The following is a 461373-nucleotide window of genomic DNA, read 5'->3' on the forward strand; positions in this document are numbered from 1 at the left end:
GCAAGCTTCTCTTCAAGTCCGCTCGACTTGCATGTATTAGGCATGCCGCCAGCGTTCGTCCTGAGCCAGGATCAAACTCTCCAATAAAGTATTGAAAAGAGCGATTAGCTCATTTTGAATCTGACGAGATTAAAAATCTCATTTGTGCTTCGAAATCATCCAGTCCGAAGACATGTACTGATTTCTTAGCGTCGATCTTGCAAGCAAGATCGTTACTCACTCGTTGTTCAGTTTTCAAAGATCAAACTTATTTCAGCGCCGACATTCGTTCTCGTCAGCAACTTTTATATCTTATCACATCCGAACCAACTTTGCAAGCTCTTTTTTTCAAGTTTCTTTCGAAGCTTATTTGATTCGCTTGCCGCACCGTGTTTCTCGTGTTTTCTTGGCCGGAATTAGAATATACCATGTACAGATCTGGAACGCAAGCTTTTTTTGAAGAAAAGTTTTTAGATGATAAATAACGTGATACTTTATAGATTACTTCAATAGTACCAAACAAATCTGTACGAGATGTTCTCAAGATCTATTCAGGCTTTATGAGTTCATTAATACCTATAGCTTAGACTCTTAGCCTTACGATCTTCAGTTGAAGATCATTTAAAAGGCCTACTGCTCTATTTAGGATAAACCTCTTCTCTAGAGTCTTTGAGATTGTTGGATTGTTGCAATCAGTAGAATAGGATGCTATACGCCATTAAACTCAGTACATCGGCAGGTTTTAAATTTGCTGACATACAAAAAAGCCCCTTAAGGGACTTTTACTTATTGTTTAGAGTTTTGCTCATTCTATCAATACTATGAACTGATAATTTCCTGAATATAAAGCTGTCTTTGCTGCATCAGATTTATAATTGTACCTTCAACAGATACCATTGGGCGGGTAGGATGGTCACGATCCGAGAAAATAATCTCCCCAATCAGGTTATTGCTGAGTCTAACCCGTATGCCATTGTGGATCTGCGTGGAACGCTGAATAAATACATTTACAATCGTTGGATCTAGTTTTCCAAACGCCTCGCTCTGAATCTGTTCTAATACCAAATATGGAGATTGTGCTTTGCGGTAGATCTTCTCTAAAGTCATCGCGTGAAAAATATCAGCAATGGCTACAATCTTCGCGTAGATATGAATCTGTGTGCCGCTTAACTGCAAAGGATAACCTGATCCATCCACCTTTTCATGATGCTGCAGTGCCGCTAGTCTGGCTCCTTCGTTAATGGCCTTCGCTTGCTTCAACACCTGATAGCCATATTTCGTATGCTGGCGGATCTCCTCCTGCTCCAGCGTGGTTAATGCAGATGGTTTATGGAGTATCTGTGGATCTACCTTGTTGTTACCAATATCGTGGAATAAACCTGCAAACGCAACTTGCATCCAGTCCTTGGACGGCAGCTCCATCCACTGTGCTAGTTGATAGGATGTAATTGCGCTCAGAACTGCATGGTGGTAGACGTAGTCGTGCTCCTGCATGACTCTCGGACTAAAAGTGAGAACATTATATTGCTTAAGGTGAACCAACATCGCTTCAAGCTGTGTACGAAGTTCGTATACGGGCAATTCTGCAGCGAGTGAAGAGAGAAAGGCGTTCTTGGTCATTGCCACCATCTTCTCATACTCTTCATGAAGTGATGTGATGATAGGTGCTGAGACCGCACCAGCTACCTTCCCAGACCGTTCTCCATTCTTCTCCCCTCCAGCATTACCTGATGCGGTAGAGGCGCCTCTAGAGCCTGTATTTCCTGCACCTGCACGTTCCTGATCAATCTCAACCTGGTGAACCATAAAAGCTTTAAGCACTTCTATATCTTTAGGCAAAATAACTTTACCTTTTTGCAACAACACGTTACCACGAAAAGTATGTACATCATTCCCCAGTTTAAGCCCTGGTTTTACTTCAGATAGGGTGATTAATCCCATATTCATTCCCCTCACTCAATGTTCTTCTATAAAATAAGACCATAGTCCCAATTTTCCATGATATTTATCATTATATTACTCGCTAATCAGGCTGTACATCCTAGATTTTGTACATGAACTATAAATAAAAAGAGGGCTCCCTAAGGAACCCCCTACTATATCTACAACTAAATCTTCTTAAACCCTAATGAACTATACTTCTGAATCACCGTTGTCTGAATCCGTAACCTCGTTATCCGTTGACGGTTCAGCCACACCTTCAGTACCTTCAGCAGCTTCTCCTGCTTCCAATCCTTCTAGCAATTCATCCGGTTCGTCTTCATTCTTGTCAATCCGGCTAACCGTCGCTACAGCATCTTCATCACGAATATGAATAAGCTTCACACCTTGCGTGTATCGACCCATGGTGGATATGCCTTCCATACTCATTCGAATCAGTGTACCACTGGATGTAATAATCATCAGGTCTTCTTCGGTTTTCACCATTTTCAGGCTAACGACAGCACCGTTCTTCTCTGTAACGTTAATGGTCTTGATCCCTTTACCGCCACGAGTCTGCATACGATAATCGCTGACAGGAGTACGTTTACCGTATCCTTTGGCGGTAACGATCAGTACATCGAGATCCTGATCAACAACGTCCATGCCAATAACAACATCATCTGTATCCAGCGTGATCCCTTTTACCCCTGTTGCGCTACGTCCCATAGAACGAACATTGGCTTCGGAGAAACGGATGGACATCCCGTGAGCTGTACCCATAATGATCTCTTGCTGTCCATCGGTCAGCTTAACTTCAATCAGGGCATCATCTTCACGTAAGGAAATCCCGATGAGACCGCCTTTGCGAATGTTAGTGTAATCCTCAAGCGGTGTCTTCTTCACAACACCCTGACGGGTAGCGAAGAACAGATACTTATCACTTTCGAATTCCTGCACAGGAATAACCGCATTCACCGATTCTCCCTGTTCAATCTGAATCAGGTTAATGATTGGTGTTCCCCGCGCTGTACGCCCAAGCTCCGGAATTTCATAAGCTTTGAGACGATACACTTTACCTTTGTCGGTAAAGAACATGAGATAGTTGTGTGAGTTGGTCACAAATAGATGCTCGACAAAGTCGGTATCTTTCGTGTCCATACCTACAACTCCACGTCCCCCACGCTTCTGACTACGATACGTGGATACCGGCAACCGTTTCACATAGCCTGTATGCGTAATTGTGATGATGACCTCTTCACGAGGAATCAGATCCTCATCCAAGATGCTTTCTTCACCAATTGTAATCTCAGTACGACGATCATCACCGAAGCGTTCACGAATCTCTTGCAGCTCTGTACTAATAATTTCAAGTACCAGATGCTCATTAGCTAGAATTTCGCGATATTCTGCAATTTTGATCATCAATTCGTTATATTCATTTTCGATACGTTCGCGTTCCAAACCTGTAAGGCGTTGTAAACGCATATCGAGGATAGCTTGAGCCTGGTCATGACTAAGTGAGAATCGCTCAATCAATCCTTCTCTAGCGGCATCCGTATTACTGGAGGAACGAATCAACGTAATAATCTCGTCAATATGATCCAAAGCGATACGTAAGCCTTCCAGGATGTGAGCACGAGCTTCCGCTTTTCTCAGTTCAAACTGCGTACGTCTGCGAATGACCTCAATCTGATGCTGCAAGTAGTGATATAACACTTCACGCAAATTCAGAATCTTAGGTTCTTTGTTCACAATCGCTAGCATGTTAATGCCGAATGTGGACTGCATCGACGTATGCTTGTACAAGTTGTTGAGCACTACACCCGGATTCACATCTCGGCGGAGCTCAATCACAATTCGCATACCATTACGGTCTGATTCATCACGAAGATCTGTGATGCCATCAATTTTTTTGTCACGTACCAGTTCAGCAATCTTCTCAACGAGTCTCGCCTTATTGACCTGGTAAGGAAGCTCCGTAACCACGATTCGTGCTTTATTATTGTTTTCTTCAATGTTCGTCTTGGCTCTCATGGTTACCGAGCCGCGTCCAGTCTGGTACGCTTGGCGAATTCCTGAACGACCCAGGATATAACCCGCTGTAGGGAAATCCGGTCCGTGAATGTAATCCATTAATTCCATAGACGTAATATCTGGATTTTTAATCATTGCCTGTACACCATCGATAACCTCGCCCAAGTTATGAGGAGGGATATTCGTGGCCATACCTACCGCAATTCCGCCTACACCGTTAACAAGCAAGTTAGGGAAACGAGCTGGTAATACAACAGGTTCTTGCTCTTCGCCGTCATAGTTCGGCTGGAAATCGATCGTATCTTTATTGATATCTCTGAGCATTTCCATAGCAATCTTGGACAACCGTGCCTCGGTATAACGCATCGCTGCTGCCATATCGCCATCTACCGATCCGAAGTTACCGTGACCATCGACATGCATATAACGCAAAGAGAAATCCTGAGCCATCCGTACCATCGTTTCGTATACCGCAGAGTCACCATGGGGGTGATACTTACCGATAACTTCCCCGACGATTCTGGCTGATTTTTTGTGAGGTTTATCGGGTGTCATACCTAGTTCCGACATTGCGTAAAGAATACGACGGTGAACCGGCTTCAAGCCATCACGTACATCAGGCAAAGCACGGCTAACAATGATGCTCATCGCGTAATCCATAAACGACTCACGCATCTCGACGCCAATATCCCGATCTTTAATCTGCGAATTCATTTCTTCCGCCATGCTGGACCTCCTTCTTGTCCTTCAACAAACGTTCCATTCAATCAATCAGTTTTCTTTGTATGTGAAAAGCCTAACAAGGCTAAAACCGCGCAAAAACGCTACTCTTTATTATATTACTTTCACAAAAGTTACACAATTAAACGTCTGCAGGGCAATAGCCTTTCTTTTAGGAACTTTTGGCGGTCTGGGGATTAGCCCTGCCCTCCTGCCCGTTTACACATACAATGCTAGAAAATGCGGCATATGTACTGTGTATACAAGGCTGATGCCGTTCCCAATCTACGGTCAAACTACAAATTGTGCAGCAAACCACACAAAACGCCATATTTCTCTATTATACCACTGAAATCATCTCTTGTCCTTTGAATTCTCTGTGCTGCTACTCTCTGAAGAACTATAAGTAAACACGAAAGGACTGATGTCTCTTGAGTATCCAGCGTGTCTCCAGTAAATGGACCAAAACGGTTGTGCTGCAACGCAGCCGTGGTGTGAGCAGGTATCTCCCTGTCACGCGTCGATACAATCGTCAAACTCTAGAACGGATGACTGAGCTGTACGAATTAAATTACATTAAGCCGGATCGAGGAACATATGGCAATGGCGTTATGAGGGTCAAAACGATACACATCATGCGAACTGCGCCTCCTTCTGTTCTAGATGACAGCATTGAAGAAGCCAATACCGATCCATCTGGCTCTATTACGGATAACGAATCTTCAGCAACTGACCATAATGTGCAGCCTGCTTCAATCCAAACCACTTCGTATGAACTGCAATATGGCACACAGCAGCACATATTCGACACCCTTGATGAACTTGAGCTTGCCCTTAACGAAAAAATTAAGGAGCACGAATATATCATCCAACAGGGTATTTCCCTGTTAAAACATGAAGGTCTACCTTTCGATTTACGGGTACTCACCCAAAAGAATCTCAAGGGATCTTGGGAAACCACCGGTATTCTAGGTAGAGTTGCCGCTCCTGGCAAAATCATTACCAACATCCATGGTGGTGGACGCTTGGCCACTTTTGAAGAATTGGTTCAGCCCCACCTTTCGAGAACAAGTTTTCACGAACTCCGAAATGAATTGTACCGACTTGGAATCCATATTGCTGTCCAATTACAACAGTCGTTCCCGAGACTCAAGGAGATTGGCATCGATATCGCGCTGGATGAATCAGGGCGGCCATGGATACTAGAAGTGAACACTTTACCCGGTATCTATGCCTTTGGGCTATTGCCCGATAAAGAGGCTTACCGCAAAATCAAGCGTTATGCTATAGCGTATGGAAGGTTGCCTTCCAAGAAAGGCAAGAGAACACGTAAAATAACTAAAACACCCACAGCCTCTTCCAAAAAACGCACACGTTAAAGAACGCGACCTCTAACCGTATAGAGATGACCAAAATAAAAAAAGGCGCCACGCAGGCGCCTATCTTCACACTCATCAAATATCGAGATTTTTTACATACTTCGCATTTTCCTGGATGAAATCACGACGTGGTTCGACGTTATCGCCCATCAACGTATCAAACATTGCATCAGCTAACATCGCATCGCTAATCGATACTTGTAGCATCGTGCGACTTTCAGGATCCATCGTTGTTTCCCACAACTGACCGGCATTCATCTCGCCAAGACCTTTATAACGTTGGACATTAAACTTCACATTTTCACCAAGACTTGCGATAATTTCATCGCGTTCTTTCTCGGAGCCTGCATAGCGGATGACCTTGTTACGCTCAATCTTGAACAATGGCGGCTGTGCAATATACACATATCCAGCCTCAATAATTTTACGCATATAACGATACAGGAATGTCAGAAGCAGTGTGCGGATATGCGCACCATCGACATCGGCATCGGTCATCAGAATAATTTTGTGGTAACGCGCTTTGGAAATATCAAAATCGTCACCGATTCCTGTTCCCATTGCGGTAATAATCGCTCTGATCTCTGCATTACCCAAGATGCGATCCAGACGTGCCTTTTCCACGTTCAAAATTTTACCACGGAGCGGCAAAATAGCTTGGAAATGACGATCACGACCTTGTTTGGCAGAACCACCAGCGGAATCTCCTTCGACGATGTAAAGTTCGCTAATGGAAGCATCCTTGGAAGAACAGTCTGCTAGTTTACCAGGCAGAGAGCTAACCTCAAGTGCACCTTTACGTCTTGTCAATTCACGCGCTTTACGAGCGGCTTCACGAGCACGGGCAGCTTGCAAACCTTTTTCCAAGATTCGACGGGATACTGAAGGATTCTCCTCCAGGAACTCCTGCAGCTTCTCAGCAAAAAGGGATTCCACAATACCACGTACTTCACTATTTCCGAGCTTGGTCTTCGTTTGTCCTTCGAATTGTGGCTCCGGAATTTTGACAGAAATAATCGCTGTCAGACCTTCACGCACGTCATCTCCTGACAGGTTGCCTGTACTATCCTTAATCACACCGGCTTTGCGTGCATAGTCATTAATGATCCGTGTCAATGCACTCTTGAAGCCAGATTCATGTGTACCACCTTCATGGGTGTTGATGTTGTTCGCAAAAGAATAAATATTCTCCGTGAAGTTGTCGTTATATTGCAGCGCAACCTCCACTTGAATATTGTCTCTTGATCCTTCTACGTAAATCGGATTCTCGTGAAGAACCTCACGCTTCTGATTCAGGAAGGAGACATACTCAATAATTCCGCCTTCGTACAAGAATGAATTTGTCGCCCCAGTACGTTCATCCGTAAGAGTCAGGCCAATTCCTTTGTTCAGGAATGCCAGCTCACGAATACGAGTAAGTAACGTCTCATAGTCATAAACTGTCGTTTCCGTGAATATTTCTGGATCTGGATGGAATGTGACTGTTGTTCCCGTTTCTTCGGCTGTACCGATTGTTTTCAAGTCATATTGAGGAGCACCACGACGGTATTCCTGCTGATACATATGTCCATCACGCTTAACGGTCACGACTACTTTTTCCGAGAGGGCGTTCACGACGGATACACCCACACCATGCAAACCACCGGATACTTTGTACCCGCCGCCGCCAAATTTACCACCCGCATGCAGGACGGTCATTACAACCTCAAGCGCAGGGCGTTTCATTTTGGCATGTTCACCGACAGGAATACCACGTCCGTTATCGACTACAGTGACACTGTTATCTTCGTGGATCGTAACCTCGATATGGTCACAGTAACCCGCAAGTGCTTCGTCGATACTGTTGTCCACTACTTCCCAGACCAGATGATGCAGACCTTTGGCACTGGTAGAACCGATATACATACCCGGACGCTTCCGTACGGCTTCCAGTCCTTCAAGGACCTGAATTTCATTCGCATCATAGGACGGTTGATTCATAGACATGCCTTTCACCTACTTCTATAGATTCAATATCGTAAATATGCGTTAACTAAGAATACTTGCTGAAATAGAGTTCGTCCCTTCGTCTCAAGCAAGATGTCCAAAAGACAAGCAGCAGAAGGCATAAGCATTAACATAGCAGCCGTACTATAGATCAGGAAAAATGTGAGCTCGCTTCTTAAGCGTGGCTGAGGAAATAGGTGAGTAATACACAATATTTTTGGTCACAACAATAGACTTGGCTTCCTCTTCGCCAATATGTTCTACTGTTTTTTCCTGTTCAGCATACGTGACATACTGCTTGGAGATTTTTGAGGATTTCTCAATCGATATATCAAAAATAGCGACCAGTTCGGAAGAACGGATAATCTTCTCTCCGCCCAGATGAATGTACATAGACCCTCACTCCTTAGCGTTCAACCTGTCCGGCATGAACGTGATAAATACTGGCCTCTTTGAGCTTATCAACGTTTAGGCTCTCGATTCCGGTAGCTGTAATAAAGGTTTGCACCTTGCTCTGGAACGTCTCGATCAGTTGTGTCTGGCGAAATGGATCTAGCTCAGACAACACATCGTCAAGCAGCAGAACTGGATATTCTCCGATTTCTTCGTGTATCAGTTCAATCTCTGCGAGTTTAAGAGACAACGCGGTTGTGCGTTGTTGCCCTTGCGAGCCATATGTTTGTACTTCCCGGTCGTTAATGAAAAAGGACAGGTCATCCCGATGTGGCCCACTTAGCGTTGTGCCTCGGCGAATCTCCTGCTCTTTCATTTGTGATAATTTTATCATAAATTGGTCCATTAAAACAGCTTCATCTTCCTCAGCCGCTTCGCTGAAGGAAGGAAGATAGGCTAACCGCAGCACTTCTCCGCCCCCAGTAATGCCCTGGTGAATGGTTTCAGCCCATTTTTGGAGTTTCTTTATGAATTGTTTCCTTTTTTTGACGATTTTAACACCATGCTCAGCCAGTTGCTCGTTCCAGACTTCAAGCATCGTCTGGGCTGAGGCATTCTGTCCCCAGAGTTGTTTGAGTAAATTGTTCCGCTGGACAAGTACTTTCTGGTACTGCTGAAGGTGGTACAGGTAGCCTGGAGCCACCTGCCCGATCTCCATATCAAGAAACCGGCGGCGAACCCCCGGTGTGCCTTTGACGATCTCCAGATCCTCGGGGGCAAACATAACGACGTTTAGCGCCCCGACAAAATCACTCAACTTACGCTGCTCTAGTCCGTTAATTTTTGCTTTTTTGCCTTGTTGCGACAAAGCTAGCTCCAGTTGAACGGATCCGTACTTTTTGTCGACCTCTGCAACCAGTCGCGCACGTTCCTCGCCGAAACGGATCAGCTCCTTATCGCGGGATGTACGATGACTCTTCGTAAGTGCGAGTACAAAAATTGCTTCTGCAAGATTGGTCTTACCCTGAGCATTCTGACCGATCAGCAAGTTCACAGGGCCAAAAGAGTCCAGCTTCATATGCTCATAATTTCGGAATTGCTGCAGCTCAATGCTGTTGACAAACACAAGGTACCCTCCCTTTTCTTCCGTCCGTCAGGAGGCAGCAGAATTGAACTGGATTATTCTGCGGCAACTTCGAATGCGCCTTCTCCGTCCACTTCAACGATATCCCCAGGGTATAACTTACGTCCCCGGCGTTCTTCAGGCTCTTTATTCACACGTACAAGTCCTTCTTGAAGCAAAGCTTTGGCCATGCCTCCAGTTGGAATGCAATCTGCCAGCTTCAAAAACTGGTCAAGCTTAATATATTCCGTACGAATGGTTACTCGGTTCAATTGGAATTCTCCTCTCATTTTCGTTAGTTGGTAGTCCGGTAAGGCAATATGACGTAAAGGCTGTGACTGTCATCCAGTGGTTTCAAGATGATTGGGCTCATGACACCTGTAAAAGCGATCATCAGTTGTTCACTTTCCACGACTTTCAGTACGTCCAGCATGTATTTGGAGTTAAACGAGATTTTCAATGGATCGCCACTGAAATCTGCCGGTTCGATCTCTTCTCTTACTTTTCCCAGCTCAGAGGAGCTTGAAGAAATTTCGATTGTTCCAGAATCCATTGTTTGCATACGCACAATATTTGTTTTTTCTTCACGTGACAGCAAATAAGCACGATCAATTGATTCGCTTAATTTTTTGGTATCCAAAACAAGTTCTGTTTTGTACGACGTTGGAATAATTCTAGAAGTATCCGGATATGTGCCATCCAAAATACGGGAGTAGAACAATACACGGTCAATTTTGAACAAAACTTGATTGTCAGCTACAACGATATCAACAAGCGTATTTTGGTCAGGTACGATTTTGCTAAGTTCGTTTAGCGTTTTACCTGAAATGACGACATTGTTAAAACGAATACCCTCTGCATTATCCAGCATAGCTGAACGAGTAGCAAGACGGTGACGGTCTGTTGCCACAAATTTCAACTCATTATCAACCAAACTCCACAGCACACCTGTCAAGATTGGAGTCGTCTCATGTGTGGAAATGGAAAATACGGTTTGCTTGATCATATTTTTGAGTAGATCCCCAGGGATGGAGACGGTTTGGTTCTCTTCGATGCTCGGCAGAACAGGGAATTCTTCTGGATCAAGACCTACGAGCTGAATCTCGGTAGCCCCTGCTGAGATAAAAGTGTTGAAGTTATCTTTGACCTCCATGTGTACTTCTTGAGAAGGCAATTTCTTGATAATTTCGACAAAGAATTTGGCTGGCAATACGACGCTGCCGGGTTGATCAACCTGAACAACACTTTTATCGCCATCTTCCAGAGGGATAAAAGATTGGATGGAGATGTCAGTGTCGCTTGCTGTCAACGTTACACCCTGATGATTCACATCGAATTTGATACCGCTCAAGATGGGGATTGTTGTTCGACTGGAGATTGCTTTGGATACATGCTGAATGGACTCGTTTAAATAGCTTTTCATTATGCTGATTTTCATGATTTCACTCCTAGCGAATTTTTTGAGATGTTGAGGTGTTGATTTGTGTTTTTCAAAAGCCGAAGGCGATGGTTCGAAAAAGCGTATTTGTAGATGATATCTTTAAGATCTTTTTAGTAATAATAGTAATAGGGGCACTGAATATGTGGATAAGTGGGGTTAAACCCATAAAATTAAGCCTATCCACATGTGTACACGTTGTGCATAGGCTTGGGACTTGTTCAGGTTGGATTCTTTATTTTTTCGGTTAAGTTGTTGATAACTTTATAGAGCTCCTGATCGTTTTTAATCGATTGGGAGATTTTTTCGTGCGCATGAATGACTGTGGTGTGATCTCGTCCTCCGAATGCTTCCCCGATCTTGGGCAGAGAAAAATCAGTCAATTCACGTGAAAGATACATGGCAATCTGTCTTGGAAAAGCAACGGCTTTTGTACGCTTCCGTGCTTTGAAATCTTCTAGCTTAAGGCTGTAATACTCGCCGACCTTTTGTTGGATGTCTTGAATAGTGATCATTTTTGGACGGCTGGAAGGAATAATATCTTTCAGTGCTTCAGCAGCCAGATGAGATGATACATCTTGATTCGTTAATGATGAATAGGCCACAACCCGAATCAGGGCACCTTCGAGCTCACGAATGTTGGTGTCAATCTGATTGGCAATGTACATCATCGCTTCATTTGGAATATCAAGATTCTCTGCACGCGCCTTTTTACGCAAAATGGCAATCCGCGTCTCCAGATCTGGAGGCTGAATATCTGTAATTAACCCCCACTCAAAGCGGGAGCGAAGCCGTTCTTCCAGCGTTGGAATTTCCTTAGGTGGTCTATCGCTTGAGATAATAATCTGTTTCCGTTCCTCATGCAGCGCATTAAACGTATGGAAAAATTCCTCTTGTGTAGATTCTTTTCCCGCTAGGAACTGAATATCATCAATAAGCAGAATATCGACGTTACGATATTTGTTACGGAAGCTCTCCCCGCGGTTATCACGGATGGAGTTGATGAACTCGTTCGTGAATTTCTCAGACGACAAATAAACAACCTTGCTACTTGGGTCATGCTCGAGAACATAATGTCCAATCGCATGCATCAAGTGGGTTTTGCCAAGTCCTACTCCTCCATATAGGAAAAGAGGGTTATATGCTTTTGCGGGCGCTTCAGCGACCGCAAGCGATGCGGCATGGGCAAAACGGTTGCCAGGGCCGATGACAAAAGTATCGAATGTATATTTTGGATTCAGCATGCTCAGTACCGCTTCTTCCTGCACAACCTTAGGGGTTGGTGCTGGCAGTTGCGGATCCGGTTCAGCAGGCTTGTTCTCCTCAATGACAAATTTCACATCGACTTGCTTGCCGAGTAGCTCATATACCGTCGAACCTACCAATTTGGTATAACGACTCTCCAGCCATTCGACGGCAAACGTTGTCGGTGCGGAAATGACGATGGAACGGTCATTAAGCTTCGTCGCTTTGGTTGCTTTGAACCAGGTATCGAAGCTTGGTTTGCTGAGTTTGTTTTGTATGATTGATAAAATTTGCTGCCATAAATCAGAAGTATGGCTGTCCACAGACTGTCACTCCTTTTACATGTTCCAAGTGTGGCTTAAGCCATGTTGCAGTGTCGAAATACGAGATATATTGCCTGAATTTATCCCCAAACCCCCGCAGGTCGAAAACAAAAAAAGAAGGAACAACGGAAAATTGTTCACAACTTTATCCACAGGCTGTTGATAATATTATGGGTCAGATCACATATTCACATCCAAAAGTAATACAATCATAGCAAAAGAAGCCCCGCATTTCAACGTATCACGTGATTTTATCCACAAATTCAATAACTTGTGTATAATTTTTAACCACAACACAATATATTGTTTATAAATTGTTTAAGTTTCGACATGGCAACCCTAAAGTCGAAATTATTTTATACACAGGTTATCCGTCAAATGATGCCAAAATGTGTGTAAAAGTATTCTTCGTTTGTGAATAACATGATTGTGGATAACTGAAAAGTGAATATGAGTTATTTTGGACGCGGAAATTACTTAGGGGTGTTCCTTGCAGATGTTCTTCATCTCTATGAGGCTTATTGGTGATTGAAAAGAAGGCATCTGAGAGGTGGAATTTCTTATAAAGATTGCTGAGATGATCAGACAGAGATCCGACATGATTTTGTAAATTAAGTTGAGGTCAAAAAGAGGCAGAAGAGGGTTACCTTTATAAAATGTACTTAAATAGAGGTTGATTGAAATTGCGATAATAAGACATAGAGATGGTAATAGAGGAAGATGAGATATTCAGTAACATAGATAAAGAAGAAGAGCCAACAACCGATCGGTTGTTGGCTCTTGCTTTTAGAATGCGAAATAAGTCAGATCATCAAACTATCTATAGATGAGCAGCAGACATCTTACGCTGGAATTCGGCAATATCGGCATATTCCTCTTGTAGCTTACGAGAGATGCGAATATAGATGGGCAGCAGCTCTTGATAGAGGGTGGCATGTTCTTTAATAGGTGTATGACGATGGGTTGTACCCACCATTGAAGAAACGGCATGAAGCGACTTGATTCGCCCTGTTGCGTAAAGTCCGAGGACAACTGCCCCAAGACAGGAGCTCTCGAAGCTCTCAGGCACGACCACTTCTTGATTGAAGATGTCAGACATCATCTGGCGCCATAACGGAGAGCGTGCAAAGCCACCCGTGGCCTGAATAGAGGTAGGCTGCCCAATCTGTTCTTCCATCGCGAGCAGAACGGTGTAGAGATTGAAAATAACCCCTTCAAGCACCGCGCGGATCATATGCTCTTTCTTATGGTGGAGGGTTAAACCAAAAAATGATCCACGGGCATCTGGATTCCATAATGGGGCGCGTTCGCCCGAAAGGTACGGATGAAAGAGGAGTCCTTCAGATCCAGGAGTAACACGTTCGGCGATTTTGGTGAGCACGTCATAGGAGTTAATGCCGAGCCGCTTCGCGGTTTCTACTTCGGACGCTGCGAATTCATCGCGCACCCAGCGGAACAGCATGCCACCGTTATTGACGGGACCACCGATAACCCACAGATTCTCTGTGAGTGCGTAACAGAACGTCCGACCTTTGGGGTCGGTAACTGGGCGGTCAACGACCGTTCGAATAGCGCCACTGGTGCCGATGGTTGCAGCGACAACCCCAGGTTCAATAGCATTTACGCCGAGGTTGGACAATACCCCATCACTTGCCCCAATAACAAAGGTTGTAGAGGGGGAGAGAGCCATTTTTTCAGCCCATTCGTGATGCATTCCCTCTATTGTATGTGTGGTAGGTACAAGTGTGGATAAATGACCGGGTGTAATGCCTGCTACCGCAAGAGCCTCAGCATCCCAGTCCAGCTGCTCTAAATTAAGCAGTCCGGTGCAGGAAGCGATGGAATGATCGACGATATATTGTCCAAATAAACGGAAAAACAAATACTCTTTAATGGAGATAAATTTGGCTGTGCGCTGAAAAAGATCGGATTCGTCATGGCGCAGCCACATTAATTTGGTGAGCGGAGACATCGGATGAATGGGTGTACCTGTCCGAAGGTATATGCGATGTCCTACTCCGTTCTCTTGCAGCTTGGCTGACCAAGCTGCACTTCGATTATCAGCCCAGGTGATGCAGCGGGTTAGCGGTTTGTCGTCTTGCCCCATTGCAATGACACTATGCATAGCTGAGCTGCACGACACAAATAAGATTTGCCCGGCGGGAACACCACTTTGATCCATGACCCCACGCACAGAGCGAATGGCAGCCTGTACGATCTCCTCAGGGTCTTGCTCAGCAACATCAGGTGCAGGCGTGTAGAGTGGGTATTCTTGCGTTGAGGTACTAACGACCTCACCCTGTTCCGTGAATAAAACGGACTTGGTACTGGTTGTACCGATATCTATACCAATCATATAGTTGGTCACGTTAATCTAACCTTCTTTCTCCAGTTACGGATCTTATCTAAGCTAATGAAATTTCATTTATACTACTGTACTTAGCAGCAAAATAAAGATCAGTCCCACGACGGATAATAGTGTTTCCATAACAGTCCACGTCTTGAGCGTCTGCGCGACACTCATATTGAAGAATTCCTTGATCATCCAGAAGCCTGCATCATTCACGTGGGACAATACAAGTGAACCAGCACCAGTAGCGAGTACAACCAGTTCGATGTTGGCACCTGGCGTAAGTGCAAGAACCGGAGCCACAATACCAGCAGCGGTTGTCATCGCAACGGTCGCTGAACCCGTAGCTACACGAATTAGTGCTGCAACAAGCCAAGCGAATAGGATCACGTTAATGTTGGCATGGGTGGCAAACTCGGCAATGGCATTACCTACGCCACTGTTGATTAGTACCTGTTTGAAGGCACCACCGCCACCAATAATGAGAATAATGGTCGCCGTAGGCGCCAGACATTCGCTGGTGAAGCGGGAAAGATCGTGCTTGGTGAACCCACGTGCAAATCCGAGCGAAAAGAGGGCGAAGACAACTGAAATGAGCAGGGCAATGATCTCATTGCCGATAAACTCACAGAACACTGTGAAGCCATTCGTAACATTTGGGTCAATGATACTTGCAATAGAACCAATGAGCATTAGAATAACCGGCAGCAAAATGGTAAAGAGTGTAATGCCAAATCCGGGCAGATTACTGCTCTTTTTGGTCGCAAACTGCTCAGCCAGCTCTGCGGGTGGTTCCGTGTGTACCCTTTTGCCGATAAACTTACCAAACAAGGGGCCTGCAATAATCGCTGTCGGAATACCTACTATGAGGGAGTACAAAATCGTTTTTCCCAGATCTGCGCTGAACGCTTCAATGGCAATCATAGGCGCCGGATGAGGGGGAACGAGACCATGTACTGTGGATAAACCAGCCAAAATAGGAATACCAATCTGCAGCAGGGACATATTTGTTTTACGGGCAACGGTGAAGATGATTGGAATCATCAAAATGACACCGACTTCAAAGAAAACGGGGATACCTACGATAAAACCAACGATCATCATCGCCCAGTGCACACGTTTCATACCAAACCGATCGACCAGCGTAGTAGCAATGCGTTCGGCTCCGCCAGATTCAGCCATCATTTTACCCAGCATAGTACCGAGACCGATAACGATTGCGATGGTACCAAGTGTGCCGCCAAGACCACCCGTAATAGAAGAGATTACGTCAGCCGGTTTCATGCCTGTAAGCAAACCGAGCATTAATGCAGATAATAAGAGTGTGATAAATGGATTCCATTTATATTTAGAGATCAATACGATTAGAAAAACGATGGCGATCAATGTCCATACCAGTAAAGTTGCATTATGGGATAGTCCAAATAGAGTGCTCATGCTGTAGGCTCCTTCTTCTCATGTTGTATATAACGCTTACAATTGAATGACGGGCACGTATGCAATAAAGAATTAACTTACGTAGCCCTTAAATAAGTAGCAGTGGTCAGTTCCCTTTAATATGCCTCAAAAATAAAAATAAATCGCATTTGGTATACTTGTCGACAACTTGAAGCGCAATCATTCATCTCGAAAATGATTGCAATCCAAGTAGCACACCCCATTATCAATCAGGTTGTACGGGATAGTTTGGATGAGCTTGACGATCACAATGGTCATCCATGCGATCACATTAAACATCAAAGCTATCGTGTAAAGTTTTGCCTGAATCCTTGAAGTATTGGCGCACACCCGCTTGAATTAAGCTTTTATCTCCTGACTCAAGGGCTTGAATGAGCAGACGATGCTTCTCAATTACAGCGCTTACTTTCTGCTCGCCTTGATTAAATACTTGCTTCGTTGTAAGTAACATGACCGTCATCACAACATATCGGATGCTTCGCCAGAGATGCGAAATGCGGGAATGCTCAGCGGCTTCAATAATCGTCTCGTGAAAAGTTAGATCCTGGTAAGCAAACTCAACCGCATCTTGATGGCGTCCAGCCAGCTCCATTTTGTCGATGATATTATGGAGTTGTGTAATTAATTGTTCTGGAACGGCACTTGCAAGCCGTTGCTGGACAAAGCTTTCAATTAGAAAACGGACATCATATAACTCTTCGACGTCTTTCATTTTCAGTCCGAGGACAACCACGCCCATTCGTTCCAGACGAATTAGTCCTTCATTAGACAATGTTCTCAAAGCCTCACGCACAGGTGAACGGCTACTGTCAAAATCAGCGGCAATGCGATTCTCCGATAAAACCTCTCCAGTACGAAGGGTTCCGCTAATAATACGCAGCCTTAGTTCGCAGGCAATGGCTTCCCCACGGGAAGCACCTTGCAACCAAGAAGATGGAAACAGCATAGTGGCTAACGCTCCTATTCAAATAATCAGTTCCTATTGATCATAGCATAACCGTTTATTGAATGAGCATATGTGACCATAATCGACAAGAATCGTAAAGCGATAATTTATCATTAAAGCCAGGGAAATACCAATAAGTATACTTGTATACAAGATGTAATTTGTATCCTACACCTTTCTTGAAAACTTGTAAACCTCACCGTTAAAGCGGATACATTCAATTTTAAATATACGTAGTAGAAGGGAGCATTTTTTGAGAAAATCTGGAATGAAATCTTTGTCGATGAATCGCAGTAAGATTACCCTGTTTGGAATGGACACAAACAAGTCAGATAATTTAATATCATTATCCACATGTGAATAACTCAAAAGATTATAATAATGAGGTAATGATTAATATTTTGAGGTGTGGATAACCTGATATCACGATAAACAGTGATTTTAGGAAGGTGGGTGGGGATAACTTTTTGGGGAGTTAACCTTATACCCCAATTGGAAATTCCAGCTGTTCAGGAAGAGTGCCAAATTGTAGATGACAACGGCGTTTAGAAAGAGGGAGGAGTCGTGTGGATTTCAGTTGACTTTTCCAGTTGTTCGTGGTTAAATATATAAAGGTGTTTTCTGTGAAGATGAAAATGATTCATCACATAAGTATTTCCTTGTAAGGAGGTGCAATACATTGAGACCTACATTCAAACCGAACGTTAGCAAACGTAAAAAAGTTCATGGTTTCCGGAAAAGAATGAGCACGAGCAACGGCCGTAAAGTTTTGGCTGCACGTCGCCTGAAAGGCCGTAAAGTCCTGAGTGCTTAATGCATGTGAAGACCACCGAGGTGGTCTTTTTTTTCTTAATATCAGATCAATTCGGGCTGGATGCTTCTACAGATCAGGTCTGAATTGACTTCGACGAGTTCAAATGCACAACCTTAATGTATGTTGAATGTTCTCGAAAGCGTACTTCCTTTTCGAAAACATACCTTAATATATATGGGATAATTATGCTTAGGTTGAAATGACCAATTCATAATGATTCAGGGTCTATGCTCGCGCTTAGAGCAAGTGATTCATATTTATCACAGTAGATTGAGTTCCTGATTGGAGTACCAGTCATCATTCATTCGTGATGAAGTTGTGATCAAGACAGTTTACTGTCATTCAAGAAAGCCTATACTAAATCAGTAATGAGGCCTCCGTCAATATATGATGGTGGAAAACAGCAAGGAGAAGCGCCGTGTACAAAAGACTGCGTTTACGAAACCGGGCGGACTTTAGCCGCGTATACCGGTATGGGAAATCGTTTGCCAATCATCAATTTGTGGTGTATGGCTGCCGCCGTAAAGATACTGAGCAATTCCGAGTTGGTGTATCATGCAGCAAGAAAATCGGAAACGCTGTCGTACGCAACCGGATGAGACGCATGATTAAGGAAATTATACGGCATCACGAGAAAGAGATTGTTACGCAAATGGATCTGATCTTTATTGTCAGAAAAGGTGCGCTCGACATGAACTATCAGGAGATGGAGAAAAGCCTGATGCATGTGATGCGTAAGGCGGTTCTTTTGAAGCCTAATAAAAGGTAAGCCTTGGTTTATTTGTCCTCCTAATTATGGTATGATTTACGGTGGAATGGAATGGTTAAGAGAGGGGTTATGAAGTGTCGCGATTGAAGACATCAAAGGGTAAGTGGATTCTCCTCATTGCAGTTATTGCAATGGTCGCTGTATTAGCTGGATGTACTCCGCAAGGATCCGGGGTTACTACGGAAGATTTAAGAACTAGTGATTCCTTCTGGCAAAGTAATGTAGTTTACTGGTTCTCTTATGCGCTCGATACGTTCGCAGAATGGTTCAGCGGCGAATATGGACTAGCTGTCCTAGTCATGGTGCTTATTGTGCGGACATTGATTTTACCATTGACGATGAAGCAAGTTCGCAGCTCCAAAGCAATGCAGGCTATTCAGCCGCAACTTAAGGAGATTCAAGCCAAGTATAAAGATACACCTGAGAAAGTTCAGCAAGAAACGATGAAGTTGTTTCAGGAGAACAAAGTTAATCCGATGGCCGGGTGTCTGCCTCTTATCATTCAGATGCCGATTTACATCGCACTTTATAACTCCATTTACGGAAACTCCAGTCTAAGAACTCACGATTTCTTGTGGCTTCAACTCGGAGAACCGGATCACCTGTTTATCTTGCCAGTTCTCGCTGCCATCACTACATTCATTCAAACATGGATGATGATGCGTATGAACCCAGCACAGCAGATTGGTCCAATGCAGTTCATGCTATGGGTGTACCCGATTCTGATCTTCGTTATGTCGTATCAGTTCCCGTCCGCCTTGCCGCTCTACTGGTTCTACAGTAATATCTACACGATCGTACAAAACTATTTCCTTTACCGGAATAATGATAAAGTCGTGGCTGAGGTCAACGTGAAGCAGAACAGCTCTTCCAAAAAAGGAGCTAAACGCAAAAACGGTGGCAAAGCGACCGTCTCTGGAAAAGGGTCGAAAGGGGCCAAAAAATCGAAATGACCAAAGTCATTGCGTCAGGAAAAACCATTGAAGATGCTGTAAACCAAGGATTGGCTGAGCTTGGCGTGAGCCGAGACAAGGTCGAGATACAAGTGTTAGAGCAGCCGTCAAAAGGATTCCTGGGTTTGATCGGAGTAAAGGCGGCGAAAGTAGAAGTTAAGCTTCTCCCTGTACCCGAAGTTGTATCAGAGCCGATCAAACCAGCCGCGCCTCTCTCTCAGATGCATGAAGCACCTGAAGATGTCGCAGCTAAAAATCCCTATGAGGAAGCGGCTGCTTTCTTAAAAGAAGTGGCAGCAGGTATGGGGCTGGATGTTGAGGTGCATATCAAGAAACAGCGTGATGGACATGTCTTCAATATTGCTGGGGAAGATCTTGGCATGATCATTGGCAGACGTGGACAAACGCTGGATGCTCTTCAATATCTAACAAACATTGTAGCCAATCGTTATTCGGAGAGTTTCGTACGCATTGTGCTTGATGCGGAGAACTTCCGTCAACGTAGACGGAAGACGCTGGAGGATCTGGCTGAACGATTAGCTGGACAAGCCATTCGTTCGGGTAAGGAAGTTGTACTGGAACCAATGCCACCACTTGAGCGCAAAGTGATTCATGCGAAACTGCAAAATAACCCGCAGATTAAGACATATAGTAAGGGCGAGGAGCCCAATCGGCGTGTGGTCATTATGACGAAATAACACGAAATTGAAGACGCAATGGCTGCCTGCCCGGTGCAGAAGCCATTGCTTTTTTCGTACAAAAGCCTTTTATAATAATGGCTATGCCTGAGGTAATTGTAAGTCTTTTATTAGAAATGATATGGCGTCCATCCTGGGCGGCAATTTGAAAATAGAGCAAGGAGAGATAACCATGATCAGTGATACGATCACAGCAATATCAACGGCTGTCGGAGAAGCGGGAATTGCCGTGATCCGGATCAGCGGCCCGGATGCAGTAGCAGAGACAGAGAAAATTTTTCGCAGTAAAACGCCATTAACACAGGCTGAATCTCATACGGTACACTATGGTCATATCATTGAACCAAGTACGGGAGAAAAGGTTGAAGAGGTACTCGTTACTGTAATGCGAGCGCCTAGATCATTTACGACAGAAGATGTGGTGGAGATCAGTGCCCATGGTGGTGTGGTATCTGTAAAACGTGTTATGGATCTGTTGTTGCAGCTTGATATTCGTCTGGCGGAGCCGGGTGAATTCACGAAGCGGGCGTTTCTTAATGGGCGAATCGATCTGTCACAGGCAGAAGGGGTTATGGATCTCATCCGTTCAAAATCAGACCGTGCTTTCTCCGTTGCTCTGAAGCAAGTGGAGGGCAAGCTATCCAGTAAGCTTCGTGATCTAAGACATACGCTGGTCGAAACGCTAGCACATATCGAAGTGAACATTGATTACCCGGAGCATGATGTGGAATCACTCACGGCTGACTTTATTAAGGAAAAATCCAGTCTAGTCATGACTGAAATTGATAAATTGCTAGTCACCGCTGAGCAGGGCAAAATACTGCGTGAAGGGATTACAACAGCCATTGTTGGACGACCTAATGTAGGGAAATCGTCATTGCTCAACGCACTTGCTCAAGACAATCGAGCAATTGTGACCGATATTCCAGGCACAACGCGAGATGTTATTGAAGAGTTCGTTACAATTAATAATATTCCGCTCAAGCTGCTCGATACAGCCGGCATTCGAGAGACGATGGACGTCGTTGAGAAGATTGGTGTCGAGCGTTCCCGCTCCGCAGTCAATGATGCTGACCTTCTATTGATGGTCATTAATGCGGCTGAGCCTCTACATGTGGATGAGATTGAATTGCTCGAACAAATCCGCGGTAGACAATCAATTATCATTATGAATAAAATGGACTTAACTCCGCAGGCAGATCGTGATGTATTGCTTCGCTATATTCCAGAAGACCGCATTGTACCGATGTCGGTAAAAGATGATCTCGGTGTAGATCGTTTGGAGGAAGCAATCTCAACATTGTTCTTCAGTGGTAAGCTGGAGTCAGCGGATCTCACGTATGTTAGTAATGTGCGTCATATTGCATTGCTCAAAAAGGCGAAGCAGTCTCTTGTAGACGCATATGAGGCAGCAGAACAGTTCATTCCTATTGATATGATTCAGATTGATGTGCGACTCGCTTGGGAGCATCTAGGTGAAATTGTAGGAGATACAGCGCATGATGCACTGATTGATCAAATCTTCTCCCAGTTCTGTCTAGGAAAGTAAAATTTGCAGGCTTGCACGTGTATCAAAAAGGTGTATGATAGATGAGTTCAATCCCTATTTTAGGTGACGTATTTTAGTTTTAGATGAACAATGACCTATTGTTTTGATATAGATGTTACGGATTTTTAAATTCAATTCACGATTAGGCAGGCAGACGCCTAGTTGTTAGAACCGATCGTACATCAGTATAAGTGTGCGAAGGTATAAGGGGGTAAACAAAAATGGCTTTTGATGGCGGTAGTTATGATGTTATCGTCGTTGGCGCAGGACATGCAGGTGTAGAATCTGCACTAGCGGCAGCACGTATGGGTTCCAAAACGCTGATGATTACGATCAATCTGGATATGGTGGCCTTCATGCCTTGTAATCCATCCATTGGTGGACCGGCAAAAGGGCATGTTGTGCGTGAGATTGATGCACTCGGTGGTGAGATGGGGCGGAACATCGACAAAACATTTATTCAGATGCGGATGCTAAACACAGGTAAAGGGCCGGCAGTACATGCGTTGCGCGCTCAAGCAGATAAGTTCTCTTACCAGCACAAAATGAAAGAAACGATGGAGAATGAACGTAATCTGACCATGCGCCAAGGTATGGTGGATCGTCTTATCGTTGAAGATGATAAATGTGTAGGCGTATTAACACAGACCGGCACAGAGTATCGCGCTAAGGCAGTCGTCCTGACTACCGGAACCTATCTGCGCGGTAAAGTGATTATGGGTGAATTGATGTATGAGAGTGGACCGAACAATCAACAGCCTTCACTCAAATTGTCCGAGCATTTGCGTGAGCTTGGTTTCGATCTGGTTCGTTTCAAAACAGGTACACCACCTCGTGTGCACAAGGACACAATTGATTTTAGCAAAACTGAAATCCAACCAGGCGATGACGAGCCAAAATTCTTTTCTTACGAAACAGAATCTTCTGACAATGAGCAATTGCCTTGTTGGCTGACCTATACATCTGTTGAAACGCACCAGATTATTAATGATAATCTACACCGTGCGCCAATGTTCTCGGGTGTAATTGAAGGTACGGGTCCTCGTTATTGCCCATCCATTGAGGATAAAATTGTGCGATTCAGCGATAAACCGAAACATCAGATTTTCCTTGAACCAGAAGGTAAAAACACATCGGAATACTATGTACAGGGTCTATCTACAAGTCTGCCAGAAGACGTTCAATTGGCTGTTCTACGTTCCATCCCAGGTATGGAAAAAGTAGAAATGATGCGTAATGGCTATGCAATTGAATACGATGCAATGGTACCTACACAGCTCTGGCCTTCGCTCGAAACGAAACGTCTACCAGGCCTGTTCACTGCTGGGCAGATTAACGGTACATCCGGATACGAGGAAGCAGCAGGTCAAGGTGTAATGGCGGGTATTAATGCGGCACGTAAAGTGCAGGGGAAAGAGCCGGTTGTACTTGATCGTTCCCAAGGGTACATTGGAGTTCTGATCGATGATCTTGTGACAAAAGGAACCAATGAACCGTATCGTTTGCTAACATCACGTGCGGAATACCGCTTGTTGCTTCGTCATGATAACGCAGATCTTCGTTTGACTGAAATTGGTCATGATATCGGATTGATCACCGAAGAACGTTACGCAAAATTCCTCGATAAAAAAGCTAAAGTAGATGCTGAAGTTGAGCGTCTGAAAGTAGCAAAAGTACGTCCTGTGGAAGTTAATGCGAAACTTGAAGAAGCGGGTTCAACACCAATTCAGGATGGAAGCACATTGCTAACCTTGATGCGTCGTCCTGAACTGGGGTATGACTGGATCGAGCAGATCTCTCCATCTGAAGTTGAACTGACTGCTGATATGAAGGAACAAGTCGAAATTCAAATCAAATATGCGGGTTATATTGAGAAACAATTGATCCACGTGGAACGTTTGCAAAAGATGGAGAAGAAGAAGATTCCGAATACGATTGAATATAATGAAGTTCACGGACTTGCGATGGAAGCGAAGCAAAAGCTCTCTACGATTCGTCCAATCTCGATTGGGCAAGCTTCCCGTATTGCTGGGGTTACACCAGCAGATATCTCCATTTTGCTGGTCTACTTGGAGCATTATAACCGTGTAACCGCAGCAAGGGGACAATAATGGACGCTATCCAACAGCAGCTACAGTTGCGCTTAAAAGAACATGGATTAGAGCTGAATGAACTTCAGCTGGAACAGTTTGAATTATACTTTCAGGATCTTGTAGCCTGGAATGAAAAGATGAACCTAACGGGCATCACAGAGCGGGAACAGGTATATACGAAGCATTTCTATGATTCGGTATCGCTTGCTTTTTACACGGATATTTCCAAAGTTGATAAGCTGGCCGATATCGGATCGGGAGCTGGCTTCCCGGGATTGCCACTTAAGATTTGTTTTCCACACTTAAAGTTAACGATCATTGATTCATTGAATAAGCGTATCGGTTTCTTGCAGCACGTGGTGGATCATCTGGGTCTGACAGATGTTGAGCTGATCCATGGAAGAGCGGAAGAGCTTGGACGCAAAGAAGGGTATCGGGATAGTTATGATCTCGTTACGGCACGAGCAGTTGCTAAGTTAGCTGTATTGAATGAATTTTGCCTGCCATTTGTTCGCAAAGGTGGATTCTTCGCTGCGATGAAGGGTGGCGACCCACGCGAAGAAATGAAGGAAGCGGAATTTAGCTTCAACCAGTTGAAGGGACGAGTAAAAGCAGTTCATCCATTTCAATTACCTGTGGAAGAATCTGAGCGTCATATTATTCTTGTTCAAAAGTTTGATAAGACGCCTCATAAATACCCACGTAAACCAGGAACGCCATTGAAAACACCTTTGGTGTAGTTACATGTGGCTATGATCAGATTGTAAAATAGTGCATCTTGTTAATGCAGCGCATTAGCAGGGTGCATTTTTTTTGGTGGATGTAAATACACTTCACGAATGGAGTGTGGCTCAACACAAGTTCTGATTGAAGATTACAGTGTGAATTGAATATGTTACTCGTCTGCAAGTAGGTTAGTTTTAAGCCCTAAGTTTGTTCGTGGAATGGTGGACTGGATTGATATAAAAATGGAGATGAAGAGGGAATTCTTCGTCAATATAAGAGGATATTTATAAGGTGTGAAATGTGGTCATGCAGATAGCAACTTTAATAGGGCGATGTTTCACGTGAAACATTCTTCTTTTCTAATATATATAAGAGAAACGACAAACCATTTTAACGAATGAAATTCTCCTTTGAAAGTGATGACCTCCTGCATATCGTTCAATTTCGAGCGAATAAAAAGCAGGAAAATTAAGAGCGTTTAAAGAATAGGTAAACATAGGATTATGATAGAAAAGATGATAGAATAGAAGTATCCGATCCTGTAATTTCAGAGATCATAGATTGATATAGATGAGTAGACATTTTATACAGTAAGTCATTGCGTTAGGAAGTGTTAGTACAGGCAAAACTTATTCGAAAAACGACGGTATATATGGGGTCGCATATTGAATAAGAAGCACCTGCATTACAGCAGGAGCTATTACGAAACTAGGTGGTAATATACGGAATGAAAGAACAATTTTCGAAGTTGTTTGGTTTGGCGGATCGCAATAACGGAGACGAAATAAAACAAATTCCGGTCAATGAAATTGTGAGCAGCCCGTATCAACCCCGCACGATCTTTGATGATGAAAAAATTGACGAGTTGTTGCAGACGATCAAGACACATGGGGTTATTCAACCTATTGTCGTCCGCGTACGAAACGGAACATATGAGATTATTGCCGGTGAACGTCGCTGGCGTGCAGTTCGTAAGCTTGGTCTGGATCATATTCCAGCCATTGTACGTGAATTCAACGACTCACAGGCTGCATCCATTGCATTGATTGAGAACTTGCAGCGTGAAGGACTAACATCGATCGAAGAAGCGGTGGCCTATCAGAAACTAATTGATTTGCATCAGTTGACACAAGAGAGTCTTGCACAGCGTTTGGGTAAGAGTCAGTCGACGATTGCCAACAAGATTCGTTTGTTACAGCTTCCTGAGGGTATCAAAGCAGCTCTAATGGAACGGAAAATTTCTGAACGACATGCAAGAGCGTTACTTTCACTAGATACAGAAGAATTACAGATGAAGCTGCTTGCTGAAATTATCGAAAAAGAACTCAATGTAAAGCAAACGGAAGCACGTGTTGCTTTCTATAAGGAAGCTTCTAAGATCAAAAAATCGAAACGCATTTCATTCACCAAGGACGTTAGACTTGCACTGAATACAATTCGTCAATCGATTGATATGGTTTCTGGTTCCGGTCTGGATATCAAAACGAAAGAAGAAGACCATGAGGATCATTATGAAATCGTTATCCATATCCCGAAACGCAAATAATTGAAGCTTCAGGCGGCAATAGGCCGCTTTTTCTGTCTATAGCACGGAGAATGACATTGATAGAGGAAATGGTAGTTGTTGTTGTGTGGACGATAGCCACCTGCTTGGTGTTAAATGTAGCTTATAACCTACAAGAAAAGACTCCTATTTTATTTGAGGTGAAGTAATTGTCTAAGATTATGGCCGTAGCAAATCAAAAGGGCGGTGTGGGGAAAACGACGACATCTGTTAACCTGGGTGCAGGACTGGCTTCACTCGGGAAGAGAGTACTACTTGTCGATATAGACCCTCAGGGGAACACAACCAGCGGAGTCGGAATCAATAAAGCAGATGTGGCTAATTGCATATATGATGTCATCATTAATGAAGTTCATCCTCAGCAGGCTATTGTAGAAACTCAAATCGAAGGACTTCATATCATTCCTGCAACCATTCAGCTCGCTGGAGCCGAGATTGAATTGGTATCTACGATATCACGCGAAGTTCGCCTAAAAAAATCACTCGCCATGGTGAAAAACAATTATGATTACATACTGATCGATTGCCCACCATCCCTTGGCATGTTGACGATTAACTCGTTGACCGCTTCCGATTCGGTGATCATTCCGATTCAGTGTGAGTATTATGCACTTGAAGGTTTGAGCCAACTGCTTAACACCGTTCGTTTGGTTCAGAAACATCTGAACACCTCTCTGCAGATTGAAGGCGTGTTGCTTACGATGTTTGATGCACGTACGAATCTGGGGATTCAAGTGATTGAAGAAGTGAAAAAGTATTTTCAGCAAAAAGTGTATTCAACGATTATCCCGCGTAATGTTCGGCTTAGTGAAGCACCATCTCATGGACAGTCGATTATTACGTACGATCCCCGTTCCCGGGGAGCTGAAGTATATCTAGAGCTCGCAAAGGAAGTGATATCATATGAGTAAGCGGCTCGGAAAAGGACTGGATGCCCTCATTCCATCGCTTTCAATTAATGATGATGACAAAGTCGTTGAAATCCCGATTAGTCAATTGCGGGCAAACCCTTATCAACCTCGTAAAGTATTCGATGAGGATGCAATTCATGAGTTGGCAGAGTCCATTCGCCAGCATGGGGTAATACAACCGATCATTGTACGTACCGTGTTGAGAGGGTATGAGATTATTGCCGGAGAACGGCGTTTCAGAGCTTCTCAATATTGTGGAAATGCAACTGTACCAGCAGTGGTTCGCAATTTCAGCGATCAGCAGGTTATGGAAATTGCGCTGATCGAGAATCTGCAGCGGGAGAACCTAAATGCCATGGAAGTTGCAGTTGCCTATCAGGGGTTGATGGATCAGTTCGCATTGACTCAGGAAGAGCTTTCCGTGAAGGTGGGCAAGTCTCGTTCCCATATCGCTAATTTCTTGAGATTGTTATCTTTACCGGATGAAGTGAAAGATCATGTTTCACGTGGAACATTATCAATGGGTCATGCTCGTGCCATCGTAGGTGTGAAGGATCTGGATATGATGAAACAACTCGCCAAACAAACCATTGATCAACAATGGAGTGTGCGAGAGTTGGAAGAAGCAGTTCAACAGTTGGATCGCGCTAAAGCAAGTGAGGGCAAGGCGAAATCTAAACTGAAGAAGAAAGATCCATTCATTGATACAGTAGAGGAGTCGCTTCGTGAGCGATTCAAAACAACTGTGAAGATTAAGCATAGCAACAAGGAAAAAGGTAAAATTGAGCTCAACTACTACAGTAAACAAGATCTGGAGCGGCTACTGGAACTGCTGCAATAGACGATGTTTCACGATTAATGACAACATGCGGGGCTTCTCATGGGATGACATATCGCCTCTGTACGATGGAGCAACGATATGTCATATTTATTTTGTTGGGGTGAAATGAAGGCATTACGTTTAATGAATGAACAGAGGTGGTTATGAGGTGGAGAAAGTTATCTATCTAGATCATGCTGCAACATCATGGCCTAAGCCGCCTATTGTTGGTGAAGCGATGATGCAGGCTTTGGATGTAGCAGGGGCTAATCCCGGTAGAGGGAGCCATCGGATGGCTGTTCAAGCAAGTCGTGTGCTCTTTAGCACCAGAAAAGCATTATCTACGCTGTTTGGTGTGAGCAATGCAAACGATATTTCACTTGGTTCGAATACGACAGAGGCTTTGAACCTTGCCATCCAGGGATGGTTAAGAGAAGGCGACCATGTTATTGCAACCATGGCTGAGCATAACTCTGTGCGACGTCCGTTGGAGTACATGCGTAGATCACGAAATGTAACCGTGGATTATGTACAGGTTGATGCTATGGGCGCCGTTGATCTATCGCAGCTTGAGAAGATGTTCCGACCGAATACCCGGTTGGTTGTCTGTACACATAGCTCTAATCTGTTAGGTAGTATTTTACCGGTCAGTGAAATCTCCCAGATGTGTCGTAAACGACAGATTCCTTTACTTGTAGATGCTGCTCAAAGCGCTGGAGTGATGCCTGTTGATGTGAAGCAACTCGGCATTGATATGCTTGCCTTTCCTGGCCATAAGGGCTTGTTAGGCCCACAAGGAACCGGCGGACTCTATATAGCTCCAGAATTAGATGTGCAACCTCTACTTCATGGCGGGACAGGAAGTCAATCGGAAGCTATAGAGCAACCTTCTGTCCGTCCCGATCGTTATGAAGCCGGTACACCCAATACAGTAGGCATGGCGGGTCTTGCTGCTGGTGTGAAGCATGTGATGGAACTAACGCCTGAACGAATCTACCAGCATGAATGGGAACTGACACAGGTTATGATGGAAGGTTTAGCCTCTGTACCAGGAATTCGAATGCTCGGCCCAGAAGTTGGACAACCCCGTACTGGATTGTTATCCTTTACGGTAGAAGGGCATGATTCAGCTCAACTTGCTTTTAAACTGGATCGACACTACAACATTGCAGTTCGTTCCGGTTTTCACTGTACACCTCTTGCACATGAGTCCGCAGGCACTACACGAAGTGGAGCGGTTAGGGCAAGTGTAGGGTACAGTACAGTCAAAAGTGATGTGAACACTTTAATTGAGGCTGTGCACGAAATAACAAGACTTAAATAAGTCGCATGGGAATCAATTTCAAATTGATTCAGGGATACATCATTGTTAGGCATGTTATGATCTCAATCCATTATAAAGAGAGTGGATATACTCGGGTACGTATCGCTTGGTTATACGAAGGGGCTTAGGGAATCCTAGGAGGAGTTTTGTATTTCAGGGCTGATCGATCAGGTGATTTCGTAATATAGGCATGATGCTACAGGATACAGACCTTAATCTGAACAAACAAACAGAGGGGTAGTTACACTACATGGCTGAACTAAATGAGCTGATTCTGGAACAATTGCTATGGATTATTGGCGGAATGGCATTACTATTGGTAATCTTGCTGGTGACTAGCATTGCACAGGGTGCAAAGTTGCGTAAGTTTAAACGGAAATATGAAGCGATGATGTCTGGCACAGGAGTAGAAGATCTGGAGACGTTGTTAATTAATCTGAAGATTCAGATGGATAGCATTGAAGATGAACACAAGCTGCAAACGAATCAGCTACAAGCAGTCATGCAGAAATTGACCCATATGCAGGGTAAAGTAGGGGTTAAGCGTTACAATGCTTATGGTGAAAGAGGTAGCGATCTCAGCTTTTCCATGGCAATGATTAACGATAATCAAGACGGTATGATCCTCACAGGTCTTTATAATCGTGATGGTTCGTATGTCTATGCTAAACCTCTTAAAGGGGGAGAGTCCACGTATACACTTTCCCCTGAAGAGAAAGAAGCGATTACTCTGGCACAGCAAGCAGAGTAGAGCGAGTATGCCATTCTCGAATGGCCGAGTAAAGACTGCTGGATATAATCTCAGACATGCGCATAACCAAGCTGAGCCTTGTATTCTGCAGAACAAAGTATTCCATGAAGCCGCCGACGTTAACGATACCTGTCAGATGGATATCGCCGACCGGCGGTAATTCTTTATTTACACCAGCTCCAGGCTTCAATGGGCCATTTACCACTTGAATGCAGCCAACACTGGAGGATTGTCCGAGACAGGCATCAATTCCGATGACATATGGATTATGGTGTGTGGCTTGGATTTTGTGAAGTGTTTCTTGCAGATTCATAGCATGTACGGGTTCATCTAGTGTGCCATAAAGGTGGAAGAGAGGGCTGTCCCATTTAGCAAGAGCTGAACCTACCAGTGGACCTAAGCAGTCCCCAGTAGATCGATCAGTACCGATGCATACGATTACAACATTTTGTAACGAGTGAGCTTTGTAGAGATGAAACATTAAGCGATGAATAATAGCAGAATGTACGCCAGGATCGGTATGAGGAATTTTCAAGCTGGTCAACTCTTGGGATGAAAATGAATGCGAGATGGGTTTCATAGGATCTATCCTTTCCCCTTGAAATGGTAGTAACAGTATATGGAAGGATAGAGCGTTTTATACTTGGTCAGGACAAGCTTTTTCATGAGAAGGTTATGATGTGACCCAATGAGGGTAAATTGGAGCTAAGTAAGATCGAAGGGAGCCGGGCATGGACGAATGGTTAGATGATTGGATGTTGATTGCTTTTGATTCTACTCAGCAGGCACTACGAGCGGAGATGTTGTTAGAATTTGCTGAGATTGAGATCGACTTATTTCCAACACCGAAAGAGATTACGGCAGGCTGTGCACTCTGTATTCAGTTTCCCAAGGAAGATGTGCTGAGGGTGCAACAGATCATTCGGAATGAGTTCGTGGAGATTCGAGGCCTCTATTTCAAAACGGAAGACAGCTATGATAACATACCGATGTAGAGGGGGATGGATGAATGTGGTCGTTTAAGTTTATGACTGTTCCTGAGCCTACGAGTCCAATAGAAGCGGCTCTCAGTTGGACAGATCAATTATGGAACAAAGTTGCTGATGCAGATATGTGGTTTAATATTTTATTCAGTTCCCTGAGGATCTTACTTATCTTTATTGTTACTCGAATTGTGATTAAAATTGTGTCGCGTATTATCGATCGTAGTATGAAGCAGAAGCAGGAAGGCCGCCTTCGCGTTAATCCTCGCAGATTTGTTACGGTAGGCGAATTGCTGAAGAACGCCACCTCAATAACGTGTAACTTCATCATGGTGTTGCTGGTATTATCAGAGATCAATGTAAAAGTAGGACCGTTACTTGCCAGTGCTGGTGTGCTCGGGCTTGCAATCGGTTTTGGTGCACAAGGATTAGTGAAAGATGTAATTACGGGTTTCTTCATTATATTAGAGGATCAATTTGCTGTAGGGGATGTCATTCAGACTGGCACGTATAAAGGAACGGTTGAGGTTATCGGACTCCGAACAACCAAGTTGGTCAGTTGGCAAGGTGAGGTGCACATCATACCTAATGGTACCATTGCCAGTGTAACGAATTTCTCGATGTCCAATTCACTTGCTGTTGTAGACATTCCAATGAAGGCTGATTTGAGTTTGGATGAGTCGGTTCATTTGGTAAAGCGAGCGTTAGTTGGTATTGAAACTCGTGATCTCAACATTGTGAAAGTTCCAGATGTACTTGGAATACAATCGATGTCTACCTCAGAGTACGTTGTTCGCATCGTTGCAGAGTGTATGCCAAACTCCAGATCTTCTGTAGAACGTCAGATTCAAAGTGATGTGAAGAAATCACTGGAGTATCAAGAGATGAGCAAACAAGCAGCATTAGAGCAGGCAGCAGGCAAAGAACAGGATGAGGGGGATGGCACAGGTGGAGCGTAAAATTTTTCAGCTCGGGGACATCGTGCAGATGAAGAAGCAGCATCCATGCGGAAGCAATGAGATGGAGATCATTCGTATGGGGATGGATATCCGTATCAAATGTGTAGGGTGTAAACATAGCGTGCTTATTCCAAGAGCGAAGTTTGAGAAAAACATGAAAAAAGTGCTACGGTCAGCAGAAGATCTAGCTGAATCATAAGTACATTTGAAGCTAAATCATGAGCAAATCACTAGCAGAATGAAGAATATGAATTTGAATAAAACACACCTAAAATAGCGTTTACATGCAGGCTGGGCTGGGTATTGCGTTCTGTAAATGATCATGCTATAATCAATATTGCTGCGGAAAGGTACCCAAGAGGCCCAAGGGGGCTGACTCGAAATCAGCTAGGCGTGTCACAGCGTGCGTGGGTTCGAATCCCACCCTTTCCGCCACTTCACTTGTACATGTTAAAACATTCGATTACTCAACGAAGCGTTGAGTTATATAAGAGGGAAGTCTTCCTAATAAGGAAGGCTTTTTTTGTTTGCTCATTCTTTTTATAGGGTAGCAAAAGCAAAGGCATGAAGTGAAGTAATCACGATTAGCTATGGACGCAAAAATAAAGAGCCCCTAAGGGCTCTCTATCCGGCGGTGCATTCGGTTAGTAGGAAACAATCTGGCGTAAAGATTAGAAACTTTGGCGTACTGCTGAAGCAATACTCGTGCTTAGGACACAGGGTCTTACACACAACCACTTGCTTCTTATATTACGTGATGCATTTCCGAAACGGCTTCGTTGTCCAACGGAACCACACCTCTCTCGTGCACCGCCTGATTGTATTATGTGCTTTATTTCGTTTTATATACGTTGAGCTGAAAAAAAGTTTTACTTAGTGGACACGAGCCTTAGTCAGCTTCTTCCACTTCCGATTATGATTGCTTGTCTCTGGGAAGGATTCACCCTTTTGCAGCGTTACTCGCTTTGGATTGTTGATCTCCGTGTGAAAGCTATTCTCACCGACTTCGGTGTACTCGCCATCATTTGGAGCTTTGTCTCCTGGTTCAAACTCAGTTCTTTCGCCCATGATATGAAAAACCTCCTTGGCTAATGTATTTCGTTGTAGCTTCTGTAGTGTGCTCCATAGTACGGGTGATCATGTGTCATATATAAAGGGAACGTTTGCTTGCATTATGGTTCTGTATTTGTTATATTAATATAGTTCGAGTTTGTGCTCGTTCCTTGCTCTCAACCTGGATTGAGGGCCAGAGTCCATAAGGAGGTGAAAATTATGCGCAAATATGAAGTGATGTACATTATTCGTCCTGACGTTGAGCAAGAAGTTGTTCAAGCTACAGTCGATAAATTCCAAGGCATCATCTCCAACGGCGGTGGTGAAGTTACAGCTCACGACGTTATGGGTAAACGCCGTCTTGCGTATGAGATCAAGAAATTCCGTGATGGTGTTTATGTTTTGGTACACTTCACTGCTGAACCAGCAGTTGTTACTGAACTTGAGCGTCTCATGAAGATTTCTGACGAAGTAATTCGTTATCTCATTACGAACGACGTTAAGTCTGCTTAAGACAAAACTCGTGATTAACGCACCAATACGCTCTGAAGGAGGGGATTACATTGTTGAACCGTGTCATTCTGATCGGCCGGTTAACCCGGGATCCTGAGTTGCGTTATACTCCAGCAGGAGTAGCAGTTACGCAATTTACTTTGGCAGTGGACAGACCGTTTACAAGCCAAGGGGGAGAGCGGGAAGCGGATTTCATTCCGGTCGTAACCTGGAGACAGCTTGCTGAGACTTGTGCAAACTATTTGCGCAAAGGACGCCTAGCTGCAGTCGAAGGACGCATTCAAGTACGGAACTACGAGAATAACGAAGGAAAACGTGTATACGTGACCGAAGTCATTGCCGATAACGTCCGTTTCTTGGAGTCAGCTAACCGTGATAACAACGGTGGCGGCGGTGGGCAACCAATGCGTGAAGAGCCTTCTTACGGAGGCGGCGGGCGCGCGAACAATAATAATTCGCGTAGCAACAATCAGGATCCTTTTTCCGATGACGGAAAACCGATTGATATATCGGATGATGATTTGCCATTTTAACGTGAACCGATTCTCTACGGAGATATTAGTTACACGATAGGAAAGGACTGAAAAGCATGGGCTTCAAGCAAAGAGAAGGCGGAGACGATAAAAGACCAGCACGTCGTGGCGGTCGTAACAAACGTCGTAAAGTATGCTTCTTCACAGCAAACAAAATTACTCACATCGATTATAAAGATACGGACTTGCTTCGTAAATTTATCAGCGAACGTGGAAAAATTTTGCCACGCCGTGTAACAGGTACTAGCGCTAAATACCAACGTGCTTTGACGATTGCAATCAAACGCTCCCGTCAAATCGCATTATTGCCATACACTACTGAGTAGTCTTACTCAGCATGGATACCAAGCAGTCGGCTTATAGCCGGCTGCTTTTTTGCATATTCAATAATTACTTATTTCAGAATGCACTTGCGTTTGGATATTCGGCTAAATTGTGCATTAGGAAAGTCCGATGTTATGATATAAGGTATAGGCTAAATGAAGGTGGTCATATTAAAGTTCACTACATCAGGAGATTATAATGAACAAATCGAAACGCAAAAAACAGCAAAAACGGAAAAGTAGTTTACGATTTTGGCTTATCGCTACTTTGCTCCTTGTCGTTGTATATATATGGCTTCAGCAAAAAGATGATGTATATGAAATATGGCCGGGGAGCCCGCAAGAAGTTATTCCAATTACAGGCCTACATCCTCTTGTCGCTGAGAGTGAGGAGCTGTTGGTACGAAAAGCAGCCAGGCGTGGCATAGAGGTTGTCATTACTCATGGTTATCGAAGTATAGAGGAACAGGATGCACTGTTTGATCAAGGACGTACAGGTACTGGGAACATTGTCACCAACGCCAGAGGCGGAGAATCTTATCACAATTATGGATTGGCCATTGATTTCGCTCTTCGTACACCTCAAGGAGAGATTGTATGGGATATGGAACGAGACGATAACGGTAATGGTGAGCCTGATTGGATGGAGGTTGTTGCGCTTGCAAAAGACCTGGGATTTACTTGGGGAGGGGATTGGGCTAACTTTCCCGACTACCCTCATTTGCAAATGGATTTTGGCTTAAGCATTAACGAATTAAAGCGGGGTAAACGACCACCGGTTACGCAATAATTAATATTATTAATATGCACTGATACGTATGTTTATTAGTAAAGTCCTGCATTTTGCAGGGCTTTTTTCATTGTTTTGTAAAAAAAATGATAAAAGATGACAATTAGTCCTTTACAGCAGTAAATAAAAAAATTTATACTATAATAACTAGCAATAAACCGTTGATTCAATAAAAGGGTAGCCAGTATCATATTTGTATATATTTGTTTGTAAGTATGCGTTTACTTTTAAACGACTAGAACTAACCACACATATCACAAAGTTAACATATATGTTTATTATAAGAGATTATATCGGCTATATGCTACACTTATATATACATTATATGTAACGTTAATGTCATGTTTATAGTTTTGACAACTCTACTTAATGTAAAACTTTCAGATGTCCCCCTCCTTTAATGCTCGAAACTCCTTAATATTTACCTTTTTAGCATAGCTAATACCCAAAACTGTGGTATAAAAAACATTTATTCCAAAAATCTCAAAATAAGCATTGACGTCACCTAAATTTACACGTATGATTACATTAATTATTTTGCTATATAATCCCGGTAGGAATGCTCAACATTAATTGACCAATGGTCTAAATTAAAATACAAAAGTTTAATTCATTTGCTGAATTCGCATTTTGTATAAAAATTTGTTCGTTGTCTTCAAAAACATGGAAATATACAGTGGATGCATTCATCTTGTGAAGAATACATTCTGCGGAAATTTTGGGGTTAGGGTGATTGATTTGAATACAGACCTATTGGAAGTCAGAAATCTAACTACATCTTTCAGAATTGAAGATGACTATTACGCAGCAGTTGACCACGTTAACCTTACCGTTAAGAAAAATGAAGTGTTAGCTATCGTAGGAGAATCCGGATCGGGAAAAAGTGCATTTGCCTTCTCACTGATGGGTTTGCACAACAAAGCAAAAATTGAAGGTCAAATTTTGTATAAAGGACAGGATATAGCTAATATATCTCCTAACAAATTAAACAAACTTCGTGGTAATGAGATGGGTATGATTTTCCAGGACCCGTTATCAGCACTAAATCCTCTAATGATTATCGGCGAACAGATCGAAGAGATTCTGACGCTGCATCAACCTAAGCTTTCTTCCAAAGATAAGAAAGTGAAAGTTATCGATCTGCTTAACCAAGTCGGAATTCCACGACCTGAACATATCTATAAGCAGTACCCTCACGAACTATCAGGCGGTATGAGACAGAGAGTTGTTATCGCCATTGCGATTGCCAATAAACCTGAACTGTTAATTGCCGATGAGCCAACTACCGCACTGGATGTCACCATTCAACTACAAATCCTAGAACTTATTCGCGATCTGAAGAATGAGATCAATGCAGGCATCATCCTAATCACGCATGACCTCGGTGTAGTAGCTGAAATGGCTGACCGGGTTGCAGTGATGTATGCAGGTGAGATTGTTGAAATTGCAGATATCTATACCTTGATGAGCAATGCTCAACATCCATATACACGTTCACTATTAAATTCTATTCCTACGATTACAGATACAGACGAGAAGTCGAAGCTGCATGTCATTCAAGGCATCGTTCCTTCACTTAAAAATCTTCCTCGCCAAGGGTGCCGATTCAAGGCCCGAATTCCATGGATTGATGATTCGGCTCATGAAGAGAACCCACAGATGCATGAAATTGCGCCAGGTCACTATGTAAGATGCACCTGTTACCAGCACTTTCATTTCCCTGATCAAAGCTGAGGAGGAACAACATAATGGCACTACTAGAAGTAGAAGGACTCAAAATACATTTTCCGATTCGTGGTGGCTTGCTCAAGCGCGAGATTGGAAGTATCAAAGCAGTTGATGATGTTAGCTTCTCCATCGAACAAGGACAAACCTATGGACTTGTCGGGGAATCTGGTTCTGGTAAAACGACGACAGGAAGAGCCATTATCGGTCTGAATCACGTAACAGCGGGCAAGGTCATGTTTAATGGCAAAAATCTAGCCACAGAACGTCGTAAAGATCGGCAGCTTCAGCGCGATGTGCAAATGATTTTCCAGGATCCGTACTCTTCCCTTAATCCGAAGAAGCGGGTTATTGATATCATTGCCGAGCCACTCCGTAACTACGAGCGACTGACGGCTACGGAAGAGAAAAAACAAGTAAGAGAATTACTAGAGAAGGTCGGGCTTAGTCCTGAATCCATCTACAAATATCCACATGAATTCTCGGGTGGTCAACGTCAGCGGATCGGAATTGCGCGAGCAATCGCCTTGAAGCCGAAACTGATCATTGCTGATGAGCCTGTATCCGCACTGGACGTATCGGTACAAGCCCAGGTGCTGAACTTCATGCAGGATATTCAAAAGGAATTGAATCTGACCTATCTGTTCATTAGCCATGATCTCGGGATCATAAGGCATATGTGTGATCAGATTGGGATTATGTATAAAGGTCGATATGTGGAGCAGGGAACAACAGATGATATTTTTGAGAACCCACAGCATATCTATACCAAACGTCTTATTGCAGCTATTCCGGATATGGATCCAAGCAAACGGGAGGAAATGGTTGCCTTTCGTAAAATGGTCAAGTCAGAGTACGAGAATTCATATCGAAACTTCTTTGATGAGGAAGGGCTTGCATACTCGCTCCAATCCATTTCTAATACTCACCGAGTAGCTCTACCTCAGAAAGGTTGAAGACCATGTGGAAAATAATAGTACGAAGAATCATGATTATGATCCCTCAGATCTTTTTGCTTAGTCTTTTGGTCTTCTTGATGGCCAAGGCGATGCCAGGGGATGCACTAACCGGTTTGCTTGATCCAAGCATTGATCCGAAAGCGCTGGATGAACAGCGGGAACGACTTGGCCTTAATAATCCATGGTATGTGCAGTATTGGGACTGGATCAGAAATGCCGCACAAGGTGATTTTGGACAATCCTTCCGATTTAAAATGCCAGTTATGGATCTCATTGGTCAACGTATAGCGAATACGTTCTGGCTCGCGTTTGCAACACTTGTATTCACGTATTTAATTGCGATTCCACTTGGTATTATCAGTGGTCGTTATAATGATACATGGTCTGACCGATTAATTACGGGTTATACCTATCTAGGTTTTGCAGCACCATTATTTATTTTTGCACTCGTTATGTTGTGGATTTTTGGTTTCCACTTTGGCTTATTTCCGACGGGAGGTAGCGTAGCACCTGGACTTACACCAGGAACATTCGAGTACATTGCAAGCAAGTTCTATCATTTGTTATTACCGGCATTATCAATGGCATTGATTACTACAGTATCAACTGTTCAGTACTTGCGTAGTGAAATTATTGATATCAAGCATAAAGAATTTGTTCTTACTGCTAGAGCCAAGGGTGCCTCGGAATCACGAGTGTACAACAGACATATTTTGAGAAACTCTCTACTGCCGATCGCCGCATTCTTCGGTTATGAGATTACGGGGCTTATCGGAGGAACGATTTTCATTGAGAGTATATTCAGTTATCCGGGCATGGGGCAGTTGTTCCTGACCTCAATCTCTCTTCGAGATTTCAGTGTTGTAACAGCGCTTGTCCTACTATTTGGTATAGCTACAATTCTAGGATCATTGTTGTCTGACATTATTCTGGGATTGGTAGATCCGCGTATTCGGATTAAGTAAGAACTTGAAGATTTCGGGGTGAATAAGATGAGCAAGGCCAATGATGTCGTTATAACTTCACAGAAGATTGATAAAAGCCCCTCCAGCCTAAACATATTGTGGAGGGAAATTGTCCGAGATAAGATTGCATTAATCTCGCTCATATTTTTGGGAGTCGTCTTATTACTGGTATATGGAACAGCACTGCTCTTGGATCAAGATGAAATCGTAAAAGTAGATTTGTTCGCCTTGTATGAGCCGCCTTCTGCGCAATATTGGCTCGGAACTGACTACGGAGGTCGTGATGTATTCGGACAACTAATCATCGGTACACGTAACTCACTAACGATTGCAATCCTGGTTACGCTAATGACAGGGTTATTGGGAATCGTGGTCGGTATCCTATCCGGTTACTTCGGAGGATTAGTTGATAATATATTCATGCGTATTGTTGATTTCTTCATGGTTCTTCCGTTTATGATGATCGTTATCGCGTTTGTTACAGCAGTACCCAAATATAATATTATTTCGTTCTCGCTAATTATGACTGCCTTCCTATGGATGGGGATTGCTAGGCTGATCCGGTCTAAGGCATTGCAGGAGCGTGAACTAGAATATGTAAAAGCGTCAAAAACATTGGGATCATCCCATGTGAAGATTATCTTCTCACAGGTTCTTCCCAATCTAAGTTCGATAATTATCGTAACGATGACGTTGAACCTCGCTGCCAACATTGGCCTCGAATCCGGGTTGTCTTTCCTGGGGTTTGGTTTCCCAGAAAGTACACCTAGTCTTGGAACACTCGTAAGCTATGCTCGTAATCCGCAAACGTTGGAATTTAGATGGTGGATATGGCTACCTGCGTCACTACTAATCTTAGTATTGATGTTGAGTATAAATAATGTCGGACAAGCCCTGAAGCGTGCGACTGATGCAAGACAAAGAAGAGGTTAAAAAAAGGGAGGAAAGGTTCATGAAAAAAGGATTTTTTTCACGGGGTATATTTTTCACAATGATGTTGGTCTTCGTACTGGTGCTTGCAGCATGTAGCTCAGAGAAAGAAGCAACTCCAGCGCCTACGGCTAATCAAGGGGAAGAGAAGACGGAAGAAAAGCCTGCTAATGAAGAGGGCGTTTACTCCATTGAAGATTTCAACAATGTTAAAACAAATGAAGGCACAGCGATTGAAGGCGGATCAATCACCTATGGTCTCGTTTCCGATACGGCTTTTGAAGGTACATTAAACTTTAACTTCTATTCTGGTAACCCGGACTCCAAAGTTCTTGGATGGTTTGATGAAGGTTTGCTAGATTGGGACAAAGACTATGTATACACTAATGATGGTGCAGCAACATACGAAACATCCGAAGATGGCAAAACGTTCACACTGACGATTCGTGATAACGTAAACTGGCATGATGGCAAGCCTGTAACAGCTGAAGATCTGCAGTTTGCTTATGAAACTATTGGTAGCAAAGACTATGATGGTCCTCGTTACGATTCCAACTTCACAAGTGTAGTAGGTATGGACGAGTTCCATGCGGGTACTGCAGATACAATCTCTGGTATTAAAGTGCTGAGTGAGAAACAAATCAGCATTACGTATAAAGAATCCACGCCTTCCCTGTTGACAGGTGGTGTGTGGACTTACCCACTCGCTAAACATATCTTCGGTGATATGGAAGTAGCGAAAATGTCTTCTTCCAAAGAAGTACGTGAAACGCCAATTGGTTTCGGTCCATTTAAAGTTGAAACCATTACTCCAGGTGAGTCAGTAACTTATGTGAAGAACGAAGATTACTGGCGTGGAGCTCCGAAGTTGGATAAAGTAACTTTGAAAGTTATTAACCCAACAACGGTTGTTCAAGAATTGAAATCTGGCGGCGTAGACCTCGTAGATGCGTTCCCGACAGATCAATATAAAGACAATGCGGACATGTCTAACGTAGAATTCCTTGGTACGATCGACCGTGCTTACACGTACATCGGTTTCAAACTGGGTACATGGGATGCTGACAATGGTAAAGTTGTAAGTAATGCAGATGCTAAAATGGGCGACAAAAACTTGCGTAAAGCAATGTGGATGGCTGTAGATAATGATCAGGTTGGTAAACGTTTCTATAACGGTTTGCGTTGGAATGCAACAACTCTGATTCCACCATCTCACCCTGAGTTCCACGATTCTAACAACCCAGGTGTTGCTTATGACCCTGAAGCTGCGAAAAAATTGCTCGACGAAGCTGGATACAAATTAGATGGTGAATTCCGTACCAATCCGGACGGTTCCCCACTCGAAATTAACTTCGTATCTATGACAGGTGGCGACACAGCTGAACCACTGGCACGTTACTATGTTCAATCTTGGGCAGCAATCGGTCTGAAAGTAAACCTTGAAATGGTTGAGTTCAACAGCTTCTATGACCGCGTAGGTAACACAGGTAAAGATGATCCTAACATTGATGTATATCAAGCAGCATGGGGCGTTGGTATCGACGTAGATCCTTCTGGATTGTATGGCCGCGACGCACTGTATAACTTCCCTAGATTCTCTAGCGAAGAAAACGACAGATTGCTGGCAGCAGGTGTATCCGCTGAAGCATTCGATGTAGACAAGCGTAAAGAGATTTACAACGAATGGCAGCAGTACATGGTTGATGAAGTTCCTGTATTCCCAACACTGTATCGTGCAGTTGTAGTACCTGTTAACAAACGTGTAATGAACTACGCAATTGGTGACGGTACTGGCGTATACTTGCATGAATTGGCTGTTAATGCAGACAAAGCTGTCGTAGCTGAGTAAATCTAAAGTCGTGCATGATCTAAAGTGCCACGATTAGAAGTAAAGGTTACTTTTACAATGATTTAACATCGATTAAGGATTGGGGTCCTTCGTAACTTTCGGTGCTTAAATCTATGAATCATTCTTCTAGGATGTTATAAAATGAACCATCTAAACATGGATTTCTACACTCTGGCATGGGTGTAGGAATCCATGTTTTTATTTGATGACAAAAAAATAAAAAAAATTTAACTTTTTTTCAAAAAAGTGCAGACAAAATGCCTCTTCACTTCGTCTATATAGGTAAGAGGTGAATTCATGATGAAAAAGTGGTGGAAACGTGCAGGAATGCTGTTAGCTCTGCTCATTATTATATATTTGGGTGTTAAACCAGACATGTTAGTAGGCAAACCAGGGATCAAAGCAGAGTCTGCTGTGCTGATGGATATGCGAACAGAGCAGATCTTGCTGGACTTTAATGGTTCAGAAGGAACAGCTCCGGCAGGGGTCAGTAAGTTAATGACCGAGTTGCTTGTTCTCGATGCGATCACAAACGGAGATATCCATTGGGAAGATTCTGTTACGATTAGCTTGTATGCAAGCTCGGTTGGTGGAAGTCATCTAGCATTGAAGCAAGGGGAACAGTTCACGGTGCGTGAGTTGTTTCAGATTGTAGCCGTGTACTCTGCAAATGATGCGGCCGTTGCACTCGCTGAATATATCAGCGGATCAGAACAAAACTTTGTGTCTGCGATGAATAAGAGAGCTGCGGCCATTGGATTATCAGACACGACCGTATTTACGAATTCAACTGGATTGAGCGAGAAGCTGCTGGGTCCCAACCGTCCTGAAGCGATTCAAGGGCAGACCGTGATGACAGCTATAGATGCATGTAAATTAGCTAAATATCTCATTACCAACTACCCACAGATTTTAGAGACCTCCAGTCAGATGCAGGTGTCCATCCATCAGCGAGGCATGTATATGAGCAATACGAATTGGATGTTGTCCTCCCTAGGTGGCCCATATGCTTATGATGGCAATGATGGATTGAAGACAGGATATGACGAGGATTCAGGGTACCACTTTGTTGGAACAACGGAGCGCAATGGTAAACGATTGATTTCGGTTGTATTTGGTTCCGAAAGCCGGGAAGGACGCTTTGTGGAAACGAAGAAGTTGTTCAACTACGGGTTTGCTGGATCACAGTAACATACCATATAACCATGCAACGGGAACTCGGATGTCTATCTACCAACCGGCGATGTCAGATGGGCGTTCTTTCCAATATAAGCTTGATCATGATAATATGGATTTACGGAATATTCCATAATATTATGAATTTCACTTATAAGGGGGAAATGAATTGAACTCGATTAGCAAGAAGGTATATGCATTAACGCTGAGCATGGCTATGTCTATTGCTCTGATTCAGCCTGCAGTACAAGCTGCGGAAGCTGTTAAACCTACAGCAACCGTTGCAGAAACAATCGCTTCAAAAGCAACACAAACGTTACAACAACTGGGATACATAGACGGTACAGTAGAATCAAACACGCCGATTACTCGAGCAGAGGCAGCAGTCATTTTACAGCGTGTACTTAAATTGGATGCTCCAGCTTCACTTACTGGTTTTGCGGACGTATCAGCGAGCGATGAGGCGGCACCGGCAATTTATGCGCTGAAGCAAAGCGGGCTGATTCAAGGAAAAGCGAAAGGTTATGCTCCAGATGCACCACTGACACGGGCACAGATGGCCTCGTTGTTTACTCGGGCATTTGAATTAAAAGACAACGGGATTCAAGTTGTATACAGCGATATGAAACAGATCCCGGCGGTTCATGTGGAAGATGCTGTGCGGATCAAGCAACATTTTATCATTGAAGGCTCAGCATTTAATGCCAAACAATCTGTAACTCATGGGGAATTCGCTGATGCGCTTTATCTTGCACTAGGTCTAGATGTGAAGTCTGAGGGTCTTACACCGCTAGAGGACTTCTTCAAACAGCCTGCTCAGGCAGGATTCCAAATGTCTCCAGATGGTAAACATCTTGCTTACTTGGAGCCGTGGAATAACCGTATGAACATCGTGGTTAAGGAGAATGGACAGGACAAGTCTGTTCGGGTGACGAGCGAGTCTGAACGGAGCATCATGGGATTTGGATGGGCAACTGATAATAAGCTGCTCTACATCAAAGATGCTGCAGGAGATGAGAACTACCACATCTATGTAACGGATATTGATGGTAAAAACAATAAGGATCTCACACCCTATCCTAACACCAGAGCGAGTCTAATCGATCCGCTCGAAGGTGTGCCGGATGAAATTCTGGTGGCAATGAATAAACGTGATCCTCAGATTTTCGATGTATATCGCATCAATATCAATACAGGTGAGGCCACTCTTGCTGCAGAGAACCCAGGTAATATTACGGGCTGGCTGACAGACCATGAGGGCAAAATCCGTGTGGCTGTATCCAGTGACGGCAATGTCTCTTCATTGATGTATCGTGATTCTGAAGATAAGCCATTTGAGCCGTTGTTAACAACAAAGCTGGGAGAGACTTTTGCGCCAGTTATGTTCACGTACGATAACAAAAATATCTACGCAATCTCTAACTTGGATCGGGACAAATCAGCAATTGTTGAGTATAGCCCTAGCACTAAGCAAGTAACCAAAACGATCTTTGAAAACAAAGACGTAGATGTTAATAGTTTTGTGCCATCCAAAGCCAAAGGTAAAATTCTTGCAGCTGTATACGAAACGGATAAAGTAAACTATGAATTTTTTGATGCTGAATTCAAAAAGCTGATGGAAGACATCAAGGCTAAGGTTCCAGGCAAAGAGATTAGCCTGTCCAGTATCAGTGAAGAAGGCCAGGTATTATTTATTTCCTATAGCGACAAGTCGATGGGCACGTACTACTTCTATGATTCGGTAACAGGCAAGCTGGATAAGCTGGCCGATGCTGCCCCATGGATTGATGAGGACAAAATGTCCGACATGAAACCAATCTCGTACAAATCACGTGATGGATTGACCATCCATGGATATCTGACATTGCCGAAGGGAGTCGAGGCTTCCCAGTTACCATTGGTCGTGGTGCCACATGGTGGACCTTGGGCTCGTGATTCATGGGGGTATAACCCTGAGATCCAATTCCTCGCTAGTCGAGGCTACGCTGTGCTGCAGGTGAACTTCCGTGGATCTACAGGTTACGGTAAGGAATTCCTGGATGCAGGCAATAAACAGTGGGGCAAAGACATGCAGAACGACATTACAGACGGAGTAAATTGGTTGATTGAAGAAGGAACCGTTGATGCGGACCGAGTAGCGATCTACGGAGCATCTTATGGTGGATATGCTGCCTTGGCTGGTCTGGCGTTCACTCCAGACGTATATGCTGCTGGAATCAGCTATGTTGGTCCTTCCAACATCTTCACTTTGCTGGACTCACTGCCACCTTATTGGGAATCAGAGCGCAACATGTTCTATGAGCGTGTAGGTGACCCAGAGAAGGATAAGGAGCTGCTTACGGCGATCTCGCCATTGTTCCATATTGATCAGATGAAGGCGCCTTTGTTCGTCGTTCAAGGAGCGAATGACCCACGTGTTAAACAGGCTGAATCAGACCAGATTGTTGAAGCGCTGCGTGAGCGCGGGGTAGATGTGCCTTATATGTTAAAAACAAATGAAGGTCATGGCTTCGCCAATGTAGAAAACCAGTTGGATCTGTATAGAGCGATTGAGAAATTCCTCAATCGTCATCTGATGAAGTAATTCAGGCGAGGTCATTGACGAGATCAACTTGATCTTCATCATCATCCACAGTCGTCTATACAGATAAAATGAGACGCACGTTATAAAACATGAGTACCGCCCTCTGATTCTAAGGAATCGTTGGGCGGTATTTTTTATTTAAGGGTGTTATATCACTTGCAACTATATATTTATAAATTGACATAACAAATGGGTTTGATTTAAAATGACCAGTGAGTCATAATTGTTCTTAAGTGTTTAATATAGATGTATCAGTTCAGTTTGTGTGCGTTTAATAATGTCCGTTTATCTATCGCAAAATTATGATGTGATCGGGAGGTAACACGAGATGCAGAAACAAATGAAATGGCCGTTAATTCTGTTTGCGGTCGGGGTATTTATGGCGGCTCTGGATAATGGGATTATCACATCGTCTCTAACGACGTTGAATGCCTCATTTGGGGTATCACCAACTTGGGGTGCATGGACGATTACGTTATATACTCTCGGTCTTGCTGTAAGTGTGCCTATCGCAGGTAAACTTTCAGACCGCTATGGTCGTAAGAAGTTATTTCTTATTGAAGTAGCTTTATTTGGCATTGGGTCTTTACTCGTGGCATTAAGTACGTCGTTTACGTTCTTTCTCGTTGCTCGTGTTATTCAGGCATTAGGCGGTGGAGGGATCTTCATCATTGCAAGCTCCTATGTGCTCAGTAAGTTTCCAGCAGAGCGCCAAGGCACAGCATTGGGCTTGTTAGGAGGTATGAATGGGGTTGCTGCCATCTTGGGGCCAAACATTGGTGCTTTTATTTTGGATATGACAGGGAATTGGCACTGGTTGTTTCTCATCAATGTACCGATTGCGATCCTGTTGTTCATCGCGGGTATCCGTTATATTCAGGATGAACAGGAATTGAACCGTGCGGCAGTGGACTGGAGCGGGATTGCTGTTCTAACCCTTGGTGTGCTCAGTCTCATGTACAGCTTCAGTAATTTGGATGGCGTAAATATGCTGCAAAGCTTAGGTTCACCGATGTTTTATGGATTTTTCCTGGTAGGTGTAGTTGTGCTGATCGTATTCTACTTTCTTGAGAGAAGGCTCGAAGGATCAGGACGTGAACCGGTTGTGTCCACACAGTTGCTGGGCATTGCGTCCTTCCGCTGGACACTGCTCATCGCCTTTTTCTCAGGCGCTATTCTAGCTTCGGTCATCTTCATTCCTGGCTTCGTAGAGCAGTATCTGGGTGTGTCTAACACCGCCTCAGGTTATTGGTTTACACCACTTGCGCTGGCTTCAGGGATTGGGGCAGGAGGCGGCGGTTATTTGGTGGATAAGAAAGGACCAATTTGGACGTTATCTGTGGCAGGGCTTCTATCGGCAATTGGATTCCTGCTATTCCCGTTATGGGTTGAGCATATCTGGCAGTTCGTTATCGCGAGTACGCTTGTAGGTATCGGGTTTGGTATGATGCTGGGTGCTCCAGTAAACGTGCTTGTGACGGAACAGGCAGGTGAGAACAATAAAGGGATTGCCGTGGCAACCAGCTCGTTATTCCGCCAGATGGCGATGGCCATTGCCCCTACGATCTTTGCAGGGTTTCTGGCGCGCTCGTTCTCTAACCTGGGAACCAACATTCAGGATGGTTTTGCTGATCAGGGAATACAAGTGCCTCCTGAGATGCTTGGGCAATATACCTCAGGTGGAGCGTCAGGTAGTGATGTCTCAAGTCTGACGGAGGGGTTATCACAGATTCCTGACCCTGGCATTCGGGAAACGATATTGCAGGCTCTCCACGTGACAACAGGTCAAGGATACAACGGCCTGTTCTGGTCAGCGGTTATTTTCAGTGTGTTAACACTGGTAGCAGCATTGATTACAGGAGTTCTGCGGAATAGAGAAAAGGGGAGCGCTGTAGATCTCTCTTAGGCAAGTTTATGATTGAGTTTTCTGAGTTTCAATATAACATCTAATGATCAGAACAGTTCCTTTATGCAATTTATATACGGGGCTGTTCTTTTCAATTTAACCGGATTGTAACTTTTACTTATGTAGCAATGTTTACAATAGAACGAGCGTTAGCGGTGTTCAGAATTGATATAGAGAAAACATTAGAGAACGCCGAGTCATAAGTCGTTGGGCGCGTTTAATGGTATGTAGGCAATTCATTTTTATAGTGAAGAAGGAATCGATGGATGACAAGAAGAACTAATGAAAAGAAGAAGAAAAGAAGAAAAGGTCTATATATAACTCTCGTTTCGCTCGTGGTTTTGTTGATTGGCGGGTATTTGTTTCGTCAGCAGCTTGCCGTAGCTGCATTTGATCTTTTCCTGGCCAATTCAGTTGAAGATCAGTTGTCTCGTTCCTATGTTCCGCAGGAAGGGAATAATACGCCAGATCCGACCGTGTACCGTAAAGAGCCATTTTCCGTACTTCTGCTCGGTTCGGATAAACGCGCGTATGAGAAAACAAGGGGCCGTTCCGATACGGTCATCTACGCGGTTGTTCGTCCAAAGGAATCCCGTGTGCTTCTCGTTTCGATTCCACGTGACACGTATGTGCAGATTGTGGGTCGTGATGCGAATAAGGATGGGGAAGACGATTATGACAAAATTGCGCATGCCTACGCGTTCGGAGGGGAGAATATGTCCATCAATACGGTGGAGAAATTCTTGAATGCAGATGTAGGATACTACGCCACCATTAATTTTGACGGAATCAAAAGGGTTGTAGACGCGCTTGGTGGGGTAGAGTTGCCGATTGAAGAGGATATTGTCAATAAACATCCCGATCATGTGCAATTCACTATTGAAGGCGGTAAACCGATCTATGACGGTCAAGAAGCACTGTATTATGTTCGATATCGTGAGGACAGTGACTTTAATCGTACCAAGCGGCAGCAGATATTCCTGAACGCGATGGCGAACAAAATGCTTAATCTTAATTCAATCGGCAAGATTCCAGAGTTATTGGAGATTATGGGAGACAACTTCCAGACAGATATGCGTCCATCCTTTATTGTTGATCTAGCAAAACAGGTGCTGACACAAGAGAAGCCACAAATTTCTAGCTTCACGATCCTTGGTGAAGGTATGCGCAAAGACGGAATCTACTATGGCAAAGCGGATGAGAAAGACGTCCAATATGCCAAAGAGCTGATTACCAACTGGATGGATGAATCGACCCCAGCCGGTGCCTTGATGATACCAGACCGGCAGCAGATCGAGTAACGAATTCCATACAGAGGCCTGATCATAATCAGCAGTACGTCGTTTATTTGCGGGCTGCTGTTTTTTTCTTTTTCAGAAGAGCGACGAGACCTTTTGGAACATCTTACGTTTTGAAACGTATAATATGGGTTGAGGATTAGTTGAAAGTCGAAATTCATGAGGGGGATACGTTAGGGTATGAACATCGCATTTTTTTTGCTGCCTAAGCAAGAGGTTACGTGTGTAACATCGGATTCTACTCTGCGGCAAACATTGGAACGAATGGAGTATCATCGCTTCACAGCGGTGCCCATTTTGAATAAGGAAGGCAAATATATAGGTACGGTCACTGAGGGTGATCTATTGTGGTACATGAAGAATGCCGAGGGAAAGATCACATTTGAAAACGCTTCAAAATTTCTCCTTAAGGAAGTACCACTTCGCCTAGATATTAAGCCTGTATCCATTAATGCCAATATGGAGGATCTTATTAACCTGGCTAAGGTTCAGAACTTTGTACCTGTCGTCGATGATATGGAACGCTTTATAGGCATTGTCCGTCGTAGCCAGATCATAGAATATTGTGAAGGCATTGTAGCTAAGGAATCCATGAAGGCAAAATAAGAAATTAAAAACGTTACTGGCACAGGGATAATCAGAGCCGCTCAGTACCATGTTAAACAGTGGGAGAGCAGAAAAAGGTGGGTAATGCCCTTCGCATGGGGAACATTTTGTAGCCCCCCTTTTTATGTTATAATGGAGAATAAAGCTTTTTCGGGGAGAGTGACTTTCGCCAATATGCCTAAAGAACTGGATGTAGCCAAACGCGCTAAAGTGATTGAGTGGCTGAAAACCGAAGTACTTGACCAAGTGTCTCGATTGTTCAAAGCCTTATGGGAAGGTAGTACTTCCCGGATCGGAGACAGTCTAGCCAGTCTGATGATGAGTAGTTACATATTGGGCCGCAGGCTCGGTATTCCTTTCAAGGATCTGGATGCACTGCTTGTGGAAAAGTTGAAAAAGCACAAATCGGAAGGTCACCAATTGGAAGATTGGTACCAAGACATATCCGCGCTTGAAGATCATATGCGTAAGAGGTGAATTTGTTGAATTTTAGCTTTAAATCAGTTATTTGGAGCGTTGTATTTCTGCTCTTGTTACTATCGCTTATAACGCCTTTATCGGTGCTCACAGTATTTTTCATGCTCGTACCAGGTGTGATTCTGTATGCGTACCTATCTGTTAAATCGTTTGTTGTGCATCTCATCCCAGTCGCCATAATATTATTCATGATTGAACCGTTGTATCTCCTATTCTTAGTTGTGTTTACGGTGCCAGCAATCATTATGGGGAATGCAATCAAGAAAGGGAAGTCAGCCCTGTATACTTTCTTGGTGGGTACTGGTGCAATATTAGCTGAATACTTGTTGATGTTGCTGATCGGGAGCGTTCTGTTCCAGTTCAACCTGTATGAGTACATTGAGAATATGGTGAAACTTGCTACGGAGCCACTGACTGCTTCGGATGGACTGGTCAATGGATTCGTATGGACGCCTGAAATGACGGAAGATGTGGCTAGACGAACGCAGCTCTTAATTCCGTTCGCTCTTGTAGTGACTGCACTTGTGATGTCGCTCATTACACATCTCATTGCACGTCCAATTCTGAATGTCATGGGTGTAAGTGTAGCTAATTTCCCACCAGCGCGTGAATGGCGTATGCCGCGTGCCTTGATATGGTATTACTTCCTTGCACTGATCTTCACGCTCATGTCTAGCGAGAATGATGGGTCGTATTGGTCGATGATTGCGGCCAACTTGTCGCCACTCATTAATCTTGGCTTCATGATTCAAGCGATCGGCTTCTTCTTCTTCCTGTCACATGCGAAAAAGTGGAATCCAGTTATACCGTATTTACTTGCGGCTGCGGTCTTCTTCATTGGTCCGCTACGAATTATCGGAGTTATTGATCTGGTGTTCCCGCTTCGCGAAGCAATAACGAAACCAAAACGTTAGGGTGATGAGTCTTGCCTAAATTTCTGAAGAAACGCTGGCACGGCTACTATACCGTATGGGCGTTCATAATGCTGCTACTGCTAGTTATGTTGGTGACCATTTATAACTGGACGCTTGGTTTGGTTAGTCTACTTCTGGCTTCGGCGCTGGGGATCGTCATGATTAAGGCGGAGCTAGCGTTCCGCCGAGAATTGAATGACTACATTAATGGACTGTCTATTCGGATCAAACGAATGGAAGGCGAAGCCGTAGGTATGCTTCCATTCGGCATTGTGTTGTACAGTGAGGATCGTACGGTAGAGTGGCATAATCGCTTCATTGCAGATATGTTCCATGAGAAAACGATGGTAGGTAATCCCCTCCAAAACTTGTTTCCCAATCTTCCTCAGCCAAAAGAAAAGAAGGATGGAAGCAAGGAACTAACGAGGGAACTCCATGACGAATTCCAGTTGGATGATCGGTATTACGGCGTAATTCATAATCCGCAGGAGCGGTATGTGTATGTCTACGAAATAACAGAGCTCGCTATTCTCCGCGATAAATATGAAAATGAACGTATGGCACTGGGTATCCTGGTGCTCGATAATCTTGATGAAGCAGCACAAGGCATGGATGATCAGCAGCGCACTGCGTTAATCGCTCGTGTAACAAGCGAGATCACATCCTGGGCTAAGCGTTATGAAGTGTATTTGCGGCGCTTGTCCTCGGATCGGTATCTTATGATGCTAAACTATAAGTCGTTGCAAGAATTGGAGCAAAGCCGGTTTGTTATTTTGGATGAAGTCCGTGAAATGACTGCTGACCTCAAAGTTCCCATGACGCTTAGTATCGGTCTTGCTTTTGGATCGGATAGCATTGGAGAAATGGGAGAGCTTGCTCAATCAAGTCTTGATATGGCACTTGGTCGCGGTGGTGATCAGGCCGCTGTGAAGTCCGGACAGCGCTTGTCCTTCTATGGTGGTAAATCGAATGCTGTTGAGAAACGCACACGAGTAAGGGCTAGGGTCATTGCTCATGCACTGCGTGATCTGATGCAAGAGAGTGACCGTGTGCTTGTTATGGGGCATAAAATGCCGGATATGGATGCAATCGGTGCATCCATTGGTGTATGGAAGGCAGCTAGTTTATATAATGTGGAAGCACGGATTGTCCTGGACGGACCGAATCCATCCATTGAACGCATGATGGAGCAAGTGAACAAGGATGAGAAGCTGTCCAAAGCATTTGTATCGCCTGAACAAGCAACACAGATGATGACCGAGCATACGTTGCTTGTCGTTGTGGATACGCACAAAGCTTCGATGACGATGGAGCCGAAACTAGTGCAAGCAGCTACGCGTGTGGTGGTTGTAGATCATCATCGCCGCGGAGAAGAATTTATTAATGATGCGGTACTCATCTACCTGGAACCATACGCTTCATCGGCTGCGGAACTAGTGACTGAGCTGTTACAATATATCCATGACAAGGTGCAATTTACACCACTTGAAGCAACAGCATTGTTAGCGGGAATTACCGTGGACACGAAGCATTTTGCATTGCATACAGGTTCACGTACATTCGAGGCAGCAGGCTTTTTACGTCGAAGTGGTGCAGACACCATCATGATCCAACGTTTGATGAAAGAGGATCTGTCAGAATATATTGCTAAGGCAGAAATCATAAAGCATGCTAAAATGGTATACGGGAACATTGCGCTGGCGGTCACCGACCCTGGCAGCAAGATCTCACAGATGATGATCGCCCAAGTGGCGGACACATTGCTTAATATGACCGACGTTGTTGCATCGTTTGTGATCAGTGAGCGGCCGGATGGGTTAATTGGCATCAGTGCTAGATCGCTGGGACGAATGAATGTACAGGTCGTAATGGAGAAACTTGGCGGTGGCGGACATTTAACGAATGCTGCTGTACAGCTAGAAGGTACGTTGGGAGAGGCAGAAAAACGGCTGATGAACGTACTTGCTGAAATCGAAAAGGAAGAGGGGCTGTTCGAATGAAGGTCATTTTTATAAAAGATATGAAGGGTCAAGGCAAGAAAGGGCAAGTGAAGGAAGTATCTGAAGGTTATGCTCAGAACTTCTTGTTACCACGGGGAATTGCTCGTCTAGCAACAGACGGAAACATGAAGACGCTGGACAACCAAAATGCGGCTGAAGAGAGACGCAAACAGGAAGAGAAGGCAGAAGCAGAAGCGTTAGGCAAAAAACTCGAATCAGAAGTGACGGAGCTTAAAGCGAAGTCCGGCGAAGGTGGCCGTCTGTTCGGTGCAATTACATCTAAACAGATCGCAGAAGCTCTTGCAGCTAAAGGTCTGAAAATCGATAAGCGTAAAATTGAGTTGGACGAGCCTATTCGTACTCTTGGTGTAACGCAAGTATCTGTCAAGATTCACCCTGAAGTGAAGGCAACCTTGAAGGTACAAGTAACGGAGGAATAAGATGGGCGGCGAAATGTTATTCGACCGGATTCCCCCACAGAACCTGGAAGCCGAACAGGCTGTGCTGGGTGCAATCCTGTTGCAGGGCGAAGCTCTGATTACAGCGATGGAACGGGTGCAAACCGAGGATTTCTATGACAAGCCCCATCAACTAATTTTTGAAGCGATGATTCAGCTGGGTGAGGGAAATCAACCGATTGACCTCGTGACACTGACTTCGCTTCTGAAGGACAAAGGCGAGCTGGAGGACATCGGCGGCGTCAGTTATCTAGCGAAGCTGGCTCATGGTGTACCTACAGCCGCGAACGTAGACTATTATGCGCAGATTATCGAAGAGAAATCGATGCTGCGACGCTTGATTCGTACAGCTACGCAAATTGTTAGCGAAGGCTATACTGGCGGTGAAGATGTTGCTGCGATGCTTGGTGAAGCAGAGCGACGCATTTTGGAGATCTCTAACCGCCGTTCCAGTAGCGGTTTTATCGCCATTCAGGATGTACTGATGGAGGTATTCGACAAAGTCGAGACGCTGCATCAAAACCGTGGAACCACGACGGGAATTCCGTCCGGATTTATCGATCTCGACAAAATGACTGCCGGATTCCAGCGTAGTGACTTGATTATTGTAGCCGCGCGTCCTTCGGTAGGTAAGACAGCCTTTGCCTTGAATATCGCTCAGAATGTAGGCATTCGGGCGCAAGAGACGGTAGCCATCTTCAGTCTGGAGATGTCAGCCGCACAGCTCGTACAACGGATGATCTGTGCGGAAGCCAACCTGGATGCGGGAGTTCTGCGTACGGGTGAATTCAAAGGTGATGAGGACTGGCAGAAGCTCACGATGGGCATCGCTGCGTTAAACGAAGCAGATATCTATATCGATGATACGCCAGGGATTACGGTGGCCGATATTCGTGCCAAATGCCGTCGTCTCAAAAAGGAAAAAGGCCTTGGCATGATTCTAATCGACTATTTGCAACTCATTAGTGGACGTGGTAAAGCAGGGGAGAACCGTCAACAAGAGGTATCCGAGATTTCACGTACATTGAAACAGATTGGCCGTGAACTTGAAGTTCCGGTTATTGCCTTGTCTCAGCTAAGCCGGGGCGTAGAGCAACGTCAGGATAAACGTCCGATGATGAGTGACTTGCGGGAATCAGGATCGATCGAGCAAGATGCTGACATCGTAGCGTTCCTGTACCGGGATGACTACTATAATCAGGAAACCGAGAAGAAAAATATTATCGAGATTATTATTGCTAAACAGCGTAATGGTCCGGTTGGTACGGTGGAATTAGTGTTCCTGAAGAACTTTAATAAATTCGTAAACTACGAGAGGGCACACAATGACGCCTTCGCCATGTAGTGCTTGAACACGCACGATAAGGAACCGGGGTTAGCCGTCAGACATGATTTGACTGGCTTCGCCGGTTTTTTGCGTCGAAATATAGCGTAAATTCCGAACATTATGGTTTTACTATATCTAATTGTTCGCTATTTGATTTGACTTTGAAAAAGGGTACTGGTACACTAATACTGCTGCGTTAAAGCAGCGAAAACCTTCCTTCGGATGTAAATTGAAGGGGATTTTCACTGTCCGTTAGCACGCTTCTCCGCCGGTGTTTGTCACTTAAATTCCTGCCGAGATAGAGGACGGACAGACCAATACAAAGGTGCGCAAGGCACCCACGGAGGTATGTACTATGTCAACGGTAGTTGTAGTGGGAACGCAATGGGGAGACGAAGGAAAAGGTAAGATTACGGACTATTTAGCAGAAACGGCAGACGTGGTTGCACGTTACCAAGGTGGTAACAATGCAGGGCACACGATTCTGATCGACAACAAAAAATATAAACTAACGATGATTCCATCGGGTATTTTCTACACGGATAAGGCATGTGTAATCGGTAACGGTATGGTAATCAATCCGAAGGCACTTATTGAAGAAATTAATTACATTCATGATAATGACTTCACAACGAAGAACCTGTCCATCAGTGAACGCGCACATATCATCCTGCCATACCACATGGTATTGGATGCACTGGAAGAAGAGAGCAAAGGTCCAAACAAAATCGGTACAACCGGTAAAGGTATTGGCCCAGCTTACATGGACAAATCAGCTCGGATCGGCATTCGGATGGTTGATCTGCTTGATGCGGAAGATTTCGAACTGAAGCTGCGTCATCTGGTTAAAGAGAAAAACCGCATCATCGAGCAGGTATACAACGGTCAACCTGTTGATGTGGAAGAGATTCTGAAAGATTACCTGGGATATGCAGAGATCCTGCGTCCTTACGTACGTGATACATCTGTTGTGCTCAATGAATATATCGATGAGGACAAAAAAGTATTGTTTGAAGGCGCACAAGGCGTGATGCTTGATCTGGATCAAGGAACATATCCGTTCGTAACTTCATCCAATCCATCCGCAGGCGGCGTATGTATCGGTTCTGGTGTAGGTCCAGCCCGCATTCAGCAAGTTATTGGGGTAGCTAAGGCATACACAACGCGTGTAGGCGATGGCCCATTCCCAACAGAGCTGCATGATGCGATTGGTGACCAAATTCGTGAAACTGGACACGAGTACGGTACGGTAACTGGACGTCCGCGCCGTGTAGGTTGGTTCGACAGCGTTGTTGTTCGCCACGCTCGTCGTGTCAGCGGTATTACAGGGTTGTCCTTGAACTCACTGGACGTTATGACAGGTCTGGACACGGTTAAAATCTGCACAGGTTACAAATATCGCGGTGAGGTTATCACCCACTACCCTGCAAGCCTCAAAATGCTGGCAGAATGTGAAGCAGTATATGAAGAAATGCCAGGCTGGAGCGAGGATATCACTGGAGCGAAGAAGCTTGAAGATCTGCCTGTAAACACACAGAACTATGTAAAACGTGTATCTGAGCTCACGGGTATTCCAATTGCGATCTTCTCTGTTGGTCGTAACCGTGAACAAACGAATCAAGTACTTCCAATTTACGAATAAGCATTGTTGAAGCCTCAGTGGTCGCTAATTTAGCGATCACCGAGGTTTTTTTTCGTATACTCAACTAGCTATAATGGTCACAACCGATTATATTCCCCAGATTTCCGTCAATACTGATTAACAGTAGAGTGACAGACCCGGAGTGAAGCCAGATGAACGGGTGGGAAATTGGAGGGAGAGATCGGAAATGAAGCTGCTTCAATGGTTTGTAAAAATGGTGCTTACCGTTGTGTTGGTCAGTTCACTGACCCTATTAACGACCGGACTAATCGTACAGTCTTACGCTAAATCGCTACTTGCAAGTTTTAATATTCAGTGGGAGGGTCAGCCGCTAGGGCTAGCAGCTATGTTTCAAGGTATGCTTGGTGGCAAGTCCGGAGAGGACAAGAAGACGGAGACAGAACCACCAGATCAGCCAGCAGGGGCAGAAGAAGAACAAGTGCCGGAAAATGCCACCTCGGTGATGGGGAATGGCACGGATGACGATTCAGCGAGCACAGAGCGTGATACTGAGGTGTCTCTAGGTGGCGACCAACCCAATGCATCAACTGGTTCCGGTTCGGGTGAGAGTAGTGGAAATGAGTCTAATTCAGATGAAAGTGCAGGCGTAGGTGGGACGACAGGCGGTTCTGTAGGTAGTACAGGAGATGGTGTCGCTTCCGGCAATGGAACAGGTGGAAGCTCTAATGGAACTGCCCCAACAGGTAATGATTCAATTGTTGTATCTCCAGATGACATTACAGGTGTGAAGGATAAGTTGCCGCTAGAGGAGAAGGAGAAAATTTTCAGCTTGCTGATGGCTAAGTTACCTCAGAAGGAAATGCAACAGATCTCCGGTGCTATGGAGGGTGGACTAACCGAGCAGGAATTACGTGATATAGAGCAGGTAATCTCGAAGTATCTGACCAGCGAAGAATATGATAATTTGATGGAAGTGCTGCAAGCAGAGTGATCAGTAAGATAGAACGGGGGATGTTCCTCGTTTAATCTGAGATTTTCGCGGCAATTCTGCGAATATGAGCTGGCATATATAAGAAATGTAACAAGGTAAGTGCTCTAGTCATATAATTGAATGTAGTGTTTCATATTAAGACGCTATTTTATGGAATAGTGGAAGAAATTACTTGGCATAAATAGCCGTGAAGTTAAGGCATCCTATAGCAGGTTACTATACAAAATCCCTTATCAGAGTTCATCTGGCGAGGGATTTTCAGGTTGTGTTTTTATGAAAGAGAAGTCATATTTCGGTGGGTCTTAGAACCTAGTCATAAAAGTTGGTTGGAAGTACATAGTTTTCTTAATGTAAAGGCAAAAGATGAAGGCAGAAAGACCTGCCACCATATGGATAATACAGGAAAACCAGACGGGACGCGGCTTTGCGCTGTGATGGCTACAGTTGAAATGTGTGTAAAACCTGTGTTAAAGTATACGGGTGCGACAAAAGGTTAAAATTTTGACACTTTTACGAGCGCTGCTAAAGTCCTGATTTGCGGACACCCAGATAGATAGTTCAACAAACATGAGGCATACACGATGGGTGATGTCTTGACAGAAATGCGAGCCTAGAAGTGCTGAAAAGGAGAGAATCATGAAAGGTTTCAGAGGCATACGCCAACCGGGCAAAAACCGGGAACACGAACAATCCGGGGAACACCGGACGGCCGAAGACAAAAACAACATGAGCATGTCCAACTTCAGTGTTAAACAGAAGCGCGTTCAAGCCTCGCGCAAATGGATCATTACCACAGCATGTGGATTGTTTATTGCTGCATCGATCGGATTTGCAGGGAAACAGTATGTTGCAGCCAACACGGTTCCGTATTACAACGTGATCGTCAAAGGACAGGCTATTGGCAGCATTACAGATGAAGCGCAGTTACAACAACTATTTGCAGACAAAACAGAAGAATACCAAAATAAATATCCACAAGCGGAAATGGTTCTTAATACGGACGGCATTACCACTGAAACGGTAAAAGCATACAAACCGGACATAAACAGTGATGAAACGCTGAATAAACTCGATGATATGCTTACTGCTTACGCTAAAGGCGTGGAGCTGAAGGTCAACGGTGAAGTCATCGGCATTGTGAAGGATCAAGCAACAGCAGATGCGATTCTTGAACAAGTGCAGAGCAAATACATATCGGCATCGGCTGTGCGTAGCTCGCTCAAAACGAAGTCGGTATCGGCAAACTCTTCGAAGAAAGCCGAAGGGCCGAGTACAACCCTGAAATCCGTTGATATCAAAGAAGATGTGCAGACGGATGCAGTTAAAGCAGATCCAAACAAAATATGGGATGTCTCTGAGGCGGTTAAAGCATTAACGGTCGGTAAAGACGCGCCTGTAACCTATGTGGTACGAGAGGGAGACACCATCTCTTCTATTGCTGCCAAATACGAGCTTACTCAAAGCGAAATCCGTAAAAATAACCCTGGCATTAAAGAAACGTCTATGCAAATCGGAGACGAGCTTACACTGACGGTTCCAAAACCGGCGGTTACTGTGAAATCGGTCGAGCAAGTTGTTGAGCAGATCGAGATTAAACCCCAGGTTGAGGTACGTAAAAGTGCTGAGCTAAAAGCAGGGACAACTAAAGTGGTGCGTCCAGGTCAAAGCGGACTGAAAAACATGCAATATCGGATCACGAAAGAAAATGGCGAAGTCGTTCAAGAAGAATGGTTAGGTCAGGAAGTTGTTAAGTCAGCAGTGACCGAAGTTGTTCTTAGTGGTACGAAAGTAGTCGGTGAAGGTACAGGCGAGTTCGCATGGCCTGTCTCCAGCGCAACGATGAGCAGCAGCTTCGGTGAACGTTGGGGCCGTCAGCACAAAGGTGTAGACCTCGTAGGGAACCGGGATGTAAAATCCTCGGATGAAGGTGTAGTAACGTTTGCAGGACAGAAGAGCGGTTATGGCAATGTTATTATCATTAACCATCGTAACGGGTACGAAACATTATACGGGCATCTGAACAGCATTGGTGTTAAGGTTGGACAAATCGTCGAAAAAGGCGAAAGCATTGGTGTAATGGGCAATACTGGACGCTCGACAGGGACACATCTGCACTTCGAGATTATTAAGAATGGTACGGCAGAGAATCCGATGACATACTTGAATTAGTCGTTATACAAGGAAAATTCGGCGATACGCTTGTATCAAAATGTGGATTTTCCTTGTCACAAAGGTCAGCTTAGGCTGGCCTTTTTTCTATGGAGCACTTCAGAACTGTAAAAAAATTTCATTTTCCCGCCAATCGATTGCCAATCGGGATGTGACGCTGGTTCAGGTATGATAAACTATATATGTTCAACCTAATAGATAGACAGCTAAGATGGACAACTAAGATCATAACTACCAATGATGACAGAACAACTTATATACAGAGATAGACCGCATATGCGGATCAAGCAGGATACAGGGGTGAATACAGTCGATGCAGGGGAAGATTTTGGTGGTGGACGATGAACAGCCTATTGCAGACATTCTGAAGTTTAATTTAGAAAAAGAGGGATATGAGGTCATCTGCGCTTTCGATGGAATTCGCGCTGTCGAACTGGCGTTAGCCGAGAAACCGGATCTCATGCTACTCGATCTGATGTTACCAGGCAAGGATGGAATGGATGTATGCCGTGAGGTGCGTGCACATCTGGAAATGCCGATCATTATGCTGACCGCGAAGGATGGCGAGATTGATAAGGTACTTGGCTTGGAGCTGGGTGCGGATGATTATGTAACGAAGCCTTTCAGCACGAGAGAGCTGCTTGCACGGGTGAAGGCACAGATGCGTAGAAGACAGAAGCCTGCTACTACGACGGAAGCGCAAGAGGATGAGAAGCAGATTATGCGGCTGTTCGACTTGGCGTTTGATATGGACATGTATACAGCGTACAAAGGCGGAGAGCCGCTGGATCTGACCCACCGTGAATATGAACTTCTCTATTACATGGCGAAGCATTCGGGCAAGGTGATGACACGGGAACATCTGTTACAGGCCGTATGGGGATATGAATATTTCGGGGATGTGCGTACTGTGGATGTAACGATCCGTCGTCTGCGTGAGAAGATTGAGGAGAATCCGAGCAAACCGGAGACGATTCTGACGCGCCGTGGATTAGGTTATCTGGTGCGTAGTCCCAAAAGCGTGGGGATATAATGGGGCGATTCTCGCGATTTTCGTTCTTCCGAACGATTCAGGCGAAGCTAATTATCATATATGTGCTGCTGATTCTAATTGCGATGCAATTGATTGGCGTTTACTTTGTCAGTGCGATGAAGAATTCTCTTACAAGTAACTTCACCGAGGATCTACAGGCGAGAGCGGAGATGCTGTCGGTGCTAGTGGGAGAGACGATGGCTGGTGGCGAAGTGGAGGCTGGCGAGGACAAAACGGAAAATCTGCGCGTGCTGGTGAACAATCTGTTCAACATTAACGGGGCAGAGATTCAAGTGCTGGATGCCAGTGGTAAGGTGCTCACCACCTCGCTAAGCTCCCATTCGGACTATGTTGGACGCAAAAATACACAGACCGTTGTCAGCCGTGCGTTGCAGGGCATTCGAGATAATGAGGAATATATCGTTGATGAGGACAATGTCCGCAAAAAGGTGGTTGCCAAGCCGGTATTGTCCGGCGGCAAGATCATTGGTGCGGTATATATTGCCGCATCGATGAATGAGTTATATGCCACTATGGAGGGCATTAACAAGATTTTTATTTCGGGCATTCTCATTGCCCTTGTGTTAACAGCGGTGCTTGGCGTCATTCTATCTCATACGATTACACAACCGATTAAGGAAGTGACGAGGCGGGCAACAGCGGTGGCTGAAGGTAACTTCGACCAACAGACGCCTGTATTCGGCACAGATGAGATCGGCCAGCTCAGCCGCGCATTCAACTATATGACCAGTCGTCTGCGTGACGCACTCTCTCAGAACGAAGAGGAGAAAGAGAAGCTGACCTCCATTCTGACTAACATGAGTGACGGTGTAGTTGCGACAGACGAGTATGGCAAAGTCATTCTGGTCAATCGCCGTGCAAGTAGCATTCTGGGAATGCGTCCGGCAGATATTGAGGGCAGGCACTTCGCAGTGTTGCTCGGTATCGATCCTGAGGACGCGGAAGCACTGGCGAGTGGCTTCACAGGTTCGACCCTGTTGCAGATCGCTCCTGCGGGTCAGGAGGAGCCTGTCGTGATTCGTATGACGTTTACTCCTGTTCACAGACGTGAGTTAGGGATTACGGGAACGATTGCAGTGCTTCAGGATGTCACCGAACAAGAAGAGCTGGAAGCGTCCCGGCGTGAATTCGTGGCGAATGTATCCCATGAACTGCGTACGCCGCTGACCACCATTAAAAGTTATGCCGAGGCGCTAGATGATGGTGCACTCGAAGATCCCCAGCTCGCTGGGCGATTCGTTGGCGTTATCCAGAATGAGACGGAGCGAATGATCCGCCTTGTAACGGATCTGCTGCACCTGTCCAGACTGGATTCCAAAGAGGCGCTCCTGCGGAAGCAACCTACCGACATTCTGGAGATGCTGGAGGAAGTGACGGATCGTTTCTCATTCCAGATGCATCAAAAGGACATTCAGCCTGTGTTATCGGTGGAACGTGACCTTCCTGCGGTACCGCTGGATCGGGATCAGATTGATCAGGTGCTCGATAATGTTGTGTCCAATGCGCTGAAGTACACGCTTGAGGGTGGTACGATCACGATTGCAGCACGCAAAACGAATGATCAGACGCTCGCAATTTCAGTAACAGATACGGGAATGGGCATCCCACAGCGGGATTTGGATCGTATATTTGAACGGTTTTACCGTGTAGATAAGGCCCGTTCGCGTAGTATGGGCGGAACAGGACTCGGGTTATCCATTGCCCGGGAAATTGTAAAAGCCCATGACGGCAGTATTACGCTTGAATCGGAGCTGGACGTTGGCACGACCGTAACATTCACATTGCCGATGCGTGATGAAGGAGGTGAGCACCGTGAAGGAACGGATTAAATCACTGGTGCTTACCACACTCGTTGTTGCCAGCCTAGTACAGAGCTACTTTCTAATCTACCGTCTACCAGGCGGTGGGGATTCGGTTGTAACATCTGAAACGAACTATGTGAAGACCGAGAATATGGGTCAAGAGCGTAACATTGAGGAATTAATTTTTCCGGATCAGATGATTATTCATCTAGGTGAGGATAAACATACTGTGTTTTACCCAGGCAATACGTTCTATCAATTGATCTTCTCACGGTTACAGGGACGAACGTTTGATGATTTTCAGCGGCGTAGTGTGCAGTCTGTGAACTGGGATCAGATTCGGAAGGACAACCCTGGCTTCGAGCTGTCCTTCAAGGAGGGCATTCCGGTGGCTTTGTTACAGCGCGTAATGCGACTAGGCACGGATTCCCTCTTCCAGGGAGAGACGATTAACCGAATTTCAATCTATACCGCCAAAAATGAAACCAAGGCGCATGCGCTATTCTTCAGCGCCAAGGGAGATGTCGTTTACGAGGCTACGCAGGCTGACCTAACGGTACAGGATGTGCAGCAGCATGTGGACTTCGGCAGCAACTGGACGCCTTATACGCTGATGGATGGCCGTTATTACATTCCTTCTGAAGCTATCGAGACAATTGAGGCGAGTATGCCGACAAGTCAGTTTACGGTAGAACAGATGCAACGTAGCTTGTTCTTCGACCCGAGCATGACCCGGAATATCCGGGAAAAGGATGGGTCAGAGATCTACACGGATAGTAAACGCAGTTTGCAAGTGAAGCAGGATCAGCGATGGATTAGTTACACCGATCCAGCTGCACCACCTGCGGGACAGATTGATGCGGCCAAGGATGCCTTGTCCGCGGTGGATTTTGTCAACCAGCACGGGGGCTGGAAGGGACGGTCACGTCTAATGCTGGAGACAGCGGATAACAAAACACAGCTTCAGTTCCAGCAGTATTACGGCAGCTTTCCGATTATGGACTCGATGCAATTCCGCTTCGGTACGATCAACATGGAAATGCGACAGGAGACCGTATCGAGCTATGAGCGTTCATTGGAGTATCTGAACGAAGGTACGGAGACGAAACAATCGGTCAAGCTGCCTGGTGGGGACAAGCTGAAGGCACTCATTCAGAAGGTAGCTGGTGCAAACCGCGAGGTTGTAGATGTATATCCAGCGTATCGACCGTCTGCGATTGAGGATGGCCTTAAACTGATCCCGGTATGGGTGATTCGCTTCGGAAACGGTGAGGAAACGACGGTTTCTTGATAGTTCGTAGGGTGGAGCAGAGGGCTAACGAATCTGACACACCTTAAATGGCGGAATCAGCATAGGTAGCAAAATCTAACGAACCGCAGTGATGCTATTGTCGTAGAGTACCCGTGAAAATCGATAGAAGGTCTATAGATGCTAGAAATAACGTCTCTCCAATTCGTTAGATTAGAAACTTGCGGAAAATGGAGCTAATAAGACGTGTGGAGTTCGTTAAGAAACAAGTATTTCATTTAGTGAGTTTTCAGACACGACCTAGTTAACTGATGGAGGTGAACGTTTTGGATTGGGGACGGGCGAAAAATGTATTAATCTATGCCTTTCTGCTGCTGAACCTAGTGTTGGGATATCAGATCTGGATGGATGCACGGGAGACGGCCGGAGCCAATCTGGACTTCACCTCGCTGGCAGATAATACACAACAGGCGATGGAAGAGAAGGGGATTCAGGTGCTCGCACCTATCCCGAATGAAACACCGAAACTACCGAAGCTATCCTATGAATTCATAGAAGAGGAAGAGGCAGGTATTCGTGTTGACCTGGAACAGCCTGTAGACAGCAAGCTAATCTTCTCACAAAGTGAGCTGGAGGATGCGCTGCAAGATGAGATTCCGCAGATCGGCACGTACCGGCTGGATCAACTGATGGCGGAGGATGGGGCATTTGTCCTTCATCCATTGGTGGATAGCAAATGGCCGCTCTTCAATGTCAGTCTGGAGCTATTCTACAGCGACCAGAAGATTACAGGTTATCGTCAGACTCCGGTGAAAATTACGACAGCGGAGGAGAGCGAGCAGCAGGTGCTTCCGGCGTCGAAGGCGCTGGGTACGCTGATCGAGAACTTTTTGCCCAACGATTCCATCGTCAAAGATATTCAGCTTGGCTATTACGGCCAGTTGTTCAATTCAGATCTACAAGTTGCGATGCCGGCATGGCGATTCGTGCTGGAAAGTGGCGAAGTGTTGTACGTGCAGGGCATCAGTGGGGATGTATTCAGTCCCAAGACAGATAAACCAGGGGAGTAATGAGTTATGGGGATTTATTTTACCGTATTGTCTAGTGGTTCTACAGGAAACGCCACAGTCATACAGCATGGAGGCACGTCACTTATGATTGATGCAGGCCTCAGTGCGAAGCGACTGGATGCACTGTTCCAGGAACGGGAGATCGCAGGAACAGAGCTGGACGGCATTCTGGTCACACATGAACATTCCGATCACATTAAAGGACTAGGCGCGATGTCTCGGAAATATAATTTACCAATCTATGCAAACACCAATACGTGGGCGGCGCTGGAGAAGTCTGTTGGAGCCATTCCGGAGGAGAACCGGCGGATATTTGAAACAGGTGAGAAGCATGATTTTGGCTCGCTGCGCGTGGAGTCTTTCGGCATCTCACATGATGCAGCAGAACCTGTGGGTTATACGTTCGATGATGGTAGTGAGAAGCTGTCTGTTGCGACAGACCTGGGCTATATGAGCGACAAGGTTCGCGATGCTATCTCGAATTCTGACGTGCTTGTGCTCGAATCGAATCATGACGTCGAATTGCTGCGGATGGGACGTTATCCGTGGAATACGAAGCGCCGAATCTTAAGCGATATCGGGCATTTGTCGAATGAAGCAGCAGGGGCAGCACTTAGTGAATTGATGAATGGACGCATCAAGCGCACGTATCTTGCACATCTCAGCCGGGATCATAATATGATGGATCTGGCGAAAATGACCGTGCGCGATGCGATGGAGAGTCGTGGATGCTTCTATCGGGATCATGAGTTCAAACTCTGTGATACGTATTATGACCGTCCTACACCATGGGATAGGGTGGGTGAGCCATAAAGCTGTCTAGCTCAGCGGCTTTGCGCTCTACTTCTTCGCGGGTTAGGATGCCTTTGTCCACGAGCAGCTCAATGATGGTGCTTAGGGCTAATGTATTGCGGTAATGCTCTTCTTTGAGATCGGCTAGCTTGGCCGCCATATGAACCTCTTCCATGGCTGTGAGTGTACGTGTGCGTTCCATAAGCGAATCCTCCTTCTATGAACCTTCGAATTCTTTTCTTAAAATGAGAGTGCAATTAGGCAAATTGGTGTCAAGACGCCTGTGGGCATCCGTCGGTACCAAATGCCGACTTTGAACAAACTTTATACTATTATTGTAGTCAGGCTGGTTGGAAAACATTCCTCTTTTTGCCGCTATAAATGAAAGAAGAGGCCGTGTATGCTGAAACAGTAGCCTATCGGATGAGAAAAAGTTTGCCTGAAAGGGTAAATTTGCGCTTAGCGAACGGGATTTTGTGGTGATAGATATAGTATGGATCTTTATCGATAGCTGCAAATTAGCGGAAATTTACGTTATTCTTCGTATTTATGCAACTTTTTCAGATATAACGTGTTTAGTATATAAGGAGCACTTGGAAATAGGCTGGAATGTGAGCGAACTGGTGAGTGTATTGGCATATCAAATAAAGCGAGAGCGTGATTGATAGAGTCACTGGCAGAATGGGAGATCCATTCTGTTGTACATAGACGCTTCATTTCGTGTACTTGGGAGTGCAGCGATATGCAGAAAGATTTTGAAAAATGCAAGAGAGCATGGGGAAAGAGCTGGCATTTACGCCACGCACGTAACGGAGGACACAGAACGAAGCTGGAGGAGCGGAGCTCAGAGCTTTCTGAAAGGAACTTGTTTCGGAAGCAATGACTCACCTTTATCCCCGGATTACACCTTTACTACAGGGTTCAAAGAAGTCTGGGGATGACAGCAATCGGAAGCTCATCTGTCGGCGGAGTGGGGTATGTGAGAACACTATCGTCGTCCCATGCGACAATGATCAGGCGACAGTCAGGATCTTGATGCGTGACAACGAAGGGGAGAGGATCACGATGGGATTGTTCGGAGACGATTTTTATTCAACTAAAGTTTCAAGACGCGCCGAACCTGTGCAGAAGGGCAAACTTCAGATTCTCCGCCCAGGAGGGCGTGATCGGTGGCAGAATCCGCGCAAATCGCGCTCGGGTATTAGCTCCACGGTCAAAGTAGCCGTGATCAGTTCCGTGATCAGCTCCATCGTTACCGTTACCCTGTTCAGCTTCATCATGCAGCCAGCGTCTGTACCGTTATCCAATGCGGCGATAGGCAATGGTGCAGGTGGCGGTGCGCCCTCAGCTCAAGCTGTTGATCCGTACGACCGAATCATTCAGGCAGCTGAGAAGGTGCGCCCTTCTGTGGTTAGCATTGTGAATCATAAAACGGGCAGTAGCCTTTCTATGGAGGACTCGGCGCTAGGGTCAGGTGTCATTTTCAAGAAGGAAGAGGGCACAGCCTACATTATGACCAACCACCATGTGGTGGAAGGTGCGAGTGATCTTGAGATCGTAACGGTGGACGGAGAGACACATAAGGCGAAGCTGGTTGGCAAAGACCGGGTGAGCGATATTGCGGTGCTGTCGACAGAGGATAAAGGGCTAGGAGCTGTAGCGGAGATTGGCGATTCCAGCAAGCTTAAACGAGGTCAGACCGTACTTGCCATTGGTAACCCGCTCGGTCTGGGCGGTACACTGACATCCGGGATTGTGAGTTATACTGATCGCATTCTACCCGTGTCGATTAATCAGGACGGCGTGTATGACTGGGAGCAGAATGTTATTCAGACAGATGCAGCGATCAACGAAGGCAATAGCGGCGGTGCACTGGTTGATCTGAACGGCAAAGTGGTCGGCATTAACACGATGAAGATATCGGATACGGGCGTTGAAGGTCTTGGATTTGCGATTCCGATGAACGAAGTGATGAAGACTGTCGATTCGCTATTGTTACACGGTAAAGTATCCCGTCCATACCTGGGCGTGTACACTGTCGATCTGAGCAATCCTTATGCTCCACTAGACGACGAGCAGCGTAAGGATCTGAAACTACCATCTCACGTTGATAGCGGTGTGGTCGTGCTCGAAGCATCGGGTCCTGCATCGGAAGCGGGTATGAAGCTGAACGATGTTATTACTGAATTTGACGGGCAAAAAATTACCTCTACGCTCGATCTTCGTAAATATCTGTACGATAAGAAGAAAATCGGCGATACGATTGAGGTAACCTTCTACCGGGACGGCAAAGCCGAGAAGGTATCGGTGAAGCTGTCGGATAAACCGGAGTAAAACAGATATCTAACACAGACTATGGTGAGATCGTGTTAGGGAATAATAGAAAGAGCTGGTCAGGTCGCTGATCAGCTCTTTTTTTAACTTGATAGGATAAGTTTAATTATGAGCGAGAAATGTACTGCTAGATTCATGGTTGTTACTATTGATTTGCTGTCGAAATGGCTCAGTATACCGGGACAGAGGTTATTCTTTTGACAAATGATCGGACAGGATCAGAGCCTAAGACTCAGTTACATTAGACCTTTGCTATGATAAACTATTGTCAATGTGTTTGTAATGCACGGGTGTGCAAGTAACAGGTCTTTGACGATCTGGATGTTCTAAATCATAGAAGAGGGGTTATTCAATCATGAAACGTACAATGAAAGGAATGCTGGGGGGAACGGCTCTACTTGTGTCGCTGACTCTCTTATCTGCATGCACTTCGAAGGAAGCTACACCGGGGGCTGTGGATACGAATGGGTTGGAGGATAAGATTGCAGGTCTAGAGCAGCGGCTTGCGGAGCAGGTTCAGAAGAGCGGGGAGCAGGATAATAAGATTGCGGAGCTGGAGAAAAAGCTGAATGAGCTCAGTACGACGGTGTCCACTGCGACTGAAACCGGAGGGACGGCTACAGGCGCACCTACTAATAATGGATCGGCAGGAAAGGGCGATGGGGTGCTGATCACCTTTGCTCAGTACGAAAAGCTTGAGGTGGGCATGACGGTTGAGGAAGTGATCGCGATCCTCGGCGGCGAAGGTGAAGCGTTGAGTGAAGCCGAGAATATGGTTGTCTACAACTATAAAGGTACCGGGGATACGGGAGCGAATGCGGTTATTGCTTTTCAAAGTGGCAAATTGCTGACAAAGGCTCAATCTGGGCTGCAATAATAGAAAATGGGTTTATGAAGAGAACCAATCAGAATATTCTGGTTGGTTTTTTTGTGATGAGTATTTTGTGGGATTTATGTCTTAAAAGTAGGCTGTCAAAATGAGAGTATACAAGAGTTTGGGTTATACAACTTCCGATGAGAGTAGTGCCTTCGGTTGATTTGGGTACACCTATTGGAGCGAAAGATGCTTGCTAGAGAAGAGCTTAAACTTTAGATTTTTGAAAAATTGTAGAGATAAGTCCTTGACATGAAACTTAAGTTGTAACTATAATAGTCACATATTAAAAGTTGTAACTGTAATAGTTACATAAAAGTGGGAAGGGGTCTTGTTTGATCAAAGTAAGAGAGCGTTGTGTGTATTGCATTGTGTGTTATGAATTCAATTATGTTCGTCATCGTTCAATGTTAAATGTGAAGTCAAGGTTTGAAATGTAGACATCGTAGGAGCAAAAGCTAGATTAAAATGTAATATCCAAAAAGGGTAAGCAAAACGCTAACCCAAAAAGCAAAATCTAAAGAGCAAAATCCAAAAAGCAAAATCCAAAAAGCAAAGATAAGACGTTTAACCAAAAATGCAAAACCAAAATTAAAAACATACTGCACTGTGCCTTATTAATCTAACTGGCGACAGTATTATGAGAGGAAGATGAATAAAGTGTTTCGTAAAAAATCATCCATTGGAGTCATGCTACTCCTCAGTATCATGTTAATTTTGAGCGCTTGTACAAGTACATCAAGTAAAACCGAAAATACGACAGACACCTCGTCCAACGCGGCCAGTGCTAACAATACAACGGGCGATGAAGCAGATACATCAACGACTGAGCTTAATGTGACTACATTTAACCCAGGGAGAAAAGTATTTTTGGTGTTTCCTCTAACCTGATTGAAGGGCCTACTGAGGTGGTGCTCGTCGATGCTCAGTTCCAGAAGAATGATGCGGAGCAACTGGTGAAAATGATTAAGGATACAGGTAAGAAACTTACGACCGTATTTATCAGCCATAAAGATCCAGATTATTACTTCGGTCTGTCGGTCATCCGTGAAGCATTCCCAGATGTGAAGATTGTCGCAACGCCAGGAACGGTGGAGGGCATCAAAGAAACGATCCAAGTGAAAAATGATTACTGGAATCCGATCCTGAAGGAAAATGCGCCAACAGCACAGATTGTTCCTGATGTCTTCGACGGCAAACAGTTCACGGTAGATGGACAAGCCGTTGATATCATTGGTCTGGATGGTTCTGATCCGTCGCACACCTTCTTGTGGATCCCATCCATTAAAACGATTCTGGGCGGCGTTCCTGTGTACGAGAACGTACATGTCTGGATGGCAGATAATCAAACACCAGAGAGCCGTAATGAGTGGCGTGAACTGTTGGATGAAATTACTGCTCTGAACCCTGAGCGAGTGATTCCAGGTCACTATGTGGGAACCAGTGCCGGAGATCTATCCAGTGTGACGTTTACCCGCGATTATATTGCAAAGTTTGAAGCAGAAGCAGAGAAAGCCAAAGATTCCAAAGAGCTAATTGCAACAATGGAAAAGGCGTATCCGGACTTCACCAATACAGGTGATTTGGAAACGAGTGCTCAGGTGATCAAAGGTGAAATTTCTTGGCCATAAGAGGACATAAATTAAGGCATGGTTTATTCCATGGTTAGATTGATGAATCTTGTTCTAATATGGCATAGGCAGTGAACTCAAGAGCAACATCTGCCCCTTTAGTTAGGGGAGGGGTGTTGTTTTTGTGTTTGGATGTGGTGGGTGAGCGTTCACCTTAGCTGGGGCTGGTTCATTTTGGCTATGTATTTTCAACCGATCTATGCGGGAATATTCTATAAGGGGTTTCTTTTACGTCCCAGGTGTGATAGAACAGAGAAGTGGCTATCCTATATGGATAAGCGGTTGTGAATCGGGAGCATAGCTGGTTACAGAAAGGATGCTTGAACGGATGTACGTTGTATGCAAAGAACACGTGGACATTGCGATCGACAAGTTTGTCGATGAGTATGAGGACGCTCCAGATATCGTGGATTTGAAGGAGACGGAATTTGCCGACTGGGATCCGCCTGCGAAGTGCGCTGAGTGCGAGCAGCATGCGGAATTTCTTGTCGTTTAGCGTACTGTAGGAATTGTTAGACTGCAGAAGGCGTGGCATAGGTGGCGCTTTAGGCTGGAACTCACTTTCCATCCGGTATGAACATCACAGCAAGGAGCGAAGAGAGCGTGTTGAGCGCTCTTTTTGCTTTTTTGGTAGGAGAAGATGGGGCGTTGGAGTGATGAGGTGGGGATAAAGAAACCTGATTACACTACATGCGTGTCCTGCCTGGCATGCGCCTTAACGAGTTGGTTATGGAAGGTGGCTAGCGCCTTGCGGATTAATGCGTTGAGGTAATAATGATAGGGTGCTTAGCCGCGTAGTGGAAGCCTACTTTGAGGTGGGAGTTGTGTCGGGTGAGTGATAGCGTTGTGTGCTGTAGTATGGTGGTAACTTTGCAGTAATATTGTTGTAGCTGTGCAGTAGAGTAACTGTGGAGCTCTAACGAATCTGAGACCTCTTATATGGTGCTAATACTCCCTGGTTGAAATCTAACGAATCGTAGACACGCTATTTTACTGAAATGATCTTGAAAGTGGTGGGAAAAGCTTGTTTCTACTGCATTAGCGTGTGTGAGATTCCTTAGATTTTAAAAGAAGCTAAAATGGGCTAAATAAGGTGTGTGAGGTTCGTTAAATTATGCGGGTGCGAAGATATAACGTGTAGCTGAAACAGGTAGATTAAACGATGCGGTGATGCATTTTACTTATAGATTCTTTTGCAGGACATTTAGGAGGAATGGATATTCATGTTTATTCAAATTATTGGCGTAGGCAAATTGAAGGAAAAATATTTAACGCTTGGCATTCAGGAATATGCCAAGCGGCTCGCCCCGTACATCAAGTTTCAGATGATCGAGGTCGCAGATGAGAAAGCACCCGATACCCTGAGCGAAGCTGAGGTACGGGCGGTGAAAGAGCGCGAGGGCGAACGCATCCTCGCGCATGTGAAGAGCGAGGCGCATGTTGTCGCGCTCGCACTGGATGGCCAGCTCTGGAGTTCAGAGGAGCTGGCTATGGAGATCGACAAGCTCGGCACGTATGGGACGAGCCATGTCGTGTTTGTTATCGGAGGAAGCCATGGGCTCTCCGATAAGGTGTTGCGCCGCGCGAAGCAGCGCTTGAGCTTCGGGCGCATGACCCTGCCGCATCAGCTTATGCGGCTGGTGCTGGTGGAGCAGATTTATCGCGCGGTGAAGATCAATCGGAATGAACCGTACCACAAGTAGGGCGAAATTTATGATGTATATTCATTAGATCGTTTTGCCGAAATTCTTTAACTAACTCATTTAAAATGTTTTTAATTGAAATAACTTTTTGTCAATAAATGAATTCCGACGTGCTACTTCTATTCTAGTACTGACCTGATCTAATAGATCTAAAGAGTCTAAGTGTTGAATGGCATTTTTAGTTCTAGCGCTTCTTTCAGGATGGTGAATCAAGTAAAGCTGCTCTGACGATATTTGTCAGGTTAGTTCAGTTCAGATACTAGCGTGAAGTTATTGATGAACCCTTCTTTTTGCAAGAAAACAGTCTCAATCTTGTCCGTTTTCATATCATAATAATAAATACCTCGCTCGGTATTTCCATTTCCTTTTTCCCCGAGAAAATAAAACCCGTTACCGTCTTTGTCCAGAAACAATTCACTGCTAGCTTTAATCGGAAGATGAAGTTCCTTTCTTTGTCCTGTCTTCAGGTCTACCAGACTATATTCGATAGGCATCTTATTGATGTATTTTGCAGTTGCTATAAGAAGCTGGTTTCCTCTGGCAGATAGAGTGAGAATCTGTTCATCTTTAAGTTTAATTATTGCACGAGTTTGTTTCGATACGGGATCAATTTCGATAATGGTATGACTCGGTGGAACCATCGGTTTTTGGGTCTGATTTGACTTTTCCATCTGCTCGTATTGTTCATCCTCAGAATATTGAATGGCGTATCCTTTTTCTGTTTCCGGATCATAGGCGATGTCCCATGTGGTCGTATCTGAATCTTGTTCATTTAATATCGAGATTTTTTGAGTTGCTTTATCCAGAAACATGACTTTTACAGGGCGTTCTCCTTTTTGCACAGCAGCCATCATTAGTGTATTCTCAGTGACATCCGGGATAATTGAATTAATCGCAAATAAATTGGAGCTTAATTGCTGCACCTGCTGTGTTTTCATATCATAAGCGAATAACTCGTCGCCTTTACTTTTGCCTTCGCCCGAATAATAGGTGGTGTCTTCGGCCAAAGAAACTACGGTCAGAGGATATTGAGAGTTATATGGTAAGTCAGTCATTTTGTTGAGAGCTTTGGACTGTAAGTCGTATGTATACACATTCATTTTCATTCCATCATTGGGATCTGTTCCATTGACGTATTCGGTGTTAGTGATGGAGAGATATTCACGGGATTGTGAAACAGTATTTTTTATATCGACAGAAGGTTTTTTTACATTTGTTGCATCATTACTGCATCCTGAAATTAAAATGAGTAAAACAAACAAAAATAGAAAGAAGTAATTTTTCGAATACTCTATTCGCATAAATGATCACCCTTTTAAAAATTTGATAAGGAGGCGAAGAATTCCGCCCCCTCCTTTAATACTTTAAATTTAGAATGAGTAGAAGTATCTACCTTTAAATGAAAGAGAAGAAGACCATTTTAAATCAAATAGTTCTACACCTGTTTTCCAAATATCTAATGTAGCGTCAGGAAGTGCTCCGTTATCTCTTTTGGTAACATTAGCAAATACATTATTATCCAAGTTTCGCGCATCCAGTACCTGTTCATATTTAGGATTATCTATATCGCCCCTCGTTGCAGCATCACCTTTTTTGAGTGTATTGCTGTTTTCACCAGTAGTATCAGTGAAATTTGTAAAACGGCCTTCTCCAAGAACAGTACTGGATGTTATTGTGATTTTATTATTATTACTACCGTAAGTATAAGTACCGGCTGCCTTTCTAGTTCCTCTAGGTAATGCTTTATATGCTGCTAATGCGAAGACGTTTTCCTGAGGATATATAAATTCTTTTATATAACCTTCGCCATCGTATAAAACTCTCAACCCCGGTTGTGGAAGAGGATTTTCTATTTTATATACCGGTAAATCTTTAGCTTCTTCTTTGATTTGCTCAACAAATTCTTCTTCTGATTGTAGTTGTTCTATATCTACCTTTGCTGAACTGAACTGGGTTATTTGGCTTTGATAAATAGAAGGCAGTGTTACTAGTTTACCTTGGTCAATAACAATCATTTGGTTGGTTTCGTCATACTCTACTATGGTTCCTGGATTCATTTTAGTAGGAATTGTATTTGAAGAATCTATAGAATATGCAAAAGATGAAACGCTACCTACAAATAAGGATGCCGTAACCAATAAAGCTGTAACTACCTTTTTCATTGTGATCGTCCCTTCAAAATTTGGTATATTTGAAAGTTGGCCAACTGTTCAAAAATTGGTTTATAAGGATAATAAAGTGTTTACATTTTATATGTTATATATTATATATAAATTACATAATAAGTCAATAATTAAATATAATTCAATCGACTTTCGCATCTGTAAATTAGCTTGAATGGCTTGCCGTTGCAGGAATTGAAATTGTTTTTTTATTGCTTACCCCATCTCTTTGATTGGTGTCATGGAAGTGACTAGCAACCATGCATATAAAGAAATTGTTGAAAAAATGTGGTATGCATTGGGAAAATACTCGAAGCTGTTGACCTTCTTTGTTCTTTCCACTAGCTTCGTAATCGACTCAATGTAATGAATCTCTCAATATAAGTACGGCAGTTTAAAGCCTCTTCAAGAGGTGGATTTTTTGTTGTTTGAGTCCCCCTTGCTATTGTTAAAAGCTATAACCAGCCATGCATTTTTCATATAACTAGCATCCCACTTGATCATGCTATACTCAGGAAACTAAAAAGTTAGAAGGAGATTTTTTTTATGATACCATTTCGCAATGATCATGTAGGTAGCTTTCTACGTCCTGCAAACTTAACTCAGGCACGTGAACAATATAAATTAGGTAATATCACATATGAAGAATTAAGAACTGTGGAAGATCAAGAGATTATTCGAATTATTGAAAAGCAAAAGGAAAATGGCGTATCCGCAGTTACGGATGGTGAATTCCGTAGAAGCTGGTGGCACTTTGACTTTCTGGGCGGCTTGGATGGCGTAGAACTATATGAGGAAATTGATGGACCTCAGTTCCATAACATGCAGACTCGCAAGGGCGGGATTCGTGTTATTGGTAAGGTTGATTTCTCTACACATCCCTTTGTTGAGGATTTTAAGTTTTTGAAAAAGCATGCAGGTGACGCAGTGGCAAAACAGACCATTCCAAGTCCCAACATGCTCCTATACCGATTGGAAAATGGAGCCAATATATATATAGAACGAGAGCAATTCCTTCAGGATACGATTGCGGCGTATCAAAAAGCTATTCAAGCCTTCTATGATGTGGGATGTCGATACCTGCAATTAGATGACACAGCTTGGGCAGACCTATTCTCAGAAGCTGGTCACGATAAGCTACGTGCTAAAGGTCTGGAACCGGCAGAAGAGTTGAAAACGATGCAGCGTATGATTAACGAAACGTTGGCTCATAAACCGGCAGATTTAGTGGTGACGATGCATATTTGTCGGGGTAACTATAAATCCAACTATTTCTCAACGGGTGGTTATGATTACGCTTCTGAAATTATCTTTGGCGGCTTAAATGTAGATGGATTATTTTTGGAATTTGATGATGAGCGTTCAGGTAGTTTCGAGCCATTAAAATATGTAAATCGTAAAGATTTGAAAATCGTGCTTGGTTTACTGACATCCAAGTCAGGTGAGCTAGAGGACAAAGAACAAATTAAAGCTCGGATCGCAGAGGCGGCAACCTATGTACCCCTTGAGCAACTCTGTTTGAGCCCACAATGTGGCTTCTCGTCTACAGAAGAAGGCAATATTTTAACGGAAGAACAACAATGGCGGAAACTTCGTTATGTGAAAGAAATTGCAGAAGAAGTTTGGAATTAATAGCTATATATAAATTTAACTAAACATTTACACAAAACGGAGAGGGCAGAAAAAACCTGAAGAAGCGAAGCGCTCGCCTTTATACCCGGATTTTGCCTTATAAAAAAGGAATAAAAATCTGGGGATAACAGCGATCGGTTGGTTATTCTGTCATTGGAGTGGCTAGTGTAAATAATTTTTCGTTCCATTTATATAACGGAGGGGATGTAAAATGACGATACAAGCAGACCAAGAGACAGTTATCGTTGAAGCGTTCATTAATGGTCAAAATGTAAAATCCCTTTCGCAGTTGGCAAAAGAGAATCCGACAAACCCAACGGAGATCGTAGGTTATTTCCCTGTCACTACGAAAGAACAAGCGGTTGAAGCGATTGAAGCGGCAGCAGGAGCTTTTAAAACATGGAAGCAGACCTCCTTGGATGAACGCATTATTATGATGCGCAAGGCGATCGAGAAGATTAGAGCAGCTGAGAATGAAATTGTTCATTTGCTGTCTAGAGAGCATGGTAAGCCCCTGTATGATGCACACGGTGAGATTTATGTATCGTTAATGTGGATGGAGTTTGCTTGTAATGAAGCTACATCAGCTCTACAGGAAGAGATCCAAGAGCATGACCATGGTAAAACGATTCTTTCTTATGATCCAATGGGTGTGGTGGCAGCGATTAGTCCATGGAACTACCCTATTGCTTTATCTACGATTAAGATCGCACCTGCCTTGCTTGCAGGCAACACGATTGTGCTTAAACCAAGCCCATTTGCACCACTGGCCGCAGCGAAAGTGGCTGAGATTATCGCGAGTGAATTCCCGGCTGGTGTAATCAATGTCGTTTATGGGGATGCGGATGTGGGCGTTGAACTGACGAGTCATCCTCTTGTGTCTAAAATCACCTTTACAGGTGGAACCGCCACAGCGAAGCATATTATCAAAGCTGCTTCGGAAACGATTAAGGATATGACACTTGAGCTTGGCGGCAATGATGCGGCGATCTTCTTGGAAAGCTTTGATGTTCATGATGAGCGAGCCATGCGCCGGATTGTCATCTCTAACTTCTTAACGGCAGGCCAGATCTGTATGATCGCCAAACGTGTATATGTACACCGGTCTATTTATGATGCGTTTGTGGAAAAATATATAGCGGCGGCAAATCACTGGATTCGAATTGGCGATCCATTCGATTCTAATACGACGGTAGGTCCAGTTAATAACCTGAAGCAGCGAGATTATGTGCAGGGTTTGGTTGAAGATGCACAAAAGCGCGGGGCTAAGGTTATCCCTCTCGGTCAAATTCTTGATCAGAAGCTGTTTGAACAAGGTTACTACCTGCAACCTACGCTGGTTTTGGGTTGTGATGCTCATGATCCGATTGTCGTGGAGGAACAGTTTGGTCCTACGGTTCCAATCCTACCATTTGACGATGAAGAGCAGGTTATTCATTTACACAATGAAAGCATATATGGATTGACCAGTTCTGTGTGGGGGAAAGAAGAAGATGCCATCTCCGTCGCACGTCAACTCGAAGCTGGAACGACCATGATCAATACAGCTGCTGTACAGGGGCTCGACGTTCGCTTCCCATTCGGTGGCTTTAAGCAATCTGGTATTGGCCGAGAATACGGCACGGAAGGCATCCGCACATACACAGAAAAGCATGTTATCAACGTACCGAAGACGCTGGATCTTCCTTATATACCTGAATAATAAAGAAGCCACTCCATTTTTTTGGAGTGGCTTTGTACTTAGCTATAATACGATGAACGGCGGCTACTTTCTACCTAGTGTCTCCCAAATTCCATGGAGCCAGGAATCGAACTCAGCATCTTTGTCGCCCTCGTAGGTATCATAGATATCCAGACGTGTCTTTTGCAGCTTTTCCTTAAATTGTTCAAATGTGTGACCTTCAGGAAGGCTTTTTTTAATTCGCAGCAAAACTTTGTTAAGACCTTTAAACAGATCGCCTTTGTTTTGGACAGGCATTTGTACATCTTCATCCAACTGTTTGAGCTTGCGATATGCGGCTTCGCGCACTTGAAACACTTGATCATTTTTTAGAACATTTTGCAGCAATTTAATGGTAGGGGCTGTATCCCAGTTTCCCAATTCGTTCACTGCATTCAGTCTGTCTCTCCAGCTTGAAGACCGATTAGCCGCTCGTTTGAGCTCTTCAAAGTTTTCCGGTAATTCGTTAACTGCTCCAATATCATGGTTGTTCGTCAAAGTTCAATCTCCTTAATCATCGCCATCTCGGCAGAATGATGAATGTTAATCAGGTGAACACCATTATAGCATGAACCTGGCTAAACTACTTCATTATAGCCGATTGGTAATTCTATAATTGCTTCGCTAATTCATATTGTTGCAAGGGTAACAGGATGAAGACTACGTGTTTTTGTATGTAATCACTCATAAAGATGTACCAATCTTATCTATTCTCCGTGACACTCTTCTTTTCTTAATGAAGTCCATCATGTACACCCATCCAATCAACCCGCATAAGACAAAACCAAACGCATGCAGAGATCCATAAATGGGAATGAAATCTAGTATGGTTAAGGCAAACATATTCTTAAGTAACGGATAGAACATGGAAATAACAACAACCGTGTAAAAGGCTAGGCAGGAAAGGACTAAAAAGAAGCTTGCCTTAGTATCCAAAGCGTTTTTCCTCAAGTATGCAAGGAGATAAGCAGTGTAAACTACAATATTGCAGGCGAACAACGTGACACCGATGTATTCAATGGGCTTGGAGAAAATCATACCAATCGCAATCAATATGGGCCCAATGATATCAATGGCAACGACCCAGGGATACCAGCTTTTTTTCGTCATGATCCGTCCCAGTGCACCAATAAAAATCGGAACGATCGCAGATGAGAAATGAAAGTGAACCGAGCTTAATGCATGTGTTGAAGGATTGGCTTGAAAGAGGCTAAATTGATATTGATATAAGGTAAACCAAATTCCTCCGATAAAAAAATAAACGAGCCCCGCGCCAACTGCTATTTCCGCTGCTTTTCCTTTAGCAATCACGATAGTGGCCAAGCCATAGAGGCCAAGTAGTAATGTGAACAGTAGCCACCCAAGAGAGAAAATCCCTGGTATAACTGTGTTTTCAAACCCCCACATCTTACTGCTCATCACAGAGGCCAGGGTAAGAAGCGCTGCAGGGAATTGAAGCCACTTCATAACAGTATAAACCATTCGTTGCTGCTTATTCTTTTCGTCATATTTCAAAAGCAAGATTACCAGAGGTACAATGACGAAAGCCGCAAACAGTAGAAATTTCTCAACAAGTTCGAATTGAAAGTAATCCAAAACAAATATAAGAATAGTAATGATTCCACCGGGAATGACGGGTACTAATAATGACTGCGTCAGTTGCTTCAGAGAACTATTCATGGCGATCCCTTTCTCCATATGTGGCGTATAATCTGCCTACATCCTGTTGTGTAGCGTTTCTTCGTATAGATAGGCACTTCTCGTTGTAGTTTAACACATTTATTTGCGGTATATTGTTGAAACAATGCTCTAATAAAGGAGTTGTGATGTCAAATGAGTAAGAATGAAGGTTCAGAAATGAAGCGTTCTTCAAAAGCAGCAGACATCCTATCACAGATTAATAGTAAAACGAAGCTAGGCGACTTACGAAAAATCGCAAAGGAAATTAAAAATGATCACGAACTAGCTATGGAACTTTGGTCAACCGAAGAGTTTTTGCCTAGACTATTAGCAATCTTAATTATGGATAAAAAACTTCTTTCACAAGAGGTGCTAGATAAGCTTGATCAGGATATGCAGACTCATACTTTTGATGAGCGAAATAACTTAATGGATTGGTTAATGGCTAATCAGCTCACCAAAGACAAGAAGACCATTGCATTGATTGAGTCATGGGAAAGTAGTCCTTCTGCTCTTCAAAGGCGAACGTTCTGGTATTATCAAGCGAGATTGAGATGGACTGGACAAGCACCACCTGATAACACCGAAGACTTACTAACAGCAATTGAAGCGAATATTGTGCAGGAAGAACCGGAAGTTCAGTGGGCTATGAATTTCATTACAGGCTGGATCGGCGTTTATGATCCAAAGTATCGAGCGCGTTGTATTAAACTGGGTGAGGAAACGGGTCTTTATAAAGGCGAAATGGTATCAAAGGGCTGTACGCCTAATTATTTGCCAGAGTTCATTGCGATTGAAGTTAACAAACGAACTAATAAATAGTTACCTGGAAGTATTTATTGGGGTGATGGTGTGAAAACAAAGGAATTTGACTTCCAGGGTGCTTTAATGAGGTACTTACTGCTGTGAATTGAAGTTTACAAAAAAGGGAATCATTTGATATTATGAAGGTAATAATCAAACGCGATGATGAGAAGAGTACGGGAAACTGTTCTTGCACAGAGAGCTCCGGTAGCTGAAAAGGAGTCAAGAGTTGTACCCAGAAACAAGCCTCTGAGCAGCAGGTAGGAACCGTATATGCGGGGATGGCATGACGGGAGCTCCCGTTATAGAGCTAGAGTATAAGCATGGCTACATGCCGTACTTGAAGAGGTTAATATGGCGACATATTAATGAAGCCGGGGTGGCACCACGAAAATTTCGTCCCCAAGACATAAGGTCTTGGAGGTGAGGTTTTTTTTATTTGTGTCCATATCCAATTCATTAGGAGGCGTCAGCATGGTTAACGAGAACGAACATCACACGGAAGGTTTTATGCACAAGTTGATTAAGGAAGAGCTTGAACAAAATCCATTTGACAGGCACATGTGCACGCGTTTTCCACCAGAGCCTAATGGTTACCTTCACATCGGAAGCGCTTATGCCATTCACATGAATTATTCTCTAGCTCAAACGTTTAACGGGACATTTCATTTGCGCTTTGATGATACGAATCCCCTTAAAGAAGACATCGAGTACGTTAACGTGATCATTGAGGACATCAAGTGGCTTGGATATGATCCGGGTGGGCACATCTACTATGGATCAGACTATTCAGATGAAATTTATGAGGCTGCGGTTCAATTGATCAAGCGGGGGAAGGCTTACGTCTGTGACCTATCACCCGATGAAGTAGCGGAATATCGAGGAACGTTGACAGAGCCTGGCAAGAATAGCCCTTATAGAGACCGATCAGTTGCGGAAAATCTGGAGCTGTTTGAGAAAATGAAAAATGGAGAATTTCCGGCTGCCGCCAGGGTTGTTCGTGCCAAAATAGATATGGCTTCGCCCAATATAAATATGAGAGATCCCGTTATTTACCGAATTATCCATGCTACGCATTACAGGACAGGAACGGACTGGTGTATCTTTCCGATGTACGATTTCGCTCACCCAATCCAAGATGCCATTGAAGGTATCACCTATTCCTTATGTTCAATTGAATTTAAAGACCATCGTCCTTTATACGAATGGGTGTTACAAGAGCTTAGTCTCGCTAACCCTCCGCGTCAAAGGGAATTTGGGCGGCTAAATTTAACGGGTGTGGTGACAAGTAAACGCTTTTTGAGACCAATGGTCGAAGGGGGTTACGTCGATGGCTGGGATGACCCAAGGCTTCCGACAATCCAAGGACTTCGAAGAAGAGGATTTACGCCAGAGAGCATTCGTAGCTTTATTGAGAGCATTGGTAGTATTCGGACGGAAAGTACAGCAGATATCTCGCTCTTGGATCATTGCCTCAGGCAGGATTTAAAAGAAAAAACAGTGAGTGTAATGGCAATCATGCATCCTCTAAAAGTCGTCATTACCAACTATCCAAGCGATGAGGTAGAGCTGTTAATGATTGAAAATAATGTCGGAAACGAGACACTCGGAAAGAGAGAAGTTCCTTTTGCCAAAACAATTTATATTGAGCGTGATGATTTTATGGAGCAACCATCAAAAGGTTTTCACAGGCTGAGTCCTCATGCTGAGGTAAGGCTAAAAGGAGCCTATTTCATCAAGTGTGAAGAAGTAATCAAGGATCGTGACACTGGTGAAATTATAGAACTTCACTGTACCTATGACCCACTGACCAAGAGTGGTACAGGATTTACCGGTCGCAAGGTGAAGGGCACAATTCATTGGGTTGCCGCGGATCAAGCTGTAAAGGCAAATGTGAATCTTTATGAGAAGCTGCTACTGGATCAGGATCTTCCTAAGGCGGATGAGAGGGATTGGAGTACATTAATTAACCCGGAATCGTTGGTCACCATACAGGATGTTTTAATAGAACCTTTCATACTACATGGTCGTCCAGAGCAGAAGTTTCAATTCTTCCGACACGGCTACTTCTGTATTGATAAAAAGTATAGTTCCGATCATAGGCTAATATTCAACCGAATTGTCCCGTTAAAGGATTCATGGAATAAGAAATGAGCTCTTGCCGTAGCTAGAGCTATAGTGAAGAAATGACTATCCAATGTTACGAACTGGATAGTCATTTTGCTGTAAACTTTTCATTAGAAAAAATAAGTGGTCAGTGATACAAGCTTGAGATAGTTAAGTGGAGAAGTTTTAAAGAGTATAGCGACGTTAGATGCTACTCATCACTATAATTTGTCATAAACCAATTTTTCAATTCCTCACTCATGATCTCATACTGCGTCTGAGTAGCATCTGGATGCAGTTCAATCCCTCCAGATGAGCCCCAAATCACGAGTTCTACGCTAGTTCCGTTTATAAATGTAATCTCCCCGGTATTATTCGCTCCAAAGGCATTGCCTGACTCAAAAGGTCTAAGTTCTGCGTTTTGAATCATTTGCACAACGGTATTTGTTTCTTCCTCACTTAATGTTGTGGGATTAAACATGCCGATCCTGATTTCCTTCACTTGCCCTGCATCAAGTTTCTCTTTAAATTGTTCCGCCCACGTGTAATCGGATTTGCTGCCTGTGGAGCAACTGGAGACGATCAGTACTAGACCAATGATTACCAAGACAACGCCTAGAATCCGGTCAACACTTAAAGACAAATCACTTGGCTCCGCATCTTTAAGTCTCCATCCCAATCTTAGATACCATCCCAAGTAAGGCCAGATCGCGCATAGCAATCCTAATATCAAGGCCAAAACACCGATAACCACAGTCATTCAATCACACCCTTAAATATAGTTCTATGAAAAATAGCGAGAACTCCACTCTATATGTTTTTCCCACCAACAGATTACATGTTACCGTACCTTCACTTACCCTGGAAGCCCCTTCAGAAACGATAATATGAATCTATATGATTTTGTTCAGTTTTTGTTCAGAGCGAATGAGTATACTAGATTTCGCAATTCATTCTCGAAATAGGAAGAAGGTCATAAGAGCTGTGAGAGTTATTTGATGAAATGCGCAGATGGTAGGTGAAAAAGGTGCTTACGCTAGCTGTTTTTGGGAACACAGAACTATATTCCTAAAGTCATCTACTTTGCTAGAAACGTACATGCATGGAACTAATCTGAATTACGGTATTCATAACTAGACATCTAGCTTACATGAACTGGAAGCGGATTCAGAAGAATCTATCGTGGAAGTTGTACGTTTAAATTCTAATCTATACGGAGGCATGAAGTATGAACAAAGGCTTCACCAAATTGATTTCAATTGTGCTTACGGTGTGTCTGCTATTGGGGATTAGCGGTCTATCTCCTTTGGTTGGCTCAGTAGCTCATGCGGCTAGTACTCCGACGATGTCGGAGACGAACTATGGCCCGTACCAGGTCAAATTGACTGCTGACCCAGTGACAGATACAGCACCTAGCGGCTTTGGTACGGCCGATTCGGATGGACGAATCTGGACAGACAAGAGTGTAACGGCGGAGAACGACGGCAGTTTCAATGTGAAGTTATCTGCATTGGCACAAGAATATAAGACGATTAATACGACCAATCCAGGAGTCGGTGGAACTAGTACTGCTAACGGACCGGCAGCGGACGTCACTTTTGTTTTGGACATGAGTTCCTCTATGGGAACTTTGAACGGCAGAGAAATAGCGGAAACAGCGGGTGGACCAGGGGTTTACTATCGTGTGGAAGCTATGGCCAAGGCTGCGAATGATGCAATTCGCACAGTGATGGACGCAAACCCCAAAAACCGTGTTGCGGTGTACTGGTTTGGTGGAGCTGCTAATTCGACCCATCTGGGAACGTTTATGGAACTAGGTCATTACGAATTTAGTTCAGGTCATGCAGCAGAAGATTTTTTGAAGTATGACAGTTCAAACCAGAACATCACGTTGAACAGGAATCTAAACAAGGATGGCAGTACTGTTGGATCACCATCGCCAGTTTCACTAGGGGGAGGAACACCAACGCAGGATGGTATCATGTATGGTCTTTCCAAAACGATGAGCAATGTGGGAACCAAGGGAACAGGACCTAAGCGTCAGCCTTATATATTCCTGCTATCGGATGGGGCTGCAATTCATGCGAAGAAAGCATGGTTTTCTTCACCAAGTGCTATATCGTTCGAGACCAACTATAACAATGCATTAACCGATGCCACAACGATTGCAAACTATACTCAGAGTGCAAATGATAACGCAAAGTTTGTGCCAGGTAGAGCCTCTGACGGTTTGAGTTTGGCAAGTACAGGAGACCCTGAGATCGCTGCATTAACCATTCTCACGGGAGCCTATATGAAGGATCTGATCGATCGTAGATACACGACCTACAATGAAGGAGAGTCGACTCAGGCAAAAGTATATACGGTGGGATTAGGATCCTCAACAGCGATTAACGGACCTTCTGGTACTAAGCCTGTCTACGCTTGGGCGGGTTTGGATCCGAAAAGTGTCAAAGATAATAAAGACAGTGATTTTAGAAACGGCTCAGCAAAGAGTGCCTATAACAGCTTGCAGACCTATGCAGCTCAAGGGCCGAGTGGCTTTAACTATGCAGATGCATTTGTTTACAGCAATTATTATACATTCGCTCCGACGTATGACATTGTCAGTTCAGCCTTCGCTGGATTGGCGAACGATGTAGAAGCTACTACAACGATACTTCCGCTTCTCAACATACCGGAGACTACCGATCTTGGCTCTGAGACCGCGGATATCGCGAGTGCCATCGTCGTTTCGGATGAAATCAGCAATGATTTTACTGTCGATCTGTCCACGTTGAAAATTGGGGATGCCGTTGCAACGGTGGACACAAGTACGGCGATCTCCGGCGGTACAGCATATAAGTTTGCTGGATACGGGAGTCGAGCCGTGATCAAGACGGTGTCAGGCGTTAGCAGCTTAACTTGGTATATCGATGCAAGCGATATGCAGCCACATATTTACCGCTTTAAGAACCGGACGAATCCACAGTCGGGGGAGTACAGTCCTCCAGCAGAAGGTACTTTTAAGCTAAGCTATAACGTTAAACCGACATTTCAGGTACCACCGAATAATGTAGGTGAGATAACTCGCTACCTTAATTCGGGTAACGACACCGATGGGGCTAAAACAGCAGCATATTTCTTCCCACCGACCGACAGTCCGTATTACGATGCCTTAAAAAGTAAGCAGACGGTATCCAAAACGAACGGAATCGGTGCAAGCTACGTTAGTGAGGAGTGGCTGAGCGATACAAAAGCCACGATGAGACTGGGGAACAACGGTAAGCTTGATTTGTTAATGGGAATTGACAAGTCAGGGCCGGCAACGGTTCAGACCAACGGATCTATAGACTATAAGGTTACAATTTATAACTACACAGATACGGATAAAACAGGTCTTAGCGTAACAAGTGACGGTCAGACACAAACGGGGATTGATGTTCTCTCGAATGACAGCAAGGAGCTCACCTTTACGATAACCGCACCAGGCACGCCACAGACTGTAACTAGTGGTACGGCTGTATTGTCTGGCATTGGACTTGTATCTAATACAGTTACTACCGATGTAACGAATGTGACAACAGCTGTAATCAACACACATGTCATCGGAGATAACGGCGGTACGACTACAGGAGACAACACCTATAACATTGGTGACCTAGCTACAATTACAGCAATCCCAATGCTCGGTTATGCATTCGTAGGATGGTATGACAACCCAGCAGGGTCAGGTAATCCTGTAAGTACGGATGCAGAATATGATGTAACTGTTCAGACAGATGAAGACTATTATGCAAAATTTGTGATGATGCCATATGCCGAAAACGACAGCTATAGTGTCGTAAGAGGAGAAACGCTCACAGTTCCGGCGAGCGAAGGCATCTTGGTTAACGATTCGGATGGCGAAGGGCGTTCGCTCACAGCGGAAAATGTTAGCACTCTTAGCGATCCAAGCAAGGGCACGCTGACTACTGTAGATCCTGACGGATCGTTCATATTCGTGGCCGATGATGAAGCGTCCGGTACGGTGACGTTTACGTACCGAGCCGATAACGGCATCGTCAAATCAGACGTAGCCACAGTAACGATCACGATTACTCTGCCCGTGGCTACGCATGAGCCTATCGCAGAGAATGACACTTATCGTGTAAAAAGGGGAGAAACGCTCACAGTTCCAGCTGAGACAGGCATACTCTCAAACGATAGCGATGATGAGAATCATCCACTTACAGCGGAAAGAATCAGCACCTTGAGTGATCCAAGCAAGGGCACGCTGACTACTGTAGACCCTGACGGCTCGTTCACATTCGTAGCCGACGGTGAGGCGTCCGGTACGGTGACATTTACGTACCAAGCCTTTGATGGAACTGCCTATTCAAGTGTAGCGACGGTAACAATCACGATTACCGTACCCGTTGCTACCCATGTCATTGGAAATGTTGGTGGTACGACTGCCGGAGATGGTGACTATGCACTTGACGAAGTAGCAACACTTACGGCTAGTTCAAACGACGGATACACATTTGTGGGATGGTATGACAACGAAGCAGGTACAGGCACTCCTATTAGCACGAACACGACATATACGTTTACGGTTACATCAGCCGGAGAGTATTACGCCAAATTCAGAGTATTACCTTTCGCTCAGAATGACAGCTATCGAGTTGTGAGAGGGGAGACCCTAGATGTTCCAGCCGAAACGGGCATTCTAGCGAATGATACGGCTCCAGGAAACGGTACACTCACAGCTGTGAGTATCAGTTCACTCAGTGATTCAAGCAAGGGTACCTTGTCGGTCAACAATGATGGATCTTTTTCATTCGTTGCAGATGATGGAGCATCGGGTAGTGTGACATTCACGTATCGAGCCTCTGACGAAACAGGTCAGTCGAACGTGGCTACAGTGACCATTACAATTACTATGCCAATCACAACACATGTCTTAGGCAATGTTGGTGGAACGACTGCGGGTGACAATACCTACGGACTTGGCGAATCAGCAACACTTACGGCGACTCCAGCCACTGGTTATGCATTCGTAGGATGGTATGATAACGAATCAGGAACAGGTACTTCTGTAAGTACGAATGCCACATATACATTTAACGTTACATCAGCTGGAGACTATTATGCTAAATTCAGTTCTTTACCTATTGCCGAGAATGACGGCTACCAGGTTGTTAGGGGAGGTAAACTGACTGTTCCTTCGGCAAACGGTATTCTAGCCAATGATACGGTTGTAGGCAATAATACACTCACAGCCGTGAATATGAGTCCAATTAGCGATCCAAGTAAAGGTACGCTGACTGTAAATACGGATGGTTCATTCACGTTTGAGGCGAAAGAAGACGCGTCGGGCAGTGTGACGTTCACGTATCAAGCTTCGGATGGCGTAGGTGAGTCAAACGTAGCCACGGTGACGATCACGTTTACCAATCCGAGTATTAACGGAACGGTGATTGATAAGAAAACGGGAGATCCGATATCCGATGCGACAGTGATTTTGCGTGATCTTGCAGGGAAAGAGAAGGGACGGGTTACAACAGGTTCAGATGGTAAGTACAACTTCGATAATGTTGTGATCAATAAATATATTTTAGAAGTCGTTAGTAATGAGTATAGCCCCGCTCATAAAGAGGTTTCAGTATCTACAGTCAACGGCAATGCGAACGGCGTTGTTACCGAGGACTTTGAGCTCGTCGAGTACAAAATTACACTGACAGCTAACCCATCATCCATACTCGGGAATGGTACAGCGACATCGGTCTTCAAGGCGGTAGTGACTGATATCGAGGGTCGTCCTCAGGCTGGAGTTCAAGTTGTATTTGATGTGCCAGATACGATGTACGGTCATTTTACAGGTAACTCGAATACGGTGAGTGTCTCAACGGATGCACAAGGGATCGCAACTACAACGTTCACCGCAGGAACCCTTGGAGGTACAGATCCAATATCTATACCGTTGACGGCAACGGTTGATGATAGTCAAAGAGGTCTCTATGCGAGTGATACCATCTATATTACGTTCACTCCAGGCGTTATTACGGGTGTGGTTACAGACTCACTGGGTCATCCTATAGCAGGTGCAAGTATTACAGTAAGTAAAGATTTTGACGGTGACGGTATTGTTGATTTTCATGCTGTTGCAGTTACTGAGTCTGACGGAGCTTACACCATAGCTATACCGAAGGGCAGCGAGACATATGATGTCTTCATTACCAAACCCATTGAGATTGGTGGCAAGAAAACGTCCGTTACGTTTCATCAGAGCGTACCGGTGAATGCCAATATTGATGGACAATCCTATAAAGCGAACAAAACGGTCTCGGGTGTTGTTTTGATTGGATCGACCCAAAATGGTACTTCTGCACTCAACGGAACGGTAGGCGGAGGTTATACCATATCGCTAACCGATGGCAATGGAGCCCATACGGGCTCGATCGACCCGAATGGCGTATTTAATATCGACAGTGTGCTGGATGGTAGCTATATTGCCGATGTCATCTACAACATTCCGCTGCCAGAAGGTGGAACCAAGCCTGTTGTTATTGGTCACACGAAGGTGGAGATCAGTTCAAATGGTCAAATCAGCATCAGCGAGGTACTTATTGACCCATATGGTACGATTACCGACTCCGTTACGGGTAATCCAATACCAGGTGCAGTCGTTAAGCTTCATTACAGCAACGGAACAGAAGTCATCTTGCCACCTGTGAACGGCTTCCCGCCAGCGGATAATGCTAACCCACAGACGAGTGATGCAACAGGACAGTATGCATACATGGTATTTCCGCATACAGATTATTATTTAACAGCAACCAAGGCAGGATATAAGGATTTTGACAGTAGACTTGTTGACCCAAGTCAGCCACTGATTCATGTGGGTACGGAGATTGTGTTGTACGACTTTAGCATGACGCCGCTGTCTTCATCCAGCGGAGGGGGTTCTCCAATTGGAACACCAGCTCCACCAGTGGTGACAAATCCCGTTACACCGCCAATCGGCACGACACAGCCTGCTGAGCCGGCAACAGGAACGGCAGATTCGATTGACCTTGCTACAGCGATTCTTGTCGATAAAATGAAAGTCAGAGAAGGCGATACGGTAATCTTCACGGTGATCTATGCCAACAAAACCCTGACTGAGGCAGACAATGTTTATGTTAAAGCGAATATCCCAGCAGGAATGAGCTTAGTTGACGCAAATGGCGGTGTGGTAACAGGTCAAGAACTGAAGTGGACGCTAGGTAAGCTGGCAGGAGGCACGCAGGGCAAACTGACGTTCAAGCTGAAGATTAATGAAATGAATGAAGGCGAGAACTATGCTGCCATAACGTCTTCCATTGGTACAGATAGTAAGCTTAAGCTTATGAATGTACAGGACGACACATCCTTGATTAAAGTGATGATGTATTCTAACCGTTACGAGCATCAGCATGATCGGTACATTATGGGCTACCCTGATGGTAATGTGAAGCCTGAGAAGCTCATTACTCGTGCAGAAATTGCTGCTATTTTTGCCCGTACCCTTAAGTTGCAAGATGAGGTTCGACATGTGAAGCTGTTCGATGATGTTGCTACAGATTACTGGGGTGCTGAGTATATCGAAGCAGTGGCCAATAAAGAAATATTTAAAGGCTATGCCGATCATACGTTCAAACCAGATCAGCCCATTACAAGAGCAGAGCTAGCAACAGCTATCGCCCGCTATCTTGGCGTTGCGAAAGAGCTACAGATCGATCCTATTTTGAAAATAAGCTCGTTTACCGATATTGAGAAGAACTGGGCAGAGCAGTCCATTGAGGAAGTGTTCCGCTTCGGGATCGTATCAGGTTATAAGGATGGATCCTTCCAGCCTGGAGGTCAGCTCACCCGTGAGGAAGCCGTTAAGATGATTAACGGTATGCTGTACAGAGGTCCTCTAACGGGAGTTGAACCTTCATATCCAGATAACCGTCAGGATAAATGGTCATTCGGACAGGTTGAGGAAGCAACAAGAACGCATACGTATCAAATTAATGAAGATGGATCTGAAACGATGATCAAGTATATCCCAGAAGATCTATGGTAATCTTGGTTCATTAATAAGAAGAGGCAATCCCTTTGTCAGACAGAGGGGTTGTCTTTTTTGTTTAGGTTTTGTATAGGTCTCTACATTAGAATGATCGAATATGCCATTGAATTGGCTCATTTTGTCACTTTCTGAGTGTAAGAGATCAGGGGAGAACGTACATAAAGTGGCAGACCGTAGCTGAAATTTTTTAGAAGTGGAGGAGATTTCGATATTGAAACACAAACGCAGTATAGGTAAAACGATGCTATCGATCTGCTTGGCAATTATGCTTGTCTTGCAAACTGTAGCGTTCCCTGCTGCTGCATTGGCGAATGACGATTCCGGCTCACTGAGCGTAGTCGAATCACAATCGACGTCAGAGGTGGTGGACGACGCAACAGGCGAGCTTCCATCAGACAATTCTTCCTCGGAAGCGGAGGAAGTGAGTGATCCGTCAGATGAAACGTCGGAGAACAATCTGCCGCCAGCAGAAGAAGAAGAAGAAGCAAACGATGCAGCAGAAGAACCTTCTTCAGACAGTCCAACGTTGACACCTGAGGCGGAGTCCAAGCCGCAAGCTAATAGCATGGTGGGGCTAATGGCCGTCGATCCATCGGACAAAACAGCAGTATTCATGGATGCAAATGCAATCTTTCCACTGAAAGTAACGCAAGGAACTGAAGTTGCTCCAGGCGGTACCATCCAGGGGAGACAGGCATTTACCCTTACATCAGAGGGGCTCAAAGTGCCGGTAATGGGTGACTATGTTGGTACACAGGATCAGAACGATACGACGAAGTACTTGCAGAAGGGTGACTTTATTGAGCTAAAAAGAGACACCTACTTCAAGGAGGTCGTTCTGCCAACAGCGACCAGAACCTTGAATGCCACTACTGAAAATGGTGTGAAACAGCTTGGTACCGTTTATTTCACTCCGAATAGCATCCGGATTGTATTTAATGGTGATGATCTGTTTTTCAATGGTATTGGTAAAGCGGTCACATTCAGCTTTGATACCACGGCCAATTCGGATGTAACAGGCTTGAATTACGGTGATAGCAAACCGATCTCGATTTTTGGTGGAGCATACCAGCTAAAAAATCCGGATGTTACCCCGGCTTATAGCATTACGCTAAGCTCACCTGGAATGGTGAGATGGGATCAGTATAGTTATCGTGGAATTCAACCAGCACAATTTGTTGAAGGTGCAGTTACTTGGCAGTCCAACGTATCTTCAAGTGATAAGTTTGATAACACCGTTAAGCTGCCGTTAGACGGAAAGGTATTTTATACGAATCCCTCCGTTTATAATACTGGCTTCGGTAATGTTCAAGGCATTTATATGGAGGACTCATTCAAGGTTAATGATCAGAATGTAACTCCAGTCATTGGCGCAGATGGATCACTGACATACACATTTCCAGAAGGAACAGGTCTGGATCCAAAGGTTGAATATAAGACTTGGATTCCTAAGGAAGCTTATTATTACGAATATCGTACTCCGCCAGGCAACCTTGGTCGAAGTCACCGGGATATGCAGGGCAAAGTGGAACTGAGACAGGACGCTACGATGTTAGTGAATACAGCACTAGAGATTTCTTTTGCTCCAGACTGGATTCAAGCATCTGCCTCATATGACCACTCGAATGAAATGATCACATGGAAAGTTGTCGTTAACCAGTATAACAAAAGAGGACTACAGGACTTTACCATCACCAATGTACTTCCTGCAGGGCTGGAGTTCACCTCTGCTACATGGCAGACAATGGTAGATGGCAATGCATCAGAGGTGCAGGCTATTGTACCAGATGCGAGCGGGACTTATTCCTTTGGAGAAATTAACGGTAGAGTAGAATTGCTGATTCAAAGCAAGGTCATTAGCGGTTCGAACTTCCAGATCACGCCTCGTACCAACTGGAATTTGGCTACACCAGGCGGCATACAGAACAATAACGTAACTGCGGGTACAAGACCTAGTGCGGTTACGGATGAGGCCTCCGTCACGGTTGGCGCACATGCGTTTACCAAAACAGGTGCTGTATCGACAGAGGATTACAATCTGGGCGGAATTACATGGACGGTTAATCTTAATCCACAGTATGCATTGCCCAATGCTGCCGTATACGATGTGCTGGTGCATGGCGGGAATTTGAACGTTTTGGACAATGCTATGGATGAGACTGGTGAGGTGAGTGCTGACACTATTGCCAAGATTAAAGGAAACATCAATAACGCGCAGCTTTGGAGTAAATATCAGGAAGGCACGCTAAAGACGAATGCAAGCGGTCTGACCATGAAAAGTATTCCTTTAACCGTAGATGGTAAAGTAGTAGCGGATTTAATCAAGGTGACTGGATACACCGAAGCAGCAGCATCCTTCAGCTTCCGTGCACTGGAGACCAACACGGATGTCCTTTTCAAACAGGATATTAATACAGGGAAATCAATCTGGAATCGGGCTTTACTGATTGATGGTGAGACTGTAATTCAAGCGCAAAATAACGCAAACCTTCACCTTCGGATGTTAAACAAGGATATGCTCTATGCGTCGAAGCCATTGAAAGCAGATGGCACGCCGGAGAATGTTAGTCCGAATAATGTGGGGAGCTACATTCGAAACGATAACAATGATGCATGGACCATTTCTGGCTATGACAGAATTACCAAGACGGTTACATTCCGTTTAGGGGTCAATATGCCTGGTTATAACACAGAAGAAATGGCTAAGGACGGCGGTAATCGAGTTATTAGCAATATTAAGCTAGTGGATACGTTGCCCGAAGGCTGGGAATTCGTACCGTACTCCGAAGGTAAGGATTTCGAGCTATGGAAAGGATTCTCGGACAATAGTTCGGGAACAGAATATGGTACTAGAAACGATGCAAGAACTGTGATTGAACCGGGCACAGCTGCCCACGTGGTAAACTTCTCCCATAGCGGAAACGTAGGAACGTTTACCTTTTCGAAATTAGAAAGTCCTTATATCATTTTGGTCAAAGCAAGACCTTCCAATGAAGCTCTTGCGCAATATATAGAGGATTACACTACGAATGGTACTGATAAACAAGTGATGTACAACAAAGCCGACCTACATATGACCTGGGGCGGAGAAGAGAAGGTTGTTACGGAACAACGTAAGATTATCGTACCTATTCAGACACTAGGCAAGTCGGTAACTAAACCTGTTCCAGGCGTACTGGAGTGGACGGTAAATTATACACCACCATTCAACATGCAGCAGGGTGCGTATTTACAGGATACGCTAGGTGCAGGTATGAATCTGCGTTATGAGGTAGATGGAAAGCTTGTGCTGTCAGCACCAAGCATGGCGGTCTATCCGGCTACACTGACTGCTAGTGGTGCTCTCGAGCGAACTGGCGCTGCACTCGATCTTAGTGATCCGAATGCTGAAGTCCAGGTAGAAGCTGCGCCGGGAGTGGATGGCACTACTGTTTTGTTATTCAAAATGGACGATCCGAACAAGTTCTATCAGTTTGTCTACCAAACCGAGGTTGACCCGACTACAGCAAAAGCTGGAGATAAAATGGGCAATGAGGTTAAGCTTATGGGCGATGATAAGCTGAAATCGGTTAGTGCCAGAAGTGAAAGCACGCTGGACAGTTCAGACGTAGCTGGTACTTCAACCTCCAATGCGCTCTTGCCTTTGAGGAAGGTAGATCCGAACAACAATCCGTTAAAAGACGTGGAATTCACACTTTACAAGAAAAGCAACGGGGATCGCGTCACTGATGGCACAACGAATAGTGAAGGGAAACTGAATCTACTCATCCCAGACCCCGGATATTATGAGCTGAAGGAAACGTATATCGATACAACAACATGGTTGCCTATGACCAAAATTTATCAAGTGTACGTTGGCAATACACCTGGTAAACCAATCTGGGTAGACGGCATAAAAGTGAACTCTGAACTTCCACTGATCGTGCCTACGCCAGCACAAGGTAAGTTAACGATCAACAATACAGTGCAAGGAAACGGAAGTGATCCTTCCAAGGTATTCGAATATACTGTGAATTTCGATGGTGAAGGCAAGGATGAGGAGTATGCCTACACGAAGTCAGATGGTACCTCTAGTAAGATCAAGAGCGGAGATAAAATTACGCTTAAGCATGGGGAATCTGTGACGCTTGCAGCATTGCCTGCAGATCTTGTGTATACCGTGACCGAGGCTGATTATACGACTAGTGATGGCTACACCACTACACCAGAGACGAGAGAATATTCTGGCACAGTCGTGAACAAAGGCGATCATAAGGCAGATTTCATCAATGAACGCATCGTTAACAAGCTGACCATCAGCAATACAGTGATGGGCAATGGCGGTGATCCAACCAAGGAGTTCGAGTACACCGTTATCTTGGAGGATGCGGGTAAGGATGGAAGCTACACTTACGAGAAATCAGATGGCAGTACAGGTATGATCAAATCCCGTGATACCTTCAGACTTAAGGATGGAGAGACACTGGATCTGGTGGGTTTACCTAAACATCTGAAATACACCATTACCCAACAGGATTACACAGACGATGATTACGTGACCAATCCTGAGGAACGGTATTATACCGGAGTGATGGACGGCAAAGATGAAGTAGCGCCATATACGAATATCCGTATGTTAAAAGGTGGCCTGCTCATCAGCAACACTGTTAAAGGTAAAGATGATGACAAACAGAAACCGTTCACGTACACCATTACCTTCACAGGTGCAGGGGCGGACGAATCCTATGTATATGTGAAGTCAGACGGTAGCACGGGTGTTATCCGTAACGGAGATACCTTTGAGCTTACTGATGGACAGACACTCGGTGTACAAGATCTTCCGACCAATCTGGATTATACAGTAACCCAAGAGGATTACACGACAGATGGTTATGTGACAGATCCGGGAAGCTTTGTCCGTACAGGCACGATTCCTGAGAAACAAGTGTCCAGAGCAGATTATGTAAATACTCGTCCGTATCTGGAAGGCATTCTGCGTAACAACAATACAGGAGAAGTCATTCCTAATGCGCCAATTACAGTAACTGATCTGAAGACAGGTGAGAAGATTCAGACAGTGACGAATGAGAACGGTGAGTATGCAGTTCCAGCTGTGGCAGATACGGACTATACCATCACGTATACGAAGCTGTATCGCGTAGGTGGTAAGGATGTACCTGTCGAGTTTACGCAAAAAGCAAATGTAGATGGCAGCGTGACGGACGAGACTGTTCCAGCCGACATTACGGCAGTAGGAATTGTACTGTTCAAGCAGTTGAATGGAACAACAGAGCTGTTCAACGATGAGTTTATCAGCCATATGCATATCTATTTGAAGAACAGTGATGGTACGTATATTGAAGAAAATGGTCGTCCTAAAGCATTCCCGATGGCTTCAAATGGAACGTTCTCCGTGGAAGGGCTAAGCGAGCAGAAGTACATCATGGAAGTTCGTTATGAGTCGGAGACAGGCGAAGAATTGCTCCTCAAAGTCGCACAACTGGATGTTAAGGCGAACGGAGAGCTTAATATTTCCGAGGAGCTAGTTGATCCTTACGGTACGGTTTATGATGAAACGACCGGAGATGCGACTACTGGCAAGAAAATTGAAGGAGCCATCGTTACACTGTATTATGCGGATACACAGCGGAATCGAGATAAAGGTCGTATTCCCGGTACAAAAGTAACCCTTCCTGCGGTTCCTAATTTCCCGCCGCACGACAATAAGAGTCCAGAGCAGGATAGCGATGCCAATGGCTTCTATGCGTACATGGTGTTCCCTGAAGCAGATTACTATCTGATCGTAACGAAGGATGGATACGAGACACACCGAAGTGATACGATCTCAGTCGATTTCGACATTGTCAGATATGATGTGCCTATGAGACCTATTCGTTCCAGCGGTGGTAATAATGGAGGCGGTGGAACAACTAACCCAGGCAACGGAACAAGCGATCCGGGGAATGGAACAACTGATCCGGGTAACGGAACGACTAACCCAGGTCAGGGAACAACCGAGCCAGTTCAAGGAACGACCGAACCGGTCAATGGAACGACGGAGCCAGTCAACGGAACTACAGATCCGATCAATGGAACGACAGATCCAGTTCATGGCACCACCGAGCCAGATCACGGAGCTACTGATCCGGATAACGGCACTATCGATCCGGTTGATGGAACGCCCGAGCCAAGTAACGGAGTGACTAATCCGGTGAGCGATAATACCGACCCAGATACAGGTACGACAAATCCGGGCAAGGTTAATAACGACACCGACAATGGTAACCATGAAGTTAACAACGTCAGCAACGAGCTGGACGATGCTCCGAAAACGGGAGACAACAGCGTAACGCCTATGATTTATATGGCACTAGCTCTGATGTCCTTGATGACGATTGTGCTCTGCCTGTTCGGTAACAAGAAGAAAAAACATTTTCAATGAATTGGAAAGGCGGTAAGAACATGAGCAAAACCAAAAAAATGCTTATCGCCGTTTCCCTCCTTGTGTTGATCTTCTCTCTCGTTAATATGACGAGAACGTATCTGAGAGATTATGCTGAGCAGCAGAAAATCGCAGAGTTAACCAAGGTTTGGAAGGATAATTCGGGCAAGGGTGGAGGGGACTATGTCCCCTCCCTTTTGTCTAATAAGACGGCTGAATCGGTCATGCTTCCCGAATTCCGAGAGCTGTACGAGAGAAATTCAGACATAGCTGGCTGGCTGAACATTGACGGTACTCGCATTGAGTACCCCGTTATGCAGAATCCACAGGATGCAGAGTACTACCTCGATCATGATTTTGATAAAAAAGAAACCGAAGCCGGGCTCCCTTTTTTGGATAAGCATAGTCAGATTAACGGTTCAGACATTTTACTCATTCATGGTCACCATATGAAAAGTGGCTGGATGTTTAAAGACTTAATGAAATACAAGAGTGAAAGATTCTATAGAGAGCATGCTACCTTCCAGTTCAGCACACTTTACGAGAAGGAAGAGTATGAGATTGTAGCCGTTATTGTGTCGGAAATCTACCGCAAATCGGATGACGTTTTTAAATACTATCAGCTTGAACATGTAAACACGCCAGCCGAGTTCGATTCCTATATTCAGAACATCCAACAACTCGCTCTATATGACACGGGGGTAACAGCACAGTATGGCGACAAGCTAGTTGTCCTGTCCACGTGCGAGTACTCGACTGAGAACGGACGGTTAGCGGTGGTTGCCCGCAAGATTTCATGATGATGTTATAACCTCAATTACGTTTATCTCTCTACCTTATATTGTGTTCTCTATTTGGTGAGTATAGAAGTCCCGAACTGCCTTTGTACTTACAAAGGTGGTTCTTTTTTGTTTTTTTAGACGAACCCTATCGTTCCTATGTATTCGATTACATTAAATGTGAGGTAACGATCCTCAATGAATTCAGTTTTCTATCAATCTCGCAAAAATTTTACATTAATTTAATAAATTTAGTACTTATAATGAATTGAACTATGGTAGAATATCTCAGGATCAGAATTTGGAGAGGGGTTATGTTAATTCATGTCTTGGAAAAAATACGTGGCTAAAAGCACCATTCGTGTGGCTGCTACTGCACTATTGCTCGGCCAACTATTCGGCGCTGTTGGTGTCTCTGCTGCAGACACAGATGTAGAAGTTCACTTGATTGGAATCAATGATTTCCACGGTCAGCTAGATACTACCTCTATTGTTAGTGATAAAAAGGCAGGAAGCGCTCCAATTCTAGCAACTTATCTGAAAGAAGCTCAAGCCAAATACGAGCACTCTCTACTCTTCCATAACGGAGACTCAGTCGGTGCATCTGCTCCAGTTTCATCTCTAGATCGGGATGAGCCTACCATGGAATGGATGAATATGATGGGCTTTGATGTAGGTTCTTTAGGTAACCATGAATTCGACCAAGGTATTGCTGCACTGAAAGCACAAATCTTTGGTGGACTTGATCCCAAAGAAGGCAAAGTAACACATGCTGGTGCTAAATTCGATTATGTGAACGCAAACGTAATTGAAACGGCTACAGGCAAACCATTGATTAAACCTTATGTTATTAAAGAAGTGGGCGGCGTCAAAATCGGATTTATCGGATTAGTAACGAAATCTACACCTGCTAAAGTATCTCCATCCGGTACAGCAGGCGTAACGTTCTTAAGCGCTGAAGAAGAAGTTGAAGCCGTTAATAAATATGCAAAAGAATTGCAAGACCAAGGCGTAGAAACAATTATCGTTCTGGCACATGACCCAGCATCAACGAAAGAAGGCGTAACGACTGGAGAAGCGGCTGATTTGGCTAAAGCTTTGCCAGCAAATACCCCTGTTGATGTCATCGTTGCAGGTGACAATCATGCTCTGGCTAACGGTGAAGTAAATGGCATTTTGATTGTTCAAGCGTATTCCTATGGTACGGCATTTGAAGATATCAAGCTGATGATCGACCCTAAGACGGGGGATGTAACGGAGAAATCAGCTACAGTTACAACGACATTCCAAGAGGGTGTAAAAGAAGACCCTGAGACTTTGGCGATCATTAAGAAGTCATTGGACAAGCATCCTGAGCTGACTAAGCCGGTAGGTACAACAGATGGTTCTGTTACACGTACGGATGCTTATAATAATGAAGCTCCTCTGGGTAACTTGATTGCTGATGCAATGCGTCAAGCTGACTTCGGTGATGATGCAGAAGCTGCTGACTTTGCATTTATGAACCCAGGTGGTATTCGTGCAGATCTACCACAAGGTGATGTGACTTTTGCTGATCTTGCGAAAATCCAACCTTTTGGTAATACGCTCGTGAAACTGGAGTTGACTGGTGCACAGATCAAAACCTTGTTAGAGCAACAATGGGGTACAAATGCGGACGGTACACCAAATACGAAAACTCTTCAAATCGCTGGTTTGAAGTATACTGCAGATTTCAATAAACCAGTTGCAGAACGTGTTACAGGTCTGAGTCTGGAAGATGGAACACCTATTGATCCTGCAAAAACGTATACGGCTGTAGTGAATAACTTCATGGCCGCAGGTGGAGATAACTATAAAGTGCTATTGGATGCAAAATCATCCTTGGCAGGCCCTATCGATCTGGATGTATTCTACCAATACATCGTAGATACATTTAAAGGCGAGAGCATTGTCGCTAAAAATGAGGGTCGTATTACGAACGTGGCAGCTGCAGAGCAACCAGAAGCGCCAGTTTCCAATGAATCTATTACGCGTGCTGAGTTTGTAACTGCGCTCGTAGAGATGTTGAAGCTGAACGAAGTAACTACAGCGCCAGCATTCAAGGATGTTGCTGCTAACGCTGCATATGCTGACGCAATCGCTGAAGCTACACATGCTGGTTTCATTCAAGGCTACGGCGGTAACTTCAACCCGGATCGCGATATTACCCGTGAAGAAGCCGCTACAATCCTCGCTAAACTGCTGAAGGATCAAGCTACGGATAAAAATGCAGCTACGATCATTGCAGGTTTCGAAGATGGTGCAACCGTGTCTAAATATGCCGTGGATTCGATGGCAAAACTGATCGACAAAGGTATCTTTGGTGCAGATAGCAAGCAGCTTCAACCGAAACAAGGTCTTACTACGAACGATGCTAAGGCTTTAATTGAAAAAGCAGTTGCAGCCAAAGCTTCATAATCTAGAACTTATTCTTATCTTATCGTAAGATAGCAAAACACATCCTTAGGGGTATATAGGCGCTCTTCTCTGGATAAACCTCCATTCGAACTCCAATTCATGAATGGGTTTATCCAGGAGTGCTCTATTTCCCGATGTAGGATGTGTTTTTTTATGCTTAGTACTCCCCTTTAATCACAAAGAATGAGCCACGAATCGTACCAGCAAGCTTAGACTTTTGCCTTGCGAACTTAAATTTCTCTACCAGTTCGGCGGGTACATCCATTCCCTAATTATTTCTTAACGACAGGAATCCATATTTCACCGAAAACGGAGCCATTGCGCTTGCCCATCTCGACTGTTGCATTTGGTCCACCAACATAAGCAAAGTCTTTCGCTTCTGGCAGGATCTGACCAAAAGCGATACCCGTAAGCATGTTACTCAGAGCATCTGCTGTCTCCGCTTCTCCTTGGATAACTAGGTATTCTCCCTTAGGGAACTGAATGACACGGGTAGCATCAGGTAGTGTTTTATCCGTTAATACACCAGCGTAATGCATCATTTTGTGGTTTACAGCTTCGTTCACAGCAAAAATGTAATCATTCTTAGCTACCGCCTTGAGTGCATCCAGCCTGCCATCTTCTTGAACAGCATGCCAGAAGTCCAGCTTTTCCTTGTTAATGCCAGCATAATCGGTGTAATGGCTCTTCAGATCCGTTCCCATGCCTAATACGGTAAAGCTTTCTTTTTCTTCAAGAGTGTAGTTATTCATTATTTATCCGCTCCTTTTTATTTTTTTGAAAGGGTGTTTCTTTTGCTTGATGAGTTTATAATAGCTTTTAATCATGTCAAAAAGTGATACTGTTTAGGAGGCCGTCGTGAAAAAAGTTGAACGGATTAACCTCATCATGCGGTATATCAATAATCGCGCTTCCTTTACCATTTCCGAAATCATGCGGGAATTCAGTATTTCCCGTTCAACCGCTATTCGGGATATCAGGGAAATCGAAGCCATGGGAATGCCACTCGTCGCTGAAGTGGGTAGAGATGGTGGCTATTTTGTCATGAGCAATGCTGTTCTGCCGCCTGTTCGTTTTACGGATACCGAGATTAAGGCTCTGTTTATTGCTTTTATGGCGACACGTAACCAGCAGCTTCCATATCTGAAGAGTCGACAGTCTTTGGCGGAGAAATTGTTAGGGCTTATCTCACAAAGCCATCAAGATGACCTCGTTCTGCTCAATCAACTCTTGCTGTTTGAAGGCACCAATCCCAATAATCCGGATTTGCTTGAACTGTCAGACCTGCCCCACCCTATATTAGAGAAGCTGATTCAGCTTCTTCTGTTGGACCGCTACTTATGGATCACGATTAGAGAAGGGCATGACATAAATTCTTATCCGATCTATCTCTTGCACCTTTATCGCGAGAAGAGCATCTGGTTGATTGAAGGTTACGAATTAAAGGAAGAGAAGAGACGCCTTTTTCCCGTCGACTACCTTACAGATGTAGAACCATACTCCGTAAATAAAAGGTTGAGCCATAAGAAAATCCAAGAAAAACTGATGAAGGAAGAAGAAGCGTTCAATATGATTCTTGAGCTTGGGCCAAAGGCGATTGAACAGTTTAAAAAATACCATCCTCTAAAGGTCTCTATCTCTTATATTGATCCTTTTCAATCGAGAGCGATTCTAAAAACACACGTCAATGGTGAACATGCAGAAGAGCTGTCCGACATGCTCAACTGGCTGTTGTTCTTGGGTGAAGATATCAAGATCAGATTGTTGCCAGAGGAAATGGCAGGTGCCTTACATATAAGAATCAAGTCATTTGACCATCTGGTATAATATTCTCGAAAAAATGCGAAATGATGCAGCCTATAAATAGGCATAACATATTGGAAATACATATTTTCGTGCCCACCCTTTTACCTAAGGGTGGCTTTTTGTTTTTTGTTCGAGATGCATCTGCGCCCGTGTAGAGCCACTATGCTACTTGCTACCGGACAGACGCACTTTATGCGCCTTGTCCACACTTATCCCTCACAAAAACAAATCTACTGCATTTAATAAAACTATCAATAATAAGGAGGTTTTGGTAATGGGAAATAGAAGACTTGGCAGCGGGTATGACCCCGTGCAAATCTTTAACTCTACTTCGTTTAATGCAGTTGGAAGAGTGGAGTATTCATCGCTCTTTTGTAGTGACGACCTTTATAGTGTTCAGCGTGACGAAACTTGGAGGGCTTCTGGTCGTGGCGTTTGTTTACTCACGAGAATTACCGCAACGGTTAGAACACCAAGCGGCAATATTGAAGCGGAACCGTACACTTCTACAGGTACTTCGTTCAGTCAGTTTGCCATTATTCAAGTAGGCCCAAATAGCTTCCGAGTGACACGTGTAGTAAGTACAGCTATACGCCGCCGCAAATAACTGCAGCACTTATAATTATAGATAGAAATGAATAGACAAGAAGAGTTTACGAACGTGAAGAGACGACACGCCAAGGGTTGAAGACGTGTCGTCCTTTGTTTGTTCTAGTGTTCTTTATACCACAATATTCTGCGGTGCATGGATGAATCTCGTAAGCGCCGGAAAGGACGCAAGTCTGGTTTATAATTACCCTCAATAATCCATATACGCCGATTCCGATCAATGCCGATATCGAACCCAACTTGCCTGAGATCAGGGTAATGCTTTCCTAGTTGCTGGGCAGCGATTCGGGCAATCTGTTCCATTCTTTTTATTAAGCCGGAATTATCGATTCGGGCTAGTTGTAATGCCTTGAGCACTGGGATGGTGCGACTTGCCACATTGGTAACGAGATATCCTTTTGATGCAACTTTGGCGTAGGAACCTGTTACGTGCCAAGAAGAAGATGTTCCTTTTTGGCGCTGAACCATGATGCGAATATCGAACGGTTTATGTTGTATCTGAGCCAGCCGCAGGCGCTTTTGGACGATATACCCATCCGCTTTGTCTGTGCTCTCGATCCACTGGAGCAATTGTTCCATGTCTTTTATATGAACGGTATTATTCTCATTTTGAATACGATAGCCGTTAGAACGATTCCGCTGGATAAACACAATATCTCTTCCATAGCTCCCATTGCGGGGTTTCAGTACAACGCTTGGATATTCCAGCAGCATGTTCTTTAATGTATTCTGCGTAAGCAATTGTGTTGCTGGCAGGCGTTTAGTGAGCAAGGCTTCGCTGCCGAGGATGCCATACTGTATCCATTTGTCTCGTTGGATCAACATTGGAATCACAGCCTTTGTATAATCTTTTACGTTTTATGATTATTTTAATTCAAATCAGTGGCTCGCATAAGTGACCATTCGTCTAGATTTGAAAGCCTCTCTGTAATTCGGAGAGGCTTTTGCCGATGAATAGAATAGGGGAAATTCACCCCAATAATAGTTAAGATGATGGGCAGTTTACACTCTTCTAATAGTCGTATAAACGAGTCATTTTTATATGTAATTTCAGCCAAAATTTTTACCAAAAAGGTTACAGTTTACTCGTTTACTGCCAACCTTTTCGGTGTTATACTCTCAATATTCCAAGAAAGAATTTTGTGAAAATATGTCGAATTGGAGCTTATGTAGGATGATGAAAGGTGCACAGCATGGCGAAACGATCATCCTTATTCCATCGCTTGAGCCAGATGAGAGACTTCCGCTCTATGTGAAGCAATTGCGAGAATATGGCTTGACTAATATTGTTATCGTGGATGATGGTTCTGGAGAAGCATACCAGTCCATTTTTGAGGAACTCCATCATAACGGTTGTGTCCTACTTCGCCATTCGAAGAATCAAGGTAAAGGTGACGCACTCAAGACTGGTTTTCAATACATTAGCCAAAACTATGATTCCTCTGCCTTTGTAGTCACGGCTGATTCAGATGGACAGCATGCTGCAGAAGATGTATACCGTCTGGCGGTGGAAGCTAGACGTCACCCTGATGCGTTGGTTCTTGGCGTACGGGACTTCAGCGAGGGAGGAATCCCACCGAAGTCGTTGCTGGGCAACCGGATGACCTCGTTCATTTTTGCAATGTTATATGGTAAAAAGCTGTCAGATACCCAGACCGGGCTCCGCGCCTTCGGCCCCGGGTTACTTGCATTTATGCAAGAGGTTCGCGGCTCTCGCTTCGAATATGAGCTGCAGATGCTCATTTCCTGCATCCAGTCGGGCATACCGATCCATACGATGCCGATCCAAGTCATCTACGAGAATGGGAATGCAGGTACACATTTCAAAGCTGTTCAGGATAGCGCCCGGGTAATGGGTGTGCTTTTTTCTAACTTTTTTCGGTTTATATCATCGTCAGTAGCCAGTTCCGTCGTCGATTTGGGCATTGCCTGGTTTCTGATTGACCTCTTACGGCCTATATTAGGGGAGCAGCACTATTTAAGAATTCTACTAGCTACAGTCATTGCGAGAATTATATCGATTGCGATTAATTATGTATTGAATAGACATTTTGTATTTCGCAAAGAGGACAGCCAAGGCAGTCTATGGCGGTATTTATCGCTGTGCGGATTAGTCATTTTGCTTTCTAGTACAGGTGTATATGTATTCCATACTATTTTCTACATAGATGAGAAGATAGCGAAATTCGTCTGTGATGCCTTGTTGTTCCTGCTTAGCTTTCAGTTGCAGCGTAGATGGGTATTTGCAGCAAGGAGGAAGCAGTTGTAGTGCAAAACGAGAAACGGCAAAACATCTTTTTTGTCATCACCATGATCTTAATGACGATCTACTTGCTATGGCGTATCTTTTTTACACTGCCATGGGGCGAGGGTATCCTCAATGTCATTTTCGGCATGCTGCTCATTGTAGCGGAAACGGTAACGGTTCTTACGACCTTTGAATTGTTCTTTCAAAAAATGCAGAAGAAACGTACACAGCTCGATTTTCCCGATGTCCCGCCGGATTACTATCCACATGTAGACGTATTTATTGCAACCCATAATGAGCCGGTCGATCTGTTGTATAAAACTGTAAATGCCTGTACATTCATGGATTACCCGGATAAGCAGAAGGTTCATATCTACTTATGTGATGATGGGGCGAGACCTGAGGTCGAGGAGCTTGCCAATCAATTTGGTGTTGGATACTTAGGCTTTCCTGGCAATAAGGATGCTAAGTCCGGTAACTTGAACAATGCATTAAGCAAAACCACGTCTCCGCTCATTGCTACCTTTGATGCGGATATGATTCCACAGCATACCTTTCTGATGAAAACCGTTCCCTATTTCCTACTCTCTACATTCATCAAAGAGGGCGGAGTGTGGCGACTTCGCCGAGAGGATGAAATGGATAAGAAGTTCAAGCTTGGACTGGTGCAGACACCGCAAAGCTTCTATAATCCAGATCTATTTCAATTTAACCTGTACGCGGAGCAAGGGATTCCGAATGAACAGGACTTTTTCTCACGAGAAGTCAACATTCTGCGTAATGCTTCCAATGCCGTAGCGTATACCGGAAGTAACACCATTATTTCAAGGCAAGGCATGGTAGACATCGGTGGTTTCCCGCTGAATACGATCACGGAGGATTTTGAGACAAGCATCCGTTTGCAGCAAGAAGGCTACATCACTTATGCGACTCAAGAAGTTCAAGCTGCCGGGCAGACAACTACCACGGTTCCGAGCATGATTAAGCAACGGATTCGTTGGGCGAGGGGCATTATTCAGAGCTTACAGAACACCCGTGCTCCCTTTTCCGAGAAGCTTCCGTTCTGGACGAGAGTGACCTATGTGAGCAGTTTCTTATACTGGTGGTCGTTCTTTAACCGATTAATTTTCATCTTGTCACCGATTTTGTTTGCGTTATTTGATTTCCAGATCGTTAATACAACCTTCTGGCAGATTCTAATATTCTGGCTTCCGTCGTATTTCTTCTATAGTCTGTCTATGCGTTACCTGTCCAGTAACATACGGAATCAACGCTGGAGTCAGGTCATCGATACGATATTTATGCCATATCTCATATGGCCAGTACTCCTTGAGACGTTAGGGATTCGGGAGAAGAAGTTCAAGGTTACGAACAAAAGCAGGTCTAGTGGGCGAAAGTGGATGTCAGCTCTGTTATATGCGCTTCCACATATTTTCCTGCTCCTGCTATCCATTGCTGCTATCATTCGTTATGCCAGCGGAAAGTATGGTATTGCCCTATTTTTCAGTAGCATCATTATCTTCTGGTTGGTTCACAACATGATTGCACTATGCTATGCCCTGTTCTTCATGATTGGTCGACGTGCGTATCGGGAGACAGAGCGCATTCGGGCACAGGAGAATGTGACCATCCGTTACAAAGCGAGAAATTTGCAGTATGAGGCGAAGACCGTCGATGTATCCGAGCAAGGTATTGCCTTCTATGTACCCTATCCGATCTATTTGCCTGAAAAAGAGACCATCTCTCTCGTTGTAAAAAGCGAGCGGTACGAGGCGAATCTTGATGCGGTCATCGTATATGTGAAACAGGATGGAGCCGGCTGGCGCTATTCGGCAACGGTACAACCAATTGAAGAGACAGATAACCGCCAGTACATGCAGATTATTTATGATCGCAAACACTCGCTGCCAGAACAGATGAACCTCTGGGATACGGCGTATGACGATATGCTACGTAATGTGAAGAAGCGGGTTGTTCAGCAGCGATCCGATCAGCGGAAAATGCCGCGACTTTCAATGGAGCTACCGGTCACGTTTACGAATAACTCAGGCTGCATCCTGCGTAGCTTCAACTATCGTTTCTTCTCGGCGACGGGGTTACACGGCAACATCTCCGCTGGGTCCATCGTTACGTTTATGACCAAAAGCAATATTGAAGTGATGCTGAAACATACGGGCAATACAACAGCTAATCATCGTGAAGTGCTTCTCTCCGTGGAGAATATCGATGATATCGTGGAGCGCGGCCTTATTAATCAATTGTTGAATGATTTGACTCCCCCACAATCCGAGAGTTTCATCCGAGAGGGTTAGGAGAGATAGAGATGCTCAGTTTGCTTCAATTTGTAATGGGAGTTTTGTTGATAATCTCCTTTGTAGGTTACATGCAGTTTGTTCGGAAGGTACTCTCATTACGCTGGGAGTTCATCCCTATATTTGTGTTCTCCGCAATAGCCTGTATCGTATTTTTTATTGGCCTAATAGGTCAACTCTTTATAGGAAGCATCGTGGTGCTAATTATAGGTTTACTGCTGTTTCGAGATACGTTGGCTCAAGCTGTACGACTAGGGGCAAAGCCACAATTCATGTTCTCGCTATTCCAGCTTAGCTTTCTAGGCGGAACGTTTATCTTTTTGCTGATTCTGTTCCAAAATGAACTGACACACTACGATAACTTCTCGCACTGGGCAATTGTGTTGAAGCAGATGCTCAGTACCAATGCGTTCCCGACGCCGGATTCTGATCTGATTGACTTCAAAAACTATCCGCTCGGAACATCGTCGTTTATCTATTACGTCTGCCGGTTCATGGGACATGCCCAGTCCACGATGTTGCTGGCACAGGCGCTGCTGATCTTTTCCTGTTTCTATGCGATGTTTGGTGTCGTGTCAGAGAAGAAAAGATTCCTGCTGTATGCCTTTCTGGGGTTCGGCTTATCGACATTGTCCTTCTTCAACCTGACGATCCGCATCACCAATCTACTGGTGGATTTCTTGCTTCCGATTTATGCACTTGCCATTCTGGCAGCGATCTATCAGTATCGTCATGATCTTAAGCGGGCTTGCATTATTGTTCTTCCGCTGGCGGGTGTGCTGACGGTGATCAAGAGTACAGGTGTCATTTTTGCAGCGATTGGTCTGATCTTCCTGTTGTACACTTGGCTGAGAAATAAGCAACGCTCGAACTGGAAAATTGGTCTGGCAGTGTTCGGTACGATTGGTGGTGCATTGTTGCCGTATTTCGGCTGGAGCTGGCGTATGGCAACAGTGTTCCAAGGGGTAGATAACAAGTTCGAGGGCGCAGGTTCGGCGCTCAAAGCTGGCAAAACGGCAGAGCAGAAGTGGGAGATTCTGACGCTCTTCCTGAAATCAAGTATAGATATTACGACTAGACCCGTGATCGGTATTGTACTCTTCCAGCTAGTGGCCATTGCAGCATCCATTGTGGCGTACACGGTACTCAAGAAGAAGTGGAACCTGTGGAAAGTGCTGATCGCACTGAATGTTGTGTTGCTGCTGTACTATGCAGGGATACTGGCGCTCTATCTCTTCTCCATGCCAGTGGATGAAGCGGTGAGACTGGCTGGATTTGAACGTTATGCATCCAGTATTGTAGTTCTCTTTGCTGGCGGGTTAGTGCTGTGTGCTGCCGTTGATATCGAGCGTTCGTTTCATTATCGAATCGGTGAAGTACCGGACTTCAAGTCTTTCAAATCAGTTCAGTCGAAGGGACATTATCAAAAGGGAATCATCGCATGTATGGCACTTGCAGGCACCATTCTGTTGTCGGAATACAATGGTATGGCCTCCATTGCGAATAGCTATGATACGACACTTCCCTATAAAATTCATGCAGTGACGGGTGATCGGTGGTACGCAGGTGGTCAAGAAGATACACAACGGTATCTCTTCTACGGCTCTGACCGGGACCAACAGGTTACGAATTATTACATGCAGTATGTCGGCAAATACTTCCTATATGCACCGCATGTGGACGGCATCGTGTTGTTCTATGAGGATAACATGGACAACTTGCTGAGTAACTATGATTATCTCGTGGTTGTCGAGACCGATCTCAACGCCAAATACCTGCTGAAAAAGCATTACGGAATCGACATGCAGGAGGGTATCTATAAAATTACCCGTTCCGGAGAACAAATCGTTCTTACGTTAACGTAGATCATGTTCTAATATAAGACCTGGGTTCCATTTATGGTTAAATAGTGTAAAATGGATAGAGAAGAGGGAAATACAGCGTTAAGCTGGTATGGCCCTCTTTTTTTATAAGAAGTCGTACTCTACGTAAACATTGAGAGAGTATAGCCGAGTCGTATAGGTGAATATTACGTACCTTAAAGGAATGGGAGGATATGGGGAATGAAACCTTTTAAACTACTTTTAGCTATCATGTATATCCTAACAAGTGTGATTATAATATGGGTTGCGAATATTGAAGGATCAGTGAAATATATGGCGGTATTAATCCCGATATTTCTGTATGCATCTGTCATGAAGATCTATCAGCATAAACAACAAAGTTAATAGACGAGATGTAGCTAGATTATCTCTATATCTGAAAAGAGCAAGAACCCCTGTCTTAATAAGACAGGGGTTTGTTTCACGAAATTTTATGGACTCATCTTCGGAGCCATTTGAGTTCTTCATTCTCATTTTTAGTATGAAACCAGCCTAATGCGCACCATGAACGTGATATCGTCCCTTTGGTACAACGAGAGGAGAACCCGAGATCGGGTCTTCAATAACCGTACAATCTAGTCCAAAAATGTCTTTGACCTGTCCACTTGTAATAACCTCTGTAGGCGTGCCCTCAGCGACAAGCTTTCCGGTGTGGAGTGCAAAGATATAGTCCGCATAACGTGCAGACAAGTTGATGTCATGAAGCACCATAACAATCGTTGTCCCATGTGTACGATTAAGTTCGGTAAGCAGGTCAAGAATCTCCACCTGATAGGTGATATCCAGGAACGTCGTTGGTTCATCCAGAAACAGAATGTCGGTCTGTTGCGCTAACGCCATGGCGATCCAGACACGCTGACGTTGTCCACCGGAGAGCTCGTCGATGTTATGATTGGCGAACTCGGTAATGTTCATAATGGTCATTGCTTCGGCAACTGCCTCGTAATCCTTCTTCGTCCAACCACTAAACAAGGATTGGTGTGGGAATCTGCCCCGACCAACGAGATCCGCAACGGAGATACCTTCTGGAACAATGGGGGACTGCGGGAGAAGTCCGACTACGCGAGCCAATTGCTTGGGTGGAATCTTACCGATGGCTTTGCCGTCCAGCGTAATGCTGCCAGATGTCGGCTTAATGAGCCGAGCCATGGTTTTGAGAAGTGTGGATTTGCCACAACCATTGGAACCGATAATCACGCTTATTTTATTGCTCGGAATAACCAGATCGACGCCATGAATGATCGTTTTATTGTCATATCCAGCAACAAGCTGTTTGGCTTCAAACACATGTGTCGGTTTCATTATAATTCCCCCTTTCGATTCATTCGGATTAATAGGAAGATTAGATATGGTGCTCCGAGTAATCCGGTAATGACGCCTACGGGGAATCTGTATTCAAAAGCAAACTGCCCGATCAGATCTGCGCCTAGAACGAGATTAATACCAACCAGACCTGCCGGGATGCTGTTCAACGCCCCCGCACCGACGAGTCTCTTCGCGATTGGTCCCGCAAGGAAGGAGACAAAGGCAATCGGGCCTGTAGTTGCTGTAGCAATAGCAACCATGCAAACAGAACTCACAATTAGAGCAATTCTAGTTCTGTCCGTGTCCACGCCGAGTGAGAATGCCGACTGTTCACCAAGCTCCAATATGCTTAAGTGTTTACCTAATAGAATGATAATAGGCGAACAGATAAGTACCGTAATCAGTAGAGGCGGCAGAGCACTCATCTGAGAACCGTTGAGGCTGCCTGTAAGCCAGCGAATCGCGGCAGGAATATCTTTTTCGGAGCTGACTAGTAGTAGATAAGATATGACTGCATCAAGCATCGCCTGAATTCCAATGCCGATTAGAATTAATCGTCCAATGGAGAACACTTTTCCTCTAGAGAGTACATAGATGAATAGCACAGTAGCCAGACCTGCAATTACGGAGGCTAAGGAAACGACTGCCCCACTCGCTTGAAGCACAACGATGCAAAAAACCGCTGCTGCACTTGAACCAGACGTTATACCGATCACATTAGGGTTCGCTAGCGGATTGCGTAACATGGTCTGAAAGGTGTGCCCTGCAATACCGAATGCAAACCCGGCAAGGAGACCTGTCAGCATTCTTGGTAAACGGATCGTGTTTACGGCAAACGTAACACCTTTGATTTTCTCCCCTGAGAGGGAGGCAATCACATCTTTTACCGGATAGATGGTATTCCCCAGTAAAAGCATAGCGCAGCATAACACACAGGCTAGTGCTGCCAGCAGACTAGTGACGAGTATCCAGCGGCGACGTCGGTGACGTCTGCCTGCCATAATAAATTCAATGGATTGATCTCTCATAGGGATCGCACTTTCGATCGCATCGCTAGGATGATTAGTATTGGAGCGCCAATAAACGCTGTAATGACACCGACTTCAAGCTCTCCAGGGTTGCTGATGAGCCTGCCGCCAACGTCGGATATCGTCAAAATGATGGCTCCGGCAACGGCGGACATCGGTATGACAAATCGCAAGTCTGGCCCCAGAATCAGGCGAATGACATGCGTAGATAACAAGCCGATGAAGCCAATGGGACCTGCAAGAGCTGTCGCTGCTCCGCACAATAGAACCCCTGCAAGTGCGGCAATGAAGCGCAACGTTCCGGTTCGAACACCGAGCCCTGTTGCGACATCGTCGCCTAGCGCCAGTGCATTGAGTGCAGGAGCCGTAAGCAATGCAATGATCACACCTACAATGAGGAACGGAATGAACGTACTGATTCCACTCCAGGTAGCGGAGCCCACGCTTCCGACTTGCCAGAATCGGAATTGATCCATGACATACGATCGTGGAATCATAATGGCGGTGACGAGGGAGGAAAGTGCGGCACTGATGGCCGCTCCGGCTAAAACAAGCTTAATGGGCGTGGCTCCGCCACGCCCCATTGAGCCAATCCCGAATACGAACACAGCAGTGATTGCAGCCCCGGCAAGTGCTAGCCAGATATACTGATTAGCACTGCTGATGTTCAGGAACGCGATCCCACAAACCACAAACAAGGAAGCCCCTGTATTGACGCCTAATATGCTCGGGTCAGCAAGGGGGTTCCGAGTGACGGATTGCATCAGTGCTCCTGAAATGCCAAGAGCGGCTCCGCATAACAAACTGAAGACTGTTCGCGAAATCCGCTTGCGCACAATATTGGCTCCATAGGAGTCTACTTCCGGGTGAAATAATCCGTCGATTAACTCATGAAACCTCACTGGTCGAGAGCCGAAGACCAGTGAGGCAATTAGAGTTGCACCGAGCAGTATTACGCAAATGCTCAACACCAGAATGAAATTCCTGGGCATATGTGCTCGTATTTGGTTATCATTCGATACGGATGTATTATTCATTGACCTTATCGACAGCTGCGCCAATGAGTTTCAGATAATCATCAATGGTATAGGAGATGGACAGTGGGTTAGGTGTACCTGCAGCAACCAGAGGTGTATCTGCTTCAATAAATGCAACAGAGCCTCTTTGAACAGCAGGGATTTTGCCTAGAAGTGGATCAGCTTGGATAGCTTTCAACAACTCAGCATTTCCGTAACCAACGAGGATATCCGCATCATTCAGAGCTTCTGCATTCTCTGCACTTAGGCTCAGAGAGTAGCTGTTAGGATCTGTGATTTGGCTAGTGATGCTATCTGGAATAACCAGTCCCAGTTCCTTCAGGAAGGCAACACGGGAATCTACAGGTGTATAGATGTGTAGTTTGGACATGTCTTCAGCGGAGAAGTTAACCCATACCACTTTTTTGTCTTTGATCTGAGGGTATGCGCTGAGTTTCTCATTAATCATGTCTTCTGTATCTTTAATCAGTTGTTCGCCTTCTGCTTTCATACCCATACCTTCAGCGTTCAGGCTAACCTGTTCACGCCATGTTGTTGCCCATGGAGCTGTTGGATAAGCGACTACCGGAGCGATTTCACTTAGGAGATCATAGTCTTCTTGTGTAATGCCGGAATATGCAGCAAGGATAACATCGGGGTTGGAGTCAGAAATAGCTTCAAAGTCCAGTCCGTCTGTATCCATGAATACGTTTGGATCAGTTACGCCAAGCTCTTCGAGCTTCTTAGCCGTCCAAGGCAGAAGTCCGCTGTCATCTTGTACACCGAAGTTTGCGGCAGAGAAGCCCACAGGAACTTGTCCAAGTGCAAGAACAACGTCATGGTTCGCCCATTGTACAGTAGCTACACGCTCAGGCTTTTTCTCTAGAACTGTTTCGCCGAGCGCATGTTTAATCGTAATTGGATAGCCTGCATTTTCATCTTCAGCTGCAGGTGTTGCTGTCTCTGTCTGAGTTGCGGTCGTGTCACTTGCAGCAGGAGCAGCTGCAGGTTCTTCTGTCTTATTCCCACACGCTGCTAATACCATGATCAGCATGAATGAGATAAGGAGTGTTCCGATTGATAGCTTTTTCTTCGTGTTCATGTGTTTCCCCTTCCTGAACCCTTGAATGTATTGGATGATGCTGAATCTCCGGCTTATGTAGTTGAACATTGAAGATTAAGAGTGGAAATTCGATTAAGAACATAGTAAAACGTTTTCTAACCATGATAATGATTATCAACGTCAATAAATATATCGCTTTACTGGAGAGGGTGTCAATGAAAAATATGGTTTTTAATCAATTTCATAACCTATGAAAGTATCGTTTTTACAACTAGATCTAGACGAGAGGCATCACTTCGATCTATATGTAGCACCTGATTCTATTAAAACGATTTCTAATAATTAATAAGGAGGTTTTGAGAACAGAATTAGTGTACCTTTGTTAAGCCACTGAGAAATGAAAAAAACCGCAGGGCAAGTTGGATTTACCTGCCGAGCGGTTGCGATATTACATATAAATGAAGAAGATTCGATTCCATTCCATTCCATCATGTATTACGATATGCATTACTTTCGTGTAGACGATAGATAGCGCTCACCTGCCACCACTTTTTGACGTGAAGTGTTTAATCTCGACCGAATCTCCGAATGCTAATTTACTCTACCTCGATCTCCCTCACCGTTTCACCTTCTACCAATACGGGCTGATAGTAGGTATTGGTCGGCAGATCCTTTTTGCCTTGCAGCTTCTTAATCACCCAATCCGCAGCATCACGTCCCATTTGCTCTTGGGGATGGGTTAATGTAGTAAGCCGGATATTTGCGTTCTTGGCAATGTACGAATTGTCCTGACCGATGATGGATAACTCGTGCGGGATGGAGATGTCCAGTTGCCTGCAGGCGTTCACCACTTCAAGCCCCACTTCGTCGTTGTAGCAGACAATCGCGGTGAGCGCATCCCTATTTTCGTTCAGATAGGCAGTCACATTGGAGGATAACTCAGGTTTGGATGCTGTATCAAACGAAAGCACCTGCTCGGGATGGAAACGTAATTTTGCTTCACCCAGCGCTTTAATGTATCCCTTCATCCGGTATTTGCCCTGTAGATCATCCATCTTCGCAATAATGCCAATCTGGGTATGACCCTTCGCGATCATCTCGCGGGTAGCGAGGTAGCTGGACTGCACATCATCCAGACAGAAGAAAGGCACCTCCAGTTCTTCATAGAACGCATTGATCATCGTAAACGGCACATCCTGCTCTTTGAAAGACAGATAATACGCGATGTTCGGGTTGTAAAGGTTACTCTTGGTGGGTTCGACAATTAGACCATCGACGCCGTAGGAGAGCATCATTTCGAGTGCCTTCTTCTCCTGTGCGACATCATTGTTGGTGCTGGCGAGCAACAACGAATAGTTGTCCTCATTCAGACGACTCTCTATACCACGGATAATGGATGGAAAGATGTAGTCTGAGATATATGTCGTAATGACACCAATCGTTTTTTTCGACGTGTTACCACCCGAACGTGATCGATACTGATTGCTTACATACGTTCCGGAACCTTTTTCACTCCGCAAAAATCCCTCGTTAGACAATTCCAGAATGGCCTTCCGCACCGTCTGGCGGCTTACATTATAGCTGTCTTGCAAAGCGGATTCTGTCGGAATCTGTTCGCCTATGCTGTACGTTCCCGAGAGGATATGGCTCTTTATATCATCAATAATGACTTGGTATTTAGGCTTCACATATTCCACTTCTTTCGTCATGACTTATCTATATTAACGTATAGAGTTCCAATAGTTGTACGTACATATTTTAGCATGATTTGATTTAGATGAGAATGAAGCTGTACATTTTTCGCAATGTTGCGTACATTTCAAGCTAAATACAGTTGATGTGTACCTTACAGCATAACCAGATTATCTGTCTATAAGACGCTGTAATAACAGCATATAGATCAATATATGGTCATTGTAAGTATAACTATAATATATAATTGACAAATGTACGTACAAAAAATATACTAAGGCTGTCAGATTAGGAAAGCGCATTCTTAGCAAAAGAGGACATGACACTACTCCCTGATGGAGAGGAATCGTGTGAATAGGGATGCTTGTAACTGAATTATAGAGTCGATTACAGCCATTAACGTAAGTGAAGCAGCATTTTTTCTAAGATGCTTCTTAATAGTGTGTGTTCAACAACATCTAATAGATATTATCCTTCGCACGTAAATGGCGACCAGAGAGGGGATACGCGGGAATATGAGTCATCTGGATATTAAAGAAGCCATTGCCAAGGGAGCTACTTCACTTGGGATTGAACTTGGATCAACGCGGATTAAAGCGGTACTGATCGATGAGCGTTTTGAGACGATTGCGTCGGGCAGTTATGAGTGGGAGAACCTGCTGAAAGACGGATATTGGACGTACAACCAGGAGGACATCATCACAGGTCTACAGACGGCTTATCGTGAGCTGAAAGAGGATGTGCAGCAGAAGTATGGAGTTACGCTGACAACGATCGGATCGATTGGATTCTCAGCGATGATGCATGGATACATTGCGCTAGATAAAGCAGGAGAATTGCTGGTACCGTTCCGGACATGGCGTAACTCCACTACTGGAGCAGCGGCGCGGGAATTAACCAACCTGTTGCAGTTCAATATTCCAGAGCGCTGGAGTATTGCCCACCTGTATCAGGCCATTTTGAATCATGAAGAGCATGTGCCTCAGATTGATTATATGACTACGCTGGCGGGTTACATCCACTGGTTACTGACAGGTAATAAAGCGATTGGAATTGGTGATGCATCGGGGATGTTCCCAATCGACGAAGCTACGCATAGCTACCATCCATCCATGGTAAACCAGTTCAACGAACATATCGCTGGCAAAGGATATCCGTGGAAAGTAGAGGACTTGCTGCCTAAGGTATACCTTGCAGGTGAACATGCAGGTGAATTGAATGAAGCAGGAGCCAAGCTACTTGATCCTTCAGGGGACTTGGTTACGGGTATTCCGCTCTGTGCGCCAGAGGGTGACGCAGGTACGGGGATGGTGGCGACGAACAGTGTGCGGAAACGTACAGGGAACATCTCGGTCGGTACATCTGTATTCGCAATGATCGTACTTGAGAAGGAATTGTCCAGTGTGTATCCCGAGATCGACATGGTAACTACCCCAGATGGTAGCCCGGTCGGCATGGTGCACGCCAACAACTGTTCCAGTGACATTAATGCGTGGATCGGATTGTTCCGTGAATTCGCTGAGGCAATGGGCATCGAGGTGGATTCCGGCAAACTGTTCAGCGTGTTGTTCAACAAGGCGTTAGAGGCTGATCCAGATGGCGGCGGATTGCTCAGCTACGGTTACTACTCGGGTGAAAATATTACAGGTCTGGAGCATGGTCGTCCGTTGTTTGTCCGTTCCCCAGAGAGCAAGTTCAACCTGGCGAACTTCATGCGTACGCATCTGTTTAGTGCCTTTGGCGCACTCAAGATCGGTATGGATATTCTTACTGAGAAGGAGCAGGTAGCCATTGATAGCATTTTGGCACATGGTGGATTGTTCAAAACGCCTGTGGTGGGACAGCGAATTGTAGCCGCAGCGATGAACGTTCCAGTATCCGTCATGTCCACAGCTGGCGAAGGTGGCGCATGGGGAATGGCATTGCTTGCTTCGTACCTGATTAATCAAAGTGAGCAAGAGACGTTGGATGTTTTCCTGGAGCAGAAGGTATTCAAGGATGTGGAAGGGGTCGAGGTGGCACCGGAGGCGGCCGATGTGAAGGGATTCGAAGCATTTATCGAACGCTACCGGAGTGGACTCGCGATTGAGCACGCAGCTGTAGAGCATCTGGTAGAGAACGGGAGGGAATAACATGCTAGAGCAACTGAAGGAAGAGGTATTCCAGGCCAATCTGGAACTGCCGAAGCACGGTTTGGTGAAATTTACTTGGGGTAACGTCAGCGCGGTTGATCGGGAAAGCGGTCTGTTCGTCATTAAACCAAGCGGAGTCGATTATGAAAAAATGAAAGCCAGCGACATGGTTGTCGTCGATCTCGACGGTAACGTGGTTGAGGGGGAGATGAGACCTTCCTCTGATACCGCAACCCATGCCGTTCTATATAAGCATTTCAAGGAGATTGGCGGTATTGTACACACGCACTCCACGTGGGCGACGATCTGGGCGCAGGCGGGTCTGGACGTACCTGTCATGGGTACAACCCACGCCGATACGTTCTACGGATCTGTACCCTGTGCACGTTTCCTGAATCAGGATGAGATTGATCGTGGATACGAAGAGGAGACCGGACGCGTTATTATTGAGACATTTGAACAACGCGGACTGGATGTCATGGCGATTCCGGCTGTCCTGCTGCATGGTCATGCACCGTTCACATGGGGCAAAGACGCTAAATCGGCTGTCGTGAACAGCGTCGTACTAGAGGAAGTGTGCAAAATGAACCTGTACGCGCGCCAGCTGAACAACTTTGCGAAGGAACTGCCACAGGGCATCCTCGATAAACACTATCTGCGGAAACACGGCAAGGATGCGTACTACGGTCAGAAGTAATGTGGTTATAAGGGTGTTAGGAAGTGTGTTCTAACTTCCAAGTGGTTTATTGTGGGAATGGCTTGTGTTCAACTATACTTTTTACACGATAACGGAGAGGGCAGAAATAACCTGAAGAAGCGGAGCGTTCGCCTTTATCCCCGGATTTTCCCCTTTGGAGAAGGGAATCAAAAAATCTGGGGATAACAGCGATAGGAAGGTTGTTCTGACATCGGAGTGGCAAGTGTAAACCCATATGTTCAACTATAAAAATGAGATGAGGATGATTACATGTCAGCAACAGCAGCGAAAGAATTCTGGTTTGTCGTAGGTTCACAGCATCTGTACGGAGAAGAAGCATTGGGTGAAGTTAAAGCAAATGCGCAGAAAATTACGGATGCCCTTAACGCAAGCGGCGTGCTTCCTTACCCACTCGTATTGCAGGATCTGGCTGTAAGCGCAGATAAAATCACGAGCATTATGAAAGAAGTAAACTACCGTGACGAAGTAGCGGGTGTGATCACATGGATGCATACCTTCTCCCCAGCAAAAATGTGGATTCGTGGTACGAAATTGCTACAAAAGCCACTGCTTCACTTGGCAACTCAATTCAATGAGAGCATTCCATGGGCTACCATCGACATGGACTTCATGAACTTGAACCAAGCGGCACATGGTGACCGGGAATATGGTTTCATCAATGCACGCCTGAAAAAACAAAATAAAATCGTTGTTGGCTACTGGGAGCGCCCAGAAGTGCAGCAACAAGTTGCCGATTGGATGGACGTAGCGGTAGCGTATAACGAAGGGTATAACCTCAAAGTTGCTCGCTTCGGTGACAACATGCGCAACGTGGGTGTAACAGAAGGCGATAAAGTTGAAGCACAGATCCAGTTCGGATGGACTGTGGACTACTTCGGTATCGGTGATCTCGTTCAATACGTGAATGCTGTAACTGAACAAGAGATCGATGATCTCATTGCTCAATATGCAGAGCTGTATGAATTCGACTATGGTACGAATAGCAAGGAAGCATGGGAAGCAAGTGTGCGTGTGCAAGCTAGCTATGAGATTGCGATCAAACGTTTCTTGGACGAAGGTGGATACAGTGCCTTCACAACCAACTTCGAAGATCTGCATGGCATGAAGCAGCTTCCAGGTCTGGCAGTACAACGCCTGATGGCTCAAGGTTATGGATTCGCTGGTGAGGGTGACTGGAAAACAGCAGCGCTTGACCGTTTGCTGAAAATCATGGCTCACAATGAAAACACCGGCTTCATGGAGGATTACACGTACGAGATGGCAGCAGGCCAAGAAGCAATCCTGCAATCTCACATGCTTGAAGTTGATCCAACACTCGCTAGCACCAAACCAAGAATTATCGTGTCACCACTGGGAATTGGCGATCGTGAAGATCCAGCACGTCTTGTATTCGACGGTAAAGCAGGCGAAGGCGTTGTGGTATCGATGGCTGACTTCGGTACCCACTACAAACTGCTGATCAACGAAGTGTCTGCATTCGAGCCAACGGTTCCAGCACCTAATCTGCCAGTAGCACGTGTGCTTTGGAACGTGAAGCCTAACTTCCAAGACGGAGTGAAGGCATGGATCGAAAATGGTGGCGGTCACCATACGGTTGTATCCTTGAACCTGACAACAGACCAGATCATCACGTACGCGAAGCTCGTTAACCTGGATTATGTTGTTATTAAATAGGAACGAACTTGTGAAGCAATAAGGAATCAACCAAGTTATAATCAGACTATGAGGGATTATGATTAACCCATATTAAGAAAAGGCTGTAAAAAGAAATAAGAGATATAAAGTATTAGCTATCATCTATACACATGATTAAAATGTATTTTTAGAGGCCGAGAGTAAATTCTCGGCTCTTTATTTTATTTTTCAATATGTCATAAAGCCTAAAGGAGGTTGCTCTATCATGGCACATACGTACGAAAGTTTACTTACTCAACTAGAAGAACTAGGCATAGATCGTCACGGCACATTGCTAATGCATTCTTCCATGAAAAGTATGGGGGAGGTGGAAGGTGGCGCTGATACTGTGCTGGATGCGTTGAGTGAATATATGAAGGATGGATTGCTCGTTTTGCCTACGCATACATGGTCTACTATTAACAAAATCAATCCATTGTTCCACGTGGAAACGTCTTCCTGTTGTGTGGGGATTCTACCAGAGCTGTTCCGCAAACGTCCTAACGTGGTTCGTTCTTGGCACCCTACACATTCTGTCGCAGCATTAGGTAAGGACGCACGGGCGTTCACAGAGGACGACCATCTCTTCGATACGCCATGTGCGCGGGGCTCGGCATGGGGGAAGTTGCTTGATCGCAAAGCGACAATATTGCTCGTGGGCGTGGATTTGAAACGAAATACGTTTATCCATGGTATCGAGGAGTGGGTGGACATTCCAGGCAGAATGACCGATGAACATGAGATGTTGTACACCGTTTTGCCAGATGGAACTAAAATCTCGGTGCCTTCCCGCAGACATTGCGGATTATCTTGGTCAGAGCATTTCTGGAAGGTGGATGAGGTGCTGGTTCAAGAAGGTGCGATGCATAAAGGAAGCTTCGGCGATGCAGTCGCCAGCGTGTGTGATGCTGCTAGAACAACCGAGGTGCTTACGGAGATGTTGAAGGATAACCCGGCTCTTTTCTCGGATAATGAGCCGTTATCAAAAAGATAAATCGGGTATTATATACAAAAAATTAGAAATTTTATTTATTATAATGATATAATAATGTCATAATAAAGTAATGTGAGAAAGGAGTTTTGATTATGCACATAAAGCCCTCCACAACAATTCGCCAAGATTATAATGGCTTCTCGAAATTTTGCCATGAACTTGATGAACCGGTTGTCCTTACCCGTAATGGCGAAGCAGACCTGGTCGTAATGAGTCATGAAGCATACCGGAGAATGGAGGCTAGATACAAGCTCCAATCAAAATTGTTGGTTGCGGAAAAACAGGTTGCTGAAGGTGAAGAACTGCTTGATCATGACCAAGTCATGGCTAGAATGCGGAGAAAAATAAATGCATCCAAAAAGTAAAATCAATTATTCTCCAGCTGCTGTAGATGACTTGGACGAAATTTTTTCATATATATCACATGATAATGCTTCTGCCGCGGACAACATGCTACAGAAGCTTGATAATTCCATAGCTAATCTTGCTGAATTTACTAATTTGGGATCGGTACTGCAAGAAGATGAATATAACCTGATATCCAGAGGGTATCGTTTTATAACTGTTGAGCCCTATCTAGTTTTTTATCGGATTCTTGGTGGAGTAGTTGTTATACACCGGATTTTGCATGGACGGAGAGACTACCTGCGCGAATTGTTTGGATCTTTTCAATAGTATAGAAAGCTCATCCCGTTACGGGCTGGAAGGCGTTCAGTTAAAGCTGGACGTTTTTTTGGCGTGGAACCTTTAAAATCTTTCACAAAAGTGCAAAATAGATCAGCATTTCAATCAGAGGTTGGTCATACTTCCAACGACTGGGCTACTCAGCGTATCAGCGGTATGATAATATATGGTTAATTTAACCAGAACGTAAATAGAATTATTTTAGAAGTATCCAATATAGATGTTTATGAAGTAATGAAGTTCGGCAACGTATGAGATGTATTTCAGATCTATTTGCTGATGAACTGTGTAGTCATTGTCGCATCCAAGAAGGAGAAGGCTCGTGAACCCACTCGTATGGTATGATCTCTTGTTATTTGTCCTATTGTTTGGTGTAGGTGTGTATGTATTTGCTACCGCTAGAATTACGAACTTACATAAGGTGTATTTTCTGTTTCACGGGTTGATGATATTGTGGCCATTCTGTCAGTTTGCAATCACGTTAACGGATGATCCCGGCTTGCAATTGTTCTATGTTACGTTGTCTTTCGTCGCTGTTTCTCTACTAGGGAGTGGCTGGTTATTGTTGACGATTTTCATTACTGGCTACGCAGAACGATTGAGTACCAAAGGGGCGTATCTGCTTTTTGTTCCAGCTTTAATTGGAGCAATAGGCGTGGTCGCCAATCCTTGGCGTGAGTTTGTTATTCCACTAGAGGGCGGTTATATTGAGCGGGCATACGGTCCTTGGTTTTGGGTAGTGATGGCTATTCTGGTGAGCTATTTCTTAGTCTCCCTTGTCATTTTATTCCGCGCGCTATCTTCAGCTAAGACACCTACGATGATCAAAAATCAGGTAAGAATCACCCTCAGGGGTATTCTGGTGTTAGCTGTTTTTGCAACTATTGATGCTATTCTGAATGTGATCTTGAGTCCGTGGTTGCCGATCATTCCCGGAATGACCTCGCTTGGCATTTTCCTATCCGATCTGTTCTTCGTCTATGTTATCAAAAGGTATAACGTGTTCGATCTGGTCTCCATTGCCCATGAGGATGTGATTAACACGATTCCTTACGGCATCCTCGTTCTGGATGAGAATGAGATTATTGTTGAAGCGAACAAAGCTTCCAGGTCATTTATGGATATGCATGTGGGGGATTCTTTTGATATGGAGGCATTTCTAAGTGGTGTTCGTGTAGAAGGCAGTTACCAGAAGTTTCTGTATGAATATAGGTCGAAGAAAATCGTTCTATCGCAGCTTGAGGTGATTGTAGAGGGGAATAACCAGGCTTACCACTATATTATGCAATCGTCTCCGATTGTCGATTCGATGCTTGTGCCCATTGGTCATATTCTTACCTTTCAGGACGTCTCGCAGGAGCGCTATTATGTGAAAGAGTTGAATTGGCAGTATGAGACGCTTCAGGAGCGTAATCATTCGCTGGATCTGATCCGTCAGGAGTTGTCCGAGGCCAATCGTAAGCTGGAAGAACTGGTGCTGACCGACAGCCTAACGCAGTGTTACAATCGTCGATACCTGACCCAGCATCTGAATCATGAGGTCATTACTAACATTCAGTACCGGACGCCATTCTCTCTATTACTGCTCGACATTGATCATTTTAAGGCGATTAACGATCGCTATGGGCATGTAATTGGTGATGAAGTGCTCGTACGCACAGCGGAGGCTGTTAGACAATCCATTCGCAGTACGGATATCTTAACCCGCTATGGTGGGGAGGAGTTCATGATCTACCTTCCGCACACCGAACATGACTTAGCTAATGTTATCGCTGAACGCGTAAGACTCGCGGTGGAGTCCAATCTAGTCATGGTCGATCATGGGACTGCACAGGTGTCCACAACGATTAGCATCGGCATTCTGTCGATTGAGGATTTTGCCTATGCACATGTGCCAGAGAATGCGGAGGGGTATCTGACACAGCTCTTTGCTGCGGTAGATAAGGCGTTGTATCAAGCGAAGCAGAATGGGCGGAACAGGGTGGAGTTTGGGGTGTTGGAGCGGGGAGCAGTATAGGAAAGAAGATATGTAAAAGACAAATGTCAGAAGACATTGTTAATGCTTTACCGATGTTTCAAAACTATAGACTATCTTTGAGGCTGCCTATGATGATATTAGATCGTAGACAGCCTTTTGTTTTTCTCATGTACTAAATAAGTAATCTTGTCCTTCCCTATGACGGATTACAACAAGAGCCATACGTGTTACTAAAAAGCTTGATTATTTAATTAAATTGTTGGACAAACTCAGTAAAATTACTTGCCACATTATATACCGAAGGTTCTGAAGAAGATATCGTTTCTACATACACAATAGACGGTTGCCTAGTGTCATTGAAGTTGAAACAAAATAAGTTACTCTCTTTATCCATAGCAAAAGGAAAATGTTTAGGGGGAAGATTACCCTTTTGCTCATTATATACATCCAAAATATCAAGTTCATCAAATGCGATAAAGGTTAAAAAGTAAGAGAACGCCACTTCTTTTTCACCAATATTTAACGTCCGTTTAGTAGGCTCTCCACCGTGATAGTTTGTTATAAAGCTGATATATTCCGAAGGGAATCGAATCCCCCACTTGTTCTCAACGGTCTTTACTGTATTAATATCAACGGGAGGATAATTTGTACTCCAATTATTATTATCTGACAATTGTTTCACTCCTTTTAAATAGATACGATGACTTTGATTCTATTTATTCCAGTTTATATCATCATCTGACCAGTATGTGCTCCAATTGGGGTCATCCACCTGACTTATCTGGATAATTTCCCCACTATCATTTCTTCTGACAACGTAACCCCCATCTTGATGATAAAATACAGTAACAGGTGCATTATTTTGTCCTTTTCTCTGGTCAATCCAATCAACAGTACCTGCAGGTGTATTAATAGCTTCACCCAATCGTTGGTCATTCCAACCACGTTCAGTAATTTGATCCGAGATACTTTTACCGCCTCTTTTTGTGGGCTCGTGACTATAATGAAAGGAAGTTTCATTTTCATAACTATCCACGTTAGGATTCTTTCTAGATTCACTATTTCCACCAGAATCAGTATGGGGTGAGTGATGCTGCTTTCCATCAATAGACTTAATCCCAACTTTTCTGCCGAAAAGTCCAAGAAGCATAGAAGTAGTGATATTGGCAGCATACTCTGCTCCGCCTTCTTGCTTCATTTTATTGAATTCGTCTGCAACGTGCTTCTCGGCCTGTTTACGGGTATCTCCGTTATCCCATGCATAGTTCCATGTGAAGGCAATTCCGTCCCCTATATCACTAATGGTACCAATAGTATTATCGTATAGAAAGTTGCCTGCAGTATCTAAGGGATGCTCAATAAAGTCCTTTCCAAGTTGAATCACAGAATCACCAACTGCTAATACATTGTCTCCAGCTTGATTGAAGAAAGCTTCCACATGCTCCTCTACACTTCGTTTGGGTCGAGGGTCATTGGGGCCACAGACTAAATCATTGCGTGGAGTACCGGGATTAGCCTGATAATCAAGAAGCGCAGATATATTAACCATAGTTGAATCTGTATCCACAAAGCGCACTTTAATCTGTTCTAATCTCAGGGATATTGTGTGAAGCAACTCCAGAGTAGTATTTAGGTTTTTTTCCGCATAACGGTATAAGTGGGCAAAACGCTCTGCTGTCTCACCTTCAAAACTGCTAAGCAAAGGAGTAAGTTGGACGTTTAGTCCAGCTAAGATTTGCCGCATATGCCCATGCCCTAACTTGAATAAGCTAACCGTATGCGTCATTTGATCCACAGGAATTTGTATTTTACTCATTATCTCAACCCTTAGCTATTGATCTCTAATATAGTATATTCTATGTTAAACGACGTTTTGGAGGAACTATAGTGCTATTTATGTATAACCATTTAACTAAAATATCTATATTTAAATAACGAGTAATCAGTGGACATCTAATGAGGGAGCATTTAATTTGGAATAACCATTGAATAAGGGCAAGACGCAGCTGATTGGTTATAAGCTAAAGCTAGAGAGGGAATTTGACCTATCATTTCGAGAGTAGTTAGTATATATGACCATTCATACAAATCTTTAAAAAAGATGGATTAGTCATACTTGAACCAAGAGAACTAGATGTAGTAGGGAGCGCTCATATTCCGTTAAATAGTTGGTATGGTAAATTCCTTGAGATGAAACCGCTAGATTTAGAAGGGTTAAACACATAGGTAATATTGTGGAGGTCATCCATGAATACTTTTTCCAAAGGTATAGCAAGAATTAATAACATGAACTGGAGCAAATCAGGTAGTGTAGATGATCCGTCACACATGGCACTATTACAGGAATATATCAGGCGCGCAGCATTGCTAATCACATCCTATGAATTAAATACGTCATATCCTTTCTTCAAAGCTTCTCAGGCACTCGGGTATGAGGCTAATTCATGTATAGCAGAGAAGTGTCCTGCCTTAGGGGAACTAAAGAATAATTTTATTAAAGGAACTTGTGAAGCATACTTAGAGTGGTTATTGTTAATTGACTCTGGCAATGAAGTTGCATTGAAGTTTCATGATCTATATGAACCACTCATTCTTCTAATTGAAAAGGGTGGGACTATTAGAAGGCAGCATGGCGAAATTATCACAGGAGGATATGCCTTTCCTTTGGCAACTGCTGAATATATGTCCAAACAGGAACCAATCGATATAAGCGATGCAGGATTAAGAGCCCAGGCTAATCAGTAGAGAAGAGGGGGATAACCATGGGCAAAGTATATAAGATTTTGTTGATATTCATGTCCTTGTTATTATTGAGCGCGTGCGGTATTCCAAGTTCAGAGGATAGGTCAGTTCAGGGAACGGTAAAAGATATTGACCAAGTAAACAATAGGATTCTTGTCATTAGTGATCTAGCAACAGACGATCTTGAGGAAGATACTAATAAATTAATACAATCCAACAAATATAGCGAAGTATATTGGGTTAGTGGTGTAAATCTGTCTGTATTTAATGTCGGTGATGAGATAGATATAACCTTTAAAACTCTAGAGACATCGTATCCAGGGCTTCTTACTGCTAAGAAATATACTAAGTTGTAAATGAGTGAAACCAAGAATTGTATTAATTATAATTAGTTCTTCTGGAGGGAATAGTATCGACTTATCCTTGTACCTATTTTATAAAGATGACACTGAACAATTAGCAGAATTATTGTTGAGTTCTCTGAAAGATTTTTCTCAGGAGACTCATATGAAATGCAAAGAGGCTTAATACTCAATTACGAACCCTAATTTCTCGACGAGTGTACAAGACGATGATGAATTAGTGAGTTTTACGAGAGAAGAGCTTAATTTAAATATTAACTACTGTATCACTATTTCTGTTTTTTCACGTTCACCTGATGAGGGATTACAAGGCCTTTTTCAAGCGATTAATACTCTAAAAGAGAGTTTAAACGGGGATATGGCAGGGTTGATTTGAGAATTTACAAAAGGTTTTGCCCTATGCCTTCATTACTGAAGATATGGCACTTCATATATTCTAAATTCGTATCAAGTTTTGGTTGAGCGTTAATAGGCTTCTTTTAACCCTCCCACAACCCCTCATATGTAACAAAAAACATGAAGAATCCGCTCTCATTCGAGAGACGGATTTTTTGGCATTTCACCGCCAAACTATCGCTTGTCAAAACGTAATCATTACGATATGATAATACTCATTGTTTGCAAATCATAATGATTACGATTAAGAGAGAGGGGCATTACCTTGAATATAAAGTCACCCTTGCTGGTGCTAGTCTCCCTGGCCTTGGGCGCTGGATTGTTGAGCGCTTGTGGAGCATCTGAGTCCAGCCCTGCTGCACAGTCATCATCCACTGACAAAAACGTACACTTCCTATATAACTTCTCTACCCGTTCACTGGATCCTCATGTGGATTCAAGCTATGTACCGCTTCGTGCGGGTATTACGGAGACGCTGGTGCGTCTGGATGAAGAGAATCTGACAGTTGCACCTTGGCTCGCGGAGAGCTGGGAGAGTGAAGATGGTCAGCACTGGACGATCGACCTGCGAGATGATGTAACGTTCCAGAATGGTAAGCCAATGACCGGGGAAGCAGTGAAAGCCTCGCTTGAACGTGCGCTAGAAGAAAATGTAGCCATCCAGAATGCGCTCAAGATCGATACGATTGAAGCTGAAGGCGACAAACTGGAGATCACGACAACACAGCCATTCCCGGAGTTTGCTTCCGAGCTAGTGAATCCGAATACGGCCATTATTGACGTGAGTGAGCCAGATATTGTGAACAAGCCGATGGGTACAGGCCCGTTTAAACTTACTTCCTTTATACCAGGCAGTAAGCTGGAGCTAGATCGTTACGATGCATATTGGGATGGTGCTTCACCGCTCGACTCCGTGACATTTTCGTTTAATGAAGATGCGAATGCTCGCTCTCTTGCCCTGAAATCCGGACAGGTTGATATCGTATATCGCCCAGAGGTGGAGAGTCTTGATTCACTGCAAACGTTAGACGGCATGAAGGTAGAATCTACATCGACGTTCCGCGTGCATCAGATGACGATGAACATGCAGCGGGAGAGCATCAAGGATCTGAATGTACGCCGTGCGCTAGATGCACTTATTGACCGTCAGGGTATCGTGGACACAATCCTGCTTGGTTACGGTGAGTCAGCGATTGGCCCGTTCCTGCCATCCCTACCGTTTGCACCAACCTACACGGATGCTACAACAGAGTCTGGAGCGGATGTTGCAGTTAAATATCTGGGCGAAGCGGGATACACATTACAGAATGGTGTGATGACCAAAGACGGCAAACCGTTGCAGCTTACACTTTTAACGTATTCTTCTCGTGCAGATCTACCCCTGATTGCTCAAGTGTTCCAGTCCGATGCGAAGAAGATCGGCATCGACGTTCAGATTCGCCAGATCGACACACCTGAGGATTATATGGCGTCTAACCGTGATTGGGATATCGCTACGTACAGTAATCTAACGGCTCCGCGTGGAGACGCTGGTTATTATCTGAATGCTACATACCATCCGAAGGGTGCACTTAACTTCAGTGGATCGGAAGAGCCGGAACTGACGAAGATCATTGATGAGCTGAATCTCACAGTTGCACCGGAGAAGCGTGCCGAGCTTGCCGAGCAAGCGGCCAATTATGTGCATGATCATGTGCTGAACTCATTTGTACTGCATCCGGGAACGATTGTGGCATATAACGGGAAGAAGATTAAGAACTGGGTCACAACACGCAGTGAGTATTACATGATTACCAACAAGCTGGATGTGATGTAATGTTTCGCATTGTTCTGCGAAAGTTTCTAGAGGTATTCATCTTTCTATTATTCATCATGTTTGTGAGCTTTCTCTTCATCCGTCTTGCTCCCGGTGACCCGGTACTGACGATCCTGAATGTGGATGAATTATCCGTCAGTCAGGAGCAAGTCGAAGCGATGCGAGAGGAAATGGGGTTTAATGACTCACTTCCGGTGCAGTTTGGTAACTGGCTGCTTGATTTCGTAAGGCTCGATTTTGGTGTATCCTATTCCACAGGTCAACCAGTGATGCAGACGTTAATGCGGGCACTCCCGGCGACAGCGGAGCTGACCATTGGTGCACTGCTGGTAATGCTGCTGATCGCCGTGCCGCTCGGCTCTCTATCAGCACTGCATCGAGGTCGCTGGATTGATCAGATCAGCCGTATACTGTCCATCGTTGGGGCAGCGGTACCTAGCTTCTGGCTCGGCTTGATCCTGATTGACATGTTCGGCGTACGCTTTGGCAGTCTGCCAACGATGGGCCGGGATGGATTCGCCTCACTGATTCTGCCCTCTCTGACGCTGGGACTTGCAATCTCCAGCGTCTATGTGCGTCTTTTGCGCTCCAGTCTGCTGGACTCGCTTAGCCAAGAATTTGTGCGTTCTGCCCGGGCAAGAGGGTTATCCGAAGCCCGAATTTTCCTGCTTCATGCGTTCAGGCACAGCTTACCGCCGGTCATTACGGTATTTGGTGTCAGCCTAGGCAGCCTGATTGGCGGGGTTGTAGTTATTGAAGTGTTATTCGCTTATCCAGGCATCGGCAAGCTGGTGGTGGACGCGATTCGTCAGCGGGACTATCCGCTGATCCAAGGTTATATTTTGATCATGGCGATTGTGGTATTCGTTGTGAATACATTAGTTGACTTATCTTACCGTTATTTGAACCCTGAAATGAAACTTAAGGAAAAGGAGGCCCTTCGATGAAAACCATAACCCTGCGCAATCCAGTCACAAAATCCAAAAAGCACAGCTGGCAGGCAGTTATCGGCTTGTTATTTGTGCTGATGGTCATCGCGGCCTCCTTGTATGCCTTTTTAGTTCTTAAATATGACCACACCCTCACCGATTTACGAGGACGATTGCAAGGTGCTAGCGTGCTTCATCCGCTCGGCACCGATCACCTTGGGCGCGATGTGCTGACCCGCCTGCTGCTTGGCGGGAGCCAGACACTCGGGTATAGCCTGCTTGCTCTTGGCGCAGCGTTGCTAATTGGTATTCCCGTTGGTCTAATCGCTGGCTACAAACGCGGCTGGATCGACAAGCTGTTCATGCGAATTGCGGATGCTTTCCTCGCCTTTCCGGACACCATCGTTGCGATTGTACTGAGCGGACTGCTGGGTGCGGGCATCGGTAATCTGGTACTGGCGATTGTTATCGTAAAATGGGTTAGCTACTCACGCCTTGTTCGAAGTACCGTTCTGTCAGAATCGCAGAAGGATTACATTCGTGTAGCACGAACCAATGGTCTATCGGACGGACGCATCATGAGGAAGCATCTGCTTCCGCATATTGCAGGTCATGTACTTGTGTTGGCAAGCCTGGATCTGGGCAAAATTATTCTGCTCATCTCTTCGCTGTCCTATATCGGACTCGGTGCACAGCCCCCAACACCTGAATGGGGTGCCATGCTGAACGACTCCCGTCCATACTTCCAATCCCGACCTGAGTTGATGGTGTATCCGGGACTTGCGATAGTATCGGTTGTATTACTTGCGAACATGCTGGGTGACTATCTGAGAGACCGGTTTGACGTGAAAAAGGAGGTGCAGTCATGATTCTCTCCATTGAGGATTTGAGCATCTCCAGTCGAGATCGTACGATCGTGAATCAAGTCTCCCTCGCTGTTCGCGAAGGGGAGTTCATGGCTCTGGTTGGACAGAGTGGTAGTGGCAAAAGCCTGCTCTCGCAGGCCATTGGTCAGCTCCTGCCGCCCAACCTTCAAGCATCAGGGCGTGTTCTGTTCGAAGGCAGCAATCTGCTTGAACAGAAGCCGAAGCAGATGCGCGCCCTGCGGGGAAGTCGCATCTCTTACATTTTTCAGGATTATCAGGGAGCATTTACGCCCTTTCGCAGTATTGGTGGGCACTTCGATGAATACCAGAAGGTACATGGGGAGAAGTCTTCTGCTGTTCGCAAGAAGCGTGCAGAAGAGGCGCTGCAATCGGTGGGTCTGGATGCGAAGCTGCTTCGCCGCTACCCATTCCAACTGAGCGGTGGTCAGCTACAGCGAGCATCCATAGCGGCATCGCTGATGTTATCCCCTCGGCTGCTGATCGCAGACGAAGCAACAACAGCGCTGGACAGCGTGTCTGGACATCGCGTGTTGGAACTGCTTGCCCGCAAGCAGGCAGAGACAGGCTGCGCCATTCTGTTTATCACGCATGATTGGCGTCACGTTCGCCGTTATGCGAATCGCTTGGCGGTAATGAAGGAAGGGCAGATCGTTGAATCAGGCGGTAAACATCGTATCCTTGATCATCCCCAGCATGAGTATACACGCAAGCTGATTGAGGCGGCTCCCGTCCTGAGCCGCTCGTTGAAGTCTGGCTTGAAGGAGGCTGAAGTGGAATGAAGATCATGCCTAACAACTCAAGTGATCCCGTACTTCGTGTGGAAGACCTGAGCCGCACATATGCTGGCGCAGAACGTCCAGCAATCCAGAACGTTTCTTTTTCAATACAAGCCGGTGAATGTCTGGGTCTTGTTGGTGAGAGTGGATGTGGCAAAAGCACACTTGCCCGCTGTCTGCTCCGGATAGAAGATGCAGATCATGGCAAGATTCTGCTTGGTGGGCAGGACATTGCACGGCTAGCTGGACGCCGCCTGCGCCCCTATCGCCGCAATATTCAGATCGTATTCCAGAATCCATCTGCGGCTCTGAATCCGAAGCTCAAAATTGCAGATTCATTAATAGATCCTTATGAGCAGCTCGGTCATAATACCAGGCTATCTCATTTCACTTATACATCCAAAGAGGCCTATATCCGCCGCTTGCTTGAGGCTGTCGAGCTTCCGGGAGAGCTGGCAGAACGCTACCCACATGAACTGAGTGGGGGTCAGCGTCAGCGTGTAACGATTGCACGATCCATCAGCATTGAGCCTGACGTGGTTGTGCTGGATGAGCCAACCGCGAGTCTAGATGTCATCTCGCAAGGTGCCATTCTCCAGTTGCTGACCGATCTGCGCACCTCACTGGGGTTATCTTATCTGTTCATCTCACATGATCTGGCTGCTGTGCACCGGATGAGTCAGCAGGTGATGGTTATGCAGGATGGTCAGATCGTAGATCGGTTCGATGCCGATGCGTTGTTCGCCGAAGAACGCCACCCGTATACGAAAGAACTAATTTCGATCTTCTGAATAGAATAGATAGTCTAATGGGAATAAGCTGTATGGTTGGGTGAGCCGCTTTGTGAAGTTTAGAAAGCGGCTCTTTACGCACTCTTTTTCAATCAACGGGTCTGCGAACATCCCTGTTCTATATAAATTGAACTAAACATTTACACGGAAACGGAGAGGGCAGAAATAACCTGAAGAAGTGGAGCGGTCGCCTGAAAGCTTTCTGCAAGAAAGCTACATCGGAAGCATAAGCTATCCCCGGATTTCCCCTTTAGGAAAAAAGAATCAAAAAATCTGGGGATAACAGCGATTGTAAGGTTGTTCTGTCATTGGAGTGTCAAGTGTAAATATTCTTTAGTTCAAGTTATATAGCCGATGAACAAATAAATCTTTCAGCCCTATAACCGGGCTAACCATTGTATGCAAACTAGCGTATACTGAGGGAATAGCAAATATCTTCAAATTGCATATTTAAATTGCTCTATATTATTGATACACTAGATCAAGGTTATATTCATACAACAGAAGGTGCGATCCCGTTCAAAAATGGGTTTGCTGCAATGCCAAATCGATAACGCTTACATCCTTTTGGCAAATATAGGATATAAGGACGGTAGACATGAGCCAGGGACAAACGAGTACAGATGTTATCTTGATTGGTGCCGGAATTATGAGTGCAACTTTGGGAACTTTGCTTAAAGAATTGGCACCAGACTGGAATATTAAAGTTTTTGAGAAGCTTGCCAGTGCAGGGGAAGAGAGCTCCAACGAATGGAATAATGCCGGAACTGGGCATTCTGCGCTCTGCGAACTTAACTATACCGTAGAACGACCAGACAAATCCGTGGACATAAGCAAAGCCATCAAGGTGAATGAACAATTTCAAATCTCAAGGCAATTTTGGTCCTATCTCGTCAATAGCAATCTGATTCGTAATCCGCGGGACTTCATCATGCCGCTGCCTCATCTCAGTTATGTACATGGGGAGAACAATGTCCAATTTTTGAAACGACGCTTTGATGCGTTATCGAATCACCCTTTATTTGAAGGCATGGAGTTCTCGGATAATAAGGAAACATTGGCGGAATGGATTCCACTGATGATGAAAAACCGAACCAGCAATGAACCGATTGCAGCTACGAAGATTGACTCAGGCACGGATGTTAACTTTGGTGCTTTAACGCGTATGCTGATCAATCATTTGAAAAATCAAAATGTAGATGTTCGCTATCAACATAGCGTGAAAAATATGAAACGAACAAGTAATGGAGCATGGGAAGTCACTGTGAAAAATGTAAGCAGTGGTGCAACCGAGCGCCATACAGCCAAATTCGTATTTATTGGTGCCGGCGGAGGCAGCTTGCATTTGTTACAAAAAACCGGTATTCCAGAAGGCAAACACATCGGTGGATTCCCGGTGAGTGGTCTCTTCATGGTCTGCAAAAATCCGGAGATCGTGAAGCAGCATCATGCCAAAGTGTATGGCAAGGCTTCGGTCGGAGCTCCACCTATGTCGGTTCCGCATCTGGATACTCGATATATCGATAACGAGAAGTCTCTGTTATTTGGGCCATTTGCGGGGTTCTCACCGAAGTTCCTGAAGACCGGTTCGAATGCTGACCTGATCACATCCGTGAAGACGCATAACCTCTTAACGATGCTCGCAGCAGGTGTCAAAGAAATCTCATTAACCAAGTACTTAATCCAACAGCTCATGTTATCCAAGGAGCAACGTATGGAGGAATTACGAGATTTTGTCCCAGGAGCCAAAAGCGAGGATTGGGATATGGTCTGGGCTGGACAGCGTGTGCAAGTTATTAAAGACACCGTTCAAGGTGGCAAAGGAACACTTCAATTCGGTACAGAAGTGGTTACGGCTGCGGATGGCTCGATTGCGGCATTGCTTGGTGCTTCGCCAGGTGCTTCTACTGCTGTTCATGTCATGCTCGAAATTCTGGAGAAATGCTTCCCACAACATATAACGGATTGGGAGCCGAAGATCAAAGAGATGATTCCTTCTTATGGTGTGTCGCTTGTGGAGAACATTGATCTGCTACAAGAGATCCATTCAGCCACTTCAAAGGCACTGGGTCTATCGGATGAGAAATTGGCTCTTCTCGTATAGAAATAAAGCACGAACGGGTTATGTAGGCTAACGGACATCCATAGAACGTAATACAGTGTTCTATTGCCCAAGCCAAATAGCTAAGCCGGTATATAAACCGTGCTTAGCTATTTGGCGTTAAATTCGTTATTTTAAAAGGTCGTTATCAGCACTTTGTAAGCCCACCTGTACGATCAGTGGTGCCTGCCATCTAATTCTAATGATCATGATGACGCTTAGGAATGGAGAAGGACACGGTAGTCCCCTGCCCAGGTGAGCTAACGATACTTAAACCTTGTCCATACATCTGAGTTAACCGACGATGTGTATTGGTTAAGCCAATACCTCCGGTTCCTCCTGCGCTTTGCTTAGGCCAAGCCAATGCTCGCTCAATCTGCTCAGGCTGCATTCCCACGCCATCATCCATAATCTCAATGAGTGTAGTATTAGCTTCGTGACTGATCCGGATGTGAACCGTTCCACCAATGACTTTACTTAACACACCATGACGAACTGCATTCTCAATAAGCGGCTGAATGGTTAGTGGTGGCAGGAACAGGTTCAATTCATCAGGAATATCCCAGATGACGTTCAGCCGTTCTGCGAAGCGCTCCTTCTCAATATAGAGATAGGCACGGGAGAGCTCTAACTCGTGTGTGATCTCAACCATTTTCTCCGAATTCACGAAATGAAAGCTTGTCTGCAAATATTCAATAAAGGCGTCACCCAACTTCTGCATCCGCTCTGTATCAATGTCACTCAGAACCATAATGGAATTCAGCGTATTGAATAGAAAATGAGGCTGAATCTGCGCTTGTAAGTAAGCAGCCTCCATACGAAGCCTTTCATCAATTGATTGCTTGAGCACAATTAAGGATCTAATCCGGTGCTTCATCTCCACCGCATCTACCGGTTTGGCAATATAGTCGGTAGCCCCTGCCAGAAATCCAGTGTAGATATCCGCAGGCTCGTTACGTGCGGTAAGAAGTAGTATAGGTAACTCCGACACGGATAGACGCTCTCGCACCTTCTGTGTCAGTTCATATCCAGACATCTGAGGCATCATCACATCCGTAATGAGAAGATCCCATGTTTTCGTATCCAGTAGTTGCAGCGCTTCATTCGCTGAGGCTACTAATTGGATGTGGTAAGGTTCATCAGCAAGCATCGCGCGGAGAACACGCAGATTGACGGGATCGTCATCAACCGCAAGTATGCTAGCCATAGGTTGGTCAGAATCCGGTGAACTTCGATATGTGCTATCTGGTGCAAGTGGAGCTACCAGCATCGGCTCGACCATCAATGCGTTTTCGCCCATGACCGGTTCCTCGGTATAGTCCGGCTGAGCGGGTTGTGAGGAAAGATCCTCTGGCGGGAACAAAATAAAAAATGTGGTTCCTTGACCCAGAATGGATTGCACACTTAACTCTCCACCATGCAGCTCAACGAGCTGTTTGCATATGCTCAGACCTAGACCGATTCCACCACTTACCCGGGCTTCGGGTGTGCCTTGCTCATAGGCATCGAATATTCGCTTTTGCGTATCTGTACTCATGCCAATCCCCGAATCGGTAACCTGGATAAGTACTTGTCCTCTAACATCACTAGCTGAGACGGTTATTGTGCCTTTTTCCGTAAATTTCAGGGCATTGTGAATGAGATTATATAGAATCTGGATCAGTCTTCGTTCATCTGCCATCAACCGAGGCAAGGTATCTGGCACGTCCATAACCAATTGAATGGGCCTGCCCTCAGCCATAAATTTGAACATATCGAGGACACCCGTCACGACAGATGCAAGCCCAAGGGGCTTTTTATACAGCGTAATCCGATTTTCCTTCAGTCGAATGACATCCAGCAGATCATCTACCAGCTGTGACATCCGGCGGCCAATCGTAATGACCAGATTTAGATTCTCGACATGGTCACTAGCCGATGAACGTTGATCGGTAACAGCGATGCTCTCTGCAATATTAATAATCCCGTGCAGTGGTGTACGCAGCTCATGTGCAGTATTCGCGAGAAATTGATCCTTCTGCCGATCTTCTTCTTTCAATTGTTCATAGAGACTTTCGATCTCGGAAGAGTTGCGGAAGTATTTCTTGAACCAATACCCAGAGAACCCAAAGATCGCTGCTAGCACATCGATCGGATAATATACATTGGTAACCTCACTGATCGAGTTCACGAGCCCCCACAGCACACTAGATAGGCTACAGGTTGCTGCGAAGAGCAGGAAGGTCGCATCACTGCGTTTTTGAGCGGCCATTATGACAAATAGGTATGCAGACCAAGCGATTGGAAAGAGATATAGCGCATTGGAGAAGCCCAGCTCAACCGGATAATAGATGAGGTGGACCGGAGCGACGAGTAGGAATGCGCAATAGCCTCCAAGCAAGCCAGCATATATACGAAACATCTTCTCAGCGCGAGAGCTGTTCGAGAAGCTACGAGCCATCATCAACAAGAAAAATGAAAATAACGGATACGAAAGAGCCTTCGCTTTGACCATCCAGGTGAAGTTGAGTGGTAGCCAGCTTAACAATAATCCATCATGATCAGAGACCACGGTCATTGCTGCGGATAGAGTCAGCAGGGAGAAGGTAAGTAGCCCGCGCTGTCTACGATTGAAGAAAAACATTAAACCTGCATACAGGCTATGCAATAGTAAAGCGGCAAAGGTGATTTTTTGCAAATCGATCGAGAGCCCATGTTCACTTGTTATAGCTTCCTCTGTACCAAAATAGACTGAGCGTATAATGCCCCCGTTAAACGGATCATCATAGTTGGCTGTGCGCACAATAATCTCAAGCTCCTCAGCGCCATTGAGATTATAAGCAACAGTGAAGGTTGTCCTTTCTGGTTGATAGTCTTGGGCATGGGCAGCAGGATGTCCATATTCAGCGACCACCGTGCCGTTAAACTCGACGATGGAGGAGGCCTGAATTTTCTGCGCCCAGAGAGCGACTTCCTCGATTGAAGGATCAAGAAGAACACGTAGCCGGTAGGTTCCATACCCGTAGGATTCTGAATGAGGCATCGCACTACGCCAATCACTCGGAACATTAATCGTTGGGGCGGATTGGTCTACTGGTGGTAACGTATGCTGTCCAAAGAATGCACTCGGGTGAAACTCCCACTCCCCGTCCAGCGACAGAATGGGAGCTTCGGCAAAATTCCAACCGCGAAGATCCAGCACACCACGCTCAGGATGTGGTTGTTCTGGCATGGCGAAGGACTCGACCCATAACCAGCGGAATCCGAGTAGAACGGATAAGAATAGAATCGACATGACGACATATCGAGGGATGAGTTTATGAATAAACGTTTTCATAGCTGAGATAAGTTCGACATGATCCTGCAAAATCCTGCATGAGATACATAGACCGCCTTAGTTTGAGACAGATATTGCAGAGACACAGATTGTGAAGATATAGCTGCTAAGCAAGCTATGATAAATAGATGCTTCTCGCTTCCTCGCCAAAGAATGCAATAACATCCGGGTAGGCGTTAATGTCGATCTGCTTCAATCGCAGGATTCTCTGAATGAAGATCGTATCCGTAAACATTTTATTAATGATGACCCCGCACCAAGTCGGTGTGCTGCCGAAGTAATCTACCAAGGTGTGAATCTCATCAAACTTGAAGTGCAGAATGTAACATACATAGTTCTGAAGGAGGGTGGTGAAGCAATGATCGCGGTACAGCGTGGAACGATTTTCAGCTAGGAAATCTCTCATGATCTCGAATAGCGCCGAGGTGTTATCCTCGTATAGCTGAAGCATCAGATCCACGTTGTTGATCATCTGCACCACCGCTTCCAGTCCTTCCTCTGAAGGCATGTGTAGTGGGGATGACTTGCCCTCAATTATGCGTAACAGCTCCAGTGTGAGGTGTTTGCTCGCTTGGATGTCGTCAGGATTGATGATGAGGTCATCTCTATATTGATCGCAATGTTCACTGTAGTGGTCATGAAATGCTGCGAAATAATGCTCTAATGAGATATTCGTTGTGGTATGGACTAAGCGCTGCTCATGGAATGAACAGGCATAGAGTGTGTCTTCATTCACGGGATGGGCGTAGAGATAGAAAAAGAAGAAAAAGTCGCGTAACTGGTGTTTCTGTTCTTCACTCATTCGAGACGCCGCACTACAGTGTGACATTTGAAAGAAGCTATGACTTTTCATCCTATCATTCATGGCGTTGTAGGCATTCGTCGGGCGGATCGTCAGCGTGCTGTTGATCGTGAATAGTAAATAATACAGAATTAGTTCATCATAGACATCGACTTGATGGAACCTCCCGGCGAGTACCGGCTGCCAGTCTGGACTTGCAACATAGTGGGCGTCTCGCGGCTGTAGATCGTACATCCAACTCGTAAACGATTCCTCCGGTTCACCGACAAACGATAATTCTGCACAATCATCCTCATCCCAACTGTATTGGAAGACTCCCCACGGAGCAGGCTGTACTCCCCGTTTGAATTTAATATTAAGATACGTCTCAACTAATTGTTGAATTTTCATTGATCATATCCTCGGTTCCTGTATGGATTTTGCTTAAGCTGTTGCCACAGCCTAAGTAGCTCGCCTGAAATGAACGTTCAATTATCTACGTAGACCGTCACATAGAATTGAAACAACACGATCTGGAAAAACTCCACGAGCTCCGGTCGCCTGAAGTACTCCGATCAGCATGATTTTAATATCCTCAATACTGACATCAGCTCTCACAGAGCCATGTTGCTGGGCTTGTTCAAGCAATCGGGTAATGCCTTGCCAGAACTCATTTGCCAACTCTGAACTTCCCGCTTCGATCGTCAGCGTGCTAACAAGAGCATCAGTAATGGCTTTGTTGGCAATCCCTTCGTCTATAATTTTTGTGAAATATTGAAAAAATGCATCGCCTGGATTGTCGTGGTGTAACAATCGATCAGCTTCTTCCATTAGACGCATCTTGTGTCTGTAGATCACAGCGCCGAATAAATCTTCTTTGGTTGGGAAATGGCGATAGACTGTGCCTACACCGACACCAGCACGCCTTGCAATCTCATCCATCGAGACAGCGATGCCCTCTGTGGCAAAGATGGTATGGGCAACATGTAACAGCTTATCCCGATTCTTCTGGGCATCTGCGCGCAGAGCCTTTTCTGGAGCTGGAGTGGCGATGTAAGCTGTAACATCACCGTCAGGAATTGAACGTTTCTTATTAGACATTTTGGAATCACACCTCTTCCATAAATATAACGTACTGTCGGTTTGTTGACAAACGGAGGAGTTCCTCCGTATAATTTTAAACGGAGGTTATTCTCCGTTTATTACAGTGAATATTATTGTTTAATGAAGCCAATCAAAAAGGAGAATGATACTGTGCCAAATGAAAGGAATAAATGTGCACTATTGATCATGGATATGCAAAGGAGTGTTGTGTCACAATTCGTTAAAAATGCAGAGTCTCTGCTTCCTTTTCAAAAAGCGATTAATACCGCACGGAGTCACGCTATTCCCGTGATCTATGTACGTGTAGCATTTCGGTCAGGCTATCCAGAGATTAGTTCCCGAAACAAAATGTTCGGAGGAATCCCTGCTCGAGCCGGAGCAGCAGCAGTCATGGAAGCGGCGATGCAAATCGATGAATCGGTGCAGCCTCTGCCGGACGAGCCTATTGTGACCAAGCTTCGAGTTAGTGCTTTTGCCGGAAGTGATTTGGAGATAATTCTTCGTTCCTGGCAGATTGATACGCTTATTCTTAGTGGGATCGCTACAAGCGGAGTTGTTCTATCGACGTTACGGGAGGCGGCAGACAAAGACTACGCGCTTACCGTGCTATCCGACGCCTGTATTGATGCCGATGCCGAGGTGCATCGTGTGCTAACTGAGAAAGTGTTCCCGCTTCAGGCTGAGGTTAGGTCGGTGGATGAGTGGGCTAATTCGTTATTTGTTACCCAGTAAGGGTCGCCAAATTTCATGTCGTAATACTTTTGCCCTGTTGGGAGTTCATGGAATCTGAGATGATGGGTTCACCAAAGGTTCGGGTTACGAGCTTCCGACCTTCGGCCTTCAGGCTATTGCGATCCTTCCTTCTGCCATCATATTGAGATAATAGGGTCGCTGCTCTCCTGAAGGATTTTATGTCAGAGAGGAGGCGTCCAGGCTATCACATTCCTTCCTTCTACCCCTAACCTTTCACGTTATATAGGGATGTGGCTCTCCTGGACTCTTTAATCATGAACAATACAATCTATTTGCGCAGAGCAAACAAACTTATCATTGAACCCAACGAGGGGCAGAAGCAGCTATCGATAACGGTGCTGGCAACAGCTCTCAAAAATATGGAAGCTCTTGGGTACACTTTCTCGAATGAGTTGATCCAAGCAGTCAAGCAATTATCCAAGGCACAATTTGAAGCAGTATATACACAGCTTATCTGTGATCTTAAAGTCATGCTAGGTGCTCATGTGGCGTACACACCGATGTATCCAGGTTTCCCCCTGCAAGTGATGGAGCAGAATGAGGCGGATTTATATCTGAACGCCGTCATCCACTATCTGACTCATGTAACGGCAGAGCATCTGGATCAACCATCGGTGGAGAGATCACCCTTAATGGAGAAGACGAAGCTGAAAGTGATTGGTCTTGGTAGCAAGCAAGCGTTCCAGACACTAATCCGCCAGATGATCGAAGCCAAAGGTTCCATTTCACAGACAGACAAGGAAGATATTGATGCTGTATTGGAACAGGCAGATGCTTGTGAAGTGGATGCCATTCTACCTGCCGAGATTCCCTTCAAGGAAAATGTAGGCTTCGTGGTCGCTTCATTACTGAAGCACGAACAGGCAAGTATGGAGCGAATCGGTCTATACTTCAAAACAGCAAGTGATGTCCTCCGCCTGGCGGTTGCCTGGTCGGATGGGGATGTCAGCCTGGCGCTGGCTTCGCCGTTCCGTAAATTCAAGCGGCGTGAGAGACGCCTATTGCTGGGGCTGTTAGAGCAATGTGGCTCAATAACAGAGGATATGCTGCGGTATAAGGATCGCTGGATTCGCCTTGGCGAAATTCTGCATCCTTCGGAATATAAGCATCGGTATCCACGATGCCAAGAGGCTTTTGATATTTTGCGTAACAATAAACCGTATTCAACCTTTAACGGCAGTGTAGAGCTTGCTTTTCAATACCGGAATGTGTGGAGTCTCATCGACCTGTTATCACAGCGTCCGGGTGAATTCGCGAGAAGATTGGATCACTTGCTACGGATCACCGAAGATGATGTGTATGTACTGCTGGCATTCAGCGAGGTTGTATCGCAAGTATCCACGCCGGTGCTGTTGCAGGTGAAGCAACACTTCGCTCAGCGTAATGAACTGAAGGATCTGCGTGTCTTTTTCCCTAAAGGCAATGTGGCGAAAGCAGTCGCTATCCCGGATGAACTGCCTTATATCGATGAGGCGATATGCCGTGATGTTGTGCAATTATGCGAACAGGAACTGGTAACACGGTTTGCTGCCCTTCCTCCACTGGGGAAGACGTATGTCGATCCAAGACTGCACAATTATCTGGTGCCCTTCTCCCAGAGGTCGGCGAGCAAGGCATTGCATACGATTGTGCGCGGAAGTCGTGTGCCAATGGCAGAGGGAGATACGATTCGTTTCTTCAACTGGTGGAGAGAAGGGAACGTGAATGGTCAACCGACAGGGCGTGTGGATATTGATTTGTCTGCCGTCATGTATGATAAGAACTGGAACTATGTGGAGCACATTTCCTACACTAACCTTCGGTCTTCCAAGTATAAGGCCGTCCATAGCGGGGATATTGTGGCAGCACCACAAGGTGCATGTGAGTTTATTGATCTGCACATCCCGTCGATTGTGAACTATGGTGGACGATATGTGGTCGCTACGATGCTATCCTTTACCAGTCATCCCTACTGCGATCTGCCGGAATGTTTTGTAGGTTCGATGATGCGGAAGAAGCCTGGTTCAGGTGAAGTCTTTGAACCGTCCACCGTATCTAACAAAATTGATGTCACTGCAGATACGCAAATTGCGATTCCTGTCATTATGGATCTGGTAGAGCGTACCGTGATCTGGACAGATCTGGCCCTGACCCGACATCCAGAGCTATATAACAATGTGGAAGGTAACCAGAGAGGCATGGTATTGATGGGCAAAGCCATGACAATGCTGCGCAAACCAGCTCTGCATGACCTGTTCCTACTCCATGCGAAAGCCCGCGGTGAGCTGGTGGATACGATGGATCAGGCAGATACGATCTATTCGGTAGAGCAGGGGGTTACTCCTTATGATATCGAGCAGATTATGGCGGAGTATCTGACTTAATTTATGAAATATCTTCAGGGCTGTCCTTATAAGTCATACATATGACGGGGACAGCTTCTTTAGCCATATTTTGATGTAACGAAACTGACACACGTTATTCGCTAGTATTATCCCGGATCTGAGATTTAACGAATCACAGCGGCGTTATTACGTCGATTTCGTTGATTTTCGAGGTTTTGACAACGTTGAATGATGAGATAGCTTTACTGAGGTTCGTTAGATCTTGCATATGTCGATAATCCGCCTATTAAGACGCCATAGATTCGTTAGCGCTTGGAGCAAAGAGGCAAACTTTTTAAGATAGCTCTTTTTTTATGGGGGTTTTTAAGAGGAATAGATGCAGCATTTTCATTGCATTTTTATGTAATATAATGGTATTATTTTGTTGTAATTGTAAAATTACTGAATGCAAATGAGTGGTATAAGGAGGAGGTGGAAGATCAAGCGTTACATGAATTGGCGGATCTACTCAGTATACAAACACATACTCACACACAAACACATACAAACATCACATGCCAGTCATTATGGACATGCTCACACATAAGCTATTTCAATATGAGATGGGAGAGCAAGTTTCAATACAATATAATGTAAGCGCTTTATAATTAGGCTCAAGGAGGGATTTACTCATGGCAAAACGCTTCGTGAGAAAGTCGCTTGGCTTGTTTTTAATTCTCGCTTTAATCGTTACAGCTAGTATCTATCCAGCATCTACCGGACAGGCGGCTACGATATATGTGAATGATACTGGCTCCAGAATTGAAGTGAATACGGGTTCCGGATTAGTCTACGTGGTGAACAAAACCAATGGCGACATCATATCAGCCAAAATGAACGGTACGGAGCTCAACAGCAACAGAGGATCGCATATCGGTTCAGGTCTAGGCTCCTCCGCCAATGTCACTTGGAATACCTCTCCTTCAGGATCAACGGTGTTAATCACAGTTTCCACGAGCACCCTAACCCACTATTATGCTTCACGTGGTGGAGAGAACATTATTTACATGGCAACGCATACCACGGCTCAACCTTCCATTGGGGAATTACGTTACATTTTTCGCGGTAATGGCAGTGTCTTGACAGGAGTTCCTGAGCATTCAAATAATCGAGGCAACACAGGAGCTATTGAGAGTCAGGATGTATTTGGTTTCGCGAATGGTCGAAGTGCCTCTAAATATTATGGTAATGATCAGGCCAAGGATTTATCTGTGCGCGGGGTTACAGGCAATGGTGTTGGTGTATTTATGGCCTACGGCAACCGGGAAAAGAGCTCGGGTGGACCATTCTTCCGTGATATCCAGTTCCAAAGTGGGACAGAGACAGAAGTGTATAACTATATGAATTCCGGACATGCACAGACGGAAGGCTGGCGAGTTGGTCTGCATGGACCATACGCTTTGATTTTCACAACAGGTGGTACGCCAAGTGTTCCTGATTTCAACTGGATGTCTGGCCTGAATCTGCAGGGCTGGGTATCGAGTCGAGGAAATGTGGTGTTGAATGGTCTGTCGGGAATGGATACGGGTTATGCATACACCATCGGGTTCGCCAACAGCAATGCCCAGTATTGGGTGGGGACGTCTGCAAGTGGGGCAGCTGCCAAATATGGCATGATTCCAGGAACATACACCATGACAGCCTACAAGGGAGAACTGGTTGTATATGAGGAAACGGTTACGATTACAGCAGGCCAAACGACGACTCTGAATACACGTACCATTAACAATGATCCGAGTAAAGCCTCCAGCATCTGGCGGATTGGTAACTGGGATGGTACACCACGGGAGTTCCTTAATGGGCAGACAATTCCGATCCGTCACCCTTCCGATAGTCGCAATCCTAGCTGGGGACCGGTTACCTACGCTACGGGGAGTGCAACCAATCGATTCCCGGCAATTCAGTTCCGTGGCGAAAACTCCCCGACTGCAATTACGTTTAACTTGAATGCATCTCAAGCCGCCACTTCTCATATGCTGAACATTGGTATTACCGCGGCATACAATAATGGCCGACCAAGCATCACGGTTAACGGGCACACGTTATCCAACCCTGCCGCATCCTCACAGCCTAACTCTCGCAGTTTCACCATTGGTACCTACCGTGGAAACAACACAACGTTCAGCTGGAATGTTCCAGCATCTTACTTCGTGAATGGTTCCAATACGATCACGATTACACCGATTAGTGGTTCCAGTGACTTGGGTAACTGGTTAAGTGCGGGTTGGGTCTATGACTGTGTTGAGTTGCTGAATTAAGTCAAAAGCTCAATGTACTGGAAGGTATAAAGGGGTAGCCTACGGTGGTTTTCATAACCGGATGTAGGTTACCCTATTTATCCTTGTTTTCCTATTGGAGCAACAGACTCAGGTGTGGAAGCGCAAAGTACATTGCACTGAACCAGAACCACGTGAAATATAATCAGCGAATTAGTTCGATGACTTTAGCTATATTTTCGTTTAAGGATGACATGGTCGTCTCATAGTCTGTTTTAATAATGAAATTCTCGGGATAACTCGTAATATTGTATAAGGTTGTACTTTCGGAAGAGCCAGAAGCGATCTGATTGGTGATCTCCTCTAATAATGCATGAACCTCGTTCCAATGGTCAGGGAAGTCTGCACCGTCCTGCTCAGCATCGAAATAGTCCCTTAACTCGTAGACCATCAAGTACAGATGTTGATTCGTTTCGATCATGCGCTGGACTTCGTCCGTATACTCACCATGGTCCATTTTCTGTATGATCGACTCTAGATACGTATAATGATCTGCGCTCATGCCAGATATAAAGCCATTGGAGAAGAATTGGGCTTCATTTCGTGTATGTGCATTGTTCAGGTTCACCAAAAACTGGTATATAACTTGAACACGACTGGAATAATCCGAGTATATGTTCATTTTAGTTTCGTAGATCGGTGGAAGGGTGTCATCCTTTGGCTCCGTGCTGTTTTGATTAAATACATAGAATTGTATTACGTTAGAAATAAGTACTGCAGCAACAATGATGAAGATGTACTTTAGTGCATTCTTTTTTCTCAATGGTCGTTCTCCTTACATAAATATTTACATGCTTAAACATACAACGCATCCAAGGATTAAAGGTTATGATATTTCTACAGAATGTATCGCACTCCATTAACTAACCATATCAGATCGAGCCTACAGAATGGTGCAAGTAAAGTCGGATGTGAATAGAGAGGTTTTGTTATGCTTCCAATAACGAGGGAGGGATGATGATATGGATTCGCTAATGCGCTTAAATGAAGCTCTGAATTACGTTGAAGAGAACCTGCTGCACACTGTCGATATGAAAGAGGTTGCCCGGATCGCCTGTTGCTCGGAGTATCATTTTACACGGATGTTCTCTTTTCTTAGCGGTGTCACATTCTCAGAATACATTCGGCGTCGGCGACTGACGTTAGCAGCGATGGAGCTGAGTCGAAACGATAGCAAGATCATTGATATTGCACTAAAATACGGCTACACTTCGCCAGACGCATTCACTCGGGCTTTTCAAAGCATACATGGTGTTACGCCTTCTGAAGTACGAGAGCATAGTCCATCACTCAAAGCCTTCCCGCGGATGACATTTCAGTTAACCATTCAAGGAGGAAGCGAAATGAACTACCGTATTGAGGAAAAAGAAGCGTTTCAAATTGTCGGTATTCGTGAGCGGGTACCGATCATATTCCATGGTGTGAATCCGCACATTGCTGCGATGGTTCAGCGTCTTACGCCGGAGCTAATTGGTACCATTAAAGGCTTATCGAATGTAGAACCCCATGGAATAATCAGTGCTTCGATTCATTTCAGTGAGGATCGGATGCAGGAGCAGGGAGAACTAGATCACTATATCGGTGCAGCCACAACACAAGAGGCACCAGAGGGTTTGGCACAATTGGAGGTACCTGCTTCGACTTGGGCGGTATTTACCGCTGTTGGTCCATTCCCAAGCACACTTCAGGAGATTTGGGGACGGATCTATGCAGAGTGGTTCCCTTCGTCGGATTATGAGCTGAGTGAAGGGCCGGAAATACTTTGGAATGAGCATAAGGATACCACTGATCCGCACTATAGGAGTGAGATTTGGATACCTGTACAGAAGAGATGAGATCGTTAGTTGCCCGATGTGTACATTAGCAGGAGAAGGTGTTCCATGTGTAGAATGGGTGTGAGATTCGTTTATATGTTGGCTGACTGACGTTGATCGCGCAAAACCAATCTAGGGCGTGTCTGAAAACTGCAAAAGACGCAGATGTTGAGGCACGTTCTACACAGGAGGCACCTGAATCGATGAAGAATAGTGGTTTCTATAAACTTAAGTTTCTAGTGACACCAGAAGAAATGAGAAGCACATTGGAACTCTTTCAACAAAAGGAATGTCGGTTTACTCTTTCGAACTATGCTGCAACCACGCATGATCTAGATCAAGTGTGCGAAGCTTATGAAACGTATTATCAGTATTTCACAGCACAAGAGAAGCCTAACTACCACCCTCATTGGGTGTATTCTGTTGCGTGCAATCTGGATCAAAGAACCTCTGGATTTTTTATGAAAAATGAAGGACATAACTTCCCAGTTCAGGAACAATGGGCAGAGGATGAATTCCCGTATATTTTGCTCTCACTGCCAAAGGGTTTCCAAGTTAATCTTCAGGACGAACGGGGAAACTATTATATTTATGAAGATATTCGGGAGCACCTGCCGTTAACATATGCGTTATTTGAAGAGACTTCACAATCAATCAAAAAAATGACCAAGCCACTTCGGTTCAAGGTATACGCAGGGGAATCATCAGAGGCATTACAGGAGCAGAAGCCTCCGGTACGGATTAGCCCAAGTGCAGCCCAAGAGATGAGCACCTCCTGGTTATTTGAGAAATATGGAATATCCATGAGCGTGAAGTGAGCTATAACGCGATGTGGAGCATATTCAAGGAAGGATGAGAGCCTAGTGAAACAGGTAAGGCTTCTTATTTAAAATCAATCAACACTACACGGTTACTTACACGCGGGACAAGGGTTCGACTGAGGGGGATTTATCCACTATTAAGAAGTCGGAATCGGAATAATTCAATGTCACAGGTTCATGTACCACAATTAGAAATGGGGGTATTAAATGGAAGCCCTGAATCTTCAACTAGATGAAGCATACATCTCATCATTACATATATCGCAAGAACAACTAGAAATAGTAATTCAACGATGGGATCTGACCAGAATGAGCATAATGATTGCTCACTACACCAGGTTATACGAATATAATTCATTAGGCAGAGAGATCAATACCGTTAATGTACTTCGTGAATCAGAACTGCTTGAGATTGAAAAAAGAGAATTAAAGGAAATGGATCATGATCCAGAAGAATACATGAATCTAGTCCACCTCCAGTTCATCGGTTTTAGCGATCTTCCTCTATTAGATATTATTGTCGATCCATCAAGAGTGAAGGTAGATCAGATAATGCAGACGAGAATTTAAAATGGGGGTCATGGGATGTTCAATAGTCCATTTTCAGAAATGTACTCTTGGTGGTGAGTCTTTTATCCAAATAGGTCATTATAGTTTTAGTCAGTATGGGCTATACCTTAAAGAAGGTAGTAGTGCACTGTACGCAAGCTCTTCCTTCCACGAGCCTCATGTATATAAGCTGAACCAAGATATGAAGTCATTCTTCTTATTTCATCTCGTGAGGAACGAAGTAGCGATGCAAATGAGGCAGGAAGGCAAATATACTACATATATCTATGCTGATGAGTTACGTAAAATATATGAAGAACTTGATCCAATTGCGATGAACAATGTTGAAGGGTATTGGTCGCATCTAATCGAGGATTACGAAACTGGCTTATGAGTTCTGGCCGAACTGGAGACGAGCATCTGGAAAGTGGTATAATTTTCAACAAGTTGTTTAACGTGAATGAACGGGGAGGATAACCATGAGAGACGATCTGTTGGTTCAGCTAGAAGAGTGGCATGAAGAGGATAAATATCAGAGCATCGTAGATGCAGTTCAAGCAATTCCTGCGGAAGAAAGAAATTACGAGTTGGTTAACCATTTGGGGAGAGCGCTGAATAATCTGGAGCGTTATGAAGAGGCAGTTGAACAATTCCTGACGGTTGCCGAAGAGGGCAAAGACGATGCACTGTGGCATTACCGGATCGGTCTAGCTTACTACTATCTAGAGCAATATGATCGTGCAGAGGAAGCTTTTGAGAGATCGGATGAACTGGAACCTGGGGATGAGGATACTCTAGAATTTCTGGAGTGGATTCGAAACAATGACAGTGATGAATCCGATGAGGAGACAGAAGCTGAAGAAGATTCTGAATCTGATCATGAGTCTGAACTTGAGTCGGAGTCTGTAGAAGAGATTACGACCTCTGCGCCTACAGTTCCAACAGTTCAGCTTAATGAAAACTTCGATCCGACCCACTTCTGGAATGATAGCGAGCAGGCTTTGGAGCAATATGTATCTAATCCGCCAAGTGAAGGGCTCATCGCTTCCGTTGAAGAGGAATTGGTCTTCAGATTACCAGATTCTTATGTTCAGATGATGAAGAACCATAATGGAGGCGTGCCGAACAATCGGTATTTCCCTATTGGTGCAACAGATTCAGGTGTAGAAGAGTACATCGAGTTGAAGGGTATCTTGGGAATTGGCCGGGAGAAACCCAATTCATTATGCGGTTCGGCGGGAAGCTGGGCTTTGATCGAGCAGGGCGGTTATCCGGAATTTGGAGTGGTGCTTAGTGAGTGTGCCTCTCAGTCTGGAGTGGTCATGCTGGATTACCGTTCAGCTGGAAATGATGCAGAACCCGAGGTCGTTCATGTGGACAAGGACAACCAGTATAAGGTGACGACGCTGGCGCCAAACTTCGAGACATTTGTTCAGGGACTTGTGCATCGAGAGGTGTAGAGATAACCTAAGGGAAGATCCGATGGTAGCGTAAGACTACATTTGCGTATTGTTGGGACAAGGTTCGTCTGAAAGAGGAATTAAGTAGCATGGTGTAAAAGAGGATCGGGGCAAGCACTATAGATTCATGGGTACAGTGAAGTATGAATAAAGAGCTTAAACAAGCCGTAGCAGGAGCGAGTGCTCCCTCTACGGCTTATTGTTGTCTTATCTACGCTCGGCTTGGCGGACTTATGCCGGGTAACCGCCTCCAGGTGGCGGCCATGCACCGTAGAAACGACGTAACAGTACAATCTCTCCTAGATGATAGGAGTTGTGAGATGCAATGTTGCGCAGTAGTCCAGCGATAGTTTCACCTGGGAAATACGGCAATGTGTCATCCAGTTGAGCCGTCTTCGCAATCGTTACCGCCTGGTCAATACCAGCTAGAAAAGCCTGAATATCTGATGCCCACATCGCTTCATCCTGCGGGCCGGTCTCTTCAGGCCAGCTCTCCATAACATGGGCAGGAAGCTGTGGCTTCCGACCCTCGATATGTGCCAACATGAATTGTTGCCAGTAGTGCATATGTTTAACGAGCTGATAGATCGTGTACGGCATATGTTCATGGACACGCCCGGCGAGCTCCACGCTGATGTCGGGTAGAGCGCGAGCAATGGGTAGATGCCCACGTTCTCCAACGAGTGATTTTACCAAAGCTTGTCCAAACGATTGATTTGCATCCGACATGCGGATTTCATCTCCTCTAATTCTCTAATTAAGTTTATGGCTTTAACAATAGTATACAATTAAATTTTGCAAAATAAAAATACTGAACAGTAGCCCCTCCATTCCCAGTGATCCAGAGTAATCTGTGGTGCAGGAAATGGATACGATTAGTATGAGTCTAAATTAAACATGTCACGCCACACAAACGATGGGAGGAATAGACGAGTTCATTGTTTAAAATGACCTACTTTAAGCCTAAATCTACAGCTCACAATGTGAAACCTGTCACGTACTTTTTAACCCTTTTGCGATATAGTGAGTGGTTAATGGAGGGGTTATATTGGCTATGGCTACGATCATTTCGAATGAAGCACTTGCTCCACACATCTATGTGATGAAAGTACAGGGGGACTACAACGGGAAGATGGGACAGTTCTACATGCTACGTAGTGGAATGAGCTACCCATTGCTACCTAGACCCATTAGCATTTATGACATTGGGGAACATGACATTTCTTTCTTGTACCGCGTCGTTGGGGAAGGAACACAGCAGTTATCCAAGCTATTGCCTGGTCAGGAGATCCTACTGGAGGGTCCGTTCGGGAATGGTTTCCCACAGGTCGAGGGGAGCTTGGCTCTCATTGGAGGTGGCATGGGCACAGCTCCATTACTGCTGGCTGCCAAGCATTACCCTCATGCTCATGTATATCTGGGATTTGCGGAGCAATCCTTCGGTGTTGAGGCATTTCAGGCTGTGGCTGCTTCTGTGCAAGTGAAGGTAGGCGGTAGTGTTGTGGAGCTGGTTAATCCAGCGCGTTACAAGTATATGTTCTCCTGTGGCCCGACTCCCATGCTTCAGGCTCTTGCACTGCAAACGGTAGGGACGTCTTCTCGTTTATACATTTCTACGGAACGGCATATGGCTTGTGGTATTGGTGCGTGTTTGGGTTGTACGATTCGCACCCGCACAGGTAATCGTAGGGTCTGTAAGGAAGGGCCTGTATTTCCCGTTGAGGAGGTGGAGTTCGATGATCTCCATGGCATGTAATATTGCAGGTGTGTCTATGAAAAATCCGATCATTATGGCTTCGGGCACGTATGGATTTGGACGTGAATATAAGGAATATGTAGCGCCTACCTTATTGGGTGGCATCGTTGGCAAGGGCTTAACCTTACATCCCAAGGATGGTAATCAGGGTGTGAGAATCAATGAAACGGCGTCGGGCTTACTTAATAGTGTAGGGCTGGAGAATCCGGGGGTCGTTGCCTTTCTAAAGGAAGAACTGGATGAGATGACTCGTTTAGATACGGCAGTAATTGCGAATATAGGCGGTGCCAATCTGGAGGAATATGTGCAGGCTGTTGCCCTGATTACGGAGAATGCACAGAAACGGCGTACTATGAATCGCAGGGGAGTCGATATGCTGGAGCTGAACATCTCTTGTCCCAATGTGAAGCAGGGAGGCATGCAATTCGGCGTTCAGACGGAAATGGCGCGGGACGTGGTGCGACAGGTGCGTAACGTAACAACTCTCCCGCTAGTCGTTAAGCTGTCTCCCAATGCAGAGAATATTACAGAGATGGCGGTCATGTGTGAGAAGGAAGGTGCAGATGGCGTATCTCTAATTAACACCTTTTCAGCGATGAAAATTGATATCCGTCGTCGGCGTAGTGTGTTTGAGAATACGTATGCAGGTCTCTCTGGGCCTGCGATCAAGCCGATTGCTTTACGAATGGTACATCAAGTGGCACAGGCGGTATCCATCCCGGTGATTGGCATTGGCGGCATCAGTTCGGTCGAGGATATTATTGAGTTCACGATGGCCGGTGCGGCAGCCATTCAGATTGGAACCTATAATTTCGTTCAGTTGCGAGCAGGAGCGGAATTGGTAGAGGGTCTTGAAGAGTGGATGCAGCGGGAAAAGGTAAATTCGTTGGATGAGATCCGCGGAATCATATAAGGGAGGAAGAGGTGCTACCTTCATTTATATAAAATAAACGTGAAGCTGTTGTTGGTAGGCATACCGAGGACAGCTTGTTTGGCGTGGCTTCATCAGGCTGGATAGCTTATCATTTGATCAATATTGTTGCAGATTTATAGACCCTGACCTATAGTGAATAGTAACAATTGTAATCGTTAAAAAATGAAATAGTAGATTGAATATGAAAAAGAGAACTGTAAAATTCTGTGTTATTCTAATGTGTTTCAAGACTTCGGAGTCAAGGAGGAAGCTCCTGTGAAGGTGATATTGGTTGATGATGAACAGCTAGCGTTAATCGGTCTCAAAAAATTGCTGGAGAAAGAAGTAAGTGATATTGAAATCGTTGCTACGTATATGAATCCGACTGATGCTATGGCAGGTATTACGTTGCATCACCCTGATGTTGTATTTTTGGATGTCCACATGCCAGAGCTGGATGGTATGGCTCTGGGAAGACAGATTCAGGAGGCAACACCTGATATTGAAATTATATTCGTAACCAGCCACGACCAATATGCAGTACATGCATTTGAGTTACAGGCGCTGGACTACGTAATGAAGCCTATCTCCATAAAACGATTGAAGCAGACGGTAATTCGTGTACAGGATAAACTGAGCATGAAACAGAAGGGTTCGTCAGAGAATACAAAAGTACCGTTTATTTATTGTTTTAATCAAATTCGGTTTAAGCTGCCTAACCAGGAAATCCAGATTGCCAAATGGCGTACAAGCAAAGCGCAGGAGTTGTTTGCTTATTTGTTGCATCATCGAAACCAGATGGTTCATCGCAGTGTGTTGCTTGAGATGCTGTGGCCCGAACTGGAAGAGGATAAGACTGTACATCAGCTATACACCGCTATGTATCATGTCCGCCAAACGTTGAAATCCTACGGTATGGACATGATTACAATTCAGAGTGGAAGCCTAGAGGCTGGCTATAAACTTGAACTGGGAGGAGCCCAGTTGGATAGCGAGCAGTGGGAACGTGAGATCAGAACATGGAAAGGTGTCGATTTAGGTACAGTTGATGCCTATGAGAAGGTGCTACATATGTACACAGGCACTTACCTCGGCAATTACGAATACATGTGGGCTGAACCAGAGAGGGAAAGCCTTCGTTACTTGTGGCTGTACCATATGAAACAACTTAGCTTGTTTTATCAACAGCAGGGTCTGGTTGAGAAATTAATTGAACATACGCAGCGTATCCAGCGGATGTTACCGGATGAAGAAGAAAGTTATTTTACCCTTATGAAGTTATATGCTGAGATGGACAACGAACTAGGTGTGGAGGAGCAGTATCGACTCTTAAAGACTAGAATGGAGCAAGATCTGGAGATACCTGTTAGAGAGAATATCAGCAAATGGTACCAGGACTGGAGCATGGGTTTAAAATAACTCAGTTGATCGAATCAGACAGTCTTGCAAAATGGATGAGTGCATCATTCTAGAGGGATGAAATGAACTTCATGTATATATTGTGTATAGGTCGATCCTATATAATTGAATTTTGATTTCATGTGATTGCAAGATCAATCAGCCCTATCCGTAGGTAGGTGTATCAGCAGAAGTTAAAATTCTAAAATTCTGTTAGAAAGGGATCGATCCTTTTGTCGAGTCACTCTCATCATGCAAAACGCAAAGCTTTATAAGCAGAACATAGTAAAAAACACCATAATTATTTTGACCACATTCGCTTTGTTATTTGGTATGCGTTGGTACTGGTCGTATCAGATGTTCCCTGTTTTACATAACTATACCCCTATTAATGGTGTATTGGATCTACGAGACATCAACTTGGATAATGAGCCTCTTACCTCGCTGAGCGGAGAGTGGAGTTTTTACCCAGATCAGCTTCTTACTCTATCTGAGATAGAATCCGGAAGTTATAATATGACACCCCTGCAAGTCCCTGCAGATTGGAGTACAGCGTGGGGGGACTCTTCACAGAATTCCTATGGATATGGTACCTATCACCTTCAAATATTAATTAATCCAATAGATCAGCCTGTAGCTTTTTGGTTCAAAGAGCTCCAGGCTTCATTTGAGGTAGAGGTCAATGGAGAGAAGTTAGGTGGGCAGGGCAAAGTCGCCAAGTCCGCTGAAGAGTATGAACCCTATAAAATATCCTCTAGCCCCTCCTATACTGCTAGAAATATTACAAAGATTGACCTTGTACTGCGTATTGCTAACTTTGACAGTCCTTACGATGGAGGGATTCTGCTTCCTGCCTATTTCGGATCCCAGAATGCGTTGGATTACTCGCGTTGGTATTCCATCGGTTTTCAAATCTTTATTTTCTTAGTATTGATGCTTCACGGGGCTTATGCAGGAATTTTATATTTGATTAATTCACGCGAGCGGGCATTATTATATGCTATGTTTCTGGTCATCTCCGTCAGTGTAGCCATTTTATGCAACCGAGACAATATTATCGCACTCTGGCTACCGATTAACTACACATGGCTGTTAAAAATTCAGCTTGTCGCTTTATTATCACAAAGTATCCTAATCATTTTACTATTTCAGAGTTTCCTTAGTAGAAGCGCTTCAGGTCTATGGACACGAATATACATCGCAATGTTACTTATAGCCATAGTTACAATACTTGCAGTGCCAGTTTCATATGTATATGAAATCATTGAATATTTTGTGTTCGATGGTCTATATTATGCTGCCTTTCTATGGTTTATCACAATCGCTATTAAGATGGTGAGTAGACAAAAGAATGATCGTGATATCATTTTTCTCTTAATTTCAGCGGCGTGTATCGTTACGAACTTATTGTGGAGTTTTGCTGAGACATCCTATGACATAACAACGGTTTATTATCCTTTTGATCTTATCATGGCTCTTACCGGATTTTCGACATACTGGTTTCAGAAATATTTTCGCAATGTGAGTTTAAACGTAAAATTAAATGAAGAACTATTGAAAGCAGATCAACTCAAGGATCAGTTCCTAGCTAATACTTCTCATGAGCTAAGAACGCCTCTGAATGGCATCATGAACATCGCTCATCATATTGTATCAAAAGAAAAAGATCGGTTGTCTGCTGACAGTGTGCAAGATATGAATCTCCTCATAACAATTAGTCGCCGCATGTCACATCTTATTGGAGACTTGCTGGATGTTGTTCAACTTAAGGAACATCAAATTACATTGCAAACCGAGCCGCTAAAACTTCAGTCTGTTGTGCCTGGAGTTGTGGCGATGATGAAATTCATGATTGAGAGCAAAGCGATTACCTTGCATAACAATATTCCAGACTCGTTACCTATGGTTATGGCAGACGAAAAGCGACTGGTGCAAATAATTTATAATTTAGTTCACAATGCGATTAAATTTACAGACGGGGGTACGGTAACGCTATCTGCCGAAGTACGCGAGAGAAAAGTTTTCATTCATGTTTCGGACACGGGAATTGGTATGGACAAGGAGACACTTTCTCGAATATTCATTCAATATGAGCAAGGAGCGGCAGGTGTAATCAATGAGCAAGGAATTGGACTTGGCTTGAGTATTTGCCAAAAACTTGTTGAGTTGCATGGTGGTAGCTTGGATGTTCTCTCGGAACCTTCAATAGGCTCCACATTTACATTCAGTCTTCAACTTGCGGACATGGGTGCTAATGTGAAATTACCAGAGGCACCCCTGAATAATCAGCAAGATGGTGGGCAGGAACTAGAACTGCTTCCCGATGAAGAGCTATCTCTCGCATCCAAGCATCATCTGGAAACGAATTTGTTGGGGGAATTAAATAAAAGTGTGTGGGAGACCAGCAGTACTGCTGGCATCAGCCCATTATTAAAGGAGAGCCCAGTTCATATTTTGGTCGTCGATGACGATCCTATTAACCTGAAGGTGCTGGTCAGTATCTTATCCTCTGAATCCTACACAGTAACTACAACGAATTCTGGTCGTGAAGCGTTAGAGTTATTAGGTACGCGCCAATGGGATCTGTTAGTTTCAGATGTAATGATGCCACAGATGTCGGGATACGAACTGACTCAAAAGGTACGTGAGCGCTATTCTGTTTCAGAGTTACCCATTTTATTATTGACGGCTCGCAGCCAACCCTCGGATATTTATACTGGCTTCTTATCTGGCGCCAACGATTATGTGACTAAGCCAGTCGATGCCTTAGAGTTGAAATATCGAATTAAAGTGTTAACAGATTTGAAACAGTCGATTAATGAGCGGTTGAGAATTGAAGCAGCCTATCTTCAGGCACAGATTCATCCCCACTTTTTGTTCAACTCATTGAATTCACTTATTGTTCTAAGTATGGTTGACATTGATAAAATGTTTGAGTTTGGGGCGGCCTTAACTTCTTTTCTCCAGATCAGTTTTAACTATCTTAATACCGGAGAAAAGGTCGAACTTCATCATGAGTTGGAACTGGTTAAATCGTATTTATATATTGAACAAGAACGTTTTGGAGAACGGTTGTCCGTTATATGGAACATAGACCTCGATCTAAAGGTAATGTTACCTCCGCTTTCCATTCAACCTTTGGTAGAGAATGCCGTCCGACATGGACTGCTTAGCAGAGTTGCAGGTGGAACACTTACCTTAAATATTACCCTGCAGGAGCAGCGTAAAGAGGTACTGATTGAGGTTCATGACAACGGTATTGGTATGGAGCCCCAGACGGTTACACAGTTACTGAACGATTCAATGCAAGATAAGCGAGGCATCGGAATAATTAATACCAATCGCAGACTAATGCAACTTTATAATAAGGGATTGAGCATTCGTAGCAAACTAGGAGAAGGTACATCTGTTTCGTTCGTCATCCCCTATGATGATCAATCGCACACGTGACCAATGCACCACGAATTGAATTAGTCCCTTTCACGAGACGGTTTATCGCCTAGATAGATCCCTCCTATACTTTTGGTGTAGGGATCTATTTGGGTGTTTTTTTATCTAAGGTGAGATGTTATTCGTGATGGTAAGAGTAACGGATCTGTTTTAATTGCCGTATTTTAATTATTTCTAATCAAGGCTCCATATGTTAGTATATTTAACATCAGAAGCGCGGAGTGTAACGATAAGCGCTAATCGTTGTAATAGTAGGTGGAGAGATCGATGCGTAACTGGGTCAAAAATGAAAACGTGCAGATGACGGCCATCGCCTTGGCTACAGCTATTGGCGCACAGTTCAAGATTAATCCTTTTCGGGAAGACTATTTTCGCATCGGTCTGGGTGTCAGCATTCTTCTATTTTTGCTGATGATTATGCCCCACTTATCTTATGTGAAGACAGGAATTCTGACAGGGATCGCTAATCTGATCTTTCAATCTGTGGATCTGCTGAGCCATGTCAGTACGATGCCGATCTTAGAAAGTATGCGCGACAATATAGGTGCAGGTATGTACTACGTCGTATTCGCTTATGGCTTGAGTAGGATTAAACATCGATTTCATGAATTCCAGCCACTGGTTCTTGGTGGAATGATTACGATCATAGACTTCTCCTCCAATCTGACGGAGCTTCTGCTGCGCGGCATATTTAATGGCACGAACATTTTCTATCTGAAAGAATGGTTGTATCTGTTGATTGTTGGAGCTCTGCGAAGCTACTTCGTTATTGGGTTATATAACAGCTTCGCGGTAAGGCAGATGCGGCTTCTTCATGCTGAACAGGAGAAGCGGATGGAACAGATGATGAGTGTGAACTCAGGGTTATATGGTGAAGTCTTTTATCTGAAGAAGTCGATGAATACCATCGAAGGCATTACGGCGGATAGTTATGAGCTGTATCGGGATCTGAGAGAACATGAGATGAATGAATATAGTCAACGGACACTGGGCATCGCACAGCAGATCCATGAGGTGAAGAAGGATTCTCAGCGTATTCTGGCAGGTCTGCTCAAGGTGTATGATAGCGAAAAGGCAGTCCATCTTCAATTATCCGAAATGCTGCACTTCGCTGCCAAGGGCAATCGGAAATATGCGGAGATGTTGAATAAACAGATTACGCTTGAGAAGCATCAGCAATTCGATTGTGAGTCTCCATATTGTATTCCTCTACTCACCGTGATGAACAATCTGGTTGCAAATGCAGTAGAGGCGATTGAGACGCAAGGAACCATTCAGATTCATGTGTACGACCAGGAGATGGATGTGGTTTTTGAGGTTACGGACTCAGGCAAAGGAATCCCGGAATCGAAGCGACAGATTATTTTTGAACCAGGGTATACGACCAAATACAATGAGGTAGGGATTGCTGCAACAGGCATCGGTCTATCTCATGTGCGTGATATTGTTCAGTCCTTGGAAGGTACGATTACGGTAGGCGTGCCGCAAGGTGGTACCGGCTCTAGATTTGTCGTGTGCATTCCCAAAGTGAGTTTGGTAAAGGAGGCCGGGGTCGATGACACTTTCTATCCTGATCGTAGATGATGATAGCGTAAGTAGAAGTATGTTACAGGATATTATAGATGAATGTGGAGCAGGTGAGCTTGTAGGTACGGCAGAGGGAGGCATTGAGGGGGAGCAGATGATTATGAATCTGAGACCCGATGTCGTGCTTATCGATCTACTGATGCCTGATCAGGATGGCATTGAGACCGTTGCAAGGCTCAAAACACTGGGATTCGCGGGCAAGTTCATTATGATCTCACAGGTAGATAATAAGGAAATGGTAGGTGCGGCTTACCAGCAAGGGATTGAGTTCTTCATTCATAAGCCCATTAATCGTGTGGAAGTGGAGCATGTGCTCAAAAGGGTGAATGAGCAGTGGAAGTACGAGCGTTATGTGCTTGAGATTCAGCAGTCCCTTACCAAATTCAACATTGTGGAGACTCCCCCTATCGCGAAAGGACGCACTGTTCGTGATGTATCGAGAGCCATTCTGATGGACCTAGGTATTCTGGGTGAGAGTGGCAGCAAAGATGTTATCGCATTGATGGAATATGTCATCGAACAGAAGCAGGCTGAGGAGTGGCCTTCGCTCAAGGAAATGTACGAAGCTGTTGCACAGACCTATAAGCCGACAGCCAAAGAGGTGGAGAAAGAAAGCAAGGCTATGGAACAGCGCATCCGGCGAACCGTCAATGCAGCATTAACGAATATGGCTTCGATCGGTCTGACCGATTATAGCAATCACAAGTTTGAGCATTATGCACCGCTCTACTTTGACTTTCAGGATGTTCGGATGAAGATGCGGGCGATGGAAGAGGATCAGCCTGGTGATAAAGGCAAGGTCAATATTAAGAAGTTCCTGCATGTGTTCTACATGGAGACGGTGGAGAAATTAAGTGGCGGCTGAACCTGCTAAATAGCGGGTCGGTCGTTTTTTTTGTGTTGGCTCATGTAGCTGTAGTAGTAACAAACTTGGTATAGTTGTCTGGGTATTTTTGGTATGATGAGCATATTGGTGCAAAACAAAATCCAAGAGAGGGATTGTGTGATGATGGAAAACAATAAGTTAAAGTACTATGCATTACTCGATGTTGCTCAGTTGAAGGTTCATGGGAGAACGACGGAGAGCAGGTCGCCGCTGACATTGTTTTGGACAGGTAGTGCAGTGGAGCTGAACGTGACAGGGACAGAGTTATGGATAGAGGTTGATTCCAAATATGATGTATGTGAACCATGGATCAGCGTTCTAATTAACGACGTAGTTGTAAGCCGCCAGATGTTGGTGCACGGAAGGTACTGGGTGTGTATTTTCAGAGGAATGAACGAAAGCGTTACCAAAAATGTGCGAATCGTAAAAGACACCCAAGCCATGAGTGGGGATCCGGGATTCTCACTACAGATTCATGCGTTGAAATCGGACGGTGCATTCCAGTTGGTAGAGGATAGACCTTATAAGGTAGAATTCATCGGAGATAGCATTACATCAGGTGAAGGTGCTATTGGGGCTCAAGCCGAGGAAGATTGGATTCCGATGTGGTTCAGCGCGACTCAAAATTATACGGCGATGACGGCGGAGGCTCTTCACGCAGATTATCGCGTCATCTCTCAGAGCGGCTGGGGCGTGATGACGAGCTGGGACAACAATCCGAGCGCCAACATTCCACAGTATTATGATCAAGTGTGCGGTCTATTAACGGGGGAGATGAATGAAGCGCTGGGAGCGCATAACCCGCATGACTTCAACGCATGGCAGCCGGATGTGGTGGTCGTGAATTTAGGCAGTAATGATGGCGGTGCCTTCCAGACACCAGAGTGGAAAGATCCCAACACGGGGGTCACGTATAAACAACGATTGAATGCCGATGGGACGTACCATGAGGAGGATGTAGCTAAGTTCGAGCAAGCAGCATACCAATTCTTGATTCAGTTGCGGAAAAATAACACCAAGGCACACATCGTCTGGGCGTATGGCATGCTTGGATTTCCGATGATGCCTGCTATATATCGCGCGGTAGATATCTATATGAAGGAAACGGGCGACCGAAATGTGTCGGTCATTCAATTGCCGAATACAACGAGTGAGACGGTAGGGGCTAGAACTCATCCAGGGATGTTATCCCATAAACGGGCAGCCGAAACCTTAACAGAGCATCTGAAAGGTATACTGCCCATTCGGTGATGATGGAACGATGGCGAAGGAAAAGTGATAGAAACGCAGAGGAGATTCTTTTGTAATGATATAAAATGAAGTCGAGTGAGCCCGCTGATGATGACAGCGGGTTTTTTGGGTTTACTTTTCGAATTTAATGTTAGGTAACATTACATAATAAAGCTGTATTATTTGTTTTTGTTTGCACAAAATCATAAAAAGACATCTAAAAAATTATTGTGTAATGTTTATTTTCATTAATTGTTATATTTAATTGTAGGATTATGTAAGTTTATGTAGGTGTATTTGTACAATACGATTATCCATTATGAGATCGATTCACTCGGTCACCATCCAATAAGAGAAAAGGGGTTTTTTCCATGAAAAAGGTAGCATCCATTGTCCTCACTTCGATCATCGCTTTAACGCTCAGTGCCTGTGGGGCAGTAACATCCGATAGTCCTGCACAGTCTGCAAGTGGTTCGGCAAACGTAGAGAAATATACATTCGGAACGGATGCAACTTATCCTCCATTTGAGTTTGAAAAAGACGGTAAATATGTCGGTATTGATATTGACCTGTTGAACGCAATTGCTGAAGTGGAAGGATTCGAAGTGGAGATTAAACCAATGGACTTCAAAGGAATTATCCCCTCCATTACATCTAATCAGTTGGACGGTGCAATTGCCGGGATTAGCATAACAGATGAGCGCAAAAAAGTCGTAGACTTCTCCGACCCGTACTACCAAGCTGGTTTATCCTTAATTGTCAACGAAGATAACACGGATATTAAAAGCCCGGAAGATTTGAAAGGCAAAACCATTGCCATTAAAAAAGGAACCTCAGGCGCTAACTTGGCGGACGAATATGCCAAAACATACGGTGCTCAAGTGAAATATTTCGATGATAGTCCATCCATGTATCAGGAAGTGGCTAACAAAAATGCGGACGCTACCTTGGAAGATTTCCCGGTTATCTCTTACAAGATTGCTATTGATCCAAACTCGAAGCTCAAAATTGTAGGGGATCGTCTAAATGGTGACTTCTACGGAATCGCAGTTCCCAAAGGTGACACAGAATTGCAGAAGAAAATTAACGATGGATTGAAGAAGCTTGTAGAGAACGGAAAGTATGATGAAATTATCGGCACCTATATGGGAACATCGGCTAAATAGAAGGGATTGTGATAAAAATGGATTCCTCCCTGCAAGTCATTATAGACGCATTGCCGCTTCTGTTACAGGGTACACTGGTTACGCTCAAGATTGTAATTATATCCTTGCTTATCGCTCTTGTTATCGGTCTAGTCTCAGGGTTAATGAGCACTTCATTGAATAGGTTTCTTAGGCTAATTGCGTCGCTCTATGTGGATCTGATCCGTGGTACACCATTGCTCGTGCAAATTTTCTTCATTTATTTCGGACTACCTACGTTTCTGGACATCCGAATTCCGGCGGAGACAGCAGGCATTATAGCCATTAGTTTGAATGCGGGAGCCTATATTTCGGAGATTTTCCGAGCTGGTATTAATTCGATCAGCAGAGGACAGCATGAGGCTGCGCGTTCGCTAGGTTTGAATCGTTATCAAACGATGAGACTTGTTGTTCTACCACAAGCAATTCGTCGAATGATTCCCACGTTTGTGAACCAGTTTATTGTGACAATTAAGGATACGTCCTTATTGTCGGCTATCGGTATAGCAGAACTAACACAGAGTGGAGAGATTATCGTTTCTTCTAACTTTCGAGCGTTTGAGATCTATGGTGTGGTCGGTGTATTCTATCTGATTATGATAATGATACTTAGCCGTGCTTCCCGATATGTAGAGAGGAGGTATGCAATCGGATGATCAACGTACAGAATTTGAAAAAGCAGTTTGGAAATATTGAGGTGTTGAAGGACATTTCGACAACAGTTCAGGAGAAGGAAGTGGTATGTGTTATCGGTCCTTCTGGCTCAGGTAAGAGTACTTTCTTGCGCTGCCTCAATCTTCTGGAGGAGGTCACTTCTGGGAAAGTGACGATTGGTGATGTCGAAGTCACCTCACCTAAGACGAATATTGATCAGTTACGAACGAACGTGGGTATGGTATTTCAACAGTTCAACCTATTTCCTCATTTGACTGTGTTAGAGAATATCATGCTTGCGCCGAAACATATCAAGAAGCTAGGCAAGCCGGAGAATGAGCAAAAATCATTGGAACTGTTAGGAAAAGTGGGTCTGCTTCAGAAGAAGGATGCCTATCCGGAGCAGTTGTCAGGTGGTCAGCAACAGCGTGTAGCTATTGCGCGTGCGCTTGCCATGAATCCGAGTGTGATGCTGTTCGACGAGCCGACATCGGCGCTTGACCCCGAGATGGTAGGTGAGGTGCTGCAAGTTATGAAAGACTTGGCTCACGAGGGTATTACGATGATCGTTGTTACGCATGAGATGGGCTTCGCCCGTGAAGTAGCGGATCGTGTTATTTTCATGGATGGTGGTTATATTGTGGAAGAAGGCTCGCCTGAACAGATCTTTCAGAATACTCAGCATGAGCGGACTAAAGCATTTTTGGGAAAGGTTCTGTAAGTCAATCTATAAAGAAGATGCATTATTTATTAAAGTGCGTGTTCAAAAAGGTCGGTTTTCAGTACCGAGAAGATGGAATGAAGATAGAAATGGAGTAGCGGAGCGTAGGCAAAACTACGTGAGCAACGGACATTTCGGCTGAATTTCATCTTCAATGCTGAGATGCCTTCAGGCAACCATCGTAATCAAAAGCGGACTTTTTGAACAACCTCATAAAGAGTGCACAAACACCCGTGGTTGTTATATGTATCCATGGGTATTCGTGCACTTAACTTTTACTGACTGATTTATAGGTTTAAAAGTAGATACACTCCCCATCCTCAGGTATCACGACGGAATCTAATAACTGATTTTGCTCAATGTAGTGTGACAGGGCTTTTCTTGATGTTGTACAGTGTCTAATGGCATCCATATGTACAGCAATTACCTTAGTTGAGGGTGAAATTTCTAAGATCGTACTAATATCCTGAGGTGTCATTGTGATCGTGGAGCGAAACAACAGTTGCGCGCTTGCTGAGTTAACGATACATACTAGAGGTTTATACTGGTTGAACACGTGTTTAATAGGATCAGTGAGAACACAATCACCTACGATATATAACGACTCTTCTTCAGGTGTGCTTAGGATAAATCCGGATACAGGGCCGAGAAATCTGGCCAAGCTTCCTTTTGCATGCTGTCCACGAACCCTTATAAAATCAATGCCCTCCCAGTGTCCAGTATCCTCTATAGAAGATACATTCTCAAAACCCCAGGATAGGATACGTTGATGATCCTCAGGTGAGCATAGTACAGGTGTCTTTTTGTTGAGTATTTTCTTGGCTGTTTTGTCAAAATGGTCGAAATGCAAATGGGTGATGAGTATCGCATCAATATGTTCAAAAGTTTCTAATGGTACAGGCAAAGGGACGGTTGGATTTCTGCCAAAATGATGGGTAAAAGGAATGGGTGGAAGCTCTCCTTCGTCACTTAACATGGGATCAAGAAGAATTGTTTTTCCTAGTATGGTGATCAGAGAAGTAGCATTGCGAATATGCTGAATGGTTATCGTCATGTTGAAAACTCCTTAAGTAGGGAAAAGTAGTTTTTATAAAAAAATACCGACCGGTCTGATTTATGGTAACATACGTTATACACAGTACACAATATTCATATCGATGACCCTGTTTCGTGTCCCTCGGTTTTAATTGAGCATGCTTGTAATAGGCTGGGTCATAAGCGTATGATATTTTAGGATCACTCGGTATTCGGCATGATTGGAAAGGGGAGGGTACGCTTTGCGCAAAGGCCAGATCACCAAAGAACATATCATTCGTGAATCGGCTTCACTATTTAATACTAAAGGATATACGGGCGCTTCCTTGTCTGAGATCATAGAGCGTTGCGGAATTCGCAAGGGCGGGATCTATAATCATTTTGAAAGTAAAGATGAAATAGCTCTGGCCGCCTTTGATTACTCGGTATCACAAATGCTGCAATTCCACTCTCAGGCACTGGAAGGAGTTGTAAGAGCCAAAGACAAACTGCTTGCCATATGCGGTGTATATATTGAAATGATGGAAAATAACACGCTCGAAGGGGGCTGTCCTCTATTAAATACAGCTGTTGAAAGTGATGATGCTCATCCGTTATTGAAAGAAAGGGCGCAGTACGCTATGAAGAATCTACTGGATGAGCTAGCACATATTCTTAAGGAGGGAATGGAGCAAAGGGAGTTCAGAGCAGATCTTGAGCTGGAGGAAGTGAGCAGCAACATTATTGCAATTATTGAAGGTGGGATTATGTTGAGCAAACTATATGAGGACAGCAAGTATGTGCGTTATGCAGTTAAGCATATCACTGAGTTTATGGATGACCGGCTGTTAATCCGGTAATCGTATTGAAACATAATTGGGTTAGAACATGGATGGACAAAAAAGCCCACTCATTTCACGGAGGGCTTTTTTTGTATTCATTTTGAATAATTTATCAGCAATAGATTTAGTAGACACAATGAACTCTCATAGTACTGATCTTACAAGGAGGTATCACTTCTGTGTATGTTCTGCCTCATAGCGGATCGCAATGATCTGCCCGAGCGTCTTGGTCTCGATGGTCTTCCACAGACTCGGCATCGTGCCTTTGGGGAATAACGGAATGCCTTCTCCTAGAATTTTCGGAATAATCGCCACTTCAATCTCATCCAGTAGATGCTGCTCCAGCACGGATTGAACCAGCTTCCCACCGCCAACAATCCATATATGCCCTGTTGTAGAAGCCTTAAGTCGGGCGATTAACTGTTCCACCGGCTCATCTGTGAATTCAACGTGTGGAGCTGGCGGCTGCTTCGAACGGGACATGACATATGTTGGACGATCGGCATACATAAAATCTTCAGCTAGCGTGAGCACCACTTCATAAGTATCACGTCCCATGACAACGGAACCGATCTCTTGATAAAATGCTGCGTACCCATTGTCACCTCCATCTCCCTCCACATCCATCAGCCAATCTACAGAACCATCTGGTCTTGCGATATATCCATCCATACTCATTGCAACATACAAGATAACCTTAGTATCTGACATATGCATCGCTCCCTTCTTCTTAACGTTATGATACACTCTAACTATGACAAAAGTTGACGTAATTAAAGGTGGAGAATTATGAATCATCGGAAACTTGCCATCATGAGATTAATGGATTCTAGGCGTAAATTTACGGCTCGCGAGCTGGCTGAGCGGTTCCAGGTATCTATTCGTACGATCCAACGTGACCTGGATGCGTTGCAGTCAATGGGCTTCCCTCTATATACGGAGGTAGGTGTACACGGAGGGTACCAGGTTTTACCGAATCGTTTGTTGCCACCCCTCCAGCTTCATCAGAGCGAGGCGTTAGGTTTGTTTCTGATGCTTGAATATTTAGAGAAAGTACCGGATTTCCCTTATGGATCGGTGCGAGAACATCTGGCAGAGCAGTACTTTTCAAGTCTGCCGCAGGATGTACAGGATCTCGTGATGCGAATGAGAGAACATATTACTTTTCTTCAGCCACATTCATCGACGCACACTCAGCCTATGACGACTACAATGCTGGACGCAGCGGTGGAGAAGAGAGGTGTTACCTTCCAATATTCTTCCCGTAATGGACAGAAAACAGTAAAGGTCTTTCCAATCGGCATTTATTATGATCGCGGGTACTGGTATATGCCTGCACGGAATAAGGAGAGAGTGTTGCTGTACCGTGTAGATCACATGAGTAATCTTGAGATTATGGATGAAACGGATGAATCTACCCCGAACCTGCATGATTGGCTGCGTGCGAAGGATGAACGGGAAAGTGTGGAGGTCGTGCTACATTTTACGGATGCGGGGGCAAGGCAAGCTGCCTCGGATGTCGTATTTAAGTCTGTACAGGATAAGGTATGGAAGGGTGCGGTTCCCGTGGATGAGCTGCCATATACAGCGCGTGGGCTTCTGGCCTATGGACCAGAAGTGAAGGTCGTGGCTCCAGTAGAATTGAAGCAAATGGTGCGAAGTATGCTGGAGAGTAGTCTGGAGCAATATCTGTAAAGAAGAACAGACGTACAGAAAAAAAGGACTACAGGTAGTCCCTGACTGTAAAGGTGTGAGGCTTATCTCCCTTATTACCCTGTGATTCTTCGACGTTGTGCACACCCCATTTGCAGATTTCCTCAAGGATGGGCATCAAGCTCTGGCCTCTACTCGTTAAGGAGTACTCTACCTTTGGTGGAGATTGGTCATATTCTACCCTTTGAATAACACCGTCACTTTCAAGATTACTCAATTGAGCGGTTAACACTTTGTATGTAATGCCTGAGACACGACGCTTGAGCTCTCCGTACCTAGTGATTCCGTGGAATGCGAGTTGGTACATAATTTTCATTTTCCACTTCCCGCCAATAATAGACAAGGTATAGTCAAACGGGGTTAGAACAACATCTTTCTTGATTGCTGTAGTTTCGTCCATATTGGTTGGACTCCTTTGAGAAGATTTATGGAATTTGTAAACCGAAATTCATTCTTATGAACAGGGAGAACAGCATCGTATTCGTTAGTAAAAAAACAACAATAATTCAGGCTCACTCCACTTTGATCAAACGAAGTGAGGTGAGCCTGAGGTTGCTCGAGACGCAAAGATGCAAATGGTTCAGGAATTATGAATCATGAATTAGAATTGACCCATATTCATTTTTCCTTTAATTACAGTCAAGCCGTAGGTGATTGAAGGAGCATACATATACAGATTTAACTGTTGCGGTGAGTAAGGGCCAACCTCTGTATGGAAGTTTCCATTTTGATCAAACTGAACGGTTACTTCCTCAATATGTTTGGAGATAGGTCCTTCTTGCACTTTAATGTTAATGCTCTGTCCTTTTAATTTAAGGAATTTGCCTTCTAGAACCAAGCTTCCATCACTACGATATTCAGCGAAGAAGCTCTGATCGGTATATGTGACTGGTTTGATGTACACTTCTTTTTTTGGCATTTTGGGAAGGGTTAATGGATCTGTTGGGATCGTGGGTCTTCCCTCCAATACACTTATTCCGTTGTGCAGATACTTAAGAATCTGGAGTGCTTCTGCCCGAGTCACTGTGTCGGAACCTTCGTAACCAGAGTAAGACAATTCTGTTTTTCCGCGTACATAGTCGTTGCCAAGTACATACTGAATTGCGTTAGATCCGGCAAAATGTTTGCCATCTGCGGCAGACACAATCTCCGCAATTTGCAGGCGTGTAATAGCCTTGTTCCTGGAGGCGGCCTTGTTGATCCCTGCAAGCGGGTAGTTACGATCCTTCGCAATCTGATAAGCTGCATCCACTAATGTCTTCTTAGGAGCTTGATAAGATTGAATATCGATACGGTAAGCTTTTAGGAGCATCATCCAGAACTCTGCTTCTGTTACGGTCGTATTCGGCTGGAGCAATCCATTGCTTGCTGGGCTTACAATATCTAACTTTAATCCCCACTCTAGAGCCTCCTGTAAAGGATGGCCTGTGGCATCAGTAGGCAACTTGGTTAGCGAACTGTTATAATTTCTCGTTTTCCACTTCGGATAGACTTTAACTTTTACTTGTGTTGTTTTACCTTCTAATGTGGCTTTCACAGTGTAATCGCCCGGTTGTATTGCGCTGATAATTCCAGCAGTAGACACCTTAAGGCCTTTGGCATTGCTGCTTATGTAACTTAATCCTTCTGTTGCCTCATCAAAAGCATTATCATCATAGTGGCTTGTCCACCTCAACTGGAGCTGTTCACCCTGATTAAGAGTAACTTCTTCGGTAAAAGGTGTAATTGAAGTTAAGTTCGTTCCTTTTCCGGTTGTAAAAGACCATGTCTTGTTTTTAGAACCCGTTGCCTCACCTGTGGAGTATGTGAGTGAAACGGTATATGTCTGATTACCTTTTAACACCGACTTTGGATAAATAAATAACGTTTTGCCATGTAACTGTTCATGATATGGAAGTTCGTTTCCTCGGCTATCTTTGATGACAACTTGATGATTGATCATTTCGAGCTGAGCTGCTGCGGAAATAATATAACCCGAGAACGTTACGCCGAACTGCTTGAGCGGATTCGGGATTTCATTGCCATAGAATCCTACCGGTACATTGGTCTGTTGATCGTAAGGATATACAGCCATCGTTCCCTCTTCTTTGGTCATCCAAGGGCCTGCGAAATCTGCGACAGCCGTTCCATCGACCAGACCGAACCCAACTTCAACAAGGGTAGGATCAAGAACGATTTCCCGATGATATGCAGTATCTAGGAATCCTTGTAGAGCGGCCGAACTGCTCTTCTGCTTGAAATGCATAGCTTCGGAGTAAGCATACCCCTTTGGAGCGACATAGCCAGCTGCTTCAATTCGATTTTTCATGTTTTTACCTGTGAAGCCTGGCATGCCTTCTATTTGTAGATGAGAACTCAGGTCAGGTTCCTTGCTTTTGTTGGTGTTGTAATAGATAGCATGAGACTCGGCAGCACGTGTGATAATTGGATTCAACTTGAGTGGAGGAACGCCGACCTTAGCGCGCACCGCATTAAGGAAATTTAACGCATCCAGTTGATCCTGGGTGTACCCGGCACTGTCGGCGCTGGCACGAGGCACAACATGGGTGCTAAATGCTCCGGCTAGTAGGCTAAAGAGAGCCAGAACTGTCGTGACATAAGCAATCTTGGTGATGAAGCGCCTACGCTTGGTTAAAGATGATTTTCTGTGAATAAACAAGATGTGACCTCCTTCAATTAGATTATGATAAAGTTCGACATAATATTTGTAAATCCTGCCATATGTACTACGCGACGCATCTGTTTGCTGTGTTATATGAGCTTTTGGTTACTATGCAAGCTAGATGAGTGTAAATGAATTATTCTGATGATTTGTTTTCACAATTTCCCTCATTTTGTCAGTACAATCATAAAGTTATTGATTATTGTTAACAAATGTAAATTATAATAAATGATACAATGTGATGTTAAAGGAGATGAGAATGGTGAATTTGAATAAGATGACAACGATCATTACCTTCATTTTGCTCATCATGATGGCCATCTTTCGGAATAACGTAGCTACCCTCATCTTCAGTGTGGTCATGATTGCGCTGATGGGGTACACCGCGTTCCGTGTGAGAACCAAATGGAATGTAGGCACTGCCGTATGTCTAAGTGTGATCCTTGTGATCTGGAATGTGTACCTTGGCTTGGAAAATCCATAACAAAGAGACCCGCCTCCTTAACGAAGGCCGATCTCTCTAGACTCCTTATACCAACTTGCCTCTATAGTAGTGATACTCGGAATTCACTTCAAAACCAACACTTCGATACAGGTTCAGAGCACGCTCATTCTCGGTAACAACGGACAGCCGAATATCGGTATAGCCCTGCTCCGTTAAGAGATTCGACAGAATGGTAAGCACAGCACGTCCCAGTTTTCGACCCTGATGAGCGGGCAGAATGCAGAAGTTATGAATAAATGCAGTTGTGGCATTAATGGAATTGACCCGTACTAGCCCAACAGGCTGTTCATCCTGACAGGCAATATAGGTTACTCGGCTAGGTTCATTCGTTTGCATAAAATATTCACGAGTCCAGCTCTCTGAATCGCCGAAGGCTTGGGATGAGCAGGTGATCATAAAATCCCAATCTTGAGCTTCTGCTACACGCAAAGTAACTTCGGGCAGCTCATCCATAGGAGAGATTTCACTCACAAGCTGCATGACGTACTCCGCACGATCATACACTGCTCCGAGTGATTCAGCCGTGTTGATTCCTGGAGATAAACCCTGAGGAATACGGTAGCTGAGCTGATGTATACCCTGTGGTGTCATGTCCAAAATGGCCTGCTTCAGTAAGCTGCGGAACACACCTTGGCGGCGATGCTGTGGATGTACGATGGCATTTATACTTCCGGTCTCAGCGTCAGAAGCATACCAACTGAGGAGTCCAACTAGTTCGCTGTCGCGATAACAGAGAAGCGCGTGATCTCCGCCTTTTTTGCTGATATGATCAAGATCGGCTTTAAGATGTACGGAATCGAGTTGTTTACATTGTTGTTCGAGCGAGACAATCGCCTCAATCTGTTCTTGGGAATGATAGATCATCGGAACGACTTGATAGGTTGACATGCATTCACACCTTTTTATTGAAGGATACGCACAGTAACTCGGACTAGAGTTCGCTATGCTCCAAAATAGAATTTTAACTGAAGTTAGCATTATCTAAATTTATCTAAGATGAATCTATGATTTGATCGAGGTACGCACTTTAAAGTGCGTACTTTTTTTATGGTAGACAAGTGTATATTCTTATACCAACTATATTTGTCCCCTCCAGCTTTGTAAATGGAAGGATCTACTGAGGGATAAGGAAGGGTGAGTGTAATTGGTAAAGGATCATCCACATGAATTTGCAGCAGGTGATATCACGGTTGATGAGATGTATAAATTAATGATTGGTTCAGTAGTACCCCGGCCGATTGCTTGGGTTTCTACGAGAAGTGCGGAGGGGGTGCTTAATCTGGCGCCATTCAGTTTTTTTACCATTGCCTCGCGTAATCCACCAACGTTGCTCATATCGATTGGACCTGGTGTAGAAGAGAGACAAGGCACGATTAAGGACACGCTGGTCAACATTCGGGAGACGGGGGAGTACGTTATCAACGTCGTTCCTGCCTCGCTGGGGGCTTCAATGCAGCGCTCGTCCGCTCATGTAGCATCGGAGGATAATGAGTTCGAACTTGCAGGAGTTACACCCCAGCCAGGGATATGCGTGCGTGTGCCTTCCGTGCAGGAGTCTCCCATTGCCTTTGAGCTTACATTGGATCGAATCATCCTGGTTGGTACAGATCATGTGGTGCTTGGAAAAGTCGAGCATGTTCGGGTCGATGCAGAGGCATACGTCGGTGATTATAAATTAGCCCTAGAGAACTGGCAGCCATTAGCCAGTCTTGCTGGCAATTATGCCATGATTACACCAGCATTCTCGTTATGAGAACGAGTTGTAGAATCATATCTCATAGCGGGTGAAGCGCAGAGAAAAAGTCTCCATTTCAGGCGGTGGTGCCTGATCAGAGACCTTTTTCCGTCAATGTATAGAAGGTTGTTCGTTCTTGTGTCCTCATGTGTAAATGGTGGCATTTCTATGTTACAGATGCACCGCTAAAGACCATTTTACCGCTACGCTGCTAGAAGTTCGTACGGGCAAACGTGGCATCACTCTTCACGGTTGAACTGCTGGATGCATTAATGGCATCAAGTTGCAGCACATAATCATAGTGCCTGATGTAATAGCCGGGCTGACTGTAGGATTGCAGTGAAACTTTGCTACTGTCCGCCCAGCCGGGACTGCTTAGGAACGTGGCATCTCCCTTATAGGCGGCGGTATTGGTATAAGCTTCAAGCACAATTTTGTTGCTGGCATTCCACTTTAAGAAATAGCCAGGGAAGTTGATGGACTCCAGCGAGATTCCTGTGGAGCTGGCAAGACCAGGAACAACGCGGAACTGGGAATCGAGTACTGGCGTGACGTTGGCATCCACACGAGCTGTATAATTCGCATGACGGATATATCGATCTGGATAGTTGTGTGAATTGAAGCGGCTGTATCCGGTGGCATCAGGGGTAGCAGGACCCAACATTTTAACCTCGTGTAAGGTTGGCGTATACCAGTTGCCAGGATTGTTCCATAAGACGGCATTCACCATATTGATTCGTACATAACGAGCAGTGAAATGCACCGCATCGGTCGTGAAGCCATAGGTCAGATTGTTGGTGCGATCTATTGAGGCGTAATTAACGCCATCGTTGCTGATCTCGATTTTATATTTGTAATACCCTTCAGAGCCTTTATACATAAACCAAGACGTATCGATCTCCGTGATGGTCTTCGGAGCGCCGAAGTCCACCTGCCACCATGCCGGCCAACTGTTGGATGAAGCCACCCATGAATTCTGGTAGTTGCCGTCATTCACGTTGGAAGCAGATGAGCCGGAGGCTGTCGAACTGGCGGTAGCTGTTTTCCCTTGTGCATGATTGACGAGAGCGGGTGGGGTTACTGTGCCTGTAGCTGCATCAATGTTCCACGTGGTGTACCACTCCAGTGATGCCGTTCCGTTCGAATCATTCAAAGTTAGCGGCAGCCAGATATGCTTGTGTTCTCCGAGATTCATTGGATTCCAGCGGTCTGCCATGTAGATATAGGATGTTGTACTGTTGCCTGTGATCGTGGCGATATCATGGATCTGCGAGCCGAAGGCAGATGGATTGCCATATGGTGTGAGCGCGGTCCATGGCCCTGTCATAGACGTCGCAGTGGCGTACGCTCCTTGATTCGGATACCAGCCCGCGGCTTGGGAGGTGAAGAGGTAATAACGGTTTCCTTTCTTCACAACGGCAGGTGCCTCGCGATAGGCATTCTCGAATAGCCAGCCTTCGAAGGATTGAATTCCGGTGTAGCTTGCATTCATTTTGAAAATAGCCATCGTATCATTAGCCCCGCCATTCTTGTGGGAAGCGGTAACCAGATAACCTGTGCCATCCGTATCCACGAATACGGTCATGTCACGGGATTCATAATCGAGTGGACGGAAACTGCCCTCATACGAAAATTTGCCATTCGGCGTATTACTTGTGGCTACCGCTACACGCCCAAGGTTGTAATCCGTCCCGTTCTCATAATGTGCCCACAGCACATATTGGGAGGTGGCGGCATTATAGATGACTTTGGGACGCTCGATTTTGCTGGATGCCAGCTCCGTTGCAGAATCCTTCGTCAGGATCGCATTGCTAAATGTCCAATTCTTCAGATCTGTGGAGGTGTAGACGTTAACACTGTCGAATCTGCCGCCTACTGCATGTTCACCATACAGATAATACGTCGAGCCTACCTGCAGAATGTTGCCGCTGTTGGCATGGATGGGATTGCCCGCCGTATCCAGCCAGTCGGTTCCGTTGGTTATCGTGACACTTGCTGCACTTGTTCGTTCTGGATGAAGACCAAACAGAGTGAACGTGAGCGCTAAGACTAGACACCAGACAGCTTGCCTTTTACCCATTACATACACCTCCCGATAGAATGAAGATCAATATAGCGCTTTCAATTATATTCTAGTTGGGCTACATTCGATGACAAGTGAACAATACATCCATTGATGAACAAAGCGGCCTTTTATCTAGAACGAGCAGGCAGAGCGGGTATAGATGGGCCAATACACAACAATAGGGATAGCAGGCTTGGTGTCAAGCGCGCTATCCCTATGTGAATTCATATCTATTCTATAGGCCGTTTAATGATTTTGGTTTTATTACTTCTTCCCCTTACGAACCTTGAGCTGCATCTTTTTGATCGTTGTATTTTGCATCATTTCAAGCACAAGTGGCCCTTTACCGTTCAGAATCTCCACATCGGTTACGTTATCCTGAATGGTAATGATGCCAATATCGTCTGCGCCCACGCCTTCAAGCTTGGCGATGGTTCCAACGAAGTCGACAGCACGAAGTTTCTTCTTCTTGCCTCCATTGAAGTTCAGTTTCATAATCTGCTGATTCAATTGTTCGCGCTTGTCCTTTTTGCGCTCAGGTACAATCTTAAGCCGCTTCTCGAACTCTTCTCTGCGGCGATCCACAGCATCTTCGGAAGGGGCCTTGATCACAGGAATCTCGAATCCGATGTAGGATTCAATCTCAGCGAGGCGTCTGCCATCCTTCGGCGTGATGAAGGTAAAGGCTTTACCCGTCTGACCTGCACGCCCAGTACGGCCTGTACGGTGAACATAGCTTTCCTTTTCAAGCGGAATATCGTAGTTGATTACATGTGTGATATTGGTAATGTCGATCCCCCGAGCAGCTACATCCGTCGCAACTAAATAACGGAATTGTCCACGTCGGAAGGCATTCATGACCTCAATTCGCTCATCCTGCTCCATGCCGCCATGGATGCGATCTGCTGGATAGTCGAGATCAGCCATCACGCGGAACAGCTTGTCTACATTCTCCTGCGTGCGGCAGAATACGATACAGCTCTCCGGGTTCTCCACGATGAACAAGTCTTGTAGCAGCGCCGTTTTGTTCACTTCAGAAGTATGAATAACGGCATGTTCAATCGTGGCAGTTGTCAGTCCGCTTGCCTTGATCTCGATCTCCACCGGACCCTTCATGTATTTACGGGATAGATTGGCTACATCTTCCGGGAAGGTTGCGGAGAAGAGCATCGTTACACGCTCCCGTGGCAGCGCCTGAATAATAGCTCCCACCGTCTCAATGAAGCCCATATTCAGCATCTCATCAGCTTCATCAATGACCAGATAGGCGATTCGATCCAGTGGCAGCGTTCCGCGTTCGATATGATCCAATACCCGTCCTGGTGTGCCGACAGCAACATGAGTCCGTTGTTTTAACTCGGCCTTCTGGATATGGAAAGGGGACTGTCCGTATAGTGCCGTTGCTTTGATGCGTTTGAAACGGCCGATGTTGGTGATGTCTTCGGTAACCTGCAAAGCCAACTCGCGGGTAGGGGTTAGAATTAACGCTTGCGGTTTATTCTCGTTCCAATCCACCTGTTCGCAGAGCGGAATGCCGTATGCAGCTGTTTTGCCACTACCTGTCTGGGATTTGACGACCAGATCTTTATTCTCTAGGGCGACTGGAATGACTTTGGACTGAACCTCAGTTGCTGTCTCATAGCCCAGGCTATCCAGTGCTCGTACAATTTCTTCTCCAAGCTGAAACTCACTAAATTGTTGCTTGCTCATGATTAACCTCTTTTGCATTAGTTTTGAATACTACGTATTAGCATTACACCGTACTATTTGCGTATACCTTCTCATTATACTCGATATGTTGGATAGTTAACGGAATATTTGATGTAATTCAGATGTAATCGTTAAAAATTAAACGAAAGAAGACCCCCTGCTCAGGCAGAGGATCTCCTTAGATGTACAAGACTATATCTGTAGTGACACATCAGGAAACTGTCACCACGACCTTACGATTACTTCACTATACTTACATACTTGCCGTATACATAAACGACACGTCCATTCAGTTTCACTTTCAACCAGCCATATTTCTCTGTGCTAATTACTTCAAGAATGGTTCCTTTAGGTACAGCCGTGACGATCTTGGCTTGGGATGAAGCACCAGCGCGAACATTCAGATAAGCGGCGGTTACTTTGGCTTGCTTAACCTTGTTGTCTTTTACCGTGTCTGGTTTCGTTGAGCCTGGTGTAGTCGCAGGTTTGCCTGGTTTAGCTGGTTCTGGTGTTGGCTTTGGTTTCGTTGGTGTAACAGGCTTCTCAGGTGCAGGTGTAGTTGTAGTTGTATCCTCACCGTTTCCTGCTGCCGCTTTACGAGCTGCGTTCAACTTCTGATAGAACTCACCTTTGGTTGTTACACCTGAGAATTGTGCTGCATCTACGTTTGCTTTGGCAGATAGGGCATCAATCTCTTCTTGCGTCACAGCATCCAGAATGTTAATGGAGGCAATGTTGGTGTATTTTCCATCTTCTGTGTTAGGCACAGACATTACGCCCTCATTGATAAGCTCTACAACATCTGCACGTGCTGGTGCAGTGAGGTCAACACCAGTGATTGTCCAGTTATGCTGAATCTTCGGTTCGTAAACACCGTTCATGACATCTTTCAGGTAGGCAATAGACAGGTTACGGATAGTACCTTGAATCTCACCGTATGCCGAAGCATCCTTCGATGACCAGAGTTGCTTGAACGTACGTCCTTCCAGTGCCCCTCCCTTCGCAATTAACGCTTCCATCCGGTAAGCATTCATGCCGAGCTTGAGCGCATCTTGTTCTTTGATTGCTTCACCATTGCTGTATTTGAGGTTCGTAATCCGGCTACCATATGGCTTGGTGAGATCAATCTCATAGGTTACGCCGCCGAAGAAATCATTCGTACTGTACTTGGAAGCACGGCGCTTCGGATCAAAGCTAATCGTTACATCCCCTGGGCGCGTCGAGTTAAAGTACCCTACAGACCACTCCATGTAATCCTTCAGATCACGTCCCGTTACTTCATACACAGTGACTTCACCGAAGGTGTATTGATAGTTGAAGGCGATGTCTTTTTTCTTGATCGGGCCAATATCTAGCTTGGCTTTGTCGTTATCAATCTGGTGTGCGACCACATCGGCATCGCTGTAATGAATCATAACTTCGGTGAAGAAGTCGGATAGAGGGGTCTCCTGAATCTGCACAGCAGGAATGCCTTTGATCTCATCGGCAGGTACCAGGTTGGTTCCTTTCAATTCAGCGACTTCGATGTTAGCATCTGCACGAGCGAACTCGTGGAACGGGTGCAGTGTCTCTTCAAGTCCTGCATCGGATACCTCATAGGTACCATCTGCTGCTTTTACAGCCAGTGCTTGAGCCTCTTTGCTTTTCAAAACTACGTTGTCGCCGTCTTTCTCAAAAGTCAGGTCGATTCGTGAGATATGGGATCCGTATTTGTTCGGTTCGGAGATCAATACGCCGTTTACCGTTTGTGATTCAATTAAAGTATGCATGTGCCCGGCAAAAATAGCTGCCAGCTCGGGGTTCGCATTCGCGATATCGGTTACCCCGGTTCCCGGATTGCCGTTCTCGTTGTCGAGACCCATATGCATAAGTCCAACCATGACATCTACTTTGCCTTTAAGCTCAGCAATGGCCTTTTTGGTCTCTTCGACAGGATCTTTAACAATAATGCCATCTAGGTGATCGGTGCCTTTCTCAAACTCAGTAATCATCGGTGTGTTCATTCCAATGACACCGACTTTAATGCCATCCTTCTCAATAATCGTATAGGCAGGCATGTAGCGGTCGCCGTTTTCTTTGAAAATGTTACCTACAAGAGGTTGTCCGTTGAATTGGGAAGAAATCTTCTCCAACACATCCAGACCAAAGTTGAATTCATGATTGCCCATGACCCATGCGTCATATTTCATCTCGTTCATTGCAACCATCATGGGAGATTGCGGTTGATCGTTGAAGAGCTCAGCCGAGTTATCCTGAATCATATCTCCTGCATCTAGCAGAATCGTATTAGGATTCTCAGCTCGTACTTTTTTAACGATGGTATAGAGCTGTGTCATGCTCCCTGTTGGATTTGGACCGTCCAGAGCGTAGTCCCATGGCATGAAACGCCCATGAATATCGGATGTGCCGAGCAACGTAATTTTGGTTTCTTTTGCTGATTCGGCTGCTTCAGCCGGGGCTGAAGTGAATGGAGCGAACAAAATGGAGGTACATAAGAGGAAGGATAAAGACCATCCGGCGAAACCTTTCGTTGAAAATTTGCGCATGTTGTAATCTCCCTTGTTATCTAGTGTATGTAAAGATATGTGTCATTTTATACTAGATAAACATTAAGGGAATGTAAACCCGTATGTAACAATTATGTTCGATTTGGGATAAGTGAGCCTGATCACCGTTAGTGGTAAACGATATACTTTTTGAAGTAAATAGTATAGTTTATAGGTGTTTTGAACCAAATTTATCCAGTAAGATGATTTTGTAAGCGCTTAACATTAAATAAACCAAGGAGGAATAACATGTTTAAATCCAAGTGGTTCAAGACAGTGGGCACGCTCGCATTAGTAGGTGTGTTGGCTACGTCCGTAGCGGTCGGTAGTGTGAGTGCTGGTCTGGCAAAAGGAAGTAAGTTTCTTGGAAACATTATCGCAAGCAGCATTCCCTCCAACTTCAGCCCTTACTGGAATCAGGTGACACCCGAAAATTCTACTAAATGGGGTGCTGTAGAGGGAACTCGTAATTCAATGAACTGGTCTCAGGCAGATATGGCTTATAACTACGCGAATAACAATGGCTTCCCATTCAAATTCCATACGCTCGTCTGGGGGAGTCAGGAGCCTGGCTGGGTTAGTGGTCTCTCGGCCGCCGATCAGAGAGCCGAAGTTCTCCAATGGATCAAGGCAGCGGGTCAACGTTATTCCAAAGCCGCTTTTGTGGACGTGGTGAATGAACCGTTACATGCGAAGCCTTCGTATCGCAACGCGATTGGTGGGGATGGAGCTACCGGGTGGGATTGGGTGATCTGGTCGTTCGAGCAGGCGAGACAAGCCTTCCCTAATTCCAAGCTGCTCATCAACGAATATGGCATCATTAATGATCCGAACAAAGCAGACCAATATATTCAGATTATCAACCTTTTGAAAAATAGAGGACTGATCGATGGCATCGGTATTCAAGGGCATTATTTCAATATGGATACGGTATCGACTAGCACCATGACAACTGTTCTGAACAAGCTAGCGGCAACAGGGTTGCCAATTTATGTGTCTGAGCTGGATATGACGGGTGACGACAACACGCAATTGCAACGCTATCAGCAGAAATTCCCGATCCTCTGGAAGCATTCAGGCGTGAAGGGTATTACGCTGTGGGGATATAATCAAGGACAGACGTGGGTAAACGGATCTCACTTGGTGAATAGCAATGGTACGGAGCGCCCGGCTTTGCAGTGGTTGAGAAACTACCTGGCGAATAACCCTTAAGCCATCGTATGGATAAGGCCTAATTTTATTGAATCGATCTACTACCTCTAAGACAACGTAAAGATTGCCCAAAGGTGATTCAGATACCAAGGGAGAAGGAGCCTTATCTTGATTCCACAAGATGAAGGCTCCAATTCGTTTATCTTATATATTTATGAGAGTGTTCAGCTTTTGAAGTGTCCAACGATTATCGATTACTCGATTAATGGTTACCCAATCACAATGCTATTGAAGGAGTCAGCTTCCAGCTCAAACGTTAGTGTCTGTTCTTCATAGGCAAGATGAAGCTCACGCTTATCCTTGAAGGGATTGTTGATGACAATGACTAGACGACCATCCTCATTGCGGAAAGCGACGGCTTTACCAGCCCAAGCTCCAGACAATCCTAGTCTCCGGGCACCTGGTGCCACTTGATGAGCAAAATGCTTCATTACATAGTACTCCGGATTGCGAGTGAGTTCCTTCAGTTCCGGATTCACTGTAATCATGGAGTTCTGCTCCCATCCCCAAGTGCTGCGGCCCTTCGGTTCAAGCACCATATTCCAGTAGATGTATGCGTTCACCCCGTTGCTGAAATAATGCTGGTATAGATTGAATACATATTTCGCATAGTTCCAGGAGTTGTTCCCGTCACCACACTCATTCTCGGTCTGCATATAACGAAGCTCGGGATAGCTTGCGACGGTACGTTGAATCGCATTTTTACCAGCCCATTGGTATCCGATACCCTTAATATAGGCGTATGCTTTAGGGTCGCTGAGAACAAGCCCGGCATATTCGTCGAAATCATTCGTTTTCTTCTTCATCAATTCTTCCCATGGATCGGGTGCGTTGATCGTGCCTAACCAGATTTCCGTATCCAAGCCGTGTTTGTCAAAAGCAGGGCCAAGATAATCAGCGATAAATTCACGAAGCTGCTCGCCTGTCCACATGCAGGAAGGGAATTTCTGATCCGCAATGACCTCATTCTGAACATGAACCTGATGAATCGTAATACCCGCCTCTTGGTAAGCCTGTACGAATTTTACGAAATACAGAGCATAGGCTTCCAGAATCTCCTTCTCCCAGCGCAGTGTGCCATAGTTATACGCTTTGGGTGTCTTCATCCAGGTTGGCGGACTCCAAGGGGAGGCGAAGAGTTGTAAGTTCGGATTATACGTCAGGGCTTCCTTGATGTACGGAATGAGATATTTGAAGTCACGTTCAATCGAAAAATGCTCCATTGCCACGTCCCCATCAACCTCGTTGTGGCTATACCATTGCTCTGCATAATCACTTGCCCCAATCGGGAGTCGGCAGATGTTGAATTTATGTTCACCTTCGGGGTGGAAAAGGGAATGAAATACTTCACGCCGCTGTTCATCATCCAGGTGGGATAGGGCAATATAACCCAGTTCATTGAAACATCCACCGAATCCCTCCACAAGCTGGTGCTCAGCACCACTCAGTGTTAAGTTAGCGCTTTCTTTTGACGGTATAAAAGAGATCTCTCTCCATGCTGTATCAGGTGTTGTGGAGTATCCTTGTATCGTTAGTGACATCTAATTTTCCTCCTCGCCTAAACCTCGGTTATGGTGTACAGTACAGTCAGTATAACAAGTCTTCTACGAAATGAAGATACACTGATCCGCGTAAAATTTGCCCTAATCCAAGGTGGTGGAATTCATGATTATTCCAGAACAATATCGTTCCTATTTATCGAGAGAGAGTCGCTGGCTACCCGCTACCGATTGGAATGTGAAGCTATTTGGTGCGCATATGCAGCAGGTGAAGCAAGGCTGGCGTGTACCGACGGAATCTCATCTGGCTTTTGAGTTGATTCTTATTCTGGAAGGGGTGCAGACGACGAGTATGGAGAATATCCATTACGAGCTGCATCAAGGGGATATTCTGCTTATTCCACCAGGCTGTAGACATACGAATGAATGTAACCAGGAACAAGGATTAACCTACTTTATTGCTCATTTCAATGTGGACGAGGTGTTATTTCGGCAGGAGATGAGTCAGCATGTACAATGGTTATTTCCAAATGGTAGCGAAGATAATCAGCGCATTAAGGACATCATGCTGAAGTGGGTAGAGCTACTTAACCGCAACGAAGAATATACAACGCCCGATCTGTTTCGTATGCAGGCAGGCTTGCTAGAGATTCTGGCGGTCTTAGCAGAGCGAAGCTCTTCACGTGCCAAGGAGGCTGTCTCTCCGACGGTAGCTCACTATGCGAAGCTGATTGCCGAAGCGATTAAAAGCCAGTTTAATGTGGATCACATTCGGGATGGTGGATTAGGGGAAAAGGTTATTCGAATTGAAGAAATTGCATCCTCACTGCAGATCAGTACAGGGTACGCGCTGGAGACGTTTCAGAAGGTGTACGGTATCTCTCCGCGTAAGTATTTGTCTGAACTGAAGCTTCATGAAGCCAAGCAGCTCATTCATCAGCCCGACCTGAGTCTGACTCGGATCGCCACGATGCTGGGATATTCTTCTCTTGCTCATTTCAGTCGGCAATTCAGACGTTGGACAGGCATGAGTCCGAGTGAGTATAGACAGACCGTTGGAGGAATTCATTTTTTTGAATAATTGAAAAAGGCCTTCCCTGTATAGTTCATACGAGCGAACGGTACTGAGGGACAGCCTTTTAGAGATCTTCAAAAAATACGCTTTTGATAACGAAGGATGCTTGGCGGCATCTCCGCGTCGAATTTGGTATTTAGCCAAAATATCATATATATGAGTGCATTTAAGGGTGAGACTATTCTCTAATCAATGGTTGCTTATTCTGGAAGATCAGGATCGTTTTGCTGCTGGCGATGTAGCCGACGGTCGTATCCAGTTGCTCAGAGATAAACCGCACAGGCACGAAGGCTTTTCCGTTTCTCATTAACAGAGGTGCATCATTCATCATTAGTTGATCATTGACTCGCACCTGCTTGTTGTCAGCATTCCAGTGAATGGTCTGATCGTTCTGCGTAATCGTAACCTCATGCGCTGCCGCATTCCAGTCCACATGGGCGTTTAACTGCTCGGAGATAAAGCGCAAAGGAACATAAGTCCGACCTTCATCAATAAAAGGTGCCGCATCCAGGGCATATGCCCGATCCCCCACATAAGCTGTCGTAGAACCTTCAACCAAGCGTTGGAAGCTGCCCTGAGGGGTCCGTTTCTGCTCCCGTACATTCATCTGGTTCAGCAAGCGCATCGTGTTACTGCCACTCGTCACGTCCAAATAGTTATTCTGTACCGTTAGCCCTCCGAGTTCACTCTCATTGATCGACGTCTGCATGTTCGCACCAAAAGATACCGAAGCCGTGATATCCGTGATGGTGTTCGTAGCATCTCCGCGAGTAAACGAAAGCCCTGCGATTGGGCTTAGATCCCACACCCGATTATTAGCTAGTTGAAGAGACTTGAGCTGCGTCAATGACGCTAGCGGTTCTAGGTCATAGATTTGATTCGATTCAGCGTTCAACTCGGTTAGATGGCGCATACCTGCAATAGCATGCAGATGCTGGATCTGGTTGCCGCTAATATCGAGCGTCCGAAGCCCTGTCATATGTTCAATAGGCGTTAGGTCTGAAATTTCATTTCCCGCCACATTGAGTTTGCGGAGGGTGTCAGGCAGATCAGCGAGATCGTCCAGATGCTGAATTCGATTGTTCGCTACATTTAACTGCTGCAGCTTGGTGGAATGTGCAAGTGGAGAGATGTCCGTAATCTTATTGTTGGCCAGCTCAACCCAAGTTAGATCAGCCAGATCCGTCAGCGGCGTAATATCTGTAAGCTGGTTACCGCTAGCAAAAAACGTATGTAGCCGGGTGAATTGATCAATAACATCAATAGAAGAAATTGAATTATTGCTAACCAAGAGTCGTCCGAGATCTTTCAGATGAGCAAGTGCATCAATAGATGTAATGTAATTGTTCCGTACATCAATTTCCCGAAGTTGGGTCAGATGTGTTAGTGGTGTCAGCGATTCAATCTCGTTGCCGTACAGTCGGAGATGTGTCAGGTTAGACGCTTGTTCAAGTCCGGCTAGACTTTGAATGCCCGCATTGCTCAGATCTACGACGGTGAGTTGCTGCAGATCAGATACAGTCAGCGGAGCATCCAGCGGTTTGTTCAAAATAAGCTTCAAGCCATCCTCCAGTGCAGGATCTTCGATGAGTCTGTCACCCGATACGCCGGTTGGGTAAGCCAAAGCTTGCCCGGCTGAGCCAATACTTAGGATAAATAGTAGAACGAGTAGAGCCACTCTTCTCATTACAACGATTCCCTCCGATTCTATGAATTGATGATGCGCCATTCGTTTGCACAACTTCTATGTAGTTCGAGCCTTATCGTCATGGTATAGAAAGATCAGGATGCACACATCCCTAGTTATTAACCCATCATATGAAAAAAGGAACACCCTATTCAGAATAAGCCAATAACTCTAGTTCTATTTTATATGAATAAACCGTACACTGCACACTTCTGAGCATCTTTGCGCCAAAAAATTTAAATGCCTTCTTCTATTGTAATTCAATGCACGTTAAGAAGGGGTATAGATAGGTAAATACGCCATTTGGAGGAGAAGGTGCGAGTATGCGTCAAGCCATGATTATCAGTAATCCATCGTCCGGTAAAGAACAGGCTCAGCAGTATGTATCCCAGGTCAAAAGAATTTTGGCATCACAGCAGTATGAGGTTGTTGTCAACGAAACGGCTCAAGAAGGAGATGCGACCAACTTCTGTCTAGATGCATGTAAAAACAGATGTGATCTCGTTATTTCAATTGGAGGGGATGGAACGCTGCATGAGACGATTAACGGCATGATGGATCAGGATCACCGTCCTACGCTTGGCATCGTGCCCTTGGGTACGGTCAATGATTTTGCGCGAGCACTTCATATCCCTCTTGATCCGGAAGAAGCTATTCGCGGGCTGAGTTCCAATCATGTGCGTGCGGTGGATGTCGGGAATATGAATGGGCGTCTGTTTGCTAATGTTGTAGCAGCAGGTTCGCTAGCCGAAGCGTTGTCCTCTGTTTCATCCGAAGAAAAATCAAAGCTGGGTTCATTTGCCTACCTGAAGGAAGGGCTGAAGGACTTGGTGAATACGCCTGCGAACCGGCTCACCATTGAACATGACGGTCAGATCTGGGAGGGTGACTCTCCCTTATTCCTCGCTGCGTTAACGAATTCCGTGGGTGGGTTTGAGAAGCTGTCTCCAGATGCGGTGGTGGATGATGGCGTCATTCATTGTTTTGTGATTAGGAACATGAACATATTTAACACGCTGACTTTGGGGACATCCTTATTGTTCGGTAGCCTGAAAGACCATAAAGACGTGGAGTATTTTACTGCAAAAGACGTGCGTGTGACATCCAATGAACCGATTGGAACCAATGTGGATGGAGAGGAAGGGCCGCCGCTGCCAATCCAGATTCAAGTTCTTCCTCAGTATATGAAGGTGATTGTTCCAGAAGAAGTACAAGCTGATGAAGATTAGGATTAACCGCGGAGTGCTTCATGTTTGTCACAAACGGTCATTTTTCCATAGAAGAATTCTAAAAACCCATTGAAACCGATTGCAGATGTATGTCACAATCATAGACGGAAGACAAGTACCATCGACGATGATTGTAGCACTACAACTAAACACATATCCGAATATGGAGGGGAATCATCTTGAGAACAATTAAACTTGGCAGTAGCTCGCTGGAGGTACCGGTTGTAGCGGTTGGCTGCATGCGGATTAATACATTGGACGGTAAGGAAGCGGAGCATTTTGTTCGTTCTGCAATGGAGATTGGAGCGAATTTCTTCGATCACGCCGACATTTATGGAACAGGGAAATGTGAGGAGATCTTTGCGGATGCTGTGCAGATGAGCCCTCAAGTTCGGGAGAACATCATTCTGCAATCCAAATGCGGGATTCGCAAGGGGATGTTTGATTTCTCGAAAGAGCACATTTTGAATTCAGTCGATGGTATTTTGCAGCGTCTGAAAACGGACTATCTGGATGTATTGTTGTTGCACCGTCCAGATACGCTTGTTGAGCCGGAAGAGGTGGCAGAAGCCTTTGACCTGTTGGAGCGCGAAGGTAAAGTTCGTCACTTCGGGGTATCTAACCAGAATCCAAACCAGATTGAATTGCTCAAAAAGTATGTTAAACAGCCACTGGTCGCGAATCAGCTCCAGATGAGTATCACGAATACAACGATGATTGACAGTGGAATCAATGTTAACATGGAGAACGAAGCTGCAATTAACCGTGATGGCAGTATCTTGGATTATTGCCGTCTGCATGATATCACGATTCAGCCATGGTCTCCTTTCCAATATGGATTCTTCGAAGGGGTGTTCTTGGGTAGCGACAAGTTCCCTGAGTTGAATGCGAAGATCGACGAGATTGCAGCGAAGTATGAAGTGAGCAACACAACGATTGCAATCGCTTGGTTGCTCCGTCATCCAGCACAGATGCAACCTGTGACAGGCACAATGAATATTGAGCGTCTGCAAGACTGTGTTAAAGCGTCGGATGTACATCTTACTCGTCAAGAGTGGTACGACATCTATCGTGCTGCTGGGAATGTATTGCCATAAGTCTAGCAACGTAGAAATAATAATCTCTTAGAGATAGTCATGAGAACACGGGTGGATCTTCGCTCGTGTTTTTATGCTGTTTTGAAACTAGTGGAAACGATGGCTTTAGTATAAAAGAGAAGAAATCGTGAGACATAAATAAAAAGGATTAAATTGTAATTAATACAAATTAGTTCAAATTATTTTATTGACCCATACTTAATAAATACATATAATTATTTTAAAAATATCGTCAAACTGGAATTCTTTTCATTAAAGGGATGAAGTGGATTCATTCGTTTATGTTTTTTTATTTTGGAGGGTGGTGTTCGTTTGCAGTCCACAACCACGATACGTGATCATTTGGAGAGTTATCTCAAGCGTGAGCAGATGTCGATTAGCTTCTTTTCAGACACGTCAGGCATTAATTCAGGTACGCTAAGTAACATTCTTAATAAAAATCGCCCGATTGCTATGCAGCAATTGGATCGAATTACTGCGGCTATGAGATTAGGAGAAGGTCATTTCTATGAACTATACATAGATGAGTGTTTTGTGCATGCGACTCCTGACTGGCGGAGACTAGGGCCATTCCTCCATCGATGTGCCGATTTGGGCAAATTAAATTGTATTGAAGAGGTTATCCGTTTAATGATGGATAATCTATCCTATATTCCCTTGTTGTTTGAAGTGGCAGAAGAATTCTATCGTGATGGCAAATTCGAACCCGCGATCCTTTTATACGAAACGATTGCCGAGAGTGAGAAAATGCAGCACTCGGAGCGGTTAGCTTTATGCCAATACCGACTGTTCAAGCTTGGTCTCTCTAAGGATCAGCAACGGAATCTGATCATTGCAGCACAGTTTGAATACTATGTAGATCGTCTGGATGAACGTTATCAGTTGGATGCCTTGAATGAGCTTATTAATGCGTTCGGTGCACTACACCGTTGGAACAAGGTACAAGAGCTATCAGAGAAGTTAAGGGTAAAAGCAACGATTCATTATGAATTGAATGGTAGGAAGAAACCAGAAGAGACCAAGCGTCCTATCATATTTTATATCTTATATTCATATCTAGCGGCAGGTAGTGCCTGTTATCATCTCAAAGATTACGATCAGGCGCTTGAGTACGTGTCGCTCTACGCGGTAAATAATTGGGTAAAAGAGTGCAACGACGAGGAAGCATTAGTCATCACTCAGTTTCAGGAATGGGCTGAGGCGAACCGCTATATTTATCGTTTGATGGCAGGGCAATTTGAAGTATTGCCTGATTATTTGAATTATATATCAACGCGAGAGAATGAGATATTTCCAGCGCTGTGTGATATCGTAAAAGCAGCCAATCGATATAACGGAAATATCGATTTTGTGTTAGAACAGTACGAATCCTACTTCACATACCAGGAACAGAGCAATCGAATAGGAAAGGTCAGCAAACAAGTTACTGATGATCGATATGTACGTCTTTTAGCTGATTTGGGAGCATATTATCTGAAGAGAGATGAGTTTCAAAAAGGGCTTGATTTTGTCATAAATAGTCTGAAATTTTCACTTGAAATTTGTAGTGGTCGGGCTATGCTTAGAGGTGTCGGGCTGTTTGAGCAATACAGGGATTTTGCGACAGACACCGCTAAACAGCAGTACAAAATTATAATTAGTGAGGTGCAGAAACTCAATGAAGAGAACGTTGGCTTTGCTGATAGCCACATGTAGCATTTGGGTAAGTATCGTAATTCCTGCTCCTGAGCCTGCCTCTGGAAACGAAGCTCCAAGCCCTTCAATAGCGAGACCTGCTGATCATGGATTTGGTACTTAGAACATAACAGAATTGGAAGATGCCTCTGAAGCCTATTCAGGGGTTTTTTAGTTTGGAAAAATTAGTAATGTCATATGACTATAGTCCTACCGATTGACATAATCAGCTAAAATATGACAAAAGGAGGGGACACTATGGAACATACTGCGTTGATCGTCCAGATTGAATCGGCTAGGGAGTTGCTGTACACGATTGAGATGAAATATGGGAATTTGCTGCACCCTGAAGTTATCCAGCAGTCCGTAGTGTTAGACGGTTTAATTAACCAATTCAATCAGGCTAAGCGGAAAGCGCCCTTAAGATCGGGAATGTGATTTAACTTGGCTAGCTTAGCAACGGGCTAAGCTAGAGCTAAACTCTGGGGTTGATCTAAGCGAAGCAGTTTAAGTTTGGAAAAAATAATGGTGGGTAGGCATTTGACTATTTACTTTGCTGCCCTCGTGTACTATAGTTAGTTACATGAGTAACTAACCGACTAACCGACTTAGTGATGAAGAAAGAACAGTGTAAATAAGCACGGGGCTAAACTGTAAGCTATTGAGGCACGTATGATGACATACGAATCACTATTATGTAAGAAAGTTGGGAACAGATGAAATCAACTTTAGATGAATCCCAGCCTATTTTTCATCAGATCGCCATGATGATCATGGATGATATTGTGGAAGGCAGACTGAAAGTGGAAGAGCAGGTTCCTTCTACGAATGAATTGTCTCGCTTTTACAATATTAATCCAGCTACGGCGCGAAAGGGGCTGCAGGAGTTGGTAGACAAAGGCATCATTTATAAACAGCGAGGTGTAGGAATGTTTGTTGCTAAGGGAGCCAAGGAAGCATTGCTTGTTGAACGGAAGCAGCATTTTTACGAAGAATATATCAAGCCTTTACTTGAGGAAGCCAGACGCATTCGTATGGATGAGGACATGATTATTGATCTAATCCGTGGCAAGAAGGATAAGGAGAGTGAAGTATGATTCATATGGAGCAGGTAAGTTACAGCTATCAGAAGAACAAAGCCCCTATTATGAACAACGTTACCTTGCATGAGAGTGAACCTGTAATCGGGGCGATCTGGGGAAGGAATGGGGCTGGCAAAACTACACTGATGAGCCTGCTTGCAGGACACAACCGTCCTGACAGTGGAACCATTCAGATTATGGATCAGAATCCATACAATAATTTGTCTGCTCAGGGGCATTTGTGCTATATCCAGGAGAATCATCCACTCGGCAAAAACTGGAATATAAATGATCTGGTCACCATCGGATCACATTTCCATTCACAGTGGAATCACCAGCTTGCCAAGCGGCTCATTGATGTATTCGAGTTACCGTCCAAACAGAAAATTAGTAAATTTTCGAAGGGCATGAAGACAGCGGCTCAAATTATTCTAGGATTGTGCAGTAACGCAAGTGTAACGATTATGGATGAGCCGACTAATGGACTCGATGCGGAGAAACGAAAGCTTTTCTATGAAGCATTATTGGAAACGTATGAAGATAACCCTCGTCTGATTCTAATATCAACGCACCATATTGAAGAGGTACAGCCTTTGTGTGAAACTCTGATTGTGGTACATCAAGGAAAGGTGTTATACCATCATCCTATGGAAGAGATACGCGAGCGCGGGGTTCTTCTAACAGGGTTAATTCAAGATATAGAAATAGCTTCTCAAGGTGCTGATATTATCGATTCTGCCCGGATGGGTACAACTAGCAAAGTGATGATTGATGACGTGTATTCAAAGGAATGGATAGCCAAGGCTCAGCATCATGGGCTTTCCATTGAAAAAGCAGCACTTCAGGATTATCTGGTAAATGTAACCCGGAAGGAGGAGGCGAGGGTATGAATGCAGTAAAAGGAACCAATCGGCTGATTTTGGACGATATGCGTTTATATTTGATCATTTTTACTTCCATTGCTCTTGGACTGACAGTAGTTTATACCGCGATTGGCTTACTGTTTGATGTCAGTTATTCCTCGCAGTTATTCGGACCGATGTATGGAGGAATCTGTACTTTTGCTGTTGCGGGTCTGATCACGATCTACCCGATAGCCATTGGTATGGGCAGTACACGAATTCAATTTATGAAATCATTCTACATGATGGGACTCTGTATGGTTGCTGGCACGATGGTCATTCTGCATTTGATCTATCTGGTCGTTCATTGGCTGAATGTAGGCGGATGGCTACAAGTCACGTTGTACCAGCCAGGCATGCTATACTCTTCGAAGTATCTTGTGTTGCCTTATTTCTGGATTGACTTGATGCTTGGGCTTTGGGTACTTGGTCTTTCCGTCTTCCTGACAGTCTGCTGGATTCGACTGGGAATGCGTAACTTCCTGATTATGCTCTTTGGCTTGGGTCTAGTGTTGTCACTGGTCATTGCATTTGCAGATATGGGGCAACTGACGCTTTGGATCGCCAGACTAAACAGAATGGTGTCTTTTACTGTGCTGGGTTTGATCGGCGGAGTGCTGCTACTGTCCACGTATCCCATGATGAAACATGCGCCGCTTGTACGAAAAGGCAGCAAAGACTAAGGATAGAACCGGTCGAAGGTCTAACGGAGTCTATTTTTTAAGTAGAAACAGATGATATGAAAAAACACGAGGGAGCATAAGCTCGCCTCGTGTCTTCTGTATGTTCAAACGTTTGCTGTATTCAATTTAAGCCTGGGCTTGCGGTCTGAATCCTTCCTCCTGAAGGTATTCGCCAGCCTCACTGCGTGATTCATAAGCCATCTCTAGATCATGACCAGCATACACACACCACATGTCATTATCATATTTTAACGTGAGCGTTTGTCCTTCTTCATTGATCCAGACTCCGCCGCCCGAAGACAGTGTAACTGGAACAGATTCTTTTGATACGGGTGCGTGCTCAACGACTTCAACTGCGTCTGGATTATAGGACATCGCTTGGATCGTTGCATCTAGCAATGTGCGCAGATCGGCTTCAGAGTAATCACGAATATTAACGAACCCTTTGGCATCCGTCTCGTAGTTCGGCAGCAGCCCTGCGTAGATATAACCATTACCGTTCGGGTGAATATGGAGTGCTACAATTTTCTTCTCATAGGCGCTGTCCTCATAGTGGAAATTCACACGCCCTAGAGAAACATTTTTGCGCTGCAGCTGAGGGTACGATTCCAGAATTTCGAGCTTTTGTTCAACGTTAAGCATATATGCCTCCTGTTACTGTTAGGTAGTGGGATTATACCACAGGTGGAGGCTGGAAACACCCTCTGTCCATGAGGGATAGCGTGGTACGAACACACCTCTTCATCAAGATCATTATGATCCCATTAGAATACGTTGCCCGAGCCCTTTCAGATGTTCCATGACTTGCAGATAAGGATACGGTCCATAGCTGATCCGTGCTACACCCAGTGCAGCCAGTTGTTTGGCTGAAGGCTCAGGCGATGTTACCATCACGTTGACGGGAAGTGGCGACTGGTCACACAGTTCTTGAATCCATTGTGAATGTTGTAAACCTGGAACGAATAGACCGCTAGCCCCTGCTTCTGCGTAAGCCTTGGATCGTGTGATGGCTTCGCCCAGTAACGCTTCATTATGCTGCTCAGGAACCTGTTGCAAGAATAAATCTGTGCGTGCATTGATAAAAAGGGGAATGCCTGCCTGCTCCGCAGCTTCTCGGGCGGCGGATAACCTCAAGCACTGTTCTGGGATGCTGTACAAACCCGCCCCATTAGGAAGCTGATCCTCGATATTAATGCCTACCGCACCATGCTCAATAATTTGCAATACATTTTGCTTCACTTCTGACACAGACCTGCCATACCCTCCCTCTATATCGATGGTTACAGGCAAATCTACGATCTTGGTAATCCGTGATAGGTTAGCAAGCACCAGCTGGAACGGCAGAGCTTCTCCATCCTGCTCACCGTGGGCTGTGGCAACAGACCAGCTTCCGGTAGCAATAGCCATGGCTCCTGTAGACTGAATGGTCTGTGCACTTCCAGCATCCCATACATTCACCAGTACGAGTGGTTTCCCCTTCACATGATATTGATGAAATTGTTCAGCTTTTTCTCCCATCGTACGCTTGTTGGCGTTCATCTCAGTTCACTCCTTTATAAATAAATGCGATGCTGTTTCTCACTGTAACGCCCCCTGTTTCTCGTGTTGAAGCAGCCAGTTTTTGCGAGTAATTCCCCCACCGTATCCGCCAAGCTCACCACTTGTATTAATGACTCGATGACACGGAATGACAATCGCTAGTTGATTGGCTCCATTCGCTTGAGCTACGGCGCGACATGCGGTTGGTTTACCCAGGGCGATTGCGATCTCTTGATAGGAACGTGTTTCCCCTGCTGGAATCAAAGATAACTGCTCCCATACCCTCTTCTGAAATGGTGTTCCTAAATAGAACAACGGTGTGTCGAACGCTGTCAGCGTCCCGTCGAAATATTGTTCAAGTTCTCGTTCTATGGATTGAATGGGCGGCGTCATGCCAGGTACAATTGCTGACTTGGTTCGAATCCGCAGTCGCTCTACCTCGCGCTCAAGCCCTCTACGATCAATAAATTCAAGTAAGTATAGTTGTTTGTCATCAGCTACAGCCATCATGGGGCCAAGGCGGGTGTCAATCCAGGACGCTTTAAGCACCTGTCCTTCATTTACTTGTGTAGGGGCAGCACCCATAATGCGTGAGAATGCATCTCGGAAGCCGCTACTGGACTCATAGCCCGTGGATAGCTGGCTATCAATGACGGTGTGACCTGAACGGATATTTTTTAGCGCAAGTCCCATACGGCGAGCGCGAGCATACTCCACAAAAGTCATGCCAAAGCGCTTCTTGAATTGACGCCGCGCTGTCGATTCATCAATCGACAGGTCTTTGAAATCCTGTTCTTTCCACCGTTTCTCCGGATTATTCTCAACAGCCTCAACCAACAGGCGTACAACGTCAGATACGTGATTGGGATGAGATAGTGGACGACAGCGCTGGCATGGCCGGAATGAAGCGAGTAATGCCTCCTGAGCGGTCTCATAGAACTCGCAATTTTCGAATTTTGGTTTTCGAGCTGGACAAGTTGGGCGGCAGAATACACCTGTCGTTTTGACTCCAACATAGAATAATCCTTCGTACTCTGAGTCTTTGGCAAGAAGGGCTTGGTAATATTGTTCTTTCAGATCATCAGCAATCATGGGTACACGTCCTTACGTTTATGAGAATAGATCATCCACTGCACTCTTCTAGTATAAAAAAATCCAATCTATATTATCGCCGAAAATCAGGCATGAATTTTTTATTTTTTTTAGCTATTTCCGTCGAAATAGTACGTAAATGATAGATTTATGCATGTTTGTAGCGAAATCTGATCGGTTTGTTCAGAATTTGTTTAGAATGTAGTGGTATAATGTACCTACCTACAGGGATTAGTATAGGTCTATGATACCTACTTACAAATATAGGTGAGAGGGAGTACTGACCCTTGAACAAGTGCAAAATAATAAACGGGTTACGCATTTGTAGGCGTGATGACTGAAGACATCGGAGATAGACAAATTGCGCGATTGTTGTTTGAAGGTCCAGGGGGGATCATCATGCGCTCGTTACATATAGGAATAGGAGCCAGGTTCGGAGGTTGACGAAATGATGAGACATTCTACGTATCAGAGCATTTATAAACCGGTGAGTTCAGCATCGGTCCAATGGAGCACGGGTGAGCTTAGAAAAAAAATACTTCAACTTAAGGCGCGACCGTTGTTATTGAAAATTTCCATCATCTCTCTTATTGTGATTATTGGTTGTAGTACGATGCTAACTGCATTTGCAGGTGGTGAGGAAGACCTGCTATCGGGTAGAAAGGTCATTGTTTCCCAAGGGGATACGCTGTGGAATCTTTCCGTAGAGTATAAGCCGCAACAAATGGATACACGGGTATTTGTAGAAGTTTTGAAAAAAATTAATAAGCTTTCTTCTAACTCTATTCAAGCGGGGCAGGTCTTAATTTTGCCTCAATATGATGATAAGTGACCGTATGACGTTGTGTATAGTCCATGTGTGTAGCCGTCCAAATAGTTTGCTACGCAAAAGATAACTCAAACTAAAACGAGCCTAAATATCTTAAATGATATTTAGGTTTTTTTATTTGTATCGATTGAGATTACATAATATGGAGCTTCATGAGGAAGGATATCGTGTATTAGTTATTGAGGGTCGTTCAATAAATTAACATTTTTAGGGACACGTACTTATCAACAGGAGGGATTCAATGATGAAGTTCACATGGATGAAATCGACACGTTGGATATTTGCGTTATTATGCATCATGGTACTAACGAGTGCATGCGGTGCTCGTAATAATAATGAATCTGTACAGGAGCATGCGTATCCAAGATCGAAGGAGCCTATAGCCGAAGCAGGCCCTGATTCTATTCCTAATGCAGACGCGAAGCAGGACAATGGATCGTACACAGCCCAATCTGAATCCTCGGCAAATGCCGGAGATGGAATTGTGATCACCATCGATCAATCGGACAAGCTTACGGAAGCAAAGAGCTTTCGCTACTCGGTGAAGGATGTGCCAGAAGGATATACGTTATCTGAACTGCGGTGGACATCCAATCAGATCACAATCATTAATTCAGTACAAGAAGCAACGGAGCATGAAGCAGACGAGAATCAAGCAGACGGCAAAAAAGAAGGTTTCTACATCAAGGATAATGGTCAGCTCAATGAATTCAAATATACAGATGAAATGAAGGGTGAACGTGGCAAAGTCACGTTGGTGTATACGAATGAAGCTGGCCAAGAGGTTCTGGCGGAGCAGGAAGTTAAGCTGAAGAAATAGACAGTATTTCTGGATTCGCCCGCTTGAAATGGCATGAGCCTAAACGAATGTAATATGCTAAAAATGAAGCACCTCCAAATTCATCAGCCGGTGTTTAGGCCGGTTGGATTAGCTTGGAGGTGTGATTTGTTTTTTTAAAATTAAATGGAGCCTTATATCTAAAATCTAGAATTGTTACATAAAGTCGAAGAAATAACGCACAACATGGAACATCACGGGTGATGTGTAGGTAAGGCTGTCGACCCTGCTTAGGTAGCTTTTTTTGAGTGCGTCAAACTTGTTATCATCCCCAATTAGCAGATCTCGCTTCAATACAGATACGGTCAGACTGCCAAAGAAACCCGCGAGGCTGATTAGTGCTCCGATAAATAAGGCGAATCCTGCATCAAACGGCGTAAGGTACGGATGGATGAAGTAGGAGGCTGCCGTTGTGATGACCAAGGAACAGGCGAATCCTTCCCATGTCAAAAACGGATTGGCCGTAGGCACGACTTTTCGTTTGCCCAGATATAGAGAGACCACATAATGGATGACATCATTAAGCTGAGTTAGCACCACTAAGAACAAGACCAGCTTCGACCCATATTCCGGTGTAGCGAAAGGAAAGTAAGCAAGGTGGCTGAGTCCGAATACCATGAGCATAAGTCCCCACTGCGTGGAACTGACGCTGCGTAGAAAGCCCACCGTTCCCTTGTTAATTAAGCGCGGGAGGGGCAGCACTAAGAAAACATACAGCGGAATGAAAATGATGAACATCCCATACCATCCAATATAGATCCAGTAGAACTGAGCGGGTATCGCGAGATATGCCCATAGGAATAACCTGCGATCAGCTTTGCGTGTACTGCGGATCATGGAGAAGTATTCCTTCAGTGCGAAGAATGCCAGCACCATCAGGGAGAGTAAGGAGACGATGGGGTTAAAAAGTGTAGCCAGGCAGAAGATAACGAGCATGCCCCACCAGGTTTTGATTTTGTTGCCGATGCCCGAATAGTCTTTGTCCGGCTGTAGCTTTGCAATGATTTTGTACACGATATGTATGACGAGTAATGCAGTGAATATTAAGGTTAATGTGAATAATGAACTGCTCACCGAAGGATCACCTGCTTGTCTAAAATAAGATTCCATAAAAGGGTACCTATGTTATTATGAAGGAATAGTGACCACATGATAAGGGGAAATTTTGTTATGACCGATCAACGCTCCATCTATATCCTGCTCACGAATACAGGAACCTTGTTTACCAAAGTCATTCAGAGTTACACCAAAGCACCCTATAATCATGCCTCAATCTCGTTTGACCGGGAATTATCCGAGTTATACAGCTTCGGTCGTAAACATCCAAGCAATCCGCTGAATGGTGGGTTTGTGAAGGAAGATATCCAGACAGGTACATACAGCAAATATCCGAACACGACATGTGTTATTTATGAGCTTCAGGTGACAGAACGTGAAGTGGAAAAAATGAAACGTGTGCTACATATCTTCATCCGTAGCCGCCAGAAATATATGTACAACCTGCTTGGCGTCATTGGCATTACGCTGAAAGAGCCAGTGGAGTTTAGCAACTCCTACTTTTGTTCACAGTTCGTAGCAGAAATATTACAGCGATCCGGAATCAAGCTGTGGAACAAGCTGCCCGCCTTGGTGACCCCGGACGATTTTCGCCAAAGTGAAAGACTCGCGCTCGTATATGAGGGGAAGTTGGGTGAGTATAAGCCGGCAAACAAGGATCAGGACGTGGGAGAATAATATGAGATGAAAAAGCCTGCTGCCATGGATTTCTGGCTAACAGGCTTTTTGGCTAACATTAAGTAGATGGTGAAGCGGAACGATTGAAATCAACCTCTTCGAGGAATTCAATGACTTCACCGTTGGGACTATGAACAACTGCATTTCGAACTTGAAGCGGAGGTTCACCAAGCGAAATCCAATCGGGTTGGACATAAGGCTGCGCACCATAGGCAAGAGCGTGCTCGTATATCGCATCCACATTGTCTACGTATAAAGCAAAATGCAGCAGAGCCCCATATCTCACGTCTTCAGGGGACGCTGCTGGTTCGCCTTCTGCTGCGATTACAGCCCCGGGATCAAACAGTTCAATGCATGTGCGTTGATCTGGTGAGATTAACATGCAAGCCTCGGTGATGCGGAAGGCGGGTAGACTCCATGAGTGTCCAATTTTAAATCCCAGTACATCCGTATAAAACGAGAGTGTATCCTTATAGTTACGTGCTTGAATCGCTATGTGAGCAAGTCCATTTACGCCCATACTCCATCATTCCCTTCATCAGATTGTATTCTTAAATTATAAAGGGAGCGGTACATTGGAACCATGCAGTATCAAAGGATATACTGAGGTATGGCTTACACTTTATAAGCTCTTTTATCCAAATAAACGTATTAAATGAGCCTAATTCTTGGGAGGGTCTACAAGTGGGTTATGTTATAGATGAGATTGACCAACAGATTATGCGCTTGCTTCAGCACAGTGCACGAATGTCAATTGTACAGATTAGCAAAGAGGTTAACATGTCCCAGCCTTCCGTCAAGGAGAGAATCCTTAAACTGGAGGAAAACGGAATTATATCGGAATATTCGACCATTTATGATCTAGAACAACTAAACCGTGGAACAACGACGTTTATTTTACTCAAAACAGAGCGCTGTGAGGAATTGGTTCACTTCTGTGAGCAGGCGGCAGAGGTCACCGATTTATATCGGATTAGTGGCGAGTACAACTATCTGATCAAGGTACAAACGGCAACAATAGAAGAGCTTGCTGAGTTTCAGGACTCCCTGATAAAGCTTGGACCATCCAAGTCCCATATTAGTGTGAAAAATATAATGGAACACCGTGTGCTGCTGTAGGGAAGTAGCGAACATATTCGTATGATGGGTGGCAGGGCACTCAGTCCTGCCATTCTTCATTGTGCAAATGAACAATGAATTTCGTCTGTTCATCAATATAATTCTGCTTCCCCAGCAACTATAATGAAAGCGTGTTCAACAAGTGCATGGGGGGCAATGGACAATGGAACCTTTAACAATTAGCTGGATCGGCGCACTGGCAGGGCTTGCTATTGCGATCATACTGATTCTGAAGAAACTGAATCCAGTCTATTCTTTATTTTTGGGAGCAATTGTAGGCGCTTTAATTGGCGGAGCGAATCTGGAAGAGACCGTAAATATACTTGTAAATGGTACACAAAGTGTCATGGGCACCGTCCTACGTGTACTGGCTGCTGGGGTGCTTGCAGGCGTGATGATGGAGTCAGGTGCAGCGGAGACCATTGCACAGGCTATCGTACGTAAGTTTGGCGGAAGTAAAGCTATTCTTGCCTTGGCTCTGGCAACGATGATCATTACCGCGGTTGGTGTATTTATCCCTGTCGCTGTACTAATCGTAGCGCCGATTGCGCTATCTGTAGGTAACAAAATGGGGATCTCTAAGCTTGCGCTATTGTTAGCTTTATCCGGCGGTGGTAAAGCGGGGAATATCATCTCTCCAAACCCGAATACAATTGCTGCGGCAAGAGGATTCGAGCTGGATCTTAGCAATGTGATGTTGGCTGGATTAATTCCAGCCATCTGCGGATTAATTGTAACCGTTATCGTAGCTTCGATGCTCAAAAGCAAAGGTGTGATGGTCTCTGACCAGGAAGCAGAGCAAGGAGAGGTGGATACTTCTCAATATCCACCATTGAAGAAAGCGATTGTTGCACCGTTGGTGGCGATTATTTTGCTCATGATCAATCCGATCGGTTCAATTACGGGCATTGGGGCATTATCTACGTTCAAAGTGGATGCAATGTATATTCTTCCGATTGCGGGTATTATCGGTATGCTGGCGATGGGGCAGAGCAAGAACATTGTGAAGTATACAACGTCGGGACTGAACAAAATGACGGCAACGGTACTGATTCTGGTAGGTGCTGGGGGGATTGCAGGGCTGATCTCCGCATCGGATCTATCGGGCCAAGTCGTTAGTCTGATAGAAGCGTCTGGTATATCCGGTACGTTCTTGGCACCAATTGCAGGTATTCTGATGGCGGCAGCGACAGCATCAACCTCGACAGGTGTCATTCTCGCAACAGGATCGTTCGGCGATGCAATTCTGAACATGGGCACAGCTCCGCTCGCTGCAGCTGTGATGGTTCATACAGGGGCAACGGTCATCGATTCCCTGCCTCAAGGCAACTATTTTCACGTATCTGCTGATAGTATGAAGATGACCATTCGACAGCGGATGGGTGTCATACCTTACGAAGCGATTGTTGGTGGCACGATGGCTATTGTGGCGACGTTACTATATGGATTTATCCTTTAACAGGTTGTTTATCAAACGATCTTTAACAATATGGATGGGGTGAGAGTAATGGGAGAAAAGAGAGAAAATACATTTGTACTGGCACCAGACTCATTCAAGGAGAGCATGACAGCCAAAGAAGTCTGTGTGGCGATGGAAAACGGATTACGCAAAATCTACCCAACAGCACATTATATCCATGTACCCATGGCTGATGGAGGCGAAGGGACGGTACAGTCGTTAGTAGATGCTTCTGGTGGTGCCATTCATTATCAAGAAGTACAGGGGCCATTGGGTCAGAACGTCATGGCACAGTATGGCATTCTCGGAGATGGAACAACGGCAGCGATTGAGATGGCATCAGCCAGCGGCATTCATCTTGTGGCTCCAGAGATGCGTGATCCACTTCGCACAACGACGTATGGAACAGGGGAACTGATTCGCCGATGTCTGGATCAAGGCATTCGTAAAATTATTATTGGGATTGGCGGCAGTGCCACTAATGATGGGGGTACGGGTATGGCTGAGGCGCTCGGTGCAAAATTTCTGGATGCCCAAGGCAGTTCCCTTGAACGTGGAGGCGGTTCGCTTAACCGCTTGGCGCATATTGATGTGTCTGACTTAGATCCACGTCTCCACGAAGTGGAATTCATCGTTGCCTGTGATGTGACGAATCCGCTCTGTGGCGAACACGGCGCATCGCGGGTATTTGGCCCACAGAAGGGTGCTACGCCGGAGATGGTACGGCTATTGGATGCAAACCTGTCTCATTATGCAGATGTAGTGAACCAACAACTGCATAAGGATATTCGAGATGTGCCAGGTGCGGGTGCAGCAGGTGGTTTGGGGGCGGGGCTTCTAATCTTCACGCAAGCTACATTACGCAAAGGCATTGAGATCGTGATCGAATATACAGGTTTACGTGAAAAGCTAGTTCATGCAGATATCGTATTTACAGGTGAAGGCGGCATTGACTTTCAAACGAAATTTGGCAAAACCCCCTACGGTGTAGCCCAAGCAGCCAAAGAGATCGGGAAGCCTGTTATTGCTGTCGCGGGTTATGTAGGCGAAGGCATTGAGACACTTTACACAGAGGGGATAGATGCTGTGTTTGGCATTGTTCCAGGAGCAGCAGATCTAGATAAACTCTTGCAGGAAGGCTCAGCGAATGTGGAGCGTACCATGGAGAACATTGCGCGGGTGTTGAAACTTGGTCTTCTGCCGTCGTAGAACGGGATAAGAGTAGAATAAGGATCAGAAGAGACGGATAGCAAAATCAAAGCCTGCATGGTGGGGGATTGTGCATCCGTCTTTTGGCTGTATTACTCTAGCGATAAAAAGCGAGCAATCCGTGAGTAAGCTCAATGAGTTCGAGCCAGTTACGCGGATCTTTGCCTGTCACAGTCTGTATGCGTTTGAGTCGGTATTGTAGGGTATTGCGATGGATGTTGAGGTCATCAGCTGTCGTTGTCATGCTACCACTATGGTGAATAAAGCTGCGTAACGTCTCAAGTAGATCGGCAGTGTCCTCTAGCTTACTGACAATGTTGGATTGATTAGTTAAGTGGTCAGCACTGAAACGTACTAAAAACTGCACATCATCGTACCGTGTTAGAGGCGATGCGGGACGAAGTGCCATAAGGATGTTCATAGCCGATCTCGCCTGTTCATAACAGCGTGCAATGTTGGCTTCTCGCCTGCTGATGGCGATGAAGGCTTGCGGCTGATCCTGCTGGAACTGCTGAATGACCGGATCTACCTCAGTTTCATTCTGGATGAGCACCAACAGTGCATCCCCTGCATCCTCAAGCGTGAACCAAGGATGGGGAAGTAATGTTCGATAGGTTTCCGTGTTAAACTGTGGCGAATCCCCTTGGGATCGAATGTATAAAATAATTGTAGGTAACTGCAGATCAAGCTGATAATGCAGTGCTTCTTTTCTCATTTTCTGTGAATAGGAACCAGAATGGTTCAGGAGCCGTTCCAAAAAGGCTTTTTTGCGTGAAGCCTCATGAGCCAAATTCTCTAGTTGATTGCGCTGTTCAATAAGAAGGGATACGGTCGTGCGCACGATGTTACTGAAGGGACGAACTTCATCCGGATGCCCTGATATGCCAATCACACCCACTAGCTCATTGCTAATGATAATAGGCTCGTTCGTACCCATTTTCTCTAACCGGCCATCGTGCCACACTTCAACCATGGTTCTTGTCGTTAATGCTCGAACAGCTCCCTGATGAATGGAACCTACGCGCTCACGCTGTCCACTACCAATAATAATTCCTTGTTCATTCATAATATTAATGTTATATGGGATGTCCTGCATCATTTTGTCGACGATATCCTGTGCCTGTTTCTCCGAAAGCTGCAACATATCCGTTCCTCCTTCATCAGGTAGCCCGCCAGTGTATTATCCCTGATCCCTAATGTCTAATCATGCCTGCCCGAGTCTTGTTTGTCATTGTGCAACTGAACGAAATTATAGACGATGGATCGAGCTTACACAAGCGAGAGGGTTTGGAAAGGAGATATATCACGGCTCATCCTGTTCTTCTAATCACTGTTCGTTTATAAAGGACTCCATGACCTTCGTGTCTCTGTTTGCACGCAAATAATCAAGATGTGACTTTCCCCAACCACACATGCCATCCAGAAGAGTCCCTATGGTCTGTCCGTGTTCAGATAGGCTGTACTCTACCTTAGGAGGAACATCACCATAGAGTGTGCGAACAATAATCTGATCTTGTTCTAGCTCCCGCAGCTGTTTGGTTAATGTCCCCTGGGTAACGTCGGGAATCATCCGTCGTAGTTCGCCGAAACGTTTAGTGCCTTCCTTCAGCAAAATAAACAAGATGAGCGGTTTCCATTTTCCATTAATGGTCTCCAGTGTGGTCATTACCCCTTGTAAACGTGGCTCTTGTAAATCCATAGTATTCACCTCAACATATAGGTATATATGTTATTCTATCATACTCGATCTCTGCGATAGTCAATCTATGGTACGAAATTTCGTACTTAGTATGAATAAATTGCGTACTATTCAACATCCTTCATTTCATGAATAATGGACAAATCATTGGTGCATAGCCAGCAATTATGAATTGAAGGAGTAGATGAAGAATGAGCCAATATACATTGCAAAACCAACGTGTCGTCATTATTGGGGGAAGCTCGGGCATAGGACTTGCAACGGCACTGCAGGCAGCGGAGGCAGGTGCGCATGTGGTTATTGCCGGAAGATCAGCCTCCAGACTGGAAGAAGCAAAAGGGCAGATTGCGCGTGCAGCCGATGCCTCCAATAATAGGACAGTCGAAGGTTATGTATTGGACAATCAGGATGAGGAGCAATTGAAGTCATTTTTTAATCAGGTGGGCCAGTTCCACCATCTATTCACTCCCGGAGCTGTATATACACGTGGGTCACTGAGTTCAGATCGGGAGACGGCTGAAAGCTGTTTTAAGGGGAAGTTCTGGCCACAATATTTTGCCGCCAAGTATGCTGCTCCACATATGTCTTCTTCTGGGTCAATAACGTTGATGTCTGGTGGATTCAGTCAACGGCCACTGGATGGGGGAGCCTCTTACGCTGCTTGTAATGGAGCCATTGAGAGTTTGGGGAAAGCACTTGCTGTTGAGCTTGCACCGGTACGGGTCAACGTCGTTTCTCCGGGAACCATCTGGCGGGAAGGGCAAGAAGGAACTCCACGAGGGGATCACTTCAAGGACTATGAGCAGCTGGCGTTACTCCAGCGTGTAGGACGGAATGAAGAAATAGCACATACCGTTACCTACCTGATGACCAACACATTCACGACAGGCAGTACATTATTCGTTGATGGCGGGTATACCTTGATCTGATGAGAAAGATTCGATCTATTGATAGATCGGGTCTTTTTTTATTTGGCCATCCTCCATGTTCAGAATCGGTCCAGAGCGTTTTACTACAATACAAGTAACACTGAACAGGAGGACAGAATACATGTTATTCAAGCGGTTTATCAGTTTAATGTTGGTTATAGTTATGTTGGTGCCACTCATTAATGTGGGGGGCGTGGCCAGTGCAGATGAATTAACACCTCGTGAGCGTATTAATGAGCAGAGAAATGATTATTTCCTGAACAATGATCCAAGTATAATCTCAACTGTGCAGAGTATTTTAGAGGAGCCGGGGTTCATTAATCTACCAGATGACTATAGCTTGTTAACCGATAGTCAGAAATCGGAGATTGCCGAAGGTGTGATGAGTTTTATCTCAGACAACGTCCAGTATTCGGAGGATCGCCAGGTTGGATATATCTTTAACCTTCTATACCATTTGGCAAAACTTACGAAACAAGCGGATGCAAATACATTTCAACAAACGTCCACTTCATTATATGAATTGTTCGGAGAAGTCGATGATTACTTCCTGAATGTTAGTGATCAGGACTTGAATCAACTTCGTACGGCGAGCAGTTCGTACAGCTTGTTAAGAGGTGTAGATCAAGCATTGCTTGTCAATACAGCGTATTCTAAGTACGCAAGAGCAAACTTGGGTAATCCTATCTCTTATGGAACCAAGCTAAGCTTTATGACGACGCAGTTAGCGCTTTTTGATGGCGTGAATGGTACAAGTGTTAGTTCTGCTTTAAACAATCTTTATAACGTATACATCGCTAACCAAGATTATATACAGAATCATGATAGCAGCTTTCCACCATTTGCATTCAATTTGAGTAAAATGTCGGAGATTGTTAATGCTAGTGAGCTTGGTGAATTGGCAGATTGGATCATTGATAACAGGCCAGTGAGTGGATACTATGACAACATTGCTCAAGTGCAGTCGGCATTTGATTCGTTTTTTGCCGATGCACCGTGGTTGGATCAGTATAACGAATTCAAAAAGACCGCTAGAAGGACTAACCCAGAGGATATCCAGCAAGCTATAGCGTTCTTTAGCGACGAGCAGTTCGTAGTGTTACCTGATTTTAAATCCCTGACTACTGAAGATCAGCAGGCTGTGGCAGATTACCTATTGCGAATTGACCCACCAACAGGGGGATACGCCAACCAAGGGCAAGTTCAAATTATGGTGGAAGTCGCTATGCGCGCACTCGATGTGATGCACCAGATCGGGGAGCCAACTGCTAAGACTGCGCTTGATGCATTTTATACCAAACAAGCAGAACGTGCTAATTACTTTAATGATGCGGTTGATCGAGAAGAGTTCTATCGTCTTGTTAACATGTATCTCACTTCCTCTGATCTAGAAAAGCGTATGACAGCATACCGATTCGAACTGAGACTCAGTACAAGCTCAGCGATCAATCGTGTAATGGGCGAAACGGAATCAGCGGTAGAAGGAACCCCATACCTTAATCTGGTTGAGACGAAAGCAGATATGAAAGATACAATTGAGAAAATTGTTTATATGCAGAGCAAGGTCGAAGTATACAACATCGATAATCCGACCAAACCGATGGAGAAGTTCCCGCTAGACTTTAGTGATTACGATACGATGACTAGCACAGAAAAGAATGAGTTGGCCCAACAAATGTTGGAGAAACGTCCGAATGCAGGATATCTAACCTATGCAGCTATTCAAAATGCTTTTAATCAATATTTGAATCCGGATATCGATAATGGTAATAAATATGATTTGCGTGATGTGAACTATGCAAGAGAGGACGAAGATACGGCTGATATGATCATGGCTATAGAACATCTCGAGGGTATCACCTTACCTCAGGAATATTCTAACTTCACGCCAGAACTAAAAAAATATGTAGCTAGATTCTTGATCTATCAAGTTGGGGAAGACTATGAAAAAGAGTCACAAGTTCAATATATGATTGAGCTTGCTGTACAGGCACAATTAGTCTGGGAGCAGAAGGAACTGGGTGTTCTTCAGGATAAACTAGATGTTCTAGCCCAGTCTTTGTCCGATGGTCTTAAGCATTTCAATGATCGTAAAACAGAGAGTCTGCAGGATGTCGGACAGCGTTATCTTGATCTCGGTAAAGTGAATAAACCTGTATTTGCATATACGTTTTTGCACTTATTGGTGAAGGAGCGGTTGGAAGGAACATCAGCAGGGGAAATTCCCAACCCTGAGTTCATTCTTGGACTTCTCTCCGCACCGTTCGAACCGATTGAGAATGCTATTACGGTAGATCAAATGAACGAGTGGCTTGATACAACGATGAAAAATCAGTTGAGTGGTGAACAATTTTTCCATGGCAAAAAGATCGACTTCTCAGGCTCACTTAATCTATCCAGAAGAGCGGACCTTAGCAATGAAGGCAAAAAGGAACTGGCGGACTGGGTTCTGGAGCATAAAGAGGACGGTTATGAGAGTGCTTCGCACTTGCAATATGTGATTGACTCATTCTTCACCGCTCCTAATGTAACAGCAGACAACACGAATAAGAGATTGATTGGCCTAGAGCCTACAATGGAAATTTCTTTTGATGGCGGTGTTCATTGGCTTGATCTAGCATCGATTGACCGTTTGGATTTCAATAGAAATGTGACAGTGCTGGTACGTTATAAAGCGATCAGTGATGAGATGCCAGGGCGTGCTCTGAAATTTGTCTTTACAGCGAAAGAATCAGATGGTGGTAACACAACAACACCAACTAATCCATCAACGCCTAGCCCATCTACGTCAACACCGTCTACCGGGTCATCAAGTACAACACCTGCTCCAGCTACGAAACAGGAACAGATTGTTGTAGATGTGAACGGTGTTAACGGCACCAACTTGACCAAGACACCGATTACTCGCACAACTGAAACGAATGGTATAATCAAAGATTTGGTGAAAATGAGTGAAGCGATTGCCAAGGAATCGGTGGAAAAAGCGAAGCAGCTTGGAACAGACACAGCACGTATTGTCATTCCAGATGCCCAAGATGCTGTGTCCGAGACACGGATTGAACTGCCAAAAGCAGCCGTTAAGGCACTGAATGATGGTGCGCTTAAACTTGAAATTTCTACAGGCAATGTCGTGATATCTGTTCCGACGAGTTCGATTGCTGGATTCGATCAAGACTTGTATTTCCGCGTCGTTCCATTGAAGTTGGAATCAGAGCGTAAGGAAGTAGAAGAGCGTGCGAAGAAGGAGCGGTTGATTCAAGAGATTGCTCCCAATACGAACGTGCGTGTACTGGCTCGTCCAGTTGAGATTGAAACCAATATGCAAAGCAGAGAAGTTACGTTGACATTACCACTGCGTAATAGCTTGCCAACAGATCCAGCTGCGCGTCAGCAAGCATTGGACAACCTGGCGATCTACATCGAACACAGTGACGGTACCAAAGAATTGATTCAAGGTAAACTGGTGAAACTCAAAGATAATAGTGAAGGTATAGAGTTTACTGTAACCAAATTCAGTACGTTCACACTTGTCGTTGTGGATGGCTTGAAAGCTTCGCAAAGTTCACAGCTTCCATACATTCAAGGCTTTGGGGCAGACTTCCGTCCAGATGCGTTGGTAACACGTGCGCAAATGGCGGCTATGCTGGCTCGCAACCTGACGGATGAAGCAGGATCAAGCTCTGCTGCTAGTGTGAACTACACGGATGTATCTGCAACGCATTGGGCAACAAGTGAGATTCAGAAGGCTCAATCCGCAGGTATCATGAACGGGTTGAACACTACACAATTTGCGCCGGAAGGCTCCATTACCCGTGCACAGATGGCAACGATTGCGTATCGTTGGATGCAGCAACAACAAGCAAGTCCAACTGTCGGTGCTGCAGCAGAAGTTACGTTCACGGACGTATCAGCAGACCTGTGGGCATCGGATGCGATTGCTTATGTTCAGTCTGCAGGCTTAATGGTTGGTTATAGCGACGGTACGTTTAAGCCCAATAGCAAGCTTACACGTGCTGAAGCTGTAAAAGTTCTGAATGTGCTGTTCAATCGCGCACCACGAACTGGAGTGGTGACACCTTCATTCAACGATGTACCAGCAACACACTGGGCATATGCAGACATTGAAGCGGCAGCGCAAAAATAATATTTTCACAGGTCAACAGGTGATAGGATCGTAGGAGAAAATAATAGATAGAAAATAGAGCTGTTCCAAGTGCCATATCGTGGCGAGGGACAGCTCCTTTTTGCGTTTACATATAACCCAACAATGGCTCGTGTGACTAAACAATGATTTGTCAAACCATCGGATTGTGATGCTTCCCAATCTAACGAACCGAGGAGACGCTATTGGCAGCAAATTTGACAAACTGAATATCTAACGAATCATAGCGACATTATTCCACTGTAAACGTAGAAGATTGGGCTACTTTGGAAGCCTTCTTTTACCAATAACTTCTCTCAGGTTCGTTATAATCGGTATCTCAGCTTTATCGGTCATATAAGACTTGTTAGATTCGTTAGCGCTGTGCCCATCCAAGTCGTGATGCTCAACAGGCAGTTTGCTACTCTTAATCGGGGGATTCCGGACATTATCGTAAAATATTCATTCTTCCGCAGAGCTTGGATAGAAGCTACCCTCTTGCAGTTGGTTTACAAATCCCTGAAGCCAAATATAATATTGCTCCGCATGTTGCAGCTTGTGCAGGTCACGCAGTGCTTCGTTCCGGTCTTCAGGTAAAGTATGTTCTGACAGGATGATCGCTGACAGATCAGGAATGACTTCTCGTATCCCCTCTAACATCACATCCACTTCCCGCTGTAGCTTCGATCCGAAGAAGTTCTGAAAGGTTCGGTAGAAGTCCGTTTCAGCCAAGTACTGATCCTGCCGATCCTTTTTCTCATCTAGCTTATATATCATCTGTGATTCCGTAAGTGAACGAACAGCGTAGCTCATATTGCTTTTACTCATGTTCATAGAGGTCTTCATTTCTTCAAGTGTCATGGGTCGATCCTCAAAATACATAATCCCATACAATTTGCCAAACGTATGATTAACTCCATATAGATCCATCGTGTTCGCGATGGCGTCGATGACCTTCTCCCTTAGCTCATACCGATCGGGCAATGAAGAATGATTCGGGTTCCCGGTAGTTTCTTTCACCACAATGTCACCTCAAGTTTATGATAACGTTCCCACTAGCCTCTTCATATTTTACATGACTCGTTTCAATTTTAACATAACCCTGAAATAGATTTTTCAATACGAGTGTACAATCATTTTTGTACGGAATAAACAAACAATTGGTTTATGCCAAACATTTCTAAAAGATTAAAGAAAAATTGAACATAAGGAGTGGGGGAATTGCGATTAAAGCTATGGAGGGAGTCTGAAGCGGTATTATTCACGTTGCCGGCTCTAATCCCGTTGCTGGTTTTCTGGCTGGGGCCTCTCGGATATATCGTTTATCTCAGTTTCACCGATTGGGACTTCATGAGCCCAGACAAGTTATTCGTTGGTTTAGATAATTACAGCTATCTGCTTACCAACTCTGAATTCTATCAATCTTTGAAAGTGACGTTGTTATTCGGGCTAGGGAGTGTAATTCCAACCATCGTTGGTGGACTAGCACTGGCTATGCTCATGAATAGCAAAATCAAATCAACTGGAATCTTCCGCACATTACTCTTCTCGCCTTGGGTAACGCCAACGGTTGCGGTATCCATCGCATGGTCTTGGATCTTCGAGCCAGAGGTAGGGCTTGCTAATCTTATGCTGGGCTGGGCAGGAGTATCTCCTATTGGATGGTTGCGTGACGCAAACTGGGCACTGGTTGCCGTGCTGATCGTTACCCTGTGGAAGTCGATTGGCTGGGCGATGGTGTTCTATCTGGTTGCACTGCGCAACCTGCCCTCTGATCTGCTCGAAGCGGCTTCCATTGATGGAGCAGGGAGTTGGGATAAGTTCCGGAGTATTACGTTGCCACTAATCTCACCAACGACGTTCTTCCTTTCCATTATTCTGACGATTCAGTCTCTTCAGGCTTATGACCAGATTAACGTCATGACTCAGGGTGGACCAGCGGGATCGACCAGAACGTTGCTGTATATGTATTACCAGTCTGCATTTGAATCCTTCAATGTGGGTGAGGCTTCATCCATCGCCGTTGTAATTATTCTGATCTGCGTACTGCTCTCGGGAGTATCCTTCCTGCTTGGCAGACGTTTGGTGCACTACTAATGACAATGACGATGCCTAATAAGAAGATTCAGAAAAGGATGAAGCGCAAGGAGATGCAGAATGTGTCGGTAAAATTGAAAATAAGTAAACTCATCCGCTATCTGTTATTAGCAATTATTGCGCTAGGTACAGCATTTCCTTTCTATTGGATGGTCATTAGCGGATTCAAAACAAATGATGAGATCTGGCAATTCCCGCCGACCTTCTGGCCGGAGACATTCCTGTGGAGCAATTACGTGGATGCTTGGAATGCCGCACCATTTGCTCGTTACATTTTGAACAGTACCGGGGTAGCCTTGGCGATCTGTTTATTCCAGATCGTCAACTCCAGTATGATGGCGTATGCTCTGACTCATATGAAATTCCGCCTCAAAGGTACACTAACCTCTTTAATTCTGGTGGGTTATATGATACCGAGTACAGCTGTGTATCTGCCTAGTTACATGGTGCTTAGCGAGCTAAACTTGCTGGACTCCTACACAGGCTTGATTGTGTCCAACTGTGTCAGTGTGTTCTCGATTTTCCTAATCCGCCAAGCGTTCATGCAGGTATCTCATGAATTGGTAGAAGCCGGACAGCTGGATGGTGCATCCCATTTCCGAATCTTATGGACCATTATCGCGCCACTTGTTCGATCCAGCTTCGCGGTAATGGTACTGATCACGTTTATCGAGCAGTACAACAACTATTTCTGGCCGATGCTGATCACCAAAGACCCTGATCTGCAGCTAGTATCGGCTGGTCTGAGAAGCTTCTTCGTCGAAGGCGGGGCATATGGACTGGCGTGGCCGCAAATTATGGCTGCGAGTGCCTTCACCATCGCACCACTCCTTGTTCTCTTCTTGTTCACTCAGAAAACGATCATGCAAAGTGTCAATATGACGGCTGGTGTGAACAAGAACTGATACGAATCACCGAACACCCTGCATCAACTAGATACATGCTATTAACCGTACTAACCAACATTTCACCTAAACGGGAGGAACAACAATGAAGTGGAGTCAAGCGAACATGACATGGAAAAACAGACTGAGGTCAAACTGGAAGGGTGGTATGTCCCTCGTACTGGCGGCAAGTTTTGCTCTGCTGACAGCTTGTGGATCATCGGCACCAGCCGAGTCCGATACAACGGCTGCTGCAAGTGGAACAGAGACTCAGGCGAAGGCGCCAGTAGAAATTGAATTCTGGTATGGTCTCGGTGGTAACCTGGGCGACAATATGAAGAAGACGATTGATGCGTTCAATGCTTCCCAGGACGAAGTCGTTGTCAAAGGAATTGTACAGGCAGACTACACAGAGACAGAACAGAAGCTGCAAGCAGCGATTGCTTCCAAGAAGGTTCCAGCGGCTGTACTGAGTGCCAACATTGACTGGGCTCGCAAAGGCTACTACGCACCAATGGATGAGATGATCGCAGCGGATTCGAATTTCCAAAAGGATGACTTCATTCAAACGTTCCTGAACCAAGGAGAAGTGGACGGCAAACAATACTTCCTGCCAATGTACGGAACAACTCAAATCATGTATTACCGTATGGATACGCTCAAAGAGAACGGAATCGACCCGGCAAGCCTGACGTCGTGGGAGAAGCTTGCTGAGGCAGCAGCGAAAATGAGCAAACAAGAGAATGGCAAGACCACCTTCTACGGCTGGCAACCAATGTGGGGTAGAGACAACATGATTGATGCCGTAATGGGTAAAGGTGGACAGATTCTTAGTGATGATGGCAAGACGGTTATGATCGATTCCCCAGAGTGGATCGAGACATGGGATCTGTTCCGTAAATGGATTCATGAAGACAAGATCATGGGCATCGAGTACGGTGGTCAAGGTTGGGAATATTGGTACAAAACGATTGATAATGTGATGAAAAATAAAGCAGCAGGTTACACGGGCTCCAGTGGTGACCAAGGTGACCTAGACTTCAGCATTGTCGCTGCAATGCAACAACCAGGCTGGGAAGGTATTGGTGAAGGTAAGCCAGTTGCCAATGCAATTTTGGCAGGTATCCCGGCAGCAGCAAGCCCTGAGCAACAACAAGCAGCATATAAGTGGCTGACGTATTTCTCTAAGACTGAAAATACAGCTGCATGGTCGATGAATACAGGTTATATCGCAGTTCGTCAATCTGCTCAAGAAGATCCAGAGTTCAAGAAATTCAGTGAGGAAAATCCACAAATTACAGTACCACTTCAACAGGCAGCTCATGCATCTGCTCCATTCCGTGATCCAACGGGAGGTAAGATTAATGATGCATTGAAGGATGCAGCAGATAAAGTGCAGATCAATAACGTTCCGGCAGCAGAAGCACTGAAGGAAGCAAAAGAGAAAGCTCAGAAAGAGCTTGATCGTATCGCGAAGTAAGGTTGAGCTAAGCTACCTTTCAGCTGTAGATCTAGAATAACTTAATCAGTATTGATACAGGGATTATATTGATAACAGAAGCAATCAAGCCGGGAGGGCGGTACATGCAAGATGTACCGTCCTTTCGGTTCATTACAATGGTAGATAAGGAGTTTATCAGATGCAACAAGAGGAGACGTATGTAGGTGGATCGCCTCATCCGATTCAAGCAGTCCTGTTTGACAAAGACGGAACGTTACTTGATTTTACAGGCATGTGGGGGTTCTGGACCGATTGTGTGCTTAACGACTTCAGAGAACGGTTGGCTGCCAGAGAAATGCATATCGATGCCGCTGATATTCCACAGATCTGGGGTACGGTCCATGATGAGCAGGGACGTATGAATGGATATGATGTACGCGGACCACTCGCCATGGGAACGATGGATGAAGTATATGCCGTGTTGACCTGGCATGGATACCAAGCAGGATTGAGCTGGGCTGAAGCCAAGATCATGGTGCGAGACTGCCTGGCGCATGCAGAAGAGGCGATGGAGATTCATCGTCCAGCACATTCGTTACCAGGTGTTCGTGAATTCTTAGAACTATGCCGTAATCAGGGTGTGGTCATGGGGGTTGTGACAGCCGACGACACCCATAGTGCGGTTAAGCATCTGCAATGGATGGGGCTAGATGCATTCTTTGACGTGGTAATCGGTACGGATCTCGTGGATCGTGGCAAACCTTTTCCCGATATGGTGTCGCTCGCCTGTGAGAAGTTAGGTATACCTGCATCGCGGGTCTTGGTTATTGGTGATACGGATGGTGATATGGAGATGGCGCGCGCGGCTGGTGCAGCTTATAAGATTGGAATCGGAGAACCTGGGCGACTTACGCTCGCAGATCGATTAATTCAGTCATTTCATGAGCTTCTGAATGGTGGTTTGGCGAATGACTAATGCTCAAACGTATCTGGGTTGGGTGCTGCTCGCCCTTGCCATTGGACTGGAGCTGAGTGCCACCATTTTGCTCAAAGTATCAGATGGTTTCTCTCGTTTATGGCCTTCGGTGATGATGTTTGTCTGTTATGGAGCAAGCTTTACGTTCCTCAATTTTGCAGTGAAATATATGCCTCTAGCGGTGGCTTATGCGATCTGGTCTGGCGTGGGGATTACACTTATTGGTATTGTGGGTCATTACTATTTTGGCGAACGTCTTCGGTTGACTTCTATGGTATGGATTGGCTTTATTCTGATCGGCATTATTGGACTGAAATGGAGTGATTCCTGATGAAAAATGAACATTTGCCTGAGCTGCCTCTTGCCAGCTTTCAGGTGATTACGGATACGCATGTACGAGACGATGCAGATCACATTCATAACCGGCATTTGGTGCAGGCCTTAGCGGATATAGCAACCTTCAGTCAAGGAAGCAGTGGCATTATGCATGTTGGCGATGTGACAGATCGAGGTCTACCGGCTGAGTATCGTGAACTTGAGCGCATACTGAAGCAACATGCTGAGAACTTACCTGATATCCGCTACACGGTGGGGAATCATGATATTGGTGCTGTTGTGTTTCAAAATCCTCCATTGATTCTAGTAGAGATGACAGCAGATGAAGTGGCAGGGCTATTAGAGCAAGATGAGGTTCTGGATTCAGCAACGGGCTTCGCCAAAACACAAACGGCGGCTGAATCAGCTGCGATAATTAAACAGTTAACTGGCGGTATGTACAAGTTGCCTTCCAATCTCAAGCCAGATGAACAGTTGATCTCTGAGGAAGCCGCAGGGGTTGAGTCCATCACGGTTGCCGAACTATGGCATCGTCGAATGAAGCATTTTGAAGACACAACAGGTATGAGAGGCACCTATCACGATCACTGGATTGATGGCTATCATTATATCTTCTTAGGTACGGAGCAGCCTCATCCGAAGGACTGCGAGTTATCTGCCGAACAATTGGTATGGCTTGAGCTTACGTTGTCTGAGCATGCAACGCCAGATCGTCCGATCTTCCTGTTCCTACACCAGCCGCTCATGAACACGGTAGCGGGATCAATGAAGGAACAAGGATGGTACGGGGTGAATCAGGATGCTGAGCTTAAGGCGATTCTGACCCAGTATCCGCAGGCTATTCTTTTCACAGGTCATACACACTGGCAGCTTGAAGCACAACGTACAATGTACGATGGAGAAGGGCGGATGCCAACGATGTTTAATGCCTCTTCTGTTGGTTATCTCTGGACGGATCAGGACGAGCATCTGGAGGGCAGTGAAGGGCTTCACGTGGAGATTTACAAGGATCGGGTCGTTGTGAAGGGACGCAACTTCGTGACAGGTGAATGGATTGAGGGTGCGGAGTTTACGGTACATTATCCGGTATTAGATTAATCATGAGGCAATCATAAGTATCATAAGTGAGCAGAAGCGGTTCACATGTTGTGGGTTAGTCTACGTTAAAGGGTCATCCTTAGATAAGGGTGGCTCTTTTAGTTTTAGGTAGATTATGCCATTCTAATTTTGGTACAGTGTAGGTTGGATTGGTTTAGCTTGGATACGCTACATCTGAAGCATGCATACAGCATGACCCGCCAAGACAATAGTGCTCACGGTCGTTCCTCGAAATTACGGAGAAAGGAGGTTAGATCAATGAAAGGTCACAAATTAATCGGGAGTATATTGGTTGTGAGCTACATTAGTGTGATGTTTTCTTCCCAGAGATCGGCGACATTTTTACTGTTGATGCCATTAGTTGCGTTCACAATCTTTCTATTTCTGGAAGTTACACGCACAGGCAAGATTAATACGTCTCTCTTCCTTTATTGGATGGTTACAGTGTCCCTACTATTAATACATATCAGCTTAGCTGTATCAGGTGTTTCTTTTAAGGGTTAGATGTATATCACAAAGAGGTGGAACTTACGAATGCAGCTAGACAGAAGTTACAGTTTAAAAGAGGTAGTTAAACAACTAGGATTAATACTGCTACTGCCTGCAATCTTTTTTATCATTACATCCTTAATATTAGAGATGTTAGGCGTGAAAAATGTAGATACAACGTTTGTATTCATATTGTTTCAAATCATAGCGTATACGTGGTTTCTTGCGCTTAATCCAAGGTTCAGAGAATACATACGTGATCCACTATGCTCCAAAGTAAAGATAAGAACGGCCGCCTTCTATATCATCGCTGGGTTCGTATTATTGGCTTTAACTTCAGTGCTAATCTTAGGAACTGGAATAGAAACAAATGAGGGTCAGCGTCATCTCTTCGAATCGAGTGATCTTCGTTCAGCCGTGACGCTTCAAAATATCTTTGTTATTTTAGCCATTTCTATAATTATTCCGTTCTTCGAGGAACTGTTATTTAGAGGATTGCTCTTTACAACGATCTCAAATAAATATGGAGCATGGTGGGCATTAATCATCTCTTCAGTGGTCTTTGGTATGCTACACGGTGGTGTTTTTATAGCTACATCCATTTTTGGACTCGTGTTTGCCTACATTTTTTATAAAACAAAATCACTGATCCCAGGAATTTTACTCCATATGATCTGGAACTCATTAAGTGTGTTTCTCACATAAGACATGTCGACAGAGAGATCAAATTTAAATAAGAAAGTTCCACGTGAAACGTAGTAGCAGAGCGGAATCTGGGTAAAGTTGTAAATGGGTACGACAACGAATTATACTCAAATAGATACACATGCGGATTACGTAAAGTGCGTTATCAAAGTGCGGAATTTTTTGAACAACCTATTTAAATGTTAGTTTAACCTATCCATGGAGAGGGAGTAGAAGCGGCATGAGAGAACTTCAAGTTGAAACGAAGTATGGTACAGTTCAAGGCGAGCTTTTGCATGGTACACGTGTGTGGAAAGGTATCCCGTATGCCAAACCGCCAGTAGGTGAGTTGCGTTTTCAAGCGCCAGTACCACCGGAATCATGGGATGGAATAAGACAGGCTACACAATTTGGGCCTGAGAATATACAGCCTCGCCACGAATCAGATTGGACAGGTGGGCAACGGCCAGTGGAGTCAGAGGACAGTCTATATCTGAACATCTGGGCACCGGAAAAAGAAAGCTCGCAATCTCTACCTGTTATGGTATGGATTCATGGGGGCTCATTCGTATCGGGCTCAGGCAGTCAACCGGTATACGATGGAACGCAATTAGCGCATAGAGGTGATGTCATCGTTGTCACCATCAACTACCGACTCGGGCCACTCGGTTTCCTGCATATGGCTCCACTCGGTGAGTCCTATGTGACGAATGCAGGTCTACTTGATCAGGCCGCCGCCCTACAATGGGTGAAGGACAATATCTCAGCGTTTGGCGGGGATGCTAACAATGTTACGGTATTCGGAGAATCGGCAGGTAGCATGAGCATTGCAGCTCTAATGGCCATGCCTGCAGCTAAAGGATTATTTAACCGTGCCATCATGCAAAGTGGGGCTTCACAGTTCATAACCGCGGAACAAGCATCTACGATGCGTGAAGGGATGTTGAAGATTCTTGGCGTTGAGCCAGACAATCTGCACAAACTGAGAACTATTCCGGCAGAGGAGATTATCGCAGCAGGTCAGACTCTTAAACAGCAGATCGGTGCTGGGATGGCTCTGTTATTCCAGCCTGTACTGGATGGCAATACCCTACCTCAGACTCCACTTGAAGCGGTGAACGCAGGTTCCGCGCAGGACATTCCTGTTTTAATTGGAACAACATTGCATGAAGGTGCGCTATTTATCCAGCCACATGTACCTTTCTCACCCGAGCTTGATATGGTACAAGGTGTGGACTTTATGGCACCAGATCTCGATAACCGCGTTGCCATCGCAGACAGTTATCCAAAGACGGCAGATGGTCAAGCTCAAGTCATGACGGATCTCTTCTTCTGGCGCTCATCGTTACAATATGCGGCAGCTCAGCAGAAGCACGCACCCGTCTGGATGTATCGCTTCGATTGGGTGATGCCCGAGCATCCATTGTTAAAAAGAGCAATTCACAGTATTGAAATGTTCTTTGTATTTAATACATTACCTGTATTGAAATTCATGAATGCCGAGCCAGACGAGGCAGCGGCAGAGCTTGCGCTCAAGGTACAGGATGCCTGGATTTCCTTTGCCAAGCAAGGTAAGCCAGAAACTGCGGGTGTAGCATGGCCTGCATATGAACAGGATCGCGCAACGTTGATCTTCAACCATGAAATTGAAGTTGTTAATGATCCTGAAGCGTCTAAGCGGGAGCTACTGGGTCTATAACGATAAAGCGTATATAACGTGGTATAACGAAGGAGTTCATTACCCTATTTTCCCCAAGAGTATGAATACCGCGGTGCCCATTTGAATTCTCATATTCACAGTGCAGCTAGGTTGGAACAAGAATAAGGCGACTTCCATGTACGATTGAATGGAAGTCGCCTTTTGTTATACACCATGAATGAGACTAGCTTCAATAGAACATATACAACACCTATTTCCTAGAGGCACGTGTATGGGATACTTCGTCAAAGTAGAAGGAACGTTTGCCCCCAGAGAACAGAACCATTAATACATGAATGATGAGGATCATCGAAACGACCATGTACAGCATAACCATACTGACAGACAGCCAGATGAGGTAAGGCTGAAGGAGCCCATCATGCGTATTTTGGAAGGCATAGTCGTTAACCAACCGAATGATCGTAAATGACAACCACGGAACATAGAGTGCAATGAACCTTTTGAATATAGCGTTATGCGTGGGTTCATCGGTTTGTCGATTAACATAACGGAATCGTAGAATGGCTGAGCCTGGAGTTACTCCGTTTCGTAGCCATGGAATACAGAAGAGTACAATAAACATTCCTACAGAGGTATTCAACACATCGTTAATGACATTTGAATCGGTGAAGATCGACATCGCATTGGAGATCAATACGATCATAATCCCATCAATCATAATTGCGAGCAATTGTGCCACAGGATATACGCGGTTCTGCTCCACGATCTGTTCGCTTTTCGCCTGGATGCTTGCCCGTGAAGGAAACAGCGCTAGTAGAATGGGAGCTACGAGATATCCAAGTACCGCGCCTGACGTGTTGGCTAACAGATCATCTACATCAAACAGACGGTAAGGACAGGTGTAATAACCGTAGAGTCCTGTGAGCTGCGTTAGTTCGAAGAATAGGGAAAGTCCGAAGCCACTAAACAAAGCAACTTTCCAGTAAGATCTTTTTTGTAAGAAGTATCGAAGGTAAACACCGAGCGGCATAAGCAATAGAATATTAAACAAAACCTGCAAGAATGCTCTACCTTGAATCATGCCAAGATAGGTGGAGGGCTGTGACCATACAATAGGTGTCTCGCGCATAATGTCCTTCACAAATGTGAACGGGACAAGGTTATAATAGATTGTGTCAGCAGCTTGCTGCGCACAGGTGTTTCGTGTGGATGGCAATGGAAGGATGACGAGACAGTAGGCAGCCAGAATGTAGAAGATAAACGAAAAGCTAACGAAGAAGCGAGACCAGCTAAAAAAGCCGTCTTTGCGATAACCGTAGATCAGCCACGGAACGAGCAGGAACATGGACATAACGACGAAGATAGCCAATGCCGCCTGTACAGGAAATACATAGGAAGACATGAGTGAGAACTCCTTTATAACGTAAATTTAGGTCTGTGTATGTGACCCCTTAAGGGGAAAACTTCGTGAAAATTTGTTGCTCAGCGTGTTGTACTGGATAGTTATATGTTAAAGCGATACCCTTAATGTAAGGGATGATTGAACCTTAAATTTGGTTTAAATTTAGCGATTTCACTTAGGGTATAAGGCGTATCAAGGTGGAAGAATGTAGCGTAATCCCTTATACTTGCTGGGAAGCATATATAAGAATGGAGAGTTTAATACATATGTCGAATTTGCCTAATTGCCCGAAATGTAATTCCGAGTACACCTACGAGGACGGAAACCTACTCGTTTGTCCAGAATGTGCTCATGAATGGTCTTTGGAAGCTGAGAATGAGAATACAGAGGATAGCAAAGTTGTGCGGGATGCAAACGGAAATGTGCTGAATGATGGGGATACGGTAACGGTCATCAAGGATCTGAAGGTAAAAGGCAGCTCACTCGTCGTGAAGCAGGGCACGAAGGTGAAGAATATCCGTCTGATCGACGGAGATCATGATATTGATTGCAAAATCGATAGCCTAGGTGCGATGAAGCTCAAGTCCGAATTTGTGAAGAAAATCTAGCAACATGTAAAAGAATGTTCAATTTCGCATATTGTGCGAACTGGATGTTCTTTTTTTATTATTATTGCGTGTCGATAAAAAATGAACCTTTCCAAGCATGGCTTTGTCTATAGATTTGAAGCAGGCAGAAATACAGAGAGGAGGGTGGGTTTTGAGCGACAAAGAATTGTTCGAGATGTACAACAAGGATGTGTACCGCACCTGTTATTACATGCTCCATCATGCGCAGGATGCGGAGGATGTATGCCACGATGTGTTCATCACCGTATTTCGTCAGGACTGGAGAAAGGTTGAATATATGAAGACATGGTTGATGAGAATCACGGTAAACCATTGTCTTAACTTTCTGAAGAAGAAGCAATCTGCTAAAGAGCGCGAGAAGAAACAGTTTATGCTCACAGCGCAGGCTACAGCTCATTCCGCTGATCAGGCAATGGAGCAACTAGAGGAATCGGAAGCGTGGAAACAATGGATTCATGAATTACCCGAGAAGATACGTTCAGCCATATTGCTGCGGTATGTGAATGAACTGAGTTTGTCAGAAGCTGCTGAGATTCTAGATGTGCCGATCGGAACGGTGAAATCCAGAGTGTATAAAGGGCTGCGGCTATTACGAAAGAAGTGGGAAAAGGCCAGAAAGCTCCATCAGAAAGGGGAAGTGTATGGTGAAAAGTACAGAAAATCAATTGTCTCATCATCTGAAAAATGATAAAGATATGCCTTATCCTGACTTTGATGCAATGTGGAATCAGATTAGCCAGGATCAAGAACGTTGTCCCGCTTTACATGTATCAGGAACCAGAGAATACGCAGGACGACGTATACAATTCAAGAAGACGGTACTGATTGGTACGGCCGCAGTTGTGTTGTTGGCAACACCGGTATATGCCGCAGTTCATTATAACTGGGATGATCTGTTGGATGGCAGAAGTGGAATTCAGCATGCCTTGCAGATGGAGCTTGGCCAGCAGCTTAACCAGTCGATGACGTTAGACGGAGTAACGTTGACGCTGGATACTGCTTTTGCAGATGATAACCGTACTGTCATCTTGTATACACTTGATCCGGGAAAGTATACGGGCGACAACATCGAGTTCTCCTCTATCGGTCTTCAGGGTGAGGATGGCAAGCTGATTGAGGGCAGGTATCACCATGTATATGATTCAGATGAAAGCAAGTTTAAGGGATACTTTGAGACCGAGTGGACACCGAAAGGCAAGCTTGCAGATGTTCACTTTATCGTGGGCGGCATTCAGATGTTAGTTCCTGCAGAGGCTCCACTTACCATCGATCCGTTGCAAAAGGATGTGCAAACCTTCAACCTTGATAAAGATGGTCTGGGAACGTTGGAAGTGAGTGCGTTCAGCGATAAGCAAAATCAGGTGATGTTGTCTACGTCTCTGACTTTTGAGCAACCTGAGGTTCGTGACTATGCCTTCCCGCAGGTGATCATCTACGATCATGATGGAAATGTAATCAAGGAAAGCACCGGAGGTGTCTTTGGTACACCGGGCGATCATGGCGAATACACAGCAGAGCAGTACTATAGCCTAGAGACGTTGAAGGAATCGGCTGCATCCTATGTGCTTGCTTATAATAGACAGGAAAGTCAGGTGGATCAAGCCTTCAACATCGACATCCAGTTGGATAAGACGGAGATGCTCAGTGGAACAAGTACAAGAGCACTGAATTTACCTATGGAAGGTCTGCCCGAAGGAGCGCAGATCAAAGAAGCCATTATTACCCCTACACAGATCAGAGTGATTATTAGTCACCAGGAGAAATATATGCCATTGTCCTATGTGAATTACACACTGGATGTGGAGGGAGCGACGTTGTACGGTGGGTTGATGAACAGTGGCCTGGAGTATGAAACGGAGCTTCGTTTTGAGATAACGCCGGGTATGGAAGTGAATCAGGACACCCCGATCGCCTTGATTGCTAGTCACAAAATCAACCAGTTCCATGGTGAATTTGAACCGGTTACGCTGACGCAGATCAGTGAAAAGCCACAACAATTGGATACCGTGCTCGGGGGTTACGTTGTTCATTGGACATATTATCGCAAAGATGGCGATCTATACGTGGAGAGATATAGCGACAATCCTCAGTTTGGCGGGGTGAATCAGACCTATATGATCGAAAATGGAAAACGAAGCTATGGCAAAGTGACCAATGCCCAATTCTCCGGTGATGGCGATAACAAGGGTATCGATCAATATAAGCAATACACATCCGATACGGCAACCGTATACCCTTGGGCGTATAGTACAGAGGAGCCTGAACGCAAAGTATCGGTTCAGTTGCAAGAGAGAACGAAATAAGATTGACAGGAAATATATGGGTGAACTATACTAACTAGAATTTAATTCTAAACGATAAACGCGATGATCAGGAGTATTAAGGATTATGGTTGGTCTCAGAGAACTGTCGCAAGTGGTGTGAGGCAGTCCAGCCCGTTCCCAACTCGCCTGTGAGTGGCAGGATCGAAGAGTGTGTAGGCAGTTTATGCCTAAAGCCTAGGCACAGGCTGAGGTACATGCTAAGCATATGGAACCTTAGCACAAAGCCAAGCCAACTGTAGGTCCTGACGGTTCATCTCCGTGATCAGATGCTGAGAGTCTATGACAGATTCAATATGTATTCAATGTATCCTGTCATGGATGAAGAAGAGTGGTACCGCGAAGGTCTAACCTGTCGCCTCTTAGCTGAGGCGGCAGGTTTTTTTGCTTTTTTTGACCGATACATTCAGGAGAGAGTAGGTGGCGAAGGTGAAAAGAGAGAGTATTATTGATTACTATTCAGGTTTCGATGAGTGGGGAAGGCTGGAACGAGAACCGCTTGAGTTCATCGTCAATATGCATTACATCAGAGAGCATCTTCCGGCTGGCGGCTGCATTCTCGATAATGGTGCTGGGCCAGGGAAGTATGCCATAGAGCTGGCTAAGTTGGGGTATCGTGTTACCTTGTCTGATCTGACACCAGTATCGGTGGATATTGCTCAGCAGAAGGCGCAGGAGCTCGGCGTAATGCAGCAATTTGATGGATTCCATGTGCTGGATGCAACTTCGCTCTCAGGTATCGCGGACGAAACTTATGATGCGTCTCTCATGTTGGGGCCACTATATCATCTACAGACCCAAGCGGAGCGTGTGGCTGCTGTACAGGAGTTGCATCGGGTGACTAAGCGGGGAGGCGTGGTGTACATCGCGATGCAGAGCCGAATACGTATGAGTATTAATTCGCTACGTTCACCGCAGCAATGGAAGCCTAACGATCATATGGGAGCGATCCGTTCTTTTGTAGAAAAGGGGACTTTCGATCATCAGGATGAGGGACGATTTACGGGAGCGTATTACTTCAACATTCAGGACGTCACCCCGTTCATGGAACAGCATGGCTTCGCGACAGAAGCGTTGATTGGTTCATCTAGCCTAGGCGCTATGCTCACAGACGAGCAGCAACAATATTGGCGGGATCGCGGTGAATATGATGATCTGATTCGTTATATGATTGAAGCGGCGAAAGACCCGTCGATCCTGGGCATCTCTTCACATCTGTTGTACATCGGGAGGAAAAAGTAGTACCCCATGCATTGAGATTATTTTTCAGGTGAATTGCATCAGGATAACCCTAAACGAGAATACTGTTTTTTTCATACTTCGCGTTCAGAAGTTGTGGCGAGAGAGCGATATGTTGGGATAAGAGGACCCAGATGAACATAACGGAGATGTATGGCCTGCCTTTTGTAAGTATACAAATTGAGTTTAGAGGGAAGAAAGTAACTCTCGAAAACGTACTGCTCGATACTGGCTCAGCCAGTACGTTATTAAACGCAGATGTAGTCAGAGGGATAGGAATGGTTCCTGAATAGAATGACGTCGTTAATATTATTAGAGGTGTAGGCGGCATAGAGTACGTATATACCAAGTTGCTAGACTCAATTACGGTGGATGGAGCGCTACTTCACAATTTTGAGATTGAGATAGGAAACATGGATTATGGTCTAGAGCTAGATGGAATCTTAGGTTTCAACTTTATGAGACAAACAGGTACTGTAATAGATGCAAACGATATGGAACTACGTATAAGCAAGCTATAAATATAGAAAAAATAAGAAAAGTGCCCTCTGGAGACAGAGGGTACTTGTTTTTTTTCTCAAAATAGTTCAATATTAAGACATATTACAAAAGGTGATCTACTTACAATAGGTTAGATAGATGACGGATCGCTTCATAACAGGGAGGAACAGACCATGGAAATCGGAATCAGTACATTTGTGGAGACGAACCCGGATGTGAATACAGGAGAATTAATCAGTCATGCACAGCGGATTCGCGACGTAGTTGAGGAGATTGTGTTGGCAGATGAGGTGGGGCTGGATGTATATGGCGTAGGTGAACACCATCGTGTCGATTATGCTGCTTCATCGCCTGCCGTTATTTTGGCAGCAGCAGCTTCACAGACGAAGAACATTCGGCTGACTAGTGCAGTAACGGTATTGTCGTCAGATGATCCGGTACGGGTATTTCAGGATTTTGCAACACTGGACGGTATCTCGAATGGTCGTGCAGAGATTATGGCAGGGCGGGGATCATTTATCGAATCCTTCCCATTGTTCGGCTATGATCTGAACGATTACGACGAGTTGTTTGACGAGAAACTGGATCTATTGCTGAAATTGCGTGATTCGGAAAAAGTAACTTGGGAAGGCAAACACCGCCCTTCCTTCAACAATCTGGGCATCTACCCACGCCCGGTACAAGAGAAATTACCGGTATGGATCGGTAGTGGTGGTAACCAAGAATCCGTTGTCCGCGCAGGGCTGCTCGGCTTGCCATTGGTGCTTGCTATTATCGGTGGTCGTCCAGTGCAGTTTGCACCATTGGTACAACTGTACAAAAAGGCAGCTGCTCATGCAGGGCATGACGCATCGAAACTGACCGTTGCTTCTCACTCTCATGGCTTTATTGCAGATACGATGGATGAAGCGGTAGAGAAATTCTTCCCACCAGCACAAGCGGTGATGAACATGCTGGGACGCGAACGTGGCTGGGGGCATTACAGCCGGGCAACATTTGATGCGGCACGCAGTCTGGAAGGCGCATTGTACGTGGGCGACGTGGATACCGTAGCTCAGAAAATCATCTACCTGCGCAAAGAAGTGGGCATCACTCGCTTCATGTTGCACACCCCACTTGGCACAATGCCGCATAATGAGGTTATGCGCGCGATTGAGCTGTTGGGTAAAGAGGTTGCTCCAATCGTACGCAAGGAAATTGCACGGTGGGAAGCAGAGAACGGCGAGAATAACTAATTGATTTTTATGTCGTAAGGTAATTTTAGCTTTGTGTGGTTACACGTAGAACTCTCGTCCCTTTTGGGATGAGAGTTTTTTGTTTTCCTGGAAGGGAGGTATGATCAATCTTAGCAAGTTATCCTTGCACAGAAGGGTTGATGAGCGTGTTCATAATCATCGTTACAGTATGGTCATAGAGCTTTTTGGCTGCTTCTTCACTCTCGATGTGCCCACCCAGATACAGATGAATTACACCATGCAGAGGCGCCCAGATCAGACGAACTGCAAGTAGAGGATCTTTTTCCTGAATAAGACCTTGTTTAATCGCGGTTTGAGTAAGTTCGGAGATCTGTTTCAAGGCTGTTGCTGTTCCTTGCATGCTCTCCGCATCTGGTTTGAATTCAGAAAACGAACCACCAAACATCAGTTGATAAAAGCTGGATTGCTGTATGCCGAAGTTCCAGTAAGCCTGCGTTAGATCTCGGAAATAAATTTCAAATGATGCTTGCGGGAGCACATTCTCGAATGTCTGAGATAGAAGAGTGCACCCTTCAATATACAAATGCTTCGCCAACCCTTCCTTCTTACCGAAGAGGTTGTAAATAATTTTGGTTGAGCATTCCATCCGTTCTGCCACACGACGCACGGTGACCGCCTCTGGCCCATGCTCTTGAAGAAGGGAGGCAGCAGCGTGAACGATATTTTGGCGTAAGTTCTCAGTATGTTGAAGTCTTGCTTCTTGGAATGTAGTCACATTATGTGTTGAATCCTTGGTATTGAATAGTTGATCCTTCATTTCTTTCATCCTCATAACCTTATTGGTGTTGAATCAAAACCGTATTTCTTATGGTCATTCTACTGTTTAACGCAAGATAACGTCAATTGGATTGGAGATGAGTTGACAAGGTCAGCCCTCCAAAGATACAATGATTTCATTAGGAAACACTGTTTCCAATAGAAAACGTAGTTTATATCATTTGCGAAGGATGGTTAAATTCATGAAAAAGGAACAGCCGCAATGGGCTCTTATTACAGGTGCTTCATCAGGAATTGGAGAGGTTTTTGCGATTGAAATGGCATCAAAAGGGATGAATGTTGTCCTCGTAGCTAGATCTGTATCGAAGTTAGATAACCTCGCAGCACGAATTAAACGTACATATCAGGTCAAGGCAGAAGTTATTGTAGCCGATCTATCCCAAGCAGAAGCACCACAGCAAATATATGAGGAATGTCAGCGTCGTGGTCTTCAGATCAACATGTTAATTAACAATGCTGGATTTGCTACACACGGACTCTTTGAGGAGCTAGATAATTTGAGGCAACAGGAGGAAATTATGTTGAATGTGTTGGCGGTAACCAACATGACCCATCTCTTCTTACCAGCTATGTTGCAGAATCGGAGAGGGACAGTTATTAATGTTGCTTCCACGGCTGCGTTCCAGCCTGATCCGTATATGGCCGTGTATGGGGCAACAAAGGCTTATGTTCTTTCTTTTACAGAAGCATTATACGAGGAAAATCGGAAGCGTGGCGTTCAGTTTTTGGCGTTGTGTCCTGGCTCGACGGATACGTCCTTCTTTGATATCGTGGGTGCAGAAGAAGCCTCCGTTGGGAAACGGGATACACCCCAGCATGTGGTGCAGGTTGCAATGAAGGCGCTGAAATCGGGCAAATCTTATGCAGTACCAGGAAGTAGAAATTACTGGGTTGCTCAATTCGTTCGGCTCATACCGCGTAGACAGATACTACAGATCGCAGGTAACATGCTTCGTCCTCGTAACAAAAGCAGTAAGTTCCAGGCTCAGACGTAGTTGATTCCATTGAGACGAAACATGTAAATACGGTAAACAGGCGCTGTCTGCGAAAGTACTTCTCACGAACAGCGCCTTTTTCATATAAGTATGTTAACTGCAAATTCATGTACAAACCAACTAAACCCATTAATCCGTATGCAATGCCGCAAATAGGATGCTAAGTGCAGACGCGCTTAATGCGGCCAACTGCGGTTTGAGACCCAGTCCTTTGAAATCGAATACGGTGGGTAACAGCCAGTACAGCATAAGAAGCGTCCAGCAAGCACTTGCAATGCCTGCGATAAGCAGTTGTTTGCCTGAAATATCTCGCACCGGTGATCCCAATAGACCTGGGAACAACGTGTCACCCATCAATCTCACATTCCAGTACGCAATGAGGAAGAAAATAAGTACCACCAGCATAGTACCCATAATCATCATTGTATCTTTACTCAGCCATAGCTTGATCGCTGTCTGATTTTCACGTTTCATGCCACCGAAGCCGATCAGAAAAAATATAAATCCCACAACTAGACCAGTGCCAGACGCGGCAACGCAGAGAATTTGAAGAATGATTCCCGCGATACCGACAATCCATACGATCATTCCATCACCTGTTTCCAAGAATGAGGCAAGCTTGAGAAACTGTACATTGTCTGCTACGTCAGTTCGCTACTTGTTGATTTCATTCTATATTGTTATGACCCATTGTACGCCCCATCTTCGTTAGACTCAATATGAATCCACGGCATGTCAGTACATCACAGACCACATAGGTACAGGTGGCTAATCGTCGACTTGTTCATAGTTTTCTCGGTGCTCCTTCTTCATTTGCACGTAATCGGGATCAGACTTGGCAATCTCCCATTGTGCTTTGAAAATAGCTGCGGCCTCTGCTTTTACCTTGTCGTTCTGATACGGCAGAATAGAGCCATCCTCCTTAGAATACTTGCGTCCACCTTTATGGTTGGTGTACCTTCTGGCTCGCGTATACCCCATCTGGAGGAATTTGCGCGCCATGTCCATCCCCACAAAATCTCCTTGTTCTTTATATTCCAAAAACAGCTCATAGATCTTCTGTGAGGATTCAGTTGCAATCTCTGGTGTTTTGAACCGCCAATGCGGAAGGATTTCGCTTTTGTATGGTTCAACCATGAGTACACCCTGCTCTCCGCGTCCTACGGTATACAGTTCAGGCTGCTTGCGCAGGTCAAGCTCCTTGTAATTCAGATCGTAATCGAACTTTTTCATTTGCTCGTCATCCTCCTTCATAGTTTGGATTAGGGCTTGCTCTCACCTTGGGGAAGACTATTCTGTTTAGTTATTCATTGATAACGTTATACCCGCGAAGATAATATATGAAAAAGATTGATTGACATATAATATGTCGTTTGTATAATGAGAATAAGAAAGCGACATAAAATACGTCAATGGGGGGAGTAATATGAGTCGAGTGAATATGGCATCAATGACGGTTCTGCAATACTTGGCGCTTGTCCATCAGTTATCTTACACCGAGTTGTGTAAAACAATCGGAATGACGCCTCAACAATTCAATGATTGGGTCAAAAAACGACGTCCAGTCCCACAAGATCGACTACAGCAAGTTGCACAATTTTTTCAAATAGACTCTTCAGTACTCATATATGAGACAAACTATTTACGGGATCTCACTCCAGAGAACAAAGTACAGGTGCAGATGATTTATATCAAGCAGCAGCTTGAGCAGGAGGGAGACGTAACTGAACAAGAGGCACTTAGACAAAAGCTCATTCAGCTACAGGAGGAGGAACGAAAACAGGCCTTAATCACTCAGTTTGCAGCAGCTGTCAACCAAGCGGATGAACAGTTACTTCAGGAGTACGAGCAATTGGTAAATAGATTAAGCAACTCAGCTATTGGAGATGCACGTTTACTACGAGAGGAGGATAAGGAATGAGCACGGCTTTCACACTGCAATTACAGGGAACAACTTGGGTATGTAAAAACCAGGATGTTATCTACGATGGTGTCTATCTGTTTACAAATCAACGAGGCCTAAGCAAAACAGCCTTGATGCCACCGCCCTCAATTCCTGCAACTTGGATCTCCGTCTATGGCAGTCTTACTATCTCTCAGGTAGGCAAAGAGAATCCGAATGGGGGAATAAATGAAGCGGGTCTTGTTGTTGAACAAACAACACTTTGGTCAAGTGAATATCCAACAGTTGATGAGCGTCCTGCAATAAGTGAGTTGCAGTGGATACAGTATCTTCTGGATACTAGCCGTACGGTTCAGGAAGCGTTGAAATGTGTTGAAAATATTCGCATAGCTCAGGCTACGTCTCAACTGCATTATTTAATTGCGGATCGTAGCGGAGATTACGCCATCGTTGAATTTATTAGTGGTCAGATGTTTGTGCACCGCAGACCGTTACCGTTTGCTGTGATTACCAATACAGCTTACGTTGATGCAATTCATGATTTGAAGGCAGGACAGAGTGAGTGGGCATCTATGACGGATTATGAGCGGAATTCGATGGAGCGTCTCCAAACGGTCACCGACGCTCTTGCTAGTACGAGTCTTATGCTAAACGCTGGAAACGTAATGAATCTTTTTGATCTGCTAGGTTCCTCTAGCCGTCCAGACACCGTTTATTCTTTGGTATATGATCTCGAACATTCTGAGATTTATATAACAACTAAAAATCACGCGAATTGTATTGGGAAGATACGACTGAAGGATTTTAACTTTGATAAGTCTTCACCTGCTCAAGTATTAGATGTGCAAACGGGATGGGGAGCACATAGAGCATTGGTTTTCCAAGATTATTCGGCTGAGCTGAATATGGCAGCTGTGCGTTCCTTTTTCCGAGATCCTGTATTAACGTCTGTGTTCCAATGGGAGATTTCCGAGGAACTGATTCATCATATAGCTCATTATCCCGATTCTTGTATCTGAACCAAGGTTAATGTTGGACAAGAGCAATCATCGTTCAGGAGGGATAAGACTATGGGAATGTCCGGCAGATATGTTGTGGTTACCGACGAGTTAGTTGAATCCATCAAGTCGGGAGAAGTCAGTGTACACGATTGTCCCGTTGATCTCGATATTGATAAAGTGTGGCAGATGCTGCAGTTCACGTTGACGGGGAAAATGGCAGAAGGTGAGCCACCTCTCGGTTACGTGGTGCCGCTCGCAGGTGAGCAATATCTGGGGAACTACTCGGATATGGAACTGTTTCTACTTACGAACGAACAAGTATTGGAGGCCTACATGGCGATGGAACAATTGGATCGCGATGAATTGAAGGCGCGTTTTAGCTTACAGGACATGATGGATAACGACGTCTATCCTGTGATGGAAGGCTGGGATGAAGAGGCGACATTCCAAGAAATCCTTCAGACCTTGGATGAGGTTCAGGCATTGTACCAGGCAACGGCTGGGAGCGGAAATGGGATGGTCTTTTATATTTTCTAGGCGTGAAGCTGTAAGCTGTTTGACCTGCCGATATTCGGGTTATTGATAGAAATAAGGCTTATGCCTTAATCTAAAAATCCGGCAGAAGAGAGGGAATAGGATATGACACAAGAACAGAACCAGAACGCTGAGAATGAAGAGAACAAAGCCATTCAAGACGATGAACCGGATCAATTCGAGACGCCTGTAACTACGGAAGATGAGGAACAGACCAGCAATAGTGATGAGGGCTCTGGAGCATAAGCGAAGAGCTTATCTGACATATAGCATTGTGACGAAGATCGGAACTGTTTCCGGTCTTTTTGGCATTTTTTTGTTAATCTGGTTTACAACAATTACCTATAGCCTTCATAATAGAAGTGAACCGTATTATTCGAAGGAGGAGATCATATTAAGAATCGAAGGTTAGCTAAATGGATCGCCGTGCCGCTTGTTTTAATGATGGTTGCGCTTACGGGGTGTCAGGCTGTAGGTGGGGTTGATATTAGCAAAGCAATGGCTCAGAGCACAACGGTGAAGTCCGTTGAATCCAAACAATCACTGAAAATTAACATTGAACCAGCAACGGAGCTGGCAACTGCCAAAGACCTTGAAATGATTGAGCTTATTAACTCTATTTCTCTAGATATTAGTGATGCAAAAGTGAAAGATGCAAGCACTGCATCCATTGAAGGTGCAGTTGGTTTTCAAGGGAAGAAGCTGCCTTTCCATCTCTCCATGAATGAGAAGGAAATGGTGATTGATATGGAAGGAGCTCAGAAGCCTCTTTACATATCTCTGGACTCACTTGAGGGGCAGGATGACCTGCTCATGATCGACACGAAGGCGCTTGAGAAGCAGATCGAAGAGCTTTCGCCTAAATTGCTTTCTTTTGTAATGAAGCATCTGTCTAATCCGAAAAACATCTCGGTAACACCAGTGCAGGAATCCGTAAACGGTGAGACGCTAAGTCTCTCGAAATTGCACATGGAGATTACCGGTGAAGAATTGCTTGCGATGGTGAAGCCGTTCTTGGAAAGTGTAGCGAAGGATGAGCAAGGACTGAAAGACCTGATTGGTGATCTGTATGATGTAGTTGTACCGATTCTCGCAAACGTTAATCTGACGGAGCCTACCGATGGCGTTGACTTGAATGCAATGATTCCTGAATCCAAGGAAGTTGCTGTTGCATCCATGTACGCGATGGTGAAGACAGGTCTGGATGAGATTCTGGTGAGTTACGATCAGGAGCTGGATAAGCTATTGACCGAGACACCCGAGCTGAAAACGGTGTTTGGTACAGAAACCAAGCTTGTACTCGACTATTTCTTGGACAGCAAACTCGACGTTCGTAAACAGACTTTTGAGATGAAGGTAGCTCTACCAGCATCTCAAGACCTGCCACTCCAATCTGTGACTGTATCAGGAGACAGTGAGCAGTGGAATATTGGCGGCGAGGTGACTGTGGATGTAGTAGATACATCTGCGGGCGTACTCGATATTATGACAACAGAGATCACTCCAGGTACAATGCTACGTAATTTCGACCCAAATTCTGTGATGTATCAGTTGTTAAAAGATGAAGTAGGCATCACGAGTAAACATGTGATGTTGATCCCAGAGGATGAATACTTTGGTGTAGTAACGGAGAAAAATACAACATTTGTCCCGCTTCGTTACCTGTCTGAGCAATTGGACGCTGAGGTGAAGTGGACAAAAGGCTCGGATAAAATCGTTGTTATTGACGATATTACAGGTGATGAAATTGTTCTGACGATAGGCTCCAACAAAGCTACGGTCGCGGGTGAGGAAGTCACACTTACCCAACCAGCTTATGTGAACAAAAACGGCACAACCTATGTTCCACTGCGCTTTGTAGCTGAATCTCTTGGAGCGACAGTCGACAAGGAGAAAGAAACGGGCTGGATTTACATCGTACGTCCATAAGTTGATGAAGAAAAGACCTTTTCCAATGCAGATTGGAGAAGGTCTTTTTTCCAACATCTATAACTATGAACGATACATTCACGTGTGTTGTAACAATGGAAGCCTTTTGCTAAACCCAGTGCTCCCAGCCGTATAACCCATCTGTGCATAAAATGCATGAGCAATCTGGCGCTCTGGTCGATTGCCGCTGTTCAGAGAAACTGTTTCGATACCCTGAGCAGATGCCCAATGTTCCGCAGCTTGAATGAGTTGTCGGCCGATACCGGAGCCTCTATATTGCTTATGAATGACCAGGGCTGCAATGCGACAATGGCGACCACTTTGCTCATACATATAGAATGTCTGCAATCCGATCATACCGACTGCTCGCCCGTGTAACTCCGCCACCAGTGTCGTATAACTAGGATCTGAAGCAAGATAGGTATAGCGCTCTAGCATATCTGCATACGTTGTTGGATACCCAAGCTGATCCATGAGAGTGACCAAATCTGGAAGATCATCCGGAGAGCTGTGCCGTATCGTAACATCTGTACTCATCCGCTCTTCGCCTCTTTTCGTCGTTGTTGCAGTGAGAGTTCAATAATGGAGTCGAGTAGTTTGGCAAAAGAGATACCCGCAGCATCTGCACTCTTAGGCAGCAGACTATTTCGAGTGAGCCCAGGAAGTGTGTTGACCTCGAGCACATAAGGCATGCCATCTCGGATGATCATGTCCACACGTGCGTAGACGCTGCATTTTAACACGCGATAACAGGTTAATGCAGCAGCCTCCACATGTTGATGAATATCCGCAGGCAATTGAACGATTCGTTCCTCGGCGCCGCCGTCATCGTACTTGGAGGAATAGTCGAAGAACGTTCCACTCGACCGGATTGAGATGACAGGCAGCATGATGCCGTCCAGTATTGCACATGTAATCTCTTCACCCTCAATATATTGCTCAATCATCACCGTATCATCCCAAGCAAGTGCTGCCTCAGTAGCTTCACGAAGTGCACCAGGTTCACGTACAATCTGCGTGCCAATGCTGGAGCCACCTGAGTTAGGCTTCACGACCACAGGATAGGATAGCTGCGCCACGGTTGTGGAGGATAGCTCTGCTAGATCACTGATCTGCAGCCATTCTACCGTGGGCACGCCGGCTTGCTGCATAATTCGCTTGGAGATATCCTTATCCATGCAGACACTACTTGCGAGCACACCACAGCCTGTATAGGGAATACCCAGTGAATCGAGTGTACCTTGAATGGTACCATCCTCACCGTATTTGCCATGTAGAGCGAGTAACGCGATATCCAGTCCTACGGACTTTTCAATTAAATCTCGCTTATTATTGATGACAACGGGGACAACCTCATATTTCTGTGGATCCAGATGCGTGATCATCTCCTGTCCGGTAAGCAGAGAAATGTCCCGCTCCGAAGATGTCCCACCCATGATGACGCCAACCTTCATGCGTAATCCTCTCCATTCCATGGAATTTTAACAACTACATTCAACCGTGCATCACTGCATCGTTCTTGCCGTCTCACCTATGATCCGAATGCCTTTGCGTATATTATCATCGCTCACTCTGGAGAAGCCTAGACGCATCGTGTTCAGTCCCTGTCCGGGTTCGAGGTAGAAGGTATCTCCAGGTGTGAAGGTGACTCCTTTTAATTTGCAGGCTGCAAGCAGATCTCTTGTTCGAAACGTTGCTGGAAACTGGACAAATAAGTGCAGTCCGCCTTCGCCGGAAATACGGCACATAGTTAGATGCTGGCGCAAGCAGCGAACAACCAGCTCATACTTGCGTTTATATTCGGCACGAGCGCGTTTCAGATATTTATCGAAATTCCCATTGCTCAGATATTGATACAGCAAGGATTGATCCAGCGTTGAGGTATGAATGCTCCGAGCCCGTTTCATACTTTCCAGATAATCGATCAATGCAGCATCTGCGATGACCCAACCGACGCGTAGTCCTGGAAAGAGCACCTTGGAGAAGCTACCTAGATACACCAGTCCATTACCCTTGCCCATACTGGCGATGAGGGGAGAGACGTGTGAGCCAGAGTAGCGAAGCTCTTCATTGAACCCATCTTCAATCATGGGAACGTGATATTGGTTCATTAAACGAATAATTTCAGCCCGTTTGGCGGGTGATGTAACGATGCCCGTTGGGTTATGGTAGGAAGGCACCAGATAAGCGAGATCATAAGAATGCTTCATCAGTGCCTGTTCCAATTGTCCTAGATGAAGACCATCTGGTTCCATATCCACGCCGGTAAGGTGAAAATTATGAAGCTTTAGGTTTTTGATTGCCGTGTGGTGGGTGGGATTCTCACATAACGCTCTACCGCTTTTTTTGCGAAGAGCTCCGAGTACAAGATCGAATCCTTCTGTGAATCCGTTTGTAATGAGAATGTCCTTGCCGCTCAGATCCACACCCTTGTTCTCCATATATTGACGAAGATACTTCATAAGAGGGCGATATCCTTGAGCATATCCGTAATTCAGGAGCACTTCACCTTCAAGTGACATCCGATCGAGGAAAGCCCTCTTCACATTGTGCAGATCGAACAGCTTCTCATCTGGAGCAATGCTGGTGAACGAAATTTCTCCACGTTCGGCACCGGAGCCATGCTTCATCAGATCGTATTGCTCTGCCTGAATTGCATAGTCGCTAACATGATTGCTCCAATCCAGCGTCCAACCCGAAGCTGACTCTGGTGTATCCACAGCAGCGCTGACGTAATTCCCTTTGCCTTTGACGGCATAGATCAATCCTTCCTCTTCAAGCTCCGCATATGCGAGCAGAACGGTGCTGCGGCTTACACGCATTAGCGTGCTTAGTTCTCGGGTCGAAGGAAGCTTCTGATCTGTCTGTAGGCCGCCTTTGAGTATGAGACGTTTCATATAATCCTTAACTTGTATATATACAGGGCGGTCGTCCGTCAATTGTAGATCGGAATACATCCCATCACTCCCTCTATGTGCTATCTTGCCATATTATAAATACGCCGGAAAGAACCACGAACCCTTTGTTTCGCAGCATGGGTGGTTAAGTAGCTATTAAAGGTTGTTCAAAAGGCATTATTCAAAAGACAAATAAAAAAGCCCTGGCTTCTGCCGGGCTGTCTGGTAAAACTAGATCCTGTTTTTTCTATAGTTCTGCTGCTATAACGTTCTAAGATTGCATGGCATGACTAATCTCTCTAGGATCAAAAGCTTTTTGTCCTTCTACGTGTGTCTATTTAGTTCGTACGACTATCATTGCAGGCTTTCTACATGAATCCATTGCTATACATTTCGTCAATCTAGTACTTGCTACATTTGCTTGCTGCAAGGGGTCGAAAAGATGATAAATCTATAAGCTGTTGGCTAAGTGTAATACTGACTGTACTCTTATGTGGCCACATGACGAATTCAGTATGAAAAAGAGTGCCAATCATAGGGTACAATAGACGTGAGTAGATATAAAGACATATGTCTTAGTGCCCAATTTCTTCCTCATACCCCTATAGTACCACTTTGAATCAGGGAAGTTAACCTTTTTTTTGAAATATTTGTCGTAATAGTTGAAAAAAGCGTGAATTGTGCGTCTAATAGTGCAAGTTCAATAAGATGGGTTAGATTTTGAACAACTTTTAATAGAATGAAATAGTCTCCTTTTACAATATGTGATAGGATGTAAGCCTAAAGATAATGAGGAAGTGAGCCAATTGATTCAAATTACAGTGCCAACACCAGACGTCACCATCACGAAGCAGGCTAATCCGCAGCTTAGCCATATTTACGGATTTACGGATTTTCATCTCATCACGCGTGAACAAGGTGGCATTTATATGTTCTACAATGCTGATGAAGAGTTGTTATTTGTCGGAAAAGCGAGAAAATTAAGACCACGCATTAAGAAGCATTTTGAGGACACTGTATCCCCAATCAAGAATTACCGTGAAGAAGTGACGAAGATTGAAGTATGTCTGGTTGAAGATCCGATGGATCGTGAAATTTACGAGACGTATATCATTAACACGATGCGTGCGAAATACAATGTAGATAAAGTGTTGTACAAGTAAGTTTACGAGTATGAGTAAGCTGTACAAGTAAGGTAAAGTGAAACCGCACTGTTGAGGACTATCCTTCTCAGGTGTGATTTACGGACACGGGTGTGATCTTACGGTTACATCCGTATCTAAGTTTCTCCTGAACAAGGCTGTGGTTAAGACAGGGATAACGAGATGTTACAGACTCTCGTGGATTGCAGAAGCCATACCGTATCCTAAGAGATGCACATTTATGCAAAATTTTTAGTAGTGCAGCAACCAACCAGCATCCAACTCCAAGGTAGATTAAGCTTAACAGAAGCAGCATAAGCAGCAGTCCTATAGAAAGTAAATCATAGAAGTGTATTACGTTTTTGAGCAACAACATTACATAGAAGAGGTGATTGGTTTGATCGGTCGTAGTGGTAATCCGACACTGAAAGAAAGTACATTTGAAGGCAACAGAGGGTATGGAGATGATCGGTATCAGCAATTCATGACGATTAACGGTACAGTTAACAAGGCATTTATCACGTTGATTATTTTGTTAGGTAGTGCATTTGCTACGTGGATGATGTTTTTTAACGGACAGGAAGTGCTTCCACTGGCTTACGGTGGATTGATCGTCGGTTTTATTCTAGCGCTAATTATTTCGTTCAAACCAGTAGCTGCTCCCTATCTTGTACCGATCTATGCCGTTGCGGAAGGCATGTTCCTCGGCGCGTTCTCCGCGGCATATGAATCGTTATACAACGGAATTACGTTGCAGGCGGCTCTGCTAACGATGGCTGTTTTTGTCGCACTGTTAGTGGCCTACAAAACAAGATTGATTAAGGCAACGGAGAACTTCAAGCTGGGCGTTGTTGCTGCAACTGGCGGTATTATGATTATGTATCTTCTCAGCTTTGTACTGCGTTTGTTCGGAATTACCGTGCCTTACTTGCATGACAATAGTCTAATCGGGATTGGCATTTCAGTGGTGATCGTCATTGTAGCCGCGCTGAACTTGGTGCTTGATTTTGACTTTATCGAGCATGGGGCAGAGCAGGGAGCACCCAAATATATGGAGTGGTATGGAGCATTTGGTCTAATGGTCACGCTGGTGTGGCTGTACATTGAGATTGTCCGTCTCCTCAGCAAACTTCGGAGCAGAAACTAGGAGCAGGATTGGTTAATTAGGTGAATTGCTAAGACCAAGCCTATATGAATCCGCAATAGAGCTAACGAGCTAACGCGTGTCTAAACACGACGTTAGCTTTTTTTGTTTATATTCCTTCATTGCGACGATAACGATCCGAATTGCACAGATATAGATTGACCTTAAGAAAAATAATATGATACCCTAAATGATAATGGTTCTCATTTATCTGAAAGGAGTCATCTCATGATATTCGATAAGGGAATACATGCCGCTAAACCAACACCAGCTGAATCAAGAGCAGTGACAAGCCGAAGCACCAAGACAGATATCGCTAAAGTTAAGACATATATGGCTCAACATTATAACTTACCATTATCCATTGCTGATCTGGCCGCAAGAGCCAACATCAGTCCCAAATACTTTGTAGATTTATTCAAGAAAACCTATGGTCAGAGTGCCATGGAGTACTTAACCGATCTTCGCATTAATCATGCCAAGCGATATTTGAAGGAATCTGGAGATAAGTTACGCGACATCGCACTGAAGGTGGGGTATAGCGACGAGTATTATTTTAGCCGGAAATTCAAAAAAGAAGTGGGCATTTCTCCATCGGATTATGCAAGAACTACGAAGAAACGCATCGCCACATACTCCTCCAATATGATTGGGCAGCTTCTGGCGCTTGGTGTCATGCCTGTTGCTGCGCCCATCGATTCGAAGTGGACAGCGTATTACTATAATGTGTATCGCACAGAGATTTCGTCCCATCTGAAACTGACAGACCCATATACAAGCTGGCGAATGGAAGCAAATGTGGAGAAACTGGTGCATATTCGCCCTGACGCTATTATTGGCAATGACCAGATTAGTGAGCAGGATAAGACAACGTTAGCCAAGATCGCTCCATGCTGTGTCGTGCCTAAGCTTCCATCGGATTGGCGTACACAATTGCGTACGATTGCTGCTTTTTTGGAACGGGAAGAGCAAGCAGAGCAATGGATCAACGGATATCATCAACGGGTGCAAGAAGCGCGGGAACATGTACAGAGGGAAGTAGGTCAGGAAAAAGTAATCGTACTCCGATTGTATGGTCAGCACCTCTACCACTACAGTAATCGGGGTATAGAAGAGGTATTTCATCATGCGCTACAACTGGATTTGCTGATGGATGTGAGCGCTAATGTACCTATAACACTGGAGCAGCTCGCTGCGATGAATCCAGACCGGATGCTCGTGATGGTGTGCCCCGAAGCTGCATCACGGGCAACATGGCTCAGATTGCAGCACTCGTCTCTATGGCGACAGCTCAAGGCAGCGCAGCATTATCAGATCCACCTAATTGCAGGTGATCCGTGGTTCGACTACTCTGCTGTCGGCGTGATGCGTATGCTCAGCGAAGCCTTGCTTATGTTTACGGGATATTGTCCAAATGGTTATCTGGATACTGTCCATGGTGATTCACAAGTGACATGACATATAATCCTACTATCTAAATGAGAATGTTTATCAAGGGGGATATATCATGTTGCAACAGAATCAAGCCAAAGGACAGCAATCCGTTGCTCGTAAACTGCGTCATGTACGGGTGCCTGTCTTCGTTTTATTAGTGCTTATCACGAGTCTATTGTCTGCTTGTAGTTCCGATTCGAGTGCAGAGCAAGTGGGGGAATCGCAGCAAGAGCAGCCAACAACAGAAGCGGCTGCACCAGCATCCGCTGACACTAATGTAGAGGAAGATCAGGCTCAGGAGGCAGTGGGTGAACATACAGTAAAGGATGAGCTAGGCCATGATGTCATTGTCCCGGCTAATGTAGAGCGAGTCTTCGCACCCTATCTGGAAGATTCCCTGCTCACGCTGGGAGTTAAACCTGTAGCACAATGGGCGAGCGGCACGCAGGGGCATGTGTATTTGCAGGATCAGTTAAGCGATGTTCCAACGCTCGACTTCTCCAGTGGGTTGCCTGCGCCTGAGGCATTAATGGCGTTCAACCCGGACTTTATTATTTTGCATACAGCGAATTATGCGGAGAATGGTGTGTACGAGAGCTACTCCAAGATCGCACCAACCTATGTATTTAGCAACGCTTCGGGTGATGTAGAGAAGTCCTTGGAGGTCATCGGCGATCTGCTGGGTAAATCCGCTGAGGCGAAACAGGCGATTGAAGACTATCACGCAGAAGTCGAATCAGCCAAAGCCAAACTGGCTCAAGTAGCAGAGGGTAAAAAGGCAGCGATCATCCGGTTTGCCCCGCGTGGCATCACCTTGATGGGCGGAAACTACTTCAGCGGTTATGTCGTGTACGAGCAGCTTGGCTTAGGGAAGCCGGCATTGGTAGAGACGGAGAATAGCGCGATGGTATCAACCGAGATATTGCCTGAGATCGATGCAGATTTTATTTTCACGGTAGAGCAAGGCCCAGGCAGCATGAAAGAAATGACGGAGACCGCAGTATGGAAAGGCATCCCTGCCGTAAAAGCAGGACATGTGTACGCCGTTGAACCAGCCTCTTGGCTAGGCGGTGGATTGATCGCATATCGACGTGTAATTGATGATACGTTAAAGGCATTGGCAGAATAATAGAGAGTTGAAGTGGCTCCCGTAGAGGTGCTGGTAAGGAGGATTAACGATCATGACGTTTCAGTCCAAGCAACCCCAATTAGATATACCTGAACAAGAAAATGCACGAAGTGTCGTGAAGATTCCACGCGCCGAACAATGGATTATGAACCCCAGCACAGGAGGTCATGCGTATCAGATTATGGTATACGAGCCGGTGGAAGAAGCCCCTGCGGCAGGGTATCCGGTCATCTATGTGCTGGATGCAAATGCTGTATTCGGTACGATGGTAGAAGCCGTTCGTTTACAGGGTCGTAGACCAGAGAAGACAGGAGTCATCCCGGCTATTATTGTAGGCATAGGTTATCCAACAGAGGCTACTTTCTCGCCTCATCGATATGCTGATTTTACCCCGGAGGCGACTACGGAGTATACGCATCAACCGGATGGTACACCTCTGCCGCCGCAGGGAGGCGCGGATCGGTTTTTACAGTTTATTGAAGACGAATTGAAACCGAGAATAGAAGCGCAATACCGAATTAATCGGAGCAGACAAGCGATCTTTGGCCATTCTCTGGGCGGGTTGTTCGTTCTACATACATTGCTGACGAAGCCAGAAGCTTTTCGTTATTATATCTCTGGCAGTCCGTCACTGCATTGGAATCAGAAGCTAATACAGACGGAGGAAGAGGCATTTATTGCCCGTTTGGATTCCGATCCGATTCAGGCTGAGGTATGGATTGGCATAGGAGAACAGGAAAAGATCCATCCTGCTGGTAATAACGGGAGAGCCTTAGGTCTTACGGAACGTCTATCTAGCCTGCATCATCCGGGTTTGACGATTAAATTTACGGAGTTTGAAGGAGAGAATCACGTATCGGTGTTACCTTTTCTGATTAGTCGTTCACTTCGTATGGCATGTAGCCCAGAGACAATCTGAGGTATAAAATACAACACACAAATAAGGGGCAATTGCCCCTTATTTGCATATAACTTGAACTAATTCCTGCACGGTGACGACATCGTACTCTGTGGGCAGTGCTGTTCCTACAGAGCAGGCTGCTAACATATGTCCATCATCCAGTCGCTCGCTGTGAAAATGATAGGCTTCATCCTGCTCACAATGCCAATCGCCCTGATCATTAGGAAGAATGGCGAAGGAGTCCAGTGGTATGGAAAGCCCTTTACCTACGGCCTTAATGTAGCTTTCCTTGAGCGTCCATAGTCGATAGAAGGTTTCAATCTGCATCTTGGCTGGCTGGCTGATCAGGTAACGATGCTCCTGCGGAGCGAAGAAACGGTCTGCAATCTGAAGGTCAATCGGGTTCGTTTGCTCCACATCGATGCCCACAAGATCATGTCCACCCGAGATCATAACGACCCAGCCGCCAGAATGAGAGAGGTTAAAGGAGAGATCTGCATGGTCACGCAGGAAAGGTTTCCCGTACGCATTCCGGCTAAACGATATATCCTTCGCCTGTCCACCAATGTGATCTGCTAACGTAACCCGAGCCAATGCTTCGCCAAGTACAGAACGATAGGCATCCGCCTGATGTACATAACGGGCTGCGCCCGCACGTCGCTCAGCGGAAACCATAGAGAGTAACAGCTCCCAATCGTCTTCCAGCAATACTGAAGGTACTGGCATAACCTGTATTTTCATCATCATTTATCACCTGTCGATAGATTCGTCATTTAGCAGCACTAATCCTGTTCAGCACATGGAGCGACGCGATAGTGCAGCAGCATCAGATGCAGCAGTCAGCCCTAGTAAGCGACACCTTGCATGCAAAGTCTCTCCAACCCGCCTGCTTGAACAACTTACGTACGTATAAGGTTATCAGCCCTGTTGTGTCTTCTTCCATTCCTCGTGTGCATACTGTACCTGCTTCCACATCTCTTCGCGTTCCATCTTACTGTACCGTAGCAACGGTTCATGGAATATGTCGGTGAGAGTGCTAATCCACTCGTTGAAGTTTCTAATCTCCATCTTACGAATACCCTCAGCATCATGGATTCGTAGCATACATCCACGTAGTTCATGACTACGCTGAGCATCTCTTTGACGAAGAAGAAAATTATTGTGCCAAGGTGACTGGATCGACTGGCTGTAGAATTCATGCTTTGGAATGAACTCATCCAGTTGGCTGACCCAATCCGGGGCGTAGTCCACACCTAGGCTAGGGCCGTTCGGTTCATACTCCAGTCTCCACCCCTCAGCAGCAACAGATGATGGAATTAGATTATACGTGAAAGGTGCCTGCCCATAGCTGCCATAACGTAACGGAAGCGGCTGAAATGGCATACCGCCAAGCCCGACATCTACAATCCACTGTTCATCTGGATTTTCTGATCCTGGTATCAATACGGATAGCCCTAAATGAAACGAGTTAACACGTGGTTGCTCCCCATGGGGTTGAACACCTGCACGATGCCATCGCACAGTATATCCAAGTGAGTGAAGCAGTACGCTAAATGCACCATTCAAGTGAAAACAGTACCCGCTACGCCCATTCAACAAGAGCTCTACAGATTCTCTGAGATGAATTCCGGCGGGGCGACCTGCAAAAATATCAACCGTCTGCCAGGACAGGTACTCTACATGTGCCGCTTGCAGCTCGGATAGAAATTCAAGTGTTGGCGGCTTTATCTCATCAATACCTATCCGCTTAAGATAGGCTTCAATTTCAGTTCCATTCAACGTGTACATTGGCATAACCTCCAATCATATGGAGAGCCATCACATGTTTAAACGATGATAGCTCCTACATCTATTGTAGGTAAGGCACAAGTTACTGAACACCGCCGTTTCACTCTACTGTACCGGTACAATCTTGTGTAAGCAGAGCTAAAATTTCGTAAACTTGCCTCTCATTTCGCTATATTGAATATGAATTCGGTTCTCTGGATGTTTGTCTGTTGTATATAGAACCAGTAAGAAGATCCATTCCAGAGGTTTCATGAGCAGATAGACAAGATCCGCTGTCCAGCGGGAACGAATATGTTTACTCACCGGATAGCCATAGCGATCATATAATCCACGAACGAGCCGATGGAATCGGGGCGTGTACTGTTCCAATACATGTTCAAAAGCATTTGCGATCATTAATTGTCGATTCACTTTAATAACGTGGCCGTGTCGTATGCCATCTCGCACTGGTTTGACCCATTTGGCATGTCCACCAGCCGCAACGGTGCACAAATAGTGTCCACTTCCCGGAATGATATCAGGCGGTGGGATGGGGAGACGAGAGTAATTGTAGCTGCTCGTATCCAGGAAGGTCCGAATGGCACTGTCAGGTCGCTGACCAAATAAGACAAGAATGAGCTGGATCACCAGTTGTAGCGGGAACATGAGAATCACCCAGACAAGCGGTGCAGTGCGAAAACGACTGATGTGCCGATACAGGAATCGTTGCCATCCAGGCAGATGCTCCATATCCGTTAGCAAACTTTGTCCCTCAACATGAGCCTGTACAAAACCATCCCACGAGCGCTTCAGGCGACCGACATATAGGAATATGAGCGATAGGTAACTGCTCTGTAATGTAAGTACGGAAAACGTGATGAGCAACCCTGTTTCGTAATACCAGGATAGACCTGTATGCGTGATATAGGCGATTCCCCAGACAATACTGAGAACGAGAGCGCTGTTGCATAGTGTGTAGACGATTGGCGAGAGTTTATTTGAGCGACTAAACAGCAGGATATACGCCAACAAACCAACGATATGAGTCGTAATAAATACAGGAAGACTGTAGTGGCTGATCGTCGCATAGTTGGAAGCCGAATTGCCTGTATCTTCATACACAGACAGTGGTTCTCCCCCGTTCACACCTGAAGCATCGAAGGCTATGCCTATGGCAAAGCCAACGACTGTAAATCCCATTATAAAAATTTCGCATACGGTGAGGAATATTCGTCCATTCCCAGCCGCCTTCTTGATGAAACTATTCAGCATAACCCATCCTGATGCAGCCGGAATAATTAGAAACAAGCCTAGGAATTGAAGTGTAGCAATCAAGAGATGTCCTCCTTCGATTTCAGTATTCTTATTGTAGGTTAGCGAGAGTTTGTTGGCAATATTAACCATTATAATATTTAGGTCTAACGCCTCATATTAGGGGAGGGAAAACCCTACTTGGGATGGGGAGCCGATAGGATAACCGAGCTTACCTTGAGCGCATACACTTCTTCCCATGTATGGGAGAGTGGATTCTCTTTTTCTTGGGTATGTTAACCGTTTAGAGTGGATATAGGTTAGAATAGAGATAGAAAGCAGGATTAGGAGATGTTAATATGGCTAATGATGAAGTAATTTTGACGCAGGAAGGCTTGGAAAAGCTGGAGGACGAGCTACGGGAATTAAAGACAGTTAAGCGTAAAGAGTTGGCCGAGCGTCTGAAACTCGCGATTAGTTACGGTGACCTGAAGGAAAATAGTGAGTATCATTCAGCCAAAGATGATCAGGCATTTATGGAAACCCGCGTTTTGATTCTAGAGAAAATGTTGAAGAATGCACGAGTGATTACGGCGGACAACATGGACTCGAACAAAGTGGGCGTTGGCTCCACAGTGTTGCTGAATGACATTGAGTTCGCAGAAAAGATTGAATATAAACTCGTCGGACCTGCCGAAGCTGACGTTACAGATAACAAAATTTCGTACGAAAGCCCGCTTGGTAAAGAACTGATGGGCAAAGAAGTGGGTAGTGTCATTCATGTTAATGCCCCGATGGGCGTTATCAAGTATGAGTTGCTCGAAATTCGCATCTAACCACGAACGAACATCGACTTTTCAATGATGAATAAATTAACCTTGTTGAATAAAGAGAGGTTTCGAAGCTGATTCTAGCCGAGGAACCTCTCTTTTTTTGGCATTTGTGAAACATACAGGAGTGAAATTCAAACTTTGTCACATACTATACATGAACAAGCTTGATTGTTATTCCCTTTAAAGCGTTAGTGTAAAAAAATAACATTCTGATTAATTTCATTTTTTCAATGACCTGACACGATGAGTAGTATATAATTACGGGAAATAATAGAACAGATGGAGTAGATAAGATGAATTTCAGTAAGTCACATCTAGAACAGAACAACTCGGGTAAGGGTGAACGATTCTCCCGTGCAGGATTCATTTTGGCTGCCATCGGTAGTTCAGTTGGTCTTGGTAACATGTGGAAGTTCCCGTATATTACGGGAGAGAATGGAGGCGCAGCGTTTTTCCTGCTCTTTATCGTCTGTCTGTTACTCATTGGCCTGCCTGTGTTGCTGGCGGAACTTGCGATTGGTCGAAGTGGGCGCGGAAGTGCAGCTACAGCGTTCATCAAGGCTGGCGGACATAAAGGGTGGCTTGCAGCAGGACTACTGCAAGTACTGACACCGTTTATCATCCTTTCCTTTTACGTGATCATTGCAGGCTGGACACTCCAGTATGCGATCACATCTTTCAGTGGCAGTCTGTTTAGTAACGCGGATTTTGGTGGACAATTTGATTCCTTTATCGGTGGTTATATGCCGATTGTATGGCAACTCGTTTCGGTTCTGATCACAGGCTGGATTGTAGCTAAAGGGGTCTCTAACGGAATTGAAAAGTTTAATAAAGTACTCATACCAGCGATGTTGGTATTGCTTATTATACTGATGATTCGAGCTATTACGTTGCCAGGAGCAGGTGCAGGGGTTTCCTTCTTCCTGAATCCAGACTTCTCTCAATTAACGACCGAATCGGCACTGGTTGCACTCGGACATGCCTTCTTCTCGCTATCTCTCGGGATGGGTATTCTCGTGACGTATGGTTCGTATGTTGATAAAAATCAATCCCTTGGCGCTGCGACAGTAGCTGTTGGCGCGGGTGACCTCATCTATGCCTTTATCGCCGGTTTGATTATTTTCCCAACAACGTTCTCGTTTGGTATCGCACCGGATCAAGGGCCTAAACTGATCTTCGTTGCGCTGCCTGCTGCATTCTCGGCGATGCCACTCGGCTTCCTGTTTGGCGGATTGTTCTTCATCCTATTGGCTATTGCAGCATTAACATCAGCCGTATCCTTGCTGGAAGTGCCAGTTAAGTATTTCATGGAAAGATTGTCTTGGAGCCGCAGCCGTGCGGTATGGGTTATTTCACTCGCGGTCTTCATCGTGGGTCTTCCTTCAGCTCTGTCGATGGGACTCGTGCCTGAGTTTAACATTAACGGTACAAACCTGTTCGATTGGATGGACTTCATGGCTTCTAACATCATGCTTCCTGTCGGTGGGTTACTTGTAACCATATTTGCCGGTTACTTCTGGAAGACAGCAGCAGAAGCTTCCGGTCTGAAATCAGGCTGGTTCAAAGTTTGGCTGTTCATGCTGCGCTATGTGGCACCAATTCTGGTACTTCTGGTGTTGCTGCACACATCCGGTATTATTCACTTCTAAAGTGTACAGGATAGGGAATGAGCATCATGAAGCTTACACAGATTTACCAAGCATAAAACCTCTTGGAAGAATTGCAAAAGCCCTTGTGTTCCAACGACAATTTTGGGACAATACGGAGTAGAGGTTTTTTTGGAATAAAAACCGATGAGCCATATGCTTTTTTTCGAAAAGAGGACTGCGTAATGAACCAATCATCCATTTATGGATTAACATTAGAGCAATTACGTTCCTGGTTGCCGGAACACGGGCAGAAGAAATCCCGTGCCTCCCGCATCTGGGAATGGTTATATCAAGAGCGTGTGCATCAGTTTACAGACATGACCGATGTGCGCCAGGAATGTCTGGACGTGATCTCCGAACACTTCACGATGAACTCTCTGAGTGAACATGTGAAGCAGGAATCGGCAGACGGTACAGTGAAGTTTTTGCTGCGTTTGCAGGATGGAAACCTGATCGAAACGGTACTCATGCGTCAAAAGTACGGTCTCACTGTATGTGTGACCACCCAGGTGGGCTGTAATATCGGCTGCAGCTTCTGCGCGAGTGGATTGATCAAGAAAAGCCGTGACCTGACTGGTGGCGAGATTGTAGAACAGATCATGCATGTGCAGCGGCATCTCGATGCAGCAGGTCAAGGTGAGCGAGTTACCAACGTTGTTGTAATGGGAATCGGTGAGCCATTCGATAACTTCCAGAACATGACGGATTTCATCGAAGTGATCAAGGAGCGCAAAGGGCTTGCCATTGCTGCGAAGCGGATCACCGTGTCCACGAGTGGTTTGCCAGACAAGATCAAAGAGTTTGCAGACAGCAGTCTCCAGGTCAATCTGGCCATTTCCCTCCATGCACCGAATAATGAGCTGCGTACACACATCATGAAGATCAACCGGGCGTTCCCGATTGAGCAGTTGATGGATGCTGTTGATTACTATCTAGCAACAACGAATAAACGCATCATGTTCGAGTACATCCTGCTACGTGATGTGAACGACCAACGCGAGCATGCTGCTGAGCTGGCTGAACTGCTGTCCAGTCGGAAGAGTATGGTCAGTGTTAACCTGATTCCATACAATCCGGTGGATGAGCATAGCCAGTATCAACGGAGCACAGAGGAATCCATTCTGGGTTTCTATGATACGCTCAAAAAGAACAACATTAACGCTACGGTGCGTATGGAGCATGGTACAGATATCGATGCAGCCTGCGGACAATTGCGTAGTAAACAGATGAAAAATAACGCGCCTGATCCGCAATCGGGTCGCCTCGCTCTTGGCTAGGTATGTTCCGGGATACTCATCCTGCTGGATGGGAACTGAACGTTTCAGTTGCTCGGTTTGCCTATAACAAAGAACGCCTATGGTATGCTCAACCTGTGAGCGACATAGGCGTTCTTTGATTTATTTCATTTATTTAAGTGGTTTGACCATCAGTAGATGCGGAATGCCATCTTCCAAAAATACATCGGATGCTGGCGTGTACCCCAGACGTTCATAGAAACCGGAGGCTTGCACCTGCGCGTGTAGCTTGGCTTTTGCCAGTCCTTGGTCTAGCGCCATTTGCTCCAGCTTGTCGATCAGTACACGGCCAAGACCATGTTTACGGTATTCCAGCATGACACAGATTCGCTCCAGCTTGGCAACGTCATCAACGATCCGCAATCGGGAGGAAGCGGCAGGCACTCCGTCTACATAGAGAAGAATGTGGCGAGCTTCCGTATCTAATGCGTCATAAGCATCGAATTCATCTTCTGCCGGAACCCCTTGCTCCTCCACAAAAATAGCCATGCGAATGGCGAAACAGGCTTCGAGTAATTCTTGATTGTTGACTTCAACAACAGTGGTGTTCATGATATGTCTCCTTTGGTTGATTATAATAGTAAGTGGGCATGGTAGACTGAAACAAAGTCATTTTCAGCAAAACCATACGCAATCCCATGCATCTCGTAGTATTATTTAAAATTAGTTATATCACTTTTTTTGTTGCGAATGCAACATAAATTTAGATGAGGATGTGAGTACGTTGAAGGACGTATTGCGTGAAATTGGCATGATTGCACGTTGTCTGGATTCCATTAGTAATGTTGAATTCCAACATTTGAATTTATCACGGGGGCAGTATCTCTACCTTTATCGCATATGTGAGAACCCGGGAATTATCCCGAACCAGCTCGCTGAACTCATCAAGGTTGACCGAACTACGGCAGCTCGTGCAATCAGCAAACTGGAATCCGACGGATTTATTAGTAAGCGTTCGGCGGTGGATAACAAAAAAAATAAAGAGTTATATCCAACAGAGGCTGGTCTGGAGGCGTGGGAGTTTATACGCAGAGAAGGGGTGCACTCTGATCAAGTTACACTGGCGGGATTAACGAAAGAAGAGATCGAGACGGCCGTCTCTTTGTTACGCCGGATGCGTCATAACATTGAGGTTGATTGGCGGTTCGTGAAGAAGGGTGGGCGTAGACCGTATATGGATCAGGAGGAATGATCAGCTCCTCGATCGATCACTTTCGAGGAAGAATACAGGAGGACAACATGAGGAACATAAGCCGGAAAGGACTGCTATGGCTGCTTATTGTCGTTGCTAGTATTACGGCAGGGTCGATGATCTATATAAAGGGGCAATGGGTAGTGGATGAACGTTCTCCAACGGTTGCATTTGTGCAGCATCATATGACCAATCCGAACGGTACGCTGGCTTCTTACCTACAGGATGCTACATCGGAGGAACCTGATATTGTAGCAGGACGGGAAGCATTATCAGAGTCCCTGGGATTATGGATGCAATACGCTATCGCCAAGAACGATGAGGCGTTGTTCAAGCAAAACTATGATCTGCTAACGACCTATTTTCTAATGCCGCAGAAATATATAGCCTGGAAGCTTGATGCTGAAGGGGAATCTTCGGTGACTACCAATGCGCTAGGGGATGATCTGCGAATCATAGGTGCGTTGCTATCGGCTGCTGAACTGTGGGAACAGGACAAGGCCAGCGTACTAGAGACGGCTGCCGAACTCACCAAAACACTGAATCAGTCGGTGCAGATGGAAGGCTATTATGTCGATTTTCATGATTTCTCGAATGGAATTTCATCGGATACCTTAAGTTTGGCTTACGTGGATTTACCAGCGTTGAAAGCGATGGAGCAGTATGAATTGATTGAGCCAGGGACGTACGAGAAGTACGAGTATTTGCTAAAAAGCATGCCGGATGATGGTGTATTCTATCCCAAATCGTTCAATGTGACCTCCAAAACGTATATCTATGATGACAAGGTAAACCTGATTGATCAATTAATTGTGGCGAATCATTTGGCAACAACCAGTCACCAACCGGATAAGCTCATTTCTTTTCTAAAGAAAGAGTTTGCGACCCGCAAGCAGCTAGCTGGACAATATAAACGAAGTGACCATACACCCGTCGTTGCCTATGAATCTCCATCTGTATATGGACTTGCAATTCTACTTGCGATCAAGTCAGGTGATCCAAAATGGGCTAAACAACTGTATAACCATATGATCACATTCCGAAGCCAGGATCCCAATTATCCCGGTGGTTACGTATTTAACGGGAACACACATGCTTTTGATAACCTTTTTCCATTAATTGCTGAGACAGAATTGCAAAAATACCTTCGAAAGTAATCATTCTGTCATCTTATAAGATGGTGAATATGGTAGCATATATTTTGCATTATTTTGTCGAAAAGTGGTGAAATACTCAGTAGGGTATATAAATAACAAAATTTACATGTAGAAAGGAGAGAATGATGAGAAATAAAGCACCTATTCGCCGTATTGGATGGGGATATGCCAGCTTGATTGGATTAGCCGTAATTCAGCAACTTGTTGTATATCTTAAAATTTATATGAATCAAAGTTTTACCACGCTGGATGCCATTTTTAGTATGGTGTCACTAGGTGCACTGGTTCTAGGTTTTATACTACCTGTCGGTGTGTCAGTTGTTGTCGTATTTGTGTACCTGGTTACTTACTTTGTGTGGTTGGTAACTTATGCCGATGTTAATGTGCTTACATTCTCATGGTGGTTACTCATTCCCGCTAATGTTGCTGTGGCTGCATTCATTAAGGCGAGTCTTGTGCGGAGCGCACGAATTATGGATCGCTTGCAGGAGATGCAGGATCGTAATCCAGAGATCGATCTCGATACCTCGCTTGGAAACAAGGATGCACTTGCGGATACGGTTATCAAGCAGAGTAACCTTGCCAAAAGGTATTCCGAGCAGTATGGATTTAGTATGGCGATGTTTAAAATTGAATTTCTACCCTTGGTTATGGAATCTCTCGGATCAGTGAGATATGCGCAGTTTCTGTTGGAGTTGTCCAGCACGATCCAGAAGCAGATCCGATTTGAGGATTACAAATTTTTTGTAGATCGTGGGCGTTTTGTCATTCTATGTCCGATGGTGAACGTAGAGTATCTTCCGGTGCTAACTCAGCGGATCAAAACTGCGATGATGGATCTATCTTTTATTGATAAGAAGGGAAATGAACTACAGACGGTTATTCGCTCAGGAGCACTCATATTTCAGAAAGAAAATTTCAATAAATACGAAGATATTGATGCGGTTATTGCTGCGCTTGAACGGAACACAGAGACAGATCTCATTGGTGAATATATCTAAACTAGCTAGAAGGAGAGAAGCTCCGTGAACTATGTAACCTGGTTCATCCCTATATGTATCGCTATAAGCTGTATTTTTATGGTGTGTACAATAGGCTTAACGATTGCCACGCTTCGATTCCGTTCGAAAGTCTATCGCAAATATGATCGGAGGAAATTAAGTGGCTGATATTCTTTTACTGTTATCAATTTTTAGTATCTGGATAGCTGTATTTGAGTCCATCCTCATCATGACGGGAGCCATTCGTTTCATTCATAAACAGGAGAAAATAGGCGTTCATATTCCTAAAGATATGGATCATTATCCGACAGTAACGGTTATGGTACCTGCTCATAATGAGGGTTTGGTCATTGTAGCTACCGTGGAACATATATTGCAGATGAATTATCCCGAAGAGAAGGTACAGGTTATTGTTATTGCCGATAACTGCACAGATGATACCGCGGCGAAGCTGCATGCCTTCCTAAGCAAAACCCGTTATGTCCATCGTGATGTGACTGTGATGGAGCGCAAAGGAACTGGAGGAAAGTCCGGTGCATTAAATGACGGATTGGAGCTAGCAACAGGGGAATGGATTTGCATTTTCGATGCTGATGCAGCTCCAGAGCGCAATTCGTTAATGTTTCTAGCACAGAAGTCATTGGAAGACCCTGAGAAGTATGGCGTCGTATATGGAAGAAACAAAGCTCGGAACAGAGGGCAGAACTTCCTCTCCAAATGTATTAACTTGGAGCTTGTTACGGCACAACGTGTCTATCACACCGGCCTCTGGGAGTTGTTCAAGCTAGGCACCATTCCAGGTACAAACTATATTATTAAAACAGAACTCATCCGTGAGATCGGTGGTTGGGATGTTACAGCCATTACCGAAGACACAGCACTTTCTTTTGACATTCTCGCTCGCGGGCAATTAATTGCACTGGCTCCCCAAGCTGAGGCGTACCAACAGGAGCCTGAGAAGCTCAGTGTATACATGAAACAGCGTGAACGTTGGGCAAAAGGAAACTACCAGGTGGTTATGGATAATTTTCTGAACCTGTTCAACCGCACAAACTGGCGTAGTAAGGTATTATTGCTCTACTATGCTATCAGCTATTTTTGGTTTATGATTGCGATCATCGTATCCGATATTATTTTTATCGTTAACCTCGTGTTTCGTATCATCGGTATATTTAATCCAGCGGTAAGTTCCCCGTTCCAGTTCTCTGGAGACGTGTATGTGTATCTTGTCATCGCTTGGGCATTAATGTACTACATTTATGTGCTACAGATTAATCTCGCCCTGGCTTCTGATATTGGACAGAGCAATATACGCAATTTCATATATGCCTGCCTATCATACTTTACCTATGCACAGTTATTTATCCTCATCTCCGTTAAGGCATCTTATTCGTTAACAATGGATAAGATTCGGAAGCGTGAGAGCAAGTGGTATAAGACACAACGTTTTGGATAATCAACATCATTCTAACGCCATCAGGCTACTTTCTGAACATTTCGGAAAGTGGCCTTTTGCCATAGGTGGACGGGCATACAGACTTCAGGTATACTCATGCGAGCGAACATATAGGAGGCGATGGGGCTGGTGAACAGGGGATCGGATTTCTATGATAATGAGGCTAACTTTGAGAAGTATATGGAGCGACGGCGGTGGCAGGAGAATGCGAACGATACGTTGGAGAAGCCCATTATGCTGGAGTTAATTGGGGACGTCGCAGGCAAAAGCGTATTAGATCTAGGATGTGGTGATGCCAAGTTTGGTGCAGAATTGCTTGGAGTGAAACATCAAGCGGCTAGCTACACCGGGGTTGAGGGATCGGTCAATATGGTAGATGTAGCTCACGAATCGGTAAAAGGTCTGAATGCTCAGATCAAGCAAGCGTTCCTTGAGGATTGGAATGATGAGGCGCAGACCTATGACCTGGCCGTATCCAGATTAGCCATTCACTACATCGAAGATATCGACAGCCTATTCCAAAAGGTGTATCACACCTTAAAGGCCGGAGGAACGTTCAGTTTTTCGGTTGAACATCCAGTAATCACATCCACCTTACAGCCTTCAGGTACTCGAACGAACTGGATTGTAGATCAATATTTTATCGAAGGGTTTCGGGAGCAACAGTGGTTAGGTGGTTCGGTGAAGAAGATGCACCGTGCACTTGAATCATACTACATAGCATTACAGAAGGCGGGTTTCCGTGTGGAGCATCTACGGGAGTCAGCACCACAGCGTCAGCATTTTGTGAATGAAGAGACGTATCTGCGGCGTCAGCGGATTCCGCTATTTTTATTCTTATCAGCTCGCAAATAAAAGGATGAACTTGCACAGCTTACTGTGGATAATTCATCTAAGCGACATCAGCCCAAACATCTATCCACATGTGGATAAGAGGTTTGGGCTGATGAATTAGAGCACTATACACAGAAATGTGTGTACAACATAGCAATAGATGTTGATGAAATAAGCTAATTATTGTTCTGCTGCCCTGACATACACACGATCCCCATGTCGATCAACCTCAACTGGAGCTTCGAAGAATTGACTGAGCACGTCGGCATTCATCAACTCGCTGGTTAATCCCTGGTTTACAACCTCACCTCTACGAAGTAGCAGACTATGGCTAAATACAGGCAAAATCTCTTCTGTATGATGTGTAACATAAATGAGAGAAGGAGCATCAGGACGCAGGGTCAGATTATGAATGCTCTCCAGTAATCGTTCTCTAGAGAATAGATCAAGGCCATTACAAGGCTCGTCCAGAATCAGGATACGCGGGTTAGCCATCAGCGCTCTCGCAATGAGTAGCTTCTGCTTCTCCCCTTGAGAACATGTGCGATACTCTCGATCCCATAGATGTTGGCAACCGAGCGTACTCATCAGCGCTTTCGCCTGTTCGAGATCCTCGTCCGAACATTGATCATACAGCCCGATGGTGGCATGCTTTCCACTAATAACAACATGCTGCGTTCGGTCGCCTCCATGTAATTTCTCCTGTAGTGAAGAGCTGACCCATCCAATCGACTTCCGAAGCTGCCGCAAATCGACATCCCCGTAGGCATGTCCAAGTACAGAGATCTTACCTTCAGACGGCCATTGATAGCCGGTAATCATGTTAAGCAGTGTCGTTTTCCCTGAACCATTCAGACCGAGAAGTGCCCAATGCTCACCTTTGCGGACGGACCAACTGACATCATTCAACAAGGTGAGTGCTCCTCTTCGCCAGGACACGTGCTGCACATCAATCATCATATTCATTCCTTCTTTCTGTCATCCTCCATTGTCTTAGGAGTATTGTAGTCACAAAAAGGGAAAGGTTTCAACGGTCATCACGCTGTTCTTGGTCGATCCCTGCGCAGAAATACAGCACACACACCAAGCAGTGGTAAAAACGAACATAACTTGATAACAAACGCAACGCTGGTCACATCAATTAAGGAACCTAACACAACCGAGCCAAGTCCAGCCATGCCGAACGACAAGCCAAAAAACAATCCGGATACCGTTCCAATATGACGAGGAAGCAATTCCTGTGCATAAACAATGATGACGCTGAAGCCGGACATCAGAATTAGTCCAATCATTCCGCACAACACCATGGACAAGACGGGTCCTGCATAAGGCAGTAACAGGGAGAACGGTGCGGTGCCCGCAATGGAGAACCAGATCATCGGTTTACGTCCATAGCGATCAGCGAGTGGGCCGCCGAGCAGGGTTCCGACCATGCCTGCGAATTGCAGAACGAACAGACAGATCTGCGCTTGGGAGAGAGGCAAGTGATACGCGTCGGCATAATAGAAGGCGTAGTATCCGGTCATGCCAGCGATATATACGAACTTGGAGAACAGCAGCAGGATGAGAATTCCCATTGTAAAAGCGATGAATCCCCTGCTCATAGGTCGAGCTACCGACTCTGCGCCGCTTGATTTTAGAGGCTGTTGCTGACGAATGCGAGTCTCGGCAAGCTTGTCTCTGTACCAGCGACTGACATAAGACTGAATAACAATGCCGATCAGGGCAAAACCCATCAGCCACAGAAAACTACGCTGCCCATGTGGCAGCAGGATAAAGGCAACCAGCAATGGAGCAAGTGCCTGCCCCGTGTTGCCTCCTACCTGGAAGATCGACTGCGCCATGCCGCGTCCACGTCCGGCTGCCATATGCGCCACGCGTGAGGATTCGGGATGGAGGATGGATGAGCCGATGCCAATCAGTGCTGCCGAAACAAGCAGCATCCATAACTCGGAAGACAAGGCTAAGCCAAGAACACCGATCAGGGAGAATAACATGCCTCCGGGGAGCAGGATGGGCATTGGCCTGCGATCTGACATATAACCGACTAGTGGCTGAAGAACGGATGCGGTAATATTCAGGGTGAAGGCAATCCAGCCCATCTGGGCGAAACTGAGCTGCATGGTCTGCTGGAACAGCGGGAACGCAGATGGAACAACCGTCTGCACCGCATCATTCAGCAGATGGGCGAAACTAACTCCGGCGAGTGCCCAATTGGCGGAGGAGTTGATTTGCATTTTGCTTAAAGTGGCCTGAGCCATGGGAGATCACCTCGAATTATTTTTTTCTATGATAAAAGATGGGGGCAGATCATGTCTTTGTGAAAAGTGCTTGGAAAGTGAGCACGATTTGCTATAATGTCAGCAGGTGAGGAAACGATGGAATTAAACATGACGCTAAATGGGTTGGAATTATGGAAAGCTACTGGTGGATTCGCGAATGAGCCTCATGTACATGACGACTGGTATCAGCTAACGCTGCCGGTCAGAGGCCAATGTTATCTGGTACAGGAACAGAATGCATACCCTCTGAAAGCAGGCATGGGGATTGTTGCCCATCCTCAAATGGAGCATCATTTTGAAATAGGATCAGATTCGGCTGTCATAGTGATCAAGTTCCGTAAACCGCCTTTAGGAAGTTACGAAGGCGCTGAGTTAAGTGGGGGACGGACTGAGTTTCGGCCTGGCCAGACTTTCGATCCGGCGGAGATCAGTAGCTTGTTTCGAAGCTGGCATTCCATTTTGTTAGATGACATGCCCGACTTGCTGCGAGTACAGGAAACAGAACTAGCGATTGAGACATATCTAAGACGTATGTTGATGGGCAGGAAAATGAAATAGAAACGGTAGATACCGGTACATTCATTGATCCTCATCTCCGCCGAGTGCTTGATTACATTCACAGTGCCTACACAGGCCCAATGGATATTGATTCGATGGCGGTGGTTGCGCATCAGAGCCGGTATCATTTTATGCGTTCTTTCAAGGCTCTTACGGGATCAACACCTTATCAATATTTGCTGAATTTGCGGGTAGAAGAAGCGTCCAGAAGGCTCCGCCTTACGACTGATTCAGTAACCACAATCAGTTATGAGCTGGGATTCTCCAGCGTCAGCCAGTTGTATAGAGCTTTTCAGCGAGTGTATGTTATGACACCGATGGAATATCGGAATCAGGTCTAAATTATCATGGGCAGTCTCGCGTATGCGAGACTGCATTCAAGAAAGTTACAGCTAGACACTGATTTTTGTTGTTGCCAAACAAGTTAGACTTTGCTAAGATGATTAAAAGTTTATGTAAGCGTATACATTTAAGTTAAAATTACAACGTTGTAATTATGGGCGTGGATTATTAACCCAGCTTCACACCATCAGAGTATATAGCACTTTATGCTAATTTAATCATGTTTATTAACTATAATGAATTTGCTGAGTAGGTGTGATTATGGAAAAAAGATTTAATTCTATCCAAAAATTCAAACGTTGTAATTTTATTTCGAGGGGGATTGATTCAAGGTGAAAAAACGGATGTCCACGTTGTTCAGCCTAGTCAAACGGGATAAGTATTTGCTGCTTATGTTCTCTCCAATCTTTCTGTATTACGTGATTTTCATGTACGTCCCCATGCCGGGCATTCTGCTCGCCTTTCGGAATTTCATCCCCGGTCAGGGAATGTTCAGTGGGGAATGGGTTGGTCTAAGATGGTTTGATCAGTTTGTGAATTCCATCTACTTCTGGAGGCTGCTACGCAACACGTTCCTACTCGCCTTCCTACCGCTTCTATTCGGATTCTCCATCCCCATCCTGTTCGCTGTCTGTATCGTTGAGATCAAGAATCGAACCTTCAAGCGATTTGCCCAGACCGTAACGTATCTTCCGCACTTTATCTCCACCGTCGTTGTTGCAGGCATGATTATCAATTTTCTGTCCCCTACAGACGGAATCGTCAACACCCTGATCGCCAAGCTTGGTATGGAAAAAGTGAACTTCATGATGGACGCCGGATGGTTCCGTACCATCTTCACCAGCTCGGATATATGGCAGAGCTTCGGCTTCAGCTCCATTATCTACATTGCCGCAATTATGGGCATAGACCCTGAGATGTACGATTCCGGCAAGATTGATGGAGTCAACAAATTTCAAGAGCTGTGGCATCTAACTCTTCCAAGTATCAAACCAACGATTGTCATTCTGCTGCTCCTGTCGCTAGGTGGAATTATGAGTGTAGGTTTTGAGAAAGTATATCTGCTCTATAACGGAGCTACCTATGAGACGGCCGATGTATTATCCACTTACGTATACCGGATGGGGATTGAAGGCCAGAATTACGGTTTTGCAACAGCTGTAGGTCTGTTTAACTCTATCATCACGTTTGTGCTTGTATTTGCAGCCAATTCAATGACTCGGCGATTGACCAAGATGTCACTCTGGTAAGACCATTCCCTCCAAAGGAGATCTGATATGCAAAAATCGAGAAGTGACCGGTTATTCTATGCATTTATCTATTTGCTGACCATCTTGGCAGTCGCTGTTACGTTATATCCTTTTCTGTACGTTGTCAGCATTTCATTCAGTTCGGTGGAAGCCATCGACAAACAACAAGTGGTCTTGTGGCCAGTAGGTTTTACGCTATCGGGTTATAAAATGGTGCTGCAATATAGCGAGTTATGGGTCTCGTTTTACAATACCCTGTGGTACACCGTCGTAGGTACGCTGCTCAATATTGTAGCGACCTGTTTAGCGGCATTCCCGTTATCCAGACAGCAATTTTTCCTGCGTAGAAAGTTGAACTTTTTCATCGCCTTTACGATGTATTTCTCGGGTGGACTCATTCCCGTCTATATGTTGATTACATCTCTTGGACTGTACAATACACGCTGGGTCATGGTGCTGCCTGTGCTGGTCATTACATTTAACGTGATGATCTGTCGCTCTGCATTTGAAGGCATTCCGAATGAGATTTTCGAGAGCGCAAGCATCGACGGTGCCAACGAAATGACCATGCTATACCGCCTGGCGGTGCCTATTATCAAACCAACATTAGCTGTTCTAACGCTGTATTATGCCGTATTTCACTGGAACAATTTCTTCTCTGCGCTGCTATATCTCGGCAAGCAGGATATGCAGCCCTTACAGATGTTCTTACGCCGAGTATTGATCATGGCCTCACCTGAGGTGATGCAGAAGATGGGAGGTACCATGACTTCAGGTGCGCTGGCAGTCTCAACACTGCAAGTCCGGTACGTATCTATTGTGGTCAGCATTCTACCGATTGTATCGATCTACCCATTTATCCAACGGTACTTCGTCAAGGGGATTACCCTCGGAGCCGTGAAAGGATAGCCTTACAACTTGATCACCGTATGACCCAGGTTGTTCATAACAAGGAGGATTAGCGGATGAGAATTAGAGGAGCAGGAAGAAAAGGTGTCATTGCAGCCATATTGGCGATCAGTTTAGCAGGATGTAGCGGCGGTGCCGGAACAGGAACCGATGCAGGAAATGCCCCAACAAGCTCAGAACCAGCATTCAATTACACCGGAGCAGGACCGGTGACCGATCAGCCTGATGCGAAGCTGTCCATTCTTGGAACGAATGCGTGGACGACCAACGTTGATCTATCTACCGCCGCCATTGTCAAAAAAATTGAGAGTAATGCAGGGGTTGAGGTTGATTGGGATCTGATTCCGCCCCAGAACTATGCGGATGCAGTCAATCCACGGCTGGCAGCAGGCACTGGCTTACCAGATATCGTCTACTTGCCGGATCAGGACCAGCTTATGAAATACATTAATAGTGGATTGTTTATTCCACTGAATGAGCTGGTGGATAAGTACGGGGTGAACCTCAAAAAAATATATGAACAATCCCCCTCTGTCAAAGCCAGTTTAACAACGCCAGATGGTAAAATGTATTATGTGCCACAGCAAACGCTGACCAAAAACTATATGCCTGTATTTATGCTTAATCAGCGCTGGCTGAAGAAGCTCGGCTTGAACGAGCCAACAACGCTGGATGAGTTCACAGCAATGCTGCGCAAATTCAAGACCGATGATCCGAATGGCAATGGGCAGGCGGATGAAATTCCATTGTCCATGGAATCCAAGTTTATTCCGATGGCATTTGGACCAGTATTTGGTTTGGATCTGTCGAACCAATTCTACGCTGACGATCAAGGCAAGGTCCATTTCAGCTATTATGAGCCTGCCTATAAGGAATATTTGACCTATCTGAACGGGCTTTATAAGGAAGGTCTGCTCGGTGTAGATTATGCCAGCACAACGAGTGATCAGGTAACTTCTCGGATCTCGCAGGATTTAACAGGTGCAACGTTTAATTTTAGTTGGTATATGTCGATGGTCTACAGTCCGCTGTACAAGGATTACGACCCGGCTGAGCCCATTTTCAAAGGTATCCTGCCGTTAAAAGGGCCGCATGGTGACCAGTTCTATATTGGACGTACACCGGTGAGTGGCATTTTCGGGATTACACGGGACAGTAAAAATCCAGAGCTAGCTTTCCGTTTCCTGGATTATGCGGTAAGTGAGGAAGCACAGACGTACTACACATGGGGCATCAAGGATGACACATACACCGAAGAAAATGGCGTAAAGACCTTCACGGATAAAGGTAAAGACAACGAATACATTCAGAAGCTCGGTATTGGGCCGGTCAATCTGCCGAATATCCAATCTACCGATTCTGCGGATTCCGTCGTAGCAGAGTGGCATGCCAAGCTTGATAAGGAAATGGAACCGTATATCCGTGAGCCCTTCCCGTTTGTGTATGCTCTGCCAGATGAAGCTAGCGTAGAGAGCATGTCCATGCCGGATATTACGACATATGTGGAAGAAATGAACTTCAAGTTTATTAGTGGAGATACAAGTCTAGATCAGTTCGATAGTTATATTGAAACATTAAAGAAAATGAACATTGAGCAAGTTATTGCCGGCAGACAGGCGCAATATGACCGGTATAAGGCTGCACAGCAATAAGTTTCCCAAGGTATGAGAGGTGTTGATTGATTTTGATAACCATTAAGGACATTGCCAAACTGGCAGGGGTGAGCTATAGCACGGTATCCAAGGCGCTCAACGGTGATCCTCGAATCAAACCTGCGACGAGACAGAAAGTGCTCGCGGTGGCAGAGAAGCACCAGTATCGAAAAAACATTATGGCTCAGCAGCTCTCCACTGGCAGAAGCAACATCATTGGCTTTGTTCTTGATGAACTGAGCAATCCATTGTTCTCCAACATATCAGGCAATTTGCATGCGGAACTCAAGAAACGGGGCTACCAGATGATCCTCGTTGTAGCGGATGATGGAGTGGATATATTCAGTCAGTTACGTGTGGACGGCTGTATCCTCTGGGATTACGCGCTCGAAGATCGGGAAGCCTTCTGGAAAAAGTTCGCTACCTTGAACATGCCTTGTTTTGTACTCGGTACGGATGAAGCCCCGAATTCACCTTACATCAAGATTGATCGCAAAGAAGGAATCTACAAGGCTGTACAGCACCTTCAATCCCTGGGACATAGTCGAATCGGATTCATCGGAAACTCCCAGAATATCAAGCTGGAGGGATACCGGGAAGCGTTGCAGCGTACAGGTCTTGAATTTGAACCTCACTATGTGTTGCCTGCGCACTCATCGTGGGAGGACGGATATTTTGCCATTCGAAATTATTCATTTGGGTCGGAATCACCAACAGCGTTTATCGGGCTGAACAACCTGGTGACCCGGGGGGCGCTGCGTGCGCTTCTCGAAGCCGGTTATAACGTGCCTAAGGATATATCATTAATTGGTTATGATGATCTGCCGGATATGCAGTACGCCGAAGTCGCGCTCACCACGATTGGTCCACCGCTGGAGGAACTGGCGGCACAGGCAGCAGAGTTAATCGTATCGTTGATTCGCGGCGAGCAGAGGGAGTATCCGGTGGTGATTCAACCGCAGCTGAATCACCGCAGTTCAACGGCAGTTTCTCGGAAGCGATTACCTGAACATCAATAACGAATAACAGGTATTTTGGTCGTTTGAGGATCGAGTTTGCAATATACATTACCGTATCACATCCTAGGAGGTTGGTTTTTATGCCAATACAGACGCAGTTATCCTGGTCTGAACGAATAGCAGAGACGATTGTAGAGCAATGTGACAATGACGGTTATCATGCATTTCCTTCTGAACGCTGGGCTTATGTTCAAGGCATGACTCTTATGGCGATGGCGCAAACGGGTGAACAGTATGGCAGAGGCGAATATATCGATTTTATGAAGCGGCATATGGATCTATATATTCATAAGGATGGTTCGATCGCGACGTATTCGCTTGAAGAATACAACCTGGATCAGATTAATCAGGGTAAGAATCTATTTCGGCTGATGGAAGATGCCGAAGATCAGCGTTATGAGGAAGCGGCGCATCTACTCGCGGCACAACTGGCGGGGCAGCCAAGAACATCGGAAGGTGGCTTTTGGCACAAAAAAATCTATCCATTCCAGATGTGGCTGGATGGACTGTACATGTCCTCCCCTTTTCTCGCACAATACGCGAAAAAATTCAATCGCCCGGAATTATGGGATGAGGTCGCTCATCAGATTTTGCTGGTTGAACGTAAGACACGTGATCCGCGAACAGGTCTGCTCTATCATGGATGGGATGAATCGAAGGAGCAGGTGTGGGCAGACTCTACGACAGGATGTTCCGCACACTTCTGGAGTCGAGCTATGGGTTGGTATGCGATGGCCATCGTGGACAGTATAGAACATTTCCCAATCCATCACCCGAAGCGGGGAACGATTATTGGTATCTTCGAGCGGATGTGTAACGCATTGGTACGCGTGCAGGAGCAGGATAGTGGTCTTTGGTTCCAGGTGCTGGATCAAGGGTTCCGCAAAGGCAACTATCTGGAAGCTTCAGGTTCCAGTATGTTTGTGTATGCACTCGCTAAAGGTGTGCGCTTGCGTTATTTGGAGCCACAGTTCAAGCAAGCGGCTGAGAAAGGATGGCAAGGTCTAACATCTCGGTTGGTAGAAGAGACGGCAGATGGGGTGAAGCTGAACAGCATATGTCATGGGGCAGGACTCAGTCTTGATCGAGACGGATCGTACAGCTATTACGTAAGTGAGCAGATAGTTAGTGACTCCTTCATGGGTACAGCACCACTGCTACTGGCCGCGCTGGAAATGGAGCGATTGTCATGACAAAACCCATGCTGCCACCCACAGATTCGAACCAGGACACCTTGTGTTATACCGTGGCAACTGACGGAAGTGGTGATTACAAGACCATTCAGGCTGCGATTGATGCAATTCCTGATCATTCTAAAGGCAGGCTAGAGATTCGCATTAAGCCAGGTGTGTATGTTGAGAAGCTGCATATTGAGAAGCCTATGGTTCACCTCATCGGTGAGGGAGCCGAGCAGACGATCATCACGTATGATGACTATGCCCTCAAGACGTTCCCGAATGGCGAGCTTTATCATACATTTCACTCCTATACTGTGCTTGTTGGGTCTGATGACTTTACCGCAGAAGGACTCTCGTTCGTAAACTCAGCGGGACCAGGTAAGGTTGTTGGTCAGGCTCTAGCCATCTATGTTGATGGAGACCGGGCAGCCTTCCGGAACTGCCGATTCATTGGGCACCAGGATACAATCTTCACCGGGCCGCTCCCGGAGCAACCGTTAGATCGAAGCTTTTTTGGCGGCCCTCGCGATGGGGCTGAGCGGCGTAAGCTACGACAATACTATGAAGGTTGCTACATTGAGGGCGATGTTGATTTTATTTTTGGCTCGGCGACGGCGGTATTCAAAGATTGTGAGATCTTCTCTAAAGTTCGTGTGTCTGGTACGGATCAGGCAAAGGCAGAAGTGCAAGGCTATGTTACTGCAGCTTCCACGCCTGAAGATGTGAAGTATGGTTATGTGTTTATTGACTGTGATCTGACCAGCAATGCACCTCCTGAATCGGTGTATCTTGGACGGCCTTGGCGCAATTACGCAAAAGTGTGCTTCCTCAAGTGCTGGATTGGAGCCCATGTGAAGCAGGAAGGCTGGCATAACTGGAATAAAACAGATGCAGAGAGCACGGTGGTATTCGCAGAATATAACAGTTCAGGGCCAGGAAAAGCACAAGCAGGAGGTCGTGTGCCTTGGGCTAACCTTCTAACGGAGCAGGAAGCGGCCGAATATACGGTACCTCTTATTTTGTCGGGTGAGGATGATTGGCAACCTTTCCGTGCCTCCACCCCGATTCAGAAGCCAAGCGGTTAGCATACTTATTGGCATGTGTCCGTGAATCATATTATAGCTGTAGAGAGCGTTGCTCTCGTATTAACTATATTCCCTACATTGAAGTTTCTGAGATTGTACGAAAAGCCTCCATACCTTACGCCATGGCGTAGGTATGGAGGCTTTATGGATATGATTAGCTGGAGATATCTAATTTAACGCATTAGAAATTAAAGTTATCCGGATCAGGGCCAACGCGTTGATCTTCATTCAGCGCATTGATTCGTTCTATCTCTTCAGAAGATAGCTCGAAATCATAGATCGAAGCATTCTCTTCAATGCGATGTTCCTTAGTGGATTTCGGAATCGTAACGACACCGTTTTGTAGATCCCAACGCAAAATGATCTGTGCAACCGACTTACCTTTTACTGATGCAATCTCTGTCAGCACCGGGTTGTCCAACAGCTGACCCTGCATGAGCGGCGACCATGCTTCAAGTTGAATGTTGTGTTCTTCACAGAAAGCTTTCAGTTTCATCTGCGTCAGACGAGGGTGGTATTCCACCTGATTCACCATAGGGGTGATCGTAGCGTCCTGCATGAGATCCTGTAAATGATGAATCTGGAAGTTACTTACTCCGATTGCTCTAATCCGTCCAGCTTGGTAAAGCTCCTCGATGGCTTTCCATGCAGCTTTATATTTACCCGCTTTTGGCCAGTGAATCAGATATAGATCCAAGACGTCGAGTCCCAGCTTATTCATCGTTGTATCAAAAGCGGCAAGTGTTTCTTCGTATCCAAGGTCGGCATTCCATACTTTGGAGGTGATGAAGAGGTCTTCGCGCTTAAGGTTGTTCTCTTGTAATGCTTCAGCAATCGCTTGCCCTACGCCAGCTTCATTGCCATATACCGCAGCAGTATCAATACTGCGATAACCATGTTTAATGGCATGTTTAACCGCTGCGATTAACTCTGCTCCTTCTTCTACTTTAAATACACCGAGTCCAAACCAAGGCATGTGAACGCCGTTATGCAATGTTGTTGTCGATTGTAGGTTATGTGCTGTTGTCATTAAAATTTCCTCCTTGATGTGTATACAATTCGTTACTTCATGCAGAATTGCTATTATTTCATGATACAAAATCAAATCATAGTAGATCAAATTGGAATCAACGTATATTATATAACTATACACTTTTTTGAAACCGGTTCCCTACTCAAGATAAGTTCCTAGATTAGAGGGTATCTTGATTCGTAGACTTTAGTGCGAGACGTTACTCATGAGCCGGTACATTCATTTCTTTACGGTTCAGTACTCTCGCCCAAGCGGTTAGGATGACCGCAACGAGCACCATAAGTGCACCTACCCATGTTGTATGGATTAAGCCTATGGAGTCGGTGATTACACCACCGAGATAGGCGCCAATGGCAATGCCTGCGTTAAAGGCGGCGATGTTAAATGCTGAGGCTACGTCTTTCGCCTGCGGTGCATACCGCTCTGCGAGTGTCACTACATGCATCTGTAATCCGGGGACATTCATGAAAGCAAGCAGCCCCATCCCTAGAATGGTAACCAATGCTGCTGTTTGGAAGGGAAATGTGAAATATAGTATACCCAGAATGACGGTTTGGATCATAAACATGTAGAAAAGTGCCCGCAGTGGACTACGGTTGGCTGCTTTTCCACCAAGGATATTACCGATCGCAATAGCGATGCCGTACACAAGCAGAATGAGTGCCACCGTTTGCTCAGCGTACCCGCTAATATCATGCAATAGTGGAGACAGATAGGTGAAAACAACAAACGTTCCTCCATACCCGACGGCTGTAATGGCAAAAGCAAGCAGCAATCGTCCATTGGTCACAAGTTTCAGTTGGTTCCGGAAGGCCGTGCGTGTGCCGCGCTCCAGTGTGGAGGGCACGAGCAGCAGATTGCCGACCAAAGCGATGAGTCCGATGACCACAATCAGAATAAAAGCTGCACGCCAACCCAAGTGCTGACCAATGAGGGTACCCAGAGGTACACCGGTTACGGTCGCAATGGTCAGACCGGAGAACATGATGGCGATCGCGCTAGCTCTACGATTGGCAGGTACAAGATCTGCTGCAATGGTTGAACCGATCGACATGAACACACCATGGGACAGAGCCGTGATGATCCGAGCAATAAGCAACAGCGTAACCCCGCTAGATAATGCCGCAAGCGTGTTGCCAGCAATAAAAACAAGCATGATTGCAAGTAACAACGTTTTGCGTGAGATAGTAGACGTTAGAGAGGTCAGGATGGGTGCCCCAAACGTCACGCCAAGTGCATATAAGGTAACGGTTAATCCCGCTGTGGTTACAGATATGCCTAGATCGTCTGCAATAAGCGGCAACAGACCTACGCTGATAAACTCCGTGGTGCCGATGGCAAATGCACTAATTGCGAGTGCCAGCAGCGCGAAAGTACTTCGTTTGGAACTTTGTAACATATATAGCTCAACTCCCTGGAATGTGGATTTACGTACTGGCAAATGCTATTATGAGATATTCCATACAAAATGAGTAGTACGTACTTTTTAGTACCATACGTACTTTTTGGTGCCTATACCGTTAATGAAATTCACCAGGGAGGAGATATACCATGGAGAGGAAGAAGTACAACATTTCTGTTGAGGCAACCCTTGAGGTTATCGGCGGGAAATGGAAATGTGTGATTTTATGCCATCTGACCCACGGGAAGAAACGCACCAGTGATCTGAAGCGCATTATGCCCGCCATTACACAGAAGATGCTGACACAGCAATTGAGAGAGCTTGAGGATGATGGCATTGTGAATCGAATCGTGTATAACCAGGTTCCACCGAAGGTGGAGTATGAATTAAGCGATTATGGTCGGAGTTTGGAACCGATACTCAATGCATTATGCAATTGGGGCGATCAGCATATCGTAAGAGAATATGGCGATAAGGCTTTGATGTTAGAGGACAATGGATTGAATGATTTTGGTTCTGAAGACCACAAGGAGCTGATGAAGCAATGAATTATGAGATTCTGCATCAAGGTGCGTTTGCTATGCTAAAAGTTAATCTGGAGCGCGGAGAACGGTTCAAGGCTGAGAGTGGAGCGATGGTATCTATGACCCCTACGGTTGAACTGAGAGGCTCTGCGGAAGGCGGCATGTTCGCAGGGTTTGGACGCATGATTAGTGGGGAGAAGTTCTTCTTTCAAGAGCTTACGGCAACTGGAGGATCGGGAGAGGTTCTATTATCGCCTGCAAGCATGGGAGATGTGCAAGTGGTTGAGTTAGACGGATCATACTCTCTTTATGTTCAGAAGGATGGATTTCTCGCGGGTACTGAAGGTATTCAGGTGAATAGCAAAATGCAGAATCTCAAAAAAGGTCTCTTTTCGGGAGAAGGATTCTTCATTATTGAGATCAGTGGTCGGGGAACGGTATTTCTGTCCTCGTATGGTGCAATCCATGCCATTCATCTGGCTGCGGGCGAAGAGGTGATCGTTGATAATGCGCATCTCGTTGCATGGCCTCAGTATATGAATTATCGCATTGAGAAGGCATCACAGGGCTGGCTGTCCAGCGTAACTAGTGGAGAAGGATTGGTATGCCGGTTCAGGGGAGAAGGAACGGTCTTGATCCAGAGTCGTAATCCACAAGGGTTCGGACAATGGGTGAAGCAATTTATCCCTTCACGCTAAACAGCCATGAAATAAGCTGCAAAGTTGCAACGGATAGGATGGCAAAAACGTTATAACAATAATTAATCTGTAATGCCTAGATATAGTGGTTGTCCCAAAGCGTGATAAAGCCGCCATGAGCCGGTTCTTGTGACGACCATTATTCTGTACTATTCTCTAGTATATGAAATTTAAGTAGAATTCTAAGGCATCGATGATGGAGGAATTGAGATGAGTTCACAGTTTAAAAATGCAAATGAAAGTCCAGGACACCTGCTATGGCAGGTTACAACCATGTGGAGTAAGGAAATGAGACGGGTTCTAGAGCCGCTTGGGTTAACACACCCACAATTTGTACTTCTACATGGATGCTTATGGTTGAATGAACGCGATGAAGAGGGTAATGGTATTACTCAGGTTCAAATTTCCCAATTTACTAATGTTGATGTTAATGTCACATCCCAAGTTCTTCGTGCGCTTGAAAAGAGAGGGCTGATTCAACGTACTCGTCATAAGATGGATACACGAGCAAATATTATTTCTACAACTCCAGAGGGCACGGCTCTTGCGAATCGGGGGATTCAGGTTGTAGAGGCTGCGGACAAGGCGTTTTTTGATCTGGTAAGTGATCGTAAGGAAGAGTATATGGATATTTTACGTGAGTTTATTAATCATAAATCCGAATAACGGACTTATTGGATTTTGTATACATTATTAAACTACACATTGTAGTGAGAGAAGAAGATTATCCTACATAAAATCATACTCAACCATTGAAAACCTCCCTGACGTTGCAGCCGGGAGGTTATTTATTTTGGGCTTTAATTATTTTGCTAAGCTAGCTCATAGCTTAAGAGAAATTATGATGAACAATGAATGGTTGCAAGTTTAGATTTATGGTTATTCAGTTAGCCGGTAGGTTGCAAAAGGCTCCCTATGACGGAACGAATCACTAAGCTGATCCAGTTCAGCCATCATGTCGGATGTCAGCTTGAGATCAAGGCTCTGGAGATTGTGCTCCAGTTGTTCTGTACGTGTGGCTCCAACAATAACCGTTGAAACGGCCGGACGTGCCAGTAGCCAAGCGAGGGATAATACACTCGGGGAACAACCATGTTCTGCCGCTTTCTCGCTAACCTGTTGTCCTAAATGAATATTGTGCTCCAGCAGAAAACGATTGAAAGATGGATCGGTATCTGCCCTAGAGCCAGATGGTACAGCTTGTTCTCCATTGTACTTGCCAGTCAGGATACCGCCAGCCAGCGGGAAATACGGGATAATGCCGACGCCTTGATCCAGGCAAAGCGGTACCAATTCAAGCTCAGGTGTACGGTCAGCGAGGGAATAGCTTGTTTGCGTTGAAATATAACGGACGTAGCCCTTCAACTCGCTTGTGCCGAGAGCTTTCATCAGCTCCCATGCGGCATAGTTGGATGCCCCGATGTAACGGACTTTGCCGGAGGATACCATGTCATCCAGCGTGCGCAACGTTTCATCGAGCGGTGTATGCGGATCGAAGGTATGGATCTGGTACAGATCAATATAGTCCGTCCGCAGACGACGGAGACTCTGCTCCAGCTCTTGTTGCAAATGATAGCGGGAGGAACCCCGCCCATGAGGACCATCGTGCCGGGGGAGTCCGGCCTTGGTAGCAAGCACAGCGTTTTCCCGTTTGCCTGCAAGGGCTTGTCCAATAATTCGTTCGGATTCGGTGCCAGCATAGATGTTAGCGGTATCGATGAAGTTAATCCCTTGATCCAGTGCGGCATGAATAATACGGGTAGACGTCGGTTCGTCAGCACGTTTGCCGAATGCATTGGTGCCTAGACCAAGTGCAGATACGCGTAGGCCGCTGTTGCCTAAATGTCGAAATTCCATCATGTATCGCTCCTTTCTGTGCCATATCTTATCATGGCGATTATAACCTAATCTATTGAAATGGTGTTATTAATATAGTTAAATGATTGTTAGAAACCGCTCTTATAGAGTTAAAGGAGAAATCATGGAAAACAGTGCAGCTCATCTAACCAGACGGAAGCCAAAGAAACCGAAGAAGAGATGGAAGAAGCCCCTGATCATTACCCTGAGTGTTCTTGTCTTGTTAGGCGGACTGGGATTTATTTATCAAAAACAACTGGTCTTACTGGCATTTAACATGTTCGCCTCAAATACCGTGAAGGAAGCACTGGATGATTCCTACAAACCAGCGGGTAATGAAGATGCACCCGTTGTGGAACATACCGATCCATTCTCGCTGCTACTGCTCGGAATTGATCAACGTGACAACGAACCAAGTCGTTCGGATACCATCATCTACTCCGTTGTTCGTCCAGAAGATAATAAAGTACTGTTACTGTCCATTCCGCGTGACTCCTATACGGAAATCGTAGGTCGGGATGTAAAATCGAAGATTAATTCAGCGTATGCCCACGGTGAGGCCAAGATGGCTATGGATACTGTGGAGAAGCTGCTGGAGAATAAAGTAGACTTCTATGCGGCCATTAACTTTAATGGTCTGAAAGATATTGTTGATGCGGTAGGCGGTGTTGAGCTGCCAATCAAGAAAAATATTGAGAACAAGCTAAAGACGCATGAAAAACTGTTCGTCGAAGCGAACAAACCGATCTATAACGGAGAGGAAGCGCTGGGATATGTGCGTTATCGTGAAGATTCCGATTTTAACCGGACGATGCGTCATCGGATTTTTCTTAATGCATTCATGAATCGTGCGCTTGAGGTCAAGAACCTAACTAAAATCCCGGATGTCATCAAGATTGCTGGCTCCAACTTTACAACAAATATGAACTCTGATTTTATTGTGAAGTTTGCCGAGTCATTGTACATGAAAGATAGCATTCCTACGATCAGCAATTATATGTTACAGGGTACGGGTGCGATGCGTGGCGGTGTCTGGTATTACGATCTATCGGAAGAAGATCTGCAACATGTACGGACAATGATTGCCAGCTGGCTTGATCCAGATGCGACCGAAATTATAGAACCAAGCACAGATGATACAACAGAATCGACAGATGCGGCATAAAAGAGGTTGTTCAAAAAGCTTACTTTTGATTACGAAGGACGCCTGACGGCATCTCAGCATCGAATATAATGGATTCGAGTATAAATTGTGTGAAATGTAAGCCTAAAGAAGCTCATTGCTTCTTGGGCTTTTTTTTGTTTTGTCACAAAGGATGGGTAAGGATTAGCGGAGTTATTGCAACATTTACATCTTTTTCAGATCGCAATAGAGTAAAATATAGGGAAACAAATCAACATCGACCAATGGAGGAAAGGTATGAAAGAGTTCAAGGATCGACTTCATCAGGTGCAAGAGCAACAGAAGCAGTTGGTTAAGGAGTATAACGAACTGCTTCAGGATTACCAATCCGATGATCTGATTGTACAGAACGAACAATTGCGCGAGCAGTCTGAGGCGTATAAGCTCAAGCTGAAACAGTTGGAGATTCGGGCGCGTCAGATGGAAGAAGAGAATGGCCGCCTTCGGATGGCGCTGTCTGAACAGATGCTGGATGAGAAGTTGAATCTGATCCGTGTATCGAAGGAGAAAATGGAGACGTATTTCCGGGGGAAGACAGCTGTACATCATGATCGGCTGGAGGCTCATGAGCATCGTACCAAAGCGAATCTTAATGCCATCTATAACCGGGCTGCCGAGGGGCTGCAAGAAGATGAGCATGAGATCAAGGAACGTATTGCATATCTGGCTGCGGAAGTAAGAGAGCGGATAGAGCGGCAACGGCAAACGCTGTGGGAGCGGGAAGAAGCGATACGTCAGCAGATGCATCAAGGATATGATCATATGGCTGCGGAAGAGCTGAGTGAGGAGACGATTAAGCAACGTATCCGCCAAAACCGAATGGAGATGAGGATTGGATTAAGCTGGATCAACAAGGTCGCCATTTTACTCCTTATTCTGGGTGTTGGTGCAGCATTCCGCTACTCCTATTCCACGTGGTTCAGTGATCAGATGAAAGGTGCAGCCTTTTTCCTATTAGGTGTACTCATGCTCGCTGGGGGAGAGTGGTTGTTCCGACGTAAGCGGCAGACATTTGCCATGGGACTGTTAGGTGGAGGGATATCCATCTTGTTTGGGTCCATTTTCTACAGTTACTTCTTGCTGCATATCATTGGACTGTATACGGCTCTAGGGTTATCTGTTCTTGTATCAGCGGTATCTGTTGTGCTGTCGCTGAGGTATCAATCCAAAACAATCTGTACGCTAGGACTCGTCGGAGGTTATTTACCGTTATTTTCATACATGGGGTATTTCGGGCTGGAAGGACGCGCCGTTTATGCGGCGATGATCTATTTGCTGCTCTTAAATGGCATTATCGTGCTGATCTCGTTCGGTAAACGTTGGCCCATTGTGCACTATATCAGCTTCTTGTTCAACACACCGTCGATGCTCATTCTGCTGTGGTTATCGCCGAGCAATATCGTAGGCATGTTGTATTCGGTTGTGACGTTTGCGTTGTATCTGGGCATCACGCTGGCTTATCCATTCAAACATCGAGTGAAACTAACCTGGTGGGACTTCGCCTTGCTCGCCATGAATACAAGTATCAGCTGTCTCATGCTCTATGTACTGTTCAGGGCAGAGGGCTGGGAGGATGCACAAGGGCTGCTGGCTCTAGTGTTCTGTCTGGTTTACTTCGGGCTGGCGCGATTCGTCCGTCGCCATATGGTGCAGGAAAGACAGACGATTCTGTTGTTCTACATCACTTCGTTAACCTTTGCGGTTCTAATTATACCGTTCCAGTTTGGAGCAGAATGGTTGTCCTTGGGTTGGTTAATCGAAGGAATTCTCCTCATCACCCTTGGTCATCTGAAGCGATTCAAAGCGGTGGAACGTGCCGGATGGGGCGTGGTGCTGCTCTGCATCGTTACCTTTATCTATATTGATGTGCTCGTGATGTTCATCATGGGAATGCAGTCTCACTTTATGCTGAAATATTCCTGTATCACACTTGGTTCGCTGGCGATTACGCTGTATTATTCATTTGTTCAACGGGGCTCGTTGTCATCCTCAGGAATGCTGCGTTATCACACAGTAGAGCGTGGCTTCCTGCAAGGATTCCAATACGTTACGCTGGTGAACCTATGGTTCTATGTTCTGTATGAATCGAATGAACTGTATAGCAGAGCTGTGGATGATAGCTTCCCGTTATACCTGTTCTACAAATTCATTCTGTTTGCCTCGCTGACGATTGCGTTAGCCTATGGACTGAGCAAAGTGAAGCCGTTACAAGGTCGATTTGTACGCTATTACACGAACATTCTACATGCTGTGGGTTACTGCATAGCGCTAGCGGTAACGTTGAATCTGCCAGCCTTGCAACCTGATGTACAGCAACATACGGCTGCCGAGATTGTGGGACTTATTGTACTGATCATCTTCAATGTGGGGGTATTCTTCGCAGGAAGAGATCTGTTAATTACAGCTATCCGTGGGCAGTTCAAAAGTATTGAATGGTATCCTGTCATTGCAGGAGTCTACCTGTTAGGTGTAATCACCGTTTTCATGACGGTGCAGTTCCAATGGGGAGATGTGGGGCTGCTCTTCAGCCTAATCTACCTGATTCTTGCCATCCTCTACATTGCCTACGGTTTCCGTAGAAAATATGTGATGATTCGCCGTCTGGGTCTAGGTCTAACCCTGCTGGCTACAGGCAAGATGGTGTTCTATGATGTTAGTTTGCTGACCGCGGGCAGTAAGATTATCGCTTATTTCAGCTTTGGTATCTTACTCTTGGGCATCTCTTATCTGTATCAAAAGGTTTCGAGCAAGATGGAGGAAGTTCAGCCTAGGGAAAGTGCAGTGAAGGCTGAGGATGATGGTAATGGTAATGGTTCAACTGATCCGGAAGAAAATAAATAAGGCTTCACAGCGTGCAACAAAATAAATGAATATATCTCACTTACTTCCACTGAAACTGTGCTTTGGTGGAAGTAAGTTTTTTTATTTTAACTATTGTATTCAGGGAAGGCTAACGCCTGTTTTTTTATAGAATCGTAGCTTACGAATATAGGAAAATATTTGGGGATGACTGTAAAGGAGTGTTGTTCTCTATGTTGATCCGTATAGAACACATCGTAGTTCCCGAATTGCGGACTGTATTCTATGTTTTGATACGTAAAGGTTGATCCATAGTTGACCAATACATATATTTTGGATGCATAAATAGCGGTTTGCTGCTGAATTGGAGGGATCTGTTCAAGAAGAATAATAACAAGCGCAACTATGAAAAATATCTTTATTTGTTTCAAGCGGTTACCTTTCATTTCAGAATCACCTCTCTGTTATCCTTCCACTGAGTTCTCCCCTGCCTAAGATGATGACATTCGTGAAACGTTTTGTACAGGAGCCTCGTTTATAATAAGGTACTACCGCTTTAAGGCTGACTGTTCATTCGAAGCCATGAGATTTCGGAGGCGGATGTATCTTTTGGTGACGAACCACCATCCTCAGTTACGCGAGACAATACAGTTAAGGTGATAGATAGAGCGAAGGCAAGTAGCACGTATATTAAAATGGTTTTTTTCTTCATGGGAAATACCTCTCTTGTTGGATAAGCTAAAGCATCTGTCCGGCCGTTATGAGAAAAAAAGCACAACGTCTGGTATAGTAGAGAAAAGCATAGAACGACGCCATGTATACACTATATAAATTGTCATGAATGCAAACAATGGAACAAATCTGATGAAGTTATCATTATTACTGATGAACGTAGAGATAGAGACTAGGCTGTTTAAATTGAGGTTAAGAGTGTACAGGAACGGAGAAGACAGAAATAACGTGAAGAAGCGGAATGGTCGCGTTTATCTCCGGATTTTCCCTTTGAAAAAGGGATTCAAAAAAATCTGGGGATAACAGCGATCGGAGGGTTATTCTGTCATCGGAGTGGCAAGTGTACATTTTTTTAGTTTAATTTAATTAAGCCTAGAGAGTAGAGAGAGTGAATTTTGAAGGTGGGGGAATAACATGCGGGAGACGGCAAAAATCGTCATTCGTACACCTGGACAGGAAAGTGACGGTTCATTTGCTTATGTACGGCAAGGGCACTCCATAACGGTTGGGCGTTACACAGGAGGCAGTGAGCTGGATCTGTCCGTGTACAATCAGATGATTTCCAAACGGCACTGCCGTATTCATTATGATGCACAGTTTCAGCTGTGGGTCGAGGATCTGGATAGTAAAAATGGAACGGAGTTGAATGGACAACGCCTTGTTCCATATGAGAGGTATCCTTTTGCAGAAGGGGATAGTCTGACGCTGGTGAATGGATTGATCCAGCTTCGGATGGAGAACGATTTGGAGGAGACGAGGGAGTATCGCCTTTCTGACTTACTCGGTGAAGGAATTAGAGTGCATGATCATATGCAAACCGTACAGATCGGTGAGGTGGAGATCCCGTTATCCAAGAAGGAATTCCAGCTGTTCAAATTACTTTATAGTCAGCTAGACCATTTTGTGACGCGTGAGCAGATTGTCAGTCAGGTATGGCCTGAACGTAGCATATTGGAAAGTGAACCGGTGGGGATCGATGAGATTAACTCCTTGATCTACCGGACGAACCGCAAGCTCGGCATTCATTTTACGATCAAATCGGTGTATAAGAAGGGCGTGTACATGAAATCTCATGTACCTGATTAAAGTAAATGGCTTCCTCCGTAATCCTGATGGGTCGGAGGAAGCTTTTTAGTTATGATAGGGTGACCTTATTGTGCAGTTCGAGCACTCAGAGCAAGTGAGTATAATTGAAAAATGCAATCAATGAGGCCAGATAAGCGCTAATGCTTGTCTGTTTTTTTTGTAGCTACGAAGGATGCATGCTGCTCTTTTGAAATGACTTATTCTATACCGCCTATCGTGTGCTCTTCTTATTCAGGAGCGCAACTTAGCGTTGATATGGGATTCAAGCCTAACTCAATTTATTTGACTAAGTCAATTAAATTGAGTACAGTGTATATAGTTGACTTAGTCAAATAATATACTAGGTATCATTTAGGAGGCTTGCATGAATTCATATACATCGATCATTCCTATCATCCGCCAATTTAACCGATTCTACACAAAGGTACTTGGCCTGCTGGATAAACACTTGCTCGACAGCGACTTTTCTCTATCGGAAGTGCGGGTTCTTTATGAGATTGGCCATTCCGAGCACTGCACAGCTAGCATGCTCATCGAGCAACTTCGTCTGGATCCGGGGTATTTGAGCCGAATGTTGAAACGGTTTGAAAAGTTGGGGTTAAGTTACCGTGTACAATCCAAAGAAGATGGAAGATCATCACTGCTGTATCTTTCAGAATTTGGAAAAGAAACACTGGCTCGGATGGACGCGTTATCCGATGAACAGATACGCAATATGATCCTCGAATTGCCCGATCAGAGCCAACGAAGCATTGCCAGAAGCATGACGGTCATTGAGAGGGAGTTGTCTAGTGAACCTACAGAACGGAGAATACATGTCCGAACCGAGCTGAAACCGGGAGACGTCGGAGCACTGATTCAACTACACGGCTGGGTCTATGCTAAGGAATGCGGCTATAACCACACATTTGAAGCATATGTCTGCAAAACGTTTTATGATTTTCTGCAAACCTACAGCCCGGACAAGGATCGGTTCTGGTTGGTAGAATCGGATCATGAAATTGTCGGTAGTATCGCGGTTATTGGTCATCCGGGGGAGAGAGCCCAAATTCGTTGGTTTATCTTGCATACAGATTATCGGGGGATGGGGATTGGGAAGAAGCTCATTCAAGAGGCTATCACATACTGCCGGGAAAAAGGATACCGAGATGTCTTTCTGGAAACAACGGATGATCAGAAGACAGCCATCGCTATGTATACAAAAGCAGGGTTCGTCAAAACCCTAGAACAAGAGAACATGGGTTGGGGCACGCATCACATCGAACAAACCTATGAACTGCATCTTCATGAAGAATAATTTCGTTATGATAAATATGTACGGGTCTCTTTCAAGATAATTTTTCAATAATATTATTAAACGGGTATGCACGAGTACTGTAGTATAATGAGAGAACCTGCTGGAAAGGAAGCTGTGAACAGGTTCGTGAAATTGAACGAAAGAGGCTGCTTCCGTAGTCCTGCTGGATCGCGAAATAGCGCTATTTAATCAACATCTTTAATCCCTAAAGGATGAGGTTATATGTTCATTATTCCATTCATTCCATGGCTGCTCGCCGTGATTACCTTAATTGCTGTCCTGTCGATCGTGCTCGTTAGCTGGAAAAATGGAATCTCCCCGATGCCCACGTCCCGATTGGTCAGACGCGTCGTCATTCAGGAGGTGAATCGCATTCCTGGTTATGGTGATGTCATCGAGGCGGGTTCCGGGTGGGGTACACTCGGCTTGGATGTGGTACGGTATTGTCCGGGTAAACGGCTTACGGGTATCGAAAATTCTCTCCTGCCTCTGTGGGTCTCCCAAGGAATAGCATATCTGAGTGTACGCTTCCGTGAGGCCAAAGGTCGACAACAATCCATGAAGGGTAGACTGCGGTTCATCCGTGGCAATATCTACAATAGCTCCTATGAACATGCCGACTGCGTCATCTGTTATTTGTTTCCTGGGGCGATGGAGCGATTGCTGGACAAGTTCACACGTGAATTGCCGCCAGGTGCAAGAGTGATTAGTGTCTGTTTTGCATTGCCAGGCAAGGTGCCGCTTCGCACGATTACTTGCCCGGATGCATTGCGTACGAAGGTGTACGTCTATGTGTTCTAAGGGAATACAACGGTGGGGACTCTGTTCTGAAAAATACGGATGATCATATGCAAAAGGATTTATATGAACGAACAAAGGCTCCGAACACACTCTTTAAGTGGATTCGGAGCCTTACGTTTAGTTTAGCTTGGAACAGATACGTTGTTTATTAAGTTATTGCATAGATTCAAATTTGAGTTAACTCGTTATTTATTTTGCCGAATCGGTTGTACTTGTGCTGTCAGAAGTAGTGCCGGATTGTCCGCGGCCTCTTCCACCTCCGAATCCACCTTGACCATTACCTCCGCCAAAACCGCCCATGCCTGACTGAGCTGTAGTGACACCTGATTCATTGACCCAAGTTACATTGCTTGTGGATTGGAATGCGACGATTTTAGTTCCGCCGCTATAGGTGCCATCTGTGTACAGTCCATCCACGGCTGTGCCTGTAGAAGTTCCGCCAGAGTAGATGACATAAGATCCGTCTGCTTTTAGGTCAGGGGAGCTAACGACTACGGATTGGTAATCCTTCGCTGGAGCGAATGTCAGAATGTTGTTGCCTTCACTGTCTTCGACATGAACGAGTGTTCCTGCTTTTTGAGTGGAAGGGAATGTCATGACAATTGCATTTTGAGTGGACGCATCGGATGTACCTTGTGCCATGCCTGAACTTCCGGCTGCGACCAGATATCCGCCGCTCATCTCAAATGTGCCATCATAGTCGAGTGCTCCATTGCCATTGTCTGTTGGACCATTGACGATTACGGTACCACCTGTCATATAGATCGAACCGTTCGCATCCAGCCCGTCACCGCCTGCATTTACGGTGAGTGATCCGCCGTTAATATGCAATTCGTTGTTGCCAGACGATTCACCCGGCATACCACCAGGTCCGCCGTTTTGTTGAGCTGCATTCGTGCCAGTCTGATCTGTAGTGGATGTCGTACCTGTTGTACCCGTGTTTTGGCTAGTTTCAGTAGTTGCTGTAGTTGTAGTCTCTTCACCACCAGCTGCATTAACGCCATCATCGGATGCTGTGACATCCACATTGCCATCATTCAGTGTAATGATTGCACCTTCGAGCCCTTCATAACTGTTCGCAATCGTGATATCTCCACCATTAATGGTAAGTGCCTGATCTGCATGGATTCCGTCATCGCCAGACTTCAAGCTGAACGTCCCGTCATTTACTGTGACATTACTGTTGCTATGCAGAGAGTCATCCATGGAATCAATTGTATACGTACCACCGTTAACGGTGAGATCGGTACCTGCTTTGAGTGCTTTGGCGCTGATGGATTCCTCTTCTGTTGTCGTGGTGGCTGTGTCTGCATCGGCATTGGTTTCCGTCGTTGCTGTATTGGCAGAGCTGGATGCAGCTACGTTGTTGGTGCCTGCTGCAGCATTCCCGCCAGCATTATCCGGCATATCGGCAGGACGCTCGCCATCTGGCGGTGTACCCATATCGGTAGGTGGTGTACCCATGTCTGTTGGAGGTGTGCCACCGCCGAATCCACCGCCACCGCCGCCAAACGGTCTTTCCTCTACTTTGGCTGGTGCATTTGCACTTCCACCAGCAGTTACGATATTGTATGTGCCGCCATCCGTAACAAGGGCAGTCTCAGCCTGAATACCGTCGCTACCACTTTCAATGTTGAAGGTACCATCTGCAATGGCGACAAAGCCTTTAGAGGTATCCGTATCATTAGTGGATTTAATGCCATCCCCTTCTGCATCGATAGTGATTGTTCCTGCCTGAATCGCAACCATGTCTTTACCTTTAATTCCGTCATCGGCAGCCTTAACATTGATCGTGCCGCTGATAATTTTCAGATCATCCTTACTCGTAATACCCTCATTATAGTTACCTGTGACTGTTAATTGGCCTGTACCGTTAAATGTCAGATCTGCTTTGCTGAAGATCGCTGCATCTGGCTCGTCCGTCGTATCATCGGCGTATACGTATGTTTTGCCATCCGAAACTTCGTTTTTAGTTCCTTTTTCAAGTGTAATGACGGCTTTGCCAGCCTTCTGAATGTAGATGCCTGCACTATCGTTATCATTAATCTTTGCCCCGTTTAATACGAGGTGTACGACACCTTTATCGGCAACGTTGACGACAATTTGCCCATCTGTCAGCTCACCGCTAAGCACATAAGTACCGGCTTCTGAGATCGTTATCGTACCGTTTGCCACTTTAGCTCCCGATCCAGTCACTGCTGCGGTTGTTCCGTTCAGTTTGATGATGGTGGAGTCCGCTTCGGTCCAGCTCACATTGGTATCATCTGCATCGAGTGAGACCAGGTCGGCGAACTTGACCGAAGTTTGTTCACTCACGGAGACGGTTTTGGTGGTTCCTGTCGTTGTTGTTGTTGCTGCATTGGCGGTTGTATTCGTTGCCGCTGGGGCGCTGCATGCTGTCACAAGTGCAGTAATCATCGCTATAGACCACAGTTTGCTGCCGGCTATCATTTTTTTCTTCATATTATATCGATCCCTTCAAATTTAAATTAATAGAGCTTTAATAGTCGGTGGTTGGGCTCATCGTTAAGGAGATATCCAGGTTGCCGTTCCGTGTACGGATCGCGTCGAGGAATTCCTTCTGGCTAACACTTTCGTGAATGGTTACGCTGTATACCAACTCATACAGACTACCAAGTTCGGTCGTTCTGATTTTTTTCAGATCAAATGGTACGTTGAATGTATGGAACACTTCGTTCAGTGCTTCTTCATAGCTTAGGTTCTCGGGAATAGTTACTTTCAGTGTTTTCTGTTGGCTCTTCTTGCCACCGAAGTTGAAGCGACTCAGGACAAACATCAGTACACACAGGACTACCGTGAACAGAACCGCGTATCCAAAAGCACCAACACCGCACGCTAGACCCGATGCCATCGTGAACAATACGTATGCGATATCTTTCGGGTCACCAGGTGCGCTCCGGAAACGGATAATAGAGAAGGCACCAGCCAAGCTGAACGCTCGGGCAATGTTGCTGCCGATGAGCAGGATGATAATGGCGACAATGACTGGTAGAACAACCATGGTCAAGGTGAAGCTCTGTGAGTATGTGCTCTGATTGGTCTTCATGTAGGTGAGACTAATGATGAGTCCCAGAATAATGGCAAGTCCAATGGTGATAACGGAACTGCTAAAGGTTAGTGTTGTATCGTCTAATGCGGAGCTAAATAATGAATCAAGCATATAGGACACGCTCTCTTTCTCTAATTGATTGTTCTTGTTCCATTGCAGGTTCGAAGTCTGTACCTGGTACGAGTACACGCTCTGTCTGGTAGTTCAGGTTCGTTGTTCTCACCAGATGTCTGTATTCGTTGCCGTATTTGGAGAATCCAGTACGGTAGAGTCCGTGTTCGGATAACAGTTGAGACAGCCAGATCGGAACGGTTTTCTCTGCCTTCACTTCCATGAGCCATCGACCGTCCTTCACAAGCGGCTCGCCGTAATCTCCCTGTTCCAGCTTCAGATCGTATCTGCGGCTACGAATGTTGGTATCAAAGGTAATCCGTAGATCACGGCTGTTTTTGTCAAACAACGCTTTGCGTTCATACGCTAGATACACTTTCGGTTCAAGATCATACAGCCGTAGGAAGTATTTGATCTCTTCAACGACCTGCTTGTTCATGTAATCGGCGAGTTCCGGCGCCTGTCCAGTGCGGACGAACTCGTATGCTTCATCAAGCTTCAGGGCTGTTCTGCGTTTGTTGACCAGGCCGAAAACTTTCTTTTTGATCTCTAAGTACACTTTGGCATTCTCCTCAGGTACACCGTATGCTCTCAGCCGTAGCTTCTCCTTGTATTTCGGTTTGGAGAGACTTGCACGAATCAGTGAATCTTGCGGTGTATCGAAGTAAAGGTTACTGATGGAGTAGAATTCATGTTTTTTGTTGTAGGCGTCCAGTTCCATGTATTTCAGCAGATCGCTGTAGAAGTGTTCGTATTGTTCGTCCGTCAGTAAATACTTGCTCTCATATCGGTTGAATACTTCAATTGCCATGTGGGTTCAATCCTTTCGTTCGTGAGTTTGTATGTTTTATTTCGTTGCGTATTTGCTTCATGTCTGTATCTTAGAGGGCTAACCTTGAATGAATCTTAAATGATTTTACATTGCGTTAACATTTTTTTACCTTCCTATAATAGTGCTGAGCCAAAACATAAATTAAGATTGATTCAAGGTTCCACAGATATAATCATTGGTATAATAGATGAACATGTTCACAACCAATCCATATAGAGGGATGAATACAGATGAGAATACTAATTGCGGAAGATGAGATTCATTTGGCAGAAGCAGTATCACAGATATTGAAGAAAAATAATTACTCCGTAGATATGGTGCATGACGGAAGATCGGGACTTGATTATGCACTCAGTGGCATTTACGATTTACTGCTGCTCGACATTATGATGCCGGAGATGGATGGGATTACGGTACTTAAGACATTGCGCAGCGAGGGTAACCATACACCCGTGATTTTACTGACTGCTAAGGGAGAGATTGACGATAAAGTCACCGGGCTCGACTATGGAGCCGACGATTATATCGCGAAGCCATTCGCTACAGAAGAGCTTCTAGCTCGGATTCGGGCAGCACTGCGACGTAAAGGTGAGGTTGTTCCTGAGGATGCTCTCAAATTCGGAGATATTGAGCTGAACACCGTGCAGCTGAAGCTTTCGGTGCAAGGCAAAGAAATGAAGCTTAATCTCAAGGAAAACGAACTGCTGGAGCTACTGATCACACGTAAATCGGCGATCACCTCCAAGGAGCAGATCATTGAGAAGCTGTGGGGATTCGATTCGGAAGTGGAGTATAACAATGTGGAAGTGTACATCTCGTTTTTACGCAAAAAATTAACCTTCCTGAATTCCGCTGTCCGCATTAATACTATTCGGGGTGTGGGTTATGTACTTGAGGTGACGGCCTGATGTTCAAGAAACTCAGAAATCGATTCCTTATCGTGAACCTGGTGTCCATCTCGATTATGATGCTGGTCGCTTTCGCAACGATCTATACGATTACCTATCAGAATGTTCAGCGAGAGACCAACATGGAGCTGTATAAGGTCTCTGATTTCTATCACGGTCCTTATAATTCTTCCAAAATGCCGCGTAATGAAGATGGGTTCTCCGGTGTATCAGGGTCAGGTACGTCAGGTGCATCGGGTACATCCGGTGCGTCAGGGATAGGTTCACCGCCAGCGGATGGACTTGGAGAGAATGGAGGGGCGATGGGAGAAGATCCTAACTCTCCGCCTGCACGTTCCGTATCGTTTATGATCCAGACAGATCGTGATTGGAAGATTACCAACACACATTCTCGCTTCGACATGGATGCTACCTTTTATGAAGAGGCCCTGGGAAAGGTCGATCAGGATAAGCTGAGCGGGGGTAATCGTCAGACCGGGCAATTTGCACTGGATAGCACCGAGTGGGCCTATGTAGTTGATTCGAGCAGTAATGGATATATGATCGTGTTCATAGATGTAACGGCACAACAGGGCATTCTTACGAACCTGATCTATACGTTTGCCGTTGTAGGGCTAGCCATGCTGATCGTTATTTATTTCCTAAGCCGCTACTTCGCGAATCGTTCCATTAAGCCTGTTCGTGAAGCATTCGAGAAGCAGAAGCAATTCATTGCCGACGCATCTCACGAGCTGAAAACACCGCTTGCTATCATTAATACAAATGCCGATGTGTTGCTTGCCAATAGCGAGGATACCATTGAACATCAGTCCAAATGGCTACATTACATTAAGTCGGAGACAGAGCGGATGTCCAAACTGACGAGTAGTCTGCTGTATCTGACCGAGATTGATGATTCCAGATCTACGATGATTCATGCCAAATTCAATATGAGCGATGCGGTTGAGACGATTATTTTGACGATGGAAGCAATGATATTTGAGAAAAATATCTCACTCGACTACAGCATAGAGCCTGAGCTTATGGTTCATGGCAACAATGAACAGATCAAGCAGGTCATTCTGATCCTACTGGACAACGCCGTTAAATACGCTAAATCCAAGGGTGCAGTGAATGTCACGTTGAAGAAGCAGAATAACGAAGTGGTGCTTGCGGTATCTAATACAGGCGAGGGTATTGCCCCTGAACATCTGGATCGAATCTTCGATCGTTTCTATCGGACAGATTCCTCACGTGCTCGACAACATGGTGGACATGGTCTGGGACTTGCCATTGCCCGTTCTATTGTGGATCAGCATAAGGGTGAGATCTATGCCCGAAGCGTGGTTGGAGAAGGAGCGACGTTCTACGTACGTTTAACGTAAATGGAGCGTGCGTTGTATACATTGGCGCCATGGATGATCTTGAAAAAGAGATTCGCCCTAGCATAAGATGTGCCAGTAACGGGTTAACCTATGCTACAATAACAACAGCATGTATGAATCAAGGAGCTGACTGAATTGACCGAGACGAATCCAATTAACGAACAAGAAATGATGCAATATATTGCAGATAAAACAAAAGCAAGTCAAGCGAACATTGCGCTTGTTCTGAAGCATGAGCAAGCTTACATCAATAAGGCACATGAGAATGCCAAAGGTGATGTAGATATCGACGGCGACGATCTGGCTGATTATATCGTGAGTCGCAAAGACGTCAAGCTGGATGAACTAACAGTAGAGAACATCTTGGATGCTGAAATGGATTACCTGATGGACAAGGGCCACGCAGGGTACATTGATTAAGTTTAGCGTATATTAACAGCTGAAAGACCTGCTTCGAGGTATGCTTTACCGCATTCTCGTTGCAGGTCTTTCAACGTATTGATCTATTTTATTGATAATGTTAATGCTACATGTGCCTTATGGTTTATTGCCCAACCATTCCGCCGTCGACAGTGTAGAGAGAACCTGTTACATAAGAAGCTTCTTCGGACAAAAGGAAGTTCATTACGGCAGCAACTTCTGCGGCTTCGCCATAGCGACCCATTGGAATAGTGGATACTGTTGCGGATTGATAATCGTCCACATTACCAGAGTTTGCTTCAATCTGACGCATCATGCGTGTATTGATTGTTCCTGGCAATACTGCGTTAACTCGGATATTAGAAGAAGCCAGTTCATTAGCAGCTGTACGGGTAAGACCTACTACCGCATGTTTGGACATAATATATGGAGACATCCCTGGAGCTCCCATTAAGCCAGCAAGGGAGGATGTGTTCAGAATCGCTCCGGATTTTTGTTTTTTCATCACAGGAATGACATTTTGCAACCCTAGGAATACACCACGTACGTTGACATTATATACGAGGTCGAGTGCTTCAACGCTCAGTTCATCAATGGAGCCAGTTGGTCCTTCAATACCCGCATTATTGGCGAAGTAATCGATTCTTCCAAAGGCATCAAGCGCTTTTTGCACATAGTTTTTAACGTCTTCTTCTTGAGATACGTTGGCTTTTACCGCAATGACATGCTCTTGATCTAGATTAAGATCTGTAATTGTCTGTTCGATTGCTTCTTGATTCAGATCGACCAGCACCAGGTTGATTTTGCGTTCAGCAAGGCGGCGTGCTAATTCTTTACCAATTCCTCCGGCTGCACCTGTAATTACGGCTGTATGTGTGTAGGATGTACTCATGATCTAATCCTCTCCTTTGGTGTAATGTTGTTCAGGCGACCATTTCTTAAAAAATGATTCAACCTGTCGTCTATACTTCCTGTCTTAATGTTAAGATATACATAAGAATGTGACAATCGTCATTGACAACGCAAATGTCAGCTATCGAACACAGATGTAAGCGGTGTTCATTTAGGTTACAATAATGGACAAAGGAGGCGGGAATGTTGATTATTGAACATCCTCAGGATCGCAGAGCACGAAGAACGCAGGATGCTATCATCGCTGCGGCGGTTTCTTTAATATTGGAAAAGGGAGCGGAAGCTGTAACGATTCGGGACATTACGGAGCGAGCGGACTACAACCGAGGTACGTTCTATTTGCATTTTCCAGGCAAGCCAGAGCTACTGCAATTCATTTTGGAAGATTTCATGCAGGGTGTGGGACAAGCATATGCAGAACCGTATACACATTTAAAAGAAGTGGATATGACCGCATTGCTGCCATCTACGATGCCGGTTTTTAATTATATAGAAGCACATCAGGACATCTTCCGTGCCTTAATTACGATGCACAGTGACATGAGCTCCAGGTTATGTAATATGTTTCGTACCTATTTAACGGAGGATTTTGTTCTTGTCACCGAGGATAGCGAGCACGTCATTAATTACGACATTATGCTTAGTTACCTCGTATCGGCGACGGTTGGTGTCATTATGCACTGGGCGGAGATTGGATTTAAATATTCTGCGCATTATATGGGTGAGCAGTTAACGGCACTAATCAACATCAAACCGACCCGTCTGCTGATTGAACCAGGGCAGAAGGGTCGGACGATTCACGAGCGTATGCTGTTAGATTAAGAAAAGAAAGAGAGGATGGCTATCCAGTCATAGAAGCGTCAGCGGCGCGTTGCAGTTGCAGCAATTGTTCGCGCACGCGTACAGCCTCTCCAATAATAATTAAAGCTGGATTACTCACATCTTCCGAGACTGCGAGTGATTGCAGTTCGGCGAGTGTGCCCGTAATGATTCGCTCTTGCGAAGTCGTGCCTCGTTCTACAAGGGCGGCTGGTGTGGAGCTGTGTTTGCCATGATGCAATAGTTCCCGTTGAATATCAGCTAACTGGCTGATTCCCATGTAAATGACCAGGGTATCCACGCTGTGAGCTAACAGATCCCAGCGCACTGAGGATACGTTACCATCACTGCCTGTCCCAGTTACACAGGCGAAGGAAGAAGCCAGTCCGCGGTGAGTTAGTGGAATCATGGTGGATGCGGATGTGCCGACAGCAGAGGTAATGCCCGGAATGATTTCAAAGGCAATGCCAGCCTGTGCCAGCGCAAGTGCCTCTTCACCGCCGCGTCCGAAGATGAACGGATCACCGCCTTTGAGGCGAACAACCCGTTTCCCTTCCGCTGCATGGGTGATAAGCATACGTCCAATCATCTCTTGGCTCATCGAATGCAGTCCAGGAGCTTTGCCACAATAAATGCGCAGTGCATCTTCGCGAGCCTCAGCAAGCAGTTGGTCATTCACAAGACGATCATATAAAATGACATCCGCCGTTTGGATTCGTTTCAAGGCTTTTACCGTAATTAGTTCAGGATCACCAGGGCCGGCGCCAATAATACTAACAAATGATGTGCTCATGATCGTGTCCCCACCTTCGGTGCTGAATCTGTGCCTGTTAAGCCTGAACGTCTGCCCTGAATCGTTGCCAGTTTGGAAGGAGAGTGGGAGGAAGTTCCCCACGTATGGGCTGCGTACAAACCTAAGCCTGTGAAAATGGCTCCGCCAATGAGGTTTCCGATTAATACGGGAATCTGATTCCATAACCACCAATCTGCGATGCTTACATTAGCGCCGAGCATCATACCAGCCGGAATGACGAACATATTCACCACGGCATGCTCGAATCCTTGCGCGAAAAATATCGTGATAGGCAGCCACATCGCAACAATTTTGCCTATGGTGGACATAGAGGTCATAGCCATCACTGCGCCGAGGGTTACCATCCAGTTACATAATATCGCTTTGATTACAACGAGACCGATACCTGCTGCGCCTAAATGTTGATACCCTAATGTTTTAGCCTCACTTGTCTGAATCAACGTTTGAATGAGTGGACTGCTCAGATCTGTACCCATTTTAGTAAGAGTCAGCCCGTATAGAGCAGCGTAGAATAAACATCCTAAGAGATGACCGACAATAACCCAGCAATAATTGCGCATCATGCTCATCCATGTGACTCGTCGTTTCAGCAACGCCAATGGAATCATGGCGAAATTGCCTGTCACAAGTTCCAGTCCCAGAAGAATGATAATGACGAATCCCGCTGGGAAAATCAGTGCACCTGCCAAACCAACGGAAGTTTGAGATACAGCAGTATAAGCAAGTGTTGTTGCAAAGGCGAGGATAGCTCCAGCCAAGAAACCACGAATCAGCATTTGAATCCGATTCATCCTGGCTTTATTCTCACCTGCTTCCACCATTGATTGCAGTACTTCTGCGGGTTTAACAAAATCCATAGTGCACTCCTCCTTGCTGTCAGGCCACCGCAAATCGTGACGATCTAACCTGCGATAGTTATATAAATTTCACCACTAGCTCCGTCAATCTCCGTTTTGTACGTATTGAGACAACCGTCATCCGGTTCATGTACTTTGCCGTTACGAAGATCAATCTTCCAGTCATGGAGCGGACAATGAACAGACGTCCCACATACCATACCTTCGGACAACTTGCCGCCCTTATGAGGGCAGCGATTTTCTACCGCATGCAGGCTACCGTCGCTGAGCTTGAAGACCGCGATCTCCGTATCCTCTACCATAAACGTACGTGCACCCTTTTCTTCAATATCTGCCAGGTGTCCAATGTGCAATCGATTCATCGCTGTTCCTCCTATTCTAGTGGGCTGCATTTTGAGCGCTCGCCAGGGGTGTGAAGTTTTTACGTAAGTTCTCATCTTCAATGATTTCTTTCCAAGGATCAACGGTGCGACCAAGTGTTGCTTCAAGTCGCTCAACCAGTGCCAGACGGACTTCACGATCTTCCAGTGCTGTCTTCACATGATCCAGTCCTACGCGTTCAATCCAAGCCGCTGTTCTCTCGTTCCAACGTGCATTCTCTCTATAATATTGCAGGTAAGCGTATGTCCATTCTTCGACTTCAGCATCGGTTTTCACTGTGCAGAGAAGCTCGGCAGCGCGGACTTTGACGCCTCCATTACCGCCAACATGCAGTTCCCATGCACCATCGATAGCAACAACACCGAGATCCTTAATGGTTGCTTCAGCACAGTTCCGTGGGCATCCGGATACAGCAAGTTTTACTTTGGCTGGAGCCACCATCTTGTCGAGTTTTTTCTCGAGTCGAATTCCCATTTCAATGGAGTCTTGGGTGCCGAAGCGGCAGAAGGTATTACCTACGCAAGTTTTGACCGTACGGAGTGCCTTGCCATAACCGAATCCGGACGGCATATCAAGCTCTTCCCAGATCTTCGGCAGATTTTCCTTCTGTACACCAAGTAGATCCAGTCGTTGTCCGCCTGTGAATTTCACCATCGGTACATCATATTTCTCAGCAATGGTAGCGATTTTGATCAGCTCTGCCGGAGAAGTTACTCCGCCGTAGATCCGTGGGATAACGGAATACGTACCATCCTTCTGAATATTGGCATGATAACGCTCGTTGGTGAATTTGGATACGCGCTCGTCTTCATACTCTGTATGCCAGATCATACCGAGATAATAGTTCAGGGAAGGACGACATTTGGAGCAGCCTTCAGGTTCGTTCCAACCGAGGACGTTCATGACTTCTTTAACGCTTTTCAATCCCATTTCCTTGATCTGTGCAACCAGTTCATCTCGATCATAGGACGTACAGCCACAGATGCCTTCTTTGACCTGTTCGCCTACATTATCACCTGCATAATGTGTGAGCAGAGATTCAATGATTGGTTTACATCCACCGCAAGAGGCGGAAGCTTTTGTACATGATTTAATTGCGCCAAGGGTATTGCAGCCTTTGTTCAAAACAGCATCTCCGATGGTAGCTTTGGTAACACCATTACAGCCACAGACAATTTCATCATCAGGCATGCTTGCCATGCGTTCAGCTACAGATGGACCAGCGCCTGAACCGCCAGAGGGTACTCCGAGCAAAATTTCTTTTTCACGGCCGCTAATGTCTTCGCCGCTTTTAATGAGAGAGAAGAGCGAGGCTCCATCGGAGGTATCCCCGAACAGCACCGCACCAATAAGCTTTCCGTCGCGGATGACCATCTTTTTGTAGACACCATCCACGTCATCTTGAATGCGAATGCTGCGCGTGTCAGGGGAGTCTTTAAATTGTCCTGCGGAGAATACATCCACGCCAGACACCTTTAGCTTAGTTGAAGTAACGGAGCCTTCATAACCCTCAGTTGCCGCACCTGCCAGACGTTTAGCCAGCACCATACCTTGTTCATATAATGGGGCTACCAAGCCATAAGCGATTCCGCGGTGCTCTGCACATTCACCTACAGCAGAGATTCCTGGAATGTTGGTATTCATATAGTCGTCTACGATTACACCGCGATTAACGTCCAGCCCAGCTTGACGAGCTAATTCGATCTGAGGACGAATGCCTACAGCCATAACAACCAGATCAGTCTCTAGTACCGTTTGATCCGTGAACCGAAGGGACTTTACCCGGTTCTTGCCTGTGATTTCCTCGGTGTGTTTGTTCAAAAGGAACTTCATACCCTGCTCCTCCAACTCCCGTTGAAGCATCAAGCCTGCAGGTAGATCCAGGTTACGATCCATCAAGTGACCATTGATGTGAATAACAGTAACATCCATACCAAGGTTAAGTAGACCGCGAGCTGCTTCCAAGCCGAGCAATCCGCCTCCGATGACAGCCGCTTTGCGGTATTTTTGCGATGCAGCCATCATGGTTTCGCAATCCTTAATATCACGGAAGCCAATGACGCCTTCTTTATTAGCCCCTGGGAGGGGGAGGATGAAGGCCGAAGAGCCAGTTGCCATAATAAGCTCATCATACGAGGCGCGAACACCGGACTCCGATACGACCTCTTTGCGTTCAGCATCAATCTGAACGACCGGATCACCAGGGTATACACGAATGTTGTTCTCCTCGTACCAGTTCCAGTCATTAATAACGATATCTTCGATGCTCGTTCCGCCAGCCAGCACAGAGGATAGCATGATCCGATTGTAGTTCGGGTGCGGCTCTGCGCCAAAGATCGTAATTTCATATGCGTGCGGAGCAAGCTTAAGAATATGTTCGATTGTGCGCAAACCTGCCATACCATTTCCGACCAACACCAGTTTTTTTGTTGAACTCATTATGATTAGCCCCCTTAGATCCATTCTGCAAAATGCCTACAAACAATCATGTCCAGAAATCATGTCCAGAAAAATATAAAAAGCCTGTCATGCCTCGGTGGATTGCGTAAGTACACACGCATCCCTTGCTCCGAGATTGCAAAACAGGCTTCATTGCCGTTTCAACCAGCTACGCCGTTGTAACTGTGATCGATTCAAATATGGAGTTGTTATGGCATAACTATAAAAGATCCTTCTTCTCGTGTCAATATAGTTAACATAAAAAAGTGTTTGAAATTTAAAGTTAATTATGTTTACATGTGTGTAATGGAAGTTGAAATGAACGAACAGAAGTATCGTCTAATTAGGATCGGTAATATGACCGAATTGTAAGGTAATGTAACACGAATCCGAAGAAGCAATCATTCAGGCATTGATTCTAATGGATTTGTTATAGATGTAATAGGGAGGGATTGATCCATCATGCGATCTTTACTGGTCATCCGTGTACAACCAACGATAGCTGCCTCGTCCGATGCAACAATCCCTCTTACACCGGAGCAGTTACTTACAGCGAACGGATATCATGTGCAGGTGACAGACAGTGAGACCGAAGCGCTGAAGTTGATCAGCAAGGCTGAGGCCTCCATTCTTCATCTATCTCTGGCCGATGTAGAGCACTGGGTTCACTGCCTGGGAAAGGGAAGGTCAGATGCGCCATTGCTCTGGTGGTGTGCACCAGATACGGCGGCATCTTCGGTAGAATCATGCGAGGTAGAAACTTCTTTTGACGGAATACTTACTCCATCTATGGCTGGGTCGGAGATTCATTGGACGCTGCATTTTGCAGCCAGGCGATATATGGAACGGAAACAATGGGAGCAGGAACGCAAACAGCTACAATCCAGGTTAGAGGATCGGAAGTGGATCGATATGGCTAAGGCTATCCTCTGTGATTTGAAGCAGATCTCTGAATCGGAAGCGTATGATCTGTTACGGAAGAAGGCTATGGATGAACGCAAACGGATGGTTGATGTCGCTACAGCGATTGTGAAGGCGCATCAGTTACTCCAGTCTTAATTGGAAGGAGGGAACATCATGGATATGTCTGAAATTCTCAGGGAAGTCGGACGGGGGAAACGGGGTTCACGTGATTTAAACTATGCGGAGGCGTTGGCTGTTGCGGAGAAGATTTTGAAGCAGGAGGTATCACCAGCCCAGGCGGGAGCTTTTCTGATGGCTGAACGAATGAAGATGGAGAATGTCGAGGAACTCGAAGCTTTCATTCATGCATGCCGCAACAGTGCGGACAGAATGTCTCTTTTCGATAATGGGCTTGATTGTGCAGGGCCTTATGATGGACGAACGAAGTCGTTTATGGCGACGTTTCCGGTTGCTTTTGTATTAGCTGCTGCGGGTGTCCCTGTAACGTTGCATGGGAGCGAGCCTTTGCCTCCTAAGTGGGGAGTAACACTGCCAGTGCTGCTAAGAGAAGTGGGAATTCATACGTCTACCATGGATCGGGAAGATGCCAAGCGTGCAGCCTCACGTACTAATGTAATGTTTGTTTCCTCAGAAGACTGGTGTATTCCGCTGAAGCAGCTTCGTCCACTTCGGGAAGAACTTGGCTTCCGCACGGTGTTCAATACAGCAGAGAAGTTGATTGATTTTAATCAATCGCCCTATCTTATCTTCGGTGTGTTCCATAACACATTTCTAGATCGGATCGCGAAGCTGCTTACCAAATACAATTATCGCCGAGCTTATGTTGTGCAGGGCATGGAAGGCTCTGAGGATCTGTACATTGATCGACCTACGCGGGTATATGCGGTGGAAGCTGGGGAAATGAAGCTTGAACTGATCGACCCTGCCGCCTATGAGCTGGATATTCCTGTGCCTGATTTGGTATGGACGGCTGCGAAGCAGTTGGAAGTGGCGGAAGAAGTACTAAGTGGTTCAGGGCATACAGCCTTTGTGAACCAGGTTCTGTTAAATGCAGGATTTCGTCTATATGCTGCTGAGCGAGTTGGCTCCGTCGAAGAAGGCATCTACACATGCCAGAGTGTGCTGGAAAGTGGAGCGGCATATCGTCTATATCAAGAATGGTGCGTCTCAATGGGTGGGGAACTGCCGGATAGCAGAGCCGTGTCTGCTTACCCGGCATCGTCTGGATAATCTCTAATTTATATTAATCCCAAGGATAACTAACGGTCAGGAAGTCAGCGAATTTTTTGCTCTCTTCCCGCCGCTGCTTCCGCATGGCCGCCCGCGCCGGAGCGGTCTCATACAGTTTCAGCTCTTCTTCCGTCTCAGGAATAAGGCGTGGAACAATGAGTTTGCGGTTATTTTCGTCCAAGGCAACAAAGGTTAAGAAAGCAGTTGCCGCGATTTTTTTCTCACCCGTCTTCAGATCCTCACGAATTACCTTCACAAAAATCTCCATGGAACTGCGTCCTGTCCAAGAAGCGAATGACTCCAGTGTCACGGAATCCGTTGGGTTGATGGGATACAAGAAGTCGACAGAGTCGGTTGAAGCGGTCACGGTGTTGACCCGGCACAGCTTGGAGGCTGCGATGGATGCAATATCATCAATGTAGGACATCAGCTTGCCACCAAATAACGTATTATGATTGTTAACGTCGGTCGGAAATACCCTTGCTGTCTTGTAACAGCGAGTCTCGCGCACGTATTTTCTCTCCACTTGATCTAGCTCTGTAGGTTTAGGGATCTCTCTCATGTCATTTCCTCCTGACAGTATGGGCGGTGCTTGTCTGTAAGCTTGCCTGGTACATCCTCCACTTATCTCTATTTGTCCTTCTCTTGAAGAGGGCGGACTTTTGTAGTGGTCGCACTTCTAGGAGTGTCTGAAAACTCCGAAGGACGCAGATTTTACCGAATTTTCGTTCCAAGCTAGGAAGTTTTCCGCAGGCGTGCCGGGGCACGTCAAGGGAAAGTGACGCAGCAGGGGGCGAAAAGGGGGTGAAAGATGCACTTCAGCGAGTTTTCAGACACGACTTAGTATAGGTTTCGGTTATTTTGATATACAAATGTAGAGTTTGGGTCAAAAAAAACCGCCAGGCGCGGACCGGCGCGCGGGCGGTTAGTGTATATATTGTGCACCACTACGAACCTGATATGCTCAAGTCAGAGGCCTTCAAGCACATTGCTTGGAGGCTTCTTCTTCGTAGGTGCGGATAGTTTGCATGTGTGGCTCGCTTGTATGTTAAGCCTTAGGTTTGAAAATGCCCGATGGGCCTCCGACTGGCAAGAACTCCCGTCCGAAGTGAGCGTTCAGTACAGAAGCACCTGTGCCATACAATGACACGATTCCAATCGCAAGTTCTGCATAAGCTGCGATCGTGTGGAAGATGTGAGGAGCTACGCCGAAAGCATCAAAGGTCAGACCAAGGAATAAGAAGTCAATCAGGATAAAGATAATAAGCAGTACTTTATTGGCTTCTACGGCACCCAGGGTCATGAACAGGGTGAACACGAGATATCCGGCAAAGGCAAATCCGAGCTGTTTACCGTCTGTCTGTTCCGCCAGCGTTGAGCCGAATACGCCCATTTTGATCATCCAGTTTGCTCCCATAGCAAACCAGAAGAAGGCATATGCGCCAAAAGCAGTGGTACCAAAAGTATTGTTGCGTTTGGAGTCTTGAATGCAGGCGAACAACTGGGCGAATGCACCAAGGAAGATCGCCCAAGGAATAGCGTAGCTAAGTCCTTCGGTGATGCCGAGCTTCTGGGAAGAAGCGACAAGTGTAACGATAGCCAACCCAAATAACCCCATTGCGCTGGGATCGGCGTTGATGATTTTAACTTGTGTCCGTGAATCAGTTTGCATGGTGTTGATAAGCCTCCAATAATATCATATCAGGATCATGGGCTTGTATAAGCCATCCTCTAAACTATATCGTTCGTATCCGCCGGGTCCGGACACACACATCGCCCTATTGTACCCGAATGAATCGGTTATGGAAAGGGATTTTATTACCTTATGAGGGCGGTTGTAGACGGGTAAGGTGTTTTTCTTCAAGGGATACACAATAATGACACATTTGTTAGTGAAAGATGAATGGGTAAAAAATGTAAAATGAATAAAGGCGTTACATTAAGGGTTTGGCGTGAATATTGACCTAACGATAATTCCGACTATCAAAAATTGGAGTAAGATACAAAACATCCATGGCTCTTATGCCATATGTTAAACCAACTATAGATTGACAGAAAAATCTAGAATATAACACAGAAATAAGGAGGTCTTAGGTAGATGGTTATGAGTTTGGATTTAATCAATCGGATCGAGAAAGCCAGACGCAGCCTTCACATGTTGGTTGAACATCATGGGGGCGGGTTGGGGCATCCCGATGTTATTCGGCAGTCCATGGCTTTGGATGAATTAATCAATGAATATAATCGATTAAATCGGAGTCAGACGAGAGCAAGAATAATATAATTCCAAGCGAAATGAATAAGCGTATTTAAACCTTTTTACATATAGATCAGATCAACATTGTTTCATCCACTTCATTCGGCTGCATTCCATATTCCAATGCTGAGATGCTGGCAGGCACCCTTCGTAATCCAAAGCGGACTTTTTGAATAACCTCTATAAATCGATTATCCCTATGCTGGCATGAAAATAACTGGAACATACAGCGTAAGAACAAGGGGCTGTATCATTCCAGTTCGGTCATGTCCGTATTTTATGGAGCACGGGGTTCTCCCTAATGCAGTAAGCGCTTGGCTTCCAGGTAGAGAACTTGGACAAATTTCTTCGTGTTAATGCGCGTTTGGGACAAGGACGGTTCCACATTGTTTTGTAGCTCCAGCATTTTTTTGCGGATCTCCGTGAAATCGAAAAATTTGGATGCGTAATTCTCAAACTTAGGATGAGTGTAATCCGTCAGTCCTAATGAAACGACATGGCTTAACGTTTGGAAGATCGCTCGACGAACGCGTTGCTCCGACGCTTTGACTTCCTTGGTTATCTCCACGGCTGAAGCATCAGCCCCCAGCTTACGGATGGCCACATTCTGAAAAATATCTTTGAGCGACGGCAACGTATACGTAGATAATTTCTGGTCTTCCGCCTCAAGCTCTTCCAGATATTCAAGCATATCTAGAAGGTCTCTGCTGCCTGCCTCACCAATCATCCCCATCTCGGATAGAAGGAAATGTCCTGCCGTTGTGATGGTTTTGTCAGGGGCGGGTGCTGCTGTGCGTTCTGATGATTGTAGTCGGGACAAGCCTTGAAGTGTGCGCTGAATATCCTGAATGGATTGTTGCATGCGCAGACGCTCCTCGACTAAACGCAGAACGGACATAATCTCCAATCGGTTAATCGGCTTCGTAACATAGTATTCTACCCCAAGAGAATAGGCTTCCCCAATCATATTTTTGGACTCAATCTGTGAGATCATGACGACCTTGCCATCGAATCGTCCTTCCAGTGCACGCACAGTCTGTATTCCGTCTCGTTGCGGCATGAGTAGATCAATGAGCAGGACATCCACCTTATGCATCTCTAACAGATCCGCATGAATATGAATCCCGTCCTCGGCTTCTCCCGCAATTTCCCCAAGCCCCTCATCTTCAATAATATCAATCAGCATAGAGCGAACTCCTGCATCATCATCAACAATAAAATAACGCATTCTCAGTCTCCTCCCCTCTTCTAGAGGTTGTTCAAAAAGTCCGCTTTTGATTACGAAGGATGCCTGAAGGCATCTCAGCATCGAAGATGGGATTCAGCCGAAATGTCCGTTGGTTGAACATCATCATTCTTATCATACTTCGTTCTCTATCCCCATGTGAAGACCATGGAATCCCATCACATCAAGTTAGGACATGTCTGGAAACTCGCTAAGGTGCATCTTTCACTGTCTTTTCGCCCTTATATAACCTTATAGAAGACGGCTTAGTGTTTCAGCTGAGATACATTTTTTGAGTGCTGATGTTAGGTAACGTAACAGCGGTTGAACCGAAATTCGATTTTTTATAAAAAAATTAAATGATTCGATGTAGGTATTTGTCGATTTCCGTAGTTGAGATTGTAGTATAGGTAACATCTAAAAGAGTACAACCCTGCTTATGTGTAATGGTACAAATCATATGCACTTAACGACAAGTGTATCCAGATTCAAGCAGCCCATTCCGGGCGAGTCATATTGTGCATGAATCTAGGATTGGAACAACGTTTCAGTCGTGCAGTTAGAGGGGCTATATAACGAGACAAACATGTAAAAGGAGCGTTGCCGATGGAGCAAACAATACAAGATATCGTTGTCAATTTCAACGATTTTCTATGGTCTAAGCTATTAATACTATTGTTGGTCGTATGTGGGGTGTATTTCACAACCAAAACCAAGTTCATGCAGTTCCGCATGATCGGTGATATGGTGAAGGTGCTCGCTGAGCCTCGAAGCAAGGAACCGGGTAAAATCTCGCCGTTTCAGGCTTTCTGTATTAGTATGGCCGCACGTGTAGGTACAGGAAACATCACGGGTATAGCCATAGCAATCGCGCTGGGTGGTCCTGGAGCGGTATTCTGGATGTGGATCATCGCTATTATTGGTTCCGCTTCTAGCTTTGTGGAAAGTACGCTTGCTCAGATCTATAAAATCAAAGACAATGGTGGGTTTCGCGGAGGTCCCGCCTATTATATGGAGCGCGGGCTCGGTAAGCGCTGGATGGGTGTTCTTTTTGCAATTCTCATTACGTTATCCTTCGGGCTTGTCTTTAACGCTGTGCAGTCGAACACGATTACAGTAGCATTCCAAAATTCATTTGGCATGGATCGGTTGACCGTTGGGATCATTATGGCCGTGGTATTTGCAGCCATCATCATGGGTGGTGTGAAGCGGATCGCGAAGGCATCGGAGTACATCGTTGTTGTGCTGGCTGTCCTGTATATTGGAGTGGCGGCATTTGTTGTGCTGTCGAACATCACCCAGCTTCCAGCCATGATTGTTCTCATTGTCAAAAATGCCTTCGGCATTGAACAGGTAGCCGGCGGTACGCTAGGAGCGGCACTGATGAACGGGGTTAAACGTGGTTTGTTCTCCAATGAGGCAGGTATGGGTAGTGCACCAAATGCTGCAGCCACTGCAGATACGTCACATCCCGTGAAGCAAGGGCTTATTCAAGCCTTTGGTGTGCTGACAGACACACTGATTATCTGTACAAGTACTGCGATGATTATTTTATTATCAGGCGTGTATCAAGGCTCAGACTTAGGTGGTATTGAGTTGACCCAGGCTGCACTGAGCGTGCATATCGGATCATGGGCTTCTGGTTTTCTCGCTATTATGATATTCCTATTTGCCTTCAGTACCCTTATCGGAAACTATTATTATGGGGAAACGAACATTGAATTTATCAAATCCAATAAAGGGTGGCTATGGCTATATCGTGTGAGCGTTATTGCTATGGTTATATTCGGAGCAGTAGCTAAAGTACAGCTGGTTTGGGATCTGGCAGACTTGTTCATGGGACTTATGGTTGTCGTGAACCTGATTGCAATTCTAATGTTGTCCAAAGTAACGTTTGCCGCTCTGAAGGATTATAAGAAACAAAAAGCTGAGGGGCATAATCCAGTCTTTACGCGTGATCGAATTGAGATCCCGGGCGAAGTAGAGTGCTGGGAATCAGAGACGGAAGCAGTGACTAACCAGATTAAAGCGTAAAATGTAGCTTTAGAATGATTGATGTGGGCATTAGACCATGCAACACCATTCATAGTATTTAAAATAAAAACAGGGCTTCTGCCATCCCGTAAAGGGATGAAGAAGCCCTGTTTGTCACATTCCCTATTACGGGGTGGAGATGATTCCACCCCGGGAGTGCATTTTCGTTTATTTGGAGATCGAGTAGCTGATCAGTTGCTCCGACAAAGTTTTCATCTGTTCGCCGGTCTGGTTCAGCTTCTCAATAACATCGGTGAAGGATTGAACCAGTGTAGCTTGTTCTTGGGAAGAAGCCGCAATCTGGGAAACCTCAACCTCCATCTGTTTGATTACCTGCTGAACATCTTTCAGGCTAGCATCAATATCTGTCGTTGCCTGTTTGGCATCCACGGACAGCTTGCGCACTTCAGAAGCAACAACGCCGAACCCTGCGCCTGCTTCACCCACGCGTGCTGCTTCAATTGCAGCATTGAGTCCGAGTAGATTCGTTTGTTCGGAAATCTCACGAATGAATCCAGCGACTTTGTTAATCTGGGAGGAATTCTGCACGGCAAGGCGTGCATTCTCAAGGATTTGTTCACTGGTTGCTTGCAATTCCTCGGCATGAGCCGCGACATGCTGAACCATATCCACCAGGTTTGTATTGATATTTTGATTTTCCTGTATAATATCCTCAAGCTGATTCTGATTCGTCTGATCATAGGACACGCAGAAAACCGCCACAACGTTGTTGTGGTCATCAAAGATTGGGATATTAAGTACATCCAGTTCACGACCGAAAATTTCTACGGGCAGGTTAGAGATGGTAGCTTCACGCCCATTTTTCAGTACGGCAAAGTTTCTGTAATCATCTAAGAGATCCATGCCTTTGCGGAAACCAAGGTCAACAAAGTTTTCTGTCGTAAAGACCTCTACGACTTTTTCATGATCGTAGAGAGTCAGGCTAGCAGGTTCTCTAAGAATCAGACTGATATAAGGCATAGCTTTCGTAAGAGCATCGATCACATTCATGGGTTAAAGCCACCCTTTCCATATTTATAATTTAATTTGGTATCATCGGACGCACGTAACACTTTATCTTTCATCGGACGTATGGGCGTAATCCTGAACGCCTTTTTTGATAAAATAATGACAGTTTTCAGTCTTATTTTTAAATTGTCTTCCATTAAAACTGATTTACTGGATATAAGTGCTAGTTGTAACTGTTTTTATATCAAGATATTTGTAGTTGTGCATATCATTTTTGGGACATATGTCCGTTTGTATATGTAATTTGGGTGAGAAGGAGGCTTGGCTGGATGAGAGAAATTATGGATTTTGAGCGAATGCGCCAGCTTGCACGTAACCATGGTTTAGACCAGGTGTTGGATCAATCTGCATTCGCTGAGCTCAGACTGCTTGAGGCTTCTGAAGGGGAAATCATCTGTGCCAAAGGAGAACGACCCGAGCGCCTGTATTTCTTAGTTCAGGGTAAACTCAAGATCTATACCACACTACCCAATGGCAAGTCTCTGTTGCTTCGCTTCAGCACCCCACTTGCACTTGTATGCGATCTGGAACTGGTGAACGGCAAAGAAGCGAAAAATACAGTCGAGTCGGTTAACAAAAGTCTGCTGCTCGCTGTTAGCTATCGTTACCTGCAAAACACCTATGCTGAAAATGCCAAGTTCCTACATTTCATGCTTGAACAGGTGACACATAAGCTGTACACGTTCTCCAACCTATCCAGTTTAAATCTGTTGTATCCGGTCGAAAGTCGGTTCGCTAGTTACTTGCTGTCTACAATGGAGCAGGAGAGTCAGGTGACCGAGGAGATTCAGACCTCCAAGCTGACTGATCTTGCGGATATGTTAGGCACGAGTTACAGGCATCTGAACCGTGTGATTCTTGACCTGAGCGAGCGAAATATTATACGTAAAGAGCAGCGCAAGATCGTCATTAACAATGTAGAAGAGCTCCGTGAAATCGCAGGTGGAAATATGTATGAATGACAGGGAAAAAAGCACCCTTTTTGCTGTGCAAAAGAGGGTGCTAATTCATTGTGAGCTATTCCTATTCGTTCGTTCTCTAAAACGTTAAATCTCTCCTCGATCCTCGAACAATTGAGCAATCTCCACAATAACCTGAGTGGCTTTCACCATGTTATCAACCGATACATACTCGAATTTACCATGATAGTTCTCGCCGCCTGTGAAAATATTAGGGGTAGGCATACCCATGTAGGAGAGCTGGGAGCCATCTGTTCCGCCACGAATAGGACGAATGATTGGTTCGATATCAAGACGCGTCATGGCTTCATGTGCAATATCTACGATCTGACGCACAGGTTCAATTTTCTCACGCATGTTGTAGTACTGATCGTTGATCTCAATGGTAATGCTCTTCTCGCCATATTTGGCTTTGAGTTCATTCGTTACATTCAGAAGGTAGGCTTTGCGATCCTCGAACTTCTCACGATCAAAGTCACGAATAATGTAACTCAGTTTGGTCAGTTCAACGTCGCCCTCAATGGATATGAGGTGGTAGAAACCTTCATAACCTTCAGTGAATTCGGGCGCTTCTTCTACAGGCAGACGGCGGTTCAGTTCCATCGCAATTTTAGCGGAATTGACCATTTTGCCTTTGGCTGTTCCAGGATGCACATTGGTGCCCCGCACTGTAATCTTAGCTGCTGCGGCATTGAAGCTCTCATATTCCAGCTCTCCGAGTGGGCCGCCATCGACGGTATAAGCGTATTTCGCACCGAATGCAGCTACGTCAAACTTATGCGGCCCACGACCGATTTCCTCATCAGGGGTAAATGCGACCCGTATTTTCCCGTGCTTCAACTCTGGATGCTCAATTAGGTATGCCATCGCCGTCATAATCTCTGCGATACCCGCCTTGTTGTCTGCACCGAGAAGCGTCGTGCCATCGGTTGTAATCAAGGTATGTCCTTTGTATTCATGCAGTTCCGGGAAGTCCGTCGTGGACAAAACAACATCCAGCTCTTTATTCAATGTGATATCTTGTCCATCATAATTGGAGATGACCTGTGGTTTAACATTTTTGCCTGTAAAATCGGTAGCCGTATCCAGATGAGCAAGGAAACCAATTACAGGAACGTCTTTGTCTGTATTGGAGGGGAGCGTTGCCATCACATAACCGTTCTCATCCACGGTAACGTCCTGTAGTCCAATGGATTGGCACTCCTTAACGAGTAATTCGCCTAGTGCCAACTGACCTGGTGTGGAAGGGCACGTTTCATTGTTTTCGTCAGATTGTGTATCCATCTGCACATAAGTGGTTAATCTTTGGATTAGGATGTCTTTCACCATTAATCGCTCCTTTAGTTTAAATAGATAATTGTAGTGTTATTTAGGCTCAACTGAAAAAAGTTTACACTTGCCACTCCGATGACAGAATAACCTTCCGATCGCTGTTATCTCCAGATTTTTTTTGATTCCCTTTTTCTAAAGGGAAAATCTGGAGATAAAGGCGAACGCTTTGCTTCTCCATGTTATTTCTGTCCTCTCCGTTCTCGTGTAAAAAGTTTAGTTGAACATATTTTCTGTCAGTCTCTACTGGTATAATATCACGTTTAACTGGGTGTTCGCTGAGTAGCGTTTATAGATGAGGTCAGGTATAAAAAAGGGTACTAGGGCACAGAAATGTACGTACTTGTATTCCGGTAGGTAAAGTTCATAATAGAAGTGACGCAAGCTAACAAGCTCAATATATATATCAGAAGATTTGAATAGGAGATGTAGCCCATATGTCAGAGACTTTATTTTCTCCCTATCAGTTCAAGGGATTACAGTTAAATAATCGTATTGTTATGGCGCCGATGTGCCAGTATTCCGTAGATGCCAAGGATGGTATTCCTAATGAGTGGCACCAGGTTCACTATGTGAGTCGTGCTGTTGGAGGCACAGGTCTGATCGTCATTGAGATGACAGATGTTGACCCAGATGGACGCATCACCGATAATGACCTCGGGATATGGTCAGATGATCACATTCCAGCTTTTCGCAAGCTGATTGATAGCATACATGCCCACGGTTCAAAAGTGGCGATTCAGATCGCTCACGCAGGACGAAAAGCACAGGATGCCGAGCAGCCTGTTGCACCTTCTGTTGTGACATTCCCTGGGGAGAACTTTAAGACTCCAAGAGCGTTAACGACAGAAGAAGTCGAAGAAATGGTGCAGAAATACGCAGACGGTGTTCGTCGTGCGGTTCAAGCAGGTGTAGATGCAATCGAACTACATGGGGCACACGGATATCTGATGCATCAATTCCACTCCAAGCTGATGAACCACCGGGAAGATAAATACGGCCAGAATCTATCCCAGTTTGGCGTTGAAGTGATTCGTGCAGTGAAAAAGGAAATGCCTGAGGATATGCCACTTATTCTGCGGATTTCCGCAGTAGAATATGCTGATGGTGGATATGATATAGATCATACCCTTGAGATGTCTCGTGCCTATCAGGAGGCCGGTGTAGATATGTTCCACATCAGCTCAGGTGGTGAAGGGCCTACAGGACAGAGAAAACCAGGTAACTATCCTGGATATCAGGTTCCTTTTGCACGCCGTTTCCGTGAGGAATTGAACGTTCCTGTCATTGCGGTAGGGTTGCTTGATGAGTATGCCTTAGCCGAAGCAGTTATTGGAAACGGTGATGCTGACTTGGTCGCTATAGGTAGAGGTATGCTGCGTGACCCGTATTGGGCGAACCATGCAGCGCTGGCACTTGGCATTACGAAGGATCAGGCAGGAATTGCGACGCAATATTCTCGCGGGTACTGATTTCTAAGGAGGAAGTAGAATGGATTCAGCAAGTGCATTGCCGGATATTCGGCAGCAGGTACTCCTTCATGCGCCGGTAAGTAAGGTGTGGGAGATCGTATCCACAGCACAAGGTATGGGTCGTTGGTTCATGCCTAGTAACATGGAAGCAACAGAAGGTCATGAATTCATATTGGAAGCAGGCCCCTTTGGGCAATCCCCATGCAAGGTGATTGAAGTCAAGCCGGAGCACAAGCTTTCTTTTCGTTGGGGCAAGGACTGGACGCTTACATTTGAGCTGAGTGAACAGCCTGAAGGAACCCGGTTTACGTTAACTCACAGTGGTTGGGATGCCGATCAATTGACCGAATTCGGACAAGCGCATGCCATCGTACGTGAGCGTATGGAACAAGGCTGGGTGGGAATTGTACAGAAACTTGCGCAAGAGGTTCAATAATGTATTTACTGTAATTCCAATGGAATTATAGTGAAATAACAGCGTGATAGAGCCAGAAAGCTGCAAATTCGATGCGGGCGAGCAAGCCGGTAGACGAGTTTGTGGCTTTTTGTTTTGCAAAAATAGCTGCTCCAACTATTTCCGTCTACACGAGAAACGTGTAACATGGATTTATAGAGGTAGGTTGTTCAAAAAGATCGCCCTTTTTGAATTTAGATTTATGACGATTAAACGACAAATTTAGACGTTCTTCTCTAGAGACGGAAGGATTTAGGATGAAAAAACACTGGATTATGCTCACGATCAGCTTCATATGTATTGTGATATTTCCGCTGGGTTGGGTAGCGCATACCTTAATATCCGATCGTACCAATCCAACCGTCCAGGATGGATTCATAGATCTGACTCAATGGGACTTTGACCAAAAGGGTTCTGCAACGCTTGATGGTGATTGGGATTTCTATCCGAATCAATTGTTGACACCCGTTGATTTGGAGGCTGATCGATCTGGACGTAAGGCATTATCGCCTCATTCACAGGTGAAAGTTCCCTCACAGTGGAATAAAACACTTGGTCAAGCACATGGATTCGGTACATATCATGTACGCATTAAGATTGATCCCAATGTTATTAAGAACGATTATGGCATACGCTCTCAGAATATCCGCATGGCTCATCGTATTTTTTTGGATGGCAAAGAAATCGGCGGTAAAGGTCTGCCTGGGGTCAATCCAGATATTGATATCCAGCTCAATCTGCCGTTCACCGGCTTTACATCCATTGATGGAGAGAGTGCGGATATTCTTATTCAGGTATCTAACTATAGCTACTCCTCCGGCGGGATCGTTGCCTCAGTCTTATTCGGAGATGAACGTAGCATCCAGAATAGCCAGCAATGGAGCTGGCTTACCGATCTGATGGCTCTCTTCGGATTCCTGTTTCCTGCGGCATTCTTCTTACTGTTATTCAGATTAAGGCAGAACGAAAGTGAACTTCGTTATCTGGGCTTGTTCAGTCTTGCTGGTGCGACGTATGCCTTGACCCATGGAGAGAAGTTGTTAGGTACATTTCTACCCTTTCTCCCGAATAACGAAATCCTGCGAATTCAGTTTCTTAGTGCGGCCCTTGCGTATTACTATCTGCTCCGGTATATCGATGTTATTGTTCCGGGTGCTGTGCATCAATGGTTTGTTCGACTTGGTGTCACGCTGGTCATCCTACAATGTGTAATCGGGCTTGCGTTACCACCAGCCGTGTTTTCACGTCTAACGCCATATATGTTACTTATTTCTCTTGTTGTCATCCTTTACTCGCTTAGAGCTATGGTGTTTTGGTTGAAAATGAGACCGAATGATGGACATTTTGCATTACTTAGCATGATGAGCTTGATGATGGTTGTGGTGCTGCATACCGTTGGTGCCTTTACCACTTGGGATACATCGTTTCTAGCGCTGTATGAGCTATTATTATTTATTTTCATACAGATGATCCTAACAGCCATTCGATTTGCGGAATCCTTTCGTGAGGTTGAGGCTTTATCTGAGCGGTTGCTTGTCATTGATAGCCTCAAAGATGAGTTTATGGCTAATACTTCTCATGAGCTCCGCACGCCGCTACACGGAATCATTAATATTGCCCAGTCCATGCTGGAGGGTGCTGCAGGTGAAGTTACGAAAAAGCAAGCCAAAAACCTGTCTATGATCACTTCTACAGGCAGACGGCTCTCTTTGTTAATTAACGATATTCTTGATTTTTCCAAGCTTAAAAATAGTGAAATTGAACTGAAACGGGAAGCGGTGGATCTGGAATCCATCGCACGTACAGTCGTGGAGGTTTCCGACTTTACCTTCGGAGATAAGCCAATTGTACTGCTCCAGCAGTGGCCGCAGGGTATGCCGCTTGTGGAAGCGGATGAGGATCGGCTACGGCAGATTTTGTACAATCTGCTGGGGAATGCGTACAAGTATACCCACCAAGGCGAAATTCACCTATATGCGACTGTTGAGGGTGACCAGGTGACCGTCTCCGTTGCTGATACTGGTGTAGGCATCGCCGCGGAGAAGCTGGAAGATATTTTTCAATCCTATGAGCAGGGCAATGGGACAAGTGAGAATGTCATGGGAGGCACGGGGCTCGGCCTAAGTATTACACGTAAGCTTGTTGAGTTAGGCGGCGGAACGATATGGGTTGAATCCGTTCCAGGTGAAGGCTCAGTGTTCCATTTTACGTTGCCGGTCGCACAGACGAATTTACTTCAAGCGAGCTATAAACCCTCAGCAGCACAGTACGTAGCTGCCACGCAGAGCGCTGAGAAGAATAACGGATTCATTGATGAGTTGGATGAAAACGATTATATCTTTGAGGCGGATCACACGATCCTGGTTGTAGACGATGATCCGGTCAATCGTCAAGTTCTGATCAACTTGTTATCAACACAGCGATATCACGTCATTGCAGCCGATAGCGGAGCCGCTGCGCTGAAGCTGCGTGAGAAACATCCTGGCATTGATCTGGTGGTGACGGACTGGATGATGCCTGGTATGTCTGGGATTGAGCTGTGCCGTAGGCTGAGGGAGCGTAGTTCATTATCCGAGCTACCTATTCTGATGTTGACGGCGCGAGGCTTGCCTGAGGATATCAAGCTTGGTTTTCAGGCTGGAGCGAATGATTTCTTGAGTAAACCTGTAGATGCAGGTGAGCTTCGCGCCAGGGTCAGAACGCTAATTGAGATGAAAGCCTCCGTACAGGGGGCGATTCGCACCGAAATGGCCTTCTTACAAGCACAGATCAAACCACATTTTCTCTATAATGCGCTCAATGTCATTATTGCCACATGTGCGGTTAATCCGGACAAGGCTACAGACTTGCTGGTTGAACTAAGTCAGTATCTACGAGGGAGTTTTGACTTCCAGAACAGAGATCAGCTTGTGCCACTTCACAAGGAGCTGGAGCTTGTTGAATCCTATGTTCATTTGGAAAAAGCACGATTCGAGGAAAGGCTGGTTGTTCTATACGACGTCGAGCCTGGAATTCGTCTCTATATCCCTCCACTGAGTATCCAACCTCTGGTGGAGAATGCCATTCGCCATGGTGTAATGGAGCGTGCGTCTGGAGGGACGGTATCTCTCAAGATCGCCAATACAGGAGACCATATCCTAGTACAGGTCGAAGATAATGGTGTAGGCATATCGCCAGAGCGGCTAGCGCAGGTTCAATCTGGGCGCACCGAAGGACCGGGGGGCGTCGGCTTGAAAAATATTAATCGGCGATTAACCTCGCTGTATGGTACAGGTCTAGAGATTGAGAGTCATTTGGGAAAGGGATCGATTATTCGGTTTTATGTACCCTTAGAATAGTTAATTAATATACAATAATAATTATATGAGGTTGTTCAGCATCAAAGTGTTCCGTGTAAGTCGTCTTTAATCCATTGTATATAGTTAGGAGGTTAGAGGAACGGTGAGAGCGATTGTAATCGATGACGAGAAACCAGCGCAGCTGCATTTGGAGCGTCTGTTATTGTCGGACGGAAGGATTACACCTGTGCAATGTTTTTCGACAGCTCGTGAAGGGATTGATTTTCTGGCCAAGAATCGTGTAGATGTCGTATTTTTGGACATCGGAATGCCTGAGATGAATGGACTGGAAGCGGCTGAATATATACAGCAATTGGATTACCAGGTTCAGATTATATTTGTAACGGCATATGCTGACCATGCGGTTGAGGCATTTGAATTGCATGCTTTGGATTACGTCTTGAAGCCGTTAAGCTCTGCCAGATTAGCAAAGACAGTAGACCGGATTATGAATGTTGGTTTGGCTCATTCCCAAGTTGCAGTCACCGCCGAGATTGTAGAGCCCGATGCGAAGGATGCACAGGTTCACACGGATGTTCCTGGGTTACTCACCTTTAAGCATCTGGATATTTACAGAAGCCTAGCTCCTGAAGCGAAGAAGCATAAGTGGCGCACGACGAAGTCGCAGGAACTGTTTGCTTTTCTGTTTCATCATCGGGATGAGTGGGTAAGTAAAGAGGTCATACTGGACAAGTTATGGGCAGACGTCTCTCAGGAGAAAGGTCTGACTCATCTACATACATCGGTGTATCAGATTCGCAAGCTTCTGAAGGAATGGCATATGACGGGCAAACTAGAATACAATATGAACCGCTATCGTCTTCTTGCGGGTAATCTCGTAAGTGACGTAGAACAGTTCGAACAAGGTACAAGCTACAGCGAAGTCACCGAAGAGAATGTGGAGCAATTGCGTGAATTCGCTGCACTGTACCGAGGAGATTATCTGGAAGAGCATGATTACCATTGGTCTCAAGCCAAAGCGCGTGAGCTTAAACGGAAATATATGCAGCTTGTAATGGATATCGCCAAGTGGAATATGCATCATGGGCGAGGTAAGGAATCGATCGAGCAGCTAATTCAACTACAAGAACGTGAGCCATATGCCGAAGAAGTCTGCCGTCTTATGATGGAGGTGTATGCATCCATGGACGATCAGCAAGCCATACTCAAATTGTATACATCGTTTACACTTACGCTATTTGAGGAGCTTGGTCACCAACCTGAGACGGAGACGAGTCAACTTTATCAAAAGCTGATGGCGAAGTAGTGCAGGACAGCAGGAGGATATCAATGAAATTGTTCATACATCGCAAAGATCTGCGAACAGATGACCTGGTGGGATTCGATTATTTGCGAGATCAGGAAGTAGAGAGTCTGCATGTGTTTATCTATGACCCGTTTTTGTTGCGTCAAGGTCGTGACGAGGAGCACAGTGGTGTGAATTTTCTACAACATGCAGCGGAGCTTGGCAATCAATACCGTGAGGCAGGGCAACCTCTGCATGTTGCGTATGGTAAGCCTGCTGAAGTCGTGGAATACATCTTAGAGCAGATGGAAGGCAGTATCGATGAGGTTGTTGTCCATCGGGACATGACCCCTTACGCAATAGAGCGGGATCGTAGCATACGTAAAGTTGCGGAAGATCGGAAGGTCACCTTTACCCTTTTGACAGACCATCTATTAATGGATCTTGCAGGTTTTGCGGCGTTTACAGGTAAGTCAGAGCCTTACAAAGTATTCGCGGCCTTCCATCGTCGCTGGGTTGAGTTCATGAATGAGCATCCGAATCCGCCCTCAGCAACCACTGTGGCAGATCTGAAGTTAAGTGAGCACAAGATCGAATTTCCTGAATCCATGCATGTGCCTGAGCATTTGTTAACACACACTACGGTGGAAGATCCATTCCCATTATTGAACGATTTCTTGGCAGAGCGAGTGGTAGACTACGGAGATCATCGGGATGAGTATGAGGCGTATGAACCCAGTCATCTGAGCTCCTATGTGGCTGTTGGTGCGATATCGATCCGTAAGATGTATGATGCTGCGAGCCGAGCCGAGGATTCGTATGAATGGATTAGACAGTTATGCTTCCGGGATTTCTATCTGTACCGTGCCGTGTATGAGAGTCACTATTTTACGTATGAGAAGGTATACGATCTCTCGGCGTTACACGATGAACATTTTGAGAAGTGGTGCAAGGCGGAGACAGGCATTCCGATTATTGATGCAGCGATGACCGAATTGAATGAGACTGGACGTATGCCGAACCGGCTGCGTATTCTGACTGCAATGTTTCTGACCAAAAATTTGCAGTGTCCCTTTACGTTAGGCGAAGCCTATTTCAGACGTAAGCTGCGAGACTATGACAATATCCAGAATCGTGGCAATTGGCTGTGGTGTGCTTCGCTGGGTGAGAACGCCGCTCCCTATTTCCGAGTGAATAATCCGGTAACACAGTCTGAAAAGTATGACCCTCAGGGGGATTATATTCGCAAATGGTTGCCTGATCTGAAGGATTTGCACAGCAAAGACATCCATCAGCCGCGAGAACATGCCATTGTTGATCTGAAAGCGTCCCGTCAGGCGGCTATTGAGGTCTATAAAATGATTCTAGGTAGTCGTCCGAAAGAGAACTAAGTTGTTATACTAAGGATTCTTAGAGCGCTTTAGATAAATGCAGTCCCGCAAAAAGCTTGGTGAAACAGGCGATATATAAACTTTACTCCGTAATGATCTCTTGAGATCTTACGGTTTTTTTGTTTTTAAGATGAATCATGATGTGGCTTATAGTCTTCTGACAGGGGACAGATTATTTTGAAATTTAACAAAAATTACAGTTATTTCAACTATGTTTGATGTATAATTGTGGAGTAAATTACTAATTCCTGGCTGAAAGTGAATTATATTATCGTGAGAGGATGAGCGTTCATGGAGCAGGTAAATAGTGTGTTTGAATTGGTGCATAAAGAGGCAAGCGTTGTTGTTGGTTTGAAATGGGAAGGAACCTTTGCCGAGGCAGGAGCCGGTGGCATTCGTGTGATTCAGTCGGAATTTAAACGTCGGTTGAACGAGATTCAGCATGTGCTGCATCCGGACGAGCTACTTGGGTTGTCATATCACATGACAGAGACCGGGTTTACTCATTACGTTGGCGTTGAAGTGGATGCTGGTGCTACACAGGAGATTCCCGAGGGGATGGAGCGTATTGAGGTTGCTTCAAGCCATTATGCCAAGCGTTACCACACGAAGGGTCAGAACATCGAAGCGTCATATAACGAGCTATATACGGGAATTGGCGCTAGTGAATATCAGTTAGCCGGAGGTGCGCTTACGCATTACGAAGTGTACCCTATGACTCAGAAGGCGGATGAGTCTGATCCTGAGTTTACCATTTTCATCCCGGTCATCCATAAATCATAATACATATGCTATCTGACCCTTAAGACCGCATTGTAGCGGTCTTTTTGCTATGGGTGGACATGAAAAACATGTGAAATCTGCTTGAAAATTTAGAAAATGTTAAGAAAATGGACTACACATATTAAGCTTTATGCTTTTTAATAGAGAGAGTGTTACTTATATTAAGTCATATCTGACATATCGACGAACAAATGAAGGAGAAACGCTAAACATGAGTGAAACAATGAAGAGAGAGCGGATTCCAGAGCTAAATCTGGTACGGGCCATGGCTATAATCGGCGTGCTAAGTGTGCATTCCACTTCATACGCCACCGTAGACATGACCGGGTCAGGGTACTACTGGCTGTATAATTTTATTAATATTTTCATGAAATATGGTACGCCGACCTTTATTTTTATGAGTAGCTTTGTGCTGTTCTATAACTATTATTCCCGTCCGTTGGACAAGAAGTTAGTAAGTAATTTTTACAAGAAAAGATTCGTGTATATCTTACTGCCTTATTTCTTGTTTTCGTTGATGTACTTTGTATTACTGCATTACATCCATTATCAAGGGCGCCCATTCGGCGAGTCAGCCCTTAGCTTCATCACCAAGCTCTTCACGGGTAAGGCGTATACGCATCTGTACTTTGTGTTTATCAACATGCAATTCTATCTGTTATTCCCGTTTGTGCTATGGTTGCTGAAGAAGTATCCTTCGGTTGTGAAGTGGTCCGTGCCGATTGGACTACTCATTCAGTGGGCTTTCATCGTAAGTAATAAGTATGGATTCCAGGTTCCTAACAAAGGTAGCTGGGCGTTCTCTTACTTCTCGTACTTTATGTTAGGTGCCTTTATCGGCGTGTATTTCCCTAAGATCAAACAGTGGTTTGTCATTAGCCGTGCCAATGCAACAAAAGGGCGGGTAGCTTCATGGGTATTGCTCTGGGCTGTATGGATCTTTGCCGGTCTTGGGCATGTGTACATCTATTATCTACTGCGCCTTAAGATCGCAACCTATAACACATTGTGGTACGAATTCTTCTGGAATCTGCATACCTTCGCTTGTGCGCTGGTTCTGATCCAGATCTCTTATCTGCTCTATCGTAAAGGGCCGGCACTGATCGTTAAGCCGCTTAATCGACTTGGTGCGTTGTCCTTCGGCATTTATCTGATTCATCCGTTCTTCTTGCTCGTTTATCGGAATTTCCCTCCACAAACGGGTACGTCTTGGCTGCTTCACCTCTGGTATGCTGGAGGGTTCGGGGTAGCTCTGATCGCATCGTGGATTGTTGTAGGTTTGACAGCGAGATTCATTCCATTCGCATGGGTCTTCTTCGGTAACTTGCCGAAGCCCAAACCACGCCTCGTGCCACAGCAGAAGCCAGGACAACTGGACGCGTAATTATATTTATATTTATTTTCCATCATAGGAATATGGAGCCGTTTCTTGGTCGACCTTAGGGTTGAGCGGGAAACGGCTTTTTCGTATGTCATAAGATATAAATTAACTAAACGTTTACACGAGAACGGAGAGGACAGAAATAACCTGAAGAAGCGGAGCGTTCGCCTTTATCCCCGGATTCCCCCTTTGGAGAAGGGAATGAAAGGAATCTGGGGGTAACAGCGATCGGAAGGTTGTTCTGGCATCGCAGTGGCCAGTGTAAATACTCTTTCGTTGTGGTTATATAGATTGCCCTGAAGCATGGGGAACGAATGTTTCTTTTTCGCGTACGAAGGGTAATGAGACATCGGAACACGATTACAAATTCTTAGCGATGAACAGGAACAAGGTGAGATAAATGACAACATGTCAACAATGCGGGAGACCGATGCAAGATATATTAGAATACGTGGAACATATCCTTCATGAATGCGAGCAGCCGCGGGAATTCGGCGCTGAGGAATATCAATCAGGAGCTCATGAGGGTGTTCGTGAGCAGATGTGATACAATAGAAAGAAACCGGATTCATAAGGAACCGAGGTGACGACATGGAGATGGGCACGGCCCCTTTCCGGCAACATATGACTGAACATGAAGCGCAGCAGACGAAGACATGTATGTATTGCGGGCAAAAGCGTCCGTTGTCCGAATTTCGGCGCAGAACCGGGAAACGCGCCGGCCCTGGCGCCAGAAGAGGAGCCTGCCGAAGCTGTCGGAAGTCTGGTGTACAGGCAGCCGTCAGTAACATCTCCATGCCACATGTAAGGCATTCCGAACGAGCAAATAGTGAGAAGGATGTTATAACCTCTGTGACTGTACCAGCTAATTCTGCTGTGCGTTCAGTATCCGTGCAAGCGAGCGAGGATAGCTCTGCTTCACCTGTGAGTGAATCCATTTCGGACAAGCAGTCCTTATCATTGACTGAGCCTACCTCTGGACACCGTAAGAAGAGAAGAAGGAAGAGAAAAGCGAAACGACCTGATGCTCTCCAGGAAAAAGGACAAACGAAATCAGAGCCTGACCAGCAGTCTGATCAGCAGCCGACTGTAACGAATCCGGAGCTGCAGAGTTCGAATGAAGACTCAGCTCGTGTGACGATACCGCCACATCGGACAAACTCGCATGGGACTCGTAATCGTGGGTTAAGTACAGATCGTCGTCAGCGCCGTCAGAATTCAGCAGAGCCTGTCGCTATTGATCCGGAAGATCCTTCCTCCCTTCGAACCAACAGACAGGGACTCATCCGAATGCGTGGCAAAACAGACAAGGGACGCCGTTGGCATCAGGAGATTGATATGGAGCTTGCTGTCACGCTGGTGAAGGAAAAGGCTGCAGTGGTGGTCAACCGGTATACCATTCGCAGATTATTTAGCAACAAGGATTTTAAACGATATATTCTGAATCGTGATCAGTATACGTGTCACTTCTGTGGATCGTATGGAGACACCATTGACCATCTGCTTCCTCGAGCCAAAGGTGGACATACGACACCGCTCAATTGTGTATGTGCCTGCAATCTATGCAATCAATCAAAGGCGGCTATGGATGCGGATGAATTCATGCAGTCTGGAATTCCGGAGTGGAATGCAGCACATCAGGAGGAATTGATTCAGATACAGCTACAAGAGGCGCAGTTGGATTAGTTGGTTATTTAATTACAATCTAATTAGGGCTTTGAAGATACGGATAATGCAGAGCACACCTGAACTTGTGTTGGGGTGTGCTCTTTGTGATGCCAATAAGTGATGTGAACCCCACGATGAACTGTGAATATTTCTTCAAATTAACAACGGTGGGAAGTACATCTGTACGTTATACTGAGAGTAGTGTGGTGAGAGTTTTTGTACGAAATGAAATAGAACAGCAGTTGTTACTTATTATAGATTGGAAGGATGCAGATGAGCTTGGTACCCTTGGACATTATGTCCTATATTACGGAAGAAAATATACGTTATTGGTTAGAGCAGTTTCGCTCGCTTGGTCCGTTACCAGGGATTCTGCTCACCTTTATGAAATCATTTGTACCACCACTGCCTACACTTCTTATTGTTGGGGTGAATGGTGCGGTGTATGGACTATGGGCGGGATTTATATATTCATGGATCGGAATGGTATTAGGCTGTACGGTTACGTTCCTACTTGTAAGAGAGATCGGTAAATCTGCCTTTGTAGAGCGATGGGCGAATAAACCACGAGTACAACGCAGTATGGTATGGATTCGGAGGAATGCATTCAGTTATGTATTTTTGCTTAGCATTTTTCCGGTTGGGCCGTTTGTTATTATCAATGTTGCCGCAGGTATTGCCCGTATGCGGTTGCTATCCTTCTTGCTCGCCGTTGGCTGTGGTAAGGCCATTATGATCTTCTGTGTAACCTACATCGGTTCTAACGTCGAGCAGTTCCTGGAGCATCCTATTCGCTGGGGTGGCGTATTGTTGTTTATCGCCGCATCTCTATGGGCGAGCCGTAAGTTGGAACGTCACTTTACTCGTTCGTCGTCCAATTCTGATGGAGCAAAAGGAGAAGTCGTATGATTGAGAATGTATTTGAATTTGATCAAGAATTGCATCGTATGAATGAGGATGAGCTACGTATGTTGTTACGTGAGCTGTATCTTCGAGCAGATATGGCAGTCAGTCAAGAAGTAGATACAGGTCGTACAGATGCTTTTGCCGCTAAAGTTCAGTCGTTATTTAATAGATTGGGCGACCAGCGAAGTCAGGATCAGGCTCAGAAGCAGGCGTTGGATACACAGAAAGCGCGTGAAATACACATTGCATTTGGAGACTCACCGTTAGGCAGTATTAAGGTGGCGATGGGCAACGTTCCTGGACGTTCAGGGCGGCGCTTTTTCACGATGAATGACTACTATGTGATTGGCCCATTGGGGGATCTAACGAACAAAGTAAATGTGCAGCGCAGACATCTGTGGCTGCTTGAGCGATTTCACATGAGTGAATCTGGAAGGTATGCGGTTCAAGGAATAGAAGAGCTGCTTCACATCAATCAGATGGTCAGTTCCATTGACGAAGAGACCCGAATTACGATCTGGTATGCCAACAATGGCCATGAGCGAACCGGGCTCTTATATGCCATGCATTTGCTGCGTGACAGGAAAAGCCCAATTTATCATATTGAAACGAAAGATTTATATCCAAAATTGTTTAATACACCTGAGGTACAGTACGAGGTTCGCGGTACAGGTGAGATTCATTCCGAGAGTTTACTGAAGATGTGGCATCACTGCGAGCAACATGAACCGTTATCTTCCGAGGAGCGCAGACAAATGGAGCAAGAGTGGTTGCATCTGTCTGCACAGCCGGGGCATCTTCGTTTGATGCAGGATGGTTACATCCAAAGCGTCTCTGAAGACGCCATCGATGAGTTCATTATGCAGAAGGTCAGAGAGGTTGCATCAACCAGGCAGCCTGGTGAGTTCATAAAGTCAGCTCGCATTGTAGGTGAAGTGCTGGGGCATCTGGAACAAGCTGTGGGCGATACTTTTATTGAGTACCGCATACGTCAGCTTATTCTACAGGGACGACTCGACATGGAGGGCATGCCTCATGCGATGCGATTTTATAGTATAAGACTTGCCAGCAGCTAGTCGAAAGAGAAATACTTTTGATATCCAAGGAAGCTAGATCTTCACACGTTTTGTTTATTTGTAAGTTCGGGAGTTCTTCAGTCTTAATTAGCTTCTGTACGTTTACCCCATAGTTTCAGCAATGGTCCATCAGATCCATATACCGGATCCGAATCTGGTACAGGAACTTGCTGAATCTCACGCACAGCTTGGGGGCGTTCGCTTGGATCACCGGTGCGCGTATTATAATTCATCCCAGCGGGATAAGCGCCTGCGATACGGAAATCGAGGCTGGCATGCAGCCGTTTATGCCCTGTTCCAGCAGGAAGTACGACAACATCACCCGTTTGTAAAGTAACGACTTGACCATGTTCACCGCCCAGAATGATCTGAACGGAGCCGCTAATGACGGCCAAGGCTTCATGCGCATTACTGTGGTAGTGGTGATAATCAAACACGCCATTAACCCAGCTATTGCCCCAACGGTGATCGTTCATCTTCTGTTCTGCTGAAGATGGACTGTCTGCCCACACCCCGTGGTATATAAGCACAGGAAGTGTAGGATTGTTAGGGATCACACCATCATCATGTAGAAATAAAGTCTGTACTTGTGGATCGGTCTGCTCCATGTATATCACGCCCTCTGCTATTGATTCTGAGTATCGCCTCAGCAAATCGGTACAAAAAAAGCCAGGGAAGGGGTAGTACGAACACACCTTCCTCGGCTTTTTTGCACCTCTGTCCCAGGACTGACCTGGTGTTAGTTATTGTTGGACAGGGGAGTAATGCTATATCTGTTACCCATCTAGTGAAGACCATGGAATGACTCCTTAAGTCAGTTATACTAGATTGCAGGAATCAGATGTATTAGTGATGTTTTTTCACATCAGCAATTTTGTCCTGAACAGCACCTTTGGCTTTATCTTTTTTACCTTCAGCCTGAAGGGATCTGTTGTTGGTTGCATTACCGATCTGATCCTTCACTTCGCCTTTAGCTTTGTTCACGCCTGCTTTGATTTTATCGCTAGTTGAATTACTCATATCGAACATCTCCTTCGTTATCTGGTGTAGTCCTTATTAACCGGGTTGATGGAATTCTAAACGATGCTTGTTCATAAGAGGTCAAACTAAACGCTGAATTCAAACTTAAATAAAGATGCTCTTATGGGGAATAAGGGTGGCTTTCTCGCCGCATAATAACGGGAGTGACCAATTTCGTTGCATAAAAAACGAGGTTTTGGGAATCTTTTCCTTTAAAAACAAATGAATGTTTCCTTCGCTGCGTACATATCGCACATATGGCCATATGTGATCTCGTCTTCATACCACATGTGGTAGAAATGCGGATCTTGGACTGGAGGAAAGGCCTTTTCAACGAGGCCGTAAACCTTGACAAAATAATCGATTTTGTTACAATGTTCACAATATCTTCACATGTGTAAAAAATTTCTTTTTCATGTTGCTGTGTAAGAGGTGTAATATAGGGGTATAGAGTTCGGTTTCGGCCTGCTTGTCGTTTTGTGCGTCAACACATGTTGCACGCAATAGATCCTAGATACAATACATCATGTAAGAGCGGCTTACGGGATTCGCTCATTCTATTGTGTGAAATTTGGTACATTTAGTTGTATTGATGTATTTGTGGTTCGGCTCTGCTTGACAGGCATCATGAAAGTCGCGGACTTCTATCCCAAAGTAAAGGAGGACTTTCTCTTATGTCACAATCGCCTACTCAACAAGAGGTGCCGGTTACAGAAGGTGCCGACGTTTCCCAACGCCAGTCCTTGGATGTACTGGATCAACTGATGAAGCCTGAGGTACAGGAGTCTTTGACCGTTCTGGTGGAGAACCTGCCTAAATTGGCTGAAATGGTTACTGCAATGACGAAAGCTTATGACTTTGCACAAAGCGTAGCTACAGACAAAGTTCTGATCAGCGACACAATGAGCGCAATGGGTGAGTTCGCTAAGCCTGTTGTAGACAAAGCTAAAGGTGTAGCTTCCGCTGCAATTGAAGCAAATGATCGTGCGCAAACGGAGCAAACTTCGGTTGGCTTGTTCGCTATGCTCAAAATGCTTAAAGATCCAAACGTACAACAAACGCTTCGTTTTGCTCAATCATTCTTGAGTGTCCTGAACGAGCGTCAACAACAGCAACGTTAAGATTAGTAGAACGGAGGATGGATATGTCGAAGCAAATTTTGATCTTGGGCGGAGGTTACGGCGGTCTTTTGACTGCGCTGACTGCGCGTCAATACTTGACCCCGGAAGAAGCGACTATTACAGTCGTGAACCGTTACCCTACGCACCAAATTATTACGGAACTGCACCGTCTTGCAGCGGGAAGCATTGCTGAAAAGGCAGTTGCACTTCCACTGGAGAAATTGCTGCGTGGCAAAAATGTTAACTTGAAAATCGATACGGTGGATACAATCAAGCCGGACGAGAAAAAAGTTCTGATGACTAGCGGCTCCACATACTCTTACGATGCACTTGTTGTAGCTCTGGGTAGTGAAACAGCTTACTTCGGAATCCCTGGATTGCAAGAGTACAGCTTCACGCTGAAATCTGTTAGTGATGCAAACCGTATTCGTGCACACGTTGAAGCACGTCTCGATGCATACAAACAATCCGGCAACAAAGCAGACGCTACGTTTGTTATTGGTGGCGGCGGCTTGACTGGTATCGAGCTTGTCGGCGAATTCGTTGACCTTCTTCCTGGCGTATGTAAGGAAAAAGGCATCGACTTCAACGATATCTCCCTGTACACAGTTGAAGCAGGTCCTTCTATCCTGGCTGGTTTCCCGCCAGAGCTGGTTGATCGTGCGAAATCCAGTCTCGAAAAACGTGGCGTTAACTTCATCGTTGGCGTAGCGATTACAGAGATGAAAGAAAACGAAGTTCTGTTGAAAGACGGCAGCTCCATCCCTACGAATACACTCGTATGGACTGGCGGCGTTCAAGGTAACGCTGTTGTTGCTAACAGCGGAATTGAAGTGGATCGTGGCCGTGCTAAAGTTACGGAAGTTCTGCAATCCACATCTCACAAAGATGTGTTCGTTGCTGGTGACAGCGCAGTGGTCTTCCCTAGCGAAGGAGCTCGTCCATACCCTCCAACAGCACAACTCGCTTGGCAAATGGGTGAGACAATTGGTCACAACTTGGGCGTAATGTTCAAAGGTGGCGCAATGGAATCCTTCTCACCAATCTTCTCAGGTACACTGGGAAGCCTTGGACGTAAGGATGCTGTCGGCATGATCGGTGGCAACCAAACTCGTCTGAAAGGTCTGCCTGCAACAATGATGAAAGAAGCAAGTAACATCCGTTACCTGTCTCACATTCATGGTTTGTTCGCTCTGGCTTACTAATCAGCATATCTTTAAAATGCAAAAGGACGCTCCTACGGGAGCGTCCTTTTTGACTTGGTAGTATGTAGGCCTTAAGGAAGAACCTTCATTTTGATATAGTGAACTTTGGGATACGCAGTCGTATCGGCAATCTTTTCAGGAACAATGCCCATGTTAATAGACGCATCTGAATAAGCCGAAGCGGAAATAATATATTCCTTCTCAGACAGGGTCTGGTCAAATACTTTAACGAGCCCTTTATAGGCAACGGATTTCTTTTGAGGTAACGGACGGGATATCGTCTTTTTCGAAATGACCCTTCCATTTGAATACCCGAAATGTGGTTTGTGTCCAGTCAGATTCCAATCTAATAACTGATATCATGTAACTTGGAATGAAGTAGGAACGATAAGGGTACGTATGCGGCAGGTTAAATTTTTCGACTTTCGTTTAAATTAGAGATATATCGTATGATTGATAAATGAATAAAGGAGCGTGTGACATTATGAACGTATTAGTGATTGGAGCAAATGGACAGATTGGTAAGCTACTGGTGGAACAGCTGGTGCAGGAAGGCAAGCATCAAGTCACGGCGATGATTCGCAAACCGGAGCAGGCAGATGCGCTGAAGGAGATTGGCGCGAGTGTCGTAATGGGCGACCTAGAGGGGAGTGTCGATGATCTCGCTCAGGCGATGAAGGATCAGAACGCAATTGTGTTTACAGCCGGATCAGGCGGCTCTACAGGATCAGACAAAACACTATTGATTGACCTTGATGGTGCGGTAAAAACGATGGAGGCTGCTGAGCAACAAGGAATCTCCAGATACATTTTGGTCAGTGCATATGGCGCGGATCAGCGTGATAAATGGCCAGATGAGATCAAGCCGTATTACGTGGCGAAGCACTATGCGGATCGTGCGTTGTTTGCAAGTGAGCTGAATTACACCATTATCCGCCCCGGCGGTCTGAAGAACGAATCAGGTACAGGCCAAATTGCCGTTGGTACAGATCTCAAACCAGGAAGCATTGCGCGTGAAGATGTAGCTCGTGTCATTGCGGCTTCCTTGCAGGAAGAGAAGACGTACCGCAGGGCTTTTGATCTCATTGCGGGGAATGACTCCGTTCAGGATGCGTTAGGTACGTTATAAAGCGATCGGAAGGTTATTCTGTCATCGGAGTGGCAAGTGTAACTATTCTTTAGTTGAACGTGGATATGTTGTATTATACGGGAAAAGGAATGTCGGAAGTGAGGGGGAGCTCTGCATGAATGAGGCTGTGTTGGTGATTGAGGATGAACCCAAAATATCGCGCCTGCTTGAACTGGAATTGCAATACGAGGGGTACCAGGTTGGTAAGGCGGGCAGTGGTACAGAGGGACTCGAAATGGTTGCGGACAGGCAGTGGGATCTTATTCTACTGGATATTATGTTGCCTGGTCTGAGTGGGATTGAAGTGCTGCGTCGTATTCGTGCGAAGGATGCGAGAATTCCAATCCTCATGCTTACCGCTAAAGATTCGGTAGAGGATAAAGTGTCGGGTCTAGATCTCGGAGCCAATGACTACATCACCAAACCATTTCGAATTGAAGAACTGCTTGCTCGTGTGCGGGCAGCACTGCGATTAAGTGCTGCGGCATCAACCGTCTCATCTCCCTCTGCATTGACATCACCGGACATGAATCATAATTCTTCTGCGAGCTCCCCTGATCTCACTTCAGGTTGGCTTACTGCGGCTGGACTGAAATTAAATGAAGGTACACGGGAGGTATCCCGGGATGGCACACAGATTGAACTTACGCCACGTGAGTTTGATCTGCTTGTATATTTGCTTCAGAATCAGCGTCAGGTACTCAGTCGGGAGCAGATTGTACAGGCGGTCTGGGGATATGATTATTATGGAGATACCAATGTGGTAGATGTATATATCCGATATGTGCGCAAAAAAGTAGATAACGGCTTCACGCCGCAATTAATACATACCGTTCGGGGCGTCGGGTACGTCCTGAAGGAACAGTTATGAGCTTGAAAAGTAAGATTTACGGATATTCTTCCGTATTGTTTGCTGTGCTGCTAATCGCTGTTAATTTGTCCGTATATATTGTATTTGAGCGAATGTCGATTAATAACGAGATCAAGCGGATTGAAGGAGAAGCGGAGTCTATAGTAAAAGGAGTGCGTCAGTCTGCCGGATCGATTCCGCCGGACGACTTGTTACGTGCCTACGCGCCGCTGGACGGCATGCTGCGGATCGTAAATGAAGACGGCACCAGCTCCGCACCGGTAACGGCAGAATCAGGAGAGCAGCTAAGCAAGCTCTCCTATACATATGAAAGTGAGAAGAGATCCGAGCACCTCCAAATTGGAGATATCGGTTACGTCTGGGTATCACTACCTGTCATCTGGCCGGATGGTGAAGTAGTGAATGTGCAAGTTACCGAGAGCATTGCCGAGACAGAGCGAGGTTTATCTGTGCTTCGAACTGTTCTGGTTGCTGTGACAGTCATTGCGCTCATTCCTGCCATCATCTCCAGCCGGATTCTGGCTAACCGGATGACTAGGCCAATCCAGCAGATGACACGTACGATGGGAGACATCCAATCTAGTGGTCAGTTTAAGCGTCTTCTACTGGATGCCAAATCCAAGGATGAATTGAACACGATGGGACAGACATTTAATCGCATGATGGATCTGCTGGAATCGAACTTCGAGCGGCAAGAACGCTTTGTTTCCGATGCCTCTCATGAATTAAAAACACCGCTGACCATTATTGAGAGCTACGCGAGTTTGCTCCAGCGGCGAGGGAAGGAACGCCCTGAGGTATTTGACGAAGCCGTTGAGGCTATTCTATCCGAGTCGATCCGTATGCGGGAGATGACGGAGCAGCTGTTATTGCTAGCGAAGCAGCCAGAGCAGTGGAATGTGCAACTGGAGCGAGTGGATATTAACCGACTCGTGCAGGATTCCACGAGAGCATTCCGTGAAGCCTACCATCGTGAGGTGATCTGTCAAGATGCAGGGCAGACATGGGCTATCAGCGATGAGAGTAAGCTGAAGCAGCTCCTGTTTATTTTGCTAGATAACGCTAGGAAGTACAGTGAGGAACAGATCGAAGTTCGCGTTAAGACGCATCATCAGGAGAGCTGGATACAGATTGCGGACACAGGGATTGGTATGAGTGAGGCGGATCTAGCCAAAGTATTTGACCGATTCTACCGCGTTGATCCAGCAAGAACGCGTGGTAGCGGAGAGAGCGGGTCGGGTCTTGGTTTGTCTTTGGCTAAGGATATTGCCGGAGCGGTTGGTGCACGTATTGAGTTGACCAGCACAGAGGGTGTTGGGACGACAGCTACGATTATTTTGCCATCTTCTGTACAGCAGGGCTCACTCTCATGAAATTCTCATTCTTCTCTTATATACTGATAACAGGATAACGTCTCGGATCAATAGAGCGTATTGAAGGAGGGAAGAGCATGGAGGAACATCGGGAGCAGGCTGAAATGAAACGGGAGGAACATCGTGGTTCCAACTCTTCAAAGCTCAGTCGTCCGGTATGGTGGAGCTTGGCGCTACTTGGGCTGTTATTGATATTCGCAGTTAGTTGGTGGAAGCCGTGGCAATCTGGGCGTGTAATGTTGACGGCAGAGGCTGCCGAGCAATCGGTGCTGGCTCAATATCCCGGGGGGGAGATTGTGAACTCTACGTTGAAGGATGGAACGTATCTCATGCAGCTTCGAACCGAAACCGGGTTATACGATATACAGCTTGATGCGGTAACTTCTACGGTGAATTCCATTAAACGACTGGAATCTAACCCGGAAGCCGAAGAGAAAACGTTGTGGAGCCGCGAGCAAATCAAGACCGAATTACAGAAACAAACGGATGGCGAATTAGAGTCGCTTGAACTGATTGAACAAGAAGGTAGCCCGGTATACAACGCCATATTGATTATGAAAAACAACAGCCGTGAGCAGTGGACGGTTGATCCCTATAACGGGCAGAAGCAGTCTTCGAAGATGTTGGATGCTCCTGCGGTACACGAGCCTGCTCAAGAAAACAACAAGCCGCAGTTCTTGAGCGAAAAGCAGGCTGAGCAGAAGGCGCTCGCCAGGGTGCCAGGAGAAGTGGACGACGTTGAACTTCGTGGAACCAATAGCGGTAATCCGTATTATCTGGTTGAAATTGATCTGGAAGATGGCAGGGAAGCGATCGTTCAGGTGAATGCAATTTCAGGTGCAATCCGTTCCGTAACATGGGACGAGGATGAAGATTAACAGGTTCTCCTCATTTTCTCATCAAATTCTAATGTGTCTCTCGCTGAACTCTCATTCGCACAGGTTATTCTATAACTGTAGACGAGAACGAGAACAACACAACCGAGGAGATGAATGATGATGAACAAACATAAACTATGGATTGGAAGCTTATCAGCAGCTGTATTATTGGGAGGCTCAGCGGTAGCCGCGAGTGGAAGTGTGAATGGGCAATCGGTACAGACAACACCAACATCTACTTCACAATCGACAACCCAGAACCAGAGTAATACTGGAAAATTACTTACGGTGACACAAGCCAAAGCAGCAGCTCTAAAAGCAGCCGATGGCAATGGTAAAGTGGATGATGTGGATTTGGAACGTCGCAATGGACAGATCATCTATGAAGTAGAGATCGACAGACGAGGCAGCAATGACGTTGTCGTTCGTTTGGATGCTTACACAGGTAAAGTTCTTGCGGTGGTAAATGACGACGATGATGACGATGACTATAACCGTGCTGTAACCAACAATTCATCCAGCACATCTGCATCGAATCAGGTTAAATTAACGGTAGCTCAGGCTTCCGACATCGCATTAAAACAAGTGACAGGTGGCAAAGTAACCAAAGTCGAGCTGGATCATGACGATGGTCGTTATGTCTATGAGATCGAGTTGAGAACTGCACAAGGTGAAGCTGATGTGGATATCGATGCCAACACAGGTAAAGTGCTATCATTCGATCAAGACTTTGATGACGAAGATTAAGAACTTTGATTCATTTTAATTCTTAGTTAAAATAAAAGATTGTACTAAAAAAGATACGCTTGCAGAGGGCGCTTCGCATGAAGCGTCTTTTTGCTGTGTAGCGGCAGTAGCGTATGTCTGCTCGCATTGTGTAGTATGTTGTGCAATCGCGCATCGGTCTGATCATTAGCACCACGTTTGTTGTGCAGCTACAGAGCAGCTCGCTAATATCGAATTCAGTGTAGTGGTAATGTCATCTCGATTACTGCTATAGCTACTTCTGCACAATTTACAGTTCCTAACATGCTTTTTTTGTAATTTAATGTGCATTCGTACATGTTCCGCAGAATTGTTCACTATTCAGTAAGGAAGCATATGGATACAATTGGAAACAGGAGGTGAGCGCTGAACTAATATATCTGTAGTAAGCTGCGACATACTGAATTGAGGAATTGCACAGGAAGAGGAGGCATCTTAATCTCTTTTGTAAGCGCTTCACTAAAATCATTGGAGGTGTAGCTGTATGCATATTGCTCATCATCAACATAGTGATCAAATGAATAAGAAAGGTCGCCGTTTTTCACGTCATTTATGTTATCTTTTTGCTCTAATTCTAGCCTTCCAGGCGCTAGGTACTCTCCTTGTCCCGGGATCGTCTGCTTCAGCCTCTCCAGTCGACATAACGAATGGGGTACAGTTCAAGGATACCAATGGTGACGTGATCCATGCTCATGGCGGCGGGATGATTCAAGCCGATGGCTTCTATTATTGGTTTGGAGAAAACCGCAATCCCAACGGAACATTTAAGGCTGTGTCCGTCTATCGCTCATCGGATCTGAAAAACTGGGAATATCGCAACGATGTGTTAACAAGTCAATCGGCAACAGAGCTGAACATATCCAACATTGAACGTCCCAAAGTGATTTACAATAGCGCAACAGGAAAATACGTGCTCTGGATGCACAAAGAAAATGGCATTGATTACGGCGAAGCCAAGGTAGCGGTAGCCACCTCAAGCACGGTGGATGGGGACTACACTTATGTAGGAAGCTATCGTCCACTTGGTTATGATTCCAGAGACATGACTGTATATAACGATAATGGAACAGCGTATCTCATCTCAGCTACTCGTGTGAATGCAGATCTGAATATATACAAGCTCACCCCCGATTTCCTCGGTGTGGAGTCATTAGTGACCACATTATGGCCTGGGCAATATCGGGAGGCGCCAGCCATTTTCAAGAAAGATGGGGTGTATTTCCTCATTACGTCGGGGGCAACCGGCTGGAATCCAAATCAGGCCAAGTATGCAACAGCCACAAGCATTACCGGCACATGGAGCGGGCTGAGTAACTTTGGAGATAGTACCACCTATGGTTCTCAATCGACCTATGTACTTCCAGTGGAAGGTTCTCAAGGAACTTCGTATCTCTATATGGGTGATCGTTGGGCTGGTGCTTGGAGTGGGCCTGTGCAGGATTCCAAATATGTGTGGTTGCCATTATCCTTCCCAAGTGCAACAAGTCTAGCGATGAATTGGGCAAGCAACATTACGATTGATACAGCGGCAGGAACGATTACAGGTACTAATGCTCCTGACGTGTGGGATGCGAATGCTTCCTATCAGTTCGTCAGTCGGAAGAGCAATAAATTACTGAATGTCATCGGTGGATCGTCTGATAATGGTGCAGATCTGGAGCAGCGTGCAGATCAAGGCAGCACAAGTCAGCAGTGGCAGATTACGGATGCAGGAGGTGGGTATGTCAAAATCATAAATCGTACCAGTGGTAAGCTCATTGGTGTTGAGAATGGTTCCACGGCTGATGGTGCTGTCATTGAGCAATGGAATGACGGAGGCTGGGCGAGTCAGCAGTGGCAGCTCGTCAGCGTTGGTGGAGGATATTACAAATTGAAAAACCGCAGCACTGGCAAATTGCTCGACATCTCAGGGCAATCCCTCGCTGATGGTGCAGCCGCAATCCAGTGGACAGACAATGGCGGCACGAATCAGCATTTCCAAATTATAAAGGTTCAATAAATCATCTAAACGAGCAACAAGTGAACAAAGTAGGTGAACAAAAGAAGAAAAGACAAAGATTAAATCGTTACATCATTAAATAGCCCAATCACCAAATCACTAAATGAAAATGAACCAATGCCAGCCTACTAACCCCATTCATTTATGTGCAGGGATTAGTAGGCTGGCATACAAGCATAACCATTTTATTATCGCATAATCATTTCCGCTATGATGGGGAGTGGAATGACCACGAATATATTAGATGGCACCGCACCTCTGCGATGACCATTCACTTGCGCTCTCTACGAATCCAGAATTGGAATACATCACTTCTCAAGTAATCAAAGGAATACAGTACTTCTCGATTCTGCTGATCATAATGCAATTGCTTCATGAGAAGCACAGGAGTCTCCTCCATATGATTCTGCAACCTTCCGACATACTTGTCCTTCTTCGGGGGAACCACCAGCTCGGTATCTGCTCTGGCGATATGAATCTTGCAGTTGTCCTCTAGAAACTTGAATAATGATCCCGAGAAATCGATACCTTCAAAAGCATCTCCTACCAATGCCTTAGGCATGATATTAATAGAGTAGGTTACAGCTTCACCGTCTGCATATCGGACACGCTCCACTTTAATTACCTTGGAGCCTTCCTCAATATTTAACGCCTCAGCCCATTCCTGCGTGCACGTTACCTCTCCGATCATTTCCTTCGTATCCGTTTCGGTTAAACCTGCTAGTTTAATCATCGTACCAATGCTCTGTAGAAACTCCAGCCGGCTAGGGATACCCGGGAGCGGTTTGATAACAAAGGTACCTACACCGTGCCTCACCAGCAGCTTGCCCTCTTGCTCCAATAGCTTAATTGCTGCACGAAGGGTCTCTCTGCTAACACTGAAATGTTTAGCCAGTTCATACTCAGAAGGCAGTTTTTCTCCCACATGCCATACTTTGTTCTCGATCATCATTTCCAGTTCGTGCTTGATGTGCTGGTAACCACTCAATGAATCAAACCTCATCTCCTATAATTTTAATTCACCTTTACTGAACAAGCTCTACCGTTCCTTCCGTCACATCTACTCGAATCATTCGATGTATCGTGGACAGTGCCTCCGTATAATACAGTTGTGCATCGGAATGTTCACGAATCAACGGCTCCATCTCTGCGTGAGGAAGCTGATAGGTTCCTTGATCATCCGCACTGATAATGACGGCGCGTGGTTCCCACGCCCGAAGGTTTTCTTCGGACAGGTGACTTGCGTCGCCATGATGCGGAGCTTGCAGGGTATGAAGCTTTCCGATCTCATCGGCATAAGGCTCCCAATAATCTAGTCCTACATCCGAGGTGAGCAGTGCTACAGAATTACCTTTGTTTTTAATGAGTATAGCTAATGATGCGTGATTGAGCATTCGGTCAATGGTGGTTAATCGCTCTTCCTGTTGGTCCAGTTGGGTGAAATCTAGTCGATCTAATTCTTCGATGAGCTGCGTCCATTTTTGCTGGCTAGGCGTGAGTATTCGGAACTCCATATCCTCTTCAACAATCGTAAGACGTTTAACGATCTCCGTCTTCTTAATACCCAGTTCATCTATGCGATTCAGAATGGCTGCATATAGCGTGAACGAACCCAGAATGGGTGTGGAATAATCGTTTAATGCGCTTTGTTGAACGTGCTCGGGCAGGGGCAGATGCAGAATAACCTCCTCGATAGGAACATGACCCAGAATAGGGAGTACACCGCCAATATGATCCCTGTGAAAATGCGTTAGCACAAGCACGTCAATCTTCGTGATTTCGTATTCTCGGAGATACTGCTCCAGACTACAACGCCGCGGATTGGTCATCGGGTTCACGTCGCCACCGTCTACTACGAGGCAGTAGGTACAGCGCCCCTCCATCCGCCGAATAATCGTTGCTTCACCGAAGCCAACGTTAAGGAAATCAATAACCCACTTCATGCTGTTCCTCCCATCGAACGTTTGATATAAAACACGGAGAATACCAGAACCAGCATCACCATAATCACCGATGCAGCCGCGCCATATCCGATCTGGAGATTGTACACGCCCTGCTTGTAGATATATTGAGTAATGGTCGTTGTTGAATTGGCTGGCCCACCACCAGTCAGGATGTTAACTTTATCGAATAACCGGAACGTATCAATGGTACGAAGCAAAATGACCATGAACAAGGTCGGCATAATGTTCGGCAGTGTAATGTGGAAAAAGATGCGCAGATTACCTGCCCCGTCTACTTTGGCTGCCTCGAATTGTGATCGAGGCACCGATTGTAGTCCTGCATATAACAACAGGAAGGCAAACGGTGTCCATTGCCAAATATCAATGAACAAGATGGCATTGAAGGCAATGTTGATGTCCATCAGGAAGTTAAATGGCCCCACACCGAACCAGTGAAGCAGATGATTGACGATACCGTTGTGATTGCTGAGCATCATTTGCCAGATCAGTGCCACCGTAACCGGCGGTAATAAAGACGGAATAAGCATCGTGATCCGCAGCACTTTCTGCCCGCGTCTCATGCTTTCTATAAGTACGGCAATGCCAAGCCCCAGAGCCGTTTCAATGGAAACGGCCAGGAACATGAATTTGAGCGTATTCCAGACGGCTTGGCGGAACTGCTCGTCCTGAATGATTTTGACATAGTTGCTGAATCCAATGAACTGCTTCGCATCACTTGCCAAATAATAATAGTCGGTGAAGCTGTTGGTCACGGTATAGATAAACGGGAAGACGGTCACGCAGATTAACAGCAACGTTACAGGTGCCAGCATCGCCCATTGAAAGCCTCGTTTACTTGCCAAGTTCATTGCACTCCTTTCCGATGAATGAACCTTTATTGCATAATGTCATCCATTGCCTTATTGGCATCTGTTAGAGCCTGCTCCACTGTCTTCGTTCCAGCAATAGCTGCGGACAATTCAGCGCCGAGTGCTTCTTCGACTTGAGACCATTTAGCTGTTCTTGGTCTGGCTACCGAGTTCTGTAATGCTTCTAACATGACAGGGAAATGTTTATATTTTGCGGCAAGCTCTGCGTCCTGATAGACACTTTTGCGAGTAGGCACGCCGCCGTGTTCAACCATTTGCTTCTGTGTGTCACTGCTGGTGATGAACGTTAAGAACTCAGCAGCAAGCTCCGGGCTGTGTGAATTGGCAGTTACGCCCATCATCCAGTTGCCGATCATACCTGTGGAGACAGATGCAGCATCAGATGAAGCTTTGGACGGAATGGCTGTGTAATCTGCACTAGCTGTTTCGCCTTTGATGAACCAGGACGGCCATCCGAGTGCCATTGCAGCACGCCCTTCCGATACGGAGCCGACAATATCAGTATTTTCATAGTTTTCTCCAACAGCAAGCAGTCCAACATACGTATCCAACGCTTTGCGACCTGCTTCGGAGTTAATCTGTGCTTTCCAATTATCATCGAAGATCTGTCCACCGTACGCCCAGAACAGAGGTAAGAAGTCGGAAACGATCGGGTTACCTTGTTGACCACGGATTACGTAGCCTGCTGAACCATCTTCTGCTTTGATTGCTTTTGCGGTCTCAAGCACATCTGTCCAGTTTGTTGGAACTTCATGGTTATGACGTTCAAGCAGCTCTTTGTTATAGAAGAACAACTGCACATTACCCGAGAAAGGCAAGGCATATAGATCTCCTGTGGCATATGGAGACTTACCGAGAGCAAGAGAGGACTCTTCAAAGTCGGAATCTTCTTGGATTCCAAGGTCGGATAACTTAGCGAAAATTCCTGCTTCACTGAATTGAGGCATCCATGGGTCGTCCGCCATAATCAAGTCATATGCGCCGTTACTGTTCTTCGCATCAAGAGAGATTTTTTGCTTCAGATCGGCAGCTTCGAGTCCAATAATATCTACTTTCACATTGTGTTCCTTCTCAAAGCTTTCCTTCACGGCATTCATCGCATCCACATGAGAACCACCTCTGGCGGCGATGACCAGCTTGTCTGTACCCTGACTAGAACCTTGTCCTGAAGCCTGCCCCTGAGACTGACATCCTGTAAATAGTACTGTTGTGGTTAACAAAAGGCTCAGCATATACGACATCTTTTTTCTCATTTTCTCTCATCTCCTATTCTTTAACTGCACCGGCGGTTAAGCCGCTAATTAAATGTTTCTGTAGAAAGATCGCTGTGAGTATTACAGGCAGCACGGATACGAGGCCGCCACCCGCGACCTTACCCCACTCCGTTAACTCTTGCTCACTGTTCAGGGTGGCGAGTTTCAGTGGAATGGTGAAGCTGTCAGGGCTCTGAATGAAAATGACGCTGTACAGGTATTCGTTCCAGGAAGCCATGAAGGATAAGATGGTTACGGCAGCAATGCCCGGTACGACCAGCGGCAGCATCACTTTGGTAAAAATCATAAATTCGGATGCACCATCCATACGGGCACTTTCTTCAATTTCACCCGGCACACCGTAGAAGAATGCCATCATGAACCAGATGATGAGCGGCAAATTCACTAGTACATGCGCGACAATAATAGGGATCTTGGTGTTCAGCAGTCCAGCGTCGTTCATCATGATGTATAGCGGTAGTGCAAATGTGATTGGTGGTAGGACACGAACGAGCAAAATCCAGATCATCAGCAAGCTTTTGAATATTCGGTAATGGCTTCTGAACGTTCTACGCCCAAGCACATACGCCGAGGACAATCCGAACACAAGAACAATGAACAACGAGCTGATGGTGATGATAAAGCTATTGATTAACGGCCCCATGTATTGGTCTTGCACAAAAATGTTAACGATATGTTCCAAGGTTATTGATCTCGGAAATATGGATACTTCTGTGAACAAATCAGACGATTCTTGCGTAGCAATGACGAGCATCCAATAGATTGGAAACAGCGTCCATAGGAGTAGAGTGATGAAAGTTCCATATTTTAGACCTGCGCTTAATCTGTTCAATCTGTTCTCCTTCCCCCTTATATGTCTAGACGTCTATACGACTACTATAAATTTGATTTATTTGCTGAATATCATCGAAATATTAAGCAGTGTTAATTTACGGTGGATTTCTTGCGCATCTGTCCCATAATCCAAACTGTGGTAAACTAGTAGAATTGTAGAAACGAATGATATAGATGATACCAATCAAGATGGGAGCGAGTAACAAGATGAGAGAAGAACAAGTGCTATCCATTGAAGGCTTACGAATGAGATATGATGGACGATATGTATTGAACGGGATTGACCTTGAAGTGAAGCGTGGCGAGATGATTGGATACATAGGTCCAAATGGTGCAGGCAAAAGTACAACCGTTAAGATTTTGCTCGGTCTGGTCGAAGGCTATGTGGGCACGGTGCGTATTTTTGGCAAAGATATCGAAGATAGTGGTGTGGAGTATAAACGTAGAATTGGATATGTCCCAGAAGTTGCCGAGTTATATGAACAGCTTACGCCAGCAGAATATCTAACTTTTACAGGAGAGCTGTATGGGTTGTCCTATGAAGATGCCGATTACAAAGCAAAGCAGTTAATGGAGTGTTTCGGTCTAGCCCAATCGTACAATGCTCGTATTGCCTCATTCTCCAAAGGGATGCGTCAGAAGGTGCTGCTTATTTCGGCATTATTGCATGATCCGGATCTGTTATTCCTCGATGAACCGCTTAGCGGACTTGATGCGAATAGTGTGATGGTGGTGAAGGAGATTTTGTCCCAATTATCGGCAAAAGGGACGACCATCTTCTATTCATCACACATTATGGATGTCGTTGAGAAAATCAGTAGTCGCATTGTGCTCATTGCGGAAGGCCGCGTGATGGCAGATGGCACGTTCCAGCAATTGCAGCAACAGTCGATGGAGGGGTCACTGGAGGAAGTATTCAATCAACTTACTGGCTTCAATGAGCATAAGGCGATTGCAGAGCGGTTTGTCTCAATCGTACAGGAGGTGCATTGAGATGGCGGAGTCCTCCGATTTCCGCTCGCTCAAGGTTCTGGATCGTTTCCGGCATGTGATTGAGCGAACCGGGGCGGATTACGATGTATTGCGGCTTATTTTGCGAGTGAAGTTCCAGATGGATCAGCGCCGAGTTCCTACGGTTTTGTCGAATAATTATGGGAACAAGAAACAAAAAGAGGGGAATCTATACCTTCGCTCATTATGGTTATATGTCTTAATGGGACTAATCATGGTGCCTTTTATTGTCTGGGATACGGGGCACTACATGCTGCAGATGAGTATTGTTACGGCGATGTTAATGTTTATGATTATGACGTCTATGGTTTCCGATTTCTCTTCTGTACTGCTGGATATCCGGGATCGGAATATCATCATGACTAAGCCGGTCAATGCCCGCACCATCGGCACGGCTCGTGCCATTCACGCGGGAATCTATCTTTTGTTATTAACAGGATCACTATCTATTCTTCCACTGGCAGCAACGCTCGTTCGTTATGGGATTGGATTCTTTGTACTATTTGCCGTGGCTCTTATTCTGATCAATATGCTGATTCTGGTGACCACCTCTCTAGTCTATCTGTTCATGATGAAGTTCTTGGACGGCGAGAAGCTGAAGGATATGATCAACATGGTGCAGATTCTATTATCTGTCGGCATTGCCGTAGGGTATCAACTCGTCATTCGTTCCTTTAGCATCATTGATTTCAACATGGTATTTACCCCGGCTTGGTGGCAGTTATTCCTTCCTCCGATGTGGTATGCGGCTGTGTTTGAGTGGGTCTTCGGCGGGGGTGGAAACTCATGGCTGTATGTCTTCTCGGCGTTAGCTGTTGTTGTTCCAATTATCAGTCTAATGATCTATGTGAAGCTTATGCCATCCTTTGAATTGTATCTGGAGAAAATGGCTCACGCCGGTCAGACCTCAGGCCGCAGACGTGGAGGCTTGGATCGAATCATGGCTAGAATGTTCTGTCGTACACGGGAGGAGCAGGCCTGCTTCCGATTGTCTGCCAACATGATGCGTAACGAGCGTGAGTTCAAGCTTAAAGTGTATCCTAGCATTGGCTTGTCTCTCGTATTGCCATATATATTTTGGTTTACGTTTATGCAGGATTCCTCATGGGCTGAATTGCGGGAAAGTGCACTCTTCTATACCTTATACATTATGTTGTTTGTCGTAGTAACTGTGGTGATGATGCTGAAATATTCAGGGCATTACAAGGCGTTCTGGACATTCCGCGCGGCTCCAATTGCCAATGATCATGTGCTCTACAGTGGGACGTTAAAAGCCTTTCTGTGCAATATGTTTATGCCAGTCTTTATGATCAATGCGGTTGTGTTCCTCTGGGCGTTTGGCCTGCGAATTGTACCGGACATTGTGATCATCCTGCTGACAGGTACAGCGCTCATTCCGTTAACTAGCAAACTGTTATTACGTAAACCTCCGTTCTCGGAGTCGTTCAGTATGGCACAGCAAAGCGATGGATGGCTTGTGTTGCTGGCTTTGCCAGTGCTGGGTTTGTTTGCGGGGATACACTTCTACGTTCAATCCTTACCGGCGGGAATCTGGATATACATTGCGTTGCTCGTTATAGCAAATGCGATGCTCTGGACGCTGTTATATCCGGTGAGAAGTGCTCGTAAAGTGACAGCTCATTAAGATAAAAGTCGTAAAGAAAGAGAAGCCAAGGAGGGATTGTTCGAATCCGCTTGGCTTCTTTTGTTATGCTGTGCTGTACTCAACGTAGCGTATGTGATGGATTTCCGACGGATAAAAATTGATGTCACATTACGATTTGCGTTGGAACGCAACAACTCTGATTCCACCGTCTCACCCTGAGTTCCACGATTCCCTCAGCAATAACTCACGACCTGTAGATGAGATAAGAAAACAAAGTAAATGAAATGATAGATACGGAATGCTTTGTGTTTGTGAATTTATCTCTGATCATGTGATCAAGCATTCGGGGAACTTCAAGCGTTTTATACGTCGTGTCCTCAGTAATGGAGGCGCTACCGCACGACGTGCCTACAACTTTCTGATTGAGTCTGCCCTGGAATGTATTTCTTTCAAGCCAATGTTATTTTTGGGTAGAAGTGCAACAGTCCACTTCACTTTTATATCCCATCCCCATAGTCGGACGAACCTCACACACCTTATTTAGCCTAATTTAGCCTCGTTTAAAATCTAACGAATCTCACACACACTATCGAGTTGAAAACAAACGTTTCTCGCCCATTTCAAGGGCATTTCAGTAAAATAACGTGCCTAGGATTCGTTAGATTTCAACGGGGAGCTATTTGCTCCATATAAGAGGTCTCAGGTTCGTTAGATTTGTAGTAAAATTCTGAAGCTGTAATGCAAAACTACAACTCTAATGCAAACCTACGATACTAATGCAACCAAACTACTGTCATGCTACTACTACAATGCAAATGCTACTAATTTAAGATCTTAGGTCAGCTGGAGTCGAGCAAAATAGGAGTGCTGATGAGCTCAATTCTGTTTTCACTTGATCCTGTATTAACAAAAGAAATGCGGAGATTATTTCCGAATGAGGAAGCTTCACGGAATTGGTTGGATGCTGGCAAGGATAAGAATGCGATGTATATTAGTAAAAGAACATGAGAAGCCAGTCGACAATTCGTTGGAATCGATTGGCTTCTCAGTATTATGAAATTTATGGCTTGTGAAGGGTACCCGCCACAACGTATCTGAATCAACTTCTATTTATAGACTCAACATTGCGGGTTACAGACACAGCGTTGCAGGATTTTTCTGACATATACCACTCTTGCCAAAGGAAGCTAAACACAACAGAAGAGGGATGGCATACGTGAACGGAGTCTGAAAACGTCGCTCACCTTTAATATAAAACAAGGCGCCGTGACTGGTGCTTCACTCACTTCGATCATGAATGAGGTGTTGTGCTGTTTAGTCTGGCTTCAGCCAGTTGATCTGCTGCCTCAACAGTGGATATCCCACTTGTTGCTGCGTCACGGTATACGGCGGAGAGCGTATCCGCAATGCCCGCCACCTTCTGGCGGATCATATCCGGCTGTGCGCCTTCCAGCTCGTAGGCAGTGCTGATGATGCCTCCGGCATTCAGCACATAGTCAGGCGCGTACAGAATGCCGCGCGCCTGCATCCGGCCAATAACCAGTTGCCGCTGGCTAAGCTGGTTATTGGCCGCCCCGGCAACGATGGAGCAGCGCAGCTCCTCCACCGTTGCCGGGGTTAACACGCCCCCTAGGGCACAGGGGGCGAACACCTTGCAGTCAGCGGCGTGAATATGGGCCGGATCGGCCGAGGTGGCGCCGCTGAACTGCAGAAGGGCACGTTGTACACGCTCCGGTACAACGTCTGCCACGATGAGCCGTGCCCCGGCTCCATGCAGGTGACGGCACAGGGCATACCCAACCTTGCCCAGTCCCTGGACAGCAATGGGAATGCCCTGCAATGTGGCGATGCCTTGATGACTTAGCGAGGTTACGATGCCGGTGTACACACCGTAAGCGGTCATCTCGGCAGTGAAGTCATCCTGCGCGCCCAGTGAGCCGGTCATATCGGTCACATAGGCCGTCTCCAATCGGATCTGATCCATGTCAGTGGACGTGGTGCCTAGATCAAGACCGGTAATATAGCGACCGTTCAGCCGTTCAAGAAAACGTCCAAGTGCTCGAAAGATATGGGCTCGCCCTGTGTTGTTGTTGGGAGTGGTAAGTTGATCGGAATCGGCCACATTCTTCATGGGGTAAGAAGAACTAGCTTGGGATTTAGGCTGTACAGGGGAAGTGCTCACCTTCCACTCCGTAGGGATATTCCAGACAACGGCTTTCCCGCCGCCATAAGGCAGACCGGAAACGGCTGATTTATAGGTCATACCTCTAGCAAGCTGGATTGCATCGCGGATTGCATCCTCTTCTGAGGCATATGTCCAGCAGCGGCATCCTCCGAGCGCTGGCCCAAGAGCCGTACTATGAATCGCGACCACTGCTTTCAGCCCGCTACTTGGGTCGTGACAAAATAGGAGTTCTTCCATCCCTTCCTGCTCCATCTCCTGCCATAGCTGCATGGATGCTCCCCCCCCTTTGATTTATCGTTGATAGGTATCGATTGTTCGCATGGTGTGTCCCATGGTGTTCGGCGATTACTGATGCTTCAGCATATTCAGTGATAGAGCCTTTCGCCCCTAGGTCTGTTGCCGGGTTGATAATCACAGTAAACAATTCTATAATGGCAGTTCTGGCACCATACAGATTGTAAGTAGACCGTTTAAAAACACACTACAACGTCCAATGATGAAGATAAGAATTAATAATACATGGTTAGTCTGAGAGCAAACGGAGTATCAGGAACTTAGGCCGGCAGTAACAGGTCTGATTATTAGGACGTGTCTCCAAACTCGCTGAAGTACATCTTTCACCGCTTTTTCGCCCCATGCTGCGTCAGTTTCCCTTGACGTGCCCCGGCACGCCTGCGGAAAACTTCCTAACTTGGCACGAAAATTCGGCAAAGTCTGTGTCCTTCGGAGTTTTCAGACATGTCCTAGGAAAGAGGGATGCAAATTGTTTAAAATACTCGTTTTTATTTTCCTGATTCAAATTGTCTACGTATCGGCGTACACGCTGCGTATGATATTGACACTTAAGGGACAGAAATACATCGCAGCACTGATCAGTACGGGAGAGATTGTGATCTATGTACTCGGATTGAACCTGGTGCTGAGCTACCTGGATCAGACGGTTGCACTCATCGTTTATGCAGTGGGATATGGACTTGGTGTGTTACTAGGTGCTTGGATTGAGGAGAAGATTGCGCTTGGCTATGTTACGGTGAAGGTGATCTGTAATCAGATGGACGGCAATGTTGCCAACTCTCTGCGAGACAAAGGATATGGTGTTACCGCATGGGTAGGCAGTGGTCGTGATGGGGACAGGCTGGTTATGGAGATTTTGGCGAAACGCAAAAACCAAAAGCTGCTCTACCAGACGATTCTCGGGTTAGACCCCAAAGCTTTCGTTATTACAGTGGAGCCCAAACAATTCCACGGTGGCTTCTGGACACGTTCTATTAAGCGATAACTTGTAGTGATGCAACACGGTAGAATCAAAAAAACTCGCCAATGCCTTTTCTGGCATATTTGTGCGCTACCCTAACCGCGAATAAAAAGAAATCCCGGCACATCATGTCCGGGATTTCTTTTCATTTATGAATGGGAGAGATCGTACAGCTAACGTATCACTTGTTCAGCGAGAGTACCGAAGCATCTTTGATATCGTATAGAGCTCCGCCAGGGGTACTTTTAACGAGTTGGATAATCTGTCTGTAGGCATCACCGTATGATGGGGCGATGGCATCAAATACAATCTCGTCTGCTTTCAGTTTATGAGCTATTCCTTTAATGCTAAAGGAAGACAATGGGGGTGAATCATGGACAGGGGCATCGGTAATGAATATAATCCGTTTGGCGTTGTCGCTGCTGAACTCCGAGAGCTTATTAGTAGCTAAGTTAATAGCCTCCAGTCCAGATTCTTTTATATCTCCTCCGCCAGAAGCCACCAATGTATTCAAATACCCCTTTAACTTATCTTTATCCTGGGTAAAGTCAAAGGACTTCAAATTGTAATCGCCATTTCTGTAAATGTTAACGTCCCGATAGGAAATAACCGCAAAATTCGAACCGGCAGGTACGGAATCAACGAAGCTCTTGACCGTTTCTTTGATGTAGTCGATCACTTCACCCATGCTGCCCGTCACGTCTATAACAAATATAATATCAGAGGGAGTATTAATTCCCTTCGATATGTTATTTAAAATAGGCGAGGTACTTGAAGACCCAGATTCTGTTGTTTTTGTTGCTCCCGTAGCCGGTTCTTCGCTTTCAGCAGATGTAGGAATGGATGGCTTATTTAGAAAAATGGTAACCGAACCAGCTTCTCCGTGCCACTCTACTTCACCTCCGAATGCTTCACTGACGAACCGTAGAGGCACCATGGTTACGCCGTTAATGATCTGTGGTTTTGCACTTAAGGTTACAGCGACACCGTTAATGTAGGCAATTTTAGAGCCAATCGTCAGCACGATAGTCCTGCCTTCTCTAATTGCCGTAACCGTTTGAGTGGAACTGTTCCATGTAACATTGGCTCCCAATGATTCGAAGATTCCTCGAAGAGGCACGAGTATATTCCCCTTGAAATTGGTCGGGGGTTGCTTGTAAACCTGCTTCTCACCTTCAATAAACACCTGAATATTCTTTGGCTTATGGTTGATTGTAACGAATTGAGGAATAGAAGCAGACAATTCGACTGACTGATTGGCCGATTTCAGGTAAAAATAATATCCGCCTGTTGGAAGCCCCAGCTTTCTTAGTGAGAAACTGGAGGTCTTTCCTGGCTCAATCTTTATTTGCCTAACAACCTGTCCGCTTGCATTCTTCACCATCAAATAGGAGGTGTAACCGGAAACGGAGGCTGATTCAGACAGTTTAATGGTAATGGTATTGCCTGATCTGATCGTAATACTGCCGGGATAGCTCTCTCCTGTTGGAATTTGAACAAGAGGCTCCGATGGTTTGTTTGGAGTTGGACTCGGACTCGTTACCGAAGGGCTACCCGATGCTGGATCAGGGGGCGGGTCTACAGCGCCGCTTGAGACTGGACTCTCAATCACTTCTTCAGAAGGAGAGGGTTTACTGGAAATAGAAGCCTTAGGGATATAGAAATAGACTTTGGCACCGGAGTGCGGGACCTGCTGTTTTTCGGATAAGGTTACGGTATTCGTTGTGGCGTTGAAGGTAAATCGGGACGTGGCTACCTTCGTTTGGTCAATGGACAGACTGATCTGTTTGGTTGAATTTAGCGTGTAGTTTAACGACACTGGAAAATTCCGTGTGGAGCCATCTCCCTCAGGCAAGGCAACACCAATATTGCCACCCTCTCCCCACTCAAATCCCGGAATAATGCCGTATTTAATATGAATCTCGGCGCCTCTGTCGGGAGCTTTATTCAAGGTGATGCTATAGTTGGCATAATCCACAACATAGTCCTTGGAGTCCACTTCTATCGCATTGACATACAAGCGCAAAGTGGTATTGGATGCGGTCAACTTGTTCTTCGTTGTAAATCCGAAGACGCGGTTTTCTCCATCACCATCTTTTAGAATATTGATTAAATCATCGTGCTCCCGGAATTCAAGGGAATCAGCAGCGTGCACAATTGCGCTGTGAAGGCCCAAATTGCCAAAAATAAAAATAGAAATAAACGATAACAAGAGCATCTTTCTAAACTTCATCTGCTTCACTCCATTTTATGTAACTTATAGTGCGTGTTCAAAAAGGGTGGTTTTCAGTACCGAGAAGATGGGATGAAGCTAGAAATGGAGTAGCGGAGCGTAGATGGAGCTACGTGAGCAACGGACATTTCGGCTGAATCCCATATTCGATGCTGAGATGCCTCAGGGCATCCTTCGTAATCAAAAGCGGACTTTTTGAACAACCTCTTATAGATAAGTCAGCGGCTGTTTGTCCTATTCATACACTCTATCCACAATGTGGAATTGCCTGCTGCTCTCTCACTTTATCACAGGAAATAGGACTTAACTATATATATCGGAAATGTAGTCATCCTGAAACCAAGTTAAACCCATACGATTCATAGTTGATTACAGTATAACCTCTTACCACATTTGGTTTTTCCACATGGATGTGAGATTAGGATTATTGTTGTAATCGCTTTCAAAATATACAGTGAGGACATGTCCTTCATGACACGGTATGGCAGCGAGGGACGAGCCTTATAATTATGAAATGGGAGGAATGAATGGGATGAGAACAAAATTAAGAAGCTGGTGCAGTGCAGCCTTGGCTGTAACGTTGGGGCTCACACTAATGTCGGGTCCTGCGAGTGTGCAGGCAGCGGGGAATGCAGACTACAATCTCACGGGATTCTCCCAAGGTAACACGGGCGGTGGTATCATCAGTGAGTCGAACACGTCCACGTATAAGAAGGTATACAATGCGACTGACCTTGCGCTAGCGCTGAAGAAGAACTCCGGCATCAAAGTGGTGGAGATTATGAATGATCTGAATTTAGGGTGGAACGAGATTCCGAGTGCAGCGCAGACGTCACCTTTTGCCAAACACAATGATGCCTTAACGCACCCTGTATTGAAACAGACCGGCGTAAGCAAGATTACGATTGACGGTTTTAACGGACTCACTATTTTCTCCGCCAACGGTTCCAAAATTAAACATGCTGCCATCAGCGTGAAACGAAGCTCCAACGTTATTATCCGTAATCTCGAATTTGATGAGCTCTGGGAGTGGGATGAATCCACCAAGGGTGACTACGATAAGAATGACTGGGATTACATCACTCTGGAGGAGAGCAGCGGTGTGTGGATTGATCACTGTACATTTAACAAAGCCTATGACGGACTCGTTGATTCGAAAAAAGGAACCAGCGGCGTGACCATCTCCTGGTCTACCTTCAAGGGCGATGACGGCAGCGCAAACAGTTGGGTTACGCAGCAGATCAATGAGCTGGAAGCCAATAAAGCTTCCTATCCGATGTACAACTACCTGCGCAGCAGTGCGGTGGGTCTCAGTAAAGCGGACATTATCGCCGTCTCCGGACCACAGAAAAAGGGACATCTGGTTGGTTCAACGAGCCTTGAATCCGCGAACGCCAATCTGTCCATGACGCTGCATCATAATCTGTACAAGGATATTCAGGATCGGATGCCGCGTCTGCGCGGAGGCAATGCACATGCTTATAACATTGTCATGGATGCCACGGCAGCGCGGGCTGCCAAAGCCAAAATTACGTCTGCCATGGCAACTGCCATTGCATCTAAAGGATATAAATTTGATATCATCAGCAATGGTGCCATCTCGACCGAAAGCGGAGCAGTTCTCGTTGAGAAATCGGTCATCAAGGATGTGCAGTTCCCGGTTCGTAACAATCAGACCAATCCAGCAGATGCAACATATACGGGCAAAATCCGTGTAACGGATACGATCTATTCGCTGGATGGAAGCTCGTTCCGTGGCAGTAGTGATACTTCTGGCAGTCCACTCGAGCCAATTCCAGCCGTGGTGAAACCATTCTCCTGGAACGGCTTCTCAGCCCTTCCATACAGTTATCAGGTGGATGATCCTTCCACGCTGAATGCACGTCTCACAGCCTCCAACGGCGCAGGTGCAGGCAAGCTCACCTGGTCCAAGGATAATTGGTTGAAGACAAGCTATTAAACTTCAGGCTTATGGTGAGCAGCAAACAAGCTACCCCGCAGTTCTTGACGAGGTAGCTTGTTTAGTTTTTATGACCAGTGCACGTACAAACCTGAATCATGATGTCATTACAGCCTAATGTAGGTCTTCTACCAATACAATATTCCTTTCATGCAATTCCAAAAGAATATCTGCTTTACTCTTGAAATTCATATCATTCGAGATAATGAATTTGGTAGCTTTCGTATTTCTTATCTTTTCGAAAATTTCATATCTATTGTTTTTATCAAGATAACTGAATGCATCGTCCAGCATGAGAAAATCCTTACCATGATGAACAGCTCTGGCGATGGCCACTCGCTGTCTTTGGCCTTCTGAAAGCATATTACCTGAGACTCCCAAATATTGTTCATCAGAAATGTTGAAAATACGATCTGTTTTTATGTTGGCCATATGAAGTGCTGGTTGAGCCTGATCCGCATTTTTAAGAAGCGTAATGTTATCGATTAGAGGTAGATTGAATAAATTATAACGTTGAGGTACGACCCCTATTTGATACTCTGATAAATTGTCCACAATTGTCCCATCCACAATGATTTGACCGCTATATGATGAGAAGCCTAACAGAGCATTGATGAATGTGGATTTCCCCATCCCAGTTTCTCCAGAGATGACGACTAAAGAACCTTTTGGGATAACTAAATTGGGGAGGGGTTCATGATTACAATTCATTGCGAAGTTTCTAAGAATTAAATGCGAGTGATGCTCTATTGTGTTGTCTTGATAACCGACGTTTAGTTTGCTAAAGGTACCTAGGTTACTGTTTTCAACCAAATGATCAACTTTATTCACAATATGCTCGGTTTGTTTATGTGAATTCAGTACGGCTGCAAATAAGTCTAGATAAGCAAACCCAAAGCCAATATAACTAATAAAGAGTGTAAGGTCACCAATGGAGAGCTCGCCACTTTTTAGATAACGAATAGACAGCATTAAGACGACAAAGATACTTAGGTAATTAACAAATGTGACCCCTGTAGTAATAGAGAAGGAGAACAGAGTTTGTTTCAACTGGGTGGATAAACTTTTCTTACCCAACCATTTCAATCGATTACTCAGTAAATTCTCTTGATCCAGATACTTATACGTATCCCTATTGGACATAACGTCATGTACAAATTGTTGATAGTTAAGAGCGGCCGTACGATTATCTGCAAACTTATCTTTCCATTTGTTTCTGACAAAATAAATGCCGATATTAAACAAGACAAGCGGAAGGATCGAATACAATGTTAATCTCCAATTAATCGTCCACATGATCATTAAAGCTACGATAAAAAATATGATTTTATTTACCAATTCAAGTATGCTGCATAACTTGTATTCAACTAATTTGAGATCGCTATTAGTTATTGTTAATGCGGTTGAGGCAGTCACATCTGCTTTATTTTCGTTAAGTAAAATTCTATTGATGAAAGAGACCACCATAGTTTTGCTTGCTCGAAAACGAATCTTGGTTTCAAGTAAGCCCAGTCGGTAGAATAAGAAATTTTGAAGCACAATGAGAAGTAAAATGCCTAACAATAGTAATGACAAAGACTTGAAATAATTATTATTTAATTGGTCAAATACAATTTTGATAACCCAACCGAGTAATAGAGGGATCAGACTGCTAACTAACCCCAATATAAAAGTAATCGTGTATTGCTTAGGCGTGATTAAAAGAAGCGACTTATTAATAGAATCCTTTGTACTACTCATGCTTCTCCCCCTGACAAATGCAAACCATACCGTTGTCTATCAAGTCTATCTAATACAGTGTGTGCTTTATCGTTCGCAATGACCGTCCCTTTTTCCATAACAATGATATTGTTGCAATTTTTCAGTCGCTCAACGTTATGTGAAATCATAATTAAAGTCGTATTCTCACTGATTTCTTTCAAAATATCAAAGAAATAATATTCGATTTTCTCATCAATATTAGATAACGCCTCATCGAAGATGATTAGTTTTTTTGGTTTGAAAACCAACCTGAAAAGATAAATCAGCTGTTTTTCGCCTACTGATAATTCCTGTAAATTTATTTTTTTGTGTAGCAAATCATTTTGCTCAAACTGCTTAAAATAAGGCTTATTTGCTTGAATTGATACTTTTCTATGAAGTGCAGTACCTGGTGATCTGAGATCCCATCATCAAATAAAGTTAGATTATCTTTTAATGAACCTTCAAATAACTTATCGTTAATACTCATCAGACAAATATGTCTTTGGATCTCTGTCAAACTTAATTCATTGATATCAACGCCAGAGATATACACACTATGATTAGGACAAGGTAGTTGCTTAGTTAGCAACAAACTTAGCGTACTTTTCCCGCTGCCAGAGACACCGATAATACCCAGAGATTCACCAGCCTCAAGAGTGAAGTTGATATCTTCTAGTACGGACTTGTCGTCTTCGTAGGAAAACCTTAACTGCTTCACAGTTACACTTACTAATTCATCAGGCAAATGTTGATTCCCTTGAGCTACACTGCTTTGATACTCCAAAATATCAGTCAACCTACTCATAGCTTGCTTTACTAGTAGATAATTATTGATATGATACTGGATGGTCTCAAGAGGTTGCTTCAGTTGTTGACTGTAGTTGTACACCAAATATACGGTGCCTAGAGAAATAACCCCAAAGAAGTAGAGTGTCCCACCTAATCCCAAAGCTAATACATTGGTTAATGAAATGAAAAATAGAGAAATAATCCAAATCGTATAAATATACTTTTGCGAAGCTAATTTGTAAGGAAATAATTCGTCCATAGAAGAAGCAAGCTTGGATGTGAAAGCATTAACTCCGTTCATAGCTTTGATTTCTTTTCTTGCAAATACAATTTCATTGATCAGACTTGAAATCTCAGATTCAACAGATCTCTCTTTGCCTAACACATTGCTTTTTTTATTTTGTGTTTTATAAATAACAAAGGATGCAAAACTAAAGTAAGTGATAAAGAACAGGCCTAGAACGAAGCTTTCATTAACAACTACGATCACAATCGCAAGCATAGTTACCGCATCTATAATTGTGGGCAATAATGTTCTGGTAATAAAATAATTAATTTCTGAAATGTCTGTTGAGAGGTAATCCATTATTTTGCCAACACCGTATTTTTGTTCAAAAGCTTTGTCGTAATGTTTCATTCTATTAAGGCATGTAATACGAATTTCTTCGCAAATGTTCCAGGTTACTCTATTAGAGTAATAAGCATTTAGTAATTTTAATACATAGTTAAAAAAAGTAATGACCAAAAAACTAATGGCTAACTGGAAAAGCTGCAAAACCTCTGCGCTGGTTGTAGCATTGTCTATAAATCTTTGAATAATAATTGGAGTGAGTGTTTCACAAGCACCAATAATGATGAGTAAGAGAAGCAATACACATAAATGTAATTTGTTCTGTTTTAACAAGCTTCTGAACCAATGGGGTAGAATAACTACTTTTTTCGCCACTATCCTTGTTCTCCTTCGCTTTATATGGATTCAGGATCTACTATGTTCTCTCTAATAAGATTGAAGTATGTAATAAAATATTAAATTTAAAATAAAAACCAATATATACTATTATTGTTAATATGAGATGTATGTACCTAATCTAGACTTGATACAATGATTAGTCAATGTGAAATTTAGAATATTTCCATTCCCAAGTACAAATCAAAGGTATCTATGCGCGTTAATTAAGAAAATATGTGAACGAACCAAGCAAAAAAAGTGCTCCCAGCCACTATGGCCGGAAGCACTTATTATCTTTTATATCGAAGTTGGCGATTGAATCTCCAGAGTTTCAGGCGCAGCACTAACGGAATCCCGATAGATGATGTTGCCCTTCACATGCACGCGGCCGAAATTGCGGTTCGGGTTGTCGACCTTCTTCAGCATCGACTGAACAGCGGTACGTGCCATCTGTTCTACATCGACCTCAACTGTCGTGAGTTTAGGTTCGGAGAGCAGGGCATAGATATCGTTATCGAATCCAACAACAGAGCATTGCTGAGGCACCTGAATACCCATCGATGTCAGCTTTTGAACAAGCAGATGAGCGACCTGATCACAGTTACAGACAAACGCCGTAGGCAGAGAATCAGGCAGATCGATCTCAATGAATGTTCCGCGTTCGTCCCGATCATTCAGGATGAGCTCAGGGTTCATTGGCATGCGATGCTCCAAGAGTGATTTGTAATACCCGAGGAAGCGATCTTGGATACTGCTGGTGGAGTATAGGTTGCCCACATAAGCAATACTGCGGTGTCCTTGTTGTACGAGAACATTCGTAAGTTCATAAGCAGCATAGAAGTTATCGGTTACAACAGAATCGATATCGGAATGCTCATCGTAGAAGTCGAGGAACATTTTGGGGACATCCATCGAGCGCACCAGTTCAATGTACTCTTTGCTGATCTGACCAAGCACGATGAAGCCATCGACCTTATTGTCACTGTACAGCTTGGGCAACGTTAATCCTTCTTCATCCTCTTCATTAAGAATGTGCAGAATACCGTAGTAGCCCTGATCCTCTAAGTGTCTTGTAATGCGTTGGAACACGCGTACATAGAACGATTGCGTAGGTCCGGTAAAACGTTCAGGGATGATTACCCCGATATTATGAGTTAGGCCTTCCTTCATAGAGCGGGCAGTGGCATTATACCGATAGCCCATCTCTACGGCAAGCACTTTAATCTTTTCTTTTAATTCGTCACTGACACCATCTTTATCATTCAACGCTTTCGAGACGGTCACACTGCTGACCCCGAGCCTGTCGGCGATATCCCGCATGGTGATATTGTTCTTCAGCTTTGGTCGCCTCCTTCAAGCTGGTCTAAGTACAATGTGCTGTCATTATGAGGTTTCACTCTTTTAAACATAATAACAATCCATACTAGAGGTAGTTCAAAAAGTCCGCTTTTGATTACGAAGGATGCCTGGCGGCATCTCAGCGTCGAAGATGGAATTCAGCCGAAATGTCCGTTGCTCACGTAGCTCCATCTACGCTCCGCTACTCCATTTCTAGCTTTATCCCATCTTCTCGGTACTAAAAACCGACCTTGTTGAACACGCACTAATAGTATACCCTGTTACTTCCTTCGAATAAAGCAATTCCGGCTGTTATTTTTACGATTTTTAGCATAAATTGCGTTCCCATGAAGACGGTTGCACCCATGTGAAGTTTATTACTTCTGTTGAAGTGCTGGAATCTGAAGCTTACTTTTGAACAACGTGCAGAAGCTTCTCATTCTGTTCGATCAGATCAGCACGCTGGATAGCACAGTCCAGAGAACGATATGGATCGGCAGGTGTGTTGAATGTGTAATCAACCAGTTGTTCCAGCGTTGTTGTTGCCACATGACAACGAGTATCGCTGGACGCGTAATAGATAAAGACTTCGTTCTTCTCATTAACGACAGCACCATTGCAGAAAATAACATTGGATACATCACCCACACGCTCGTCATCATAAGGTGCGATGAAATGTCCGCCTGGCTTAGCGATAATTTTAGCTGGATCAGCTAAATCTGTGGCAAAAGTGTACAGCACATAACGTAAGCCAGCTGCTGTATTACGCACACCATGTGCAATATGAATCCAGCCACGATCTGTTTTGATTGGGGCAGGACCCTGTCCGTTTTTGACTTCATATACGGTATGGTACTTACGCTCATCAATGATGGTCTCTTCATCGATAACGGGATTCAGGATGTCATCACATAGACCGAAGGCGATGCCGCCACCACTTCCTGTTGAGATAAATCCGTCCTGTGGACGCGTGTAGAAGGCGTATTTGCCCCCGACGAATTCGGGATGGAGCACAACATTTCGCTGCTGAGGGGAGTTCGTTGTAATGTTAGGCAGGCGTTCCCAGCTGACCAGATCACGGGTACGTACAAGCCCAGCTTGAGCGACCGCACTGGATGTGTCGAAGGCAGGGGCATCTGGGTCTTTACGCTCTGAACAATAGATACCGTAAATCCAACCATCCTCATGCTGAACGAGTCGCATATCGTACTGATTGGTCTCATCCTTATCGATATCTTCCCAGACTAACGGCTTACCTGTGAACCGAAACCCATCAATCCCGTTATCACTTTCAGCGAGAGCGAAGATCGACTTGCGGTCAAGCCCTTCTGTCCGGATCACCATAACGTATTTGCCATTGAAGTAGATGGCTCCCGGATTCAGTGTTGCATTGATGCCCAGTCGCTCCATGAAATGTGGATTGGTCGTTTCGTTCAGATCAAATCTCCAGTGCAAAGGCACATGATGGCGGGTGATTACGGGGTACAGGTACCGATCATATACGCCGTTGTAGAAGGAAGAATCGATCTCATTAGAACGTGACAGAAGCTGCTCCTGTTTCTCCAATAGCTCATTGTATTTCGGGTGTATCATGCTTATCCCATCCTCTCAATTAATTCAATGCAAAATCGGCTGTTGTGATACGGGCATTTCCAAGGCCCGGCAACCTCGTGCTGATCGGGTGTACCGTTTCCATCAACCGACCAATGCCATTCCCCACCTGCGCGATGGTCAACGATGTGTTCTTTGGTGTAGGCCCACAGCCGTTCGACTCTTTCAAGAAACTGTGGATCACCCGTGCGTTGATATGCGTTATAGAATCCAACCATGGCTTCGGCCTGAACCCACCAGATCCGCGTTTCATCGACATGCTCGCCCTCTTGTTCATTCATCAGTGATCCATCCGCTTGTACAGCGACGTTCGAGATGTTGTAGGCGATATCTGTAACCATCGCGGCGTACGCGGGATGTTGTTCAAGTCCCAGCACATTCAGGGCATCGTCAATCAGCCAGCTTGCTTCGATGTCGTGTCCGAACGAGCGTAGGTCAATGATGGATTCCCACTGTTTGTTGAAAAATACCCCGAGAAACTTCGTGTTCTGGTCGTATACACGTTCATACAGTATAGCGAGCAGGCGCTCCAACGCCGCCTTCACCTGTGCATCCGGCCACACCCTGTAGAGGGTGGTATAGGCTTCTAACACATGGATATGTGTATTCATCGTATAATCCGCAATGACCCCGTTTTCGCTTAACATTTCATTCGGTTGTTCGTTCCAGAATCGATCGAATTGTTCCCTGTAGGCAGGTATATCCGAGTGCAATCCCTTCGTCTCAATCAGAGCAAAAAGCGTTTTCGCAAGTTCCAGTGCTGAATCATCTCCGGTCGCCCGGTAGTACTCACTTAATGCGTATACACCAAACGATTGCGTATAGACATGTTTACTCGTATCCAGTGGATTTCCTACAGCATCGACCATCCAGTACATCCCGCCATACTCCGGATCGATCACATGGTCTGCGAGAAAACGATAAGCATGTTCGGCGTGCTCACGCCAGATGTCTTGCCCGGTTACGCGGTAGGCTGCTGCAAACGACCAGAGCTGCCGTGCTGTAGCGATCCCGCCCTTTGGTGCCTGGCGATCCACTTGAAGATCATTACCGACCCAACCGTAGAACCCACCGTTCGTTGTATCCTTCAGATTAGACCAGAAAGGTAAAATCTTCTTCTCCCAATGCTCCGTTATTTCGGATTGAAGCTGAATCATATTTACAGTCATTCAGAGCGCTCCTTCAGTAGCATGCAAAATATAAAAAAAAAATAAATTAAGTTATCGTTAACTTTATAGGTTAATATTAGTGCGCTAAAATTTCCTTGTCAACGGATTCAGACTTAAATTTTTATAAAAGATATGAAATAAATCAATTGACACGTAAGCGTTACCATAATAGAATCGAACTTGTAACCTTAACGATAACTTAACAGATTTATGAAAGGGGTCGAAACAATTGAGAAAAAACAAAGGCTGGATGATGCTGCTAACGATGCTGCTCATTACTTCGCTGCTTGCTGCATGTTCATCAGGAGGTGGATCTTCGCAAGCGGGAGAGGAAATTAGTACTGATCCTGCGGATATTAAGGGCGAAATCACCGTGCTGACGCAACGTACAGATATTGTTGATACCGTATTCAAAGATTACGCAGCTGAATTCAATAAGGAGTATCCGGATGTGAAAGTGAGCTTCCAGGCTCTGGCGGATTATGAAGGACAAGTGAAAATTCGGATGAGCACCAAGGATTATGGTGACGTACTGATGATTCCGACGAGTGTTCCTATCGCCGATATCCCTGACTTTTTTGAACCACTAGGTACTTACGATGAATTGAAAGATAAATACACAGCGATCGAAGAGCGTATGGTGGATGGTCAAGTGTATGGTATTCCTACAGTCATCACATTCTCCGGCATCATTTACAACAAACAAGTGTTCAAGGATGCAGGTATCGCTGAAGTACCTAAGACGCCTGAGCAATTCCAGGCAGCGCTTCAATTGGTGAAAGACAACACAGATGCGATTCCACTCTATACGAACTATGCTTCTGGCTGGGCGCTGACACAATGGGAAGCTGATCTGCCAACCGTTGCAGGCAGCATTGATTACGTTAACGTGGATCAACCGAATACGGATGATAACTTTGTTCCAGGACAACCGCACTATGAATTGTACAAAGTGCTGTATGATGCAGCCAAGAGCGGTCTGATCGAGAAAGATCCAACCACGACAGACTGGGAAAGCTCCAAAGCAGATTTGGCTAATGGCAAAATCGCAACGATGGCGCTGGGTTCATGGGCAATTACACAGATTCAAGGGTTAACGGATACACCGGATAACATCGGATTCTTGCCTTTCCCTACGAATGCTAGTGATGTCATTGTTCCGTTGTCAGCCGATTACAACATCGGTATGAATGTGAACAGCGAGAACAAACCTGCTGCCAAAGCATGGATTGACTGGTTCCTTGAGAAGTCCAATTATGCAGTTGAACAAGGTGGAGGTATGAGTGCAGACAAGAGCGCCGAACTGCCACCAATCTTGGATCAATACAAAGATGTACAGTTCTCTACGCTGACTCCTGCCAAAGAGGGTCAAGAAGGCCTGATGGACAAAATCGACAACGAGGGTGAAATTGGTCTCTGGCAGCCTGACTTCAAGAAACGCATTATCGAAGCAGCCATCGGCAACCGTAGTGAATCGTATGACGACATCATGAAAGACCTCAATGACAAGTGGGTAAAAGCACGTGCAGAAGTCGCGCAATAAAGTCCGCTTTTGATTACGAAGGATGCCTTGCGGCATCTCAGCGTCGAATATGGGATTCAGCCGAAATGTCCGTTGCTCACGTAGCTTAATCTACGCTCCGCTACTCCATTTCTATCTTCATCCCATCTTCTCGGTACTGAAAACCGACCTTTTTGAACGCGCGCTTAAAACAAGGCAAGTGTATTGAACAGCAGATGTACTGCGGGGAGTATACGGTTAAGGATTGGCACCGAGAAACTTGAAGGTTGTTTTTCTATAAACCGCTCCCCGCAGTTATTCCGCATATTATAGAGAGTTTTTGATACAAAGCGGTAGAACCGCTTGGAGGTGTGGAGAGCATGAAATACTTGAAGTTATCCAACTGGGGCTACTCAGCGCAACGCATATTTATTATATGTGCCTTCTCGATCATTCCGCTGGCACTGTTGTTCACGTTTGCCTACTTGCCTGTTATCAACATGTTCAAATACAGCTTTACCGACTGGAATGGATACAGCAAACGGTTCGACTACGTTGGATTCGAGAACTATACCCGAATTTTTAAAGACCCCGAGTACTTTAAAGTATTTATTGTCAGCCTGTACTATTTCGTAGCCACGTTTGTACAGATGGGTCTGGCGCTTTATTTTGCAACGATACTAAGTTTCAAGGTCCGTGGTAAAAACTTCTTCAAAGGCATTTTATTTTTCCCTTACTTATTAAATGGTGTTGCGATCGGATTCATCTTCCTGTTCTTCTTCAAACCGGACGGTACACTCGATACCATCATGCAAGCCGTTGGACTTGGACAATACACCCAGCTATGGCTCGGTAATCCGAACATCATTAACGTGTCTCTCGCAGGTGCATCCGTATGGAGATACATGGGATTTAACTTTATTATTTTCCTAGGTGCCATCTCTTCCATCCCGAAAGATGTATACGAAGCATCGGATATTGACGGTGCCAACCGTTGGCAACAGTTCCGCCATATTATCCTGCCGAGTATTACTCGCATCCTGCAGCTCAATCTGATTTTGGCGATTAGCGGCGCAATCAGTGCGTTCGATATTCCATATATTATGACGGACGGTTCCAACGGCAGTATGACCTTTGTCATTCAGACAGTTCATCTGGCCTTTAAGTACGGCAAACTGGGACTCGCATCAGCCATGGCCGTTGTGCTGCTTCTGATCGTTATTCTCGTTACGCTCGTTCAGCGTGTCACCATGAAAGGAGATGAATAAACGTGCACCAAGTCAAATACACACTTGCAAGCATCGTTAAGTATGCTTCGCTAATTCTCGCAGCGTTTATTGCGCTTCTGCCCATCGTGGTGATCCTGTTCGCATCCCTCAAGACCAATGCTGAATATGCGACTACCAGCCCGCTTACACCGCCAGCCGACTGGCTGAACTTTGCCAACTATTCCAGAGCGTTTGTGGACGGCAATATGCTCGTTGGTTTCAAAAATACAATTATTATCCTTCTCATCTCGATTGTGGGTGCAACCTTAACCGGTTCCATGATTGCGTATGTACTGGATCGATTCAAATTTAAAGGCAAAAAAATTATGGTTGCTGCATTCCTGCTGGCTACCCTGATCCCAAGCGTAACGACACAAGTCGCTACGTTCCAGATCATTAACGCCCTCGACCTGTTCAATACACGCTGGGCAGCTATTGTGATGTATCTGGGTACAGATATCATTGCCGTATACATCTTCCTGCAATTCCTGGGCTCCATCTCCAGTGCGCTGGATGAATCCGCCATGCTGGACGGCGCTTCGTATCTCACCATTTATTGGAGAATCATTCTACCGCTTCTGAAACCGGCTATTGTCACGGTTATTATCGTCAAAGGCGTGAACATCTACAATGACTTCTATACACCGTTCCTGTACATGCCGAAGGACAGTTTGCAAGTTATATCCACCGCCTTGTTCAAGTTCAAGGGACCCTTCGGATCACAGTGGGAGGTTATTAGCGCCGGGATTATGATCGCCATTGTTCCAACCATGATCATCTTCCTGATGCTCCAGAAATACATCTACAACGGCTTCGCGCAAGGTTCCGTGAAATAAAAATCGTGAATGAATGCTGAAATAAAATCCGAAGGGAGAAATGAAAAATGACAGTTGCTGAAACGAAAAAGGTACACATTGTTGGGGACGCTTTGCCCAATATGCCGTGGGAAGATAAACCGGAGGGACTGGATGCACCGGTGTGGAGACACTCCGCGAATCCCGTTGTGCCACGTAATCCGGTGAAGGGTGTTGCCCGTATTTTTAACAGCGCCGTTGTTCCTTACGAAGGTAAGTTCATCGGTGTATTCCGTGCAGAAACGATTAATGGTCGTCCACATCTGCATATGGGCTCAAGTGAGGACGGGTTATCCTGGACGATTGAAGAGCAGCGCATTGCTTTTGTAGATGAACAAGGCGAACCATTCATGCCGAACTATGCGTATGATCCACGTCTGGTGAAGGTAGAAGATACGTATTACATCATCTGGTGTACAGATTTCTACGGCGCTGCACTGGGACTGGCAAAGACAGACGATTTCAAAACGTTTGTACGTCTGGAAAATCCGATGCTGCCGTTCAACCGCAATGGTGTATTGTTCCCGCGTAAAATCAATGATAACTATGTGATGCTGTCCAGACCAAGTGACAGTGGACATACGCCGTTTGGCGATATTTTCCTGAGCGAAAGCCCTGATCTCGTATATTGGGGCAAACATCGTCACGTCATGAGCAAAGGCGGCCAAGGTTGGTGGCAATCTGTCAAAATCGGCGGCGGACCTGCACCGATCGAGACGTCTGAAGGCTGGCTGATGTTCTACCATGGTGTAACGGGAACTTGCAATGGTTTTGTATATAGCATGGGTGCGGTTATTCTCGATCTGGATGAGCCGTCCAAAGTTAAATATCGTTCATCTAACTTCGTATTAACGCCAGAGCAATGGTATGAGGAGCAAGGTTTTGTTGATAACGTGGTCTTCCCGTGCGCAACATTGCATGATGCCGAGACTGGACGCATCGCGATCTATTATGGCGCAGCCGATACCTATGTTGGCGTAGCTTACACAACTGTCGATGAGATTGTGAATTATGTGATTGAGACGGATGAAGTTATCGCTGGAGATCGTGAGGAAGGCAAGCTGTAATTGACATGAAAGGGGCTTTACCTTAGCAATGCATATGGATTACATCAAGGGATTTACATTTGGTTGGATGAGTGGCAAGGGAGCCTTCCGTAAGCCAGAAGCGAAAGAATCCTTGCGTTTACTGGCTGAGCGAACAGGCAGTTCACATGTTATTTTTGCACTGGCGGCACATCAGGATCATCCACAAGCTGTGGAAGTGAAGTATCGAGGAGACCATCTGGTCGAGGATGACGAATTAGTCGATATGATTCGATATGCCCGAACCCTCGGGCTACGGGTCATTCTGAAGCCAACGGTTAACTGTACAGACGGTACATGGCGTGCACATATTAATTTTTTTGATATCGATGTGCCGTGTGAGCCGAAATGGAAGGATTGGTTCCGTAGTTACACTGCATTTCAGCAGCACTATGCAGCCATTGCGGAGCAGGAGAAATGTGAGATGTTCATCGTTGGCTGTGAGATGGTGCAGTCTGAGCGCCGAGATCAGGAGTGGCGTGATGTCATTGCCGCTGTGCGCGAGGTGTATTCAGGCCTAGTGTCGTACAATACGGACAAATATCAGGAAGGTCATGTGAAATGGTGGGATGCCGTGGATGTGATCTCCTCCAGTGGTTACTATCCCATCGGGGATTGGGAGGCACAGCTCGATCGGATCGAACGGGAGATTGCTCCTTATGGCAAACCCTTCTTCTTCGCGGAAGCTGGATGCCCCAGCCGCAGTGGCTCGGCACAGGTGCCGAACGATTGGGGACTTGAAGGTGAAGTGAGTAGCGAAGAACAGTCACGTTTCTATGAAGCCATGTTCCGGCATGTGAGTCAGCGTCAGTGGGTACGCGGATTCGGACTGTGGGATTGGAGCGCACATTTATATGCAGAGAAGGATGCCTTAACCGATGATGGTTATGGTGTGTATGGCAAGCCGGCAGAGCGTGTCATCCAGCAATTTTATCAAGGCATTCCTACGCAGGTGTGAGTATGTGAATTGGAACATGTTCAATGCTCGTTCAATGTGCTGAAAGATCATTAAGAATCACTGAATGAAAGTATAGTGTTAGAGCGCAAGTCGAAGGCGTATGTGAAGATGAATCTCAGCGATATCCTCATATGCGTCTTTTCTTTACGCTAATAGAGGTATTTCAAGAAGTTACTTATGAACATGTACTTATATGAATGGAGAGGGACACATGGGTGAGACAACGATAGAACAATTGAAAAAATACAGCGGGAGCAGTCCGAAACCGGATGATTTCGATGCGTATTGGAGCCGTGCGCTCGCGGAGCTAAACGCGCAATCGCTCGAATATGAACTGGTGCCCGCGGACATTACATCACCGCTTGCAGAGTGCTTCCACCTGTATTTCACAGGTGTAGGCGGAGCACGCATCCATGGTAAGCTGGTTCGGCCAATCGCCGGATCTGCTAATGCCAAAGGGCAAGCTATGGCTATGTTTCACGGATATTCCAGTGATAGCGGCGACTGGTTCGACAAGATTGCATACGCTGCCCATGGCATCACGGTACTCGCTTTGGACTGCCGTGGACAGGGCGGGCTTTCCGAGGACAACCTGCAAGTGAAAGGCACAACGATCCGTGGACACATTATCCGGGGCATCGATGATCCTAATCCGGATAAGCTGTATTTCCGCAACGTGTTCCTTGATACCGTGCAGACGGTACGCATTCTGATGTCCATGGAACACGTCGATGAAGAACGTGTAGGCGTGTATGGCTGTTCCCAAGGTGGGGCATTAGCCACCGCTTGTGCATCCCTTGAACCGCGTGTGAAGCTGGCGGTGCCAGTGTATCCTTTTTTATCGGATTATCGACATGCCTGGGAGCTAGGCGCTGCAAGTTCAGCGTATGAAGAGCTGGTGTACTATTTCCGATTATTTGACCCGAACCATGAGCGGGAGGATGCTATCTTCTCCAGACTCGGGTATATCGACATCTCGAATCTGGCAGATCGAATTCAGGCCAAGGTGCTGTTCGTAACTGGGCTTGCGGACACGATCTGTCCGCCATCTACTCAGTTTGCCGTGTACAATCGGATTCAGTCGGACAAAGAGTTACTTGTGTACCATGAGTATGGACATGAGTATATTCCCCGTCTGTCTGATCGAACGTTACAGGCGTTCCTGAACCTGTAGGTGACTGTGTTCTGCTGTCTGGAGAATGGATGGAATCTTGGCTCTGAAGGCATTGCTCGATTTCCGATGTGTCTCTCCAGACCAGCATAACAGAGAAGCTTTTCATAATAAGATCAGCAATATTATGTGCACCATCACAACCAAGGAGGAGATAGAGCGATGAAGAAGTCACAGGTCGTTATGCGTACAGCACTCAGTGTGGTATTACTTGGATCAACAGCATTACCTGCATATGCAGATGCGAACCCAGAGGGTGAGGCGGTTAATGGTAACCGTGTGAACACAGTACAATCTGCTGCGGATTGGTCGGGACACTGGTCTGAGCCACTAATCAGCAAATGGTTAACCGCAGGATGGGTTAGTGGATACCCGGATGGTTCATTTCGACCGGATCAGCATGTTAGCAGAAGTGAATTTGTAAACGCTATCAATACAATCTTCGGATATTACGTCTTGGATCAGGACGAGTCCTTTGCAGATGTGCAAGCAGGTGACTGGTATGCTCCGGCTCTGTCTATTGCCCGTGAAGCAGGATACTATCAGGGATATCCTAATAATACAGCCAAGCCAGACAAGGAGATCACCCGTGAGGATGCAGCAGTGCTTCTTGTTCGTGCCTTTGGATTGCAAAAAGCAGCAGAAGGAGCGGATCCATCCACGCCTTTCCTGGATGAGTCTGATATCCGCAGCTATGCCCGTGAATCGGTTCGTGTCTTATCCGGTGTTATCGAAGGGTATCCGGATGGATCATTTAAACCGGAAGGTGCATTGACCCGGGCTGAAATGTTGTCCTGGGTAGATGAGTTGGCACCCGTAATTAATACGCTTGACACATCGGCAGGTCGAGTGATCCAAGGTCATGTGATTATCAACCAAAATGGGATCAAACTGAGTGATATCGTCATTAACGGCAATTTATACATTGCTGCAGGCATTCGAGAAGGAGATGTTGATTTATCCAAGGTGACGGTCAAGGGGACCACTTACATTCAGGGTGGAGGTACGCACTCTGTAACCGTTGCGGATTCCGATTTGGACAATATTTTCGTTGATCGTCGTGAGGGTGAGGTGCGGCTTGAACTTACAGGCACCACGACAGCAGAACAGCTCCATGTGGAGCGTCCAGCAATCGTTGCATTAGGTTCGGGAACAGTAGTACACTCCGCTAAACTATCGGCACGTACTACATTACAACTGGAGAGTGGTTCCAGTGTGGGAGAGCTGCATATGTCCAAGGAAGCGAAGGGGACATCTGTAACTGGAACAGGCAAGGTGAGTAAAGTGGATATCCAGGCTGATGACGTGCTTCTTAATGGTAAGGCTGTCACGCAGGATACTTGGCTGACACAGGCCGGTTCAGATACAGGTGCAGCTTCAGGAAGCGGGAGTAACAGTAGCAATGGCAGCAGTAGTGGTACGGCTAATAGTGGAAATGGTAGTGGTAGCGTAAGTAACCCTGGCAATGGGGGTGGAAGTGGCGGCTCGGGTGGTAATACCGGGGGGAACTCAGGTGGTGGCACAACTACGCCGACTAATCCAACCAATCCCTCTAATCCAGGTTCGGGTGTTGTTCCTGATCATAATCAAACTCCAATTGATACATCTGCCTTTGACTTGAGTCCAGTGAAGCTGGTGGATGATCAGGCTTCCCCAGCGACTAAATCACTGTTTGCTTACTTGAATAATGTGCGTGGTGAAGCCATTTTATTCGGACAGCAACATGCTACAACGGAAGGGGTAACGATTACGGCGAACGATGGTACACAATCGGATGTGTTTAACAATGTTGGTGCATTTCCTGCGGTATACGGTTGGGATACATTGAGTCTGGAAGGGAATGAGAAGCCCGGTTCACTGGACGCTAGTCCTGAAGAAAATACAGCCAACCTTGCGGCAGTGATGAAGAAGGCATACGAGCGAGGTGGCATTGTAACTCTTAGTGCACATATGAAAAATTTTGTGACAGATGAGGTCTTCTACGATACGAGTGGTTCGGTTGTGTCGCATATCTTGCCTGGTGGGGACAAAAATGCTGAATTTAACGCTTATCTCGATCAGATTGCGGATCTAGCTCACCAGTTATCGGATGGTCAAGGTAATGACATTCCGGTTGTCTTCCGTCCATTCCATGAAAATAACGGGAACTGGTTCTGGTGGGGAGCTGCCTTTACGTCGAAGGAGCAGTATGTGCAGTTATATCGCTACACAGTGGAGTATTTGAGAGATACCAAAGGCGTGAATAACTTCCTGTACGTGTTCTCGCCTAACGGATTCTTTAGCGGGAGTGAGAGCGAATACCTGAAGACGTACCCGGGTGACGATTATGTGGATATTCTCGGATTCGACATCTACGATTCAACAGAGGGCTCGGAAGGATGGTTTGCCAAATTAGTTCAAGATGCAGCGATGATCTCGCGGCTTGCCGACAGCAAAAATAAAGTGGCAACGCTCAGTGAGTTTGGTTACAGTACCAAAGGCATGAAAATCTCCGGCAACAAAGACAAAGCCTGGTTTACGAACCTGCTCAAGGCGCTAGAATCCGATCCTGATGCCAAACGGATGGCGTATATGCTGACATGGGCGAACTTTGGAACCGAGCAGGTCTTCGTTCCGTATCGCAATGCGCCAGGCGAGCTTGGAAATCACGAGCTATTAGATGACTTTGTGCGTTTGTACAATGCGCCGTATACAGCGTTCAATGATCGTCTGCAAGCCGTCTATAGTCTGAATGTGTCTACTCTGCCGAACGCGCCGAAGCTGAATATTGTCTCCCCGCTGAACCAGCAGCAGATCAAGGAGAACGAGGTGACGATACGTGCACGGGTACTTGGACAACAAGCAGATCGTGTGGTCTACAGCGTAGGGCAGGAGACGGAAGAGCATGAGATGACATTGGGGGCGCAAGACAACTATTATACGGCTGCATGGCATCCCGATTCAGAGCTGGATCAACAGAGTGTGACACTGCACGTGAAGGCGTATGTAGACGGGAAGATTGTGATGCAGGATGAGGTTGTCGTTAACTTTAATTTTGATGCGAGCAGGTTATATACGTATACATTCGATAGTGATACAAATGGGGTATCCAGTGGCGGGGCTTTCCAGGCGGAAATTAACTCTGTGGAGCAGGCTGAATTCAATGGTAGCGGTATGTTGAAGATCAACGCCAAGTTTGAGGATGGAACACATACCTGGCAGGAACTGAAGCTGACGCTGGATGCCATCGCACAGAAGGTGAAGCTAGCTGATGTCAGCAAAGTGACGCTAGATATGTATGTTCCGCTGAGTGCTGGTGTGAGCAGTACGCCATCGATCTATGCAACAGCCACGTTGCCGGATGATTGGGATACGAAGTATAACATCAGTAATCCCGTGGCATTAAGCGATCTAGAGAAGGTGACGGTGGATGGTGTGGATTATGGGAAATATACCGGCGAAATTGTGCTGGATAATCCCGAGAAGTCAGCCGCAGCAACATCCATGATGCTATCGGTTGTAGGCAGTGGTTTGCAGTACACAGGCCCAATCTATGTGGATAATATTCAATTGATTCATGTGAAGCCAGAGCCTGTCTTCGATAAAGATCTGGTGGATGATTTTGAGAGTTATGCAGGAAATGATATCACTCTTGGTAATACCTATACCCCTAATGCACAAGGGGATAAGATTACAATTAGGCTAACTCAGGATCAGAAGGGTGCAGGAGAGTATGGTTTACAGTGTGACTATGCACTGAGTAGTTCCGGATATGGCGGTATAACTCGTACAATGGATGGCGTGGACTGGTCGGATCGGGATACGCTGAGACTGTGGCTTGCACCAGATGGCAAAGGGCAGAAGCTGGTATTGCAGGTGAAAGCAAGCGGTGTATCGTTCGAGGCGTATCCTTCACTTACCGGGACAGAGGCTGGGTGGGTCGAGATTCCGTTCAGTGAATTCAAGCCTGCGCCGTGGGATACGGCCAATGCGGGTGCTGCATTTGACGCGGTTAAGGCCAAGAGTATTCAGGAGTTCTCTATTTATGTTAATGCGAGTGATCCGAGCGAGCCTGTTTCGGGTACGTTGTACTTGGATGATATCCGGGCAATAAGCAAGAAATAACAGTAAAAAGAACAGGTTCGTACGAGTAAATATGACCGGGTTCAGATTAAGAAACTCTTCCTCTTACAGGAAGGGTTTCTTTGGCATGTTTGGGGATATGCTGATGGATGTCGAATTTTGTTGACAAAAGAAAGGTGCCTGCCTATTCTTAATGGATGAATATGATAATCATTATCATAAAATAGAGAAAAGGGGTTCTCCAACTATGTTTGTACAACATCGCAAATTTTCTACCCTCATGCTGGCAACAACATTATTGTTGCTGCTGGTTATCGTGGGCTGCAGTAATACTGGAAGTGGCTCGGACTCCTCTTCTGCCGGTTCAGATCAAGCCGCTTCTGCGAACGATATCACGATGTCATGGCCACGTGATATCGGTACGATGAATCCGCATACGTATAACCCATCACAATTGTTCGCCCAATCCATGCTGTATGAGCCACTGATCAGTTATCAGAAGGACGGTAAACTGGCACCTGCTCTCGCGGAGTCATGGACGATCTCCGATGACGGCAAAGAGTACACATTCAAGCTTCGCCAAGGTGTGAAATTCTCTGATGGTACGCCATTTAATGCTGAGATCGTGAAGAAAAATTTTGATGCGATTATGAAACATAAAGATACCCATAGCTGGTTAGGCATTGTAGGCGTCTTGGACAAAACAGAGGTTGTGGATGATAACACCTTCCGCATGACTCTCACTGAGCCGTACTACCCTGTGCTGCAGGACTTGTCTGTCGTTCGTCCGTTCCGCTTCCTAGGCGAAGCCGGATTCCCGGATGATGGTGATACGTCCGTAGGCATCAAAGAGCCTGTAGGTACTGGCCCGTGGATGCTGGCTGATTACAAGCAGGATGAATATGCCGTCTTCAAGCGTAATCCGAATTATTGGGGAACAGCCCCGAAGGTGGAGCAGATTACAGTCAAGATCATTCCTGACGGTGAAACGCGTGTACTTGCCTTTGAAAAAGGCGATCTCGACCTGATCTACGGTGAAGGTGTAATCAGTCTGGATGCGTTCCAACAGTTACGTGATAACGATGAATATGTAACGCAATTGTCTGATCCGGTAGGGACGCGCAGTATGCTGCTGAACTCTTCCAATCCGAAGCTATCCGATGTCAGAGTACGGATGGCGTTACAGCAAGGTTTTAACAAGAAAGCGATGGTTGAAGGAGTCACTTCCGGTTTGGAAGAGCCAGCCGACACAGTACTGTCCAAAAACTATCCATACACCAATGTAGACCTGGAATCAATCACATATGATGTGGAGAAATCCAAAGCATTGCTCGATGAAGCCGGCTGGAAGCTGCCAGCAGGAGGTACAGTACGGGAGAAGGACGGTCAGCCGCTTGAATTCGAGATGATTTTTGATAAAACAGACCCAATCCAGAAAGCAATGGGAGAAACCATTCAGGCTGAATGGAGCGAGCTTGGGGTAAAAGTTAACCTGACCGGGCTGGAGCTGACCGTACAGATCAAACGTCTGAAAGCCAACGATTTCGACCTGTATTTCTGGTACAACTACGGTGCACCGTATGATCCACATTCCTTCATTAACGTTGTGGCGAGCCCTGGATTCGGCATTTCCGAGACGCTGAGTGCATTGCCGATGAAAAAAGAATTGGACGACCAAGTGCATGCAGCACTGTCATCTACAGATGAGACGAAACGTCAGGAGCTATATGGCTCCATCTTGAAAACACTTCAGGAGCAATCGGCGATTGTACCGATCTCTTATATTAAGAAAACAGCGGTGTATCAGAAGAAAATCTCCAACTTTATCTTCCCGGCTAACCGTGATGAGAATCCGTTTGTAGGGATTGAATTGAACGGGAAGTAATATGAGATCAACATGTAGCTTGATAAAAGGGAGGAAGGTTTGGTGATCGGCTATATCGGGAAACGAATGATCGCGATCATTCCTATCGTTATTATCGCTACACTTGTTACATTTGCGCTGATTCATATCTCGCCGGTTGATCCAGCCGAGGCGTATCTAACGGCAGCACATATCTATCCAACGCCGGAATTACTCGCGGAGAAGCGGCATGAATTCGGCTTGGATCAGCCTTTGCTCACGCAATATATCAACACGCTCCAGCGAATCGTGCAATTGGACTTCGGCACCTCATATCTAACGAACAAACCTGTCTGGGATGAGGTGAAACTGAGACTTCCTGCGACGGCTGAATTAGCTTTGTGGAGTATGCTGTTCTCAGCAGTAGTGAGTATACCGCTAGGGATTCTGGCTGCGGTGTACAAGAATAGCTGGATTGACATGGTCAGCCGAGCGATTTCCTATTTCGGCGCGTCGATCCCGCAATTCTGGCTCGGCTATCTGTTGATCTTCTTTTTCTCTGTGAAGCTGGACTGGCTGCCTGTGGAGGGACGTGGATCGTGGGAGAATCTCGTATTGCCTACGGTTACGCTCTCCTTGGTACTGATTGCCGTGTATACCCGGTTGTTGCGCTCTAGCGTACTGGAGCAATTGGGGGAAACGTATGTGCAGTATGCACGAACACGCGGGATTCGGGAACGAGTCATTATGCTGAAGCATGTGCTGAAGATTGCCATATCGCCACTTATTACGGGGATGGGAATGAATATGGGCAAGCTGCTCACAGGAACGATTATTGTGGAGCAGGTGTTTTCTTGGCCTGGATTCGGACGGTATTTCGTGGAAGCTATATTTAACCGGGACATTCCCGTTATCCAATGTTATGTCTTCTTTGCGGCATGCCTGTTCATCGTATGCAATTTGCTCGTTGATCTGGTGCAGCTCTATATGGATCCACGGATTTCGGCGAAAGGACGGGCAGAACATTGATAAACAAATGGCGTGCAGCGTTCAGAGGGCAAAGAGCCATCATGATATGCTCAGTGGTTGTGTTGTTTTTCTTCGGCGTGGCGCTAATGGCGCCTTGGATTGCTCCCCATGATCCAGTGAAGGTGAATCTGCTGCAAAAGCTGGCGAGCCCTTCGCTTGAGCACTGGCTAGGAACAGATCACCTTGGAAGGGACAATCTATCCAGGCTAATCTATGGCGCGCGGGTATCCTTAGGTTTTGCAACACTTATCTTCCTGTCTTCTTTAATCATTGGTGTGATTGTAGGTTCAATCTCCGGGTACCTCGGCGGCTGGGTGGATAGTGTGTTAATGCGCTTCTGCGAAGGTATTATGGCTTTTCCAAACCTGGTGCTGGTGCTTGGTATCGTAGGTATCTTCGGCCCTGGCCTAATGCAGGTTCTACTCGCACTAATGATGGTGCAGTGGGTGTATTATGCACGCATCTGTCGGAATATGGTTGTCAGTCTCAAGGAACGGAATTTCATCGCAGCGGCGCGTATTAGCGGGTCATCTTCGTGGACGATTATCCGTAAACATATTATCCCTAACGTGCAGCGTCCCATTGTTGTCATGGGCACATTGGAGATGGGCTGGGCGATTATGGATATATCTGCGTTATCCTTTCTAGGACTAGGTATTCAACCACCCAATGCAGAATGGGGCGCTATGATCCATGAGGGAACAAGCTATATTCGTAGCCACCCAGAGCTAATGATCTACCCTGGCGCACTGATTTTGTTGGTGGTCATCACCTTCAACATTCTGGGAGAATCATTATCTGAGAAGTATGGTGTTTCGAAACGGTAGGTTTGAATGCAGGATGAGGGTGAAGAGAATGAAGGCGAAGGCAAGCAGGACAAGGGGTGAACATAACGATGGGTGATACAGCGAAGGTGCTAGAGGTTCGGAATCTGCAAGTGAACCTACGAACAGCGGATGGCTCTGTTCCACTACTGGAGCCCATTCATTTTGAGCTGGAGAAGGGGCGTGTCTTCGGTCTTGTCGGCGAGAGTGGTAGCGGCAAGACGGTTACATGCAACGCACTACTCCATATGCTGGATCAGCGCAGGATGGAAGTGTCCGGCAGCATTCGGCTTAATGGTAGAGAGCTGAACTCATTATCTGGTGAGGAGATGCGGCGTATCCGAGGCAAGGAAATCGGATTTATTATGCAGAATCCGATGAATGCTTTTACACCTGTATTTACGATTGGTTCACAGTTCATTGAGACCTTGCGCACACATACGCAAATGACCAAAGCACAAGCCAAAGAGCAGGCTATAACTGCCTTAGCAGAAATGAATCTACCCGAACCTGCCAAGCTGATGAAACGATATCCATTCCAACTGAGCGGAGGCATGCTGCAACGGGTCATGATTGCGATCTCAATGTGTCTGCGACCTGCCGTGGTTATTGCCGATGAGCCAACAACTGCGCTAGATGTCGTTAACCAGCTAAAGGTGCTGCAACAGCTGGATCGACTTCGCACCGAATACGGAACGGCCATTTTGCTCATATCACATGATCTGGGTGTAATCTCACAGATGGCTGATGAAGTTGCAGTGATGCAGAAGGGGCGAATTGTCGAGCAGGCAGGAGTACATCAGTTATTTGATCAACCCCAGCATGAATATACACGGATGCTGCTTCATGCTCGCCCGAGGATGTCTTTGGGACGATGAGCGTGACTGATCTGTTCCGTGGATGAACTGGAATGACGTGATACGTGAACGGTGGAGGATTTCCGGTTTTGTCGGTTTCGTTTCATGAAGAGGATGTGTGCCGAGTATACGAGAGGATGGTGACCTGATGCTTCAGGTACGTGAAGTAAGCCATAGGTATGGCAAACGCAACTGGCTGGATCGTTCGGGGGCACGTCCTCCTGTGCTGGCAGACGTTTCACTTGTGATCCAAAAAGGTGAGTGCCTTGGGCTGTTAGGTACGAGTGGGGCGGGGAAGAGCACGCTCGGCAAAATCATATTGGGGCTGGAGAAGCCAACCGAGGGACAGGTTTTATTTCAAGGTCAGGATATGTACCGTGCGAGCAAAACGGTAATGAAGGGGTTGCGGCGAGATCTACAGGTCGTATTTCAGGACTGTTACTCTGCTGTGAATCCGCTGATGACCGCCGCCCAGATCATTGGAGAACCGCTGGACAATTACGAGCGCCTATCTGCAACGGATCAGCGACGTGTGGTTGGAGAATTGCTTGAACAGGTGGGGCTTAAACCCGAGGATGCTAGCAAGTATCCACATCAGTTCAGCGGAGGACAACTACAACGCGTCAACATAGCGAGAGCAATCGCACTCAAGCCTAAGTTAATTGTGCTGGACGAATCGATAAGCAGCCTAGATATGGTGCACCAGACACAGATATTATCCCTGCTTGCAGAGTTACGCGCGTCATATGGGTTATCGTACTTGTTCATCACCCATGATATTCGAGCGGCTATGACGATCTGTGATCGTATTGCTGTGATGGATCAGGGAAGGCTGGTGTATTACGGCAGTGGCAACGAAGGGATCGTACAATCGCAACATCCAGCTGTGCGGCAGTTAGTATCATCGATTTTGCCCGAACATCCATCGGATCGTATTCCATTCAGCTGATGGATGACTCCCGTATGACCAGGTTAGCCAGTAAGTACTGGCTGGCCTTTTTTGTAGTTCCTTTATGTAGGACTGAACGGAGCAGCATTGACATCCGAGCTAGGAGATACCATCTGGGCGATGTAAGGGAGAGTTACGATTGAAAGAGTGGACGTTTCCAATGGAAATGCTAGAGCTTCTTCATCTGGATATCTCCCTTAGAATGGCTGCATCTCGTGGTACACCCTCCATTGTACGGAGCTTCCATTTATGCTAGCGTGCGCCCTAACTGCTCTATTTTTGCCAACCAGTTCTTTCGCTGTGCTTCGGTCTGTTTACCCACTTGATCTACTGTTGTGATTCGCACAGGCTTGATACCCGTGAGTCCAAAGGTGGAAATTTTCATCATTTTGTGTGCAGGTTCGCCCTGGAACCATTTGAAGTACCAACTCGGACCATCCATGGTAGTGATCATGCGAGCAGTGCGACCTTTAAGCAATTGATCCGGTAAGGGTTTGCCCTTTTGATATTTAAACGCATAACCGGGCATGAAGATCCGGTCGATGAAACCTTTCAGTAGAGCCGGTGGTCCTCCCCACCAGATTGGGAATACCCAGACGAGATGATCAGCCCATTTAATGCCTTCTTGTGCTTGCAGTAGGTCAGGCTCAAGAGGCAATTTATCACGGTATCCTCCTTCCAAATTCATGTTGAACTTCAATTCGTTCAAGGTGATCATACGTACCTCGGCGCCTGCGGCAACAGCGCCTTTGCGATAGGCTTCAGCGAGAGCGCCATTGTAACTGGGTGAAACAGGGTTACCCTGAATGATTAATATTTTTTTCATATGAAATAACACATCCTCATTATTTTAGTTAATGAACACTAACCTCATGTGCAAAAAAGAAAGGCCACGTATGACCCGTCAATCATTCACCCGATACTATTTATTTAGTGGGAAGTCGGACTGAGACATTTCTCTTTATCCTATGCAGCATTGCTATTATCCATGAAACATGGACAAAGTGTATTACCTAGGCAGACGTAATGAGTAGGCTCTACCCGTCCGTTATGCTTGAGATGCATCCCCCAGCATCGACATAAGACGATGAATCGTTTCTCCTGTGTAGGGAACAAGCTGCTCTGGAAGCTGCCCTTGCATACTGGACACAGCCAAGTGTGTTATGGCACCGATGATCATCACGCCAGTTAATCTTGAATCTTGAGCAGGCAGTTCACCAAGCACAATGCCTTGATCGATCAGATCAATCAGTGCATCTAGCGGCTGGCGGTAATCCTCACTGCTTCCGACTTCGATGAATATTTCATGATTTTGCGAGATCAGCAGTAGTCCGTAAGGATCAGCATCATGGATCTCTAATACCTCGGCAAATAATTGCCGTAAGCGCTGTTTAACGGTGCCTTCTTGACGAACATATCCATCGATTAAGGCTGTATAGTCAGCGCAGTATTGTGTAAAGGCCTCGAGCGCAACCGCATCCTTGTTCTTAAAATGTTTGTAGATCGCCGCATCAGTTACTCCAGCGGCGTCACCGATCTCTTTGACGGAAATGCCGTCAACGCCTTTGGTTGCAAACAAGCGCATGGCAGCTTGTAGAATGTCTTTCTTTTTGCTATCTGAATGAGGTTTGTTCTTCATGATTGAATAGTAAGTGATTACTAACCAAAAAGCAAGAGTAATGAAATTAGATAATGATCATTGTCTTTCTTTTCCCTCTCAAACACTCACTATATCCTACGCTTGCAGAGCAGCAAGACGAAAGCGTATGATGGACAAAACATCGAACCTGTAGAACAGTTTGGCGTATCAGCTTGAGGTGAATTCGTTGGACGGAATAGGCGCTAGAGAGCAAATATATAAATTGAACGAAGCATTTACACGAGAGCGTAGAGGACAGAAATAACATGGAGAAGCGGAGCGTTCGCCTTTATCCCCGGATTTCCCCCTGAAAAAGGGAATCAAAAAAATCTGGGGATAACAGCGATTGGAAGGTTATTCTGTCATCGGAGTGGCAAGTGTAAATATTCTTTAGTTCAACCTTATATAGATGGCTTTGCGGGTGGATGCAAAATGGATGGTGGACATAATGAATAAAGACATACAAGCGCACGAATGGGTAACCCCCGAAGGTGTGCTGAATGAAGCCAATATCGTGGATCGGGAGCAACTGTACCAAGGAATGAATGGACGATATGTGGAGCGGTTCACCGTGCACACAGGAGAGAGCTATATCTTCAAACCTCTAACCCATGATGCACAGTATGGACGTGAACAATGGGTGGCCCAGCATATATTTCCCGAGTTAGCTTTACTTGTTCCGCAACTGATCGCATCATCCGCCGCAGGGACAGCCCCTGAACAGAGCTGGCTGATCTATGAGGATCTAGGACAGCTGAGCCATGATTTGAGTGAGAATACGATGTTACTTGTGGCTGTGATGATGGCCTATTGGCATACGTTATCAACAACGGCATGGACTGACCTGCCCCGGGTAGGACAGAAGCCATTGATTCGGGATATGCTGCGTGATCTGCTCGATCATCAGCAAGAGACAGAGACATTGCTTTCTAGACTGGGGATTACACTCTCTTCGGCGAACTGGGATGATATCACGTTGCAGATTTTTCATGCAGAGAAGCATCTTCCACTCGTTCTGTGCCATGGTGATCTGCATCCAGGTAACATTGCCGAGGCACAAGGAAGTTTGTTCATTATTGATTGGGAGCATGCTCATCTGAATACACCACTGTGGGATATGTATCATCTGGTGGATTTATCCCATCCGTTGTTCCCTAGAACAGTTACTCCGCAGCTGCGGGAGCGGGTCATTACCGTTTATCTGGATCATTTACAGGAGTGTGGTGTAGAGATTGATCCGGATTCTTTTGCAACATGGTATCACGCGTACGCGTTCGTATTCTCGTTATGGATGCTGCGTTTAATCGATCGTGATCTGAATAATGCAGATTGTATATGGCCTGAGGAACAGCTTCGTGCGCAGTGGCAGGAGACAGCATCAACGCTCCGTCAGTGCATGAACGGATTGTTCACGGAATAGAAATGAGGGGGATAGCACATGCGTAAAGTAGGACTTGTTATGCGTAAAATACAATTCACAGAAGCTCAGGGACCACGCGTGTTCGCGGATCGTCTGAAGCAGATTGGATTGGAGCTGGGCGTAGATATTGTCTTTATCTCCCCAGAACGTCACGTTAGCGGATATGATTGGTTGCCAGGTTATGAGCATGAGAAAGGCGATCTGGTGAACTATGATGTCGTGCTTGACCAGATTCATAGCCAGAATATTGAGCATGTCATATACACGGTATCGGGATTTACATTTTTGAAGATGTTTTTGCCCAAAAGCGTACTGTTCCCGCACAGTTTCCCTGACCCTGCATTGACGGGATACGAGATGATGAAGCCGTTCTATACAATGGTAGATAAAGCGGTGGTTCAGACGGAGTTTTTGAAAAGAGAGCTCGGGCGCAATTTCGATGTGCATGACGTAAACGTCATTCCGATTGGCTTCAATGAAGAACTGGCGCACCGCCATTACGACCCGAACCAGGTCGTGCATAACCGGGTGCTCTGGATCGGCCGAGATGAGGAGAATCGTCGACCGGATCTGGTACTTGAATATGCTAGGCAGAACCCGGACAAAGAAGTATACATGGTGTTTGGTGGTCGGCGCTACGAGGAGAGTATGAAGAAATACGACATTCCTTCCAATGTGAAGCTGCAATTTGCACTAACACAGGATGAGGTTTTTGCGCTGATGAATTCCGCTAAGGTGTATTGGAGCTGCTCGACATTCGATACGTTTGCGATGCCGCTGACAGAAGCGATGGCGATGGGCAAAATGGTTGTGAAGCCAGAGCATGCTTGTTATGGTCACATTCGATCCACACATGCCTTTGCGGGCAATGAGGATAACTGGTTCGAATTGGTGAACATGGCTGCTGCGGCTCCCCGGAGTGTATCTGAAGATAATCGGGAGTATGCGTTCGGAGCCTTTTCGCGAACGATTATGAAGGAAGGGTACCGAAACTTTTTTGCAGATTGGTTGAAGTAATAAAGTAGATTGGTTGAAGTGGAAATAAGAAAATGCGCAAAGTGAAGCAGTGTCATTAGAAGGAGGGCTTTATGGACATAGTCATCTTGTGGACACTCGGCATGTGGGTGGTGCAGCTGCTGATTGAATGGTTTGTTTACCTGGCGCAGAAGCGCCAAATGACGTGGATTCAGACAATCTTGCCTTGTGTGACTCTGCTCGGTGGCGCCATTATCATCATGATTAGTATCGACATCGGTGGATGGAACGGGATTGGTTATGCGCTGCTTGGGGCAGCACTGGGGACATCCGGACTGTTGACGCTGATTACGGTGGCAATTACAGCTCTGGTGCTTCGACGTAGAGGCGGGAATTAATCTAGGTTTTGAGTTTGCGTTCGCACAGCTGCAGTGATGAGAGTTATGGTTCTGCCTTGTACACACAGTGAAAATCTAGGGTTTTCGTGAACGTTATCGTATGGATCAGGAGACAACATAGGGGCAAAAGCCTGGTTGCAGAGGTGCATGCGTCTGTGATATATTGGCACTAATTGTGAAAGGGGAGGTGAAGACAGGTGAATCACGAGATGCTTAACAACCGTATTAGCCAGCTGCCGATTGCTATGGCTGGCATTGTTCATACTTTTTCCAACAACGGGAGAAGTCTGTCCAATTTTGAATATACGGAAGTTAACATTTGCGAGAAGATGCCTGCCTTGACCTCATTCGGACGATAAGCGTAATTGCTTGATTCGGAAGAGCCGCGGAGCTAACCTCTGCGGCTCTTTTTGTGTTGCGGTCAGGATCTTCCAATCCATAGGAGGAACCTTATTATGATGATGATTAGCGCGCAACAACTGACACAATACCACGGAGCAAACCTAGTGCTGGACGGCATTACTTTTGAAATAATGGAAGGCGACAAGGTCGCTCTGATCGGCCGCAACGGAAGCGGCAAAACAACACTCATGCGCTTGATGGCTAGGTCAAACCAGCCGGATGAAGGGCAACTCATGATTAAGAAAGATACTCGGATCGGATACGTAGCTCAAGTCCCGGAAGGCATGGATGACTATACAGTGCTAGATGTACTGAGTCTTGGGTTCAGGGAACTCATGGAATGTCGCACACGCATGAAGGAACTGGAGCAGCAGATGTCCGATCCTGCATGTGCAGCAGATCCTGATCAACTAGATCGTCTGTTGAAACGATATGCTGCGCTGCAAGAGCAGTTTGAACGTGAGGGCGGGTATGAGATGGACGCCCGAATTGATCAGGTGGCGGATGGTTTGGATCTGGCTAAGGCGCACTATGATTGGCGCTTCGGTTCGTTATCTGGTGGAGAGCAGACCCGAGTGGTGCTGGCTTCACAGTTAATTGTAAGACCGGATCTGTTGTTATTGGATGAGCCGACGAACCATCTGGATCTGGAGCGGGTGGAATGGCTGGAAGGATTCTTACGAGAATATCCGGGTACGGTAGTTCTCATCTCACATGATCGTTATTTCCTCGATCGGGTGGTCACTCGAACGCTGGAGCTGGAAGATGGCGAAGCCCAGACGTCTGCTGGAGGTTATACGGCGTATATGAAGGTGAAGGAGCAACGGCTGTTGCAGCAATTTGAGGAGTTTAAGGAGCAGCAGAAAGTCATCAAAAAAATGAAAGAAACGATCCGCCAACTGGAGGAATGGGGACGTGTAGGCGGTAACGAGAAATTTTTCCGGCGAGCAGCTTCTATGCGTAAAGCGCTGGAGCGTATGGAGCAGGTGAAGCGACCTGTGCTGGAGCGGCGCAATGCTGACTTCGACGTCCGTCCCACAGATCGCACGGGCAAGCGAGTAGCCGTTCTTGAGCATGTTGAGAAGGGGTACGGCGAACGTGCAATTCTGCGCGGCGTTTCCGGTCTATTAGAGTATGGCGACAAGATTGCTCTGATCGGACGGAATGGTTCGGGTAAGACCACGCTATTCAAGCTGTTGCTTGGTGAAGAACAACCGAATGCCGGCAAGCTGGAATGGGGCGCACGCGTGGACGTAGGTTACCTGGCTCAACAGGAGGAACCGACGAATCCGAAGCTGAATGTACTTGAGTACTTCCGGTTGGAAGCTGGGGTGGAGGAAGGAGAAGCACGAGGAATCTTAGCTCGTTATCTCTTCTATGGGGCAGACGTATTCCGCTCTGTCGGACAGTTATCCGGTGGGGAGTGGACACGTCTCCGGTTGGCTCTGCTCGTTCAGCGCAAACCGAATGTGCTGCTCTTGGATGAACCAACGAATCATCTGGATATCGCTTCAAGAGAAGCGTTGGAGGAGTCACTCGTGGATTATGAAGGAACAGTGCTGGCGATCTCACATGATCGGTATTTCGTGAATCGCCTGGCTTCCCGTGTCTGGGAATTGGAAAATGGACAGATGACCGCTTACCTGGGAGACTACGAGGCTTACCGCGAGAAGAAGCTTGAACGGAAAGCACGGGAAGATGCTACAGCTCACCCAGCAATGGGAGCGTCCTTCCGCAGTACGGTCGCTTCGCCTGGCTCTGGGAAGAAGTCGGGTGCAGCATCTACCGTGAGCAGAGCTGCTGATATGGCTAAGGTTGGGGGCGGTAGTGATAAGGCAACTACTGAAGTGGGTAACATGGGTAACATCTCTAATGCAGCCGCAGCCCCATCTATCGCTGCTGCCAACCGTAGCAAGAGCAATGACAGTACACGCTCTGCGGAGAAATTGGAGCAGGCAATGGCTCGGCTCGAGGCGCAGATTCAGGAGTTGGATCAGCAGTTAGAGGTTGCACAGGACAACCCGCCTGAACTGGAGAGCCTATGGAATGAGCGCGTGCGGTTATCGGCTGAATATGATGAGCTGTTGGCTCAATGGGCTGGGCTCTAGGCTGGACTGCGATTTAACTAAGTTAAGCTAGACAGCCTAGTCAGTTAGCCGAACACCTTACGACGCAAGATAGCTAAGTTAAGAATTCATTGACGCTATATAGAAAGTAAGGTGAAAGTCAAAGGGGGTATCCCATAAGTCATCAATATGATGAGGGATATCCCCTTTATCGTGATCATCCTTTAATGAACCTGACACACGCTATTTGCTCCTATATTCTCGGATCTGAGATCTAACGAATCACAGCGTCGTTACTTCGTCGATACAGTCAATTTCAAAGGTTTTTACACGGTTATATGACGGAATAGCGTTGCTGAGGTTCGTTAAATCTTGCATACGTAGATAATTGGCTTATTAAGATGTCGTCGGTTCGTTAGCGCTCAGAGCCAAGAGGGAGAATTCTCTTTGCGACAGCCTCATTTCAGCTTTGCGAAGGGGAAGTCAGATTTATACGTTGATTCTGGATTACTACGCTAACGAGTGGAAGGAGGACAGCTAACATGTTCTTTTTTACATGTCATGGTGAATTGTGTAACTTTTTCTCTTCCAATGCGTTAAATACGTTTGTGTGTATTGAAACGGCTCATCTAAGAGCTTGCAGAGAGGGAGGTTATCGGGATGTATTATTCATTGACGTATCGAAGCTGGTCGGATGAAAAACAAGCAGAGACCGGAGTGCTGGAGCAGGCTTCGGTGACGCGGGATGAACTGTTCATGCGTAAGCTGGTGGATGCCACACTGGTCAAAAACAAGCTGTGGGCGCATCTGTCCAACGAGTGTCAGGATCAACGGGAGCATGCTGTTTATGTGACTGCGTATGATGCGCAGATGCCAGAGGGATATGGCAGAGAAATTGCGGATGCGGCCTTGGCCATGTGCAAAATGTCCTCTATGTACAGCCCGGAGTATATGCTGTGGAATGGACATTCCTTTGAGGAGCTAACGCTCACAGAAGCTTCTGTTTACACGATGGAGATTGCCGAACAGCTCCTGGATCATTATATGGTTCGCAATGGCAAGACGTATGAATTCCTGTATTCGGTGCTGGATGCAGATCGCAGGAAAGTGTTGTTTTTCATGAAGGAGGTGGATCTGTGATGAACGAAGAAGAGCGTAAGCATTCGGCAAAGCCTGGTTCCAAAGCGAAGCTGGTGGCATTCTCCCTGATGCTGGCTGTTCCTGCAGTATTGGCGGGATGTGGCAGCAATAATGATGAATGTGATCCAGAGTACGATACCGGATGTGAATATGATTCAAGCAGTGGACATTATTATTATGGTGGCGGCTCCTCTTATCGCAGCAACAAGGACGGCAATAGCTCATATAGCTCATCCTCATCCAAATCCAAATCAAGCGGGTTTGGCAGCTTCTTCCGCAGTTCGGGAGGATAACCCTATGAGGCAAGTGTATTCATTGCCGTTCAGTCATGATGAAGTCTTCGGTGGTGAAGCAGGACATCACATTCCCTATCATCGCATGTATGGGAAACAATATTGTGTCCCTGCACTGACGGTCTACACTCCATCCGAAGTGCAGGAACTTCGTTCTGCAGCTGAGGCGGTGGATGCGATCTACTGCAAGGTGATGCGATTTATTCAGCGTTATATGCCAGATTCATTTTTAGAAAATCCATTAGGCATCCACCCTGGACTTATTCCGGCAGCACGGATGGAGATGGTTACTGGCGGGATCACCCGTCAGGACTGGATCATTGGCGAAGCTGGGCTGAAGTGTATTGAAAATAATACCGACACCCCTACGGGCATACCTGAGTCCGCTTCGCTTGAAGGCATTTTGATTGGGCTGGCTGATGATGCTGCGTGGACTTCGCCATCTGCCGAGATGGCTGCTCGCATTCGGGAATGCTTCCAGTCCTGGCTTTCCTTCTATGCAGAGCAAGGACTGCAAGGGCCGGTGACATTCACCTCCTACGGAGATCATGTGGAGGATCGAACCAATACAGTCTATCTGATGGAACGCTGTAGGGAAGCAGGATATGAGACGTATTATGCACCGCTAGAGGAATTGGAGATTATTCCAGGTGAGGCATTATACCATCAGGGCAGGGAGATTCAACTTTTGTACCGGCTCTATCCCCTGGAATATTTGATCGATGATCGAGATGAGAACACAGGTGTGGAAGTTGGAGCGGCACTGCTTGAGCTTGTACGCGAGGGGCGGCTGGGCTTGATGAATCCCGTACAGCATGTGCTGATGCAGAGCAAAGGCTTCATGGCGGCCATCTGGTCACTCTATGAACGGAACGATCAGACCCCGGAATATTGTGGGTTCACGCTCTTTAATGAAGCAGAGATGGATGTTATTTCCCGTTATCTGCTACCGACTTATTTCTCAGCTGAGCCTTTCGAGCAGAGCACAATGCCTTATGTAGCCAAGAGCTATTGGGGCCGCGAAGGCCGGGGAACGCTTTTGCTGGATGGAGATACGAATCAATTCATGCACCATAAGGATGTAAAGCAACAGCAGGAGGTGCAACCAACGCTGAATGCATCCCGAAATCTTGCTCCAACCGTCTGGGCAACCGATGAGAACGAAGCGAGTGAAGAGGAAGAAATTGCAGCCTATTATGACAACCAGCCCAAAATCTATCAGCAGATGGTTCCGATGGAGCAGGCTGTGATTCAGACAGAGGATGGAGCGTACAGTGGATATTTGCTTACAGGCGTTTTTGTTATTGGTGGGCGTTTTGCGGGTATGCTGCCTAGGGTTGGAGAGAAGGTCACCGGAGATATGGCCTATTATTGCGCCGCTACGGTACGTGAACGGATGAACGATGAGGAGGAGAAGGAATGGAGAACTTAGGCTTGAACCTGGTGAATGTTGCGGTGGGTATAGGTATTCTGCTCGTCGTACTGGTATGTGGATATTTTGCTTTTAGCAAATTGACTCGATACAACGATAGCGAAGAAATCGCTAAAGGTAATGAAGCGGCAGGCATGTACATGGGCAGCAAATTGTTAGGATTGTGTATCATTGTGGGTATGGTGTCCTTCTCTACACATTCGTGGCTGGATATGCTCCTATGGTCGGTACTGGGTATCATTATTCTGTGCCTGGTCTATATTATATTTGATTTCCTGATTCCCAAAATGCGGGTATGTGACGAAATCGCGCGAGGCAATATGGCGGTGGCACAGCTGCTGCGTTCGGTGATCATTGGTGTTTCCATCGTCATCGGTACTTTTTTGATGTAAAATAAATCCTGACGTAAACGTTAATGTAGAACGAATCTTATACGGAAGAAGGAGCATTGCATCATGAGAAGAGTCATCATCGATACAGATACAGCAGGAGACGATACGATAGCCATCCTGACCGCATTGCATCATTTTCAGGTGGAAGGCATTACGATTACAGGTGGAAACGTGCAGTTCGACCAAGAGGTAGAAAATGCCCTGTACACGGTACAGGTCGCTGGACATGGCGGCAAGGTGCCTGTATACAAAGGGTGCGAGCGCCCACTAATGGCTTATGGGCAAGCGCAGCACCGCACGGTGGAAGACGTGCATGGTGACGACGGTATGGGTGGCGCACATTTTCCGAAGGCAGATCAGCGTCCCGAGCAGGGGCATGCGGTTGATTTTATCATTGAGAAGGTTCATGCGAACCCAGGGGGGATTGAGCTTCTGGCGATTGCTCCGTTGACGAATATCGCGATGGCAATCCAGAAGGATCCCACCATTATTCCAGAGATTGCACACTTGTATATCATGGGCGGAACGAATAATGCACTCGGCAATATCACACCGGCGGCAGAATATAATTTCTACGTGGATCCGGAAGCGGCCAAAATCGTACTGCATGCAGGCATTCCAATCACTATGGTAGGCTGGGAGATGTGTACCCAGTATTCTGTCATGGATGATGACGATCATGCAGAGATTGCGGCTCTTGGCACATCCGGTGCTAATTTCTTCACGGCGATCAACAAAGTGGTCATGCAGTTCAACAAGTCAGTACATAAACTGAACGGTACTACGCATCCGGATACATTGCTGATGGCTGTAGCCGCAGATGAGTCACTTATGACGAAGTCTGGTCAGTATTATGTCGATGTGGAAGCTGCAGGAGAACTGACGCGTGGATACAGTGTGGTGGATATCAACGGACGTTTCGGTAAAGCGCCAAATGTACGTGTATGTGAGGCGATTAATCGTCCTCAGTTCAAATCCATGCTGCTGGATGTGCTCTCGGCTATTCAATAATCAGGTTATTCGCTATCAAATGAACAGCATAACCACACTCACGAATCCGTATCTGTAACAGGTACGGATTTTTATTTTGCCTATTTTCAGATCAACTACTTCACCTGTCGTAGTAAACGTGATATACTCCAATTACTACGACAGATGGAGTAACGAGGAGGAGTATCTTTTGTGATCAGCAGTGACGTGATACGCGGCTACAATGATACGCTGATTCTCTATATGCTGCTCGAAGGGGAGTCGTATGGATACGAGATTTCCAAGAACATTAGACAGCTAACAGAGGAAAAGTATGTGATGAAGGAAACGACGCTATATTCGGCCTTCACCCGATTAGAGAAGAATGGATACATTGAATCGTTCTACCAGGATGAGAGTCTGGGCAAGCGTCGTACCTATTACCGGATTACCCCATTGGGTCTGGACTACTACCGGGAAAAGTGTGAGGAATGGAAGGTTACGCAGGAGGTTGTTAATCTATTTATCAGGGAGCTGTGACTGAGCATGGAGACAATTATGGTCTATCTGGAGAACATGTTTGCAAATCTTCCGAGAACCCCCGAGGTAGAGCGTCTGAAGCAGGAGCTCTTAACCGGAATGGAAGATAAGTATCTGGAATTGAAACGAGAAGGCAAGTCGGAGAATGAGGCGATCGGGATTGTGATCTCCGAGTTCGGGAATATTGAGGAGCTTACCGCTGAACTTGGAATAGAGCCAGCCCGGATGGAGGAATCAGTACCTGTATTGACTGAGGAACAGGCCTATGCATACACTGACGCGAAGAGAAGTGCAGGCTTATGGACAGGGCTTGGGGTTTTGCTCTGTGCATTCGGCGTAGGTTTTCTGATCTTCATGAGCACATTAGCTGAGAATTATGGTATGTCAGCAGCGCAGAGTTCCATCGATACAGGCACTGTAATAGGTCTGATTGGCATGTTTCTGCTCGTTGCCATTGCTGTCGGCATGTTCATTCATAGTGGTATGAAGCTTGAACGGTTCAGTTACTTGGAGGAAGGTTTTCAACTGCCATATTCACTTAAGCAGAATCTTCAGCGTAACCAGGCAAACTTCGCGCTGACCTACCGAGTAGCACTTATAACGGGTGTCAGCTTGTGTATTCTGGCTCCGGCTCTTATATTCGCAGCGGCGTATCTGAACGATAACTATGCTCCTTATGGTGTAACTGCATTTATGGTAATGGCGGGAGTGGGCGTATTTTTGTTTGTGTATTATGGTAATATTCAAGGGGCTTACACCACATTGATGGAGGATCACTATTTAACAGCAGAGAAGAAGGAAGAAGTGCGTGCTGTGAAGGCCGTGGAGGCTGTAATATGGCCGCTGGCGATAGCTATCTTTCTATTCACAGGATTTGTAATGCATCGTTGGGACATCAATTGGGTGGTATTTCCGATTGCAGGTATATTGTCCGGTAGTTTCGGCAATCTATACCACATCATGAAGGATCGTAACCCGTCTTAATGCGTTAGCCTGAGTCTCAGCTTTCATCCTGACGATCTCAAAGTATTTATAAGCATCGAAGCGTGTTTAAAAAAATAAAATGCTCCCATCATAAATAGAGGTAGATGTTTCGAATTCTACTTCTTACGATGATGGGAGTTTTTGTTTTGTATTTTATCTATATAAATTGAACGAAACATTTACACGAGAACGGAGAGGACAGAAATAACATGGAGAAGCGAAGCGATCGGAAAGTTATTCTGTCATCGAAGCGCCAAGTGTAACTATTCTTTAGTTCAATTGATATAGCCTTGCTGTAACAAAAATGAGCGAATGCCAGCGGTGACCAGATCATGGTCTTCCTCGTCGGGCAAGCCTGAAACGGTGATGGTGCCTACTTGCCCCTCATTTTCAAGGATCAGGGGGAAGGCACCTCCAGCCAGTACATAGTCTGCGTCAGGCAAGTCATAATTTTGCTCAAGGGATTGATTCTCGTTTCTTAGTCGCAGGGCGGTGTGCCAAGAGCTAGAGGAGAAGTGGTTCACCACATTATTTTTACGTCTAATCCAGTTTTCATTATCGGGATGTGTACCATCCATCGCATGCAAGAACAGACGATGTCCCTTCAATGTGATGTCGATGGTTACGGCTTGTGAACGGCGTTTGGCTTCTGCAACGAGATGTAGGCCTAGCTGAAGTGCTGTTTCTGAATGAAATGTGTGGAAGATCAGCTGCTTTTCTTCCTGTTGCATTCCCTTTAACTTCTCTGTCAGTGATAGATTCAAATTCGGGCAGCTCCTCTTCAATATGATTGTTGTCTACATTCGACATGGCTTGGGCGGGTACCTGCTGGATGCAGATGGACGAGACGGGCATATCAGAGGTGGTGAACTGTGTTGCGCATCAGGGGAGTCATTTGGAGACCAAGTACCCGCTGTGGTAAAGTAAGGGGAACATAATAGACAAAATTTTTAATATTAGAGGTTGTTCAAAAAGTCCGCTTTTGATTACGAAGGATGCCATGAGGCATCTCAGCGCCCTATATGGAATTCAGCCGAAATGTCCGTTGCTCACGTAGTTTTGCCTACGCTCCGCTACTCCATTTCTATCTTTATCCCATCTTCTTGGTACTGAAAACCGACCTTTTTGAACACGCACTATTAGAAATCATTTTAATAATCCTATTATTAATTCTAAAGTAGTTATCGCTCAGAATTGCACGGTTAGACAGGAGGAGAGGGCACGATGCTGTTTTATTTTGTGGCACTGCTGGTGACCTTGGTGGATCAGGGAACCAAGATCGCAGTGAGGATGTATATGGAAGTTGGAGATGTAATGAGACTCGGCGACTCAGGCATGCAGCTCCAACATTACGAGAACACAGGCATGGCTGGCAGTCTGTTTCAGGGAAATGCGCGACTATTTGGCGTGATTGCTGTCCTCTTCATCGCAGGCATTCTATATTACCGCCGAAAAGGGGAGATACGTGGTTTCTGGATGCAGGCTGGCGCTGGTTTCATGGTAGGTGGAGCCCTCGGTAATGCGCTGGATCGATTCATTTACGCCCGGGTAACGGATTTCCTAGTGTTCCCTTCTGGACGCGGCATTTTGAATCTCGCAGATGTTGCGATCAACATCGGTGTAGTGATGATTATTATTGGCATGTTAATCCGTGCATTTCAGAGCTACCGCGCTAAACGTTTACGCAATGCTTTGCCCAAAAATTGAACATCCGTATATATAGAATGACAGCAGGCTGTTATAGGCCGTAAAGCTACTAAATGAGAGACATTGGATGAATTCCGATGTCTCTTTTTTGGTTGTTTTCCATCCCTTAAGAAGAATAGATCGTTTGATTCATTTTAGTCGAAATCGTTTTAGAAATAAGAAAGGGCGTTTATTGTCGATTGATGTAAGTGCAGATATACATAGAGAATATGGAAGAATTACACATGGTTCCTCTATGTACTCTATGGGTATGTATTTACATATTAAGCAAAGGAGGTACAACATGAGAACATCGATTACTAAGGCTCTCGGGGCGTTATTGCTGTGTGGAATGATGGCTGTACTTCTATCTTCCTGTACAAGCAGAGATAGCGCGAATGGCAAAGTGCAGATTGAGTTTTTCCAGAACAAGCCTGAGGCAAAAGCAACTTTTGACGAATTGATCCAAACCTTCAACGCAGCGCATGCTGATATTCAGGTCACTCAGGTCAACCCTCCAGATGCCGAGACGGTTCTGAAGACCAGGGTCGTCAAGAATGACATACCCGATATTATGGCAATGGGTGCGACGGATACCTATTCCACACTGGCTCAAAGTGATATTTTTACCGATCTGACAGATAGCTCTCTACTCAAGACGATTGACCCCAATTACATACAGATGCTAAAGGATGTTACGGGAATGGATGAAGTGACAGGTATTCCTTACGCAACAAATGCAAACGGCATCATGTACAACAAAACGTTGTTTGACGAAATGGGGCTAGACGTGCCCAAGACATGGGATGAGCTCATTGCTACCGCCCAACAAATTAAGGATGCAGGCAAAATTCCCTTTTACTTCACTTATAAGGATGACTGGCAGACAAGCTTGCCCTTTAATGCGCTAGGCTCGAATCTCGCAGGCATTGACTTTTACCAGCAACGCCGGGATAACCAAGTCACTTTCAAGGAGAAGTATCGTGAGGTCGCTGAGAAACAGCTTGAACTGATGAAGTATGGTCACAGTGATAACTTCGGTAAAGCGTATTCGGATGGTAACCGGGCGTTTGCTAATGGCGAAGCCTTCATGTATATCCAAGGCACGTGGGCTATTCCAGAGATTCGTAAGGCGAATCCGGATGTGGAGATTGGCTTCTTCCCGTTTCCAACCGGTAATGACGCAAGCCAGATCAAGCTTGTGAACGGTATCGATTCATTGTTTACCATTGCAGCGGATACCCCGAATCGAGAACAGGCTGAGGAGTTCATTGCCTTTTTGCTGGAGCCTGACAATATTGGGAGATACATTGATGAACAGACGTTGTTCTCTGCGGTAGAGGATGTCAAGCAGGATGATCCTGCGGTGCAGGAGTTAATGCCGTATATTGAGCAGGGCAAGGTCATCGACTTCGCCGATCACTATATTCCAGCGGCTGTGCAGCTGAATTCCATCGTGCAGTCCTTTTTGCAAAATCAAAATATCGACAACTATTTAGATACACTCGACAAAGAATGGGATAAGGTAGCGAACCGGCGTTAACCCTTGTCCGAAGGAGGATGGCATATGAACAAGCGCATGGCACCTTATTACTGGATGACCGTGCCGGCAGTCGTATTGTTCTTCGTATTTATGACGCTGCCGGCGATCCAAGGGATCTATTATTCATTCACGAACTACAATGGATTCGGTAAACAATATGATTTTGTCGGATTCAAGAACTACTTCAATCTATTTCGAGATGATAATGTGGGCAATGCCTACTGGTTTACCTTCAAATTCGCGATCGTAGTCACGATCTTAACGAATATCCTTAGCCTGCTCATTGCACTTGGGCTCAATGCCAAGATCAAGTTCCGTAACTTTTTCCGCGGCATCTATTTCTTGCCCAATATTCTAAGTGTATTGATTGTGGGTTACATATTTAACTATCTCTTCTCCAACGTATTTCCGATCTGGGGACAGAACCTCGGCATCAACGCATTATCAACGAATATTCTGGGTAGCGAAAGCTTAGCGTGGATCGGGATTGTCATTGTGGCGGTGTGGCAGTCGGTGGCGCTCAACACCATACTGTATTTGGCAGGTTTGCAAACGATATCACCGACACTCTACGAGGCTTCGAACATTGACGGTGCGGGCAAATGGCGTGAGTTCTGGAGCATCACCTTCCCGCTTATTGCGCCATTCTTTACAATTAATATGGTGCTCGCGATGAAGAACTCGCTCATGGTCTTTGACCAAATCGTAGCTTTAACCAACGGCGGCCCTGGGCGGGCAACGCAGTCGATCTCCCATCTGATCTACACAGGAGGATTCGAAGGCGGCGAATATGCATATCAGTCTGCGAACTCGGTTATTTACTTCATCGTTATTGCGGTGATTTCCATTCTACAAATCCGGTTCCTGCAAAGAAGGGAGATGGATCTGTAATGAGAAGCCGTCTAGGTACGAACTGGCTCGTGATGTTACTTGTTGTGCTAGGCACACTGTTTATTTTGTTCCCATTGTATATGACCGTTACGATTGCTCTGAAAAATCCAGAGCAGATGGCACAGTCGGTATTCGCCATTCCGACGACGCTCCATTGGGAGAACTTTGCGAGTGCGATTGAAATGACGAACTTCTTCCAATCGTTCCGCAACAGCGCCATGGTGACCGCATCAACGGTTGTGCTCACACTTCTGAGCAACTCGATGGTCGCTTATGCGATATCACGTAATATGGAGAAACGGAAATTTTTCAAAGGATTATATTATTACTTCGTCAGTGCAATGTTCATTCCGTTTCCCATCATCATGTTGCCTATTGTTAAGCTGACGTCATCGCTTGAGATGACTAACCTACTTGGTCTTACCTTGTTGCATACGGTCTATGGGCTTGCCTTTAACGTATTTGTGTACGTTGGGTATATCCGATCGATTCCCGTAACGCTGGAGGAGGCCGCATATGTGGATGGTGCGACGACTTGGGGCACGTTCTGGCGGATCATTTTCCCGTTAATGGCACCGATCAGTGCCACCGTCGGTATTCTGACATGTCTGTCGACCTACAACGACTTCTTGTTGCCACTCGTTATTATCAGTGATCCGTCGCAATATACGCTGCCACTGGTGCAATATGTGTTCCAGGGTCAGTTCAATACAGATTTCAACCTGGCGTTTGCCTCCTATCTGCTCGCATTGTTGCCGATGATTATAATCTATCTATTCGCACAAAAATGGATTATTAACGGGGTGACACAAGGTTCCATTAAATAAACAGCTCTATCTTTAAGCCTGAACCAGCCGGTTCAGGCTTTTTGTTGTATGTAAATATCATGAAAGAGCATCTTTTTCCATTCATTTTCAAAATTTTTGAAAAAAATAAAATTATTTTCGTAAAAGCGGATGCTTTTTCAGAAAGTCTATGCTACTATACCCCTTGTTTACATGTTGAAACATCAAGATTCAATGTCGGAAGTTTTCGTGCAATTATTTATTTTATGGAGATTAAAGAGGTGACATCATGAGTGCAGCCGTTACGGAAACAGGGACACAGCAACAGGGCAAATCGCTTAATCTGTTCGCATTAACCTGGCCGATTTTTCTGGAATTATTTTTGTTTATGTTAATGGGTACGGTCGATACGTTGATGATTAGTTCCGTGTCAGACAATGCAGTAGCTGGAATCGGAGCTTCGAACCAGATTATTACGATAGCGATTTTACTCTTGGAGGTTGTCGGTAACGGAGCTGCGATTGTTGTTGCTCAATATATCGGATCGAAGAAGCTGTATGAAGCAGCCAAAATTACAGGTATGGCAATTACGCTGAACCTCATTGTAGGTCTCGTGCTTAGTGGGGCGTTCCTTGTGTTTGGCGGAATTCTGCTGGAGAAAATGAACGTGCAGGGTGAGATTCTAGTCTATGCCAAAGCATATATGCACATTGTCGGAGGCGCCATCTTCCTTCAGGCGTTGATTAACTCCTTGGCTGCAATTATTCGTACGTATGGATTTACGAAAGAGACGATGTATGTCTCTGTATTTATGAATGTGCTTCACGTTGGTTTGAACTACATTCTGATCTTTGGTCACTTCGGCATGCCAGCACTTGGGGTAGAGGGTGCAGCGATCTCAACGATTGTGAGCCGTTTTGTCTGTCTGTTGATCTTCTTCTGGTTGCTCTATCGTGTGACCGAAGTGCGGGTGGAGATTAAGTTCTATCTGCAATTTACGAAAAACTATGTGTCAAAAATTCTGAAGATTGGTATTCCATCTGCAGTAGAGCAGATTATGTACCATTCCTGTCAGCTTGTCTTTTTCTTCTATGCCACGTTCCTGGGAGCAGAAGCACTGGCTTCTCGCCAATATGCGCATAATATCTCGTCTTATATCTATCTATTCAGTATGGCGATTGGTATGGGTACAGCGATTATGGTGGGACGACTGGTGGGTGCCAAGCAGCAAGAGACAGCTTACCAACGTGTTTGGAAAAGTGTAAAATCGGCCATGATCGTGACCATCGCCGTCGATCTCGTGGTGATTGCGTTCCGTGTGCCACTTGTGGGCTTGTTCACAGATAACCCGGAAGTGATTCGTATTGCTGCGCAGGTTATCCTGCTCAGTATCGTGTTGGAAACGGGGCGCACGACCAATATCGTGATCATTAACTCACTTCGTGCTGCAGGAGATGCGAAGTTCCCAGTGTACATGGGACTGATCTCGATGGTCTGCCTAAGCTTGCCACTAGGATACCTGTTTGTCTTCCAACTGAACATGGGTCTGGCAGGAATCTGGCTAGCGATTGCAGCCGATGAGTGGACACGAGCTTTCATTATGTACTTCCGCTGGAAGAGTCGGGCTTGGGAGAAACATGGACTGGTGGATCACGACGAGGATGATTCAGTTGGAGCACAGCCTGTTCCAGCAGTCTAAGGTAGAGGCTAATATTATATATATTCGCCAAGATTGGATGACTGATGTCGTCCAGTTCAATAGTAGAGCCGATTATAGGGAGTGTTCCTATGGTCGGCTTTTTTGTTTTGATTTGCTGTTACAAAAAAATAAATGTAGCAAAAATGATCAAAACCGGTACGTCTCTTTTCCGTATAGTACAGATAAGGAAAGGGGCTGCACTTCAATTTGAATCCATACAGTGAAATGGTTCAGCAAAGTCTGTATTTTATTGAGACTCGTCTGTACGAAGATATAGGGCTTGAAGAAGTAGCTTCAGGAGCTGGGTTATCGCCCTATCACTATCACCGTGTATTTCGGAAAGAGGTAGGCATGACCGTTGTAGAATATATTCGCAACCGCCGTTTGAGTGACACTTCCACCATACTTAGATCTACCAATATAGGGATCTTGGACATTTCCCTTGGGTGTGGGTTTGAAAGCCAGGAAGCGTTCACGCGAGCATTTAAAAAGGTATACGGACTGCCACCAGGTCGATTTCGCAAATTGTTTAACCTGAAGCTATTTAAAGCTAAATCTAGAGGAGGAGAATTAATGATGAATGATACATCAACGGTTCATGGATGGATATTAACTGGGAGTCACCCGCAAAATTATGAAATGGGCATAGATCCTACAGTGGTACATCAGGGTAAATGCTCAGGGTATCTGAAATCCATCACACCAATGGAAATGAACGAGTTCGCTACAATGATGCAACAATTCAAGGCAGATAAGTATGTAGGTAAACGGATGAAGTTTTCAGGATTCGTCATGAACGAAAAGGTAGAGCATTTCTGTAGTTTATGGATGCGGGTGGACAATAACGTTCAGGATGTTCTTCAGTTTGATAATATGCATGATCGGCCAATCACTGGCACACAACCATGGAATCAATACCATATTGTACTCGATGTGCCAGAGGGTAGCGCAGTTATATCATTTGGGGCTATTTTATATGGGAAAGGCAAAGTGTGGGTCGATAGCTTCCGTTTCGAAGAAGTGGATCGTAATACGCCAGTTACCCACATGGAGACCGAATATGAGATGATGGATGAACCGATGAATCTGTCATTCGAAGAATAGAAGATGTGTACTATACTTGTATATATTATAGCCAGCCCGGATATAGGGGTGGCTCTTTTTGTCGTCCTTGGGTATAAAATAAGGGAAACAAAGCTTAAGCTGGGAATATGGATACTTATCGAAGGTGGGTACTTAGGTGTGCAGGTGTGAGTCAGGCTCGTAGCCAATTTACCAAACCCTTGGTACCATATATCTATAAATAGTTTTGATGTGATATCAATCAACAGAAATTTACACGAGAACGAAGAGGACGGAAATAACCTGAAGAAGCGGAGCGTTCGGCTGAAAGCTTTCTGTAAGAAAGCTGCATCGGAAGCATATACTATCCCCGGATTTCACCTTTGAACAAGGGAATCAAAAAAATCTGGGGATAACAGTGATCGGAAGGTTGTTCCATCATCGTAGTGGCAAGTGTAAATGTTCTTTTGTTCAATGAACACAGAAGTAACTGATGACATAACGGAAGAGGATGAATCCGATGAATAAAAAAGTGCTGGTTGTCGATGACGAAACAAGTATTGTCAGTGCCATCGCCTATGCTTTGCGCCGTGAAGGCTATGAAGTGGAGACGGCGAATGATGGGGAGGAAGCGCTGGAGAAGGTGGCATTGTTCCATCCGCAGGTTATGATTCTGGACGTGATGATGCCAAAGCTCGATGGTTATGGTGTATGCCGAAGACTTGAGGATCGGGAGGATATTGGCATTATTTTATTAACGGTAAAAAATGATATCGTAGACAAAATCGTGGGTCTGGAAATGGGCGCCGATGATTATATGACGAAGCCATTCGAGATTCGTGAACTGCTCGCCAGAGTGAAAGCACTGATGCGCCGTGTGGAGAAGAGCAGTCCACCGCCAGAAGATCAGAAGAGCCAAGCGATTATTAATGGAGCATTACGCATTCATGTTGCTCATCGCACCGTCACCGTAAATGATGAGAAGCTGGAGCTTACACCGAAGGAATTCGACCTGCTAACCATTCTGATGTCCAATCCGGAACGCGTATACACGCGTGATGATCTACTGGATCGAGTATGGGGCATGGAGTATGCAGGAGGTACCCGTACGGTGGATATCCATATTCAGCGTCTTCGCAAAAAAATTGGTGATACGGATCAGGAGAAGCTACAGACCGTCTACGGGATCGGATATAAGGCATCCGCTCCCGAAGCGAGTGGACGGATATGAGAGTGAGCATCAAACTGAAATTCAGTATTTTCCTTGCAGCCTTGCTGATTCTCACGGTCGTTGTGCTCAGCTATCTCGTATTACGCGGTATCGAACGCAATCAGCAAACGCAGATCGAGGACATTCTGTCACAGCAGACCCGTCTGGTGAATCTGAACGTACGACAGTCCTACTATACGGAGTCGATCCATCTGGAGCCTGGTGCATTTCTACAGCAGAGCGGTCGCAGGCTTGCCCAGGAACTCGCTAACTCTACAGGGCTTCCTATCGCTCTATATGATATGGAGGGACAACAGGTAGGTTCATCCATCACAACAGGGGAACGTACCGATATGACGGAGACGTTGAACTATGTGCTTCAGAATAAGATCGTATACCGGGAGCAAGGGGAGACGCTTCTCTATGTTGCTCCACTCGATGGGCCAGATGGGCAGATGGGCGCTGTACAGATGCAGTATTCCATTCAGAGTTATCATGAATTTTACGCGCGAATTCTGAATTTATTTATGTGGGCAGGAATTGCCGTCGTAGGGTTAAGCTTTATCCTGGGTTATCTTTTCTATAATCGATTTGCTGTGGCGATCACACGCTTGAAGAAGTCTGCGGATTCCATTCGTGAAGGGAACTATATTGAAGCATCACCTGTGAAACGGAAGGATGAGCTGGGGGAGCTAGGTCAGGGCATCTATTATATGAGCACCTCCATTCGTCAGAATATTACAGCGATGCATGATGAGCAGCAGAAACTGAAGCTGGCCATCGAGAAGCTTCAAGCGCTCGAACAACAGCAGAAACAATATATCGGGAACATTAGTCATGAGTTCAAGACACCGCTCACTTCGATCAAGGCCTATGTTGAATTACTGAACATGTACAAGGACGATCCTCAGTTATTGGAGGATGCGACGAATAACATTGGCAAAGAAACAGAGCGGTTGTACGAGATGGTCGAGAAGGTGCTGCACATCTCGGCACTGGAGAAGTATGATTTCGAGAATCAGGCAGAGGATGTCGAAGTTCAGGCATTACTGGAGGACGCTTGTGGACGGATGCGCGGCAAAGCGGAGAAATTCGGGCTCGCGATGGAAATGCATCTAGAGCCGGCAACCATTCACAGTGACCGGGAGAATCTGATGCACATCTTCATTAATCTGTTGGACAATGCCATTAAGTATAACGAGCCAGCAGGTGTGATTCGTGTCTACAGTGAACCGCGTGTACAAGAACAGCAGGCGGTTATTCGTATCTTCAACTCGGGTGTACCGATTCCGGAAGAGTCACGGGAGAAGATATTTGAACCTTTTTACACCGTTAACAAAGATCGAGCTAGAAAGACCGGCGGGACAGGCCTAGGGCTGTCACTTGTGAAGCAATTTGTAGAAAAACAGGGCGGAACCATTCAGCTAGTACCGCTGCGTAAGGACGAAGAAGAAGGAACAACGTTTGAATTGACTTTTCCACTTGCGAATCCAAGTTTACAAGTTGGAAACAATTCTGAATAACTTTGGATGTAACCCATCGGTATGATTGATCTATAGACAGCATTCAGGGGGGAACATGATGAATTGGAAACAGATGGCTTTAGGTGCGGTTGGGGCGATAACACTCTTGTCCATAGTGGCATGCGGAGGAAATACAGGAACGAACGGTAGCATGGGGAGTGGCACAGGAGGGACAGATATCGTTGTTAAAGATAATACGAACCCATCCGTATACCAGAGCTTTAAACTTGAAAAAATCGATAAAATCGCAAATATTCGCGGTGTGGGCTGGTTAACATCTGACTCGATTTTGCTAGATAAGCCGAATAAAGAACTTAAGCCAGTTACGGTTGAGGGAGAAGAACGTTACCCAAACAATATATATGTGCATGACATTGCGAAAGGAACGGATACGTTGCTAAAAGAGAGTGATGTAAGTCTTGCGGCGCCAATGGCCTCACCGGATGGACAATATGTTTTCTATCGTGAGCCTGAGGAGAGTGTAGGCAAAGGCTTCATTCTGAATATGAATAACGGCGAGTCTGTACAGACGGGTAAAGATATGGGATTTGTAGGTGAGGGTGCGTGGCTGGATAATACACATGTTGTGTATCCGAATATGGATGGCAATTTGGTCTCGGCGGATGTCGAAGGGAACACCAAAGTTTTAGTCGAGGTAGGTAGTTTCAACATTCGTAGTGTAGAGGTTTCTGGCAGCACAGTGTATTACATTACCGGTGAGGACGGCCAACTGAACGCTTACGACACAAAGACCGGCGAAGTGAAGCAGGTACTGAAAAGTGTGGAGTGGGTCATTCCTTCGAGCGACGGTGCGAGACTAGCCATTGTGAAAAAAACAGCCGATACGAAGCGTGCGCTAGTGCTTACTGATCTGGAAGGCAATGAGAAAGCTACGCTTGCGCGCGGCACACAAATTTTTGGCACAAGCTGGTCGCAGGATGATTCCAAAATTGCCTATACAATCAATTCCGAGAGCGATAACGAAAAAGGGCTGTTTGTATCTAACACCGAGTCGGCCGAACAATTCCAGATCTCTGCGGACATGGATAACGTGTCAGATCCGCTTGCTTGGAGCCCGGAAGGCAGTAAAATATTGTTGTCACAGTCTGTGCTGGACAGTGCAGGGTATCACTTTGAGACCTCTATCATTACGATCTCGGAGTGAGTTGAATCGATCAATGGAAGGGAAGAATCTAGCGTAATTCCATAACTTGCTTGCCTTTCTATACATTTATATTGACTAAGTCCTTGCGCTTCCGATAAACTAGAATGCAGGAATTAAAGTCGAATGTTGTGCAGCAGTTCGAGACATTTGTTTCGAGCGGCTGTTTCTTTTTCTTTTTAAATAACATGAAATAGGAACAGGTGATATACATGTGTAACAGCGCGTACCGCGTGCTTTTATATTATAAGTTCGTGAAGATTGAAGACCCTGAAGCATTTACGCAAGAGCATTTGCAATATTGTAAGGATCTAGGTGTAAAAGGTCGTATTCTCATTGCTGCTGAAGGCATCAACGGCACTGTGTCGGGAACACCGGAACAGACGGAGCAATACATGAAGGACATGCATGCGAATCCGTTGTTCAGCGATATGGTGTTTAAGATTGATGATGTCGAAGAGCATGCGTTCAAAAAAATATTTGTTCGTCACAAAGCAGAGCTGGTCACCTTCCGTGTGGATGAAGAGCTTGACCCCAATGTGGTTAGCGGCAAACGCCTCTCACCGAAGGAGTTCCATGAGCACTTGCAACGTGATGATGTCATCGTGATCGATGGTCGTAATGACTATGAATACGAAATTGGTCATTTCCGCGGAGCGATCCGTCCGGACGTTGAGTCGTTCCGTGAGTTTCCAGAGTGGATTCGAGAGAATCTGGGCGACATGAAGGACAAAAAGATCATTACCTACTGCACGGGCGGTATTCGTTGCGAGAAGCTGACTGGATTCATGATTAATGAAGGATTCCAGGATGTAGCTCAACTTGAAGGCGGCATTGTAACGTATGGTAAAGATCCAGAAGTACAAGGTCGTTTGTTCGACGGTAAATGTTATGTATTTGATGAGCGTATTTCCGTACCAATCAATCGTACAGACGAAGATATTGTGATTGCTAGCTGCTATCACTGCGGAACAACGCATGACCGATATATTAATTGTCCAACCTGCAACCTACAGCATGTGAGCTGTGAGGATTGCGAAGAGACGCATAACCGCTTTTGCTCGGATGCTTGCCGGGAGGCAGCACCAGTACACGCATAAGCAGGGAGAGCAGGTGCTGCACGTGAAACGTGAAGATGAAATGACGACACGTGAACGGATCTTGTTCATGCTGAAGCGACAAGGCACGTTGACCGCGAGGGAGATGACGGCTGAACTGGGGCTGACAGGTATGGCTATTCGCCGTCACCTTACGTCACTGGAGCAAGAAGGGCTGATTGAGGTTCATGAAGCCCGTGCTACAGCAGGACGCCCGTCATCGGTGTATCATCTGACGGTGCGGGGAGATAATTTTTTCCCGAAGTCTTATCCTTCGCTTACACTTGAGTTATTAGAGGAACTATCGGAATCTGCTGGAAGTGATGTCATAGATACATTGTTTGAGAGCCGCCGGGATAAACTATTGCGTAATGGTTTGCCTCAGATGGAGGGTCAGGATCTGGCTGGACGTGTGGAGGAACTGGCGCGTATTCAAAATAACAACGGATATATGGCAGATGCATCGCAAGAGGATGACGGTACCTATGTCATTACAGAGCTGAACTGTCCAATTGTACAGGTGGCAAGTGTCTATAAGCAGGCTTGTCGCTGCGAATTAGAGCTGTTCCGTTCATTGCTGAAGGCTGATGTGGAGCGAACAGAATGTTATGCCGATGGTGGCAAGAAATGCACGTATCAGATTCGTGAAGCATCTGGGAATTAATGATATGGAGTTAAATAAATAGATTAACATATCCGATTGTTTCGATCTGTCGAAACAGTCTTTTTTTGTTTTAAATATACGTAATTACGCTATTTAAAGACTTGTTTACGTGTTATAATGAAATGAACACTACATCTATACTTATTATTTGTTAAAAGAATAACCATAACCCAAACTATATTAATTCAACTAAAATTTTTAAACGAGAACGGAGAGGACAGAAATAACGTGAAGAAGCGAAGCGTTCGCCTTTATCCCCGGATTTTCCCTTTGTAGAAGGGAATCCAAAAAAAATCTGGGGATAACAGCGATCGGAAGGTTATTCTGTCATCGGAGTGGCAAGTGTAAACAATTCATTAGTTGAATATGTATAGCTGGGAGGCGTTAATGATGCATGAATTGGAACCTGCATTGAAGAAGGCTATGAGTGTGTTGGAGTTCCTAAGTCAGGATGAACAGGCGCGTCAACAATACGAGGCACGGCAAAAGTTTTTGCGCGATGAGGCATCGATGATTGAGGGTGCACGTGAAGAAGGGTTGAAGAAAGGCATGGAAGAGGGCATTAAGGAAGGGATTAAAGAAGGCTTGAAAGAAGGAGAAGCAGAGAGTAAACGCAGGATCGCACAAAATATGCTATCCATGGGTCTTGACCAAGATACCATTATGAAAGCCACAGGACTAACCTCTGCTGAACTGAAAGAAATACAGGAAGAACAGAACTAATTCACGCCCAAAAGGCAGATTAGCGTGTCAACGATTCGTTAGAATTTCCTGAATGTAATTTTACCGAGAATAAGGCCGATTGAGTTCGTTAGAGATGGAGCATGATTGAAAGTCGGGACTTCACATTCACGCTCATAGTGCATGGCCCACCTCTATCATCTGTCCATCTGTCGCCTTCTCACCCCTACTGGGTCACTTTCCCTTGATGTACCCAGGCGCTCGCAAGAAAGTCCTTGCTTGAAGCAGACATTCATCAAAGTCTGCTTTCTTCAGAAAGTTTCCAGTCACTTCCTAGACAGCCCATGTAACTTATATGGGTTGTCTTTTTGGTTTGTGTAATGTTTTCTATCACCAATATTCAATTAATCCAAATTGGAAGCGGTTCAACCATTGACGGGAAGGAGGACGCCCCTTAATATTAGGGAAACAATATAAGAGGTTGTTCAAAAATCCGCTTTTGATTACAAAGTATGCGCGAGTGGCATGATCAGCATCGAATATGGAATTCAGCCGAAATAAGTGGATGCTTTTTGAACACACAATAAAACAAACATCGGTCATGGTCATCAGTACATGGAGGATCGTCTGCATTTGTCTGCTTTTGTCGATAAAAGCAACAATGCGTTGATGCGTTCGCTATGTCCCGCCCTATCGTGTCAACAGAGTGATGAGGGCAACAACATTTTATTCGATGGAGAGGGGTTCTCACATGAAAAAGAAATTTTGGTTGTCTCTAATGATGGTTGCATCGATGATCGTAGCTGCTGGTTGCGGCAATAATGGCGGTACAGCTACTGAATCTGAGGGCACTGGCGGCAGTGCAGGCGAAGGAAGCGCAGAGAAATCATATCGCATCGCCATCTCACAAATCGTAGAACATCCATCACTTGACGCTACACGTGAAGGATTCATTGCAGCTCTAAAGGATGCAGGAATTGAAGAGAACAAGAACCTCAGCATTGACTACAATAATGCACAAGGCGACTCAACGAACAATCTATCCATCGCTCAGAAAATCTCAGGAGATTCCAAAAATGATCTCGTACTTGGGATCGCTACACCATCTGCATTAGCCTTGGCTCAGCAAGTGAAGGAGAAGTCGTTACTCTTCGCAGCGGTAACCGATCCGCTGGGTGCTAAACTAGTGAGTGACATGGACAAGCCGGGTGGCAATATAACGGGTGCATCCGACACCAACCCAGCAGCCATTGTGCAGCTGGCTGATTTTATTGCTAAACATCTAACGGATATCAAAACGGTAGGTCTCGTCATTAATGAAGGTGAGCCGAATGCAGTGGTCATGGCGAAAAATGCGGAAGAGGCTCTTGCGAAGCATGGCATTACGCTGGTTAAAGCCCCTGTGACAAACACATCTGAAGTTAAACAAGCGACCGATTCCCTGGTGGGTAAAGTCGATGCTTTCTATATCACACTCGATAACTCTGTTGTTAGTGCGGTAGATACGATTATTCAGACGGCTAACAAAAACAAAATTCCGTTCTTCTCTAGTGACCGGGATACGGTTGAAAAGGGTGCTTTTGCAACCGTTGGTTTCAAATATTATGATCACGGATATCAAGTGGGAGAAATGGCTGCGGATATTCTCAAAAACGGCACCAACCCAGGAGATATGAAAGTAACCGTTCCAGATAAGCTGGATCTGATTCTGAACCTGAAAGCAGCTGAAGCTCAAGGTGTCACAGTTACCGATGAGATGAAGGCAGAAGTGAAGGATCAGGACAATAACATTATTCAATAATTGAACCGGGGTACAACCGGGTGAGTGGAACGAGGCGAACATGCAGGTCGGTTCGCCTCATTCTTTTCAATAAATAGGGAGGAAGCAACGTGAGTATAAGCTGGAGTTCAATTGAAGGAGCGATAGAGCTTGGTCTGTTATATGCATTAATGGCACTCGGCGTATATATTACGTTCCGAATCCTCGACTTCCCCGATCTCACCGTTGATGGAAGTTTCACAACAGGAGGAGCTATTGCGGCGGTGATGATCTCGAACGATTTTTCTCCTTGGCTCGCCTGTCTTGCGGCAATGGGTGGCGGGATGTTGGCTGGTATATGTACGGGATTGCTTCATACGAAGGGTAAAATTAATGGCTTGTTATCCGGTATCCTGATGATGATTGCTCTGTACTCCATCAACCTGCGTATTCTAGGCGGAGCACCGAATAAGTCCATTATGGGGATGGACAGTCCGTTCTCGGGTGAGCATGTCATGGTCATCATTATCATCGTTGTACTGCTATTCAAAATCATGCTGGATCTGTTCATGAAAACAGATATCGGACTTGCCCTTCGTGCAACAGGGGATAACAAACGTATGATCCGAAGCTTTGGAGCCAATACCGATGTAACAACGATTGTCGGTGTCAGCCTGTCCAATGGATTGGTTGCCTTGTCTGGAGCATTTATTGCGCAGCAAGCTGGTTTTGCAGATATTACGATGGGGATCGGTATGATCGTGATTGGACTTGCTTCTGTTATTATCGGAGAAGCGATCCTGGGCGCGCGAACTGTATTTTGGGCGACACTAGCGGCTGTGGTCGGTTCGATCATATATCGGATTGTTGTGGCAATCGCACTTGAAGTGCCTTGGTTCGATACGTCTGACATGAAATTGATTACTGCTGTTATTGTTATTATCGCTCTCGTATTCCCTTCCATGCGCCGCTCCATGAAACAAAAGAAGCTGGCTCGCAGAAGAATGCAAGAGCTAATGCAATCGACAGGTCAAAGGGCGACGAAGGGGGGCATGTGATCATGCTGGATATTACACAAGTTACCAAGCTGTTCAACCCAGGTACAACGGATGAGAAGACGGCGCTGGTTGGTGTGAATCTAACGATGAATCCGGGAGACTTTGTCACCGTCATTGGCAGTAACGGAGCAGGGAAGTCCACGCTGATGAACATCATATCAGGTGTAATGAAACCGGATATGGGCGATGTGCTGATCCATGACCGTTCGATCAAAAACCTGCCAGAGCATAAGCGCAGCAGTTGGATCGGCAGGGTGTTCCAGGACCCCATGGCAGGTACCGCACCACATATGTCCATTGAAGAAAATATGGCGATGGCTTATAAACGTGGCAAGGGACGTGGTCTTGGCTTTGGTGTTACCCGTGCAAGACGGGAGATTTTCAATGCTCAGCTAGAGAAGCTGGGTATTGGACTGGAGAAACGGCCGAACGCCAAGGTAGGCCTGTTGTCTGGCGGGGAGCGTCAAGCACTTAGCCTGCTCATGGCAACATTTACGCAGCCGCAGATTCTGCTACTGGATGAGCATACGGCAGCGCTTGATCCTTCCCGTGCAGAACTGATTACGGAACTAACCGAGACGCTGGTTCGTGAGATGAGATTGACTACGCTAATGGTGACGCATAACATGGAGCAGGCAATTCGTCTGGGAAACCGTCTGATCATGATGGACAAAGGCCGCATTATTCTGGATGTTAGCGAAGAACGCAAGCGCACATTGACTGTCTCTGAGCTGCTTGGCGAGTTCGAGCGCATTAGCGGTAAGAAAATGGCAGATGACCGCGTAGTATTAGGATAGCCACACAAAAACCTTTTGCGAGAACGCAAAAGGTTTTTGTGTGTTAAGATGATGGAGTTTATATGATCTTGATCTCATAGGAATTACAGGGCAGGAGGAAGATGCATGTCATTGCAGTTTGAGGAAAGTACATATACGGTTTCCCGGCGCACCGACTCGGTGTTTTTGCTCGCGAAGGAGTTTGCGTTGCTGCATTTTCTCTATGAAAACAGGGGGAAAGCATTCACTCGCAGTCAGCTCCTGGATCGTGTGTGGCCGTTAGAATATCCCGTCGAGCGGACTGTGGATGATCATGTCTATCGTCTTCGGAAGAAACTAAAGCCTTGGGATGAGGTTAGGCTGGATACCGTACGTGGATATGGTTATCGACTAACCCTTCAAGAGAATCGATCTGCCTTACCTGATAATCCTTCTAGGTACGATCAGGATATGCGGGAAGCCATACAAGGATTATTTCGCAAATATCACTTATTTGGGCAAGGGAAGTCATTGCTTACCTTGATGAACCAGCAGGAGGCATTAGGTATCCAGATGGATGCGTATTACCGCATCTATATTCATTTTATCCAGGGTGATCTGGAATGGCTAATAACAACGGAAGAGATCACATTTGAGGAACGTCTATACTGGCTGTTGATCTATATACATGGACTTGTTGAGCCTGCCGAAGCGCTACAATTATATGAAAAGGCCCTACAATCATCTGCTTTATCGCCGGAACAGCATAAGGAACTTCGTATTCTTAATATCATTGAAGTCTATGCAGAGGTGGGGCAGTATGCCCGAGCCAAGAAGCAATTGCAAGAAACGTATAGCATCATTGAGACGGATGAGATGGTCAACTTCAAACTCCCTGTAGGGCTTGCTGAGTTATATGTAGAGTTGTGGGGTGGGGGCGCTGAATCGGTTGAGGCTCAGATTGCTATTCTTCGTTCCGGATTAAAGGATGCTCCTTACCTACGTGAGATTGGACGATTTCAGGTTATGGAAGGATTGTGGCTGCTGAGACAAGGACGAGATCGGGAGGCAGAATCCAGATTGGATGATGGCTTGGACGTACTCAAAATGACCTTGAATGCACCACTATGCCTGAATTCATCCAAACAGGTACTGCTGTTTATGGCGCATCATCGGATCGAAGGACGTTTATTTAAGAAATATAGTCAGCTCTATGAGGACATCGCCAAAATGTACGGGGTACCGCGCTATGGCTCGCTTATTGTAGATCAAGTTCAACAGTTTCTGTCCCATTAGTCTCCTAATCACAATTCCTCTGATCTTCCTCTGACATAACTCCACTATGATTACAACCAAATACCACGTGTTCTATTCATTACGAGTGCACGGTTGTAATCAGAGGGGAGCTACTACCATGACAACTATTTCTAATCCATCAAATGAATCTTTAGATGGTTCCACTGTACCTAAGACACCACCCACGACATTAAAATCAAATGCTACCTTTATGCGGATGTTTATCGCTTACGCACTGGCGACATTTGGAGACTGGTTCGATACACTGGCCATTCAGGTGATGGTTGCCTATCGCTGGGGAGTCGATCCGCTCATCATCGCCCTTATTCCGGTCTGCATGGCGGTTCCGGGGATATTACTTGGATCGCTCGCAGGTACATTAGCCGATCGTCTACAGAAGGTGAGGATCATGTTACTATGCGATGCGATCACTGTGGTGCTGACCATTGCCATTTTATTTGCCCCAAGTGCGTTATGGCTACTCCCGCTTCTGGCGCTTCGAGCTGCCATGGGTGTACTGCATGTCCCAGCCCAACAGGCATTGACGCGCCAGGTAGTGGCGGAGGAGCATCTTTTTCAGGCATCTTCCATGAACGGATTCGTCGCACAGTGCTCCAAAGTTGCAGGACCGCTGCTTGGCGCCATGATACTTACGTTATTTTCACCCCAAGTTTGTATTGTCATTAATGCCGTCACCCGTCTGATATCCGGTGCAATTTTATGGCCGTTACGACAATTGTCCGAGAAGACTAAGACATCAGATGCTCTTCATGGTAACGCGGAGACAACGGAAACTAAAGCTCAGCATGTACTTCGAAATGAAACTCAGCCCGAGTCGTTTCGTGCACAATGGCAGGAGGGTTGGAGATTTATTCGAGACAGCCGCAAAGTTATGAGTACATTGGTGTTTGGCTGTATGGGTCTGATGGCGATCTTGATGATCGATTATCAGTTCACCACCCTGTTTCGGGAGATCAAACCAGGTCATGAAGCTATGGTTGGTTGGCTTGGTTCATCCGCAGGTGCGGGTGCGGTAGCTATCATTCTGCTCTTAAATCGGTTGCCACGTATCGGTTATGGATGGGGACTTGGAGGAGGTTATCTGCTCATCGGTGCCGGCATTGCTGCCTTGGGCTGGATCGGTTCAGAGACTGCTCTATTCTGGGTTATCGTATGGGGACTATGCATTGGGGTAGGCAATGGACTCTTTATGGTTACACTGAATTATCTGTTGCAAAAGGAAACCCCTCCTGCCTTCACAGGCCGAGTGTTCGGTATCCAAAATTCTTTATCCAGTATAGTGTTGGTTGTTGCTCCACTTGTGGGAGGGGTTTTGATTCGGTCAGCCGGGGCGAGTCCGGCTTTCCAATACATTGGTATTGCCACATTTACGATTGGTATCGTAGGCATCGTACTACAACGTGTCTTGTGGGCAGAAAGGAAATCTCCCGTAGCTGTTTTACAAAAATAAGTTTGCCACGCTCCCGTTTTACGACCAACTTGATCTATGATGAAATGCTTTATATTAAAACAAGAACAGCCGTTACTGGTTTTCGCCAGAAAGCGGCTGTTCTTCGGCATGATTAGAGTAGCATGCCAAGAAATCGCATCTTCCATTTTACACTTCCCACCAAGCAAAATAAGCAGTTGAGGCCAGTAAGCCCGCAACGGAAAGGGAGCCACTAACAGTCAGGTTGATCGACTGACCTGGGGGAACAACATATTGCCCCCATACACTCGATGCAAATGGCCCAGCTTGTAGAGGCATCGCCATAATTGTAGTCGCTCCAGATGGAGCGGAAGCAGAGACTCGTACGGTTGCGACACTGGTATTCGTGCTAGATAAATTGCTGTTTACTGCGGCTATGGTGGTTGGTGAAGTTAGTGTGCCATTAGCGCTTAGTGTCATCGAACCACTAAAGGAAGATAGAAGGTTAAGCCCTACCGTAATTCCGCCAGAGAGTCGGGATACATATAGAGTTCTACCGCTACCCACAGGATTCGTTAGTTGTACCGTCACAATGACGCTACCTCCTAACAATCCGAGCGTTGTCGAGTTGGTTGAACCCGCGTTATATAGATTGCCTGTGTTCCCAGCATCGGTCTCAGGTGGAGCAACAATGCCGGGGGAAGTATAGGTGTTTGTATTAGAGGTATAGACGGGCTGACTTAAAGGATTGAATACATTATTATTCGGCACAGTATACACCACCTTTATAAGTAGATTAGAATTCCCACCACGTTAGATTGATTGCTGCGGTCTGATTCCCTGTGCCAAGACTAATGGATAATGTCTGTCCGGGAGGAACAACGAGCGCACCGCTAAAATCCAGCATGTACATACCAGCCGTTAATGGAACGCTGATGAGACTTGTAAATGCACCGCCGAGTGTACCTGTATTTTGCCTTGTGGTAACTACACTGGCGTTGGCATTACCAAGCAGGGTGTTGACTGGAACAGGTGCACTGCCTAAGGTCACTGTACCCCCAGAATATATAACTAAGGTGGCCGCCGCTGTTGCACCTCCCAAGATGCTTGATATACGTATCGTTCTGCCACTGCCAACCGCATTAATGATCTGTAACAGAAGGTTCTGGTTGGAAGGAAGGAGGGTATTATTCGATGTCAGTGCAAAAAAACTACCAGCCGCCGCTGCTCCGCTCTCTGCCGAGGCCTCGATACCAGGAGCCGAGAACGTATTCGTCAACTGTGTGAATAATGGTTCGTTCGACTGATTGAACACATTATAGTTCGTGATCTCTTCCACCTCCCTTACGACCAATAGATAACCCTACAACTATAGAGATTGCTCCAAAAATCAGAATCAAAAAGCCCTAGAACGAGCCTTCTCTTGTATGCTTCATTGTACTTGCATTGTATGAGGGAAAAGGATGAAGGGTTTGGGACAAAATGAGGAAATCTGGAAATAGCGGCAGATGCCGTGCCCGTATTTTGAATAAAGGCATACGATGCGGAAGCACATTTTTTAAGGGGAAATTGAGATGAGTCGAACAGCGAAGCGATGCAAGAAAAAAACGCATCCATCAACTAAATATGCAAACCGCCGCCAACCTCGTCGTTCCTGCCGCGCTAAATTGCTGAAACCCCCTTGTTCCCGGATTACGCGTCCTCGGTGCAAGCAGGGTAATTCCTCACATACCAAACTCCCTGGTGCTACTCACTGTTTTACCGAGCATACGTATGTCGGAGCTGTGACCCAAAATACGAACCAACCTCTGCCGGCACAGGATACCTCATCGCTCAGCATGTACACATATGGCATCGTGAACCGGGGTGAACATCCGGCTCTTGTACAGATTCAAGTCAGCCCCAATGCCGTGGATTATGCCGTGGACAGCCAGGAGGTGATCGCGGGAGGTCAGACGAAGGCCTTGGTGCCACAGCGATTTTTACACTATACCCGGCTGGTTATTCAATCGGTTCAGCCAGATCAACCCACAAGGCTCGATGTTTATTTTCAGGCACAACGTGTGCGGTAAAGGGGTATTTCAAAACAGATATGACCAGGGAGGAGGACGAGGCGCATGCCTAACTTTACAACGTTTAATACCAATCCCGATAACTTGCGAACCTTGATCTTCGGTCAGGATAGCACGGGGACAGCTCAACCTGTCAGAACCGATACAAGCGGCAATGTGGTCGGTATTATTTTGGACGGGACAATCAGTAACATCTCAGGATTGACTACTGTTACGATTAATGCAGGAACGATTACAAACATTCTCAACGGAACCATTACAAGTGTCCTTGGAGCAACGATTACAGCTGGTACCATCAATAGTGTGCTGGGAGCTACAGTGACGGCGGGAACACTGACCAATTTATTGAATGGTACAATCACTAGCGTGCTGGGGGCAACAATCACGGCAGGAACGCTATCGAATCTGTTGGATGGTACGATTACGAGTGTCCTTGGCGCAACAATTACAGCAGGAACAATCACCAGTGTCCTTGGCGCGACGGTCACAGCGGGAACGCTGACAAACCTGTTGAACGGTACAATCACGAGTGTCCTTGGAGCAACAATTACGGCGGGAACGATCACCAGTGTACTCGGCGCGACGGTCACGGCGGGAACGCTGACGAACCTGTTGAACGGTACGATCACGAATGTGCTTGGCGCAACCATCACAGCCGGAACGATTACGAGTGTACTCGGCGCGACGGTCACGGCGGGAACGCTGACGAACCTGTTGAATGGTACAATCACGAATGTGCTCGGAGCAACGATTACAGCCGGAACGATTACGAGTGTACTCGGAGCGACGGTAACGGCAGGGACGCTCACCAACTTATTGAATGGTACGATCACGAGTGTGCTTGGAGCAACGATCACAGCGGGTACCATTAGCAGTGTGCTCGGAGCAACAATTACAGCGGGAACGCTGAGTAATTTGCTCAACGGTACAATCACGAGTGTCCTTGGAGCAACGATCACCGCAGGGACGTTAAACAACTTGCTGAATGGTACGATTACGAGTGTCTTAGGAGCGACCATTACCGCAGGCACGTTAACCAACTTACTGAACGGCACCATCACCAGCGTACTAGGAGCAACCGTGACAGCCGGAACGTTAACGAACTTACTGAATGGTACGATTACAAGTGTTCTGGGAGCCACAATCACAGCGGGAACGTTGACCAATCTGCTGAACGGCACCATTACCAGTGTGCTCGGAGCAACGATTACGGCGGGGACACTGAGCAGCGTAACTTCTATATCACAGAAGAGCTTTCAGGAATCGCAGCTTATTGGTACACCTACAGCGAATGCTTTTACAGCTCTTCCGGCAGTGACTACTAGTGTATTCGGAACGTATTCCTTCTTCGTGTATAACCGAGGGCCAGGAGTCAACCGGGTGGATGCTCGTGTAGAGATCAGTGCTAACGGAACAAACTGGTACACCGATGTAACAACCGTCACAGGCATATTGTCTGGATCGGTGGATGTGTTGGTGCCACAACGATTCCTCAAATATACACGCCTTTCCTATCGTTCCAGTCTCATCGGATCACCTACTACAATTGATGTCATCTTCAATGGACAAGGCACATAACCAGATCAATCATCATATAGGTACATGGAGTCCGCTTTTGTGGGCTTCATGTATTTTTTTTGGCATAGGAGGTGATGGTGCTGTGAAGCAAGGGTTAGTCGGAATCCACATGATTGTGCAAAATGAAGAACATTACCTGCCCCGTTGTCTGGGCAGCTTCCAATCACTTGCAAGTGAATGCTTTGTTACAGATACCGGCTCCGTGGATCGCACGGTTGAGATTGCTAGACAACATCAGGCAACGGTGCTACATGCGAAGTGGGATGAGGACTTTGCTTCTGCCCGTAATATCAGTCTGCCGCTGGCGAGTACGGACTGGATTCTGTGTGTGGATGCAGATGAATATGCCGTAGAAGGGATTGATGAGCTACTTGCGTTCCTTCCAACGGTCGAGCCTGGCATCACCAAATTACGAGTCACCATAATCAATCGAATCGGCGAACAGGAGCAAGCGAATGTGTTGTTCCAGCCTGTCCGTCTCTTTCGAGCAGGTCGAGGATACCGGTACATTGGACGAATCCATGAGCAGCTTGTTCGTGGCACCATAGGAGATCGGGAAAGAGCGATAACTGCGGATGAAAGCATAGAGAGCGAGCTACCTATCGATATATCAAAAAACGTATCGGTGGAGCAGGAACCCCTCGCTCCATTAGTGATCATGCATGACGGTTACTTGCCGTCTACTATGGCGACCGGACATAAACCACGTCGCAATCTCAAGCTGTTGCAGAAGCAGCTTGCAGAGCAACCAGAACATCCTTTTCACCTCTATAATCTCGGTGTGACGTACTGCCAGCTAGGACATGTGGAGAGGGCGATAGAAGCATTCGCGCAATCTCTTCAATCTACTCCGCTGGAGGCACCCTACCGTCCAACCTTAGTTCGAGATTATGCGAAGGTGCTAATCGTGCTGGAACGATATGATGAAGCACATGGACTTCTGGCTGTAGAGAGACAGCGTTATTGGGGCTATGCGGATCTGCATCTATTGTTCGGGGAGACGTTGGAGCAGCAGGGTTTGGAAGAACGCGCCTATCAAGTTTATGCAGAAGCAGTTGAGCATCATACAGACGATGGAACACAAGAGAACATAACGAAGATTGAATGGCAGGGAAAGAGTGATATAGCAAAGACGACTCAATCCGAACCAGCTTATGTCACAGAACAGGGCTCGGCTACCTATAAACCCTATACAGCGATGGGACGGTTAGCGCAAAAGAAAGGCTTCCTGCAAGAAGCAGCTCAATTATATAGGATTGCACTAGTTAAAATGCCAACCTATACGCCAGCGTGGAAAGGCTTAGCGGATGTGCTGCAACAGTCTGGTGAGCCAGATGAACGGATTGCAGAACAATTGCAGGTGCAATGGAAAGAGGGACTGCAACGAGATGACATTGAGGTTAATCGGAACATAACAGAGGTTGTTCAAGCACTTGCCTCCTGTGGAGCATACGCACAGGCACTCCACCTTCTGCAAGATCAGGATCGCAACCATAACATACTGGAAGCTGACCTCGTGCGCTGGATGCTGTGTGCGAACAGGGTGTCCGAAGTGCAAGAATGGGCGGAAAGGCAGTATATAGATGGGAAAGATCGTCATCTATTTAAACATTCTGAGCTGAAAATGGACTGGGCAGTGGCGTGCTGGGCTCATGGTTCAACGCTACCATCTTCGTTTCTGGCTGTAACTGAACTAGAGGAAGGCTCTACATGGAGAGCATTGGACAGTTTACTTTGCGAGAACGGACCAGAGATTGAGATAGGAGCGAGAACCAATACCGAAACGAAGAAAAAGAGCAACATAGAGATAAAGGCACCTAATAATACAGAGACAAGAGTGAAATCACACTTGAAAGATGAGGGTTGGGATCAGGATAAGCGCATCATTCAGCGAGACGAAGATCGTCAAAAGGTCACGACATCGCAAGTTTCAGCAGGCGTACGAACGCTAGCGAGAACAATCATAGAACGGGCTGTGCAGACAGGACAGTTATCCCTTGCGAAACGGTTGCATATGAAGGTCGCTGAGCTGTATGTGGAACCTCATGAACGTTTGTTGCACAAGCAATGGATCGCCGAGGTGCTGTATCGAGCCGGATATACGATGGCAGCAGCTGAGATGTTAATTCAGTGTATGGCAGAAGGGGAGCTACAGGCGCAGAGTCTATTTATTCTGGGGGAAACGTTGTATACCAGAGGGCATTATGATCAAGCTCTAGCTCTGTTTCAACAAGCATTAGAGCAAGAACCAGGATTGCAGCGAGCCAGAGCAGGAGCATCTCTCTGTTATTTGCAGCTGGCTACGGGGGTCATGAAGCAGGAGATAACACGCTCTCCTTCTGTCGCTGAGCTGACAGCTCAACTGACGGTGCTGGAGCAAAAATTGCGACTTGCTGAGGGGCTCCCTTGGCGTACGGTCTTCCATGCGAAGGAAAGGAGGAATCAAGTTGCCGAACAATCTCATTTCGCTATGCATGATCGTAAAGGATGAGGAACAGTGGCTACCTCAATGTCTGGACAGCGTGCAAGCAGCGGTCGATGAAATCATCATTGTAGACACAGGTTCTTCAGATCGAAGTGTAGCAATTGCGAAGTCGTATGGAGCAATGGTTGTGCATTTGGCGTGGAGCGATGATTTTGCTGCGGCACGTAATGCTGGACTCGCGCGAGCTTCCGGCGATTGGATTCTCTTTCTGGATGCGGATGAAGCGCTGGATCAGGCTGCTCAGGAGCAGATCAGGAGCTGGACGGCAGTCAGCGGATGTGACGGATTGTTTTTAAATATCCATAACTATACAGGTTCGGGTGAGCAAGGGGCTACGGTTAATCCGGTGTTGAGGTTGTTCAGGAATGCACCGGAGCACCGATTCGAAGGACGGATACATGAGCAGATCGCGGCGGCTATTTGCCGTAGGAATCCAGAGGCGGCGTTTCACCTAACGGATATGATTATCCATCACTATGGCTACCAGACGGCTGTGGTGGAGCATAAGGATAAAGTGAATCGCAATTTACGTTTGTTAGAACAAGCGGTGAAGGAAGAGCCGGAGCAGCCGTTTCATCACTATAACCTAGGTGTCGAATATTTGCGTGTGGGGGAAGCAGAGCAGGCACTGAAGACATTTGGCGTGGCTAAGGCGGGCATTGATCCAACCATAACAAGTTATGCGCATCTGCTATGCAAGTATGAGATCAGATGTCTCGAACATCTGAATCGCTGGCAGGAGGCGTTGGAGCATATTGATGCAGCGCTGGAGCTATTTCCGGATTATACGGACTTAATCCATCATCGCGGGGTATGTGAGGATGCGCTCGGACACGTGGAGAAGGCAGAATTTTGGCTACGTGAAGCGGTCCGTGTGGGAGCGCCGCCGCCAATGTACCATACGGAAGAAGGCCTTGGAACCTATCAGACGTGGTATACACTGGGAAGACTGCTGGAAGGAAAGGCAGATCTGGAGGGTGCGGTAGATGCCTACGTAGAGGCTGTTCGTGCTAAATCGAGCCTGTTGCCCCCGTTGTACCGGATATTCCGCATTATGCGGGTATCGGGGCAAGAGCAGCAGATACCCCAACTAATTAAAGAACGCTTTGCACTGGAGTCGGAAGAAGCGATATACAAAGTGCTGGGTGTAATGGAGCAAAGCCGCTGTTATGAGGCGGCAGTCGAGTGGTTAACAGAGCTTACATCATCGGGTGATTCAATAGAGAAACGAGAGCGATTATCCATGGCAGAGGCATTGCTTCAGATTCAGCGGGGAAAATGGAAGGCTGCCAGACTCAAGCTGGAGCCAATTCAGCGCAAAAAGGGTCTGTATGCAGGGCAAGCTTCCCGATGGCTAGATCGATTACATTGGGCTCAGGGAAGACCCATAGCAGGAAATGATGGACTATGCAATTGGCTCTATCATCATTCCCGACCGGATAGACTGGAGGGAGAAGGGCATGGCAAGGATGAGGAAAGTAACACACCTGTGACCAAAGGAGATTCAGCCAATGCCGGATACGAGGGATGGCAGGCATTTGGGTTGCTAATGGAAGGCTGTGTACAATCAGGCCAGTGGGGAGAGTTTCATGCGCTGATTCAGATGGGTCGGCAACAGCTCGCGACTGGGGTCTCATCGGGGGGAGAGACGCATCAGGAGCAAGCAGAAGAGCCTTTTGTTGGGGCAGCCAATACGGCAGCGGGTACGAGTTGGTTGGTTCGTGGGCTCTTGAGTGCAGCGGATGAACAGCTTCGTGACTGGAGTGAAGGCGTAAATGGACAACGGCAGCGGTGTTGGCCGCTGGTGCAACGGCTTCGATTGGAACTGCCAGGGCCGGATGGTTTCGGGTCTTAAGTAGAGTAGAGGCGGATAAGGGCGGGGATAAACATGGGGACGGGAATCAGCTTGTGTATGATCGTTAAGGATGAAGCGCAGCATCTTGAGCGGTGTCTGAACGCAGTCCGTAATGTGGTCGATGAAATTATCGTTGTGGACACAGGGTCAACCGATGATACGCCTGACATTGCCCGTCGCTACGGTGCAATCGTGATGCGTGCCGCCTGGTCGGGAGATTTTGCTAGAGCGCGTAACCAATCCCTCGCCTTAGCGACAAATCCGTGGATTCTAGTGCTGGATGCAGATGAAGTGTGGCTGCCAACAGAGTCAATGCATGCTGAGCTAAAGCGTCTATTATCAAGTGCTCAGGATGAGATATGGGGATACTGGATACAAATTACGAGCTTGCTCGGTCACTCCGGTGAAGAACGAGTAACAGATGCAGTATGTCGTCTATTCAGGAACGATCCACGGATTGCCTTTATGGGGATGATTCATGAAGAGGTCGCTTCTTCCATCTATGCCTTTGCACCACAAGGGATTGCAGCGTGTGAGCTAGAGATTCTACATGATGGATATCTAGATAAGGTCATTACGAGCAAAAATAAAATAGAGCGGAACATGCGGTTAATCCGCTCCGCTCTGAATCAAACACCAGACCAGCCTGAATTGTTGTATGCACTCGCTGCCGAATGGTTTCAACAAGAAAATTACGAGGAAGCATTGCGGTTACTGGTTCCTCTGCTGGCAGGACTTGAACCGGGTTGTGGATACCACTCTGATCTGGTGCTCAAGACAGCGTATGCCTGGCGAGAATACGGACATCCTGAACGGGCGCTAGCTATTGTGCAATCGTGGACGCCGATATATACGGACTTTCCTGATCTGTTGGAGCTTGGAGCTGTGCTCCAGCTCGATCTGGGACATGAAGAAGACGCGCTGGATTGGTTGAAGCAAGCCAAATCCGTTGCTGGATCAGGCTCAAAGTACACGTCTGTTTCGGGAGCTGGATCATATCGCAGCTTGATCTTAGAGGGCATGGTGTATGAGCAGCTTGGTCAGTGGCAACAGGCAGAAGATGCCTATACGGCTGCAATTGAGACTAAGTCAGACAGCGTGGCTGCATGGCAGCGGTTGCTGTGGCTGGCTGCGATTACAGGGCGACCCAACGCGGTGGCACGCGTTGCAGCAAGGCACCACCTGCCACTAGTGGCATGGCAGGTAATGCTCCAGACTGCGCTGGATGCACACCGGCCAGAATGGCTGCTGCGCCATGCGAGCTCGCTCGCCGGTGTGATGCAGGGCCAGCCGCTGGCATCCGGGCTTGCACTGGCTCAGCTCGGCGAGGATGCTGCCGCCGAAGTGGAGCTGCGCCCTTGGGCGTTGCATGCGCAGCACAGGCCAGCCGCATCGCTGGCGCTGTGGGCGCTCGGCTGTAAGCGGCGCGGTGTGCCTGCCACAGCGCCAGGCGAGGTGGGCGATGCAGGCGAGGCAGCAGGCAATGCAGGCGAGGCAACAGGCGCTGTGGGCGATGTAGCAGGCGAGGCAACAGGCAGTGCGAGTGCCCGTGGCCTCACGCGCCGCTATGCTGCTGCAGCGCCGTGGCCTGCGGCAGCCTGCGCCGCGGACGCGCTGCTGCGCGAGCCCGCGCCATGCGGCGACGGCAGCGACCAAGCGCCCGCCGCCGCCGCGAGCCCGGCGCAAGCGCCGCAAGGCGCCGTGCACGCCGCCGCCGATGCGCTTGCGCGCGTGGGCGCCTGGGCGGCGTGGCTGCGCCTGCTGGCGGCGTTGCCGCCCGGCGCCGCACCGGCGCTGCTCGCGACGCTTGCGCCTGCGGCACGCTGCGGGGTGCTGCGCGCACCCGCGAGCGTCCGCGAAGGGCTGCTTCAGCTCTGCGGCGGCGAGCCACCAGCCGCAGGGCAGCCCTTTGCGGATGAAGTGCCCGCCGCCATCCGCACAGCGGAGGCCGTTGTGGCGGGCACGCTCGCGTTGCTCGCAGGGCGGCGGCAGGCCGCGCAAGCATGGGCCGAATGGGCCCAGCGCAGCTCGCTGCAAGCCACCGCCGCAGGCCGCTCGGCGACGACCGTTACGCCGGGCGTACGTGCATTGTTGCGCCTGACAGCTCCTGGCGCAACCACTGCTGACAGCTATGCAGCGCAATGCCAGCTGCTGTGGGTACACTTATAGAGGGTGTTCCCAAAGTCTGCTACTCCATTTCGTTCTTCATCCCATCCTCTTCTCGGTACTGAAAACCGACCTTTTTGAACTCGCACTTATAGATTCCGGCGTGCAATCCGTTAACTTTTACGAATGACTGCCCGAAAACAACGAATGGGGGTGCCATACATGTCAGACCAGATGGCATCCTCAGGCTCCTCCACGGTCAGCTTCCCATCAATCGTTAATCCAGTTACGGCCATAATGGTTTCTAACAGGTCAGGACGCATTTCGGGTACGTCAAACGTTGCAATTAACCTTCCATCTGGCTTCATGACTCGTGCAAACTCTCGAAACGCACGTAGCATTGTGCCTGTATCTAGATGCTCCAGTACAGAAATACAGAAGACGCGATCAAATGTGCTTGCTTCATAGGGTAACTGAGCTAGATTAGCCTGAGTGCGGTGAAGTTTGGTTAGATAGGATGCTGGGAATTCACGTACCGCTTCTTCGCCAAAATCTGAGATGATGTCCTGCCGGATGGCTTCCTCCGATAATATGCGATCATCCCAATCGCAGGCATGAACCTCCTGGCATTGCTCCGCAAGCCAGAATTTGAAGGGGTGTGAGATGCCACAGGCAGCATCTAGAACAATATCACTCGGACGGGCGAATTGACGAGCCCATTCGTATTCATAAGGTCTGCTCCACCATGCCGGATGTAAGGGGAATATCAGTGTATCTGTCTTCGGGTCGCCACGTCGAACATATCTGGATTCCATTAATTCTGTCTGATCCGCTGCATCCATCATCATCGAACCCCTTCCTTCATATCTACGTTAGCAAGAAATGTGCGGAGTACCTCACTCCATTTGTGTTTCCATCGGGATAGGTCATAGGCGAGTGCTGTTTCGCGTGCATAGATTCCAAGCCGTTCCCGCTCGGCTCTGTCTTGGACAAGTCGGACAAGAGCAGCAGTCAGCGCTTCCTGGTTTGGCGGAACGAGCAATCCGTTGAATCCGTCCTGAATTAGATCGTTTAACCCACCCACATTAGAGGCGACCACAGGTAACCCGCAGCTCATCGCTTCCAGGCAGGCATAGGAGGTGCCTTCCGAGAAGATCGTTGGAATGACGGCAATATCCGCGTGATGGTATGCCTCTCGAATATCCCTGAAATCATACGTATGGTGAAATATCCGATCAGCATGTGGGTGTGTACGGTGCCAGTAACGGAAGGAACGGCCTACGGTACTGCCTTCAACCAGTTCTCCGGCGAACTCAATCTCCAGATCAGGAAAGGCTCCGAGTAACTGATCTGCCGCCAGCATCATCGGAATGATGCCGCGTTCCAGGCTGACACGACGAGGATAGAGGATACGTACCGGACGGGAACTGGCATCTTGTTCGTTCAACTTATTCGCTACAGCCAATCCTTCAGGCTGTTCTTCACTTTCTTCATTCTCTTTGTTCTGCACCTGATGCTTCTGTTTAAGCTTGTTCTCAGAAACATCCTCATCCGTATTATGATCTCGATCTAGATCAGGAGATGTTGCATCAGACGTGCTGGAGATGACGATCTGATGGAGACGATCTTCATGATGCTCCAGATCTTCCTTCCACTGGGATAGCCACTGTGCCTCCTGTTCGTGCTGCATCTGACGCCTAGGAGGAGCAGGGGTGAAGTATGCGGTATCGACTGCATTCGGAATTAAAATGAGCTGTGCAGGGTCACTGAACGTGCATGAAGCACGGCAATAAGTCTGAAAATGAGAATCCACAGATACGATATTCAGCAGACCATCGACGGCCTGCTGAATATGCTCGGCAACCTGCTGTTTCGTTTCGAGTGGTAGAGCGGGTCGATCCCAGTTAATCCCGTGGCAGATACCGAGGCTGCCGGGTTTATAAGCGATCGGTTGCCAGATGCAACTAGCATAAATGATAGGACCGCGTGCAGCTTCGGCCATTCGGGTGAAGGCTTCAGGAACATCGTTCATATCATATGGGTAACCGAAGACGTCAATCTGTCCTGTGCGTGTCTGAAAAGCCTCGAAATAGGATAGTTGATGCACTTCGGGAATGTGTCCCATCTCATGTATGACACTGCATAGATCCAAAATATATCGTTCCAGTCCACCCCCGAATACCCGTGCAAACTCTCGGTTGTACCCGTCTGTGAAGCTGTGCGTTAGAATGCTGACTACCCCCATATCACTGCTCCTCCTTCCAAGGAACCAGCCGGGGTTCCGGATCAAGAATAGATTCATAGTGTTCGAGACTGCCCCATTGTCCGTCTGGATCAATGCGCTTGTAACGCAGATATTTACGCACCCGATCTTCCAGACTACCTGCCCAGCCGAGGTGTTGTACTTTTAATTCAGTATTCTTGCCAGGCAAGACCAAGCAGGACAGGGGGAGACGGGGAACATGATGATTCTGCTGTGGGTAGAAGTAGGGATATTCAGGTATATATCGCACAAGTGAGGCTGTGTGCCTCTGATGTAGGTTCCATAGGTCATCCTCTCGATAGTGAGTACGCCCACCCCACATATCGTAGAATCGAAATGCTACCCAGTCCGCATGCTCTTGGTTAATGAGCTGCCGCACGGCTTGTTTGGTTTTTGTACCGTACAACTCATCAGCATCGACAGATAGGAGCCAGTCTGGTGAGGTACTCACAGCTGCATGCCATAGGACATTACGTAGACGCCATTCCTGAGCAAATAACGGTTGTTCAAGCACCTCTAAGCGGACAACCTTGGGATAGGATCGGCAGATATCTGGCGTTCCATCTGTACTGGCATCATCCACGATCACGATCTCATCTACAAAATCACTCAGATTGTGCAGCACTTCCTCCAGATATCGTCCACGTTCGTTTCGAACCTGAAGCATTGCGGTCAGTTTGTTGTTTTGGCTTTTGCGGATACGCCGGATGGTGGCTGGTTCTACTTCGAGGATTGGCTCCCGCATATGCTGTTTGCGTTTTTTCGGGTCAAACATTAGGGCACCTCCCCAAGCAGCTGTTGTATCGCTTGTTCGAGCAGTTCCATTTCGACGATTCGGGCAAGTGCATGTTCATCATCAAGAGCTGATTCCAGAAATAACTTCACTGCTCCATGGCGTTCTCCCCGCAGGGCTAGAGCGGTGCCGGACAATTGGCGATAATCTTGCTGGCTTGCTTGATCCACAATATCTGTGGCATGAACCAGTTTAAGTGCTTCCTCCACACGTCCGGTTTCCTGGAAAATGCGAAACTTCCAGTGCCGAGCCGTTTCTCCGCCGAGCTTATCCAGTACTTTTAAAGCCGTTCCATAATCATCATTCAGACGTAATAGTTCTGCCTGCACGAGCTGATGCTCTCCCGCCTCCAGCCAGCGACATAGCTGCTCATAATGATGCCTTTCCTGATCCGTGGCGGCAGTCGTTCCGTACACATGCAGAGCGTGCTCCACTTCCCCGGCTCTTGCCTGAATGGCAGAGAGGAAACGGTAGTGTGATTGAACACAGTCAGAGCGCCCACATATGATTGCATGGGCAAATGCTTCTTGAACTGTGGCGGCTGCCCGAGAGTCTTCCAATATATATTCATAAGCAGCGAGCAAAAAGGATATTGTCTCATGTGCGCCTGTTTTGTAACGGAGCTTACGATAATAATCCGCTCGTAGCTTACATTGAAGCTGGGTAACCGTATCTGGCGCACTGCTGAGTATCTGTTTGAGTGCATGCAGAAAAAGCATTTCGTAATCCCGTAGCGGAATTTCAAGCTCATCCTTTTGCATCATCCCCGTAGGTGTAGGATCTTCTCCACCAAGCCAGACGGTGCGGACACCTTGAAATACCAGTTTCATATAACGCGTCTCTGAGGACGTACATACCAGATTAGAAATGCCTAACAGCTTGCTAATACAGCTCTCCCAGAGCGGCGAGTCAGCTTCCTCTTGGACAGGTTCTGGCAGGAGCGTTATGAACAGATCAGGCTGAATAGAGGCTACTGCGGTAAGCCAGTACGGATGCGCAACGACTGCAACAGTACGAGGCTGTTGTAGCAGTGCTTCCGCCTCCAGTAAGGATATCAACGTAATCGCTGTGGGTAGATCGTCTGATCGTTCCAGATGGCTAACATAGTAGACTGCCCCTTCAGCAGCCAGTAGTGCAGCAATGTCTGGATAAGGGAAAGTCGACCATCCCCCTTTACGGGGAAATAGAACATAGTGAATTAGAGAGGGGGGCGTCTCCTTATAATTTTGAGTAGTCTCGTTCGGATGAATCTGGCTCTCGCTGGATTGTACAGGTTCTTCCACGGGCTGGATCACCTCACTTTGTTTGCATTTTGACTCGGATAACACGGATAAAATTCATTCGACTCACTCCATATGTAAAGCCTGTTTCGCACAAGGAATAGGTTGCCTGACATTAACATATGGGCATTCCGTCTCAAACATGAGCAACTTCCGTGAATAGACGAAGTTGACAAGCATTCAAAATAACTGGAAACCATATTTTTAAAATTGTACTAATGTGTGACCGTCGTCACATTTTTGTGGATTTTTTGATTAAGTTTGTGATTATTGTCACATGTATAAAATAGGTAATCTGGCACAATACGTTCATCAATGTATTTGGTGGACTGACAGCGAAGGTGCAGCTTCAATACCAAGTACATACATAAATAATGCGAATAGAACAGAAAGAAGGGGTAACGGTATGGATCCGATCATGCTATCGCGAATCCAATATGCGCTCACAACGATCTTCCATTTCTTTTTTGTGCCGCTGTCCATCGGTCTAGTGCTGCTGGTAGCGATCATGGAGACGTTGTACGTCATGAAGGGGAAAGAAATTTACAAAACGATGGCCAAGTTCTGGGGCAAATTGTTCCTGATCAACTTTGCGGTTGGCGTCGTTACAGGTATCCTGCAAGAGTTCCAGTTCGGTATGAACTGGTCGGAGTACTCCCGTTTTGTTGGGGATGTATTCGGTGCGCCACTGGCTGTGGAAGCCTTGCTGGCGTTTTTTATGGAGTCTACCTTTATTGGGCTATGGATATTCGGCTGGGATCGTTTGTCCAAAAAAGTCCATCTGGCCTGCATCTGGCTGGTGTTTGTCGGCACCTTCTTATCAGCGCTGTGGATTCTGGCAGCCAATTCATTCATGCAGCACCCGGTTGGCTTCGAGATTAACAATGGCCGAGCCGAGATGAATGATTTCTTCGCTCTAATTACCAATGGTCAGCTTCTCGTGGAGTTCCCGCATACGATCTTTGGAGCACTAATGACAGGGGCGTTTGTTGTAACAGGAATTAGCGCCTATAAGTTGATGAAAAAGCAGGACGTTGAGATTTTCCGCAAATCATTCAATATCGCGATCATCATTGGTCTTGTATCCTCATTCGGTGTAGCCTTCTCTGGGCACTTCCAGGCACAATACCTGGTAGAGACCCAACCGATGAAAATGGCAGCCAGTGAAGGAACGTGGACAACCACAGAAGACCCTGCACCATGGACGGTGGTTGCCTTCATCGATCCGGATAAGCAGGAGAATTCAGGGGAGGTCAAAATCCCAGGATTGCTGAGTTACCTGTCGTACAGTAAATTTTCGGGCAGCGTCAAGGGGATGAAGGAATTGAATGCAGAATACCAGCAGACCTACGGCCCTGGAGATTACATCCCACCGGTGCGTACGACCTTCTGGAGCTTCCGCATCATGATTGCAGCGGGTGGTTTGATGATTGCACTTGCTCTATACGGTACGTACCTGGCTATGCGCAAGAAGCTGGAAGTGGCGAAGCCGTGGTTTATGCGCCTCATGGTATTTGCCATTTCACTGCCGTTTATCGCCAACACCTCCGGATGGATCATGACCGAGGTAGGTCGACAGCCATGGACGGTATTTGGCTATATGACGACAGAGGCCGGTGTTTCACCGAATGTATCGGCAGGTATGATCTTATTCTCTACCATTGCCTTCACGGCTGCGTACACCGTTCTGGGTATCGTAATGGTTTATCTGTTTGTGCGTGAGATCAAAGCAGGGCCATATGCCGTAGATAAGCCAGAAGATCAGGACGGGTCAGCCGATCCGTTCGGCGTGGAAGGGGGGTATTCCGTTGTCACTAAGTGAGCTGTGGTTTTTGTTGATCGCCGTATTATTTGTGGGGTTCTTTTTCCTTGAAGGATTCGATTTTGGTGTGGGGATGTCATCAGGCATCATCGCTAAGACAGACCGGGAGCGTCGTACACTGATCAATTCGATAGGCCCGTTCTGGGATGGAAATGAGGTGTGGCTGATTACCGCCGGGGGCGCCATGTTTGCGGCTTTCCCGCACTGGTACGCCACGCTGTTCAGTGGTTTCTACCTGCCGCTAGTTGTGGTGCTGTTAGCTCTGATTGGACGCGGGGTGGCATTTGAATTCCGCAGTAAAATGAAACAGCAGCAGTGGCGCAAAACGTGGGATATCATCATCGTTGTATCCAGCGCATTGCTGCCATTCCTGTTTGGCGTTGTGTTTGCAACGCTGATGAAGGGACTGCCGATTGATGGAGAGATGCAGCTTCGTGCAAGTTTTCTAGACATCGTTAATCCATATACGGTTGTGGGCGGGTTAAGTGTGACCTTGCTGTGTCTCGTTCATGGGCTTCTATTTGTCTCACTGCGCACTGTTGGCGAACTAAGAGAGCGTGCTCTCCATACAGCGCGCCAATTGATGCTTCCGCTTGCGGCTATACTTGCCATTTACGCGGTGATGACCTATCTCATGACTGACATTTTCTCTGTACGTGGCTGGGCGCTTTGGATCATGGTGATCCTTGGAGCAGCAGCGCTGGCTCTAGCGAATTATTTCGTTCGTCAGAAACGTGAAGGCTGGGCCTTTGGTATGACGGGAGCTGTAATTGCGATTGCTTTTGCTTCGGTATTTATCGGTCTGTTCCCAAGAGTGATGATCAGTTCGTTAGGCGCTGCATTTGACCTGACCGTATATAATGCTTCCTCGGGTGGGTACTCCTTGAAAGTGATGACGATTGTAGCGTGCACCTTACTGCCATTTGTCCTTGGTTATCAGATCTGGAGTTATTATGTGTTCCGCAAACGCCTGAACGAGCAGCACCACCTGGAGTACTGATATGGGGCGCGGGCTGATAAAGCTGCCGGGCATCCGGCCGGTACTGGCGCTGGCTTCAGCGCTGGTGCTGCTGCAGGCGATGACGATCATTATGCAGGCCAAATGGCTGGCACAGGCCATCACGGCTTTGTTTGAAGGTTCATCCGTAACAGAGCAGTACCCGGTACTGCTGCTGTTCCTGGCTGCTTTTGCCGCCCGCTATGCTATATCTTATTGGTTGCAGCTTGTAACCTCACAATATGCTGAGCGAACGGGAACCGATCTACGAAGACAGTTGGTGGAGCAATGGTTTCGGTTAGGCCCACGCTTTGCCAAGACGGAAGGCACAGGGCATTTGGTGACTTTGGCACGAGAGGGAACAGCTCAATATAAAACGTATTTGGAACTGTTCATTCCCCGAATGTTAGGGATGGGATTTATACCGATTGTGCTGCTGTTATACGTGTTCAAACTGGATGTGATGTCTGGTGTGATCCTCATGCTGACTCTTCCTATTCTGATCACGTTCCTCATCCTGGTTGGTCTGGCTGCGCAACGCAAAATAGATGGTCAGTTCAAATCATACAAAGCACTAGCCAATCACTTTGTCGATACCCTTCGTGGGTTAGAAACACTAAAAACATTGGGACAGAGCGAGCGGCATGCACAGACGATTATTCAGGTTAGTCAGCGTTACCGCAAAGCTACAATGTCTACGCTACGAATGGCGTTTCTTTCGTCGTTTGCCCTCGATTTCTTCACGATGTTATCGGTGGCTTCGGTGGCGGTTGGTCTAGGGCTCCGGTTAACGGAAGGACATATGCTGCTTGGTCCTGCGTTAACGGTCCTTATTCTGGCGCCAGAATATTTCTTGCCGGTACGGATGGTTGGTGCGGATTACCATGCAACATTGGATGGCAAGGAAGCAGGAGAAGCGATTCAGCGGATGATTGAACGAGGCAAGGAAGCAGAACGTGAGCAGAAGCAAGCTTACGATCAGATGATCCTGCATACCGAGAGGGAAAACAAGCCGTCAGCAACAGTGAAGATTCATCTTACAGATGTTCAGCGGTTGGCAGATCAACAGAAGCAATCGACTCAAGAGGGCGAGCTTCCAATACACAATGGGCTATGGAGCATGAGCAGTCGGTTGGCGCTCACAGATTTACAGGTGCAACATGAAGAGGGGGCTCCGCCATCGCTTACAGACGTAACGTTTCAGGTTACGGGCAGGAGCAAAGTTGGCATTATCGGAGCCAGTGGAGCGGGCAAGTCAACCCTGATTGATGTATTGGCTGGTTTTCAGTTGCCTACCTCCGGTCGCATGGTCGTTAATGGGAAACCCATATCGCCGGAGATGGTGAAATTGTGGAGAAGTCAGACTGCGGTCATTCCACAGCATCCCTATATTTTTAGCGGTAGTTTAGCGGATAACATTCGTCTCTATAGACCTGAGTCATCAAACGTAGAGCTGGCTGAAGCTATTGGTGCAGCGGGATTGAGTTCGCTGGTGTCGTCATTGCCACATGGAATGGATGAAATGATTGGTTCTGGCGGTCGACAGCTCAGCGGTGGACAGGAGCAGCGTGTGGCTCTGGCAAGAGCTTTGTTAGGTTCGAGACCCATGTTGCTATTGGATGAACCGACAGCACACCTGGATGTCGAGACAGAATATGAGCTGAAGCAGACGATGTTGCCGCTATTTGAAGACAAGCTGGTCTTCCTCGCTACCCACCGTCTACACTGGATGCTACATATGGACTGGATTATCGTCATGGAAGCTGGAACTGTGGCGGAGACCGGCACGCATGCACAATTGATGGCGCGTCAAGGCGTGTATTATCAGATGATTCAGGCTCAGATGGAGGCGGTGTAAGGATGCGAGCTGGATATCAATCAATAGAGACAGAACGTGACCACCACCCAGAGAGAAAATGGGATTGGATCACGCCTTATGTGAAGCAGTATCGCTGGAGATTTGCAGGGGTCATTGCACTGGGCACAACCGCGATGCTATGTGCTGTATTGCTGCTCTTCACTTCTGGATACCTCATCTCTGCATCGGCTCTCCGTCCTGAGAATATTCTGATGGTTTATGTACCTATTGTAGGCGTACGTGCCTTCGGGATTTTCCGAGCGGTGTTCCGGTACGTCGAGCGATTGGCTGGGCATGATGCAGTACTGCGCGTGCTTGCGGATCAACGCGTGAAGCTGTATCGAATTTTGGAGCCGCAGGCGCTATTTCTTCGTTCCCGCATGCAGACAGGGGATGTACTCGGAGCACTTGCAGAGGATGTGGAGCGTCTTCAGGATATCTATCTACGAACCGTCTTTCCGGCAATTACGTCGCTTGTGATCTACGCTGCTTCAGTGATTACTTTTGGCACGGTTGATGTTGGATTTGCGTGCTGGATGGGGCTGTATATGTTGTTCCTGATCGGTGTATGGCCTGTAATATCGCTGAAAGTCACTTGGAAGTTAAACGTGAGGCTGAAACGGGAAAATAGTAAGTTATACACTCGCCTTACGGATGGCGTTCTTGGTCTAGGAGATTGGATGGCGAGTGGTCGTGCTGTGGAATTTGTGCAACAACACGATGAAGCAGAGGGGCAGGCAGACTCCATTCGTCGTAGGTTGCGACAGTGGAGAAGATGGCGTGATCTCGTCGCACAACTTGTCATTGGGCTTATGGTTGTATCTGTCACGGTATGGGCAGGCGGTGAGGTAGCAGCGATGCAGCTGCCTGCAGTCATGATTGCAGCCTTTGTCTTGGTGTTATTCCCACTCACGGAAGCTCTACTTCCTGTGGCAGATGCTGTGGAGCATATTCCGCAATATCGTGAATCGCTGAACCGTCTGCATCGGCTTGAAGATCATGAGGAGCATGCCCTTCCGAAAAGGAAGAGAGATGACCACGAGCAGGAGATTATGAATGAGAATGAGACGAATCGACGTATTCGCTTGCGCATATCTCCTAAGCTGAGAGCAGACATCGAGATTAACCGTGTCAGTTACCGTTATCCTTCCAGTGATGCCGATGCTGTTCAAGAAGTATCTCTCGATCTTCCCCAGGGGAAACGATTGGCCATCCTAGGACGCAGCGGTGGGGGGAAATCCACACTCCTGAAACTAATCCAAGGTGCAATTGTACCAACGAGTGGGAAAGTACTCATTAATGGTTTAGATGTGCCAACGCTACATGAAGACATGACGGATGCCATTGCGGTATTGAACCAAAGTCCACATCTATTTGATACTACAGTGGCGAATAATCTCCGAATTGGGCGTCCGGATGCTACGAATGATGAGATTCGGCAAGTGGCCGCACAAGTAGGTCTGGCTGAGCTGATTGAGTCTTTGCCACAGGCGTATAATACGCCGATGCTGGAGACCGGTTTACGTTTCTCTGGTGGGGAGCGGCAACGGATTGCGCTCGCACGGGTTCTGCTCCGTGAGACACCTATCGTGATTTTTGATGAACCGACCGTAGGGCTTGATCCGATGACGGAACGTGCACTGATGCGTACAATTCTGGACAGCATGCAGGGCAAAACGATGATCTGGGTAACCCATAATCTGATGGGCGCAGAGCAGATGGATGAACTTATTTTTATGGAAAAGGGAAAGATCGTCATGCAGGGTTCTCACGAACAACTGCTGGCAAAGGAAGAGCGCTATCGACGGCTCGTTGAGCTTGATCGACCTGGATGGGCAGACCGACAGAAACGAGAGAGTCCATTACCGCCTGTAGCTTCCAGATAAGATTGCTGGAGGCAATCTTGTGGGGATGGCACGATGGTTCACTGGTTCGGTGAATAGTAGATTAGAAGGGCTATCCCGTAATGAAATGAACCCTAATATAGGAACAGGTTTTTATTAATTCACCTGTTTACTATATGGGGGAGCATATCAGACGGAGATAGCCCTTTTAGTGTTATTTTGGAAGTAATGAATCTGACACACGCTATTCGCTATCCTTTTCCCGAATCGGAGATCTAACGAATCATAGAGTCGTTAGATCGTTAATTCAGTGCATTTTGGAGTTTTTGACACCGTTTTATGACGGAATAGCGTTACTGAGGTTCGTTGAATGTTGTATACTCTAGGCCTCTACAAGCAAAAGAATAATAGACGATAGACAGAGGCATGTACTAACGAGATACAGTACGGCTACCACCTGTTTGTGGTTTAAGCCTGCACGGAGCAGCCGATAATGCGCCTGACTTGCATCTGCTTGATAGATTGCTTTGCCTTGGATGAATCGTTTGATGACAACAAAAATATTGTCAAAGATCGGCACGCCAAGCGCTAGAATTGGGATAAAGAGCGATAGCGTAGTGGCTTGCTTGAATGCTCCATCCAGAGCGATAACAGCGAGAATAAAACCAAGGAATGTAGCGCCCGCATCCCCCATAAATACTTTTGCCGGTGGTTTGTTGTACTTGAGATAAGCCAAGGTTACACCCACTAGAATAATAGACATGAGCGCAGAATCACTTTGCCCTTTGACAACTGCAACGATGAACAATGTCACTGCCGAGATTGCCGATAATCCCCCCGCAAGTCCATCCATACCATCCGAGAAATTAATAACTGTAGTTACACCGAAGATCCACAGAATCGTCAGTATGAACTGAAGCCAGATTGGGAGCATGATGTACTCGGAATTCAGTGGGTTAACGAACCCAGTAAAGGCGATTCCCGAAAGGAACACAAGCACAGCTGCGGAGATCTGAATAATCATCTTAGGTAGCGCAGGAAAGTCTTTCCCTTTGGTTTTGTACCAATCATCAATGGTACCAATCGTTAAGAGAAGTATACCGCCGGCCACGAGAGCCGCCGTTTCCCACGAGAGTTCTTTGGTAAACATAATATATGTAAGGAAAAATCCGACGAATATCGCGTAACTAGCTGTTAATGGAATAGGCTGTCTATGTAATTTTCTCTCCACGTCTTCACGTGGCTTGTCTACAAAGTCCAGGCGATGAGCCAAACGACTGAGCGGCGGAATGAGCACCAGCACGACAGCAAAAGACAACATAAATGCCACAAGATATATCATAACTTCTCTTCGTTCACTCCTATCTTCACATTTCCTCTTATTATACGAGCTTAGCAGGAAATCTGTCGATGTCATTATTGTAACCAGACTAGATTAAAACTGGTGTTACATGTCTGTTTTTGAGACGCGTCCTAGAGATTCTGAGGCAGATACGGAGCAAAGTAACGATGGGCAGCATCTGTATTGTAGCCATCATCCCCTTGCCAGGTTGCGACAAATATAAAGTCACCAGAGCCGCCTTTGCCTCTTCTCGGCTTATCTGTTGGAACGAGCAGACCAGCTGCCGCCCAAATCTCAAGTAGTGCATCCCGTTCTTGTTTGCTGGAAGGAAAGAGAGCTTTCCACAGCTTCTCAAGTGAACGAGCACTATCTTTCGGATCGCCAGTCTGTGCAGCTTCCAGAAGGCTAACCAGGATGGCTTGATCTTCAGGGGTAACCTCGGAGACGGCATCAGTGTCCTTATATAGAAGCTCCAGATCCATCAGACAGTAGAGAAGCCAGCCGTGGCGAACACCACCCCATTTGATCCGTTCAAAATTGAGCACATTCAAATCTGCGTCTACGTATTCTTGATCCGATTGAAGTCGCAAGAAATTACAATCTCCGCAGGCGCTAGTATTGGCGTGTACAGCACGCCGCTCGAGATAAGTGTGCAGAGGAAGCTGTGACGTCAATGCCCAACTGGACAGGGCACTGCGTAAATGTACTTTTTTGGTGGACAAACTATGTAGAAATGCAGTAACCACTCGTTCTTGGAGTGTATCGTCTTGATGAATTTCGTGCAATCGTTGCACAATTTCGTCATGCGTAATCGTCAGCGGATCGAACATAACGCCTTGGCTCTTGGCATATTCAAAGTCTTCCCCTGAGAAGGGAGTGGACATGGATTTCCAGCCTCCGCCGCCCCAGAACGTACTCATCAGTATCTTAGCTGCTTTCTTGTCCATACAGGATGCCTCCTTATTGTAGATGTAATTCAAAAAGTCCGCTTTTGATTACGAAGAATGCCTGACGGCATCTCAGCATCAAATATGGAATTCAGCCGAAATAAGTGGGATGCTTACGAAGTTTGTTTCCTTCGGAAACAATGTAGTTGCTCACGTAGGTTTACCTACGCTCCACTACTCCATTTCTAGCTTCATCCCATCTTCTCGGTACTGAAAACCGTCCTTTTTGAACACGCACTTATTGTAGTTGTAATTCAATCTAGGTTTTTTGATAAATAGGTTAAGTTGTTTAGTTTAGAGCGGTTAGATCCCTTATTCTTCTGCTGTATTCAGAATCATGTTTACAAGACCAGGAAACTGTGTGTTCAAATCGTCCTTTCGTAGGGAATAGAAGTGTTGCTTGCCTTCAATGCGTGGCTTAATCACGCCAGCTTCACGCAAAATTTTGATGTGATGGGACAACGTGGATTTCGATATACGATCTACTTCGAAGGCGGAACAGTTCTTCTCACCAGAGCTGGCTAAGCAATGTGCAATTTTCATACGAATGGGGTCACCGAGCGCGTTACACACTGTAGTCAGCTTCATTTCCGAAGCCATAGGAATAGTTGGAGTTCTCATATCTATGACGTTAGCATAATCAGCGTCTTCTTTCAATGTTTGAAAAATTTCGAACTAAGTATTGTTATAGGTTGTAAAGTGTGTTACATTTCTTTTTGTTCATTTCGAAAAAAATCGAACTAAAATATAAAGTTAGCCTATTAGGAGGATTACAATGACCACATTATTAAACAACTATTTCCGCTTATTCGATGCTTCCCGAGCAGATGAGCGTGCAATGCAAGATCTATTGTCCCTATTTACACCTGATGCAGAGATTGTATTAAACGGAACGAGCAGAAAAGGATTCGAAGGATTCATGAAGGCGTTCTATGAGTACAACAGTGATGTCAAACATATGTGGGAGAAATGGGAGCTTCAACCGGATGGCAGCTATCAGACGAATTGGGCGGTATGCGGGCAGTCTGCAGATGGTACCGTATATGCCAAAACAGGGATTGATATTGCCCGGTTGAACGACGCAGGACAGATTGTATATCTGGAGAACGTGCAGAACGATAAGGATGCCTTCAGTAAATATAATCAGTAATTTGGGTTAAGTATTCTCGGACGGCTAGGCGTCGCTTAGAAGCTGTTCTCCGAATTTGCTTTTGATGCAAAAAGTATGATTAACGGAACGATCCTTATTGATTATGAAACTTAGCTGAATTAATCCTAAGAAGACTGCCTGCAAAGGCAGTTTTTTGTATGCTTTTCTTAGCTGAGCTGAGAAGTGGAGAATGCTAATAGGGAGTAATGAGGTAATCATATCTGCTGTATAAGAGATTCGACATCGTTGTATGATATAATATAGACCAAATATATACAGCGGAGGTCTGAATTGGAGAAGAATATGAAATGGGGATTAGTCATTTTGGCGATGGGGGCAGGTAGTTTTTTTCTATCGCGAACTTCTTATGATGTGTTGAATGTGATCTATGACGTATCTGTTATCATCGCGATTATTCTTATTTACGTTTTAGTTTTTAGGAAGAAAAAACAATAAAAGACTGAAGCATGAATCCCAAAGCTCCATTAAAATGATGATTAGAATTACTATCCGCAAGACGTACGCAAGGCGATGACGTGAATAAGAGAGTGAGGTTGGCTATGTATCTTATTGCGCTGGTCACACTTGTTATTACAGGCTTGATAGCTATACTTCATATCGTATTTGATCTCAAGGCGTTGGGCGATGGCATTGCTCTATTCGTGAAAATATCTAATTTGTTATTTTGGTTATCCTTATTATTCTTTGTTCATAAGATGCCGACGAAACCAAGGGAAGACAGGAAATAGGAATCGCGAGACTAAACGTGTAACGAAGACACCATCTGCGTAACAAACACAACAACAAACAGGCTCCACTGTTCATCAGCAGGAAGCCTGTTATTTATGTTGTTCAGCTGTTCAATCGTTGGTTTCAGTCCTTGAACGAATGTTCTTACTGATGCATCGTTCTATTCTGAAAAGCAGCAATGTCCGCATATTCTTCCTCGAACTTACGGGATATGCGGATGAAGATCGGCAGCAGCTCACGATACACCCGAACATGCTCCTGATCTGGCTTATGCCGATGTGTCGAGCCGATCATCTCGGATACAACGCTGAGAGAATCAATCTCTCCAAGAGCATACAGTCCTAGCACTGCGGCACCAAGGCAAGAGCTCTCAATGCTCTCGGGAATGATCACATCCTGATCGAAGATATCGGCCATCATCTGACGCCAGAGCTCGGAACGAGCGAAACCGCCAGTGGCTTGAATTTTGGTGGGGCGACCAATTTTCTCTTCAATTGCAAGCATGACAGTATATAGGTTGAAGAGAACTCCTTCTAGTGCAGCGCGAATCATATGTTCCTTCTTGTGATGCAGCGTCAGCCCGAAAAAGGAGCCTCTAGCGCTTGGATTCCAGAGTGGTGCACGTTCACCCGTCATATATGGATGGAATAGTAACCCCTCCGAACCTGCAGGTACATTTTCCGCAACACGGGTTAGCACTTCATACGGATCAATCCCCAGACGTTTCGCTGTCTCAACTTCAGAGGCGGCAAACTCATCTCGAATCCAGCGGAAGATCACGCCGCCATTGTTCACAGGACCACCAATCACCCATTGATCCTCTGTTAGTGCGTAACAGAAGAACCGACCTTTCGGATCGGTTACCGGTTGATCCACGACAGTGCGGATCGCTCCGCTCGTACCGATGGTTACAGCTACAACACCAGGATCAATCGCGTTTACCCCTAGATTGGAAAGTACCCCATCACTAGCTCCAATGACAAATGGTGTGGTAACCGCAATGCCCATCTCCTGAGCATATTCTGGATGCAGTCCCTGACGGAGGACATGCGTTGTTGGTACAAGCTTTGATAGATGTTTCGGTGTAATGCCCGCCACCTGTAATGCTTCCTCATCCCAATCCAGCTTCTCCAGATTCATAAGCCCGGTCGCTGAAGCCATGGAATGATCAATCACATATTGGGAGAACAATTTATAGAAAACATATTCTTTCATGGAGATCAATTTGTGTGTCTGTTGGAACAGTTCCGGTTGATCACGAGTGAGCCACATGATTTTGGTCAAAGGCGACATTGGATGAATGGGTGTTCCTGTTCGAAGATAAATGTCATGACCATTCATATCGGACTGGAGCGCTTTCGTCCATTCGGCGCTGCGATTATCCGCCCACGTCATGGCACGCATCAATGGTTTGCCATGTGCATCCACAGGCAGAATGCTGTGCATGGCTGAACTAAACGAGACAAATAGGATCTCATCCGGGTTCACCTCCGCCTTGGAGGTAGCCTGTTTAACCGATGCGATGACGGCTTGAAAAATATCCTCCGCATCCTGCTCTGCGATGGCAGGTGTCGGGGTGTGCAGCGGATAATCCGCACTGCCTTGAGATACAATGGTTCCATTTTGCTTGAACAGAACCGCTTTGGTAGAAGTTGTGCCGATATCTACGCCGATCATATAGGGTGAAGAAGCCATTTTGTCATCCCTCTTTCTGCGGTATTTATCTACAGATAAGAATATCAGAGTTGAGGGATGGATCAAAATGTATTGATGCTTAGTCCTTCACCGCGCCTGCGGCAATATCGGAAATAAACTGACGGCTGATGAACAGAAACATAATGATCAAAGGGATAACGGCGAGCAGTGTACCTGCAATGACCATGGCATAATCCGTGTTGTACAGACCATTCAATTGCGAAAGGGCGATTTGCAGTGTGTATTTTCGCTCGTCTGTCAGTACGATCAGGGGCCACAGATAATCATTCCATACGCCAATGAAGGTGAATGCCCCAAGGAAAGCAAAGGCAGGCCGCAAAATGGGCAAAGCCACATTCCAATACAAGCGGAAGAAGTTGCACCCATCAATTCGACCAGCATCCAGCAGGTCGTTCGGAATGGACTCCGTCGCATACTGGCGAATCCAGAATATACCGAAGGCATTTACCATGCCCGGAATAATGAGTGCTTTGAACGAGCCGACCCAGCCAAACGTCGCCATGAGCACGAAGGATGGAACTAAGGATAGCTGCGAAGGCACCATCATGGTGGCGATAAGCAGCACGAAAAGCCATTTTTTCCCCGGGAATTCGAACTTCGCAAACGCAAATCCTGCCAAAGAATCAAAAAACAGTACCAATATAGTGACCATGCCAGCTACAAATAACGTATTGAGAAAAGCACCCCAGAAGTCAATCTGCTGCAACACACGCGTAATATTGTTCCACATCTCGCCCCCAAACCACAGCTTGGGTGGGAAAGTATAAATATCCGATGTTGTCCGTGTAGACATCACGATCAGCCAATAGAACGGGAACATGGAAATGATCATGCCCCCGATGAGTCCGATATACAACACTACCGATTTGAGAGATCTGGACGTCATGAGCACTACCCCCTTGTCATGGTCACATCAGGATGATTTGCCTTGAACGAGCTTCCAGTTCACGATCGAGAATAGAGCGATAATAAGGAACATTCCCCAACCTACAGCAGCACCATAGCCAAAGTAATTGTTGATGAACGATTCGCGGTAGAGATAGAGGACAATCGTCATACCGGCAGCGCCTGCACCACCATCGTTGCCTACGAGAATTTGTGGTTCCGTAAAGAGCTGCATGCCCCCAATGGTGGAGGTGATCACAGTAAACAGAATGACAGGTCGGAGCATCGGAATGGTGATTCGGAAAAAGGATTGAATGCTAGAAGCACCATCAATCTTGGCAGCTTCGTATAAAGTATGAGGAATGCTCTGTAGTCCAGCTAGGTAGATGACGGCATTGTATCCCGTCCAGCGCCAGACAACCATGGAAGAAATCGCGACCTTAATGCCCCATGGTGCATTTAGCCACTCGACCACGGGGAGTCCGACCGATTGCAGCAAATAATTGAGGAAGCCGTAGTTGTTGGCAAATAATGCGCCAAAGATGATAGCGACAGCAACAATAGACGTTACGTTGGGGAGGAAGTAGCCTACCCGGAAGAGGGTTTTAAACTTTACAAACGGTGCATGTAGCAGAAAGGCTACGATTAAGGCAAAGAAGAGCATCGGGATCGTCGAGTAGATCCAGATCATGAACGTATTGCCCACCGCTTGCCAGAACTCTACATCTGTCAGTAGATATTTAAAATTGTTCAGCCCGTTATACGTCATGACTCCGATGCCATCCCACTTATGGAAGGCTAGGTATAGCGAGAAACCAATCGGAAATAGACCAAAGACGGCAAATAGTAGGTAAAATGGAGAGATGGCGATATAAAGTGCCCGATGCTGCCAGATGCGTGACAGGAGTGACTTTTCTTGAATCAGATCTGGGCGTGCAGTTCCAGGGTCAGGATTCATTCGCGTCGTTTCGGTTGCGGCCATATCAATTCCTCCTTTGCGATTCACAATGACTTCGGATTTTGGTAAGACGATGATCCTACTTCAACCTTGATCAACATGGTCAAGGGAACCAAGCTGATCTATCGCTGAAGTTCTCGTTCAACGCGCTGTACCGTATCTGTCCACACTTGCTGTGGATCACTATTTTGCTTCGCAATGTCATTCAACCGCCGAGTAATGATATTGTGTACCGATGGATAACGTTCTCCGAAGAAAGCATCCGGAACCTGCTGTGCTGAGGCAGCAAATACAGGTCCTGTCGCTTGCCCACCGAAGAAAGGTTCCTCTTCCTTCATAGCTGGTTGATCGAATACCCCCGGTGCCGATGGGAATAAGTTTAACGTTTGATATTGCTCCAATTGATTTTCAGGGCTTTGCAGCCAGCGAATAAGCTCGAATGCTTCTTGGGGATGTTTACTGGATTTCAGAATAGATAGAAACGAGCCGCCGTTATTCCCATCTCCGCCAGGTGCTCGCGTTACACGCCATTGACCCGATGTATCAGGAGCAGCCTCCTGCAACACCTGTTTCATCCACACCGCACCGACAAATGAGGCAATCTCACCATTATTCATCGCTGCATTCCAGGTTGGCGTCCAGCCATCTGCATTGGCGAGCAGTCCTTTTTGCTTAAAGGCTACCGCAGTATCCCAGCTTTTGCGCACCAGAGGGGAATCCATGCCAATAAAGGAGCCGTCAGGTCGGAAGTAACGCTCAGTCCCTTGGGACAACACTTGGTTGTAAACGCTTCCAATATTATCGGTCAGAAAAACCTTGCCTCCGAGTGCTTCCTTCAATTTCTCTCCTGCTGCTGCATAAGCGTCCCAGCTATCCATTTGACGAGCAACCTCTTCCGGTTCTGAGGGAAGTCCGGCTTCCTTGAATAGATCAGCACGATAAAATAGTGCGGTCGGCCCGGTATCCATAGGGAATCCAATCATCTGTCCACTTGGCGTGACGCCTTGCTTCCATTTCCACTCTAAATATTGATCCTCTATTTCACCTGCTCCAAGGTCATACAAATTATAAAAGCGATCTTCACTGGGGAAAAGCTCCATGATCCAATCGTTTAGGGCTACGATATCCGGCTCACCTGAACGTGCGGCAAGTGTCGTCTTTAGCTTGGCTTTGAAATCACCGCCAATTTTCTGAGCAGTCAGCTCAATATTAGGGAATTTCTCTTTGGCCTTGGCAATCAGCTTGTCGTCAATAGAACGATTCCAATACCATAATGTAAGCGCTACCTTTTTATTGTTCGCTGAATCGTTTGGTTCCGACCAGATGGAGCATCCGCTCACCAGCAGGACGCAGACCAGGATGACAGCTACCCAGTATGTTCTTTTCCGGCGGATCATGTGCATAACCCCCTCATCGATATGTTCAAGGCATGATGTTACTTTGGACTACAACATAAGTGTATGAGTAGTTTCTAAACTCATACCCAATATTCCTCAAATGAAACAAGAATTTGTGACAATATGAGAAGTTATTCGGAAAGTTCATTGCACTTTTTTTAACAGTTACTTTAAATTTAAAAGTTACTTGACACATGATAATTTTTATTCTAAACTAACTTACATAAAGTAACTAATGATAATAACAAAAATATAGATACGTACTGTCCTATATATTTGCTCTAACACTCACACGAGAATGAAGATACATTCTCGGATAGTGCTGCCAGTGAATATACGTTCAATTAAACGTTTTACACGATAATGGAGAGGACAGAAATAACCTAAAGAAACGAAGTGTTCGCCTTTATCCCCGAATTTAATCCTTGGAGGAGTGATTCAATAAAATTTGGGGATAACAGCGATCGGAAGGTTATTCTGTCATCGGAATGGTTAGTGTTAACATTTTTAAGTTGAACTTATGTAGAGTACGATGAGATGGCTTAACAGGAGGAACAAACATGATTAATTCACATATTATAAAGCTACTTGCCCCTAAAATTCAGACTTTTCCGAGTGGAAAATACTTCATATACCTCGTGGGACCGATTAAGCTTCCGGTCAACCTGGATGGAGAGACACACACATTCCAGTGGTATAGCTGGTTGAAGTCTGATCGAGCGATGGAAAGTGGCGAACTGATTGAATCACTTGCTACGGCAGAGCTTGCAGAGCGTCAACAATCCAGCGTGTTGGTATACGGCGATTTCGCTGAAGCACAAGAAGCTTTGATTCGGATGCATAGCATCTGTCATACAGGCGACATTTTTGGCAGCAAACGTTGTGACTGCGGCTTCCAACTGGAGCAATCCATGAAGATGATCGCTGCTCACGGTGCGGGTGCACTGTTCTATCTTGCTAACCATGAAGGTCGCGGTATTGGTCTGTTCAGCAAAGCTATGGCTTATCTGTTGCAGGAAGAAGGCTTGGATACGGTCGATGCGAACCTGCAACTTGGATTCACTGATGATGCACGTAATTATGATGATGCGATTGCTGTATTGCGTGCGCTTCGTTCAACACCGGTTACTTTGATTACGAACAATCCTCGTAAGCTTGCTGCACTGCAAGAGGCGGGATTGAACGTAGGTGGACGTGTTCCGCTGTGGGGCGATCGTTCAGCCTTTAACGAAAAGTATCTGCAGACCAAAGTGAGCCGTTCTGGTCACTTGGCGGACGCGGATACGTTGCTTCCGCACGCACAAGCTTAACGTATACGTGTAGGCTGGTACCGTTTAGAAATGATCGACAAGGGTTTCGATAATGGAATGCTTATCGTTAGAGCAATGTGAGTTTAGATAAACGCTGCTGTCATCACCTCCTCGTGAGGGGACGGCAGCTTTTTTGGGTCTGAATAACCTGCATCGCTTGCCGTTAACAGAGCATGGAATATACAATATAGGCATCTGATTTACGTAGGGGGAGCCGCATGCCTTTTCAGGGACAGCGTATTTTGCCAGCTGCCAAGAGTATGAAGCAATTTGAAGCGATGATTGAAGGTCCGCATCAATATGGGGTAATGTTAGATACCCATATTGCGCAGCTTCAGAGCTTGCTGGATGAAGCGCGACGGCGAGACAAACAAATATTGCTGCATGCCGATCTCATCCAGGGACTCAAAAATGATGAATACGCCGCAGAGTATCTATGTCAGCACATTCGCCCAGCAGGGCTGATCTCAACACGAGCAAGTGTTATACAGAAAGCAAAGCAAAAGGGAATTACGGCCATTCAGCGAATATTCTTGCTCGATACCAATGCGCTGCAGAAGAGCTATCATTTGCTGACGAAGACTCAGCCTGATTTTATAGAGGTGCTGCCTGGCATTATTCCGCATATTATTACGGAGGTCTCTGATCGAACGGGCATACCGATCATTGCAGGTGGACTAATTCGTTCGGCTCACGAGGTGGAGCTTGCACTACAAGCCGGAGCAACAGCCGTTACGACGTCCAATACGGACTTGATCCGTCATTTTGGGGAATCGCTTACATAGTCATTAAACAGGAGGTTGTTTGGATGGAAAAATATATTATGGCGCTGGATCAGGGGACGACGAGTTCCCGAGCTATTTTGTTTAACCGGAATGGAGAGATTGTGCATACTGCTCAGCAGGAATTCCCGCAATATTTTCCCAAGCCCGGGTGGGTTGAGCAAAATGCGAATGAAATCTGGAGTTCCATCCTGGCAGTTATGGCATCATGCCTCGCGGAGAGCGGAATTAAACCAGCTCAGATTGCCGGAATTGGAATCACGAATCAGCGTGAAACGGTAGTTGTATGGGACAAAGAGACCGGGCGTCCGATCTATAACGCAGTTGTGTGGCAGTCCATACAGACAGCCGAGATCTGTGATGAGCTGAAAGGGAAAGGACTCGGCGATCTCTTCCATCGCAAAACAGGCCTGCTTATTAATCCATATTTCTCAGGAACTAAAGTGAAGTGGATTCTGGATCATGTGCCTGGTGCACGAGAGCGTGCGGAACAGGGAGAATTGCTGTTTGGCACGATTGATAGCTGGCTGATCTGGAAACTTAGTGGGGGCACACATATCACCGATGTGTCTAACGCTTCACGTACACTCCTGTACAATATTTATGAATTACAGTGGGATGAGGAAATATTGGATATTCTAGATATCCCGAAGGTGATGTTGCCGGAAGTACGCGGATCATCCGAAGTGTATGCATACACGACAGAATATCATTTCTTTGGTCATAAGATCCCGATTGCAGGTGCGGCAGGTGACCAACAGGCAGCGTTATTCGGTCAGGGCTGTTACACCAAGGGCAGTATGAAAAACACCTATGGCACAGGCTGCTTCATGTTGATGAATACAGGTGAGGAGCCTGTGCAATCCGATCATGGGCTTATTACTACGATTGCCTGGGGCATTAATGGCAAGGTAGAGTATGCCTTAGAAGGCAGCATCTTTGTGGCAGGCTCAGCGGTGCAATGGTTGCGAGACGGCCTTAGAATGCTGCGTTCATCACGAGATAGTGAAGATTATGCCGCACGTGTTCCATCGACGGATGGGGTATATATGGTGCCCGCCTTTGTTGGACTAGGTAGTCCTTATTGGGATAGTGAAGTGAAGGGAGCCGTATTTGGTCTGACACGTGGGACGACGAAGGAGCATTTTATCCGGGCTACGCTTGAAGCACTGGCCTACCAGACGAGAGACGTGCTTGCTGCAATGGAGACTGATTCGGGAATTGTGGTAAATGAACTACGAGTAGATGGCGGGGCGGCCGCCAATGATTTCTTAATGCAGTTCCAAAGTGATATTCTGGGCATTCCTGTCGAACGCCCTACGGTGAATGAAACGACTGCATTAGGTGCAGCATACTTGGCAGGGCTTGCTGTAGGTTATTGGAATAGCGCAGAGGAATTGAAGGATCATGAGAACACGGAGCGTGAGTTTCAACCGGTGATGGCACCTGAGCAACGAACCGAACTATATGCAGGTTGGCAGCGGGCGGTAGCGGCAGCAATGGCATTCAAATAAGTGGTAATAGGCAAAAAGGGGATTTGCACTTTATCATTAAACATATGGAATAGCTGATATTTACTGGTGGAAAATGATGCATAAATTACAGGGGATATCTTCCTGTGTAACAAAATCCATATACCCACTATTAGGAAAAGTTAAGCCTTAGTGGTTCAGTTTGAAAATCCATCCTTGTCATTATGAAAAATTTAAAATTTTTTTGAATAATGTGTCATTTCAGGACTTCACGCCGTTCAAAATGTGTGTTAGGATTGGGTTACAAGTTAAAAAATGATGTCTGGAGATCGGGAGAGACCACGTACCGCTCAGCAATTGCTGTAGCGAATGACGTGGTCTTTTTTTTGTTCTTTTGCGGATAAAATAAAGGGAATGAATGGGAGTGAGACGGATGACGGCTTCTTTCTCAGCGATCAATCGTACGGCATATTTGCAAGACATGGCGAATGCACATTTTGACATATTGGTTATTGGAGGTGGCATCACGGGAGCAGGTATTGCACTGGATGCAGCTTCCCGTGGATTGAAGACAGCCGTTGTGGAAATGCAGGATTTTGCGGCGGGAACCTCCAGTCGTTCCACCAAGCTGGTTCATGGAGGTCTGCGGTATTTGAAGCAGTTTGAAGTGAAGATGGTCGCTGAGGTAGGTCGTGAGCGAGCTGTCGTATATGAAAATGGACCGCATGTGACCACACCTGAACCGATGTTGTTGCCGATCTATACGGCAGGTACTTTCGGTCGGTTCAGTACATCCCTGGGATTAATGGTGTATGACCGATTAGCCGGCGTGAAGTATAGTGAACGGCGCAAAATGTTAAATGCCGGGGCAACAGCAGACATGGAGCCTTTACTGGGCAAAGAGGGACTGTTAGGCAGCGGACTTTACGTTGAGTATCGCACGGACGATGCAAGGCTGACCATTGAAGTAATGAAAGAAGCGGTACGTTTTGGGGCGCAGGCTGTGAACTATGTGAAAGCGGACGGATTCATTAAAGAAAACGGTCAAATCATCGGTATCCAGGCGACGGATCAAATTCATGGTCATTCTTATCAGCTTCGAGCAAGCAAGGTCATCAATGCTTCAGGTCCGTGGGTGGATGAGCTGCGTAAGGCGGATGGTTCCCGTGAAGGCAAGACTTTACAGATGACCAAAGGCATTCACTTAGTGTTCGACGGTTCACGATTTCCGTTAAGGCAGGCGGTTTATTTTGATACACCTGACGGAAGGATGGTATTTGCGGTTCCGCGAGATGGCAAAACCTATGTAGGCACAACAGACACCGTGTATACGGATGATCCGGCACATCCATTGATTTCTGAATCTGATCGAGATTACGTGATCCATGCGATCAACGGCATGTTCCCTCAGATGAATATTCGTGCGGAGGATGTAGAGTCTGGCTGGGCAGGGGTGCGCCCACTCATCCATGAAGAGGGTAAAGATCCCTCTGAAATTTCTCGTAAGGATGAGGTTTGGGTATCGCCTTCAGGGCTGATTACGATTGCTGGAGGTAAATTAACGGGGTATCGTAAAATGGCTGAAATGGTCGTAGATTTGGCTGCTCGCCAGTTGGAGAAGGAAACAGGGCGATCGGTGAAGGCGTGCTTGACCAAAAAGATGCCGATCTCCGGAGGCAATGTAGGCGGTTCTGCTGGATTCGAATCCTATGCAGAACGTAAAATTAAGGATGGCGTTGCACTTGGGTTAGAGCGCCGTGCGGCTGAACGGCTGGCACGTACCTATGGTTCGAATGTGGATGCTCTCTATGATCGGATGCCCGATCCACGAACGAAAGCCGAGTGGCATGGGTTGCCACCGGAGCTGTTGTTAATGCTCAAGTATTCGATAGAAGAAGAAATGACGGTGACTCCTGCCGATTTCTTCGTAAGGAGAACGGGTGATTTATTTTTCCGTATTAACGAAGTTCGAGCGTGGAAGACCGCTGTTGTTCGTTATATGAGCGAACGTTTATTGTGGACAGATGAACAGACAGAAGGGTATAGACAGGAACTGGATCGCTTGCTGCTGGAGGCATCTGGCAAAAAGTAAGGCAGGATTTCGACACTGGGGGTCGAATGGAACATGTAAGCGCGTAATTTAGAAAGGGGCTACATCCATGACATTGCAGATCGGAATCATTGGAACAGGTTGGTTCAGTAAGGTTCATGCAGATATTCTAGCAAAAATGGAAGGTGTACGTGTCGCTGCCGTTCTTGGTACAACACAAGAGAAAGCGGAGGCAATGGCTTCTGTATATGATGCTGCTGGTTATGGTGAGCTGGAGCATATGTTGGACGGTCAGAAGTTAGACGCTGTCTACATCTGTGTACCTCCAATGTCTCACGGTTCAATAGAAGCTGAACTGATCCGTCGTAACATCCCATTCCTGGTGGAGAAACCACTCAGCACAGGCATGGATATCCCGAAACAAATCTTGTCACAAGTACAAAAGACGGGATTGCTAACCTCCGTAGGCTATCACTTCAGATACCAGGAGGCAGCTCAGGTACTACGGGAAGCGATGCAAGAGCAGACCGTTGGAATGGCGCTTGGACGCTGGATGGGCGGCATGCCTGGCGTGGCTTGGTGGCGTAGACAAGAGGGCTCCGGAGGTCAATTCGTAGAACAGACTACACATATTGTGGACTTATTACGGTATTGCGCAGGTGAAGTGACCGAGGTGTATGCTGTTGCCGCTCAGCGTATTATGCATGAGAAGCACGACCATGTTACAGTATCGGATGTAGCTAATGTTTCCATCAAGCTGCAGAGTGGTGCGATTGCCAGTATTGCGAACACTTGCCTACTCCCCGATGGTGAGGGTGGTGCAGGGCTACAGTTCTATACCGAAGCAGGCGTGTGGGATTGGACACCGGAACGTCTTCTGCTTCCGAGTGCGGCTCGTCATGCAATGGCAGGACAGGAAATTCCGGCAGGGCATAATCCATATGAACGGGAAAATGAAGCATTCATCCACGCTCTTCGCACAGGGGATCGTTCACGCATTCTCTCCGATTATGCAGATGCATGTCGCACCCAAGAGATTACGACCGCAGCATTAGCGTCAGCCGAGTCTGGATTGCCCGTGCAATTACAGCCCCTGAAGGAGCTTTCTCATTAAAGCGCAGGTAAAGCTCGTTAAAGCGTAATTCATATTCTTTGATTATTAATTAAATTACATCGGTGAATATAAAGGTAATGAAAGACGCCTGACAGCGGAAGTGATCCGAGGATCTACCGCAGTCAGGCGTCTTCGTGTTGCACATATTTATTCAGCCAATCGCTAAGCAAGCTCAATAACGACAATTACTTTGGCGGATAAGATGGCTTAACCAACTGGATGATGCTATCGTTTCAACCATTCAGACGACCATCCATAAATCTGATTAATGACGGGTTCAATGGCTCTACCTTTAGGTGTTAGCTCGTATTCAACCCGAGGAGGAATTTCAGGATACATATGCCTTGTGACAATGCCTTCCGTCTCCATCTCTTTCAGACGCTCGGATAATAGTCGTCCGCTAATAGCCATCTCCGATTCAAGCTCCGTAAACCGTTTGGGTCCAGATAAGAGTTGATACATGATCAACAGCACCCACTTCTTACCGATAATATCCATGGCTTGTGTGATCAGACAGGGACTTGGGGACTTCACTTTTCTCAATCTCAACGTGTTCACCTCGATTCAAGGAAGATAGATGACATAGTTCATGTATATAAAGAATTGGCTCTCTGCCACTCTAACGAAAATAAAGGACAATCAAGTCAACGCAAGTTACTAAGTTACTACTAATAATACTGTAACATACCTTTTGTACGTATTATACACCATTTATCAAAAAATTACTTGATTAAATAATCTTATTATTATATACTCACTTCATAAAAGTAAGTTAATGATTTTTAGTCTGTATTATATGTATACATATAATTATGCTGGGATGTATCACCTTTAGCTGAAGCGAAAGATAGAGTTACCTCGGTAACCTTTACATAGAATGAAGACGAAGAGACCTTTAAATTGAAGTACGATTAGTACAACAACTAACATGACATATTAAAACGGAGGAACATACATATGAGAATTTTAGGATATATTTTATTAGTTGTGCTTGCAGGTGTATTTGTAATGACGGGGTATAACAAGGTTGTGGGTGCGGATATGATGGTACAGACCTTTGACAGCTTCTCTTATCCAAAATGGACCATGTATCTGATTGGCGGTGTTGAGCTTCTAAGTGCCGTTGGATTGTTAATTCCACGTACCCGTGTTCTGGCTGCTGGCTTGCTGACGTTTATCCTGATCGGGGCTGTAGGAAGCCACTTGATCTATGGACAGTATGGAGCTATTCCTTTCCCAGCGGTGCTGCTGGTGGCTAATATTGTTGTTCTGATTGTGAGTCTGCGTCAGATGGAAGATACGGATATTGAAGCGGTACAAGCTTAACGTTCAATTTCACATAGTCATATCAAAGAGAGGATTGCTGTAAGATAAACAGCAATCCTCTCTTTGATTTATGTCCGTAGAACCGTCCGCCGCAAAGGCTAATCACAAGCATGGTGAATGGCTCGGTTCATAGACTACGTTGTGCACGTGTAATGATTCGCCGTGTATGCTTAGTATCCGATTGTTCAGCCCAGTTGTTACATATCTGACGAACCCAATCAGGATTGGACTTGCTGGCATCGTTCAGCCAGTTACTGACGGAGTCTTGTACGTATTTAACCGTATCTGACTTTACATGCTCAAGCAGGGGGAGGGCGAGCTCGGGTTGCTCTTTTAGCTGCTGAATATGTTTGGACCAGACACCATGCGGTCTTATCACTTCTATGGCGAAGCGTCGAATAAGTGGGTCTGGGTGGGTTACCCAGTGGGTGAGGAGTTCTAATGCTTCTGACAGCTCGGCGGTGACAGGGGATCGAACGGCCATCCAGGCGATTTCTCTCACGCCAAAATGATGATCAGCTGCAAATGGAGTGATTCGCTCTAATTTATCTGCTAGATTCAGACGAGAATCTAATCCAATGATATATGCAGCCCAGCAGCGTACACCATCGGATTGATGCTCTGCAAGGGCAGAGAAGAGAGAAGATCGCCCCTGAAAATCTTGTTTATCCATAATTTGTAGCCATCCACTGGCAATAGCGGGAATGATCTTCATAATACGATGCTCCCTCATTTGAGCTATCTGTTCAATGATTTCATGGCTCTCGTTAGGTATTCCCCTTTCAAGAATAATCTGTTGAAATAGCAGCAGATGATCAACGGCCAGCCATTCCGTGAGATTCACAGATTCGATCTGCCCGGCTTGTAATAGCTGAAGGACATGCTTCGGGATGTCCTTGGCTGTGCGTGCACCTTTTCTCGAAAGAATGCCTTCAGTTACAGGCTGAACTGTTTTGTGGTTCATTACAATATGCCTCCTTAAAAGTATCTAGTTAATCTACACGATACAATGGGTGGAGGATTAGAGATGTAATGCACCTTACAAATGCTAGCTTGTACTAAGGTTGGCCGTCATTTCTTCGCGATGTACCGATATGGTCTTATATCCGGTACGAATACGGCCTGCTCTCATAAGCTCCTGAAGTGCAACGGTAACGGACTCACGGGTGGCTCCCGCCATCCAGGCAATCTCCTGATGAGTGATGGCACAATTGATCCGGCAATACTCGCCTTCTTCGCTTGATCCAACCTGAGCGGTGAGCCGAATGAGGTTATGCATGATTTTATCGTGTAGAGTCCCCAAAGCGAATTTCTGTGTCAACTCACTCATGCCTTGGATGCGCTCACTCAGCACTTTCATTAGGTTCATCATGAATCTGGGATGTTCGATAAGAAATTTTTCAAATCGTTGCCTGTTCATCAGGCATATGTCACATTCCTCCATTGTTTCGATATACAGCATACGAGTGCCAAGTGAAATGCCATTCATCTCTCCAAACACGTTACCTTCACCGAGCATATCCAGTGTAAATTGCTTACCCTCTACATTTATCGTGTATAGGCGGACGGTTCCCTTTTTCACAAAATAGAACCCTTCTCTAAACTGGTCGGGAGTTTGTATTAATGTATCTTTGGGGAGGGTCGTGATCGACGTCATCCTGTCCATTTCAATCAGGTCGGGTTCTGATAAGCAAGCCATGAGATTAAATTGGGATAAATATCGAATATTCTCCATACGATTCCTTTCCACTCCATAGGATGTATTGATCAAAAAAAAGAACCCACAGTGATCAACGGGTTCTCTTGCAGGCGGGCTTCCCGAATCGGAAGGTCTCCAAAAATATTAATAATATATGCATTATATTTAGTGCAGGTTCAATAGACTGAACAACCTCTTATAGCAGTTTCTTGAGCTGAGAGACACGCCCTTGGCTAATGCCTAACTTCTCGGCAATTTGCTGTTGGGCTAAACCTGGATTTTGTTCAACAATTTCCTTCATTTGTTGCAGCATACGTGCCGTTTTCGGACGAAGATCCGGGTATTCGGTTCCTGTAGCTGCTTGGCCTTCTTCCCATTCCGAAGATGAGTTAGTAGCGGGTTTGCCAGCAGGACGCTCCACGGGTGCAGGAGCCTGTTTAGTCTGAGGTACGAACCAGTCGGGAGTGTCATCTGGGTGCTTTAATTGAATTGCACAAGTCCGGCAGATGAATTGCTCTTTGAAATACATTTCCGTATCCACGTCACCGCAAAAAATACACAATGTTGATTTGTACTTTCTCAAAATCAACTCTTTCCCTTCAATGAAAAACTCGAGAGGATCGCCGATATGGATTTCCATCGTATCCCGCATTTCTTTGGGAAGGACAATTCGTCCAAGGCGGTCCAGAGATCTCTTCATTCCGGTTCTTTTCATCGCATCTCCCCCGCAATATTAGCAATTAAAACCTGTCCTTATTGTAAGGAAGAAAGGGCTTTAATACAACAATAATATTTCAAAAAATAGGGATAATTCCATCTATTATGGGAAAATAAGACTGGAAAGAATAGGCGCAACGGCTAAAGTGAACAACGCGGCAAGCACCATGGAGATACTTGATATGGTTCCAGTCAACGAACTCAGCTCAAAAGCCTTCGAGGTTCCCGTTCCATGGGCACCGGTTCCAAGGAGTGTTCCGCGAGCAATCTCTCCATCAATGCGAAGCATTTTAACGATTGAAGGACCCATAATCGCGCCAAGCAGCCCTGTGATAATCACGAATACGGCAGTCACTGCCGGAATTCCACCAATCGTAGCCGAGACATTCATGGCAATCGGCGTGGTGATGGATCTTGGGATAAGGCTGTGCACCAGCCCGGGGTCAAGACGCATCCATTTGGCGAGCAGGGCAGAAGAGAGAACGGCAACGATAGAGCCTGTCATGACACTGAAGACAATCTCCGAAATATGTTTTTTGAGAATATGGAAAAAGGTATAGAGCGGCACCGCAAAGGCAACCGTTGCAGGCTGCAATAATAAACTAAGCCACTTGCCACCACTGCTGTAGGCGGCATAATCTGTGCCAGTTGCAAGCAGTACACCAACGACAAGAAGAGGCGTAATGAGCAGCGGAGACAGATACACTTTGGGCAGGCTGCGATACATTCGTTTGGCAATCCAGTAAATTCCGACAGTTAACAGCAAGCATAGGAATCCAATCATCCCGTGTGACGCTCCTTTCGTTTGGCAATCCGAGTGGCAACGAGGCCTGTGCAGACCATGACCAGAAATGTGCTAAGCAGTACGATAAATAAAATTTGCAATCCATCATGCTCTAACATAGGCATGTAATTCATAATTCCAACGGCGGAAGGTATGAAGAACAATAGTAGCTCACCCAGCAACCAGGCGGCTCCGACCTCGATCCAGCGCAGTTTCACAACGCCGGTCTGAAGCAGCAGGAAGAGGGCAACCATACCGAGAATTGAGCCGGGTACAGGCAGATGGAGAGCACCAGCAAGCTGGTTCATGAACAGTGAGAAGGCCATCAAGATCGCAACCTGGAGAATGCCAAGACCCCATTTCTTCACATGAATCCCTCCTTATATCATCAACGTGGGTGCGTTCGTTTTTTATGAAAATGTTTGAAATATGACTTGGTATCACAAATTTTACATTGCATCCTTTCATGAGTAAAATGCATATTAAGAATGTTTTCTATTCCATTTATCTATGAGAGGCTGGAATCAGACGATGGATATCCGCCATTTGCAATATTTTCTAGAGGTGGCTCGACAACAGAGCTTCACCAAAGCCGCTGAAGTTTTGTTCATCACACAACCAACGATTAGTAAGACGGTCAAAAGCTTAGAAGATGAGTTAGGTGTAACCCTGTTGGACCGTTATGGCAAAAAGGTTCAACTGACAGATGCAGGGCATGTTTTTTTCCGTCAGGCCGTGGAGATTGAGAAGTCCTTCCGCAGTCTATCGTCCGAATTGGACGATCTGATGAACCTGAAGAAGGGGCATTTGCGGATTGGACTACCGCCGATGGTTGGGTCCAGCTTTTTCCCGATGATTATTGGTGAATTCCACAAAGCATATCCGCAAGTGAGTATTGAATTATTCGAAGACGGAGCGAAAAAGGTTGAGGCTGACGTCATAAGCGGTGCACTTGATATCGGGGTGGCTGTATTACCTACGATGGATGAGGTTTTGGATCATTTTGTGTTTGTAAAAGAGAAGCTTAATCTGTTGGTGCATCCTACACACCCACTTGCGGGCAAACCATCGGTTGCACTTCGTGAACTGGAGCAGGACGCATTTGTGTTATTCCGAGAGGATTTTGCGTTACATGATCGCATTATTGCCGCTTGTCAGGATGCAGGGTTTCAGCCACGGGTTGTCTATGAGAGCTCCCAGTGGGATCTACTCAGTGCGATGGTGGCAGCCAACCTGGGCGTAGCATTGCTACCAGAGACGATCTGCCGAGAGGTCGATCATATGCGTGTTCGAATTATCCCCGTGACGGAGCCTGTAATCCCATGGCAGCTTGGCATGATCTGGCGGAAGGATCGGTATCTTTCTTTTGCCACGAGGGAGTGGATTGGGTTCACCCAGTCTATGCTGAATAAGTAGGGCGTTTGTAGAAATGAAAATAGAAATTCGTGCATTTCGTTGTTACAATGAGAGCAGAATAGAATCCATTTCATAAATATCTTCAGCTACTTCAATCAGGGCTAGGTATTGATCAGAACGGTTCAATCTATCTATAGATAGTTACATCAGAATCATGTTGATATGGTATGAAATGGATCTAACTAATTTTGGAGGTGGAGTCATGAAACTGCGGGTATCCGCTGTACAGTATCAATTACAGACGATTAGCTCGTTTGAGCAGTTCGCTGCACAGGCAGAGCATTACATACGGACAGCCGACGAATTCGGAACCGAATTTGTACTGTTCCCCGAATTTTTCACCACCCAATTAATGTCCATTGGGGACGAACAAGGAAATGCATTAACGATTGAGGATCTACCAAGCTTTACAGAGCAATATGAGCAATTGTTCACGTCGCTTGCTGCCAAATATGGCATGCATCTGATCGGCGGTACACACGTCATTCGCCGTGAAGGCAAGCTGTATAACACGGCTCATATGTTCTATCCAGATGGTCGTATCGCCCGCCAGGCGAAGATTCATATTACGCCAACAGAAGTGGAAGAGTGGAACATGGCTGCTGGGGATGGGCTAGAAGTGTTCGACACGGATAAAGGTCGTATCGCGATGCTAACCTGTTACGATATTGAATTCCCAGAGATCGTGCGTATGGCTAAAGCGAAGGGTGCCGATGTGATCTTCTGTCCTTCCTGCACGGACGACCGTCATGGATTCTACCGTGTGCGTTATACAAGTCATGCTCGTGCGGTAGAGAACCAAGTCTATGTGGTGCTGACTGGAACGGTGGGTAATCTGCCAACAGTAGACTTCATGCGTGCCAACTATGGACAAGCTGCAATCATTACACCGAACGATGTACCTTTCCCACCACGCGGTATTCTGGCTGAAGGTGAGATCAATAACGATATGATTGTAACCGCTGATCTGGATCTAGACTTGCTGTATGAGGTACGTGAGCGTGGCTCGGTAACTACGTGGCGTGACCGCCGTACAGATCTGTATACCGATTGGGAATAGATTGAACTGCCTGAGAGGAGGAGTCGGTCAGGATGTATCATAAAGAAATACGAATCACCGGCCCGGATCGCCAGCGCAAGCCGGTGAGAGCAGTCATTCGTACTTATGCGGAAGCGGACTTTGATGAATTGATCCGCATTCAGGCAGAGAGCTTCCCTCCACCCTACCCGGAGGAGCTGCTCTGGAACCATGAACAACTGGCGAGTCATGTTAGGCATTATGCGGACGGAGCCATCTGTATTGAAGTGGATGGGGAACTTGCAGGGTCCATGACGTCACTTCGAATGCAATGGAACCCGGCTCAACCAGTTAATCATTCGTGGACTGAGGTTACAGATGATGGTTATATCCGCAATCATCAGCCCGATGGTAATACGTTGTATATCGTGGATCTGTGCGTGCGTCCGAAGTATCGCAAATGGGGACTTGCCCAGTTAATGATGCAGGCGATGTATCAATTGGTTATTCATCAAGGAATGGATCGACTGCTTGGTGCTGGCAGAATGCCGGGATACCATCTCGTGGCAGAGCAGATGTCTGCAGAGCAATATCTGGAGCAAGTCGTTGCAGGAGAACTGCATGATCCCGTCATATCATTCCTGCTCCGTTGTGGACGTATGCCGGTCGGTGTCACTGCTCATTATCTGGATGATGAGGAGTCTTGTGATTATGCCGCATTAATGGAGTGGAGCAACCCATTTATAGAGGTTGTTTAAAAAGTCCGCTTTTGATTACGAAGGATGCCTGAGGGCATCTATATTAAGGAGGAATATGATCATATGGAATTTACGCGTATAACATCGATCAAAGACCCATTGTTCGCCCAGATGCACAAGCTGATGCAAGAGATTTTCCCGGCAGAGGAAGTATTGGATTTCCCACTCTGGGAAGAGCCACTGGAAGATCCGGGCATCCGGGTGTTCGTTGCTGTTCATGAAGGTAATGTAGTTGGCGCTACAGAATACCGCTACTATGAGGATTGGAACGTTGCTATGACTGATTTTACGATTATCGGTCGTGAAGGATTGGGCATCGGTAGTTTCCTTGCTCGCCATCGCGAGCGTGATCTGAAGAGTCTGGCAGCGGCGAATGGCAAAGAGCTATTCGGTATGTTTGCTGAGATTTACAATCCTTATCTAGATCAAGACCATGAGTTTGGCGGCATTAAACCGATGAATCCGTATGTACGCCGTGAAGTGTTGTCACACCTTGGTTACCAACGTTTGGACTTCCCTTACGTTCATCCATCCTGGCAAGGAGATGGCGAAGCTGTAGGCGGACTCGATCTGTGCTTCATGCCAAGTGACGAGAACCTGGGTGAACTGCCAGCGAGCCTCGTAGCTGATTTCTTGAATCGTTACTATGCGGTATTGCCGAACAAACCGAAGGAATGGCTGGAAATGGTGGACAAACTGTCTGCACGTACAACCGTTCCATTGTTGCCTTTGTAATTGCAATAAGCCCAATAACCTGAACCCTGGTTTTCTAGGGTTCGGGTTATTTTTTTGTTTTTTTACATGTTCAAGTGAACATCATTTATTCTCCGCTGGAATGCTCAATAAGTCCGAATAATGGATGAATGAGTACCAAGAAGCTCTGGTGGCTTTGCTCTATAAAATAAAAAAGCAACCCATCCCCCATGTTACCGAAGGGAGGGTCACTATGCATTAGTTCTTAATCAACCTCATTAGCTATTGCGCTGCATGATGCTCGGGTAATTGAATCAGATAACTATTAGATAAGTGCATAAGCTGGAGTGCTCGGTCATATTGATCCTTGGTGACATATCCAGCAGAAGATGCAGCGGATAACTCGCTAGAGCTGGAAGAGCCACTTAAAGTGGTCGAAGCATCATCGGCACTATGTTGAGACTCCGTCTCGCTGGCAATATTCCACTGAGGTGCGTCATGTCGACCTGCATTTGCAAGGGAATGGTGCACCCCATCCCCATACCCCGTAGCAGGAACGAATAAGGAAGTGTCATTCAGGACAGAACCCGAAGGCAGGTAATAACGCTCTGGCAGCAGGTTTCCCCCTTCTCGCAGCAGATCTTGACCGAAATGAAGCTGATCTTGCAGAGATACGCCAGTAAGTCCCGCAATCGTTGGCATAATATCGACTTGTCCCCCAAGCTGTTCCAACTGCACAGCAGGGGTGATACCAGGTGCGTTAACGATGAGTGGGATATTAATCATGTCCACAGAAGTATAGGCTCGTCCATAGATTTCTTCCATTAACACTTCATCTTCTGGATCTAAGGAATAGATGGGAAGTCCCAGGTGATCTCCATAGACCACAAGCAGACTGTTATCCCACAGTCCACGTTCCTTGAGCCCGGTAATGAATGCCCCAACCGCTTGATCAGCATAATGCTGGGAGATCAGATAATCGCCAGGCAACGTATCTTGATATCGAGCAGGCAATTCTAAACTAATCTTGCTGTCTGGCAAATGATACGGATGGTGCGCCGACATTGAAATAATATGAGCGTAATAGGGTGAGCCAGCGGACTGCATAGCTTCTAGTTGATCCAGCGTTTTCTCGTATAACACATCATCTGAAGCAGAGAAGGCGATGGTATCATCCATACCGAAATAATTAATGTCATAATACTTGTCGAAGCCCAGAGCCTGATAGAGTTGATCCCGATTCCAGAATCGCACATCGTTGGTGTGAAAAGTAGCCGTTTGATACCCATTGGCAGACATGAGTTTGGGTAGACTAGGGAGCGCTTTGTCTGCATATACGGTAGCCGCTGCACCATTGGGTGGAATATAGAACGACGTGTTCACCACAAATTCTGCATCCGACGTATTTCCTTGTCCCACCTGTTGATAGAAATTCGGAAAATACATGCTATCCCTTACCAACTGGTTGAGATGAGGTGTGATCTCTTGTCCATCAACTTGGAGTCCGATCAGGAAATTCTGGAACGATTCCAGCTGCAGCATGATTACATTACGCCCTTTGGCTGCTCCTGATAGATTGATCGCTGGCAGCTCGGTTGTCTGCTTCAGTTCCTCAATTCGATCTTGAGTGATCTGATTGACAGGCACAGGCTGATCTGGACGATCTGCCAGAATGGTAAAGGCTTCGTAGCCAAGAATGCCCATCTGTTCTGCTTGGGTAATCTCACTCATGCTTGCCCGGTTAGGGTAGATGTTGAGCATACCTATGACGAGTGACATCACGAGAACAACGGACGCGATCCGCCTTCTCGTCTTTCGTTCCACCAGCTTCTCAGCGGGGTGTTCCGGTTTACCGAATTTCATCCGGCGACGGATTAACAAGCCACCTATAATAACGATATCTGTGAAAATAAAGAGATAATATGGGTCAAGCAGAGAGAACATACTGCTCTTAACAGACGTAACCTGGTTCACCTGAGCGAGGGCATGATAGTTGACGATGACACCGTAATATTTGTAATACATAATCGCGGCGAAGAAGATGCCTGACAGCAGTAGATTAAGCCCGAGGTATAACCACATTCGCCGTTTGGCTGCAAACCATTCAATCAGACAGAAGCAAGCCCAGATCATGGGTAGTTCCGTGAGCAAGGGTTTCCACAGCGGGATATCATCGAAGATGACGATCCAGGCAAGTGAGCTTTTGAGGATCATAATCAGGGTAAACCATATAAACGGTCCTTTTAGAAACCGGGTGAGTGAACTGCGTGACAAACGTACCGCCTTCCCTTCCGAAGTTTCGTTTAACAAGTATTATCCTATCTAGAGGGTTCCTGTGTCAAAAAAAGGATCTAGGTCTACATAACCCAAACAGACCCCATCCGAATAGGATGAGGTCATCAGGATAACATGCGTAATGTATATCATGTATTAGTTACGTTATGGTATATGTGGTCACAAAGGAAGGTCGCGGAAACATGTTAGGCTTCTGGGCCGTAAGCCCTTCGCTTGTGCTCCGGTTACGGTGGGCATGGCTATAGGCTTGAGACTCCTGCCAGCCTTTGAAATGTGCTTCGGATTGCCAGAGCGTAAGTACAACATATGTGTCATCCTTAAGTGGACGAAGTACACGAATACCGACAAAACCGGGTTCTTCTTCCACTTTGCGTGCACGGTTTTTGAATCGTTCCTCGAAGTCGCCGCGTCCGTCTTCTGTCACAGGAATATTATTCAGTACAGCAAATCCACCGCCTGTCCAGCTTCCTGCGGCATCAAAAGCCTCATAGGCTGCAACGTGATCATCGGATTCGATGTTCATCAATCGTTCGGATGACTCCAGCGCGATTCGAACTTCATCTTCACTGCGCAATGTGAGGTGTGGATATGCAGCAAGAGCATCTGGAGTAGGGGAAGGAACCAAATAAATGTACATCGTAACGGCCTCCTTAGTATAGGACATTTCTCAATTTGCCCTAGTCATATCTTCCACAACATAGCACATCGAAATAGGACGAGTCCAATTATGGGATAGACGAGGATGTGTCTATTTATGATAAAGTATAGAGAATACTATGAGAACGGGTGATCGTATGACAACTACTATTCGAATATCGGTGCGTCCTTTGGTGGAATATGTGTATCGTAGTGGCAGTATCCGGCCAGGATTCCGCACCAATGCATCCATGCAGGAAGGAACCAGAATCCACCAGCGCGTTCAGAAGGGGTACACCGAGGAAGACCAGAAGGAAGTGGTGCTAGAGGCAGAACTTCAACATGGTGACCTGACTTATATTGTTGAAGGGCGCTGCGATGGCATCATTCGTCTTGAAGGGCAGTTAACGGTAGATGAGATCAAGTCTACTGCGGGTCCTCTTGATGAGCTGGGTGAAGGTCTTCCGGTGCATTGGGCACAGGCGATCATGTACGCCTATATGTATGCAAGGGTGAATGATGAGCCAAGAATGCAGGTGCAATTAACATATGTGCACACGGTGAATAGTGAAGAGAGACGATTCCGGCGCATGATGGAGAGGCATGAGCTTGAGCAATTTGCTGCAGAGGTTATCGCTGGCTACGCCCCTTATGCAGAGATGATTGCTGCATATGAAGAGAAGCGTGATGTTAGTGTACGCGCGCTTGGGTTCCCTTTTCAGAAATACCGGGAAGGACAACGGAAGTTAGCAGGAGCCGTGTACCAGACGATCCGTGAGGGCAAGGGGTTGATGGCGAAGGCCCCCACGGGCATTGGCAAAACGATGTCGGTGCTCTTTCCTGCGGTCAAAGCCATTGGAGAGGGCGAGGCTGAAAGGCTGTTCTACCTGACGGCAAGAACGACAACAAGGGCTACCGCTGAAGAAGCCTTTGCACGAATGCAGGCTCAAGGGTTAAACATGCACGTCATAAGCCTGACCGCCAAGGACAAAATCTGCTTCAAGGAAGAGGAGTCCTGTGATGCAGGGCAGTGCAGCATGTGCGAAGGGTACTATGACCGTATCAATGGAGCAGTACTGGACATGCTGGAACATGAGACATTAATGACGCGTCCTGTCATTGAGCAGTATGCTCGTAAGCATCGCGTCTGTCCGTTTGAATTCTCACTCGACGCAGCCTATGCTGCTGATGCAGTCATCTGTGATTACAATTATATTTTTGATCCACGAATCTCGTTAAAACGCATGCTGGAGGAACAGAAGCGCAGAACCGTCGTTCTGGTGGATGAGGCGCACAATCTAGTGGATCGTGGCCGGAATATGTTCTCGGCTGAGCTGGTGAAGTCTGTTTTTCTTGAACTAAAAAGAGAATTCAAAGAATTAGCCAGCAGTGTGCCTGCGGCTAAAGCCATCTCTGATCGTGCCGGTGGTGTGGATACGTACCTGCTAACCATCCGCAAGAATGGCGGAGATGAGGATAAATTGTATAACCAAGAAATGCCGGAAGAGCTTATTGATCTGCTTGAACCGTTTGTGATGGCTGCCGAGCAGTGTCTTCTGGAGGGAGGATCGGGGCATGCTGAGATAGATGAATTGCTGCTGGATGGCTATTTCACCGCTCAGAATTTCCTGCGCATCGCCAAGTTGTATGATGAACGGTTCATGACTTATGCAGAATGTGAGCGCAGTGAAGTGCGAATTAAGCTATTTTGTCTGGATCCGTCCGCCCTGCTTCGTCAGACGGCCAAAGGTTTCCGCAGCGTCGTGCATTTCTCAGCAACGCTATCTCCGATGAGCTATTACCGGGATATGCTGGGAGCAGGGGAAGAGGACTATACGTTACAGGTGCCTTCCCCATTCTCTCGCGAACAGTTGGACGTGCGCCTCATGCCATTATCTGTTCGTTACAAGGATCGAGAAGCATCACGGCTTGCCATTGCTCAGCTACTCGATCAACTTGTTGCTGAACGCCCGCGTCATAATTTGTTGGTCTTTTTCCCTTCCTATCCGTACATGCGTGAAGTGCATGAGACGTATATGCGAGTGTTTGCAGGGAGCCAGGTGGATGCTGTCATGCAGGAACAAGGTATGAGTGAAGAGGAGCGGGATCAGTTCTTGAACGCGTTCCAGCCGAATCCGGAGCGAACTCGACTGGGCTTTGCTGTTCTTGGCGGCGTATTTGCCGAAGGTGTGGATTTACCTGGTGATCGACTGAACGGCGTCGTGGTGGTCGGTGCAGGGTTACCGCAGATTGGTCTAGAGAACAATGTGCTTAAAGATTATTTTGATCGCACAGGGCGCAGAGGGTTCAACTATGCTTATATTTTCCCAGGTATGAACAAAGTGCTGCAAGCAGGTGGCAGGCTCATTCGTACTGAGCAAGACCACGGCATTCTGGTATTGATTGACGACCGGTTCACGCAGGAACCGTATCATTCGCTGTTACCGGAGGAGTGGAGAGACTACACGCTGATTCACCCGAATAAGGCCAGGTAAGCTGGGCTGAAACAAAATCAGGAGGCAACACTGACCTCTACATGTGCTCTGTCATAGCATGGCTAGTGGTTATATTTTTCTGCTCGCATGATTGAATAGGGGGTCTAGCGGGTTATTACTTGGTTAGCAACCGAACGAACTACGGGATACGTATACACTCCGAGGTCCGCTTCGTAAGCACTAAAGGAGGTCTGTTTGTAATGAAAAGAAACCATACGATGATGCAGTTTTTTGAATGGCATCTTAGCGCAGACGGAAACCACTGGAAGCGATTGGCCGAGATGGCTCCTGAGCTAAAGGCCATAGGAATTGACTCGGTGTGGGTACCCCCTGTAACCAAAGCAGTGTCGGCCGAGGATACCGGATACGGTGTTTACGATCTATACGATCTGGGCGAATTCGATCAAAAGGGCACTGTACGCACCAAATATGGCACGAAGCAAGAATTGGTGGAGGCGATTGCCGAGTGCCAGAAGAATGGCATTGTCGTCTATGTCGATCTCGTGATGAATCATAAGGCAGGCGCGGACGAGACGGAAGTATTCCCCGTGGTTGAGGTCGATCCGAATGATCGAATGAAGGAGATATCTAAGCCTTTTGAGATCGAGGGCTGGACCAAGTTTGATTTTCCGGGTCGGGGAGACCAGTACTCCTCCTTCAAATGGAACTATAAGCATTTCAACGGAACGGATTTTGATGCAAGGCAAGAGCGCACAGGTGTATTCCGTATTGCCGAAGAGGGCAAGAATTGGAATGAAAACGTCGACGATGAGTTTGGTAACTACGACTATCTCATGTTCGCCAACATCGACTATAATCATCCGGAAGTCAAAGACGAAATGATCGAGTGGGGCAAATGGCTGATTGATACGTTGCAATGTGGCGGCTTCCGTCTGGATGCGATCAAACATATCAATCATGAGTTCATCAAAGCATTCGCTGCCGAGATGATACGGAAACGGGGTCAGGATTTCTACATTGTAGGCGAGTTCTGGAACCCCAATCTGGATGCATGCCGGCAGTTCTTGGATACGGTGGATTATCAGATCGATCTATTCGATGTGTCCCTACACTATAAATTGCATGAGGCGTCTCTGGCGGGTAGAGATTTCGATCTCTCCAAAATTTTCGAAGATACTTTAGTGCACACACATCCTACGCATGCCGTGACATTTGTAGATAATCACGATTCTCAGCCGCATGAGGCACTTGAATCCTGGGTTGGGGATTGGTTCAAACCAAGTGCATATGCACTGACGCTACTGCGTCGTGACGGGTACCCGGTAGTCTTTTACGGAGATTATTACGGCATCGGTGGCCCTGAACCTGTTGAGGGGAAAAAAGAGATCTTAGACATTCTGCTCTATGCACGCTGTCATAAGGCGTATGGCGAGCAGGAAGACTACTTCGACCATGCCAATACGATTGGTTGGGTGCGCCGTGGTGCGGAGGAGTTCGAGGGCTCCGGCTGTGCTGTGGTGATCTCCAACGGAGACGATGGGGAGAAGCGTATGTTTATTGGTGAACATCGGGCTGGAGAGGTCTGGACTGATCTTACACATAGCCGCGAGGAGAGTGTAACGATTGAGGAAGATGGCTGGGCGACGTTCCATGTTAATGGTGGAAGTGTAGCGGTATGGGCTCTGCCAGATGAGGAACATACCTCAACGTCATCCTAGTTGTTAGTACTGTAATAGCCTTACATCAAGGACAATAGCTCAAGTGTAGAAGGGGGTTGCGCGTTAGCCTGAATGGCTGGCGTGGAAGCCCTTTTTGTGCTGGGTACGTGTGAGCTAGAGAAGAAAAGAGGAGATAACAAGATCGGGAATAGGAACAGGATAGGAGAAGGTATAGGTAGGGTCATACGCATAAAAAGTAACCCATCCTTATCTATTTGTGATATCCTTAATTGGTATTATAAGCCAAATGTATAAATGAATTAAACTTTTTGATGGTCGTTCGATCGACTTAAGTTATATATAAATGAACACCAATGAAGACATGGGGAGGGATGACATTGAGCAGGCCAATATGGACAACATTATGCATGATCATGATCATGCTCATACTGTGCTTAACTGCATGTACCTCTGATTCGGCGATGGGCGAGGTGAAACGCACCGACTCTTATACACTAAACAGTGAAAGGAGAGATCTCGAAGAGCGCATCAAGAACAATCGAGATTCCTTTCAACAGACTATGCCTGAGAAATACAAGCTGACAGCGACCGTTAATGTGAGTCATGAGGCAGATGGAGATCGGATCAACTATGATGTTCTTGTGAATGATGTGCAGATCCCACTTGCCAACGTTATTCAATCCTTTACGCTTGCACCCGCTATGATGAATGTGATCGACGCACCGGATCTGCTGAACACCAATACATCGAATGATTATGAAATTAACCTAGAACCGAACAATGAACCGCTCGGATTAAGCTTAGGTCGGAGTTACATATTGAAGCCCAAAGCAGATATCCGTCGGAGCGCCCTTTCTGACTATCAGAATATGTACATTAAAATTTCGTATGGCTCAGAAGACGAACGAACGGAAGATTACTTTTATATTCAGGCAGAGCCATCCACAGAGGCTCAGGCATACATGGAGTCACTCTCTAATGAATAAGAACAGACACTTGCCTGGCTCCAGTAGAGCATAAGAAGCGGGACAAGTGTCGATGTAGGCATTTATTTTGTAAATATGCTGGTGTGTTGATGTATAAGGAAAGTAAGCTAGAGGAAAAACGCAATCGTCTATACTTATCTACGTATCAAGCTCGAACGATTCCAGTGTACCCGCCATTCGTAGGTCATGCTGTTGATTGAATTTAATTCGTTTGTCGGCATTTGCATATTCATCGTGATAATGCATGAGCACGGTCTTTGCTCTAACGTGAGCGGGCAATTGCTCCAGATCCTTCAATGAGGTATGCGACTTGATAACGAGGTCATGCATATGGCATTCATGGAATATAAGCTGTACATCCTCGGCCGCCTCTTCTACACGTTTCTGATCAAGTGTGCTATCTGCACTGTAGTAGAAGTAAGATTTAGCGATCAGCCCATTGCTGACCATCCCCGGTACATGCTGCGTACGGAACGTTTCAAACGTAACACCGCCCAGCTCGAACGTTCCTCCATCGGGTAGTGGAACCACATCGTAATAATCACTCATCGTACGTTCCCCATCTGTCGTATAACGCATACCAGGAGAGAGAATGCTCCACAGCGGATCGACCAGCTCTTCATGGATAAACAGACGTGGCTTCCGGTCACCCACAATCTGAGCATAGTATCCAAGCATCTGTACACCGTTAATATGGTCTTCGTGCAAATGCGTAATGAAGACGTTATGTATATCTGTCATCGGCAAGCCATATTGCTTCAATGCCTTCGCGTTCGATTCAGGAAAATCGATCACTAGATGGGTATCACCGAATTCAGCCAATACACTGTTATGGTGTTGGTCTACACTGAACATGTCTCCTGTACCGAGAAATGTAATTTTCATGCCTTCATCTCCTTACATGCGATCTTCAGATCAGCATAATTGTGATTAAAACCAGTATACCTTGTTGAACCGAATATGCCTAAATCAACCTTTTTTGATAACGCTATCATTTTGTATTGAACTTTGGAGGCAAACAGTGTAGCGTACAAGGTGGGAAGTGAACCCATATGAACGTAAACTCACCTAAAGGGAGCGTGCATGATACATGAAATCTTTTCTTGATGAACAATTTCTGCTGCACAACGAAACGGCGGTAAGGTTATATGAGGACTACGTCAAAGACATGCCGATTATTGACTATCATTGCCACCTCAGTCCTCAGGAGATTTATGAGAATAAGACCTTTGGCAACATCACAGAAGCCTGGTTATATGGAGATCATTACAAATGGCGTCTCATGCGCGCAAACGGAATTGAAGAGCAATACATCACGGGCGGAGAAGGTGTTACGGATTACGATCGTTTTCTGGCATATGCCAAAACCGTACCGATGATGATTGGCAACCCGCTGTACGCTTGGTCTCATCTGGAGCTACAGCGCTATTTTGGTGTCTATGAAGTATTGAACGAGAAGAGCGCTCCATCCGTCTGGGAAAAAGTAAATGCCAAGCTGAACAGTGAAGGGTTCGGTGCGCGAGACTTAATCACGAAGTCCAATGTGACAGTGGTATGTACGACGGATGATCCGTGCGATTCCTTGGAATACCATCTCAAGATTAAGGAGATCGAAGGATTCGAAACGGCTGTGTTGCCGTCTTTCCGTCCTGACAAAGGGCTGGAGTTGAATCGGGAATCCTTTACCGAATGGGTAGGCAAGCTATCTCAAGCTGCGGGTACGACAATTGAGGACTATGATTCCTTCCTTGCGGCACTAGAATCCCGAGTGGAATTCTTCCATTCTGTTGGCGGCCGTGTGTCTGACCATGCGCTCGATTATGTTCCATTTGGCGAAGCAACACGTGAAGAGGCAGGAGCGATTTTTGCCAAAGCATTTGCGGGTCAGAGAGTCACCCGTGAGGAAGAGGATAAGTACAAGACGGTGACGCTGACCTTCCTAGGGAAGCTGTATGCCGATCGTGGCTGGGTAATGCAGTTCCACATCAATGCCGCTCGTAATAATAACAGCCGGATGTTTGCGAAGCTGGGGCCAGATACCGGATATGATTCCGTGAATGATACACCACTTTCTTCGGCGGTGATCGGTCTACTGGATGCGCTTGAGCAAGAGCAGGCACTGCCCAAAACGATTCTGTATTCTCTGAACCCACGTGATAATGAAGTACTCGCTGCAATTATGGGCAGCTTCCAAGGTGGAGGTATTCCAGGTAAAATTCAGCTTGGTGCTGCTTGGTGGTTCAATGATACCAAGGACGGCATGTTAGCTCAGATGAGAGCACTTGCGAACGTGGGCTTAATCAGTCGCTTTGTCGGCATGCTGACCGATTCACGCAGCTTCTTATCCTATACTCGGCATGAATATTTCCGCCGCTTAGTATGTAATCTAATCGGCGAGTGGGCTGAGCAGGGCGAGGCTCCGCAAGATATGGAGCTATTAGGTGAGATTGTACAAGGCATTGCCTACAACAATGCTAAGACGTATTTCCCGTTCTCCCCTGCACTGCAGACGGCTTCGGCTTCCCAGAGCTAATTCGAACGTATACGATTAACTCAACCATTTAAAATTACATTTCCCAACCACGGCGATCTTATGTCGTGGTTTTTTGGTGTTTTGGAACAAAATAGAACAGAGTTGACTTTCATATTGGTCGGAAATATAATTAGGTAACCTAATTAATTGGTCATCTATTTAATTGTATCCCTATATAATAGGTATACTATGGTAATTGAATTCAACAGGCATGATCGCCTGATAAGGAGGAAGACAATATGGCTGGCATAGATCCGGTCGCTCAGAAGCTTTTATATTCCATCATGCAGTTTAATAAGGGCAAATGGAGACAACATAAACCGCATGGGCGCAATCACAATGAAATTATGGTACTGGGTTGTTTACTTCACGGTATGCATCCGGGAGAACGTCTGAATTGGCAGGATAATCCGCCTGACTTCAATCACTCCTTCGAATCTAATCATCCGGGACTGAAGGTTTCGGAGATTAGTGCTTTGCTTCGCGTGAAGTCACCAACCATTACACCCGTCATACGGGGACTTGAGGATGAAGGTTTAGTTGAACGAACGATGGATCCAGAGGATCGACGTGCAGTGCGCATTACGATTACTGAGGCAGGCCGGGCAATCATTCGGGCTGCTCACGAAGAGCGCATGGAAATTTTCAATAAGCTTGTCGAGCATTTAGGCGAGGAAGACAGCCTTCAGTTAGCTGCATTGCTTACGAAGGTGTACTCCTTCTTTGATAGCAAAGTTCCCCAAGAATCAGAAGCAAATGCACAAGGAGACGATACGCCATGATGAAACTGTTTCGTATGCTGAAGCCATACCAAATCTCCGTTTATTTCATTCTAGGTCTGGTGCTATTGCAGTCTCTGGCTGAACTATACCTGCCTACCCTGATGGGAGACATCGTGAATAAAGGGATCATTCGGGGAGACATTCCTTATATCTGGAAGATCGGTGGCTTTATGCTACTCATCGCCATTGCTGGAACCGCCTGTTCCATTATTGCCAGTTACCTATCTTCGCGCACGGCAGGGGGATTTGCCAAACAACTTCGTAGCAGAGTGTTCCGCCACGTAGAGAACTTCTCCCTGCAGGAGTTCGATAAGATGGGCACAGCTTCGCTTATTACCAGAACTACGAATGATATTACACAGGTTCAGAATGTGTTAACGATGATGCTGCGCATGATGATTATGGCTCCATTGATGTGTATCGGTGGTATTGTCATGGCGGTATCTCAGGATGCTAAATTATCTACCATTTTCCTCGTTGTGCTTCCTGTATTGGGTGGTGCCATTGCACTGATTGGTTCGAAGGGGCTGCCATTATTCAAAAAAATTCAGAAGAAGCTTGATCGCCTCAATCTGGTGTTACGTGAGCAATTAACGGGTATTCGGGTTGTTCGATCTTTCAATCGTGGAACACATGAGCGTGCTCGCTTTAATGGAGCCAATACCGATCTAAGAGATGTTTCCATTAAGGTCAATGTTCTTATGGCAACACTGATGCCTATCATGATGCTTGTTATGAATTTCTCGATGATCGCCATACTATACTTTGGTGGTATGCGAATTGATAGCGGGAATATGGATATCGGTTCACTGATTGCGTTTATCCAGTATGCGATGCAGATTATGTTCTCCCTCATTATGGTCTCCATGATCTTTGTCATGATTCCAAGAGCATCGGCTTCAGCAGAGCGGATTAACGAAGTGCTTGATATGCAGCCAGATCTGAGTGATCCAACGCAGCCACGTAAGATGAATGCACTTCAAGGAACGATTGAATTCGATAATGTTACATTCCGTTACCCGGGTGCGGAGAATGCTGCGTTATCCAATATTTCTTTTACGGCTCGTCCTGGGGAGACCACGGCAATTATCGGTGGTACGGGTTCAGGTAAATCCACATTATTGAGCCTTATTCCGCGATTCTATGACGTTACCGAAGGTACTGTGCGAGTGAATGGGACGGATGTGCGTCAACTGAAACAGGAAAATTTACGAGCGATTATTGGATTTGTGCCGCAAAAGGCAGTGCTGTTTACCGGAACCATCGCAGAGAATATCCGTCATGGTAAGGATGATGCCACGATGGAGGAAGTTGTACATGCGGCTCAAACGGCGCAGGCAGAGAACTTCATTTCCGAGATGAAAGATGGCTATGACAGCCTAATTGCACAAGGTGGTAATAACGTATCGGGTGGACAAAAACAACGTTTGTCCATTGCACGCGCACTAGTGCGTCGCCCTGAAGTATATATCTTCGACGATAGCTTCTCTGCCCTCGATTTCAAGACAGATGCTAAGCTTAGAGCCGCACTGAAATCAGAGACGACGGAAGCGGCAGTGCTGATCGTTGCTCAACGGGTGAGCACGGTTATGGATGCTGATCGGATTCTTGTCATGGATGAAGGTCGAATTGTTGGTTCAGGAACACATCAAGAGCTGCTCGCGAACAACGAAGTGTATCGTGAAATTGTATCGTCCCAGCTTACAGAGGAGGAGATCGCATGAGTGAACGTACAGAACGCAAGGCACCCAAATCCGGTATGCCCGGTCCTCCTGGTGGCGGCATGGGAATGCGTCCCCCAGTGGAGAAAGCGAAGGATTTCAAAGGTACACTTCGCCGGTTGGTTCGCTATCTGCAGCCACACCGTTTCCGGCTCCTAGGGGTTCTTATCGCAGCTATTTTAAGTACCGTCTTCAGTATTATCAGTCCAAAAATTATGGCAGAAGGTACGAATATATTAAGTGAAGGCGCTATTGCCATCTATCAGGGCGTACAAGGTGCAGGGGTTGATTTTCCTGCATTAATCAAAGTGTTGTATCTGCTTGTGGGGTTATATCTGTTCAGTGCTGCATTTATGTATGTCCAACAGTACTTAATGGCTGGCGTGGCACAACGTGTTGTGTACGACATGCGTGAGCAGATCAGTGCGAAGGTTGGACGCTTGCCACTTAAATATTTTGATTCCCGTACTCACGGGGAGACATTAAGCCGGGCAACGAACGATGTGGATAACATTAGTAATACGTTACAGCAAAGTTTGGCGCAGTTTATTACCTCTGTCGTTACGATTGTTGGGGTCATCATTATGATGCTCACCATTAGTCCGTGGATGACATTAATTACGCTTTTGACTCTGCCGCTGAGTGTAGTTGTGGTGGTAGCCGTGGCTTCCCGTTCACAAAAGCATTTTGCTGGACAACAGAAATCACTCGGTGAGCTGAATGGTCATGTAGAGGAAATGTATACAGGACATAAGGTCGTCAAAGCATTTGGGCGTGAAAATCAATCTGTCGAACAGTTCGAAAAGGTCAATGAAGAGCTGTATGAATCAGGCTGGAAAGCCCAGTTTATCTCGGGGATTATTATGCCGCTGATGTCGTTTGTCGGTAACTTAGGTTATGTTCTAATCTGTGTGGTCGGCGGGATCTTTGTTACACGAGGCGCGATTACCATCGGGGATATTCTTGCCTTCACGCAATATTCTCGTCAGTTCACACAGCCGATTAACCAGATTGCGAACATCTCGAATATTATTCAATCCACCATTGCTTCGGCAGAGCGGGTATTCGAATTGTTGGACGAAGAAGAAGAAGTTCCTGAGTCTAACAAACCTGTGGCATTGCAGCAACCGCAAGGTGCTGTAGCTTTCCAAGGTGTGAATTTTGGATACAAAGACGATGAGTTACTCATCCGTAATATGAACATTGATGTGAAGCCAGGTCAGACGGTGGCTATTGTTGGGCCAACGGGTGCTGGTAAAACGACATTGATTAACTTGCTCATGCGTTTCTATGAAATTCAAGACGGGCAAATTACGATTGATGGTGTGAACATTCAGGATATGGAGCGCAGCAAGCTGCGTAGCTTGTTTGGGATGGTGCTTCAAGATACCTGGTTGTTCAACGGAACCATCCGTGACAACATTGCTTATGGACGTGAAGGGGCAACAAGTGAGGAAGTATATGAGGCTGCAAGAGCCGCGCATGCCGATCATTTCATTCGCACCCTTCCTGACGGATATGATACGGTACTGAATGAGGAAGCATCGAACATCTCCCAAGGACAGAAGCAACTGCTCACGATTGCTAGAGCGATTCTGGCTAACCCAGCTATCCTCATTCTGGATGAGGCAACAAGTAGTGTCGATACACGGACAGAAGTGTTCATCCAGAAAGCGATGAATGATCTGATGCAGGATCGCACCAGCTTCGTCATTGCCCATCGACTGTCCACCATTCGTGGTGCGGATCTTATCCTCGTGATGGATCATGGTAATGTCATTGAGCAGGGTAACCATGAGGAGTTAATGGATCGACAGGGCTTCTATGCGGATCTGTATAATAGCCAGTTCGCAGAGCAACAGCCGCAGGCGATCTAAGATATTTAAGTTAGGTTAAGTTAGATCGTTGATATATAAAGAAAAACAATAACCAAACAAGACTGAGCAACCCTAGTGGGAGCTCAGTCTTGTTTGGCTTCAGCTTATAATGTTTTCATTAAAGCCCCATTCAATCTGAAACATACAATATACATGCATGAATTCGTTGGTCAGACTATTGAAATACTAGTCTTGATTGGCTTTGCCCGTAACTGCGCTGCTCTTATCCTTGTTCTCTTTAGTGACTTCTGTGGAGTCATGCAATTGAAGCGTAGCTTCATCCTTATCCGATGTACTCAGCGCAGAAGGAGGCATTTCACCTGGGATGGCTTCGCGTTGTTCAATCATACGTTTAACGACCTCATAGCAGTCATCAACGTGTTTGTTCCCGACATAACGCATTCCTGTATAGCTGAGCGTTGCGGCTAATCCTTGCCCAGCAATGGGTACAAATTTGGCGACTGATTTGGTAGCTACACGTATGCCAATGCGCTTCAAGATTTGGACGACCAGTTCTTTGGTGACCATTCGTCCAATCACTTTGGAGCCGATGGACATCACGAATCCGTAGATCATGGATTTGGTCTCCGGATCCATGCCTTCAAGCTGTTTTTGTGATAATCCGAATTTATTGTTAATGGCAGGCAAGAGCTGCATGAGCATTCCTACATCGGCGAGCACATCTGTACCAGGCAACGGAACGAGTGTGGTGCCGAAGGAAGCGGTGGCTCTTTTTCGAACCATGGTGCGGCATTCTTTGCGAACTTGCTCCAATTGTTCCAATGTTGCTGGAATCATAGCAATCCCTCCATTCGTTTATGGTATACATATAACCGTTTTGAACGAGTTTGAATGGTACCTCTGTCACTGTAAATTATAGGACTACAATTATAGAGGTTGTTCAAAAAGTCCGCTTTTGATTACGAAGGATGCCTGACGGCATCTTAGCTTCGAATATGGGATTCAGCCGAAATGTCCGTTGCTCACGTAGCTTAATCTACGCTCCGCTACTCCATTTCTATCTTCATCCCATCTTCTCGGTACTGAAAACCGACCTTTTTGAACATGCACTTATAGAGCTTATTTCCAATAAGTTGTGGAACAAACATGGCTCTCATACATGAGCATAGCAAAAATAGTCAACCTTATCCATCGTGGATAAGAGGCTTTCTTCAAAATGAACAGCGGCCTTTCTGACGATAAGCATGGTATAACTGTGGTTACATTTTTCATCACAACGGGTAAAGGGTTAACAAGCATAGGATGTGTCTATTCTCTTCGAGAGTCTAAGTTCACATGCTAGAATGGAGGAAACAGCGATGGAGTTTAACAAAGCCTTGTTAATTCATCATCAGCATGCGGGGAAAGCCAGTCGAGTTGACTCATTAGGCATTGCATCAGGCATACTAGCACCAGCAGTTCGCGAGCTTGTTATTGTTCGAACGGACGAGCCTGGTGAAGGTGAGCGACTATGCCGGGAGCGTGGGGAACAGTTCGATGTAGTATTTATTCTTGGCGGGGATGGTACGGTTCATGAATGCATGAATGGATTGGCGGACCTTAAACAGCCTCCACTTGTTGGCATATTGCCAGGAGGTACCTGTAATGATTTTGCGCGTTCGCTAGGTATTTCTCCAGATGTGGAAACAGCTGCACAGGAAATGTTGAAAGGACACCAGATGTCTATTGATCTTGGACGAGCCAATGACCGAGTATTTACGAACTTTTATGGAATCGGATTAATCAGTGATACATCACAAAATATAAATGATCAATTAAAAGGTGCACTAGGCAAGATTAGTTACTTCATCAGCACCTTACAAACGATAAGCCATGCAGAGCCATTCCGCTATCAATTAGTGGCAGACGGGGAGAAAATGCAGGGTGAAGCGGTTATGATCTATATTGCGAACGGGCGTTTTCTGGGCACCAACACGTTACCTTTTGCAGCAGATTCCCTTCAGGATCGTAAGTTGGATGTGCTCATTATCCATGATACAGGTATCCCTTTGCTACGGGAGATCTTGGCTCATAAGCCAGAGGGAGAATGGCAGCCTCAGCACGAGAGCATCAGTTATTTCAAGGCAACCAGCTTGAAGCTGGAAACTGCAACGCCTATGCTGGCGGATACCGATGGGGAACTATATATGAAGACACCCGCCGAACTGTCGGTGTTGGCGGGTCATCTGACTTTTCTGACCGGAGATGAGTTTTAATATCCCGGTTTCTTTATTTATTTTGCACATCATGGGGGATAATCTAAGCTTGATCTACACAGTACCTTTCTCGGTATTCACCTTCCAGCATGCTCATGCGAATCGCATCATGATACTGATGGTTGTAGAACAGTACGTCTCGGCTGATTCCTTCCCGTTGGAACCCAAGCTTCTCATATGTACGAATGGCACGCTCGTTGAAGGCGTACACCTCAAGCTCAATCCGATGCAGATTGCATATGCCAAAACCATAATCGAGCATAAGCAGCATCGCTTCGCTCCCATAACCTTTACCTTGATACTGCGTGTTGTCGATGGCAATGCGAATATGTGCGCTACGATTTTTGCTATGCATGTCCATCAGGGCGATGTCACCGATGACTTGATCCGTTTCTTGTAAAGCAATCAACAACATGAGCCTGGAATCATCCTGGGCTGCATTCTCTACATAACGTTCGACTTGTGCACGTGTAAAACTATTTTGTGTGCCCGTAAGCCGCCGAGCCTCGCTGTTGAATAATCCGGGAAAATAATCGCTCTGCTCAAATGGGCGAAGATAGACACGCTCACTCTCTAGAAGACGTGGGATATGTGTAGATGTTTGAGTTGATTGGGTGGGTTGGGACATTGTTATTCCTCCTATTTGTAAACTGGCTCCCCTGATTATAGTCTAGTACTGTATACTGCAAAATGTGCAGTTATTAAAATTCGGGCAGGACAGATGAGGGATGAGGTGTATGGATTCATGAAGCAAATGCCGACATTGGAGGAAAACACGAGTAGACCCGTCTACGTACAACTTTCAGATCATATCAAACGGGAGATTATGCGCGGTGAACTGGCGGAGGATGCCAAGCTACCTTCCATCCGTAAACTGGCCGAAATGCTGGGAATTAGTTCGACTCCAGTCGAATGGGCATATCAGCAATTGATTGCAGAAGGATATGTGTACAGCCAGCCTCGTAGAGGCTTTCGTGTACGAGCTTTGACGGATGGTTACGGGGCGATTCAGCTTCCAATGGATAACAAGCTGCATCATAGGATCACACCCGAGCAACCCCAGTATCCGGATACGGATCAGTCTGCAATTCGCCCAACCAAGAATATGAAGTATGACTTTCATATGTCGCGTAATGATTTTAGTCTGTTTCCGTATGCCAAGTGGCAGCAATATACGAATCGAATCTGGCGTGAAGAGGCAGATGAGTTGTTGTTTTATGGTGATCCCCAAGGAGAATGGGGGTTACGTTGTGAGATTGCCACCTATCTTGGACAGTTCAGGGGTGTGAGATGTTCGCCAGAACAGATCGTGGTGGGTGCGGAGCAGCATTTGTTAATGACACTGCTTGTACAAACGCTATTTAAGCTAGGCGGTATGCATTCGATTGGAGTTGAACGTCCGGGCTATCGCTTGCTGCCGGGCACATTCCGTCATTATGGTTATCAGGTTGTGCCCATTTCACTGGATGAGGAAGGTCTGGATATCACAGCATTGGAACGTTCTGGAGTTAAGTTGGTCGGTGTGTCCCCGTCACATCAATTCCCGATGGGCATGACGATGCCAATTGCACGAAGATTAGCATTGCTGGATTGGGCGGAGCGTGAACAAGCATACATCATTGAGGATGATTATGACGGCGAGTTTCGATACCATGGACGTCCGATACCATCGATGCAAGGATTGCGCGAGGATAGTCGTGTGATCTATATGGGCGGTTTCTCCCAGGTGCTTGCCCCTGCCTTATGTATACACTACATGGTCCTTCCAATGGAATTGATGCATGGTTTCCGGGAGATGTACCGAGATGTCCTGTTTGAACAGTCAGCTTCCCGGCTCATCCAGCGGACGTTAGAAGTATTTATGCGTGAAGGAGAGCTTGGCAAGCATATCCGCAAAATGCGAAACCTCTACAAACGGAAACATGATCTCCTCGTTCAATCCATCCGCAGACATTTTGGCGAGCAGGCCGAGATTAGCGGACAGAACGCTGGCTTTCATCTGGTATTGCGTATAACGTCGTCTCAGACAGCCTCTGTATTGGTACAAGCAGTAGCTGAAACAGGTGTACAAGTAAGTTCCACGGAGTATCTATGGGGAGAAGCCAGCAGTCCGAGGGATGGCAAAAAGGAATTTATCATTGGTTTTGCGGGTATAGAAGCGGTCCAAATTGACCAAGGGATTGAAGCACTCGCGAAGGCATGGCGCAGTTCTCCTTCTTGATCTTAGTTCTCTTGAACAGCGCCATCCAGAAATAGGCCAACCAATTGCTGGGCAAGCTCCGCAAGGCTGGCATGCATGTTGCGCACATCTTCCCGATTCGCAAGCATGAGCAGGGACGTAAATGCATGAGCGAGCAGCATGGGGTTCGCAGGGCGGAGGTAACCATTATCCATCTCGCGCTGGAAATGTACAGCCAGCACCTCATAGATCTGTACCTCCGCCGCACGAATCTGGGTGAGTTGCTCTTCGTTTAGATAGGTTTCGGCTTCGCGCATCATCGTTTCTGTATCAATATGAGATTGCTCCATCTTCACCTCGGCTACATTCTGAAGCCGTTGCCGCAGCGATCCGGGCTCATCTAGCCGTCGTGCGGTCTGCTGCATCGCCATCGCCATCATACGTGTGATAGCTGTTGTGAAAAGCTCAGGTTTGCTGGAGAAGTGGTAATAGATAGACGCCTTGGTCACCTGACATTGGGACGCGATCTGTTGTAGGGATACAGGTTCGTATCCGTGTTCCATGAATAGCTTGGATGCCGTCATCAGAATTTTCGACTGAGTTGACGCTTGATCAGAGCCAGCCTTCGGTCTGCCTGGTGAGCGGGAAGTGCGTTGTTTAGAGTTCATTGTGGATACCTCTTTACTTAAAAGATTACTGTTCAAAATTGTTCATAATTTTAGTATTGCAAAATTAACCTTCCGGTATATATAATTAATTCGATTATACAATGACCCACGGTTCATTTCTATAATAAGTTCTATATAGATTGAGCTAATATTTACACCAGAACGGAGAGGACAGAAATAATTGAAGAAGCGAAGCGTTCGCCTTTATCACGGGATTTTTTCCTTTTGAGAAGGGAATCAAAAAAATCTGGGGATAACAGCGATCGGAACATTATTCTGTCATCGAAGTGGCTAGTGTAAATAGTTTAGATCAATCTATATATATATCAGGATAGGGAGATGAGAAGACAATGCAAGAAGGTTCGGGTTACGGCCGCTGGGTTGCTGGCAAACGAAGTAAGTGGGTAACACTTTTGGTATGGATCATCATAGCGGTAGTACTCGGTCTAGTTTGGCCGGCTGTGAATGATCGGGAAACGAATAATGCTCAGGATCTGAGCGATTCTAAACCATCTGTGCAAGCTGCTGTAGTAGCTCAGAGAGAATTCCCTGGTGGGGAAGGCTTGCCAGCATTGATTGTATGGCATCAGGCTGGTGGACTTACGGATGAACATATTAAGCAGATTCAAGCGCTGACAGAGCGACTGGATCAAGACCCTGTGGAAGAGCAGCAAGCGGTAGTACCGCTGTATCAATTGCCACCACAGGCCATTCAAGGACAACTGTCCGAAGATGGCAGCACGCTTGTCATGCCGCTCTTCTTCAACGAAGGAGCCGATGCGGAGCAGCTGGAGAAAGGCATCGATGCACTGCAGGAGAAAACGGCAGAGATCTTCGGAGTGAACCCGTTTGAAGTAGCGGTTGATGATGCAAGTTCACTCAGCGCACGCGTTACAGGACCAGTCGGCAT

The 461373-nt window shown here is 45.8% G+C and carries 392 protein-coding genes, 1 tRNA gene, 1 rRNA gene, 1 pseudogene and 1 other annotated feature (1 of these 396 only partly in view); of the genes and pseudogenes, 268 read left to right on the top strand and 127 right to left on the bottom strand.

What is annotated here, in order from left to right; genetic code table 11:
• The 3 genes from M3636_RS15095 to gyrA all read right to left on the bottom strand — a co-directional run.
• A 16S ribosomal RNA gene (locus tag M3636_RS15095) occupies positions 1-87 on the bottom strand; the annotation flags it as partial.
• A 711-nt stretch (positions 88-798) separates the two neighbouring features.
• A complete protein-coding gene (locus M3636_RS15100; protein WP_128099745.1) occupies positions 799-1920 on the bottom strand; it encodes an HD-GYP domain-containing protein in 1122 nt (373 codons plus the stop codon).
• 192 nt (positions 1921-2112) lie between these two features.
• Positions 2113-4662: a DNA gyrase subunit A gene (gene gyrA / locus M3636_RS15105; protein WP_251383091.1), complete on the bottom strand. Its 2550-nt coding sequence runs from the start codon at positions 4660-4662 to the stop codon at positions 2113-2115.
• A gap of 425 nt (positions 4663-5087) precedes the next feature.
• Between gyrA and M3636_RS15110 the strand changes: the two genes are divergently transcribed.
• A complete protein-coding gene (locus M3636_RS15110; protein ID WP_251383092.1) occupies positions 5088-6035 on the top strand; it encodes a YheC/YheD family protein in 948 nt (315 codons plus the stop codon).
• A 75-nt stretch (positions 6036-6110) separates the two neighbouring features.
• Here M3636_RS15110 and gyrB read toward each other — a convergent pair whose 3' ends face one another.
• The 9 genes from gyrB to M3636_RS15155 form a co-directional block, all read right to left on the bottom strand.
• Positions 6111-8021 carry a DNA topoisomerase (ATP-hydrolyzing) subunit B gene (gyrB, locus tag M3636_RS15115; RefSeq protein WP_128099742.1) on the bottom strand — a complete coding sequence of 637 codons (1911 nt, stop codon included), beginning with the start codon at positions 8019-8021 and terminating at the stop codon, positions 6111-6113.
• A gap of 144 nt (positions 8022-8165) precedes the next feature.
• Positions 8166-8414 carry an extracellular matrix regulator RemB gene (gene remB, locus M3636_RS15120; protein WP_056697587.1) on the bottom strand — a complete coding sequence of 83 codons (249 nt, stop codon included), beginning with the start codon at positions 8412-8414 and terminating at the stop codon, positions 8166-8168.
• 13 nt (positions 8415-8427) lie between these two features.
• The gene (gene recF, locus M3636_RS15125) at positions 8428-9540 is read right to left on the bottom strand and encodes a DNA replication/repair protein RecF (RefSeq protein WP_128099741.1); all 1113 of its coding nucleotides are present in this window, start codon (positions 9538-9540) and stop codon (positions 8428-8430) included.
• A gap of 53 nt (positions 9541-9593) precedes the next feature.
• Positions 9594-9827 (bottom strand): S4 domain-containing protein YaaA, encoded by a 234-nt coding sequence (yaaA, locus tag M3636_RS15130; RefSeq protein WP_174715260.1) that lies wholly within the window; start codon positions 9825-9827, stop codon positions 9594-9596.
• Between the two features lie 5 nt (positions 9828-9832).
• Entirely contained in the window at positions 9833-10975 is a 1143-nt protein-coding gene (dnaN, locus tag M3636_RS15135; protein WP_128099740.1) for a DNA polymerase III subunit beta, read from the bottom strand.
• Between the two features lie 221 nt (positions 10976-11196).
• Positions 11197-12543 carry a chromosomal replication initiator protein DnaA gene (dnaA, locus tag M3636_RS15140; RefSeq protein WP_128099739.1) on the bottom strand — a complete coding sequence of 449 codons (1347 nt, stop codon included), beginning with the start codon at positions 12541-12543 and terminating at the stop codon, positions 11197-11199.
• An 820-nt stretch (positions 12544-13363) separates the two neighbouring features.
• On the bottom strand, positions 13364-14899 hold the full coding sequence (gntK, locus tag M3636_RS15145) for a gluconokinase (protein ID WP_285859006.1): 1536 nt from the start codon (positions 14897-14899) through the stop codon (positions 13364-13366).
• 69 nt (positions 14900-14968) lie between these two features.
• A complete protein-coding gene (locus tag M3636_RS15150) occupies positions 14969-16330 on the bottom strand; it encodes a GntP family permease (protein WP_251383093.1) in 1362 nt (453 codons plus the stop codon).
• Positions 16331-16622: 292 nt separating this feature from the next.
• Positions 16623-17297: a GntR family transcriptional regulator gene (locus M3636_RS15155; RefSeq protein WP_128104242.1), complete on the bottom strand. Its 675-nt coding sequence runs from the start codon at positions 17295-17297 to the stop codon at positions 16623-16625.
• Positions 17298-17976: 679 nt separating this feature from the next.
• Here M3636_RS15155 and rpmH point away from each other — a divergent pair.
• The 12 genes from rpmH to M3636_RS15215 all read left to right on the top strand — a co-directional run bounded on the left by rpmH (position 17977) and on the right by M3636_RS15215 (position 30269).
• Positions 17977-18111 carry a 50S ribosomal protein L34 gene (gene rpmH / locus M3636_RS15160; RefSeq protein ID WP_024629517.1) on the top strand — a complete coding sequence of 45 codons (135 nt, stop codon included), beginning with the start codon at positions 17977-17979 and terminating at the stop codon, positions 18109-18111.
• 418 nt (positions 18112-18529) lie between these two features.
• Entirely contained in the window at positions 18530-18880 is a 351-nt protein-coding gene (gene rnpA / locus M3636_RS15165; protein ID WP_251383094.1) for a ribonuclease P protein component, read from the top strand.
• 74 nt (positions 18881-18954) lie between these two features.
• Positions 18955-19833: a YidC/Oxa1 family membrane protein insertase gene (locus M3636_RS15170; RefSeq protein ID WP_128104240.1), complete on the top strand. Its 879-nt coding sequence runs from the start codon at positions 18955-18957 to the stop codon at positions 19831-19833.
• A complete protein-coding gene (gene jag / locus M3636_RS15175; protein WP_128104239.1) occupies positions 19830-20531 on the top strand; it encodes an RNA-binding cell elongation regulator Jag/EloR in 702 nt (233 codons plus the stop codon). The genes M3636_RS15170 and jag overlap by 4 nt, the downstream gene beginning before the upstream one ends.
• A gap of 172 nt (positions 20532-20703) precedes the next feature.
• Complete coding sequence (gene mnmE / locus M3636_RS15180) at positions 20704-22080, top strand: tRNA uridine-5-carboxymethylaminomethyl(34) synthesis GTPase MnmE (protein WP_251383095.1); 1377 nt, start codon at positions 20704-20706, stop codon at positions 22078-22080.
• Positions 22081-22301: 221 nt separating this feature from the next.
• Positions 22302-24191, top strand: a complete 1890-nt coding sequence (gene mnmG, locus M3636_RS15185) for a tRNA uridine-5-carboxymethylaminomethyl(34) synthesis enzyme MnmG (protein WP_251383096.1) — start codon at positions 22302-22304, stop codon at positions 24189-24191.
• Positions 24191-24913 (top strand): 16S rRNA (guanine(527)-N(7))-methyltransferase RsmG, encoded by a 723-nt coding sequence (gene rsmG, locus M3636_RS15190; protein WP_128104236.1) that lies wholly within the window; start codon positions 24191-24193, stop codon positions 24911-24913. The genes mnmG and rsmG overlap by 1 nt, the downstream gene beginning before the upstream one ends.
• A gap of 713 nt (positions 24914-25626) precedes the next feature.
• The gene (gene noc / locus M3636_RS15195; RefSeq protein ID WP_128104235.1) at positions 25627-26445 is read left to right on the top strand and encodes a nucleoid occlusion protein; all 819 of its coding nucleotides are present in this window, start codon (positions 25627-25629) and stop codon (positions 26443-26445) included.
• Positions 26446-26612: 167 nt separating this feature from the next.
• The gene (locus M3636_RS15200) at positions 26613-27374 is read left to right on the top strand and encodes a ParA family protein (RefSeq protein ID WP_056697605.1); all 762 of its coding nucleotides are present in this window, start codon (positions 26613-26615) and stop codon (positions 27372-27374) included.
• Positions 27367-28215, top strand: a complete 849-nt coding sequence (locus M3636_RS15205) for a ParB/RepB/Spo0J family partition protein (protein ID WP_128104234.1) — start codon at positions 27367-27369, stop codon at positions 28213-28215. Before M3636_RS15200 ends, M3636_RS15205 begins: the two co-directional genes overlap by 8 nt.
• Positions 28216-28363: 148 nt before the next feature.
• On the top strand, positions 28364-29518 hold the full coding sequence (locus tag M3636_RS15210; RefSeq protein WP_251383097.1) for an aminotransferase class V-fold PLP-dependent enzyme: 1155 nt from the start codon (positions 28364-28366) through the stop codon (positions 29516-29518).
• Between the two features lie 250 nt (positions 29519-29768).
• Positions 29769-30269 carry a DUF4446 family protein gene (locus tag M3636_RS15215; RefSeq protein ID WP_128104232.1) on the top strand — a complete coding sequence of 167 codons (501 nt, stop codon included), beginning with the start codon at positions 29769-29771 and terminating at the stop codon, positions 30267-30269.
• Here M3636_RS15215 and yyaC read toward each other — a convergent pair.
• Entirely contained in the window at positions 30244-30849 is a 606-nt protein-coding gene (gene yyaC / locus M3636_RS15220; RefSeq protein ID WP_251383098.1) for a spore protease YyaC, read from the bottom strand. The genes M3636_RS15215 and yyaC overlap by 26 nt on opposite strands.
• Positions 30850-31000: 151 nt before the next feature.
• Between yyaC and M3636_RS15225 the strand changes: the two genes are divergently transcribed.
• The 4 genes from M3636_RS15225 (at position 31001) to M3636_RS15240 (ending at position 32646) form a co-directional block, all read left to right on the top strand.
• Positions 31001-31264, top strand: a complete 264-nt coding sequence (locus tag M3636_RS15225; protein ID WP_128104230.1) for a putative Se/S carrier protein — start codon at positions 31001-31003, stop codon at positions 31262-31264.
• A 14-nt stretch (positions 31265-31278) separates the two neighbouring features.
• A complete protein-coding gene (locus M3636_RS15230; RefSeq protein WP_251383099.1) occupies positions 31279-32211 on the top strand; it encodes a mechanosensitive ion channel family protein in 933 nt (310 codons plus the stop codon).
• The gene (locus tag M3636_RS15235) at positions 32201-32410 is read left to right on the top strand and encodes a DUF951 domain-containing protein (RefSeq protein WP_056697538.1); all 210 of its coding nucleotides are present in this window, start codon (positions 32201-32203) and stop codon (positions 32408-32410) included. The genes M3636_RS15230 and M3636_RS15235 overlap by 11 nt, the downstream gene beginning before the upstream one ends.
• Positions 32411-32555: 145 nt before the next feature.
• A tRNA-Ser gene (locus M3636_RS15240) sits at positions 32556-32646 on the top strand.
• 438 nt (positions 32647-33084) lie between these two features.
• On the opposite strand, the gene M3636_RS15245 is transcribed toward M3636_RS15240, so the two are convergent.
• A complete protein-coding gene (locus M3636_RS15245) occupies positions 33085-33279 on the bottom strand; it encodes a YjzC family protein (protein WP_145410170.1) in 195 nt (64 codons plus the stop codon).
• Positions 33280-33483: 204 nt separating this feature from the next.
• On the opposite strand from M3636_RS15245, the gene rpsF reads away from it, so the two are divergent.
• From rpsF to M3636_RS15380, 27 genes are all read left to right on the top strand, one after another.
• Positions 33484-33777 carry a 30S ribosomal protein S6 gene (rpsF, locus tag M3636_RS15250; RefSeq protein ID WP_024629534.1) on the top strand — a complete coding sequence of 98 codons (294 nt, stop codon included), beginning with the start codon at positions 33484-33486 and terminating at the stop codon, positions 33775-33777.
• Positions 33778-33827: 50 nt separating this feature from the next.
• Entirely contained in the window at positions 33828-34310 is a 483-nt protein-coding gene (gene ssb / locus M3636_RS15255) for a single-stranded DNA-binding protein (protein WP_128104227.1), read from the top strand.
• A gap of 56 nt (positions 34311-34366) precedes the next feature.
• Positions 34367-34636 (top strand): 30S ribosomal protein S18, encoded by a 270-nt coding sequence (rpsR, locus tag M3636_RS15260; RefSeq protein WP_128104226.1) that lies wholly within the window; start codon positions 34367-34369, stop codon positions 34634-34636.
• 196 nt (positions 34637-34832) lie between these two features.
• Positions 34833-35423, top strand: coding sequence for a M15 family metallopeptidase (locus M3636_RS15265; protein WP_251383100.1), 591 nt, complete (start codon positions 34833-34835; stop codon positions 35421-35423).
• 738 nt (positions 35424-36161) lie between these two features.
• Positions 36162-37157 (top strand): ABC transporter ATP-binding protein, encoded by a 996-nt coding sequence (locus M3636_RS15270; RefSeq protein ID WP_128104224.1) that lies wholly within the window; start codon positions 36162-36164, stop codon positions 37155-37157.
• Between the two features lie 14 nt (positions 37158-37171).
• Entirely contained in the window at positions 37172-38104 is a 933-nt protein-coding gene (locus tag M3636_RS15275) for an ABC transporter ATP-binding protein (RefSeq protein ID WP_145045103.1), read from the top strand.
• Positions 38105-38109: 5 nt separating this feature from the next.
• Entirely contained in the window at positions 38110-39072 is a 963-nt protein-coding gene (opp4B, locus tag M3636_RS15280) for an oligopeptide ABC transporter permease (RefSeq protein WP_056697529.1), read from the top strand.
• A gap of 27 nt (positions 39073-39099) precedes the next feature.
• Positions 39100-40005 carry an ABC transporter permease gene (locus tag M3636_RS15285; protein WP_128104222.1) on the top strand — a complete coding sequence of 302 codons (906 nt, stop codon included), beginning with the start codon at positions 39100-39102 and terminating at the stop codon, positions 40003-40005.
• A 19-nt stretch (positions 40006-40024) separates the two neighbouring features.
• A complete protein-coding gene (locus M3636_RS15290) occupies positions 40025-41851 on the top strand; it encodes an oligopeptide ABC transporter substrate-binding protein (protein WP_145410167.1) in 1827 nt (608 codons plus the stop codon).
• A gap of 297 nt (positions 41852-42148) precedes the next feature.
• On the top strand, positions 42149-43042 hold the full coding sequence (locus M3636_RS15295; protein WP_128104220.1) for a D-alanyl-D-alanine carboxypeptidase family protein: 894 nt from the start codon (positions 42149-42151) through the stop codon (positions 43040-43042).
• Positions 43043-43196: 154 nt separating this feature from the next.
• Entirely contained in the window at positions 43197-45611 is a 2415-nt protein-coding gene (locus M3636_RS15300) for a S9 family peptidase (RefSeq protein WP_251383101.1), read from the top strand.
• 328 nt (positions 45612-45939) lie between these two features.
• Positions 45940-47517 (top strand): MFS transporter, encoded by a 1578-nt coding sequence (locus tag M3636_RS15305; protein ID WP_251383102.1) that lies wholly within the window; start codon positions 45940-45942, stop codon positions 47515-47517.
• Between the two features lie 266 nt (positions 47518-47783).
• Positions 47784-48818: an LCP family protein gene (locus tag M3636_RS15310; protein WP_145410164.1), complete on the top strand. Its 1035-nt coding sequence runs from the start codon at positions 47784-47786 to the stop codon at positions 48816-48818.
• 177 nt (positions 48819-48995) lie between these two features.
• Positions 48996-49421 carry a CBS domain-containing protein gene (locus M3636_RS15315; RefSeq protein ID WP_056697515.1) on the top strand — a complete coding sequence of 142 codons (426 nt, stop codon included), beginning with the start codon at positions 48996-48998 and terminating at the stop codon, positions 49419-49421.
• Positions 49422-49595: 174 nt separating this feature from the next.
• Positions 49596-49898, top strand: coding sequence for a MazG-like family protein (locus M3636_RS15320; protein ID WP_056697513.1), 303 nt, complete (start codon positions 49596-49598; stop codon positions 49896-49898).
• Positions 49895-50812 (top strand): DUF2232 domain-containing protein, encoded by a 918-nt coding sequence (locus M3636_RS15325; protein ID WP_251383103.1) that lies wholly within the window; start codon positions 49895-49897, stop codon positions 50810-50812. Before M3636_RS15320 ends, M3636_RS15325 begins: the two co-directional genes overlap by 4 nt.
• Before the next feature lie 11 nt (positions 50813-50823).
• A complete protein-coding gene (locus M3636_RS15330) occupies positions 50824-52812 on the top strand; it encodes a DHH family phosphoesterase (protein ID WP_145410162.1) in 1989 nt (662 codons plus the stop codon).
• Positions 52809-53252: a 50S ribosomal protein L9 gene (gene rplI, locus M3636_RS15335; protein ID WP_128104215.1), complete on the top strand. Its 444-nt coding sequence runs from the start codon at positions 52809-52811 to the stop codon at positions 53250-53252. Before M3636_RS15330 ends, rplI begins: the two co-directional genes overlap by 4 nt.
• 1 nt (position 53253) lies before the next feature.
• Positions 53254-54615, top strand: a complete 1362-nt coding sequence (gene dnaB, locus M3636_RS15340) for a replicative DNA helicase (RefSeq protein ID WP_128104214.1) — start codon at positions 53254-53256, stop codon at positions 54613-54615.
• A gap of 337 nt (positions 54616-54952) precedes the next feature.
• Positions 54953-56239, top strand: a complete 1287-nt coding sequence (locus M3636_RS15345; protein WP_128104213.1) for an adenylosuccinate synthase — start codon at positions 54953-54955, stop codon at positions 56237-56239.
• 187 nt (positions 56240-56426) lie between these two features.
• A complete protein-coding gene (locus tag M3636_RS15350) occupies positions 56427-57191 on the top strand; it encodes a hypothetical protein (protein WP_251383104.1) in 765 nt (254 codons plus the stop codon).
• 636 nt (positions 57192-57827) lie between these two features.
• Entirely contained in the window at positions 57828-59360 is a 1533-nt protein-coding gene (locus M3636_RS15355) for a M23 family metallopeptidase (protein WP_128104211.1), read from the top strand.
• A gap of 313 nt (positions 59361-59673) precedes the next feature.
• Complete coding sequence (gene yycF, locus M3636_RS15360) at positions 59674-60393, top strand: response regulator YycF (RefSeq protein ID WP_145410159.1); 720 nt, start codon at positions 59674-59676, stop codon at positions 60391-60393.
• Positions 60393-62243, top strand: coding sequence for a cell wall metabolism sensor histidine kinase WalK (gene walK / locus M3636_RS15365; protein ID WP_128104209.1), 1851 nt, complete (start codon positions 60393-60395; stop codon positions 62241-62243). The genes yycF and walK overlap by 1 nt, the downstream gene beginning before the upstream one ends.
• Positions 62227-63507: a YycH family regulatory protein gene (locus M3636_RS15370; RefSeq protein ID WP_056697497.1), complete on the top strand. Its 1281-nt coding sequence runs from the start codon at positions 62227-62229 to the stop codon at positions 63505-63507. The genes walK and M3636_RS15370 overlap by 17 nt, the downstream gene beginning before the upstream one ends.
• A 284-nt stretch (positions 63508-63791) precedes the next feature.
• Positions 63792-64535 carry a two-component system regulatory protein YycI gene (gene yycI, locus M3636_RS15375; protein WP_145410157.1) on the top strand — a complete coding sequence of 248 codons (744 nt, stop codon included), beginning with the start codon at positions 63792-63794 and terminating at the stop codon, positions 64533-64535.
• 6 nt (positions 64536-64541) lie between these two features.
• Positions 64542-65348, top strand: a complete 807-nt coding sequence (locus M3636_RS15380) for an MBL fold metallo-hydrolase (RefSeq protein WP_056697493.1) — start codon at positions 64542-64544, stop codon at positions 65346-65348.
• On the opposite strand, the gene M3636_RS15385 is transcribed toward M3636_RS15380, so the two are convergent.
• Positions 65317-65529, bottom strand: coding sequence for a hypothetical protein (locus M3636_RS15385; protein ID WP_056697491.1), 213 nt, complete (start codon positions 65527-65529; stop codon positions 65317-65319). The two genes, M3636_RS15380 and M3636_RS15385, sit on opposite strands and share 32 nt — an antisense overlap.
• Positions 65530-66392: 863 nt before the next feature.
• On the opposite strand from M3636_RS15385, the gene M3636_RS15390 reads away from it, so the two are divergent.
• From M3636_RS15390 to rlmH, 6 genes are all read left to right on the top strand, one after another.
• The gene (locus M3636_RS15390; protein ID WP_128104207.1) at positions 66393-67661 is read left to right on the top strand and encodes a S1C family serine protease; all 1269 of its coding nucleotides are present in this window, start codon (positions 66393-66395) and stop codon (positions 67659-67661) included.
• A 355-nt stretch (positions 67662-68016) separates the two neighbouring features.
• Positions 68017-68538, top strand: a complete 522-nt coding sequence (locus tag M3636_RS15395) for a hypothetical protein (protein WP_251383105.1) — start codon at positions 68017-68019, stop codon at positions 68536-68538.
• 648 nt (positions 68539-69186) lie between these two features.
• Positions 69187-69426, top strand: a complete 240-nt coding sequence (locus tag M3636_RS15400) for a hypothetical protein (RefSeq protein WP_251383106.1) — start codon at positions 69187-69189, stop codon at positions 69424-69426.
• Positions 69427-69443: 17 nt separating this feature from the next.
• On the top strand, positions 69444-70166 hold the full coding sequence (locus M3636_RS15405; RefSeq protein WP_251383107.1) for an MBL fold metallo-hydrolase: 723 nt from the start codon (positions 69444-69446) through the stop codon (positions 70164-70166).
• A gap of 328 nt (positions 70167-70494) precedes the next feature.
• The gene (locus M3636_RS15410) at positions 70495-70662 is read left to right on the top strand and encodes a CxxH/CxxC protein (RefSeq protein ID WP_082560598.1); all 168 of its coding nucleotides are present in this window, start codon (positions 70495-70497) and stop codon (positions 70660-70662) included.
• Positions 70663-71389: 727 nt separating this feature from the next.
• The gene (gene rlmH / locus M3636_RS15415; RefSeq protein ID WP_251383108.1) at positions 71390-71869 is read left to right on the top strand and encodes a 23S rRNA (pseudouridine(1915)-N(3))-methyltransferase RlmH; all 480 of its coding nucleotides are present in this window, start codon (positions 71390-71392) and stop codon (positions 71867-71869) included.
• Positions 71870-72111: 242 nt separating this feature from the next.
• Here rlmH and M3636_RS15420 read toward each other — a convergent pair whose 3' ends face one another.
• Both M3636_RS15420 and M3636_RS15425 read right to left on the bottom strand, forming a co-directional pair.
• A complete protein-coding gene (locus M3636_RS15420; protein WP_251383109.1) occupies positions 72112-73170 on the bottom strand; it encodes a hypothetical protein in 1059 nt (352 codons plus the stop codon).
• A 69-nt stretch (positions 73171-73239) separates the two neighbouring features.
• Positions 73240-74031 carry a hypothetical protein gene (locus M3636_RS15425; RefSeq protein WP_128104195.1) on the bottom strand — a complete coding sequence of 264 codons (792 nt, stop codon included), beginning with the start codon at positions 74029-74031 and terminating at the stop codon, positions 73240-73242.
• Between the two features lie 546 nt (positions 74032-74577).
• Here M3636_RS15425 and M3636_RS15430 point away from each other — a divergent pair.
• Positions 74578-75663 carry a 5-methyltetrahydropteroyltriglutamate--homocysteine S-methyltransferase gene (locus M3636_RS15430; RefSeq protein WP_251383110.1) on the top strand — a complete coding sequence of 362 codons (1086 nt, stop codon included), beginning with the start codon at positions 74578-74580 and terminating at the stop codon, positions 75661-75663.
• A gap of 211 nt (positions 75664-75874) precedes the next feature.
• A complete protein-coding gene (locus tag M3636_RS15435) occupies positions 75875-77365 on the top strand; it encodes an aldehyde dehydrogenase family protein (RefSeq protein WP_251383111.1) in 1491 nt (496 codons plus the stop codon).
• A gap of 63 nt (positions 77366-77428) precedes the next feature.
• Here the strand turns inward: M3636_RS15435 and M3636_RS15440 are convergent, their stop codons facing one another.
• Together M3636_RS15440 and M3636_RS15445 are read right to left on the bottom strand one after the other, a co-directional pair.
• Positions 77429-77881: a HEAT repeat domain-containing protein gene (locus M3636_RS15440; RefSeq protein WP_145410848.1), complete on the bottom strand. Its 453-nt coding sequence runs from the start codon at positions 77879-77881 to the stop codon at positions 77429-77431.
• A gap of 186 nt (positions 77882-78067) precedes the next feature.
• Positions 78068-79063, bottom strand: a complete 996-nt coding sequence (locus tag M3636_RS15445; protein ID WP_251383112.1) for a YndJ family transporter — start codon at positions 79061-79063, stop codon at positions 78068-78070.
• 153 nt (positions 79064-79216) lie between these two features.
• On the opposite strand from M3636_RS15445, the gene M3636_RS15450 reads away from it, so the two are divergent.
• Entirely contained in the window at positions 79217-79885 is a 669-nt protein-coding gene (locus tag M3636_RS15450; protein ID WP_251383113.1) for a DNA alkylation repair protein, read from the top strand.
• Positions 79886-80020: 135 nt separating this feature from the next.
• Positions 80021-80274 (top strand) — a binding site (T-box leader).
• A 67-nt stretch (positions 80275-80341) separates the two neighbouring features.
• Complete coding sequence (locus M3636_RS15455; RefSeq protein WP_128104191.1) at positions 80342-82021, top strand: glutamine--tRNA ligase/YqeY domain fusion protein; 1680 nt, start codon at positions 80342-80344, stop codon at positions 82019-82021.
• A gap of 163 nt (positions 82022-82184) precedes the next feature.
• Here the strand turns inward: M3636_RS15455 and M3636_RS15460 are convergent, their stop codons facing one another.
• Entirely contained in the window at positions 82185-82733 is a 549-nt protein-coding gene (locus tag M3636_RS15460) for a DUF6199 family natural product biosynthesis protein (RefSeq protein ID WP_128104190.1), read from the bottom strand.
• Positions 82734-83201: 468 nt separating this feature from the next.
• On the opposite strand from M3636_RS15460, the gene M3636_RS15465 reads away from it, so the two are divergent.
• The 4 genes from M3636_RS15465 to M3636_RS15480 all read left to right on the top strand — a co-directional run bounded on the left by M3636_RS15465 (position 83202) and on the right by M3636_RS15480 (position 99668).
• Positions 83202-90026 (top strand): Ig-like domain-containing protein, encoded by a 6825-nt coding sequence (locus M3636_RS15465; protein WP_251383114.1) that lies wholly within the window; start codon positions 83202-83204, stop codon positions 90024-90026.
• A gap of 214 nt (positions 90027-90240) precedes the next feature.
• Entirely contained in the window at positions 90241-96450 is a 6210-nt protein-coding gene (locus tag M3636_RS15470) for a DUF7601 domain-containing protein (protein ID WP_251383115.1), read from the top strand.
• 20 nt (positions 96451-96470) lie between these two features.
• The gene (locus tag M3636_RS15475; protein ID WP_251383116.1) at positions 96471-97250 is read left to right on the top strand and encodes a class B sortase; all 780 of its coding nucleotides are present in this window, start codon (positions 96471-96473) and stop codon (positions 97248-97250) included.
• A gap of 303 nt (positions 97251-97553) precedes the next feature.
• Positions 97554-99668: a 5'-nucleotidase C-terminal domain-containing protein gene (locus M3636_RS15480; protein ID WP_251383117.1), complete on the top strand. Its 2115-nt coding sequence runs from the start codon at positions 97554-97556 to the stop codon at positions 99666-99668.
• A gap of 157 nt (positions 99669-99825) precedes the next feature.
• On the opposite strand, the pseudogene M3636_RS15485 reads toward M3636_RS15480, so the two are convergent.
• Together M3636_RS15485 and M3636_RS15490 are read right to left on the bottom strand one after the other, a co-directional pair.
• Positions 99826-99936, bottom strand: a pseudogene (locus M3636_RS15485) (phage tail protein); the annotation flags it as partial.
• Positions 99937-99940: 4 nt separating this feature from the next.
• A complete protein-coding gene (locus tag M3636_RS15490) occupies positions 99941-100420 on the bottom strand; it encodes a GyrI-like domain-containing protein (protein ID WP_145410843.1) in 480 nt (159 codons plus the stop codon).
• A 106-nt stretch (positions 100421-100526) separates the two neighbouring features.
• Between M3636_RS15490 and M3636_RS15495 the strand changes: the two genes are divergently transcribed.
• A complete protein-coding gene (locus tag M3636_RS15495; protein ID WP_251383118.1) occupies positions 100527-101495 on the top strand; it encodes a helix-turn-helix transcriptional regulator in 969 nt (322 codons plus the stop codon).
• A gap of 253 nt (positions 101496-101748) precedes the next feature.
• Positions 101749-102081 carry a hypothetical protein gene (locus M3636_RS15500; RefSeq protein ID WP_128104183.1) on the top strand — a complete coding sequence of 111 codons (333 nt, stop codon included), beginning with the start codon at positions 101749-101751 and terminating at the stop codon, positions 102079-102081.
• 104 nt (positions 102082-102185) lie between these two features.
• Here the strand turns inward: M3636_RS15500 and M3636_RS15505 are convergent, their stop codons facing one another.
• The gene (locus M3636_RS15505) at positions 102186-102908 is read right to left on the bottom strand and encodes a YheC/YheD family protein (RefSeq protein ID WP_251383119.1); all 723 of its coding nucleotides are present in this window, start codon (positions 102906-102908) and stop codon (positions 102186-102188) included.
• 349 nt (positions 102909-103257) lie between these two features.
• On the opposite strand from M3636_RS15505, the gene M3636_RS15510 reads away from it, so the two are divergent.
• The 3 genes from M3636_RS15510 to M3636_RS15520 all read left to right on the top strand — a co-directional run bounded on the left by M3636_RS15510 (position 103258) and on the right by M3636_RS15520 (position 108508).
• Positions 103258-104352, top strand: a complete 1095-nt coding sequence (locus tag M3636_RS15510) for a bifunctional glycosyltransferase family 2/GtrA family protein (protein WP_251383120.1) — start codon at positions 103258-103260, stop codon at positions 104350-104352.
• Complete coding sequence (locus tag M3636_RS15515; RefSeq protein ID WP_251383121.1) at positions 104352-106643, top strand: glycosyltransferase family 2 protein; 2292 nt, start codon at positions 104352-104354, stop codon at positions 106641-106643. The genes M3636_RS15510 and M3636_RS15515 overlap by 1 nt, the downstream gene beginning before the upstream one ends.
• A gap of 197 nt (positions 106644-106840) precedes the next feature.
• Positions 106841-108508, top strand: a complete 1668-nt coding sequence (locus M3636_RS15520; protein WP_251383122.1) for a hypothetical protein — start codon at positions 106841-106843, stop codon at positions 108506-108508.
• Between the two features lie 510 nt (positions 108509-109018).
• Here M3636_RS15520 and M3636_RS15525 read toward each other — a convergent pair.
• The 5 genes from M3636_RS15525 to M3636_RS15545 all read right to left on the bottom strand — a co-directional run bounded on the left by M3636_RS15525 (position 109019) and on the right by M3636_RS15545 (position 114626).
• Positions 109019-109828 carry an ABC transporter ATP-binding protein gene (locus tag M3636_RS15525; protein ID WP_128104178.1) on the bottom strand — a complete coding sequence of 270 codons (810 nt, stop codon included), beginning with the start codon at positions 109826-109828 and terminating at the stop codon, positions 109019-109021.
• Positions 109828-110859, bottom strand: coding sequence for a FecCD family ABC transporter permease (locus M3636_RS15530; RefSeq protein ID WP_128104177.1), 1032 nt, complete (start codon positions 110857-110859; stop codon positions 109828-109830). Before M3636_RS15530 ends, M3636_RS15525 begins: the two co-directional genes overlap by 1 nt.
• Complete coding sequence (locus M3636_RS15535) at positions 110856-111896, bottom strand: FecCD family ABC transporter permease (RefSeq protein ID WP_251383123.1); 1041 nt, start codon at positions 111894-111896, stop codon at positions 110856-110858. The genes M3636_RS15530 and M3636_RS15535 overlap by 4 nt, the downstream gene beginning before the upstream one ends.
• Complete coding sequence (locus M3636_RS15540; RefSeq protein WP_251383124.1) at positions 111889-112977, bottom strand: iron-siderophore ABC transporter substrate-binding protein; 1089 nt, start codon at positions 112975-112977, stop codon at positions 111889-111891. Before M3636_RS15540 ends, M3636_RS15535 begins: the two co-directional genes overlap by 8 nt.
• 557 nt (positions 112978-113534) lie before the next feature.
• Complete coding sequence (locus M3636_RS15545) at positions 113535-114626, bottom strand: GntR family transcriptional regulator (protein ID WP_128104174.1); 1092 nt, start codon at positions 114624-114626, stop codon at positions 113535-113537.
• Positions 114627-115145: 519 nt separating this feature from the next.
• Here M3636_RS15545 and M3636_RS15550 point away from each other — a divergent pair.
• The 7 genes from M3636_RS15550 to M3636_RS15580 all read left to right on the top strand — a co-directional run bounded on the left by M3636_RS15550 (position 115146) and on the right by M3636_RS15580 (position 122849).
• Entirely contained in the window at positions 115146-116762 is a 1617-nt protein-coding gene (locus tag M3636_RS15550) for a xylulokinase (protein ID WP_251383125.1), read from the top strand.
• Between the two features lies 1 nt (position 116763).
• Complete coding sequence (locus M3636_RS15555) at positions 116764-117459, top strand: L-ribulose-5-phosphate 4-epimerase (protein WP_251383126.1); 696 nt, start codon at positions 116764-116766, stop codon at positions 117457-117459.
• Between the two features lie 270 nt (positions 117460-117729).
• Entirely contained in the window at positions 117730-119154 is a 1425-nt protein-coding gene (gene araA / locus M3636_RS15560; RefSeq protein ID WP_128104172.1) for an L-arabinose isomerase, read from the top strand.
• A 226-nt stretch (positions 119155-119380) separates the two neighbouring features.
• Positions 119381-120148: an AAC(3) family N-acetyltransferase gene (locus tag M3636_RS15565; protein ID WP_251383127.1), complete on the top strand. Its 768-nt coding sequence runs from the start codon at positions 119381-119383 to the stop codon at positions 120146-120148.
• Positions 120149-120240: 92 nt separating this feature from the next.
• Positions 120241-120513, top strand: coding sequence for a type II toxin-antitoxin system Phd/YefM family antitoxin (locus M3636_RS15570; RefSeq protein WP_145410995.1), 273 nt, complete (start codon positions 120241-120243; stop codon positions 120511-120513).
• Positions 120497-120823, top strand: a complete 327-nt coding sequence (locus tag M3636_RS15575; RefSeq protein ID WP_251383128.1) for a type II toxin-antitoxin system RelE/ParE family toxin — start codon at positions 120497-120499, stop codon at positions 120821-120823. The genes M3636_RS15570 and M3636_RS15575 overlap by 17 nt, the downstream gene beginning before the upstream one ends.
• A 331-nt stretch (positions 120824-121154) precedes the next feature.
• The gene (locus M3636_RS15580) at positions 121155-122849 is read left to right on the top strand and encodes a histidine kinase N-terminal 7TM domain-containing diguanylate cyclase (RefSeq protein WP_128104167.1); all 1695 of its coding nucleotides are present in this window, start codon (positions 121155-121157) and stop codon (positions 122847-122849) included.
• A gap of 208 nt (positions 122850-123057) precedes the next feature.
• Here the strand turns inward: M3636_RS15580 and M3636_RS15585 are convergent, their stop codons facing one another.
• Positions 123058-123483, bottom strand: a complete 426-nt coding sequence (locus tag M3636_RS15585; protein WP_164848823.1) for an SMI1/KNR4 family protein — start codon at positions 123481-123483, stop codon at positions 123058-123060.
• 39 nt (positions 123484-123522) lie between these two features.
• Positions 123523-124626, bottom strand: a complete 1104-nt coding sequence (locus M3636_RS15590; protein ID WP_128104165.1) for a colicin E5-related ribonuclease — start codon at positions 124624-124626, stop codon at positions 123523-123525.
• Between the two features lie 431 nt (positions 124627-125057).
• On the opposite strand from M3636_RS15590, the gene M3636_RS15595 reads away from it, so the two are divergent.
• From M3636_RS15595 to M3636_RS15630, 8 genes are all read left to right on the top strand, one after another.
• Positions 125058-125555, top strand: a complete 498-nt coding sequence (locus M3636_RS15595; RefSeq protein WP_251383129.1) for a hypothetical protein — start codon at positions 125058-125060, stop codon at positions 125553-125555.
• Positions 125556-125572: 17 nt separating this feature from the next.
• The gene (locus M3636_RS15600; RefSeq protein ID WP_251383130.1) at positions 125573-125908 is read left to right on the top strand and encodes a DUF3221 domain-containing protein; all 336 of its coding nucleotides are present in this window, start codon (positions 125573-125575) and stop codon (positions 125906-125908) included.
• Between the two features lie 667 nt (positions 125909-126575).
• Entirely contained in the window at positions 126576-128126 is a 1551-nt protein-coding gene (gene nikA, locus M3636_RS15605) for a nickel ABC transporter substrate-binding protein (protein WP_251383131.1), read from the top strand.
• Positions 128126-129073, top strand: coding sequence for a nickel ABC transporter permease (gene nikB, locus M3636_RS15610; RefSeq protein WP_251383132.1), 948 nt, complete (start codon positions 128126-128128; stop codon positions 129071-129073). The genes nikA (M3636_RS15605) and nikB (M3636_RS15610) overlap by 1 nt, the downstream gene beginning before the upstream one ends.
• Positions 129070-129924, top strand: a complete 855-nt coding sequence (gene nikC / locus M3636_RS15615; protein ID WP_251383133.1) for a nickel transporter permease — start codon at positions 129070-129072, stop codon at positions 129922-129924. Before nikB (M3636_RS15610) ends, nikC (M3636_RS15615) begins: the two co-directional genes overlap by 4 nt.
• On the top strand, positions 129921-130721 hold the full coding sequence (locus M3636_RS15620) for an ABC transporter ATP-binding protein (protein ID WP_251383134.1): 801 nt from the start codon (positions 129921-129923) through the stop codon (positions 130719-130721). The genes nikC (M3636_RS15615) and M3636_RS15620 overlap by 4 nt, the downstream gene beginning before the upstream one ends.
• Positions 130718-131509 carry an ABC transporter ATP-binding protein gene (locus M3636_RS15625; protein WP_251383135.1) on the top strand — a complete coding sequence of 264 codons (792 nt, stop codon included), beginning with the start codon at positions 130718-130720 and terminating at the stop codon, positions 131507-131509. Before M3636_RS15620 ends, M3636_RS15625 begins: the two co-directional genes overlap by 4 nt.
• Positions 131510-132107: 598 nt before the next feature.
• Positions 132108-133613 (top strand): malate:quinone oxidoreductase, encoded by a 1506-nt coding sequence (locus tag M3636_RS15630; RefSeq protein ID WP_251383136.1) that lies wholly within the window; start codon positions 132108-132110, stop codon positions 133611-133613.
• A 196-nt stretch (positions 133614-133809) separates the two neighbouring features.
• On the opposite strand, the gene M3636_RS15635 is transcribed toward M3636_RS15630, so the two are convergent.
• The 3 genes from M3636_RS15635 to M3636_RS15645 form a co-directional block, all read right to left on the bottom strand.
• The gene (locus M3636_RS15635) at positions 133810-136884 is read right to left on the bottom strand and encodes an ATP-binding protein (protein WP_251383137.1); all 3075 of its coding nucleotides are present in this window, start codon (positions 136882-136884) and stop codon (positions 133810-133812) included.
• Positions 136885-137041: 157 nt separating this feature from the next.
• Positions 137042-138118, bottom strand: a complete 1077-nt coding sequence (locus M3636_RS15640) for a hypothetical protein (protein ID WP_251383138.1) — start codon at positions 138116-138118, stop codon at positions 137042-137044.
• Positions 138119-138199: 81 nt separating this feature from the next.
• On the bottom strand, positions 138200-138808 hold the full coding sequence (locus M3636_RS15645; protein WP_251383139.1) for a TetR/AcrR family transcriptional regulator: 609 nt from the start codon (positions 138806-138808) through the stop codon (positions 138200-138202).
• A gap of 153 nt (positions 138809-138961) precedes the next feature.
• On the opposite strand from M3636_RS15645, the gene M3636_RS15650 reads away from it, so the two are divergent.
• The 3 genes from M3636_RS15650 to M3636_RS15660 all read left to right on the top strand — a co-directional run bounded on the left by M3636_RS15650 (position 138962) and on the right by M3636_RS15660 (position 144185).
• Complete coding sequence (locus M3636_RS15650) at positions 138962-139543, top strand: cysteine hydrolase family protein (protein ID WP_251383140.1); 582 nt, start codon at positions 138962-138964, stop codon at positions 139541-139543.
• A 275-nt stretch (positions 139544-139818) separates the two neighbouring features.
• The gene (locus M3636_RS15655; protein ID WP_251383141.1) at positions 139819-141927 is read left to right on the top strand and encodes a TerD family protein; all 2109 of its coding nucleotides are present in this window, start codon (positions 139819-139821) and stop codon (positions 141925-141927) included.
• 632 nt (positions 141928-142559) lie between these two features.
• Positions 142560-144185: a rhamnogalacturonan lyase B N-terminal domain-containing protein gene (locus M3636_RS15660; RefSeq protein WP_251383142.1), complete on the top strand. Its 1626-nt coding sequence runs from the start codon at positions 142560-142562 to the stop codon at positions 144183-144185.
• Between the two features lie 163 nt (positions 144186-144348).
• On the opposite strand, the gene M3636_RS15665 is transcribed toward M3636_RS15660, so the two are convergent.
• Complete coding sequence (locus M3636_RS15665; protein ID WP_251383143.1) at positions 144349-144966, bottom strand: hypothetical protein; 618 nt, start codon at positions 144964-144966, stop codon at positions 144349-144351.
• A 199-nt stretch (positions 144967-145165) separates the two neighbouring features.
• On the opposite strand from M3636_RS15665, the gene M3636_RS15670 reads away from it, so the two are divergent.
• The 5 genes from M3636_RS15670 (at position 145166) to M3636_RS15690 (ending at position 148847) form a co-directional block, all read left to right on the top strand.
• A complete protein-coding gene (locus tag M3636_RS15670) occupies positions 145166-146038 on the top strand; it encodes an AraC family transcriptional regulator (protein WP_251383144.1) in 873 nt (290 codons plus the stop codon).
• 182 nt (positions 146039-146220) lie between these two features.
• Positions 146221-146835 carry a hypothetical protein gene (locus tag M3636_RS15675; protein ID WP_251383145.1) on the top strand — a complete coding sequence of 205 codons (615 nt, stop codon included), beginning with the start codon at positions 146221-146223 and terminating at the stop codon, positions 146833-146835.
• A 312-nt stretch (positions 146836-147147) separates the two neighbouring features.
• On the top strand, positions 147148-147408 hold the full coding sequence (locus M3636_RS15680) for a hypothetical protein (protein WP_128104153.1): 261 nt from the start codon (positions 147148-147150) through the stop codon (positions 147406-147408).
• 226 nt (positions 147409-147634) lie between these two features.
• Positions 147635-147781 carry an SUKH-4 family immunity protein gene (locus M3636_RS15685; RefSeq protein ID WP_251383146.1) on the top strand — a complete coding sequence of 49 codons (147 nt, stop codon included), beginning with the start codon at positions 147635-147637 and terminating at the stop codon, positions 147779-147781.
• A gap of 85 nt (positions 147782-147866) precedes the next feature.
• Positions 147867-148847, top strand: a complete 981-nt coding sequence (locus M3636_RS15690; RefSeq protein ID WP_251383147.1) for an SMI1/KNR4 family protein — start codon at positions 147867-147869, stop codon at positions 148845-148847.
• Between the two features lie 231 nt (positions 148848-149078).
• Here the strand turns inward: M3636_RS15690 and M3636_RS15695 are convergent, their stop codons facing one another.
• Positions 149079-149576: a DinB family protein gene (locus tag M3636_RS15695; RefSeq protein ID WP_251383148.1), complete on the bottom strand. Its 498-nt coding sequence runs from the start codon at positions 149574-149576 to the stop codon at positions 149079-149081.
• A gap of 325 nt (positions 149577-149901) precedes the next feature.
• On the opposite strand from M3636_RS15695, the gene M3636_RS15700 reads away from it, so the two are divergent.
• The 10 genes from M3636_RS15700 (at position 149902) to M3636_RS15745 (ending at position 162626) form a co-directional block, all read left to right on the top strand.
• Complete coding sequence (locus tag M3636_RS15700) at positions 149902-150603, top strand: dihydroorotate dehydrogenase electron transfer subunit (protein ID WP_251383149.1); 702 nt, start codon at positions 149902-149904, stop codon at positions 150601-150603.
• Complete coding sequence (locus M3636_RS15705) at positions 150584-151516, top strand: dihydroorotate dehydrogenase (RefSeq protein ID WP_251383150.1); 933 nt, start codon at positions 150584-150586, stop codon at positions 151514-151516. The genes M3636_RS15700 and M3636_RS15705 overlap by 20 nt, the downstream gene beginning before the upstream one ends.
• Positions 151517-151792: 276 nt before the next feature.
• Positions 151793-152935 carry a response regulator gene (locus M3636_RS15710; protein ID WP_251383151.1) on the top strand — a complete coding sequence of 381 codons (1143 nt, stop codon included), beginning with the start codon at positions 151793-151795 and terminating at the stop codon, positions 152933-152935.
• Between the two features lie 399 nt (positions 152936-153334).
• A complete protein-coding gene (locus M3636_RS15715; RefSeq protein WP_353056296.1) occupies positions 153335-156364 on the top strand; it encodes a hybrid sensor histidine kinase/response regulator in 3030 nt (1009 codons plus the stop codon).
• Between the two features lie 267 nt (positions 156365-156631).
• Complete coding sequence (locus M3636_RS15720; RefSeq protein WP_128104147.1) at positions 156632-157948, top strand: sensor histidine kinase; 1317 nt, start codon at positions 156632-156634, stop codon at positions 157946-157948.
• The gene (locus M3636_RS15725) at positions 157920-158816 is read left to right on the top strand and encodes a response regulator (protein WP_251383153.1); all 897 of its coding nucleotides are present in this window, start codon (positions 157920-157922) and stop codon (positions 158814-158816) included. The genes M3636_RS15720 and M3636_RS15725 overlap by 29 nt, the downstream gene beginning before the upstream one ends.
• A 141-nt stretch (positions 158817-158957) precedes the next feature.
• Positions 158958-160088 carry an SGNH/GDSL hydrolase family protein gene (locus M3636_RS15730; protein ID WP_251383154.1) on the top strand — a complete coding sequence of 377 codons (1131 nt, stop codon included), beginning with the start codon at positions 158958-158960 and terminating at the stop codon, positions 160086-160088.
• Between the two features lie 350 nt (positions 160089-160438).
• Positions 160439-161233, top strand: a complete 795-nt coding sequence (locus tag M3636_RS15735) for a transporter substrate-binding domain-containing protein (protein WP_251383155.1) — start codon at positions 160439-160441, stop codon at positions 161231-161233.
• A gap of 17 nt (positions 161234-161250) precedes the next feature.
• The gene (locus tag M3636_RS15740; RefSeq protein WP_251383530.1) at positions 161251-161907 is read left to right on the top strand and encodes an amino acid ABC transporter permease; all 657 of its coding nucleotides are present in this window, start codon (positions 161251-161253) and stop codon (positions 161905-161907) included.
• Positions 161904-162626 (top strand): amino acid ABC transporter ATP-binding protein, encoded by a 723-nt coding sequence (locus tag M3636_RS15745; protein ID WP_145411017.1) that lies wholly within the window; start codon positions 161904-161906, stop codon positions 162624-162626. Before M3636_RS15740 ends, M3636_RS15745 begins: the two co-directional genes overlap by 4 nt.
• A 295-nt stretch (positions 162627-162921) precedes the next feature.
• Here M3636_RS15745 and M3636_RS15750 read toward each other — a convergent pair whose 3' ends face one another.
• Positions 162922-163680 carry an MBL fold metallo-hydrolase gene (locus M3636_RS15750; protein WP_251383156.1) on the bottom strand — a complete coding sequence of 253 codons (759 nt, stop codon included), beginning with the start codon at positions 163678-163680 and terminating at the stop codon, positions 162922-162924.
• Positions 163681-163903: 223 nt separating this feature from the next.
• On the opposite strand from M3636_RS15750, the gene M3636_RS15755 reads away from it, so the two are divergent.
• Positions 163904-164500: a TetR/AcrR family transcriptional regulator gene (locus M3636_RS15755; RefSeq protein ID WP_145411019.1), complete on the top strand. Its 597-nt coding sequence runs from the start codon at positions 163904-163906 to the stop codon at positions 164498-164500.
• A 153-nt stretch (positions 164501-164653) separates the two neighbouring features.
• Here M3636_RS15755 and M3636_RS15760 read toward each other — a convergent pair whose 3' ends face one another.
• On the bottom strand, positions 164654-165193 hold the full coding sequence (locus tag M3636_RS15760; protein WP_251383157.1) for a dihydrofolate reductase family protein: 540 nt from the start codon (positions 165191-165193) through the stop codon (positions 164654-164656).
• Positions 165194-165271: 78 nt separating this feature from the next.
• On the opposite strand from M3636_RS15760, the gene M3636_RS15765 reads away from it, so the two are divergent.
• On the top strand, positions 165272-166177 hold the full coding sequence (locus M3636_RS15765; RefSeq protein WP_251383158.1) for a helix-turn-helix transcriptional regulator: 906 nt from the start codon (positions 165272-165274) through the stop codon (positions 166175-166177).
• Between the two features lie 28 nt (positions 166178-166205).
• Here the strand turns inward: M3636_RS15765 and M3636_RS15770 are convergent, their stop codons facing one another.
• Positions 166206-166595 carry a winged helix-turn-helix transcriptional regulator gene (locus tag M3636_RS15770; protein ID WP_128104144.1) on the bottom strand — a complete coding sequence of 130 codons (390 nt, stop codon included), beginning with the start codon at positions 166593-166595 and terminating at the stop codon, positions 166206-166208.
• Positions 166596-166796: 201 nt separating this feature from the next.
• The gene (locus M3636_RS15775) at positions 166797-168854 is read right to left on the bottom strand and encodes a CAP domain-containing protein (RefSeq protein WP_251383159.1); all 2058 of its coding nucleotides are present in this window, start codon (positions 168852-168854) and stop codon (positions 166797-166799) included.
• A 262-nt stretch (positions 168855-169116) separates the two neighbouring features.
• On the opposite strand from M3636_RS15775, the gene M3636_RS15780 reads away from it, so the two are divergent.
• The gene (locus M3636_RS15780; RefSeq protein WP_251383160.1) at positions 169117-169341 is read left to right on the top strand and encodes a hypothetical protein; all 225 of its coding nucleotides are present in this window, start codon (positions 169117-169119) and stop codon (positions 169339-169341) included.
• A gap of 45 nt (positions 169342-169386) precedes the next feature.
• Here the strand turns inward: M3636_RS15780 and M3636_RS15785 are convergent, their stop codons facing one another.
• Positions 169387-170250: a GNAT family N-acetyltransferase gene (locus tag M3636_RS15785; RefSeq protein WP_251383161.1), complete on the bottom strand. Its 864-nt coding sequence runs from the start codon at positions 170248-170250 to the stop codon at positions 169387-169389.
• A 256-nt stretch (positions 170251-170506) separates the two neighbouring features.
• Here M3636_RS15785 and M3636_RS15790 point away from each other — a divergent pair, with 256 nt between their 5' ends.
• The gene (locus M3636_RS15790; protein ID WP_251383162.1) at positions 170507-171115 is read left to right on the top strand and encodes a flavin reductase family protein; all 609 of its coding nucleotides are present in this window, start codon (positions 170507-170509) and stop codon (positions 171113-171115) included.
• 193 nt (positions 171116-171308) lie between these two features.
• On the opposite strand, the gene M3636_RS15795 is transcribed toward M3636_RS15790, so the two are convergent.
• The 3 genes from M3636_RS15795 to M3636_RS15805 all read right to left on the bottom strand — a co-directional run bounded on the left by M3636_RS15795 (position 171309) and on the right by M3636_RS15805 (position 177418).
• Complete coding sequence (locus tag M3636_RS15795; RefSeq protein WP_251383163.1) at positions 171309-173177, bottom strand: AbfB domain-containing protein; 1869 nt, start codon at positions 173175-173177, stop codon at positions 171309-171311.
• 249 nt (positions 173178-173426) lie between these two features.
• The gene (locus tag M3636_RS15800) at positions 173427-174872 is read right to left on the bottom strand and encodes a DEAD/DEAH box helicase (RefSeq protein WP_251383164.1); all 1446 of its coding nucleotides are present in this window, start codon (positions 174870-174872) and stop codon (positions 173427-173429) included.
• Positions 174873-175111: 239 nt separating this feature from the next.
• Positions 175112-177418, bottom strand: a complete 2307-nt coding sequence (locus tag M3636_RS15805; RefSeq protein ID WP_251383165.1) for a 5'-nucleotidase C-terminal domain-containing protein — start codon at positions 177416-177418, stop codon at positions 175112-175114.
• 249 nt (positions 177419-177667) lie between these two features.
• Between M3636_RS15805 and M3636_RS15810 the strand changes: the two genes are divergently transcribed.
• Positions 177668-178630: an endo-1,4-beta-xylanase gene (locus M3636_RS15810; protein WP_128104137.1), complete on the top strand. Its 963-nt coding sequence runs from the start codon at positions 177668-177670 to the stop codon at positions 178628-178630.
• Between the two features lie 209 nt (positions 178631-178839).
• Here M3636_RS15810 and M3636_RS15815 read toward each other — a convergent pair whose 3' ends face one another.
• Entirely contained in the window at positions 178840-180171 is a 1332-nt protein-coding gene (locus tag M3636_RS15815) for a glycoside hydrolase family 30 protein (protein ID WP_251383166.1), read from the bottom strand.
• A 124-nt stretch (positions 180172-180295) separates the two neighbouring features.
• Between M3636_RS15815 and M3636_RS15820 the strand changes: the two genes are divergently transcribed.
• On the top strand, positions 180296-181210 hold the full coding sequence (locus M3636_RS15820; RefSeq protein WP_251383167.1) for an AraC family transcriptional regulator: 915 nt from the start codon (positions 180296-180298) through the stop codon (positions 181208-181210).
• 172 nt (positions 181211-181382) lie between these two features.
• Here the strand turns inward: M3636_RS15820 and M3636_RS15825 are convergent, their stop codons facing one another.
• Complete coding sequence (locus M3636_RS15825) at positions 181383-182891, bottom strand: leucine-rich repeat domain-containing protein (protein WP_251383168.1); 1509 nt, start codon at positions 182889-182891, stop codon at positions 181383-181385.
• Positions 182892-183214: 323 nt separating this feature from the next.
• Between M3636_RS15825 and M3636_RS15830 the strand changes: the two genes are divergently transcribed.
• The 7 genes from M3636_RS15830 (at position 183215) to M3636_RS15860 (ending at position 189558) form a co-directional block, all read left to right on the top strand.
• Positions 183215-184120 carry a diacylglycerol/lipid kinase family protein gene (locus tag M3636_RS15830; RefSeq protein WP_251383169.1) on the top strand — a complete coding sequence of 302 codons (906 nt, stop codon included), beginning with the start codon at positions 183215-183217 and terminating at the stop codon, positions 184118-184120.
• Positions 184121-184299: 179 nt separating this feature from the next.
• The gene (locus M3636_RS15835) at positions 184300-185217 is read left to right on the top strand and encodes an aldo/keto reductase (RefSeq protein WP_128104132.1); all 918 of its coding nucleotides are present in this window, start codon (positions 184300-184302) and stop codon (positions 185215-185217) included.
• A 312-nt stretch (positions 185218-185529) separates the two neighbouring features.
• The gene (locus M3636_RS15840; protein WP_174715321.1) at positions 185530-186912 is read left to right on the top strand and encodes a transcriptional regulator; all 1383 of its coding nucleotides are present in this window, start codon (positions 185530-185532) and stop codon (positions 186910-186912) included.
• Between the two features lie 237 nt (positions 186913-187149).
• Positions 187150-187329: an aspartyl-phosphate phosphatase Spo0E family protein gene (locus M3636_RS15845; protein WP_128104131.1), complete on the top strand. Its 180-nt coding sequence runs from the start codon at positions 187150-187152 to the stop codon at positions 187327-187329.
• Positions 187330-187607: 278 nt separating this feature from the next.
• The gene (locus M3636_RS15850) at positions 187608-187988 is read left to right on the top strand and encodes a GntR family transcriptional regulator (RefSeq protein ID WP_128104130.1); all 381 of its coding nucleotides are present in this window, start codon (positions 187608-187610) and stop codon (positions 187986-187988) included.
• Positions 187985-188863 (top strand): ATP-binding cassette domain-containing protein, encoded by an 879-nt coding sequence (locus tag M3636_RS15855; protein WP_251383170.1) that lies wholly within the window; start codon positions 187985-187987, stop codon positions 188861-188863. The genes M3636_RS15850 and M3636_RS15855 overlap by 4 nt, the downstream gene beginning before the upstream one ends.
• The gene (locus tag M3636_RS15860; protein WP_128104128.1) at positions 188860-189558 is read left to right on the top strand and encodes a hypothetical protein; all 699 of its coding nucleotides are present in this window, start codon (positions 188860-188862) and stop codon (positions 189556-189558) included. Before M3636_RS15855 ends, M3636_RS15860 begins: the two co-directional genes overlap by 4 nt.
• Positions 189559-189684: 126 nt before the next feature.
• Here the strand turns inward: M3636_RS15860 and M3636_RS15865 are convergent, their stop codons facing one another.
• The 3 genes from M3636_RS15865 to M3636_RS15875 form a co-directional block, all read right to left on the bottom strand.
• On the bottom strand, positions 189685-190200 hold the full coding sequence (locus M3636_RS15865; RefSeq protein ID WP_251383171.1) for a hypothetical protein: 516 nt from the start codon (positions 190198-190200) through the stop codon (positions 189685-189687).
• 111 nt (positions 190201-190311) lie between these two features.
• Complete coding sequence (locus M3636_RS15870) at positions 190312-191097, bottom strand: isocitrate lyase/PEP mutase family protein (protein ID WP_251383172.1); 786 nt, start codon at positions 191095-191097, stop codon at positions 190312-190314.
• A gap of 39 nt (positions 191098-191136) precedes the next feature.
• Positions 191137-192189, bottom strand: coding sequence for a bifunctional transcriptional activator/DNA repair enzyme AdaA (locus tag M3636_RS15875; RefSeq protein ID WP_251383173.1), 1053 nt, complete (start codon positions 192187-192189; stop codon positions 191137-191139).
• Positions 192190-192637: 448 nt separating this feature from the next.
• Between M3636_RS15875 and yneA the strand changes: the two genes are divergently transcribed.
• Positions 192638-193021, top strand: coding sequence for a cell division suppressor protein YneA (gene yneA, locus M3636_RS15880; protein ID WP_128104126.1), 384 nt, complete (start codon positions 192638-192640; stop codon positions 193019-193021).
• 238 nt (positions 193022-193259) lie between these two features.
• Entirely contained in the window at positions 193260-193838 is a 579-nt protein-coding gene (locus tag M3636_RS15885; protein ID WP_251383174.1) for a hypothetical protein, read from the top strand.
• 174 nt (positions 193839-194012) lie between these two features.
• Here M3636_RS15885 and M3636_RS15890 read toward each other — a convergent pair whose 3' ends face one another.
• Positions 194013-194930 carry a phosphatidate cytidylyltransferase gene (locus M3636_RS15890; RefSeq protein WP_128104124.1) on the bottom strand — a complete coding sequence of 306 codons (918 nt, stop codon included), beginning with the start codon at positions 194928-194930 and terminating at the stop codon, positions 194013-194015.
• 96 nt (positions 194931-195026) lie between these two features.
• On the opposite strand from M3636_RS15890, the gene M3636_RS15895 reads away from it, so the two are divergent.
• Positions 195027-195590: a hypothetical protein gene (locus M3636_RS15895; RefSeq protein WP_251383175.1), complete on the top strand. Its 564-nt coding sequence runs from the start codon at positions 195027-195029 to the stop codon at positions 195588-195590.
• Positions 195591-195648: 58 nt separating this feature from the next.
• Here the strand turns inward: M3636_RS15895 and M3636_RS15900 are convergent, their stop codons facing one another.
• Positions 195649-196110 (bottom strand): VOC family protein, encoded by a 462-nt coding sequence (locus tag M3636_RS15900; protein WP_251383176.1) that lies wholly within the window; start codon positions 196108-196110, stop codon positions 195649-195651.
• 164 nt (positions 196111-196274) lie between these two features.
• On the opposite strand from M3636_RS15900, the gene M3636_RS15905 reads away from it, so the two are divergent.
• From M3636_RS15905 to M3636_RS15915, 3 genes are all read left to right on the top strand, one after another.
• Complete coding sequence (locus M3636_RS15905) at positions 196275-196709, top strand: Lrp/AsnC family transcriptional regulator (protein WP_251383177.1); 435 nt, start codon at positions 196275-196277, stop codon at positions 196707-196709.
• A 163-nt stretch (positions 196710-196872) separates the two neighbouring features.
• Positions 196873-198168, top strand: coding sequence for a GntP family permease (locus tag M3636_RS15910; protein ID WP_251383178.1), 1296 nt, complete (start codon positions 196873-196875; stop codon positions 198166-198168).
• A gap of 48 nt (positions 198169-198216) precedes the next feature.
• Entirely contained in the window at positions 198217-199377 is a 1161-nt protein-coding gene (locus M3636_RS15915) for a glycerate kinase (RefSeq protein ID WP_251383179.1), read from the top strand.
• Between the two features lie 97 nt (positions 199378-199474).
• Here the strand turns inward: M3636_RS15915 and M3636_RS15920 are convergent, their stop codons facing one another.
• The gene (locus M3636_RS15920) at positions 199475-200521 is read right to left on the bottom strand and encodes a CdaR family transcriptional regulator (protein WP_251383180.1); all 1047 of its coding nucleotides are present in this window, start codon (positions 200519-200521) and stop codon (positions 199475-199477) included.
• 183 nt (positions 200522-200704) lie between these two features.
• Positions 200705-201076 carry a winged helix-turn-helix transcriptional regulator gene (locus M3636_RS15925; protein ID WP_145044919.1) on the bottom strand — a complete coding sequence of 124 codons (372 nt, stop codon included), beginning with the start codon at positions 201074-201076 and terminating at the stop codon, positions 200705-200707.
• 191 nt (positions 201077-201267) lie between these two features.
• Between M3636_RS15925 and M3636_RS15930 the strand changes: the two genes are divergently transcribed.
• Both M3636_RS15930 and M3636_RS15935 read left to right on the top strand, forming a co-directional pair.
• Positions 201268-202005, top strand: a complete 738-nt coding sequence (locus M3636_RS15930; RefSeq protein WP_251383181.1) for an SDR family oxidoreductase — start codon at positions 201268-201270, stop codon at positions 202003-202005.
• 121 nt (positions 202006-202126) lie between these two features.
• Positions 202127-206149: an S-layer homology domain-containing protein gene (locus tag M3636_RS15935; protein WP_251383182.1), complete on the top strand. Its 4023-nt coding sequence runs from the start codon at positions 202127-202129 to the stop codon at positions 206147-206149.
• Between the two features lie 459 nt (positions 206150-206608).
• Here the strand turns inward: M3636_RS15935 and M3636_RS15940 are convergent, their stop codons facing one another.
• A complete protein-coding gene (locus M3636_RS15940; protein WP_128104118.1) occupies positions 206609-207166 on the bottom strand; it encodes a GbsR/MarR family transcriptional regulator in 558 nt (185 codons plus the stop codon).
• 201 nt (positions 207167-207367) lie between these two features.
• Here M3636_RS15940 and M3636_RS15945 point away from each other — a divergent pair, with 201 nt between their 5' ends.
• The 8 genes from M3636_RS15945 to M3636_RS15980 all read left to right on the top strand — a co-directional run bounded on the left by M3636_RS15945 (position 207368) and on the right by M3636_RS15980 (position 215850).
• Entirely contained in the window at positions 207368-208243 is an 876-nt protein-coding gene (locus tag M3636_RS15945) for a carbohydrate ABC transporter permease (RefSeq protein WP_128104117.1), read from the top strand.
• Positions 208244-208296: 53 nt separating this feature from the next.
• Positions 208297-209148, top strand: coding sequence for a carbohydrate ABC transporter permease (locus M3636_RS15950; protein ID WP_128104666.1), 852 nt, complete (start codon positions 208297-208299; stop codon positions 209146-209148).
• An 85-nt stretch (positions 209149-209233) separates the two neighbouring features.
• The gene (locus tag M3636_RS15955; protein ID WP_251383183.1) at positions 209234-210607 is read left to right on the top strand and encodes an ABC transporter substrate-binding protein; all 1374 of its coding nucleotides are present in this window, start codon (positions 209234-209236) and stop codon (positions 210605-210607) included.
• Between the two features lie 160 nt (positions 210608-210767).
• Positions 210768-211544 carry an HAD family hydrolase gene (locus M3636_RS15960; RefSeq protein WP_251383184.1) on the top strand — a complete coding sequence of 259 codons (777 nt, stop codon included), beginning with the start codon at positions 210768-210770 and terminating at the stop codon, positions 211542-211544.
• The gene (locus M3636_RS15965; RefSeq protein WP_128104115.1) at positions 211537-211875 is read left to right on the top strand and encodes a DMT family transporter; all 339 of its coding nucleotides are present in this window, start codon (positions 211537-211539) and stop codon (positions 211873-211875) included. Before M3636_RS15960 ends, M3636_RS15965 begins: the two co-directional genes overlap by 8 nt.
• Positions 211875-212978 (top strand): metallophosphoesterase family protein, encoded by a 1104-nt coding sequence (locus M3636_RS15970; protein WP_251383185.1) that lies wholly within the window; start codon positions 211875-211877, stop codon positions 212976-212978. Before M3636_RS15965 ends, M3636_RS15970 begins: the two co-directional genes overlap by 1 nt.
• A gap of 534 nt (positions 212979-213512) precedes the next feature.
• The gene (locus tag M3636_RS15975) at positions 213513-214172 is read left to right on the top strand and encodes a CPBP family intramembrane glutamic endopeptidase (RefSeq protein WP_251383186.1); all 660 of its coding nucleotides are present in this window, start codon (positions 213513-213515) and stop codon (positions 214170-214172) included.
• Between the two features lie 220 nt (positions 214173-214392).
• On the top strand, positions 214393-215850 hold the full coding sequence (locus M3636_RS15980) for a carboxylesterase/lipase family protein (RefSeq protein ID WP_251383187.1): 1458 nt from the start codon (positions 214393-214395) through the stop codon (positions 215848-215850).
• A gap of 211 nt (positions 215851-216061) precedes the next feature.
• Here the strand turns inward: M3636_RS15980 and M3636_RS15985 are convergent, their stop codons facing one another.
• Positions 216062-217213: a VanZ family protein gene (locus M3636_RS15985; RefSeq protein WP_251383188.1), complete on the bottom strand. Its 1152-nt coding sequence runs from the start codon at positions 217211-217213 to the stop codon at positions 216062-216064.
• Positions 217214-217479: 266 nt separating this feature from the next.
• Between M3636_RS15985 and M3636_RS15990 the strand changes: the two genes are divergently transcribed.
• From M3636_RS15990 to M3636_RS16015, 6 genes are all read left to right on the top strand, one after another.
• Entirely contained in the window at positions 217480-217821 is a 342-nt protein-coding gene (locus tag M3636_RS15990; RefSeq protein WP_128104109.1) for a zinc ribbon domain-containing protein YjdM, read from the top strand.
• 151 nt (positions 217822-217972) lie between these two features.
• The gene (locus tag M3636_RS15995) at positions 217973-218530 is read left to right on the top strand and encodes an RNA polymerase sigma factor (protein WP_128104108.1); all 558 of its coding nucleotides are present in this window, start codon (positions 217973-217975) and stop codon (positions 218528-218530) included.
• Positions 218484-220145, top strand: coding sequence for a DUF4179 domain-containing protein (locus tag M3636_RS16000; RefSeq protein ID WP_251383189.1), 1662 nt, complete (start codon positions 218484-218486; stop codon positions 220143-220145). Before M3636_RS15995 ends, M3636_RS16000 begins: the two co-directional genes overlap by 47 nt.
• Positions 220146-220592: 447 nt before the next feature.
• Entirely contained in the window at positions 220593-221405 is an 813-nt protein-coding gene (locus M3636_RS16005) for a class I SAM-dependent methyltransferase (RefSeq protein WP_251383531.1), read from the top strand.
• Between the two features lie 131 nt (positions 221406-221536).
• A complete protein-coding gene (locus M3636_RS16010) occupies positions 221537-221695 on the top strand; it encodes a hypothetical protein (protein ID WP_251383190.1) in 159 nt (52 codons plus the stop codon).
• Positions 221696-222076: 381 nt separating this feature from the next.
• Positions 222077-223138, top strand: a complete 1062-nt coding sequence (locus M3636_RS16015) for an LLM class flavin-dependent oxidoreductase (protein WP_056703232.1) — start codon at positions 222077-222079, stop codon at positions 223136-223138.
• Positions 223139-223256: 118 nt separating this feature from the next.
• On the opposite strand, the gene M3636_RS16020 is transcribed toward M3636_RS16015, so the two are convergent.
• Positions 223257-223916, bottom strand: a complete 660-nt coding sequence (locus tag M3636_RS16020; protein ID WP_251383191.1) for a TetR/AcrR family transcriptional regulator — start codon at positions 223914-223916, stop codon at positions 223257-223259.
• A 202-nt stretch (positions 223917-224118) separates the two neighbouring features.
• On the opposite strand from M3636_RS16020, the gene M3636_RS16025 reads away from it, so the two are divergent.
• Positions 224119-224931, top strand: coding sequence for an SDR family NAD(P)-dependent oxidoreductase (locus tag M3636_RS16025; RefSeq protein WP_251383192.1), 813 nt, complete (start codon positions 224119-224121; stop codon positions 224929-224931).
• A 129-nt stretch (positions 224932-225060) separates the two neighbouring features.
• On the opposite strand, the gene M3636_RS16030 is transcribed toward M3636_RS16025, so the two are convergent.
• Both M3636_RS16030 and M3636_RS16035 read right to left on the bottom strand, forming a co-directional pair.
• The gene (locus tag M3636_RS16030; RefSeq protein ID WP_251383193.1) at positions 225061-225519 is read right to left on the bottom strand and encodes a hypothetical protein; all 459 of its coding nucleotides are present in this window, start codon (positions 225517-225519) and stop codon (positions 225061-225063) included.
• Between the two features lie 180 nt (positions 225520-225699).
• Complete coding sequence (locus tag M3636_RS16035; RefSeq protein WP_251383194.1) at positions 225700-226164, bottom strand: DUF4385 domain-containing protein; 465 nt, start codon at positions 226162-226164, stop codon at positions 225700-225702.
• 193 nt (positions 226165-226357) lie between these two features.
• On the opposite strand from M3636_RS16035, the gene M3636_RS16040 reads away from it, so the two are divergent.
• The 5 genes from M3636_RS16040 (at position 226358) to M3636_RS16060 (ending at position 230298) form a co-directional block, all read left to right on the top strand.
• A complete protein-coding gene (locus M3636_RS16040; RefSeq protein WP_251383195.1) occupies positions 226358-226852 on the top strand; it encodes a hypothetical protein in 495 nt (164 codons plus the stop codon).
• Entirely contained in the window at positions 226849-227853 is a 1005-nt protein-coding gene (locus M3636_RS16045; RefSeq protein ID WP_251383196.1) for a carcinine hydrolase/isopenicillin-N N-acyltransferase family protein, read from the top strand. The genes M3636_RS16040 and M3636_RS16045 overlap by 4 nt, the downstream gene beginning before the upstream one ends.
• 51 nt (positions 227854-227904) lie before the next feature.
• Positions 227905-228372: a YfbM family protein gene (locus M3636_RS16050; protein ID WP_251383197.1), complete on the top strand. Its 468-nt coding sequence runs from the start codon at positions 227905-227907 to the stop codon at positions 228370-228372.
• A gap of 102 nt (positions 228373-228474) precedes the next feature.
• Positions 228475-228615 (top strand): hypothetical protein, encoded by a 141-nt coding sequence (locus M3636_RS16055; protein WP_251383198.1) that lies wholly within the window; start codon positions 228475-228477, stop codon positions 228613-228615.
• A gap of 180 nt (positions 228616-228795) precedes the next feature.
• Positions 228796-230298 carry a copper amine oxidase N-terminal domain-containing protein gene (locus M3636_RS16060; protein WP_251383199.1) on the top strand — a complete coding sequence of 501 codons (1503 nt, stop codon included), beginning with the start codon at positions 228796-228798 and terminating at the stop codon, positions 230296-230298.
• A 78-nt stretch (positions 230299-230376) separates the two neighbouring features.
• On the opposite strand, the gene M3636_RS16065 is transcribed toward M3636_RS16060, so the two are convergent.
• Genes M3636_RS16065 through pdxR (M3636_RS16075) form a run of 3 tightly spaced genes read right to left on the bottom strand, consistent with a single transcriptional unit; the run spans position 230377 to position 233255 of the window.
• Positions 230377-230835 (bottom strand): GNAT family N-acetyltransferase, encoded by a 459-nt coding sequence (locus M3636_RS16065; protein WP_251383200.1) that lies wholly within the window; start codon positions 230833-230835, stop codon positions 230377-230379.
• Positions 230832-231752 carry a D-alanine--D-alanine ligase gene (locus tag M3636_RS16070; protein WP_251383201.1) on the bottom strand — a complete coding sequence of 307 codons (921 nt, stop codon included), beginning with the start codon at positions 231750-231752 and terminating at the stop codon, positions 230832-230834. The genes M3636_RS16065 and M3636_RS16070 overlap by 4 nt, the downstream gene beginning before the upstream one ends.
• Positions 231753-231803: 51 nt before the next feature.
• The gene (gene pdxR, locus M3636_RS16075) at positions 231804-233255 is read right to left on the bottom strand and encodes a MocR-like pyridoxine biosynthesis transcription factor PdxR (RefSeq protein WP_251383202.1); all 1452 of its coding nucleotides are present in this window, start codon (positions 233253-233255) and stop codon (positions 231804-231806) included.
• Between the two features lie 746 nt (positions 233256-234001).
• On the opposite strand from pdxR (M3636_RS16075), the gene M3636_RS16080 reads away from it, so the two are divergent.
• From M3636_RS16080 to M3636_RS16100, 5 genes are all read left to right on the top strand, one after another.
• Positions 234002-234358, top strand: coding sequence for a nucleotide excision repair endonuclease (locus M3636_RS16080; protein ID WP_251383203.1), 357 nt, complete (start codon positions 234002-234004; stop codon positions 234356-234358).
• 376 nt (positions 234359-234734) lie between these two features.
• Positions 234735-235484, top strand: coding sequence for a Bax inhibitor-1/YccA family protein (locus M3636_RS16085; RefSeq protein ID WP_251383204.1), 750 nt, complete (start codon positions 234735-234737; stop codon positions 235482-235484).
• A gap of 225 nt (positions 235485-235709) precedes the next feature.
• Positions 235710-236939 carry an ABC transporter substrate-binding protein gene (locus M3636_RS16090; RefSeq protein ID WP_128104092.1) on the top strand — a complete coding sequence of 410 codons (1230 nt, stop codon included), beginning with the start codon at positions 235710-235712 and terminating at the stop codon, positions 236937-236939.
• A gap of 49 nt (positions 236940-236988) precedes the next feature.
• Entirely contained in the window at positions 236989-238044 is a 1056-nt protein-coding gene (locus M3636_RS16095) for an ABC transporter substrate-binding protein (protein ID WP_128104091.1), read from the top strand.
• Positions 238045-238096: 52 nt separating this feature from the next.
• Positions 238097-238963 (top strand): alpha/beta hydrolase, encoded by an 867-nt coding sequence (locus tag M3636_RS16100; protein WP_128104090.1) that lies wholly within the window; start codon positions 238097-238099, stop codon positions 238961-238963.
• Positions 238964-239002: 39 nt separating this feature from the next.
• Here M3636_RS16100 and M3636_RS16105 read toward each other — a convergent pair whose 3' ends face one another.
• The 3 genes from M3636_RS16105 to M3636_RS16115 form a co-directional block, all read right to left on the bottom strand.
• Positions 239003-239689: a 4'-phosphopantetheinyl transferase family protein gene (locus tag M3636_RS16105; RefSeq protein ID WP_251383205.1), complete on the bottom strand. Its 687-nt coding sequence runs from the start codon at positions 239687-239689 to the stop codon at positions 239003-239005.
• Positions 239690-239863: 174 nt separating this feature from the next.
• Positions 239864-240733 (bottom strand): arylamine N-acetyltransferase family protein, encoded by an 870-nt coding sequence (locus tag M3636_RS16110; RefSeq protein ID WP_251383206.1) that lies wholly within the window; start codon positions 240731-240733, stop codon positions 239864-239866.
• A gap of 138 nt (positions 240734-240871) precedes the next feature.
• The gene (locus M3636_RS16115; protein WP_128104087.1) at positions 240872-242047 is read right to left on the bottom strand and encodes a DUF6688 domain-containing protein; all 1176 of its coding nucleotides are present in this window, start codon (positions 242045-242047) and stop codon (positions 240872-240874) included.
• A gap of 275 nt (positions 242048-242322) precedes the next feature.
• Here M3636_RS16115 and greA point away from each other — a divergent pair, with 275 nt between their 5' ends.
• The 3 genes from greA to rlmN all read left to right on the top strand — a co-directional run bounded on the left by greA (position 242323) and on the right by rlmN (position 245722).
• Complete coding sequence (greA, locus tag M3636_RS16120) at positions 242323-242799, top strand: transcription elongation factor GreA (RefSeq protein WP_128104086.1); 477 nt, start codon at positions 242323-242325, stop codon at positions 242797-242799.
• 290 nt (positions 242800-243089) lie between these two features.
• On the top strand, positions 243090-244445 hold the full coding sequence (locus M3636_RS16125; protein WP_128104085.1) for a sodium-dependent transporter: 1356 nt from the start codon (positions 243090-243092) through the stop codon (positions 244443-244445).
• A gap of 182 nt (positions 244446-244627) precedes the next feature.
• Positions 244628-245722, top strand: a complete 1095-nt coding sequence (gene rlmN, locus M3636_RS16130; RefSeq protein ID WP_251383207.1) for a dual-specificity RNA methyltransferase RlmN — start codon at positions 244628-244630, stop codon at positions 245720-245722.
• Between the two features lie 129 nt (positions 245723-245851).
• Here the strand turns inward: rlmN and M3636_RS16135 are convergent, their stop codons facing one another.
• Positions 245852-246292 carry a GNAT family N-acetyltransferase gene (locus M3636_RS16135; protein WP_128104083.1) on the bottom strand — a complete coding sequence of 147 codons (441 nt, stop codon included), beginning with the start codon at positions 246290-246292 and terminating at the stop codon, positions 245852-245854.
• A 172-nt stretch (positions 246293-246464) separates the two neighbouring features.
• On the opposite strand from M3636_RS16135, the gene M3636_RS16140 reads away from it, so the two are divergent.
• The 5 genes from M3636_RS16140 to M3636_RS16160 all read left to right on the top strand — a co-directional run bounded on the left by M3636_RS16140 (position 246465) and on the right by M3636_RS16160 (position 251401).
• Complete coding sequence (locus tag M3636_RS16140; RefSeq protein ID WP_128104082.1) at positions 246465-246932, top strand: MarR family winged helix-turn-helix transcriptional regulator; 468 nt, start codon at positions 246465-246467, stop codon at positions 246930-246932.
• Positions 246933-246979: 47 nt separating this feature from the next.
• Positions 246980-248089 (top strand): glycosyl hydrolase family 8, encoded by a 1110-nt coding sequence (locus M3636_RS16145; protein WP_251383208.1) that lies wholly within the window; start codon positions 246980-246982, stop codon positions 248087-248089.
• A 125-nt stretch (positions 248090-248214) separates the two neighbouring features.
• Positions 248215-249090 carry a diguanylate cyclase domain-containing protein gene (locus tag M3636_RS16150; protein WP_251383532.1) on the top strand — a complete coding sequence of 292 codons (876 nt, stop codon included), beginning with the start codon at positions 248215-248217 and terminating at the stop codon, positions 249088-249090.
• A gap of 160 nt (positions 249091-249250) precedes the next feature.
• Complete coding sequence (locus M3636_RS16155) at positions 249251-250546, top strand: glycosyltransferase family 2 protein (protein WP_128104080.1); 1296 nt, start codon at positions 249251-249253, stop codon at positions 250544-250546.
• Between the two features lie 120 nt (positions 250547-250666).
• Positions 250667-251401, top strand: coding sequence for a class I SAM-dependent DNA methyltransferase (locus M3636_RS16160; RefSeq protein WP_251383209.1), 735 nt, complete (start codon positions 250667-250669; stop codon positions 251399-251401).
• A gap of 159 nt (positions 251402-251560) precedes the next feature.
• Here M3636_RS16160 and M3636_RS16165 read toward each other — a convergent pair whose 3' ends face one another.
• Both M3636_RS16165 and M3636_RS16170 read right to left on the bottom strand, forming a co-directional pair.
• Entirely contained in the window at positions 251561-252346 is a 786-nt protein-coding gene (locus M3636_RS16165; RefSeq protein WP_251383210.1) for an ABC transporter ATP-binding protein, read from the bottom strand.
• 71 nt (positions 252347-252417) lie between these two features.
• Positions 252418-253641 (bottom strand): MFS transporter, encoded by a 1224-nt coding sequence (locus M3636_RS16170; RefSeq protein WP_251383211.1) that lies wholly within the window; start codon positions 253639-253641, stop codon positions 252418-252420.
• Positions 253642-253758: 117 nt separating this feature from the next.
• On the opposite strand from M3636_RS16170, the gene M3636_RS16175 reads away from it, so the two are divergent.
• From M3636_RS16175 to M3636_RS16210, 8 genes are all read left to right on the top strand, one after another.
• On the top strand, positions 253759-254220 hold the full coding sequence (locus M3636_RS16175) for a cupin domain-containing protein (RefSeq protein ID WP_251383212.1): 462 nt from the start codon (positions 253759-253761) through the stop codon (positions 254218-254220).
• 95 nt (positions 254221-254315) lie between these two features.
• Entirely contained in the window at positions 254316-254561 is a 246-nt protein-coding gene (locus M3636_RS16180) for a helix-turn-helix domain-containing protein (RefSeq protein WP_251383213.1), read from the top strand.
• A 333-nt stretch (positions 254562-254894) separates the two neighbouring features.
• On the top strand, positions 254895-255812 hold the full coding sequence (locus tag M3636_RS16185; RefSeq protein WP_251383214.1) for an ABC transporter permease: 918 nt from the start codon (positions 254895-254897) through the stop codon (positions 255810-255812).
• Positions 255813-255839: 27 nt separating this feature from the next.
• The gene (locus tag M3636_RS16190) at positions 255840-256721 is read left to right on the top strand and encodes a carbohydrate ABC transporter permease (RefSeq protein ID WP_056703312.1); all 882 of its coding nucleotides are present in this window, start codon (positions 255840-255842) and stop codon (positions 256719-256721) included.
• A 56-nt stretch (positions 256722-256777) separates the two neighbouring features.
• Positions 256778-258373: an extracellular solute-binding protein gene (locus M3636_RS16195; RefSeq protein WP_251383215.1), complete on the top strand. Its 1596-nt coding sequence runs from the start codon at positions 256778-256780 to the stop codon at positions 258371-258373.
• A gap of 32 nt (positions 258374-258405) precedes the next feature.
• Positions 258406-259392 (top strand): LacI family DNA-binding transcriptional regulator, encoded by a 987-nt coding sequence (locus M3636_RS16200; RefSeq protein WP_251383216.1) that lies wholly within the window; start codon positions 258406-258408, stop codon positions 259390-259392.
• Between the two features lie 80 nt (positions 259393-259472).
• Positions 259473-260585 carry a glycoside hydrolase family 88/105 protein gene (locus tag M3636_RS16205; RefSeq protein ID WP_128104073.1) on the top strand — a complete coding sequence of 371 codons (1113 nt, stop codon included), beginning with the start codon at positions 259473-259475 and terminating at the stop codon, positions 260583-260585.
• Positions 260582-261655, top strand: a complete 1074-nt coding sequence (locus M3636_RS16210) for a pectinesterase family protein (RefSeq protein ID WP_251383217.1) — start codon at positions 260582-260584, stop codon at positions 261653-261655. Before M3636_RS16205 ends, M3636_RS16210 begins: the two co-directional genes overlap by 4 nt.
• A gap of 181 nt (positions 261656-261836) precedes the next feature.
• Here the strand turns inward: M3636_RS16210 and M3636_RS16215 are convergent, their stop codons facing one another.
• Both M3636_RS16215 and M3636_RS16220 read right to left on the bottom strand, forming a co-directional pair.
• Positions 261837-262685: an aldo/keto reductase gene (locus M3636_RS16215; RefSeq protein WP_251383218.1), complete on the bottom strand. Its 849-nt coding sequence runs from the start codon at positions 262683-262685 to the stop codon at positions 261837-261839.
• 202 nt (positions 262686-262887) lie between these two features.
• The gene (locus tag M3636_RS16220; RefSeq protein ID WP_251383219.1) at positions 262888-264087 is read right to left on the bottom strand and encodes an MFS transporter; all 1200 of its coding nucleotides are present in this window, start codon (positions 264085-264087) and stop codon (positions 262888-262890) included.
• 152 nt (positions 264088-264239) lie between these two features.
• On the opposite strand from M3636_RS16220, the gene M3636_RS16225 reads away from it, so the two are divergent.
• The 3 genes from M3636_RS16225 (at position 264240) to M3636_RS16235 (ending at position 265978) form a co-directional block, all read left to right on the top strand.
• Positions 264240-264638 (top strand): winged helix-turn-helix transcriptional regulator, encoded by a 399-nt coding sequence (locus M3636_RS16225; protein ID WP_056703330.1) that lies wholly within the window; start codon positions 264240-264242, stop codon positions 264636-264638.
• Positions 264635-265312 carry a TIGR00266 family protein gene (locus tag M3636_RS16230; RefSeq protein WP_251383220.1) on the top strand — a complete coding sequence of 226 codons (678 nt, stop codon included), beginning with the start codon at positions 264635-264637 and terminating at the stop codon, positions 265310-265312. Before M3636_RS16225 ends, M3636_RS16230 begins: the two co-directional genes overlap by 4 nt.
• 210 nt (positions 265313-265522) lie before the next feature.
• On the top strand, positions 265523-265978 hold the full coding sequence (locus tag M3636_RS16235) for a MarR family winged helix-turn-helix transcriptional regulator (protein WP_251383221.1): 456 nt from the start codon (positions 265523-265525) through the stop codon (positions 265976-265978).
• Positions 265979-266191: 213 nt separating this feature from the next.
• On the opposite strand, the gene M3636_RS16240 is transcribed toward M3636_RS16235, so the two are convergent.
• Entirely contained in the window at positions 266192-267169 is a 978-nt protein-coding gene (locus M3636_RS16240) for an aldo/keto reductase (RefSeq protein ID WP_251383533.1), read from the bottom strand.
• A gap of 124 nt (positions 267170-267293) precedes the next feature.
• Between M3636_RS16240 and M3636_RS16245 the strand changes: the two genes are divergently transcribed.
• Together M3636_RS16245 and M3636_RS16250 are read left to right on the top strand one after the other, a co-directional pair.
• Complete coding sequence (locus M3636_RS16245; protein WP_128104066.1) at positions 267294-268334, top strand: LCP family protein; 1041 nt, start codon at positions 267294-267296, stop codon at positions 268332-268334.
• Between the two features lie 255 nt (positions 268335-268589).
• Positions 268590-271193, top strand: a complete 2604-nt coding sequence (locus tag M3636_RS16250) for a DUF2339 domain-containing protein (RefSeq protein ID WP_251383222.1) — start codon at positions 268590-268592, stop codon at positions 271191-271193.
• Positions 271194-271279: 86 nt separating this feature from the next.
• Here M3636_RS16250 and M3636_RS16255 read toward each other — a convergent pair whose 3' ends face one another.
• Positions 271280-271597, bottom strand: coding sequence for a hypothetical protein (locus M3636_RS16255; RefSeq protein ID WP_251383223.1), 318 nt, complete (start codon positions 271595-271597; stop codon positions 271280-271282).
• 110 nt (positions 271598-271707) lie between these two features.
• Positions 271708-271863, bottom strand: a complete 156-nt coding sequence (locus tag M3636_RS16260) for a hypothetical protein (protein ID WP_186323488.1) — start codon at positions 271861-271863, stop codon at positions 271708-271710.
• A 434-nt stretch (positions 271864-272297) separates the two neighbouring features.
• On the opposite strand from M3636_RS16260, the gene M3636_RS16265 reads away from it, so the two are divergent.
• The 3 genes from M3636_RS16265 (at position 272298) to M3636_RS16275 (ending at position 275067) form a co-directional block, all read left to right on the top strand.
• Entirely contained in the window at positions 272298-272969 is a 672-nt protein-coding gene (locus M3636_RS16265; RefSeq protein WP_251383224.1) for an FHA domain-containing protein, read from the top strand.
• A 364-nt stretch (positions 272970-273333) separates the two neighbouring features.
• Positions 273334-274266 carry a bifunctional helix-turn-helix transcriptional regulator/GNAT family N-acetyltransferase gene (locus M3636_RS16270; protein WP_128104062.1) on the top strand — a complete coding sequence of 311 codons (933 nt, stop codon included), beginning with the start codon at positions 273334-273336 and terminating at the stop codon, positions 274264-274266.
• A 222-nt stretch (positions 274267-274488) separates the two neighbouring features.
• Entirely contained in the window at positions 274489-275067 is a 579-nt protein-coding gene (locus tag M3636_RS16275; protein WP_251383225.1) for a class I SAM-dependent methyltransferase, read from the top strand.
• Between the two features lie 189 nt (positions 275068-275256).
• Here the strand turns inward: M3636_RS16275 and M3636_RS16280 are convergent, their stop codons facing one another.
• From M3636_RS16280 to M3636_RS16290, 3 genes are read right to left on the bottom strand one after another with little or no spacing between them, the layout of a single operon-like run.
• Positions 275257-277530 carry a carbohydrate-binding domain-containing protein gene (locus M3636_RS16280; protein ID WP_251383226.1) on the bottom strand — a complete coding sequence of 758 codons (2274 nt, stop codon included), beginning with the start codon at positions 277528-277530 and terminating at the stop codon, positions 275257-275259.
• Between the two features lie 37 nt (positions 277531-277567).
• Positions 277568-278248: a DUF4956 domain-containing protein gene (locus M3636_RS16285; protein ID WP_128104059.1), complete on the bottom strand. Its 681-nt coding sequence runs from the start codon at positions 278246-278248 to the stop codon at positions 277568-277570.
• Positions 278241-279059, bottom strand: a complete 819-nt coding sequence (locus M3636_RS16290; protein ID WP_145409012.1) for a polyphosphate polymerase domain-containing protein — start codon at positions 279057-279059, stop codon at positions 278241-278243. The genes M3636_RS16285 and M3636_RS16290 overlap by 8 nt, the downstream gene beginning before the upstream one ends.
• A gap of 251 nt (positions 279060-279310) precedes the next feature.
• Between M3636_RS16290 and M3636_RS16295 the strand changes: the two genes are divergently transcribed.
• From M3636_RS16295 to M3636_RS16305, 3 genes are all read left to right on the top strand, one after another.
• On the top strand, positions 279311-279988 hold the full coding sequence (locus M3636_RS16295; RefSeq protein ID WP_128104057.1) for a response regulator transcription factor: 678 nt from the start codon (positions 279311-279313) through the stop codon (positions 279986-279988).
• Complete coding sequence (locus M3636_RS16300; RefSeq protein ID WP_251383227.1) at positions 279988-281352, top strand: sensor histidine kinase; 1365 nt, start codon at positions 279988-279990, stop codon at positions 281350-281352. Before M3636_RS16295 ends, M3636_RS16300 begins: the two co-directional genes overlap by 1 nt.
• Positions 281353-281520: 168 nt before the next feature.
• The gene (locus tag M3636_RS16305; RefSeq protein WP_128104660.1) at positions 281521-281772 is read left to right on the top strand and encodes a hypothetical protein; all 252 of its coding nucleotides are present in this window, start codon (positions 281521-281523) and stop codon (positions 281770-281772) included.
• 124 nt (positions 281773-281896) lie between these two features.
• Here M3636_RS16305 and M3636_RS16310 read toward each other — a convergent pair whose 3' ends face one another.
• Positions 281897-282664: an SDR family NAD(P)-dependent oxidoreductase gene (locus M3636_RS16310; RefSeq protein ID WP_145409014.1), complete on the bottom strand. Its 768-nt coding sequence runs from the start codon at positions 282662-282664 to the stop codon at positions 281897-281899.
• Between the two features lie 203 nt (positions 282665-282867).
• Between M3636_RS16310 and M3636_RS16315 the strand changes: the two genes are divergently transcribed.
• The gene (locus M3636_RS16315; protein WP_128104054.1) at positions 282868-283506 is read left to right on the top strand and encodes a TetR/AcrR family transcriptional regulator; all 639 of its coding nucleotides are present in this window, start codon (positions 282868-282870) and stop codon (positions 283504-283506) included.
• Positions 283507-283525: 19 nt separating this feature from the next.
• Here M3636_RS16315 and cobA read toward each other — a convergent pair whose 3' ends face one another.
• The 4 genes from cobA to nirB are packed head-to-tail and all read right to left on the bottom strand — an operon-like array spanning position 283526 to position 287994.
• Positions 283526-284296, bottom strand: coding sequence for a uroporphyrinogen-III C-methyltransferase (cobA, locus tag M3636_RS16320; protein ID WP_251383228.1), 771 nt, complete (start codon positions 284294-284296; stop codon positions 283526-283528).
• A complete protein-coding gene (locus tag M3636_RS16325) occupies positions 284293-285174 on the bottom strand; it encodes a formate/nitrite transporter family protein (protein WP_145409016.1) in 882 nt (293 codons plus the stop codon). The genes cobA and M3636_RS16325 overlap by 4 nt, the downstream gene beginning before the upstream one ends.
• A gap of 44 nt (positions 285175-285218) precedes the next feature.
• Complete coding sequence (nirD, locus tag M3636_RS16330; RefSeq protein ID WP_056703377.1) at positions 285219-285536, bottom strand: nitrite reductase small subunit NirD; 318 nt, start codon at positions 285534-285536, stop codon at positions 285219-285221.
• Between the two features lie 16 nt (positions 285537-285552).
• Complete coding sequence (gene nirB, locus M3636_RS16335; RefSeq protein WP_145409017.1) at positions 285553-287994, bottom strand: nitrite reductase large subunit NirB; 2442 nt, start codon at positions 287992-287994, stop codon at positions 285553-285555.
• 462 nt (positions 287995-288456) lie between these two features.
• Between nirB and M3636_RS16340 the strand changes: the two genes are divergently transcribed.
• Together M3636_RS16340 and M3636_RS16345 are read left to right on the top strand one after the other, a co-directional pair.
• Positions 288457-289053 (top strand): ANTAR domain-containing response regulator, encoded by a 597-nt coding sequence (locus M3636_RS16340; protein WP_145044800.1) that lies wholly within the window; start codon positions 288457-288459, stop codon positions 289051-289053.
• 18 nt (positions 289054-289071) lie between these two features.
• On the top strand, positions 289072-290148 hold the full coding sequence (locus M3636_RS16345) for an anthranilate phosphoribosyltransferase (protein ID WP_251383229.1): 1077 nt from the start codon (positions 289072-289074) through the stop codon (positions 290146-290148).
• A 13-nt stretch (positions 290149-290161) separates the two neighbouring features.
• On the opposite strand, the gene M3636_RS16350 is transcribed toward M3636_RS16345, so the two are convergent.
• Positions 290162-290674, bottom strand: a complete 513-nt coding sequence (locus M3636_RS16350; protein WP_128104658.1) for an acyl-CoA thioesterase — start codon at positions 290672-290674, stop codon at positions 290162-290164.
• Positions 290675-291196: 522 nt separating this feature from the next.
• Positions 291197-291820 carry an acetate uptake transporter gene (locus M3636_RS16355; protein WP_128104049.1) on the bottom strand — a complete coding sequence of 208 codons (624 nt, stop codon included), beginning with the start codon at positions 291818-291820 and terminating at the stop codon, positions 291197-291199.
• Between the two features lie 426 nt (positions 291821-292246).
• On the opposite strand from M3636_RS16355, the gene M3636_RS16360 reads away from it, so the two are divergent.
• Complete coding sequence (locus M3636_RS16360) at positions 292247-292432, top strand: aspartyl-phosphate phosphatase Spo0E family protein (RefSeq protein WP_128104048.1); 186 nt, start codon at positions 292247-292249, stop codon at positions 292430-292432.
• A gap of 271 nt (positions 292433-292703) precedes the next feature.
• Here the strand turns inward: M3636_RS16360 and M3636_RS16365 are convergent, their stop codons facing one another.
• Complete coding sequence (locus M3636_RS16365; RefSeq protein WP_251383230.1) at positions 292704-293633, bottom strand: response regulator; 930 nt, start codon at positions 293631-293633, stop codon at positions 292704-292706.
• Positions 293634-294236: 603 nt separating this feature from the next.
• Here M3636_RS16365 and M3636_RS16370 point away from each other — a divergent pair.
• Positions 294237-295664, top strand: a complete 1428-nt coding sequence (locus M3636_RS16370; protein ID WP_251383231.1) for an alanine/glycine:cation symporter family protein — start codon at positions 294237-294239, stop codon at positions 295662-295664.
• A 168-nt stretch (positions 295665-295832) separates the two neighbouring features.
• Here M3636_RS16370 and M3636_RS16375 read toward each other — a convergent pair whose 3' ends face one another.
• A complete protein-coding gene (locus M3636_RS16375) occupies positions 295833-296675 on the bottom strand; it encodes a methyl-accepting chemotaxis protein (RefSeq protein WP_128104046.1) in 843 nt (280 codons plus the stop codon).
• 287 nt (positions 296676-296962) lie between these two features.
• On the opposite strand from M3636_RS16375, the gene M3636_RS16380 reads away from it, so the two are divergent.
• The gene (locus M3636_RS16380; protein ID WP_251383232.1) at positions 296963-297655 is read left to right on the top strand and encodes a Crp/Fnr family transcriptional regulator; all 693 of its coding nucleotides are present in this window, start codon (positions 296963-296965) and stop codon (positions 297653-297655) included.
• Positions 297656-297739: 84 nt separating this feature from the next.
• On the opposite strand, the gene pepT is transcribed toward M3636_RS16380, so the two are convergent.
• Positions 297740-298978 carry a peptidase T gene (gene pepT, locus M3636_RS16385; protein ID WP_251383534.1) on the bottom strand — a complete coding sequence of 413 codons (1239 nt, stop codon included), beginning with the start codon at positions 298976-298978 and terminating at the stop codon, positions 297740-297742.
• A 440-nt stretch (positions 298979-299418) separates the two neighbouring features.
• Here pepT and M3636_RS16390 point away from each other — a divergent pair, with 440 nt between their 5' ends.
• From M3636_RS16390 to M3636_RS16435, 10 genes are all read left to right on the top strand, one after another.
• On the top strand, positions 299419-300453 hold the full coding sequence (locus M3636_RS16390) for an NADH:flavin oxidoreductase/NADH oxidase (RefSeq protein WP_128104044.1): 1035 nt from the start codon (positions 299419-299421) through the stop codon (positions 300451-300453).
• A 19-nt stretch (positions 300454-300472) separates the two neighbouring features.
• On the top strand, positions 300473-300889 hold the full coding sequence (locus M3636_RS16395) for an SRPBCC family protein (RefSeq protein WP_251383233.1): 417 nt from the start codon (positions 300473-300475) through the stop codon (positions 300887-300889).
• 275 nt (positions 300890-301164) lie between these two features.
• Complete coding sequence (locus M3636_RS16400) at positions 301165-304245, top strand: hybrid sensor histidine kinase/response regulator (protein WP_251383234.1); 3081 nt, start codon at positions 301165-301167, stop codon at positions 304243-304245.
• 103 nt (positions 304246-304348) lie between these two features.
• Positions 304349-305512 (top strand): response regulator, encoded by a 1164-nt coding sequence (locus M3636_RS29770; protein WP_251383235.1) that lies wholly within the window; start codon positions 304349-304351, stop codon positions 305510-305512.
• Positions 305513-305535: 23 nt separating this feature from the next.
• Positions 305536-306882: a cryptochrome/photolyase family protein gene (locus tag M3636_RS16410; protein ID WP_251383236.1), complete on the top strand. Its 1347-nt coding sequence runs from the start codon at positions 305536-305538 to the stop codon at positions 306880-306882.
• A 291-nt stretch (positions 306883-307173) separates the two neighbouring features.
• On the top strand, positions 307174-307665 hold the full coding sequence (locus M3636_RS16415; protein WP_251383237.1) for a GyrI-like domain-containing protein: 492 nt from the start codon (positions 307174-307176) through the stop codon (positions 307663-307665).
• 211 nt (positions 307666-307876) lie between these two features.
• Positions 307877-309049 carry an acyltransferase gene (locus M3636_RS16420; protein ID WP_251383238.1) on the top strand — a complete coding sequence of 391 codons (1173 nt, stop codon included), beginning with the start codon at positions 307877-307879 and terminating at the stop codon, positions 309047-309049.
• Positions 309050-309643: 594 nt separating this feature from the next.
• Positions 309644-310732, top strand: coding sequence for an HNH endonuclease (locus tag M3636_RS16425; protein WP_251383239.1), 1089 nt, complete (start codon positions 309644-309646; stop codon positions 310730-310732).
• Positions 310733-310987: 255 nt separating this feature from the next.
• Entirely contained in the window at positions 310988-311623 is a 636-nt protein-coding gene (locus M3636_RS16430) for a TVP38/TMEM64 family protein (protein WP_145409028.1), read from the top strand.
• Positions 311620-312696 (top strand): DUF1835 domain-containing protein, encoded by a 1077-nt coding sequence (locus tag M3636_RS16435; protein ID WP_251383240.1) that lies wholly within the window; start codon positions 311620-311622, stop codon positions 312694-312696. Before M3636_RS16430 ends, M3636_RS16435 begins: the two co-directional genes overlap by 4 nt.
• 83 nt (positions 312697-312779) lie before the next feature.
• Here M3636_RS16435 and M3636_RS16440 read toward each other — a convergent pair whose 3' ends face one another.
• Both M3636_RS16440 and M3636_RS16445 read right to left on the bottom strand, forming a co-directional pair.
• Entirely contained in the window at positions 312780-313304 is a 525-nt protein-coding gene (locus M3636_RS16440) for a cupin domain-containing protein (protein ID WP_145409030.1), read from the bottom strand.
• A gap of 238 nt (positions 313305-313542) precedes the next feature.
• On the bottom strand, positions 313543-313716 hold the full coding sequence (locus M3636_RS16445; RefSeq protein WP_064506464.1) for a CsbD family protein: 174 nt from the start codon (positions 313714-313716) through the stop codon (positions 313543-313545).
• 674 nt (positions 313717-314390) lie between these two features.
• Here M3636_RS16445 and M3636_RS16450 point away from each other — a divergent pair.
• The 8 genes from M3636_RS16450 (at position 314391) to M3636_RS16485 (ending at position 323057) form a co-directional block, all read left to right on the top strand.
• The gene (locus tag M3636_RS16450) at positions 314391-314837 is read left to right on the top strand and encodes a DUF1641 domain-containing protein (protein ID WP_056703434.1); all 447 of its coding nucleotides are present in this window, start codon (positions 314391-314393) and stop codon (positions 314835-314837) included.
• A gap of 23 nt (positions 314838-314860) precedes the next feature.
• Complete coding sequence (locus M3636_RS16455) at positions 314861-316042, top strand: NAD(P)/FAD-dependent oxidoreductase (protein ID WP_056703437.1); 1182 nt, start codon at positions 314861-314863, stop codon at positions 316040-316042.
• Between the two features lie 484 nt (positions 316043-316526).
• Complete coding sequence (locus M3636_RS16460) at positions 316527-317171, top strand: SDR family oxidoreductase (protein ID WP_251383241.1); 645 nt, start codon at positions 316527-316529, stop codon at positions 317169-317171.
• 115 nt (positions 317172-317286) lie between these two features.
• Positions 317287-318042 (top strand): response regulator transcription factor, encoded by a 756-nt coding sequence (locus M3636_RS16465; protein ID WP_251383242.1) that lies wholly within the window; start codon positions 317287-317289, stop codon positions 318040-318042.
• Positions 318039-319415 carry a sensor histidine kinase gene (locus tag M3636_RS16470; protein ID WP_251383243.1) on the top strand — a complete coding sequence of 459 codons (1377 nt, stop codon included), beginning with the start codon at positions 318039-318041 and terminating at the stop codon, positions 319413-319415. The genes M3636_RS16465 and M3636_RS16470 overlap by 4 nt, the downstream gene beginning before the upstream one ends.
• 77 nt (positions 319416-319492) lie before the next feature.
• Positions 319493-320293: a PepSY domain-containing protein gene (locus M3636_RS16475; protein WP_251383244.1), complete on the top strand. Its 801-nt coding sequence runs from the start codon at positions 319493-319495 to the stop codon at positions 320291-320293.
• 120 nt (positions 320294-320413) lie between these two features.
• Positions 320414-321040 carry a PepSY domain-containing protein gene (locus M3636_RS16480; RefSeq protein ID WP_186323491.1) on the top strand — a complete coding sequence of 209 codons (627 nt, stop codon included), beginning with the start codon at positions 320414-320416 and terminating at the stop codon, positions 321038-321040.
• A gap of 502 nt (positions 321041-321542) precedes the next feature.
• The gene (locus M3636_RS16485) at positions 321543-323057 is read left to right on the top strand and encodes an RICIN domain-containing protein (protein ID WP_251383245.1); all 1515 of its coding nucleotides are present in this window, start codon (positions 321543-321545) and stop codon (positions 323055-323057) included.
• A 271-nt stretch (positions 323058-323328) separates the two neighbouring features.
• Here M3636_RS16485 and M3636_RS16490 read toward each other — a convergent pair whose 3' ends face one another.
• The 5 genes from M3636_RS16490 to M3636_RS16510 are packed head-to-tail and all read right to left on the bottom strand — an operon-like array spanning position 323329 to position 327996.
• Positions 323329-324045, bottom strand: a complete 717-nt coding sequence (locus tag M3636_RS16490) for a GntR family transcriptional regulator (RefSeq protein WP_128104028.1) — start codon at positions 324043-324045, stop codon at positions 323329-323331.
• A 37-nt stretch (positions 324046-324082) separates the two neighbouring features.
• Positions 324083-325000, bottom strand: a complete 918-nt coding sequence (locus tag M3636_RS16495; RefSeq protein ID WP_251383246.1) for a ComEC/Rec2 family competence protein — start codon at positions 324998-325000, stop codon at positions 324083-324085.
• Positions 324997-325863: a carbohydrate ABC transporter permease gene (locus tag M3636_RS16500; protein ID WP_251383247.1), complete on the bottom strand. Its 867-nt coding sequence runs from the start codon at positions 325861-325863 to the stop codon at positions 324997-324999. The genes M3636_RS16495 and M3636_RS16500 overlap by 4 nt, the downstream gene beginning before the upstream one ends.
• Before the next feature lie 32 nt (positions 325864-325895).
• A complete protein-coding gene (locus M3636_RS16505; protein WP_251383248.1) occupies positions 325896-327143 on the bottom strand; it encodes an extracellular solute-binding protein in 1248 nt (415 codons plus the stop codon).
• A gap of 13 nt (positions 327144-327156) precedes the next feature.
• Positions 327157-327996 carry a carbohydrate ABC transporter permease gene (locus tag M3636_RS16510; protein ID WP_251383249.1) on the bottom strand — a complete coding sequence of 280 codons (840 nt, stop codon included), beginning with the start codon at positions 327994-327996 and terminating at the stop codon, positions 327157-327159.
• A 209-nt stretch (positions 327997-328205) separates the two neighbouring features.
• Between M3636_RS16510 and M3636_RS16515 the strand changes: the two genes are divergently transcribed.
• Entirely contained in the window at positions 328206-328991 is a 786-nt protein-coding gene (locus tag M3636_RS16515) for an ABC transporter ATP-binding protein (RefSeq protein ID WP_128104023.1), read from the top strand.
• Position 328992: 1 nt separating this feature from the next.
• Positions 328993-330654 (top strand): hypothetical protein, encoded by a 1662-nt coding sequence (locus tag M3636_RS16520; RefSeq protein WP_251383250.1) that lies wholly within the window; start codon positions 328993-328995, stop codon positions 330652-330654.
• A 1252-nt stretch (positions 330655-331906) separates the two neighbouring features.
• On the opposite strand, the gene M3636_RS29560 is transcribed toward M3636_RS16520, so the two are convergent.
• A complete protein-coding gene (locus tag M3636_RS29560) occupies positions 331907-333070 on the bottom strand; it encodes a Leu/Phe/Val dehydrogenase (protein WP_285858979.1) in 1164 nt (387 codons plus the stop codon).
• A 493-nt stretch (positions 333071-333563) separates the two neighbouring features.
• Here M3636_RS29560 and M3636_RS16535 point away from each other — a divergent pair, with 493 nt between their 5' ends.
• Entirely contained in the window at positions 333564-334079 is a 516-nt protein-coding gene (locus M3636_RS16535; RefSeq protein ID WP_090903135.1) for a DUF2179 domain-containing protein, read from the top strand.
• 157 nt (positions 334080-334236) lie between these two features.
• On the opposite strand, the gene M3636_RS16540 is transcribed toward M3636_RS16535, so the two are convergent.
• Positions 334237-336288, bottom strand: a complete 2052-nt coding sequence (locus tag M3636_RS16540) for a stalk domain-containing protein (RefSeq protein ID WP_251383251.1) — start codon at positions 336286-336288, stop codon at positions 334237-334239.
• A 532-nt stretch (positions 336289-336820) separates the two neighbouring features.
• Here M3636_RS16540 and M3636_RS16545 point away from each other — a divergent pair.
• Positions 336821-338248 carry a pectate lyase family protein gene (locus M3636_RS16545; protein WP_251383252.1) on the top strand — a complete coding sequence of 476 codons (1428 nt, stop codon included), beginning with the start codon at positions 336821-336823 and terminating at the stop codon, positions 338246-338248.
• A gap of 114 nt (positions 338249-338362) precedes the next feature.
• On the opposite strand, the gene M3636_RS16550 is transcribed toward M3636_RS16545, so the two are convergent.
• The 6 genes from M3636_RS16550 to M3636_RS16575 form a co-directional block, all read right to left on the bottom strand.
• Positions 338363-339988, bottom strand: coding sequence for an ATP-binding cassette domain-containing protein (locus M3636_RS16550; protein WP_251383253.1), 1626 nt, complete (start codon positions 339986-339988; stop codon positions 338363-338365).
• Entirely contained in the window at positions 339985-340326 is a 342-nt protein-coding gene (locus M3636_RS16555) for a P-loop NTPase family protein (protein ID WP_251383254.1), read from the bottom strand. The genes M3636_RS16550 and M3636_RS16555 overlap by 4 nt, the downstream gene beginning before the upstream one ends.
• Positions 340308-341726, bottom strand: coding sequence for an ABC transporter transmembrane domain-containing protein (locus M3636_RS16560; protein ID WP_251383255.1), 1419 nt, complete (start codon positions 341724-341726; stop codon positions 340308-340310). The genes M3636_RS16555 and M3636_RS16560 overlap by 19 nt, the downstream gene beginning before the upstream one ends.
• Positions 341727-342026: 300 nt before the next feature.
• On the bottom strand, positions 342027-343049 hold the full coding sequence (locus tag M3636_RS16565) for a substrate-binding domain-containing protein (protein WP_128104009.1): 1023 nt from the start codon (positions 343047-343049) through the stop codon (positions 342027-342029).
• A gap of 426 nt (positions 343050-343475) precedes the next feature.
• Positions 343476-344660, bottom strand: coding sequence for a glycoside hydrolase family 130 protein (locus M3636_RS16570; protein WP_239291163.1), 1185 nt, complete (start codon positions 344658-344660; stop codon positions 343476-343478).
• A 2-nt stretch (positions 344661-344662) separates the two neighbouring features.
• Positions 344663-345835: an AGE family epimerase/isomerase gene (locus tag M3636_RS16575; protein WP_251383536.1), complete on the bottom strand. Its 1173-nt coding sequence runs from the start codon at positions 345833-345835 to the stop codon at positions 344663-344665.
• A 241-nt stretch (positions 345836-346076) separates the two neighbouring features.
• Here M3636_RS16575 and M3636_RS16580 point away from each other — a divergent pair, with 241 nt between their 5' ends.
• The 12 genes from M3636_RS16580 to nikE all read left to right on the top strand — a co-directional run bounded on the left by M3636_RS16580 (position 346077) and on the right by nikE (position 362248).
• Positions 346077-347390 carry an ABC transporter substrate-binding protein gene (locus M3636_RS16580; protein ID WP_251383256.1) on the top strand — a complete coding sequence of 438 codons (1314 nt, stop codon included), beginning with the start codon at positions 346077-346079 and terminating at the stop codon, positions 347388-347390.
• Between the two features lie 338 nt (positions 347391-347728).
• Entirely contained in the window at positions 347729-348616 is an 888-nt protein-coding gene (locus M3636_RS16585) for a carbohydrate ABC transporter permease (protein WP_056703492.1), read from the top strand.
• 2 nt (positions 348617-348618) lie between these two features.
• The gene (locus tag M3636_RS16590; protein WP_128104006.1) at positions 348619-349452 is read left to right on the top strand and encodes a carbohydrate ABC transporter permease; all 834 of its coding nucleotides are present in this window, start codon (positions 348619-348621) and stop codon (positions 349450-349452) included.
• Between the two features lie 47 nt (positions 349453-349499).
• Positions 349500-350537, top strand: a complete 1038-nt coding sequence (locus M3636_RS16595) for a glycoside hydrolase family 130 protein (protein WP_128104005.1) — start codon at positions 349500-349502, stop codon at positions 350535-350537.
• Between the two features lie 34 nt (positions 350538-350571).
• Positions 350572-351513 carry a glycoside hydrolase family 113 gene (locus tag M3636_RS16600; protein ID WP_251383537.1) on the top strand — a complete coding sequence of 314 codons (942 nt, stop codon included), beginning with the start codon at positions 350572-350574 and terminating at the stop codon, positions 351511-351513.
• 211 nt (positions 351514-351724) lie between these two features.
• Positions 351725-352687: an acetylxylan esterase gene (locus M3636_RS16605; RefSeq protein ID WP_251383257.1), complete on the top strand. Its 963-nt coding sequence runs from the start codon at positions 351725-351727 to the stop codon at positions 352685-352687.
• A gap of 159 nt (positions 352688-352846) precedes the next feature.
• Positions 352847-356788, top strand: a complete 3942-nt coding sequence (locus M3636_RS16610; protein WP_251383258.1) for a glycosyl hydrolase — start codon at positions 352847-352849, stop codon at positions 356786-356788.
• A 205-nt stretch (positions 356789-356993) separates the two neighbouring features.
• Entirely contained in the window at positions 356994-358631 is a 1638-nt protein-coding gene (gene nikA / locus M3636_RS16615) for a nickel ABC transporter substrate-binding protein (protein WP_251383259.1), read from the top strand.
• 42 nt (positions 358632-358673) lie between these two features.
• Positions 358674-359618 carry a nickel ABC transporter permease subunit NikB gene (nikB, locus tag M3636_RS16620; RefSeq protein WP_056703510.1) on the top strand — a complete coding sequence of 315 codons (945 nt, stop codon included), beginning with the start codon at positions 358674-358676 and terminating at the stop codon, positions 359616-359618.
• Positions 359615-360445: a nickel ABC transporter permease subunit NikC gene (gene nikC / locus M3636_RS16625; protein ID WP_251383260.1), complete on the top strand. Its 831-nt coding sequence runs from the start codon at positions 359615-359617 to the stop codon at positions 360443-360445. The genes nikB (M3636_RS16620) and nikC (M3636_RS16625) overlap by 4 nt, the downstream gene beginning before the upstream one ends.
• 68 nt (positions 360446-360513) lie before the next feature.
• Complete coding sequence (gene nikD, locus M3636_RS16630; protein WP_251383538.1) at positions 360514-361320, top strand: nickel import ATP-binding protein NikD; 807 nt, start codon at positions 360514-360516, stop codon at positions 361318-361320.
• Between the two features lie 127 nt (positions 361321-361447).
• Positions 361448-362248 (top strand): nickel import ATP-binding protein NikE, encoded by an 801-nt coding sequence (nikE, locus tag M3636_RS16635; RefSeq protein WP_251383539.1) that lies wholly within the window; start codon positions 361448-361450, stop codon positions 362246-362248.
• A 247-nt stretch (positions 362249-362495) separates the two neighbouring features.
• Here the strand turns inward: nikE and M3636_RS16640 are convergent, their stop codons facing one another.
• Positions 362496-363074, bottom strand: coding sequence for an NAD(P)H-dependent oxidoreductase (locus tag M3636_RS16640; protein ID WP_145409058.1), 579 nt, complete (start codon positions 363072-363074; stop codon positions 362496-362498).
• A gap of 222 nt (positions 363075-363296) precedes the next feature.
• A complete protein-coding gene (locus M3636_RS16645; RefSeq protein WP_251383261.1) occupies positions 363297-363887 on the bottom strand; it encodes a TetR/AcrR family transcriptional regulator in 591 nt (196 codons plus the stop codon).
• A 448-nt stretch (positions 363888-364335) separates the two neighbouring features.
• Between M3636_RS16645 and M3636_RS16650 the strand changes: the two genes are divergently transcribed.
• From M3636_RS16650 to M3636_RS16705, 12 genes are all read left to right on the top strand, one after another.
• A complete protein-coding gene (locus M3636_RS16650; protein WP_251383262.1) occupies positions 364336-365307 on the top strand; it encodes an aminoglycoside phosphotransferase family protein in 972 nt (323 codons plus the stop codon).
• 18 nt (positions 365308-365325) lie between these two features.
• Positions 365326-366324: a glycosyltransferase gene (locus M3636_RS16655; protein WP_251383263.1), complete on the top strand. Its 999-nt coding sequence runs from the start codon at positions 365326-365328 to the stop codon at positions 366322-366324.
• Positions 366325-366395: 71 nt separating this feature from the next.
• Entirely contained in the window at positions 366396-366680 is a 285-nt protein-coding gene (locus tag M3636_RS16660; RefSeq protein WP_251383264.1) for a hypothetical protein, read from the top strand.
• 197 nt (positions 366681-366877) lie between these two features.
• Positions 366878-367039, top strand: a complete 162-nt coding sequence (locus tag M3636_RS16665) for a hypothetical protein (protein ID WP_186375543.1) — start codon at positions 366878-366880, stop codon at positions 367037-367039.
• A 96-nt stretch (positions 367040-367135) separates the two neighbouring features.
• Positions 367136-369190 carry a ribosomal protection-like ABC-F family protein gene (abc-f, locus tag M3636_RS16670; protein ID WP_251383265.1) on the top strand — a complete coding sequence of 685 codons (2055 nt, stop codon included), beginning with the start codon at positions 367136-367138 and terminating at the stop codon, positions 369188-369190.
• Between the two features lie 618 nt (positions 369191-369808).
• On the top strand, positions 369809-370288 hold the full coding sequence (locus tag M3636_RS16675) for a hypothetical protein (protein WP_251383266.1): 480 nt from the start codon (positions 369809-369811) through the stop codon (positions 370286-370288).
• Positions 370288-370581 (top strand): hypothetical protein, encoded by a 294-nt coding sequence (locus M3636_RS16680; RefSeq protein ID WP_251383540.1) that lies wholly within the window; start codon positions 370288-370290, stop codon positions 370579-370581. The genes M3636_RS16675 and M3636_RS16680 overlap by 1 nt, the downstream gene beginning before the upstream one ends.
• 4 nt (positions 370582-370585) lie before the next feature.
• The gene (locus tag M3636_RS16685) at positions 370586-372013 is read left to right on the top strand and encodes a glutathionylspermidine synthase family protein (protein WP_251383267.1); all 1428 of its coding nucleotides are present in this window, start codon (positions 370586-370588) and stop codon (positions 372011-372013) included.
• Positions 372001-372405, top strand: a complete 405-nt coding sequence (locus M3636_RS16690; RefSeq protein WP_128103991.1) for a DUF350 domain-containing protein — start codon at positions 372001-372003, stop codon at positions 372403-372405. Before M3636_RS16685 ends, M3636_RS16690 begins: the two co-directional genes overlap by 13 nt.
• Positions 372406-372468: 63 nt before the next feature.
• Positions 372469-373416 (top strand): nucleoside hydrolase, encoded by a 948-nt coding sequence (locus M3636_RS16695; protein ID WP_251383268.1) that lies wholly within the window; start codon positions 372469-372471, stop codon positions 373414-373416.
• Positions 373417-373587: 171 nt separating this feature from the next.
• Positions 373588-373914 carry a PadR family transcriptional regulator gene (locus M3636_RS16700; protein WP_128103990.1) on the top strand — a complete coding sequence of 109 codons (327 nt, stop codon included), beginning with the start codon at positions 373588-373590 and terminating at the stop codon, positions 373912-373914.
• 6 nt (positions 373915-373920) lie between these two features.
• Positions 373921-374898, top strand: coding sequence for a permease prefix domain 1-containing protein (locus M3636_RS16705; RefSeq protein ID WP_128103989.1), 978 nt, complete (start codon positions 373921-373923; stop codon positions 374896-374898).
• 275 nt (positions 374899-375173) lie between these two features.
• Here M3636_RS16705 and M3636_RS16710 read toward each other — a convergent pair whose 3' ends face one another.
• Positions 375174-375662 (bottom strand): heme-degrading domain-containing protein, encoded by a 489-nt coding sequence (locus tag M3636_RS16710; RefSeq protein WP_251383269.1) that lies wholly within the window; start codon positions 375660-375662, stop codon positions 375174-375176.
• 460 nt (positions 375663-376122) lie between these two features.
• On the opposite strand from M3636_RS16710, the gene lspA reads away from it, so the two are divergent.
• The 17 genes from lspA (at position 376123) to M3636_RS16795 (ending at position 395240) form a co-directional block, all read left to right on the top strand.
• On the top strand, positions 376123-376605 hold the full coding sequence (lspA, locus tag M3636_RS16715) for a signal peptidase II (RefSeq protein ID WP_128103987.1): 483 nt from the start codon (positions 376123-376125) through the stop codon (positions 376603-376605).
• Positions 376606-376936: 331 nt separating this feature from the next.
• Positions 376937-378127 carry an ABC transporter substrate-binding protein gene (locus M3636_RS16720; RefSeq protein ID WP_483311525.1) on the top strand — a complete coding sequence of 397 codons (1191 nt, stop codon included), beginning with the start codon at positions 376937-376939 and terminating at the stop codon, positions 378125-378127.
• 24 nt (positions 378128-378151) lie between these two features.
• On the top strand, positions 378152-379018 hold the full coding sequence (locus M3636_RS16725) for a carbohydrate ABC transporter permease (RefSeq protein ID WP_128103985.1): 867 nt from the start codon (positions 378152-378154) through the stop codon (positions 379016-379018).
• On the top strand, positions 379018-379845 hold the full coding sequence (locus tag M3636_RS16730; RefSeq protein WP_128103984.1) for a carbohydrate ABC transporter permease: 828 nt from the start codon (positions 379018-379020) through the stop codon (positions 379843-379845). Before M3636_RS16725 ends, M3636_RS16730 begins: the two co-directional genes overlap by 1 nt.
• A gap of 247 nt (positions 379846-380092) precedes the next feature.
• Positions 380093-381502: an MATE family efflux transporter gene (locus tag M3636_RS16735; RefSeq protein WP_251383271.1), complete on the top strand. Its 1410-nt coding sequence runs from the start codon at positions 380093-380095 to the stop codon at positions 381500-381502.
• A gap of 225 nt (positions 381503-381727) precedes the next feature.
• Positions 381728-382606, top strand: a complete 879-nt coding sequence (locus tag M3636_RS16740; RefSeq protein ID WP_251383541.1) for a helix-turn-helix transcriptional regulator — start codon at positions 381728-381730, stop codon at positions 382604-382606.
• A gap of 478 nt (positions 382607-383084) precedes the next feature.
• A complete protein-coding gene (locus tag M3636_RS16745) occupies positions 383085-383795 on the top strand; it encodes a response regulator transcription factor (protein ID WP_128103982.1) in 711 nt (236 codons plus the stop codon).
• Positions 383792-385297 carry a sensor histidine kinase gene (locus M3636_RS16750; protein WP_251383272.1) on the top strand — a complete coding sequence of 502 codons (1506 nt, stop codon included), beginning with the start codon at positions 383792-383794 and terminating at the stop codon, positions 385295-385297. The genes M3636_RS16745 and M3636_RS16750 overlap by 4 nt, the downstream gene beginning before the upstream one ends.
• Positions 385298-385352: 55 nt before the next feature.
• Positions 385353-386462 carry a TolB-like translocation protein gene (locus M3636_RS16755; RefSeq protein ID WP_128103980.1) on the top strand — a complete coding sequence of 370 codons (1110 nt, stop codon included), beginning with the start codon at positions 385353-385355 and terminating at the stop codon, positions 386460-386462.
• A 209-nt stretch (positions 386463-386671) separates the two neighbouring features.
• A complete protein-coding gene (trhO, locus tag M3636_RS16760) occupies positions 386672-387559 on the top strand; it encodes an oxygen-dependent tRNA uridine(34) hydroxylase TrhO (protein WP_128103979.1) in 888 nt (295 codons plus the stop codon).
• A 22-nt stretch (positions 387560-387581) separates the two neighbouring features.
• Entirely contained in the window at positions 387582-388220 is a 639-nt protein-coding gene (locus M3636_RS16765; RefSeq protein WP_313957943.1) for a helix-turn-helix transcriptional regulator, read from the top strand.
• A gap of 387 nt (positions 388221-388607) precedes the next feature.
• Entirely contained in the window at positions 388608-388943 is a 336-nt protein-coding gene (locus tag M3636_RS16770; RefSeq protein WP_251383274.1) for a hypothetical protein, read from the top strand.
• Positions 388944-389652: 709 nt separating this feature from the next.
• Positions 389653-390702, top strand: a complete 1050-nt coding sequence (locus M3636_RS16775) for an ABC transporter substrate-binding protein (RefSeq protein ID WP_251383275.1) — start codon at positions 389653-389655, stop codon at positions 390700-390702.
• Positions 390703-390791: 89 nt separating this feature from the next.
• Positions 390792-391718 (top strand): ABC transporter permease, encoded by a 927-nt coding sequence (locus tag M3636_RS16780; RefSeq protein WP_338541006.1) that lies wholly within the window; start codon positions 390792-390794, stop codon positions 391716-391718.
• A 2-nt stretch (positions 391719-391720) separates the two neighbouring features.
• Positions 391721-392515, top strand: a complete 795-nt coding sequence (locus M3636_RS16785; protein ID WP_056701790.1) for an ABC transporter ATP-binding protein — start codon at positions 391721-391723, stop codon at positions 392513-392515.
• 105 nt (positions 392516-392620) lie between these two features.
• Positions 392621-393769 carry a winged helix-turn-helix domain-containing protein gene (locus M3636_RS16790; RefSeq protein WP_251383276.1) on the top strand — a complete coding sequence of 383 codons (1149 nt, stop codon included), beginning with the start codon at positions 392621-392623 and terminating at the stop codon, positions 393767-393769.
• Positions 393770-393887: 118 nt separating this feature from the next.
• Positions 393888-395240, top strand: a complete 1353-nt coding sequence (locus tag M3636_RS16795; protein WP_128103976.1) for an MFS transporter — start codon at positions 393888-393890, stop codon at positions 395238-395240.
• A 147-nt stretch (positions 395241-395387) separates the two neighbouring features.
• On the opposite strand, the gene M3636_RS16800 is transcribed toward M3636_RS16795, so the two are convergent.
• Both M3636_RS16800 and M3636_RS16805 read right to left on the bottom strand, forming a co-directional pair.
• Entirely contained in the window at positions 395388-395969 is a 582-nt protein-coding gene (locus M3636_RS16800; protein ID WP_251383277.1) for a hypothetical protein, read from the bottom strand.
• A gap of 25 nt (positions 395970-395994) precedes the next feature.
• Positions 395995-396552, bottom strand: coding sequence for a hypothetical protein (locus M3636_RS16805; RefSeq protein WP_251383278.1), 558 nt, complete (start codon positions 396550-396552; stop codon positions 395995-395997).
• Positions 396553-396772: 220 nt separating this feature from the next.
• Between M3636_RS16805 and M3636_RS16810 the strand changes: the two genes are divergently transcribed.
• From M3636_RS16810 to M3636_RS16830, 5 genes are all read left to right on the top strand, one after another.
• Positions 396773-397270, top strand: coding sequence for a DUF6385 domain-containing protein (locus M3636_RS16810; protein ID WP_251383279.1), 498 nt, complete (start codon positions 396773-396775; stop codon positions 397268-397270).
• A 45-nt stretch (positions 397271-397315) separates the two neighbouring features.
• Positions 397316-398848, top strand: a complete 1533-nt coding sequence (locus tag M3636_RS16815; RefSeq protein ID WP_251383280.1) for a DUF6385 domain-containing protein — start codon at positions 397316-397318, stop codon at positions 398846-398848.
• Positions 398849-398930: 82 nt separating this feature from the next.
• Positions 398931-401339 carry a tetratricopeptide repeat protein gene (locus tag M3636_RS16820; RefSeq protein WP_251383281.1) on the top strand — a complete coding sequence of 803 codons (2409 nt, stop codon included), beginning with the start codon at positions 398931-398933 and terminating at the stop codon, positions 401337-401339.
• Complete coding sequence (locus M3636_RS16825) at positions 401296-403188, top strand: glycosyltransferase (protein ID WP_251383282.1); 1893 nt, start codon at positions 401296-401298, stop codon at positions 403186-403188. Before M3636_RS16820 ends, M3636_RS16825 begins: the two co-directional genes overlap by 44 nt.
• Positions 403189-403221: 33 nt before the next feature.
• Entirely contained in the window at positions 403222-405357 is a 2136-nt protein-coding gene (locus tag M3636_RS16830; RefSeq protein WP_251383283.1) for a tetratricopeptide repeat-containing glycosyltransferase family 2 protein, read from the top strand.
• Positions 405358-405467: 110 nt separating this feature from the next.
• On the opposite strand, the gene M3636_RS16835 is transcribed toward M3636_RS16830, so the two are convergent.
• The 4 genes from M3636_RS16835 to M3636_RS16850 are packed head-to-tail and all read right to left on the bottom strand — an operon-like array spanning position 405468 to position 409633.
• A complete protein-coding gene (locus M3636_RS16835) occupies positions 405468-406142 on the bottom strand; it encodes a class I SAM-dependent methyltransferase (RefSeq protein ID WP_251383284.1) in 675 nt (224 codons plus the stop codon).
• Entirely contained in the window at positions 406139-407539 is a 1401-nt protein-coding gene (locus M3636_RS16840) for a glycosyltransferase family 4 protein (RefSeq protein WP_251383285.1), read from the bottom strand. The genes M3636_RS16835 and M3636_RS16840 overlap by 4 nt, the downstream gene beginning before the upstream one ends.
• A gap of 1 nt (position 407540) precedes the next feature.
• Complete coding sequence (locus M3636_RS16845; RefSeq protein ID WP_251383286.1) at positions 407541-408332, bottom strand: glycosyltransferase; 792 nt, start codon at positions 408330-408332, stop codon at positions 407541-407543.
• On the bottom strand, positions 408332-409633 hold the full coding sequence (locus tag M3636_RS16850; RefSeq protein ID WP_251383287.1) for a hypothetical protein: 1302 nt from the start codon (positions 409631-409633) through the stop codon (positions 408332-408334). Before M3636_RS16850 ends, M3636_RS16845 begins: the two co-directional genes overlap by 1 nt.
• A gap of 403 nt (positions 409634-410036) precedes the next feature.
• Here M3636_RS16850 and M3636_RS16855 point away from each other — a divergent pair, with 403 nt between their 5' ends.
• From M3636_RS16855 to cydC, 4 genes are read left to right on the top strand one after another with little or no spacing between them, the layout of a single operon-like run.
• Positions 410037-411452: a cytochrome ubiquinol oxidase subunit I gene (locus tag M3636_RS16855; protein WP_251383288.1), complete on the top strand. Its 1416-nt coding sequence runs from the start codon at positions 410037-410039 to the stop codon at positions 411450-411452.
• Positions 411439-412452, top strand: a complete 1014-nt coding sequence (cydB, locus tag M3636_RS16860; protein WP_251383289.1) for a cytochrome d ubiquinol oxidase subunit II — start codon at positions 411439-411441, stop codon at positions 412450-412452. The genes M3636_RS16855 and cydB overlap by 14 nt, the downstream gene beginning before the upstream one ends.
• Before the next feature lies 1 nt (position 412453).
• A complete protein-coding gene (gene cydD / locus M3636_RS16865) occupies positions 412454-414307 on the top strand; it encodes a thiol reductant ABC exporter subunit CydD (protein ID WP_251383290.1) in 1854 nt (617 codons plus the stop codon).
• Between the two features lie 2 nt (positions 414308-414309).
• Positions 414310-416193, top strand: a complete 1884-nt coding sequence (gene cydC, locus M3636_RS16870; RefSeq protein ID WP_251383291.1) for a thiol reductant ABC exporter subunit CydC — start codon at positions 414310-414312, stop codon at positions 416191-416193.
• 340 nt (positions 416194-416533) lie between these two features.
• Here the strand turns inward: cydC and M3636_RS16875 are convergent, their stop codons facing one another.
• From M3636_RS16875 to M3636_RS16885, 3 genes are all read right to left on the bottom strand, one after another.
• Positions 416534-417493, bottom strand: a complete 960-nt coding sequence (locus M3636_RS16875; protein ID WP_128103964.1) for an MraY family glycosyltransferase — start codon at positions 417491-417493, stop codon at positions 416534-416536.
• Between the two features lie 131 nt (positions 417494-417624).
• A complete protein-coding gene (locus M3636_RS16880; protein ID WP_251383292.1) occupies positions 417625-418440 on the bottom strand; it encodes a hypothetical protein in 816 nt (271 codons plus the stop codon).
• Positions 418441-418752: 312 nt separating this feature from the next.
• Complete coding sequence (locus tag M3636_RS16885; protein ID WP_128103962.1) at positions 418753-419061, bottom strand: ArsR/SmtB family transcription factor; 309 nt, start codon at positions 419059-419061, stop codon at positions 418753-418755.
• A gap of 154 nt (positions 419062-419215) precedes the next feature.
• Between M3636_RS16885 and M3636_RS16890 the strand changes: the two genes are divergently transcribed.
• Positions 419216-419590 (top strand): nuclear transport factor 2 family protein, encoded by a 375-nt coding sequence (locus M3636_RS16890; RefSeq protein WP_056701823.1) that lies wholly within the window; start codon positions 419216-419218, stop codon positions 419588-419590.
• 894 nt (positions 419591-420484) lie between these two features.
• Here M3636_RS16890 and gntK (M3636_RS16895) read toward each other — a convergent pair.
• From gntK (M3636_RS16895) to M3636_RS16910, 4 genes are all read right to left on the bottom strand, one after another.
• Complete coding sequence (gene gntK / locus M3636_RS16895; RefSeq protein ID WP_251383293.1) at positions 420485-422035, bottom strand: gluconokinase; 1551 nt, start codon at positions 422033-422035, stop codon at positions 420485-420487.
• A 79-nt stretch (positions 422036-422114) separates the two neighbouring features.
• Entirely contained in the window at positions 422115-422942 is an 828-nt protein-coding gene (locus M3636_RS16900; RefSeq protein ID WP_251383294.1) for a carbohydrate ABC transporter permease, read from the bottom strand.
• Positions 422943-422969: 27 nt separating this feature from the next.
• Complete coding sequence (locus M3636_RS16905) at positions 422970-423899, bottom strand: carbohydrate ABC transporter permease (RefSeq protein ID WP_128104643.1); 930 nt, start codon at positions 423897-423899, stop codon at positions 422970-422972.
• 122 nt (positions 423900-424021) lie between these two features.
• The gene (locus M3636_RS16910; RefSeq protein ID WP_145407133.1) at positions 424022-425296 is read right to left on the bottom strand and encodes an ABC transporter substrate-binding protein; all 1275 of its coding nucleotides are present in this window, start codon (positions 425294-425296) and stop codon (positions 424022-424024) included.
• A gap of 560 nt (positions 425297-425856) precedes the next feature.
• Here M3636_RS16910 and M3636_RS16915 point away from each other — a divergent pair.
• The 5 genes from M3636_RS16915 (at position 425857) to M3636_RS16935 (ending at position 432024) form a co-directional block, all read left to right on the top strand.
• A complete protein-coding gene (locus M3636_RS16915) occupies positions 425857-426606 on the top strand; it encodes a GTP cyclohydrolase II (protein ID WP_251383295.1) in 750 nt (249 codons plus the stop codon).
• Positions 426607-426824: 218 nt separating this feature from the next.
• The gene (locus M3636_RS16920; RefSeq protein ID WP_251383296.1) at positions 426825-427391 is read left to right on the top strand and encodes a glycerol-3-phosphate responsive antiterminator; all 567 of its coding nucleotides are present in this window, start codon (positions 426825-426827) and stop codon (positions 427389-427391) included.
• 23 nt (positions 427392-427414) lie between these two features.
• Positions 427415-428902: a glycerol kinase GlpK gene (glpK, locus tag M3636_RS16925; RefSeq protein ID WP_251383297.1), complete on the top strand. Its 1488-nt coding sequence runs from the start codon at positions 427415-427417 to the stop codon at positions 428900-428902.
• Between the two features lie 391 nt (positions 428903-429293).
• Positions 429294-430952 carry a glycerol-3-phosphate dehydrogenase/oxidase gene (locus tag M3636_RS16930; RefSeq protein WP_285858986.1) on the top strand — a complete coding sequence of 553 codons (1659 nt, stop codon included), beginning with the start codon at positions 429294-429296 and terminating at the stop codon, positions 430950-430952.
• A gap of 67 nt (positions 430953-431019) precedes the next feature.
• The gene (locus M3636_RS16935; RefSeq protein ID WP_251383298.1) at positions 431020-432024 is read left to right on the top strand and encodes a Gfo/Idh/MocA family protein; all 1005 of its coding nucleotides are present in this window, start codon (positions 431020-431022) and stop codon (positions 432022-432024) included.
• Positions 432025-432249: 225 nt separating this feature from the next.
• Here M3636_RS16935 and M3636_RS16940 read toward each other — a convergent pair whose 3' ends face one another.
• Positions 432250-432522: a winged helix-turn-helix transcriptional regulator gene (locus M3636_RS16940; RefSeq protein ID WP_128104642.1), complete on the bottom strand. Its 273-nt coding sequence runs from the start codon at positions 432520-432522 to the stop codon at positions 432250-432252.
• Between the two features lie 459 nt (positions 432523-432981).
• Between M3636_RS16940 and M3636_RS16945 the strand changes: the two genes are divergently transcribed.
• A complete protein-coding gene (locus M3636_RS16945) occupies positions 432982-433350 on the top strand; it encodes a DoxX family protein (protein ID WP_128103954.1) in 369 nt (122 codons plus the stop codon).
• 127 nt (positions 433351-433477) lie between these two features.
• Here M3636_RS16945 and M3636_RS16950 read toward each other — a convergent pair whose 3' ends face one another.
• From M3636_RS16950 to M3636_RS16970, 5 genes are all read right to left on the bottom strand, one after another.
• Positions 433478-434314, bottom strand: a complete 837-nt coding sequence (locus M3636_RS16950) for a DNA alkylation repair protein (protein ID WP_251383299.1) — start codon at positions 434312-434314, stop codon at positions 433478-433480.
• 84 nt (positions 434315-434398) lie between these two features.
• Entirely contained in the window at positions 434399-435085 is a 687-nt protein-coding gene (locus M3636_RS16955; protein ID WP_251383300.1) for a Crp/Fnr family transcriptional regulator, read from the bottom strand.
• A gap of 160 nt (positions 435086-435245) precedes the next feature.
• On the bottom strand, positions 435246-435764 hold the full coding sequence (locus M3636_RS16960) for an AbrB/MazE/SpoVT family DNA-binding domain-containing protein (protein ID WP_128103952.1): 519 nt from the start codon (positions 435762-435764) through the stop codon (positions 435246-435248).
• Between the two features lie 105 nt (positions 435765-435869).
• Positions 435870-436550: a CidB/LrgB family autolysis modulator gene (locus M3636_RS16965; protein ID WP_251383301.1), complete on the bottom strand. Its 681-nt coding sequence runs from the start codon at positions 436548-436550 to the stop codon at positions 435870-435872.
• A complete protein-coding gene (locus tag M3636_RS16970) occupies positions 436547-436918 on the bottom strand; it encodes a CidA/LrgA family protein (protein ID WP_251383302.1) in 372 nt (123 codons plus the stop codon). Before M3636_RS16970 ends, M3636_RS16965 begins: the two co-directional genes overlap by 4 nt.
• A 163-nt stretch (positions 436919-437081) precedes the next feature.
• Between M3636_RS16970 and cidR the strand changes: the two genes are divergently transcribed.
• The 4 genes from cidR (at position 437082) to M3636_RS16990 (ending at position 440477) form a co-directional block, all read left to right on the top strand.
• Positions 437082-437966: a cidABC operon transcriptional activator CidR gene (gene cidR, locus M3636_RS16975; protein ID WP_251383303.1), complete on the top strand. Its 885-nt coding sequence runs from the start codon at positions 437082-437084 to the stop codon at positions 437964-437966.
• A 202-nt stretch (positions 437967-438168) separates the two neighbouring features.
• A complete protein-coding gene (locus M3636_RS16980; RefSeq protein ID WP_145407126.1) occupies positions 438169-439026 on the top strand; it encodes a carbon-nitrogen hydrolase family protein in 858 nt (285 codons plus the stop codon).
• A gap of 32 nt (positions 439027-439058) precedes the next feature.
• Positions 439059-439742, top strand: a complete 684-nt coding sequence (locus tag M3636_RS16985) for a GNAT family N-acetyltransferase (protein ID WP_251383304.1) — start codon at positions 439059-439061, stop codon at positions 439740-439742.
• Positions 439743-439805: 63 nt separating this feature from the next.
• Positions 439806-440477 (top strand): GNAT family N-acetyltransferase, encoded by a 672-nt coding sequence (locus M3636_RS16990; protein WP_251383305.1) that lies wholly within the window; start codon positions 439806-439808, stop codon positions 440475-440477.
• 240 nt (positions 440478-440717) lie between these two features.
• Here the strand turns inward: M3636_RS16990 and M3636_RS16995 are convergent, their stop codons facing one another.
• Positions 440718-442649 carry an LTA synthase family protein gene (locus M3636_RS16995; protein ID WP_483311526.1) on the bottom strand — a complete coding sequence of 644 codons (1932 nt, stop codon included), beginning with the start codon at positions 442647-442649 and terminating at the stop codon, positions 440718-440720.
• Between the two features lie 220 nt (positions 442650-442869).
• Complete coding sequence (locus M3636_RS29565) at positions 442870-443367, bottom strand: antibiotic biosynthesis monooxygenase family protein (RefSeq protein WP_285858988.1); 498 nt, start codon at positions 443365-443367, stop codon at positions 442870-442872.
• 157 nt (positions 443368-443524) lie between these two features.
• On the opposite strand from M3636_RS29565, the gene M3636_RS17005 reads away from it, so the two are divergent.
• The 3 genes from M3636_RS17005 (at position 443525) to M3636_RS17015 (ending at position 448487) form a co-directional block, all read left to right on the top strand.
• Positions 443525-445861 carry an ATP-dependent DNA helicase gene (locus M3636_RS17005; RefSeq protein WP_251383307.1) on the top strand — a complete coding sequence of 779 codons (2337 nt, stop codon included), beginning with the start codon at positions 443525-443527 and terminating at the stop codon, positions 445859-445861.
• Positions 445862-446061: 200 nt separating this feature from the next.
• Entirely contained in the window at positions 446062-447540 is a 1479-nt protein-coding gene (locus M3636_RS17010) for an alpha-amylase (protein ID WP_128103945.1), read from the top strand.
• 338 nt (positions 447541-447878) lie between these two features.
• Positions 447879-448487: a hypothetical protein gene (locus M3636_RS17015; protein ID WP_251383308.1), complete on the top strand. Its 609-nt coding sequence runs from the start codon at positions 447879-447881 to the stop codon at positions 448485-448487.
• Between the two features lie 138 nt (positions 448488-448625).
• On the opposite strand, the gene M3636_RS17020 is transcribed toward M3636_RS17015, so the two are convergent.
• Positions 448626-449372, bottom strand: coding sequence for an MBL fold metallo-hydrolase (locus M3636_RS17020; RefSeq protein WP_251383309.1), 747 nt, complete (start codon positions 449370-449372; stop codon positions 448626-448628).
• A 205-nt stretch (positions 449373-449577) separates the two neighbouring features.
• Here M3636_RS17020 and uxaC point away from each other — a divergent pair, with 205 nt between their 5' ends.
• The 4 genes from uxaC to M3636_RS17040 all read left to right on the top strand — a co-directional run bounded on the left by uxaC (position 449578) and on the right by M3636_RS17040 (position 455400).
• Entirely contained in the window at positions 449578-451020 is a 1443-nt protein-coding gene (gene uxaC / locus M3636_RS17025) for a glucuronate isomerase (RefSeq protein ID WP_251383310.1), read from the top strand.
• Between the two features lie 239 nt (positions 451021-451259).
• Positions 451260-451802, top strand: a complete 543-nt coding sequence (locus M3636_RS17030; RefSeq protein ID WP_251383311.1) for a MarR family winged helix-turn-helix transcriptional regulator — start codon at positions 451260-451262, stop codon at positions 451800-451802.
• Entirely contained in the window at positions 451799-453526 is a 1728-nt protein-coding gene (locus tag M3636_RS17035) for an ABC transporter ATP-binding protein (protein ID WP_251383312.1), read from the top strand. Before M3636_RS17030 ends, M3636_RS17035 begins: the two co-directional genes overlap by 4 nt.
• Positions 453523-455400 carry an ABC transporter ATP-binding protein gene (locus M3636_RS17040; protein WP_128103938.1) on the top strand — a complete coding sequence of 626 codons (1878 nt, stop codon included), beginning with the start codon at positions 453523-453525 and terminating at the stop codon, positions 455398-455400. Before M3636_RS17035 ends, M3636_RS17040 begins: the two co-directional genes overlap by 4 nt.
• 186 nt (positions 455401-455586) lie before the next feature.
• Here the strand turns inward: M3636_RS17040 and M3636_RS17045 are convergent, their stop codons facing one another.
• Positions 455587-456198, bottom strand: a complete 612-nt coding sequence (locus M3636_RS17045) for a hypothetical protein (protein ID WP_128103937.1) — start codon at positions 456196-456198, stop codon at positions 455587-455589.
• A 521-nt stretch (positions 456199-456719) separates the two neighbouring features.
• Between M3636_RS17045 and M3636_RS17050 the strand changes: the two genes are divergently transcribed.
• A complete protein-coding gene (locus M3636_RS17050; RefSeq protein WP_251383313.1) occupies positions 456720-457616 on the top strand; it encodes a diacylglycerol/lipid kinase family protein in 897 nt (298 codons plus the stop codon).
• Positions 457617-457659: 43 nt separating this feature from the next.
• Here the strand turns inward: M3636_RS17050 and M3636_RS17055 are convergent, their stop codons facing one another.
• Positions 457660-458244: a GNAT family N-acetyltransferase gene (locus M3636_RS17055; RefSeq protein ID WP_251383314.1), complete on the bottom strand. Its 585-nt coding sequence runs from the start codon at positions 458242-458244 to the stop codon at positions 457660-457662.
• Between the two features lie 117 nt (positions 458245-458361).
• On the opposite strand from M3636_RS17055, the gene pdxR (M3636_RS17060) reads away from it, so the two are divergent.
• Positions 458362-459837 (top strand): MocR-like pyridoxine biosynthesis transcription factor PdxR, encoded by a 1476-nt coding sequence (pdxR, locus tag M3636_RS17060; RefSeq protein WP_251383315.1) that lies wholly within the window; start codon positions 458362-458364, stop codon positions 459835-459837.
• Between the two features lie 2 nt (positions 459838-459839).
• Here the strand turns inward: pdxR (M3636_RS17060) and M3636_RS17065 are convergent, their stop codons facing one another.
• Entirely contained in the window at positions 459840-460463 is a 624-nt protein-coding gene (locus M3636_RS17065; RefSeq protein ID WP_251383316.1) for a TetR/AcrR family transcriptional regulator, read from the bottom strand.
• 350 nt (positions 460464-460813) lie between these two features.
• Between M3636_RS17065 and M3636_RS17070 the strand changes: the two genes are divergently transcribed.
• Positions 460814-461373, top strand: the start of a protein-coding gene (locus tag M3636_RS17070; RefSeq protein WP_251383317.1) for an MMPL family transporter. 1663 nt of this gene lie beyond the right edge of the window; only the first 560 of its 2223 coding nucleotides appear in the window; its start codon is at positions 460814-460816; the stop codon falls past the right edge of the window.

The sequence above is a fragment of the Paenibacillus sp. MER 99-2 genome, from assembly GCF_023714095.1.
In the GTDB taxonomy this organism is placed as follows: domain Bacteria; phylum Bacillota; class Bacilli; order Paenibacillales; family Paenibacillaceae; genus Paenibacillus.

What these genes read in the sequence shown, in the direction of transcription:
- M3636_RS15100 (WP_128099745.1), bottom strand. Translation starts at nt 1,920, where the DNA reads ATGGGATTAATCACCCTATCTGAAGTAAAACCAGGGCTTAAACTGGGG.
- gyrA (WP_251383091.1), bottom strand. Translation starts at nt 4,662, where the DNA reads ATGGCGGAAGAAATGAATTCGCAGATTAAAGATCGGGATATTGGCGTC.
- gyrB (WP_128099742.1), bottom strand. Translation starts at nt 8,021, where the DNA reads ATGTCTATGAATCAACCGTCCTATGATGCGAATGAAATTCAGGTCCTT.
- remB (WP_056697587.1), bottom strand. Translation starts at nt 8,414, where the DNA reads ATGTACATTCATCTGGGCGGAGAGAAGATTATCCGTTCTTCCGAACTG.
- yaaA (WP_174715260.1), bottom strand. Translation starts at nt 9,827, where the DNA reads ATGAGAGGAGAATTCCAATTGAACCGAGTAACCATTCGTACGGAATAT.
- dnaN (WP_128099740.1), bottom strand. Translation starts at nt 10,975, where the DNA reads ATGAAAATCAGCATAATGAAAAGCTATTTAAACGAGTCCATTCAGCAT.
- gntK (WP_285859006.1), bottom strand. Translation starts at nt 14,899, where the DNA reads ATGATTGGTATAGATATCGGTACAACCAGTACCAAGTCCGTTTTATTC.
- M3636_RS15150 (WP_251383093.1), bottom strand. Translation starts at nt 16,330, where the DNA reads ATGAGCACTCTATTTGGACTATCCCATAATGCAACTTTACTGGTATGG.
- M3636_RS15155 (WP_128104242.1), bottom strand. Translation starts at nt 17,297, where the DNA reads ATGCTGTTTCCATCTTCTTGGTTGCAAGGTGCTTCCCGTGGGGAAGCC.
- jag (WP_128104239.1), top strand. Translation starts at nt 19,830, where the DNA reads ATGACCAAAGTCATTGCGTCAGGAAAAACCATTGAAGATGCTGTAAAC.
- mnmE (WP_251383095.1), top strand. Translation starts at nt 20,704, where the DNA reads ATGATCAGTGATACGATCACAGCAATATCAACGGCTGTCGGAGAAGCG.
- mnmG (WP_251383096.1), top strand. Translation starts at nt 22,302, where the DNA reads ATGGCTTTTGATGGCGGTAGTTATGATGTTATCGTCGTTGGCGCAGGA.
- rsmG (WP_128104236.1), top strand. Translation starts at nt 24,191, where the DNA reads ATGGACGCTATCCAACAGCAGCTACAGTTGCGCTTAAAAGAACATGGA.
- noc (WP_128104235.1), top strand. Translation starts at nt 25,627, where the DNA reads ATGAAAGAACAATTTTCGAAGTTGTTTGGTTTGGCGGATCGCAATAAC.
- M3636_RS15205 (WP_128104234.1), top strand. Translation starts at nt 27,367, where the DNA reads ATGAGTAAGCGGCTCGGAAAAGGACTGGATGCCCTCATTCCATCGCTT.
- M3636_RS15215 (WP_128104232.1), top strand. Translation starts at nt 29,769, where the DNA reads ATGGCTGAACTAAATGAGCTGATTCTGGAACAATTGCTATGGATTATT.
- yyaC (WP_251383098.1), bottom strand. Translation starts at nt 30,849, where the DNA reads ATGAAACCCATCTCGCATTCATTTTCATCCCAAGAGTTGACCAGCTTG.
- M3636_RS15225 (WP_128104230.1), top strand. Translation starts at nt 31,001, where the DNA reads ATGGACGAATGGTTAGATGATTGGATGTTGATTGCTTTTGATTCTACT.
- M3636_RS15230 (WP_251383099.1), top strand. Translation starts at nt 31,279, where the DNA reads ATGTGGTCGTTTAAGTTTATGACTGTTCCTGAGCCTACGAGTCCAATA.
- M3636_RS15245 (WP_145410170.1), bottom strand. Translation starts at nt 33,279, where the DNA reads ATGGGCGAAAGAACTGAGTTTGAACCAGGAGACAAAGCTCCAAATGAT.
- rpsF (WP_024629534.1), top strand. Translation starts at nt 33,484, where the DNA reads ATGCGCAAATATGAAGTGATGTACATTATTCGTCCTGACGTTGAGCAA.
- rpsR (WP_128104226.1), top strand. Translation starts at nt 34,367, where the DNA reads ATGGGCTTCAAGCAAAGAGAAGGCGGAGACGATAAAAGACCAGCACGT.
- M3636_RS15265 (WP_251383100.1), top strand. Translation starts at nt 34,833, where the DNA reads ATGAACAAATCGAAACGCAAAAAACAGCAAAAACGGAAAAGTAGTTTA.
- M3636_RS15275 (WP_145045103.1), top strand. Translation starts at nt 37,172, where the DNA reads ATGGCACTACTAGAAGTAGAAGGACTCAAAATACATTTTCCGATTCGT.
- opp4B (WP_056697529.1), top strand. Translation starts at nt 38,110, where the DNA reads ATGTGGAAAATAATAGTACGAAGAATCATGATTATGATCCCTCAGATC.
- M3636_RS15285 (WP_128104222.1), top strand. Translation starts at nt 39,100, where the DNA reads ATGAGCAAGGCCAATGATGTCGTTATAACTTCACAGAAGATTGATAAA.
- M3636_RS15290 (WP_145410167.1), top strand. Translation starts at nt 40,025, where the DNA reads ATGAAAAAAGGATTTTTTTCACGGGGTATATTTTTCACAATGATGTTG.
- M3636_RS15295 (WP_128104220.1), top strand. Translation starts at nt 42,149, where the DNA reads ATGATGAAAAAGTGGTGGAAACGTGCAGGAATGCTGTTAGCTCTGCTC.
- M3636_RS15305 (WP_251383102.1), top strand. Translation starts at nt 45,940, where the DNA reads ATGCAGAAACAAATGAAATGGCCGTTAATTCTGTTTGCGGTCGGGGTA.
- M3636_RS15310 (WP_145410164.1), top strand. Translation starts at nt 47,784, where the DNA reads ATGACAAGAAGAACTAATGAAAAGAAGAAGAAAAGAAGAAAAGGTCTA.
- M3636_RS15315 (WP_056697515.1), top strand. Translation starts at nt 48,996, where the DNA reads ATGAACATCGCATTTTTTTTGCTGCCTAAGCAAGAGGTTACGTGTGTA.
- M3636_RS15320 (WP_056697513.1), top strand. Translation starts at nt 49,596, where the DNA reads ATGCCTAAAGAACTGGATGTAGCCAAACGCGCTAAAGTGATTGAGTGG.
- rplI (WP_128104215.1), top strand. Translation starts at nt 52,809, where the DNA reads ATGAAGGTCATTTTTATAAAAGATATGAAGGGTCAAGGCAAGAAAGGG.
- dnaB (WP_128104214.1), top strand. Translation starts at nt 53,254, where the DNA reads ATGGGCGGCGAAATGTTATTCGACCGGATTCCCCCACAGAACCTGGAA.
- M3636_RS15345 (WP_128104213.1), top strand. Translation starts at nt 54,953, where the DNA reads ATGTCAACGGTAGTTGTAGTGGGAACGCAATGGGGAGACGAAGGAAAA.
- M3636_RS15350 (WP_251383104.1), top strand. Translation starts at nt 56,427, where the DNA reads ATGAAGCTGCTTCAATGGTTTGTAAAAATGGTGCTTACCGTTGTGTTG.
- M3636_RS15355 (WP_128104211.1), top strand. Translation starts at nt 57,828, where the DNA reads ATGAAAGGTTTCAGAGGCATACGCCAACCGGGCAAAAACCGGGAACAC.
- yycF (WP_145410159.1), top strand. Translation starts at nt 59,674, where the DNA reads ATGCAGGGGAAGATTTTGGTGGTGGACGATGAACAGCCTATTGCAGAC.
- walK (WP_128104209.1), top strand. Translation starts at nt 60,393, where the DNA reads ATGGGGCGATTCTCGCGATTTTCGTTCTTCCGAACGATTCAGGCGAAG.
- M3636_RS15380 (WP_056697493.1), top strand. Translation starts at nt 64,542, where the DNA reads ATGGGGATTTATTTTACCGTATTGTCTAGTGGTTCTACAGGAAACGCC.
- M3636_RS15385 (WP_056697491.1), bottom strand. Translation starts at nt 65,529, where the DNA reads ATGGAACGCACACGTACACTCACAGCCATGGAAGAGGTTCATATGGCG.
- M3636_RS15390 (WP_128104207.1), top strand. Translation starts at nt 66,393, where the DNA reads ATGGGATTGTTCGGAGACGATTTTTATTCAACTAAAGTTTCAAGACGC.
- M3636_RS15395 (WP_251383105.1), top strand. Translation starts at nt 68,017, where the DNA reads ATGAAACGTACAATGAAAGGAATGCTGGGGGGAACGGCTCTACTTGTG.
- M3636_RS15400 (WP_251383106.1), top strand. Translation starts at nt 69,187, where the DNA reads ATGAATAAAGTGTTTCGTAAAAAATCATCCATTGGAGTCATGCTACTC.
- M3636_RS15410 (WP_082560598.1), top strand. Translation starts at nt 70,495, where the DNA reads ATGTACGTTGTATGCAAAGAACACGTGGACATTGCGATCGACAAGTTT.
- rlmH (WP_251383108.1), top strand. Translation starts at nt 71,390, where the DNA reads ATGTTTATTCAAATTATTGGCGTAGGCAAATTGAAGGAAAAATATTTA.
- M3636_RS15420 (WP_251383109.1), bottom strand. Translation starts at nt 73,170, where the DNA reads ATGCGAATAGAGTATTCGAAAAATTACTTCTTTCTATTTTTGTTTGTT.
- M3636_RS15425 (WP_128104195.1), bottom strand. Translation starts at nt 74,031, where the DNA reads ATGAAAAAGGTAGTTACAGCTTTATTGGTTACGGCATCCTTATTTGTA.
- M3636_RS15430 (WP_251383110.1), top strand. Translation starts at nt 74,578, where the DNA reads ATGATACCATTTCGCAATGATCATGTAGGTAGCTTTCTACGTCCTGCA.
- M3636_RS15435 (WP_251383111.1), top strand. Translation starts at nt 75,875, where the DNA reads ATGACGATACAAGCAGACCAAGAGACAGTTATCGTTGAAGCGTTCATT.
- M3636_RS15445 (WP_251383112.1), bottom strand. Translation starts at nt 79,063, where the DNA reads ATGAATAGTTCTCTGAAGCAACTGACGCAGTCATTATTAGTACCCGTC.
- M3636_RS15450 (WP_251383113.1), top strand. Translation starts at nt 79,217, where the DNA reads ATGAGTAAGAATGAAGGTTCAGAAATGAAGCGTTCTTCAAAAGCAGCA.
- M3636_RS15455 (WP_128104191.1), top strand. Translation starts at nt 80,342, where the DNA reads ATGGTTAACGAGAACGAACATCACACGGAAGGTTTTATGCACAAGTTG.
- M3636_RS15460 (WP_128104190.1), bottom strand. Translation starts at nt 82,733, where the DNA reads ATGACTGTGGTTATCGGTGTTTTGGCCTTGATATTAGGATTGCTATGC.
- M3636_RS15465 (WP_251383114.1), top strand. Translation starts at nt 83,202, where the DNA reads ATGAACAAAGGCTTCACCAAATTGATTTCAATTGTGCTTACGGTGTGT.
- M3636_RS15475 (WP_251383116.1), top strand. Translation starts at nt 96,471, where the DNA reads ATGAGCAAAACCAAAAAAATGCTTATCGCCGTTTCCCTCCTTGTGTTG.
- M3636_RS15480 (WP_251383117.1), top strand. Translation starts at nt 97,554, where the DNA reads ATGTCTTGGAAAAAATACGTGGCTAAAAGCACCATTCGTGTGGCTGCT.
- M3636_RS15490 (WP_145410843.1), bottom strand. Translation starts at nt 100,420, where the DNA reads ATGAATAACTACACTCTTGAAGAAAAAGAAAGCTTTACCGTATTAGGC.
- M3636_RS15500 (WP_128104183.1), top strand. Translation starts at nt 101,749, where the DNA reads ATGGGAAATAGAAGACTTGGCAGCGGGTATGACCCCGTGCAAATCTTT.
- M3636_RS15505 (WP_251383119.1), bottom strand. Translation starts at nt 102,908, where the DNA reads ATGTTGATCCAACGAGACAAATGGATACAGTATGGCATCCTCGGCAGC.
- M3636_RS15510 (WP_251383120.1), top strand. Translation starts at nt 103,258, where the DNA reads ATGATGAAAGGTGCACAGCATGGCGAAACGATCATCCTTATTCCATCG.
- M3636_RS15525 (WP_128104178.1), bottom strand. Translation starts at nt 109,828, where the DNA reads ATGAAACCGACACATGTGTTTGAAGCCAAACAGCTTGTTGCTGGATAT.
- M3636_RS15530 (WP_128104177.1), bottom strand. Translation starts at nt 110,859, where the DNA reads ATGAGAGATCAATCCATTGAATTTATTATGGCAGGCAGACGTCACCGA.
- M3636_RS15535 (WP_251383123.1), bottom strand. Translation starts at nt 111,896, where the DNA reads ATGAATAATACATCCGTATCGAATGATAACCAAATACGAGCACATATG.
- M3636_RS15540 (WP_251383124.1), bottom strand. Translation starts at nt 112,977, where the DNA reads ATGAACACGAAGAAAAAGCTATCAATCGGAACACTCCTTATCTCATTC.
- M3636_RS15550 (WP_251383125.1), top strand. Translation starts at nt 115,146, where the DNA reads ATGAGTCATCTGGATATTAAAGAAGCCATTGCCAAGGGAGCTACTTCA.
- M3636_RS15555 (WP_251383126.1), top strand. Translation starts at nt 116,764, where the DNA reads ATGCTAGAGCAACTGAAGGAAGAGGTATTCCAGGCCAATCTGGAACTG.
- araA (WP_128104172.1), top strand. Translation starts at nt 117,730, where the DNA reads ATGTCAGCAACAGCAGCGAAAGAATTCTGGTTTGTCGTAGGTTCACAG.
- M3636_RS15565 (WP_251383127.1), top strand. Translation starts at nt 119,381, where the DNA reads ATGGCACATACGTACGAAAGTTTACTTACTCAACTAGAAGAACTAGGC.
- M3636_RS15570 (WP_145410995.1), top strand. Translation starts at nt 120,241, where the DNA reads ATGCACATAAAGCCCTCCACAACAATTCGCCAAGATTATAATGGCTTC.
- M3636_RS15575 (WP_251383128.1), top strand. Translation starts at nt 120,497, where the DNA reads ATGCATCCAAAAAGTAAAATCAATTATTCTCCAGCTGCTGTAGATGAC.
- M3636_RS15590 (WP_128104165.1), bottom strand. Translation starts at nt 124,626, where the DNA reads ATGAGTAAAATACAAATTCCTGTGGATCAAATGACGCATACGGTTAGC.
- M3636_RS15595 (WP_251383129.1), top strand. Translation starts at nt 125,058, where the DNA reads ATGAATACTTTTTCCAAAGGTATAGCAAGAATTAATAACATGAACTGG.
- M3636_RS15600 (WP_251383130.1), top strand. Translation starts at nt 125,573, where the DNA reads ATGGGCAAAGTATATAAGATTTTGTTGATATTCATGTCCTTGTTATTA.
- nikB (WP_251383132.1), top strand. Translation starts at nt 128,126, where the DNA reads ATGTTTCGCATTGTTCTGCGAAAGTTTCTAGAGGTATTCATCTTTCTA.
- nikC (WP_251383133.1), top strand. Translation starts at nt 129,070, where the DNA reads ATGAAAACCATAACCCTGCGCAATCCAGTCACAAAATCCAAAAAGCAC.
- M3636_RS15620 (WP_251383134.1), top strand. Translation starts at nt 129,921, where the DNA reads ATGATTCTCTCCATTGAGGATTTGAGCATCTCCAGTCGAGATCGTACG.
- M3636_RS15625 (WP_251383135.1), top strand. Translation starts at nt 130,718, where the DNA reads ATGAAGATCATGCCTAACAACTCAAGTGATCCCGTACTTCGTGTGGAA.
- M3636_RS15630 (WP_251383136.1), top strand. Translation starts at nt 132,108, where the DNA reads ATGAGCCAGGGACAAACGAGTACAGATGTTATCTTGATTGGTGCCGGA.
- M3636_RS15635 (WP_251383137.1), bottom strand. Translation starts at nt 136,884, where the DNA reads ATGTCGATTCTATTCTTATCCGTTCTACTCGGATTCCGCTGGTTATGG.
- M3636_RS15640 (WP_251383138.1), bottom strand. Translation starts at nt 138,118, where the DNA reads ATGAAAATTCAACAATTAGTTGAGACGTATCTTAATATTAAATTCAAA.
- M3636_RS15645 (WP_251383139.1), bottom strand. Translation starts at nt 138,808, where the DNA reads ATGTCTAATAAGAAACGTTCAATTCCTGACGGTGATGTTACAGCTTAC.
- M3636_RS15655 (WP_251383141.1), top strand. Translation starts at nt 139,819, where the DNA reads ATGAACAATACAATCTATTTGCGCAGAGCAAACAAACTTATCATTGAA.
- M3636_RS15660 (WP_251383142.1), top strand. Translation starts at nt 142,560, where the DNA reads ATGGCAAAACGCTTCGTGAGAAAGTCGCTTGGCTTGTTTTTAATTCTC.
- M3636_RS15670 (WP_251383144.1), top strand. Translation starts at nt 145,166, where the DNA reads ATGGATTCGCTAATGCGCTTAAATGAAGCTCTGAATTACGTTGAAGAG.
- M3636_RS15675 (WP_251383145.1), top strand. Translation starts at nt 146,221, where the DNA reads ATGAAGAATAGTGGTTTCTATAAACTTAAGTTTCTAGTGACACCAGAA.
- M3636_RS15680 (WP_128104153.1), top strand. Translation starts at nt 147,148, where the DNA reads ATGAGCATAATGATTGCTCACTACACCAGGTTATACGAATATAATTCA.
- M3636_RS15685 (WP_251383146.1), top strand. Translation starts at nt 147,635, where the DNA reads ATGCAAATGAGGCAGGAAGGCAAATATACTACATATATCTATGCTGAT.
- M3636_RS15690 (WP_251383147.1), top strand. Translation starts at nt 147,867, where the DNA reads ATGAGAGACGATCTGTTGGTTCAGCTAGAAGAGTGGCATGAAGAGGAT.
- M3636_RS15695 (WP_251383148.1), bottom strand. Translation starts at nt 149,576, where the DNA reads ATGTCGGATGCAAATCAATCGTTTGGACAAGCTTTGGTAAAATCACTC.
- M3636_RS15700 (WP_251383149.1), top strand. Translation starts at nt 149,902, where the DNA reads ATGGCTACGATCATTTCGAATGAAGCACTTGCTCCACACATCTATGTG.
- M3636_RS15705 (WP_251383150.1), top strand. Translation starts at nt 150,584, where the DNA reads ATGATCTCCATGGCATGTAATATTGCAGGTGTGTCTATGAAAAATCCG.
- M3636_RS15720 (WP_128104147.1), top strand. Translation starts at nt 156,632, where the DNA reads ATGCGTAACTGGGTCAAAAATGAAAACGTGCAGATGACGGCCATCGCC.
- M3636_RS15725 (WP_251383153.1), top strand. Translation starts at nt 157,920, where the DNA reads ATGACACTTTCTATCCTGATCGTAGATGATGATAGCGTAAGTAGAAGT.
- M3636_RS15730 (WP_251383154.1), top strand. Translation starts at nt 158,958, where the DNA reads ATGATGGAAAACAATAAGTTAAAGTACTATGCATTACTCGATGTTGCT.
- M3636_RS15735 (WP_251383155.1), top strand. Translation starts at nt 160,439, where the DNA reads ATGAAAAAGGTAGCATCCATTGTCCTCACTTCGATCATCGCTTTAACG.
- M3636_RS15740 (WP_251383530.1), top strand. Translation starts at nt 161,251, where the DNA reads ATGGATTCCTCCCTGCAAGTCATTATAGACGCATTGCCGCTTCTGTTA.
- M3636_RS15745 (WP_145411017.1), top strand. Translation starts at nt 161,904, where the DNA reads ATGATCAACGTACAGAATTTGAAAAAGCAGTTTGGAAATATTGAGGTG.
- M3636_RS15750 (WP_251383156.1), bottom strand. Translation starts at nt 163,680, where the DNA reads ATGACGATAACCATTCAGCATATTCGCAATGCTACTTCTCTGATCACC.
- M3636_RS15760 (WP_251383157.1), bottom strand. Translation starts at nt 165,193, where the DNA reads ATGTCAGATACTAAGGTTATCTTGTATGTTGCAATGAGTATGGATGGA.
- M3636_RS15765 (WP_251383158.1), top strand. Translation starts at nt 165,272, where the DNA reads ATGAATCATCGGAAACTTGCCATCATGAGATTAATGGATTCTAGGCGT.
- M3636_RS15770 (WP_128104144.1), bottom strand. Translation starts at nt 166,595, where the DNA reads ATGGACGAAACTACAGCAATCAAGAAAGATGTTGTTCTAACCCCGTTT.
- M3636_RS15780 (WP_251383160.1), top strand. Translation starts at nt 169,117, where the DNA reads ATGGTGAATTTGAATAAGATGACAACGATCATTACCTTCATTTTGCTC.
- M3636_RS15785 (WP_251383161.1), bottom strand. Translation starts at nt 170,250, where the DNA reads ATGTCAACCTATCAAGTCGTTCCGATGATCTATCATTCCCAAGAACAG.
- M3636_RS15795 (WP_251383163.1), bottom strand. Translation starts at nt 173,177, where the DNA reads ATGGGTAAAAGGCAAGCTGTCTGGTGTCTAGTCTTAGCGCTCACGTTC.
- M3636_RS15800 (WP_251383164.1), bottom strand. Translation starts at nt 174,872, where the DNA reads ATGAGCAAGCAACAATTTAGTGAGTTTCAGCTTGGAGAAGAAATTGTA.
- M3636_RS15805 (WP_251383165.1), bottom strand. Translation starts at nt 177,418, where the DNA reads ATGCGCAAATTTTCAACGAAAGGTTTCGCCGGATGGTCTTTATCCTTC.
- M3636_RS15810 (WP_128104137.1), top strand. Translation starts at nt 177,668, where the DNA reads ATGTTTAAATCCAAGTGGTTCAAGACAGTGGGCACGCTCGCATTAGTA.
- M3636_RS15815 (WP_251383166.1), bottom strand. Translation starts at nt 180,171, where the DNA reads ATGTCACTAACGATACAAGGATACTCCACAACACCTGATACAGCATGG.
- M3636_RS15820 (WP_251383167.1), top strand. Translation starts at nt 180,296, where the DNA reads ATGATTATTCCAGAACAATATCGTTCCTATTTATCGAGAGAGAGTCGC.
- M3636_RS15825 (WP_251383168.1), bottom strand. Translation starts at nt 182,891, where the DNA reads ATGAGAAGAGTGGCTCTACTCGTTCTACTATTTATCCTAAGTATTGGC.
- M3636_RS15830 (WP_251383169.1), top strand. Translation starts at nt 183,215, where the DNA reads ATGCGTCAAGCCATGATTATCAGTAATCCATCGTCCGGTAAAGAACAG.
- M3636_RS15845 (WP_128104131.1), top strand. Translation starts at nt 187,150, where the DNA reads ATGGAACATACTGCGTTGATCGTCCAGATTGAATCGGCTAGGGAGTTG.
- M3636_RS15850 (WP_128104130.1), top strand. Translation starts at nt 187,608, where the DNA reads ATGAAATCAACTTTAGATGAATCCCAGCCTATTTTTCATCAGATCGCC.
- M3636_RS15855 (WP_251383170.1), top strand. Translation starts at nt 187,985, where the DNA reads ATGATTCATATGGAGCAGGTAAGTTACAGCTATCAGAAGAACAAAGCC.
- M3636_RS15860 (WP_128104128.1), top strand. Translation starts at nt 188,860, where the DNA reads ATGAATGCAGTAAAAGGAACCAATCGGCTGATTTTGGACGATATGCGT.
- M3636_RS15865 (WP_251383171.1), bottom strand. Translation starts at nt 190,200, where the DNA reads ATGCTTAACGTTGAACAAAAGCTCGAAATTCTGGAATCGTACCCTCAG.
- M3636_RS15870 (WP_251383172.1), bottom strand. Translation starts at nt 191,097, where the DNA reads ATGAACGCCAACAAGCGTACGATGGGAGAAAAAGCTGAACAATTTCAT.
- M3636_RS15875 (WP_251383173.1), bottom strand. Translation starts at nt 192,189, where the DNA reads ATGATTGCTGATGATCTGAAAGAACAATATTACCAAGCCCTTCTTGCC.
- yneA (WP_128104126.1), top strand. Translation starts at nt 192,638, where the DNA reads ATGATGAGACATTCTACGTATCAGAGCATTTATAAACCGGTGAGTTCA.
- M3636_RS15885 (WP_251383174.1), top strand. Translation starts at nt 193,260, where the DNA reads ATGATGAAGTTCACATGGATGAAATCGACACGTTGGATATTTGCGTTA.
- M3636_RS15895 (WP_251383175.1), top strand. Translation starts at nt 195,027, where the DNA reads ATGACCGATCAACGCTCCATCTATATCCTGCTCACGAATACAGGAACC.
- M3636_RS15900 (WP_251383176.1), bottom strand. Translation starts at nt 196,110, where the DNA reads ATGGGCGTAAATGGACTTGCTCACATAGCGATTCAAGCACGTAACTAT.
- M3636_RS15910 (WP_251383178.1), top strand. Translation starts at nt 196,873, where the DNA reads ATGGAACCTTTAACAATTAGCTGGATCGGCGCACTGGCAGGGCTTGCT.
- M3636_RS15915 (WP_251383179.1), top strand. Translation starts at nt 198,217, where the DNA reads ATGGGAGAAAAGAGAGAAAATACATTTGTACTGGCACCAGACTCATTC.
- M3636_RS15920 (WP_251383180.1), bottom strand. Translation starts at nt 200,521, where the DNA reads ATGTTGCAGCTTTCGGAGAAACAGGCACAGGATATCGTCGACAAAATG.
- M3636_RS15925 (WP_145044919.1), bottom strand. Translation starts at nt 201,076, where the DNA reads ATGGATTTACAAGAGCCACGTTTACAAGGGGTAATGACCACACTGGAG.
- M3636_RS15930 (WP_251383181.1), top strand. Translation starts at nt 201,268, where the DNA reads ATGAGCCAATATACATTGCAAAACCAACGTGTCGTCATTATTGGGGGA.
- M3636_RS15935 (WP_251383182.1), top strand. Translation starts at nt 202,127, where the DNA reads ATGTTATTCAAGCGGTTTATCAGTTTAATGTTGGTTATAGTTATGTTG.
- M3636_RS15950 (WP_128104666.1), top strand. Translation starts at nt 208,297, where the DNA reads ATGCAGAATGTGTCGGTAAAATTGAAAATAAGTAAACTCATCCGCTAT.
- M3636_RS15955 (WP_251383183.1), top strand. Translation starts at nt 209,234, where the DNA reads ATGAAGTGGAGTCAAGCGAACATGACATGGAAAAACAGACTGAGGTCA.
- M3636_RS15960 (WP_251383184.1), top strand. Translation starts at nt 210,768, where the DNA reads ATGCAACAAGAGGAGACGTATGTAGGTGGATCGCCTCATCCGATTCAA.
- M3636_RS15965 (WP_128104115.1), top strand. Translation starts at nt 211,537, where the DNA reads ATGACTAATGCTCAAACGTATCTGGGTTGGGTGCTGCTCGCCCTTGCC.
- M3636_RS15970 (WP_251383185.1), top strand. Translation starts at nt 211,875, where the DNA reads ATGAAAAATGAACATTTGCCTGAGCTGCCTCTTGCCAGCTTTCAGGTG.
- M3636_RS15975 (WP_251383186.1), top strand. Translation starts at nt 213,513, where the DNA reads ATGCAGCTAGACAGAAGTTACAGTTTAAAAGAGGTAGTTAAACAACTA.
- M3636_RS15980 (WP_251383187.1), top strand. Translation starts at nt 214,393, where the DNA reads ATGAGAGAACTTCAAGTTGAAACGAAGTATGGTACAGTTCAAGGCGAG.
- M3636_RS15985 (WP_251383188.1), bottom strand. Translation starts at nt 217,213, where the DNA reads ATGTCTTCCTATGTATTTCCTGTACAGGCGGCATTGGCTATCTTCGTC.
- M3636_RS15990 (WP_128104109.1), top strand. Translation starts at nt 217,480, where the DNA reads ATGTCGAATTTGCCTAATTGCCCGAAATGTAATTCCGAGTACACCTAC.
- M3636_RS16000 (WP_251383189.1), top strand. Translation starts at nt 218,484, where the DNA reads ATGGTGAAAAGTACAGAAAATCAATTGTCTCATCATCTGAAAAATGAT.
- M3636_RS16010 (WP_251383190.1), top strand. Translation starts at nt 221,537, where the DNA reads ATGAACATAACGGAGATGTATGGCCTGCCTTTTGTAAGTATACAAATT.
- M3636_RS16015 (WP_056703232.1), top strand. Translation starts at nt 222,077, where the DNA reads ATGGAAATCGGAATCAGTACATTTGTGGAGACGAACCCGGATGTGAAT.
- M3636_RS16020 (WP_251383191.1), bottom strand. Translation starts at nt 223,916, where the DNA reads ATGAAGGATCAACTATTCAATACCAAGGATTCAACACATAATGTGACT.
- M3636_RS16025 (WP_251383192.1), top strand. Translation starts at nt 224,119, where the DNA reads ATGAAAAAGGAACAGCCGCAATGGGCTCTTATTACAGGTGCTTCATCA.
- M3636_RS16030 (WP_251383193.1), bottom strand. Translation starts at nt 225,519, where the DNA reads ATGATCGTATGGATTGTCGGTATCGCGGGAATCATTCTTCAAATTCTC.
- M3636_RS16035 (WP_251383194.1), bottom strand. Translation starts at nt 226,164, where the DNA reads ATGAAAAAGTTCGATTACGATCTGAATTACAAGGAGCTTGACCTGCGC.
- M3636_RS16040 (WP_251383195.1), top strand. Translation starts at nt 226,358, where the DNA reads ATGAGTCGAGTGAATATGGCATCAATGACGGTTCTGCAATACTTGGCG.
- M3636_RS16045 (WP_251383196.1), top strand. Translation starts at nt 226,849, where the DNA reads ATGAGCACGGCTTTCACACTGCAATTACAGGGAACAACTTGGGTATGT.
- M3636_RS16050 (WP_251383197.1), top strand. Translation starts at nt 227,905, where the DNA reads ATGGGAATGTCCGGCAGATATGTTGTGGTTACCGACGAGTTAGTTGAA.
- M3636_RS16055 (WP_251383198.1), top strand. Translation starts at nt 228,475, where the DNA reads ATGACACAAGAACAGAACCAGAACGCTGAGAATGAAGAGAACAAAGCC.
- M3636_RS16065 (WP_251383200.1), bottom strand. Translation starts at nt 230,835, where the DNA reads ATGAGTACAGATGTTACGATACGGCACAGCTCTCCGGATGATCTTCCA.
- M3636_RS16070 (WP_251383201.1), bottom strand. Translation starts at nt 231,752, where the DNA reads ATGAAGGTTGGCGTCATCATGGGTGGGACATCTTCGGAGCGGGACATT.
- pdxR (WP_251383202.1), bottom strand. Translation starts at nt 233,255, where the DNA reads ATGTATTCCGATCTACAATTGACGGACGACCGCCCTGTATATATACAA.
- M3636_RS16090 (WP_128104092.1), top strand. Translation starts at nt 235,710, where the DNA reads ATGATATTCGATAAGGGAATACATGCCGCTAAACCAACACCAGCTGAA.
- M3636_RS16095 (WP_128104091.1), top strand. Translation starts at nt 236,989, where the DNA reads ATGTTGCAACAGAATCAAGCCAAAGGACAGCAATCCGTTGCTCGTAAA.
- M3636_RS16100 (WP_128104090.1), top strand. Translation starts at nt 238,097, where the DNA reads ATGACGTTTCAGTCCAAGCAACCCCAATTAGATATACCTGAACAAGAA.
- M3636_RS16105 (WP_251383205.1), bottom strand. Translation starts at nt 239,689, where the DNA reads ATGATGAAAATACAGGTTATGCCAGTACCTTCAGTATTGCTGGAAGAC.
- M3636_RS16110 (WP_251383206.1), bottom strand. Translation starts at nt 240,733, where the DNA reads ATGTACACGTTGAATGGAACTGAAATTGAAGCCTATCTTAAGCGGATA.
- greA (WP_128104086.1), top strand. Translation starts at nt 242,323, where the DNA reads ATGGCTAATGATGAAGTAATTTTGACGCAGGAAGGCTTGGAAAAGCTG.
- M3636_RS16125 (WP_128104085.1), top strand. Translation starts at nt 243,090, where the DNA reads ATGAATTTCAGTAAGTCACATCTAGAACAGAACAACTCGGGTAAGGGT.
- rlmN (WP_251383207.1), top strand. Translation starts at nt 244,628, where the DNA reads ATGAACCAATCATCCATTTATGGATTAACATTAGAGCAATTACGTTCC.
- M3636_RS16135 (WP_128104083.1), bottom strand. Translation starts at nt 246,292, where the DNA reads ATGAACACCACTGTTGTTGAAGTCAACAATCAAGAATTACTCGAAGCC.
- M3636_RS16145 (WP_251383208.1), top strand. Translation starts at nt 246,980, where the DNA reads ATGAGGAACATAAGCCGGAAAGGACTGCTATGGCTGCTTATTGTCGTT.
- M3636_RS16150 (WP_251383532.1), top strand. Translation starts at nt 248,215, where the DNA reads ATGAGAAATAAAGCACCTATTCGCCGTATTGGATGGGGATATGCCAGC.
- M3636_RS16160 (WP_251383209.1), top strand. Translation starts at nt 250,667, where the DNA reads ATGGGGCTGGTGAACAGGGGATCGGATTTCTATGATAATGAGGCTAAC.
- M3636_RS16165 (WP_251383210.1), bottom strand. Translation starts at nt 252,346, where the DNA reads ATGAATATGATGATTGATGTGCAGCACGTGTCCTGGCGAAGAGGAGCA.
- M3636_RS16170 (WP_251383211.1), bottom strand. Translation starts at nt 253,641, where the DNA reads ATGGCTCAGGCCACTTTAAGCAAAATGCAAATCAACTCCTCCGCCAAT.
- M3636_RS16175 (WP_251383212.1), top strand. Translation starts at nt 253,759, where the DNA reads ATGGAATTAAACATGACGCTAAATGGGTTGGAATTATGGAAAGCTACT.
- M3636_RS16180 (WP_251383213.1), top strand. Translation starts at nt 254,316, where the DNA reads ATGGCGGTGGTTGCGCATCAGAGCCGGTATCATTTTATGCGTTCTTTC.
- M3636_RS16190 (WP_056703312.1), top strand. Translation starts at nt 255,840, where the DNA reads ATGCAAAAATCGAGAAGTGACCGGTTATTCTATGCATTTATCTATTTG.
- M3636_RS16195 (WP_251383215.1), top strand. Translation starts at nt 256,778, where the DNA reads ATGAGAATTAGAGGAGCAGGAAGAAAAGGTGTCATTGCAGCCATATTG.
- M3636_RS16205 (WP_128104073.1), top strand. Translation starts at nt 259,473, where the DNA reads ATGCCAATACAGACGCAGTTATCCTGGTCTGAACGAATAGCAGAGACG.
- M3636_RS16210 (WP_251383217.1), top strand. Translation starts at nt 260,582, where the DNA reads ATGACAAAACCCATGCTGCCACCCACAGATTCGAACCAGGACACCTTG.
- M3636_RS16215 (WP_251383218.1), bottom strand. Translation starts at nt 262,685, where the DNA reads ATGACAACAGCACATAACCTACAATCGACAACAACATTGCATAACGGC.
- M3636_RS16220 (WP_251383219.1), bottom strand. Translation starts at nt 264,087, where the DNA reads ATGTTACAAAGTTCCAAACGAAGTACTTTCGCGCTGCTGGCACTCGCA.
- M3636_RS16225 (WP_056703330.1), top strand. Translation starts at nt 264,240, where the DNA reads ATGGAGAGGAAGAAGTACAACATTTCTGTTGAGGCAACCCTTGAGGTT.
- M3636_RS16230 (WP_251383220.1), top strand. Translation starts at nt 264,635, where the DNA reads ATGAATTATGAGATTCTGCATCAAGGTGCGTTTGCTATGCTAAAAGTT.
- M3636_RS16235 (WP_251383221.1), top strand. Translation starts at nt 265,523, where the DNA reads ATGAGTTCACAGTTTAAAAATGCAAATGAAAGTCCAGGACACCTGCTA.
- M3636_RS16240 (WP_251383533.1), bottom strand. Translation starts at nt 267,169, where the DNA reads ATGGAATTTCGACATTTAGGCAACAGCGGCCTACGCGTATCTGCACTT.
- M3636_RS16245 (WP_128104066.1), top strand. Translation starts at nt 267,294, where the DNA reads ATGGAAAACAGTGCAGCTCATCTAACCAGACGGAAGCCAAAGAAACCG.
- M3636_RS16250 (WP_251383222.1), top strand. Translation starts at nt 268,590, where the DNA reads ATGAAAGAGTTCAAGGATCGACTTCATCAGGTGCAAGAGCAACAGAAG.
- M3636_RS16255 (WP_251383223.1), bottom strand. Translation starts at nt 271,597, where the DNA reads ATGAAAGGTAACCGCTTGAAACAAATAAAGATATTTTTCATAGTTGCG.
- M3636_RS16260 (WP_186323488.1), bottom strand. Translation starts at nt 271,863, where the DNA reads ATGAAGAAAAAAACCATTTTAATATACGTGCTACTTGCCTTCGCTCTA.
- M3636_RS16265 (WP_251383224.1), top strand. Translation starts at nt 272,298, where the DNA reads ATGCGGGAGACGGCAAAAATCGTCATTCGTACACCTGGACAGGAAAGT.
- M3636_RS16270 (WP_128104062.1), top strand. Translation starts at nt 273,334, where the DNA reads ATGAATTCATATACATCGATCATTCCTATCATCCGCCAATTTAACCGA.
- M3636_RS16275 (WP_251383225.1), top strand. Translation starts at nt 274,489, where the DNA reads ATGTTCATTATTCCATTCATTCCATGGCTGCTCGCCGTGATTACCTTA.
- M3636_RS16280 (WP_251383226.1), bottom strand. Translation starts at nt 277,530, where the DNA reads ATGAAGAAAAAAATGATAGCCGGCAGCAAACTGTGGTCTATAGCGATG.
- M3636_RS16285 (WP_128104059.1), bottom strand. Translation starts at nt 278,248, where the DNA reads ATGCTTGATTCATTATTTAGCTCCGCATTAGACGATACAACACTAACC.
- M3636_RS16290 (WP_145409012.1), bottom strand. Translation starts at nt 279,059, where the DNA reads ATGGCAATTGAAGTATTCAACCGATATGAGAGCAAGTATTTACTGACG.
- M3636_RS16295 (WP_128104057.1), top strand. Translation starts at nt 279,311, where the DNA reads ATGAGAATACTAATTGCGGAAGATGAGATTCATTTGGCAGAAGCAGTA.
- M3636_RS16300 (WP_251383227.1), top strand. Translation starts at nt 279,988, where the DNA reads ATGTTCAAGAAACTCAGAAATCGATTCCTTATCGTGAACCTGGTGTCC.
- M3636_RS16305 (WP_128104660.1), top strand. Translation starts at nt 281,521, where the DNA reads ATGATGCAATATATTGCAGATAAAACAAAAGCAAGTCAAGCGAACATT.
- M3636_RS16310 (WP_145409014.1), bottom strand. Translation starts at nt 282,664, where the DNA reads ATGAGTACATCCTACACACATACAGCCGTAATTACAGGTGCAGCCGGA.
- M3636_RS16315 (WP_128104054.1), top strand. Translation starts at nt 282,868, where the DNA reads ATGTTGATTATTGAACATCCTCAGGATCGCAGAGCACGAAGAACGCAG.
- cobA (WP_251383228.1), bottom strand. Translation starts at nt 284,296, where the DNA reads ATGAGCACATCATTTGTTAGTATTATTGGCGCCGGCCCTGGTGATCCT.
- M3636_RS16325 (WP_145409016.1), bottom strand. Translation starts at nt 285,174, where the DNA reads ATGGATTTTGTTAAACCCGCAGAAGTACTGCAATCAATGGTGGAAGCA.
- nirD (WP_056703377.1), bottom strand. Translation starts at nt 285,536, where the DNA reads ATGAATCGATTGCACATTGGACACCTGGCAGATATTGAAGAAAAGGGT.
- nirB (WP_145409017.1), bottom strand. Translation starts at nt 287,994, where the DNA reads ATGAGTTCAACAAAAAAACTGGTGTTGGTCGGAAATGGTATGGCAGGT.
- M3636_RS16340 (WP_145044800.1), top strand. Translation starts at nt 288,457, where the DNA reads ATGCGATCTTTACTGGTCATCCGTGTACAACCAACGATAGCTGCCTCG.
- M3636_RS16345 (WP_251383229.1), top strand. Translation starts at nt 289,072, where the DNA reads ATGGATATGTCTGAAATTCTCAGGGAAGTCGGACGGGGGAAACGGGGT.
- M3636_RS16355 (WP_128104049.1), bottom strand. Translation starts at nt 291,820, where the DNA reads ATGCAAACTGATTCACGGACACAAGTTAAAATCATCAACGCCGATCCC.
- M3636_RS16360 (WP_128104048.1), top strand. Translation starts at nt 292,247, where the DNA reads ATGGTTATGAGTTTGGATTTAATCAATCGGATCGAGAAAGCCAGACGC.
- M3636_RS16365 (WP_251383230.1), bottom strand. Translation starts at nt 293,633, where the DNA reads ATGCGTTATTTTATTGTTGATGATGATGCAGGAGTTCGCTCTATGCTG.
- M3636_RS16370 (WP_251383231.1), top strand. Translation starts at nt 294,237, where the DNA reads ATGGAGCAAACAATACAAGATATCGTTGTCAATTTCAACGATTTTCTA.
- M3636_RS16375 (WP_128104046.1), bottom strand. Translation starts at nt 296,675, where the DNA reads ATGAATGTGATCGATGCTCTTACGAAAGCTATGCCTTATATCAGTCTG.
- M3636_RS16380 (WP_251383232.1), top strand. Translation starts at nt 296,963, where the DNA reads ATGAGAGAAATTATGGATTTTGAGCGAATGCGCCAGCTTGCACGTAAC.
- M3636_RS16390 (WP_128104044.1), top strand. Translation starts at nt 299,419, where the DNA reads ATGTCAGAGACTTTATTTTCTCCCTATCAGTTCAAGGGATTACAGTTA.
- M3636_RS16395 (WP_251383233.1), top strand. Translation starts at nt 300,473, where the DNA reads ATGGATTCAGCAAGTGCATTGCCGGATATTCGGCAGCAGGTACTCCTT.
- M3636_RS16400 (WP_251383234.1), top strand. Translation starts at nt 301,165, where the DNA reads ATGAAAAAACACTGGATTATGCTCACGATCAGCTTCATATGTATTGTG.
- M3636_RS16410 (WP_251383236.1), top strand. Translation starts at nt 305,536, where the DNA reads ATGAAATTGTTCATACATCGCAAAGATCTGCGAACAGATGACCTGGTG.
- M3636_RS16415 (WP_251383237.1), top strand. Translation starts at nt 307,174, where the DNA reads ATGGAGCAGGTAAATAGTGTGTTTGAATTGGTGCATAAAGAGGCAAGC.
- M3636_RS16420 (WP_251383238.1), top strand. Translation starts at nt 307,877, where the DNA reads ATGAGTGAAACAATGAAGAGAGAGCGGATTCCAGAGCTAAATCTGGTA.
- M3636_RS16425 (WP_251383239.1), top strand. Translation starts at nt 309,644, where the DNA reads ATGGGCACGGCCCCTTTCCGGCAACATATGACTGAACATGAAGCGCAG.
- M3636_RS16430 (WP_145409028.1), top strand. Translation starts at nt 310,988, where the DNA reads ATGAGCTTGGTACCCTTGGACATTATGTCCTATATTACGGAAGAAAAT.
- M3636_RS16435 (WP_251383240.1), top strand. Translation starts at nt 311,620, where the DNA reads ATGATTGAGAATGTATTTGAATTTGATCAAGAATTGCATCGTATGAAT.
- M3636_RS16440 (WP_145409030.1), bottom strand. Translation starts at nt 313,304, where the DNA reads ATGGAGCAGACCGATCCACAAGTACAGACTTTATTTCTACATGATGAT.
- M3636_RS16445 (WP_064506464.1), bottom strand. Translation starts at nt 313,716, where the DNA reads ATGAGTAATTCAACTAGCGATAAAATCAAAGCAGGCGTGAACAAAGCT.
- M3636_RS16450 (WP_056703434.1), top strand. Translation starts at nt 314,391, where the DNA reads ATGTCACAATCGCCTACTCAACAAGAGGTGCCGGTTACAGAAGGTGCC.
- M3636_RS16455 (WP_056703437.1), top strand. Translation starts at nt 314,861, where the DNA reads ATGTCGAAGCAAATTTTGATCTTGGGCGGAGGTTACGGCGGTCTTTTG.
- M3636_RS16460 (WP_251383241.1), top strand. Translation starts at nt 316,527, where the DNA reads ATGAACGTATTAGTGATTGGAGCAAATGGACAGATTGGTAAGCTACTG.
- M3636_RS16465 (WP_251383242.1), top strand. Translation starts at nt 317,287, where the DNA reads ATGAATGAGGCTGTGTTGGTGATTGAGGATGAACCCAAAATATCGCGC.
- M3636_RS16470 (WP_251383243.1), top strand. Translation starts at nt 318,039, where the DNA reads ATGAGCTTGAAAAGTAAGATTTACGGATATTCTTCCGTATTGTTTGCT.
- M3636_RS16475 (WP_251383244.1), top strand. Translation starts at nt 319,493, where the DNA reads ATGGAGGAACATCGGGAGCAGGCTGAAATGAAACGGGAGGAACATCGT.
- M3636_RS16480 (WP_186323491.1), top strand. Translation starts at nt 320,414, where the DNA reads ATGAACAAACATAAACTATGGATTGGAAGCTTATCAGCAGCTGTATTA.
- M3636_RS16485 (WP_251383245.1), top strand. Translation starts at nt 321,543, where the DNA reads ATGCATATTGCTCATCATCAACATAGTGATCAAATGAATAAGAAAGGT.
- M3636_RS16495 (WP_251383246.1), bottom strand. Translation starts at nt 325,000, where the DNA reads ATGAAGTGGGTTATTGATTTCCTTAACGTTGGCTTCGGTGAAGCAACG.
- M3636_RS16505 (WP_251383248.1), bottom strand. Translation starts at nt 327,143, where the DNA reads ATGAGAAAAAAGATGTCGTATATGCTGAGCCTTTTGTTAACCACAACA.
- M3636_RS16515 (WP_128104023.1), top strand. Translation starts at nt 328,206, where the DNA reads ATGAGAGAAGAACAAGTGCTATCCATTGAAGGCTTACGAATGAGATAT.
- M3636_RS16520 (WP_251383250.1), top strand. Translation starts at nt 328,993, where the DNA reads ATGGCGGAGTCCTCCGATTTCCGCTCGCTCAAGGTTCTGGATCGTTTC.
- M3636_RS29560 (WP_285858979.1), bottom strand. Translation starts at nt 333,070, where the DNA reads ATGCAGCTATGGCAGGAGATGGAGCAGGAAGGGATGGAAGAACTCCTA.
- M3636_RS16540 (WP_251383251.1), bottom strand. Translation starts at nt 336,288, where the DNA reads ATGAAGTTTAGAAAGATGCTCTTGTTATCGTTTATTTCTATTTTTATT.
- M3636_RS16545 (WP_251383252.1), top strand. Translation starts at nt 336,821, where the DNA reads ATGAGAACAAAATTAAGAAGCTGGTGCAGTGCAGCCTTGGCTGTAACG.
- M3636_RS16550 (WP_251383253.1), bottom strand. Translation starts at nt 339,988, where the DNA reads ATGAGTAGTACAAAGGATTCTATTAATAAGTCGCTTCTTTTAATCACG.
- M3636_RS16565 (WP_128104009.1), bottom strand. Translation starts at nt 343,049, where the DNA reads ATGCGGGATATCGCCGACAGGCTCGGGGTCAGCAGTGTGACCGTCTCG.
- M3636_RS16570 (WP_239291163.1), bottom strand. Translation starts at nt 344,660, where the DNA reads ATGATACACCCGAAATACAATGAGCTATTGGAGAAACAGGAGCAGCTT.
- M3636_RS16575 (WP_251383536.1), bottom strand. Translation starts at nt 345,835, where the DNA reads ATGATTCAGCTTCAATCCGAAATAACGGAGCATTGGGAGAAGAAGATT.
- M3636_RS16585 (WP_056703492.1), top strand. Translation starts at nt 347,729, where the DNA reads ATGAAATACTTGAAGTTATCCAACTGGGGCTACTCAGCGCAACGCATA.
- M3636_RS16595 (WP_128104005.1), top strand. Translation starts at nt 349,500, where the DNA reads ATGACAGTTGCTGAAACGAAAAAGGTACACATTGTTGGGGACGCTTTG.
- M3636_RS16600 (WP_251383537.1), top strand. Translation starts at nt 350,572, where the DNA reads ATGGATTACATCAAGGGATTTACATTTGGTTGGATGAGTGGCAAGGGA.
- M3636_RS16605 (WP_251383257.1), top strand. Translation starts at nt 351,725, where the DNA reads ATGGGTGAGACAACGATAGAACAATTGAAAAAATACAGCGGGAGCAGT.
- M3636_RS16610 (WP_251383258.1), top strand. Translation starts at nt 352,847, where the DNA reads ATGAAGAAGTCACAGGTCGTTATGCGTACAGCACTCAGTGTGGTATTA.
- nikA (WP_251383259.1), top strand. Translation starts at nt 356,994, where the DNA reads ATGTTTGTACAACATCGCAAATTTTCTACCCTCATGCTGGCAACAACA.
- nikD (WP_251383538.1), top strand. Translation starts at nt 360,514, where the DNA reads ATGGGTGATACAGCGAAGGTGCTAGAGGTTCGGAATCTGCAAGTGAAC.
- nikE (WP_251383539.1), top strand. Translation starts at nt 361,448, where the DNA reads ATGCTTCAGGTACGTGAAGTAAGCCATAGGTATGGCAAACGCAACTGG.
- M3636_RS16640 (WP_145409058.1), bottom strand. Translation starts at nt 363,074, where the DNA reads ATGAAAAAAATATTAATCATTCAGGGTAACCCTGTTTCACCCAGTTAC.
- M3636_RS16645 (WP_251383261.1), bottom strand. Translation starts at nt 363,887, where the DNA reads ATGAAGAACAAACCTCATTCAGATAGCAAAAAGAAAGACATTCTACAA.
- M3636_RS16650 (WP_251383262.1), top strand. Translation starts at nt 364,336, where the DNA reads ATGAATAAAGACATACAAGCGCACGAATGGGTAACCCCCGAAGGTGTG.
- M3636_RS16655 (WP_251383263.1), top strand. Translation starts at nt 365,326, where the DNA reads ATGCGTAAAGTAGGACTTGTTATGCGTAAAATACAATTCACAGAAGCT.
- M3636_RS16660 (WP_251383264.1), top strand. Translation starts at nt 366,396, where the DNA reads ATGGACATAGTCATCTTGTGGACACTCGGCATGTGGGTGGTGCAGCTG.
- abc-f (WP_251383265.1), top strand. Translation starts at nt 367,136, where the DNA reads ATGATGATGATTAGCGCGCAACAACTGACACAATACCACGGAGCAAAC.
- M3636_RS16675 (WP_251383266.1), top strand. Translation starts at nt 369,809, where the DNA reads ATGTATTATTCATTGACGTATCGAAGCTGGTCGGATGAAAAACAAGCA.
- M3636_RS16680 (WP_251383540.1), top strand. Translation starts at nt 370,288, where the DNA reads ATGAACGAAGAAGAGCGTAAGCATTCGGCAAAGCCTGGTTCCAAAGCG.
- M3636_RS16685 (WP_251383267.1), top strand. Translation starts at nt 370,586, where the DNA reads ATGAGGCAAGTGTATTCATTGCCGTTCAGTCATGATGAAGTCTTCGGT.
- M3636_RS16690 (WP_128103991.1), top strand. Translation starts at nt 372,001, where the DNA reads ATGGAGAACTTAGGCTTGAACCTGGTGAATGTTGCGGTGGGTATAGGT.
- M3636_RS16695 (WP_251383268.1), top strand. Translation starts at nt 372,469, where the DNA reads ATGAGAAGAGTCATCATCGATACAGATACAGCAGGAGACGATACGATA.
- M3636_RS16705 (WP_128103989.1), top strand. Translation starts at nt 373,921, where the DNA reads ATGGAGACAATTATGGTCTATCTGGAGAACATGTTTGCAAATCTTCCG.
- lspA (WP_128103987.1), top strand. Translation starts at nt 376,123, where the DNA reads ATGCTGTTTTATTTTGTGGCACTGCTGGTGACCTTGGTGGATCAGGGA.
- M3636_RS16720 (WP_483311525.1), top strand. Translation starts at nt 376,937, where the DNA reads ATGATGGCTGTACTTCTATCTTCCTGTACAAGCAGAGATAGCGCGAAT.
- M3636_RS16725 (WP_128103985.1), top strand. Translation starts at nt 378,152, where the DNA reads ATGAACAAGCGCATGGCACCTTATTACTGGATGACCGTGCCGGCAGTC.
- M3636_RS16730 (WP_128103984.1), top strand. Translation starts at nt 379,018, where the DNA reads ATGAGAAGCCGTCTAGGTACGAACTGGCTCGTGATGTTACTTGTTGTG.
- M3636_RS16735 (WP_251383271.1), top strand. Translation starts at nt 380,093, where the DNA reads ATGAGTGCAGCCGTTACGGAAACAGGGACACAGCAACAGGGCAAATCG.
- M3636_RS16740 (WP_251383541.1), top strand. Translation starts at nt 381,728, where the DNA reads ATGGTTCAGCAAAGTCTGTATTTTATTGAGACTCGTCTGTACGAAGAT.
- M3636_RS16745 (WP_128103982.1), top strand. Translation starts at nt 383,085, where the DNA reads ATGAATAAAAAAGTGCTGGTTGTCGATGACGAAACAAGTATTGTCAGT.
- M3636_RS16750 (WP_251383272.1), top strand. Translation starts at nt 383,792, where the DNA reads ATGAGAGTGAGCATCAAACTGAAATTCAGTATTTTCCTTGCAGCCTTG.
- M3636_RS16755 (WP_128103980.1), top strand. Translation starts at nt 385,353, where the DNA reads ATGATGAATTGGAAACAGATGGCTTTAGGTGCGGTTGGGGCGATAACA.
- trhO (WP_128103979.1), top strand. Translation starts at nt 386,672, where the DNA reads ATGTGTAACAGCGCGTACCGCGTGCTTTTATATTATAAGTTCGTGAAG.
- M3636_RS16770 (WP_251383274.1), top strand. Translation starts at nt 388,608, where the DNA reads ATGATGCATGAATTGGAACCTGCATTGAAGAAGGCTATGAGTGTGTTG.
- M3636_RS16775 (WP_251383275.1), top strand. Translation starts at nt 389,653, where the DNA reads ATGAAAAAGAAATTTTGGTTGTCTCTAATGATGGTTGCATCGATGATC.
- M3636_RS16785 (WP_056701790.1), top strand. Translation starts at nt 391,721, where the DNA reads ATGCTGGATATTACACAAGTTACCAAGCTGTTCAACCCAGGTACAACG.
- M3636_RS16790 (WP_251383276.1), top strand. Translation starts at nt 392,621, where the DNA reads ATGTCATTGCAGTTTGAGGAAAGTACATATACGGTTTCCCGGCGCACC.
- M3636_RS16795 (WP_128103976.1), top strand. Translation starts at nt 393,888, where the DNA reads ATGACAACTATTTCTAATCCATCAAATGAATCTTTAGATGGTTCCACT.
- M3636_RS16810 (WP_251383279.1), top strand. Translation starts at nt 396,773, where the DNA reads ATGAGTCGAACAGCGAAGCGATGCAAGAAAAAAACGCATCCATCAACT.
- M3636_RS16815 (WP_251383280.1), top strand. Translation starts at nt 397,316, where the DNA reads ATGCCTAACTTTACAACGTTTAATACCAATCCCGATAACTTGCGAACC.
- M3636_RS16830 (WP_251383283.1), top strand. Translation starts at nt 403,222, where the DNA reads ATGGGGACGGGAATCAGCTTGTGTATGATCGTTAAGGATGAAGCGCAG.
- M3636_RS16835 (WP_251383284.1), bottom strand. Translation starts at nt 406,142, where the DNA reads ATGATGATGGATGCAGCGGATCAGACAGAATTAATGGAATCCAGATAT.
- M3636_RS16840 (WP_251383285.1), bottom strand. Translation starts at nt 407,539, where the DNA reads ATGGGGGTAGTCAGCATTCTAACGCACAGCTTCACAGACGGGTACAAC.
- M3636_RS16845 (WP_251383286.1), bottom strand. Translation starts at nt 408,332, where the DNA reads ATGTTTGACCCGAAAAAACGCAAACAGCATATGCGGGAGCCAATCCTC.
- M3636_RS16855 (WP_251383288.1), top strand. Translation starts at nt 410,037, where the DNA reads ATGGATCCGATCATGCTATCGCGAATCCAATATGCGCTCACAACGATC.
- cydD (WP_251383290.1), top strand. Translation starts at nt 412,454, where the DNA reads ATGGGGCGCGGGCTGATAAAGCTGCCGGGCATCCGGCCGGTACTGGCG.
- cydC (WP_251383291.1), top strand. Translation starts at nt 414,310, where the DNA reads ATGCGAGCTGGATATCAATCAATAGAGACAGAACGTGACCACCACCCA.
- M3636_RS16875 (WP_128103964.1), bottom strand. Translation starts at nt 417,493, where the DNA reads ATGATATATCTTGTGGCATTTATGTTGTCTTTTGCTGTCGTGCTGGTG.
- M3636_RS16880 (WP_251383292.1), bottom strand. Translation starts at nt 418,440, where the DNA reads ATGGACAAGAAAGCAGCTAAGATACTGATGAGTACGTTCTGGGGCGGC.
- M3636_RS16885 (WP_128103962.1), bottom strand. Translation starts at nt 419,061, where the DNA reads ATGAGAACTCCAACTATTCCTATGGCTTCGGAAATGAAGCTGACTACA.
- M3636_RS16890 (WP_056701823.1), top strand. Translation starts at nt 419,216, where the DNA reads ATGACCACATTATTAAACAACTATTTCCGCTTATTCGATGCTTCCCGA.
- gntK (WP_251383293.1), bottom strand. Translation starts at nt 422,035, where the DNA reads ATGGCTTCTTCACCCTATATGATCGGCGTAGATATCGGCACAACTTCT.
- M3636_RS16900 (WP_251383294.1), bottom strand. Translation starts at nt 422,942, where the DNA reads ATGACGTCCAGATCTCTCAAATCGGTAGTGTTGTATATCGGACTCATC.
- M3636_RS16905 (WP_128104643.1), bottom strand. Translation starts at nt 423,899, where the DNA reads ATGAATCCTGACCCTGGAACTGCACGCCCAGATCTGATTCAAGAAAAG.
- M3636_RS16910 (WP_145407133.1), bottom strand. Translation starts at nt 425,296, where the DNA reads ATGATCCGCCGGAAAAGAACATACTGGGTAGCTGTCATCCTGGTCTGC.
- M3636_RS16915 (WP_251383295.1), top strand. Translation starts at nt 425,857, where the DNA reads ATGATTAATTCACATATTATAAAGCTACTTGCCCCTAAAATTCAGACT.
- M3636_RS16920 (WP_251383296.1), top strand. Translation starts at nt 426,825, where the DNA reads ATGCCTTTTCAGGGACAGCGTATTTTGCCAGCTGCCAAGAGTATGAAG.
- glpK (WP_251383297.1), top strand. Translation starts at nt 427,415, where the DNA reads ATGGAAAAATATATTATGGCGCTGGATCAGGGGACGACGAGTTCCCGA.
- M3636_RS16930 (WP_285858986.1), top strand. Translation starts at nt 429,294, where the DNA reads ATGACGGCTTCTTTCTCAGCGATCAATCGTACGGCATATTTGCAAGAC.
- M3636_RS16935 (WP_251383298.1), top strand. Translation starts at nt 431,020, where the DNA reads ATGACATTGCAGATCGGAATCATTGGAACAGGTTGGTTCAGTAAGGTT.
- M3636_RS16940 (WP_128104642.1), bottom strand. Translation starts at nt 432,522, where the DNA reads ATGGATATTATCGGTAAGAAGTGGGTGCTGTTGATCATGTATCAACTC.
- M3636_RS16945 (WP_128103954.1), top strand. Translation starts at nt 432,982, where the DNA reads ATGAGAATTTTAGGATATATTTTATTAGTTGTGCTTGCAGGTGTATTT.
- M3636_RS16950 (WP_251383299.1), bottom strand. Translation starts at nt 434,314, where the DNA reads ATGAACCACAAAACAGTTCAGCCTGTAACTGAAGGCATTCTTTCGAGA.
- M3636_RS16955 (WP_251383300.1), bottom strand. Translation starts at nt 435,085, where the DNA reads ATGGAGAATATTCGATATTTATCCCAATTTAATCTCATGGCTTGCTTA.
- M3636_RS16960 (WP_128103952.1), bottom strand. Translation starts at nt 435,764, where the DNA reads ATGAAAAGAACCGGAATGAAGAGATCTCTGGACCGCCTTGGACGAATT.
- M3636_RS16965 (WP_251383301.1), bottom strand. Translation starts at nt 436,550, where the DNA reads ATGATTGGATTCCTATGCTTGCTGTTAACTGTCGGAATTTACTGGATT.
- cidR (WP_251383303.1), top strand. Translation starts at nt 437,082, where the DNA reads ATGGATATCCGCCATTTGCAATATTTTCTAGAGGTGGCTCGACAACAG.
- M3636_RS16980 (WP_145407126.1), top strand. Translation starts at nt 438,169, where the DNA reads ATGAAACTGCGGGTATCCGCTGTACAGTATCAATTACAGACGATTAGC.
- M3636_RS16985 (WP_251383304.1), top strand. Translation starts at nt 439,059, where the DNA reads ATGTATCATAAAGAAATACGAATCACCGGCCCGGATCGCCAGCGCAAG.
- M3636_RS16990 (WP_251383305.1), top strand. Translation starts at nt 439,806, where the DNA reads ATGGAATTTACGCGTATAACATCGATCAAAGACCCATTGTTCGCCCAG.
- M3636_RS16995 (WP_483311526.1), bottom strand. Translation starts at nt 442,649, where the DNA reads ATGATCCTCAAAAGCTCACTTGCCTGGATCGTCATCTTCGATGATATC.
- M3636_RS29565 (WP_285858988.1), bottom strand. Translation starts at nt 443,367, where the DNA reads ATGTACATTTATTTGGTTCCTTCCCCTACTCCAGATGCTCTTGCTGCA.
- M3636_RS17005 (WP_251383307.1), top strand. Translation starts at nt 443,525, where the DNA reads ATGACAACTACTATTCGAATATCGGTGCGTCCTTTGGTGGAATATGTG.
- M3636_RS17010 (WP_128103945.1), top strand. Translation starts at nt 446,062, where the DNA reads ATGAAAAGAAACCATACGATGATGCAGTTTTTTGAATGGCATCTTAGC.
- M3636_RS17020 (WP_251383309.1), bottom strand. Translation starts at nt 449,372, where the DNA reads ATGAAAATTACATTTCTCGGTACAGGAGACATGTTCAGTGTAGACCAA.
- uxaC (WP_251383310.1), top strand. Translation starts at nt 449,578, where the DNA reads ATGAAATCTTTTCTTGATGAACAATTTCTGCTGCACAACGAAACGGCG.
- M3636_RS17030 (WP_251383311.1), top strand. Translation starts at nt 451,260, where the DNA reads ATGGCTGGCATAGATCCGGTCGCTCAGAAGCTTTTATATTCCATCATG.
- M3636_RS17035 (WP_251383312.1), top strand. Translation starts at nt 451,799, where the DNA reads ATGATGAAACTGTTTCGTATGCTGAAGCCATACCAAATCTCCGTTTAT.
- M3636_RS17040 (WP_128103938.1), top strand. Translation starts at nt 453,523, where the DNA reads ATGAGTGAACGTACAGAACGCAAGGCACCCAAATCCGGTATGCCCGGT.
- M3636_RS17045 (WP_128103937.1), bottom strand. Translation starts at nt 456,198, where the DNA reads ATGATTCCAGCAACATTGGAACAATTGGAGCAAGTTCGCAAAGAATGC.
- M3636_RS17050 (WP_251383313.1), top strand. Translation starts at nt 456,720, where the DNA reads ATGGAGTTTAACAAAGCCTTGTTAATTCATCATCAGCATGCGGGGAAA.
- M3636_RS17055 (WP_251383314.1), bottom strand. Translation starts at nt 458,244, where the DNA reads ATGTCCCAACCCACCCAATCAACTCAAACATCTACACATATCCCACGT.
- pdxR (WP_251383315.1), top strand. Translation starts at nt 458,362, where the DNA reads ATGAAGCAAATGCCGACATTGGAGGAAAACACGAGTAGACCCGTCTAC.
- M3636_RS17065 (WP_251383316.1), bottom strand. Translation starts at nt 460,463, where the DNA reads ATGAACTCTAAACAACGCACTTCCCGCTCACCAGGCAGACCGAAGGCT.